416 protein-coding genes, 3 tRNA genes, 6 pseudogenes and 2 riboswitches (2 of these 427 only partly in view) are annotated in these 450,580 nt (G+C 72.1%); of the genes and pseudogenes, 249 read left to right on the top strand and 176 right to left on the bottom strand.

The features are described from left to right. Window positions 1-748, bottom strand: the 5' portion of a protein-coding gene (locus ACLQ26_RS11785; RefSeq protein WP_425744452.1) for an alpha/beta fold hydrolase. 50 nt of this gene lie to the left of the window's left edge; 748 of the gene's 798 nt are visible here — the first part of the coding sequence; it begins with the start codon at window positions 746-748; its stop codon lies beyond the left edge, outside the window. A 322-nt stretch (window positions 749-1,070) separates the two neighbouring features. On the opposite strand from ACLQ26_RS11785, the gene ACLQ26_RS11790 reads away from it, so the two are divergent. Beyond that, the gene (locus ACLQ26_RS11790) at window positions 1,071-2,777 is read left to right on the top strand and encodes a bifunctional metallophosphatase/5'-nucleotidase (RefSeq protein WP_425744453.1); all 1,707 of its coding nucleotides are present in this window, start codon (window positions 1,071-1,073) and stop codon (window positions 2,775-2,777) included. A gap of 98 nt (window positions 2,778-2,875) precedes the next feature. Here ACLQ26_RS11790 and ACLQ26_RS11795 read toward each other — a convergent pair whose 3' ends face one another. Next, window positions 2,876-4,153, bottom strand: a complete 1,278-nt coding sequence (locus ACLQ26_RS11795) for an MFS transporter (RefSeq protein WP_425744455.1) — start codon at window positions 4,151-4,153, stop codon at window positions 2,876-2,878. Window positions 4,154-4,289: 136 nt separating this feature from the next. On the opposite strand from ACLQ26_RS11795, the gene ACLQ26_RS11800 reads away from it, so the two are divergent. Next, window positions 4,290-4,763 (top strand): hypothetical protein, encoded by a 474-nt coding sequence (locus ACLQ26_RS11800; RefSeq protein WP_425744456.1) that lies wholly within the window; start codon window positions 4,290-4,292, stop codon window positions 4,761-4,763. Window positions 4,764-4,915: 152 nt separating this feature from the next. On the opposite strand, the gene ACLQ26_RS11805 is transcribed toward ACLQ26_RS11800, so the two are convergent. Then, window positions 4,916-4,992: transfer RNA gene (locus tag ACLQ26_RS11805), tRNA-Pro, on the bottom strand. A 160-nt stretch (window positions 4,993-5,152) separates the two neighbouring features. Next, on the bottom strand, window positions 5,153-6,046 hold the full coding sequence (locus ACLQ26_RS11810; protein WP_425744457.1) for a metallophosphoesterase: 894 nt from the start codon (window positions 6,044-6,046) through the stop codon (window positions 5,153-5,155). A 25-nt stretch (window positions 6,047-6,071) separates the two neighbouring features. Between ACLQ26_RS11810 and ACLQ26_RS11815 the strand changes: the two genes are divergently transcribed. Further along, window positions 6,072-6,527 (top strand): GatB/YqeY domain-containing protein, encoded by a 456-nt coding sequence (locus ACLQ26_RS11815; RefSeq protein ID WP_007466213.1) that lies wholly within the window; start codon window positions 6,072-6,074, stop codon window positions 6,525-6,527. A 120-nt stretch (window positions 6,528-6,647) separates the two neighbouring features. Here the strand turns inward: ACLQ26_RS11815 and ACLQ26_RS11820 are convergent, their stop codons facing one another. Further along, the gene (locus ACLQ26_RS11820) at window positions 6,648-9,059 is read right to left on the bottom strand and encodes a penicillin-binding protein (protein ID WP_425744458.1); all 2,412 of its coding nucleotides are present in this window, start codon (window positions 9,057-9,059) and stop codon (window positions 6,648-6,650) included. A 405-nt stretch (window positions 9,060-9,464) separates the two neighbouring features. Here ACLQ26_RS11820 and ACLQ26_RS11825 point away from each other — a divergent pair, with 405 nt between their 5' ends. After that, window positions 9,465-9,785 (top strand): WhiB family transcriptional regulator, encoded by a 321-nt coding sequence (locus tag ACLQ26_RS11825; RefSeq protein ID WP_007466209.1) that lies wholly within the window; start codon window positions 9,465-9,467, stop codon window positions 9,783-9,785. Window positions 9,786-9,791: 6 nt separating this feature from the next. Here ACLQ26_RS11825 and ACLQ26_RS11830 read toward each other — a convergent pair whose 3' ends face one another. The 3 genes from ACLQ26_RS11830 to ACLQ26_RS11840 are packed head-to-tail and all read right to left on the bottom strand — an operon-like array spanning window position 9,792 to window position 12,574. Next, window positions 9,792-10,943, bottom strand: coding sequence for an ArsA family ATPase (locus tag ACLQ26_RS11830; RefSeq protein WP_363686670.1), 1,152 nt, complete (start codon window positions 10,941-10,943; stop codon window positions 9,792-9,794). Between the two features lie 54 nt (window positions 10,944-10,997). Next, on the bottom strand, window positions 10,998-11,975 hold the full coding sequence (locus tag ACLQ26_RS11835; protein ID WP_363686668.1) for an ArsA-related P-loop ATPase: 978 nt from the start codon (window positions 11,973-11,975) through the stop codon (window positions 10,998-11,000). Between the two features lie 26 nt (window positions 11,976-12,001). Then, window positions 12,002-12,574 carry a hypothetical protein gene (locus tag ACLQ26_RS11840; protein ID WP_425744803.1) on the bottom strand — a complete coding sequence of 191 codons (573 nt, stop codon included), beginning with the start codon at window positions 12,572-12,574 and terminating at the stop codon, window positions 12,002-12,004. Window positions 12,575-13,289: 715 nt separating this feature from the next. Here ACLQ26_RS11840 and ACLQ26_RS11845 point away from each other — a divergent pair. The 7 genes from ACLQ26_RS11845 to ACLQ26_RS11875 all read left to right on the top strand — a co-directional run bounded on the left by ACLQ26_RS11845 (window position 13,290) and on the right by ACLQ26_RS11875 (window position 21,317). Further along, window positions 13,290-13,775, top strand: coding sequence for a hypothetical protein (locus ACLQ26_RS11845; RefSeq protein ID WP_425744459.1), 486 nt, complete (start codon window positions 13,290-13,292; stop codon window positions 13,773-13,775). A gap of 44 nt (window positions 13,776-13,819) precedes the next feature. After that, complete coding sequence (locus ACLQ26_RS11850; protein WP_007466198.1) at window positions 13,820-13,975, top strand: DUF4177 domain-containing protein; 156 nt, start codon at window positions 13,820-13,822, stop codon at window positions 13,973-13,975. A gap of 55 nt (window positions 13,976-14,030) precedes the next feature. Then, complete coding sequence (locus ACLQ26_RS11855; protein WP_425744460.1) at window positions 14,031-14,492, top strand: RidA family protein; 462 nt, start codon at window positions 14,031-14,033, stop codon at window positions 14,490-14,492. 124 nt (window positions 14,493-14,616) lie between these two features. Next, on the top strand, window positions 14,617-15,447 hold the full coding sequence (locus ACLQ26_RS11860; RefSeq protein ID WP_425744461.1) for an MBL fold metallo-hydrolase: 831 nt from the start codon (window positions 14,617-14,619) through the stop codon (window positions 15,445-15,447). Beyond that, window positions 15,444-19,043, top strand: coding sequence for an adenylate/guanylate cyclase domain-containing protein (locus tag ACLQ26_RS11865; protein ID WP_425744462.1), 3,600 nt, complete (start codon window positions 15,444-15,446; stop codon window positions 19,041-19,043). The genes ACLQ26_RS11860 and ACLQ26_RS11865 overlap by 4 nt, the downstream gene beginning before the upstream one ends. A gap of 201 nt (window positions 19,044-19,244) precedes the next feature. After that, window positions 19,245-19,757, top strand: a complete 513-nt coding sequence (locus ACLQ26_RS11870) for a hypothetical protein (protein ID WP_425744463.1) — start codon at window positions 19,245-19,247, stop codon at window positions 19,755-19,757. 30 nt (window positions 19,758-19,787) lie between these two features. Further along, a complete protein-coding gene (locus tag ACLQ26_RS11875) occupies window positions 19,788-21,317 on the top strand; it encodes a serine/threonine-protein kinase (RefSeq protein WP_425744465.1) in 1,530 nt (509 codons plus the stop codon). On the opposite strand, the gene ACLQ26_RS11880 is transcribed toward ACLQ26_RS11875, so the two are convergent. Then, entirely contained in the window at window positions 21,304-21,645 is a 342-nt protein-coding gene (locus ACLQ26_RS11880) for a hypothetical protein (protein WP_425744466.1), read from the bottom strand. The two genes, ACLQ26_RS11875 and ACLQ26_RS11880, sit on opposite strands and share 14 nt — an antisense overlap. Before the next feature lie 169 nt (window positions 21,646-21,814). Here ACLQ26_RS11880 and ACLQ26_RS11885 point away from each other — a divergent pair, with 169 nt between their 5' ends. Genes ACLQ26_RS11885 through ACLQ26_RS11900 form a run of 4 tightly spaced genes read left to right on the top strand, consistent with a single transcriptional unit; the run spans window position 21,815 to window position 25,321 of the window. After that, entirely contained in the window at window positions 21,815-22,756 is a 942-nt protein-coding gene (locus ACLQ26_RS11885; protein WP_425744467.1) for a transporter substrate-binding domain-containing protein, read from the top strand. Continuing rightward, the gene (locus ACLQ26_RS11890; RefSeq protein WP_344362037.1) at window positions 22,753-23,910 is read left to right on the top strand and encodes a hypothetical protein; all 1,158 of its coding nucleotides are present in this window, start codon (window positions 22,753-22,755) and stop codon (window positions 23,908-23,910) included. The genes ACLQ26_RS11885 and ACLQ26_RS11890 overlap by 4 nt, the downstream gene beginning before the upstream one ends. Window positions 23,911-23,963: 53 nt before the next feature. After that, window positions 23,964-24,311 carry a PadR family transcriptional regulator gene (locus ACLQ26_RS11895; protein WP_007466177.1) on the top strand — a complete coding sequence of 116 codons (348 nt, stop codon included), beginning with the start codon at window positions 23,964-23,966 and terminating at the stop codon, window positions 24,309-24,311. Continuing rightward, on the top strand, window positions 24,308-25,321 hold the full coding sequence (locus ACLQ26_RS11900) for a hypothetical protein (protein WP_425744468.1): 1,014 nt from the start codon (window positions 24,308-24,310) through the stop codon (window positions 25,319-25,321). The genes ACLQ26_RS11895 and ACLQ26_RS11900 overlap by 4 nt, the downstream gene beginning before the upstream one ends. A 138-nt stretch (window positions 25,322-25,459) precedes the next feature. Here ACLQ26_RS11900 and ACLQ26_RS11905 read toward each other — a convergent pair whose 3' ends face one another. The 9 genes from ACLQ26_RS11905 to ACLQ26_RS11945 form a co-directional block, all read right to left on the bottom strand. Continuing rightward, a complete protein-coding gene (locus tag ACLQ26_RS11905) occupies window positions 25,460-26,650 on the bottom strand; it encodes an acyl-CoA dehydrogenase family protein (protein ID WP_425744469.1) in 1,191 nt (396 codons plus the stop codon). Then, window positions 26,647-28,734: a biotin carboxylase N-terminal domain-containing protein gene (locus ACLQ26_RS11910; protein WP_425744470.1), complete on the bottom strand. Its 2,088-nt coding sequence runs from the start codon at window positions 28,732-28,734 to the stop codon at window positions 26,647-26,649. Before ACLQ26_RS11910 ends, ACLQ26_RS11905 begins: the two co-directional genes overlap by 4 nt. 14 nt (window positions 28,735-28,748) lie before the next feature. Beyond that, window positions 28,749-30,350: an acyl-CoA carboxylase subunit beta gene (locus ACLQ26_RS11915; RefSeq protein WP_425744471.1), complete on the bottom strand. Its 1,602-nt coding sequence runs from the start codon at window positions 30,348-30,350 to the stop codon at window positions 28,749-28,751. Next, window positions 30,347-31,543: an acyl-CoA dehydrogenase family protein gene (locus ACLQ26_RS11920; RefSeq protein ID WP_425744472.1), complete on the bottom strand. Its 1,197-nt coding sequence runs from the start codon at window positions 31,541-31,543 to the stop codon at window positions 30,347-30,349. Before ACLQ26_RS11920 ends, ACLQ26_RS11915 begins: the two co-directional genes overlap by 4 nt. Continuing rightward, window positions 31,540-33,204: an acyclic terpene utilization AtuA family protein gene (locus tag ACLQ26_RS11925; protein WP_425744473.1), complete on the bottom strand. Its 1,665-nt coding sequence runs from the start codon at window positions 33,202-33,204 to the stop codon at window positions 31,540-31,542. The genes ACLQ26_RS11920 and ACLQ26_RS11925 overlap by 4 nt, the downstream gene beginning before the upstream one ends. Then, the gene (locus ACLQ26_RS11930; RefSeq protein ID WP_425744474.1) at window positions 33,201-33,998 is read right to left on the bottom strand and encodes a TIGR03084 family metal-binding protein; all 798 of its coding nucleotides are present in this window, start codon (window positions 33,996-33,998) and stop codon (window positions 33,201-33,203) included. Before ACLQ26_RS11930 ends, ACLQ26_RS11925 begins: the two co-directional genes overlap by 4 nt. 38 nt (window positions 33,999-34,036) lie before the next feature. After that, a complete protein-coding gene (locus tag ACLQ26_RS11935) occupies window positions 34,037-34,642 on the bottom strand; it encodes a TetR/AcrR family transcriptional regulator (protein ID WP_425744475.1) in 606 nt (201 codons plus the stop codon). 353 nt (window positions 34,643-34,995) lie between these two features. Continuing rightward, on the bottom strand, window positions 34,996-35,739 hold the full coding sequence (locus tag ACLQ26_RS11940) for a metallophosphoesterase family protein (protein ID WP_425744476.1): 744 nt from the start codon (window positions 35,737-35,739) through the stop codon (window positions 34,996-34,998). A 158-nt stretch (window positions 35,740-35,897) separates the two neighbouring features. Next, window positions 35,898-36,575, bottom strand: a complete 678-nt coding sequence (locus ACLQ26_RS11945; protein ID WP_007466162.1) for a Crp/Fnr family transcriptional regulator — start codon at window positions 36,573-36,575, stop codon at window positions 35,898-35,900. Window positions 36,576-36,718: 143 nt separating this feature from the next. On the opposite strand from ACLQ26_RS11945, the gene ACLQ26_RS11950 reads away from it, so the two are divergent. The 6 genes from ACLQ26_RS11950 to ACLQ26_RS11975 all read left to right on the top strand — a co-directional run bounded on the left by ACLQ26_RS11950 (window position 36,719) and on the right by ACLQ26_RS11975 (window position 42,025). Continuing rightward, window positions 36,719-37,381 (top strand): adenosylcobinamide amidohydrolase, encoded by a 663-nt coding sequence (locus ACLQ26_RS11950; protein ID WP_425744477.1) that lies wholly within the window; start codon window positions 36,719-36,721, stop codon window positions 37,379-37,381. A 56-nt stretch (window positions 37,382-37,437) separates the two neighbouring features. Beyond that, window positions 37,438-38,616, top strand: coding sequence for a CapA family protein (locus tag ACLQ26_RS11955; protein WP_425744478.1), 1,179 nt, complete (start codon window positions 37,438-37,440; stop codon window positions 38,614-38,616). A 41-nt stretch (window positions 38,617-38,657) separates the two neighbouring features. Further along, window positions 38,658-39,446 (top strand): endonuclease III, encoded by a 789-nt coding sequence (nth, locus tag ACLQ26_RS11960; protein WP_425744479.1) that lies wholly within the window; start codon window positions 38,658-38,660, stop codon window positions 39,444-39,446. After that, on the top strand, window positions 39,443-40,093 hold the full coding sequence (locus tag ACLQ26_RS11965) for a TlpA family protein disulfide reductase (RefSeq protein ID WP_425744480.1): 651 nt from the start codon (window positions 39,443-39,445) through the stop codon (window positions 40,091-40,093). The genes nth and ACLQ26_RS11965 overlap by 4 nt, the downstream gene beginning before the upstream one ends. Next, entirely contained in the window at window positions 40,090-40,782 is a 693-nt protein-coding gene (locus tag ACLQ26_RS11970; protein WP_425744481.1) for an NUDIX hydrolase, read from the top strand. Before ACLQ26_RS11965 ends, ACLQ26_RS11970 begins: the two co-directional genes overlap by 4 nt. Before the next feature lie 64 nt (window positions 40,783-40,846). Beyond that, the gene (locus ACLQ26_RS11975) at window positions 40,847-42,025 is read left to right on the top strand and encodes a MarP family serine protease (protein ID WP_425744482.1); all 1,179 of its coding nucleotides are present in this window, start codon (window positions 40,847-40,849) and stop codon (window positions 42,023-42,025) included. Between the two features lie 13 nt (window positions 42,026-42,038). On the opposite strand, the gene ACLQ26_RS11980 is transcribed toward ACLQ26_RS11975, so the two are convergent. From ACLQ26_RS11980 to eccCa, 4 genes are all read right to left on the bottom strand, one after another. Next, window positions 42,039-42,734, bottom strand: coding sequence for a phosphatase PAP2 family protein (locus ACLQ26_RS11980; RefSeq protein ID WP_425744483.1), 696 nt, complete (start codon window positions 42,732-42,734; stop codon window positions 42,039-42,041). Between the two features lie 37 nt (window positions 42,735-42,771). After that, the gene (locus ACLQ26_RS11985; RefSeq protein ID WP_425744484.1) at window positions 42,772-43,563 is read right to left on the bottom strand and encodes a phosphatase PAP2 family protein; all 792 of its coding nucleotides are present in this window, start codon (window positions 43,561-43,563) and stop codon (window positions 42,772-42,774) included. A gap of 80 nt (window positions 43,564-43,643) precedes the next feature. Then, complete coding sequence (gene mycP, locus ACLQ26_RS11990) at window positions 43,644-44,975, bottom strand: type VII secretion-associated serine protease mycosin (RefSeq protein ID WP_425744485.1); 1,332 nt, start codon at window positions 44,973-44,975, stop codon at window positions 43,644-43,646. Window positions 44,976-45,049: 74 nt separating this feature from the next. Continuing rightward, window positions 45,050-49,027, bottom strand: a complete 3,978-nt coding sequence (eccCa, locus tag ACLQ26_RS11995; RefSeq protein WP_425744486.1) for a type VII secretion protein EccCa — start codon at window positions 49,025-49,027, stop codon at window positions 45,050-45,052. Between the two features lie 101 nt (window positions 49,028-49,128). On the opposite strand from eccCa, the gene eccD reads away from it, so the two are divergent. Beyond that, entirely contained in the window at window positions 49,129-50,532 is a 1,404-nt protein-coding gene (gene eccD, locus ACLQ26_RS12000; protein ID WP_425744487.1) for a type VII secretion integral membrane protein EccD, read from the top strand. 31 nt (window positions 50,533-50,563) lie between these two features. Here eccD and ACLQ26_RS12005 read toward each other — a convergent pair whose 3' ends face one another. Continuing rightward, a complete protein-coding gene (locus ACLQ26_RS12005) occupies window positions 50,564-51,070 on the bottom strand; it encodes an inorganic diphosphatase (protein WP_234583300.1) in 507 nt (168 codons plus the stop codon). A gap of 551 nt (window positions 51,071-51,621) precedes the next feature. Between ACLQ26_RS12005 and dacB the strand changes: the two genes are divergently transcribed. The 3 genes from dacB (at window position 51,622) to tilS (ending at window position 55,270) form a co-directional block, all read left to right on the top strand. Further along, window positions 51,622-53,094 (top strand): D-alanyl-D-alanine carboxypeptidase/D-alanyl-D-alanine endopeptidase, encoded by a 1,473-nt coding sequence (gene dacB, locus ACLQ26_RS12010; protein WP_425744804.1) that lies wholly within the window; start codon window positions 51,622-51,624, stop codon window positions 53,092-53,094. Between the two features lie 93 nt (window positions 53,095-53,187). Further along, on the top strand, window positions 53,188-54,261 hold the full coding sequence (locus ACLQ26_RS12015) for a zinc-dependent metalloprotease (RefSeq protein ID WP_425744488.1): 1,074 nt from the start codon (window positions 53,188-53,190) through the stop codon (window positions 54,259-54,261). Between the two features lie 10 nt (window positions 54,262-54,271). Then, on the top strand, window positions 54,272-55,270 hold the full coding sequence (gene tilS, locus ACLQ26_RS12020; RefSeq protein ID WP_425744489.1) for a tRNA lysidine(34) synthetase TilS: 999 nt from the start codon (window positions 54,272-54,274) through the stop codon (window positions 55,268-55,270). Window positions 55,271-55,296: 26 nt separating this feature from the next. On the opposite strand, the gene ACLQ26_RS12025 is transcribed toward tilS, so the two are convergent. Beyond that, entirely contained in the window at window positions 55,297-56,259 is a 963-nt protein-coding gene (locus ACLQ26_RS12025) for a GlxA family transcriptional regulator (RefSeq protein ID WP_425744490.1), read from the bottom strand. A gap of 138 nt (window positions 56,260-56,397) precedes the next feature. Here ACLQ26_RS12025 and ACLQ26_RS12030 point away from each other — a divergent pair, with 138 nt between their 5' ends. From ACLQ26_RS12030 to folE, 4 genes are all read left to right on the top strand, one after another. Next, the gene (locus tag ACLQ26_RS12030; protein WP_425744818.1) at window positions 56,398-56,547 is read left to right on the top strand and encodes a hypothetical protein; all 150 of its coding nucleotides are present in this window, start codon (window positions 56,398-56,400) and stop codon (window positions 56,545-56,547) included. A 100-nt stretch (window positions 56,548-56,647) separates the two neighbouring features. Continuing rightward, window positions 56,648-57,223, top strand: coding sequence for a hypoxanthine phosphoribosyltransferase (hpt, locus tag ACLQ26_RS12035; RefSeq protein WP_030328005.1), 576 nt, complete (start codon window positions 56,648-56,650; stop codon window positions 57,221-57,223). 514 nt (window positions 57,224-57,737) lie between these two features. Beyond that, the gene (gene ftsH / locus ACLQ26_RS12040) at window positions 57,738-59,756 is read left to right on the top strand and encodes an ATP-dependent zinc metalloprotease FtsH (protein WP_363686606.1); all 2,019 of its coding nucleotides are present in this window, start codon (window positions 57,738-57,740) and stop codon (window positions 59,754-59,756) included. Window positions 59,757-59,791: 35 nt separating this feature from the next. Next, window positions 59,792-60,457, top strand: coding sequence for a GTP cyclohydrolase I FolE (gene folE / locus ACLQ26_RS12045; RefSeq protein ID WP_363686784.1), 666 nt, complete (start codon window positions 59,792-59,794; stop codon window positions 60,455-60,457). A gap of 109 nt (window positions 60,458-60,566) precedes the next feature. On the opposite strand, the gene ACLQ26_RS12050 is transcribed toward folE, so the two are convergent. Continuing rightward, window positions 60,567-61,286, bottom strand: a complete 720-nt coding sequence (locus ACLQ26_RS12050) for a hypothetical protein (protein WP_425744491.1) — start codon at window positions 61,284-61,286, stop codon at window positions 60,567-60,569. A 27-nt stretch (window positions 61,287-61,313) separates the two neighbouring features. Continuing rightward, window positions 61,314-63,875 (bottom strand): FtsK/SpoIIIE domain-containing protein, encoded by a 2,562-nt coding sequence (locus ACLQ26_RS12055; protein WP_425744492.1) that lies wholly within the window; start codon window positions 63,873-63,875, stop codon window positions 61,314-61,316. Between the two features lie 194 nt (window positions 63,876-64,069). On the opposite strand from ACLQ26_RS12055, the gene ACLQ26_RS12060 reads away from it, so the two are divergent. After that, window positions 64,070-64,627: a hypothetical protein gene (locus ACLQ26_RS12060; RefSeq protein WP_425744805.1), complete on the top strand. Its 558-nt coding sequence runs from the start codon at window positions 64,070-64,072 to the stop codon at window positions 64,625-64,627. On the opposite strand, the gene ACLQ26_RS12065 is transcribed toward ACLQ26_RS12060, so the two are convergent. The 7 genes and pseudogenes from ACLQ26_RS12065 to ACLQ26_RS12095 all read right to left on the bottom strand — a co-directional run bounded on the left by ACLQ26_RS12065 (window position 64,628) and on the right by ACLQ26_RS12095 (window position 73,078). Further along, window positions 64,628-65,227 carry a hypothetical protein gene (locus ACLQ26_RS12065; RefSeq protein ID WP_425744493.1) on the bottom strand — a complete coding sequence of 200 codons (600 nt, stop codon included), beginning with the start codon at window positions 65,225-65,227 and terminating at the stop codon, window positions 64,628-64,630. It abuts the gene before it with no gap. A gap of 13 nt (window positions 65,228-65,240) precedes the next feature. Further along, on the bottom strand, window positions 65,241-66,416 hold the full coding sequence (locus tag ACLQ26_RS12070; protein WP_425744494.1) for a M23 family metallopeptidase: 1,176 nt from the start codon (window positions 66,414-66,416) through the stop codon (window positions 65,241-65,243). Further along, the gene (locus ACLQ26_RS12075; RefSeq protein ID WP_425744495.1) at window positions 66,413-66,970 is read right to left on the bottom strand and encodes a hypothetical protein; all 558 of its coding nucleotides are present in this window, start codon (window positions 66,968-66,970) and stop codon (window positions 66,413-66,415) included. The genes ACLQ26_RS12070 and ACLQ26_RS12075 overlap by 4 nt, the downstream gene beginning before the upstream one ends. Further along, a complete protein-coding gene (locus ACLQ26_RS12080) occupies window positions 66,967-68,925 on the bottom strand; it encodes an MFS transporter (protein WP_425744496.1) in 1,959 nt (652 codons plus the stop codon). The genes ACLQ26_RS12075 and ACLQ26_RS12080 overlap by 4 nt, the downstream gene beginning before the upstream one ends. A gap of 1 nt (window position 68,926) precedes the next feature. Further along, window positions 68,927-72,341 (bottom strand): annotated as a pseudogene (locus ACLQ26_RS12085) (ATP-binding protein). A 46-nt stretch (window positions 72,342-72,387) separates the two neighbouring features. After that, window positions 72,388-72,750, bottom strand: coding sequence for a hypothetical protein (locus tag ACLQ26_RS12090; RefSeq protein ID WP_007466101.1), 363 nt, complete (start codon window positions 72,748-72,750; stop codon window positions 72,388-72,390). Between the two features lie 13 nt (window positions 72,751-72,763). Further along, on the bottom strand, window positions 72,764-73,078 hold the full coding sequence (locus ACLQ26_RS12095; protein ID WP_007466099.1) for a hypothetical protein: 315 nt from the start codon (window positions 73,076-73,078) through the stop codon (window positions 72,764-72,766). Between the two features lie 345 nt (window positions 73,079-73,423). Between ACLQ26_RS12095 and folP the strand changes: the two genes are divergently transcribed. From folP to ACLQ26_RS12130, 7 genes are all read left to right on the top strand, one after another. Continuing rightward, a complete protein-coding gene (folP, locus tag ACLQ26_RS12100; protein ID WP_425744497.1) occupies window positions 73,424-74,293 on the top strand; it encodes a dihydropteroate synthase in 870 nt (289 codons plus the stop codon). A gap of 46 nt (window positions 74,294-74,339) precedes the next feature. Then, entirely contained in the window at window positions 74,340-74,705 is a 366-nt protein-coding gene (gene folB / locus ACLQ26_RS12105) for a dihydroneopterin aldolase (protein ID WP_425744498.1), read from the top strand. Further along, a complete protein-coding gene (gene folK, locus ACLQ26_RS12110; protein WP_425744499.1) occupies window positions 74,702-75,229 on the top strand; it encodes a 2-amino-4-hydroxy-6-hydroxymethyldihydropteridine diphosphokinase in 528 nt (175 codons plus the stop codon). Before folB ends, folK begins: the two co-directional genes overlap by 4 nt. 19 nt (window positions 75,230-75,248) lie before the next feature. Further along, the gene (locus tag ACLQ26_RS12115; RefSeq protein WP_425744500.1) at window positions 75,249-75,788 is read left to right on the top strand and encodes a DUF3180 domain-containing protein; all 540 of its coding nucleotides are present in this window, start codon (window positions 75,249-75,251) and stop codon (window positions 75,786-75,788) included. A 118-nt stretch (window positions 75,789-75,906) separates the two neighbouring features. After that, window positions 75,907-77,121: an ABC transporter permease gene (locus ACLQ26_RS12120; RefSeq protein WP_425744501.1), complete on the top strand. Its 1,215-nt coding sequence runs from the start codon at window positions 75,907-75,909 to the stop codon at window positions 77,119-77,121. A gap of 52 nt (window positions 77,122-77,173) precedes the next feature. Further along, entirely contained in the window at window positions 77,174-77,482 is a 309-nt protein-coding gene (locus ACLQ26_RS12125) for a hypothetical protein (protein WP_234587453.1), read from the top strand. A gap of 56 nt (window positions 77,483-77,538) precedes the next feature. Continuing rightward, on the top strand, window positions 77,539-78,039 hold the full coding sequence (locus ACLQ26_RS12130; protein ID WP_425744502.1) for a hypothetical protein: 501 nt from the start codon (window positions 77,539-77,541) through the stop codon (window positions 78,037-78,039). A gap of 59 nt (window positions 78,040-78,098) precedes the next feature. Here the strand turns inward: ACLQ26_RS12130 and ACLQ26_RS12135 are convergent, their stop codons facing one another. Next, the gene (locus ACLQ26_RS12135; protein WP_425744503.1) at window positions 78,099-79,103 is read right to left on the bottom strand and encodes an ABC transporter ATP-binding protein; all 1,005 of its coding nucleotides are present in this window, start codon (window positions 79,101-79,103) and stop codon (window positions 78,099-78,101) included. 2 nt (window positions 79,104-79,105) lie between these two features. Between ACLQ26_RS12135 and ACLQ26_RS12140 the strand changes: the two genes are divergently transcribed. The 4 genes from ACLQ26_RS12140 to ACLQ26_RS12155 all read left to right on the top strand — a co-directional run bounded on the left by ACLQ26_RS12140 (window position 79,106) and on the right by ACLQ26_RS12155 (window position 83,789). Further along, a complete protein-coding gene (locus tag ACLQ26_RS12140) occupies window positions 79,106-79,792 on the top strand; it encodes an ABC transporter permease (protein WP_393297813.1) in 687 nt (228 codons plus the stop codon). Next, on the top strand, window positions 79,789-80,526 hold the full coding sequence (locus ACLQ26_RS12145) for an ABC transporter permease (protein WP_425744504.1): 738 nt from the start codon (window positions 79,789-79,791) through the stop codon (window positions 80,524-80,526). Before ACLQ26_RS12140 ends, ACLQ26_RS12145 begins: the two co-directional genes overlap by 4 nt. A gap of 221 nt (window positions 80,527-80,747) precedes the next feature. Next, the gene (locus tag ACLQ26_RS12150) at window positions 80,748-81,752 is read left to right on the top strand and encodes a glycine betaine ABC transporter substrate-binding protein (RefSeq protein ID WP_425744505.1); all 1,005 of its coding nucleotides are present in this window, start codon (window positions 80,748-80,750) and stop codon (window positions 81,750-81,752) included. Window positions 81,753-81,860: 108 nt separating this feature from the next. Further along, entirely contained in the window at window positions 81,861-83,789 is a 1,929-nt protein-coding gene (locus tag ACLQ26_RS12155; RefSeq protein ID WP_425744506.1) for a hypothetical protein, read from the top strand. Between the two features lie 18 nt (window positions 83,790-83,807). Here the strand turns inward: ACLQ26_RS12155 and ACLQ26_RS12160 are convergent, their stop codons facing one another. The 3 genes from ACLQ26_RS12160 to ACLQ26_RS12170 all read right to left on the bottom strand — a co-directional run bounded on the left by ACLQ26_RS12160 (window position 83,808) and on the right by ACLQ26_RS12170 (window position 87,270). After that, window positions 83,808-84,995, bottom strand: a complete 1,188-nt coding sequence (locus ACLQ26_RS12160) for an NADH-quinone oxidoreductase subunit D (protein WP_007466075.1) — start codon at window positions 84,993-84,995, stop codon at window positions 83,808-83,810. Then, complete coding sequence (locus ACLQ26_RS12165) at window positions 84,992-86,296, bottom strand: SAM-dependent methyltransferase (protein ID WP_425744507.1); 1,305 nt, start codon at window positions 86,294-86,296, stop codon at window positions 84,992-84,994. Before ACLQ26_RS12165 ends, ACLQ26_RS12160 begins: the two co-directional genes overlap by 4 nt. 62 nt (window positions 86,297-86,358) lie before the next feature. Next, complete coding sequence (locus ACLQ26_RS12170) at window positions 86,359-87,270, bottom strand: SDR family oxidoreductase (protein ID WP_425744508.1); 912 nt, start codon at window positions 87,268-87,270, stop codon at window positions 86,359-86,361. Window positions 87,271-87,389: 119 nt separating this feature from the next. Here ACLQ26_RS12170 and ACLQ26_RS12175 point away from each other — a divergent pair, with 119 nt between their 5' ends. From ACLQ26_RS12175 to ACLQ26_RS12210, 8 genes are all read left to right on the top strand, one after another. Further along, window positions 87,390-87,956, top strand: coding sequence for a TetR family transcriptional regulator (locus ACLQ26_RS12175; RefSeq protein WP_425744509.1), 567 nt, complete (start codon window positions 87,390-87,392; stop codon window positions 87,954-87,956). Window positions 87,957-88,062: 106 nt separating this feature from the next. Then, window positions 88,063-89,034 carry a Rossmann-like and DUF2520 domain-containing protein gene (locus tag ACLQ26_RS12180; protein ID WP_425744510.1) on the top strand — a complete coding sequence of 324 codons (972 nt, stop codon included), beginning with the start codon at window positions 88,063-88,065 and terminating at the stop codon, window positions 89,032-89,034. Further along, complete coding sequence (gene panC / locus ACLQ26_RS12185) at window positions 89,031-89,879, top strand: pantoate--beta-alanine ligase (protein WP_425744511.1); 849 nt, start codon at window positions 89,031-89,033, stop codon at window positions 89,877-89,879. The genes ACLQ26_RS12180 and panC overlap by 4 nt, the downstream gene beginning before the upstream one ends. Window positions 89,880-89,920: 41 nt before the next feature. Next, the gene (gene panD, locus ACLQ26_RS12190; protein ID WP_363686562.1) at window positions 89,921-90,349 is read left to right on the top strand and encodes an aspartate 1-decarboxylase; all 429 of its coding nucleotides are present in this window, start codon (window positions 89,921-89,923) and stop codon (window positions 90,347-90,349) included. 96 nt (window positions 90,350-90,445) lie between these two features. Further along, window positions 90,446-91,342 carry a septum formation family protein gene (locus ACLQ26_RS12195; protein WP_425744512.1) on the top strand — a complete coding sequence of 299 codons (897 nt, stop codon included), beginning with the start codon at window positions 90,446-90,448 and terminating at the stop codon, window positions 91,340-91,342. A gap of 108 nt (window positions 91,343-91,450) precedes the next feature. Continuing rightward, window positions 91,451-93,145: an L-aspartate oxidase gene (locus tag ACLQ26_RS12200; RefSeq protein ID WP_425744513.1), complete on the top strand. Its 1,695-nt coding sequence runs from the start codon at window positions 91,451-91,453 to the stop codon at window positions 93,143-93,145. Beyond that, window positions 93,142-94,038: a carboxylating nicotinate-nucleotide diphosphorylase gene (nadC, locus tag ACLQ26_RS12205; RefSeq protein WP_425744514.1), complete on the top strand. Its 897-nt coding sequence runs from the start codon at window positions 93,142-93,144 to the stop codon at window positions 94,036-94,038. Before ACLQ26_RS12200 ends, nadC begins: the two co-directional genes overlap by 4 nt. A 17-nt stretch (window positions 94,039-94,055) precedes the next feature. Continuing rightward, window positions 94,056-94,814 carry a type III pantothenate kinase gene (locus ACLQ26_RS12210; RefSeq protein WP_363686554.1) on the top strand — a complete coding sequence of 253 codons (759 nt, stop codon included), beginning with the start codon at window positions 94,056-94,058 and terminating at the stop codon, window positions 94,812-94,814. 9 nt (window positions 94,815-94,823) lie between these two features. On the opposite strand, the gene ACLQ26_RS12215 is transcribed toward ACLQ26_RS12210, so the two are convergent. Next, window positions 94,824-95,561, bottom strand: a complete 738-nt coding sequence (locus ACLQ26_RS12215) for a class I SAM-dependent methyltransferase (RefSeq protein ID WP_425744515.1) — start codon at window positions 95,559-95,561, stop codon at window positions 94,824-94,826. Window positions 95,562-95,650: 89 nt separating this feature from the next. Here ACLQ26_RS12215 and lysS point away from each other — a divergent pair, with 89 nt between their 5' ends. The 3 genes from lysS to ACLQ26_RS12230 all read left to right on the top strand — a co-directional run bounded on the left by lysS (window position 95,651) and on the right by ACLQ26_RS12230 (window position 100,770). Beyond that, the gene (gene lysS, locus ACLQ26_RS12220) at window positions 95,651-97,159 is read left to right on the top strand and encodes a lysine--tRNA ligase (RefSeq protein ID WP_425744516.1); all 1,509 of its coding nucleotides are present in this window, start codon (window positions 95,651-95,653) and stop codon (window positions 97,157-97,159) included. A gap of 112 nt (window positions 97,160-97,271) precedes the next feature. Then, window positions 97,272-97,616 (top strand): histone-like nucleoid-structuring protein Lsr2, encoded by a 345-nt coding sequence (locus tag ACLQ26_RS12225; protein WP_007466057.1) that lies wholly within the window; start codon window positions 97,272-97,274, stop codon window positions 97,614-97,616. A 604-nt stretch (window positions 97,617-98,220) separates the two neighbouring features. After that, on the top strand, window positions 98,221-100,770 hold the full coding sequence (locus ACLQ26_RS12230; protein WP_363686548.1) for an ATP-dependent Clp protease ATP-binding subunit: 2,550 nt from the start codon (window positions 98,221-98,223) through the stop codon (window positions 100,768-100,770). Between the two features lie 276 nt (window positions 100,771-101,046). Here the strand turns inward: ACLQ26_RS12230 and ACLQ26_RS12235 are convergent, their stop codons facing one another. Then, the gene (locus tag ACLQ26_RS12235) at window positions 101,047-101,958 is read right to left on the bottom strand and encodes an A/G-specific adenine glycosylase (protein WP_425744517.1); all 912 of its coding nucleotides are present in this window, start codon (window positions 101,956-101,958) and stop codon (window positions 101,047-101,049) included. Between the two features lie 96 nt (window positions 101,959-102,054). On the opposite strand from ACLQ26_RS12235, the gene ACLQ26_RS12240 reads away from it, so the two are divergent. From ACLQ26_RS12240 to ACLQ26_RS12250, 3 genes are all read left to right on the top strand, one after another. Then, complete coding sequence (locus ACLQ26_RS12240; protein ID WP_393297761.1) at window positions 102,055-102,567, top strand: glycine cleavage system protein R; 513 nt, start codon at window positions 102,055-102,057, stop codon at window positions 102,565-102,567. Then, entirely contained in the window at window positions 102,564-103,160 is a 597-nt protein-coding gene (locus ACLQ26_RS12245) for a peptide deformylase (protein WP_425744518.1), read from the top strand. Before ACLQ26_RS12240 ends, ACLQ26_RS12245 begins: the two co-directional genes overlap by 4 nt. A gap of 118 nt (window positions 103,161-103,278) precedes the next feature. Beyond that, window positions 103,279-104,031, top strand: coding sequence for a hypothetical protein (locus ACLQ26_RS12250; RefSeq protein ID WP_425744519.1), 753 nt, complete (start codon window positions 103,279-103,281; stop codon window positions 104,029-104,031). A 6-nt stretch (window positions 104,032-104,037) separates the two neighbouring features. Here ACLQ26_RS12250 and disA read toward each other — a convergent pair whose 3' ends face one another. The 4 genes from disA to ACLQ26_RS12270 all read right to left on the bottom strand — a co-directional run bounded on the left by disA (window position 104,038) and on the right by ACLQ26_RS12270 (window position 108,661). Further along, window positions 104,038-105,219 (bottom strand): DNA integrity scanning diadenylate cyclase DisA, encoded by a 1,182-nt coding sequence (gene disA / locus ACLQ26_RS12255; protein ID WP_007466050.1) that lies wholly within the window; start codon window positions 105,217-105,219, stop codon window positions 104,038-104,040. A 131-nt stretch (window positions 105,220-105,350) separates the two neighbouring features. Beyond that, complete coding sequence (gene radA / locus ACLQ26_RS12260; RefSeq protein WP_425744520.1) at window positions 105,351-106,808, bottom strand: DNA repair protein RadA; 1,458 nt, start codon at window positions 106,806-106,808, stop codon at window positions 105,351-105,353. 85 nt (window positions 106,809-106,893) lie between these two features. Beyond that, window positions 106,894-107,682, bottom strand: coding sequence for a hypothetical protein (locus tag ACLQ26_RS12265; RefSeq protein ID WP_425744521.1), 789 nt, complete (start codon window positions 107,680-107,682; stop codon window positions 106,894-106,896). 139 nt (window positions 107,683-107,821) lie between these two features. Further along, a complete protein-coding gene (locus ACLQ26_RS12270) occupies window positions 107,822-108,661 on the bottom strand; it encodes a UbiA family prenyltransferase (RefSeq protein ID WP_425744806.1) in 840 nt (279 codons plus the stop codon). A 46-nt stretch (window positions 108,662-108,707) separates the two neighbouring features. On the opposite strand from ACLQ26_RS12270, the gene ACLQ26_RS12275 reads away from it, so the two are divergent. From ACLQ26_RS12275 to ACLQ26_RS12290, 4 genes are all read left to right on the top strand, one after another. Then, on the top strand, window positions 108,708-109,481 hold the full coding sequence (locus tag ACLQ26_RS12275; protein ID WP_425744522.1) for a class I SAM-dependent methyltransferase: 774 nt from the start codon (window positions 108,708-108,710) through the stop codon (window positions 109,479-109,481). 43 nt (window positions 109,482-109,524) lie between these two features. Beyond that, complete coding sequence (locus ACLQ26_RS12280) at window positions 109,525-110,691, top strand: acyl-CoA dehydrogenase family protein (protein WP_425744523.1); 1,167 nt, start codon at window positions 109,525-109,527, stop codon at window positions 110,689-110,691. Window positions 110,692-110,776: 85 nt separating this feature from the next. Further along, window positions 110,777-111,835, top strand: coding sequence for a type III polyketide synthase (locus ACLQ26_RS12285; protein ID WP_425744524.1), 1,059 nt, complete (start codon window positions 110,777-110,779; stop codon window positions 111,833-111,835). A gap of 24 nt (window positions 111,836-111,859) precedes the next feature. Next, window positions 111,860-112,474: a hypothetical protein gene (locus ACLQ26_RS12290; protein WP_425744525.1), complete on the top strand. Its 615-nt coding sequence runs from the start codon at window positions 111,860-111,862 to the stop codon at window positions 112,472-112,474. A gap of 13 nt (window positions 112,475-112,487) precedes the next feature. Here the strand turns inward: ACLQ26_RS12290 and ACLQ26_RS12295 are convergent, their stop codons facing one another. Further along, entirely contained in the window at window positions 112,488-113,177 is a 690-nt protein-coding gene (locus tag ACLQ26_RS12295) for a hypothetical protein (RefSeq protein WP_425744526.1), read from the bottom strand. Window positions 113,178-113,505: 328 nt separating this feature from the next. Between ACLQ26_RS12295 and ACLQ26_RS12300 the strand changes: the two genes are divergently transcribed. Genes ACLQ26_RS12300 through ACLQ26_RS12315 form a run of 4 tightly spaced genes read left to right on the top strand, consistent with a single transcriptional unit; the run spans window position 113,506 to window position 116,281 of the window. Next, entirely contained in the window at window positions 113,506-113,991 is a 486-nt protein-coding gene (locus tag ACLQ26_RS12300) for a CarD family transcriptional regulator (protein WP_007073334.1), read from the top strand. 56 nt (window positions 113,992-114,047) lie between these two features. After that, on the top strand, window positions 114,048-114,743 hold the full coding sequence (ispD, locus tag ACLQ26_RS12305; protein WP_425744527.1) for a 2-C-methyl-D-erythritol 4-phosphate cytidylyltransferase: 696 nt from the start codon (window positions 114,048-114,050) through the stop codon (window positions 114,741-114,743). A 16-nt stretch (window positions 114,744-114,759) separates the two neighbouring features. Then, window positions 114,760-115,242 carry a 2-C-methyl-D-erythritol 2,4-cyclodiphosphate synthase gene (ispF, locus tag ACLQ26_RS12310; RefSeq protein ID WP_425744528.1) on the top strand — a complete coding sequence of 161 codons (483 nt, stop codon included), beginning with the start codon at window positions 114,760-114,762 and terminating at the stop codon, window positions 115,240-115,242. Window positions 115,243-115,252: 10 nt separating this feature from the next. Beyond that, window positions 115,253-116,281 (top strand): tetratricopeptide repeat protein, encoded by a 1,029-nt coding sequence (locus tag ACLQ26_RS12315; RefSeq protein ID WP_425744529.1) that lies wholly within the window; start codon window positions 115,253-115,255, stop codon window positions 116,279-116,281. A gap of 155 nt (window positions 116,282-116,436) precedes the next feature. Here ACLQ26_RS12315 and ACLQ26_RS12320 read toward each other — a convergent pair whose 3' ends face one another. Then, window positions 116,437-117,603: a homogentisate 1,2-dioxygenase gene (locus ACLQ26_RS12320; RefSeq protein ID WP_425744530.1), complete on the bottom strand. Its 1,167-nt coding sequence runs from the start codon at window positions 117,601-117,603 to the stop codon at window positions 116,437-116,439. 94 nt (window positions 117,604-117,697) lie between these two features. Between ACLQ26_RS12320 and ACLQ26_RS12325 the strand changes: the two genes are divergently transcribed. The 6 genes from ACLQ26_RS12325 (at window position 117,698) to ACLQ26_RS12350 (ending at window position 122,584) form a co-directional block, all read left to right on the top strand. After that, window positions 117,698-118,567 (top strand): hypothetical protein, encoded by an 870-nt coding sequence (locus ACLQ26_RS12325; protein WP_425744531.1) that lies wholly within the window; start codon window positions 117,698-117,700, stop codon window positions 118,565-118,567. Next, entirely contained in the window at window positions 118,564-119,760 is a 1,197-nt protein-coding gene (gene fahA / locus ACLQ26_RS12330) for a fumarylacetoacetase (RefSeq protein ID WP_425744532.1), read from the top strand. The genes ACLQ26_RS12325 and fahA overlap by 4 nt, the downstream gene beginning before the upstream one ends. A gap of 198 nt (window positions 119,761-119,958) precedes the next feature. Continuing rightward, on the top strand, window positions 119,959-120,168 hold the full coding sequence (locus tag ACLQ26_RS12335; protein ID WP_425744533.1) for a DUF397 domain-containing protein: 210 nt from the start codon (window positions 119,959-119,961) through the stop codon (window positions 120,166-120,168). 140 nt (window positions 120,169-120,308) lie between these two features. Continuing rightward, on the top strand, window positions 120,309-120,791 hold the full coding sequence (locus tag ACLQ26_RS12340) for an SRPBCC family protein (RefSeq protein ID WP_425744534.1): 483 nt from the start codon (window positions 120,309-120,311) through the stop codon (window positions 120,789-120,791). An 85-nt stretch (window positions 120,792-120,876) separates the two neighbouring features. Continuing rightward, window positions 120,877-122,133: a PQQ-binding-like beta-propeller repeat protein gene (locus ACLQ26_RS12345; RefSeq protein WP_425744535.1), complete on the top strand. Its 1,257-nt coding sequence runs from the start codon at window positions 120,877-120,879 to the stop codon at window positions 122,131-122,133. Between the two features lie 91 nt (window positions 122,134-122,224). Continuing rightward, window positions 122,225-122,584, top strand: coding sequence for an LPXTG cell wall anchor domain-containing protein (locus tag ACLQ26_RS12350; protein WP_425744536.1), 360 nt, complete (start codon window positions 122,225-122,227; stop codon window positions 122,582-122,584). A gap of 188 nt (window positions 122,585-122,772) precedes the next feature. Here ACLQ26_RS12350 and ACLQ26_RS12355 read toward each other — a convergent pair whose 3' ends face one another. The 6 genes from ACLQ26_RS12355 to hppD form a co-directional block, all read right to left on the bottom strand. Continuing rightward, a complete protein-coding gene (locus tag ACLQ26_RS12355; RefSeq protein ID WP_425744537.1) occupies window positions 122,773-123,696 on the bottom strand; it encodes a hypothetical protein in 924 nt (307 codons plus the stop codon). Between the two features lie 127 nt (window positions 123,697-123,823). Then, window positions 123,824-124,390: a hypothetical protein gene (locus tag ACLQ26_RS12360; RefSeq protein ID WP_425744538.1), complete on the bottom strand. Its 567-nt coding sequence runs from the start codon at window positions 124,388-124,390 to the stop codon at window positions 123,824-123,826. A 134-nt stretch (window positions 124,391-124,524) separates the two neighbouring features. Further along, window positions 124,525-125,628 (bottom strand): histidinol-phosphate transaminase, encoded by a 1,104-nt coding sequence (gene hisC / locus ACLQ26_RS12365; protein WP_425744539.1) that lies wholly within the window; start codon window positions 125,626-125,628, stop codon window positions 124,525-124,527. Then, a complete protein-coding gene (locus tag ACLQ26_RS12370) occupies window positions 125,625-126,635 on the bottom strand; it encodes an RDD family protein (protein WP_425744540.1) in 1,011 nt (336 codons plus the stop codon). Before ACLQ26_RS12370 ends, hisC begins: the two co-directional genes overlap by 4 nt. 37 nt (window positions 126,636-126,672) lie before the next feature. Beyond that, complete coding sequence (locus tag ACLQ26_RS12375) at window positions 126,673-127,419, bottom strand: RDD family protein (protein ID WP_425744541.1); 747 nt, start codon at window positions 127,417-127,419, stop codon at window positions 126,673-126,675. Window positions 127,420-127,430: 11 nt separating this feature from the next. Continuing rightward, window positions 127,431-128,636, bottom strand: a complete 1,206-nt coding sequence (gene hppD, locus ACLQ26_RS12380) for a 4-hydroxyphenylpyruvate dioxygenase (protein ID WP_425744542.1) — start codon at window positions 128,634-128,636, stop codon at window positions 127,431-127,433. A 131-nt stretch (window positions 128,637-128,767) separates the two neighbouring features. On the opposite strand from hppD, the gene ACLQ26_RS12385 reads away from it, so the two are divergent. The 5 genes from ACLQ26_RS12385 (at window position 128,768) to ACLQ26_RS12405 (ending at window position 137,262) form a co-directional block, all read left to right on the top strand. Continuing rightward, entirely contained in the window at window positions 128,768-129,274 is a 507-nt protein-coding gene (locus ACLQ26_RS12385) for an Lrp/AsnC family transcriptional regulator (protein ID WP_425744543.1), read from the top strand. A gap of 49 nt (window positions 129,275-129,323) precedes the next feature. Continuing rightward, a complete protein-coding gene (locus ACLQ26_RS12390) occupies window positions 129,324-130,799 on the top strand; it encodes a PQQ-binding-like beta-propeller repeat protein (RefSeq protein WP_425744544.1) in 1,476 nt (491 codons plus the stop codon). Window positions 130,800-130,904: 105 nt separating this feature from the next. Further along, on the top strand, window positions 130,905-132,572 hold the full coding sequence (locus tag ACLQ26_RS12395) for a fumarate hydratase (RefSeq protein ID WP_425744545.1): 1,668 nt from the start codon (window positions 130,905-130,907) through the stop codon (window positions 132,570-132,572). A gap of 263 nt (window positions 132,573-132,835) precedes the next feature. Then, window positions 132,836-135,817, top strand: a complete 2,982-nt coding sequence (locus tag ACLQ26_RS12400) for a BTAD domain-containing putative transcriptional regulator (protein WP_425744546.1) — start codon at window positions 132,836-132,838, stop codon at window positions 135,815-135,817. 35 nt (window positions 135,818-135,852) lie between these two features. Continuing rightward, window positions 135,853-137,262, top strand: coding sequence for a class II fumarate hydratase (locus ACLQ26_RS12405; protein ID WP_425744547.1), 1,410 nt, complete (start codon window positions 135,853-135,855; stop codon window positions 137,260-137,262). Between the two features lie 17 nt (window positions 137,263-137,279). Here the strand turns inward: ACLQ26_RS12405 and eno are convergent, their stop codons facing one another. Next, complete coding sequence (gene eno, locus ACLQ26_RS12410; protein WP_425744548.1) at window positions 137,280-138,599, bottom strand: phosphopyruvate hydratase; 1,320 nt, start codon at window positions 138,597-138,599, stop codon at window positions 137,280-137,282. Window positions 138,600-138,776: 177 nt separating this feature from the next. Here eno and ACLQ26_RS12415 point away from each other — a divergent pair, with 177 nt between their 5' ends. Next, on the top strand, window positions 138,777-139,199 hold the full coding sequence (locus ACLQ26_RS12415; RefSeq protein WP_393297668.1) for a MarR family winged helix-turn-helix transcriptional regulator: 423 nt from the start codon (window positions 138,777-138,779) through the stop codon (window positions 139,197-139,199). Window positions 139,200-139,202: 3 nt separating this feature from the next. Here ACLQ26_RS12415 and ACLQ26_RS12420 read toward each other — a convergent pair whose 3' ends face one another. Further along, entirely contained in the window at window positions 139,203-139,490 is a 288-nt protein-coding gene (locus ACLQ26_RS12420) for a hypothetical protein (protein ID WP_425744549.1), read from the bottom strand. Between the two features lie 501 nt (window positions 139,491-139,991). Here ACLQ26_RS12420 and ACLQ26_RS12425 point away from each other — a divergent pair. The 3 genes from ACLQ26_RS12425 to ACLQ26_RS12435 all read left to right on the top strand — a co-directional run bounded on the left by ACLQ26_RS12425 (window position 139,992) and on the right by ACLQ26_RS12435 (window position 141,642). Continuing rightward, the gene (locus tag ACLQ26_RS12425) at window positions 139,992-140,804 is read left to right on the top strand and encodes a helix-turn-helix domain-containing protein (protein WP_425744550.1); all 813 of its coding nucleotides are present in this window, start codon (window positions 139,992-139,994) and stop codon (window positions 140,802-140,804) included. Next, complete coding sequence (locus tag ACLQ26_RS12430; protein ID WP_358150844.1) at window positions 140,795-140,977, top strand: DUF397 domain-containing protein; 183 nt, start codon at window positions 140,795-140,797, stop codon at window positions 140,975-140,977. The genes ACLQ26_RS12425 and ACLQ26_RS12430 overlap by 10 nt, the downstream gene beginning before the upstream one ends. 80 nt (window positions 140,978-141,057) lie before the next feature. Beyond that, entirely contained in the window at window positions 141,058-141,642 is a 585-nt protein-coding gene (locus tag ACLQ26_RS12435; protein WP_425744551.1) for a GNAT family N-acetyltransferase, read from the top strand. Here ACLQ26_RS12435 and ACLQ26_RS12440 read toward each other — a convergent pair. Further along, window positions 141,609-142,154, bottom strand: coding sequence for a CGNR zinc finger domain-containing protein (locus ACLQ26_RS12440; RefSeq protein ID WP_425744552.1), 546 nt, complete (start codon window positions 142,152-142,154; stop codon window positions 141,609-141,611). The two genes, ACLQ26_RS12435 and ACLQ26_RS12440, sit on opposite strands and share 34 nt — an antisense overlap. An 85-nt stretch (window positions 142,155-142,239) precedes the next feature. On the opposite strand from ACLQ26_RS12440, the gene ACLQ26_RS12445 reads away from it, so the two are divergent. The 3 genes from ACLQ26_RS12445 (at window position 142,240) to ACLQ26_RS12455 (ending at window position 145,699) form a co-directional block, all read left to right on the top strand. Continuing rightward, window positions 142,240-143,196 carry an EamA family transporter gene (locus ACLQ26_RS12445; RefSeq protein ID WP_425744553.1) on the top strand — a complete coding sequence of 319 codons (957 nt, stop codon included), beginning with the start codon at window positions 142,240-142,242 and terminating at the stop codon, window positions 143,194-143,196. A gap of 13 nt (window positions 143,197-143,209) precedes the next feature. Beyond that, entirely contained in the window at window positions 143,210-143,908 is a 699-nt protein-coding gene (locus tag ACLQ26_RS12450; protein ID WP_425744554.1) for an HAD family hydrolase, read from the top strand. A gap of 105 nt (window positions 143,909-144,013) precedes the next feature. Then, a complete protein-coding gene (locus ACLQ26_RS12455) occupies window positions 144,014-145,699 on the top strand; it encodes a S8 family serine peptidase (protein ID WP_425744555.1) in 1,686 nt (561 codons plus the stop codon). Window positions 145,700-145,959: 260 nt separating this feature from the next. On the opposite strand, the gene ACLQ26_RS12460 is transcribed toward ACLQ26_RS12455, so the two are convergent. Together ACLQ26_RS12460 and ACLQ26_RS12465 are read right to left on the bottom strand one after the other, a co-directional pair. After that, a complete protein-coding gene (locus tag ACLQ26_RS12460) occupies window positions 145,960-147,063 on the bottom strand; it encodes a hypothetical protein (protein ID WP_425744556.1) in 1,104 nt (367 codons plus the stop codon). Between the two features lie 305 nt (window positions 147,064-147,368). Beyond that, on the bottom strand, window positions 147,369-147,989 hold the full coding sequence (locus tag ACLQ26_RS12465; protein WP_425744557.1) for an IclR family transcriptional regulator: 621 nt from the start codon (window positions 147,987-147,989) through the stop codon (window positions 147,369-147,371). Between the two features lie 258 nt (window positions 147,990-148,247). Here ACLQ26_RS12465 and cysS point away from each other — a divergent pair, with 258 nt between their 5' ends. Both cysS and rlmB read left to right on the top strand, forming a co-directional pair. Then, complete coding sequence (gene cysS, locus ACLQ26_RS12470; protein WP_425744558.1) at window positions 148,248-149,663, top strand: cysteine--tRNA ligase; 1,416 nt, start codon at window positions 148,248-148,250, stop codon at window positions 149,661-149,663. Then, complete coding sequence (gene rlmB, locus ACLQ26_RS12475; RefSeq protein WP_425744559.1) at window positions 149,663-150,796, top strand: 23S rRNA (guanosine(2251)-2'-O)-methyltransferase RlmB; 1,134 nt, start codon at window positions 149,663-149,665, stop codon at window positions 150,794-150,796. The genes cysS and rlmB overlap by 1 nt, the downstream gene beginning before the upstream one ends. Before the next feature lie 49 nt (window positions 150,797-150,845). On the opposite strand, the gene ACLQ26_RS12480 is transcribed toward rlmB, so the two are convergent. Together ACLQ26_RS12480 and ACLQ26_RS12485 are read right to left on the bottom strand one after the other, a co-directional pair. Continuing rightward, entirely contained in the window at window positions 150,846-151,427 is a 582-nt protein-coding gene (locus tag ACLQ26_RS12480; RefSeq protein ID WP_425744560.1) for a hypothetical protein, read from the bottom strand. A 169-nt stretch (window positions 151,428-151,596) separates the two neighbouring features. Then, a complete protein-coding gene (locus ACLQ26_RS12485; RefSeq protein WP_425744561.1) occupies window positions 151,597-152,688 on the bottom strand; it encodes an ABC transporter ATP-binding protein in 1,092 nt (363 codons plus the stop codon). A 340-nt stretch (window positions 152,689-153,028) separates the two neighbouring features. Here ACLQ26_RS12485 and ACLQ26_RS12490 point away from each other — a divergent pair. The 6 genes from ACLQ26_RS12490 (at window position 153,029) to ACLQ26_RS12515 (ending at window position 156,489) form a co-directional block, all read left to right on the top strand. Next, a tRNA-Thr gene (locus ACLQ26_RS12490) sits at window positions 153,029-153,102 on the top strand. Between the two features lie 117 nt (window positions 153,103-153,219). Beyond that, window positions 153,220-154,278, top strand: coding sequence for a hypothetical protein (locus tag ACLQ26_RS12495; protein ID WP_393297628.1), 1,059 nt, complete (start codon window positions 153,220-153,222; stop codon window positions 154,276-154,278). Window positions 154,279-154,308: 30 nt separating this feature from the next. Further along, window positions 154,309-154,896 carry a dihydrofolate reductase family protein gene (locus ACLQ26_RS12500; RefSeq protein ID WP_425744562.1) on the top strand — a complete coding sequence of 196 codons (588 nt, stop codon included), beginning with the start codon at window positions 154,309-154,311 and terminating at the stop codon, window positions 154,894-154,896. A 19-nt stretch (window positions 154,897-154,915) separates the two neighbouring features. Next, window positions 154,916-155,317 carry a helix-turn-helix domain-containing protein gene (locus tag ACLQ26_RS12505; protein WP_425744563.1) on the top strand — a complete coding sequence of 134 codons (402 nt, stop codon included), beginning with the start codon at window positions 154,916-154,918 and terminating at the stop codon, window positions 155,315-155,317. A 35-nt stretch (window positions 155,318-155,352) separates the two neighbouring features. Beyond that, window positions 155,353-155,772, top strand: coding sequence for a VOC family protein (locus tag ACLQ26_RS12510; RefSeq protein WP_425744564.1), 420 nt, complete (start codon window positions 155,353-155,355; stop codon window positions 155,770-155,772). Between the two features lie 66 nt (window positions 155,773-155,838). Further along, the gene (locus ACLQ26_RS12515; protein WP_425744565.1) at window positions 155,839-156,489 is read left to right on the top strand and encodes a histidine phosphatase family protein; all 651 of its coding nucleotides are present in this window, start codon (window positions 155,839-155,841) and stop codon (window positions 156,487-156,489) included. A gap of 12 nt (window positions 156,490-156,501) precedes the next feature. Here the strand turns inward: ACLQ26_RS12515 and ACLQ26_RS12520 are convergent, their stop codons facing one another. Next, window positions 156,502-157,044, bottom strand: a complete 543-nt coding sequence (locus ACLQ26_RS12520) for a hypothetical protein (RefSeq protein WP_425744566.1) — start codon at window positions 157,042-157,044, stop codon at window positions 156,502-156,504. 168 nt (window positions 157,045-157,212) lie between these two features. Here ACLQ26_RS12520 and ACLQ26_RS12525 point away from each other — a divergent pair, with 168 nt between their 5' ends. The 4 genes from ACLQ26_RS12525 to ACLQ26_RS12540 all read left to right on the top strand — a co-directional run bounded on the left by ACLQ26_RS12525 (window position 157,213) and on the right by ACLQ26_RS12540 (window position 162,854). After that, window positions 157,213-159,600, top strand: coding sequence for a M4 family metallopeptidase (locus ACLQ26_RS12525; protein ID WP_425744567.1), 2,388 nt, complete (start codon window positions 157,213-157,215; stop codon window positions 159,598-159,600). Window positions 159,601-159,756: 156 nt separating this feature from the next. Further along, on the top strand, window positions 159,757-160,524 hold the full coding sequence (locus ACLQ26_RS12530) for an enoyl-CoA hydratase/isomerase family protein (RefSeq protein ID WP_425744568.1): 768 nt from the start codon (window positions 159,757-159,759) through the stop codon (window positions 160,522-160,524). A 174-nt stretch (window positions 160,525-160,698) separates the two neighbouring features. Further along, complete coding sequence (locus ACLQ26_RS12535; RefSeq protein WP_425744569.1) at window positions 160,699-161,283, top strand: hypothetical protein; 585 nt, start codon at window positions 160,699-160,701, stop codon at window positions 161,281-161,283. A gap of 80 nt (window positions 161,284-161,363) precedes the next feature. After that, entirely contained in the window at window positions 161,364-162,854 is a 1,491-nt protein-coding gene (locus tag ACLQ26_RS12540; RefSeq protein ID WP_425744570.1) for a serine/threonine-protein kinase, read from the top strand. A 67-nt stretch (window positions 162,855-162,921) separates the two neighbouring features. On the opposite strand, the gene ACLQ26_RS12545 is transcribed toward ACLQ26_RS12540, so the two are convergent. From ACLQ26_RS12545 to ACLQ26_RS12560, 4 genes are all read right to left on the bottom strand, one after another. Further along, window positions 162,922-163,365 (bottom strand): HNH endonuclease, encoded by a 444-nt coding sequence (locus ACLQ26_RS12545; protein WP_425744571.1) that lies wholly within the window; start codon window positions 163,363-163,365, stop codon window positions 162,922-162,924. Between the two features lie 215 nt (window positions 163,366-163,580). After that, window positions 163,581-164,789, bottom strand: a complete 1,209-nt coding sequence (locus tag ACLQ26_RS12550) for a hypothetical protein (protein WP_425744572.1) — start codon at window positions 164,787-164,789, stop codon at window positions 163,581-163,583. Between the two features lie 66 nt (window positions 164,790-164,855). Further along, complete coding sequence (locus ACLQ26_RS12555) at window positions 164,856-166,409, bottom strand: FAD-dependent oxidoreductase (protein WP_425744573.1); 1,554 nt, start codon at window positions 166,407-166,409, stop codon at window positions 164,856-164,858. Between the two features lie 24 nt (window positions 166,410-166,433). Then, the gene (locus ACLQ26_RS12560) at window positions 166,434-166,922 is read right to left on the bottom strand and encodes an MSMEG_6728 family protein (protein ID WP_425744574.1); all 489 of its coding nucleotides are present in this window, start codon (window positions 166,920-166,922) and stop codon (window positions 166,434-166,436) included. Between the two features lie 95 nt (window positions 166,923-167,017). Here ACLQ26_RS12560 and ACLQ26_RS12565 point away from each other — a divergent pair, with 95 nt between their 5' ends. The 4 genes from ACLQ26_RS12565 to ACLQ26_RS12580 all read left to right on the top strand — a co-directional run bounded on the left by ACLQ26_RS12565 (window position 167,018) and on the right by ACLQ26_RS12580 (window position 173,933). Continuing rightward, window positions 167,018-169,078, top strand: a complete 2,061-nt coding sequence (locus ACLQ26_RS12565) for an NAD-binding protein (RefSeq protein WP_425744575.1) — start codon at window positions 167,018-167,020, stop codon at window positions 169,076-169,078. Window positions 169,079-169,194: 116 nt separating this feature from the next. Then, window positions 169,195-172,131, top strand: coding sequence for a BTAD domain-containing putative transcriptional regulator (locus tag ACLQ26_RS12570; protein WP_425744576.1), 2,937 nt, complete (start codon window positions 169,195-169,197; stop codon window positions 172,129-172,131). A gap of 30 nt (window positions 172,132-172,161) precedes the next feature. Next, window positions 172,162-173,151 (top strand): ATP-binding cassette domain-containing protein, encoded by a 990-nt coding sequence (locus ACLQ26_RS12575; RefSeq protein ID WP_425744577.1) that lies wholly within the window; start codon window positions 172,162-172,164, stop codon window positions 173,149-173,151. After that, window positions 173,148-173,933, top strand: coding sequence for an ABC transporter permease (locus ACLQ26_RS12580; RefSeq protein WP_425744578.1), 786 nt, complete (start codon window positions 173,148-173,150; stop codon window positions 173,931-173,933). The genes ACLQ26_RS12575 and ACLQ26_RS12580 overlap by 4 nt, the downstream gene beginning before the upstream one ends. 27 nt (window positions 173,934-173,960) lie before the next feature. Here the strand turns inward: ACLQ26_RS12580 and ACLQ26_RS12585 are convergent, their stop codons facing one another. Together ACLQ26_RS12585 and ACLQ26_RS12590 are read right to left on the bottom strand one after the other, a co-directional pair. After that, window positions 173,961-175,199, bottom strand: coding sequence for an APC family permease (locus tag ACLQ26_RS12585; RefSeq protein WP_425744579.1), 1,239 nt, complete (start codon window positions 175,197-175,199; stop codon window positions 173,961-173,963). Between the two features lie 9 nt (window positions 175,200-175,208). Then, on the bottom strand, window positions 175,209-175,946 hold the full coding sequence (locus tag ACLQ26_RS12590; protein ID WP_425744807.1) for a phosphatase PAP2 family protein: 738 nt from the start codon (window positions 175,944-175,946) through the stop codon (window positions 175,209-175,211). A 120-nt stretch (window positions 175,947-176,066) separates the two neighbouring features. On the opposite strand from ACLQ26_RS12590, the gene ACLQ26_RS12595 reads away from it, so the two are divergent. Further along, window positions 176,067-177,290 carry a DUF4032 domain-containing protein gene (locus ACLQ26_RS12595; RefSeq protein WP_425744580.1) on the top strand — a complete coding sequence of 408 codons (1,224 nt, stop codon included), beginning with the start codon at window positions 176,067-176,069 and terminating at the stop codon, window positions 177,288-177,290. 312 nt (window positions 177,291-177,602) lie between these two features. Here the strand turns inward: ACLQ26_RS12595 and nagA are convergent, their stop codons facing one another. The 3 genes from nagA to ACLQ26_RS12610 are packed head-to-tail and all read right to left on the bottom strand — an operon-like array spanning window position 177,603 to window position 180,657. Beyond that, entirely contained in the window at window positions 177,603-178,712 is a 1,110-nt protein-coding gene (gene nagA / locus ACLQ26_RS12600; RefSeq protein WP_425744581.1) for an N-acetylglucosamine-6-phosphate deacetylase, read from the bottom strand. Continuing rightward, window positions 178,709-179,731 (bottom strand): ROK family protein, encoded by a 1,023-nt coding sequence (locus ACLQ26_RS12605; RefSeq protein WP_425744582.1) that lies wholly within the window; start codon window positions 179,729-179,731, stop codon window positions 178,709-178,711. The genes nagA and ACLQ26_RS12605 overlap by 4 nt, the downstream gene beginning before the upstream one ends. Next, the gene (locus tag ACLQ26_RS12610; protein ID WP_425744583.1) at window positions 179,728-180,657 is read right to left on the bottom strand and encodes an SIS domain-containing protein; all 930 of its coding nucleotides are present in this window, start codon (window positions 180,655-180,657) and stop codon (window positions 179,728-179,730) included. Before ACLQ26_RS12610 ends, ACLQ26_RS12605 begins: the two co-directional genes overlap by 4 nt. 202 nt (window positions 180,658-180,859) lie before the next feature. On the opposite strand from ACLQ26_RS12610, the gene ACLQ26_RS12615 reads away from it, so the two are divergent. The 4 genes from ACLQ26_RS12615 to ACLQ26_RS12630 all read left to right on the top strand — a co-directional run bounded on the left by ACLQ26_RS12615 (window position 180,860) and on the right by ACLQ26_RS12630 (window position 184,327). Then, the gene (locus ACLQ26_RS12615; protein ID WP_007465896.1) at window positions 180,860-181,645 is read left to right on the top strand and encodes a DeoR/GlpR family DNA-binding transcription regulator; all 786 of its coding nucleotides are present in this window, start codon (window positions 180,860-180,862) and stop codon (window positions 181,643-181,645) included. Window positions 181,646-181,766: 121 nt separating this feature from the next. Next, window positions 181,767-182,777, top strand: a complete 1,011-nt coding sequence (locus tag ACLQ26_RS12620; protein WP_425744584.1) for an ATP-binding cassette domain-containing protein — start codon at window positions 181,767-181,769, stop codon at window positions 182,775-182,777. Then, window positions 182,774-183,790: an ABC transporter permease subunit gene (locus ACLQ26_RS12625; RefSeq protein WP_425744585.1), complete on the top strand. Its 1,017-nt coding sequence runs from the start codon at window positions 182,774-182,776 to the stop codon at window positions 183,788-183,790. The genes ACLQ26_RS12620 and ACLQ26_RS12625 overlap by 4 nt, the downstream gene beginning before the upstream one ends. A gap of 108 nt (window positions 183,791-183,898) precedes the next feature. Then, window positions 183,899-184,327, top strand: a complete 429-nt coding sequence (locus tag ACLQ26_RS12630; RefSeq protein WP_425744586.1) for a DUF3263 domain-containing protein — start codon at window positions 183,899-183,901, stop codon at window positions 184,325-184,327. Between the two features lie 12 nt (window positions 184,328-184,339). Here the strand turns inward: ACLQ26_RS12630 and ACLQ26_RS12635 are convergent, their stop codons facing one another. Then, on the bottom strand, window positions 184,340-184,555 hold the full coding sequence (locus tag ACLQ26_RS12635; protein ID WP_363684685.1) for a hypothetical protein: 216 nt from the start codon (window positions 184,553-184,555) through the stop codon (window positions 184,340-184,342). Window positions 184,556-184,773: 218 nt separating this feature from the next. On the opposite strand from ACLQ26_RS12635, the gene ACLQ26_RS12640 reads away from it, so the two are divergent. The 4 genes from ACLQ26_RS12640 (at window position 184,774) to ACLQ26_RS12655 (ending at window position 188,134) form a co-directional block, all read left to right on the top strand. Next, window positions 184,774-185,643 carry a hypothetical protein gene (locus ACLQ26_RS12640; RefSeq protein ID WP_425744587.1) on the top strand — a complete coding sequence of 290 codons (870 nt, stop codon included), beginning with the start codon at window positions 184,774-184,776 and terminating at the stop codon, window positions 185,641-185,643. 117 nt (window positions 185,644-185,760) lie between these two features. Next, complete coding sequence (locus ACLQ26_RS12645; protein ID WP_425744588.1) at window positions 185,761-186,270, top strand: GNAT family N-acetyltransferase; 510 nt, start codon at window positions 185,761-185,763, stop codon at window positions 186,268-186,270. Window positions 186,271-186,548: 278 nt separating this feature from the next. After that, window positions 186,549-186,968, top strand: a complete 420-nt coding sequence (locus tag ACLQ26_RS12650) for a hypothetical protein (RefSeq protein ID WP_425744589.1) — start codon at window positions 186,549-186,551, stop codon at window positions 186,966-186,968. Window positions 186,969-186,970: 2 nt separating this feature from the next. Beyond that, entirely contained in the window at window positions 186,971-188,134 is a 1,164-nt protein-coding gene (locus ACLQ26_RS12655) for an SRPBCC family protein (protein ID WP_425744590.1), read from the top strand. Window positions 188,135-188,238: 104 nt separating this feature from the next. Here ACLQ26_RS12655 and ACLQ26_RS12660 read toward each other — a convergent pair whose 3' ends face one another. The 8 genes from ACLQ26_RS12660 to ACLQ26_RS12695 all read right to left on the bottom strand — a co-directional run bounded on the left by ACLQ26_RS12660 (window position 188,239) and on the right by ACLQ26_RS12695 (window position 197,635). Continuing rightward, complete coding sequence (locus ACLQ26_RS12660) at window positions 188,239-189,180, bottom strand: SMP-30/gluconolactonase/LRE family protein (protein ID WP_425744591.1); 942 nt, start codon at window positions 189,178-189,180, stop codon at window positions 188,239-188,241. A gap of 83 nt (window positions 189,181-189,263) precedes the next feature. Next, window positions 189,264-191,483, bottom strand: a complete 2,220-nt coding sequence (locus ACLQ26_RS12665) for an AAA family ATPase (protein WP_425744592.1) — start codon at window positions 191,481-191,483, stop codon at window positions 189,264-189,266. A 36-nt stretch (window positions 191,484-191,519) separates the two neighbouring features. Then, window positions 191,520-192,041 (bottom strand): hypothetical protein, encoded by a 522-nt coding sequence (locus ACLQ26_RS12670; RefSeq protein ID WP_425744593.1) that lies wholly within the window; start codon window positions 192,039-192,041, stop codon window positions 191,520-191,522. 38 nt (window positions 192,042-192,079) lie between these two features. Beyond that, window positions 192,080-192,832, bottom strand: coding sequence for a GTP-binding protein (locus ACLQ26_RS12675; RefSeq protein ID WP_425744594.1), 753 nt, complete (start codon window positions 192,830-192,832; stop codon window positions 192,080-192,082). Beyond that, entirely contained in the window at window positions 192,810-193,289 is a 480-nt protein-coding gene (locus ACLQ26_RS12680; protein ID WP_425744595.1) for a DUF742 domain-containing protein, read from the bottom strand. Before ACLQ26_RS12680 ends, ACLQ26_RS12675 begins: the two co-directional genes overlap by 23 nt. Then, on the bottom strand, window positions 193,286-193,762 hold the full coding sequence (locus ACLQ26_RS12685) for a roadblock/LC7 domain-containing protein (protein WP_266246716.1): 477 nt from the start codon (window positions 193,760-193,762) through the stop codon (window positions 193,286-193,288). The genes ACLQ26_RS12680 and ACLQ26_RS12685 overlap by 4 nt, the downstream gene beginning before the upstream one ends. Continuing rightward, the gene (locus tag ACLQ26_RS12690) at window positions 193,759-196,464 is read right to left on the bottom strand and encodes a sensor histidine kinase (protein WP_425744596.1); all 2,706 of its coding nucleotides are present in this window, start codon (window positions 196,462-196,464) and stop codon (window positions 193,759-193,761) included. Before ACLQ26_RS12690 ends, ACLQ26_RS12685 begins: the two co-directional genes overlap by 4 nt. Then, window positions 196,451-197,635, bottom strand: coding sequence for a hypothetical protein (locus tag ACLQ26_RS12695; RefSeq protein ID WP_425744597.1), 1,185 nt, complete (start codon window positions 197,633-197,635; stop codon window positions 196,451-196,453). Before ACLQ26_RS12695 ends, ACLQ26_RS12690 begins: the two co-directional genes overlap by 14 nt. A gap of 375 nt (window positions 197,636-198,010) precedes the next feature. Here ACLQ26_RS12695 and ACLQ26_RS12700 point away from each other — a divergent pair, with 375 nt between their 5' ends. Then, window positions 198,011-200,875: an alpha/beta fold hydrolase gene (locus ACLQ26_RS12700; protein ID WP_425744598.1), complete on the top strand. Its 2,865-nt coding sequence runs from the start codon at window positions 198,011-198,013 to the stop codon at window positions 200,873-200,875. Beyond that, window positions 200,875-201,741 carry an ABC transporter permease gene (locus tag ACLQ26_RS12705; RefSeq protein ID WP_425744599.1) on the top strand — a complete coding sequence of 289 codons (867 nt, stop codon included), beginning with the start codon at window positions 200,875-200,877 and terminating at the stop codon, window positions 201,739-201,741. Before ACLQ26_RS12700 ends, ACLQ26_RS12705 begins: the two co-directional genes overlap by 1 nt. On the opposite strand, the gene ACLQ26_RS12710 is transcribed toward ACLQ26_RS12705, so the two are convergent. After that, the gene (locus tag ACLQ26_RS12710) at window positions 201,731-202,342 is read right to left on the bottom strand and encodes a DUF4232 domain-containing protein (RefSeq protein WP_425744600.1); all 612 of its coding nucleotides are present in this window, start codon (window positions 202,340-202,342) and stop codon (window positions 201,731-201,733) included. The two genes, ACLQ26_RS12705 and ACLQ26_RS12710, sit on opposite strands and share 11 nt — an antisense overlap. Before the next feature lie 280 nt (window positions 202,343-202,622). Between ACLQ26_RS12710 and ACLQ26_RS12715 the strand changes: the two are divergent. After that, window positions 202,623-202,721: pseudogene (locus ACLQ26_RS12715) on the top strand (3'(2'),5'-bisphosphate nucleotidase CysQ); the annotation flags it as partial. Window positions 202,722-202,747: 26 nt separating this feature from the next. On the opposite strand, the pseudogene rhuM reads toward ACLQ26_RS12715, so the two are convergent. The 4 genes and pseudogenes from rhuM to ACLQ26_RS12735 form a co-directional block, all read right to left on the bottom strand. Next, window positions 202,748-202,852: pseudogene (gene rhuM, locus ACLQ26_RS12720) on the bottom strand (RhuM family protein); the annotation flags it as partial. A gap of 4 nt (window positions 202,853-202,856) precedes the next feature. After that, on the bottom strand, window positions 202,857-203,177 hold the full coding sequence (locus tag ACLQ26_RS12725; RefSeq protein ID WP_425744601.1) for a hypothetical protein: 321 nt from the start codon (window positions 203,175-203,177) through the stop codon (window positions 202,857-202,859). A 12-nt stretch (window positions 203,178-203,189) separates the two neighbouring features. Further along, complete coding sequence (locus ACLQ26_RS12730; RefSeq protein ID WP_425744602.1) at window positions 203,190-203,462, bottom strand: hypothetical protein; 273 nt, start codon at window positions 203,460-203,462, stop codon at window positions 203,190-203,192. Between the two features lie 176 nt (window positions 203,463-203,638). Further along, window positions 203,639-204,064 (bottom strand): hypothetical protein, encoded by a 426-nt coding sequence (locus tag ACLQ26_RS12735; protein WP_425744603.1) that lies wholly within the window; start codon window positions 204,062-204,064, stop codon window positions 203,639-203,641. A gap of 247 nt (window positions 204,065-204,311) precedes the next feature. Here ACLQ26_RS12735 and ACLQ26_RS12740 point away from each other — a divergent pair, with 247 nt between their 5' ends. Together ACLQ26_RS12740 and ACLQ26_RS12745 are read left to right on the top strand one after the other, a co-directional pair. Further along, entirely contained in the window at window positions 204,312-204,548 is a 237-nt protein-coding gene (locus tag ACLQ26_RS12740; RefSeq protein WP_425744604.1) for a winged helix-turn-helix domain-containing protein, read from the top strand. Window positions 204,549-205,030: 482 nt separating this feature from the next. Then, window positions 205,031-205,480, top strand: a complete 450-nt coding sequence (locus ACLQ26_RS12745) for a DoxX family protein (protein WP_425744605.1) — start codon at window positions 205,031-205,033, stop codon at window positions 205,478-205,480. A gap of 253 nt (window positions 205,481-205,733) precedes the next feature. On the opposite strand, the gene ACLQ26_RS12750 is transcribed toward ACLQ26_RS12745, so the two are convergent. Next, window positions 205,734-206,039, bottom strand: coding sequence for an ArsR/SmtB family transcription factor (locus tag ACLQ26_RS12750; protein ID WP_358103261.1), 306 nt, complete (start codon window positions 206,037-206,039; stop codon window positions 205,734-205,736). Window positions 206,040-206,130: 91 nt separating this feature from the next. Between ACLQ26_RS12750 and ACLQ26_RS12755 the strand changes: the two genes are divergently transcribed. The 3 genes from ACLQ26_RS12755 (at window position 206,131) to ACLQ26_RS12765 (ending at window position 209,871) form a co-directional block, all read left to right on the top strand. After that, window positions 206,131-207,099, top strand: coding sequence for a DMT family transporter (locus tag ACLQ26_RS12755; protein ID WP_425744606.1), 969 nt, complete (start codon window positions 206,131-206,133; stop codon window positions 207,097-207,099). Between the two features lie 67 nt (window positions 207,100-207,166). Then, a riboswitch (SAM riboswitch) is annotated at window positions 207,167-207,302 on the top strand. A gap of 10 nt (window positions 207,303-207,312) precedes the next feature. Beyond that, window positions 207,313-208,599 (top strand): threonine synthase, encoded by a 1,287-nt coding sequence (thrC, locus tag ACLQ26_RS12760; RefSeq protein ID WP_425744607.1) that lies wholly within the window; start codon window positions 207,313-207,315, stop codon window positions 208,597-208,599. A gap of 252 nt (window positions 208,600-208,851) precedes the next feature. Then, window positions 208,852-209,871, top strand: coding sequence for a GNAT family N-acetyltransferase (locus ACLQ26_RS12765; protein WP_425744608.1), 1,020 nt, complete (start codon window positions 208,852-208,854; stop codon window positions 209,869-209,871). Here ACLQ26_RS12765 and ACLQ26_RS12770 read toward each other — a convergent pair. Then, the gene (locus tag ACLQ26_RS12770) at window positions 209,861-212,077 is read right to left on the bottom strand and encodes a hypothetical protein (RefSeq protein ID WP_425744609.1); all 2,217 of its coding nucleotides are present in this window, start codon (window positions 212,075-212,077) and stop codon (window positions 209,861-209,863) included. The genes ACLQ26_RS12765 and ACLQ26_RS12770 overlap by 11 nt on opposite strands. 160 nt (window positions 212,078-212,237) lie before the next feature. Here ACLQ26_RS12770 and paaN point away from each other — a divergent pair, with 160 nt between their 5' ends. Further along, window positions 212,238-213,911 (top strand): phenylacetic acid degradation protein PaaN, encoded by a 1,674-nt coding sequence (gene paaN / locus ACLQ26_RS12775; protein ID WP_425744610.1) that lies wholly within the window; start codon window positions 212,238-212,240, stop codon window positions 213,909-213,911. 170 nt (window positions 213,912-214,081) lie between these two features. Here the strand turns inward: paaN and ACLQ26_RS12780 are convergent, their stop codons facing one another. Continuing rightward, on the bottom strand, window positions 214,082-214,612 hold the full coding sequence (locus ACLQ26_RS12780) for a GNAT family N-acetyltransferase (RefSeq protein WP_425744611.1): 531 nt from the start codon (window positions 214,610-214,612) through the stop codon (window positions 214,082-214,084). A gap of 258 nt (window positions 214,613-214,870) precedes the next feature. Between ACLQ26_RS12780 and ACLQ26_RS12785 the strand changes: the two genes are divergently transcribed. The 3 genes from ACLQ26_RS12785 (at window position 214,871) to groL (ending at window position 218,417) form a co-directional block, all read left to right on the top strand. Then, window positions 214,871-215,074 (top strand): cold-shock protein, encoded by a 204-nt coding sequence (locus ACLQ26_RS12785; RefSeq protein ID WP_039909088.1) that lies wholly within the window; start codon window positions 214,871-214,873, stop codon window positions 215,072-215,074. Between the two features lie 425 nt (window positions 215,075-215,499). Continuing rightward, window positions 215,500-216,522 carry a hypothetical protein gene (locus tag ACLQ26_RS12790; RefSeq protein ID WP_425744612.1) on the top strand — a complete coding sequence of 341 codons (1,023 nt, stop codon included), beginning with the start codon at window positions 215,500-215,502 and terminating at the stop codon, window positions 216,520-216,522. 272 nt (window positions 216,523-216,794) lie between these two features. Beyond that, complete coding sequence (gene groL / locus ACLQ26_RS12795) at window positions 216,795-218,417, top strand: chaperonin GroEL (RefSeq protein ID WP_363684641.1); 1,623 nt, start codon at window positions 216,795-216,797, stop codon at window positions 218,415-218,417. A gap of 58 nt (window positions 218,418-218,475) precedes the next feature. Here groL and ACLQ26_RS12800 read toward each other — a convergent pair whose 3' ends face one another. The 3 genes from ACLQ26_RS12800 to ACLQ26_RS12810 form a co-directional block, all read right to left on the bottom strand. Continuing rightward, the gene (locus tag ACLQ26_RS12800; protein ID WP_393299847.1) at window positions 218,476-218,721 is read right to left on the bottom strand and encodes a hypothetical protein; all 246 of its coding nucleotides are present in this window, start codon (window positions 218,719-218,721) and stop codon (window positions 218,476-218,478) included. A gap of 77 nt (window positions 218,722-218,798) precedes the next feature. Further along, a complete protein-coding gene (locus tag ACLQ26_RS12805; RefSeq protein WP_425744613.1) occupies window positions 218,799-219,734 on the bottom strand; it encodes a GNAT family N-acetyltransferase in 936 nt (311 codons plus the stop codon). Window positions 219,735-219,774: 40 nt separating this feature from the next. After that, a complete protein-coding gene (locus ACLQ26_RS12810) occupies window positions 219,775-222,300 on the bottom strand; it encodes a S8 family serine peptidase (RefSeq protein WP_425744614.1) in 2,526 nt (841 codons plus the stop codon). A 183-nt stretch (window positions 222,301-222,483) separates the two neighbouring features. On the opposite strand from ACLQ26_RS12810, the gene ACLQ26_RS12815 reads away from it, so the two are divergent. Continuing rightward, window positions 222,484-224,298 (top strand): glycerol-3-phosphate dehydrogenase/oxidase, encoded by a 1,815-nt coding sequence (locus ACLQ26_RS12815; protein ID WP_425744808.1) that lies wholly within the window; start codon window positions 222,484-222,486, stop codon window positions 224,296-224,298. A gap of 89 nt (window positions 224,299-224,387) precedes the next feature. Further along, on the top strand, window positions 224,388-224,924 hold the full coding sequence (locus tag ACLQ26_RS12820; RefSeq protein WP_425744615.1) for a hypothetical protein: 537 nt from the start codon (window positions 224,388-224,390) through the stop codon (window positions 224,922-224,924). Between the two features lie 6 nt (window positions 224,925-224,930). On the opposite strand, the gene ACLQ26_RS12825 is transcribed toward ACLQ26_RS12820, so the two are convergent. Continuing rightward, window positions 224,931-226,331 (bottom strand): FAD-binding oxidoreductase, encoded by a 1,401-nt coding sequence (locus tag ACLQ26_RS12825; protein WP_425744616.1) that lies wholly within the window; start codon window positions 226,329-226,331, stop codon window positions 224,931-224,933. A gap of 56 nt (window positions 226,332-226,387) precedes the next feature. On the opposite strand from ACLQ26_RS12825, the gene ACLQ26_RS12830 reads away from it, so the two are divergent. Further along, window positions 226,388-226,672, top strand: coding sequence for a DUF4031 domain-containing protein (locus ACLQ26_RS12830; RefSeq protein ID WP_363684629.1), 285 nt, complete (start codon window positions 226,388-226,390; stop codon window positions 226,670-226,672). On the opposite strand, the gene ACLQ26_RS12835 is transcribed toward ACLQ26_RS12830, so the two are convergent. Continuing rightward, window positions 226,644-227,318, bottom strand: a complete 675-nt coding sequence (locus tag ACLQ26_RS12835; protein ID WP_425744617.1) for an HD domain-containing protein — start codon at window positions 227,316-227,318, stop codon at window positions 226,644-226,646. The two genes, ACLQ26_RS12830 and ACLQ26_RS12835, sit on opposite strands and share 29 nt — an antisense overlap. Window positions 227,319-227,436: 118 nt before the next feature. On the opposite strand from ACLQ26_RS12835, the gene ACLQ26_RS12840 reads away from it, so the two are divergent. After that, window positions 227,437-228,639: an FUSC family protein gene (locus ACLQ26_RS12840; protein ID WP_425744809.1), complete on the top strand. Its 1,203-nt coding sequence runs from the start codon at window positions 227,437-227,439 to the stop codon at window positions 228,637-228,639. 28 nt (window positions 228,640-228,667) lie between these two features. Here ACLQ26_RS12840 and ACLQ26_RS12845 read toward each other — a convergent pair whose 3' ends face one another. Beyond that, window positions 228,668-229,936, bottom strand: coding sequence for an aminotransferase class V-fold PLP-dependent enzyme (locus tag ACLQ26_RS12845; RefSeq protein ID WP_425744618.1), 1,269 nt, complete (start codon window positions 229,934-229,936; stop codon window positions 228,668-228,670). Window positions 229,937-229,982: 46 nt separating this feature from the next. Further along, a riboswitch (SAM riboswitch) is annotated at window positions 229,983-230,103 on the bottom strand. A 23-nt stretch (window positions 230,104-230,126) separates the two neighbouring features. On the opposite strand from ACLQ26_RS12845, the gene ACLQ26_RS12850 reads away from it, so the two are divergent. Further along, window positions 230,127-231,608: a PrsW family intramembrane metalloprotease gene (locus tag ACLQ26_RS12850; protein WP_425744619.1), complete on the top strand. Its 1,482-nt coding sequence runs from the start codon at window positions 230,127-230,129 to the stop codon at window positions 231,606-231,608. Between the two features lie 16 nt (window positions 231,609-231,624). Here the strand turns inward: ACLQ26_RS12850 and ACLQ26_RS12855 are convergent, their stop codons facing one another. Together ACLQ26_RS12855 and ACLQ26_RS12860 are read right to left on the bottom strand one after the other, a co-directional pair. Beyond that, window positions 231,625-231,792, bottom strand: coding sequence for a hypothetical protein (locus ACLQ26_RS12855; protein ID WP_007465801.1), 168 nt, complete (start codon window positions 231,790-231,792; stop codon window positions 231,625-231,627). 102 nt (window positions 231,793-231,894) lie between these two features. Continuing rightward, window positions 231,895-232,233, bottom strand: a complete 339-nt coding sequence (locus ACLQ26_RS12860) for a GroES family chaperonin (RefSeq protein ID WP_425744620.1) — start codon at window positions 232,231-232,233, stop codon at window positions 231,895-231,897. Between the two features lie 158 nt (window positions 232,234-232,391). On the opposite strand from ACLQ26_RS12860, the gene ACLQ26_RS12865 reads away from it, so the two are divergent. After that, entirely contained in the window at window positions 232,392-233,690 is a 1,299-nt protein-coding gene (locus ACLQ26_RS12865; protein WP_425744621.1) for an AI-2E family transporter, read from the top strand. Window positions 233,691-233,699: 9 nt separating this feature from the next. On the opposite strand, the gene ACLQ26_RS12870 is transcribed toward ACLQ26_RS12865, so the two are convergent. Further along, window positions 233,700-235,904, bottom strand: coding sequence for an ATP-dependent DNA helicase (locus tag ACLQ26_RS12870; RefSeq protein WP_425744622.1), 2,205 nt, complete (start codon window positions 235,902-235,904; stop codon window positions 233,700-233,702). A 100-nt stretch (window positions 235,905-236,004) separates the two neighbouring features. On the opposite strand from ACLQ26_RS12870, the gene ACLQ26_RS12875 reads away from it, so the two are divergent. Continuing rightward, on the top strand, window positions 236,005-236,511 hold the full coding sequence (locus tag ACLQ26_RS12875) for a DUF402 domain-containing protein (RefSeq protein WP_425744623.1): 507 nt from the start codon (window positions 236,005-236,007) through the stop codon (window positions 236,509-236,511). A gap of 12 nt (window positions 236,512-236,523) precedes the next feature. Here ACLQ26_RS12875 and sigJ read toward each other — a convergent pair whose 3' ends face one another. Next, window positions 236,524-237,489 carry an RNA polymerase sigma factor SigJ gene (sigJ, locus tag ACLQ26_RS12880; protein ID WP_425744624.1) on the bottom strand — a complete coding sequence of 322 codons (966 nt, stop codon included), beginning with the start codon at window positions 237,487-237,489 and terminating at the stop codon, window positions 236,524-236,526. Window positions 237,490-237,649: 160 nt separating this feature from the next. On the opposite strand from sigJ, the gene ACLQ26_RS12885 reads away from it, so the two are divergent. The 3 genes from ACLQ26_RS12885 to ACLQ26_RS12895 all read left to right on the top strand — a co-directional run bounded on the left by ACLQ26_RS12885 (window position 237,650) and on the right by ACLQ26_RS12895 (window position 240,357). Beyond that, complete coding sequence (locus ACLQ26_RS12885) at window positions 237,650-238,591, top strand: PPK2 family polyphosphate kinase (protein ID WP_425744625.1); 942 nt, start codon at window positions 237,650-237,652, stop codon at window positions 238,589-238,591. A gap of 127 nt (window positions 238,592-238,718) precedes the next feature. Continuing rightward, window positions 238,719-239,345, top strand: coding sequence for a DUF47 domain-containing protein (locus tag ACLQ26_RS12890; RefSeq protein WP_007465788.1), 627 nt, complete (start codon window positions 238,719-238,721; stop codon window positions 239,343-239,345). Between the two features lie 4 nt (window positions 239,346-239,349). Then, window positions 239,350-240,357 carry an anion permease gene (locus ACLQ26_RS12895; protein ID WP_425744626.1) on the top strand — a complete coding sequence of 336 codons (1,008 nt, stop codon included), beginning with the start codon at window positions 239,350-239,352 and terminating at the stop codon, window positions 240,355-240,357. A gap of 48 nt (window positions 240,358-240,405) precedes the next feature. On the opposite strand, the gene ACLQ26_RS12900 is transcribed toward ACLQ26_RS12895, so the two are convergent. Next, window positions 240,406-241,374: a Gfo/Idh/MocA family protein gene (locus ACLQ26_RS12900; protein ID WP_425744627.1), complete on the bottom strand. Its 969-nt coding sequence runs from the start codon at window positions 241,372-241,374 to the stop codon at window positions 240,406-240,408. Between the two features lie 122 nt (window positions 241,375-241,496). Between ACLQ26_RS12900 and ACLQ26_RS12905 the strand changes: the two genes are divergently transcribed. Then, on the top strand, window positions 241,497-242,330 hold the full coding sequence (locus ACLQ26_RS12905) for an NUDIX hydrolase (RefSeq protein WP_425744628.1): 834 nt from the start codon (window positions 241,497-241,499) through the stop codon (window positions 242,328-242,330). Between the two features lie 31 nt (window positions 242,331-242,361). On the opposite strand, the gene ACLQ26_RS12910 is transcribed toward ACLQ26_RS12905, so the two are convergent. From ACLQ26_RS12910 to ACLQ26_RS12955, 10 genes are all read right to left on the bottom strand, one after another. Next, a complete protein-coding gene (locus ACLQ26_RS12910) occupies window positions 242,362-243,891 on the bottom strand; it encodes a tannase/feruloyl esterase family alpha/beta hydrolase (protein WP_425744629.1) in 1,530 nt (509 codons plus the stop codon). Window positions 243,892-243,965: 74 nt separating this feature from the next. Beyond that, the gene (locus ACLQ26_RS12915) at window positions 243,966-244,646 is read right to left on the bottom strand and encodes a response regulator (protein WP_425744630.1); all 681 of its coding nucleotides are present in this window, start codon (window positions 244,644-244,646) and stop codon (window positions 243,966-243,968) included. Next, window positions 244,643-245,746, bottom strand: a complete 1,104-nt coding sequence (locus ACLQ26_RS12920; RefSeq protein ID WP_425744631.1) for a sensor histidine kinase — start codon at window positions 245,744-245,746, stop codon at window positions 244,643-244,645. The genes ACLQ26_RS12915 and ACLQ26_RS12920 overlap by 4 nt, the downstream gene beginning before the upstream one ends. A 114-nt stretch (window positions 245,747-245,860) precedes the next feature. Further along, window positions 245,861-246,637, bottom strand: a complete 777-nt coding sequence (gene pstB, locus ACLQ26_RS12925; RefSeq protein WP_425744810.1) for a phosphate ABC transporter ATP-binding protein PstB — start codon at window positions 246,635-246,637, stop codon at window positions 245,861-245,863. Between the two features lie 17 nt (window positions 246,638-246,654). Continuing rightward, a complete protein-coding gene (gene pstA / locus ACLQ26_RS12930; protein ID WP_425744632.1) occupies window positions 246,655-247,743 on the bottom strand; it encodes a phosphate ABC transporter permease PstA in 1,089 nt (362 codons plus the stop codon). After that, complete coding sequence (gene pstC / locus ACLQ26_RS12935; protein WP_425744633.1) at window positions 247,740-248,831, bottom strand: phosphate ABC transporter permease subunit PstC; 1,092 nt, start codon at window positions 248,829-248,831, stop codon at window positions 247,740-247,742. The genes pstA and pstC overlap by 4 nt, the downstream gene beginning before the upstream one ends. 39 nt (window positions 248,832-248,870) lie before the next feature. After that, complete coding sequence (gene pstS, locus ACLQ26_RS12940) at window positions 248,871-249,980, bottom strand: phosphate ABC transporter substrate-binding protein PstS (protein ID WP_425744634.1); 1,110 nt, start codon at window positions 249,978-249,980, stop codon at window positions 248,871-248,873. Between the two features lie 290 nt (window positions 249,981-250,270). Next, window positions 250,271-251,197 (bottom strand): mycothiol synthase, encoded by a 927-nt coding sequence (gene mshD, locus ACLQ26_RS12945; protein WP_425744635.1) that lies wholly within the window; start codon window positions 251,195-251,197, stop codon window positions 250,271-250,273. Between the two features lie 62 nt (window positions 251,198-251,259). Continuing rightward, a complete protein-coding gene (locus ACLQ26_RS12950; RefSeq protein ID WP_425744636.1) occupies window positions 251,260-252,165 on the bottom strand; it encodes a polysaccharide deacetylase family protein in 906 nt (301 codons plus the stop codon). Between the two features lie 147 nt (window positions 252,166-252,312). Further along, on the bottom strand, window positions 252,313-253,032 hold the full coding sequence (locus ACLQ26_RS12955) for a winged helix-turn-helix transcriptional regulator (protein WP_192580148.1): 720 nt from the start codon (window positions 253,030-253,032) through the stop codon (window positions 252,313-252,315). Between the two features lie 241 nt (window positions 253,033-253,273). Between ACLQ26_RS12955 and ACLQ26_RS12960 the strand changes: the two genes are divergently transcribed. The 5 genes from ACLQ26_RS12960 to ACLQ26_RS12980 all read left to right on the top strand — a co-directional run bounded on the left by ACLQ26_RS12960 (window position 253,274) and on the right by ACLQ26_RS12980 (window position 256,801). Further along, a complete protein-coding gene (locus ACLQ26_RS12960) occupies window positions 253,274-254,329 on the top strand; it encodes a hypothetical protein (RefSeq protein WP_425744637.1) in 1,056 nt (351 codons plus the stop codon). Window positions 254,330-254,434: 105 nt separating this feature from the next. After that, a complete protein-coding gene (locus ACLQ26_RS12965) occupies window positions 254,435-255,223 on the top strand; it encodes an LmeA family phospholipid-binding protein (protein WP_393299926.1) in 789 nt (262 codons plus the stop codon). 115 nt (window positions 255,224-255,338) lie between these two features. Further along, window positions 255,339-255,416, top strand: coding sequence for an Ms5788A family Cys-rich leader peptide (locus tag ACLQ26_RS12970; protein ID WP_310503780.1), 78 nt, complete (start codon window positions 255,339-255,341; stop codon window positions 255,414-255,416). A 209-nt stretch (window positions 255,417-255,625) separates the two neighbouring features. Next, a complete protein-coding gene (locus tag ACLQ26_RS12975; protein WP_007465753.1) occupies window positions 255,626-256,474 on the top strand; it encodes a sulfurtransferase in 849 nt (282 codons plus the stop codon). A gap of 6 nt (window positions 256,475-256,480) precedes the next feature. After that, window positions 256,481-256,801: a DUF1416 domain-containing protein gene (locus ACLQ26_RS12980; RefSeq protein WP_425744638.1), complete on the top strand. Its 321-nt coding sequence runs from the start codon at window positions 256,481-256,483 to the stop codon at window positions 256,799-256,801. Window positions 256,802-256,912: 111 nt separating this feature from the next. Here ACLQ26_RS12980 and ACLQ26_RS12985 read toward each other — a convergent pair whose 3' ends face one another. Then, window positions 256,913-261,286 (bottom strand): S8 family serine peptidase, encoded by a 4,374-nt coding sequence (locus tag ACLQ26_RS12985; protein WP_425744639.1) that lies wholly within the window; start codon window positions 261,284-261,286, stop codon window positions 256,913-256,915. A gap of 289 nt (window positions 261,287-261,575) precedes the next feature. Here ACLQ26_RS12985 and ACLQ26_RS12990 point away from each other — a divergent pair, with 289 nt between their 5' ends. Both ACLQ26_RS12990 and ACLQ26_RS12995 read left to right on the top strand, forming a co-directional pair. Then, complete coding sequence (locus ACLQ26_RS12990) at window positions 261,576-262,034, top strand: winged helix-turn-helix domain-containing protein (protein ID WP_425744811.1); 459 nt, start codon at window positions 261,576-261,578, stop codon at window positions 262,032-262,034. A gap of 66 nt (window positions 262,035-262,100) precedes the next feature. Beyond that, complete coding sequence (locus ACLQ26_RS12995; RefSeq protein WP_425744640.1) at window positions 262,101-262,961, top strand: hypothetical protein; 861 nt, start codon at window positions 262,101-262,103, stop codon at window positions 262,959-262,961. 19 nt (window positions 262,962-262,980) lie between these two features. Here ACLQ26_RS12995 and ACLQ26_RS13000 read toward each other — a convergent pair whose 3' ends face one another. The 3 genes from ACLQ26_RS13000 to ACLQ26_RS13010 form a co-directional block, all read right to left on the bottom strand. Further along, on the bottom strand, window positions 262,981-265,035 hold the full coding sequence (locus ACLQ26_RS13000) for a glycogen debranching N-terminal domain-containing protein (RefSeq protein ID WP_425744641.1): 2,055 nt from the start codon (window positions 265,033-265,035) through the stop codon (window positions 262,981-262,983). Continuing rightward, window positions 265,032-265,412 (bottom strand): SCP2 sterol-binding domain-containing protein, encoded by a 381-nt coding sequence (locus ACLQ26_RS13005; protein ID WP_425744642.1) that lies wholly within the window; start codon window positions 265,410-265,412, stop codon window positions 265,032-265,034. The genes ACLQ26_RS13000 and ACLQ26_RS13005 overlap by 4 nt, the downstream gene beginning before the upstream one ends. A gap of 82 nt (window positions 265,413-265,494) precedes the next feature. After that, window positions 265,495-265,869 carry a DsrE family protein gene (locus ACLQ26_RS13010; RefSeq protein WP_425744643.1) on the bottom strand — a complete coding sequence of 125 codons (375 nt, stop codon included), beginning with the start codon at window positions 265,867-265,869 and terminating at the stop codon, window positions 265,495-265,497. A gap of 12 nt (window positions 265,870-265,881) precedes the next feature. On the opposite strand from ACLQ26_RS13010, the gene mtfM reads away from it, so the two are divergent. After that, the gene (gene mtfM, locus ACLQ26_RS13015) at window positions 265,882-265,986 is read left to right on the top strand and encodes a small membrane protein MtfM (protein WP_030327764.1); all 105 of its coding nucleotides are present in this window, start codon (window positions 265,882-265,884) and stop codon (window positions 265,984-265,986) included. A 64-nt stretch (window positions 265,987-266,050) separates the two neighbouring features. Next, complete coding sequence (locus ACLQ26_RS13020) at window positions 266,051-266,641, top strand: FABP family protein (protein WP_425744644.1); 591 nt, start codon at window positions 266,051-266,053, stop codon at window positions 266,639-266,641. A 3-nt stretch (window positions 266,642-266,644) separates the two neighbouring features. On the opposite strand, the gene ACLQ26_RS13025 is transcribed toward ACLQ26_RS13020, so the two are convergent. Beyond that, entirely contained in the window at window positions 266,645-267,523 is an 879-nt protein-coding gene (locus tag ACLQ26_RS13025; protein WP_425744645.1) for an aminotransferase class IV, read from the bottom strand. A 68-nt stretch (window positions 267,524-267,591) separates the two neighbouring features. Here ACLQ26_RS13025 and ACLQ26_RS13030 point away from each other — a divergent pair, with 68 nt between their 5' ends. The 4 genes from ACLQ26_RS13030 to ACLQ26_RS13045 all read left to right on the top strand — a co-directional run bounded on the left by ACLQ26_RS13030 (window position 267,592) and on the right by ACLQ26_RS13045 (window position 271,034). Next, window positions 267,592-268,020, top strand: a complete 429-nt coding sequence (locus ACLQ26_RS13030; protein WP_266246631.1) for a Fur family transcriptional regulator — start codon at window positions 267,592-267,594, stop codon at window positions 268,018-268,020. Further along, window positions 268,017-269,129, top strand: a complete 1,113-nt coding sequence (locus ACLQ26_RS13035; RefSeq protein WP_425744646.1) for a YgfZ/GcvT domain-containing protein — start codon at window positions 268,017-268,019, stop codon at window positions 269,127-269,129. Before ACLQ26_RS13030 ends, ACLQ26_RS13035 begins: the two co-directional genes overlap by 4 nt. A 23-nt stretch (window positions 269,130-269,152) precedes the next feature. Then, window positions 269,153-269,980, top strand: a complete 828-nt coding sequence (locus ACLQ26_RS13040; RefSeq protein WP_363684563.1) for a 3-keto-5-aminohexanoate cleavage protein — start codon at window positions 269,153-269,155, stop codon at window positions 269,978-269,980. A gap of 94 nt (window positions 269,981-270,074) precedes the next feature. Next, window positions 270,075-271,034: an asparaginase gene (locus ACLQ26_RS13045; RefSeq protein ID WP_425744647.1), complete on the top strand. Its 960-nt coding sequence runs from the start codon at window positions 270,075-270,077 to the stop codon at window positions 271,032-271,034. A 150-nt stretch (window positions 271,035-271,184) separates the two neighbouring features. On the opposite strand, the gene ACLQ26_RS13050 is transcribed toward ACLQ26_RS13045, so the two are convergent. After that, window positions 271,185-271,982 (bottom strand): alpha/beta fold hydrolase, encoded by a 798-nt coding sequence (locus ACLQ26_RS13050; protein ID WP_425744648.1) that lies wholly within the window; start codon window positions 271,980-271,982, stop codon window positions 271,185-271,187. A gap of 112 nt (window positions 271,983-272,094) precedes the next feature. On the opposite strand from ACLQ26_RS13050, the gene ACLQ26_RS13055 reads away from it, so the two are divergent. From ACLQ26_RS13055 to ACLQ26_RS13080, 6 genes are all read left to right on the top strand, one after another. Next, the gene (locus ACLQ26_RS13055; protein ID WP_425744649.1) at window positions 272,095-272,802 is read left to right on the top strand and encodes a helix-turn-helix domain-containing protein; all 708 of its coding nucleotides are present in this window, start codon (window positions 272,095-272,097) and stop codon (window positions 272,800-272,802) included. Beyond that, window positions 272,799-273,521 carry a hypothetical protein gene (locus ACLQ26_RS13060; RefSeq protein ID WP_425744650.1) on the top strand — a complete coding sequence of 241 codons (723 nt, stop codon included), beginning with the start codon at window positions 272,799-272,801 and terminating at the stop codon, window positions 273,519-273,521. Before ACLQ26_RS13055 ends, ACLQ26_RS13060 begins: the two co-directional genes overlap by 4 nt. Before the next feature lie 71 nt (window positions 273,522-273,592). After that, window positions 273,593-273,907 carry a DUF2516 family protein gene (locus tag ACLQ26_RS13065; RefSeq protein WP_425744651.1) on the top strand — a complete coding sequence of 105 codons (315 nt, stop codon included), beginning with the start codon at window positions 273,593-273,595 and terminating at the stop codon, window positions 273,905-273,907. Then, a complete protein-coding gene (locus ACLQ26_RS13070; protein ID WP_425744652.1) occupies window positions 273,904-274,791 on the top strand; it encodes an alpha/beta fold hydrolase in 888 nt (295 codons plus the stop codon). The genes ACLQ26_RS13065 and ACLQ26_RS13070 overlap by 4 nt, the downstream gene beginning before the upstream one ends. Before the next feature lie 11 nt (window positions 274,792-274,802). Beyond that, window positions 274,803-275,540, top strand: a complete 738-nt coding sequence (locus ACLQ26_RS13075) for an alanyl-tRNA editing protein (RefSeq protein WP_151488505.1) — start codon at window positions 274,803-274,805, stop codon at window positions 275,538-275,540. Between the two features lie 46 nt (window positions 275,541-275,586). Continuing rightward, a complete protein-coding gene (locus ACLQ26_RS13080) occupies window positions 275,587-276,501 on the top strand; it encodes an SDR family oxidoreductase (RefSeq protein ID WP_425744653.1) in 915 nt (304 codons plus the stop codon). Between the two features lie 18 nt (window positions 276,502-276,519). On the opposite strand, the gene ACLQ26_RS13085 is transcribed toward ACLQ26_RS13080, so the two are convergent. Then, on the bottom strand, window positions 276,520-277,503 hold the full coding sequence (locus ACLQ26_RS13085) for a helix-turn-helix transcriptional regulator (RefSeq protein WP_425744654.1): 984 nt from the start codon (window positions 277,501-277,503) through the stop codon (window positions 276,520-276,522). A gap of 68 nt (window positions 277,504-277,571) precedes the next feature. On the opposite strand from ACLQ26_RS13085, the gene ACLQ26_RS13090 reads away from it, so the two are divergent. Together ACLQ26_RS13090 and ACLQ26_RS13095 are read left to right on the top strand one after the other, a co-directional pair. Then, the gene (locus ACLQ26_RS13090; RefSeq protein ID WP_425744655.1) at window positions 277,572-278,363 is read left to right on the top strand and encodes an EI24 domain-containing protein; all 792 of its coding nucleotides are present in this window, start codon (window positions 277,572-277,574) and stop codon (window positions 278,361-278,363) included. 1 nt (window position 278,364) lies between these two features. After that, window positions 278,365-278,886 carry an O-acetyl-ADP-ribose deacetylase gene (locus tag ACLQ26_RS13095; protein WP_425744656.1) on the top strand — a complete coding sequence of 174 codons (522 nt, stop codon included), beginning with the start codon at window positions 278,365-278,367 and terminating at the stop codon, window positions 278,884-278,886. Between the two features lie 22 nt (window positions 278,887-278,908). Here the strand turns inward: ACLQ26_RS13095 and ACLQ26_RS13100 are convergent, their stop codons facing one another. The 6 genes from ACLQ26_RS13100 to ACLQ26_RS13125 form a co-directional block, all read right to left on the bottom strand. Further along, on the bottom strand, window positions 278,909-279,805 hold the full coding sequence (locus ACLQ26_RS13100) for a GNAT family N-acetyltransferase (RefSeq protein ID WP_425744657.1): 897 nt from the start codon (window positions 279,803-279,805) through the stop codon (window positions 278,909-278,911). 1 nt (window position 279,806) lies between these two features. After that, window positions 279,807-280,220: a RidA family protein gene (locus tag ACLQ26_RS13105; protein ID WP_425744658.1), complete on the bottom strand. Its 414-nt coding sequence runs from the start codon at window positions 280,218-280,220 to the stop codon at window positions 279,807-279,809. 94 nt (window positions 280,221-280,314) lie between these two features. Further along, complete coding sequence (locus ACLQ26_RS13110; RefSeq protein WP_425744659.1) at window positions 280,315-281,322, bottom strand: LacI family DNA-binding transcriptional regulator; 1,008 nt, start codon at window positions 281,320-281,322, stop codon at window positions 280,315-280,317. A gap of 18 nt (window positions 281,323-281,340) precedes the next feature. Next, window positions 281,341-282,726 (bottom strand): GH1 family beta-glucosidase, encoded by a 1,386-nt coding sequence (locus ACLQ26_RS13115; protein WP_425744660.1) that lies wholly within the window; start codon window positions 282,724-282,726, stop codon window positions 281,341-281,343. After that, window positions 282,723-282,884, bottom strand: coding sequence for a hypothetical protein (locus ACLQ26_RS13120; protein ID WP_425744661.1), 162 nt, complete (start codon window positions 282,882-282,884; stop codon window positions 282,723-282,725). The genes ACLQ26_RS13115 and ACLQ26_RS13120 overlap by 4 nt, the downstream gene beginning before the upstream one ends. Window positions 282,885-282,940: 56 nt before the next feature. Beyond that, window positions 282,941-283,699, bottom strand: a complete 759-nt coding sequence (locus ACLQ26_RS13125) for a maleylpyruvate isomerase family mycothiol-dependent enzyme (protein WP_425744662.1) — start codon at window positions 283,697-283,699, stop codon at window positions 282,941-282,943. Between the two features lie 69 nt (window positions 283,700-283,768). Here ACLQ26_RS13125 and ACLQ26_RS13130 point away from each other — a divergent pair, with 69 nt between their 5' ends. Next, window positions 283,769-284,851 (top strand): UDP-N-acetylmuramate dehydrogenase, encoded by a 1,083-nt coding sequence (locus tag ACLQ26_RS13130; protein WP_425744663.1) that lies wholly within the window; start codon window positions 283,769-283,771, stop codon window positions 284,849-284,851. 12 nt (window positions 284,852-284,863) lie between these two features. Here the strand turns inward: ACLQ26_RS13130 and ACLQ26_RS13135 are convergent, their stop codons facing one another. Continuing rightward, window positions 284,864-285,652 (bottom strand): class I SAM-dependent methyltransferase, encoded by a 789-nt coding sequence (locus ACLQ26_RS13135; RefSeq protein WP_425744664.1) that lies wholly within the window; start codon window positions 285,650-285,652, stop codon window positions 284,864-284,866. 16 nt (window positions 285,653-285,668) lie between these two features. Beyond that, a complete protein-coding gene (locus tag ACLQ26_RS13140) occupies window positions 285,669-286,433 on the bottom strand; it encodes an SDR family oxidoreductase (protein WP_363684524.1) in 765 nt (254 codons plus the stop codon). Between the two features lie 207 nt (window positions 286,434-286,640). Between ACLQ26_RS13140 and mshA the strand changes: the two genes are divergently transcribed. From mshA to ACLQ26_RS13155, 3 genes and pseudogenes are all read left to right on the top strand, one after another. After that, window positions 286,641-288,005, top strand: coding sequence for a D-inositol-3-phosphate glycosyltransferase (gene mshA / locus ACLQ26_RS13145; RefSeq protein WP_425744665.1), 1,365 nt, complete (start codon window positions 286,641-286,643; stop codon window positions 288,003-288,005). 109 nt (window positions 288,006-288,114) lie between these two features. Beyond that, window positions 288,115-288,636 (top strand): YbjN domain-containing protein, encoded by a 522-nt coding sequence (locus ACLQ26_RS13150; protein ID WP_425744666.1) that lies wholly within the window; start codon window positions 288,115-288,117, stop codon window positions 288,634-288,636. 966 nt (window positions 288,637-289,602) lie between these two features. Beyond that, window positions 289,603-289,995 (top strand): annotated as a pseudogene (locus tag ACLQ26_RS13155) (hypothetical protein); the annotation flags it as partial. A gap of 374 nt (window positions 289,996-290,369) precedes the next feature. Here the strand turns inward: ACLQ26_RS13155 and ACLQ26_RS13160 are convergent. Together ACLQ26_RS13160 and ACLQ26_RS13165 are read right to left on the bottom strand one after the other, a co-directional pair. After that, window positions 290,370-291,650 carry an MFS transporter gene (locus ACLQ26_RS13160; protein WP_425744667.1) on the bottom strand — a complete coding sequence of 427 codons (1,281 nt, stop codon included), beginning with the start codon at window positions 291,648-291,650 and terminating at the stop codon, window positions 290,370-290,372. A gap of 117 nt (window positions 291,651-291,767) precedes the next feature. Then, on the bottom strand, window positions 291,768-293,051 hold the full coding sequence (locus ACLQ26_RS13165) for an MDR family MFS transporter (RefSeq protein WP_425744668.1): 1,284 nt from the start codon (window positions 293,049-293,051) through the stop codon (window positions 291,768-291,770). A 153-nt stretch (window positions 293,052-293,204) separates the two neighbouring features. Between ACLQ26_RS13165 and ACLQ26_RS13170 the strand changes: the two genes are divergently transcribed. After that, window positions 293,205-293,972: a phosphoglyceromutase gene (locus tag ACLQ26_RS13170; RefSeq protein WP_007465667.1), complete on the top strand. Its 768-nt coding sequence runs from the start codon at window positions 293,205-293,207 to the stop codon at window positions 293,970-293,972. A gap of 53 nt (window positions 293,973-294,025) precedes the next feature. Here ACLQ26_RS13170 and phoU read toward each other — a convergent pair whose 3' ends face one another. Beyond that, the gene (gene phoU, locus ACLQ26_RS13175) at window positions 294,026-294,679 is read right to left on the bottom strand and encodes a phosphate signaling complex protein PhoU (RefSeq protein ID WP_363684512.1); all 654 of its coding nucleotides are present in this window, start codon (window positions 294,677-294,679) and stop codon (window positions 294,026-294,028) included. 224 nt (window positions 294,680-294,903) lie between these two features. Between phoU and ACLQ26_RS13180 the strand changes: the two genes are divergently transcribed. Next, window positions 294,904-296,163, top strand: a complete 1,260-nt coding sequence (locus ACLQ26_RS13180; RefSeq protein WP_425744812.1) for a sensor histidine kinase — start codon at window positions 294,904-294,906, stop codon at window positions 296,161-296,163. A 23-nt stretch (window positions 296,164-296,186) separates the two neighbouring features. Beyond that, window positions 296,187-296,870: a response regulator transcription factor gene (locus ACLQ26_RS13185; RefSeq protein ID WP_039906992.1), complete on the top strand. Its 684-nt coding sequence runs from the start codon at window positions 296,187-296,189 to the stop codon at window positions 296,868-296,870. A gap of 61 nt (window positions 296,871-296,931) precedes the next feature. Here the strand turns inward: ACLQ26_RS13185 and ACLQ26_RS13190 are convergent, their stop codons facing one another. Further along, window positions 296,932-297,585 (bottom strand): NADPH-dependent F420 reductase, encoded by a 654-nt coding sequence (locus ACLQ26_RS13190; protein ID WP_393300021.1) that lies wholly within the window; start codon window positions 297,583-297,585, stop codon window positions 296,932-296,934. Between the two features lie 1,097 nt (window positions 297,586-298,682). On the opposite strand from ACLQ26_RS13190, the gene ACLQ26_RS13195 reads away from it, so the two are divergent. Further along, on the top strand, window positions 298,683-299,261 hold the full coding sequence (locus tag ACLQ26_RS13195) for a TetR/AcrR family transcriptional regulator (RefSeq protein WP_425744669.1): 579 nt from the start codon (window positions 298,683-298,685) through the stop codon (window positions 299,259-299,261). An 11-nt stretch (window positions 299,262-299,272) separates the two neighbouring features. On the opposite strand, the gene ACLQ26_RS13200 is transcribed toward ACLQ26_RS13195, so the two are convergent. Then, complete coding sequence (locus ACLQ26_RS13200) at window positions 299,273-300,070, bottom strand: hypothetical protein (protein WP_425744813.1); 798 nt, start codon at window positions 300,068-300,070, stop codon at window positions 299,273-299,275. An 80-nt stretch (window positions 300,071-300,150) separates the two neighbouring features. Between ACLQ26_RS13200 and ACLQ26_RS13205 the strand changes: the two genes are divergently transcribed. Further along, the gene (locus ACLQ26_RS13205) at window positions 300,151-301,095 is read left to right on the top strand and encodes a Ppx/GppA phosphatase family protein (RefSeq protein ID WP_425744670.1); all 945 of its coding nucleotides are present in this window, start codon (window positions 300,151-300,153) and stop codon (window positions 301,093-301,095) included. A gap of 76 nt (window positions 301,096-301,171) precedes the next feature. Further along, window positions 301,172-301,978 carry a sugar phosphate isomerase/epimerase family protein gene (locus ACLQ26_RS13210; protein WP_425744671.1) on the top strand — a complete coding sequence of 269 codons (807 nt, stop codon included), beginning with the start codon at window positions 301,172-301,174 and terminating at the stop codon, window positions 301,976-301,978. Window positions 301,979-301,995: 17 nt separating this feature from the next. Here ACLQ26_RS13210 and ACLQ26_RS13215 read toward each other — a convergent pair whose 3' ends face one another. Genes ACLQ26_RS13215 through ACLQ26_RS13225 form a run of 3 tightly spaced genes read right to left on the bottom strand, consistent with a single transcriptional unit; the run spans window position 301,996 to window position 304,124 of the window. Next, window positions 301,996-302,583, bottom strand: coding sequence for a CGNR zinc finger domain-containing protein (locus ACLQ26_RS13215; protein ID WP_007465644.1), 588 nt, complete (start codon window positions 302,581-302,583; stop codon window positions 301,996-301,998). Window positions 302,584-302,602: 19 nt separating this feature from the next. Then, window positions 302,603-303,769 carry a glutathionylspermidine synthase family protein gene (locus tag ACLQ26_RS13220; RefSeq protein ID WP_425744672.1) on the bottom strand — a complete coding sequence of 389 codons (1,167 nt, stop codon included), beginning with the start codon at window positions 303,767-303,769 and terminating at the stop codon, window positions 302,603-302,605. 1 nt (window position 303,770) lies between these two features. After that, complete coding sequence (locus tag ACLQ26_RS13225) at window positions 303,771-304,124, bottom strand: hypothetical protein (protein WP_425744673.1); 354 nt, start codon at window positions 304,122-304,124, stop codon at window positions 303,771-303,773. On the opposite strand from ACLQ26_RS13225, the gene ACLQ26_RS13230 reads away from it, so the two are divergent. The 11 genes from ACLQ26_RS13230 to ACLQ26_RS13280 all read left to right on the top strand — a co-directional run bounded on the left by ACLQ26_RS13230 (window position 304,123) and on the right by ACLQ26_RS13280 (window position 314,614). Then, window positions 304,123-305,043 carry a proline dehydrogenase family protein gene (locus ACLQ26_RS13230; protein WP_425744674.1) on the top strand — a complete coding sequence of 307 codons (921 nt, stop codon included), beginning with the start codon at window positions 304,123-304,125 and terminating at the stop codon, window positions 305,041-305,043. The two genes, ACLQ26_RS13225 and ACLQ26_RS13230, sit on opposite strands and share 2 nt — an antisense overlap. Window positions 305,044-305,085: 42 nt before the next feature. Beyond that, the gene (locus tag ACLQ26_RS13235) at window positions 305,086-305,886 is read left to right on the top strand and encodes an alpha/beta fold hydrolase (RefSeq protein WP_425744675.1); all 801 of its coding nucleotides are present in this window, start codon (window positions 305,086-305,088) and stop codon (window positions 305,884-305,886) included. Continuing rightward, window positions 305,879-306,454: a TetR/AcrR family transcriptional regulator gene (locus ACLQ26_RS13240; RefSeq protein WP_425744676.1), complete on the top strand. Its 576-nt coding sequence runs from the start codon at window positions 305,879-305,881 to the stop codon at window positions 306,452-306,454. The genes ACLQ26_RS13235 and ACLQ26_RS13240 overlap by 8 nt, the downstream gene beginning before the upstream one ends. A gap of 62 nt (window positions 306,455-306,516) precedes the next feature. Then, entirely contained in the window at window positions 306,517-307,806 is a 1,290-nt protein-coding gene (locus tag ACLQ26_RS13245; protein WP_425744677.1) for a hypothetical protein, read from the top strand. A 43-nt stretch (window positions 307,807-307,849) separates the two neighbouring features. Next, entirely contained in the window at window positions 307,850-309,232 is a 1,383-nt protein-coding gene (locus tag ACLQ26_RS13250) for an efflux RND transporter periplasmic adaptor subunit (protein WP_425744678.1), read from the top strand. Further along, window positions 309,229-310,206, top strand: a complete 978-nt coding sequence (locus ACLQ26_RS13255; protein ID WP_425744679.1) for an ABC transporter ATP-binding protein — start codon at window positions 309,229-309,231, stop codon at window positions 310,204-310,206. The genes ACLQ26_RS13250 and ACLQ26_RS13255 overlap by 4 nt, the downstream gene beginning before the upstream one ends. Then, window positions 310,203-311,387 (top strand): ABC transporter permease, encoded by a 1,185-nt coding sequence (locus ACLQ26_RS13260; RefSeq protein WP_425744680.1) that lies wholly within the window; start codon window positions 310,203-310,205, stop codon window positions 311,385-311,387. Before ACLQ26_RS13255 ends, ACLQ26_RS13260 begins: the two co-directional genes overlap by 4 nt. A gap of 212 nt (window positions 311,388-311,599) precedes the next feature. Beyond that, complete coding sequence (locus tag ACLQ26_RS13265) at window positions 311,600-311,809, top strand: helix-turn-helix domain-containing protein (RefSeq protein WP_007465625.1); 210 nt, start codon at window positions 311,600-311,602, stop codon at window positions 311,807-311,809. A gap of 214 nt (window positions 311,810-312,023) precedes the next feature. Next, window positions 312,024-312,125, top strand: a complete 102-nt coding sequence (locus ACLQ26_RS13270) for a 30S ribosomal protein bS22 (RefSeq protein WP_007465623.1) — start codon at window positions 312,024-312,026, stop codon at window positions 312,123-312,125. Between the two features lie 121 nt (window positions 312,126-312,246). Further along, a complete protein-coding gene (locus ACLQ26_RS13275) occupies window positions 312,247-313,323 on the top strand; it encodes an NAD-dependent epimerase/dehydratase family protein (RefSeq protein ID WP_425744681.1) in 1,077 nt (358 codons plus the stop codon). 433 nt (window positions 313,324-313,756) lie between these two features. Then, entirely contained in the window at window positions 313,757-314,614 is an 858-nt protein-coding gene (locus ACLQ26_RS13280) for a lysophospholipid acyltransferase family protein (protein WP_007465609.1), read from the top strand. Between the two features lies 1 nt (window position 314,615). Here the strand turns inward: ACLQ26_RS13280 and ACLQ26_RS13285 are convergent, their stop codons facing one another. The 3 genes from ACLQ26_RS13285 to ACLQ26_RS13295 form a co-directional block, all read right to left on the bottom strand. Beyond that, window positions 314,616-315,485 carry an HAD family hydrolase gene (locus ACLQ26_RS13285; protein WP_425744682.1) on the bottom strand — a complete coding sequence of 290 codons (870 nt, stop codon included), beginning with the start codon at window positions 315,483-315,485 and terminating at the stop codon, window positions 314,616-314,618. A 133-nt stretch (window positions 315,486-315,618) separates the two neighbouring features. Beyond that, window positions 315,619-316,506: a DUF5667 domain-containing protein gene (locus ACLQ26_RS13290; RefSeq protein WP_425744683.1), complete on the bottom strand. Its 888-nt coding sequence runs from the start codon at window positions 316,504-316,506 to the stop codon at window positions 315,619-315,621. A 281-nt stretch (window positions 316,507-316,787) separates the two neighbouring features. Continuing rightward, the gene (locus tag ACLQ26_RS13295; RefSeq protein ID WP_425744684.1) at window positions 316,788-317,750 is read right to left on the bottom strand and encodes an ECF subfamily RNA polymerase sigma factor, BldN family; all 963 of its coding nucleotides are present in this window, start codon (window positions 317,748-317,750) and stop codon (window positions 316,788-316,790) included. Window positions 317,751-318,306: 556 nt separating this feature from the next. On the opposite strand from ACLQ26_RS13295, the gene ACLQ26_RS13300 reads away from it, so the two are divergent. From ACLQ26_RS13300 to ACLQ26_RS13310, 3 genes are read left to right on the top strand one after another with little or no spacing between them, the layout of a single operon-like run. Beyond that, window positions 318,307-319,932 (top strand): AMP-binding protein, encoded by a 1,626-nt coding sequence (locus ACLQ26_RS13300; protein ID WP_425744685.1) that lies wholly within the window; start codon window positions 318,307-318,309, stop codon window positions 319,930-319,932. After that, window positions 319,922-320,176 (top strand): glutaredoxin family protein, encoded by a 255-nt coding sequence (locus tag ACLQ26_RS13305; RefSeq protein WP_234582371.1) that lies wholly within the window; start codon window positions 319,922-319,924, stop codon window positions 320,174-320,176. Before ACLQ26_RS13300 ends, ACLQ26_RS13305 begins: the two co-directional genes overlap by 11 nt. 20 nt (window positions 320,177-320,196) lie before the next feature. Continuing rightward, window positions 320,197-320,862 carry an HAD family hydrolase gene (locus ACLQ26_RS13310; RefSeq protein WP_425744687.1) on the top strand — a complete coding sequence of 222 codons (666 nt, stop codon included), beginning with the start codon at window positions 320,197-320,199 and terminating at the stop codon, window positions 320,860-320,862. Here ACLQ26_RS13310 and ACLQ26_RS13315 read toward each other — a convergent pair. Beyond that, window positions 320,843-321,496, bottom strand: a complete 654-nt coding sequence (locus ACLQ26_RS13315; protein ID WP_425744688.1) for a response regulator transcription factor — start codon at window positions 321,494-321,496, stop codon at window positions 320,843-320,845. The genes ACLQ26_RS13310 and ACLQ26_RS13315 overlap by 20 nt on opposite strands. 58 nt (window positions 321,497-321,554) lie before the next feature. Next, window positions 321,555-322,850 carry a sensor histidine kinase gene (locus ACLQ26_RS13320; RefSeq protein ID WP_425744689.1) on the bottom strand — a complete coding sequence of 432 codons (1,296 nt, stop codon included), beginning with the start codon at window positions 322,848-322,850 and terminating at the stop codon, window positions 321,555-321,557. A 382-nt stretch (window positions 322,851-323,232) separates the two neighbouring features. Here ACLQ26_RS13320 and ACLQ26_RS13325 point away from each other — a divergent pair, with 382 nt between their 5' ends. From ACLQ26_RS13325 to hemB, 5 genes are read left to right on the top strand one after another with little or no spacing between them, the layout of a single operon-like run. Then, on the top strand, window positions 323,233-324,003 hold the full coding sequence (locus tag ACLQ26_RS13325) for a redox-sensing transcriptional repressor Rex (RefSeq protein WP_425744691.1): 771 nt from the start codon (window positions 323,233-323,235) through the stop codon (window positions 324,001-324,003). Next, window positions 324,000-325,397 carry a glutamyl-tRNA reductase gene (locus ACLQ26_RS13330; RefSeq protein WP_425744692.1) on the top strand — a complete coding sequence of 466 codons (1,398 nt, stop codon included), beginning with the start codon at window positions 324,000-324,002 and terminating at the stop codon, window positions 325,395-325,397. The genes ACLQ26_RS13325 and ACLQ26_RS13330 overlap by 4 nt, the downstream gene beginning before the upstream one ends. Then, entirely contained in the window at window positions 325,394-326,362 is a 969-nt protein-coding gene (hemC, locus tag ACLQ26_RS13335; RefSeq protein ID WP_425744693.1) for a hydroxymethylbilane synthase, read from the top strand. Before ACLQ26_RS13330 ends, hemC begins: the two co-directional genes overlap by 4 nt. Then, window positions 326,359-327,939, top strand: a complete 1,581-nt coding sequence (locus ACLQ26_RS13340) for a uroporphyrinogen-III synthase (RefSeq protein ID WP_425744694.1) — start codon at window positions 326,359-326,361, stop codon at window positions 327,937-327,939. The genes hemC and ACLQ26_RS13340 overlap by 4 nt, the downstream gene beginning before the upstream one ends. Window positions 327,940-327,961: 22 nt before the next feature. Further along, window positions 327,962-328,945 (top strand): porphobilinogen synthase, encoded by a 984-nt coding sequence (hemB, locus tag ACLQ26_RS13345; RefSeq protein ID WP_425744696.1) that lies wholly within the window; start codon window positions 327,962-327,964, stop codon window positions 328,943-328,945. Here the strand turns inward: hemB and ACLQ26_RS13350 are convergent. Both ACLQ26_RS13350 and ACLQ26_RS13355 read right to left on the bottom strand, forming a co-directional pair. After that, the gene (locus ACLQ26_RS13350) at window positions 328,896-330,422 is read right to left on the bottom strand and encodes a DHA2 family efflux MFS transporter permease subunit (RefSeq protein WP_425744697.1); all 1,527 of its coding nucleotides are present in this window, start codon (window positions 330,420-330,422) and stop codon (window positions 328,896-328,898) included. The genes hemB and ACLQ26_RS13350 overlap by 50 nt on opposite strands. An 8-nt stretch (window positions 330,423-330,430) precedes the next feature. Then, a complete protein-coding gene (locus ACLQ26_RS13355) occupies window positions 330,431-331,006 on the bottom strand; it encodes an NADPH-dependent FMN reductase (protein WP_425744698.1) in 576 nt (191 codons plus the stop codon). Window positions 331,007-331,063: 57 nt separating this feature from the next. Here ACLQ26_RS13355 and ACLQ26_RS13360 point away from each other — a divergent pair, with 57 nt between their 5' ends. Continuing rightward, the gene (locus ACLQ26_RS13360; protein WP_425744699.1) at window positions 331,064-331,411 is read left to right on the top strand and encodes a MerR family transcriptional regulator; all 348 of its coding nucleotides are present in this window, start codon (window positions 331,064-331,066) and stop codon (window positions 331,409-331,411) included. A gap of 120 nt (window positions 331,412-331,531) precedes the next feature. Here the strand turns inward: ACLQ26_RS13360 and ACLQ26_RS13365 are convergent, their stop codons facing one another. The 3 genes from ACLQ26_RS13365 to ACLQ26_RS13375 form a co-directional block, all read right to left on the bottom strand. Continuing rightward, window positions 331,532-334,810, bottom strand: a complete 3,279-nt coding sequence (locus ACLQ26_RS13365) for a lamin tail domain-containing protein (RefSeq protein WP_425744700.1) — start codon at window positions 334,808-334,810, stop codon at window positions 331,532-331,534. Between the two features lie 92 nt (window positions 334,811-334,902). After that, on the bottom strand, window positions 334,903-335,919 hold the full coding sequence (locus ACLQ26_RS13370; RefSeq protein WP_425744814.1) for a GNAT family N-acetyltransferase: 1,017 nt from the start codon (window positions 335,917-335,919) through the stop codon (window positions 334,903-334,905). 72 nt (window positions 335,920-335,991) lie between these two features. Beyond that, complete coding sequence (locus ACLQ26_RS13375) at window positions 335,992-337,614, bottom strand: lytic transglycosylase domain-containing protein (protein ID WP_425744701.1); 1,623 nt, start codon at window positions 337,612-337,614, stop codon at window positions 335,992-335,994. 38 nt (window positions 337,615-337,652) lie between these two features. On the opposite strand from ACLQ26_RS13375, the gene ACLQ26_RS13380 reads away from it, so the two are divergent. Together ACLQ26_RS13380 and ACLQ26_RS13385 are read left to right on the top strand one after the other, a co-directional pair. After that, on the top strand, window positions 337,653-337,862 hold the full coding sequence (locus ACLQ26_RS13380) for an FmdB family zinc ribbon protein (protein ID WP_393300101.1): 210 nt from the start codon (window positions 337,653-337,655) through the stop codon (window positions 337,860-337,862). A gap of 153 nt (window positions 337,863-338,015) precedes the next feature. Next, window positions 338,016-340,844 carry an ATP-binding protein gene (locus ACLQ26_RS13385; RefSeq protein ID WP_425744702.1) on the top strand — a complete coding sequence of 943 codons (2,829 nt, stop codon included), beginning with the start codon at window positions 338,016-338,018 and terminating at the stop codon, window positions 340,842-340,844. Between the two features lie 91 nt (window positions 340,845-340,935). On the opposite strand, the gene ACLQ26_RS13390 is transcribed toward ACLQ26_RS13385, so the two are convergent. Continuing rightward, a complete protein-coding gene (locus ACLQ26_RS13390; RefSeq protein ID WP_425744703.1) occupies window positions 340,936-341,472 on the bottom strand; it encodes a phospholipase in 537 nt (178 codons plus the stop codon). A gap of 178 nt (window positions 341,473-341,650) precedes the next feature. Then, window positions 341,651-343,309, bottom strand: coding sequence for a glycoside hydrolase family 10 protein (locus ACLQ26_RS13395; RefSeq protein WP_425744704.1), 1,659 nt, complete (start codon window positions 343,307-343,309; stop codon window positions 341,651-341,653). 295 nt (window positions 343,310-343,604) lie between these two features. On the opposite strand from ACLQ26_RS13395, the gene ACLQ26_RS13400 reads away from it, so the two are divergent. Next, complete coding sequence (locus ACLQ26_RS13400) at window positions 343,605-345,101, top strand: amino acid permease (RefSeq protein WP_425744705.1); 1,497 nt, start codon at window positions 343,605-343,607, stop codon at window positions 345,099-345,101. Between the two features lie 42 nt (window positions 345,102-345,143). On the opposite strand, the gene ACLQ26_RS13405 is transcribed toward ACLQ26_RS13400, so the two are convergent. The 5 genes from ACLQ26_RS13405 to ACLQ26_RS13425 are packed head-to-tail and all read right to left on the bottom strand — an operon-like array spanning window position 345,144 to window position 350,906. Next, on the bottom strand, window positions 345,144-346,163 hold the full coding sequence (locus ACLQ26_RS13405; protein ID WP_425744706.1) for a glycoside hydrolase family 43 protein: 1,020 nt from the start codon (window positions 346,161-346,163) through the stop codon (window positions 345,144-345,146). Beyond that, window positions 346,160-347,017, bottom strand: coding sequence for a carbohydrate ABC transporter permease (locus ACLQ26_RS13410; RefSeq protein ID WP_425744707.1), 858 nt, complete (start codon window positions 347,015-347,017; stop codon window positions 346,160-346,162). Before ACLQ26_RS13410 ends, ACLQ26_RS13405 begins: the two co-directional genes overlap by 4 nt. Window positions 347,018-347,027: 10 nt before the next feature. Then, the gene (locus ACLQ26_RS13415; protein ID WP_425744708.1) at window positions 347,028-347,996 is read right to left on the bottom strand and encodes a carbohydrate ABC transporter permease; all 969 of its coding nucleotides are present in this window, start codon (window positions 347,994-347,996) and stop codon (window positions 347,028-347,030) included. 6 nt (window positions 347,997-348,002) lie between these two features. After that, a complete protein-coding gene (locus ACLQ26_RS13420) occupies window positions 348,003-349,331 on the bottom strand; it encodes an ABC transporter substrate-binding protein (RefSeq protein WP_425744709.1) in 1,329 nt (442 codons plus the stop codon). Window positions 349,332-349,391: 60 nt separating this feature from the next. Further along, window positions 349,392-350,906 carry an alpha-N-arabinofuranosidase gene (locus ACLQ26_RS13425; protein ID WP_425744710.1) on the bottom strand — a complete coding sequence of 505 codons (1,515 nt, stop codon included), beginning with the start codon at window positions 350,904-350,906 and terminating at the stop codon, window positions 349,392-349,394. A gap of 146 nt (window positions 350,907-351,052) precedes the next feature. On the opposite strand from ACLQ26_RS13425, the gene ACLQ26_RS13430 reads away from it, so the two are divergent. After that, complete coding sequence (locus tag ACLQ26_RS13430) at window positions 351,053-352,060, top strand: LacI family DNA-binding transcriptional regulator (protein WP_425744711.1); 1,008 nt, start codon at window positions 351,053-351,055, stop codon at window positions 352,058-352,060. Here ACLQ26_RS13430 and ACLQ26_RS13435 read toward each other — a convergent pair. The 3 genes and pseudogenes from ACLQ26_RS13435 to ACLQ26_RS13445 all read right to left on the bottom strand — a co-directional run bounded on the left by ACLQ26_RS13435 (window position 352,057) and on the right by ACLQ26_RS13445 (window position 354,849). Next, entirely contained in the window at window positions 352,057-352,782 is a 726-nt protein-coding gene (locus tag ACLQ26_RS13435; protein WP_425744712.1) for a methyltransferase domain-containing protein, read from the bottom strand. The genes ACLQ26_RS13430 and ACLQ26_RS13435 overlap by 4 nt on opposite strands. A gap of 145 nt (window positions 352,783-352,927) precedes the next feature. Beyond that, window positions 352,928-353,173 (bottom strand): annotated as a pseudogene (locus ACLQ26_RS13440) (hypothetical protein); the annotation flags it as partial. A 38-nt stretch (window positions 353,174-353,211) separates the two neighbouring features. Then, window positions 353,212-354,849, bottom strand: coding sequence for an ABC-F family ATP-binding cassette domain-containing protein (locus ACLQ26_RS13445; RefSeq protein WP_425744713.1), 1,638 nt, complete (start codon window positions 354,847-354,849; stop codon window positions 353,212-353,214). 62 nt (window positions 354,850-354,911) lie between these two features. On the opposite strand from ACLQ26_RS13445, the gene ACLQ26_RS13450 reads away from it, so the two are divergent. From ACLQ26_RS13450 to ACLQ26_RS13470, 5 genes are all read left to right on the top strand, one after another. Further along, window positions 354,912-355,682, top strand: coding sequence for an ROK family protein (locus ACLQ26_RS13450; RefSeq protein WP_425744714.1), 771 nt, complete (start codon window positions 354,912-354,914; stop codon window positions 355,680-355,682). 88 nt (window positions 355,683-355,770) lie between these two features. Then, window positions 355,771-356,139: a tetratricopeptide repeat protein gene (locus tag ACLQ26_RS13455; RefSeq protein ID WP_425744715.1), complete on the top strand. Its 369-nt coding sequence runs from the start codon at window positions 355,771-355,773 to the stop codon at window positions 356,137-356,139. A gap of 122 nt (window positions 356,140-356,261) precedes the next feature. Further along, window positions 356,262-356,516: a Smr/MutS family protein gene (locus ACLQ26_RS13460; RefSeq protein WP_007465523.1), complete on the top strand. Its 255-nt coding sequence runs from the start codon at window positions 356,262-356,264 to the stop codon at window positions 356,514-356,516. A 918-nt stretch (window positions 356,517-357,434) separates the two neighbouring features. Then, entirely contained in the window at window positions 357,435-358,085 is a 651-nt protein-coding gene (locus tag ACLQ26_RS13465) for a hypothetical protein (RefSeq protein ID WP_425744716.1), read from the top strand. Window positions 358,086-358,371: 286 nt separating this feature from the next. Beyond that, window positions 358,372-359,694, top strand: coding sequence for an MFS transporter (locus tag ACLQ26_RS13470; protein ID WP_425744717.1), 1,323 nt, complete (start codon window positions 358,372-358,374; stop codon window positions 359,692-359,694). On the opposite strand, the gene ACLQ26_RS13475 is transcribed toward ACLQ26_RS13470, so the two are convergent. After that, window positions 359,676-360,254, bottom strand: coding sequence for an AAA family ATPase (locus ACLQ26_RS13475; protein WP_425744718.1), 579 nt, complete (start codon window positions 360,252-360,254; stop codon window positions 359,676-359,678). The genes ACLQ26_RS13470 and ACLQ26_RS13475 overlap by 19 nt on opposite strands. A gap of 69 nt (window positions 360,255-360,323) precedes the next feature. On the opposite strand from ACLQ26_RS13475, the gene ACLQ26_RS13480 reads away from it, so the two are divergent. Continuing rightward, window positions 360,324-360,818 (top strand): GNAT family N-acetyltransferase, encoded by a 495-nt coding sequence (locus ACLQ26_RS13480; protein WP_425744719.1) that lies wholly within the window; start codon window positions 360,324-360,326, stop codon window positions 360,816-360,818. A gap of 9 nt (window positions 360,819-360,827) precedes the next feature. On the opposite strand, the gene ACLQ26_RS13485 is transcribed toward ACLQ26_RS13480, so the two are convergent. Next, window positions 360,828-361,631, bottom strand: coding sequence for a hypothetical protein (locus tag ACLQ26_RS13485; RefSeq protein WP_425744720.1), 804 nt, complete (start codon window positions 361,629-361,631; stop codon window positions 360,828-360,830). A 564-nt stretch (window positions 361,632-362,195) separates the two neighbouring features. On the opposite strand from ACLQ26_RS13485, the gene ACLQ26_RS13490 reads away from it, so the two are divergent. Together ACLQ26_RS13490 and ACLQ26_RS13495 are read left to right on the top strand one after the other, a co-directional pair. After that, entirely contained in the window at window positions 362,196-362,996 is an 801-nt protein-coding gene (locus tag ACLQ26_RS13490; RefSeq protein ID WP_425744721.1) for a hypothetical protein, read from the top strand. 16 nt (window positions 362,997-363,012) lie between these two features. Then, complete coding sequence (locus ACLQ26_RS13495) at window positions 363,013-363,954, top strand: threonine/serine dehydratase (protein ID WP_425744722.1); 942 nt, start codon at window positions 363,013-363,015, stop codon at window positions 363,952-363,954. A gap of 4 nt (window positions 363,955-363,958) precedes the next feature. On the opposite strand, the gene ACLQ26_RS13500 is transcribed toward ACLQ26_RS13495, so the two are convergent. After that, complete coding sequence (locus tag ACLQ26_RS13500; protein WP_425744723.1) at window positions 363,959-366,097, bottom strand: tetratricopeptide repeat protein; 2,139 nt, start codon at window positions 366,095-366,097, stop codon at window positions 363,959-363,961. 283 nt (window positions 366,098-366,380) lie between these two features. Here ACLQ26_RS13500 and ACLQ26_RS13505 point away from each other — a divergent pair, with 283 nt between their 5' ends. Continuing rightward, entirely contained in the window at window positions 366,381-366,872 is a 492-nt protein-coding gene (locus ACLQ26_RS13505; protein WP_425744724.1) for a hypothetical protein, read from the top strand. Window positions 366,873-366,940: 68 nt separating this feature from the next. On the opposite strand, the gene ACLQ26_RS13510 is transcribed toward ACLQ26_RS13505, so the two are convergent. Next, on the bottom strand, window positions 366,941-369,361 hold the full coding sequence (locus ACLQ26_RS13510) for a M28 family peptidase (RefSeq protein WP_425744725.1): 2,421 nt from the start codon (window positions 369,359-369,361) through the stop codon (window positions 366,941-366,943). A 262-nt stretch (window positions 369,362-369,623) separates the two neighbouring features. Here ACLQ26_RS13510 and ACLQ26_RS13515 point away from each other — a divergent pair, with 262 nt between their 5' ends. From ACLQ26_RS13515 to ACLQ26_RS13545, 7 genes are all read left to right on the top strand, one after another. Then, complete coding sequence (locus ACLQ26_RS13515; RefSeq protein ID WP_425744726.1) at window positions 369,624-370,868, top strand: PP2C family protein-serine/threonine phosphatase; 1,245 nt, start codon at window positions 369,624-369,626, stop codon at window positions 370,866-370,868. Further along, window positions 370,865-372,607 carry a sensor histidine kinase gene (locus tag ACLQ26_RS13520; protein ID WP_425744727.1) on the top strand — a complete coding sequence of 581 codons (1,743 nt, stop codon included), beginning with the start codon at window positions 370,865-370,867 and terminating at the stop codon, window positions 372,605-372,607. Before ACLQ26_RS13515 ends, ACLQ26_RS13520 begins: the two co-directional genes overlap by 4 nt. Continuing rightward, a complete protein-coding gene (locus tag ACLQ26_RS13525) occupies window positions 372,604-373,056 on the top strand; it encodes a response regulator (RefSeq protein ID WP_358109695.1) in 453 nt (150 codons plus the stop codon). Before ACLQ26_RS13520 ends, ACLQ26_RS13525 begins: the two co-directional genes overlap by 4 nt. Next, complete coding sequence (locus tag ACLQ26_RS13530) at window positions 373,049-373,858, top strand: inositol monophosphatase family protein (RefSeq protein WP_425744728.1); 810 nt, start codon at window positions 373,049-373,051, stop codon at window positions 373,856-373,858. The genes ACLQ26_RS13525 and ACLQ26_RS13530 overlap by 8 nt, the downstream gene beginning before the upstream one ends. A gap of 275 nt (window positions 373,859-374,133) precedes the next feature. Further along, a complete protein-coding gene (locus ACLQ26_RS13535) occupies window positions 374,134-375,096 on the top strand; it encodes a coiled-coil domain-containing protein (protein ID WP_425744815.1) in 963 nt (320 codons plus the stop codon). A gap of 36 nt (window positions 375,097-375,132) precedes the next feature. Further along, window positions 375,133-376,695, top strand: a complete 1,563-nt coding sequence (locus ACLQ26_RS13540; protein ID WP_425744729.1) for a fused MFS/spermidine synthase — start codon at window positions 375,133-375,135, stop codon at window positions 376,693-376,695. A gap of 71 nt (window positions 376,696-376,766) precedes the next feature. Next, entirely contained in the window at window positions 376,767-378,389 is a 1,623-nt protein-coding gene (locus tag ACLQ26_RS13545) for a serine/threonine-protein kinase (protein WP_425744730.1), read from the top strand. A gap of 38 nt (window positions 378,390-378,427) precedes the next feature. Here ACLQ26_RS13545 and ACLQ26_RS13550 read toward each other — a convergent pair whose 3' ends face one another. Beyond that, window positions 378,428-379,096 (bottom strand): potassium channel family protein, encoded by a 669-nt coding sequence (locus ACLQ26_RS13550; RefSeq protein ID WP_425744731.1) that lies wholly within the window; start codon window positions 379,094-379,096, stop codon window positions 378,428-378,430. A gap of 17 nt (window positions 379,097-379,113) precedes the next feature. Next, entirely contained in the window at window positions 379,114-380,448 is a 1,335-nt protein-coding gene (locus tag ACLQ26_RS13555; protein ID WP_425744732.1) for a TrkH family potassium uptake protein, read from the bottom strand. A 141-nt stretch (window positions 380,449-380,589) separates the two neighbouring features. Here ACLQ26_RS13555 and ACLQ26_RS13560 point away from each other — a divergent pair, with 141 nt between their 5' ends. Further along, window positions 380,590-381,702 carry a glycerophosphodiester phosphodiesterase gene (locus ACLQ26_RS13560; RefSeq protein WP_425744733.1) on the top strand — a complete coding sequence of 371 codons (1,113 nt, stop codon included), beginning with the start codon at window positions 380,590-380,592 and terminating at the stop codon, window positions 381,700-381,702. 531 nt (window positions 381,703-382,233) lie between these two features. Here the strand turns inward: ACLQ26_RS13560 and ACLQ26_RS13565 are convergent. Continuing rightward, window positions 382,234-382,464 carry a GntR family transcriptional regulator gene (locus ACLQ26_RS13565; RefSeq protein ID WP_425744734.1) on the bottom strand — a complete coding sequence of 77 codons (231 nt, stop codon included), beginning with the start codon at window positions 382,462-382,464 and terminating at the stop codon, window positions 382,234-382,236. A gap of 290 nt (window positions 382,465-382,754) precedes the next feature. Between ACLQ26_RS13565 and ACLQ26_RS13570 the strand changes: the two genes are divergently transcribed. From ACLQ26_RS13570 to ACLQ26_RS13600, 7 genes are all read left to right on the top strand, one after another. Then, window positions 382,755-383,015, top strand: coding sequence for a hypothetical protein (locus ACLQ26_RS13570; protein WP_425744735.1), 261 nt, complete (start codon window positions 382,755-382,757; stop codon window positions 383,013-383,015). A 216-nt stretch (window positions 383,016-383,231) separates the two neighbouring features. Beyond that, window positions 383,232-384,431, top strand: coding sequence for a substrate-binding domain-containing protein (locus ACLQ26_RS13575; protein WP_007465458.1), 1,200 nt, complete (start codon window positions 383,232-383,234; stop codon window positions 384,429-384,431). Window positions 384,432-384,433: 2 nt separating this feature from the next. After that, a complete protein-coding gene (locus ACLQ26_RS13580; protein ID WP_425744736.1) occupies window positions 384,434-385,177 on the top strand; it encodes an ABC transporter ATP-binding protein in 744 nt (247 codons plus the stop codon). Continuing rightward, window positions 385,174-385,956, top strand: coding sequence for an ABC transporter ATP-binding protein (locus ACLQ26_RS13585; RefSeq protein WP_425744737.1), 783 nt, complete (start codon window positions 385,174-385,176; stop codon window positions 385,954-385,956). The genes ACLQ26_RS13580 and ACLQ26_RS13585 overlap by 4 nt, the downstream gene beginning before the upstream one ends. Beyond that, the gene (locus tag ACLQ26_RS13590; RefSeq protein WP_425744738.1) at window positions 385,956-386,846 is read left to right on the top strand and encodes a branched-chain amino acid ABC transporter permease; all 891 of its coding nucleotides are present in this window, start codon (window positions 385,956-385,958) and stop codon (window positions 386,844-386,846) included. The genes ACLQ26_RS13585 and ACLQ26_RS13590 overlap by 1 nt, the downstream gene beginning before the upstream one ends. Continuing rightward, complete coding sequence (locus ACLQ26_RS13595; RefSeq protein WP_425744739.1) at window positions 386,843-387,946, top strand: branched-chain amino acid ABC transporter permease; 1,104 nt, start codon at window positions 386,843-386,845, stop codon at window positions 387,944-387,946. Before ACLQ26_RS13590 ends, ACLQ26_RS13595 begins: the two co-directional genes overlap by 4 nt. 104 nt (window positions 387,947-388,050) lie before the next feature. Next, window positions 388,051-388,797 carry an SDR family NAD(P)-dependent oxidoreductase gene (locus tag ACLQ26_RS13600; protein ID WP_425744740.1) on the top strand — a complete coding sequence of 249 codons (747 nt, stop codon included), beginning with the start codon at window positions 388,051-388,053 and terminating at the stop codon, window positions 388,795-388,797. 74 nt (window positions 388,798-388,871) lie between these two features. On the opposite strand, the gene ACLQ26_RS13605 is transcribed toward ACLQ26_RS13600, so the two are convergent. After that, entirely contained in the window at window positions 388,872-389,681 is an 810-nt protein-coding gene (locus tag ACLQ26_RS13605) for a hypothetical protein (RefSeq protein WP_425744741.1), read from the bottom strand. A gap of 142 nt (window positions 389,682-389,823) precedes the next feature. On the opposite strand from ACLQ26_RS13605, the gene ACLQ26_RS13610 reads away from it, so the two are divergent. The 4 genes from ACLQ26_RS13610 (at window position 389,824) to ACLQ26_RS13625 (ending at window position 395,100) form a co-directional block, all read left to right on the top strand. Then, window positions 389,824-391,530, top strand: a complete 1,707-nt coding sequence (locus ACLQ26_RS13610; protein WP_425744742.1) for a BTAD domain-containing putative transcriptional regulator — start codon at window positions 389,824-389,826, stop codon at window positions 391,528-391,530. A gap of 9 nt (window positions 391,531-391,539) precedes the next feature. Then, entirely contained in the window at window positions 391,540-393,669 is a 2,130-nt protein-coding gene (locus tag ACLQ26_RS13615; RefSeq protein WP_425744743.1) for a DEAD/DEAH box helicase, read from the top strand. A gap of 269 nt (window positions 393,670-393,938) precedes the next feature. After that, a complete protein-coding gene (locus ACLQ26_RS13620) occupies window positions 393,939-394,169 on the top strand; it encodes a heavy-metal-associated domain-containing protein (RefSeq protein WP_425744744.1) in 231 nt (76 codons plus the stop codon). Then, window positions 394,162-395,100, top strand: coding sequence for a hypothetical protein (locus tag ACLQ26_RS13625; RefSeq protein WP_425744745.1), 939 nt, complete (start codon window positions 394,162-394,164; stop codon window positions 395,098-395,100). Before ACLQ26_RS13620 ends, ACLQ26_RS13625 begins: the two co-directional genes overlap by 8 nt. Window positions 395,101-395,238: 138 nt before the next feature. Here the strand turns inward: ACLQ26_RS13625 and ACLQ26_RS13630 are convergent, their stop codons facing one another. Further along, window positions 395,239-395,655, bottom strand: a complete 417-nt coding sequence (locus ACLQ26_RS13630; RefSeq protein ID WP_425744746.1) for a helix-turn-helix domain-containing protein — start codon at window positions 395,653-395,655, stop codon at window positions 395,239-395,241. Between the two features lie 240 nt (window positions 395,656-395,895). Here ACLQ26_RS13630 and ACLQ26_RS13635 point away from each other — a divergent pair, with 240 nt between their 5' ends. After that, window positions 395,896-396,339: a hypothetical protein gene (locus ACLQ26_RS13635; protein ID WP_425744747.1), complete on the top strand. Its 444-nt coding sequence runs from the start codon at window positions 395,896-395,898 to the stop codon at window positions 396,337-396,339. Window positions 396,340-396,384: 45 nt separating this feature from the next. On the opposite strand, the gene ACLQ26_RS13640 is transcribed toward ACLQ26_RS13635, so the two are convergent. Both ACLQ26_RS13640 and ACLQ26_RS13645 read right to left on the bottom strand, forming a co-directional pair. Beyond that, the gene (locus tag ACLQ26_RS13640; RefSeq protein WP_425744748.1) at window positions 396,385-397,539 is read right to left on the bottom strand and encodes a class I SAM-dependent methyltransferase; all 1,155 of its coding nucleotides are present in this window, start codon (window positions 397,537-397,539) and stop codon (window positions 396,385-396,387) included. Window positions 397,540-397,627: 88 nt separating this feature from the next. Continuing rightward, window positions 397,628-399,337 (bottom strand): DEAD/DEAH box helicase, encoded by a 1,710-nt coding sequence (locus ACLQ26_RS13645; RefSeq protein ID WP_425744749.1) that lies wholly within the window; start codon window positions 399,335-399,337, stop codon window positions 397,628-397,630. A gap of 316 nt (window positions 399,338-399,653) precedes the next feature. Between ACLQ26_RS13645 and ACLQ26_RS13650 the strand changes: the two genes are divergently transcribed. Further along, window positions 399,654-400,304 (top strand): ferritin-like fold-containing protein, encoded by a 651-nt coding sequence (locus ACLQ26_RS13650; protein WP_425744750.1) that lies wholly within the window; start codon window positions 399,654-399,656, stop codon window positions 400,302-400,304. Between the two features lie 76 nt (window positions 400,305-400,380). On the opposite strand, the gene ACLQ26_RS13655 is transcribed toward ACLQ26_RS13650, so the two are convergent. Next, on the bottom strand, window positions 400,381-400,608 hold the full coding sequence (locus tag ACLQ26_RS13655; RefSeq protein ID WP_110563159.1) for a DUF3107 domain-containing protein: 228 nt from the start codon (window positions 400,606-400,608) through the stop codon (window positions 400,381-400,383). Between the two features lie 62 nt (window positions 400,609-400,670). Continuing rightward, window positions 400,671-401,309 carry a TetR/AcrR family transcriptional regulator gene (locus tag ACLQ26_RS13660; RefSeq protein ID WP_425744751.1) on the bottom strand — a complete coding sequence of 213 codons (639 nt, stop codon included), beginning with the start codon at window positions 401,307-401,309 and terminating at the stop codon, window positions 400,671-400,673. Window positions 401,310-403,025: 1,716 nt separating this feature from the next. On the opposite strand from ACLQ26_RS13660, the gene ACLQ26_RS13665 reads away from it, so the two are divergent. The 6 genes from ACLQ26_RS13665 (at window position 403,026) to ACLQ26_RS13690 (ending at window position 410,137) form a co-directional block, all read left to right on the top strand. Then, window positions 403,026-405,047, top strand: coding sequence for a hypothetical protein (locus ACLQ26_RS13665; RefSeq protein WP_425744816.1), 2,022 nt, complete (start codon window positions 403,026-403,028; stop codon window positions 405,045-405,047). A gap of 23 nt (window positions 405,048-405,070) precedes the next feature. Next, entirely contained in the window at window positions 405,071-406,045 is a 975-nt protein-coding gene (locus ACLQ26_RS13670; RefSeq protein WP_425744752.1) for an alpha/beta fold hydrolase, read from the top strand. A 5-nt stretch (window positions 406,046-406,050) separates the two neighbouring features. Next, entirely contained in the window at window positions 406,051-406,899 is an 849-nt protein-coding gene (locus tag ACLQ26_RS13675) for a DUF3152 domain-containing protein (protein ID WP_425744753.1), read from the top strand. A gap of 92 nt (window positions 406,900-406,991) precedes the next feature. Beyond that, the gene (locus ACLQ26_RS13680) at window positions 406,992-407,822 is read left to right on the top strand and encodes a DUF3152 domain-containing protein (protein ID WP_425744754.1); all 831 of its coding nucleotides are present in this window, start codon (window positions 406,992-406,994) and stop codon (window positions 407,820-407,822) included. A gap of 121 nt (window positions 407,823-407,943) precedes the next feature. After that, a complete protein-coding gene (moeZ, locus tag ACLQ26_RS13685; RefSeq protein WP_425744755.1) occupies window positions 407,944-409,125 on the top strand; it encodes an adenylyltransferase/sulfurtransferase MoeZ in 1,182 nt (393 codons plus the stop codon). Window positions 409,126-409,189: 64 nt separating this feature from the next. Continuing rightward, the gene (locus tag ACLQ26_RS13690; RefSeq protein WP_425744817.1) at window positions 409,190-410,137 is read left to right on the top strand and encodes a prenyltransferase/squalene oxidase repeat-containing protein; all 948 of its coding nucleotides are present in this window, start codon (window positions 409,190-409,192) and stop codon (window positions 410,135-410,137) included. Here ACLQ26_RS13690 and ACLQ26_RS13695 read toward each other — a convergent pair. Continuing rightward, window positions 410,134-411,375 carry a glutamate-5-semialdehyde dehydrogenase gene (locus ACLQ26_RS13695; protein WP_425744756.1) on the bottom strand — a complete coding sequence of 414 codons (1,242 nt, stop codon included), beginning with the start codon at window positions 411,373-411,375 and terminating at the stop codon, window positions 410,134-410,136. The genes ACLQ26_RS13690 and ACLQ26_RS13695 overlap by 4 nt on opposite strands. A gap of 10 nt (window positions 411,376-411,385) precedes the next feature. Further along, window positions 411,386-412,543: a glutamate 5-kinase gene (gene proB / locus ACLQ26_RS13700; RefSeq protein ID WP_425744757.1), complete on the bottom strand. Its 1,158-nt coding sequence runs from the start codon at window positions 412,541-412,543 to the stop codon at window positions 411,386-411,388. A gap of 13 nt (window positions 412,544-412,556) precedes the next feature. Here proB and ACLQ26_RS13705 point away from each other — a divergent pair, with 13 nt between their 5' ends. The 3 genes from ACLQ26_RS13705 to ACLQ26_RS13715 are packed head-to-tail and all read left to right on the top strand — an operon-like array spanning window position 412,557 to window position 415,875. After that, on the top strand, window positions 412,557-412,871 hold the full coding sequence (locus tag ACLQ26_RS13705; RefSeq protein WP_425744758.1) for an MGMT family protein: 315 nt from the start codon (window positions 412,557-412,559) through the stop codon (window positions 412,869-412,871). A gap of 32 nt (window positions 412,872-412,903) precedes the next feature. Further along, complete coding sequence (locus ACLQ26_RS13710; RefSeq protein ID WP_425744759.1) at window positions 412,904-414,376, top strand: MFS transporter; 1,473 nt, start codon at window positions 412,904-412,906, stop codon at window positions 414,374-414,376. Beyond that, window positions 414,373-415,875 carry a pyridoxal phosphate-dependent decarboxylase family protein gene (locus ACLQ26_RS13715; RefSeq protein WP_425744760.1) on the top strand — a complete coding sequence of 501 codons (1,503 nt, stop codon included), beginning with the start codon at window positions 414,373-414,375 and terminating at the stop codon, window positions 415,873-415,875. Before ACLQ26_RS13710 ends, ACLQ26_RS13715 begins: the two co-directional genes overlap by 4 nt. Before the next feature lie 162 nt (window positions 415,876-416,037). Here the strand turns inward: ACLQ26_RS13715 and ACLQ26_RS13720 are convergent, their stop codons facing one another. The 3 genes from ACLQ26_RS13720 to ACLQ26_RS13730 form a co-directional block, all read right to left on the bottom strand. Continuing rightward, a complete protein-coding gene (locus ACLQ26_RS13720; protein ID WP_425744761.1) occupies window positions 416,038-416,982 on the bottom strand; it encodes a hypothetical protein in 945 nt (314 codons plus the stop codon). 126 nt (window positions 416,983-417,108) lie between these two features. Next, the gene (locus ACLQ26_RS13725; protein ID WP_425744762.1) at window positions 417,109-418,305 is read right to left on the bottom strand and encodes a hypothetical protein; all 1,197 of its coding nucleotides are present in this window, start codon (window positions 418,303-418,305) and stop codon (window positions 417,109-417,111) included. Next, window positions 418,298-418,867 (bottom strand): SigE family RNA polymerase sigma factor, encoded by a 570-nt coding sequence (locus ACLQ26_RS13730; protein ID WP_425744763.1) that lies wholly within the window; start codon window positions 418,865-418,867, stop codon window positions 418,298-418,300. Before ACLQ26_RS13730 ends, ACLQ26_RS13725 begins: the two co-directional genes overlap by 8 nt. A 135-nt stretch (window positions 418,868-419,002) precedes the next feature. Between ACLQ26_RS13730 and ACLQ26_RS13735 the strand changes: the two genes are divergently transcribed. After that, window positions 419,003-419,584 (top strand): NADH-quinone oxidoreductase subunit B, encoded by a 582-nt coding sequence (locus tag ACLQ26_RS13735; RefSeq protein ID WP_425744764.1) that lies wholly within the window; start codon window positions 419,003-419,005, stop codon window positions 419,582-419,584. A 36-nt stretch (window positions 419,585-419,620) separates the two neighbouring features. After that, window positions 419,621-420,937, top strand: coding sequence for a DUF2252 domain-containing protein (locus tag ACLQ26_RS13740; RefSeq protein WP_425744765.1), 1,317 nt, complete (start codon window positions 419,621-419,623; stop codon window positions 420,935-420,937). Window positions 420,938-420,954: 17 nt separating this feature from the next. Here the strand turns inward: ACLQ26_RS13740 and ACLQ26_RS13745 are convergent, their stop codons facing one another. Continuing rightward, a complete protein-coding gene (locus ACLQ26_RS13745; RefSeq protein ID WP_425744766.1) occupies window positions 420,955-422,001 on the bottom strand; it encodes a glucose 1-dehydrogenase in 1,047 nt (348 codons plus the stop codon). Window positions 422,002-422,117: 116 nt separating this feature from the next. Between ACLQ26_RS13745 and ACLQ26_RS13750 the strand changes: the two genes are divergently transcribed. Both ACLQ26_RS13750 and ACLQ26_RS13755 read left to right on the top strand, forming a co-directional pair. Further along, window positions 422,118-422,948, top strand: coding sequence for an NADH-quinone oxidoreductase subunit C (locus tag ACLQ26_RS13750; RefSeq protein ID WP_425744767.1), 831 nt, complete (start codon window positions 422,118-422,120; stop codon window positions 422,946-422,948). Then, complete coding sequence (locus tag ACLQ26_RS13755; protein ID WP_425744768.1) at window positions 422,948-423,910, top strand: complex I subunit 1/NuoH family protein; 963 nt, start codon at window positions 422,948-422,950, stop codon at window positions 423,908-423,910. The genes ACLQ26_RS13750 and ACLQ26_RS13755 overlap by 1 nt, the downstream gene beginning before the upstream one ends. Before the next feature lie 9 nt (window positions 423,911-423,919). Here ACLQ26_RS13755 and ACLQ26_RS13760 read toward each other — a convergent pair whose 3' ends face one another. Further along, window positions 423,920-424,939, bottom strand: coding sequence for a glutathione S-transferase family protein (locus ACLQ26_RS13760; RefSeq protein WP_425744769.1), 1,020 nt, complete (start codon window positions 424,937-424,939; stop codon window positions 423,920-423,922). 80 nt (window positions 424,940-425,019) lie between these two features. Between ACLQ26_RS13760 and ACLQ26_RS13765 the strand changes: the two genes are divergently transcribed. Beyond that, window positions 425,020-425,448: an ester cyclase gene (locus ACLQ26_RS13765; protein ID WP_425744770.1), complete on the top strand. Its 429-nt coding sequence runs from the start codon at window positions 425,020-425,022 to the stop codon at window positions 425,446-425,448. Here ACLQ26_RS13765 and ACLQ26_RS13770 read toward each other — a convergent pair. Then, on the bottom strand, window positions 425,429-426,004 hold the full coding sequence (locus tag ACLQ26_RS13770) for a Uma2 family endonuclease (RefSeq protein WP_425744771.1): 576 nt from the start codon (window positions 426,002-426,004) through the stop codon (window positions 425,429-425,431). The two genes, ACLQ26_RS13765 and ACLQ26_RS13770, sit on opposite strands and share 20 nt — an antisense overlap. A 90-nt stretch (window positions 426,005-426,094) precedes the next feature. Here ACLQ26_RS13770 and ACLQ26_RS13775 point away from each other — a divergent pair, with 90 nt between their 5' ends. From ACLQ26_RS13775 to ACLQ26_RS13810, 8 genes are all read left to right on the top strand, one after another. After that, a complete protein-coding gene (locus ACLQ26_RS13775) occupies window positions 426,095-426,706 on the top strand; it encodes a NuoI/complex I 23 kDa subunit family protein (protein WP_425744772.1) in 612 nt (203 codons plus the stop codon). Between the two features lie 100 nt (window positions 426,707-426,806). Then, window positions 426,807-427,373 carry an NADH-quinone oxidoreductase subunit J family protein gene (locus ACLQ26_RS13780; protein WP_425744773.1) on the top strand — a complete coding sequence of 189 codons (567 nt, stop codon included), beginning with the start codon at window positions 426,807-426,809 and terminating at the stop codon, window positions 427,371-427,373. Next, a complete protein-coding gene (gene nuoK, locus ACLQ26_RS13785; RefSeq protein ID WP_425744774.1) occupies window positions 427,370-427,723 on the top strand; it encodes an NADH-quinone oxidoreductase subunit NuoK in 354 nt (117 codons plus the stop codon). The genes ACLQ26_RS13780 and nuoK overlap by 4 nt, the downstream gene beginning before the upstream one ends. Further along, window positions 427,720-429,654, top strand: a complete 1,935-nt coding sequence (locus ACLQ26_RS13790; protein ID WP_425744775.1) for an NADH-quinone oxidoreductase subunit L — start codon at window positions 427,720-427,722, stop codon at window positions 429,652-429,654. The genes nuoK and ACLQ26_RS13790 overlap by 4 nt, the downstream gene beginning before the upstream one ends. A 55-nt stretch (window positions 429,655-429,709) precedes the next feature. Next, window positions 429,710-431,218 carry a complex I subunit 4 family protein gene (locus tag ACLQ26_RS13795; RefSeq protein ID WP_425744776.1) on the top strand — a complete coding sequence of 503 codons (1,509 nt, stop codon included), beginning with the start codon at window positions 429,710-429,712 and terminating at the stop codon, window positions 431,216-431,218. Between the two features lie 40 nt (window positions 431,219-431,258). Beyond that, on the top strand, window positions 431,259-432,737 hold the full coding sequence (locus ACLQ26_RS13800; protein ID WP_425744777.1) for an NADH-quinone oxidoreductase subunit N: 1,479 nt from the start codon (window positions 431,259-431,261) through the stop codon (window positions 432,735-432,737). Window positions 432,738-432,836: 99 nt separating this feature from the next. After that, window positions 432,837-433,712, top strand: coding sequence for a zinc metalloprotease HtpX (htpX, locus tag ACLQ26_RS13805; RefSeq protein WP_393302053.1), 876 nt, complete (start codon window positions 432,837-432,839; stop codon window positions 433,710-433,712). A 141-nt stretch (window positions 433,713-433,853) separates the two neighbouring features. Beyond that, on the top strand, window positions 433,854-435,113 hold the full coding sequence (locus tag ACLQ26_RS13810; protein WP_425744778.1) for an MFS transporter: 1,260 nt from the start codon (window positions 433,854-433,856) through the stop codon (window positions 435,111-435,113). Window positions 435,114-435,203: 90 nt separating this feature from the next. Here ACLQ26_RS13810 and ACLQ26_RS13815 read toward each other — a convergent pair whose 3' ends face one another. Further along, on the bottom strand, window positions 435,204-435,854 hold the full coding sequence (locus ACLQ26_RS13815; RefSeq protein ID WP_425744779.1) for a hypothetical protein: 651 nt from the start codon (window positions 435,852-435,854) through the stop codon (window positions 435,204-435,206). Between the two features lie 200 nt (window positions 435,855-436,054). Then, the gene (locus ACLQ26_RS13820) at window positions 436,055-436,549 is read right to left on the bottom strand and encodes a YajQ family cyclic di-GMP-binding protein (RefSeq protein ID WP_007465350.1); all 495 of its coding nucleotides are present in this window, start codon (window positions 436,547-436,549) and stop codon (window positions 436,055-436,057) included. Window positions 436,550-436,696: 147 nt separating this feature from the next. Between ACLQ26_RS13820 and ACLQ26_RS13825 the strand changes: the two genes are divergently transcribed. Next, window positions 436,697-436,780: transfer RNA gene (locus ACLQ26_RS13825), tRNA-Tyr, on the top strand. Between the two features lie 566 nt (window positions 436,781-437,346). Beyond that, on the top strand, window positions 437,347-438,894 hold the full coding sequence (locus tag ACLQ26_RS13830; RefSeq protein ID WP_425744780.1) for a pentapeptide repeat-containing protein: 1,548 nt from the start codon (window positions 437,347-437,349) through the stop codon (window positions 438,892-438,894). A 290-nt stretch (window positions 438,895-439,184) separates the two neighbouring features. Here ACLQ26_RS13830 and nrdR read toward each other — a convergent pair. Beyond that, window positions 439,185-439,637 (bottom strand): annotated as a pseudogene (gene nrdR / locus ACLQ26_RS13835) (transcriptional regulator NrdR); the annotation flags it as partial. 405 nt (window positions 439,638-440,042) lie between these two features. After that, window positions 440,043-440,483, bottom strand: a complete 441-nt coding sequence (locus ACLQ26_RS13840) for a GntR family transcriptional regulator (RefSeq protein ID WP_425744781.1) — start codon at window positions 440,481-440,483, stop codon at window positions 440,043-440,045. Window positions 440,484-441,034: 551 nt separating this feature from the next. Between ACLQ26_RS13840 and ACLQ26_RS13845 the strand changes: the two genes are divergently transcribed. The 4 genes from ACLQ26_RS13845 (at window position 441,035) to ACLQ26_RS13860 (ending at window position 443,442) form a co-directional block, all read left to right on the top strand. After that, window positions 441,035-441,370, top strand: a complete 336-nt coding sequence (locus tag ACLQ26_RS13845) for a hypothetical protein (RefSeq protein ID WP_425744782.1) — start codon at window positions 441,035-441,037, stop codon at window positions 441,368-441,370. Continuing rightward, window positions 441,363-441,707, top strand: a complete 345-nt coding sequence (locus ACLQ26_RS13850) for a precorrin-4 C11-methyltransferase (RefSeq protein WP_425744783.1) — start codon at window positions 441,363-441,365, stop codon at window positions 441,705-441,707. Before ACLQ26_RS13845 ends, ACLQ26_RS13850 begins: the two co-directional genes overlap by 8 nt. A gap of 149 nt (window positions 441,708-441,856) precedes the next feature. After that, on the top strand, window positions 441,857-442,678 hold the full coding sequence (locus tag ACLQ26_RS13855) for a GntR family transcriptional regulator (protein ID WP_425744784.1): 822 nt from the start codon (window positions 441,857-441,859) through the stop codon (window positions 442,676-442,678). Further along, window positions 442,666-443,442: a glycosyltransferase family 2 protein gene (locus tag ACLQ26_RS13860; RefSeq protein ID WP_425744785.1), complete on the top strand. Its 777-nt coding sequence runs from the start codon at window positions 442,666-442,668 to the stop codon at window positions 443,440-443,442. The genes ACLQ26_RS13855 and ACLQ26_RS13860 overlap by 13 nt, the downstream gene beginning before the upstream one ends. Here ACLQ26_RS13860 and ACLQ26_RS13865 read toward each other — a convergent pair. Both ACLQ26_RS13865 and ACLQ26_RS13870 read right to left on the bottom strand, forming a co-directional pair. After that, entirely contained in the window at window positions 443,432-443,875 is a 444-nt protein-coding gene (locus tag ACLQ26_RS13865; RefSeq protein ID WP_425744786.1) for a hypothetical protein, read from the bottom strand. The genes ACLQ26_RS13860 and ACLQ26_RS13865 overlap by 11 nt on opposite strands. A 725-nt stretch (window positions 443,876-444,600) precedes the next feature. Then, window positions 444,601-445,200 carry a TIGR02391 family protein gene (locus ACLQ26_RS13870; RefSeq protein ID WP_425744787.1) on the bottom strand — a complete coding sequence of 200 codons (600 nt, stop codon included), beginning with the start codon at window positions 445,198-445,200 and terminating at the stop codon, window positions 444,601-444,603. A gap of 372 nt (window positions 445,201-445,572) precedes the next feature. Here ACLQ26_RS13870 and ACLQ26_RS13875 point away from each other — a divergent pair, with 372 nt between their 5' ends. From ACLQ26_RS13875 to ACLQ26_RS13905, 7 genes are all read left to right on the top strand, one after another. Next, complete coding sequence (locus ACLQ26_RS13875; RefSeq protein WP_030329838.1) at window positions 445,573-445,968, top strand: hypothetical protein; 396 nt, start codon at window positions 445,573-445,575, stop codon at window positions 445,966-445,968. A gap of 175 nt (window positions 445,969-446,143) precedes the next feature. Beyond that, window positions 446,144-447,739 carry an FtsK/SpoIIIE domain-containing protein gene (locus tag ACLQ26_RS13880; protein WP_425744788.1) on the top strand — a complete coding sequence of 532 codons (1,596 nt, stop codon included), beginning with the start codon at window positions 446,144-446,146 and terminating at the stop codon, window positions 447,737-447,739. Beyond that, complete coding sequence (locus tag ACLQ26_RS13885; RefSeq protein ID WP_400447636.1) at window positions 447,736-448,002, top strand: hypothetical protein; 267 nt, start codon at window positions 447,736-447,738, stop codon at window positions 448,000-448,002. Before ACLQ26_RS13880 ends, ACLQ26_RS13885 begins: the two co-directional genes overlap by 4 nt. Window positions 448,003-448,005: 3 nt before the next feature. Next, window positions 448,006-448,194, top strand: a complete 189-nt coding sequence (locus ACLQ26_RS13890; RefSeq protein ID WP_425744789.1) for a hypothetical protein — start codon at window positions 448,006-448,008, stop codon at window positions 448,192-448,194. Next, window positions 448,191-448,733 carry a DUF2637 domain-containing protein gene (locus tag ACLQ26_RS13895; RefSeq protein ID WP_425744790.1) on the top strand — a complete coding sequence of 181 codons (543 nt, stop codon included), beginning with the start codon at window positions 448,191-448,193 and terminating at the stop codon, window positions 448,731-448,733. Before ACLQ26_RS13890 ends, ACLQ26_RS13895 begins: the two co-directional genes overlap by 4 nt. Beyond that, complete coding sequence (locus ACLQ26_RS13900) at window positions 448,730-450,484, top strand: replication initiator (protein WP_425744791.1); 1,755 nt, start codon at window positions 448,730-448,732, stop codon at window positions 450,482-450,484. The genes ACLQ26_RS13895 and ACLQ26_RS13900 overlap by 4 nt, the downstream gene beginning before the upstream one ends. After that, window positions 450,481-450,580, top strand: partial view of a helix-turn-helix transcriptional regulator gene (locus tag ACLQ26_RS13905; RefSeq protein ID WP_030329852.1) — the 5' portion only. The gene runs 86 nt beyond the window's last position; the window shows 100 of its 186 coding nt (coding positions 1-100); its start codon is at window positions 450,481-450,483; its stop codon lies off the right edge, out of view. Before ACLQ26_RS13900 ends, ACLQ26_RS13905 begins: the two co-directional genes overlap by 4 nt.

The following is a 450,580-nucleotide window of genomic DNA, read 5'->3' on the forward strand; positions in this document are numbered from 1 at the left end:
CCTCGTGGTAGCCGCCGTCGAGACTGATGGATCGGCCACCGGCAATCGCCTCGGCGGTGGCCCGGCTCGCATCGCGCAGCCACTGTGGACTGCCGGTGCTGTCCACCGTGAGCGTCGGCACGGTGATCGCAGCCAGCCGGTCGGTCGGCAGCCGGCCACCGGCGGTGATCAGCGTGTCGTACGGCAGCGTGTGCGCGATCGCGGTCAGCGAACCCCACACCGGCTGTGCCCGCATCCCGGCGACCGTCTCGGCCGACAGGCCCACCGAGGCGATCAGGAAGATCTCCACCGCGCTGTCGCGGTCACCAGCCACGAGCAGCTCATTGAGCCGCGCCGAGATGTCCTCGCGGATGCCAACGTGCGGGCCCACCTGAAACGGCGGCTCGAAAAGGATCAGCCCGGTCACCGGCAGCCCTTGCGCCGCGCCGAGAGCCGCCAGGATCGCGCCGGACGACAGCCCGTAGATCGCCGCGGAGCCACCGGTCGCCGCCACCACGGCCGCCAGGTCCTCGATCTCCCGGCCGACCTCGTACGGCGCGGTGTCGCCGCTCTCGCCCCGCCCCCGACGGTCGTAGCCGACGACTGTGAAGTCCGGCGCGAGTGCCTCACCCAATGCGCTTGTCGAGTGGCGATCGCTGAACCCCCCGCCCACCAGAACGATCACCGGCCCGGCCCCGGACCGCTCGTACGCGATGGGCGTGCCGTCCGCCGATCGCACCTGCTCCACCGTCGGAGCCGCTCCGCTCACGATGCCGCCTCCATCCGCGCCGCCTGCCGTCTCGTCCTCTCTAGACCATAGGCCCGACGATCTCCGGCACGTCGGCATCGACCAGCCGCACTGCCTGGCGTTTCCGGGCCGGCGGCATATCCGCAGCTCTGGCGGGCCGCCCGGCCCGTCCGCTCGGAATCGCCGCCCGGCTCGACCGGCCGGATTCCGGATGAGAGGCTGTCGAGGCGGGCGGCGATTCCCACCGCCGCCATTCGCGACCGACCCTTCCGACGGCGTCGGTCGGCGGCCCGGTCGACCCACAGGCCGGGCACCGCACGCGCCGATTCTCACGAGGAGTTCCATGTCCATACCCGGGATGCGTCGGGCCGCTGTCGGCCTGACCGCGCTCGCGGTGGCAGCGCTCGGCGCGGTCGCCACCACCCCCGAGCAGGCCGACGCACGACCGAAGCCGGTCGACGTCACCCTGCTGGCCCTCAACGACTTCCACGGCAACCTCGAACCGCCGACCGGGTCCAGCGGCACCATCGCCGGGCAGCCCGCGGGCGGCGTCGAATACCTTGCGACCCACCTGGCCGAGCTGCGCGCCGCCGCCAAGAAGAAGAACACGATCACGGTCGCCGCCGGTGACCTGATCGGCGCGTCCCCGCTGCTCTCCGCCGCGTTCCACGACGAGCCGACCATCGAGGCGCTGAGCATGGCCGGGCTGGACTACGCCAGCGTCGGCAACCACGAGTTCGACGAGGGCGCCGCCGAGCTGCTGCGGATCCAGAACGGTGGCTGCCACCCGGTGGACGGCTGCGCCGACGGCACCCCGTACCGGGGCGCCGGCTTCCAGTACCTGTCCGCGAACGCCTTCAAGACCGCGACCGGCAGGCCGCTCATGGCGCCGTACGCGATCCACAAGGTGCAGGGCGTCAAGGTCGGCTTCATCGGGATGACCCTGGAGGGCACCCCGCAGATCGTCAGCCAGCAGGGCGTCGCGGGCCTCACCTTCACCGACGAGGCGGAGACCGCCAACCGGTACGCCCGCGAGCTGCGCCGCAAGGGCGTGCAGACGATCGTCGTGCTGCTGCACGAGGGCGGCGCCCAGGCGGCGACCGGCGGCATCAACGACTGCGTCGGCATGACCGGGCCCATCGTGGACATCGCCAACCGGATGGACCCGTCGATCGACGTGGTGGTCAGCGGCCACACCCACCAGGCGTACAACTGCAACATCAACGGCAAGCTGGTCACCAGCGCCAGCTCGTTCGGCCGCCTCGTCACCGACATCGACCTGAAGATCGACCGCCGGACCGGTGACGTGATCTCCGCTGCCGCGAACAACGTCGTCGTCACCCGGGACGTGGCGAAGGACCCGAAGCAGACCGAGCTGATCAACCGGTACAAGACGGTGCTCGGTCCGGTCGCCGACCGCCAGGTCGGCGTGACCAGCCAGGCGCTCACCAAGACCCAGGAAACCCTCTTCGGTACGACGCTTGGTGAGTCTCCGCTGGGCAACGTGATCGCTGACGCGCAGCTCGCCGCCACCGACGACGAGCAGGACGCGGTCGCCGCCTTCATGAACCCGGGCGGGGTCCGTGCCGATCTGGACGCCGGTCCGGTCACCTACGAGGAGGCGTTCACAGTGCAGCCGTTCGCCAACAACCTGGTGACGTTGGACCTCACCGGCGCGCAGCTCTACTGCGTCTTGGAGCAGCAGTTCGTCACCGGCCGGACGCTGTACCCGTCGTCCACCGTGGGCTACGTCGTCGACCCGGCCGGCACCACCGGCACCGCGGCCGACCCGTGCGCCGGCACGCGCGTTGTGCGGGGCAGCCTCACCATCGGCGGCACGGTCGTCGACACCGCCGCCACCTACCGGGTGACTGTGAACAACTTCCTCTCCGGGGGCGGCGACGGCTTCAGCGCCCTCACCGCCGGAACCAACCAGGTCACCGGTCTGATCGACCTGGACGCGTTCGTGGCGTACCTGACCGCGCAGTCGCCGGTCTCCGCCCCGACGCTCGACCGCATCCGTACCACCGCCGAGGTCCCTGCCGCCTGACGGCGCGTACCCGGCAACGATCGATCGGGCCCCGGAGCACCCGCTCCGGGGCCCGACCCGTCCCAATTCCCGTCTCCGGGCCCTTGGGGTGGTGCGGATCAGACCGGGGTGGGTGCCGGCGTGGGCGCGGTGATCGTCGGGCGGCCGTCCTGGTCGACGGTGAGCAGCCGGCGCAGGGACAGCGCGATGAGCGAGGCCACCAGGCAGCCGCCGACCACCACCGCGACCCAGACCATGCCGTTGGCCGCGCCGAGGAGCGGGCCGGCGGTCACCGGGCCGATCACACCGCTGATTCCGAAGATCATCGAACTCATGGCGTTGTACCGGCCGCGTAGCTCATCGGTGGCCAGAGCGTTTGTCAGCGCCGGCATCACCGGCGACAGCAGCGTCTCACCGAGGCCGAAGATCGCCGAGCAGGCCACCACGCACAGGGCGGCCACCAGGGCGTTCTCGGTGCTGATCACGCCGGCGACGCCGAGGACGAGCCACGCGACGGCGAACACCGCCCCGACCACGGCGAGCGCGCCGGTGCGGCTGCGCCCCTCGATGCGGCGGATCACCAGCAGTTGCGCGAGCACGATCATCACCGTGTTGGCCGCGAGCGCCCAGGCCACCACTCGGGGGTTCACCTCGGCCACGCGCACGGCGTACGCGGCGAAGCCGACCTCGACCTGGGCGTACCCACAGGTGGTGAGGACCAGGCCGAAGATCACGAGCCGGCGGAACGGACGGTCCCGGAGCACGGTCAGGTAGCCCCCGCTCGACGGCCCGTCGCCGGCGGAGCGGTGGCCGAGCCGGTGGCCGACGCTCGACAGGGTCAAGAGGATCAGGGCCGGCATCAGGTAGCTGACCGCATCCAGCAGGTAGATCGTCTGGAAGGTGGCGGGTCGTGCGGTGTCGACGATCGCGCCGGAGGTCATGCCGCCGATACCGATGCCGAGATTGAGCAGCGCGAAGTTCAGCCCGAAGACCCGTTGCCGCTCACCGTCGTCGGTAAGCGAGGCGAGAATGGTGTTCTGCCCGGACCAGATCGCCGAGCTGCCGACGGCCACCACAGTCATCACGAGCAGCGCCGAGCTGGTCGAGTGGACCAGCGCCAGCGAGCCGGTGCCCACCGCCTCGATCAACAGGCACGGCAACACCACCCGGCGTGCGCCGAACCGGTCGATGAGCGTCCCACCCAGCGGCGACAGCGCCAGGGTGACGACGCCGTACCAGCCGATCACCAGGCCGGCGCGTGTGTCGGTGAGCCCCCGCACGTCGGTCAGGTAGATGAACAGGAACGGCAGGGTCAGGCCCCGCCCGATCGCCGACAGCAGGGTGCCGAGGAGGATCCAACGGGCTTCCCGACGACGGGGCAGGGCTCGACGCAGCATGTCCAGCATTCTGTTCGGTGGGTGTGACCAGACGCGAACCAGTTAGCGGCCCAGGTGAGCGAGGCCACGGCAGTCAGCACCTCTGCCGACGCCGGGGCGTGCGGCGGCTGTCGGTGTGCTCTGCCATGCTGGCCCGGTGAGCGTGACCTGGCGGCACCTGCCCGCATCGGCCCGTGAGATCGCCAACGCGGCCGGCGAGGCCGTCGCCGCCGCCCAGGGGCGCGACCCCACGGCGTACGAGGCGGCGGTCGACCGGCTCACCGGCGCCGACCGCTCCGGCCTGGTGCTCGGCGTCGTGGTCCGGTTGCTGCTTGAGGAAACCCATCCGGACGGGCTGGACGGTGACGACGTCCGCCAGGTGTTGGAACGCTGTGTGCGCTCGGCCGCCGCCTGGCGACCAGAGGTCGACCCGCACGTGATGCTGGTGCTCCTCGCCGGGGCGCTCGGCGTGTACGACCCGGGCGACGACGAAAACCCTCCCCGGCCGGCGGCTGTTGCGCGACATGCGCCGCTGCTCGTCGCCGACCTGGTGTCGTCCGCTGGCCGGCCGCTCGACGGCTACCTGACGGCCGCGTTCGTCGAGATCGAGCGCACCGAGCGACAGGACTGAACAGGGCCGCCCCGTCGAGGGCATGCGCCCTCCTGCCCTCTGGCCGGCGTGGCCGGATTCGACCCGACGACGACCTCTTCATCCCGCAGGAATGATCAGCGGGTGCACGCACAAGAGGGCACATCCATGAATCGGATGTGCCCTCTTACCTCTGGTCGGGGTGGCCGGATTCGAACCGACGACCTCTTCGTCCCGAACGAAGCGCGCTACCAAGCTGCGCCACACCCCGAGGCGTGCCGACAAATAGTAGCCCACCCGTCCCGATGGTCAAACTCGGTACCCCGCCGCTTGGCGCGGCCGCGCCGCGCCCGGACCCGCGCGCCCGGACCCGCGCGCCCGGACCCGCGCGCCCGGACCCGCGCGCCCGGCGCGGGCGCGACGAGCAGGGGTCAGCGGGGGATGAGGGTCAGGATGCTGGCCTCCGGGGGGCAGGCGAAGCGGATCGGTGCGGTCGGGTGGGTGCCGAGGCCGGCGGAGACGTGCAGCCAGGAGTCCGACCCCGGCCACCTGTGCAGCCCGCGCGCCATCGAGCGGGGCAGGCCGCAGTTGGTCACCAGCGCCCCGTACCCCGGGACGCAGACCTGCCCGCCGTGGGTGTGCCCGGCCAGCAGGAGGCCGAAGCCGTCGGCGGCCATCTGGTCGAGCACCCGGGGCTCGGGGGAGTGCGTCAGCGCGATGGACAGGTCGGCCGAGGACGAGGCCGCGCCGGCCACCGCCGGGTAGTCGTCCCGGCCGATGTGGGGGTCGTCCACGCCGACCAGGTCGAGTTGCCGGCCGCCGGCCTTGAGGGTGGTCCGGGCGTTGTTGAGGTCCGCCCAGCCGGCGCCGGTGAACACCTGGCGCAGCTCCTCGTAGGGCAGGTCGACGCCCTCGGTGTACTCCCGGTCCGGGAGGAAGTAGGTGAACGGGTTCTTCAGCACCGGCCCGGTGTAGTCGTTGGAGCCGAACACGAACGCGCCCGGGTAGTCCAGCAGCGGTTGCAGCGCCCGCAGCACGCCCGGCACCGCGCCCGGGTGCGCCATGTTGTCGCCGGTCACCACGACCAGGTCCGGGTCGAGGGCGGCCAGCGACGCCACCCATCGCTGCTTGCGCGCCTGGTCGGGCATCATGTGCAGGTCCGACAGGTGCAGCACGCGCAGCGGCTCCGCGTCGGCCGGCAGCATCGGCACGTCGTACCGCCGGAGGGTGAACATGTTGCGCTCGACGAGCGACGCGTACGCGAGCGTGGTCGCGCCGACCGCGGCGGTTCCGGCGGCGAGGCGGAATAGTGTGCGCTTTCGCATGGCGTTCAGGGTAGTTTGACCGTCCATGAGCACGCTGAAGGACCGCCTCACCGCCGACATGCGTTCCGCCCTCAAGGCGCGCGACGAGTTGACCACCTCCACGCTGCGGATGGCCCTGGCCGCCGTCGGCACCGCCGAGGTGGCCGGCAAGGCCAAGCGCGAGCTCACCGACGACGAGGTGCTCGCGGTGTTGACCAAGGAAGCCAAGAAGCGCCGGGAGGCGGCCACCGCCTTCGCCGACGCGGGCCGCGCCGAGCAGGCCGCGAAGGAGACCGCCGAGGGTGAGGTGCTGGACCGCTACCTGCCCAGGCAGCTCTCCGACGCCGAGTTGACCGAGCTGGTCGCGGGGGCGCTCGCCGCGGGCGGCTTCACCGGCAAGGCCCAGATGGGCCCGGCCATGAAGGCGGCCCAGGCCGCGGTGGCCGGCCAGGCCGAGGGTGGTCGGGTGGCCGCCGAGGTACGCCGACAGCTCGGCCTCTGACACGCCGGCCCTGCCGCAGCGGTTCACCTAGGAACAAGTCGGCAGCGCCGTTCCGGACCGACGAAACGGGCGGGCACCCGCAGTGGGTGCCCGCCCGTTTCGTGTGTCCTGCCTGTCGGCTCAGCCGTTGGGACGGCCGGGCGGTTTCGGCTTGTTGGTGCCCGCCGGAGCGCCGCCGCCGGTGCTGATCTGGATGGTGACGATGCCGTTCTTGATGGTTCGCCCGTCCGGGCTGGTGCCGGCGGCGGTGCCCGCCGGGCAGGTGGAGGCCACCTTCGTCTCGGAGACGATCGGTTCGAAGCCCGCGCCCTTGATCCGGGACTTCGCGGTGTCCACCGGCGCGCACTTCACGTCGGGGATGCTGCGCTGGTCACCCTCGGAGATCTTCTGGCCCGGCGGCTCGAAGTTGATCCGCGGCTTGCCCTTCATGGCGTCCCGCAGCGTCTCGTACACCGGCGGGTTGATGCCGTCCTTCTGCTCGTGCTTCATCTCGACGTTCGTCTGCGGCCAGTCCGGGTCGGCCATGATGCCGGCCACCGCGTACTGCTTGGTCATCGCGACCAGCGCGGCGGTCTTCTCCGAGTCGGTCGTGCCGGACTTGCCGGCCACCGGCGCGTCGACGATGCCCTTCACCACGGCGGCGGTGCGGCTGCTGCCGCACTTGCTGGTCTTGGAGTTGTCGCCGACCGGGCAGCGGGCGGCGTCCACGGCGGCGCGGGCCACGTCGGTGCTGAACCGCTTCTCGCAACGCGGGTTGGCGATGTCCAGCTTCTTGCCGTCCGGGTCGCGGATCTCCTGCACCGGGATCGGCTCGCAGTACTTGCCGTCCGCCGCGAGCGTCGCGTACGCGTTGGCCAGGTCCAGCGGCGTGGTGGCGGAGACGCCCAGGGTGAAGGCGCCCCACTGGTGGGCCGCGTCCTTGGTGGCGGCGAACTTGGCGTCGTTGCTGGCCCGGAACTGGATGCCTGCCCGCCTGGCCACGTCGACCACGTTCTCGGCGCCGACCTGCTGCTGCAGCGGAACGAAGTAGGTGTTGATCGACTGGGCGAAGGCAGTCCACATGTTCTGCACGCCGCCGGCCTTCTGACCGGAGTTGGTCGGGCAGTAGAAGTGGGTGCCGGGGCAGGCCGCCTTGCTGCTGCTGTCGATGATGTATTCCGACTTGAACTGCTGCGGCGCATTGAACGAGTAGCTGAGCGGGATGCCCTTCTCCAACGCGGCGACGATGGTGAAGATCTTGAAGGTCGAGCCGGCCTGGTAGCCGGCGATGCCGTCGCCGCCGCTGAGCAGCGGGTTCACAGTCGCCGGGTAGTTGCCCTTGATGCCCCGCCGGCTCTTCGCCGGGTCGCTGGAGATCTTGTTCGTGGGCTTATTCGGGTCGTCCAGCTTGAACTGCCTGTTGACCGCGAGCGCCCGCACCCGGCCGGTGCCCGGCTCCACCACGGCGACCATGGCGGCTTCCTTGCTGGTCTCCTTCTTGGCCTTGCGGACCGCCTTGTCCGCGCCGCGCTGCGCCTGGATGTCGATCGAGGTCACGACTGTGTAGCCGCCGCTCTTCAGCCGGCGCTCCCGGTCGTACCGGGTCGAGCCGAACGTCTCCTGATCCATCCACCAGCGGTAGAAGTAGTCGCAGAAGAAGCCCCAGCTGTTGACGTTTGTGGAGACGCAGCCGTTCGGGGTGCGCTTGTTGTTCACCTTCAGCTTGACGGCCTTGGCGCCGTCGGCCTCCTGCTGGGTGATGGCCTTGGTGTCGACCATGTTCTGGATGACGTAGTTACGCCGGTCCAGCGCGAGCGGGTAGCCGCTCTTGGTGGTCGGGTCGTTGGTCGTCGGGGCCTTCACCATGCCGGCCAGCAGCGCGGCTTCCTCGATCTTCAGCTTGCTCGGCGGCTTGCCAAAGTAGACCTGGCTGGCGGCGTAGATGCCGTACGCGCCGTTGCCGAACGAGGCGAGGTTGAGGTAGCGCGTGAGGATCTCGTCCTTGGAGAACTCCTTGTCGACCTGCAGGGCCAGCCGCATCTCGCGGAGCTTGCGGGCGCTGGTGTCCTCGGTCGCGGCTACCACGTCGGCCGGGTGCGTGGCCGAGTAGGCGATGGCCAGCCGGACGTACTGCATGGTCAGCGTCGAGGCGCCCTGCCGGCCGGAGCCCTCGCTCTGGTTGTTGACGAACGCACGGGCGACACCGTTGATGTCGACGCCGTTGTGCTTGTAGAAGTCGTGATCCTCGGCCGCGATGATGGCCTTGATCATGTACGGCGAGATGTCCGCGAGCTTCACGTCGCGGCGGTTCTCGTCGTACATCGTCGCCAGTGGCGTCTTGCCGTCCGACGCCAACAGGTAGCTGATCTGTGGCGCGCGGGCCACCGTCAGCTCCGTCGGCAGGTTGCCAAATGTCTCTGCGCCGGCCTTCGCGGCCAAGCCGGACATCGCCACCGCGGGGAAGGCCGCCGCAGCTACCACCACGCCAGCCAACAGGCCACATATGAGCAGCGATGCGGCGTTGGTCAGCACATTGTGGTCACGTTTCCGCATCCAGGTCACCTCGGCATGGTACGCGAGTAGGGAACGAGGGGCGCCTGGGAGTTCTTTCCCCATTTCCTGCGCGCGCTGCCCTCGTTGTGCTAAACGCATGACCCCCGGTACGAGGTTGCGTGTGACCCGGCGTGAGTCTTCACCGTTCGGCGGAGGCCCCGCAGCGTTTTCGCCGACCTCGGCGGGGTAACCGGCGGTCGAGAGCCCGGGAAGCCGGGAGTGTCCGGAATGATGGATTTCGCCGACAACGTTGCGTAATCAGTCGACTACAGAGCATGATGATGGCGGCGACAGCGCCACATGTCGTCCGCACCGCCTTGGGGAAGGCGGGCCGGGCGATCGGGGGGAAATTGCCGGCTGCCGTGCAACGAGGTCGGTAGGTACTGCAAGGGGGGACGAGTACACATGGGCATGATCACTGACTGGCCGTCGCTGGCGGCGTGTCAGAACGGGGACCCGGACGCGTTGTTCGTACAGGGCGCCGAACAGAACGTGGCGAAGCGGATCTGCCGGAGCTGCCCAGTTCGGTACGAGTGCCTGGCCGACGCGCTGGACAACCGGATCGAGTTCGGTGTGTGGGGCGGTATGACCGAACGCGAACGCCGGGCGTTGCTGCGTCGTCACCCCCAGGTGACGAGCTGGCGCAAGATGTTCGAGGCAGCGATGAAGAAGAACAGCAAGGACAAGGCTGGCAAGGACAAGATCCTCGTCAGCGCGGCAACCTGACGCCGGTCACGACCGGCTGATCGCCGCGCCGATCGTCCGCAGCCCGTCGACGTCGTGCACGTCGGCGGGCTGCGCCGTCACCGACACCGCCGGCACCGCCGGGAACGCCTCGGTGAACCGCGCGGCGACCTCCTGCTCGCGTACCGCCTGGCGGGCCAGAGCGGCGTGCGCCCGCAGCAGGTCGGCGGTGGCCTCGTGTCCACCCAGCTCGGCCAGCCGCTCCGCGGCGGCCCCACTCTGCTCGGCGTCCAACTGCGGGACCACCGGTCGGTGTACCCGGTTGAGCACCAGGCCGGCCAGCGGCATCTTCTCCTCCCGCAGCCGGCTCGCGAAGTAGGCGGCCTCCCGGACCGCGTCCGGCTCCGGCGCCGCGACCAGCACGAAGGCCGTCTCCCGTGCCTGCAGGATGCGGTACGTCTGCTCGGCCCGCTGCCGGAAACCCCCGAACATCGAGTCGAGTGCGGCCACGAAGCCGGACAGGTCGGTGAGCAACTGCGCGCCGAGCACCTTCTGCACGACCTTCGAGAACATCCCGAACGAGGCCGTGACCAGGTTGAACATGCTCCGCCCGCCGCTGCGTGCCGGCGCCAGCAGCAGGCGCAGCATCCGGCCGTCGAGGAACCGGGACAGTCGGGCCGGCGCGTCCAGGAAATCCAGCGCGGAGCGGGACGGCGGAGTGTCCACCACGATCAGGTCCCACTCGCCCCGGGCGTGCAGCTGACCCAGTTTCTCCATCGCCATGTATTCCTGCGTGCCGGCGAACGTCGAACTCATCGCCTGGTAGAACGGGTTCGCGAAGATCTCCGCGGCCTTCGTCGGGTCGGTGTGCTGGAGCACCACGTCGTCGAAGGTGCGCTTCATGTCCAGCATCATGGCGTGCAGCTCACCGCCGCTGGCCTCGACGTCGATCCCCTTGACCTGGCGGGGTGTGTTGTCCAGCTCGGTCAGGCCCAGTGACTGGGCCAGCCGGCGGGCCGGGTCGATGGTGAGCACCACGGTGCGCCGGCCGTGCTGCTCGGCGGCCCGCAGCGCCAGGGCCGCGGCAGTGGTCGTCTTACCCACCCCGCCGGCACCGCAGCACACGACGATCCGCACGCCCGGGTCGGCGAGGATCTGGTCGACGTCCAGCTGCGGCGCCGCGTCTTCGGAAGGCACCAATCGAGCGTATCGGGCCGCGTCGGTCCATGCGCCCGTGCTGAGCTCAGGTGTGAGTCAATCGGCGCTGACGAGGGCCCGGGCCAGTGTCGAGAGGCCCGTCCGGTCCACCCCGTCGGGCAGCAACGGCAGCTCGATCATCGGCAGCCCCAACTCCACCAGGTCGGCGCGGAGCGAATCCTCCAGTTCGCGCCGGATGAGCTGGTCCCGCGCCTCGTCGTGCAATCCGGCCACGATGTCCCGATCGGCCGGCAGCCCGGCGGCGACCAGGCCGCGTTCGAGTTCCGCGGCGGTGACCGCCGGACCGGCCGGCAGCGCGGGTCGGGCGCCGTTGACGATCACCTTCCCGATGCCGAAGCCGAGCGAGGTCAGGTCGGCGATCGCGTCCACCGTCTCCTGCACCGGCATCTCCTCCAGCAGCGTGACCACGTGGACGGCTGTCATCGGGGAGCGCAGCAGCGCGGAGACACCCTCGCTCTGGGTCTTGATCGGCCCGACCTTGGCGAGGCGCGCCGTCTCGGCAGTGACGTTGAGGAAGCGGCCGATCCGACCGGTGGGCGGCGCGTCCAGGACCACCGCGTCGTACGCGCGTCGCTGCCCCGAGGTGCGGGTGGTGGCCTCCTTCACCTTGCCGGTGAGCAGCACGTCACGCAGACCCGGGGCGATTGTCGTGGCGAAGTCGATGGCACCGAGCTTGCGCAGGGCACGGCCCGCCGCACCCAGCTTGTAGAACATGTCCAGGTACTCGAGCAACGCCTCCTCGGCGTCCACCGCGAGCGCGCGCACCGTACCGCCGTCCGGCGCGTCGGCGAGGTGCCTCTCCTCGTACGGCAGCGGGTCTATGCCGAAGAGTTGGGCGATGCCCTGCCGGCCCTCGACCTCCACCAGCAGGGTGCGCCGGCCACCGGCGGCCAGCGCCAGGGCCAGCGCCGCCGCCACGCTGGTCTTGCCGGTGCCGCCCTTGCCGGTCACGACGTGGAGACGGGCCGACCATCCGGTACCGGCCGGGTCGGACGGCCGCTCAGCTGCACGCACCCGTCGAGCCTATCCAGGCTCGCCGGTCACGCGACCTCGCAGACCCACCAACCCGTCTTCTGCACCACAGTGAAGCGCAGGTCCTGGTCGGCGACCTTCTCGTCGGCAGTGGTCATGGTGATGTGGGTGGAGACGGTGGCCCGGTCGCCGGTCTGGTTGTCGACCTTCGGGGTGGTCCACTTGAACCGGGGGTTCTGGTACTCGGATGCGTACTTCTTCACCTCGGCCACCTTCGCCGCGATCTTCTTGTCGTCCCGCGAGGCGGCGCAGACGTGCTTGCTGGCCTTGGTCGCGTCCTGATCCTTGTAGACCGCGGTGAGGAACTCGTCGACGGCGACCGCAGGCTCCTTCGCGCCGTCGCCGGCTTCGGCGTTGCGCAGGGTCAGAAACGCCACGACGCCGCCGCCCACGCAGAGCACCATGATCACGACCAGCGCGATGGCCGCGATCAGCAGCCCGCGCTTCTTCTTCGGCTCGACAGTGCCCTGGTACGGCGGGTAGCCGGGCGGCGGTGGCGGGATCGCGCCCGGAGCTGCCGGCGAGCCGGGCGGGCCTTCGGTAGGCGGAATCCCAGCGGGCGGGGCGGGCTGGGTCGGCACGCCCGGCTGCGCGGGGAGCGCCCCCGGCGCGGGCTGTCCGGGGAGGGCGAGCTCACCCGACTGGATCGGCTGGCCGGACGAAACGGGCGGGCCGGGAAGGGCGGGTGGGGCGGACGGGCCGGGCGGGCTGGCGCTCGCCGCCTGACCGGGTGTCGCCGACGCGGCGGGTTGCTCCGGGCCGGTCGCCGCATCGGACTCCCCCGAGGGGGCCGTCGGGTTGGGCTGGCCGGGGATCGACTGGCCGGAGGGTGTCGGGCCGGGCTGTCCGGGGATGGCCGGCGTCTCGGGCTGACCGGCGGACTCCGGGCGCGCCGACGGAAGGGCGCGCGGGCCGGCCTGGTCGCCGCTGGGCGGTTGGGTCATCTCGTCCCCCGGGGGTGCGGCGCCCGGCCGCCACCCCTGGCGCCGAGCGAGATCGAGCGGGCGGCCGGGCGCTGTGCGACCGTCCGACCGGAAGGGTAGCGGCCACCAGTCGCGCCGGTGTCGCCCCTACCGCGCGCCGCGCGGCATCGCGCGCATCATCCGGACGATGACATCTCTCGCAGTCGGGATTCCTACCGGCCATCTGTCAAATATGTGACTCTCGGTGACTGATCGTGCGCGTCCTGTTGGCGGGATCGCCGTTCTGGACCTACCTTCGTCCGGGCGGGGGGCCGGAACGGATGGATGGTCCGGGCCGGAAGCGTGATCCGAGAGGTACGACCGGAGGCAGTTCATGCGCGACGCGGACAACATCCCTCGCACCCAGTTTCCGACAAACGACCGGCAGCGCCGGCCCGGCTCCGTGGGAGAGGTGGCCGGCGGGCCGTTCGGCAGCCTGCCCATCAACGAGCGGTCGTACCGCCGGGTTCCGGAGCCCCCGGAAGTGATCCGGTTGTCGAGCCAGCCCGTCGAGCGGCCGCGGGACGACGACGAGCCCGGGTTCGTGATCCACCTGCCGATCCGGGTGCCCGACCTGGCCTCGGCGACCGTGCTGGCCGGTCGGGTCGCGGAGTCACTGGGCTTCCTGCCGGAGCTGGACGCCGGCGAGACCACCGTGTCCAACGCCGACGACCAGAACAACCGCCACCGGGTCTTCTGCGACCTGCTGCTGCCCGACCGGTCGCGCTGCCCCCAGGGGTACGAGCACGAGGGGCCCTGCGGAGAGCTGCCGGCCACGCCGGAGCAGCGTCCCGCGCCTCGTCCGGCCAGCGGACCGTAGGCTGTGCCCCGACGAAGTCCGCACCACGAGGGAGCCCTCCAGCAATGCAGAAGTGGGAATACTCCACGGTCCCTCTGCTGGTCCACGCGACCAAGCAGATCCTCGACAACTGGGGTGAGGACGGGTGGGAGCTCGTCGCCGTGGTCCCCGGCCCCAACCCGGACCAGCTGGTGGCGTACCTGAAGCGGCCCAAGGCGTGAGCGCGAGGAGTGCAGCGCAGCGGAGCCCCGCAGTCGCGAACGAAGGGGTGACGCGATGAGCAACGGTCCCCATGCGAAGCTCGCCGAGCTGGGCCTCGAACTGCCCGACGTGGTGCCGCCGGTGGCCAGCTACGTGCCGGCCGTGCAGTCCGGGCAGCACGTGTACGTCTCCGGCCAGCTGCCGATCGCCGAGGGCAAGCTGCTGGCGACCGGCAAGGTCGGTGCCGGCATCTCCGCCGAGCAGGCGAAGGACCTGGCCCAGCGGTGTGCGCTCAACGCGCTGGCGGCTGTCGACTCGCTCGTCGGCCTGGAGAACGTGATCAAGGTGGTCAAGTTGACCGGCTTCGTGGCGTCGGCCCCCGGCTTCATCGGCCAGCCCGCCGTGATCAACGGCGCTTCCGACCTGTTCGGGACCGTCTTCGGTGAGGCTGGCCGCCACGCCCGCAGCGCCGTCGGCGTGGCCGAGCTGCCGCTGGACGCCCCGGTGGAGATCGAACTGATCGTCGAGGTCGCCTGACCGCACCGCCACCGTCCCGCGATCGTGCGCTGCCGGCCCGGAGGAAAGCCCTGAACGGGGATGAATCAGGGGCCGGACGTGCATGATCGCGGGCCGTGGCGGGCGGGGTCGTACGATCGCAGCCATGAGCGGGCACGTGACGGGGGCGACTGCGGCGCTGGCCGACAGTCTGCCGGGCTGGGTGACACTGCTGCGCGCGCCGAACCCCGGCCCGATGACCCTCGACGGCACCAACACCTGGCTGCTGCGCGCGGCGGCGGGCGAACCGGCACTGGTCGTCGACCCCGGACCGGCCGACGAGGGGCACCTGGCGGCGCTCGCCGCACACGGCCCGATCGGGCTGATCCTGATCACGCACGGCCACGCCGACCACACCGAGGGCGCCGCCCGGCTCAGCGAGCTGCTCGGCGGGACGCACGTCCTCGCCGTCGACCCGGCGCACGCCATCGGCGGTACGCCCCTGGCCGATGCGCACCTGGGCGGCTTCGGCCTGGACATCCGACTGCTGGACACCCCGGGGCACACCGCCGACTCGGTCTGCTTCCTGGTGGAGCACGACGACGAGCGGGTGGTGCTCACCGGTGACACCATCCTCGGCCGTGGCACCACGGTGGTGGCCCACCCCGACGGGCACCTCGGCGACTACCTGAGCAGCCTGGAGCTGCTGTCCGCGTACACCGGAATTCCGGCGCTGCCCGGCCACGGCCCGGCGCTCGCCGACTGCGCCGCGGCCGCCACCTTCTATCTCGCGCACCGCCGGGCCCGGCTCGACCAGGTGCGGGCGGCGGTGGACGCCGGGGCGCGGAAACCCGCGGACGTGGTCGCGGCGGTCTACGCGGACGTGGACCGGTCGCTCTGGTGGGCGGCGGAATGGTCGGTCCGTGCCCAGTTGGAGTATCTGGGCGTCGACACCGGGGAATCTGCGCCGGGGGTCAGTGGGTTGGAGCACATGTGACCTGCCCGGTGTGCGGAACCGTCGCTGTCCCCGGCGCACGGTTCTGCCACAACTGCGGTGCCGCCCTGCCGGCAGCCGCCACGTTGCCGGCGGCCGAGCGCCGGGTCGTCACCGTGCTCTTCGGTGACCTCTCCGAATTCACCTCCTGGTCGGAGGACCTCGACCCGGAACGGGTCGGTGCCGTCACCGACCGGGTGCTCGCGGCCCTGGCCGGTGCCGTGAAGACCTTCGGCGGGCACGTCGACAAGCTGACCGGTGACGGCATCATGGCGGTCTTCGGGGCGCCGGTGGCGCACGAGGACGACGCCGAACGGGCCGTCCGGGCCGCCCTGTCCATGCAGCGGGCCGTCCGCCGGGTGCTCGACGACGAGCGGGGCGGTGGCGCGCCGCTCGGTCTGCGGGTCGGGCTGAACACCGGCGACGTCATCGCGGGCATCCAGGCCGCGATCGAATACACGGTCATCGGCGACACGGTGAACACCGCCGCCCGGCTGGCCGACGCCGCCGCGGTCGGCGCGGTCTACGCGGGCGGTCGGACCGCGGCGGCGACCCGGCACGTCGCCTCCTGGCGGGCACTGCGCCCGCTGCGGCTCAAGGGCAAGCGCGAGCCGGTCGAGGCGTACGAGCTGCTGGGCCTGCTGGACGCGCCGGGCACCCGGTCGGGTCTCGGCGACGAGGCGCCCTACGTGGGCCGGGAGACCGAGATCGGCCGGGTCGCCGGCCGACTCGCCGAGGTGATCGACCAGGGTGACCCGCGGGTGCTGCTGATGACCGCCGAGGCGGGCATCGGCAAGTCCCGGTTCGCCGCCGAGGTCGAGCGCCTCGCCGCCGGGTACGACGTGGGTGCCGGCCGGTACGCGGCGCACACCGGCGCGCGAGTGCTCTCGGTGCGCTGCGCCGCCTTCGGTGAGCGGCGCCGGCTCGCGCCGCTGGCCGACCTGGTCCGTGCCGCGGTCGGTCTGCCCAGTGACGCGGCCACCGCGCTGACCAGGCCGGCCGTCGAGGAACGGCTGCGCCGGCTCGGTCAGCGGCTCGCCCGCGCCGGCGGCGACACGCCCCCGATCGTCACCGACCAGCTGCTCGCCCTGCTCGGTTACGCCGAACTGCCGGTGCACGGCGGCACCGACAACGGCGAGTGGGGCTCGGCCGCCTCGCCCGCCGACGCCGAGGCGGTGCCGAACGCCGTCGCCGACCTGCTCAGCGGCCTCGCCTCGGAGGCGCCGCTGGTGATCGTGGTGGACGACCTGCACGACGCCACCCCCGAGACCATCAGCGCTCTCGGGCTGACCCTGTCCCGACTGACCGGCCCCGTGCTCGTCCTGCTGCTCGGCCGCCCCGAGCTCGTCCGCACCGCCGGCGCGCTGACCCGCGTCGCGGACGCCGAGGTGCACTCCCTGCCGCCGCTGCGGGGCGCCGACGCCGCCCGGCTGCTCACCAGCTACCTCGGCGGCGGGAAGCTGCCGCCGGCCGACGCGGACCGGCTGCTCGCCACCGCTCAGGGCAACCCGTTCTACCTCGCCGAGCTGGTCACCCTGCTGATCGAGCGCGGCGCGCTGACCGCTGAGCGGCAGGCGTCCGTCGACCGTGACCAGAGCACGTCGGCCGGCTGGCGCCTCGTGCCCGGTTCCCTGGGCAGCCGGCTGCTCTCCCGGGACCTCGCGGCAGTCCTCGCCGCCCGGATCGACGCGCTGCCACCGGACGCCCGTTCCGTCCTACGGGACGCGGCGGTGGTCGGTGACACCGTGCCGACAGGCGCGCTGGAGGCGCTGCGCGAGCAGCGGGCCGGCCGCGACGGGAGGCCCTCGGCGGTTGTCGCCGTGGAGTTCGACAGGGCCGTCGAGGAGCTGCTGCAACGCCGCATGCTGCACCGCAGCCGCGCCGGTTACGCGTTCGCCACCCCGCTGATGCGGGAGGCCGCGTACGCCGGGGTGAGCAAGGCGGAACTGGCCGAGCGGCACGCCGCGCTGGCCCGCTGGGCGGCGCCCGTCGACGGTGCCACGGCCGGCGGGGTGGGCGGGTTCACCGAGGAGACCCGCGACGACTTCGTCGCCATGCACGTCCAGCGGGCCGCCACGCTCGCCGACGCGGTGAAACTGCGACCTGACGCGCCGGCCCGCGCCGTGGTCCCGCTCGGGATCGCCGCGCTCGGCCGGGCCGCCCGCCGGTCGCTGTCCGCCGGGGAGCCCACGCTCGCCATCGAGTACGCCGAACGCGCCAGCGAACTGGCCCGCGACGGGATACCGGCGATCGACCGGGTGGTGCACGCACGTGCGCTGCTGCAGATCGGTCGGGTCACCGACGCGCTCGCCTTCGCCGAGAAGATCGCCGCGAACACCGGTGACGACACCACCCGGGCCAGCGCACTGCTGCTCGCCGGGCAGGCCCAGCAGACCCTCGGTGACCAGGGTCGGGCGGAGGCCGCCTGGCAGGAGGCGCTGCAGGTGGCCAAGGCCGGTGGGCTGCCCACGCTGCGCGCGTCCGCCATGCGTCGGCTCGGCATGGGCGACTTCGTGGCCGGTCGGCTCAGCCAGGCGAGCAGCCGGTTGGCCGCCGCGTACCAGGTCAGCCTCGCCGCCCAGGATCGGCGTGGGCAGGCCTGGTCGCTGCAGAACCTGGCCTGGGTGACCACCACCCGGGGCGACTTCGCCGGCACCGATGCGGTGCTCGGCCGGGCCGCCCGGCTCTTCGCCGAACTCAAGGATCCGTACGGGCGGGCCTGGCTGCGGGGCACCACCGCCTTCGCCCGGCTGCTCGCCGGCCGGCTGCGCGAGGCGTGCCGGATGGCACAGGTCTTCCTGCCCTTCGGCGAGCGGGTCGGCGAGGCGTGGGCGGTGGGCACGCTGCGCGCGGTCGCGGCGTTCGCCACCGCCGAGCTGGGCGAGTTGGCCGAGGCGGACCGGGAGGCCCGCCGGGCGTACCGCGAGTTCGCCGCCGCGTCCGACGACTGGGGGCGCGGGTTCGCGCTTGTCGTCCGGGCCGTCGTGGCGCGTGGGCTCGGCGAGCCGGAGCACGCGGCCGACCTGCTCACCGACGCCCTGGTGTACGCCGAGCAGACCTCGCACCCGCTGCTCACCGGAATGGCCGGCACGCTGCGCGGCTTCGTGGCGCTGGACATGGGCGACCACGAGACCGCCGAGCGGGCGGCCCGTGCGGTGCTGACGACAGTCGAACCGCACAACCCGCAGGCGCCGGCGCAGGTAGCGCCCCGGGTGCTGCTGGCCACCGCCCGGCTGGCCGCCGGTGATCCGGCGACCGCGGTCGGGCTGCTGGCCCCGGTGGCGACGGCTGCCGCCACCGCGCCCTCCCTGCTCTTCTCCCGCCGACAGACCATGGCCCGGTACGCGTCGGCGCTGCTCGCCCATGGTCAGCGGGAGCAGGCGCTGGACTGGGCCCGACGGGCGGTGACCGCGCCCGCCGAGGACGTGCGTAGTCAGGTGATCGCGGCGAGCGTGCTCGCCGAGGCGCTGGCCGCCTGCGGCCACGCGATCGAGGCCCGCTCCTGCGCCGACGAGGCGGTTCGCCTCGCGTACGCCACCGAACAACGCAGCGAACGAGCAGCAGCAGACTCCCTACAAGCCCGCCTAACCACCCCCTGACGCGCGCCCGTCCCCCCTTTAGGGCGTTGATCATGAAGTTATTGCCATCGATGCCGGCGTGTCGGGGCAACAACTTCATGATCAACGGGTGGTGACTGTTTTGGCGGTTCTGGGGATGTGGTGGTCGGGGTGAGGGGCTAGCGTGTCACCACCGCGCGGTGGTCCACAGTGGTTACCGTCGCCGTGCCTGGGGAGGCCATCATGAAGCTGCCGCGTTCCGTCGCGGGCTGGACCGTCGCGGTCTTCGGCGTACTGGCGCTGGTGATGGGCGCGGTCGGGTTGCTCTGGCCGGAGGCGCAGCTGCGCCTGCTCGGGTTCGAGGTGCCGGCCACGCGTGGCGCTGGTGACTACACCGGCACGTTCCTGCTGGCGTCCTCGATGGCGTCGTTCAACATGGGCGTCTACTACCTGCTCGCCACGGTTACCGAGTGGCGGGCGTTCTACCGGTTCACGGTGGTCTTCCGGCTGGTCACCTTCACCGTGTTCAGCGTCGCCGTGCTGGCCGACATCGCACCCGACAGGTTCTTCGGGGTGGCCGCCTGGGAGGGTTTGGGTGCACTGGCCACCGCGATCGGCCTGCGCGCGGACACCCGCCGGAGCGCGCCGGCCGCCGCCGCTGCTCCCGCCTCCGCGTCGGCAGATGCCGGCGGTGCGGGAGGCAGCGGAGAGGCGCCCGGCGCGGCCGGTGCCGCTCCGGCGGACGCGGTGCGCTGAGCCGCCGGCCGGGTTGGGTATTTTCGAGCGGTGACCGACACCCCGACCGGCGGCTTGCCGGTGCCGATCGTGCCCGGTCTGACCGATTTACGGGTATTTGCCCGTGGCGGTTACGCCACTGTCTACCAAGCGACCCAGATCTCGGTCGGCCGAGAGGTCGCCGTCAAGGTCGAGAACCGCACGCTGGACAGCGAGCGCGACCAGGCCCGGTTCCTGCGCGAGGCGCGGGCTGCCGGGCGGATGTCGTCGCACCCGCACGTGGTGGACCTCTTCGACGTCGGTGTCACAGTCGACCAACACCCCTACCTGATCATGGAGCTCTGTGACGGGTCGTACGCCGAGCGGATGCGCAGCTCGCCGCTCGGCCCGGTGGAGGCCCGCGACCTCGGCATCAAGATCGCGGACGCGTTGGCGCACTCGCACGGGGCCGGAGTGCTGCACCGGGACGTGAAACCCGCGAACATCCTCTACTCGCACTTCAACTCGGCGGTGCTTGCCGACTTCGGGCTGGCCGTGCTGGCCGAGGCGCGGGACGCCTCGGTCACCCTGGAGGTGCTCACCCCGGCGTACGCGCCACCGGAGATGTTCAGCCACAGCCCACCGTCGCCGGCCGTCGACGTGTACGCGCTCTGCGCCACCCTCTACGCGGTGATGCACGGCCGGCCGCCCCGGTGGCAGTCCGAGCGCAACCCCAGCCTGGTGACCGTGCTGGAGATGTTCAACCAGCCACTTCCCGGCCTGCCGGGCGTACCGGACGAGCTGATCGACGTGCTGCGCCTCGGCATGACGAACGACCCGGCCGAGCGGCCCTCCGCCCTCGAACTGCACGACCTGCTCGCCAACCTGCCGTTCGGCTCGCCGTCCGCCCCGGTGAGCGGCGTGCCGACGAGCGGTGTGCCGACGAGCGGCGCCCCGGTCAGCGGCGGCCCGAGCCGGTCCGGCCTGTACGGCACCGGCCAGCCCGGCCCTCGTCCCCCGGTCGAGGACGCCCGCCCCAGCGTTCCCGGCGGCCGGCGCTGGCGGCGGCGCTGGTTCCTCGGCGGTGCCGGAGTGCTGGCGCTCGCCGCATCGGCCACCACCGGCGCCTGGCTGGCGAGCAGTGGCCCACCACCAGACCCGGCGCCCTCGGTCAGCCAGGTCGCGGCACCGGCGACCGGGCCGCTACCCGGCTGTACGACAGACGCCGGCACGCCGACCGAGCTGCCCAGCGGTGCCCGTTGCCTGCCCGAGCTGGAGTGCTTCGGCCCGGTACGCATCCGCGGCGCCCGCGCCGAGGCGACCCGGGTTCCCTGCGACGGCCGGCACACCTGGGAGACGTACGCCGAGGGCATCCTGCCCGTGCCGCTCGTCGGCGCGGACTACGACGATGTGGTCGCCGCCGAGTCGGTGCGGCAGGTGTGCAGCACCATGACGTTCCGACTGACCACGGAGATCACCGAGCCGGTCGGCTGGCACCTGGAGGTGTTGCCGCCGGTGGACGGCAACATCGACCGGATCTACCGGTGCCTGGCGGGGCGGGGCGTCGACGCGCTCACCGCGCCCACTCTCACCGGTCGCTGAGCCCGCCGCGCGACCGGCCCCGGTCACGCACCCCCCGCAACGCGTCCCGGCTGTCCAGGGCGTCGAGCGTGTCCGCGTCGATCCCGTAGGGCATCAGGTCCGGCGGCGCGGTGGCATGCGGTTGGTCCGCCGGCTCCGGTTCGGCACGCTGGCGGGCGGCGGACACGGCGACCGCGGCGACCATGGCCAGCAGCACGCAGAGCAGGGCGAGAACCACACCGAGAAGGTCCTGCCGGCGCAGAACGACAAGCAGGGCCAGCAGGGCGACGGCTCCCGGCGCGGCGACCGCCGCCACCATCCGCGCATCGATCCTGGACAGTCGATTCACCCCTCCAGCATGTCGTGGCCGGGCCCGCTGTCAACCGGAGAGGCGATCCGCCGCGCCGCCCGGCATTGATCGAACGGGCCAGCCCACCTGACCGGCGGGCATGCACACACAGTGGACCGCACTCGCTACTCTCGGTGTTCCGCAGGCTGCTCCGTCAGCGAGGTCGCCCATGAACGTATTTAGTTCCCAGTCCCGGCTCCGCTCGGTGGCGACGACGCTTGCGGTCGCGCTCACCCTCACCCTGGCCGCCGCCGCCGGCTGTGACAGTCGCAAGGAGCCGGACCTGCCGACGGTGCAGGAGAAGATGCGCGAGTCGCACATCTACGGGCAGTCGAAGCTGCGCATCGGCGTCGCCACAAACGAGCCGTTGATGGGTGACCTCCGCAACGGCGAGCACGTCGGCTTCGACGTCGAGATCGGTCGGTACATCGCCGCTTCCCTCGGCTACGAGGGCGAGCAGCAGTTGGAGTTCGTGTCGGCGGCCACCGAGGACCGGATCCCGTACCTGCAGGGCGGCACCGTCGACCTGGTGGTGTCCAGTTTCTCGATGACCGAGGAGCGCAAGAAGCTGGTCAGCTTCGCCGGGCCGTACTTCGTCACCACCCAGGAGGTGCTGGTGCCGGTCCGGCTGAAGGACAAGATCCGCACCCTCGAGGACCTGCGCGACCCGGCCTACAAGGTCTGCACCACCGGCGGCTCCACCACCGAGGGCGAGCTGGAGAAGCGCCAGGTCAAGGCGCTGGTGGTGAAGGACGTGTGGGACTGCGTGGCCGGCATCCGGGCCGGCCGGTACGACGCGGTCAGCTCGGACGAGACGATCCTCGCGGGCTTCCTGGCCACGTACCCCAAGGAGTTCGAGATCGTCGACCTGCCCTTCGGCACGAGCGAGTTGCTGGGCATCGGCGTGCCGATCGGTGATCCGGCGCTGCGTGACCTGGTGGCCTACTTCCTGCAGAAGAGCTACCAGCAGGGCCGCGACGGGCAGGCCAGCCCGTGGCTGACGGCGTACAACCGGACGCTGGGCCCGTGGCTGCGCGCCGAGAAGAGCCAGCCCCAGCCACTGGAGGTGCCGAAGCTTGTCGACTTCGACGACAAGGCGCCCCGGCGGTGAGCACCGCGCCGACCGCCACCGGTGACGCGAGCGCCGATGGCCCGGTGCCCCCGCCCCGCGCGTCCGTGCCGACCGACCACGTCGAGGTGGACGCTGCCGGGTGGCCGACCGGGGTGCCGCGCGCCGAGCCGGCGGTACCGGTCGCCGACGTCGAGCAGGTGCCGGTGCGGTGGGACCCGGCGGAGCGGCGGGCGCGGGCCAGCCAGTCGTTCTGGACGGCCGTCGTGGGCGTGCCGGCGATCTTCTCGGTGCTGCGACTCGGCGTGGAGGCGGGCGGGGAGCTCCAGACCACGCTGCTGCTGGTCGCCAATGTCGGCCCGGTCAACCTGCTCGCCGGGTTCCTGACCACCGCGGCCCGGCTGCTCTCCACCGGGCTGGTCGCCGTCTTCGCGCTCGGCGCGGTGCTGGCCGTGAGCGTGGACCGGTTGCCGCCGGGCAGCCTTCGCCGCCCGCTGTTCGCCCGTTGGGCGGATCTCACCCCGGCCTGGGTCGTGGTGGCGAGTTTCCTGCTCGCCCTGCTCACCTGGCCGCTGCTCTACCTGCCGCTGCTGCTGCCGGCGTTCGCTGCCGCGTTCCAGCTCCGTCCGGACCGCCTGCACGAGTGGGTCCTACCCCGGTTGTCGGCGATCGCCGCGCTGCTCGCCGGGTACGGCTGGCTGATGCTGCCCACCCTGCGCGACGCGGTGGAGCAGGGCAGTGAGCGCCTGGTGCTGGTGCTCATCGTGGTGCCTCCGCTGCTGGCCCTGTTCATCGCGGGACCGCTGCCGGGGATGGTGATTCGGCCGCTGGCGTCGCTGACCGAGGTGGCGGTGCTGGCCATGCTGGTCTGGGCGGCGCTGCCGGTGATCAGCACCCCGGTGCTCCCGCTCACCGTCACCACGGTGGGCGCCGAGAACGGCCCGACCGAGGACGTCCGGGGGCACGTGGTGACCACCGACGACGTCAACATGGTGATCCTGCAGGAACGGGGTGGGGTCCGGTACGTACCGGTCGACCTCGTCCGCGCGCAGGTGCTCTGCCCGACCGAGGAGGAGCTGCCCCGGCACCGGCTGCGGATCCACGACTTCCACATCGAGGACTCGCTGCTGGAAGGGATGGGCCGCCGCGTCCGCCCGGTGCACCGCATCGACGCCGCCTGCCGAATCCCCCACTGATCCCGCGAGGGCGGCCGTTCCGCATATACATTCTGACTGTATATACTGCGGCGATGGCGAAGGCTTCCCTGCACGAATCGACCTATCTGATCCTCACCGCGCTCGTCGAGGCCCCACGGCACGGATACGCCGTCCTCGACGAGGTCCGCCGGATCTCCGACGGGCGCGTCGACCTGCGCGCCGGCACCCTCTACGCGGCGCTGGACCGGCTGCGTACCGAGGGCCTCATCGACGTTGAACGCGAGGAGCAGGTGCAGTCCAGGTTGCGGCGGTACTACCGACTGACCGCCGCCGGCGTGCAACGCCTGGCCGAGGAGTCGGCGCGCCTGCGGAGCAACGCCGACGCGGCGAGCGTGCGGCTGCGCCGTGCCGGCCTCATCGTCGAAGGCGGTGCCGCGTGACGTTGCACCAGGTCTACCGGTTGCTGCTGGGCTGCTATCCGCGCGCGTACCGCCGGCAGTACGAGGACGAGATGATCGGGGTGTTGCTTGACGACGCCGCGCCGGGCCAGCGCAGACCCCTGGCCCGAGACGTGTCCGCCCTGCTCGGTGGGGCGGTTCGGGCGCACGTACGCCAGGTCGGCGCCCGCTTCTCGGTCGAGGCGTGGCGGGACGCGGCGCAGGTGCTGGGCCTGATCGCCGCGCTGCTGTTGTTCGTGCGCGCCGCGCGCGTTCCGGTTCTGCACCTCAGCATGTACGCGCAGAGCTATCCGGACGGGATCGGTGAGCCGTTCGTCCTCTGGCCGGGTGGTCCCCTGGCGGCGCTCTGGCTCGTCGTCGCGGTGTTCGCCGCACTCGGGCGGGGGCGGGCGGCGGCTGCGATCGCCGTCGGCGGTGCGGCGTACGAGGTGGTTCGGGTCGCCGAGGCATACGGGCAGTATTCGACTGTCCGCAACCTCTGGCCCGCCGTGCTCGCCGCGATGGTCCCGCTGGCACTCGCCGTCCGCGCTTCCCGTTCCGCCACGGCTGTCCTCGCCCGCTGGCGGCTCGGCACACTCGCGGCGGCGACGGTGGTAAGCGTCGGTGCTCCGAGCGTCGCCATGCTGACCGGCGCCGACGACTCTACGTCGCCCATCTACGGCACGTGGATCTTCACGGTCGGTGTCGGCCGGGTCGAGGCGATCCTGCTGACCGCGGGATACCTGCTCTTCGCCCTCGTCATCCTGTCGACGCCGACGGTGCTCCGGCTGCGCCTGCTCGCGCTCGTCGTCCCGGTGGGCGTCACGCTGCTGCTCACCCGGGTGGGGCTCAAGACCACCGGGACGTTCCTGGAGCACTCCAGCCACGACGGTGTCCCCGACGCGCTCACCGGGGCGCAGTGGTCGACGTTGGTGTTGGCGCCCGTCGTGCTCTTCGCGGTGGCCGTGGCGATCCTGCACCACCGCGAGCATTCGGGCCCGCAGCGGGCGTAGCCAGGGAACAGACCGCAGGTGATCGACACCGGTTCCATGAAGTCGGGGCATCGATGGGCCTTGGACACCCCGGGTTCAAGGAAACCGGTGTCGATCACCGGGCCGGGCCGGGCAGGCCGGGCCGGACGGTCGGCGGCCTCAGTAGGACTTGTCCTGGCCGAGGACGTGCTGGGCGACGAAGTTGAGGATCATCTCCCGGCTGACCGGGGCGATCCGGCCGGCCCGGACCGCGCCGAGCAGAGTGGCCACCCCGTACTCGGTGGTCATGCCCGCCCCGCCGAGGGCCTGGACGGCGGTGTCCACGGCGAGCGCGGCGGCCTCGCCGGCCGCGTACTTGGCCATGTTGCCGGCCACCCCGGCCTCCAGGTCACGGCCGGCGTCGTACAGGGTGGCGGCCTTCTGGATCATCAGGCGGGCCAGCTCCACCTGCACCGCCGCGTGGGCGAGGGGATGCGACACGCCCTGGTGCGAGCCGATGCTGCGGCCACCCCAGACCTTGCGGGTGGCCGTGTACTCGCTGGCCCGTTCGATGGCGTACCGGCCGGTGCCCGCGCCCATCGCCGCCACCGTGATCCGCTCCGGGTTGAGCCCGGCGAAGAGCGCCGGCAGGCCGGCGTCCAGGGACTCACCGAGCAGCGCGTCGGCGGGCACCCGCACGTCGTCGAGGTAGAGCAGGAACTGGTTCTCCGGGGAGACGATCTCCATGTCCAGCTTGGACCGGGTCAGGCCGGCCGCGTCGGTAGGCACCAGGAACAGCGCCGGCTTCAGCTTCTGCGGAGACGCATCCGCTGAACCGGCTGGGCCGTCATCGACGGCGACACGCGCCACCACCAGCACGTGTCCGGCCTCGTCGACCCCGGAGATGTAGCACTTGCGGCCGTTGAGCAGCCAGTCGTCGCCGTCGCGGCGGGCGACCGTGCCGAGCCGGTGGAAGTTGGAACCGGCCTCCGGCTCGGTGATCGCGAAGACGATCTTCGCCGAGCCGTCCGCGAGACCGGGCAGGTGTCGTTTGCGCTGGTCCTCCGTGCCGTGTCGGGCGAGCACTGTCGCCGCGATGGCGGGGGATACCACAAGCAGCAGCAGCGGGCACCCCGCAGCCGCCAGCTCCTCGCAGACGATGGCCAGCTCGGTGATGCCGCCGCCCCCGCCGCCGTACTCGGTGGGGATGTTGACCCCCAGGTAGCCGAGCCGGCCGGCCTCCGCCCACAGTTCGGTGGTGTGCTCGCCGGCCTTGGCCTTCTCGACGAAGTAGGAGTGACCGTAGCGGCGGCCGAGCGCCCGCACGGCGTCGCGCAGCTGGTCCTGCTCGGGGGTGAGGTCGAAGGTCATCGGAGGTCCTCCTCGGGGTTCGACGGCGTCGGGTCGCCGGCAACGGGGGAGCCGTCGATGACGGCAAGCACTGCGCCCGTCCGCACCTGGCCGCCGGCCGGCACCGGCAGCTCGGTGACCACGCCGTCGGTCGGGGCCAGCACCTGGTGTTCCAGCTTCATCGCTTCCAGCGTGAGCAGTGGATCGCCGGCGGCGACCCGCTCGCCGACCTGGACGTGCACCCGGGTCACCGCGCCGGGCAGCGGCGCGAGCAGCGACCCGGCCGCCACCGCCGCGGTGGGCAGCGGGAGACGCGGCAGCTCGGCGAGGCTCGCCGCCCCGTCCGGGCCGTCCACAAAGGCAGCCGACCCCACCCGGCGTACGCGGAACGCCTGCCGCACCCCGTCGACGTCGAGCACCACCCGGGCCGGGGCGGCCTCGACCAGCGCGACAGCCGGCCGCTCGCTGCCAGGGCCGGCGGCGCCAGGGCCGGCGGCGCCAGGGCCGGCGGCGGCGCTCCGGCCGGTCGCCTCGGGGTCGGCGGCGCTGTGGTCGACGGACCACTCGGCGAGCCCGCCCGTTCGGTCCAGCCGGTAGCGGACCTCGATCTCGCCGTCCGGCCCGGTGAAGCGGCTGACCTGCGCGACGGCCGGCACATTGCGCCACCCCGACGGCAGCCCGGCCAGTACCCGGGCGTCGGCGCGACGGGCGGCGGCCGAGGCGAGCGCCGCCGCGAGGGCGGCCAGCGGGAGCCGGTCGGCGGGGAGCAGGGGCGCGAACACCTCCGGACGCCTGTCGAGGAAGCCGGTGTCGATTCGTGCGGCACCGAACTCCGGGCTGCGCAGCACCCGGACCAGCAGGTCCCGATTGGTGGTGACGCCGTGGATCTCGGCGCGGGCCAACGCGCCGGCGAGGGCCCGCGCTGCCTCGGCGCGGGTCGGTGCCCAGGCGACCACCTTGGCCAGCATCGAGTCGTAGTGAACACCTACCGTCGAGCCGTCCACCACGCCAGAGTCGAGTCGCAGCCCTTTCGTGGGCGCGAACCCGCCCGACACACCGGGGATAGCGAACCGGTGCAGGATGCCGGTGGCCGGGCGGAAACCCTGGGCCGGGTCCTCGGCGCAGAGGCGAACCTCGATCGCGTGGCCGTCGACCGGCGGGGTGGCCCCGAGCGGCAGCGGCTCGCCCTCGGCGACGAGCAGTTGCCAGCGGACCAGGTCCAGCCCGGTGACCGCCTCGGTGACCGGGTGCTCGACCTGGAGGCGGGTGTTCATCTCCAGGAAGAAGAACTCCCCGCTCGGCGCGAGCAGGAACTCCACAGTGCCCGCGCCGACGTAGCCGACGGCACGGCCGGCCGACACCGCCGCCTCGTGCAGACTGGCCCGCAGCTCCGGGTCGACGATCGCCGGGGTCTCCTCGACGATCTTCTGATGCCGCCGCTGGATCGAGCAGTCCCGCTCGCCGATCGCTGCAACCGTCCCGTGGGTGTCGCCGAAGATCTGTACCTCGACGTGCCGGCCGCGCTCGACGTACCGCTCGATGAAGACCGTCCCGTCGCCGAACGCGGCAGCCGCCTCGCGGCGCGCGGAGGCGACGGCCTCGGGAAGCCCGGCGGCGTCCCGGACGACCCGCATGCCCCTTCCGCCGCCACCGGCGGACGCCTTCACCAGCACCGGGAAGTCCGTGACCTCGCCGGTGTCGGTCCAGCTCGGCAGCATCGGCACGCCCGCCTCGGCGAGCATGGCCTTCGCCGCCAGCTTGTCGCCCATCGCGGCGATCACCTTGGCCGGCGGCCCGACCCAGATCAGCCCGGCGTCGGTCACCGCCGCCGCGAACTCGGCGTTCTCGGCGAGGAAGCCGTAACCCGGGTGGACGGCGTCCGCACCGCTGCGTCGGGCCGCGTCCAGGATCAGCTCGATTCGCAGGTACGTCTCGGCCGGAGTGTCACCCGGCAGCCGGACCGCCTGGTCGGCCTCGGCCACGAACGGCGCGTCGGCGTCCGCGTCGGAGTGCACGGCGACCGTCTCCACGCCCATCGCGCGGCAGGTGGCGAAGACCCGACGCGTGATCTCCCCGCGGTTGGCCACGAGCAGCCTGTTGATCATCAGTGGCCCTCTCTCTACATCCGGAAGACGCCGAAGCCGTCGGCGCCCCGCACCGGTCCGCTGTGGATCGCCGAGAGGCAGAGCCCGAGGACCGTACGCGTGTCCCGGGGGTCGATCACCCCGTCGTCGTAGAGCCGGCCGGAGAGGAAGAGCGCGCCGGACTGCGACTCGATCTGCTGCTCGACCATCATCCGCATCGCCGCGTCGGAGTCCTCGTCAAAGGAGCGCCCCCGGGCGGCAGCCGCCTGCCGGGCCACGATCGACAGCACCCCGGCCAGCTGCGCCGGGCCCATCACCGCCGACTTCGCGTTCGGCCAGGTGAACAGGAACCTCGGCTCGTACGCCCGGCCGCACATGCCGTAGTTGCCGGCCCCGTACGAGGCGCCCAGGTTGACCGTCAGGTGCGGCACCGTCGAGTTGGACACCGCGTTGATCATCAGGGCGCCGTGCTTGATGATGCCGCGCTGCTCGTACTCTGTGCCGACCATGTAGCCGGTGGTGTTCTGCAGGAAGACCAACGTGGTGTCGGACGCGTTCGCGAGCTGGATGAACTGGGCCGCCTTCTGCGCCTCCGCGCTGAACAGCACCCCCCGGGCGTTGGCCAGCACCCCCACCGGGTACCCGTGCAGCTCGCCCCAGCCGGTGACCAGCGCGTCCCCGTACGCCGGCTTGAACTCGTCGAAGTCGCTGCCGTCCAGGATCCGGGCCAGCACCTCCCGGGGGTCGAACGGCACCTTCAGATCGGAGCTGACGATGCCGAGCAGCTCCTCCGGGTCGTACTTCGGTGGCTGCGGCACGGCCGTACGCGGCGGCGGACCCTGCTTGCGCCAGTTCAGCCGGCGTACGCACTGCCGGGCCAGCCGGATGCCGTCCCGCTCGTCGACGGCCAGGTAGTCGGCGAGCCCCGACGTGCCGGCGTGCATCGCCGCGCCGCCCAGCGACTCGTCGTCGGTGACCTCGCCTGTCGCCATCTTCACCAGCGGCGGCCCGGCCAGGTAGACCTGCGACCGGTCCCGGATCATGATCACGTGGTCGGACATTCCCGGCACGTACGCGCCACCGGCCGTGGCGTTGCCGAAGACCACGCTGACCGTGGGGATGCCCGCCGCCGAGAGCCGGGTCAGGTCACGGAACACCCGACCGCCCGGAATGAAGATCTCCGCCTGGGTCGGCAGGTCCGCCCCGGCCGACTCGACCAGGTTGATCATCGGCAGCCGGTTGGCAAGGGCGATCTCGCCGGCCCGCCGGGTCTTCGCGAGGGACCACGGGTTGACCGCGCCGCCGCGTACCGTCGGGTCGTTGGCGACGATGAGGCACTCCACGCCCTCGACCACCCCGATGCCGGTGACCACGCTGGCCCCCACCGGGAAGTCCGTGCCGTACGCCGCTACCGGCGACAACTCCAGGAACGGGCTGTCGGCGTCCACCAGCAGCTCGATCCGCTCCCGGGGGAGCAGCTTGCCGCGCTTGTGGTGCCGGGCCACGTACTTCTCGCCGCCGCCCGCGCGCGCCTGGTCCAGTGCGGCGTCCAACTCGGCCAGCCGTTCGAGCAGCGCCGCCCGGTTCGCCACGAAGCCGGGCGCGGACGGATCGACAGTGGTGTCCAGAGCGCTCACAGGCCCATGCCCTTCGCGATGATCTCGTTCATGATCTCGGTGGTGCCGCCGCCGATGCCGAGGATCCGGGCATCGCGGTAGTGCCGCTCCACCTCGGCGTCACGCAGACAGCCGAAGCCGCCATGCAGTTGCAGCGCCTGGTCGACGACCTGGTCGCAGGCCGCAACCGCCACGTTCTTGGCCATCGCCACCTCGGTCACCACCGGCTCGCCCGCGGCCACCCGGGCGGCCACCGCGTGCACGTACGACCGGGCCGCCTCGGCGCGGGTGTGCATCTCGGCCAGCCGGTGCCGGACCACCTGCCGGCTGGCAAGCGGACGCCCGAAGGTCTCCCGGTCCCGGCACCAGCGCACCGCCAGCTCGACGCAGCGCTGCGCGGTCGCGTACGCCTGGGTCGCCAGCGACAGTCGCTCGGCGGCGAAATGCTGCATGATCGCCAGGAAGCCCGTGTTCTCCGCGCCGATCCGGTTGGCGACCGGCACCCGCACGTCCGCGAAGGACAGCTCGGCGGTGTCCGAGCAGTGCCAACCCAACTTCTCCAACCGCCGTCCCACTGTGAACCCGGGCGACCCCTTGTCGACGACCAGCAGGGTGAGTTCGCCACTGCCGGGGAAGTCGGTGCACACCGCAGTGGTCACGAAGTCGGCCCGGTGTCCGCTGGTGATGTACGTCTTCGACCCGTTCACCACGTAGTGGTCGCCGTCGCGGCGGGCTGTGGTGCGGATGCCTGCCACGTCGGAGCCGCCGTCCGGCTCGGTGATCGCCAGCGCGCCGATCATCGTGCCGGCGAGGGTGGGCCGGACGTACCGCTCGATGAGGCCGTCATCGGCGGGCGACGGGGTGCTGCCGAGCCGGCCGCCCAGCGACCCGCCGGTGCGGGCACCGGCCGCGGCGACCATGTGCGGCAGCGCGATGCCGTGCGTGAACAGGGCCGCGACCAGGCCGGACGAACCGCCGGAGCGGATCACCTCCTCGGTCACGATGATCGTGTCGAGCAGATCGCCGCCGCTGCCGCCGACCGACTCGGGAAAGCCGATGCCGAGCAGGCCGAGCTTCGCGGCGGTCGCGTGCAGGGCACGGGGGACCTCACCGGCGCGCTCCCAGTCGTCCAGGTGCGGCAGCACCTCCCGGGTCACGAAGGCCCGCGTCAGCTCGCGTAGCTGCCGGCGCTCCGGAGTGTCCACGATGCTCATGGCGCGATCACGGCCGGTAGGTCGACGATCCGGGCGCGCAGCAGCTCGCCGAGGGCCTTGGCCTGCGGATCGAATCGGGTGGACGCGGCCACCCCGGCCCCGAGCAGGCCCTCGATCACGAAGTTGACCGCGCGCAGGTTCGGCAGCTCGTAGCGCCGCACCGACAGCGACGCCGTCTCCGGCAGCAGCTCGGCCAGCCGCTCGACCGTCAACCAGGCGCGCAGCCACGCGTACCCGGCCTCCGACCGCGCCCAGACACCGAGGTTGGCGTCCCCGCCCTTGTCGCCCGAGCGCGCGCCGACCAGTTCGCCGAGCGGGCCGCGCCGGGTCGGACCCTCGGCCGGCGGGCCGCCGCCCGGGGCAGGCTCGTCCCGCGGGGTGGTGCCCGTCCGGATCGGCGGGGGAATCGGCACCCGCTCGCCGCCGGGCAGCACCGCGACGTGCGCCACCGCATTCTGCGGCACCGCGTCGGCGGTGAAGACGCCGTACGGTGTCGCGTCGCCCGGGAGGGTGGTCAGCGTGCAGCCCGGGTACGAGGCCAGTGCCAGCTCCACCGCGGCGGCCGAGAACGCCCGCCCGGCCCGCACCCGGTCGCTGTCGCGCAGGTGTACGTGCAGCAGAGCGCTGGCCGCCTCGGTGTCGGCGGCGTCCGGATGGTCGGTACGGGCGAGCGTGAACTCCAGTCCGTCCTTGCCCACCGCCTCCTCGATCTGCCCGCGCACCAGTGCCGCCTTCGCCTCGATGTCCAGCCCGCAGAGGACGAACGTCATCGAGTTCCGGAAGCCTCCGAGATTGTTGACGCCCACCTTCAGCGTCGACGGCGGCGGTGTCCCCCGGACGCCGGAGATCCGGACCCGGTCCGGTCCGTCGGGACGCAGCGTCACCGAGTCCAGCCGGGTCACCACGTCCGGCCCCAGATACGCCGGCCCGCCGATCTCGTAGAGCAGCTGGGCGGTGACGGTCTCCACGGTGACCGCGCCACCGGTACCCGGATGCTTGGTGAGCACGGATGAGCCGTCGGCGTGCACCTCGGCGACCGGGAATCCCGGGCGGTGCCCGCCGTCGGGCAGTTCGGTGAAGAAGCTGAAGTTGCCGCCGCTGACCTGCGCGCCGCACTCCAGGAGGTGCCCGGCGACGCTCGCACCGGCGAGCTCGTCGAGGTCGTCGCGCCCCCACCCGTACCGGGCGATGGCCGGGCCGACCACAAGCGACGCGTCGGTGACCCGGCCGGTGACCACCACGTCCGCACCGGCGTCGAGGCAGGCGGCGATCCCGAACGCGCCCAGGTAGGCGTTCGCGGTGAGCGCGTCGGGTGATTGGAGCGCGTCGCCTTCGACGTACCCCACCTGCGCCGACAGGCCCAGACGGCCGGCGAGCGCCTCGATGGCGGCGGCCAGGCCGGCCGGGTTCAACCCGCCGGCGTTTGTCACGATCCGCACCCCCCGGTCGAGGGCGGTGCCCAGACACGTCTCCAGTTGGCGCAGGAACGTCTTCGCGTAGCCGAGGTCGGGGTCGCGCAGCCGGTCCCGACCGAGGATCAGCATGGTCAGCTCGGCCAGGTAGTCACCGGTCAGCACGTCCAGCTCGCCGCCGTCGAGCATCTCCCGCCAGGCGGTGAACCGATCGCCGTAGAAGCCGGAGGCGTTGCCGATGCGGATCACGCCGGAACTCCGCCCCGACCGGCAGGTTCGCGCCCGCTGCCCGGCGGGCCGGCGAACGCCTGCGCCACGTCGAGCCACTCGTCGGCGACGGGGCCGGTGGCCAGCAGGGCGAGGTCCGCGCGATGCCGGCGGCGGGTGACGAGCAGACAGAAGTCCAGGAGGGGACCGGTCAGGCGATCGGCGGCGTCCGCCGGACCCCAGCTCCACGTCTCCCCGCCAGGTCCGGTCAGTTCGACCCGGACCGGCGCCGTCGGCGCCGGCCGGCCGTGGGCGGCGAAACCGTGCCCGAGAGTACGCACACCGAGGTGCGCCACGTGCCGGAGGCGATCGGTGGCAGGGCGGACGACGCCGAGCGCGTCGGCCACGTCCTCACCGTGCGCCCAGGTCTCCATGATCCGGGCGGTCGCCATCGAGGTGGCCGACATCCGCGTGCCGTACCAGGGCAGCTTCTCCCCGGGCGGGACCGCGACGAGCGCGTCGTTGAGCGCCGCCCGTCCGGCCCGCCAGCGAGCGAGCAGGTCGACGGGTGGGGCGAGGAATGCCTCGGCACCGGCGTCGACCATCCGGGTCGGGTCCGGTGCGGCCGTCACCGTCGCGTAGAACGCCTCGGCGTCGGTGGCGGCCAGCAGCGCCACGTGATCGGTCCAGGCGAGGTGGGCGATCTGGTGCCCGATGCTCCAGCCCGCCGCCGGTGTCTCGCGGGCCCAGTCGGCCGCCGGCAGCGGCGTCACCAATGCGTCCAGGCCGGCGGACTCGTCGGCCAGATCCGTGAGCAGGTCACTGAGGTCGACCATGGTGCCTCCGATCGGTGCTGGGCCGATGTGGCCGGGGGTCAGGGCGTGAGCAGGGTGGCGAGCTGGCGTTTCCAGGTGCCGAGCAGGGCCGCACGGCGGGCCGAGTCGTCGCTGAGCAGGTTGGCCACCCCGAGCCCGCGCAGCAGGTCGAGAGTGGCCTGCACGGCCTCGCGTACGCCGGGACGACGCTCGTCGACACCGAGCAGGGCAACGGTGAGTCGGTGCATCTCCCGGCCGACAGTCGCCTCCAGCGGCACCAGGGCGTCACGAAGCTCCCGGTCGGTGCGGGCGGCCACCCACAGTTCGAGCGCGGCAACGAACAGCGGCCCGGTGAAAGCCACCCCGAGCAGGTCGATCACCCGATCCAGCCGCTGCGGGCCGGCCGGCAACGCCTCGGCCTCGGTGCGCAGCTCGTTGGCCCGGCGCTCGGCCAGATGGGCCACCGCGGCCGTCACCAGCGCGGCCTTCGTGGGGTAGTGGTGCAGCTGCGCGCCTCGCGAGACACCGGCCCGTGCCGCGACGACAGTGGTCGTGGTGCCGGACCAGCCATGCTCGATGAGGCAGTCGACTGTCGCCTCCAGCAGTCGGGCCTGGGTGGCGCGACTGCGCTCCTGCTGGGGAACGCGGGTCGATGCGGCGGACACGGCAACAGCCTGCGGCCTCCGAAACAAACAGTCAAGACTGACTTTTTAGAGATGTCGTCGCCCGTCCGGGGCGGCGTGAGCCCGAGAGCCCGGCGAGCAGTGCGGCTCAAGGGTCGGGTGCGGTGTGTCCAGTCCCTTTGGAGCTGATGCCGTTGAGGACATCAGCCGTTCGCCCGGCCGTCTCCGAGGTCCTTGCCGACCGTGTTCGCCGATAACGCCAAGCGAATCAGCTCCAAAGGGCCCGGCAACCATGCTCCGCGCCGTCGCTTCAGCGATTGGCGTCAAGCGGGGAGGCGGTGGCTCGCAGCGATTCCGGCCGCCCTTCAGCGGCCGCCCTTCAGCGGCCGTCCGGTTCAGCGGCCGTCGCGGGGGCCGAAGACGGCAAGCGCGTCGGCGTCGCTGTGCCGGGAGCGCAGGTACTCGTCGGCCCAGGCGGCGGCGTCGGGGTAGGTCGACTCCGCCGCCACCCGGGCACAGGCCGCGTCCACGTCGAAGGCGGTGCGACGCAGTTGTACGCCCGGCCCGAGCAGCGCCCACCACGCGCCCGCACCCCCGTACGGCATGCCGATGCTGCCCGGGTTGACCACCAGGCGTCGGTCGACCAACCGGGTGAAGGGCATGTGGGTGTGGCCGCAGACCACGGTCGTGACCTCGGCCGGGAGGCCCGCGAACACCTCCGCCCAGCGTGCCATCCGGGAGTCGACGAGCACCAACTCCTCGTCGTCGCGGGGTGTCGCGTGGCAGAACAGCGTCGGGCCGAGGCCGTCGATCTCCAACGTCACGGTCGCCGGCAGCGCGGCGAGCCGGGCCACCTGATCGTCGCGGAGCTGCCCGGCCGCCCAGTTCGACACCTCGATCGACGCCGACTTGCCGGCCCGCGCCTCAACCAGCTCCCGTTCGCAGTTGCCGCCCACCCAGCAGACGCGCTCACCCAGCTCGGCGAGCAGATCCAGCACCTCGACCGGCTGCGGTCCCGTCGCGATGTCACCGGTCAGCACGATCAGATCGGCGGCGGCGACGTCCGGTTCCGCCAGGACGGCCTCCAGCGCGGGCAGTACGCCATGGATGTCGGAGAGGACGGCAACGCGGTTCGGCATTGCCCCACCCTCACCGCGGCGGGACGCGAACACCAGCGATTCTGCGCGCGGCAGACGAAACGCCGGGCAGACGGGAACGCCGGGCAGACGGGAACGCCGGGCAGACGAAACGTCCCCGCCTACCGTCGGTGACGGCAGGCGGGGACGGGACGTACCACTCAGACGCGGGCGCGGCGGGCGAGGCGCTCCGGGTCCAGGATGATGATGCTCTTGCCGTCCAGCCGCAGCCAACCGCGCGAGGCGAAGTCGGCAAGCGCCTTGTTGACCGTCTCCCGGGAGGCGCCGACGAGCTGGGCGATCTCCTCCTGCGTGAGGTCGTGGGTCACGCGCAGCACGCCGCCGTCGCGCGTGCCGAACCGGCCGGCCATCTGGAGCAGGTTCTTCGCGACCCGGCCCGGCACGTCCGTGAAGATCAGATCGGCGAGCGAATCGTTGGTCCGGCGCAGCCGGCGGGCGAGCACCCGGAGCAGCTGTTCGGCGATCTCCGGGCGGTTGTTGAGCCACGGCCGCAGCGCCTGCTTGCGCAGCCGCACCAGCCGGGTGTCGGTCACCGCGGTGGCGGTCGCCGTACGCGGACCCGGGTCGAAGAGCGACAGCTCACCGACCATGTCCGACGGCCCCATCACCGCGATCAGGTTCTGCCGGCCGTCCGCCGCCCGACGGCCGACCTTGATCTTCCCGGACAGCAGGATATAGAGGCTGTCACCGGGCTCGCCCTCATTGAAGACGATCTCGCCCTTTCGGACCTCGATCGTCTCCATCTCCTTGGCGAGCGCCTCGGCAGCTTCCGGGTCGACACCCTGGAAGATCCCGCTGCGGGCCAGTACCTCATCCATCGCGCACCTCCGGTTGCGCGTGCCGTCCGTCGGCCGGGGCCGCCGTCCGCTGATCCCCTCGCGCGCCGCCAAGTCTAGGCGCACGTGAGCACGAATCAGAGGTCGCCCCTGGAATCTTGATCGGTGGGCGTAACCTGCCCGACGTGCTGAGGGACCCGACTCTGACCAGCCGCGCCGAGGACGGGCGGCACATTCCGCTGCTCGTCTGGCGGGCCGACGGGCCCCTACGGGCGGTCAGCAGCGGCCCGCTTGGCGGTGGCGTCGGCGTCCGGCACTGGGTGCTGAACGCGACCGTGTCGATGTCGTACGACCGGGACGACCCCGCCGTCCACCTGACCGCGCTCGCCGCGGGCCTGGCCCTCGACGGGCCCGGGGTGGGCCTGCTGACCGGCGTCGACGTGACCGAGGTGGTCGCCCGGACCGACACCGGGGTGCGGGCCTGGGCGACGGTCGGGCTCGGCACGCCGGTGCCCGCCGCCGCACCGGAGACGGCGGCGCTCACCCAGCGGGTGGGCACGGTCAACATCGTGGTGTACGTGCCGGCCCGACTCTCCGACTCGGCGCTTGTCAACGCCGTCGCCACCGCCACCGAGGCGAAGACCCAGGCGATCGCCGAGCTGGGGTTGCCGGGCACCGGCACCCCCACCGACGCGGTCACCGTGCTCTGCCCGGTGGACGGGCCGGAGGCCGCGTACGGCGGGCCGCGCTCCACCTGGGGCGCCCCGCTGGCCCGAGCCGTCCACGCCGCCGTGCGCGCGGGCGGCGACCAGCCGGTCGTGCCCTGGTCAGACCGGCTGACCGGCTGAAGTTCCGACCGATCGGCCCTCGTCGGCGCGTTGAGGGGCCGGTAGGGTCGCGGACGATGTACGCTTCCGCCCCCCTCGCGTCCCGCCCGTTCCGCCGCGTCGCCCTCGGCCTCGCGGCGCTGCTGGCCGCCCTGCTCGTCGCCGGCTGTGCCGACAGCGGGGAGGACCCCGTGTGGCAGCCCGGCGCCGGTGGTGGTGGCACCGGAGCGCCGGTGACCACGTCCGGCCCGAAGGCCAGCGCGGGCGCCTCGGCCTCCGGCGGGGGCGGCGCCATCTCGCTCTCCGCCACCGGCGACATCATCATGGGCAACGCACCGAGCCGGCTGCCCGCCGCCGGCGGCAAGGGCTTCTTCGACTCGGTCACGCAGGCGCTCAAGGCCGACCTGGTCATGGGCAACCTGGAGGAGCCCCTGACGGTGGACACCGGCGCCGGCAAGTGCGGGGCCAACTCCACCCGATGCTTCCAGTTCCGGGCCCCGCCGGAGTACGCCGCGCACCTGCGCGACGCCGGCTTCAAGGTGCTCAACCAGGCCAACAACCACGGCTACGACTACGGGCCGAAGGGCTACACGAACACCCAGAAGGCGCTGGAGAAGTACGACCTGGAGCACACCGGCGCCCCGGACGAGATCACCGTGGTCGACGTCAAGGGCGTCAAGGTCGCCGTGGTGGGCTTCTCGTCGTACGTCTGGTCCAACAGCCTGGTCGACATCGCCGAGGCGAAGACCGTGGTCGCCAAGGCCGCCACGATGGCCGACCTGGTCGTGGTGCAGGTGCACATGGGTGGCGAGGGAGCGGACAAGACCCGGGTGAAGCCCGGCACCGAGATGTTCCTGGGCGAGAACCGGGGCGACCCGGTGAAGTTCTCGCACGCCATGATCGACGCCGGGGCCGACCTGATCGTCGGGCACGGCCCGCACGTGCTGCGGGGGATGGAGTTCTACCAGGGGCGCCTGATCGCGTACAGCCTGGGCAACTTCGCCGGCGGCGGCAACTCGCTGAGCAACACCGGGCGGCTGGGCTGGGGCGGTGTGCTGAAGGTGTCGCTCAAGCCCGACGGGAGCTGGGCCGGCGGCTCGTTCACCTCGACGTACATGAACTCCGCCGGCAAGCCGACGATGGACCCGGACGACCGCGGCCTGGGCCTGGTCACCGAGCTGAGCCGCGCCGACTTTTCGAAGAGTGGCGCCCGGCTCGACGGGCAGGGAAAGATCACCGCGCCGACGGCCGGTTGACCCGCGGAGGAACGTCCGCGCCGCGACGTAGGCTGACCGTCGTGACCAGTAGCCCTCCCGGTGCCAGCGAGACCGACCTCGGGCGCACACGCCGTGCCCGCAGGATCGGCCGGGTGCTGGCCGAGACGCACCCCGACGCGCACTGTGAGCTGGACCACTCCAATGCTCTGGAGCTGGCCGTCGCCACCATCCTCTCGGCGCAGTGCACCGACAAGAAGGTCAACGAGGTCACCCCGAAGCTCTTCGCCCGCTATCCGACCGCCGCCGCGTACGCCGGGGCCGACCGGGGCGAGATGGAGGAGCTGATCCGGCCCACAGGCTTCTACCGCAACAAGACCGACTCGCTGCTCAAGCTCGGACAGGCCCTCCTCGACCGGTACGACGGCAGGGTTCCCGGCCGGCTCGTCGACCTGGTGACGCTCCCCGGGATCGGCCGCAAGACCGCAAACGTGATCCTCGGCAACGCCTTCGACGTCCCCGGCATCACAGTCGACACGCACTTCCAACGGCTGGTCCACCGCTGGCAGCTGACCACCGAGACCGACGCGGTCAAGATCGAGCACGCGGTCGGCGCGCTGTACCCGAAGCGCGACTGGACCATGCTGTCGCACCGGATCATCTTCCACGGCCGACGGGTCTGCCACGCCCGCAAGCCCGCCTGCGGGGCGTGCACGCTCGCGAAGCTCTGCCCCTCGTACGGCACCGGCCCGACCGAGCCGGCCGTCGCCGCCAAGCTGCTCAAGGGCCCTCGGGCACGTGACCTGGCGGTGGCCGCAGGCGTCGACCCGGACCTGGTGCCCGCCCAGGCGATCGCCGCGGAGGTGCCATGAACCGGCGTCTGGCCCTCGTGATCCTGCCGCTGCTGCTGGCCCTCACCGGCTGCACCAGCGGCACGGCCGACGACGACCCGGCCCCCCGTCCGGCCGCCGCCGAACGACCATCGCCCTTCCGGGACTGCTCCACACTCAGCACAGCGCCCACTGCCACGTCGCCCGGCTCCGGCGCGGCGACCCCCACGCCTACCACCCCCGTCACACCCGGCCCCGCCGGCGGTCAGGCGCTGCCGGAGCTGACGCTGTCCTGCTTCACCGGCGGCGCCCCCGTCGCGCTGCGGGACGTGGCCGGGCCAGCGGTGATCAACGTGTGGGCCTCCTGGTGCGGGCCGTGCCGCAAGGAACTGCCCGCCTTCCAGCGGCTCAGCGAACGCGCCGCCGGGCGACTCCAGGTGGTCGGGGTCAACACCCGGGACAGCCGGGGTGGCGCCCAGTCCATCGGCGAGGACTTCGGCGTACGGTTCCCGATCCTCGTCGACCAGGGCGACGCGCTGCAACGGGAACTGAAGCGCAACGCCTTCCCGCTGACCCTCTTCGTCGCCGCCGACGGTCAGGTCCGGCACATCGACGCCACCGGGGCGCTCGACGACGCCCAGCTCGCCAAGCTGGTCCGCCAGCACCTCGGCCTGGCGGTGTCGGCGTGACCCGCCGGCCGCCCGAGTGGATCGGGCCGCTGCTGACCCGGCTGGGCACCGCACGCGCCGAGGACTTCACCCGCCTCACCACTCCCGCCGAGGGTGGCCGGGAGAGCGCCGTGCTGGTGCTGCTCGGTGAGCAGCCCGACGTGGGCCCGGACGTGCTGGTCCTGCAACGGGCCGCCACCCTGCGCAACCACGCCGGCCAGCCCGCCTTCCCCGGTGGCGCCGCCGACCCGGAGGACGCCGACGTCCGCGCGACCGCGCTCCGCGAGGCGAACGAGGAAGTCGGCCTCGACCCGGCAAGCGTGACAGTGCTGGCCGAGCTGCCGAAGTTGTGGATTCCGGTGAGCGACTTCGTGGTCACCCCGGTGCTGGCCTGGTGGCACGATCCGCACCCGGTGCACCCCCGCGAGCCCGCCGAGGTGGCGCACGTGGCGCGACTACCGGTCCGCGAGCTGGTCGACCCGGCCAACCGGCTGCGGGTCCGCCACCCCAGTGGGTGGGTGGGGCCGGCGTTCTCGGCGCGCGGCATGCTCGTCTGGGGCTTCACCGCCGGGGTGCTGGCGACCCTGCTGGAGATGGGTGGCTGGGCACGCCCGTGGTCGCCCGGCCGGCTGGTCGAGCTGCCGCCCACGGGGGCCACTCCCGCGCCGTCGGCAGGCACCGAAGAGGTCGACGAGACCGTCGTACGCTGACCACGCGGTCACCTTCCGCAAGCGATGGTCATCCGGTGGGCGCGCTGCCCGTACGCTGGACCCCGTGTCCGTCGTGGATCTCGTCCTGCTGCTGCTCATGCTCGTGTTCGCGATCAGCGGATACCGCCAGGGTTTCGTCATCGGCATCACGTCGCTGACCGGCTTCTTCCTGGGACTGCTGCTCGGCCTGCAACTCGGGCCGCTGTTCGCCAGGCAGTTCGTGGACGCCGGCACCCGGGTGCTGATCTCACTCGTGGCGATCTTCGGGTTGGCCGTGATCGGGCAGGCGCTGGCCGGTTGGCTCGGCTCGCACCTCCGCAAGACGATCACCAGCGACGTCGGTAGGCGGATCGACGACATCGGCGGGGCGTTCGTCTCGCTGTTCGCGGTGCTCCTGCTGGCCTGGCTGGTCGCCGTACCGCTCGGATCGTCGTCGGTGCCCTGGCTCGCCGCCGCCGTACGCAACAGTGCGCTGATCACCGTGGTGAACGGGGTGCTGCCCGAGGAGGCGCAACGGCTCTCCACCGCTCTGGAGGACACCGTCGACACCGACGGCTTCCCGGACGTCTTCGGTGGTCTCGCGCCCACCCGGGCCCGGCAGGTCGAGCCGCCCGACCCGGCTTTGGCCGGCTCGCAGGTGGTCGTCAACGGTAAGCGGTCGGTGGTCAAGGTGCTCGGGTCCGCACCCAGCTGCTCGCGCCGTATCGAGGGCTCCGGCTTCGTGTACGCCGACGACCGGGTCATGACCAACGCGCACGTGGTCGCGGGCACCCGCTCGGTGTCGGTGGAGCTGGACGGCGAGCGGTACGACGGTGAGGTGGTGGTCTACGACCCCAACCGCGACCTGGCGGTGCTGCTCGTCCCTGGGCTGCCCGGCCCGTCGCTGCGGTTCGCCGCCGGCAACGCGGGCAGCGGCTCGGACGCCATCGTGCTCGGCTTCCCACTGGACGGCCCGTACAACGCGCAGTCGGCGCGGGTCCGCGACGTGGATCGGATCAACGGCCCGGACATCTATTCCTCGTCGAAGGTGACCCGGGAGATCTACACCATTCGTGCCCTGGTGCGCAGCGGCAACTCGGGCGGGCCTTTGCTCTCCGCCAACGGCCTGGTGCTCGGCGTGATCTTCGCGGCGGCGGCGGACGATCCCAACACCGGGTTCGCGGTGACGGCCGCCGAGGCCCGCCCGGTGGCGCTGGCCGGCGCCGAACGCAACCGGGCCGTCGCCACCGGCGAGTGCACCTGAACGTCGCGCCGGATCAGGTCCGGGCCGGCGCGACGATTGGCAGCTTCGCCCGGCCCCAGCGCAGCCCCCGGTCCAGGACCGCCCGCGCCATGATCGCGACGCAGGTGCCACCGTTGAGGAAGGACGCCGCCACGTCGCTCGGGTGGTGCATCCCCCGGTACATGCGGGTCAGCGCCACACCCAACGGCACCATCAGCAGCAGCGTCCACCAGGTCACCTTCGCTCCGGTGCTGCGCGCCCGCAGAGCCATCAGCACGGCGATACCGACGTAGAGCGCCACCGCCGCCGAGGTATGCCCGGACGGGAAACTCGACGTGGGCGGTGACGTGTCCATGTGCTCCACCGCCGGCCGCTGCCTGTCGATCACCATCGTGGTCAGCAGGAAGACCAGCGCCTGGGCGGTCACCGCCGCGCACAGGAACAGGGGCTCCCGCCAGCGCTTCAGCCAGAGCCGCAACGCCAGCGCCACCAGCACGGTGACCACGACGATCATCTGGGTGCTGGCCAGCGTGCTGAACACCAGCGAGACGTTGTTCCAGCCGCCGGTGCGGTCACCGGCGAACTCCCGGTTCACCGCGTCCTCGACGGTGAACGGCCAGGTTCGGGCGAGCACCCGGGTGACAAGCACTCCGAGCAGCACCATGACGCCGAACAGGAGGGACACCGGCAGGAGCACCCGCCGGACGATCTGGACCACGGTGTCGGGCATGAGCCCGCCAGTACCCGTTCGGCGTCGTCGGCACGCCTCAGGTCGCGTCCGGGTGCCGCTCGACCTCCGGCGCGACACCGTCGCGGGCCGGCCGGACCGCCCGGAGACCGGTGTGCGCCCGCCAACTGGTGAACGCCGCGGTGGTCGCCGCGACCACCGCCACGCCGAGCAGCCAACCGCCGAGCACATCGCTCGTGAAGTGCACACCGAGCGCGACCCTGCTCAGCCCGGTCACCACGGTGACCAGCAGCGCGGCGACCCAGAGCGCGACCCGGGAGGCCCAGCGCCCGACGTACGGCAGGAACACCAGCAGCAGCACCCCGGCGGCCAGGGTGGCGTTCAGCGCGTGCCCGGAGGGGAACGAGTAGCCGGCGGCCCGCGCCACCGGGTCGAGCAGTTCCGGCCGGTCCCGGCCGACGAGCAACTTGAGCAGTGGACCCATCAACCCACCGACCACCATGGTGGTGGTCACCCAGAGGGCCAGCCGGCGAGCCTGGCGGCGCAGCAGCCAGATCACCACGAGCAGGGCCACGACCCGCAGCGGCATCGGCGCGAAAACCGCGGTCCAGACGTGCATCAGCGTGACCCAGGCCGGATGGTCCACCGCGTGGTCGTGCAGCGCGTCGGTGATCGCCGTGTCCAGCTGGTGCAGCGGCGCCCACGCCCCGAGCACCAGCAGCGCGAGCAGGGCGAACGGCACCAGCACCAGGAACGCCGCCGTCGCCGCCAGGGTCAGCCGCAGGCCCAACGAGTGGTCCGGGTCGAGGCGGCGACGCCGCCAGGACGGGTGCCGGGTGGTGTCGAGGGTACGTGCGGCGGGCGTGCTCATGCGGACGTTTCTACCCCACCCGCCGGGCAATCAGGCATGCCGTCGGCGCTGGCGCGGTGGCGCGGTCGTCCCGGCCGTGTTCAGGGAGTGCGCTGGCGGAACCGACGCACCAGCAACCCCGCGCCGGTCACCAGGGCGGCGAAGAGCGCAACCCCGGTCCACAGGTGCTCCGGCGCCGACTCGTCCGGTACGCCCGCCGCCCGGGCCGTCCACCCCGTCTGCTGTCGCGGAGCGGTGAAACCGAGCGGGTCCCCGCCAGCGCCGCTGACCGGGTCGTTGTCGCCCGAACCCGGGGCCGGACCGAAGCCGACCACGCCCGGCGAGGTCAGATCGTCAAGCGGATTGACGGTGACCGGGGGAACGTCCGCGGTCAGTGCCGCCACCGGGTCGACCACCCCGTACCCGAAACGGTCGTCCCGGCCGGTCGGACCGATGTCACGGGCGGTGGCCAGCAGCCGGTTGACCACCTCGCCGGCGGGCATGTCCGGGTAGCGGGACCGAACCAGCGCGGCGGTGGCGGCCACCAACGGTGCCGCGAAGCTGGTGCCCTGCACCCGCCAGTACCCGTCGGACGGGCGGGCGCCGACCAGGCCGGTCGCGGGGGCGGTGAGCACTGTCGCCCGGCCGGTGATCGACCCGGACCACAGGTTGTCGCTGCTGCGCTCCAGCCCGGCGACCGCGATCACGCCCGGCTCGCGGGCCGGGTACCAGACCTTGGAGTCGGGCGACGTGGCCAGGTTGCCGGTGCAGGCGATGACCACCACGTCCCGGGCGAACGCGTAGTCCAGAGCCGCGGCCAGGGCCGGGCTGTCACCGCTGCCGCCCAACGACAGGTTGATCACCCGGGCGCCGTTGTCGACAGCCCAGCGGACGCCCTTCGCGACGATCAGGGCGTCGTCGTACTTGTTGCGCTCGTCCAGCACGCGGACCGGAAGGATCCGGGAATCCGGCGCCAGGCCGACCACGCCCCGCTTGTCGTCGTTGCGCCCGGCGATCAGGCCGGCGACAGTGGTGCCGTGACCGACCGGATCCGGGCCGGCGCCGCCGGCGGGCCCGACCAGGTCGAGGCCGGGCAGCACCTGACCGGCCAGGTCGGGATGGTTGGCGTCCACACCGGAGTCGATCACCGCGACCGTCACGCCCCGGCCGGTCGAGCTGCGCCAGGCGGTGTCGGCCCGCAACTCGTCGAGCTGCCACTGCTCGTCACGGACCTGGTCGGTGCGGGCGACGCTGTCACCGGGGGCGAACGCCGTCGGTGCGCCGGCGAGTTGGCCGCCGCTGCTGGGCGCGGCGACGGGTGCGGCGGTAGGAACCGCGACGGCGAGCATCGCCGACACACCGAGCAGCGCCCGGCCGGCCCGTCGGGCCACTGCCGGTCCGCTGTGCCGAACCCCTGTCACATCCTCAGCCATTCATCCCGACGGAACCATGACGATCGGAGATTACCGGTTTCCCCACCCGTCACGGGAGGAACCACGGAGACAGGTCACGGTGGCGGCAGGTGTGCGAGCTGAACGAGGCGTACGCCCTCCCGTCGGGTGACCAGTCGACCACGGCCCGCCGGCAGCGGACCGGGTCGCACCGGACCGACGAGCGCGCCCTCCTCGGGGCTGCCCGCCATCACCAGCCCGGAGGTGGAGAGCTCCCGCAGCCGCTGCACGACCGGCTCGTACTGGGACCGCCCCGCGCCCCCGGAACGGCGGGCCAGCACCAGGTGCAGTCCGACGTCGCGGGCGTGCGGCAGATGCTCCTCCAGCGCCCGCAACGGGTTCGCCGGGCCCGCCGCCACCAGGTCGTAGTCGTCGACGAGCACGAACAGCTCCGGCCCCGACCACCAGGAGCGGTCCCGCAACTGCTGCGGCGTGACCTCCGGCCCGGGGGCCCGCCGCTCCAGGTAGCCGGCGGCCGACTCGACCAGGTCGGCCGTGTGCGCGGCGGCGGTGCCGTACCCGATGAGGTGCGGCGTCTCGATGGCACCGAGCAGGCTGCGCCGATAGTCCACCAGGATCACCCGGGCCTCCTCCGGCGTGAACCGGGTGGTGATCGAGGTGGCCAACGCCCGCAGGAACGTCGACTTGCCGCACTCCGCGTCCCCGAAGACCACGAAGTGCGGCTCGCTCGCGAAGTCGAGCAACACCGGCCGCAGGTCCGCCTCGGCGATCCCGATCGGCAGCCGCAGCCCGGTCGTCGCCGCGAGATCCAGATCGGCGTACGGCAGCACCGGCGGGAGGAGCCGGACGCGGGGCGCCACCGGCCCGGCCCAGCTGTCGGCGATCCGTTTGACGAGGTCGGCGGTGCCCGCGTTCGGGGTGGCGAGCTGCGGAAGCGCGGTGAGGAAGTGCAGGCTCTCCGCCGTCACCCCCCGGCCGGGGCGCTCCGGCACGTTCGCCGCCGCCCGCCGGGCCACCAGGGAGTCGGACGGGTCGCCGAGGCGCAACTCCAGTCGGGAGCCGAACAGGTCTCGGATCGCCGGGCGGAAATCCAGCCAGCGCAGCGCCGTGGCGACCACGTGCAGCCCGTACGACAGGCCCCGGGTGGCCAGGTCGGTGATCAGTGGTTCCAGGTCGTCGTACTCGCCGCGGACGGTGCTCCAGCCGTCGATCACCAGGAAGACGTCGCCGAACGGGTCGGCGCCCGGCTGGCTGGTCGTTCCCGCCGCCGCACGGCGCTGCCGGTACGCGGCCATCGACTCCACGCCCAGCTCGGCGAAGCGGCGCTCCCGCTCGGCCAGCAGTGTCGTCATCTCGCCGACCGTGCGCCGCACAGCTGTCGGATCGGCGCGGCCGGCCACCCCGCCCACGTGCGGCAGATCGCGCACCGCCGCGAGGCCACCGCCGCCGAAGTCGAGACAGTAGACCTGCGCCTCGGCCGGGGTGTGGGTGAGCGCCAGCGCGCAGATCAGCGTGCGCAGCGCCGTGGACTTGCCGCTCTGCGGCGCACCGACCACCGCGACGTGCCCGGCCGCGCCGTCCAGGGTCAGCCAGAGCAGGTCCCGGCGCTGCTCCAACGGCCGGTCCACCACGGCCACCGGCACACCCAGCGCGCCGTGCAGCTCGGGGTTGCCCACTGTGAGCCCGCGCGTTGGGTCCACCTCGACCGGGCCGAACAGCTCGTCCAGGGCAGGCGGCTCACCGAGCGGCGGAAGCCACACCTGGTGGGCGGGCGGGCCCTGCCCGACGAGCCGGTCGACCAGCAGGTCGAGCAGGGTCTCCCTGTTGCTCTCGTCCTCGGCGACCATTGGCAGCGCCGGGGTGGCCGGCTCGGGTAGCGGCACGGCATGGGTGGTGAACGTGAGCAGGCGAGCGCCGCCGCCGGTCGCGGCGCCCACCGTCGCGGCCCGGCGGCGCACCGCGCCGGAGACGTACGCGGCCTTGAACCGGGCCAGCGGATCGGTGCCGGCGCGCAGGTAGCCGTGGCCCGGCGAGCGGGGCAGCTCGTGCGCGTCGGGCACACCGAGCACCGTCCGCGACTCCAGCGCGGAGAAGGTGCGCAACCCGATCCGGTACGACAGGTGGGTGTCGAGCCCGCGCAGCCGGCCCTCCTCCAGGCGCTGGCTGGCGAGCAGCAGGTGCACGCCGAGCGACCGGCCCAGCCTGCCGATCTGCACGAACAGGTCGATGAAGTCGGGCTTCGCGGAGAGCAGTTCGGAGAATTCGTCGCAGATCAGCAGCAGCGACGGCAGCGGGGCGAGTGGGCTGCCAGCCGCGCGGGCCCGCTCGTAGTCGCGCACGCTGGCGAAGTTGCCGGCGCGGCGCAGCAGCTCCTGCCGGCGGACCAGCTCCCCGTTTATCGCGTCGACCATCCGGTCCACGAGGGGCAGGGCATCGGCCAGGTTGGTGATCACGGCCGCGGTGTGCGGCAGACGGTCGAACGGCGCGAAGGTGGCCCCGCCCTTGAAATCGACCAGGACGAAGTTGAGCTGCTCGGAGCTGTGCGTCGCCGCCAACCCCAGCACCAGCGTGCGCAGCAGCTCGGACTTGCCGGAGCCGGTGGCCCCGATGAGCAGGCCGTGCGGGCCCATCCCGTCCTGGGCGGACTCCTTGAGGTCCAGCTCGATGGCCCCACCGTCGACACCCACCCCGATGGGCACCCGCAGCCGGTCCCGGGCCGAGCGTGGCGCCCAGCCCTGCTCGGCGGTGAAGCTCTCCGGGTCGCCGAGGCCGAGCAGCTCCGGCAGGCCCAGCTCGACCTGGAGTGGGGCGTCCGGGCCACGGGCCGCGCCGGCCAGCCGCAGCGGCGCCAACCGCCGGGCGACCGCCTCGGCGTCGGCGAGGTCGAGGTGGTCGGCGGTGCCGACCTCCGCGTGCCCCTCAGCCGACCACGAGTGCAGCCGCCGGCCGCGCAGCTCCAACAGCAGCGCGTACCGGTCGAGCACGCGGGGCGGCGGGGTGTCCAGGTCCAGCACGGTGACCGCGTCGATACCGCCGTCACCTGTCAGGTCGGAGGCGCCGGTCAGGTCACCGCCGTCGAGGACCACCACCACGTGCGGGCCGTCGGTGGCCGGTCCGGCCGGGCTGAACCGGGACCGGCTGGCCAGCACGTCACCGAGCAGCCGTTCCAGCTCCGCGGCCGACGAGGTCACCAGCCGCACCGGCCCGAGCGCGTCCGTGCGGGAGGGGTGGTGCGCGTGGGGGAGCCACTTCACCCACTCCCACTCGGCACGGCGTTCCGGGCCGGCGCAGACCGCGATCAGCAGCTCGTCGGGGGCGTGGAACACGGCCAGCTGGGTCAGCACGGCCCGGGCCAGGGCCTGGGCGGCCTGGTCGCCGGTGGACGGCCCACCGGTGGTCGGGCCGCCGCCGGTGGCGGCCCGCACGTGCACGCGGGCGAAACTGCGCAGCGACAGGGCGACGGGCAGCTCCGGCACCACGGAGTACGCGTCGAGGAAGCGGCGCAGCGCGCCGGCGGTCATCGGCTCCAGCTCCTCCAACGGTCGGGTGACCGGGCCGACGAGCGGGGTGGCCAGGGTCTGCGGCCCGACGGCGACGCGTACCACAGCGAAGTCCGGGTCCTCGGGACGGCGTTCCCAGACCCGGCGACTGTCCACCGTCGACCACAGCCGACCCGGGTCGGGGTGTCGGTAGTAGAGCCCGGCCCGCTGCTGGCCGGCCGTCTGCCGGACCCGGCGGCGCAGCGTGGCCAGGTGGCGCAGGTACTCCCGGCGGGCCGCCATCATCTCCGACTTCTTCGGTGTGCCCGACGCACTGCCCCACGAGGTGACGAGCATGGCCAGCGACGAGAGCCCGAACATCCCGCCCACCACGTACGAGTACGCGCCGCCGCCCCGTCCGAACATCATCGCCATCGCCACCGTGCCGCCGAGCATGGGCAGCACCATCAGCACCTGCTGCCACCGGCCGCCGGCCACGGCGGGGATCTCCGGCGGCGCCTCGACGGGCAGCTCGCCGACGGGGATCTCCGGCGCTGGCCGGCGCGGCGGGCGCTTGATGACGACTGTGGACACTCGGCCTCCTGACAGCGCTGGGTAACCCGAGCCTGGCTCATCGTAGGTAAAGTCCTGTCGTCCGCGCAGCCTCCGATCCCCCTCGATATGGAGATCACTCGATGACAACCGGGCTGGCCCGCGTCACCATCAGCGCGCCGCAACGGCGGGTCGACGTCGCACTGCCGGAGCAGGTGCCCCTGGCCGAGTTGCTGCCCGACGTGCTGCGCCACGCAGGCGAGGGCCTGGCCGACGACGGCGAGCGGCACGGCGGGTGGGTGCTGCGTCGTACCGACGGGGCGCTGTTGGCGACGGCGCAGGCGCTGCTGCCGCAGGGGGTCCGCGACGGTGAGGTGCTGCATCTGGTGCCGGCCCACGCCCACTGGCCCGAGCTGGAGTACGACGACGTGGTGGAGGCGATCGCCGACGGCGCCCGCCGACGGGGTGGGGCCTGGTCCTCCGCCGCCACCCGGGCCGCCGGTCTGGCCGGTGCCGCCGTGCCGCTCGCCGTCGGGCTGCTCGCCCTGCTCGCCGGGGGTCCGACGCTACACAACGGCTGGTTCGCGGCGGCGGTGGTGGCGTTGCTGCTCACCGTGGCCGGTGCGGTCGCCTCCCGCGCCAACGGCGACGGCGCCGCCGGGGCGACGCTCGGCGGCTACGCCCTGCCGTACGCCTTCGTGGCCGGTGCCCTGGCGGTCGGCTCAGGCGATCCGGTCGGGCCGTTCGGGCCGGTGCGCTGGGTCGGCGCGCCCGAGCTGCTGACCGGCTCGGTGACGCTGCTGCTGGTGGCGCTGCTCGGGCTGCTCGGGGTGGCCAGCCGACTGCGGGTCTTCGTGGCCGGCGTCACGGTCGGCCTGCTCGGTGCCGGCGCGGCGCTCGGCGCGCTGCTGTTGACCCCGGCGGGCACGGCGGCGGTGCTGCTCAGCGCGCTTGTCTTCGCCCTCGGTGCGATCCCGCTACTGGCCATCCGGTTGGGCAAGCTGCCGCTGCCGCCGATCACCCTGCCGGCCACCGCGTCCGGCACCGAGCCGGAACGCCCCCGGGACCTGCCGGACCGGGGTCGGGTGCACGCGGCCGTCACCCGCACCGAGGAGGTGCTGACCGGGATGCTGCTCGGGCACGCCGTGCTGGCGGTGGGCGCGGCTGTCGTCCTCGGGGTGGCCGGTGGGACGGCCGGCGCTGTGCTGGTGGCGGTGGTGTCGGCCGTGCTGCTGCTGCGGTCGCGACTGTTCGTGGCTCTGCGACACCGGGTGCCGACGGTGCTCGCCGGGCTGGTCGGCTACGCGGTGCTGGGCGCGGTGCTCATCGACCGGGCCGACGACACCGGCCGGCTGGCGCTGGTCCTCGGTGGGGCGGCGCTGGGCCTGGTGACCGTGGCCGCCGGCACCGGGTACGCCAGGCGAGCGGTGTCGCCGTACCTCGGTAGGGTCGCGGACCTCACCGACACGGCCCTGGTGGTCGCCGTGGTGCCTGTCGCCTGCGCGGTGCTCGACCTGTACGACAGGGCCCGGGGGCTGCTCGGTTGAGCGGCTCCCGGGCCCGGCCGGTGAACGTTCGTCAGTGGGCGGACTCGCCGCGCGCCTCGGCGTCGCGCGCCCGCTGGTAGGAGGCCCGGATCTCGGCCTCCGCCTCGGTGCGGCCGACCCAGGTCGCGCCCTCGACCGACTTGCCGGGCTCCAGGTCCTTGTACACCTCGAAGAAGTGCTGGATCTCCAGGCGGTCGAACTCGCCCAGGTGGTGGATGTCGCGCAGGTGCTCCTGGCGGGGGTCCTCGTAGGGCACGCAGAGGACCTTGTCGTCGCCGCCCTTCTCGTCCGTCATCCGGAACATGCCGATGGTCCGGCAGCGGATGAGGCAACCCGGGAAGGTCGGCTCCGGGACCAGCACCAGCGCGTCCAACGGGTCGCCGTCCTCGCCCAGCGTCTCCTCGATGAACCCGTAGTCGGCCGGGTACTGGGTGGACGTGAACAGGGTGCGGTCCAGCCGGATCCGGCCGGTCTTGTGGTCCACCTCGTACTTGTTCCGGTGACCCTTGGGGATCTCAACCGTCACGTCGAAATCCATCTGCACGCTCCCTCGTCTGCCCACGCTGGCTAACGGAACCACTGGCGGCCCTCCGGACAGGTGAATGCCCACCCGCCGACTCCGGCCGCCGCATAGTCTTCGGACCGAAGTAGTGTCACCCAAGCCGATTTTCGCTGGGGGAGGAGGGGGTCGTGGGGAGGGAAGATTCACACTACCGCCCGGACGGGGGCACCGCGCGTGGTACCGGACGATCCGGCTCCGGCGGCGCCACCGGACGGGTCCCGGTGCCCGACGCCCACCTTCCCCGGCCACCCGAGGAGTCGGTTCCCGAGCGGCCCCCGCCGCTGCCGTGGCGCTCGTCGGAGGCGACTTCAGCCGGGTCGAACAGCGGTCGTTTCCCGGTCCTCGGCGCAGACCGTCCTGCCGGCGCCCCGCCCGGCACCGCACACCCGACCAGTCCCACCCCGACCGGCCAAGCCCCGGTCGGAGCCGCTCCGACCAGCCCGGCCCGGGGTGGCACGCCGTCCGGCGACGGCCCGACTGTCCGCTTTCCGACCGGCGTACCCCCGCTGGGCCCGCCGATCTCCGCGCTGCCGTCGCCGGCCGCCGAACCGCCCTCCGCGCCGCCGACCCCGCCCCGCCGCCGAGGGCGGCTGGTGGCAGTGCTGGCCGTGGTGGTGCTGCTGGTGCTGACCGGTGTCGGCGTCGTGGTGACCCGACCGGGCCCGGTCGCCGCCTGGTTCGGCGAGGACGCCGCGTCCACGCCGACCGCGGGCGCCCCCGCCGCGGAACCCGACCCGGCGGACGTGCTGGACGGGCCCGACCCGAACGCCCCGCTGCCCGCGCCCGACGGGGTGCGAGCCGCGCTGGACCCGCTTGTCGGTGTGCCCGCCCTGGGCGACCGGGTGAACGTCTCGGTGGCCGACGTGAGCACCGGTCAGACGCTGTTCGCCAAGGGGGCGGACGACGGGACGGTGCCCGCCTCGGTGACCAAGCTGGCGACCGCGGTGACCGTGCTGGCCGCCCGTGGCCCCGGGTACCGGATCCCCACCCGGGCGGTGGCCGGCACCAACCCCGGCGAGGTGGTGATCGTCGGTGGCGGCGACCCCACGCTCGCGGTGGACAAGAAGGGCTACTACCCCGGCGCGGCTCGCCTGGACGACCTGGCCGCGCAGGTGCGTACCGCGCTCGGCGGCACCGCCCCGACCACCGTCACCGTCGACGGGACGATCTACTCCGGCCCCGTGTACGGCCCCGGCTGGGACGACGACATCCCGACCGGCGGCTACGGCGGCGCGGTGACCGCGCTGATGATTGACGGCGCACGTAAGAACCCGAAGGCCGAGGCCGGCGGCGCCGAGCGGGTCGCCGAGCCGGACCTCGCCGCGGGCCGGTCGTTCGCCCGGCTGCTCGGCGTACCGGCCAGCGCCGTCAAGCGGGGCACGGCACCCGCGCTGGCGACCGCCGCCGGCGGCACGCCGCCTCCCGGTACTGAGCTGGGCGCGGTGCAGTCACCGCCGATGATCCGGCTGGTCGACATCATGATCAGCGAGAGTGACAACCTGTTGGCCGAGGCGCTGGCCCGCCAGGTGGCGCTGGCCCGGAGCCAGAAGGCCTCGTTCGACGGCGCCGCCGCCGCGATGGACGCCGAGGTGGCAGAGCTGGGCCTCCCCGCCGACGAGATCACCCTCTCCGACGGCAGCGGGCTGTCGCGTCTCAACCGGATCAGCCCGTCCCTGCTCACCGACCTGATCCGGCTGGCCGCGAGCCCGGACCACCCGGAGCTGGCCGGCGTCTTCGGCGGCCTGCCCGTGGGCGGCTGGTCGGGCACGCTTGGCGAGCGTTACCGAGGTGCCCCGGGCACCGCCGCGGGGGCGGGCGCGGTCCGGGCCAAGACCGGCACGCTGACCGGGGTGCACGCCATCGCGGGCCTGGTGACCACGGCCGACGGGCGGCTGCTCACGTTCGCGGTGCTCACCGACAAGGTGCCCGGTGGGACGGACACCGCCCAACCGGCGCTGGACCGCATCGCGGCCGCGCTGGCCGGCTGCGGGTGCCGCTGACGGCCGTCGAGGCGGAGGGCTCCGGCCCGCGACCGACGTCGATCGCCGACGCGAGCCCGGGCCGGGGTGTCGCGACGCGGGTACGGTGGGTCCATGGCGCAGTTCGTGGACTGGGATCTGGCCGCCGCCACCGCGGGGGCGTTGAGCAAGTCGGGCCCCCGGGTGTCGTACTCCGAGGCCACCGACGTGGTCGGCGACCTGCGTCGGCTCACCGACGAGGCGGCCGGGCACGTGGCCGACTACACGGGGCTGCGGGCGCAGGTGGCGCACCCGCCGGTGCGGGTCGTCGACCGCCGGGACTGGGCGGCCACCAACATCGCCGGCCTGCGTGAGGTGATCACCCCGCTGGTGAGTCGGCTGTCCGGCGACAAGCAGCCCGGCGCGCTCACCGAGGCGATCGGGTCCCGGCTGACCGGCGTGCAGGCCGGCACCGTGCTGGCCTACCTCTCCGGCCGGGTGCTCGGCCAGTACGAGGTCTTCTCCGCCGACCCGGGCCAACTGCTGCTGGTGGCGCCGAACATCGTCGAGGTGGAGCGCAAGCTCGGCGCCGATCCCCGGGACTTCCGGCTGTGGGTCTGCCTGCACGAGGTCACCCACCTGACCCAGTTCACCGCCGTGCCGTGGATGCGGGCCTATTTCCTCGGCGAGGTGCAGGCGTTCGTGGACGCCTCGTCCAGCGGGAGCGAGCATCTCGTCGAGCGGCTGCGGCGCGGGGTGGCAACGCTGTCCGAGGCGGTCCGTGACCCGGAGAGCCGCACCAGCGTGCTGGACATCGTGCAGACCCCGGCCCAGCGTGCGGTGCTCGACCGGCTCACCGCGCTGATGACCCTGCTGGAGGGGCACGCCGAGTTCGTGATGGACGGCGTCGGCCCGCAGGTGATCCCGAGCGTCGAGCGGATCCGGGCGTCGTTCAACAGGCGCCGTGAGGCGGGCAACCCGCTGGAGAAGGCGATCCGCCGGCTGCTCGGAGTGGACGTCAAGATGCGCCAGTACGCCGAGGGCCGCAAGTTCGTGCACGGTGTGGTCGAACGGGTCGGCATGGACGGCTTCAACTCGATCTTCAAGTCGCCGCTCACTCTGCCCCGGCTCAGCGAGTTGGGCGACCCGGACGCCTGGGTGGAGCGGGTGCACGGCCCGGCCGGCACCGTACCGCCGGCCGCCGGCTGATCACCCGCAGGTGGCCGCGCTCGCCCCGCCGGTGGCCGCGATCCGGGTGGCGGTCCGCCGCGCGCTGACCGGCCTGCCGTCCGGCGGCCCGGTGCTTGTCGCCTGCTCCGGTGGGGCCGACTCGCTGGCCCTGGCGGCGGCGACCGTGTTCGTGGCGCCCCGACTGGGTCGGCCCACCGGCCTGGTGACAGTCGACCACGGCCTGCAGTCCGGCTCGGAGCGGCGCGCGGAGGCGGTGGCCGCGTGGGCCCGCGAGGCCGGGTTCGCGCCGGTGCTGGCGGTGCGGGTGCGGGTGGCCGGGCGTCCGGGCGGCCCGGAGGCGGCGGCCCGGGAGGCCCGCTACGAGGCGTTGACCGAGGCGGCTCGGCAGCACCAGGCGGTCGCGGTGCTCACCGGGCACACCCGCGACGACCAGGCCGAGACCGTACTGCTCGCACTCGCCCGGGGCGCCGGCCCACGTGGGCTGGCCGGGATGCCCGACCGGCGGGACCTGGGCGGGGTGCCACTGCTGCGTCCGCTGCTGGAGATCGGCCGGGAGCAGACCCGCGCCGCCTGTGCCGCGCTCGGGCTCGACCCGTGGCAGGACCCGCACAACACCGACCGGTCGTACGCCCGCTCGCGGGTGCGGGCCGATCTGCTGCCGGCGCTGGTACGGGCGCTCGGGCCGGGCGTGGTGGACAACCTCGCGCGGACCGCCCGACTGGTGGCTGCGGACAACGCCGCGCTCGACGAGTTGGCGCATACGGCGCTGGCGGCGGCCCGGTGCCCCGACGGAGGGCTCTCCGTGCCCGTGCTGGCCGACCTTCCGCCCGCCGTGCGCGGTCGGGTGCTGCACTCCTGGGCGCGTGAGCTGGGGGCGCTGCCGAGCGCGCTGTCGCACCGGCACGTCGTCGCCCTGGACGCGCTGGTGACGGGCTGGCACGGTCAGGGCCCGACCGACCTGCCGGGCGGTCGCCGGGTGCTCCGCCGCGCCGACCGGCTGACACCTGTCGACTCCCCACCCGACTGAGGGGACCCCTCAACTGATGCCTCGGCTCAGGGGGTGTGCGCCCGGTCCCGGAAGGTGGTCCGGTAGCTGTGCGGGGTGGCGCCGACGCGGCGGCTGAAGTGGTGGCGCAGCGCGGCCGCGTCGCCGAAGCCGGCCTGGTCGGCGACGGCCTCCACGCTCAACGGGGTCTCCTCCAGCAGTCGCCGGGCGAGCAGCACCCGCTGGTTGGTGAGCCAGTCGTGCGGCGTGGTGCCGGTCTCGGCGCGGAACCGGCGGGCGAACGTGCGCGGGGCCATGCCGGCCCGGGCGGCCAGCTCCTCCACCGTGATCGTCCGGTCCAGGTGGCCCATCAGCCACTCCAGCACCGGCTCCAGTGTCGGCGCCTCGGGGGCCCGGGGGATGGGCGCCTCGACGTACTGCGACTGGCCGCCGTCGCGGTGCGGTGGGACCACCATCCGCCGCGCCAGGCGGGTCGCGGTGGCCGAGCCGTGCACCTGGCGGATCAGGTGCAGGCAGGCGTCGATGCCGGCCGCCGTGCCGGCGCTGGTGAGCAGTCGGCCGTCCTGGACGTACAGCGAGTTGCAGCGCACCCGGGCGCGGGGGTGCCTGTGTTGCAGCTCGTCGACGTAGCGCCAGTGGGTGGTGCACTCCCGGTCGTCCAGCAGGCCCGCCGCGCCGAGCAGGAAGGCGCCGGAGCAGACGCTGAACAGGTACGCACCTCGCGCGTCGGCGCGGCGCAGCGCGTCGAGCACCGGGTCGGGAACGACAGTGCCCTGACTGTGCGCGGGGACGGCCACCAGGTCCGCCTCCTCCAGCGGGCCGAGGTCGGCGTTCGGGGTGAGGTGGAAGCCGGAGGACGTGCGTACGGCGGCGCCGTCGGGGCTGCACACGTCGAAGCGGTAAGCGGGGAAGCCGTCGGCCGTCCGGTCGGTGCCGAACACCTCGGCCAGCACGCCGAGCTCGAAGGGAGCGACCTGGTCGAGGGCGAGGACGGCGACGGATCGGAGCATGTGACGAGGGTAACCCGAGAGGTGGCAGTAAATCGATGCCCAGTGGCATCCCTGCCACTGTCCGGGCGGGGCGAGCCGGCGCAGACTGGTCTCAGTCCGGTGCGCACCGGCGGCGAAACCGACAGCAACCATGCGAAAGTGAGCGCCGCCATGGAGTCTCTGCTCTTCCTCCTGTTCCTCGTCCTGCTCGTCGCCGCCTCGGCGGCCGGCCTCACCGCGGACAGCCACGACTCGGCCGACTGGAAGCCCAGCGAGGACGGCCGCCGCTGGCGATCTCGTACCAGCTGATGCCTTTGGCATCTTTTGCACCGAAAATCTCCGGCGGGACCGTGCCGAAAGGTGCGGCCCCGCCGACGAAGGCCATCCGACGTACGGCAGGCTAGGAGTCATGGCTGACGGCTCCTGGTACGACGCCGACATCGACCACGTGATCATTTCCGAGGCGCAGATCCGCGAGAAGACAGCGGAGCTGGCCAAGCAGGTCTCCGCCGACTACGCGCACGTGGGCGACGGACTGTTGCTGGTCTGCGTGCTCAAGGGCGCGGTGATGTTCATGGCGGACTTCGCCCGGGCGTTGGGCCGCAACGGCCCCCCGGCCGAACTCGACTTCATGGCCATCTCCTCCTACGGCCAGGGCACCACCTCCTCCGGGGTGGTCCGCATCCTCAAGGACCTCGACCGGGACATCGCCGGCAGGCACGTCGTGGTCGTCGAGGACATCGTCGACTCCGGGCTGACGCTCTCCTGGCTGCTGCGCTACCTGGAGTCGCGTTCGGCGGCGAGCGTCGAGGTGGTCGCGCTCTTCCGCAAGCCTGACGCGGTGAAGGTGCCGGTCCCGGTGAAGTACGTCGGCTTCGACATCCCCACCGAGTTCGTGGTCGGGTACGGCCTCGACTTCGGTGAGCGGTACCGGGAGCTGCCCTACGTCGGGGTGCTCAAGCCCGAGGTCTACGCCCGGTCCTGACGCCGGGCCCCCGCCCGTGGGTGCGGTGCGCCGACTCGAATCGGCGTTCATCAAGCCGACGTTCAGCGGGCTCTCAGTTCTTCCGGTTACCGTGGAGCCCGGTGGCGCGGAGGCAACTCCGCGCCCGGCCCCTCGACCGCGTGACCGGGCGTGCGGGTGGCCGGGCCGGATTCCCCGCCACGCCGGTTCTTGCCCGGACCCGCCGTACGTCTCGCGCGGGGCCGGCGGGGCCGTCCACGGAGCGCGTCGTCGATGGCGATGGAGAACCGGGGGCGGGGCTCGCAGGCTCGCTCGTCGCGTACACGGGCTTTTGATTGGTACACGACTGCGGGGCTCGCAAGCTCACTCCTCGCGTACACGGTGTACCGTCGAATGACCGCGGCGCGGCAGTTTTCGCGCTTCGGGGTCGAGGCCGGCCCGCACGGCGGCTCCGACGCCGCCCAGGGCGGCGACACCATCAGACGGTCAGGACGTCGATCAGGAGGATGCGGGCGCTCCGGCGCTCGACAACAGTATGGAACGTACGCGTTTCTTCCGCCGACCGGTGGTCTGGATCATCCTGGTCATCCTCGGCGCCGTTGTGCTCAGTCAGCTGTTCACCGCTGGTCCCAGCTACCACCGCGTGGACACTTCCGTTGCGCTCGACCAGCTCCACACCGCCCAGATCAACAAGGTCGTCTTCCAGGACAAGGAGCAGACGCTCCAGCTGGACCTGAAGAACAAGACCAAGTTCGGTGACACCAACACCAACCGGATCGAGGCCCAGTTCCCGTACCAGGCTGGGGACGAGATCTGGAACCAGGTGCTGGACGCCAAGGCTGCCAACCGGGTCACCGGCCCGGCCGACGCCAAGGTCTCGTCGGACAGCATCTGGGTGAGCCTGCTGGTCAACCTGCTGCCGATCGCGCTGCTCGTGCTCCTGCTGCTGTTCTTCATGTCGCAGATGCAGGGCGGCGGCTCCCGGGTGCTCAACTTCGGCAAGTCCAAGGCGAAGATGATCACCAAGGACACTCCGAAGACGACCTTCGCGGACGTCGCGGGTGCCGAGGAGGCCGTCGAAGAGCTGTACGAGATCAAGGACTTCCTGCAGAACCCCGCGAAGTACCAGGCACTGGGCGCCAAGATCCCGAAGGGCGTGCTGCTGTTCGGCCCGCCCGGCACCGGCAAGACGCTGCTGGCCCGCGCGGTCGCCGGCGAGGCCGGGGTGCCCTTCTACTCGATCTCCGGTTCCGACTTCGTGGAGATGTTCGTCGGTGTCGGCGCCAGCCGGGTCCGTGACCTGTTCGAGCAGGCCAAGACGAACGCCCCGGCGATCGTCTTCGTCGACGAGATCGACGCCGTCGGCCGGCACCGCGGCGCCGGCATGGGTGGCGGCCACGACGAGCGCGAGCAGACGCTCAACCAGCTGCTCGTCGAGATGGACGGCTTCGACACCAAGGGCGGGGTCATCCTGATCGCGGCCACCAACCGGCCGGACATCCTCGACCCGGCGCTGCTGCGCCCGGGCCGGTTCGACAGGCAGATCCCGGTGGACGCCCCCGACATGGAGGGCCGCAAGGCAATCCTGCGGGTGCACGCCAAGGGCAAACCGTTCACGCCAGACGTCGACCTCGACGCGGTCGCGCGACGCACTCCGGGCTTCAGTGGTGCCGACCTGGCCAACGTGATCAACGAGTCGGCCCTGCTCACCGCTCGTAAGGAGCAGCGCGCGATCAGCAACGACTCGCTCGAGGAGTCGATCGACCGGGTGGTCGCGGGTCCGCAGCGACGGACCCGGGTGATGAGCGACAACGAAAAGAAGATCACCGCGTACCACGAGGGTGGGCACGCGCTTGTCGCCTGGGCGTTGCCGCACGCCGCGCCGGTGCACAAGGTGACGATCCTGTCCCGTGGCCGCTCGCTGGGCCACACCCTGGTGCTGCCGACCGAAGACAAGTACACCCAGACCCGCGCCGAAATGATCGACACCCTGGCGTACGCGCTGGGCGGCCGGGCCGCCGAGGAACTGGTCTTCCACGAGCCCACCACCGGCGCCGGCAACGACATCGAGAAGGCCACCCAGCTGGCTCGCGCGATGATCACCCAGTACGGCATGAGCTCGAAGCTCGGCGCGATCAAGTACGGCACCAGCGGGGACGAGCCGTTCCTCGGCCGCAACATGGGCCACGAGCGGGACTACTCGGACTCGGTGGCCGCCGAGATCGACGGCGAGATGCGGGCACTTGTCGAGCTGGCGCACGACGAGGCCTGGGAGATCCTGGTGGAATACCGGGACGTCCTGGACAGCATCGTGCTCGAGCTGATGGAGAAGGAGACCCTCTCCACCGCCGACATGGCGCGGATCTGCGCGCGGGTGGTCAAGCGTCCGCCGCTGGCTCCGTACAACGGCTTCGGCAAGCGCCAGCCGTCCACCGAGCCGCCCGTGCTCACCCCCGCGGAGAAGGACAAGCTCAAGGCGCAGGCCCAGGCCGACGGCGCGCAGGCGTCGGTCGGCGGCGGGACGCCGTCCAACAACTCGGACGGCACGCACTGAGCAACGACCCGACGGCCAGCTCCCCGCACCGGGAGCTGGCCGTCTCCGCGACCGAACCCGACGGCGACGACGAGCTGGACTACGTGGCCGCACGGCTGATCAGCGGCAAGCTGACCGGCCGTCCGGTCGAGGACGCGGTAGACCTCGGCCGGATCGAGAAGGCCGTCCGGGAGATCCTGATCGCCGTCGGCGAGGATCCGGACCGCGACGGACTCCAGCAGACCCCGGCCCGGGTCGCCCGCGCGTACGCCGAACTCTTCGCCGGCCTGCGCGTCGACCCGGCCCAGGTGCTCAGCACCACCTTCGAGGCCAACCACGAAGAGCTGGTGATCGTCCGCGACATCGACGTGATGAGTCTCTGCGAGCACCACCTGCTGCCATTCCGCGGCAGCGCGCACATCGGCTACATCCCCGGCCCGGACGGGCGGATCACCGGCCTGTCCAAGCTGGCCCGCCTCGTGGAGGTCTTCGCCCGGCGACCCCAGGTGCAGGAGCGGCTCACCTCGCAGGTCGCCGACCTGCTGATGAGCAAGCTCGCCCCGCGCGGCGTCGTCGTCGTGCTCGAGTGCGAGCACATGTGCATGGCGATGCGCGGCATCCAGAAGTCCGGTGCCAAGACCATCACCTCGGCGGTGCGCGGCATCCTCCAGTCGGACTCCAAGTCGCGGTCCGAGGCGATGGCGCTGATCATCCCCCGCTGACCTTCCGGATACGACAACGGCCGGCCGACCCTTGCGGGGACGGCCGGCCGTCGCGTCTGCGGTGCTCTCTGGGCCGTGACGTCTTCGGCCCGGCCCGCTCGTCGGCCCGTCAGCCCGCCAGCAGGGCCAACAGCAGGCCGGCCGTGACCAGCACCGCCGGCACCAGGCAGACCAGCGCGCCGAAGCGCGTCGTGCGGTCCACCCGCTCGTCGGGGCTGACGCGGAACGCCCGCCCGACACCCACCCAGCCGACGCCGAAGGCGACCGCAGGCATCGGCAACCCGGCGATCAGGGCCGTCACGCTGGCCGGGCCCGCACCGGTCGCCGCGTACACCACCACCTGGATCAGCGGCACCAGCAGCGCCAGCGGCCCGTACACCAGGAGGTTGCGCGCCCGCGCGGGCCAGGACGCCGCCCGGAGGCCGCGACGCGCGGCCAACGCGGCGTCCGCCGCCTCGGCCCGACCCCGCGCGGCCCGCAGCGCCGCCAGCACGGCGGCCGGACCGCCGGCCATCGACCGGGCCGCCTCGGTCAGCTCCGGCGGCGACGGCACCAGCGAAATCGCCGGTACGCCCCGCTCCCGCAGCCGCTCCTGCTGACTCGCCAGCCCGGCCCGGACGACAGTCAGTTCCTCCCGAGCGGCCTCCGCCGAGCGGGCCTGCTCACCGGCGGCCGCAGCCGCCCCGCGACGGACCGCATCCAGCTGGCGCGCCGCCGCCAGGTAGTCGGACCAGCCGATGACGGGCTCCGCGGCGGGCACCGTGCTCTCGCCGTCCGAGCCGGCGGTTCGCTGTCGCCCCGGCCCCGTCACCGTCGCGTTCGACCCCATCTCGACACCTCCCGCCCGCACGCCCGCTCACCCCACCCCGTCGGCGAACGGCACCAGGACGGTGCCCCGCTCATCCGGACCGTCCCACAGCGCCGCCCGATCCGGGTGCGCCCGCCACTCCACCGCTCGGCCGAAGACCGCTGCGAGTTGCGCGGCCGGCACGTCCAGCACCACGACGGCGGCGAGCTTGTCGACCCCGCCGTCCGGCTCGAGCAGCGCGGCGAACGGCGGCACCGCCCGCCACCAGCCCAGGAGATGCCGGCCCGTCGGCGGCCCGTCCCGCAGCAGCGCTCGCAACCGGTCCGCCGGCAGCTCCCGTGGCCCCGGCCGATCCAACCCGAAGACCACCAGGTACGTCGGCAGCTCCCCATCGGTGTCCGCGAGAAGCGTCGGCACGTCCACCAGGCGGGCCGGATGTCGGGCCGCCAGCTCGGCCGTCAACGCCTCCGCCAGCGGACGTGCCCCCTGGTCCGGCGCAGCCACCAGGAACCGGGCGGTGCCCGGCGCATGGTGGGCCGCGGTGCTCCGGGCCGCCGTCGCCAACAGGCCACCCGCCGCCGGCCCCGAGCCCAGCACCGCGAGGTTGCGCCCGGCCGCCGGCCCCAGCGGAACGGCAACCGTCGTACGGGCCACGTCCACCGCCCGGCCGAGCAGAGCGGCCGGCCCGTGTGCCCGGCCCGCGAGAGCCGCCCGGTGACGCGGGTCGTTGTTCAACAGCGGGCGAGCGTACCCGGCGAACACCACAGGTGGCGTCGACCCGGCCGGGCGGGCCGCCCACAGCTCGTGCCGCAGTCGCTCGACGACCTCCGGATGGTCCAGCGGATCCGGGTGCCGGATCAACCGTTCGTGGCCACGGATCGCGCCCCGGGGACCACCGAGCCCTCCTGCGGTGTTCACCACCGCGCTGCCCACCGGTAGCCCCGCGGCCGAGTCGTTTGTCGGCTCCAGCACCGGGCTGCCGCCCGGCAACGCCACACGCACCGGGAACTGCCCGAGCACCGAATCCCGGTGCCCAGCATCCGCGCGGGCACTCAACCCCAGCTCACCCGCGCCGGCCAACACCAGGTGTACGCCGTACGCCCGGCCGGCGCGCGCCAGCCCATCCACCTGCGCGGTCAACTCGGCGGCCAGCCGATCCCGCTCGGCGAAGAGCAGCGGCGCATTGTCCACCACACAGACGATGCGGGGCAGCGAGCGGTGCTGGCGCAATTCCGTGAAGCGCTGCCCACCAGCCCGCCCGGCAGCCTCCGCACGGCGCTGCACCTCGGCCGTCAACTCGTCGAGCAGATCCCGGACGTACTCCCGGTCGGCGGCCATGGCCGCGGCCCGCACCTGCGGGATCCAGGAGCGGTCCCGCTCGGTCTGCAGGAACTCCACGAACGACTCACCGTCGCCCAGATCCGCCAGGTAGAGCGCCAGGTCGTCCGGGCCGTAGCGGGCGGCCAGCCCCAGCAGCGCGGTGGTCAGGAACGCCGCACGACCCGCCCCGGACCGGCCGCTGACCAGCCAGTGCGGGGTCAACTCGGTAAAGCCCAGCGGCACCGGACGGCCCCCGGCGTCACCCACCATCGTGGTGAGGCTGTCCGTGGAGTCCGCCTCCCAGAGCCGCTCACCCGTCGCCGGCAGCAGATCCGCCAATGCCAACCGTGAGCCCGCCTCCACCTGGGCGGCGAGCCGTCGACAGACCGCGTCGACGAGATCCGCAGGCGGGTCCGTCTCCACGAAGACAGGTGAGTTCAACCCGCCCGGTGGTTCTGCCCCGGGGTTTGCGAACGACGCCCCCGGCGGATCGCCGAGCAACGCGTACGCGTTGCGTAGCACCAACGACGTGGCCTGCGGCAACGGCGGCCGGGACGCGTACGGGCCCGGCGGCGGCCAGCCGGCCACCACCAGGTGCAACCCGGCAGGGGGCCCCTGCTCGGCCAGCGCCTCGATCCGCGCCAGATCGGTCGGGCCTGTCGACTCCGGCAGTGCGGCGACCACCAGCAGCAGGGTGCGATCGTGGCGACGACGCCCGCTCGCACCCGGGGTCACCCACTGCTCCGCCTCGGTCAACACCGACCGCAGGCCCGCGACGTCCACCGCCGGTGGCGGCAACAGCCCGGCATCGGCCAGCGCGCCGAACGGCGTGAGCACGGCACCCGTGGCATCCACCGCCCGCACCAGCAGCGCACCCGCAGGAGTCCCGCCCAGCAACCGCAGCAGCACCGCCCGCAGCAGCGCCGCCACCCGGGGCTCCCGCGCATCGGCGTCCACACTCAGGTGCCCGGCCCCGATGAGCGGCACGAGCGCGGGGAAGCGGGCGTCATCCAACGGCGCCGCAGTACCCACCCGCACGAAGGGCGGTGGGCCATCACCCGCCGGAGAATCCGCAGTGAGCGAGTCGAGGCTGGCACCCGACCAGCCGGGGGCCAACCGCGAGGCCACCACCCGCAGTCGGTCGGCCAACTCGTACTGGCGGCGCTGATCCGCAGGGGCCGGTCGCGTCTCGTCGAGGATGCCGGCGGCGGCTGTCACGACCGCTGCGGCCCGCCTGTGCAGCGCCGCAGCGCGGTTCGTGCGTGCCTTCGGACCGGCCACCGTGTCCACCCCCTCACCCGAGGTTGGCAACCCCTCCCCGCGCAGTGACGGTATCCCAGCCAGGGCCGCTCCTCCGGGAGGTACCGCGGCGGTGCGCCGGTGTTGTCGCGGATCTCACCGGTGGGGAGGGATCCGTCACGATCCGCTGGATCTGAGGCATTGGCTCCGGGCCCTCCAGCCGTTAACTTCAGGAGGTGGAATCAGTGCAGCCCCCAGCCGGTTCCCAGGTCTCCCGCGTACCGGCCCAACGGACCCCCTCCGAGCAGCTGCCGCCGGCCCCACCAGCGCCGGCGCCACAACCGCGCCGCCGCCGACTGCGAACCGTGCTCACAGTGGTTGGTGGGGTGCTCGCCCTGCTCTGCCTCGGTGCGGTGGCGACGGGCTACGTGCTGTACAACCGAGCGGCCGCCCCCGACCGCAGCGCGCCCGACGTGGTCGTTGACAACTACCTGCGGGCGTTCCTCGTCGACCGCAACGACGCGCGAGCCGACCTGTACACGTGCGAGGGCGGCGCACAACTGGAGTCACTTCGTGCGCTACGCGCCGACCTGCTTGCTCGTGAGGATCGCTTTAAAGTCACGATCTCGATCAGTTGGGGCAGTCTTGGCTTCCAGGAGCAAGGAAACACTGCTGACGTTCAGGTCACGTTAGTTATCTCGGCTCTGGTGGACGGCATAAGGCAAAGCGAACGCCAGTCCTGGCAATTCAACACCCGGCTAGGCGAAGGGTGGCGGGTATGCGGCGGACAACCTGGGGCCTGATCACTCGATCCATAGCAGATGGACTGGGACTTCCAGAGTGGTGGGTGACTGGCCGCGCCAGGCCCAGCGATACCACTCCACCTCGGGCGTGATCCGTACGCAGATGTCGCCCTCGGCACCGGAGTAGGTCTCGGTGACGGCCCGCATGTCCCGATGTTCCAGCCCACCCTCGACGTGCACCACCCGGCGTCCGGTGACCGCGTCCGCCTCGAAGACGGGTGTGGGGGACCGGTGGGACGGCCCGTCCAGCGAGACCAGCCGGATACCGGTATCCCGGTTGCCGTCCGATCCGGGCCGTTCACCGACCGTCTCCACCCAGACCCGCTCCACAGGCACCAGCGGCGCGAACACCTCGACCTGGTCGGCCTCGGCCCGGTACCACTCGTGTTCGGGGATGACCGGCACGTAGGTTCGGGCGCTCTGCACGACCCGGTCGTCCGCGCGTAGGTCACCTCGCCAGCCCAGCCCGGGCAGGCCGACAAGCACCCGCTGCCCACGTAACTCCACGCGACCGGTGGCGGGCACGATGGCGAGCGGGCGCGGTGGCCGGGGCGCCCAGTCAGGCTGGTCGGCGAACGGGTCCGGCAGCGGTCCGGTCATGCCGGTGAAAGCCTCACTCCGCGGCGCGCAGCGGGGCACCCCGCTCGCGCATGAACGGAATCGGGTCGATCGCGCCCCGGCTGGACCGGTCGTTGCGCAGGTGCACCTCGAAGTGCAGGTGCGGCCCGGACGAGTTACCGCTGCTGCCGACCTGCCCGATCACCTCGCCGGCCGGCACGATCTGATCGGGTTTGACCCGCGGATGGACCACCATGTGGCAGTACCGGGTGATGTAGCCGCCGGCGTGCAGCACGTCGACGAACCATCCGCAGCCGCCCTTGCCGGGGTACCCGTCCACGTCGCAGTTCCGCCGTCCGCGGTTGTCCGGGTCGCAGCGGGCGACAAGCACCCGACCGGCGGCTGCGACACGGATCTCGGTGCCCTTGGCGGCCCCGATGTCGACCCCGTTGTGGCTGGGGCGGTCGGCCGTCCGGAAGCCCGAGCCGACGTCGCCGGAGATGGGCGCCGTCCAACCCGAGGCGGCGATCTCGCCACGCTCCGCGGCGTCGCACACCGCCTTGCCGTTGATCTCGACGGTGCGGGCCGCGCCACCGGCCAGCGCGTCCACGATCCTGCTGGCCAACTCCTCGTGCTTGGCGTACGCGTCCGGATAGGCGCTGACCTGGACCTGCTGGGCCACGACGGTAAGCGGTCGGCGCTGCCAACTGCGGACCTTCACGAGCTTCTCGTAGAACTTCCGGGCCGTGTACGCGGGGGTCATCCGCTCGGCGACCGAGCCCCATCCCGGCCGCTGCTGGAACAGACCCAATGAGTCGTGGTCCGCGCCGACGCCCTCGTGCGGCAGGGCGAGAGAGGCGGGCACGCCGGTGTTCGCCAGGTTACGCAGCGCGGACTCCTGCATCGCGGTGGCGAGGGCGATCACCCAGCCACGCGAGGGCACCCCCATGTCCTGACCGACCTTGATGATGATCGCGGCGTTGCGGATCTGAGCGTCGCCGTACTCGCTGAATCGGGGCAGTTCGCCGACGACGTCCACCGGACGCACCGGGCCGCAGCCCCAGCCGGCCATGGTGTCCCCGTCCTCGGCGTCGCCGCCGAGACCGCTGAGAAAGAACGCCGCGGTGCCCCCGGTACAGCAGAGCAGGAGCAGCACCCCGGTGAGCACTGAGGCGATGACGCCGACGCGGATCGGCCGGCGAACAGCACGCCCTGCGCGCCCGGTTGTCACTGTCGCTCCCAGTCGACCACGTCGACCAGCCAACCCTCGTCCGCCACCACCAACTCCAACCGGAGCCGTCCGGTGTCGAGCGGCAGCAGCACCTCGACGAACGTGTCGGTCCGCGACCGCACCGACGGTGGGCCGGTCACCTCCTCGGCGGGTACTCCGCCGGGCTCGGCGCCGGCCAGCTTCTCGGTCAGGGCCGGGGTCGACAACGGACGCAGGCCGGCCTGCCACTGGTCCGCGGTCATGCCGGGTCGGCCGAGCCAGGCGGAGGCGAACCGGCCGGCGGTCTGCTCCGGTGTGCGGGCACCGGGCCGGGTCACCGGCGACGGCGGAGCCTCCGTCGAGGTCACCCCGTCGTCACCGGCCGTCGGGTCGACGGTGGTGATCGGCCGGTTCGGCCGACTGCTCAGCCCGTCCGCCGGGTCCGACGGCCCGGACGCCAGGCGTGCCGCACCAATCACCCCGAAGACGAGTACCGCGATCACCACCGCCACTCCCAGCCGGGACCGCAGCGCCCGGGTGAAGAGGAATTCCAGGGCCCGTCGCATCGCTGTCACCGAGCCTCGGAGCGCACCCGCGGTCCGGTGCGGTCCGGCGCACGTTCGGCGGACCCCGGTCGGTAGACCACGAACGACGGGTTCTCCGACGGCACATCCGGCTCGGTCCAGGTCGCCGGCTGCCGTCGACGGGGCTGCGGCGGCACCTGACGACCCCGGTTACCGCTCTCCGTCGTCGGCGCCTCGTCGGCGCGTTCCTGACCGTCCGGTCGGCCGTCGCCGGCGCGTCCGCTCGCCGCCGGGGCCGGCGTCGGCGCGGGGGCCGGGTCTTCCCGACGCGCCTCCGGGCGCAACCGGGTCTGCTCGGCCTCCGGCGACCGGCGGCGTCCGCCCACCGGCTCCAGCGTGCCGCCGGGCTCGGCCACGTCGAGCCGGGCCGCCGTTCGCATGTCCCGGAAGAACCGGCGGTGCCAGGACCCCGCCGAGCTGACCGCCTCGCTGCTGTCCTTGCCGCCGAGCTGGGTGATGCGCCGGTACGGCCGTAGTAACAGCCAGCCGACCACCCCGCACAACCACATCAGCACCACCTGGAGCCAGCCGGGCAGTGTGGGCGTACTCATGATCAGATCGACCGCGAACAGGTAGATGGCGGCCCCGGTGCCGAAGATGGCGATGTTGAAGATCGCGGCGACCACCGCGTTCGCGAGTCGCCGCAGGCCTGCACTCGCCGGCCGGAGCAATCCCACCGTGCCCAGGATGGGTGCCGCGATCACCGCCCACCGGAAGATCAGGAAGCCCAGCAGGACCAGTAGCGACGCCGTCAGGTCGAACATGGCGAACAGCACCGAGGCCAGCACCGCGATGAATCCGGCACCCACCCGATCCATGTCCCGGACGCCCTGGAGATACTCGTACGCCTCCGGATCCTCGGTCTGGATCTGCTCGGCCACCCGCGCCCACTGCTGCTGCTTGGCCTTGATCGTCGCCTCCCGGGTAGCCGGGTTGGCGCGCAGCTTCTCGACCTCGTCCCACGACAGCGCCTTGGCGTCGTACAGCGCTGGGCCGTATTTACGGGCCGTCTCACTGTCGGCCGAGCCGAGCACACCCCGCAGCCAGTTCCGGTAGAGCATCGCCTCGGTGGCGGTATCGCTGGCTCGCACTGCGGGTGGCCGTTTGTCGACACAAGCGTCCGGGTTGGGAAGAGCGCATCGGTCCGGCGGAGTATCCCGGGCTGCTGGGCCAACCGCGTCGTGCACCACTCCCAGTGAGGTGACCAAAGTGCCGTCCGCGATGTTCGCGGACTTCACCGGCCAGGCTGCGAGCGCGGTGACCGCCACCATCACCAAGAGAGCCCAGCCGGCGGTGGTCATGGCGTTGCTCATGTCCGACTGTCGGGATCGCCAGAGCAGGTAGAGCCCCACCACACACAGCGTGATGATCCCGAAGACGCTGAACACCTTCTCGTAGACGGACTTGGTCGCCTTCTCGACCAGCGGGTCGGCCCAGCCCCACATCGAGCCGGGGTCCCAGGCGCGTTCTCTGAGCGCGTTGGAGGCGCCCACGACGGCGGTGGCAACCATGAACTCGCCGTTCGCCACTGTCGTGGTGAACTTGTAGTCCGGATGCAGGACCGACGACGCGCAGCCACCGGGAATGTCGTACGTCGGATAGCTGTATCCGGCGTAGCCGTAGTCGCTGTAGAGCCCCTTCGGCCCGAGTTGCTTGGCGGAGTCCGGACGACCGGCGAACCAGCCGCCCAGGCCGGAGTCCGGCGTGCCTGGGGTTGGCGCGTTACGGCACTTGACCTCGTCCTCGCTGACCGCCTGAAGTTTCCCTACACAGGCCCGGAAGTCGGCCTGCCACTCCGCAGTCGTGCAGAGGTCGGCGCGGACCTGGGCGACGGGTGGGGAGGCCGAGGCCGCTTCCGCGCCCAGCAACGGCCAGCTGAGGGTGGCCCCGGCCAGCACGCCGAGCGCGAGCAGGAACGACGTGATCCGTGCCCGCGGCCCAGCCATGTCACGCCTCCAGATCCGGCAGGGAGATGCTCGGCAGGACTCCGGCCGCCGCGGCGATCGCGGCAGGCGTCGTGTCGAGGTGGTCCAGCAGACCTTCGACGTACGAGACGTCGACGCGGACCTTCTGCACTCGGCCGTCGACGTCGCGCATCACGAACTCGCGGAAGCCGAGGCGGTTGGCCGAGTTGGTGTCGGCGGCGGAGAGCGAGGCCAGGGTGGCCTCGTACCCGTCGTTGACCGGCACCCGCAGCAGCCGCAGCGCTTCGGAGGCGATCTCGGCGTCCTCGGCGATCCGGCCGACGAAGACGGTGGAGACCAGGTTCTGCACGTCGAGGCCAAGGATGTCGCGGGGGTTCTGCGAGGCGACAAGCGCGGCGAGGTTCCACTTTCGGGAGTCCCGGGCGAGCCGGACGAGGAAGGAGCGGCCCGACCGCCAGCCCTCCATGAAGTGCGCCTCGTCGAGGCCGACGAGCTTGCGCGACGACATGGCCCCGCCGTAGCAGCGGCGGACGGCGAGCCGGTGCGCGGTGTGCAGCATCGGCAGGGCGAGCGCTTCCTCGGCCGACCAGTACTCTCGTTCGATCTTGAGGTCGGGCAGCCGGAGCCCGGCCATCGTGATCACGGTCAGCGCGGCGTCGGCACCGAGCAGACCCTCCGGCGGCCGACCGAAGAAGAGCATGGCCAGCGGCATCTCGGCGGTGTCCAAGAGGAGGTTCGCCAGCTCCTTACCGGCGTCGTCGTCGAGTCGCCCGAGGCAGCTCACCACGTCGTCCAGGGTGGACGTCTCCTCGGCGGGAACCTGCCGGACGGCGTGCCGGAACAGGGTGGCGGTGGATGCCTCCCGGGCCACCTGCGGCGGCACGAGCATCATGCAGATGTCCTGGACCAGCATGCGCCGCTCGGCGCGGGCGTTGGAGACCGCGATCTCGAACTCGCGGTCACCGGCGGCGCCGGTGGCGAACTCGCTGCGCAGCGGCGTGGGGATGAGTGAATAGGGTGCCAGGGTGCCGTGCTCCGAACCGGTCAGGTTCAGCACCCGGGAGTACGGCCGCAACTCGGGCATGGCGCAGAGTCGGGCCAGCGGCCCGGAAGGGTCGAGCAGGGTCACCTGGACCCCTCGCCGGGCGGCGAGATAGCCCAGCGCGCCGAGCAGCGTCGACTTGCCACCACCCGGCTCGGCCACGAAGACCGCGAGCCCGGAGCGTTCGCGTACCTCCATGGGGAAGTGCAGGTCGAGGAAGACCGGGCGGCGGCAGGTGCCGGCGGTACGCCCGATCAGGTCGCCTCGCCGGTCACCGACGGTGGAGGCGGCCTGGGGAAGCGCGGCGGCGAGCAGCGGGACCGGCATCCGGCGGACGTAGCCGGTGTTGGCGATCGGCTCGCCGGGGATGAACTCGCGGGCCAGCCAGTCCTGGTTCTTCGGGTGTTGCAGGGAGGATGCGTAGCTCCCGGGAGTAGAGCTGGATGAGCCGACGGGCCCGCTCCAGGCACTCCTCCCTGGTCCGGCCGCCGACCGCGATGCGGTGCCAGCCGTGGGCGCGGGCCGAGTCGACGGGAAGCCCGGTGGTCATCTCGTCGCCGATCACCAGCGCCCGCTTGGCGAGCCGTTCCAGCTCCGGGGGCGCGTCGATGCCGTGCTCGGCGTAGTCGAGCTGCTGGGACCGGATCATCCGCAGCCGGTGTTCGAGGTTGCGGAACGAGTCGCCCGAACCGAGGATGTCGACCCGGGTGGAGATCTCCATCGGCCACGGCAGTCGTTCGTGGAAGTGCAGCCAGGGCTCGTGGCGTTCCGGGATCTCCAGCGGTTCCATCCGGCCGACGGCGAGCACGGCCACGTGCCGCTCCTCGCCGGTCATCCGGTTGACCAGCTTCACCGTCGAGCCGTACGGGGTGCGGTAGCGCTCGACCTGCTCGGTCAGGGCGAGCAGGTCACCGCGCTCCCAGCGCCCGTCGGTCACCGGGGAGAGCCGACCCGGGGGCGACATGCAGAGCGCCACCGAGCGGTAGAGCAGCCACTCCAACTCCTGGGCTGTGACTCGTCGGCCGCGCATGCCGAACGCCCCGAGAACCTCGTCGAACTGCTCCACGGTGCGGCCCAGCTTGCGGCGCTCGCCGTCGGCGGTGCCCCGGCCGAAGGTGCGGAGCAGTCGTTCGGTCATGGAGTCGCCGAGGGAGCGGCGGGCGAAGGTGACGCCCAGGTAGGTCTGCCCCTCGGCGTGGTTGACGGCCATGAGGTGCCGCTGGGCGGCGACCAGGTGGTCCGCCCAGCCGGTGGTGCCGGCGACGTCGGGCAGCGGCGCCGGGGTGTGCGTGTCGATGGTGCGCGCCCACTCGTCGGCGGGGAAGGGGCGGGTCGTCCGCCGCAGATGGAGCCGGAAACCGGCCAGGCCCGCGTACTGCTCGGAGATCGCCGACAGCAGCGCCTCGCGCTCGGCGTCCGGGCGGAAGGCCCAACGAACCTCGGGCAGCCAGTACCAGGCGGTGACCGTGTGCGGGGTGAAGGTCAGGTGGCCGGCAATCTCGGTGATGGCCAGCTCGACCGACGGATCCCGGTCCCCGAATTTGAACTTCGGGGCGCGGACCCGGGTCGGCTTGATCGGCCGGTCCTGGCGGCTCGCGGCCCGCTGGCGGGGTGGTGCGACTTCTTTCCCGGCCTCCTTGGGCCGCTCCGACCCGGGACGGCGGGGTGCCCGCTCCAGGGCCGGCCGGTCGCTCGGAGCGGCGCTGGTAGGCCGTTCCGCAGGCGCGGTCGACCGGTCTGCCGGGACCATCGCGGCGTTCGGTCGCTCCACCGGTGCCGTCGTCTGACCGACGGGTGCGGCGCTGGATGGGCCGGTGTCGGCGTCCGTGCCCCACGACCGGCCGTGGGTGGCCGTCGACGTGGACGAATCCGTGGCCGTCGGCTCGGGGTCGTCCGCGGGGTGCCGCATCGGTCGTCGCTCGCCCACCTGGTGCGGCACACGAGATTCACCGGCCGGGTGGGCGGCGCCCCGTCGATCGCTGGCGGGCCGGTCGTCGGGCGTCCACGGTGGCTCCAGCTCGGGAGTCGGTCGGGCCGGCGCCGGGACGACCGCGGGCGGCTGCTGCGGGGCCGTCGGCTGCTCCTGTGTCGCGGGGCCTGCTGTCACAGCACGCTGACCACCGGGTCGCGCGCCACCGAACAGGTCCAGGAACGGTGAGTCGATGTCGGCGTTCTCGCCGGCCGAGACCGCGCTGGGCTCGGCGGCCGGCGCTCGGCGGGTGACCGGGCGAGGCGCCTGGAACACGCCGACCGCGCCGTGGCCGGGTGAGGTCACCAGCGCGGGGTCGAGCGCCACCTCGTCCTCGGCATCGGGGTAATCGAATGACTGCGCACGGTGACCGGCCGGCGCCGCCGGGCGGCCGGCCGGGGGACCCGGCGTGGAAGAGCGACTCATGCCACCTCACCCGCGTCGTGCGACGGACCGCTCGGCGTACGCCCGGTCATGCCAGTTCCTCCCGGATCCTGATCCGGCTGCCGACCAGACGCGGGTCGCGCTGCTCGATCGCCGGCTCCCGGGTGCGTCGCCAGTCGGTAAGCGCGGTGCGGATGACCACCCGCGCCGGCCGGTCGGGGTCGACGTGCCGGAAGATGAATGACGTGGTCACGATGGCGAGCGCGATCTCCCAGGCGGGGAACAACTCGACAGTCAACGTGAACAGCCAGTGGATGAACATGTAGAGGGGCACGAGCAGCATGAAGAGCCCGTACTGGGCGTAGGGCAGGTGGACCGGAAGGGTGTAACCGGGCGGCCCGAGGTAGACCAGGCGGGCCCGGTAGATGTCGTCGTCGGTGCGCAGCCGCATCTGGTGAACGCGCCTATTCGAAGATCAGGTCGATCAGGTAATCGCCGACGAAGAAGAGTGTTGCCGCGCCGGCGATGAACGCCAGCCCGACGATGGCGATCGCGGAGCTGGTCAGGACCTTGGAAATCTCGCCGCGGCTGGCGCGACCGATGAAGATGACGCCCAGGACGGCGAGCAGGATCGGCGCGATCTTGCTGGCGAAGAAGGTGACGACGCCGCTGGTGTCGATCCCCTTCGGTGCCGGCTCGGCGAGCGGAGCTGACGCCAGGGTGGAGAGCGCGTGGGCGACGCCGGACGACGCCGTCTCCATGAGCTCGAAGGCGATCACTGGAACCTCCCCATATCGCGGCCGGCGGTGCCGCGGCGGTGCAGTAGGCAAGCCTGGCGGGAAATGTGCGCGCAGGGCGCAGCGTTCTCGACCCTGCGTTCGTTACTCACCACGGAGCGTGGCGAGCTTTGGGCGGTTTTTCCCCGCTTCGGCCCTCCCTCCAGGCTTCGCCATCTCGATGCTGGCCAATTCCAAAGCGTACGGGCCGCCCCGGATTGCGACAAGCCGCGAACGGGCTGCCCGTTACTGCCCAGACGACCGATCGTACACCTGTTCTAACATGCACCTCAGGGCCGGTCGACCCGGGCCGCCGGGTGCCGCCGCCGCGACCGGTACCGTCTAGAGGTGACCGATCTGGTACGGGCTCCGGGCCCGGTGGTGATGGGCGTCCTCAACGTCACGCCGGACTCCTTCTCCGACGGCGGACGGTACGCCGACCTCGACGCGGCCGTCGGACACGGCGTCCGTCTGCGCGAGGCCGGGGCGCACCTGGTCGACATCGGCGGCGAGTCGACCCGTCCGGGCGCCGAGCGGATCGACGCGGTGACCGAGGCCGAGCGGGTTCTGCCGGTCATCCGCGAGCTGACCGCCGCCGGCGTGCCGGTCAGCATCGACACCAGCCGGGCGCGCGTGGCCGAGGCCGCGGTGGGTGCCGGCGCGGCGGTCGTCAATGACGTCTCCGGCGGATTGGCGGACCCCGACATGGCCCGCGTCGTGCGCGACGCCGGCTGCCCCTGGGTTCTGATGCACTGGCGTGGCCATTCCCGGCAGATGCGCGACCTGGCCAGCTACACCGACGTGGTGACCGACGTGCGGGGCGAGCTGGCCCAGCGGATCGACGAGGCGCTGGCCGCCGGGGTCGCCCAGGACCGCATCGTCATCGACCCCGGCCTCGGCTTCGCCAAGACCGCCGCTCACAACTGGGAGCTCAGCGCCCGCCTGCCGGAGCTGCTGGACCTCGGGTATCCGCTGCTCTTCGGCGCCAGCCGCAAGTCCTACCTCGGTCGACTGCTCGCTACCGCCGACGGCACACCGCGACCCACCGCCCAGCGCGAGGCCGCCACCGTGGCCACCAGCGTGCTGGCCGTCGCGGCGGGCGCCTGGGGCGTACGCGTGCACGACGTGCGGGCCACCGTGGACGCGCTCGCCGTCTGGGCCGCCACCGGCAGCCCGCGCCTGGTCCCCACCCGCCCCGGCGACGGGCGACCCGGATGAGCAGCGCACGCGCCACCACCGCGCGCCGGCGACGAGAGGGAAAGCGATGACCGACCGGATCCAGCTGACAGGCCTGCGGGCCCGCGGCCGGCACGGGGTGTACGACTTCGAACGGGCCCAGGGACAGGACTTCGTGGTCGACGCCGTCCTGGAGTTGGACCTCGCTCCGGCGGCGGCCAGCGACGACGTCACCGCCACGGTCCACTACGGCGAGCTGGCCGAACGTCTGGTGGCGGTGGTGACCGGCGAGCCGGTCAACCTGATCGAGACCCTCGCCGACCGGCTGCTCGCCGTCTGCCTGGCCGACGTGCGGGTCGTCGCCGCCACGGTCACCGTGCACAAGCCGGAGGCGCCGGTGCCACACACGTTCACCGACGTGGCCGTCACCATGACCCGGACGCGGACCCGATGACCCGGGCCGTGCTCTCACTCGGCAGCAACCTCGGCGACCGCCTGGAGCACCTCCGGACGGCCGTCGCCACGTTCGGCGACTCCGTGCTGGTGATCTCCGGGGTGTACGAGACTCCACCGTGGGGTGACGCAGACCAGCCCGCGTACCTCAACGCGGTGCTGCTGGTCCAGGACGCCGCCGCCACGCCGCGCGACTGGCTGGAGCGGGCCTGGGCCGCGGAGCGCGTGGCCGGCCGGGTTCGCGACCCGCAGCGACGGTTCGGGCCGCGCACCCTCGACGTGGACGTGATCGCGGTCTGGGGCGACGACGACGAGCCGGTGCTCAGCGACGAGGAGGAGCTGACCCTGCCGCATCCCCGGGCGCACCTGCGCGCGTTCGTGCTGCGACCGTGGATCGACATCCAGCCGTACGGGCGGTTGCCCGGCCACGGCTGGCTGACCGACCTGCTCACCGCCGGCCCGGCCGCCGACGACGCGTTGGAACTGCGTCCCCGGCCGGAACTGGCGTTAGAGTCGACGGCATGACCGAGTGGAGCCGGCCGGTATGACGCAGGCGAAGTCCCCACCACCGGGCGGGCCGGGCCCGGACCGGTCGCGGATGGGCCCCACCCGGATCTCGACCCTGGTCGTGGTCGCCCTGGGTGCGGCGGCGGTGGCCTGGCTGCTGATCAGCACCTTCTACTACAGCGGCATTCCCCGTCTGCCGTGGCTGCCGGTGGTGACACTGGCCGCGCTCGCGGTGCTGGAGGCGTACGCCGCCGTCAACACCCGCGGTCGCATCGAGCGCAAGCCCGGCCGTGATCCGGTGAACCCGCTGATGGTCGCCCGGTTCGTGGTGCTGGCCAAGGCGTCGGCGTTGGCCGGGGCCATCTTCGCCGGTTTCTACGCGGGGCTCGGCGGGTGGCTATTCGTCGAGACCACCCGGGCCGCCATCGGGGACCGACCGGCCGCCGGGGCCGGGCTGCTGGCGTCGCTGGCGCTGGTCGGGGCCGCACTGTGGCTGGAGCGTTCCTGCCGGGTCCCGGAGCGCCCGGACGACGAGCACGAGCCCGACCAGCGCCAGAGCCGCCCCGGCCAGCGCTGAGCAGGGGGTTACGCCTGGCTCCGGGCGCGGGTACGGTGCCTCCGATCGGAGAGCAACGGCCGCCCCCGATCCGTCCGTGCGCCGGACCGGGACGGCCGGCCACTGGGGAGGCGGCGCCATGGGTTACGAAGACACGGGCCGGGACCGGTCGGTCGAACCCTCGTCCGGGGTTCCTGCCGCCGTCCTGGAGAACGTCTTCGACGATCCGACCCACGGCGAGCCGGGTCGGGACCGCGTCGGCGTGCACGTGTACTGGGAATTCCTGCTGTTGGTCGGTCTCGTCGCCCTGGGCTGGCTGCTCTGGCGGGCCGACCCGGACGCGCTGCGCGGCGCCGGCCTGCGCGCTTTGCTGGTCGGCGCGGTCAGCCTGGGACTGCTCGCTCTCGCCGCCGGGCTGAGCCTGCGCGCCGCCGTGCCCAACCTGGCCGTCGGGCCGGTCGCGGTCGCCGCCGCGCTGCACTACGCGGAACAGGGCGACAGGGGTCTGGCGGCGTCCGTGGGGTCGGCTGTCGTGGTCGCCGCTGTGGGTGGTCTCGTGTTGGCGCTGGCCGTGGTGGCGTTGCAGGTGCCCGCCTGGGCGGCGAGCCTGGCCGGAGCGGCCGGAGTCGTCGTGTACATCGAACGCCGGTCGACGTCGATCCTGGTGCAGGGGGACTACGACCCGAGGCGTACGGCCGGCTATCTCTTCGCCGGGTTCGCCGCCGTGGCGGTCCTCGGCGGTCTGTTCGGCACGATCAGGTCGATCCGCCGGCTGGTGGGTCGGTACCGGCCGGTGGCCGACCCGGCCCGTCGCCGGGGTGCGCTGGCCGCCGTGGTCGCCGCCGTCGCACTGGTCGGCTCGACGGTGCTGGCCGCGCTCGCCGGTGTCCTGCTCGCCGCCAACGGCCCCGGGGCGGTCACACCCACCTCCGGGCTGGACTGGACCGTACTGGCCGTCGGCGTGTCCCTGCTCGGCGGCACAAGCGCGTACGGCCGCCGCGGCGGGGTCTTCGGTACGGTGCTGGCGGTCGGCCTGGTCACCGTCTTCCAGGAGTACGCGCCGGAGCGCGACCTGACGGTGAGCCCCTGGACGGTCGGCGGCGTGGCGCTCGGCGTCGGGTTGTTGGTGACCCGGCTGGTCGAGAGGTTCGGGCGGCCCCGGCCGGACGGCGTGGAGAAGCCCGAACCGGTCGGCGACGGCACGATCAGCACGGGGTGGAACGTGCCCCGGGCGCAGCCGGCCGACAACTGGCCTCCGACGCTGCCGACACCGCCCGCCCCGGAACCGGCCGATCCGTGGCGTGACCCCCGCTGGGAGACCGGCCCGCGGCGGTGGGACGCCGACGACAGGTGAGCCGTGTCCCGTCCGCCGAGCCGGGGCTGATCTCGACCGTTAGGCTCGCCGCATGACCGACACACCTGCCGCCACCCCCGGCGGAACCTCGTTCGAGGAACTCGACGCGCTGTCCACGGAGGAGCTGCGGGAGCGGGCGTTCGCCCGGGCCCGGGAGCGTCGCGACGTGGGGTTCTACTGGTCGGTGCTGCGGCACCTGCCGAACGCGGACGAGGCCACGGTGCTGGACGGCGCGCCGAACTCGATCGGCCCTACCATCGACGAGGCGAACGCCCTGTGGCGGGAGTTGACCGGGCACGGCTACGAGGAGTCGGCGCCGTTGCTGCGGGCCGCCTTCATCGACTACCTGCTGAAGCACTGAGCCGTTCGGGGCAGCCCAGGTCGACCCGGCCGGCCGGCACGGGACCTGGGCGGATCATGGGGTTCTTCCGTGCCGGCCCGGTCAGCGGCTACGGGACGGCGGCCGGCACCGGCGCGCTCGCCGCGCTGCTACTGGTGGGCATCTGTGGCAGCCCGGCGTACACCGGCTGGGCCGCCGCGACGCTTACCGACCCGGACTCGGCCGGTGGCTTCTACCTGCGCCTGCTGGCCTGGCCGGCCTGGCGGCTGGACGCGGACGGGCAGGCCGGTGGCCTGTTCGCCGCCGACCTGCGGGCCGTCGCGCTTGTGGTCCTCGCGGTGGCGCTGCTCTATCTGCTGCCCGCCGCGCAGGTGGCCCGGGTGCCCGGCCCGGTCAGCCAGTTCTTCTCCGGTTGGGCGGCGTACGTGCTGGCCGGCGGGCTCGCCGCCGTGCTGGCGGCGCTGCTCGGCCCGGACCCGTCGCTGCTGACGGCGCTGCGGGACGCCAGCAGTGGCGCCGGCTACGGCTTCCTCACCGGCTGGATCATCGGCACCGCGAGCCTGGGCGGGCGCGCCTGACCGGACGGCGTCAGCGGGAACTGCCGCCGCCGGCCGGGTCAGGGGCTCAGCCGCACCGGTCAGCCCGTCGAGCGGCCCAGATCGAGCAGGCGCTGGCGGCTGAGCGCGCCCACCGGGCGGCCGTCGTCGGTCACGACGAGCCGGTCCCGTCCCGACGTGAGCAGCACCGCCAGCGCGTCGTACGCCGTGCCGTCAAGCGCCACGGTGGGCAGATCCGCGGGCGCGTCACCGGGCACCGGCTCCAGGGACTCCCGGTCGAGTGGGGTGACCACCAGCCGGCGGATGCCCCGGTCCGCCCCGACGAACTCGCTGACGAACGGGGTTGCCGGTGTGCCGAGCAGGGCGGCCGGCGTGTCGTACTGCTCAAGATGCCCGCCCTGGGAGAGCACCGCGATCCGGTCGCCGAGCCGGACGGCCTCGTCGAGGTCGTGGGTGACAAGCACGATCGTCTTGCGGACCTCGGCCTGGAGGCGGAGGAACTCCTCCTGCAGACGGGCCCGGACGATCGGGTCCACGGCCGAGAACGGCTCGTCCATCAGCAGCACCACCGGGTCGGCGGCGAGCGCGCGGGCCACGCCGACCCGCTGTCGCTGCCCACCCGACAGCTCGTGCGGGTAGCGGCGGCCGAACTGGGCCGGGTCCAGGCCGACCAGGTCGAGCAGCTCGTCGACGCGGGCCCGGGTGCGATCCCGGGACCAGCGAAGCAGGCTCGGGACGGTTGCCACGTTCGCCCGGACCGTCTGGTGTGGAAAGAGGCCGACGTTCTGGATCACGTAGCCGATCCGGCGGCGTAGTCGCACCGGGTCGACGTCTGTGACGTCCTCGTCGCCGAGCATGATCCGTCCGGCCGTCGGCTCGATCAGGCGGTTGATCATGCGGAGCACTGTCGACTTGCCGCAGCCGGACGGACCGATCAGCACCACCAACTCGCCGGCCTTGACGTCCAGGCTCAGCTCCCGTACGGCCTCGGTGCCGTTCGGGTAGCGCTTCTGGATGCCCTGCAGGGAGATCGACGCCGCGCGAGGGGATTCGGCCACGCCGGCAGCCTCCGGGGTAACGTCCACGTATGTCCTTCCGCCTGAGCTACCGGGCCGACCCGGGTAACCCCTGGTTCTCCTGGCAGTACGTGCGGGACAACTCTGACACGATCCTCGCCGCCGTGCGTGAACACGCCTCCCTCACGGGCCGCGCGGTGTTGATCGCGGTGTTGATCGCCCTGCCGTTGTCCGTGCTCGCGTACTGGGTCCGCCCGCTGGCCGGCCCGATCCTCGGCGTCACCGGTGTGATCTACACCATTCCGTCACTGGCGCTGTTCGCGTTCATCGCGCCGTACCTGGGCACCGGCGCCACCACAGTGCTGGTCGGGTTGGTCCTGTACGCGCTGCTGCTGATCGTCCGCAACGTGGTGGCCGGGCTCAACCAGGTGCCGCCGGAGGTCGGCGAGGCCGCCGAGGGCATGGGCTACGGCCGGTGGCGGCGGCTGTTCCGGATCGACCTGCCGCTTGCCATCCCCGGCATCCTGACCGGGCTGCGACTGGCCACCGTGTCGACTGTCGCGCTTGTCACGGTCGGGGTGCTGGTGGGCCACGGCGGCCTCGGCCAACTGATCTTCGCGGGCTTCCAGAACAACCTCTACAAGGCCGAGATCATGACCGGTACGGTGCTCTGCGTGGCGCTCGCGGTGCTGCTGGACCTGCTCCTGGTCCTCGTCGGCCGGCTGGTCACCCCCTGGTCCGCCCGGGGCGCCCGGTGAGCGGCGCGGCGAACCCCGTGCACCAGGCGGTGCTCTGGCTCAACGACCCACTGAACTGGAGCAACCCGGGCGGCATCCTGGATCGGCTCGGCGAGCATCTGACGATCTCCGCCCTGGCGGTGGCGCTGGGCTGCCTGGTGGCCTGGCCGGTCGGGCTGTGGCTCGGGCACGCCGGCCGGGGAGGTGGCCTGGTGGTGCTGGTGTCCAACGCCACCCTGGCCATCCCCACCCTGGCGCTGCTGACCATCCTGCCGCTGACGTTCCTCGGCTTCGGGCGTACGCCGGTGGTGGTGGCGCTCGCCGTCTTCGCCGTCCCGCCGCTGCTGGCGAACGCCTACACAGGCGTACGGCAGGCCGACCCGGAGGCGCGCGACGCGGCACGTGGGATGGGCCTGTCCGGTGGGCAGTTGCTGCGTCGGGTGGAGCTGCCGCTCGCGGTGCCGTACCTGGCGGCCGGCTTCCGGACCGCCGCCGTGCAGGTCATCGCCACGACCGCGCTTGCCTCGTTCGTCAACGGTGGTGGCCTCGGCGAGATCATCCGCACCGGCTTCGGTCTGAGCATCGCCGCCGGTGGCGGGCAGATCGTGGCCGGCGGTGTGCTGGTGGCCGGGCTGGCGCTGCTGGCCGAGCTGCTCCTCGGGATCGTGGAACGCCTGGTCACTCCCCGTCCACTGCGACGCGGGCGACAGCGCTCGGGCCGTGCCCGGCCCGCCGACGCCACCGGCCGCGCCTGACGCGCGTCGCCGGGTGGTCCGTCCGGGTGAGTGGACGCCGAAGCGGCGACCAGCGAGGGGCCGATCGGTGACGATGCGGTGACGAAGCCCATCTCAGGTTGTCGGTCGCTCGCGGACCATGTTGGGTGGAAGTTGCGGGCGGCCGACAGTCAGGATCGCCCGTCGGACACGCGGCCGGCCCGGGACGGGCCGCGCCGGGACACGGAAGGCGGGCGGCACACATGCGCGCACGTACACGTCTGGCGATGGGCGCCATCGGCGCCGTTGCCGGGGCAGCACTCCTCACCGGGTGCGGTGATGCCGGCTCGTCCGGCACCGACGCCCCCCAGACGAGCGCCTCCGGCGCCGGGTGCGCCCCGGTCGCCGGTCAGCAGCTCATCGCCCTGACGGACGACAAGAAGCTCCAGAACTCCGACAACGTCATCCCTGCGGTCAACAGCAAGGTTGCCAACCCGCAGTTGATCGCCGCACTGGACAAGGTCTCCGCGGCTCTCGACACCCCGAAGCTGGTCCAGCTCAACAAGGCCGTCGACGCCGACCGCAAGACCCCCAAGGTGGCCGCCGAGGAGTTCGCCAGCGCCAACAACGTCACAGCGGGCATCGCCAAGGGCCCGGGCGGCGAGATCGTGGTGGGCGCCGGCAACTTCAGTGAGAGCCAGACGCTTGGTGAGCTGTACCGCATCGCGCTCACCGCCGCCGGTTACCAGGTCAAGGTGCAGCAGATCGGCAACCGTGAGCTGTACGAGCCGGCGCTGGAGAAGGGCGAGATCCAGGTCGTCCCGGAGTACGCGTCGACAATGGCCGAGTTCCTCAACACCAAGGCCAACGGCCAAAACCCCCCGCCGGTGTCCTCGCCCGACATCAACGCGACGGTGACCAAGCTCAAGGCCGAGGGCGACAAGGTGGGCATCACCTTCGGCACCCCGGCCGCCGCGCAGGACCAGAACGCGTTCGCGGTCACCAAGGAGTTCGCCGACAAGTACGGCGTGCGGACCCTCTCCGAGTTCGCCGCGAAGTGCTCCGGCAGCGCGACGGTGCTGGGCGGCCCGCCGGAGTGCCAGCAGCGTCCGTTCTGCAAGCCGGGCCTGGAGAAGACGTACGGGCTCTCGGTGGGTTCGTTCTCCTCGCTGGACCAGGGTGGGCCGCTGACCAAGAACGGGCTGCGTGAGGGCAAGATCAGCGTGGGTCTGGTCTTCTCCTCGGACGGCGCCTTCGCCACCAGCTGAACCGCCTTCGGGTGTGTCACGGACGCCCCCTCCCCGTCGCGGGAGGGGGCGTCCGTGCGTCCGGGGACCCGTTCCCTCTCGTAGGGAACGTCGGTAGGCTGCACACCCATGCCAGCCCCGGTCACCCCCGACGCCCGGCGTCAACCGCTGCTACTGACAGTGCTCTTCTGGGGTGGCGTGGCCCTGGCCCCGGTGGCGGCGCTGATCCTGCTGGTAGCTGACGGTAACGGTCCGCTTCGCTTCGCGGCGGTGCTCGCGATCGTGGCGGTGGTCCTCATCGGCCTCTCCATCGCGTTGCGCCCCGACGGTGACGACGCTCGGGCCGATGAGTTGGCCGACGAGATCGAGGAGCTGCGCCAGGAGTTGCGCGCCGAGATCGTGGCCGCCGCGCAGCGCGGCAACCAGGCACTCGACCAGGCGCAGCGAGCCCAGGAGGGGATCACCGCGGTCCGCCGCCGCCTCGACGCCACCGGCGCGGCCCTCGCCGGGGCCGCCCCGCCGGTCGAGCCGGCGGGTGCCGGCCGTGCGCGGGTGCCGGCCGCCGAGCCGGTGGACGAGGCTCCGGCCTTCCGCAGCCGGGTCCCGGCCCCCGGCGACGCTCCGGCCGCCCGGGTTCGGATGCCGGGTGCGGACGAGGTCGCCGGGCGGGCTCGTGGCCTTGGTCCGGACGAGGTCGCCGGGCGGGCTCGTGGCCTTGGTCCGGACGAGGTCGCCGGGCGGGCTCGTGGCCTTGGTCCGGACGAGATCGCCGGACGGTGGGGCCGCGACGAGCGTGCCGACGACGAACCGGCGTACCGCCACCGCGCCGCCGCCGACGCGCCCCCCGAGCCAACCGCCGGCGGCGCGTACGGCTCCGACCGGCCTGCCACCGGCTACGGCGCCGCTCCCCGGCTCCGTCAGCACGATCGCCCGCGAGACAACGATCGCCCGGAGCCGGCGCACCGGCCGGTAGGCGTGGTCCGGCACACCGAGACCGTGCACGTCACCACCCGGCACACAGTCGTCGACGGGGGGCCGGCCGAGCCGGGCGGGCACTACGGCGGTGGGTACGCCGGCCAGTGGACCCCGCCTGCCCAGGAATGGACCCGGGGTGGCGGCACCGAGGGACGCGCCCGACCGGCGGACCGCTCGTGGGGCGACCCCGCAGACCCGCGGCCCCCGTACGTCGACCGGGGCAGCCCCGACGACGACCGGGCACGGCCCGCCGACGACCGGTCCTGGGGCGCGCAGCCGGCTGCCCGAGGTGAGGCCGCGCAGAGGGGTGCACGGGACGGTTCGGACCGGAACAGGCCCGCCGAGCAGCCGGGCTGGGCGCCTCGCCGCGACGAGCCGGAGTGGACCGGTCAGCGCGACGCGTACGCCCGGGCCGACGAGCCCGCCCGGGGCGGCCGATCGCAGCGCGACGACCGTGGCTGGTCGGAGCGGGCCGAGCCGGACCACGCCGGTGCGCCGCAACCCGGTCCGGCTTTGCGGGCGGATGACACCGGCGAGTACTGGTCGCAGCTACGGGCCGGCGACCGGTGGGCAGCCGTCCGGGACGACGAGAACGGCCGCGAGCTGCACGTCGGGGAACGCCGGGCCGAGGTGCACGCCGACGCGACGGGCACCGAGTACCGGATGGCGGACCGCTGGGCGTCCGTCCGCCACGAGGACCCACGCCGGCACGAGGACGCACGCCGGCACGAGGACGCACGCCGGCACGAGGACGCACGCCGGCACGAGGACGCACGCCGGCACGAGGACCCACGCCGGCACGAGGACGCACGCCGCCACGAGGACGCACGCCGGCACGAGGACGCACGCTGGCCGGACGACCGCGAGTCCTATCACCGGTCCGAGCCGGACGGACGGCAGGCGTTGCCGGTCGGCGGGGTGCCCGTGCCGGACGAGTGGCGCCCGCCGCGCCAGCGTGGCCACGAGCCGGAACCCGCCCCCGAGCGGGCCGGCCGCCGCCGGGTCGAAGAGCGGTACGGCTACCCGCCGCAGGACGACGTGCCGCGTGCCGGCGGCGCCCCGGTCACCGACCGCTGGCGTTGACCCGCTGAACTGCCCCGCTCACTTGTCGATGTCTCCGACCACGAAGAACATCGAGCCGAGGATGGCGATCAGGTCCGGCACGAGGCAGCCGGGGAGCAGGGTGGCCAGGGCCTGCACATTGGCGTACGAGGCGGTGCGCAGCTTCAACCGCCAGGGCGTCTTCTCGCCCCGCGACACCAGGTAGTAACCGTTGATGCCCAGCGGGTTCTCCGTCCAGGCGTACGTGTGCCCCTCGGGCGCCTTGAGCACCTTCGGCAGCCGGGTGTTGATCGGCCCGGTCAGCCGGTCCACCCGGTCCAGGCACTGCTCGGCGAGATCCAGCGAGACGTACACCTGGTCGAGCAGCACCTCGAAGCGGGCATGGCAGTCCCCGGCGGTCTTCGTCACCACCGGCACGTCCAGCTCGTCGTACGCCAGGTAGGGGTCGTCGCGGCGCAGGTCCAGGTCGAGCCCGGAGGCCCGGGCCACCGGCCCGGACGCGCCGAACGCTGCGGCGTCGGCCGCGGACAGCACGCCCACGCCCACCGTGCGGGCCAGGAAGATCTCGTTGCGCCGGATCAGGTGGTCCAGATCGGGCAGCCGTCGGCGTACCTCGCCGATCGCCGCCCGGGCCCGCCCGGTCCAGCCGTACGGCACCTCCTCCTTCAGGCCGCCCACCCGGTTGAACATGTAGTGGATCCGGCCGCCGGAGACCTCCTCCATCACCGCCTGGATGGTCTCCCGTTCCCGGAAGGCGTAGAAGACCGGCGTGATGGCCCCGATCTCCAGCGGGTAGGAGCCGAGGAACATCAGGTGGTTGAGCACCCGGTTCAGCTCGGCGAGGGCCATCCGCAGCCAGGTGGCCCGCTCCGGCACCTCCATGCCCATCAGGCGTTCCACGGCGAGCACCACACCCAGCTCGTTCGAGAACGCCGACAGCCAGTCGTGCCTGTTGGCCAGCACGATGATCTGCCGGTAGTCGCGTACCTCGAAGAGCTTCTCCGCACCCCGGTGCATGTAGCCGACGATCGGTTCGCAGGCGATCACCCGCTCCCCGTCGAGCACCAGCTTCAGGCGCAGCACGCCGTGCGTCGAGGGGTGCTGCGGGCCGATGTTCAGCACCATGTCGGTGCCAAGCTGCTGATCACCGGTGCCGGCGACCAGGCCGGCCCCGGTGCCGACGGTCAGTTCACGAAGGGCCCCGGCGTCGGTGGTCATGCCCGTCATCGTGCCACGGCCGGCGGGAACGGGATGCCGACCGGTTGGCGCAGCCACAGGTGTCCGCCGAGTCCGGCCGGGTCCGTCAGCTCGGCCACCGCCGACGCGGCGGCCAGCGCCCGCACGTAGCCGGCCGGGTCAACCCCGGCCAGGCTCAGCGGCGGTCGCCCTCCGTCGGCCCCGAGCGCCCGCAGCGCCTCGGCCTGCGAGACCAGGGAGTACGCACACCGGGCGACCGCCGCGCCGGCGGAGGCGACCGAGTCCATGGCCACGTGCGCTGTCACATCACTCGACCCGTCCGGAACCGGAGGCACCTGCCGCCCAGCCCGATACCCGGTCAACGTCCCGTCGACAGGCCGCCCCTCCCGCAGATGCCCGTAGTCCACAGCGACCGCCAACCCCCTCTCGATCTTCTGCACCGCGCTCGCCCAAGCCTCGTCCCTGGTCCGCCCGATCTCGGCTCGCCCTTCGTCGCTGTGGGGGGTTTCTGGGCAGTCGCCGTGGGGGGTTTCCGGGCAGCCCGGCCGGCTCCGGGCGGTCAGGCTTGATCCCTGCGCCGGCCGGGCTGCCCGGAAACCCGACTCGCTGCCGCTGGTCGGGCCCGTCTCGGTCAACCCAGCGCTCGAGTCACCGTTGGCGGTGGGAGGGCTCGTGGTGCTGGGCCACCAGGTGGTCAGCCAGTCGAGGTCAGCAGCGTCGACCAGCTCACCGACCGACTCGACACCGCACTCCGGGTCGACCAGCAGATATCGCCAGCCGTCCTCGGTGTGCACCGCCACGTCCAGCGGCACGTTGTCGAGCCACTCGGTAGCGATCAACATGCCGGTGATCCCGTCGGGGATCTCGGAGACCCACTCGATCTGTTCGGGAAGGTGTTCGGGGCGGTTCGCGTACTCCACTGCTATGAAGCGCACCCGCTCCGCAAGCGACGGTCGGACCCTGCCGGACGACGGCTCCTCGCCCAACGGACGGGCGGAGGCCGCGGGAGTCGGGGTTTCCGGGGAGCCCGCCCGCGCAGGGATCAAGCCTGACCGCCCGGAGCGGGTGGGCTCCCCGGAAACCCCCACCGCGAGCCCGACGAGAGCCCGCAACAGCTCCCCCCGCCCCGCCCCCACGTCGACAACATCGAGCCGGTCAGGGTGGCCGAGGGCCGCGTCGACCTGAGCGAGGAGGCGTAGCAGCGCCGTGGCGAAGGCCGGAGAGGCGTGCACGCTGGTGCGGAAGTGGTCGGCCGGCCCGGTGCCGGCCACGAAGAAGCCGCCCGGCCCGTAGAGCGCGTGGCTCATCGCGTCCCGCCACCGGCTCGGCATCAGTTCACTCCGCGTTTGTGCGTCACCGTGCCGACCCTACGGTCCGGGCTGCCGTCGGTTGGTCATGCCTGGAAGTAGTGCCCCGCGTCGAGGTCGGCGATCAGGTTGGGGTGGGCGGGGGTCCAGCCGAGCAGTTCGCGCGTGACGGCTGACGACGTCGGGTTGTCCAGCTGCGCGAACGTCCCGAGGAATCCGAAGTATCCGTTCGCCTCGTCGGGGCTGATGCTGCGTACCGGGATGGCGAGGTTGCGGCCGATGGTCTCGGCGATCTGCCGGAAGGGAACTCCTTCGTCGGCGGCGCCGTGCAGGCGCGTACCGGCCGGGGCCTTTTCGAGGGCCAGTCGGTAGAGCTCGGCCGCGTCGAGCGTGTGCACGGCCGGCCACCGGTTCGTCCCCTCGCCGACGTACGCGGCGTACCCGTGCTGCCGGGCGCTCGCGACGATTGTGGGAATGAAGCCGAGGCGGTCCAGTGAGCTGTGCACCGTGGGCGCGAGCCGGATGACGGAGGAGCGCACGCCGCGGGAGGCGAGCCCGGCCACGAAGTTCTCCGCGTCGATCCGGTAGCCGCCGCCGGGGAAGGTGTCGCCTTCGGTGCCGGGGCGGCCGACGATGCCGCCCAGCACGAGCATTGCCGTCCCGCCCGTGCCGACCAGGGGCTTCCCGGAGTCGGCCAGGGCGTCGGCGAGTGCCGTGAGAGCCGCCAGGTCGGTCTGGGCGGCGCCGGCCAGGTCGCCGTTGACCATGAGGTCGTGGCGGAACGCCAGGTGGATCACCCCGTCGGAGGCGGCCGCCTCCTCCCGAAGGACGTCGAGGTCGGACAGGTCGCCGCGGCGTACCTCGGCGCCGAGCTTCTCGATCGTGGCGGCGGACGTGTCGGAGCGGGCCAGGCCGACGACATCGTGTCCGGCGGAGAGCAGGTTCGGTACGACTGCGGAGCCGAGGTGGCCGGAGGCGCCGGTGACGAATACGCGCATGGTGGTCCTTTGTGAGATGGGCATGTCGCCTTGTGACATCACCGTACCTCGCGATGTCGCGATGCGACATGGCTCGGTCGGAAAGAATGTCGCAACGTGACATCGGATACCATCGCCGCATGGCCCGCTGGCAACCGGACGCGCGCGGCCGCCTGGCGGCGGCCGCCTTCGAGCTGTTCCGCGAGCGCGGCTTCGAACAGACCACTGTCACCGACATCGCGGCCCGTGCGGGCCTCGACAAGCGCACCTTCTACCGGCTCTTCGGCGACAAGCGCGAGGCGCTCTTCAGTGGCGGCGAGCAGCTGGAGGAGGTGCTGGTCAAGGCGGTGACCGAGACGGCCGCCGGGCCGTTCGAGGCGGTCGTCGCCGCCTTCCGCCGGGTGGCGGACGAGATCTTCGCCGACCGCCTCGAGCTGGTCCGGATGCGTCAGTCGATCATCGCCAGCAGCGCCGAGTTGCAGGAGCGTGAGCTGCGCAAGATGAGTTCGTTGACGGCCGCGGTCGCCGCAGCCCTGCGTGCCAAGGGCCTCAGCGAGACGACCGCCGCCCTGGCGACCGAGTCCGGCGTCACGGTCTTCCGGGTCGCGTACGCCCGCTGGATCGCACCCGACAGCGATGCCTCGCTCGCCGACCTGATCACGGAGGTGGCCGCCGAACTACGCGCGATCACCTCGGCCCCGATCTGAGCTTTTCTGCGGTGGTGAACGTTTTCACACCTCCTGTTTCGGCCCCGTGACGCGGGCGCATACTTGCGATCGACCGGTACCCCTTCTCGAGGACTGGATCGTCGTCATGAGCGCACCGCTGCGCCCGCGCCCGGCCGCCCTGCGTGGGCCTGCCGCACCGCGGGACCGCGCCGTCACCGGCGCCTCTCCTTCCCGTCTGCTCACCGTCGGCGTCGTCGGCGCTGGCCGGGTCGGTGCCGTCCTGGGTGCCGCGCTCGCCGCCGCCGGGCACCGGGTGGTGGCCGTGGCGGGCGACTCCGGGGCCAGCCGCGCCCGTCTCGCCCTGCTGCTGCCCGAGGTGCCGCGCAGCACGGCCGCCTCCGTCGCACGCGTCGCCACCGGCCTGCTGCTGATCGCGGTGCCGGACGACGCGCTGGCCGGAGTGGTCGCCGACCTCGCCGGGCAGGGAGCCCTGCACCCGGGCCAGGTGGTCGCGCACACCTCCGGCGCGCACGGTCTCGCCGTGCTGGCGCAGGCCGCCGCGGTCGGCGCCCGGCCGCTGGCCCTGCACCCCGCCATGACCTTCACCGGTACGCCTGACGACCTGCCCCGGCTGGCCGGCATCTCGTACGGGGTGACCGCCCCGGCGGACCTGCGCCCGCTGGCCGCCCGGCTGGTCACCGACCTCGGTGGCGTGCCGGAGTGGGTGGCCGAGGCGGACCGACCGCTCTACCACGCCGCGCTCGCGCACGGCGCGAACCACCTGGTGACCCTGGTGAACGAGGCAACCGACCGGCTGCGGGACGCCGGGGTGGCCCGTCCGGAGAAGGTGCTCGCCCCGCTGCTGCGGGCCGCCCTGGAGAACGCGTTGCGCCTCGGCGACGACGCGCTTACCGGTCCGGTGTCCCGGGGCGACGCGGGCACTGTCGAACGGCACCTGGCCCGGCTGGCCGCCACCGCGCCGGAGTCGGTCCCCGCGTACCTGGCGCTGGCCCGGCGTACCGCCGACCGGGCGATCGCAGCGGGCCGCCTGCGCCCGGTGGACGCCCAGTCGCTGCTCGGTGTGCTCGCCGAGACGAGCCGGGAGGTGGCGGCATGACGCAGGTGGTGCACACGCGCGCCGAGCTGGCCGAGGCCCGTGCCGCGCTGAAAGGCACCGTCGGTGTGGTGATGACCATGGGCGCGCTGCACTCCGGGCACGAGACGCTGCTGCGCGCGGCCCGGGAGCAGGCCGACCACGTGTTGGTGACGATCTTCGTGAACCCGCTGCAGTTCGGGCCGAACGAGGACTTCGACAGGTATCCGCGCACCCTCGACGCCGACCTGGAGGTGTGTCGGCGAGCCGGCGCCGACCTCGTCTTCGCGCCGTCGGTGGCGGACATGTACCCGGACGGCCAGCCCCGGGTACGCCTCGACCCGGGTCCCCTCGGCGGGGAGCTGGAGGGTGCGAGCCGCCCCGGCTTCTTCCACGGCGTGCTCACTGTCGTCCTGAAGTTGCTCCAACTCACCCGTCCCGACCTGGCGTTCTTCGGTGAGAAGGACTACCAGCAGCTCACCCTGGTGCGGCGGATGGCCCGCGACCTGGACGTCCCGGTCGAGGTGATCGGGGTGCCTACCGTCCGGGAGCCGGACGGGTTGGCGCTGTCCAGCCGCAACCGCTATCTCAGCGAGCCCGAGCGGGCGGCGGCGCTGAGCCTGTCCGCCGCGCTGCGGGCCGGGGCCCGGGCCGCCGACGACGGCCTGGACGCGGGGGAGGTGCTGTCCGCCGCGCATGCCGCGTTCGGCGCCGGTACGCCCGGCGCTCAGCTCGACTACCTGGTGCTCACCGACCCTGATCTGGAGCCGGGGCCGGTGTCCGGGCCGGCCCGGCTGGTGATCGCCGCCTGGGTCGGCGCCACCCGGTTGATCGACAACGCGGCGATCCACCTCGCGCCTCGTCCCTGACCCGGCTCCCACCACCATTCTTTTCGCGAAAGGCCAGCCTGATGTTGCGTACCATGCTCAAGTCGAAGATCCACCGAGCCACGGTGACCCAGGCCGACCTGCACTACGTCGGTTCGGTGACCGTGGACGAGGACCTGCTCGACGCCGCCGACCTGATCCCCGGCGAGCAGGTCGCGATCGTGGACATCACCAACGGCGCTCGGCTGGAGACGTACGTCATCCCTGGCGAGCGCGGCAGCGGCGTGATCGGCATCAACGGTGCCGCCGCGCACCTCGTACACCCCGGTGACCTGGTCATCCTCATCTCGTACGGGCAGATGGACGACGCCGAGGCCCGGTCGTACCGGCCGCGGGTGGTGCACGTGGACACCGACAACCGGGTCGTCGAGCTGGGGGCCAACCCGGCGGTGGCGGCCCCGGGCACGGCCGGCGACCCGATGCCCAACCCGTTCGCCGTGTCCGGAGTCTGATCCCGCGCGACGCGATTCCGGTCTGTCACCGGAAGGTCATGTCCGGTTACCCTGGGCACGCTGGCGGAAGCCGGTAGGTGGCTGGGGGAGGCCGCGATGCGCTGTGCCAGAACGACCCTGTTCGCCACTGCCGTCACGGCAGTGTTGCTTGTCGGCTGCGCCGGGTCCGGTGGTCTGGACGGCGACCTGACCGACGACTGGGCGGCGCTGCCACCGGCCACGGCGTTCACGCCGGCCGTCGGGGTGTGCCAGGCCGCCGACTTCGTCGAGGTGGTACCGCTTGCCGCGTACCAACCGATTGACTGTGCCGGCCCGCACCGGGTGGAGACCGTGCACGTGGGGGCGTTCCCGGCCGAGCGGGCCACCGCCCCGGCCAACGGCTCGGTGGAGCTGCGCGGCGCGTTCGGTGAGTGCGACACCCGGGCCTCCGCGTACGTGGGCGACGACTGGCGGGCCGGCCGACTGCGGCTGTCGGTGGCGCTGCCCTCGGGGCCGGGCTGGGCGGCCGGTTCCCGCTGGTACAGGTGCGACCTGACCGAGCTGAGCACTGTCGAGGCGGCAGCCACGGTGGTGGTCCGGTCGGGCAGCCTGCGGGACGCGTTGAAGGCGACTTCTGGGCTGCGGTTGGGTTGCCAGCAGACCCGCTCCGGGGCGGGGCGGGGCGTGCAGACGCTGGTCCCGGTGGAGTGCGGCGGTCGGCACGACGCCGAGTTCGTCGGCGTGTGGCGTGCGCCGGACCGGCCGTACCCGGCCAGGGACGCCGACTGGGCCCCCCTCTACACCGGCTGCCGTAGCGTCCTCGGCCGGTACGTGGGTGTGCCGGACGACGACGATCTGCGGTTCCGCAGCGGTGTGGTGGTGCGCCCGCCCGGTGCGGGGCGCTGGCGCGTCGGTGACCGGGGGGTCCGCTGCTACCTGTGGCTGAGCGACCGTACGGTGACCGCGTCGTTGAAGGGCGCGGGCCCGGCCGGCCTGCCGGTGCGGACGAAGTGAGCACGGACGTCCGGTCGGCGTAGCGCGGTCCGCGCCGGACGGCGTAGCCCAAACCACTCGTCCCGCCCCCGCCGCCCCGGGCGAGGATCGTTCGGGTTGACTGGTGGGATGGACCAACCGACCGTCGAACTGCCGGCCCTGCCCCGACTGCTGGCCGCGCCCGAGCCCGGTTGGGTGGAGACCACCGACGTGATCGTGGTGGGGTCCGGGGTGGCGGGGTTGACCGCGGCGCTGCACCTGCGTGAGGCGGGCCTGCACGTCACGGTCGTCACCAAGGTCAACATTGACGACGGCTCGACCCGGTGGGCGCAGGGCGGCATCGCCGCGGTGCTCGACCCGGCGGACACCCCGGCGGCGCACGCCCGGGACACCGAGATCGCCGGGGTGGGGCTCTGCGACCCTGCGGCGGTCCGGGTGCTCGTCGAGGAGGGGCCGACCCGGCTGCGGGAGCTGATGCGGATCGGCGCCGAGTTCGATCGCCACCCCGACGGTTCGTTGATGTTGACCCGGGAGGGTGGGCACCGCGCGGACCGGATCGTGCACGCGGGCGGGGACGCGACAGGTGCCGAGGTGCAGCGAGCCCTGCACGCCGCCGTGCAGCGCGACCCGTGGATCCGGCTGGTCGAGCACGCCCTGGTGCTGGACCTGCTGCGGGCGCCCGGTGACGGCCCGGACGGGTTCGGTCCGGCCTGTGGGATCACCCTGCACGTACTCGGTGAGGGCAGCGAGGACGGCGTCGGCGCGCTGCTGGCCCGGGCGGTGGTGCTGGCCACCGGCGGGATGGGTCAGATCTTCGCGGCCACCACCAACCCGGCGGTCTCCACCGGAGACGGGGTGGCGCTGGCGATGCGGGCCGGCGCGGCGGTGACCGACGTGGAGTTCGTCCAGTTCCACCCGACCGCCCTGATCACCCCGCCCGGCGCGGGGGTGCCCGGCGCCGGCCACGCGCAGCAGCCGCTGGTCTCCGAGGCGCTGCGCGGCGAGGGCGCGTACCTGGTGGACTCCGACGGCAAGCGGTTCATGGTGGGCCAGCACGAGCTGGCCGAGCTGGCCCCCCGGGACGTGGTGGCCAAGGGCATCCACCGGGTGCTGCTGGCCACCGGCGCGGACCACGTCTTCCTCGACGCGCGGCACCTCGGCGGGGACTTCCTGGCCGGACGGTTCCCCACCATCGTGGCGTCCTGCCTGGCGATCGGTGTGGACCCGGCGACCGACCTGATCCCGGTGGCACCGGCTGCGCACTACGCCTCCGGCGGCGTCCGCACCGACCTGCGCGGCCGCACGTCGATCCCCGGCCTGTACGCCTGCGGCGAGGTCGCCTGCACCGGTGTGCACGGCGCGAACCGGCTGGCCAGCAACTCGCTGCTGGAGGGGCTGGTGTTCTCCCGGCGGATCGCCGACGACATCGCGGCCGGCCTGCCCGAGCAGGTTCAGCCTGCGGACACCGGTGCCTGGCGTGGCGGCACGGGCTGGGTGCTGCCCGCCGAGGTGACGCCGACCCTGCAACGGGCGATGACCCGGGGGGCCGGCGTGCTCCGGTCCGCGGCGACGCTGGCGGAGACGGCCGGGACGCTTACCGAGCTGGGTGCCGCCCGGGGCCGACCGCGGACCGCCGACTGGGAGGCGACAAACCTGCTCACGGTGGCGTCGACGCTTGTCGCCGCCGCGTACGCACGTGGGGAGACCCGCGGCTGCCACTGGCGGGAGGACTTCCCGACGGCCGACGAACGGTGGCTCGGCCACCTGGTCGGGTCGATCGGGGCGCAGGGCCGGGTGACGGAGCAGTGGGAGGGGAATTCGTGATCGAGTCGACGGAGACGGCGTTGCGGGCGGCCGGTTTGGATCCGGCGCACGTACGGCAGGTGATCGAGGGCGCGCTGGTCGAGGATCTCGGGCCGGACTTCCTCGACGTCACAAGCGTGGCCACCATTCCGGCGGAGCAGACCGACACCGCCGACCTGGTGGCCCGCGCCGACGGCGTGTTGGCCGGGCTGGCGGTGGCCGCCGCCGTGTTCGAGCTGGTGAGCGAGGTGACCGGCTTCGGTCGTACCGTCGAGGTGTCGCAGCTGGCCCGCGACGGTGAGCGGGTGGCCCGCGGCGACGTGCTGGCGACGGTGACCGGCCCGACCCGGCTGCTGCTCACCGCCGAACGGACGGCGTTGAACCTGCTCTGCCGGATGTCCGGTGTGGCCACCCACACGCGTGCCTGGGCGGACGCCCTGGCCGGCACGAAGGCGATGGTGCTGGACACCCGCAAGACGACGCCGGGTCTGCGGGCGCTGGAGAAGTACGCGGTGCGGGCCGGTGGCGGCACCAACAAGCGGATGGGCCTCTACGACGTGGCCATGATCAAGGACAACCACAAGCTGGCTGCCGGAGGCATCACGGCTGCCTACCGGCGGGTCCGGGAGGCGTTCCCGGAGGTGCCGGTGCAGGTCGAGGTGACCACCGTCGCCGAGGCGGTGGAGGCGGTCGAGGCCGGGGCGGACTTCCTGCTCTGCGACAACATGACCCCTCAGGTGCTGGCCGAGGCGGTGGCCGCGGTGGGCGACCGGGCGGAGCTGGAGGCGACCGGCGGACTGACCCTGGAGGTGGCGGGCCGGTACGCGGCCACCGGCGTGGACTTCCTCTCGGTGGGCGCGTTGACCCACTCGTCGCCGATCCTGGACATCGCGCTGGACCTGCGTAGCGAGTAGTTGTCTAGGCTGCGTGCGTGCTGCTCTGCATCGACATCGGAAACACCAACACCGTGCTGGCGACCTTCGACGGCGACAAGCTGGTGCACAACTGGCGGATCAAGACCGATGCCCGTTCGACGGCGGACGAGCTGGGTCTGATGTTCCGGGGTCTGCTCGCGGGGGACAACGTCGAGATCACCGGCGTGGCCGCCTGCTCCACCGTGCCGGCCGCGTTGCGGTCGCTGCGGACGATGCTCGGTCGGTACTACGCCGACCTGCCGAGCGTGATCGTCGAGCCGGGTGTGCGGACCGGGGTGCAGTTGGCGATCGACAACCCGAAGGAGGTGGGCGCCGACCGGGTGGTGAACACGCTTGCCGCGTACACCCTCTACGGCGGGCCGTCGATCGTTGTCGACTTCGGCACCACCACCAACTTCGACGTGATCAGCGGCCGGGGTGAGTTCCTCGGTGGCGCGTTCGCCCCGGGCATCGAGATCTCGTTCGACGCGTTGGCCGCCCGCGCGGCCCAGCTGCGCAAGGTCGAGGCGACCAAGCCTCGTTCGGTGATCGGCAAGAACACCGTGGAGTGCCTCCAGGCCGGCCTGTACTTCGGTTTCGCCGGGCAGGTGGACCGCATCGTCGAGCGGATGACCGAGGAGCTGGGCGAGGTGAAGGCGGTGATCGCCACCGGTGGCCTCGCCTCCCTGGTGATCAACGAGTGCCGCAGCATCACCCACCACGAGCCGATGATCACGCTGATCGGCCTGCGGATGGTCTACGAACGCAACCTCTGACCCGGCGGTTCAGTGGCGGCGGGAGCGCAGCACCAACGTCCGGTACGGCAGCTCGACGGTCTCCTGGCCGGCCAGGGCGGGGTGGGTGGCCAGCAGTTCGGTCAGCTCCTCCTCGACCCGCCGCCGATCCGCGTCGGGGGCGGTGAGCCAGTAGGAGCGGGTGCGGATCATGCCGCGTAGCTCGTCCGGGGTGAGGGTCGTGCGGTGCGTGAACTCGCGCGCCTCGATCGTGCCGAACGCCGGACCGAAGTCCGCGTCCTTCACGACGGTTTTGCCCGACTTGTCGTCGAGGTGGGCGATCCGGCCCAGTTCCGCCACCCAGTCGACGCTGTCGTCCCGGATGTTCCAGATGGGGGCGAAGGTGCCGCCGGGGCGCAGCACCCGGGCGATCTCGGCGTGCGCCGGCTCCCGGTCGAACCAGTGGTACGCCGTGCCGACCAGCACCGCGTCCGCCGCCGCGTCGGGCAGCGGCACGGCCTCGGCGCTGCCCGCCAGCGCCGTCGTGCCCGGGGTACTGCGGGCGAGTTGCGCCCGCATCCCCGGATCGGGCTCGACGGGTACGACCTGGTGGCCCAGGGCCTGGACGTCACGGGTCAGGATGCCGGTACCCGCGCCGAGGTCGACGATCCGGGCGTCGTCCAGCCCGTCGAGTGCCCAACGGATGGCGGCCTCGGGATAGCGGGGGCGGAACCGGTCGTAATCGCCCGCCGCGGCACCGAAGGACAGGGCGTGAGTGTGATCGACCATGACGGGCAGGTTATCCGGTAACAGGCCCCGGGGCGCTTGAGTACGCTCGGGCCTGACCCCCTGTATCTCCCGTGACGAGGAAGCGTGCCGTGAGCGAGCAGAACGCCGTGCCAGTGGACCCCGCCGACGACCTTCCCGAGCAGATGAAGGTCCGCCGGGAGAAGCGGGACCGGATGCTCGCCGAGGGCGTCGAGCCCTACCCGGTGGGCTTCCCCCGCACCACCACCCTGGCCGAGATCCGGACCCGCTACGCGGATCTGCCCACCGACACCGCCACCGGCGACGAGGTCTCGGTAACCGGCCGGGTGATCTTCGTACGCAACACCGGCAAGCTCTGCTTCGCGACCCTGCGCGACGGTGACGGCACCGAGTTGCAGGCCATGCTCTCCCTGGACCGGGTCGGTCCGGAGCGCCTGGAGACCTGGAAGCGCCTGGTCGACCTGGGCGACCACGTCGGCGTGACCGGTGAGGTGATCACCAGCCGCCGGGGCGAGCTGTCCGTGCTCGCGCAGCGGTGGGAGATGACCGCCAAGGCCCTGCGGCCGCTGCCGGTCGCCCACAAGCCGCTCTCCGAGGAGGCTCGGGTCCGGCAGCGCTACGTCGACCTGATCGTGCGGCCGCAGGCCCGGCAGATGGTCCGCACCCGGGCGGCAGCCGTACGCAGCCTGCGCGACTCACTGCACGGCCAGGGCTTCATCGAGGTGGAAACTCCGATGCTGCAACTCCTGCACGGCGGCGCGACGGCCCGACCCTTCGTGACCCACAGCAATGCGTTGAGCACCGATCTGTATCTGCGAATCGCTCCGGAACTGTTTCTGAAGCGCGCGGTCGTCGGTGGTGTGGACCGCGTCTTCGAGATCAACCGCAACTTCCGTAATGAGGGTGTCGACTCCTCGCACTCGCCCGAGTTCGCGATGCTGGAGACGTACCAGGCGTACGGCGACTACGACACGATCGGCGAGCTGACCCGTAATCTCGTGCAACAGGCGGCGATCGCGGTCAGCGGTTCGACGGTGGTGACCCACGCCGACGGGCGGGAGTTCGACCTGGGCGGCGAGTGGCGATCGGTGACCCTGTTCGGGGTCCTTTCCGAGGCGCTCGGCGAGGAGGTCACGGTCCGCACCGAACGTTCCCGGCTGGTGGAGTACGCGGACAAGGTGGGATTGGCCGTGGATCCGAAGTGGGGCCCCGGCAAGCTCGCCGAGGAACTGTTCGAGGAACTGGTCGTGCCCGGCCTGCAGGCGCCCACCTTCGTGCGGGACTACCCGGAGGAGACCAGCCCGCTCACCCGTGGGCACCGCAGCGAGCCAGGGCTGGCTGAGAAGTGGGACCTCTACGTGCTCGGTTTCGAACTGGGCACCGGGTACTCCGAGCTGGTCGACCCCGTGGTGCAGCGGGAACGGCTGGTGGCCCAGGCGCAGCTCGCGGCCCGTGGCGACGACGAGGCGATGCGTCTCGACGAGGACTTTCTTCGGGCCATGGAGTACGGAATGCCTCCGGCCGGGGGTATGGGAATGGGAATCGACCGGCTCTTGATGGCCCTGACCGGCCTCGGAATTCGGGAAACGATCCTCTTCCCGTTGGTCCGCCCGGAGTAGTCGTCCGCCAACCTCCCGCGAGTCGTAACGGCATCCTATTGACGGGGTGAGCAGCACGGGGGTTATTGTGCTCTCGTTAGCAGGAGCGCCCTGCTCGAAAGGAATGTGGGACGTGGCCAAGCAGATCATTCACAAGCTGGTCGATGACCTGGACGGTGGGGACGCTGACGAGACAGTCAAGTTCGCGCTCGACGGCGTTCAGTACGAGATCGACCTGTCCGGTGCCAACGCCGCGAAATTGCGCGACGTATTCGCCCCGTACGTCGGCGCCGGCACCAAGGTGGGTCGCGGTGGCGTGGTGATCGGTGGGCGGGCTGCCCGCGGTCGCGGTGGCGCCACCGCCGACCGGGAGCAGAACAAGGCGATCCGGGAGTGGGCCAAGAAGGCCGGCAAGGACATCTCGGACCGGGGTCGTATCCCGCAGGAGATCGTCGACGAGTACCACGCCAAGCGCTGACCCCGTTCAGCTGACCGGTGGCAGCTGCCACCGCAGGGCGACACCGACGCCGGTCCGGACATCCTCCGGGCCGGCGTCGCCGTATCCGCGTCCGGAGGGGGCTGGGTTCGCGGGCCCGGTTCGGGCGGGGTTGACGGGCCCGGATCGGGCGGGGCTCGCGGCCCGGTTCGGGCGGGTTCGCGGGCCGGGATGTTTTCTGGCCCGACCGGCGTTGTCCACAGGCAGTGGAGTAACTATCCACAACCTGTGGACAACTTCCCGAAAGGGTCGAGGCGCGGCTTCCCGCACGGGTCGGGTGGCGCCGATCGGCCCTCCGGAGGCCGTCGGAGGCCCTTCCCGGGCCCCTCGGGGCCGGCAGAGGGCTTCCGTCGAGTCGGTCGGATTTCGCTCTGCGCGTAGCGCCAGGGGTACCGGAACACCTCCTGAGCGCGGACGGTTGTTCAAAACGACGTGGAACTGACCCAGACCGGAGAGACACGACCTCAGCTGAGTCGGTAAGCGACGATAGAGTAAGGAGGCACGGACGCCCGTCCTGGACGTTCGTGCACCGGCCCCGCCAAGATCTTGACCATCAAGGCGCACGGCACGTGAGGAGCACGAGGGCATGTTCGAGCGGTTCACCGACCGAGCGCGACGGGTTGTCGTCCTGGCCCAAGAAGAGGCCCGGATGCTCAACCACAACTACATCGGTACGGAACACATCCTGCTGGGCCTGATCCACGAAGGTGAAGGCGTCGCGGCAAAGGCCCTGGAGAGCCTCGGCATCTCCCTGGAGGGCGTCCGCCAGCAGGTCGAGGAGATCATCGGCCAGGGTCAGCAGGCGCCGAGCGGGCACATTCCGTTCACGCCGCGGGCCAAGAAGGTGCTGGAGCTGTCGCTGCGCGAGGCGCTGCAGCTCGGCCACAACTACATCGGCACGGAGCACATCCTGCTCGGGCTGATCCGTGAGGGTGAGGGCGTCGCCGCCCAGGTGCTCGTCAAGCTCGGCGCCGACCTCAACCGGGTCCGCCAGCAGGTGATCCAGCTGCTCTCCGGCTACCAGGGCAAGGAGCCCGCTGCTGCGGGCGCCGCGCCGGGTGAGGCCGCGCCGTCCACCAGCCTCGTGCTGGACCAGTTCGGCCGCAACCTGACCCAGGCCGCCCGCGAGGGCAAGCTCGACCCGGTCATCGGGCGCGAGAAGGAAATCGAGCGGGTCATGCAGGTGCTCTCCCGCCGTACCAAGAACAACCCGGTCCTGATCGGTGAGCCCGGCGTCGGTAAGACGGCCGTGGTGGAGGGGCTTTCCCAGAAGATCATCAAGGGCGAGGTGCCCGAGACTCTCAAGGACAAGCAGCTCTACACGCTCGACCTCGGTGCACTGGTTGCCGGTTCCCGCTACCGCGGTGACTTCGAGGAGCGCCTCAAGAAGGTGCTCAAGGAGATCCGCACCCGCGGCGACATCATCCTGTTCATCGACGAGATCCACACCCTGGTGGGTGCGGGTGCCGCCGAGGGCGCGATCGACGCGGCGAGCATCCTCAAGCCGATGCTGGCCCGTGGTGAGCTGCAGACCATCGGCGCCACCACGCTGGATGAATACCGCAAGCACCTGGAGAAGGACGCCGCTCTCGAGCGCCGGTTCCAGCCGATCCAGGTGGGTGAGCCGTCGCTGGCGCACACCATCGAGATCCTCAAGGGCCTGCGCGACCGGTACGAGGCGCACCACCGCGTCTCGATCACGGACGCCGCTCTCGTGGCTGCCGCGACGCTGGCCGACCGGTACATCTCCGACCGCTTCCTGCCGGACAAGGCGATCGACCTGATCGACGAGGCCGGTGCCCGGATGCGGATCCGTCGGATGACCGCGCCGCCAGACCTGCGTGACTTCGACGAGCGCATCGCCCAGGTGCGTCGCGACAAGGAGTCCGCGATCGACGCGCAGGACTTCGAGCGCGCCGCCCAGCTGCGCGACAAGGAGAAGCAGCTCCTCGGCCAGAAGGCTCAGCGGGAGAAGGAGTGGAAGGCCGGTGACCTGGACGTCGTCAGCGAGGTCGACGACGAGCAGATCGCCGAGGTGCTCGGCAACTGGACGGGCATCCCGGTCTACAAGCTGACCGAGGAGGAGACCTCGCGCCTGCTGCGCATGGAGGACGAGCTGCACAAGCGCGTCATCGGCCAGGAGGACGCGGTCAAGGCGGTCTCGAAGGCGATCCGGCGTACCCGGGCCGGCCTGAAGGACCCGAAGCGCCCGTCGGGCTCGTTCATCTTCGCCGGTCCGTCCGGTGTCGGTAAGACCGAGCTGTCCAAGGCGCTCGCCGAGTTCCTCTTCGGCAGCGAGGACGCCCTCATCCAGCTGGACATGTCCGAGTTCCACGACCGGTACACGGTGTCCCGCCTCGTGGGTGCCCCTCCCGGCTACGTCGGCTACGACGAGGGCGGGCAGCTGACCGAGAAGGTGCGGCGTCGGCCGTTCTCGGTGGTCCTCTTCGACGAGATCGAGAAGGCCCACCCGGACGTGTTCAACACGCTCCTGCAGATCCTGGAGGACGGTCGGCTCACCGACGGTCAGGGCCGGATCGTGGACTTCAAGAACACGGTCATCATCCTGACCACCAACCTGGGCACCCGTGACGTGGCCAAGGCCGTGTCGCTGGGCTTCCAGCAGTCGGAGGACTCCGAGTCCAACTACGACCGGATGAAGCAGAAGGTCAACGACGAGCTCAAGCAGCACTTCCGGCCTGAGTTCCTCAACCGGATCGACGACACCATCGTCTTCCACCAGCTGCGCCAGAACGAGATCCTCTCGATCGTGGACATCATGATCCGGCGGATCGAGACGCAGCTGCACAACAAGGACATGGGTCTCGAGCTGACCGACAACGCGAAGAAGTACCTGTCCAAGAAGGGCTTCGACCCGGTTCTCGGTGCCCGTCCGCTTCGTCGCACCATCCAGCGCGACATCGAGGACAACCTGTCCGAGCGGATCCTCTTCAACGAGCTGACCCCCGGTCAGATCGTCGTGGTGGACTGCGAGGGCGACCCGGAGGACATCGACAAGTCCAAGCTCGTCTTCCGGGGCGCGGACAAGCCTGTCGAGGTTCCGGACGCCGTGCCCGCCGACCTCGGTGGCACCGCCGCCGGCAGCGCGGCAGCGGCCACGGACGAGGTGGCATAACCAGCAGCAAGGGGGCGGGGCCCCGGTGGCGTGAGCCACCGGGGCCCCGCCTTTTGCGCTACCCCCACAGGTCACATACCTCCGCCGTGCCTGTTTGCGCCCGCCGTGCCGCGCAAGATCTGCGCAACATCAGGGAAAGTGCTGCCTCCGGACGCCGTGAGGCAGCACTTTCCCTGATGTTGTGGGCCGAACACGATCTTGCGGCGAGGCGCGGCAGGGCGCTGCCCGCGCGGCGGGCGGGGTAGAGCAGGGCAGGGCAGGTCGGGGCGCGGTGGGTCAGGTGGTCAGGTCGGCTGTCGGGTGGGGTGGGCCGTCGCCGACGAGGCGGAAGCTGTCGGCTCCGGCCGGTTCGACAAGCCCGTCCTGCACGAGGCCGGCCAGGGCTCGGGCACGCTGGACGTCATCGGTCCAGACCTGGTCCAACAGTTGGTGCGGAACTGGCCCGATGGTCTCCCGGAGCACCCCGAGCAGCAGTCCGCGTACCTGCCGGTCGGTGCCCGCGTACCGCTGGGGACGCCGGCTCGGGCCGGTCGGTGGTGCCTGCCCGGAGGCCCGCCACGCGCAGACCGACTCGACGGGGCAGGCCGTACAGCGTGGTGACCGGGCTGTGCAGACCACCGCGCCCAGTTCCATGAAGGCGGCGCTGGCGAGTGCCGCCGCGGCCGGTTCCACCGGGAGCAGCTCCTCGGTGGCGACCAGGTCGGCGGGTCGGGTGACAGGTCCGGCGTCCGGTTCACCTGCCACAGCTCGGCAGACCACCCGTCGTACGTTCGTGTCGACCACCGGGTGCCGCTGCCCGTACGCGAACGCGGCCACCGCACGTGCCGTGTAGGTGCCCACGCCGGGCAGGGCCAGCAGTTGCTCCAGCCGGTCCGGCACCTGACCGCCGTGCCGCTCCACGATCGCGACCGCGCACTCCCGCAGTCGTACCGCCCGGCGGGGATAGCCGAGGCGCCCCCACATGCGGATCGCCTCGGCCTGGGTGTCGGCCGCCAGCGCGGCCGGGTCGGGCCAGCGGGCCAGCCAGGCGTGCCAGGCCGGCACCACCCGGACGACAGGGGTCTGCTGGAGCATGACCTCGCTGACCAGGATGGCCCACGGGGTGACCCCGGGTTCCCGCCATGGCAGGTCACGGGCGTGCTGCTGGAACCACCGGCTGACCAGTGTGGCGAAGTCGGGTTGAGTCATGGCGCCGTCGATGATGTCACGTGGTCGGTTCCCGCTGGATGGGCGGCTCGGGCGGGGTGTCGCGGTGACGATGGGCGGATCGGACAGAATGCGCTGATGAACGAGCTCGCGATCACCGTCATCGGCCGGGACCGGCCGGGCATCGTGGCCGACGTCGCCGAGGTGCTGGCCCGACTTGGCGCGAACCTCACCGACAGCACGATGACCCGGCTGCGGGGGCATTTCGCGATGACCCTCATCTGCACCGGGCCGGACGCCGCCGAGGTGGAGGCGGCGCTGGTGCCGCTGGCCGCCGAGGGTCAGCTGCTGGCGACCGTACGCGCGGTCACGCCGGACGGTGTGGTGGCCCCGGCGGGTGAGCCGTACGTGCTGGCGGTGCACGGTTCGGACCGGATGGGCATCGTCGCGGCGATGACCCGGGTGCTTGTGGACGCCGGCGGCAACGTGACCGACCTGAGCACCCGGTTGGCGGGTTCGCTCTACGTGGTGTTGGCCGAGGTCGAGTTGCCGGCGGGGGTCGCCGAGACGGTGACCGGGCGCCTGCACCGGACGGCCGCCGAGTTGGGGGTCGAGGTCACCCTTCGGCCGGCAGACCCGGACCTGCTGTGAGTGACGGGTGGAGCGGTCCGGACGACGGCCGGGACGTCGAGGCGTACGCCGGTCTGGGGGACTGGACGCCGGAGTCGCTGGGCGTGGCGGGCGAGGTGCGGGCCGTCGTTTCGGCCCCGCATCAGGTGTTGAGCCGGGCCGGGGACGAGGTGGATCCGACGGCCGAGGAGACGGTCCGGCTGGCCGCCGACCTGGTCGCCACGATGCGGGTCTCGCCGGGCTGCGTGGGGTTGGCGGCGCCGCAGGTAGGTGTGGCTGCCCGGGTCTTCGCCGTCGACGTGACGGGGCATCCGAAGGCGGTCACCGTGCACGGCACCTTCGTGCTCTGCAACGCCCGGGTGGTCGAGGCGACCCGCTGGAAGCCGGGTCGGGAGGGGTGCATGTCGGTGCCGGACCTGACCGGCGACGTGAAGCGGGCCAGTCGGCTGGTGGTGGAGGGTGACCTGCCGGGCAGTGGCGCCGCGGTCCGCCTGGTGACGGACGGCTTCGAGGCGCGGGCGTTGCAGCACGAGATCGACCACTGCGCCGGGCTGCTCTTCCTGGATCGGGTGGCCGGCGCGCACGCCGTCTACCAGCGCAAGGTCTACCTCTGAACGGGCACTCGGAGGTCGGTGCGTCCGTCCCCAGTGGAGGTTCGCCGCGCTGCTCCGGTGGCGCTCCGGCGCGTCGTGACGGGCTGGTGGGCGCCGCGCGGCTACGGTGGGGGGCATCATGCGTCTGACGGTCGGCCCCCTGCCACCCGCCGTGTACTGGCGGCGTCGCGCCGTCGTACTCGGAGCGGGGCTTCTTTTCCTGATTGTCCTGCTCTACTCGTGCACCGGCTCGGGTCGCTCCGGCGGTCGACCGAATGCGGGGGCGAGCCCGACGTCGACTGCGACGTCCACGGCGAGTCCCGGCCCGGGTGGTCTCGTGTTGACACCGCAGACGGGGGCCCCACCGGCGTCCGGGTCAGCCGATCCGAACGCTCCCGACCGGTCGGCCGATCCGAATGCCACGGACCCGAGCCCCGAGACCACAAGCAACAACCCGCCGCCCGGCTCGGCCGCCGGGTCGGGCGACGACGACGGCACCTGCACCGACGCGGAGATCAGCGTGACCTCGGTGGCGCGGCCCACCTCGGTGCAGCGCGGCGCGGTGGTCGACCTGCAACTGAAGATCAAGAACACCTCGGAGCGTACGTGCAGCCGCAACGTCGGCGCCGACCTCCAGGAGATCTTCATCAAGGCCGGTGCCGAGAAGGTGTGGTCCTCGGACACCTGCGGCAAGGTCCAGGGTTCGGATGTGCAGTCCTTCACGCCCGGGTTCGAGCGCTCCTACGAGGTGGGCTGGAACGGGCGGGACACCACCCGGTGCGATGGCGCCGGGCTGGCCGCCGGCCCGTTCCCGCAGGCCGGGACCTACCAGGTGTTCGCGCGGGTGGGCACCAAGTACAGCGCACCCGTGAAGATCACCATCACCGGCTGAGCCGGGTCAGACGTACCGCTCCAGGATGGATGCCTCGGCGAGCCGGGACAGACCCTCGCGGACGCCCCGGGCGCGGGCGTCGCCCACGCCCTCGACTGCCTGCAGGTCCTCCACCGTGGCGCCCAGCAGCCGCTGGAGGCTGCCGAAGTGCAGCACCAGGCGGTCGACTACGGCCACCGGCAGACGCGGCACCTTGGCCAGCAGCCGGAAGCCACGCGGGCTGACGGCGGCGTCCAGCGCGTCCGAGGCGGCCGGATAGCCGATGGCCTTGGCGACCGACACCAGGTCGATCAACTCGGTGGCACCGAGGAGATCCAGCTCGACGAGCGCCTCGTCCAGCGTGCGGGACTTGCGGCCGACCGGGAGGTAGTCCCGGATGACAAGCGTGCGGTCGGCGTCGACGCCGGCCATCAGCTCGTCGAGCTGAAGGGCGAGCAGTCGACCGTCGGTGCCCAGCTCCACGACGTAACCGGCGATCTCGTCGGCGATCCGGCGAACCATCTCCAGCCGCTGCACCACAGCCACCGCGTCGCGGACGGTGACCAGATCCTCGATCTCGAGTGCGGAGAGCGTGCCCGAGACCTCGTCCAGCCGGAGCTTGTATCGCTCGAGGGTGGCCAGCGCCTGGTTGGCGCGGGAGAGGATCGCCGCCGAGTCGTCGAGGACGTGTCGCTGGCCGTTGACGTAGAGGCTGATGATCCGCATCGACTGGCTGACCGAGATCACCGGGTAACCGGTCTGCCGAGCGACCCGCTCGGCGGTGCGGTGCCGGGTGCCCGACTCCTCCGTCGGGATGGACGGGTCGGGCATGAGGTGCACGGCCGCCCGGACGATGCGGGTGCCGTCGCTGGAGAGCACCACGGCGCCGTCCATCTTGCACAGCTCCCGGACCCGGGTCGCGGAGAACTCCACGTCCAGCGGGAAGCCGCCGGTGCAGAGACCCTCGACGACCTTGTCGTAGCCGAGCACGATGAGTGCGCCCGTGCGCCCCCGCAGGATGCGCTCCAACCCGTCCCGCAGCGCGGTGCCGGGTGCCATCAGGGCGAGGTTCGCCCGCAACGGATCGCCGGCGCTCCCGGCAGCGGCGGTCACGCTCACGCTGATCGGGCGGGCTGGCGAGCCCACGGCGCCGGTGCGGGCCTGGGGCGGCGCGCCGGCAGGCTTGGTGGTATCGCGGTCGATCGGCACGGGCACAGTCTACGGACTGCCGTGCGGTGGGTGCTGTCGTGGTTACTGTGATGTGTCACGATGCGGCCCTTCGAACCGTTTCCACTTGCGCCGATGCTGTCCGGTATCGCCGTCCGCGTCGACACACTGGGTCACTCGGCGGACGCGCGGGCCGCATGATGCAGTGCCGAGCGCACGTCAGTGACCTCGGTCACCCGCATCTGCTCGGGCCCGGCGCCGGTGCTGGTCGGGCCGCAACCCGGGGGGACCAGCGCCACCTTGAACCCCAGACGGGCCGCCTCGGCCAGCCGGCGCGGCACCGCCCCGACCCGGCGCACCTCGCCGGTCAGCCCCACTTCGCCGATCGCCACGAGGTGCGGGGCGATCGCCAGGTTGAGCCCGCCGGAGGCGACCGCCAGCGCGACGGCCAGGTCGGCCGCCGGCTCCACCACCCGGATGCCGCCCACGGTGGCCGCGAAGACCTCGCGGTCGTGCAGGGTCAACCGCTCGGTGCGTCGTTGCAGGACCGCGAGCACCATCGCCAGGCGGGCGGAGTCGAGGCCGGAGACCGTACGACGGGGCGAGCCGGCCACCGTCGCGCCGATCAGGGCCTGCACCTCGGTGACCAGGGCTCGCCGCCCCTCCATGGCCACCGTCACACACGTGCCGGGCACGGGTTCCGAGTAGCGGGTGAGGAACAGCCCGGACGGGTCGGCCAGGCTGCTGATGCCACCCTCGTGCATCTCGAAGCAGCCGACCTCGTCGGCCGCGCCGAACCGGTTCTTGACGCCGCGTACCAGCCGCAGCGAGGAGTGCTTGTCGCCCTCGAAGTGCAGCACCACGTCGACCAGGTGCTCCAGCACCCGGGGACCGGCCACCTGGCCGTCCTTGGTGACGTGCCCGACCAGCACTGTCGCGATGCCCCGCTCCTTGGCGACCGAGACCAGCGCGGCGGTGACCGCGCGCACCTGCGTCACCCCGCCGGGCACGCCCTCGGTGCCGGTGGTCGAGATGGTCTGCACCGAGTCGAGCACCAGCAGGCCGGGCTTGACCGTGTCGAGGTGCCCGAGCACCGAGCCCAGGTCGCTCTCGGCCGCCAGGTAGAGCTTGTCGTGCAGGGTGCCCATCCGCTCGGCACGCAACCGGACCTGGCTGACCGACTCTTCCCCGCTGACCACGAGGGAGGGGCTGCCGGCGCCCACCGCCCAGTGCTGCGCCACGTCGAGCAGGAGGGTGGACTTGCCGACGCCGGGCTCGCCGGCGAGCAGCACCACGGCCCCGGGCACCAGCCCGCCGCCGAGCACCCGGTCGAGCTCACTCACACCTGTGGGCACGGCACGGGCCGGGGCCGCGCTGATGGTGGCGATCGGCCGGGCCGGCTCGGACGGCAGCCGGGAGCTGACCACTCGACCGGCCACCGTCGGGCCGGTGACAGTGCTCTCGACCACCGCGCCCCACTCGCCGCACTCCGGGCAGCGGCCCACCCACTTGGGCGGCTGGTGCCCGCAGGCGTCGCACTCGTATGCCGGACGCGGCTCGCGGGTGGCGGACCGGCCGCGGGCGGCACCGGCCGTGCCGGCACGCGGAGAGGTCGATCGGGAGGTGGTCACACCAGGACGCTAGCCCTCTCGTACGACGAAAACACCCCGGCGTGGTGGTTCCCACGCCGGGGCGTTCGTCGATGTCGGGGTCGGGTCAGTCGTGGGTGGTGCCACCCTCGTCGCCCTCGTGGCCGCCCTCACGCTCGATGATCGGCGAGACGGGCGCGGCCGGGGTGAGCGGCACCGCGATCGGCGCCTGACCGGTGACCGTGTTGCCGTTGCCGAAGTCGAAGGTCACGACGACGCTCTGGCCGGAGCGCAGCGCCTCGGTGAGGCCCACCAGCCGCAGCTGGGTGGTGGCCTCCGAGTTGAGCTGGAGGTAGCTCAGCGGGGCCAGCTCGATCCGGGCGGGCTGGCCGGGCGCGGCGGCGCTCGCCGAGCCCGACGCCCGCGCCGACTCCGGGGCGGACGGGGTCGCCGAGGACGAACCGGTCTCGGACGGGGTCGCCGACGGGCTGGCCGAGCCGGACTCGGGGGCCGACGGGGTGGCCGAGCCGGACGCGGAGGTCGACGGCGTGGCGGAGGCCGACTCCGAGGCGGACGGCGTCGGGCTCGCCGAGCCGCCCGAGATCACCACGTCGCGGGCGCCCTGGGTGGTGACGGTGACCGTCACGGTGTTCTTCGAGTCGTTGTAGATCACGGCGTTGAGCGGGGCGTCCTGGCCGGCCCGGTAGCCCTCGGTGCCCGGGTAGGTGACCAGCAGGCCACGCACCGAGTAGACGCCGTTGGGGCTCGTGAGGTTGACGCCCTGGACCGACGGCTCCTTCAAAGCCGTCTCGGCGATCTGGCCGGCGCCGCATCCGGACGCGAGCAGGCTGGTAGCAGCCGCCATCCCGGACAGCAGCAGGGCTGCCCGCCGGGATCCCCTGATCGAGCGCGTCACGTCGGTCCTCCTCGTTACGATCCCCACCCGGCCGCACGCCGGGCACGGTGGCCATACCCGCGCAGACCGCGCTCCAGGGTAGTTGGAGCTGATCGAGGCCCGCACGCGGACCCGGCAATGCCACCTCTCCGGGTGCCCCTCACACCACCCGACCGCTCGCGACCAGCAGGACGACGTCGATCAGGGCCACCAGCATGACCGCCCGGAAGGCGGACACCGGCCGCCGGCCCGCCCGGGCCGCCGAGCGTCCGGCGTACCAGCTCAGTGGCGGCACGACGGCGGCCGTGCCGACCGCCGCCAGCCCGAGGGCCGACGGTGGCCCGGGCGGCCCCAGGACCAGGACGGCGGTCGCGGCGAGGAGCAGCCCGGCCGCCGCCGCCCGGCTGCCCGCCGCGCCGAGGCGGTGCGGCAGGCCCCGCACCCCCGTGCGGGCGTCGTCGGCCAGGTCGGGCAGCACGTTCGCGAAGTGCGCGCCGGCGCCCAGGCAGGCCGCCGCCGCCGGCAGCCAGGCCGGCGGGGTCGGCTCGCCAGGGAGCGCCAGCACCACGAAGGCGGGCAGCGCGCCGAACGACACGGCGTAGGGCAGCACCGAGAAGGCGGTGGCCTTGAGCGGCCAGTCGTAGAGCAGCGCGGAGACCAGGGCGATCGTGAGCCAGAGCGCCGCCACGGGGTTCGTGGTCAGCGCCAGCAGCGGGCAGGCCAGCGCGGCCACCGCAGCGGCCCAGGCCGTGACGCGCCGGCCCACCGCGCCGGCGGCGACCGGTTTGTCGGTACGCCCCACAGTGGCGTCCCGCTCGGCGTCCAACGCGTCGTTGGTCCAGCCGACGGCGAGCTGGCTGGCGAGTACGGCGAGCACCACCGAGACAATTCCCGACGGTCGGTGCCCCACTCCCCAGGCCAGCAGACCGGACACCGTGGTCACTGCGGCGGCCGGTTCCGGATGGCTCGCTCTGACCAGCCCTAACACCCTCGACGACATAAGGGAAGTCTGGTCGTTACCGAGCAGTCGTGCCACGCTCGGTGCCATGCGAGACGTGGCTGCGGCCGCGGCGTCCACCGGTCCCCGGGTGCTGCCGCGCAACGATCCGCGCCAGTACGACGACCTGGCCGGTGAGTGGTGGCGGCCCGATGGCGCGTTCGCGATGCTGCACTGGCTGGCCGCGGCCCGCGCGGCGCTCGTGCCGCCGGCGACGCGCCCGGGTGCGGTCCTGGTCGACCTGGGCTGCGGCGCCGGGCTGCTCGCGCCGCATGTCGCCGGCAGGGGATACCGGCATGTCGGTGTCGACCTGACCCGCTCGGCGTTGGTCCAGGCCGCCGGGCACGGGGTGCGCGTGGTCCAGGGTGATGTCACGGCGGTGCCGCTGCCGGACGGTTGCGCCGACGTGGTCTCCGCCGGTGAGCTGCTGGAACATGTGCCCGACTGGCGGCGCGCGGTGGCCGAGGCGTGTCGGTTGCTGCGCCCGAATGGCCTCCTGGTGCTGGACACCCTGAATGACACGGCGCTGGCCCGGCTGGTCGCGGTGCGGATCGCCGAGCGGCTGCCGACGGTGCCACGGGGTATCCACGATCCACGGTTGTTCGTGGACGCTCGTGCCCTCGTTGCCGAGTGCGCCCGGCACGGTGTCGAGCTGCACCTGCGCGGCATCCGACCGCAGGTGGGCGGCCTGCTCGCCTGGCTGGTGCGGCGGGCACGCGCGGCGCGGGCGCCGGGCGCGACGTCCACAGGGCGTGCGCCGCGCATCGTGCCGACCCGGTCCACCGCCGTGCTCTACCAGGGCCAGGGGGTCCGCAGAGGATAGTCCGCTCGTGGCGGGGGTATGGGGACGCCGAGAAGGGAGCGATATGACGGTGCACGCGCTTGAGGCGGCCCGCCGGTTGGCGCCGCGATTCGCCGCGCGGGCGGCGGAGCACGACCGGGACGGCTCCTTTCCGGTCGACGACTTCCGTGATCTGCGGGAGGCGGGCCTGTTCGGGTTGATGGTGCCCCGCGCGCTGGGCGGCCTGGGCGCCAGCTTCGCCGAGTACGCGGCGGTGGCCACCGAACTTGCCCGGGGCAACGGCGCGACGGCGCTGGTGTTCAATATGCACGCCTCGGTGACCGGTGCGCTCGGCGCGGTGACCGAGGAGTTGGCCGAGGCGCTGGGCGTACCGGACGAGGCGCTGGCGGCCCGGGACCGGCTGCTCACCGCCGCCGCCCAGGGCTCCTGGTACGCCGTCGCGATGAGCGAGCGCGGCGCCGGTGCCCGACTCTCCCAGCTGAACACGGTCTACGAGCCGACCGACGGCGGGTGGCACCTCAAGGGCAGCAAGACCTTCTGCTCGGGGGCGGGGCACGCCGACGGTTACCTGGTGGCGGCGCGCAGCTCCGCCGACCAGTCGGTGGTGTCGCAGTTCCTGGTGCCGGCCGGTGACGGGCTGACCGTCGAGCCGACCTGGGACGCCCTCGGCATGCGTGCCACCTCGTCGCACGACCTGCACCTGGACGTCACAGTGCCGGCCGACCGGCTGCTCGGCGGCGTGGAGGGGCTGGCGCTTGTGGTCGCCCAGCTGATGCCGCACTGGTTGGTGGCCAGTTACGCGGCCGTCTACGTGGGGGTGGCCCGGGCGGCGATCGACGCGGCGGCCGAGCATCTCAACGCCCGCAACCTGGCCGGCCTGCCGGCGGTGCGGGCCCGGCTGGGTCGGGCGGACGCGGCGACGGCGGCGGCCCAACTGGTGGTGGCCGAGGCGGCCCGTCGGGTGGACGACGCCCCGGGCGACGCGGAGACCAACCGCTGGGTGTGGCGGGCGAAGCTGCTCGCGGGCACCACGGCAGCCGAGGTGGCGGCGTCGGTGCTGGAGGCGGCGGGCACGTCGGCGACCCGGCGCGGTCATCCGTTGGAGCGGCTCTACCGGGACGCCCGCTGCGGCTCACTGCACCCGGCCACCTCGGACGTCTGCGCCGACTGGCTGGGCATCGCCGCGCTGGGCGGGGACCCGGACCGCGACGGATCGGCACCGCGTTGGTGAGCCGGCGCCGCGGGACACGTACGGAGGAGAGGCCGGCCCGGGAGGCCGGTGGGACGACCAGGGGGAGGACAGCGTTTGACGAGAGGTGGGGATCGTGTCCGTACCAGTGATCGCGGGGCTCGGGACGGCGCAGCCGCCGTCCGCTTCGCAGGACGAGTTGTGGGAGGGGTTCTTCTCCCGGCACTTCTCCGGCACCACCCGGTCGTTGGCCCAACGCATCTTCGCGAATTCGGGGGTGACCCGACGTCAGGCCGCGGTCAACCCGTTGCTGGAGGACGTCTCGGACTGGCCGACCGAGCGCCGGATGCGGCGCTACCAGGTGGAGGCGTTGCCGCTGGGTAAGGAGGCGGTGGGGCGTGCGCTGACGGCGGCCGGGCTGGACGCCGGTGACGTGGGCCTGTTCATCGTCTGCTCCTGCACCGGGTACGCCACCCCGGGGCTGGACATCCTGCTCGCCCGTGACCTGGGCATGGCACCGGACACCCAGCGGATGTTCGTCGGCCACATGGGCTGCTACGCGGCGCTTCCGGGGTTGGGCGCGGCGAGTGACTTCGTCACCGCCCGGGGTCGTCCGGCGCTGCTGCTCTGCGCGGAGCTGACCAGCCTGCACATCCAGCCGTCCACCGCACGGGTGGACACCCAGCAGATCGTGTCGCACGCGCTCTTCTCGGACGCCGCGGTCGCCGCCGTGGTGGTGCCGGGCGGCCGGGGGTACGCGTTGCGCGAGGTCACGTCGGTCACCGACACCTCGACCGCCGACCACATGACCTGGGACGTCACCGACGCCGGGTTCCGGATGGGGTTGTCGCCGAAGGTGCCGCAGGTGCTCTCCCGGCACGTTCGTGCCCTGGTGGACGGCCTGCTGGCCCGGCACGGCGGCGTCAGCTCCGACGTGGACGGCTGGGCCGTGCATCCCGGTGGGCCACGCATCCTCAACGTGGTCGAGCGGGAGTTGGCGCTGCCGCCGGAGGCGTTGGCCGCGTCCCGGGCGACGCTCGACGAGCACGGCAACTGCTCCTCACCGACCGTCCTGTTGATCCTGGACCGTTTGATGCGTTCGACGCCGTCGCCCCGACGGGTCCTGATGCTGGCGTTCGGTCCGGGCCTCACCCTGTACGCGGCTCTGCTCGATCGACAGGACTGAGCGTCCGGCCGGTACGCTCACCACATGGATGCGGCGGACGACCGGTTGCGGTCGGCGGTGCTGGCCGGGGTGGCGGTGGCCGCCCTGGCGGTGGGCGGTTGGTGGTGGCGGGCCGCCGCTCCGGACACGACTGCCGGTTCGGTTCGTCCGGAGGCGACGCCGAGCACGGGGCCGTCGGTCAGCACCGCCCTGGAGCGGCTCGTGGCCTCGGGGGTGCCCGAGGGGCGGGTGACGTTTCGGGTGGATCCTCAGACCGGCGAGGCCGTCGAGGTCGAGCGCCGCCCGGCGATCGACCCGCAGTCGTCGCGCACCCTCGGCTCCGAGGACGCCCCGGGCGATCTGCCCGTGTTCCTGTCGACGGTCTGGCGGGAGCAGCGGGAACTCGCCCCGGGCGAGGATGTGACCAGGCAGGCCGACAACGACGGCACCCACTATGTGCTGCAGTACCGGTGCACCCGGCCCGGCACGCTGGCCGTGGCCGGTGCCGGGGCCGAGATCGCCGGTCCGGCGCGCATCGACTGCGACGGCGCGGTGGCCACCGCCGACGTGCTGCCCGGCAGCGGGCCGTTCCGGGTCTCGCTGTCGGCCGTGGGCGACCAACCCATCGACGTCGAGGCGCAACTCGTCGCGATTCCCTGAGCGGGAGGGCCGGTCAGGCGGCGAGGGTGGCCAGGTCCTGCCGGTACGCCTCGACCGGCCCCACCTCGGGCAGCACCCGGGTCACGACGCCCGAGCGGTCGACAAGCAGTGCGGTAAGTGTGCCGGGGCGGGCCGGTTGACCCAGGAACGAGCGCAGCCCGCCGGCGGGGTCGGCAAGTGTCCGTACGCCGTTCGCTGGCGGCGGGGTCTCGACCGTCCGTCCGCCGGCCACGGTGATCACGGCGACGCCGGCCGGTGCCGCCGCGGCCGCCTCGACGACCCGCTCCGGGCAGGGGCAGCCGTCCACCAGGATGATCATGGCGGGCAGCAGGCCGCGCAGCGGGACCGGTGCCTGGGAGGCGTCGACCAGGTCCAACGCGGGCAGCGGCCGGCCGGTGAGCGCGACTGGTGGCGTGGCGGGTGCCGGGGTGGGTCGGTCGGTGCCCCGGCCGGCGCGGGGCCAGGTCACGGCGAGCAGGCCGGCCAGGGTGGTGAGCAGCGCCACCAACAGGACCACCAGCGGGAGGGTGAGGGCCTGGTGCCCGCTGTGGCGGCCGGCCGACCGGCGCAGCTCGCGGCGTACCTGCGCGGCCTCGCTGGCCAGGGCCGAGGCGTCATCGGGAACGACGACGCGACCCCACTCGGGTGGCAGGTCGGGCAGGCCGTCGGGCGGCCCGTGGCCCTCTGCGTCCGGCTTGCCCATCGGACCCCCAGGAAGCGTCTCGTGAGCGGCGTGTGACTCGGCCTCAAGCGTCCCGCACCGGGGGCACCTCCCGCTACACCTGGGCGCACTTCCGCCGGGCGGGATACCATGGGAGGAGCGCATAGCCCTTGATCTCGACGTTCTGTTCACCCGTATCGGGAAGTCATCCGTGCGTTACAGAGCGTGTTCGAACCATCGGTTTGACCGCCTGTCAAGCTGAAGAAAGACCTCTCACAGGGCCCCTGAGCTGCGCCAATGGTCAGGACATCGGTGAGACATCGTTGCCTGACCGTGTTACCCTAGACACAGCGAAAGGGGTTTCGAACCTATGGTTTTCAGTGTCGGCGAGACCGTTGTTTACCCCCACCACGGGGCCGCACTCATCGAGGCAATCGAGACTCGGGTCATCAAGGGCGAGCCTAAGCAATATCTCGTCCTGAGGGTCGCGCAGGGTGACCTGACGGTCCGGGTGCCGGCCGAGAATGCCGAGATCGTGGGCGTCCGTGAGGTGGTCGGCGAAGAGGGCCTCGGTAAGGTCTTCGACGTTCTCCGGGCTCCGCACACCGAGGAGCCGACCAACTGGTCGCGGCGTTACAAGGCAAACCTGGAAAAGCTGGCCTCCGGCAATCCGCTGAAGGTCGCCGAGGTCGTGCGTGACCTGTGGCGCCGGGAGCGGGAGCGGGGCCTCTCCGCAGGCGAGAAGCGGATGCTGGCCAAGGCCCGCGACATTCTCGTCGGCGAGGTCGCGCTGGCTGAGAAGAGCACCAAGGACGAGGCGGAGACGCTGCTCGACAAGGTCCTCACCGAGGCCTAGTCCGCACAGCATCGTCGTACCCACTTCGTAGCGAAGAAACCACCGAGGACCGTGACGTGACCGCGCAGCTCAATCCGCGCGGTGACGTCGCGGTCCTCGTGCCTGCGGCGGGTGCCGGCGTACGGCTCGGTCCCGGCCGACCGAAGGCGCTGCGCCTGCTCGCGGGCGAGCCGCTGCTGGTGCACGCCGTGCGCCGGCTCGCCGCCGCCGCATCGGTGCACACGATCGTGGTGGCCGCGCCCGTGGCCGAGGTGGCGGGCGTCCGTGAGCTGTTGGCCCCGGTGGCGCCGGTGATCGTGGTGCCCGGTGGCGCCGAGCGGCAGGCATCGGTCGCCGCCGCGCTGGCAGCGGTACCGGCCGGTCCGTCGATCATCCTGGTGCACGACGCCGCCCGCGCCTTGACCCCACCCGAGCTCGTCGAATCGGTAGCCGCCGCGGTCCGTGCTGGTCGGGCCGCCGTGATACCGGTCCTGCCGGTCGTCGACACGATCAAGGAGGTCGACGTCGACGAGGTGGTGCTGGGCACCGTCGACCGGGCCGCCCTGCGGGCGGTGCAGACCCCGCAGGGCTTCCGCCGGTCCGTCCTGACCGCCGCGCACGCCGCGGCCGGCGATCCGCTCACCGACGACGCGGGCCTGGTCGAGAAGCAGGGCGTCGCGGTGAGCTGCGTGCCCGGATCGGAGTACGCCCTGAAGATCACCCGTCCGTTCGACCTGGCGTTGGCCGAGCACCTGCTCGCGGCTGGCGGCTGACGCGTAACCTCTGCTCATGATCGTTCCTCGGGTGGCCATCGGCACCGACGTGCACGCGTTCGAGCCGGGCCGGCCCTGCTGGGTGGCCGGGCTGCTCTGGCCCGACCAGGACGGTCTCGCCGGGCACTCGGACGCCGACGTCGCCGCCCATGCCGCCTGCAACGCGCTGCTCTCCGCCGCCGGTCTCGGTGACCTCGGCGCAGCCTTCGGGGTGGGCCAGCCGGAGTGGGCCGGGGCGTCCGGAGTGGCGCTGCTGGCCGAGACGGCCCGCCGGGTGCGGGCCGCCGGCCTGGAGATCGGCAACGTGTCAGTGCAGATCGTCGGCAACCGCCCCAAGATCGGCCGCCGTCGGGACGAGGCCCAGCAGGTGCTCTCCGACGCTGTAGGCGCCCCGGTCACCGTCTCCGCCGCGACCACCGACGGGCTCGGTTTCACAGGCCGTGAGGAAGGCCTGGCGGGCATCGCGGTCGCCCTGGTGTACGACGCGCCGGCCGCCTAGGCTCGCCGCGATGTCCACCGAACCCGCCCCCGACCGGTTCGCCGGCGACGGCTATCTCGAACGCGCCCAGCTCCTCGCCGAGCTGGGACGCCACGACGAGGCGGCCGGCGAGCTGACCGAGGGGCTCGTGCTGAAGCCCGCGGATTCGCAAGCCCTCACCATGCTGGCCCGGGTGCATCTCGCCGCCGACCGGCCGGTCGACGCGCTCGCCGCCGCCGACGCGGCAGTGGCCGCCGCACCGGAGGCGCTGCCGGCGCTGGTCGTCCGGGCCCTGGCGCTTGTCGACCTGGGGCGCTACGCCGACGCGGCGACCACTGCCGATCGACTCCTGGCGCTCGGGCCGACCGACGCGTACGCCCAGCGCAGCGCGGCGGCGATCCTGGCCGATTCGCGCAACGGGCAGCCGGCGCTGAACGCGGCCTGGCGTGGGGTGGAGCTGGCCCCGCAGGAGCCGCAGGCGCACCTGGTGCTCAGCCTGGTCGCGGCCCGGCTGGGGCTGTTCGACCTGGCCGAGCGGGCCTACCGGGAGGCCCTGCGGCTCGATCCGCGCCTCACCGACGCCGGGCACGACGTCGGCGTTCTGCGCCTGGAGCAGCGCCGCTGGGCGGAGGCGTTGGAGCAGGTCGCGGAGACGGTGACGCTCGGCCCGAGCCGGATCGACTCCCCGCGTACCCTCGCGTACGGCCTGTACCGCCTGGTGCTCTACGGCGCGGGCTGGTCGTTGGTCGCCGCGGTGGTGGTGGCGTTCGCGGCCTCGACGAGTGACGGGTTCTCTCGTGTCCTGGCGGTGCTCGCGGCCCTGGCCGGCGGCGTCGTGGTCTGGCAGCTCGCGGCCCGCCTGCCGGGGCTCACCCGGACCGTCCTCCCCGCCATGCTGCGCGCGGACCGCACGATGGCCCTGGCGATCTACGCGGTGGCCGCCGCGCCGCTGCTACTGCTCGTGTACGCGGTGGTCGGCTCCCCGTGGCCGCTGGTGCTGGCGATCGTCGCCACCGCGATAGCCGAGTTCGCCATCTTCACCAGAACAACCTTCCGCTAACCAAAGCAAACCCACCAAAGGCAACACCCCAACAGCTCAACAAGCGTCTGTCAGCTCGCCCACGTCAGGGTTTTCGCCGGAGCCCGACCCGCGCAGGGATCAAGCCTGACCGCCCGGAGCGGGTCGGGCTCCGGCGAAAACCCCCCACAGAGCGACTAGACAGAACGCGCCCAAGTCCAGGCGTACCCCTCGTCCTCGCAGGCGCGCGCCGCGTCGCACAGGTCGAGGGGACGGAAGGTGTCCACCATGACTGCCAGCTCGTCGAAGTAGTCCACGCCGATGGAACGTTCGGCGGCACCCGGCTGCGGCCCATGGGTGAAACCGGACGGGTGCAGCGAGATCGAGCCCTGCTCGATGCCGGAGCCGCGCCGGGCCTCGTAGTTGCCGCCGGTGTAGAAGAGCATCTCGTCGGAGTCCACGTTGTGGTGGTTGTACGGAACCGGGATCGACTGCGGGTGGTAGTCGACCTTGCGGGGCACGAACGAGCAGATGACGAAGTTGGGGCCCTGGAAGGTCTGGTGCACGGGCGGGGGCTGGTGGATGCGGCCGGTGATCGGCTCGAAGTCGTGGATGGAGAACGCCCACGGGTAGAGGTGCCCGTCCCAGCCGACCACGTCGAACGGGTGGTTCGCGTACACGTAGCGGGTCCAACCACGACGGTGGCGGACCAGCACCTCGACCTCCTCGCCGTCGACGAGCAGCGGCGCGTCCGGGCCGCGGACGTCGCGCTCGCAGTACGGCGAGTGCTCCAGGAACTGGCCCCGGACGGAGAGGTAGCGCTTGGGTGGGCCGATGTGCCCGGCGGCCTCGACGGTGAGCAGCCGGACGGGCTGGTCGCCGGTGGGCACCAGCCGGTGGATGGTCGAGGTGGGGATGACGACGTAGTCGCCCGCGACCGCGTCCAGCGCCCCGAACGGCGACTCGACCCGCAGGGTGCCCGCCTCGACGTAGAGGCAGTGGTCGCCGGTGGCGTCGCGGAACAGCGGCGAGGGCCGGTCGGCGAGCACGTACCCGATGCGGACGTCGTCGTTGGCGAGCAGGTACTGCCGGCCGAGGATCGGGTCGGCACCGCCCGCGTCGAGTTTGTGGGTGCGCAGGTGACGCGGCTTGAGTGGCAGGTTCGGCGTACGGGTGAACGTGGACGGGGTGAACTCGTCGGCGGCCAGGATCGCGGTGGGCGCGTGCCGGTGGTAGAGCAGGGACGAGTCGGAGGAGAAGCCCTCCTGACCCATCAGCTCCTCGGCGTAGAGGCTGCCGTCGGGCTGGCGGAACTGGGTGTGGCGCTTGCGCGGCACCTCGCCGACGCTGCGGTAGTACGGCATCTCGCCTCCCGATATATCCCGTTCACCGGCCGAGAGCGTCCGATAATCGGACGCTGTTGTCCGTTCCTCGTAGCGTCCCGTACATTCTTGTTCCGTGTCAACGCAGGTGCCCGCGCTCCTCGACGGCCTGGTGGACGACGCCGCCGTCTTCCCACCGGGCAGCGCCGCGCTGCCCGACGCCCTGGCCGCTCACCGCCGGCACCGCACCTCCTGGTACGCCGACCTGGTGGGCCCGCTGCTCCTGCCCGCCTCGACCGTGGCGGCCGGCGCGCTGAACGGTCTCGTCGACCCGGCCGAGCGCATGGTGGTCGGGCTCATCGGGGACACCGGGATCGGTCGGCTGCCCCTCGCGCTCTCGAACCTGGCGGCCAACGGCGTGACCGCGCGTCAGGTCGAGGTGGCCGTCGCCAAGCGCGGCGAGGACCCGCTGCCCGGCATCGCCGAGCTGCTGCGGCTGACCGACGACATGCCGGGTGTCGACGCCGTCTACGCCGAGCTGCCCCTGACCTTCGGGCTGCTGGGTGCCCTGGACGCGCTCGCCGCCGCCCGCGCCGACGGCGTGCCGATCGCCGCCAAGTTCCGCACCGGCGGGCTGGCCGCCGAGCTGTTCCCCACCCCCGCCGAACTCGCCGCCGTCCTTTGCGCCTGCCGGGACCGCGACCTGCCGTTCAAGCTCACCGCCGGGCTGCACCAGGCCGTACGCCACCTCGACCCGGAGACCGGGTTCACCCACCACGGCTACGCCAACGTGCTGGCCGCGACGCTCGCCGCCGCCGACGGGGACAGCGTGCGGGTGGTCGCCGAGCTGCTGACCGCGCTCGACCCGCGCCCGCTGCTCGAACGCGCCAACGAACGGCTGGACGCGCCGCGCCCACTCTGGGTCGGCTTCGGCTCGTGCAGCATCCTGGAACCACTTACCGATCTGATCCGGCTGGGGCTGGTGAACGGGGGGCACGACGCATGACCTGGGTGAGCGGCGTTGACGGTTCGCCGTACGGGGTGACGAACCTGCCGTACGGGGTGTTCTCCTCGGGCGGGGGCCAGCCACGGATCGGCGTACGGATCGGGTCGTGGGTGTTCGACCTGGCCGGTGCGGAGACCGCCGAGCTGGTGCTCGCCGCCGGCGCGCTGTGCCGACCCACCCTCAACGACTTCATGGCGCTGGGCCGCCCACAGTGGACGGCGGTGCGCCAGCGGATCGTCGAGCTGTTGACCGACGCGACGCACCGCCCGGCGGTGGAGCCGCTGCTGGTGCCCCTGGCCGACGTGGAGTTGCTGCTCCCGTTCGAGGTGGCCGACTACGTCGACTTCTACTCCTCCGAGCACCACGCGTCGAACGTCGGGCAGATCTTCCGCCCCGGTCAGCCGCCGCTGCTGCCCAACTGGAAGCACCTGCCGATCGGCTACCACGGCCGGGCCGGCACCGTCGTCGTCTCCGGTACGCCGGTGACCCGGCCCACCGGCCAGCGGGCGTCCGCCGAGGGCCCGGTCACCGGCCCGTCGGTACGCCTCGACATCGAGGCCGAGGTCGGGTTCGTGGTCGGTGTGCCCAGCGAACTGGGCGCCCGGGTGTCCGTCGACGACTTCGCCGACCACGTCTTCGGAGTGGTGCTTGTCAACGACTGGTCGGCCCGCGACATCCAGGCGTGGGAGTACCAGCCGCTCGGCCCGTTCCTCGGCAAGTCCTTCGCCACCTCGGTCTCGGCCTGGGTGACGCCGCTGGACGCGCTGGCCGACGCCTTCGTGCCGGCCCCGGACCAGTACCCGCCGGTCGTCGACTACCTGCGCGACGTGCCGCACCTGGGGCTCGACCTGCGGCTGGCGGTCGAATGGAACGGCGAGCGGGTGAGCGAACCGCCGTTCGCCGGCATGTACTGGACCCCGGCCCAGCAGTTGGCGCACCTCACAGTCAACGGCGCGTCCCTGCGCACCGGCGACCTGTACGCCTCGGGCACCGTCTCCGGCCCGGACCGTTCCCAGGTCGGCTCGTTCCTGGAGCTGACGTGGGGCGGGGCCGAGCCCGCGAAGGTCGGCACCGAGAGCCGTACCTTCCTCGCCGACGGCGACACCGTCACCATCACCGCCACCGCGCCCGGCCCGGACGGCACCACAATCGCCCTCGGCGAGGTCACCGGAACGATCCGCCCGGCCCGCTGAGCCGGCCGGCCGGGAACGCGCACGCCTGAGTTTCTGCCCATCTCATCGATGAGGCTCGTTTCTCGCACCGTCTGTGCGATCACCAAGCCTGGTTACCCCGTTGGTCATCCGGACCACGTCGCCCCGCCATCGGTACGGCCGGATCTCGCCCGGCTGCGGGTGGTGGGGGGCATCCCGACGCACACGGAGGTAACGACGATGCACGATCTCACCGGAGCGCTCTGGCGCACCAGCAGTCGCTCGAACGACCAGGGACTCTGCGTGGAGGTGGCGGACAATCTGGTCGATGTCCTCGGTCTGGTCGCCCTCCGCGACTCCAAGGACCAGGCAGGCCCCACGCTGGCCGTCAGCCCGCCGGGATGGACGGCTTTCCTCGGCGCGATCAGGGGCGGCCGCTTCGAACGCTGACCGGCGCGCTGGGTACCGGCCCACGGCCGGCGCCGGGCGATCGTCGGAACGGACAACGGGGCCTCCGGGTGGTGGAAATTCCGCCCGGGGGCCTCGTCCGGCGCTCACCGCGCGTACCGTCGACGACACGGGAGGGTGGCATGTCGACGGTGGCGGTTACCGGTTTCATCGAGGCGAGCGCTGTCGATGTCTGGTGTCTGCTGACCGACCTGCCCGGCCGGGCCACCCGGCTGACCGCGGCCGGCCCGGTCGAGGTGTTGACCCCGGGCCCGTTCGGGCCGGGCACCGCCTGGCGTGAGGAGCGCGTCCAACCGGGCGGCGGCACCCTCACCGAGGAGTTCCTGGTGGTGGAGGCGCTCGCGCCGCAGCGGCTGGTGCTCTGTTCCTCCGGTGCGGGTGCGGACTACCGGATCACCTGGAACCTGCGGCCGGTGCGGCGTCGAGGCCGGGCTCGCACGGCGGTCACAGTCGCCCAGGAGGCCGTGCCGACCGATCCGTACGGCCGGGTGGTGGCCCTGCTGCTCGGTGGCCTCGCCGCGCGGGCGGTGGAGGTGGCGCTCCGGCGTGATCTCGCCGACCTGGCCGTCGCGGCAGGCATCCTCGGCTCGGTCGAGGCGGCCTGACCCTCCCACCGGCGCATCCCAGCCCGTACGACCTGACCGGGATCCGGCCGGTTGCGCTGGGTAGGGTGCCGGGCGGAGGTGCGGCATGGGGTTCCCGAGGGGCCGGCGACGGCTCGTGCTGGCGGTGGCGGTGCTGCTCGCCGTGGCGGCCGTCGCGGTCATCGTCCACCGGGTGCTCGCGCCGGCCGAGGTGAGCACACCGGCGCACGGCGCATATCCGGCCGCGCCCCGACCCGCCGCCGGTGTGGTCGGTCGGCTGCCGGTCGCCCCGTTGATCGTGGACGGAAGGCTGCGGGTGTACGCCGCCCACCGCCAGGTCTACGCCGACCGACCGGTCGACGGGCGGCACCGGACGACGCCCTACTGGTCGTACCGGCGCTGGCCGGCGGAGCTGACCGGTGTGGTGGCGAGCGGCGGCACCGTGATCAGCCGCTGGTCCGACGGCCGCCTCGTCGCGCTCGACGCGTCCACCGGGCGGGTGCGGTGGCGGGCCGACGGCCCGGTGCCCGCCGGGAGCACGGCGGTGAGCCGGCGGACCGGGGCCGCCACGGTCTGGGACGCGCGCGGGCTCCTCCTCACCGACCTCCCGGACGGCCGGACGGTGCTGACGGTCACCGGGGACACGCAGGCCCGCGGGGTCGAGGTGGCCGGCGGCCGGGAACTGTGGCGAGCCGATCTGCCCGGCGGCTGCCGCAGCGACCTCGGCACCACGGCGACCGGGCAGGTCATCGGCCTCGACGCCTGCGCCGGGCCGGCCACGATCGAGTTCCGGGATGCCGCGACCGGTGTGGTGCGTGAGCGTTGGCGACCGCCGGGCGGCAAGGATCAGCTGGTGGTCACACCGCTCGGTTGTCGTACCGGCCGGTCGGGCTGCCTGGGCCTGCGGACGGCCGGCCCGGGGGACGCCGGTGGCCGCGGCTGGCTGCTGGGCGATGGCGGACCGGTGGCCGCGCCCGCGCTGGATCCGGCGGGGGCAACCCTGGCCGGTGACCAGGCCGTCGCCGTCGTCGACGGTGTGGCGGTGGGCCGGTCGGCGCGAACGGGCGCCGAACTGTGGCGTTTCGCCGGCCTGGGACCGGCGCGGGTGCTCGCGGTGCAGCCCGGCCGGGCGCATCTGCTGACCGAGGCCAACGAACTGGTGACACTCGACCCGGTGACCGGTGCGTTGCTCTCCCGCTACACGCTCAACGTGGGCTCGGACGGCACGGGCTGGGCGCCCGGGGCGGTCTCCGCCGAGTACGGCTACGTCGCGGTGGAACGGCTGCGCGAGCCGGTCGACCCGAACGGCGATGATCAGCGCTACTACCTGACCGCCGAAACGGTGATCCTGGCCGCCACCTGATCGGGGCACCGGACCATGAAACTTTCACCCATATCTGACCAGAAAAGGTACTTTTCTCACGGTTCAGGTTTCCGGTGAGAGGGGTCGGCGCATGGGCAACAGGGCAGCCAGATGGTGGGTCGGCGGCGTGCTCGCCGCCACCGCGAGCCTCGTGATCACGGTGCCGTCGGCGCTCGTGTCGGACGAGACGGCGGCGAGCGCGTTCGCCGCCGTGCGGGTCGCACCGTCGGACGACACGGGTGTCACCTTCGAGGTGGTGCCGGCCTCGCCGACCGTCACCCCGCCCACGCCCACGCCGACGCCGACCCGGCACCCGCACACCCCGACGCCCAGCCACGGTGGAGAGTTGCCGGTCACCGGCTCGGGCGGGTCGGTGCTGCTCCTCGTCGCGCTGGGCCTGACGCTGCTGGCCGTCGGTTGGCTGGCCGCACGCCGACGCCGCCCCAGCTGACGCGCGCCGCCGTGCCGACCGGTGCTGACGCGTCGCTGTGCCGGCCGGTGCTGGCGTGCCGCCGTGCCGACCGATGCTGGCGCGCCGCTGTGCCGGCCGGTGCTGGCCGGTGCTGGTCCGTCAACCCGTGCGGGCACACGCTGCCGCGCCGGTCGCCGATGGCTTCGGCGGGCCGGCGTCGGCGGGTGTCAGCGTCCGGCCGGGACCCGCTCGCGGGGCGCAGCGGCAGGGGAGCGGCGGGACCGGCGGGACCGACGCAGGAGCACCGCGAGACCGGTGGCCAGCAGCAGTGCCGCGACTGTCGCCCCCAGTGTCCAGGGAGACACCATGCGGGAGACGACGCTGCCCTTGCGACCGGCCTGGCCCGGGTCGGGGAACCGGATCTGTGCGGTCAGGCTCCGCTTCACCAGCCCGCTCTCCAGGCTCACCTCGGCTTTCCAGGGCCCGTTCGGCAACTCCGCGGGAAGTCGGGCGACGACCTGCCCGGCGCCACCCGGCGGCAGGGTGACGCCCTCCCCGACCGGGAACGGGCCGGCCCGGCTGCCGGCCGGCCCGTCGCTCAGGGTTATCGCGCCGGTCAGGTCGATGGCACGGCCGCCGGTGTTGCTGACCTGGACGGTCAGCGACGGCACGCCCTCGGGGCTGCGAGCCGGCCGCAGGTCGCCGATCGCGAAGTCGGAGGCCGGTTCGCCGCCGGGACCGATGTCGAGATACATCCGGACGCCGACCCGGTGGATCTGCTTGACCTCGCCGTTCGCCCGGGGTTTCGAGGAGGTGGACGCCCAGAGCACCCCGTACCGCTCGCCCCGGGAGGCGGCCGGCGGCACGGTGATGGTGGCCCGGACACGGGCTTCGCCCCACGGGTCCAGCTCGACGGCACTGCGATCGAGCGTGATCCAGGACGTCAGCTCGTTGGCTGCGCGGCCCTCACCGAACGTGAAAGCCGAACTCTCCAGGGTCGCCGCCGCTGGGTACACGTCGACGTGGCGGGGCTCGCCCGTCCGGTTGACGATCAGCAGTTGCCGCTTGATGGTGGTGCCCGGCGGTAGGTGATCGACGACGTAGCGCAGCGCCCGCGGGTCGTCGCGACGGTCGGTCGGGGCCTCCAGCAACCGGATCCCGATGCTGCCCTCGTCCGACTCCGCGTCCGGCTCGGCCGCGCCGGCCCGGGTCGACAGACCCGGACCGGCGAGGCAGAACAGGGCGAGCGCGACAGCGATGGTCGACCGCCCCCGGCGGTCACGCCACCGAATGTGTCACCGTGCCGGTGTAGACGCCCGCGATGCTGTCCAGCGGGACGTGGACCACCAGGGTGGGGTTCCAGTTGGCGGTGTTGCCGCCGGTGCCGCCGCTGTGGGTGAACGCCGTGAGCGGGGTGACGCTCGACAGGGGTGCCGCGTCGCCGGCGGTGGCCTGCCCCGGCGTGAAGGTGCCGTCACCTGTCGTCGGGGGTACGGCGCCCGCCGCCGGGCCGGACCAGTAGTCGATCTCTTCCGGCAGGACCGTCTCGGGCGGGGAGCCGCCGCCGGTCTGGAAGACCGTCGCCGTCACCGAGGCGACCCAGGAGGCGTCGGCGGCGCCGCGGGAGTCGGTGACGGTCACCACGCCGAGCTGGCCGGTGATGGTGCCACCGGGTGCGCCGGTGCCCAGGTCCGCAGTGGTCGGCGCGACGATGTCGAGCGTGCCGACGAGCACCTCGAAGGTGGTGGTAGTGGTGTCGAAGGGCGCTGCGGCGGCCGGCGCGGCGAGGAAGCCGACCATCGCGGCGGCGGCCGCTCCGGCGAGACAGATCTTGGCAGTACGCACTGTTCGTTACCCCGTTTTCTCGAAGTGAGCCGGTGTGGGTCCTCGCCACACCGACTACATCGGAAGATAGGGTAAATACCGCTTGAAACCAGACAAACCGGTCTTATGTCACCGGTTGGTCACACTGCATCCGCTCAGGTCAGCGCCGCCTCCGCGGCGGCCAGGAACGCGTCGTTCTCGGCCGGGGTGCCGATGGTGACCCGCACGCCGTCTCCGGCGAACGGCCGGACGATCACCCCGCGCGCCTCGCACGCCTTCCCGAACGCCACGGCCCGGTCGCCCAGCGGCAGCCAGACGAAGTTGGCCTGGCTGGTCGGCACGTCGGGCACGAACTTGCGCAGCGCCTCGGTGACCCGGTCCCGCTCGGCGACGACAAGCGCGCAGCGGCGCTCCATCTCGCCGGCCTGGGCCAGCGCCGCGAGCGCGCCCGCCTGGGCGGCCGTACTCGTGGAGAACGGCGTCACCACCTTGCGGATGGCAGCCGCCACCACCGGCTGCGCCACCAGCCAGCCGATCCGCAGCCCGGCGAGACCCCACGCCTTGGACAGGGTGCGCAGCACCGCCACGTTCGGCCGGTTCAGGTAGTCGAGACCGTCGGGCACCTCGGTGTCGGTGACGAACTCCCGGTACGCCTCGTCGATGACCACCAGCACGTCGTCCGGTACCGCGTCGAGGAACCGGTCCAGCTCGGCCCGGCGTACGGCCGTGCCGGTGGGGTTGTTCGGGTTGCAGACCAGGATCATCCGGGTCCGGTCGGTCACCGCCGCCGCCATGGCCGCCAGGTCGTGCTCGTGCCCGGCGCCGTTGGGCACCCGCACGCTCGTCGCGCCGCTGGTCGCCGCGATGATGGGGTACGCCTCGAACGACCGCCACGAGTAGAGCACCTCGTCACCGGGCAGGCAGGTGGCCCGGACGAGGTGCTCGGCGAGCGCCACCGACCCGCAGCCGGTGGCGATCCGGTCGGCGTCCACGCCGTAGCGCTGCGCCAACGCGTCGCGCAGCGCGACCACGCCCATGTCCGGGTAACGGTGCGAGGCCATGACCGCCTCGGTGACCGCCTCCACCACGCCCGGCAGCGGCCCGTACGGCACCTCGTTGCTGGCCAGCTTGATGGCCTCCGGCAGGCCCAGCTCGCGCGCCAGGTCGGCGGGGCTGCGCCCCGGCACGTAGCTGGGCAGCGCGTCCAGGTCGGCGCGGGTCAGTCGCAGCGCGGGCTCGTGACGTCCGGAGTCGGTCATGGGGTGTCTCCCGAGGGCTGGGGGTGATCGTCTGGGGCGGGGGAAGCGGCGGTATCGGGGACCTCGACGACCACCGTCTGCGCGCGCTTGTCGTGCAGCGCCCGGCGCAGCGGGTGGTCGAAGAGCGGGGACAGGGAGTCGACAAGTTGCAGCAGCAGGCCGAGCCCGGCGCAGTACCAGAGCAGGGTGGGCAGGCCCAGTGTCGTCCACCGGGTCAGCGCCCGACCGAAGCCCAACGGCTGGTCGGCGACGATCGGAACCGCGCGGATCCGCATCACCCGCTTGCCGATGGTCTGCCCGTTGGCCGCCATGGCGGGCACCTCGTACGCCAGCCACAGCGCGGTGGCGATCACCACGATCACCACCTGGAGGAGCCCGGTCTGCTCGCTGATGGGCGGCATTCCCTCGGTGGAGGTGTTGCCCTCCAGGCCGCGCCGGAACGCCTCCCGCCAGTACGGCATCAGCTCGTCCAGCCACCGCCAGACGAACCAGCCGTTGACCAGCACATTCAGCGCGAACACGAGACCGAAGTCGATCAGCCGGGCGACGAGTCGGCGGCCGTAACCGGCCAACCTGAGCCCGTGCGGCCGAGGCTCGGGCGGTCGGCCGAGCCAGCCGGGGGGACCGCCGGGCGGGGCCCAGCCGGGCGGCACGCCCTGCGGCGTCCAACCGGGGGGACCGGCCTGCGGCGTCCAGCCGGGCGGCACGCCTTGCGGCGTCCAGCCGGGCGGACCGGCCTGCGGGCCCCAACCCGGAGTGGCCTGCGGGCCGTGCCCCGGTTGCGGGGCCGGCCCGGAGTGCGGGGGCCAGCCCGGCGGGGTGCTCACCGGGTGGGCAGCGGCGGGTGCGGCCGGGGTGACCGGTACGGGCGGCGGCTCGGCCGGCGGCGGCCCGTCCGGCGGGGTGGCGTCGACGGGGATGGGCGCGCCGAGCCAACCCTCGCCGTCCCAGTACCGCCGGGTCTCGGGGTCGGCGGGGTCGACGTACCAGCCGGGCTGCACACTCACGCCGACGCTCCGCTTCCGTGCCTGCTGGTTCGCTCGCTCACGAGGCCACCTTAACGACGATCGTTTCGGCCGCCTTGTCGTGGAGGCACTGCTGCCAGGGCTTGTCCCAGAGCTGCCACAGCCCGTCGGCGTAACTCAGGCCCGGAACGAGCGAGGATGCCAGGTACTGCACCAGCCACCGCCGGCCGGCCATCCGTCTGTCGAGCGTGCGGGTCGGGTCGAGGGGCACCACGCGGAGCTTCATGATCTTCTTGCCGAGCGTCTGGCCGTCACGCTTGAGGTACTCCACGTGGTAGAGCCAGTAGAGCCCGAGCAGCACGACCAGCAGCGCCGCCTCGGCCAGCAGCATCGGCAGGAAGAAGGTGGTGAAGAAGGTGGCCGGGTCGGGTTCCACGAGGGTCCCGTCCGGGTTGGTCCGGGACATCACGCTGAACATCCGCCACCACAGGACCAGGAAGACGGGCGTGAACAGCACCAGCGAGACGGCGGTCGCCAGCGCCGTGTCGATGAGCCAGGCCAACAGCCGGTCGGTGAAGCTGGCGAGCGGCTGCCCACCCGGGCTCATCGTCGGCGGCGGGGCCATCGGCCGGGGCGGGCCCGGATGCCACGGTGGCCCGGCGTACCCGGGTGGGGCGTACTGCGGCGGGACGGGGTACCCGGGCGGAGCGTGGTGCGGCGGCACGGCGTACCCCTGGGGGTGTGGGCCGGGGGGCGGCGCGAGGCCGCCGGCGGCGGGCGGAGGCCCACCGACCGGCGGCGTCGGGTACGGCGGAGGCTGCGTCACGCTCGACAGTGTTACAGGTTGCCGCGGGCTTCCTGCTCCCGCTCGATGGCCTGGAAGAGGGCCTTGAAGTTGCCCTTGCCGAAGCCCAGCGAGCCGTGCCGCTCGATCAGCTCGAAGAAGACGGTCGGGCGGTCCTGCACCGGCTTGGTGAAGATCTGCAGCAGGTAGCCGTCCTCGTCCCGGTCGACGAGGATCTTGCGGGCCTTGAGCTGCTCGATCGGCACCCGCACGTTGCCGATGCGGGCGCGCAGCTCCGGGTCCTCGTAGTACGAGTCCGGGGTGTCCAGGAACTCCACGCCTGCGGCGCGCATCGCGTCGACGCTTGCCACGATGTCGTTGGTGGCGACGGCGATGTGCTGGGCGCCCGGGCCCTGGTAGAACTCCAGGTACTCGTCGATCTGCGACTTCTTGCGGGCGACGGCCGGCTCGTTGAGCGGGAACTTCACCTTCCGGGTGCCGTTCGCGACGACCTTGCTCATCAGCGCCGAGTAGTCGGTGGCGATGTCGTCGCCGACGAACTCCGCCATGTTGGAGAAGCCCATCACCCGCTTGTAGAACTCGACCCACTCGTCCATCCGACCGAGCTCCACGTTGCCGACCACGTGGTCGACGGCCTGGAAGAAGCGTTTCGGCTGGATGCCGGCGTCGATCATCGGCTGCCGGTCCACGATCGGGCCGCGGGCCACGAAGCCGGGCAGGAACGGGCCGCGGTAGCGGGACCTGTCGACCAGGGTGTGCCGGGTGTCGCCGTACGCGGCGATGGCGGCCATCCGGACGGTGCCGTTCTCGTCGCTCACCTCGTGGGGCTCGACGACGCCTGTGGCGCCCTGGGCGACGGCGTGGGCGTACGCGGCGTCGACGTCCGGCACCTCGAGCGCGATGTCGCTGATCCCGTCGCTGTGCTTCGCCACGTGCTCGGCGCCGTCGGCGTCCGGGCGGACCGCGCCAGTCAGCACGAACCGGGCCAAGCCGCTGGTCAGCACGTACTGGGCGTGGTCCCGGTAGCCCTGCTCCGGGCCCCGGTACGCCACGCAGGTCATGCCGAAGGCGGTGGAGTAGTAGTGGGCGGCCTGCTTGGCGTTGCCGACCAGGAAGTGCACGTGGTCGAGCCCACGGACGGGGAACGGGTCGTGGCTGATGTCGTGGTCGACAGCGCCGACGAGCCGGTCGACGTCGACGTCCTCGGTCGACTGGGGTCGGTCGATCGCCTGGGTCATGGTGGTCTCCCTCGCGTACCGGCCGGCCTCGTGGGCCGGGTTCCTGACCGAAGGATCGCGGGGCAGGCGTCGAGTGGGCAACTGTCGACGTAAATGCTGGTCAGGTTGTGCATTCGGTATGGTGTGAACCCGTGAATGGTGAGCAGGCTGTACAGCTCGACGCGCTCGACGTGCGCTTGATCGATCTGCTCGCCGAGGAGCCCCGGATCGGGGTGCTGGAATGCTCCCGGCGGCTCGGGGTAGCCCGGGGCACCGTGCAGGCCCGGCTGGACAAGCTCGTCGACAGGGGCGTCATCGGTGGCTTCGGTCCGGAGATCTCGCCGGCCGCGATCGGGTTCGGCGTGACCAGCTTCGTCACCCTGGAGATCAGTCAGCGGCACGGCCACGACCCGGTCACCGCCCACCTCGCGGCGATCCCCGAGGTGCTGGAGGCGCACACCATCACCGGCTCCAGCGACCTGCTCTGCCGGATCGTGGCCCGCTCCAACACCGACCTGCAACGGGTCATCGACCAGATCGTCTCGTCAGCAGGCATCACCCGCGCGTCGACGATCATCGCGCTGGCGGAGCAGATTCCCTACCGCACGCTCCCGCTCGTCCGCAGCGCCGTCCGGGCAGAGGGACGAACACCCACGTAACACCTCCGAGCCCAGAAAGCGCGGCGACACGGCGGCGCGGGGCGTACGGATGATCCGTGAACGTGGCTACGGTGTGCGGGTGGCGAAGGGGAGCGTGCGCGGTGGGCTGCTGCTCGGCCTCGCCGTGGTCGTCGCGCTCGCCGCCACAGGCGTGTGGAATCCGTTCCCCGGCCTGTGGGAGTGGGTGGACCGCAGCGAACCCATCTCCGAGCCGGACGTGGTCTGGCAGCAGCGGGTCGGCGGCACCCCGCGCAGCGTGACAATCGCCGGCGACGCCGTGGTGGTCGAGCAGCGCACCCGGGTGGAGGCCCGCAGCCTGGCCACCGGCACCCAGCTCTGGGAACGCAAGGCGGACTGGTCGGCGGTCGCGGGCGGCGACCGCGACGCGGTCGTCGCCGTGGGCAAGCTCCTCGTCAAGGGGTACGAGCTGCTCGACCCGACCACCGGTGCGACCCGTCGGCGCGACGACGACGCCGTGGCCGTGTGGACGTACCGCAATCTGCTGCTGGACGCCCGCTGCACGGACGCCACCGACTGCACCCTGAGCGCGTGGGACCCGCGCGGCACCACGCCACTGTGGACGGCCTTCCTACCCGGCGTGCACAGCGGCCTGCTCGCCGACAACCCGGGCCTGCGCGGCACCCGCCGACTCACCTCCACCCGCATCGACGACGGGTTGGCCGGCCCCGAGCCGGTGCCCCCGCTGCTCGGCTTCCCGGTCGACGGTCGGGTGCACGTCGTCGACACCGCCACCGGCCGGGTGCTGCAGAACGTCGAGCCGGGTCGGGACGAGCGGCTCTCCGTGGTGGGCGGTCGGATGCTGCGGATCGCCGCCCGCTCCCAGGACGGCACCTGCTACTTCGCCATCTCGGCGCGGGACCCGGCGACCGGGCAGGAGGCGTGGCAGCGGGCCGGGGTCAACCTGCGTACCGCCGACACCGCCGGCTGCGTCCAGCGCGAGGACCCGCAGGGAGCGCGCAACGTGCTGATCGGGGTCGGCCCGGACGGCCGCGAGGCGGTCATCGACGGGTACGACGGGCGGCTGCTCTGGGTCGGCGAGGCCAGCACCAAGCTCGTCGCTGTCGACGACCGCTACGCGGTGTTCCGCTCCGCGGACAAGCGCTCGGTGGTGTCGCGTGAACTCGGCGCGGACCGGGTGCGGTGGACCCGCCCCGCCAGTGCCAAGGCCGGTGCCGCGCTCACCCCGTACGCGGCGGTGCTCGCCGACGAGAAGCCGTCCCGGTTGGTGGCCGTGGAACCGCGTACCGGCCGGGAGCTGGCCGTGCTGCGGACCTCCGCGAACGCCCTCGCGGTCGGGTCGCAAGGCATGATCATCGGCGAGGGCCGGGAGATCGGGTACGTCCGCTGGGGCGCCACCGGAGGCACCCCCGTCCCGCCGCCCGGCGACGGTGGCAACCCCGGCCCCGGCGGCACCGGCCCCGGATCGGGCAACGACGACGGCGACGACGGCTGCGGGCCGAAGAACGAACTCTGCCCCGATCCCGACGGCGGCAAGGACGGCTGAGCGGGCGGCCACCGGAGCGCTGCGGGGCGGGCGGATGAGAGCGGCGTCCCAGACCCAGCCCGGCGGGTGGGAATGATCGACCGGTCTGCCCTAGGCTTGCCGCTCATGAGCAGTGCCGCCGCATTCTCGTACGCTCCCCTGCTGCCGACCGGTCCCGACCAGACGGACTATCGCCTGGTCACCGACGAGGGCGTGGACGTCGTACACGGCCCGGGGGGCCGCCGTTTCCTCACCGTGGAGCCGGCCGCGCTCACCGCGCTGACCGCCGAGGCGATGCACGACATCGCGCACTTCCTGCGCCCGGCGCACCTGGCCCAGCTCCGGGCGATCATCGACGATCCGGCCGCGTCGCCGAACGACCGGTTCGTCGCGCTGGACCTGCTGCGCAACGCCAACATCGCCGCCGGCGGGGTGCTGCCGATGTGCCAGGACACCGGCACCGCGATCGTGATGGGCAAGCGCGGCCGGCACGTGCTTACCGACGGCGGCGACGCCGAGGCCATCTCCCGGGGCGTCTACCAGGCGTACACCAAGCTCAACCTGCGCTACTCCCAGCTCGCCCCGCTGACCATGTGGGACGAGCGGAACACCGGCAGCAACCTGCCGGCCCAGGTGGAGCTGTACGCCGAGGACCCGGACGGGCACCCGGACGCGTACAAGTTCCTGTTCATGGCCAAGGGGGGCGGCTCGGCCAACAAGTCGTACCTCTACCAGGAGACGAAGGCACTGCTCAACCCGACGCGGATGATGCAGTTCCTGGAGGAGAAGCTGCGGCTGATCGGCACGGCCGCCTGCCCGCCGTACCACCTGGCCATCGTCATCGGCGGCACCTCCGCCGAGTACGCGCTGAAGACCGCGAAGTACGCCAGCGCCAAGTACCTCGACGCGCTGCCCACCTCCGGGTCGATGAGCGCGCACGGCTTCCGGGACCTGGAGCTGGAGGCGGAGGTGCTGGAGCTGACCCGCAACTTCGGCATCGGCGCGCAGTTCGGCGGCAGGTACTTCTGCCACGACGTGCGGGTGGTCCGGCTGCCCCGGCACGGCGCCTCGTGCCCGGTGGCGATCGCCGTCTCCTGCTCGGCCGACCGGCAGGCCGTCGCCAAGATCACCCCGTCGGGCGTCTGGCTGGAGCGACTGGAGACCGACCCCGCGCGGTTCCTGCCCGACGTCACCGACGACGCGCTCGACGCCGAGATGGTCGTCCGGGTCGATCTGAACCGGCCGATGGACGAGATCCGCGCCGAGCTGTCCAAGTACCCGGTGAAGACCCGACTGTCGCTGTCCGGCCCGCTGGTGGTGGCCCGCGACATCGCCCACGCCAAGATCGCCGAGCGGTTGGACGCGGGCGAGCCGATGCCGCAGTACCTGCGCGACCACGCCGTCTACTACGCCGGCCCGGCGAAGACCCCCGAGGGGTACGCGTCCGGCTCGTTCGGCCCTACCACCGCCGGCCGGATGGACGCGTACGTGGAGAAGTTCCAGGCCGCCGGTGGTTCGCAGGTGATGCTGGCCAAGGGCAACCGGTCGGGTCAGGTGACCCGCTCCTGCCAGCAGCACGGCGGCTTCTACCTCGGCTCGATCGGCGGCCCCGCCGCCCGCCTCGCCCAGGACTGCATCAAGCACGTCGAGGTGCTCGAATATCCGGAGCTGGGCATGGAGGCGGTCTGGAAGATCGAGGTGGAGGATTTCCCCGCCTTCATCGTCGTCGACGACAAGGGCAACGACTTCTTCGCCGAGGTCACCAAGCCGGTGCTCACCGTCGGCCGCCGCTGACCGGCCGTTACGCACGCCAAGGGGCGCCAGGCTTTCGCCTGGCGCCCCTTGCGTCGGTAATACCTCCACCGACATCGGTACGCCCGCCCCCGCTGGGGATGGGACGGTCGCACCGCCCCCGTCGGATGTCGTCACCGGCAACCTGGAACAAGTCTGCGATGGGCCACACTCGATCCACTCTCAGATCACTATCACCGCAATGCCGCAATCCGTGACGGCCGGGCTACGCTGCTGGACGTTGTGGCATCAACACGGGGGAGCAGATGCGGTTCGGGATCCTGGGGCCTCTGCGCGTCGGCGGTGGCGAGTCCACCGTCACCGCCGGTCGCGACCGGATCGTGCTCGCCATGCTGCTGCTGCGCTCCGGCCGGCTGGTGCCAGTCGACGAGCTGGTGGACGCGGTGTGGGAGGAACAGCCGCCCGCCACCGCCCGGGCACAGTTGCAGACCTGTGTGTCACGGTTGCGCCGCCGATTCTCCGAGCTGGGGCTCGCCCCTGACATCATCGTCACCGACCCGGCCGGGTACGGCGTCCGCATCCCCCCGAACGACCTGGACGCCGAGGTCTTCGCCCGTACGGTGGAGACGGCCCGCGCCGCCTTCACGGCCGGCCGACTGGCCGAGGCGGGTGAGCGATTCCGCGCTGCCCTGGCACTGTGGCGGGGACCCGCGCTCGGTGGTATCCCGAGCCACAGCGTCCGCCGGCGGGCACAGACGCTCGACGAGCAGCGCCTCAGCGCTCTGGAGGAGTGCGTCGACGTCGAGCTGCGCCTCGGTCGGGCCGCGGAGCTGATCGAGGAGCTGACCGAGAGCGTCGACCAGCATCCGCTGCGGGAGCGTCTGCGCGGCCAACTGATGCTGGCGTTGTCCTCGGTCGGTCGGCAGGCCGACGCGCTCGCCGTCTACCGCGAGGGCCGGCGGATACATGCCGACGAACTGGGCATCGAACCAGGCGCCGAGTTGCAGGCGCTGCACCAGCGCGTACTCGCCGGCGACCTGGCCCTGGCCGGCCGGGAGCCGCGGCCGATCGCGCCGGTCCGCTCCCTGCCCCGGGCGATCGGCGACTTCACCGGTCGGCAGAACACGGTGGCCCGACTGGTCAAGGAGATCGAGGAGGACGGCACCCGGATCCAGGTCATCGACGGCATGGCCGGCAGCGGCAAGACGACGCTCGCGGTGCACGTCGCCACCGCTCTTGCCGACCGCTACCCGGATGCCCAGCTCTTCATCGACCTGCACGGGCACAGTGAGCGCCGGCCCCTGGCGCCGACCACGGCCGTGGCGACCCTGCTGCGCCAGCTGGGCGTACCGGCCGAGCGGATACCGGAGGACACGGACGACCGGCTGGCGCTCTGGCGCACCGAGCTGGCCGGCCGGCGTGCCCTGCTGGTGCTGGACAACGCGGCCACCGCCGATCAGGTGACACCGCTGCTACCCAACGGCTCGCACTGTCTGGTGTTGATCACCAGTCGTCGCCGACTGGTCGGGCTCGACGAGGGCCGCCCTTCGTCGCTGCCCGTGCTGGACGCCGACGAGGCAATCGAGCTGCTTGGACGGGTGGCTGGCGCGGAGCGGATCGCCGCCGAACCGGAGGCGGCAGCCGAGGTGGCGCGGCGCTGTGGTCACCTGCCGCTCGCGATCCGGTTGGCTGGCGCCCGTCTGGCGCACCGGCCCCGCTGGCGGGTCGCCGACCTCGCCGAGCGGCTGCTCGCCGGGGCGGGCGCGTTGGCCGAGCTGACCGCCGGTCAGCGCTCGGTGGGGCAGGCGTTCGCGCTGTCGTACGCGCAGGTCTCCCCGCAGGCGCAGCGGCTGTTTCCGCTCCTCGGCCTGCACCCCGGCGGACGGCTGGACAGTCGGGTGGCCGCCGCCTTCGCGGAACTGCCCCTGGCCGACACCCAGGACGTGCTGGACGAGCTGGTCGACGCGCATCTGGTGGAGGAGGCGCAGCCCGGCCGGTACCGGTTGCACGATCTGCTGCGCGAGTACGCTCAGCTGCTGCTCGCCGCCCCGAAGCGTCAGGCTGAGCGTCAAGCCGCGCTCGAGCGGCTGCTCGATTACCACCTCTCCGTCACGTTGGCGATCGCCCGGACGACCGAGGCGGCGGGCAGCCGCCGCAACCTCCCCGCGCATACACCCGGCCGGCCCGACCTACTGGCCGTCCCGGTCGCTGAGGGGCGGGCGTGGTTCGAGGACAACCACGCCGGGCTCACCGCTCTGGTCCGGGTCGCCGAGGAGGAGGGCTTCCCGACTCAGTGCTGGCAGCTGGCCCGGGCCTGTTGGCGGCTCAACTTCGACGGTGGGCACCTCGACGAGCTGGTCGAGACCCACACGATCGGTCACCGAGCGGCCGAACGGCTGGGCGACGAGGCGGCGGTGGCCGCAATGCTCAACTACCTCGCCTCGGCGTACTTCCGGCTGGCCCGCTTCCCGGAGGCGATCAGGGCGATGGAGGTGGCACTCGACCTGCGCCGCCGGCACGGGCTGCGTGGCGACGTGCTCAGCACGCTGTGGAATCTGGGTCTCTCGTACTCCGCGAACGGCGACTATCGCCAGGGCAAGGCGAAGTTCGACGAGGCACTCGACATGATCAATGGTCAGGGTGACGGTGACGAACTGACAAACCTGCTGAACAACCTGTGTTGTGGGCTGATCGGGTGGGGCCGGTACACCGAGGCGCTGCCCATCGCCCGGCAGCACCTCATACTTGCTCGACAGGCCGGGGACATGGCGCAGATCGCACACGCGTTCGGGCACCTCGGCATGATTCGTCACCGGCTCGGCGATCTGGGCCCGGCTCGTCGAATTCTGCGGCTTGCGCTGTACCTGAGGCGCAAGGCGCGCCATCGATTCGGCGAGGGTGAGGTGCTCAACGAGATCGGCGTGATGGAGCGCAACGCCGGCAAGCCGGAACGTGCCGCCGCCCTGCACCGGGACGCCCTGATGGCGATGATGGACGCCGGCGACCGGATCGGTCAGTGCGCTTCCCGTAACCTGCTGGCCCTGGCCGTGGCGGAGCAGGGAGACGCCGCCAGCGCGCTCGACCTGTATCGCCGGGTGCTCGTCGACGCCGGCCGGCTGGGTGGGCGCTACGAGCAGGCGGTGGCGCTTCAGGGCATCGCCCGCTGTGTACGAAAGACCGACCCCGCCTCCGCCCGGCTGCACCTGACCCGGGCGTTGTCTCTACTCCGGCAGCTCGACGTTCCGGACCGGCACGAGGTGGAGCGGCTGCTCGCCGAGTTGGGCTGACGGATCATCTGCGAGTCGGCCACGGGCGCGGCAGGATGGTACGCGTGACGACTCCAGAGGCGACCGGTTACCGGATCGAACGCGACTCGATGGGCGAGGTGGAGGTGCCCGCCGAGGCGCTGTGGCGGGCGCAGACCCAGCGCGCGGTGCAGAACTTCCCGATCTCCGGCCGAGGCATCGAACCGGCCCAGATCAAGGCGCTCGCGCAGATCAAGGGCGCGGCGGCAGAGGTCAACGGCGAGTTGGGTGTGATCGACGCCAACGTGGCCACGGCGATCGCCGCCGCCGCCGCGCACGTGGCCGACGGCGGCTACGACGACCAGTTCCCGGTCGACGTGTTCCAGACCGGTTCCGGCACGTCGTCCAACATGAACGCCAACGAGGTGATCGCGACCCTGGCGAGCCGGGAACTGGGTTCGCCGGTGCACCCGAACGACCACGTCAACGCCTCCCAGTCCAGCAACGACGTGTTCCCGTCCTCGATCCACCTGGCAGCCACGCAGTTCATCGCGGAGGATCTGCTGCCGTCGCTGACCCACCTCGCCGAGGCGCTGGAGGGCAAGGCCGCCGAGTTCGAGACGGTGGTGAAGGCGGGGCGTACCCACCTGATGGACGCCACGCCTGTCACCCTCGGCCAGGAGTTCGGCGGGTACGCCGCCCAGATCCGCTACGGCATCGAGCGGTTGGAGGGGTCGCTGCCCCGGCTGGCCGAGCTGCCGCTGGGCGGCACGGCCGTGGGCACCGGGATCAACACGCCGCTCGGCTTCGCCGCCGCCGTGATCGGCAGGCTGCGCGAGTCGACCGGGCTGCCGCTGTCCGAGGCCCGCAACCACTTCGAGGCGCAGGGCGCCCGCGACGCGCTCGTGGAGACCTCGGGGCAGCTACGGACCATCGCCGTGGGTCTCTACAAGGTCGCCAACGACATCCGCTGGATGGGCTCCGGCCCCCGTGCCGGCCTGCGGGAGCTGCGCATCCCCGACCTCCAGCCCGGCTCGTCGATCATGCCGGGCAAGGTCAACCCGGTGGCGGCCGAGGCGATGCGGCAGGTCTGCGCGCAGGTGATCGGCAACGACGCGACGGTCGGGTTCGCCGGCTCGCAGGGCGACTTCGAGCTGAACGTCATGCTGCCGGTGATGGGTCGCAACCTGCTTGAGTCGATCCGGCTGCTGGCCGCGGCGAGTCGGCTGTTCGCCGACCGCCTGGTGGCCGGCCTGGTCGCGGACGCCGAGGTCTGCCTGGCGTACGCCGAGGGCTCGCCGTCGATCGTCACCCCGCTGAACCGCTACCTCGGGTACGACGAGGCCGCCTCGATCGCCAAGGAGGCGCTGGCCAAGCAGGCTTCCATCCGGGAGGTCGTGATCTCCCGAGGTCACGTCGACTCGGGCAAGCTCACCGAGACCCAGCTCGACGAGGTGCTCGACCTGCTCCGGATGACCCACCCCTGACCCGCGCCGGGCGGTGTTCACGCCCTGCGCAGCGCGGAGCGGCCCGCGAAGCGCGCCGAGTCGCCCAGTTCCTCCTCGATCCGGATCAGCTGGTTGTACTTCGCCGTCCGGTCCGAGCGCGACAGCGAGCCGGTCTTGAGCTGACCGCAGCCGGTGGCCACCGCCAGATCCGCGATTGTGGTGTCCTCCGTCTCGCCGGAGCGGTGCGACATGACGACCGTCCAGCCCGCCCGGTGGGCCGTCGCCACCGTGGCCAGCGCCTCGGTCAGCGTGCCGATCTGGTTGACCTTGACCAGGACCGAGTTGCCGACGCCGGTGCGGATGCCGTCGCGAAGCAGCGTCTCGTTGGTGCAGAACACGTCGTCACCGGTGAGCTGGCAGCGGTCACCGACGCGGGCGGTCAGCTCGCGCCAGCCGTCCAGGTCGTCCTCCGCCATCGGGTCCTCGATGGAGACGATCGGGTAGGCGTCGATGAGCGTGGCCAGGTAGTCGGCGTGCTCGGCGGGGGTGCGGCGCACTCCCTCGCCCGCGTAGTCGTACACGCCGTCACGGAAGAACTCCGATGACGCCGGGTCCATGACCAGGCCGATGTCCGTGCCGGGGCGGTAGCCGGCGCCCTCGATTGCCCTCAGCACGAAGTCGAGGGCCTCCTCGGCGGTACGCAGCTCGGGCGCGAACCCACCCTCGTCGCCCACGCCTGTGGAGTGCCCGGCGGCCAGCAGATCGCGGCGCAGGGTGTGGAAGACCTCGCTGCCCATCCGGACGGCTTCGGCGAACGTGTCCGCGCCCACCGGCACGATCATGAACTCCTGGAAGTCGAGCGGGTTGTCGGCGTGGGCGCCGCCGTTGACGATGTTCATCATCGGCAGCGGCAGCAGGTGGGCGTCCGCGCCGCCGAGGTAGCGGTAGAGGGGCTGGCCGTGGGCCGCCGCGGCGGCCTTGGCGACGGCGAGGGAGACGCCGAGGATCGCGTTGGCGCCGAGCCGGGACTTCGTGGCGGTGCCGTCGAGGGCGATCAGCGCGGCGTCCAGACCCGCCTGGTCGGCCGCGTCCCGGCCGCCCACGGCCGTCGCGATCTCCCCGTTGACGTTTGCCACCGCGCGGTCGACGCCCTTGCCGTGCCAGCGCGTGGGGTCACCGTCGCGCAGTTCGACGGCCTCCCGGGCCCCGGTGGAGGCGCCCGAGGGGACTGCGGCCCGGCCCAGTGACCCGTCCGCCAATCTGACGTCGACCTCGACAGTGGGGTTGCCCCGGCTGTCGAGGATGCGGCGGGCGATGACGGTCTCGATCGCGGCGGTGACGGTGCCGGTTGCGTGTGCGGCTGCGTGTGCGGACATGGGAGGTCCTTTTCCGTTGTCGTGTGCCGTGGCCCCAGCTGCGACAACGCTGGCGCTGAGCCCGACAGCGGCAAACCCTACAGCAATGCTGCTCAGTCATGCTGAACAGCCCCGCTGAACAGCATTGCTGTGCAGGTCAGGTGCCCAGCGGCGCTGACGAACGGGGTAAAGTGCCGTGTGCCCACCTCGGAAGCCGCAGCCATCGCCGCCGAACTGCGGACCGCGATGGGCAAGCTCACCCGGCGGGTCAAGCACGAGGACCGCATCCCGCTCGGTCAGATCGCCGTGCTCGGCGCACTCGACCGCGACGGCGCCATGACCACCAGTGACCTCGCCGCCGACCAGCGCGTACGCCCTCAGTCGATGGCCCGGGCGGTGGGCCTGCTCCTGGAACAGGACCTGGTCACGCGCCGGGCGCACCCCACGGACGGCCGCAAGTCGCTTGTCGAGCTGTCGGACGCGGGTCGGGCCGCGCTGGAAGCGGAGCGCAACCGTCGGGCCGGTTGGCTCGCCCAGGCCATCGAGGCCGAACTCACCGACGAGGAGCGGGCGTTGCTGGCCCGCAGCGCCGCCCTGCTGGAACGGCTAGCCATGCGCTGAGCGTCAGGGTTCGGGCAGTGCCGCCCAGCCGAGGAAGCGCACGTAGAGCGCTGCGGGGTCCGGGCCGTCGTGCGGGTTGAGCCGGTACAGGTCCGCCGCCGCATCGTGCAGGACCGTGCACAGGTAGATGCTCAACGCGATCCGGTCATGGGCGTACTCCTGCCGAAGGGTGAGCCGCGCGACTGCGCACGGCCAAGGCCCGGCGCAGACCCGGCAGAGCCAGAGTGGACGCAGCGGCAGGTGCGGTCGACGAGGCAACGTCGCGCGGTCGTCCGGGGCGGTCCGGGACATGGTGTGGGGTTCCTTTCGAGCTGAGTCCTCTGGCGTCATCACCCCGCGGACCGCCTCGCGTCGGCTGCGACGTCACTGAGATCGTGGCCGATCGCGCCAGGACCGGCCGCAATCCGCCTCGACCTTCGAGATCTTGGACAGTTTCCGTTAGCCGCTAACGGAAACTGTCCAAGATCTCGAAGAGCTCGCCGAGCCCGCGCGCAGATGGCGCGCTGCGGCCAAGATCGCGCGGGATCGAGGTGCGGATCGGTGTGGTCGGGCGGTGTGGTCGGACGGCGTGATGTAGGTGGGTGGGACCGCCCGGCACGGGGGATCGGGCGGTCCCGTGCGACATCGCCGGACCCGGGGGGCGGGGAGCGGCGCCGCGCTTCACAGTCTGGTGATCGGACGACTACGGTCGGAAGGGTTTGGTCTCGTCGTCGTTGCCACCCTGTTCGCGGGCGTTGACGTCGGTGGCGGCCGGCTGGAGTTGATCGTCGGCGGGGTGGAGGGCGGCAGGGCATGGCCGATGGACAGATGACGGCGGCGGCGTTCCTGGTCGCGGAGCTGCGCCGGGCGCGCGCTCGCCGGGGCTGGAGCCAGGACGAGCTTGCCAAGGCGGTGAACTACTCGCCGTCGATGGTCAGCGCGGTCGAGTTGGGTCAACAGGCGCCCACCGCCAAGTACCTGGAACTCGTCGACCGCGCCCTGGACACCGGCGGCCTCTTCGGCCGCATGTCCACCGAACTGGTCAGCCTGGACCGAGCGCAGCCCTGGCTGCGCGGCTGGCAGGCGATCTTTGCGCAGGCGCGCACCCTCCGGTGGTACGAGCCTCGCTACGTGCCCGGGCTCTTCCAGACGGAGGCCTACGCGCGAGCGGTCTTCGAGGCGGGCGGCCTACTCGCTCCCGACGAGGTCGACAGGCGACTGGCCGACCGGATGAATCGCCAGGACGTGCTGCACAGCGAGAGTGCGCCGCAGATCGTTGCAGTGCTGGACGAGGCGGTGTTGCGACGACGGGTGGGCGGACGGAAGGTGATGCACGACCAGGCGCTGCACCTGGCGAGCATCGCCACCGGGCACCCCCGGGTCCGGCTGCACGTGGTGCCCCGATCCGCCGAGGAGTACCCGGGGCTCGGCGGGCAGTTCGCGCTCGCGGCCCTACCCGACGGCACCGAGGTGGCCTATCTGGACTGTCAGGTTCGCGGCCAGGAGCTGGATCAGCCGCGGGATCTGTTGCGGTTGCAGCGGGTCTGGGAGGTTACCTTGGGCGAAGCCCTGCCTCCGCAGGCGTCCATCGAATTCATGAGAGAGGTGGCCGAGTCGTGGCGTTGATCGGCGCTCGCTGGCGCAAAAGCAGCCGCAGCAATCAGGACGCCAACTGCGTCGAGGTGGCTACGAATCTTGGGGACGTGGTCGGGGTGCGAGACAGCAAGGACTCGGACGGGCCCGTGCTGGTGGTCGACGCGTACTCCTGGCGGCTCTTCGTGGTCGCGCCCCCGCGCTGACGCGACCGCCCGGCGCGCGACGGCGGTCGCGGGTGGTAAACCGCTCGACGGGGTCAGCGGGGTGGCGGGATGATCCGGTCATGGGTGGCGATGACCTGGTTCCTCCCGGGACCGAGCGGTTGCGGTTGCGGCGGCTGACGGCGGCCGATGTGGACGCGTTGGTCGAGTTGGACAGCGATCCCGAGGTGATGCGGTTCCTCACCGGCGGCGTCGCCACCCCGCGCGCCACCGTGCGGGACGAGCAGGTGCCGAGGCTGCTGGCGCAGTACGAGCGGCATCCCGGGCTCGGTCGCTGGGCGGCGCTCGACCGGGCGGGCGGCGACTTCCTGGGATGGTTCGCGCTCGACCCGTCGGAGGACGGCACCGAGGCCGAGCTGGGCTACCGGCTGCGCCGCTCGGCGTGGGGGCGTGGCCTGGCCACCGAGGGGTCGAGGGCGCTGGTCCGGTACGCCTTCGACGTCGTGGGCGTGCGTCGGGTGTGGGCCGAGACGATGGCCGTCAACGAGCGGTCCCGCCGGGTGCTGGCGAAGGCGGGGCTGCGGCACGTGCGCACCTTCCACCTTCAGTTCGACGACCCGATTCCGGGTACCGAGCACGGCGAGGTGGAGTACGAGTTGCGGGCCGACGTCGCTCAGGAACGGCCGGCGGCCCTGCGGGCGCGGTAGGCGGTCACCGCCGCCCGGTTGCCGCAGCCGGCCTCGCAGAACCGTCGCGACCGGTTGCGGGACAGGTCGACGACCACGTTGTCGCAGTCCGGGTACTCGCAGATCCGCAGTCGGCTCAACTCGCCCATCCGGACCAGGTCGGCGATGGCCATCGCCGCCTCCACCGCCATGCGGGTGGCCAGCGGCGCGTCGCGGGGCACGGCATGCAGGTGGTACGGCTCGTCGTCGTGCTCGATGAGCTGCGGTATCGCCCGGTGCTCCAACAGCAGGGCGTTGACGATGGCGACGATCTCGGCCGGTTCGGCGTGCCAGATTCGGCGCAGCCGGGGCCGCAGCTCCCGCACGGCGCGCAGCTCGGCGTCGGTGTGCTCGTGCCGCCCGCTGTAGGCGTGCCTGTCGAAGAACGCGTCCAGCGCGGCGACGTCGGGCAGCAGCTCGCCGTCGCGGCCCGCGGTGTTGACAAGCGCGGTGGCGGCGGTCAACGAACATTCAGTGTCATGAGCGAACAGCAACTTGACTCCTGTCACGGTGGCCGCCTAGCGTCATGAGCACAAGGATAGTTTGCTCATGACACCGTGTCGTCCCGAGGAGCCCGAGATGCAGTCACGACCCGCCGTCGGCGCCGCGCTGGCACTGCTCTCCGCTGTCACGTTCGCCACCTCGGGCACCTTCGCGCGGTCGCTCATCGAGGCCGGCTGGTCGGCCGAGGCCGCGGTGATCGCCCGGGTCGGCGTGGCAGCCCTGGTGCTGGCGATCCCCGCCCTGCTGTCGCTGCGCGGCAGGTGGCACGTGCTGCGCAGCAACGGCGCGGCGGTCGTGCTGTTCGGGCTGCTCGGGGTGGCGCTGGCGCAGGTGTGCTTCTTCAACGCGGTGCGCTACCTGCCGGTCGGCATCGCGCTCCTGCTGGAGTACCTGGGCATCATCCTCGTCGTGGTCTGGATGTGGCTGCGGCACGGCCAGCGTCCCCGGCGGCTCACCGTGGCCGGTTCGGCAGCCGCCCTGTGCGGGCTGGCGTTCGTCCTGGACCTCACCGGCACCGCCGGCTTCAACCCCGTCGGTCTGCTGTGGGGGCTGGGCGCCGCGTTCGGCCTGGCCGGCTACTTCGTGCTCGCCGGTCGGGTCGACCCCCGGCTCCCCTCGGTCGCCATGGCCAGCGGCGGCATGGCCGTCGGCGCCGCGGTGCTGCTCCTCGTCGGGCTGACCGGTGTGCTGCCCCTGCGCGCGACGTTCGGCGAGGTCACCTTCGCCGGGCACCGCACCACCTGGCTGCTGCCCATCGTCGGGCTCACCCTTGTCGCCGCCGTGATCGCCTACCTGGCCGGCATCGCCGGCACCCGGATCCTCGGCCCCCGGCTGTCGTCGTTCGTCGGGCTGACCGAGGTGCTGTTCGCGGTGCTGATCGCCTGGCTGTTCCTCGACGAACTGCCGACCGCCTGGCAGCTCTTCGGCGGCGTGCTGATCGTCGCCGGGGTCGCCCTGGTACGCCTCGACGAGCTGCGCGGCACACCCGCCGCCGCCACCCCGGAGCCCGCGTTGACGGCCAGCAGCCGGTGAGAGAGTGGACGCCATGCTGACCACCGTGGTGTTCGACGCCGACGAGACCCTGCTGGACCTGCGGCCGGCGGTGACCGGCGGACTGGTGGCCGTCCTCGACGAGATGCGCCGCCGTACGCCCGCCGCGGCCGGCGTGACGCTCGCCGAGCTGGAATCCGACTGGGACGCGGTGTTCGGCAGGCTGAGCGCGGCCCCGGTGTTGGAGATCCGCCGCGCCGCGCTGGCCCGATCGCTGGCCCGCGCCGGCCTCGACGACCACCTGGACGAGATCGCCGCCCTCTTCTTCGCCCGCCGCTTCGCCCTCACCCGGCCCTTCCCGGACGTCCCGCCGGCGCTTGCCGCGCTGCGCACCCGGTACGCGCTGGGCTTCGCCACCAACGGCAACAGCCGCGCCGAACGCTGCGGGCTCGCCGGCGAATTCGCCTTCGAGTTGTACGCGCACGAGAACGGCCTGCCCAAGAAGCCCGACCCGGAGTTCTACGTGGCGGTGGTCGAGGCCGCCGGGGCCCCGGCCGGGCAGATCGTGTACGTCGGTGACTCGTGGGAGCACGACGTGGTGGCACCCCGGCGGGCGGGCCTGCGATCGGTGTGGCTGAACCGGTACGGGCTGCCCCGCCCGGACGGGCTCACCCCCGACGCGGAAGTGTCCACCCTGGCCGACCTGCCATCGGTCCTGGCGGACCTCTCGACCGGGTCGCCCGCATGGAACTGACCGGATGAACGAGAGATTCACCGCCATAACGGACGTTCACCTGGCGTAAAGCTGGCGGGTGTTGTGTGATGGCAGCCACGTCCCTCAACGAGAGGATCCGATGTGGTGAGCAAGCGCTTCACCGCCGGCGCCGTCGCGACCGCGGCAGCACTGGCACTGACGGCAGCGGGTCTGGGAGTACCGGCCAGCGCCGCGCCGAGCACCTCCCGCACCTTCACGGTCGTCGCCGAGGACGGCGTCGCCGCCGACACGGCCGTCGCCGCCATCCGGGCAGCCGGTGGCACAGTGGTGTCCCGGTCCGACGAGGTAGGCATGTTCCAGGTCACCAGCGACCGGGCCGACTTCGCGGCTCGGGCGACCGCGGCCCCCACCCTGATCGGCGCCGCCGAGCAGAAGGCCATCGGCCGCAAGCCGAAGCTGGACCGGGTCGAGCAGGAGCACCTGACTGCCGCTTCTCGCGCCGCCGGTGCCGCTGCCAAGAAGGGTGCCAAGCTGGACCCGCTCGATGAGAAGCTCTGGGGTCTGGAGATGATCCGGGCCGACAAGGCCCGCAAGATCGAGCCCGGTGACCGTCGGGTGACCGTCGGCGTCCTGGACACCGGCGTCGACGCCAGCAACCCGGACATCGCACCGAACTTCAACTGGTCGCTGTCGCGCAACTTCGCGCCCGACCTGATCGACCTGGACGGCGCCTGCGAGGTAGCGAGCTGCCTCGACCCGGTCGGCACCGACGACGGCGGGCACGGCACCCATGTCGCCGGCACCATCGGCGCGGCAGCCAACGGCTTCGGCCTCTCCGGTGTCGCCCCGAACGTCTCGCTTGTCGAGCTGAAGGGTGGCCAGGACTCCGGCTACTTCTTCCTCGACCCGGTGGTCAACGCCCTCGTCTACGCCGGCCGGTCCGGAATCGACGTGGTCAACATGTCGTTCTACGTCGACCCGTGGCTCTACAACTGCACCGCCAACCCGGCCGACTCGCCCGAGGACCAGGCCGAGCAGCGGGCCATCATCAAGGCGATGAAGCGGTCGCTGGTCTTCGCCCACAACAAGGGCGTCACCCTCGTCGGCGCGCTCGGCAACAACAACGAGGACCTGGGCGCGCCCCGTACCGACACCACCAGCCCGGACTACGGCGCCGACCCGTACCCCCGGCCGATCGACAACAACAGCTGCTGGGACATGCCCACCGAAGGCCCACACGTGATCGGTGTGTCGTCGGTCGGCCCCTCCGGCAAGAAGTCGGACTTCTCCAACTACGGCACCGAGCAGATCTCGGTCGCCGCGCCGGGTGGTTGGTTCCGTGACGGCTTCGGCACCGACTCGTACCGCACCGACGCCAACATGATCCTCTCGTCGTACCCGAAGCACGTGCTCCAGGAGGAGGGCTCGGTCGACGCCGACGGCAACATCGTCGCCGGCTTCGAAGAGTCCGTCTTCAAACAGTGCAAGGCCAACGGTGAGTGCGGCTACTACACCTACCTGCAGGGCACCTCGATGGCGTCCCCGCACGCCGCCGGTGTCGCCGCGCTGATCGTCAGCCGGTACGGCAAGCCGCAGGGCCGGGGTGGCTTCGGCATGTCCCCGGATCTGGTCGAGCAGCACCTCTACCGCACGGCGGCCGAGCACGCCTGCCCGGAACCGCGCCTGCAGCAGTACCGCAACGAGGGCCGTGACGAGACCTACGACGCGTACTGCGCCGGTGGGGTCAACTTCAACGGCTTCTACGGGTACGGAATCGTCGACGCCTACGCGGCGGTGCAGACCCCGCTCAAGCCGAACGCCCGCCCGTAAGACACCACCTCGGGGCCCGGTCGACAACTGTCGACCGGGCCTCGCTCGTGTCGGGCCTCGCTCGTGTCGGGCCGCGCTCGTGTCGGGCCGCGCTCGTGTCGGGCCGCGCTCGTGTCGGGCCTGGCTCGTGTCGGGCCTGGCTCGTGGCGGGCGCGGCTTGATCGACTCGGGTTCCTTGAAGGTGGGGTGTCCATGCCCGACGGACCGGGCGGTTTCCAGGAAGGCGAGATGACCAAGCCTCGTGGGACGCCTCTGAGCGATCATCGGCGCCAGCCGCGGGCGACAAGCGCGGCGCGTACCTCGCCGAGCACCGCCGGGAACTCGGCGTGCAGGCGGCGGCTGGTCACGTGCAGCACCAGCCAACCCGCACCGACGAGCAGGTTCAGCCGCCGACGGTCGCGGTGCAGTTGATCGGCGTCCGCGTGCCACTGCCCGTCGTACTCGACCGCCACCCGGAACTCCGGCCACGCCAGATCCGGATGCAGGACAACGCCGTTCGGCAGGCGTACCGGATGTTGAACGCTGGGGCGCGGCAGCCCGCCGAGGACCAGTCGCACCCGCAACTGCGATTCAGGCGGAGACTGGGCACCGGCGTCAGCCAGATCGAAGAGCCACTGTGCGCGTCGCCCACCGGGCATGTTCGCGTTGCGGGCGGCGATGACGGCCAGTTCGTCCCGGTCGGTCAATCCTCGTCCGAGCAGTGAGTCAATGATCGCGACCGCACGGATCGGATCGAGCCAGACGGCCGTCTCCCAGGCAGCTCGACCGGGATCGGAGCGGGGAATCGAACCATCCGGACCGGCGAGGGGCATCGGCGCTGGGGCCGTCATCAGATCATGGCCCGGTCCGGACGCCGCAGCATCCTCTCGGGGCGGCGGCCCTGCCGATCGTGGGGCGGCGCCGACGTTCGGTGGCTGCCCCGGTCTCGCCGGATGCGTCGTGCCGGTTGGGCCTGCCGTGCCCGGATGCGTCGTGGCCCTTGGGCCTGCCGTGTTCGGTGTACGTGTCGTGAGCGGGTTGAAGGCGTTGACGTGTACGCGGAGGCCGCGCTGTGCGCCGACCCGCAGTCGCCGGGGAACGAGAACGTGCACGTCGTCGGTGAAGGAGGCGGCGTGTTCGATGCCGTGCAGGTACGCGGCCGACGGGCCGCCGATCACCACGCCGGGCGGGAGTCGCAGAAGGGTGGCGCGACAGGCCAGGGCGTGGTCCCGGTCCAGTCGCGCATCGGCGTAGACGTCGTGGCGCAACCGCACCCAGGCGGAGTTGCGCAACTGGTGTTCGCTGAGAAGGCCGGCCCGGACAGCGTCGGAGCCACGGAAGACCTGCCAGGTGAGGGCATCGGGTCGGTACGGGCGAGGTGGCATGTCGAACAGCGTGCGGACCCCGCATCGCCCGCCGAAAGCCCTGTGGACAACCCGCCCCGATCCTCGGTCGGCCCCTGTGGACAACCGCGAGCCCACTCGCCGACCGTGGTATGGCACCCAGCGGTGAACCACTCGTGTTCATGGAATCCGGGCTGTCGCTGGTGCTGGGATGCCGCGCCTTCCATGAACCCGAGTCGATCAAGCGCCAGGCAGCCAGGCAGCCAGGCAGCCAGGCAGCCAGGCAGCCAGGCAGCCAGGCAGCCAGGCGGCCACGCGGCCACGCGGCCAGGCGGCCGGGCGGCCGGTTAGCGGAGGGCGGCGGTGACCGCTGTGGCGGCCGCGAGTACCTGGGGTCCGACCAGGTCGACGTCCAGTGGGGCGAGCGCGACCACGCCGACGCTGGCCTCCAGGCCCGGTACGCCGAGCACCGGCGCGGCCACCCCGTACGCCCCGGACTGCAGTTCCCCGCTGCTGCTCACCGGCTCGGCGGCACCGCCCCGGCCGGCCAGGATGGCCCGTCCCGCCGCTCCTCGGTCCAGGGGATGCCGGGCTCCGGTCCGGTACGCGACGTGGAACGACGTCCAACTCGGCTCGACCACGGCCAGGGCGACACCCTCGCCGCCCTCCACCACCGTCAGGTGTGCGGTCGCGCCGGCCTGTTCGGCGAGCCGGCGTAGTGCGGGCATCGCCCCCTCGGCGAGCAGCGGCTGGGCGCGTCGGGCCAGGTGCAGTACCCCGACGCCGAGGCGGAGTCGGCCGTCGCCGTCGCGGCGCAGCATGCCGTGCCCGGTCAGCGGGCCGACCAGCCGGTAGACGGCCGCCCGCCCGATGCCGAGCCGCGTCGCCACCTCGGTGACTGTCAACCCGGCCGGCGCGTCGGCGACCAGGTGCAGCAGCCGCAGCCCTCGATCCAGCGTCTGCGCCATCTCCCCGGCCCGCCCGCCGCCGACATCGGCCCGCCCGCCGCCGACATCGGCCCGCCCGCCGACATCGGCCCGCCCGCCGACATCTGGCCCGGGAACATCTCGTTCGGAGGCGGCTCGGACGGGTCGGCGCCGCGGAGGGGGGCCTTCACCGCCGGGGACAGCGGGTGGCTCGGCGGGATGTGCGGTCGCGTCCACGCCTGGCAGCGTACGACCCGGCACCGGCCGACCCGGAACAGCGCGGACGGCTACCCTTGTGCGGTGACGCTACGCCTGTATGACACCGCCACCCGATCGGTGCGGGACTTCGTCCCGCGGGAAGCCGGCAAGGTGGGGGTCTACCTGTGTGGTCTCACCCTCCAGGCACCGCCGCACATCGGCCATCTTCGCTCGGGCGTCAACTATGACGTGCTGCGTCGCTGGCTGGTGACCGCCGGCTACGAGGTCACGTTCATCCGCAACGTTACCGACATCGACGACAAGATCCTGGTCAAGGCGGGGGAGCAGGGTCGGCCGTTCTGGTCGATCGCGTACGCCAACGAGCTGATCCTCGCGGAGTCGTACCGGGCGTTGAACGTGCTGGCGCCCACCTACGAGCCGCGCGCCACCGGGCACATTCCGGAGATGCACGAGCTGATCACGAAGTTGATCGCGGACGGGCACGCCTACCCGGCCACCGACGGCTCCGGTGACGTCTACTTCGACGTGGCGTCCTGGCCGGCGTACGGGTCGCTGTCGGGTCAGTCGCCGGACGCGATGCAGTCGGCGGGCGACGCCCCCGACCGGGGTAAGCGGGACCCGCGCGACTTCGCCCTCTGGAAGGGTGCCAAGCCGGACGAGCCGGCGGACGCGTACTGGCCGTCGCCGTGGGGGCTGGGTCGTCCCGGTTGGCACATCGAGTGCTCGGCGATGTGCTGGCGCTACCTCGGCCCGGAGTTCGACATCCACGGCGGTGGTCTGGACCTGACGTTCCCGCACCACGAGAACGAGATCGCCCAGTCCAACGCGGCCGGGCTGCCGTTCGCGCGCTACTGGGTGCACCACGGGCTGCTCAACATCGGCGGAGCCAAGATGGGCAAGTCCGCCGGCAATGCGCTCGACCTGGCGTACGTGGACTCGCTCGGGGTGCGACCGGTGGAGCTGCGCTACTACTACGCCGCCGCGCACTACCGCTCGGTGATCGACTACTCGGAGGACTCGCTGCGCGACGCGGCCACCGCGTACCGGCGGATCGAGGGTTTCGTGCAGCGGGCCGTCGAGCGGGTGGGCGCGGGGCAGTTCGGTGAGCTGCCGGCCGGCTTCGTCGCGGCGATGGATGACGACCTCAACACGTCAGCGGCGCTGGCCGTGTTGCAGCAGCACCTCCGTGACGGCAACACCGCGCTGAGCACCGGCGACGATGTGACCGTCCGCACCACCCTGGCCGCGGTACGGGCGATGCTGGATATCCTCGGTGTCGACCCCCTGGACCCGGCCTGGACCGGTGGCGGCCGCTCGGACGATCTGCGTGCCGTGGTGGACTCCCTGATCGCGCTGGCCCTGGAGCAGCGCGCGCAGGCCCGGGGCCGCAAGGACTGGTCCGCCGCCGACGCGGTACGCGACCAGCTCAAGCTGGCCGGCGTGGTGGTCGAGGACACCCCCCAGGGCCCCCGTTGGACTATTGGAGAGCAGGACTGATGGCCGGCAACTCGCAGCGCCGTGGCCGGCGACTGACGCCGAAGGCGGGTGCCCCCAAGGGCTCCGGCGGCAAGAACAAGGACTCCCTCACCGGGCGCGGGCGCACCCTGCCCGCCGACGAGCGACCCTGGCACAAGGGTTACTCGGGCACCGAGAAGCTGCCGCAGCGCACCGCCTGGAAGCAGGACAAGGAGCGCCGGGCGGCGGCCGAGGAGGGGCGTGCCCCCAAGATCGGCCAGCCGGGCAGCAAGGACACCACCTGGGGCAGGGGCGGTGGCCGTGGCGTACCGGCGAATCGTGGTGGCTCGGCGGGGCGGGGTGGCCGGCCGGCCGCCGGCCGGACCGGTCCCCGGGTCGCGCCGGGCCGCAAGTCCAACCCCTCCAAGGACACCCCGGAGCTGCTTGTCGGGCGCAACCCGGTGCTGGAGGCGCTGCGCGCCCAGGTGCCGGCGACGGCGCTCTACGTCGCCCAGGGCATCGACATGGACGACCGGATCAACGAGATCATCCGGACGGCCGCCGATCGGGGCATCGCCAACCTGGAGATCAGCCGCGCCGAGCTGGACCGGATGACCGGCGGGGTGCTGCACCAGGGCGTCGGGTTGCAGGTGCCGCCCTTCGCGTACCAGCCCTTCGAGGACATGGTCGCCGCGGCCCTGGAGCAGCAGGCGCCGCTCCTGGTCGCACTGGACGGGGTCACCGACCCGCGCAACCTCGGCGCGGTGATCCGTTCGGCCGCCGCGTTCGGCGCGCAGGGTGTCTTCGTACCCGAGCGGCGGGCTGCCGGGATCACGGCGACCGCCTGGCGGACCAGCGCCGGCGCGGCCGCGCGGGTGCCGGTGGCCCAGGTCACCAACCTGACCCGGTCGCTGAAGGCGTGCCGCGACGCCGGCTTCATGGTGGTCGGCCTGGACGCCGACGGTGACACCGACCTGTACGACCTGGAGGCCGCTGTCGGCCCGCTTGTGGTGGTCGTCGGCTCCGAGGGGCGCGGGTTGTCCCGGCTGGTCGGGGAGACGTGCGACCTGACGGTGAGCATCCCGATGATCTCCGAGGTGGAGTCGCTCAACGCCAGCGTGGCCGCCGCGGTCACCCTCGCCGAGGTCGCCCGCCGCCGCTCGGTCGAGCTGTAACGACGTCGACGAGGCCCCTTCCCGCCGGGTGCGGGAGGGGGCCTCGTCGTCAGATCTGGTGGAGCCAGGCGACGAAGAACAGCGCCCCGGCCACCGCGATCAGCAGCGTGGTCGGAAGCAGCCAGGCCGGAGTGCGCTCCCCGTCGAGACGGCGGGTCAGTCGCTGGTGCACGGCGGCAATGCCGATCAACGCGGCCAGGCCGGCGGCGGCCATCGGCAGGCCGACGAGGAAGTGCGCCAGCCACGCGCCGGCCCGGCTCGGACCACCCCAGGAGTGGTCGTACGGGCCGCGGTCGACCAGGCCGTACAGCATGCCGCGCAGCACCAGCAGCAGCTGAACGCCGAGCGGCAGCAGTGCCACGAAGCCGAGTAGCAGACTGAGCAGCCCGTGGCCGAGTACCGCGACCGGGCCGGGTCGCCGGTCGGGTGTGGGCGTCGGGGGTGCTCCGAGTAGTCCGGTACGCAATCTCCGCCACCGCGCGGCGGCCGCATCGGCACCACCCACCGGGGCGGTCACCAGCGCGAGCAGGGCGACCGGCACCAGCGTCGCGCAGTAGGCGAGGCTACGGCCGGTCAGGCGGGCCGTCCGGCCAAGCCGGGAACGGGTGATCGGGTGAGCGGTGGCGGACACGGCGTCTCCTCGGGTTGGGCGTGCCGCGACGCTACGGCCGCGGCCCACCCGGCCGAGTCACCCTTCGGAGCCACATCCACGCTGGCACCGGGGGGTGAGAAGCCTTCCCGGGTACGACGAAAGGGGCGGCCCGCCGAAGCGGACCGCCCCTTGTCGGTACGGCGTTACGTCAGATCCGGCTGCCGGTGGTGGCGTGGAAGACGTGGCTGCGGCCGGTACGCGGCTTGACGAACACGGTGTCACCCATGTTCGGCATGCTGCGCCGGTCGGTGCGGACGACGAAGCGCTCCGAGTTGCCACCAAGCGCGGCGTGCCCGTAGACGTTGGCGTCCGAGCCGAGGTCCTCGACCAGCTCGACGACGACGGGCATGCCGCCCTCGGTCGGGCTGACCAGGTCGCAGTCCTCCGGGCGGAAGCCCACGGTCACCTTGCCGTCGCCACCCTCGGCGCGGGCCGCAGCGACCTGCTCGCGGGTCAGCGGGATGTGCAGCTCGGCGAACTCGGCGCCCTGCTCGTTCAGCGGAACGGTCTTGATGTTCATGGCGGGGGAGCCCATGAAGCCGGCGACGAACACGTTGGCCGGGGTGTCGTAGAGCGCCCGCGGGGTGTCCACCTGCTGGAGGACACCGTCGAGCAGCACCGCGACCCGGTGGCCCATGGTCATGGCCTCGACCTGGTCGTGCGTGACGTAGACGGTGGTGACGCCCAGCTTGGCCTGCAGCGAGGCGATCTGGGTACGGGTCTGCACGCGCAGCTTGGCGTCGAGGTTCGACAGCGGCTCGTCCATGAGGAAGACCTGCGGCTCGCGGACGATCGCCCGGCCCATCGCGACACGCTGACGCTGACCGCCGGAGAGCGCCTTCGGCTTGCGGCTGAGGTACTCCTCCAGCTGGAGCAGCCCGGCTGCCTCCTTGACCCGCCTGTCGATCTCCGACTTGGAGGTCTTGCGCAGCTTGAGGGCGAACGCCATGTTCTCGTACACCGTCATGTGCGGGTAGAGGGCGTAGTTCTGGAAGACCATCGCGATGTCGCGGGCCTTCGGGGGCAGGTGGGTCACGTCGCGCTGGTCGATGTAGATCGAGCCGGCGTCGACGTCCTCCAGGCCGGCGAGCATGCGCAGGCTGGTGGACTTGCCACAACCGGAGGGGCCGACGAGAACGAGGAACTCGCCGTCGCCGATCTCGAGGTTCAGCTCGTTGACGGCGGGACGCTCGGTGCCCGGGTAGATCCGGGATGCCTTGGAATAGGTGACCGTAGCCATGGTGGTGCGCTTCCTCTCACCGGCAGGAACGTGCCGGACGATCCGAGTGAAGGAGCGACAGGCACGTACCCGTGCCGGTCAGCGGACGGCGGTCGGCCGCGGGGGCGGCCGTGGTGTCGTCCGTGTCACTGCACCGTAAACGGCTTTCCCCGCGCTGCCAAGGCGAGGGACCCTCGGAAGTGATCCAGTGCCCACACATTCCGGGCACTCGGGCACGGGCAGGCATCAATCGACGCCGTGTCAAGGCGGCGGGCGTCGGGTTGTTGACGTTTCCCGTGCTCGGGGGCACTCGCGAGCGTGATATCCGGACGTCAGTCGCTATGCTGGCCTCGACGCACGCGCCCCTGTAGCTCAGCTGGCCAGAGCACTCGCCTTGTAAGCGAGATGTCGCCGGTTCGATCCCGGCCGGGGGCTCAGAATATCCGCCGGTCCGGCCGTCCCCCCGACGGCTCGTCGGCAGCGCCGTCGGAGCGCGCATCGATGGTCGGTGACTCCTATAGTTCGGGTTACCACCGACCGTCGAGGAGTCGCATGAGCCCGCTCGTCGCGATCACCGGTAGCGCCCAGGCGGACCGCGTCTACTCGCCCGCCGTCCGCGACCCGGAGGGCGCGGCTGCGGCGGCGGCCGAGCTGGGTGCGGCACTCGCCACCCGGGGGTGCCGCATCGTCGTGTACTCCGGCGATCCCGAGTACCTGGAACGGGACGTCGTGCGCGGCTACGTACGCTCCGGCCGGGCGCAGCCCGGGTCGATCCTGGTCCGTGGCCGCTACCAGCGGGACGCGGGCTTCGAGGAGGCCCAGCGGCACCCTGATCTGTTCACAGTCGTGCCCGAGTCGACAGACGACTGGGAGGTCACCTTCTACCGGTCGCTGCTGACTGTCGACGCGTTGCTGCTGGTGGGTGGCGGACGCTCCACGTTCGTCGCCGGGCTCATCGGTCTGTCCCGGCGCATCCCGGTCGCGGCGGTCGCGGCGTTCGGCGGTGGCGCGGAGAAGACCTGGCAGCGCCTCAGCGGTGAGCGCGGCGTCGCCACCGAGGAGGAGGTGGCTCTGCTGGCCCGCCCGTGGCAGCCGGGCGCCGCCGAGCCGATCGTCGCCGCGCTGGACGCCCAGGTGCAGCGCCGCGCCGAGCAGGAACGCGCCGCTGGCGAGGCCGAGCGGGCCGCCGGGCGGCGTACGGTTGCCGGTCTGGTCACCGCGCTGGTCCTCCTGCTGCTCGCCCTCGCCACGATCCCGCTGGCGTATGCCGCTCCGGCCGGTGGGTGGCAGAACGTCGCGGTTCTCGTGGCCGCTCCGCTGTTCGCCTCGGTGTGGGGCGCGATCGTGCGCAACGCGTACGACGGCAGTGGCAACTGGCTGCGGGCGGCGGCGTTGGGTTCGGCGGCCGGTGTCATCGCCTTCCTGTTGTTCGTCGCGGCGCAGCTCTCCACCAACCCGGGCCTGCTCGACGGTGACGCGGCGCGGAAGTTGGTCTTCTTCGTCCTGGCCATCGGGTTCATCGGCGGGTTCACCTCCGAGGTGGTCTACGCCAAGCTGCGCGACCAGGACGTGACGCAGACGCCGGTCCTTCCCCCGGGCGGCCCGCGCTGAGTTGGGCACACCACTAGAGGAGAATTCGCGATGGGTCGTTTCGTGTACTGGATGAACGTGTCCCTCGACCTGCGCATCGAGCAGGTTCCCGGGGACAACGGCGCCGGCGATTGGCTGCGCATCGGCGAGGAACTGCACCGGGAGTTCAACGCGCGGGCCCGGGCGCTCGCGGGCATGGTCCAGGGCCGGGTGATCTACGAGACGATGGAGGAGTTCTGGCCCCGGGCTCGCGAGGACGCGTCGCTGCCGGACTTCATGCGCGAGTACGGCGAGATCTGGACCTCCGCGCCCAAGGTGCTCGTGTCCCGTACCCGCTCCCGTGCCGACCACGGCACCCGCGTGATCGGCGGGGACGACGCGATCGAGCAGCTGGCTCTGCTCAAGGCCGAGACGGACGGCACCCTCGGTGTGGGCGGCGCGACGATCGCCACGCAGTTGCTGCGGGCAGGGCTTCTCGACGAGCTTCTCCTGTTCACCCACCCGGCGATCCTCGGCTCTGGCCGGCCGCTGTTCGACGACGTGGACAGGCAGATCGACCTCGACCTGATCGAGCAGCGATCGTTCCCGCTCGGTGTCACCATGCACCACTACGCCATCCGGCCGACGAGCCCGTGGTGACGCAGACGTCGGTCCCGCGGTGAGCCGGGCCGTGGAGGAGTCCAACCGGGCGATGCTGCGCGCCCGCGACGCGATGGACCGGGCGTACGCCGAGCCGCTGGACATTCCGGCGCTGGCCCGGATCGCGCACGTCTCCGAGGCGCACTTCATCCGGACGTTCCGGGCCACCTTCGGCGAGACGCCACACCGTTATCTGCAACGCCGTCGGGTGGAGCGGGCGATGGCGCTGCTGGTGGAGACCGACCGGGACGTGACGGACATCTGTTACGCGGTCGGCTTCGGCAGCCTGGGCACGTTCAGCCGGACGTTCCGACAGATCGTGGGGGAGTCGCCCTCGGATTTTCGGCGTCGCCGCGCCGCGCCGGCCAACGTGCCGTCCTGCTTCACCAAAGCCTGGACGCGTCCCAGCAGTTTTGGATAAGCAGCAGGTCAGGGCCACCCTCTACGGTCTAGGGCATGACGATGAACGCGATCAGCCGCTCCCAGATCTACGTCCTCGACCAGGACGAGGCGCTGGACTTTTACGTGAACAAACTCGGCATGGAGGTCAACACCGATCAGGATCTCGGCTTCATGCGCTGGTTGACTGTCAACCTGCCAGGCGACCCGGAGCGCGAGATCCTGCTGGAGAAGCCGGGCCCGCCGGCGATGGACCCGGCGACGGCCGAGCAGGTGCGGGAGCTGCTCACCAAGGGTGCCCTGGGTGGGTACCTCTTCATGACCACCGACGACGCCCGCAAGACCCACGAGGACCTGGTGGCGAAGGGTGTCGAGATCACCGACGAGCCGACCGAGCGCCCGTACGGGATCGACTTCGGCATCCGGGACCCGTTCGGCAACAAGATCCGCGTCGGCCAGATGTTCCCCCGGGCGTAGCGTCAAGATCAAAAACCGGAAGGCGCGGGGCTGACCCGCGCCTTCCGGTGTGTTTGGGTGTACGGCATGCGGACTCGGTTGCTGTACCTGGCCCGGCACGGCGAGCAGGACCTGACCGGGCACGCCGACACGGCCTCGACCGAGCCGGATTCCGGCCTGTCCGAGCGTGGCCGGCGGCAGGCCACGCTGCTCGGTGAGCGCCTGCGGGGCCGCCCGTTCGCCGCCGTGCACCACGGGCCGCTGCGCAGGGCCGCGCAGACCGCCGAGGTGGTCGCGGCGGCACTGCCCGGCGTCCCGGTGTACGCCACGGAGTTGGCCGGTGACCACCTCCCCCACGACACAGACCCGAGCGGCCTGCCGCAGGCGTACGCCCAGTTTCTGGCCGGATTCTCGGCTGCCGAGCGGGCCGACGGGCCGCGCGTGACGGCGGAGGCCGTGCGGCGCTTCAGCGGTCCGGTGGCGGCCGACGAGGGAGCGGCCGAGGGCGAGCCGGTTCGTGAGCTGGTGGTGACGCACTCCTTCCTGATCGCCTGGCTCGTCCGGCATGCCCTCGATGCTCCAGAGTGGCGGTGGCTGGGTTCGAACCACCACAACGCGGGGTTGACTGTCATCCGGTACGGCCCGGCCGGCCCGCCGAACCTGATCGCCGTCAACGACGTGGCGCACCTGCCTGCGGAGTTGCGCGGCACCGGTCTGCCCCCGGACTACCTGGTCTGAGCGGGCGGTCGGTCAGCCGGTTACCCGCAGCAGCAGTTCGACGAGCGCACGGGTGGCCGGCGGCGGCGCGGGATCGGCGGGGCAGTCGACGTACCCGGTCTCGACGGCGCCGACGGTCAGGCGGTAGCTGAACGCGTCCGAGCAGCTCGTCGTGGTGCCCGTGCGGCGGGCCTCGGTGGCCAGCCGCCTGTCGGCCGCCAGGCCGCGGAGCCGGCCGAGGTCGGCGGCGTCGAGTTTTCCGGTACGTCGGCCACCGGCCCGGTCCACCGCCGTCCACTGGCCGTCCGGTTCGACAGTGACGTTGTCGCCGCGGCCGGCGAAGCCGCCGGAGCGGAACAGGGTCACCCGCCCGGCCGCCGCGTCCGGTGCGCCGGGCACGACGGGAGCGGTGCCGCTCGACGTCGGGGCGATCGGAGGGGTCGCGGTCACCGGCGGCGGGGTGCCGGTGGCCGATTGTTGGTTCGCGGGGGTGCCGGCCGGGTCCGTGCCGGTGCAGCCGGCCAGGAGGGCGGCCAGCAGCGCGATCGTGACACCTGTCGTCGAGGCGGGTCTCATGTCCGTCGGACGTGCCGGTGCCAGCGTTGGTTCCCTTGTCAAGGCCCTCATCCGTTCGGCCAGTCTCAATGTCTGGGAGCGGTCCAAGCCTTCTCTTTTCCTCAACACATCGCTATATCTACATGCGTGACTACCCCCGTCACAACCTTTCTCCTTTCAGGAGGGCACGTGAAACGACCCCTCGCGGCCGTCAGCGCAGCGCTGCTCACCAGCGGCCTGCTGACCTGCGTCGCCACCACGGCGCACGCCGCACCACCCACCGCTCCCGCGCCGGACGCCTCCGCCGCGGCCCGAGCGGCGACCGTCCTGCGGACGAACCCCGGCGCCGTCCAGGGTTCGAGCGCCGAGTCCTACCAGGTGCGCAGCACCAAGGTGGACGCCTCCGGCGCGGCGCACACCCGCTACACCCGCACCTACCAGGGGCTCCGGGTGTACGGCGGTGACTTCGTCATCCACACCGCGTCGAACGGCACGTACGCCGGCAGTTCGGTCGGGCTCGCCGCACCGCTGACCCTCACCACCACGGCCCGGGTCACCGCGGGCGCGGCGAAGAAGGCCGCCAGCGCCCGGTTCACCGGCAAAACCGAGGCCGTGGGTGCCCCGGAACTGTTCGTCGACGCCAGCTCCGGCACGGGCCGGCTGGCCTGGGAGACGGTGGTCAGCGGCTGGCAGCCCGACGGGCAGACGCCGTCGCGGCTGCACGTGATCACCGACGCCACCTCCGGCGCGACAGTCGGGTCGTACGACGAGATCGAGTCGGTGGTCGGCAGCGGCCAGGGCATCTACACCGGCACGGTAAGCATCGACACGACGCTCTCCGGCAGCACCTACCAGATGATCGACCCGGCGCACGGCAACGGCCGTACCTGCGACATGAACAACGGCACGTCCAGCTGCACGACCTTCACCGACGCCGACAACGCGTGGGGCACCGGCGCCAACTCCAACCGGCAGTCGGCCGCCGTGGACGCGCACTTCGGCGCCGCGAAGACGTTCGACTACTTCAAGAACGTGCACGGCCGCAACGGCATCTTCGGCAACGGCAACGGCGTGCCGAGCCGGGTGCACTACGGCAACAACTACGTCAACGCCTTCTGGGACGGCGCCCAGATGACCTACGGTGACGGCTCCGGCAACTCCCGCCCCCTCGTCTCGCTGGACGTGGCCGGGCACGAGATGAGCCACGGTGTCACCGAGGCGCTGGCCGGCCTTGTCTACTCCGGCGAATCCGGCGGCCTCAACGAGGGCACCAGCGACATCTTCGGCAACATGATGGAGTTCTACGCCGCCGCACCGAGCGACCCGGGCGACTACCAGGTCGGCGAGAAGATCAACATTAACGGCAACGGTACGCCGCTGCGCTACATGTACAACCCGTCGCTGGACGGCTCGTCCGACAGCTGCTGGTCCACCAGCACCAAGAACAAGGACGTGCACTACTCCTCCGGCGTCGCCAACCACTTCTACTTCAACCTCGCCGAGGGCACCGGCGCCACCTCGTACGGCACCTCGCCGGTCTGTGGTTCCGCCCCGGCGGTGACAGGCATCGGCCGCGCCAAGGCCGAGAAGATCTGGTACCGGGCGCTCGACGTCTACTTCACCTCCAACACGTCGTACGTCAACACCAGCAACCCGGCGAACACCGCCCGCGCCTACAGCCTGCGGGCGGCCACCGACCTGTACGGCAGCTGCTCCACCGAGTACAAGGCCGTGCAGGCCGCCTGGACGGCCGTGAACGTGGCCGGCAACGACGCGCCCTGCTCCACCGGCAACGACTTCTCCGTGTCGCTGTCGCCGACCGCCGGCTCGGTGAACCCGGGCAGCGCGGCATCCACCACCGTGTCGACCGCCACCACCAGCGGTACGGCGCAGACCGTGACGTTCTCCGCGTCCGGCCTGCCCAGCGGGGCGAGCGCCGCGTTCAGCCCCGCCTCGGTGACCTCGGGCGGCTCGTCCACCCTCACCATCAGCACCTCGGCGAGCACCCCGCCCGGCACCTACTCGGTCACCGTGAACGGCGCGGGGTCGGTCACCCGCAGCGCCACCTACACGTTGACCGTGAACGGCACCGGGGGCGGCTGCACCGCGCCGGGCCAGAAGCTGGCCAACCCGGGCTTCGAGTCCGGCGCGACCGGCTGGACGGCCAGCTCCGGCGTGATCACCAACTCCAGCGGCCAGGCGGCCCGCACCGGGTCGTACAAGGCGTGGCTGAACGGGTACGGCAGCAGCCACACCGACACGCTCGCCCAGTCGGTGGCCCTTCCGGCGGGCTGCTCGTCGTACACGGTCAGTTTCTGGCTGCACATCGACTCGGCCGAGACCACCACGAGCGTCCAGTACGACAAGCTGAACGTGCAGGTGCTGAACTCGGGCGGGACGGTGCTGGCCACGCTGGCGACCTACTCGAACCTGAACAAGGCCACCGGCTACAGCCAGAAGTCCTTCTCCCTGGCCGGGTACGCCGGCCAGACCGTCAGCCTGAAGTTCACAGGCACCGAGGACTCCTCGCTGCAGACGTCCTTCGTGGTCGACGACACCGCGGTCACCGTCTCCTGACCTGACCAGGAGCGGGCCCGGCGGCCCCCATCCGGGTGGCCGCCGGGCCCGTGCCGTTACGTGTCTGCGAATCTTGGACAGATTCCGTCATCTGCGGACGGAATCTGTCCAAGATTCACTTCGGTCGGACACGTGCGGCGAGGATGGGGTGGGTCTGTGGCGGGTGCGGAGTTGACGGTCACGGTTTCCGGGCCGGTGGCGACCGTGGTGATCCACAACCCGGCCCGTCGCAACGCGATGACGGCGGCCATGTGGCGCCAACTTCCCGAGCTGCTCGACCGGCTGGAGCCCGACCCCCACGTACGGGCCCTGGTGCTCACCGGCGCGGACGACGCCTTCTGTGCCGGCGCCGACCTCGGCGACCTGGCCGAGCTGCTGGACGCCGGCGACACAAGCATCGCAGTGGCCGCCGAGGAGCGGCTGGCCGGCTTCGCCAAGCCGACGGTCGCGGCGATCCGGGGCGCCTGCGTCGGAGGTGGCGCGCAGCTCGCGGTCGCCTGTGACCTGCGGATCGCCTCGGAGGACGCCCGCTTCGGCGTACCCCCGGCCCGGCTCGGGCTGGTCTATCCGGCACCGACCACGCGCCGGCTGGCCCGGCTGGTCGGCCCGTCGGCGGCGAAGCACCTGCTGTTCACCGCCGAGATGATCGACGCCGACCGCGCCCTGCGGATCGGCCTCGTCGACGAGGTGCTGCCGGGCGACCGGCTCGCCGCGCGGGTGGACGATCTCACCGCCACTATCGCCCAGCGCTCGCCGCTGAGCGTCACCGCCGCCAAGGAGATCATCGACGACCGGGCCGGACCGGCGCGGATCGCCTGGTGGCACCGCAAGGTGAGGGACAGCGGCGAGGCCCGCGAGGGCGTGGCGGCCATGGCGGAGCGCCGGGCACCCCGCTTCGCCTGGCGAGCGCCCTCCGACGGCTGACGGCTGCGCCGCCGCGCGCGACCGGGGCCGGCCGCCTGCTCCGCCGGCGACCCACCCACCCGCCCGGCCGCAGTGGATACCTGCGGGCCGCGCGAAGGCCCAACAGTCGGGCCGAGCCCGTTTGGCACGCAGCCATCGACGGGTATCCCGGACCAACGGGGAACGGGGGTCAGAATGGATACGCCGATCACGAATTCAGAGGGCTCCGGGCGGAGGCCACGCCTTCTCGTCCTGCTGATTGCCCTGCTGGTGGGCGGCGTGGTTGCCGCGCTGGGCGTCGGTGTGGCGGTCGGTGGCGACGACACCGCTGCCTTCGACGGTGATCCACCCCCCTGGGCTTTCGTTCTCGGCGCCACCCTGTCGTTGATCGGGCTGGCCGTGGAGATCGGCGCGCTCGTCTGGACCGTGCGCTCCGGTCGGTACCGGGCCGCGCGCCGGTCGCGGCTGTTGACGCTGAGCTGGTCGCACCGCTTGCGGCTCGGGCGGCAGGTCAGACATGGGACACCCGAGGCCGGCGATGATGCGGTGCTCCTCGAGGAGATGGCCCGACAGATGGCCGGCAACCGCTGGTCGGCAGGCCTGATGGCAGGCCTGATGACGGTGAGCGTCGGTCAGGCGCTGATGCGATTCGCGCCGTTCTGGGCGGTGTTCAGCGGAGTGGTCGCGGTGGCTGGCGCGGTGGCCATCGTTCTGGTCATCCGGGACGCCCGTCGGGCCGAGGCGTTCCTGCGCGCCCACCCGGACCTGACCGGACAGTAACCGCCGCCGCGGGTTTCACCCATTGCGAAACCTCGATCCCGGGTGGCACCGGATCGGAGCGGTACGGCAGGCTGTCCGTCGTGCAGCGTGATCGGTTGCTTGCGGGCCGCTATCGGCTCCTGGAGCGCCTCGGCAGCGGGGGCATGTCCGCGGTCCACCGGGCGTACGACGAGGTGCTCGAACGGGACGTCGCGGTGAAGGTGCTCGTCGCCTCGGACGGCAACGCCCGGCAGCGGATCCGAGCCGAGGCAAAGGCGGCGGCCCGGTTGTCGCATCCGCACGTCACAAGCGTCTACGACTTCGGCGAGTCGGTCGTCGACGGTGTCCAGGTCCCGTTCGTGGTGCTGGAACTGCTCAACGGCGTCACCCTCGAACAACGGCTGGTCGCCGGGCCGCTGCCACCCCGCGCCGGGCTGCGGGTCTGCGCCGAGGTGGCGGCGGCACTCGAAGCCGCGCACGCCCAGGGGTTGGTGCACCGCGACGTCAAGCCGGGCAACGTGATGCTCACCCCCACCGGCGCGAAGGTGCTCGACTTCGGCATCGCGGCGGCCATCGGCGACCCGGAGATCGACTTCGATGGACGGCTGCTCGGCACGCCCGCCTACCTCGCTCCCGAACGGCTGGCGGCCGGAGAGGTGCTGCCGGCCTGCGACGTGTACGCCCTCGGCCTGCTCCTGTACCGGACGCTCACCGGCCGGCTGCCCTGGGCCACCGAGGCGCAGGCCGGGATGCTCCGCGCCCACGTCCACGTCGAGCCGGATCCGCTCCCCGAGATCCTTGGAGTGCCGCCCGAGATCCACAGGCTCTATCGCTGGTGCCTGGCCCTCGATCCCGCCGACCGGCCCCCGGCCGCCGAGGCGGCCCGCATCCTGCTCGCCGCGGGCCAACAACTCACGCAGACGCCACAGGGTTCCTCCCCGGCCGAGGTGACCGAGGTGGCCGACGACGCCTCGGCCGAGCCGGGCACCGGCGTGGGACCCCGCCCGACCGGCACCTCCCGGCGACCGACCCGCCGCCGGCACCGGGCGGTGCTGACTGTCGGCGGCGCGGTGATCGCCGCGGTGGCGCTTGCCGGGTCGCTGGGCGACTACAGCAGGCGGCAGCACGACGGAACCAACCCGCGAACAGGCATCGGCACGGGTGGCACCACCACTGTGGGGCTGCCACAGACCGTCGAACAGCCCGAACCATCCGTGGCCCCTCCGCCGACCGGCCCGTCGGCCCGGAAAATCCCCGCCATCCCCGGGACCAGCCCACCGACGGGTCCCGGTGAAAGGTCCACCCCTGCATCGACGGCGCCCAGGCCCAGGCCCAGACCGACGCCCACGCCCACCGATCCCGTGGTGGTCACCGTGCAGACGCAGGGCGGGACGGTCAGCGTTCGCTGCCTCGGGGGATCGGCCGAACTGCTCACGGTGACGCCCGCGCCGGGCTATCAGGTGGCGCCGTACGACCCGGGCCCGGCGAAGCAGCTCCAGGTCGAGCTGACCTCGGCAGCGCACAGCAGCGAGATCCGTACGCACTGCGCGAACGGCCGCCCGAAGCCGAAGGTCACGGAACGCGACCTCTGACCGGGGCCGGCGGGTGCCGCGCCGGGGCGTACCCCGACGCGGCCCCCCGTTCCCGCCGGCCGGTCGGTCACCGCCCGGCCAGCGACGCCCAGCCCGGGTTCACCGGTTCCCGGCGCAGCGGCATGCCCGCCTCCGCCGGGGTGCGGTCGCCCTTGCGCTGGTTGCAGCCGTAGCAGGCGGCGGTCGTGTTTCGCCACGTGTTCCGGCCGCCCCGCGAGCGCGGCAGGATGTGGTCGATCGTCGATGCGGCCCCACCGCAGTACGCGCAGCAGCGCTCGTCGCGGCGCAGCACCCCTGCCCGGGACCAGGCCGGCCCGGAGTTGAACCGCCACCGGGTGACCACGTAGCGGACCAGCCGCACCACCCGGGGCAGCGGGAAGACACCGATCAGCTGGTCGGGCTCCGCCTCGTGGATCTCGGCCACCCGGCGGCAGAGCATCCGGACGGCGTGCTGAACGGTGACCCGGTGCAACGGGCCGAGGTCGGCGTTGACGACGAGGACGGCGTCCACCGGGACTCCTTTCCAGATGGTGCCGGACAGCGAAGAGCCGCCCGGTCCAGGCTTTCGGACGGGCGGCTCGGCGCGTACGGGTACGCGTCAGTCGGGCCGGCCCGCCCGGGGGTCTTCCGCTCGCCAACCGTTGCCGGGCAACGCCGACGACGGCACGGTGCTGGCGTGCGACATCGTCATGATCTGCTCCCGTGGCGGTGGTTGACCTTGCGTGATCACGGTAGGTCGACGCGGGAGGTACCGGCAACGTATTTCGATCGGCCGGCCTCCTCGGGACGCCGCTGGCGACGGGTGCGGGGAGCCGCTTTCACCGCGGCCTGGGCGATGGTCAGCGGCCGGTTCAGCCGTAGGGCCATCCGTGCGGTCAGTTCGCTGTCCAGCAGGGGCCGGTTGACCTCACTGGCGACCGCCAGGGCGGGCCCGGAGACCGACCGCCAGATCGCGGCCAGTCCGGCGCCGAGACCCACCAGGGCGACTGTGGCCCGGGTGGTCGGTGAGCCGGCGGCCGCGGCAGCGCTCACTCCGACGACCGCGAAGAGCACCAACAGCAGGGGTACGAGCACCGGCCAGAAGATGCCCCGCGCAGCCTGCGCCACCAGCCGCCGGTCCCGGATGATCAGATTTTTGGCGATCACCGCGTAGTCCTCCTCGTCGAGCAGGTCGCGCGGGTGCAGGCCGCCGGTGAGCACGTCGCGCCAGAGGTCGCCCTGGCCGCGCAGGGCCCGGCTCAGCTCGGCGGGCGCCGGCACGGCCGGGTCGCCGTGGCCGGCCCGGTCGACAGTGTTCGACCAGGCGGCAAGCGACCGGCGCACCACCGCGGCCGAGTACGGCGGCAGGACGGTGGCCAGTTCGTCCAACCACCTGCTGATCTGGACCTGCCGGCCCCCGAACTGTCGCAGCAGTTGTGCGACGTCGCCGGCCCGGACGGTGTCGGCCACTGATCGGCCCAGCCGGTAGGCCAGCCCGACCCGATGGTTGGCGGCCATCGCCCACCGCAGCACCTCCACGTTGAGGTCGTCGAGGGCGAGCAGCAGCGGCACCGGGTCGGCGGGGTCGGGCTGCCCCGGGTCGGGCAGCAGGGCTCGGGCGGCCGACGTGTCGGGTACCGGCCTGGTGTGCCGGGTGAGGTCGGCGATCTGGGCCAGTGCGACGTCCACCCCGTCGAGGTACATCCGCATCCGCCGGTGGGTGGACATCTCGGTGAGGTTGGAGAGTTTGGCCGGCGGTACGGCCGGGCGGGCGTCGACGAAGGCGCGCGGCTCCGCCTGCTGCCCGTGGTGGTAGGCGTCCGCCATCCACCAGCCCAGCCGGAGCGCGGTGACGATGCAGGCGCGCTCGTCGCGGATCAGCGGGTACGCGTCGCCGCGGCCGATCTCGTCGATCGACGAGCCGTTTCCCGTGCCGGCGCGGTGCAGTGGTGACATCTCCGCTGCCCTCCCGCCCGGCCGATCGACGGTTGATCATTCGAGCGTACGGCAGCGTACGGTGGCTTATGTTGTGTTTTGTTGTTTTTGCCCGGCGCGACCGGCCAGCAGCCCGCGCGGTCGGATCGAGCGCACCGGCTCGGCCGCGGCGCCCTCCGCGCGCAGGATGTGGTTCGCCGCGATGATCCCGGTGGCCGCGGAGCGTTCCATCAGGGCGCTCGGGAAGTCCGTGGCGATCCCGTCGCCGGCCAGGTAGACACCGGGCGCCTCGGTGCGGACCCCCGGACGCCAGGCGTGGCTGCCCGGCGTGAACGCCGGCGCCTGCGCCTCCACCCGGGCCCGCAGCTCACGGACCCGCAGGTCGCCGGCCTCCGGCCAGAGCTCGACCAGCTCGCGGCGCATCCGCTCGGCCAACTCCTCAGCAGGCACGTCGGGCTCGCAGGCGTACGCGTGCAGCTCGATGACCGACCCGCCGGTCCGCTGCGCCCAGCGCCGCGGCTCGTTCTCCAGCCGGTGGTAGAGCGTCACCGAGTCCAGAGTGGGTTGGCGGGACACCCCGTTGAACACCGCCCGCTCGGCGGCCACGTCCCCGTCACACCAGTACCGCGCCACCGCGTACGGGGGGCCGGGGGTGCCGAAGGCCGACATCCGCGCGGCCAGTTCGGGTGCCTGCCCGGCCAGGTCCGGCGAGGCCGCGACAAGCGCGGCGAGCGCGGGCGGGTCGACGGCGAGCACGACGTGACCCGCCGGATGGCTGCCCCCGTCGGTGGTCGTCACCCGCCATCCGTCGCCGTCGCGGCGCACCCCGGTGGCGGCGCTGCTGGTGAGAACGCGGCCGCCGTGCTTCTCCACGTGCCGGGTCAGGGGCTCCCAGATCGCCGTCGCGTAGTCCTCGTCGGGGCAGTCGAAGGCCAACCCCTCCGGGTTGCCGAGCAGGTAGAAGTGGAACTGGGCGACCATCTCGGCCGCCGACATCTCCGCCTCGTGGTTGAAGAACGAGTGCGAGAAGACCTCGAACAGCATCGCTCGCGCCCGGTCCGGCAGCCGCAGCGACGCCAACAGCTCGTCGGCTGTGGTGTCGTCCAACTCCGCGTAGGTGCGGACCGGGTCGTAGGTGAGCAGCGGCAACGCCGCGTCCCGGTCCATCGACCGCAGATCGCTCAGACGTAGGCTCGGGCTGCGCAGCAGCAGCGCCAGCAGGTTCGCCGGCGGCGCGGGCGGCAGCTTGCCGAACTCCTCGGTCGGCCACCGGGCGCTGAGGATCGGATAGCCCGGGATCGGTTTGAGGAAGCCCAGGTCACTGTCGATCCGGCGGAGGATGGACCGCCAGTTGTAGTACTGCCGGAAGAACGCGTGGAAGCCGTGCTCGTTTCGCTGGCTGCCGTCGGCGAGGGCCTCCGGCCAGGCGCCCAGCCGACCGCCGAGCGTCGGTGCCGCCTCCAGCACCGTGACCGCCACACCCCGCTCGGCCAGCACCACCGCCGCCGACATGCCGGCGATGCCGCCCCCCACCACCAGCGCCGTGGTGGGTCGCGGAACGCGGTCGGCGCCACCGCCGCCCGGGTCCACCTGATGCTGCCGTACGCCGATCAGCCGACCTACCACTTGCGACAGCGCCATGGGGCCAGTCTGCCCCACAGCGGTTCAGTCGGCCGGCAGGCAACGGCGGGGGCGGTCGGAGGCCGGCCAGACGTACTCCAGATCCTCCGGCACGTCGTCGCCGAACAGCGGGCGGTAGTGCGTCGGGTCCTTGCGCAGCAGTGACGAGCGGTGACTCAGGTGCAGGTCGTCGCGGCCCAGCCAGGATGGCAGGTCACCGGCGCGGGCCAGCTCGTCCTGGGTCCGGATCACCCCGGCCCCGCAGGCGTCGGCGAGGTCGACGGTAAGCGTGGTGGCGCAGGTGTCGGCGCGCCCCGGCTCGGTCCAGACCGCGCACATGTCCAGCCCGTAGCGGACGAGCGCCTCCTCGTACCCGGCCCACATCTTCACCGCCGGATGGTTGCGCCAGACGTACCCGGGTCGGGTCAGGCCGCGCAGCACCTGGATGGCCTCCACCCGCTGCTTGCCCAGCCGCTTCTGGTCCAGCGCACGGGCGCTGGCCAGAAAGTCCGGGTACGGGAGGAACGTCTGCATGGCGCTGCTCTACCCGGCCCCGGGGCGGGCATGCCTGGTCACGGGATGATCCGGGCGGGGTCGCCCAGTGTGGTCGTGCTGGTTACGATCCGGGCATGGCGGAGCCGTGGCGGGACCGGGCGCGACGGGCGGTCGAGTGGAACTGGCGGCTGCGGTCCGTCGGTGATCCACGCCCGCACTACGTGATCTGCGGGAAGGACGCGCTCGCCTACTACGTGGCCCGGGCGATGCTCGAATCCGAGCTGCCGGCGGGTGGGGCCCGGGTGACAGTCGTCGTGCCGGAGCGTTACCGCAGCAACGGGCCGGACGTGGCCGGGCTGCGCGGGGTCCGGGTGGTCCGTTCGGACCGGCTGGACGTGGCGACCTTCGAGGCCGCCGGGCTGGCCGGGGCGACCGGGCTGGCGCTGCTGCACCAGGACGACGTGGGCAACCTGCACGCCGCGCTCTGCGCCCAGGCCGTCGACCAGCGGGTCCGACAGGTGCTGCGAATGTTCAACGGCACCCTCGCCGACGGTGTACGCAAGCTGCTCAAGGCGCCCGTCGAGGTGCTCTCCGACGCCGAGATGGCCGCGCCTGCCTTCGTGGCCGCCGCGCTCAACGAGGTCGACCCCAGCTCCTTCCAACATCGGGACAAGACCCTGCGGGTGGCGCGGCGGGCCGACGTCCGACCGCAGGACGTGGTCTGTGCGTTGGCGCACCTCACCGAGGCGCAGGGGGTGGAGCTGCTGCCCGCCGAGCAGGCCGGCGCCGACCTGGTGCTCGCCGAGGCGACCGGTCAACCACCCGGCACCGAGGTCGCCGCCCGCCGGCTGGTCCGCGCGCGTCGGCGGCGTCGCCCGGTCACTGTGGTGCTGGGAGCGGTACGCGGTTTCGCCACCCGCAAGATCGGTGTCGCGGTGATGGTGGTGCTCGCGCTGATCGCGGTGCTGGGGGCACTGATCTCCCGCGCCGAGGACGTCTCTCCGCTGGAGGCGCTCTACCTGACGCTCGTCACCACGCTCAGCGGCGCCGACCCGGACACCGACAAGGCGGCGGACGCGCAGATCATGCAGGTGGTGCTCAACCTGGCCGGGTTGGCGCTGATCCCGCTGATCACCGCCGTGGTGGTGGACGGCATCGTCAACGCCCGGCTGGCCCTGCACACCGGCCGCCTGCAACCCGCCCGCGCCGGGCACGTGGTGGTGATCGGCCTGGGCAACGTCGGCACCCGCGTGATGGCGCAACTGCGCGAGTACGACGTCGAGGTGGTGGCGATCGACAAGGCCCCGGAGCCGCGCGGCGCCGCCCTGGCCCGTCAACTGGAGGTGCCGCTGATCGTCGGCGACGCCGCGCTGCCCGAGACCCTGGTCTCCGCGTCGGTGGCCGACTGTCAGGCGCTCGTGGTGGCGTCCACCGACGACGTCGCCAACCTGGAGGCGGCGCTGGCCGCCCGCGATCTCCGGGACGACCTGCGGGTGGTGCTGCGGCTCTTCGACGGTGACTTCGCCGAACGGGTGGAGGAGACCTTCGCTCTGGGGGTGTCCCGGTCGGTCTCCTACCTGGCCGCGCCGGCCTTCATCGGGGCGCTCACCGAACGCGCGGTGATCACCACGATCCCTGTCGACAGGCACGCGCTGCCGGTGGCCGAGGTGCCGGTCGCCGCCGGCTCCGAGCTGGACGGTCGACCCCTGGACCTGGTCAACCGGGACGGGCAGGTCCGGCTGATCGCCCGGACCCCGGCCGGCGAAACGAAGACGATCTGGTGGAAGGACCTCGATCCCCGGCAGGTGATCTTCGCCGGTGACCGGCTCACAGTGGTCGCCCGCCGGCGTGGCCTGGACTGGCTGACCAGCCGTTGCGCCCCGCCCGCTACGGGGAGGGTGCCTGTGCCATCGGGTTCCGTCGGTTCGATGCCCCGCGGCGTGCCCACCCCGTCCGGTGCCGTCCCGGCTGGTCTCGCCGTCGGCGAGGAGTCGTCCGCGCCAGCGGTGGTCCCCGGGACGCCGCGGACGCCGACCGATCAGGAGGTCGCCGCATCGGCCCCCGGCGCGGCCCACCCGGTGCCGACCCCGCCGTCGCCGGGCGACGACCGCCCGGTGCCTCCGGCCCGAGGCGCGGGGGCCGAGCCGACAGCGACAGACGACGACTCGACTGGTGTCCCCCATGTACGTGGTTGAGCGGTATACCTGTGAGTCATAACTATGACTCACAGGTATACCGCTCTACAGCACGATCGCGGGCCAGCCGATCAGCGGCTTCGTGTGGTTGTTGTTACTGAGTGACAATCGGTGCCATGCGCTTCCGCGTCCTGGGGCCGACCCAGGTGCTGCTGGCCGACGGGCGTGAGGTCGCCGTGGGCGGTCCACGGCTGCGCGCGCTGCTGGCGCTCCTGCTGCTCGATACGGGCCGGGTGGTGTCCGCCGAGCGGCTGATCGACGGTCTGTACGGCGAACACCCGCCGCGGGGTGCCGCCAATGCGCTCCAATCCCTGGTGTCGCGCCTGCGTCAGGCCCTGCCCGCCGAGCACATCCCGGTCGAGTTCCACCCGGCCGGCTACCGCCTCGCCGTGGACCCCGCGGATGTCGACGCGTACCGGTTCGAGCGGCTCGCCGAGGCTGGGCGTCGCGCGCTCGGCAACGGCGACTGGCACCGCGCGGCGGCCGTGTTGCACGAGGCGCTGGAGCTGTGGCGTGGTCCCGCCCTGGCCGACGTCATCGACGTGGCAGGCGTACCCGCGCGGGCGGCCCGGCTGGATGAGCTGCGGCTGGCCGCCACCGAGGATCGGATCGAGGCGGAGCTGGCGCTGGGCGGACACGCGAAACTGGTTCCCGAGCTGCGGCAACTGGTCGTGGCGTATCCGCTCCGGGAGCGCCCGCGAGGCCACCTCATGAGCGCCCTGGCCACGCAGGGCAGGACGGCCGAGGCGCTGGCCGAGTTCGAGGACGCTCGGCGCACCCTGGCCGAGCAGCTCGGGGTCGACCCGTCGGCGGCGCTGGCCGCGGTTCACCTCGCGGTGCTGCGTGGCGACGAGAGTGCCGCCGTGCCGCGTGGCGATGGCAGCAGGGCCGTGCTGCGCGGCGGGGGCAGCTCCGCCGTGCGCCCGACGACCGAGCAGGCGCTGCCGAGCCAGCTCACCACGTTCGTCGGGCGGGAGGAGGAGCTCACGCGTGTTGGAGCGTTGCTCGGCGAGCGCAGGCTGGTCACCCTCACCGGCCCCGGGGGAGCGGGCAAAACCCGGTTGGCCATCGAGGCGGCGGGCCGTTCGGACGGCGAGGTCTGTCTGGTCGAGCTGGCCGGGCTGGCCGACGGGTCGGACGTACCGCAGGCGGTGCTGAGCGCGCTCGGCCTGCGGGACGCGGGCCTGCGGGCCCCGGCCGAGCCGGGCCGACAGGCCATCGACCGACTGGTCGAGGCACTTGCCGAGCGGCGGTTGCTGCTGGTGCTCGACAACTGTGAGCACGTCGTCGCCGACGCGGCCCGGCTGGCCGCACGACTGCTGGGCGCCTGTCCGGCGCTGCGGGTGCTCGCCACGAGTCGCGAGCCGCTCGGGCTGGCTGGCGAGGCGTTGTGCCAGCTGTCCGGGCTCACCCTGCCGCCACCGGACACGTTGACCGAGGATGCCGACGAGTACGCGGCGGTCCGCCTCTTCGTCCAACGGGCCGCGGACGTCGCACCCGACTTCACCGTCACATCGGCCAACGTCGACGTGGTGCTGCGAATCTGCCGTACCCTCGATGGCCTGCCGCTGGCGATCGAGTTGGCCGCCGCGCGGCTCCGGGCCCTACCCGTCGCGGAGGTGGCCGCCCGACTCGACGACCGGTTCCGGTTGTTGTCCATGGGCAGCCGGGCCGTGTCGCCCCGACACCGCAGCCTCCGGGCCGTGGTCGAGTGGAGCTGGGACCTGCTCGACGATGCCGAACGCACACTGGCCCGCCGGCTGACCGTCTTCGCGGGCGGCGCGACGCTTGAGGGCGCCGGACGCGTCTCCGGCCTCCCCAGCGCCGAGTTCGTCGACGCGCTCAGCGGTCTGGTCGACAAGTCCTTCGTGGAGTTGAGCGGTGGGCGTTACCGGATGCTGGAGACGGTGCGCGCCTTCTGCGCCGAACGTCTCGCCGAAGCCGGCGAGGCCGACCAGCTACGTCGTGCGCACACCTCGTACTTCCTGGAGTTCGCCTGGACCGCCAGCGACCACCTCCGGCAGGCCGAACAGCTGCACTGGCTGCGACGGCTCGACGCCGAGCGGGACAACCTGCACGCGGCGTTGCGTCGTGCCACCGCGGCGGGTGACGCGTCCGAGGCCGCCGGGTTGGTCGCCGCGCTGTCGTTCTACTGGTGGTTGCGCGGCATGCGTGGGGAAGGGGCCCGGCTGGCCGCCGACGTCCTCGACGTTCTCGGTGCCGAGGCGCCGCCCGGGTTGGGCGAGGAGTTCACGCTCTGCGTCTACAACGCCTCGCTCGCCGGTGCCGGTCGCCTGCCGCCGCTCGGTACGCAGGGGTCTGTGATCCGCAGCCTCGACCGCCCCCCTCGGCAACCGTTCCTGCTGTATCTGTCGGGGATCTCGACCGGGCCGCCGTCCGGCGGGCCGGACGACGTCGAAGAGCTGATGCGCGAGCTGCGGCAGCTTGTCGGCCCGGACACCTGGATCAACGCGCTGGGCGCGATGGGACACGGCTCGGCGCAGATGTGGGATGGTCAGTCAGACCGTGCCGAGGCCGCGCTGGCCACCGCACTCGACGGCTTCCGGAGCACCGGCGACCGGTGGGGTTCCATGATCACACTCGGCGCGCTCGGCGAACTGGCCGCCTGGCGTGGTGATCCGGAGGCGGCGGGCGAGCACATGGACCAGGCCATGGGCCTGGCCGAGGAACTCGGCTCGGCCGTCGACCAGGCCGACATGCTGCGTACGCGGGGTGAGATAAGGCTGCGTGCCGGTGACCTCACGGCGGCCCGGGACGACTTCGCCGGTGCGCTGCTCCTGGCGCAGGGCAGTGGCGCGCCGGAGTTCGTGGCCGCCGCCCGACTCGGCCTCGCCCAGGTGGCCCGGCTGCACGGTGATCTCGCCGAGACGAGGCAGCACTGCGAATCGGCGTTGGCCGGTGGGCTCACCGGCTGGTACGTCGGCGAGGCGACGCGCGCGGAGATCATCGTCCTTCTTCAGCAGATCACCGAGGAGGAGAAGGCCGGGGCGGCGAGCGGGCCTGGTGCGCCGCCGTCAGCGGACGGTGCGTGAACCGTCAGCGCCCGACCGCACCCTGGCGGCATGACGACATTCGACGTGACAGCCGAAGGGCTGGGCAAGCGGTACGGCCCGACCCGGGCACTTGACACCTTCGACCTGACCGTGCCGACCGGCACGGTGTACGGGCTGCTGGGGCCGAACGGCGCCGGGAAGACGACTGCCGTACGGATCCTCACCACGCTGCTGCGCTTCGACGCCGGCCGGGCCACCGTGGCCGGATTCGACGTGCGGCGTCAGCCGGACGAGGTGCGGGCCCGGATCGCGTTGACCGGCCAGTACGCGGCGGTCGACGAGACCCTCAGTGGGCGGCAGAACCTGGAGTTGTTCGGCCGGCTGTTCCGGCTGGGTCGACGGGCGGCCCGCAAACGTGCCGACGAACTGCTGGAACGGTTCGGGCTCGACGAGGCAGCGGGTCGGTCGGCAGGTGAGTATTCGGGTGGGATGCGCCGCCGGCTGGACCTCGCGGCCAGCCTTATCCGTACACCGCGGGTGCTCTTCCTCGACGAGCCGACGACCGGCCTGGACCCGCGTAGCCGCAACCAGGTGTGGGACCTGGTCCGTGGCCTGGTCACGGACGGGACCACAGTCCTCCTCACCACGCAGTACCTGGAGGAGGCCGATCAGCTCGCCGGCCGGATCTCGGTGATCGACGCCGGTCGGGTGGTGGCCGAGGGCTCGCCGGACGAACTGAAGTCGATGACCGGCGGCGACCGGATCGAGGTGGTGGTGCGTGATGCGGCCGATCTGACCCAGGCTGCCCGCATCGTCGCGTCTATCTGTGCCGCCCAGCCGGAGCGCGATCCTGAGGTGCGGCGGCTCAGCGTGCCGGTGGCCGACCGGATCGCCGGGCTTGTCGACGTGGTGCGGGCGCTGGACGCCGCCGGGATCGTGGTGGAGGACATCGGCCTGCGGCGCGCGACGTTGGACGAGGCGTTCCTGCATCTGACCGGGCACCGACCGGACGAGGCCCGCGAGCCCGTCGGCGTTGGACGAGAGGCGGGAGTGGCATGACGGCGGCGGTGGTCGACGGCTGGACGATGACCAGGCGGAACATGATCCACGTGATTCGCGCACCGGAGGAGCTGATCCTCTACTTCTCGCTGCCGATCATGTTCGTGCTGGTCTTCGGGTACGTGTTCGGCAGCGGCATGCAGGTGTCGGGTGGTGGCAACTACCGCGAGTTCCTGCTGCCCGGGGTCTTCGTGATGACGATGCTGTACGGCCTCGGCGCCACCGCGACGGGCGTGGCGCTGGACCTCAGCCGGGGCGTGGTCGACCGGTTCCGCTCGATGCCGATGGCGCGGTCCGCCCTGATGACCGGCCGCAGCGCCGCCGACCTGCTCCGTGCCCTGCTGGAGATGTCCACCCTGCTGGTCTGCGGCCTGCTCGTCGGTTGGCAGTGGCGACTCGGGGTGGGCAAGGCGTTACTCGCCGTCGGGCTGCTCCTGCTGCTGCGTGTCGCGATCACCTGGATGGGGATCTACCTGGCGCTTCTGGTCCGTAATCCGGACACCGTCGGCGTGATCGTCTTCCCGGCGGCGTTTCCGCTCACCGCGATTTCAAATGTTTTCGTGTCGCCCGAGCTGATGCCGTCGGTCATCGGGACGATCTCTGAGTGGAATCCGTTGTCGGCTACCGTGGCGGCGATCCGCGAGCTGTTCGGCAACCCGGGCCTGGGTGGTGATTCCTGGCCGGCGGAGCACGCGTTGCTGTTGGCGGTGCTGTGGCCGGTGCTGCTGATCGCGACGTTCGCTCCGCTGGCCGTACGCCGCTACCAGCGGCTCAGTCGCTGAACCCCACGCGCCGGTGGCCTCTCCGGGTCACCGGCGCGCGAGGCGGAGCCCATACCAGGTGGCACCGGCCGCGAGCACGCCGAACCCGGCGAGGACGCTGCCCAGCGGCAGGTTGACCGCGAGCAGCAGGCAGCCGACCAGCCCCAGTCCGGCGAGCACCTGCACCGGTAGCTTTCGTTCCCGTTCCCGGCCCAGCGTGAGCGCCGCCGCGTTGGTGATCGCGTAGTAGACGAGCACCGTGCAGCTCGAGAAGCCGATCGCGTCGCGGACGTCACCGAGCAGCACCACAACGATCACCACGGCGGCGACGGCCAGCTCGGCGCGGTGTGGCACCTGGTGCACCTGGTGCACGGCGGCCAGCGCGCCGGGCAGGTCGCGGCGACGGGCCATCGCGAGGGTGGTCCGGCCGACCCCGGCGACCAGGGACAGCAGCACCCCGACGACGGCGATGGTGGCACCGGCGCGGACCACCCAGGCCAGGCCGGGCAGCCCGGCGGCGGTCACCACGTCGACAAGGGGCGCTGCCGAACCGGCCAGCCGGTCGGCGCCGAGCACGCCGAGCGTGACCACTGCCAGGACCAGGTAGATCGCGAGCACCACCCCGAGCGCCAGCGGCACCGCGCGGGGGATGGTCCGCTGCGGGTCGCGGACCTCCTCGCCGAGCGTCGCGATCCGCGCGTACCCGGCGAAGGCGAAGAACAGCAGCCCGGCAGCGGTGAGCACACCCCGGGCGGAGCCACCGGGTTCGCCGAGCCGATCCAGGTGCACCGGCCCGCCCACCACGCCGACGACCGCGACCAGGGCCAGCACGGCGAGCACCAGGCCGACCAGGGCCCTCGTTGCGGTGGCCGTCTTGCCGATGCCGCGTAGGTTCACAGCCGTCACCGCGAGCACCGCGCCGACCGCGACCAGCCGGGCCTGCCCCGGCCACAGGTACGCCCCGATGGTCAGCGCCATCGCCGCGCAGCTCGCCGTCTTGCCGACCACGAAACCCCAGCCGGCCACGAAACCGGCGAACGGGCCGAGGCGTTCCCGGCCGTAGACGTAGGTGCCGCCGGACTCCGGGTAGCGGGCCGCAAGCCGCGCCGAGCTGGTCGCGTTGCAGAAGGCGATGAGGCCGGCGAGTACCAGCGCGGGCAGCAGCCCGGCGCCGCCGGCCGCCGCGGCGGCCGGGCCGAAGACCACGAAGACGCCCGCGCCGAGCATCGAACCCAACCCGATGACAACCGCATCGGGTACGCCGAGCCGCCGCGCCAACTGATCCACGGACCGACCCTAGGGGTACGAGGTGAACGGCCGATCCCATTCCCGTAGCCGGCCGGGGAGCGGCAGATCGTCCCAGGGCACCCGGTGCAGCAGCCGGTCCAGGAGCAGGCCCAGCAGCAGCCCGGCCACCGAGTCGGTGAGCCAGTGCCAACCCAGGTACGTGGTGGTGGTGAGCACGACAAGCGGCGGCACGACGCGGACCACGGTGACCAGGCGGGCCGGCAGGTGGCGGCCGAAGCTGCGGGCCAGCGGGGCCAGCAGCAGCGCGATCACGCCGTACCAGACGATGGCGTTGGCGACGTGCCCCGACGGGTAGGACTGGGCGAACCGGACCGGCAGGTCGTCGTGGAACAGGGGCAGGGTCTGCTCGGGCGACAGGTTCGGCTCCTTGACGCTGGCGCTCGGTGCCGCCCGCGCGGTCCAGACCTTGAGCGGACCGATCGTCAGGTAGGTCAGCACGAACCCGACCACCGGCGGCAGGATCGGCCGCACCGACCGCAGCCGGACGGCCAGCAGCACGCCCAGACCGGCGGCGATCAGGGTCAGCGGGGAGCCCTGGCCGAGGTGGTTGAACACCCAGGCCACCCAGTAGGCGACTGTCGGCCGGTGCGCGTCGGCCCAGTCGGCGACCGCCCGGTCCAGCCCGAAGAGCTGGTCGGCGGCGAGTGCCACGGTCAATCCGACCAGACCGACAAGCAGGAGGGCGTCGAACCACCAGCCGGCCGGGCGGACGGGCCGTAGCCGCAGGTCACGTCGTACCGCCGAGGGTTTGAGCACGCGACCACGCTACCGGGCCGACGCGAGGTCGGGGTGTGCGGCGCTGTGGGCCAAGCCACGATGTGCGGCGGATACGGGGGGCGACCCGTCATGCTTGTGCCCGTGCGGATCACGTCTGCCCTCGTGGACCCGGCGCTGCTCGACCTACCCTGGTCGACACCGCTGGAGGAGTGGCCTGCCCAGCACCTGGTGGCCCTGCCGCAGGGCATCTCCCGGCACATCGTCCGCTTTGTCCGCTTGGGCGACTACGTGTACGCGTTCAAGGAGACCCGCGAACGGATCGCCGAGCGGGAGTACGACCTGCTCCGAGCCCTGGAGCGCATCGACTTCCCGTCGGTCGAGGCGGTGGCGGTCGTCGCCGACCGGCAGACCGAGGACGGCGAGCCTCTCGAATCGGTGCTGATCACCCGGCACCTGCAGTTCTCGCTGCCGTACCGGGCGCTCTTCTCGCACACCCTCCGCCCGGAGACGATGAGCCGGCTGCTCGACGCGCTCGCCGCCTTGATCGTCCGGATGCACCTGACCGGCTTCTTCTGGGGCGACTGCTCGCTGTCCAACACGCTGTTCCGCCGGGACGCGGGTGCCTTCGCCGCCTATCTGGTGGACGCCGAGACGGGCGCTCTGCACAACTCGCTCTCCAACGGGCAGCGCGGGGAGGACCTGGAGATCGCCCGCGTGAACATCTTCGGTGAGGCGCTGGACCTGCAGGCCGCCGGCCTGCTGCACGAGTCCATCGACCCGGAGGTGGTCTGCGAGGAGGTCGTGCAGCGCTACGAGCGGCTCTGGCACGAGATCACCTACGAGCAGAGAGTCGAGCGGGAGGCCCGGCACGACATCGAGGGTCGCATCCGCCGACTCAACGAGTTGGGCTTCGACGTGGCCGAGGTGGCCATGTCGACAATCGACGACGGGCGCTACCTGGTGCGGCCGAAGGTGGTCGACGCCGGCTACCACACCCGGCGGCTGCTGCGGCTCACCGGTCTGGACGCCGAGGAGAACCAGGCCCGCAAGCTGCTCAACGACCTGGACGCGTACCGGGCGGAGAGCGACCTGACCGACGAGCAGCAGGCGGCGCACCGCTGGCTCACCGAGGTCTTCGAGCCGGTGGTCCGGGCCGTGCCGGCGAACCTGCGCCGCAAGCTGGAGCCGCAGGAGCTGTTCGCGCAGATCATCGAGCACAAGTGGCTGCTCTCCGAGCAGGCCGGCCGGGACGTGGGAATGGCGCCCGCCGTGCAGTCGTACCTGGCCGACGTGCTGGTGCATCGCCCCGACGAACAGGCCGTGCTCGGCGTCGACGTCCCCGCCCTGGGCTGACCGGGGGTTCTCGGCGTCCGCTGGCGTTCGGCGGCCGGCGGCCGGCGGCCGGCGGCCGGTGGCCGGTGGCTCTCGGCGTCTGCTGGTGGCCGGCGAAGGGCGGAGGAGGTGGTCGCGTCCTTTGGAGCTGATGTCGCGAACGAATCGGCCCCCTTCTCCTTCGAGATCCTCAGGGACGCGCCGATGTCGTTGAGCTGATCAGCTCCAAAGGACGCGAAGTCCAGGTCGGACCGGCGCGGCGACGGGTCACGGCCAGCGCGCGCCCGGCCACCGCGCGCCCGGCTACCGCGCGCCCGGCCACCGCGCGCCCGGTCACTCCACCCAGGAGCCTCCGCGCAGCACCCGTACCACGTTGAGGTCGTCGTCGAGCACGACCAGGTCGGCGCGGAGGCCGACCTGGAGGGCACCGACGCGGTCGCCCAGACCGATGGCGCGGGCCGGGGTGGTGGCCACCATCCGTGCGGCGTCGGCCATCGGAATCCCTGCGTGCACGGCGTGCCGCAGCGCCGCGTCCATGGTCAGCGTGCTGCCGGCGATCGCGCCGTCGCGGGCGAGTCGGGCCACGCCGTCGGTCACCGTGACGGCCTGACCGCCCAACTCGTACTCACCGTCGGCCATTCCGGCGGCGGCCATCGCGTCGGTGATCAGCGCGGCCCGGTCGGGGCCGGCGGTGGCGGTGGTGAAGGTCAGCATGCCGTCGTGCAGGTGCACCCCGTCGGCGACCAGTTCGCAGATCACGGTGGGCGCGTCCAACAGGGCCACCACCGGACCGGGCTCGCGGTGGTGCACGGGCCGCATGCCGTTGAACAGGTGCGTACCCACGCTCGCGCCGGCCGCGATCGCGGCGCGGGTCTGCTCGTAGGTGGCGTCGGTGTGGCCCACGGCCGCTACCACGCGGTGCGTGGTGAGCAGCTTGATCGCCTCCAGCGCGCCGTCGCGTTCCGGGGCGAGGGTGACCATGCGGATCGCGCCCCGACCCAACTCGATCAGCTCGGTCAGCTCGTCAGTGGACGGGTCGCGCAGGTACTCCGGGTTCTGTGCGCCGCAACGGGCGGCGGAGAGGTAGGGGCCCTCGAAGTGGACGCCCGCCAGCACGCCCTCGTCGACAAGCGGCGCGAACGCCTCGGTGGCCGCGCGCATCACCGGAAAGGGCGCACTGACCAGGCTGGCCAGCAGCGTGGTGGTGCCGTGCGCCAGGTGGAAGCCGGCCGCCGCGCGGGCCTGGTCGGCGTCGCCTGTGGTGAAGGTGTGCCCGCCGCCGCCGTGGGTGTGCATGTCGACGAAGCCCGGCAGGATCCAGTGCCCGTCGCGGACCGACGGATATTCGGCCACAGCCGTGATCCGGTCGCCGTCCCACTCGACGCAGCCCTGCCGGACGACACCGGTCGGGGTCACCACTCGGCCGTTCACCCGTACGGTCATCGCTCCTCCTGATGGTCGGGGACGCGGGCGGCGTCCGTGTCCCGGACGCCCGCGGCGTCCAGCGCGAGCAGGGCGGCGCCGAGGCAGCCGGCCTCGTCGCCGAGGGCCGCCGCGACCAGCCGCGGCTCCCGGTGGAAGGTCATCCGCTCGTGCAGCGCCGTCCGCAGCGGGCCGAGCAGCCCGTCCCCTGCCTGGGCCAGGCCACCGCCGAGCACGATCGTCGACACGTCGAACAGGGCCTGCCCGGTGGCGAGACCGTCGGCGAGGGCGTCGACGGCCTCCTGCCAGACGCGGGCGGCGAGGGGTTCACCGGCGGCGGCCCGCTCGGCCACCACGGCGGCCGTCACGGCAGCACCGGATGTCTGTTCCGCGGCCGGGGTCGAGGACGCCGCGCCCGCCCGCCCATGATCGGCGAGCTCCGCGTAGCGGCGGCCGATCGCGGCGGCCGAGGCGACCGCCTCCAGGCAACCGGGCCGTCCACAGCCGCAGCGCGGACCGTCGGGACGCACCATGATGTGGCCGATCTCCCCGGCGGCGCCGTGCGCGCCGACTCCGGCCACGCCGTCGACGACGTGCGCGGCGGCGATGCCGGTGCCGATCGCCACGAAGAGCACGTGGTCGGCGCCGCGTCCGGCGCCGAGCCGGGCCTCGGCGAGACCACCGACGCGCACGTCGTGGCCGAGCGCGGTGGGCAGCCCGAGCCGCGCCACCGCCAGGTCCCGCAGGGGTACGTCCCGAAAGCCCACGTTCGCCGACCAGACCGCGACCCCGCGCGCCTCGTCCACCACCCCGGGGACGGCGATGCCTATCGCGACCGGGGTGTGGCCGTCGGCGCGGGCAGTGGCGGCCAACCCCTCCGCGACGTCCAGAATGGTGTCGACAACGGCCGCCGGGCCGCGCGCGGCGTCGGTGGGGTGTCGCTCGGTGTGTACGACGACGCCGTCCGGCCGGACCAGGGCGCACTTCATGCCGGTGCCGCCGACGTCCAGCGCGACGACCACCCGGCCGCTCGCGCTCACGCCAGCACCACGGACCGGCTGACGTGCCGGGGCGCGTCCGGGTCGAGACCCCGGCTGGTCGCCAGCGCGACCGCGAACCGCTGCGCCAGGATCAGGTCGGCCATCGGGTCGACCGGGGTACGACCGGCCGACCAGCTGCCGAGCACCGTGCGCCAGCCGTGCGTACGGCTGTGCACGAAGGCCGCGCCGGTGGCGGCCACGTCCTCGGGCAGCCCGTCGGGCAGCTCGCCGAACGCCCAGACCAGCCGGCCCGGTGCGGCGATCGAGATGGGGCCGTGCCGGTAGTCCATCGCCGGGTACGCCTCGGCCCAGAAGGTGGCCGCCTCGCGACACTTCAGCGCGGCCTCCTGGGCGAGGCCGACAGTCCAGCCCCGACCGAGGAAGGTGGCCTGCCCGATGGTGGCCGGGTCGATCGGCAGCGGGGAGCGCACCGCCACCTCGGCGTCGGCGGCGAGCGCGGCCACCGGGTCACCGAGGTGTGCCCGGAGCAGGGCCAGCGCGGTCGTCGCGAAGCGGGTCTGCACCACCGACCGCTCGTCGGCGAAGGGCATGGCCACGGTGGCGGTGGCCAGCTCGACCGCCGGGGAAGCGGGGTCGCCGACGATGACTGTGGTGGGCGTACGGCCGCGCAGCGCGGCGAGCAGCTCCAGCACCTCCGTGGTGGTGCCGGAACGGGTGATCGCGATGAGCCGGTCGTAGCGGCGGCCGGCGGGGAACTCGGACGCCTGGAACGCGTCGGTCTCGCCCTGGCCGGCCTGTTCGCGGCGGGCGGCGTACGCCATGGCCATGAACCACGACGTGCCGCAACCGACGACGGCGACCCGCTCGCCGGGGCGCGGGAGGTCGTCGCGGACGACACCGGACAGCTCGGCGGCCTCCCGCCAGCAGTCGGGCTGGCTCGCGATCTCCGCGTCCACGTACGCCATGGGAAACTCCTCGCCGAGCCGACCTGTCTGCGCAATACGGCGCGTTACACCCGCATTTCGCGCGTTATTCTGCGCGAAGCGGGGTGGCCGTGGCAACCGACCGGCCGATCGCGCAGAACGGCCTTTTGCGCCAGGCTAGTTTCGCGCACTAGTGTGCACGCAATCAATCACCGATCGTGCAGTCACTGAGAGGGCCCCCTAGGTGGACCGGTACGCCAGATGGAACGCCCTGCTGGAGATGCTCACCGACAACGGTCGGGTCAGCGTCGAGGCGGCTGCCGAGCGGCTGGACGTCTCCCAGGCCACCATCCGGCGCGACTTCGACCAGCTCGCCCAGCAGCAGATGATCACCAGGACCCGGGGTGGCGCGGTCGCCAACGGCGTCTCGTACGACCTGCCGCTGCGCTACAAGACGGCCAAGCACTCGGCGGAGAAGCAGCGGATCGGCGCCGCCGCCGCGGCGCTCGTCACGCCCGGCACCGTGGTCGGCCTCAACGGTGGCACCACAAGCACGGAGGTGGCCCGGGCCCTGGCCGTCCGTCCGGACCTGAACACCAGCGCCGAGGGCGCCCAGCTCACGGTCGTGACCAACGCGCTCAACATCGCCAACGAGCTGCTGGTGCGGTCCCGGATGAAGGTGGTGGTGGCCGGCGGGGTGGTGCGCCCGAAGTCGTTCGAGCTGGTCGGCCCGCTGGGCGGTGCGCTGCTGCGTGAGGTCACCCTGGACGTCGCGCTGCTCGGCGTGGACGCGATCGACCCGCAGCTCGGCGCGGCCGCCCACCACGAGGGCGAGGCGGCCATGAACAACCTGATGGTGGCCCGCGCCAAGCGGGTCGTGATCATCGCGGACTCGTCCAAGTTGGGCGGTCACGCCTTCGCCCGGATCTGCCCGGTGGAGCGCGTCGAGACGCTGGTTACCGACTCCGGGGCGGACCCGGAGGTGGTGGACGCCTTCCGGGCGGCCGGCGTGCAGGTCGTCTGCGCCTGAGCGGTCACGCTCCGTCGATGAAACGCATCGATCGGCGTGTCGATGCATACCCGGTATTGCGCGGCTCTGCATACCGCGTATGGTGTCGGCTGTCACGCCCACCCATCGGGGGAGGTGCAGCTTGCCTGCTGTCCTGGAGATCGAAGGTCTACGTAAGACGTACAAGAGTCGTCGACGCGGCACCCGCAACGCGCTCGACGGCTTCGACATGCGGGTCGACGCGGGGCAGGTGCACGGCTTCCTGGGTCCTAACGGCTCCGGCAAGACCACCACGCTGCGTACGCTGCTCGGCCTGATCCGGCCCGACGGCGGCCGGATGACGCTGCTCGGGCACGAGGTTCCCGCCGCGCTGCCCACCGTCGCCGGTCAGGTCGGCGCGATCGTGGAGAGCCCGCAGTTCTTCCCGCACTTCTCGGCACGGGACACGCTGTCCCTGCTGGCCGGTGCCGGCGAGGTGCCGGCCACGCGGGTCGACGAGGTGCTGGAGCTGGTCGGGCTGCGCGACCGGGCCGGTGAGCGCGTCAAGACGTACTCGCTGGGCATGAAGCAGCGGCTCGCCGTCGCGTCCGCCCTGTTGAAGAACCCGAAGTTTCTCATCCTCGACGAGCCGGCCAACGGCCTCGACCCGGGCGGCATCCGGGAGATGCGGACGCTGATGCGGACGCTCGCCGAATCCGGGATGACTGTGCTGCTGTCCAGCCACATCCTCGGTGAGATCCAGCTGATCTGCGACTCGGTCACGATCATCTCGCTCGGTCGCCGGGTCGCCTTCGGCCCGGTCGACGAGGTGCTCGCCCAGCACTCGTCCGGCGCCGTCCGGGTCCGCCTGGAGGCGGTCAGTGACCTGCCGGCGGCAACCGAGGCTCTCACCCGGGCCGGGGTCCGGGTCGCCGGGCATCCGGACCACCTGATGCTTACCGGCGTCGACAAGCCGGCCACCGTGACCCGGCTGCTCGCCGAGCAGAACCTGTACGTCAGCGAGCTGGCCCCGATCGCGGTCGACCTGGAGAGCGTCTTCCTCGAACTGACCGCCACCGCGCCGGTCCCCGGCCAGGCCCGCCAGGTCGACGAGTCCATGAAGGTCGGTGGGACGGGTCAGCCCGGCGCCACCGGAGGAGGGTGGGGCGCGTGAGCCTCTTTCGGACTGAGTTTCGCCGACTGACCAAGCGGCGCTTCAGCCGCTACATGACGCTGCTCGGCCTGCTGGTGCTGGCCGCGGTGGTGGTCGGTGTGTTCTTCACCAACCAGAAGATCGACGCCGGTCAGCTCGCCAAGGCCGAGCGTCAGGCCGACCAGCAGTACCAGGATCAGGTGCGCTGGGCCGAGCAGGAACGGGTCAACTGCGAGCAGGCCAAGACGGCCGGTACGCCGAACGACGGCCGCTACCCCGACGACTGCTCGGTGATCTCGCCCCCGTCCCGGGACCAGATCGACGCGAAGTGGTTCCTGCCCTCGACGTTCAACTTCCGGGAGACGTTCGACGCGACGCTCATCCCGTTCGCGGCGATCCTCGCCCTGGTCGGGTTCATCGTCGGCGCGTCCTTCGTCGGTGCCGAGTGGAGCACCGGCGGCATGATGAACCTGCTGCTCTGGCGGCCGAAGCGGCTCACCGTGCTGTTCACCAAGCTGGCCGCGCTGCTCACCGGCATCCTGGCGGTGACGCTGCCCGCCGCGGTGCTCTGGTTCGCCGGATTCTGGGCGGTCGCCACGTTCCGAGGTAGCACCGAGAAGATGACCTCGGGGGCATGGCAGTCGTTCGCCCTGACCGGGCTACGTGGTGTGGCGCTGGTCCTCGTGCTCACCACCATCGGGTTCGCGCTGGCCTCCCTGGGCCGGCACACCGCGATGGCCCTCGGCGGCGTGGTCGCGGTGATGGTGGTCTTCCAGTTCGGCCTGGGCATCCTGCTGGAGATGGCAAGCGTGCAGTGGGCCGAGGCGTGGCTGCTCCCCACCTACCTGCTGGCCTGGATGACCAAGAAGGTGACCCTGCAGGACTACGACTCCTGCAACTTCAACTACAGCGGGGAGTGCAACCCACCGACCCTGGACATCACCTGGCAGCAGTCCTCGGGGCTGCTCGTGGTCGGGACGGTCGTGATCCTCGGTGCCGCGGTCTGGAGCATGCGGCGGCGAGACATCACCTGACGTACGACGACAGCGGCGCGGCCGGCCCGGCCGTCGGGTGTTCCCGACGTGCGGGGCCGGCCGTGCCGGCTACTGCGACAGTGGTCGTCCCTGGTTAGGCTGACCGTCATGCCCGCCGACGCCACCCCGACCGCTCCCGAGCCGTCCACCGGCGCTCGTCCGGGCGACCTGGCCGGTGCTGGCACGCCGAGCGTCCCGGCCCCCCGACCGGCGCCGCCCGTCGAGAGCACCGACGACGTCCGGCCGGCCGAGGACACGGCACCGGCCGACGACGAGGCGCAGCCCGCCGAGCCCGCCGCGCAGGCGGTCGGCCTGACCACCCGAGAACGGGCCATCCTCGCCTTCGAGCAGCAGTGGTGGCGGCACGCCGGCGCCAAGGAGCAGGCCGTCCGGGACACCTTCGGCATCTCCTCGACCCGGTACTACCAACTGCTCAACGGACTGCTGGACAATCCGGCGGCGCTTGCCGCCGATCCCGTGCTCATCGGCCGGCTCCGCCGGCTGCGCTCCTCGCGGGCCCGCAACCGCCGCCGCTGACCGCCGCCGGCGCTACCTCTTCTCGTACCCCTGCAGGCCGTTGCCGATGGCGAAGAACGTCGGCGCCCACTCGCCGATGAAGATGCCCCACCTGTCGGCGCGCGCGACACCGGCCTTCTCCAGGTGCCTGGAGAGGAACCAACTGGCGAACGAGAGACCGATGCTGGCGAAGCCCGCCATGTACATGTGATCCGCCTTGAGCCCTGATTCGTGCAACCGCTTCAACACGCGATCCCCCTGTCGCCGACGGCGGCCCCGACCCGCCCTCCCACCTGCGGAGGGACACCACGGAGGCCAGACATCTGTCACGCTACCGCCGGCGCCGCCGCACGAACGCCGGTTGCCGCGATACCAGGCCGGCGCAGGAATGCGGCAAGGTCCCAGGGGTACGCGACGTCCCGTCCCGGCCGCCGTCGTGCGGCGCGGGCCGACGGAGGGAGCGGGCGATGAGGGGCAGCAACCCGACGGGGGCCGCGGCGATGATGCGGGTGTGCTCCGCGTCCACGCCGGCGCCGGGCCGGCCGGTAAACGAGGACCTGGTCTTCCAGTTCGGCCCGCTTGTCGGTGTCCTGGACGGCGCGACAGTGCCCGACGGCTTCGACACCGGCTGCGTCCACGGGCCGGAGTGGTACGTCCGTCACCTGGCCGCCCGGATCGGCGTGGCCGAGGCGGTCCGTCCGGCGGCCCGTCTGACCAGCAACCTGGCCGCGGCCATCCTCGCCGTCCGTGCCGATCACGGCGGGCAGTGCGACCTCGACCACCCGGGCACCCCGTCCAGCACCGTCTGCCTGCTGCGCGACTGCGGCGACCAGGTGGACTACCTCGTGCTCTGCGACAGCCCTCTGGTGCTGGACGTCGGCGGGCAGGTGAGCGTGGTGACCGACGACCGGCTCGACACGGCGATGGCCGAACTGCGGCAGACGGTCGCCACCGTGCCGGCAGGTACGGCCGACCCGGTCGCGCGCTTCCGGCACGCGGTGGGCGTCCAACGGGAGCGGATGAACCGCACCCACGGCTACTGGGTGGCGGCGGCCGACCCGGACGCGGCCTTCCACGCGGTGACCGGGACGCTGCCCCGCCGAGGTCCTGCGGCCCTGCGCCGGGCGGCGCTGCTCAGCGACGGCGCGTCGAGCGCGGTCGAGCAGTTCGGGCTGACCGACTGGACGGGACTGCTGGACCTGCTGAGCGCCGACGGGCCGGCCGCGCTGCTCGACCGGGTCCGGGACGCCGAACGCGATCACCCCGACCGACTGCGCAGGCACAAACCCACCGACGACGCCTCGGTCGTGTTCTGCGATTTCGGACCGGCCGGATGACAACGGAGCGTGATGAGGAACACCCGGGCCGCCCGACCGGCCGCTACCGCTGGCCGGACCGCCAGTGGATGTCCAATGGGGTGGACTTCGGCCGATGGGGGCGGCAGACTGCGGCACGTGGCGGGTGCGGTCCGGCTGGAGCCGGTGGACGAGCGGAATCTGGAGCCATTGCTCTCCGTAGCGGCTGCCGAGGCCGAGCCGGGTGAGGTGATGCCCCCGGTCGAGGCTCCCGCCGGCTGGTCGCTCGCCCGCCGGGAGGCGTTCCGCGAGTTCCACCGGGCGAGCTTCGCCGGCCTGGACGGCCCGACCGGCTCGCAGATGTACGCGATCCTCGTCGGCGGCGAGGTGGTCGGCATGATCCGGATGACGCGCTGTGACGAGCCCGGCACGGTGGAGACGGGTATGTGGCTCGGCCTCTCGGCGCGCGGGCAGGGAATCGGGGCGGCCGCCCTGCGGGAATTGCTCAACGTCGCAGCCCGGGCCGGGATGCGGGCCGTGGTAGCCGAGACGACGCCGGACAATATCGGCGCGGTCACAGTCCTCGAAAAATGCGGCGCGAAACTGCGTGAGGACGGCGTAAAGGTGCACGCCGAAATCTGCCTGGATTCGACGCCTCCCGCCCTCTGAATACTGCGCCAGCCTCTCGTCCTTGCTGGCGTGTTAGCTGCTCAGGACCGCTGGAAAGTCCCGTCTGAGTCGGTCTGCGCCACCTTTCCGAATGTCTCTGGCCGCCGCCGCCGGAAATTGCCTGAGCGGTTTCGCGGCTATTCCGCCGGGTACTGCCCGCCGGGTCCGCAGATACGGGACGTCTGATCCGGGTGAGCCACGCGCTGTTCCCCGGTAGCCCTTCTCCGGCCCCTGTGCGGGCAGACGTCCCGGACCCACCGGGGAGCGAGGGGGACCTGATGAAGACCGGAACACGAATCGGCCTGGCGGTGGGCTTCGGCTACCTGCTGGGCCGACGTCGCAAGTTGCGTACCGCGTTGACCCTGGCCGCGGCGGTCGCCGCCGGCCGGGCGAGCCGCGACCCGGGTGGTCTGCTGAAACGGGGCGGCGACCTGCTGCAGTCGTCCCCGCAACTGAGCAACCTGAGCCGGCTCGGCGGGCCGCTTGTCAACGCCGGCCGGTCCGCCGCGACCGCAGCGGCCGGCAGTGGCGTCGACGCGCTCACCGGTCGACTTCGCGGCTCCGCCGACGCGCTACGCCGCCGCTCGGCGAACCAGGGCGGCAACGGCAGCGGCGACGGCGACCAGGGCCGCGGCGACCAGGGCGGCGGCGCGGCGAACGACCGGAACGACCCGGCCGGGCAGCGACGGGGGCGGTGACCATGGCGGGAGACACCAACTCTGGGGGCCTCGGCGACAAGCTGCGCGGCCAGTTGGCCGACGAGGTGCGCAACCTCGCCGGTGCGATCGGCGAGCGCGCGGTGAGCGTGGTTACGGAGCGGATCACCGGCGCGACCGGCCGCCTGAGCGAGTACGCGCGCCAGGGCGGCGGGCCGGGCCTGGTCGCCGCCGCCACCGGCGCGCAGAAGCTGGCCGAGGGTGGCTCACCGGTGAAGGCGATGCTGCATGCCGGGGTGGCCGGCGGTAAGGAGAAGGTGATGTCGGCTCTCGGCCGCGTGGGCGGCAAGGGCGGTAAGGGTGGCAAGAAGCAGAAGGTCACCAACATCGTCGAGACGATCGAGGTCGGCGTGCCGGTGCGTGCCGCGTACAACCAGTGGACGCAGTTCGGCGATTTCCCGAGCTTCATGAAGAAGGTCGAGCAGGCCGAGAACGACGAGGCCGAGAAGATGACCTGGAAGGCGCAGGTCTTCTGGTCGCACCGCACGTGGGAGTCGACGATCATCCGGCAGGTGCCGGACCGGCTCATCCACTGGCGGTCGAAGGGCGAGAAGGGCTCGGTCGACGGCACCGTCAGCTTCCACGAGATCACCCCGGACCTGACGCGCATCCTGGTGGTGCTGGAGTACCACCCGCAGGGCCTCTTCGAGCACACCGGCAACCTGTGGCGGGCCCAGGGCCGGCGCGTACGGCTGGAGTTGAAGCACTTCGTCAGGCACGTCATGACCGGCGTGGCACTCGACCCGGACAAGGTCGAGGGCTGGCGCGGCGAGATCCGCGACTCCCAGGTGGTCAAGGACCACGAAACCGGCCTGCGCGAGGAACGGGAGCAGTCCGAGCGCGAGGACGAGGGGTACGCCGAGGAGGAGCCGCGCCCCCGGCCCGGCGGCCGCCTGCGCCAGCGGCCACCCCGGCGACCGGCCGAGCCGGAGTACGACGAGGAGTACGAGGCGTACGAGGAAGGCTACGACGAGGGGTACGCGGACGAGCCCGACGAGGAGCCGCCACCGCCACCGCGTCGTCGCGCTCCCGAGCGGGCCCGCCGCCTCCAGCCACGCGAGGAGCCGCAGCGCCCCCGGCCGCCGGTCCGCCGGGGAGCGGAGCCACCACGCCGACCCGTGGTGCGCCGCCGCCGGGAGGAGGAGTGACGCCGGCCTCCGGTGGTGTCCGGTGTCCTCGACCTGCTCCTTACCCGGACTGACGCACGCCGACGGTCGGCGGTGACCCGGTAGGGCCACCGCCGACCGTGCGATCAGGCCGGGAGCCGGACGATGTCGTAGTCGACGTCCGGGCCGGGCTCGACGTCGAACCGGCCGTTCACCACGTACAGCGCCGAGCCGAGCAGATCGCCGGTGGCCGGCGACCGTAGGGCCGGGCCGGTGATCTCCCGCCGCACCACCCCGGCGGTGTAGCGGGCGTTCAGCCCGACGACCGCGACGACGTTTGTCAGGTTGCGGATCACGTAGAGGGTGTGGCCCCGCAGCACCAGCCCGTCGGCCCGGTCCACCGAGTAGCCGCCGAGGTCGAAGACACTGCTCGCGCCGGTGCGCGGGTCGACGCGTACCAGCCGGCCGGTCAGCATCTGCGCGACCAGCAGGTCACCGTCGGGCAGCGCCACGATCCCGTTGTTGAACGCGTCGGGCGTCGCGGCCGGACCGCTCAGCGGCAGCACCCGCGCGGCGCCGGCGGCGGGCAGCCGCCCACCCGGAAGCAGCGGTACGACGTACAGCACCGGACGGGCCGAGTCGGTGAAGTAGACGGCGCGTCCGGTGATCACGAGGTCGTTGACGATGCTGCCCGGCTCGTCCGTGAACTGGTAGTGGGCCAGTTGGGTGCCGGTCTCGCCGTCGTGGACGCTTGCCGCGCCGGCCGAGAAGTCGGCGCTCCACAGCCGGCCCCGCTCGTCGAGCTTGAGGCCTGCCTTCTCCCGGCCCGGCGCGCCCGGGATGAGCACCGAGCCGCGCCCGGTACGCACATCGCCCCGCCAGACGGCGCCGTTCCCGACGGACCCGACGTAGACGGTCGTGCCCCGGCCGATCGTCAGCCCCTCGGGGGAGAACCCGTCGGGCAGGGCGATCCGGGACGGGAACGGCGTCGTCGGGTGCGCGGTCGCCGCCGAACCGACGGTGCTGAGGGTGGCCGCCGCCACCAGGGGGACGACGAGAAGAGTGAGCAGCCTGCGCAAGAGGAACACCGCCTGTCGTCGAGTGGATCTCTCCACTGAGGATCGTGTCGCTCTGCTAACGCTCCGGGTACGGCAAAAGGTTGGGTCGATGTTCAGTCCCGGCCGGCGGCGTACGCGGCGAGCCACGCGACCTGGGCCGGGTCCAGCGACGGGCGGACCCGCTCCCGCGCGACCGCCATGTGCGCGGCGGTGACGGTGGCGGCGGCCAGGGACTCCCGCATCGCCGCGAGCGCCGCCTCCCGGACCACCGCCGCGCAGTCCGCCGCCGAGAAGCCGGTCAGCTCCGCGCCGAGGGCCGCCAGGTCGATGTCCGGTGCCAGCGGCACGTGCCGGGACGCGGCCCGCAGGATCTCCGTGCGGGCCGGTCCGTCCGGCGGCGGCACGTAGACCAGCCGTCCCAACCGGCCGGGTCGCAGCAGCGCCGGATCGACCAGGTCCGGCCGGTTCGTGGCGCCGACGACCACCACGTTGCGCAGCGTCTCCACCCCGTCCAGTTCGGTGAGCAGCGCGGCGACCACCCGATCCGTGGTGCCCCCGTCGGTGGCCTGCCCGCGTACCGGCGCCAACGCGTCCATCTCGTCCAGGAAGATCAGCGTCGGGGCGGCCTCCCGGGCCCGGCGGAACAGCTCGCGTACGGCGCGTTCGCTCTCGCCCACCCACTTGGAGAGCAGCTCCGCGCCCTTCACCGAGAGCACGTTCGCCCGCCCCGACCCGGCGAGCGCGGTGACCAGGTACGTCTTGCCGCAGCCGGGTGGCCCGTAGAGCAGCACGCCACGCGGGGGCTGCACGCCGAGGCGGGCGAACGTGTCCGGGTAGGTGAGCGGCCACAGCACGGACTCGGTGAGCGTCTGTTTGACCTCGGCCAGGCCGCCGACGTCGTCCAGGGTCACCGACGCCATCTCCAAAGTGGACGCGGCCATCGTCGTCGGCCGGACCACCTCCAGGGCGGCCGCGAAGTCGGCCATCGCCACCGTCGGCGTCCGCGCTGACTTCTGCCGCAACGCCGCGCGTACCCCGGCCTCCCGGACCAGCGCGGCCAGGTCCGCGGCCACGAACCCGGGGGTACGCGCGGCCACCTCGTCCAGCCGGACGTCGTCCGCGAGCGGCACCTGCCGGGTCAGCACTGTGAGCTGTTCGCGGCGCAGGGCCGGGTCGGGCAGCGGCACGCTGATCCGCAGCGACAGCAGGTCCGGTGCGCGCAGCGCCGGGTCGACAGCCTCGGGCCGACCGGTGGTGCAGACCACTGCGACGCCGACCCGGACGGTCTCGGCGAGCACCTGCCGGAACACCGTGGCCAGCGGGCCGGGCTCGTCCGCCGGGGCCAGCGCCTCCACATCGGTGACCAGCAGCACCGCCGGGCCGCCCTCCCGGACCGCCGTCGCCGCGGCGCGCAGCCGGTCGGCGGCAGCCTGGTTGGTGAGCGCGGCCACCTCGGGCGCCCACAGCGGGTGGACGCGGGCGCCCACCCGGGCCGCGACCGCTCGCACCAGCGCCGACTTCCCGGAACCGGCAGGCCCGGACAGCAGCACCCCCAGCGAGATGGTGGTGCCCAGCCGGCCCAGTACCTCCCGGTGGTGGAAGCCGAGATCGAACAGCTCGGTCAGCTCCTCGGCCTGGGCCCGCAGGCCGGGCAGCTCGTCCACGTCGGGAGCGTCCGTCGCGTCGGGCGTCGAGTCGGCCGTCGGGGCCGCACCGACCGCCACGGTCGGCCGGGCGGGGCCGGGCTCACCGTGGGTCGCCGGGCCGTGCTCCCAGGCGACCGCCGTGTCCATCGTGACAAGCGAACCGGCGGACGGGTCGACGGTGACCACTGTGAGCAGGGTGCTGGTCCAGGCGAAGCCGACGGTGGTGGCGAGGCTTCGCCGGGCCGCCTCGACGAGGCTGCGCGTGGAGGCGTCCGGCAGCACGTCCTGCGGCAGCAGTGACACGTCGTCGCCCGCAGTGACCACCTTGCCGAGCAGGGCGAGCCGGAGCATCTCCGGGCTGACCGCCGCCACCACCTCCACCGGCCCGGTAAGCGTGACCCGACCCGCCGGGGTCAGCGGCAGCGGCGACACCCGCACCGAGGCGCCGTCGGGCAGGCCCAGGTTGCCAAGCGTCAGGTCATCGGCGTAGAGCAGGGCGCTGCTCGCGCCGCCCCCGGCCGCCGCGACGATCCCTGCGGTCTCCCGGCGACCCGTCAGCCGTACCGGGTCGCCGGGGCGCAGCCCCAGGGCGGTAAGCGCCTCCGGGTGCAGCCGCACGACGCCCCGTCGGGCGTCCAGCGCCGCGGGTCGCAGGCTCGCCGTCATGGTCAGGTCGGGTTGGGCCACCGCCCGACCGTAGCCGCCGTCGGCCGGTCGAGGCGATCAGCGCCGCGGATCCAACTCGTCCAGCAGCGACGGGTCCCGCCGGATCAGCTCCGCCAGGCGGGCCGCCGGGTCCGGTGTCAACCCGTCCGGGCCGGGCGCCCACGCGGGCACCGTCCGACCGGACAGCGGCCAGGACGGTGGGGGTTGCACCGGGGCCGCCGGTGGTTCCGGGCCGACCGTGACGTCCGGGCCGTTCCAGGACACCCGCATCGGGTACGTCCGACCGTCGTGCTCGACGCGTACGGTCACCGCCAGGCCCGGGTGGACGCCGACGACCTGGCGCACCGCCTCGGCGACCTCCTCGACCGGGCCCCATCCGACGACGTCGCCGGGGTCTTCCCGTTCCGCGTGCCGACCGTCGTGCCGGGCGGGCCCGGTGTTGCGCCCACCCGTGGCGGGGCTTTGCCCAGCGGTCGGGCCGGGCGGTGGCGCGGTGTCGTCACGATCGGTGACCCGCCGGCGCAGCGCCTCCTCGCGCCGGGCCAGCCGGGCCAGCGTCTCGTCCAGGTCGCCCCTCACCAGATCACCCCTTCCCGCCACGGCCGGAGCCGGTCGGCTCAGGCCTTCCTGTCCCGGGTGGCCCGCTCCAAGGCGCGATCCAGGACGACAAGCAGGGCGTCCCGCACCGAGAGTCGGTCCCGAGCGTCGAACTGCACCAGTGGTACGTGATCACCGATGGCGAGCGCCCACCGGATCTCGCCGAGTTCCAGGGCCAGTCGTCCGTCGAACGCGTTCACCCCGACCACGAACGGCAACCCGGCCCGCTCGAAGAAGTCGATCGCCGGGAAACAGTCGTCCAGCCGGGCGCTGTCGACTACCACCAGCGCGCCGAGCGCACCCCGGGCCAGGTCGTCCCACATGAACCCGAACCGTGCCTGCCCAGGAGTGCCGAACAGGTAGAGCTTCAGGCTGCGGTCGATGGTCACGCAACCGAAGTCCATCGCCACCGTCGTGGTGGTCTTGGTCGACCGTACGCCCGGGTCGTCCACGCCGATCCCGGCGCTTGTCATCTCGGCCTCGGTGGTCAGCGGCGCGATCTCGGAGATCGCCCCGACCGTGGTGGTCTTGCCCACCCCGAACCCTCCGGCGACGAGAATCTTGACCGGCACGGGCGGCGCCGCCGGTGGCCGGTTGGTCGGCCCGGCGCCGGCCGGCGGCCGGTACGGCGGTGGCGGCCCGGCCGGCGGCGGCGTGGCACGCCCGACCGCTCCCGGAGTGCCCGGGGCCGTGCTGTAGCGGGCGGTGGCGCTGTTGCCGGCGAGTCCTCCGATCGGGACGCCAGGCCATTCAGGAGATCGCACGAAGTCCATCAATCACTCGCAGGATGAGGTCGGGGTCGAAGGCATCGTTGGCGTCGGTGACGTGCACGTCCAGGTGCCCGGCGGCCCGCAGGTCGCCGACCAGGACCCGGGTCACGCCGAACTGCAGTCGGGTCCGGGCGGAGAGTTCGGCCACCGAGATCGGCTCGGCGCAGAGCGCGATGATCGCCTGGAGTTCCGGCGCCAGCAGGCCGACAGGCGGTTCGGTCCAGCGGCCGCCGTCCGGGCGCAGGGTCACCTGCGTCTCCAGTCCGATCGCCGGATCCGCGCCGGCCACCCGTCCGGAGGTGAGCACGAACGGTCGCGGACCTGTCGGGCCGCCACCGCCCTGCTCCGGCTCCGGCGCCGCCGGCGCGCCGCCCCCACCCGGGTGCGGCGTGCGCAGGTAGGGGCGGATCCGGGTCCCGGGCTCCGGGTCCGGATCATCGTCGGCGACGTCCGGCGTCACTGTTGGACGGCGTTCTTCAGCTCGACGATCAGTCGCGGGGTCAGCGCGCCACCGGCGCGACCGGCGAAGAGCGTCATCTCGTACGCGACAGTGCCCAGGTTCGCCGACCGGTCGGCGACGACGCCGAGCACCGAACCGCTGCTGATCGCGCTGATCAGCAGGTAGCCGTCGGCCATGTCCACGATCACCCGGTTCAGGCCGCCGAGCGCGTACCAGCTGGCCGCGCCGCCGGCAAGGCTTGTCATGCCGGAGACCACGGCGGCCAGCCGCTCCGCGTTGGACCGGTCCTTGATCGACGACATGGCCATCAGCAGCCCGTCCGAGGAGACCGCGATCGCCTCCAGCACCCCCGCCGTGCTGGAGGTGAAGGAGTCCAGCAGCCAGTTGAACGTGCGCGCCTCGGGGCTGAGATCGCCGACGGCGCCGGGCTGGCTCTGGTGGTCGACGTTGTCGTGCAGGAAGGGGCTGGTCACCGTGATGATCCTTCTTCGTTCCGACGGTCTGGGCTGACTTCGAGGAGAGCACGGGCGACGCCCGCCTCGAACTCGGTGATGAGGTCGCGTACCTCGGCCGGGTCCCCCAGGTGGGTGCTGGGCGGCTGGCAGGGCGGGGAGACCGTGAGGTTGGCACCGGGCACCCGGCGGCTCAACCGGGGACGACCCCGGGTAACTCCGGCGGTGTCCGCCACCGTGGGGCCGAGGCCGCCCGGGGTGGCGGGCAGGTCGACTGTCGCGCCCGGGTCCGCCACCGTGGGGCCGGCGCTGGTGGCCGGATCGGTGGTCGTGCGCATCGACCACGATCCGACGGGCCGGCCGGCGGCCGGCGGGACGCTCAGCTCCGCCCGGCGTACACCGGACTGGAACGCCTCGACAAGTGCGCGGGCGGCGTCCGGGTCGGCGCCGGTGGCGTCGACCGGCCTGGCCGGCGCGGCGGAGGCGGGAAGGCTGGCACCGGGCACCCGCTGCCGGACCCGGGGGCCGGAAGCCGCACCCGCCCCCGTCGTCGGGGTCGCGGTCGTCGGGGTCGTCGGGGTCGCGGTCGTCGCGGTCGCGGCAGCGGTCGCGGGGCTGTCCACGACGTCGGCCGGACCCGGTGCCGCGGCGACGGAAACCCCTGTGTCCACCGGTTCCCGAGCGCCGAACGCGTCCCAGGACTGGCCCGACTCCAGGCTGCGGGTGGCCCGGCTGAGCAGGTCCGTGTCGAATCCGGCAGGCGCCGCGACGGCGGTACGGGAGCGGGCCTCGCGGGCGGAGTCGAGAGCCGGCCGTCGCCCCCGGTCCGGTACGGCGGCCCGGGCAACAGTCACCCCGGCCCGGTCGGCGCGGCGCACCACAAGCGACGTCTGCGGGATCTCCACCTGCGCGGTCACCCCGCCGCCCACCGTCGCGGCCAGGCTCACCTCCCAGCCGTGGCGACGGGCCAGCCGGCCCACCACGAAGAGACCGAGCACCTCGGTCGGCGCCAGGTCGAGACGTTCGCGCCGGGTGAGCCGGGCGTTCTCCTCGGCCATCCGCTGTTCGCTCATACCGATGCCGTTGTCGATGACAGTGATCCGGGCGCCCCGCCCGGAGGTCTCGCCGGCCACCAGCACCCGGGTGTGCGGCGGGGAGAAGGCCGTCGCGTTCTCCATCAGCTCGGCCAGCGCCAGGACGAGGTCACCGATGACCGCAGGAGCGGCGGCGATGCCCGCCGGCACCTGCACCTCGACGCGGGTGTAGTCCTCGATCTCGCCGAGCGCCAGCCGGACCACGTCCGCCAGCGGCACCGGCGCGGTGTGCGCGTCGGCGCCGGCCGAGCCGGAGAGCACCACAAGGCTGCCTGCGTTGCGCCGCAGTCGACTGGAGATGTGGTCGAGCCGGTACAGGTGCTCCAGGCGACCCGCGTCGGCCTCCTGCTGCTCCAGCCGGTCGATGAGTGCGAGCTGCCGGCTCACCAGGTTCTGCGTACGCCGGCCGACGTGGCCGAACATCTGCGCCACGTTGCGCCGACCGGCGACCTGCCGTTCGACGAGCTGGGCCGCCGTGTTCTGCACCCGGTCGAACGCCTGGGCCAGCTCACCGATCTCGTCGTTGGACCGGATGACCACCGGCTCCAACCGGACCGACTGGACGTGCTCCGTCTCGTCGTCGGTGACCCGGACCAGCTCCGCCTCGGCGACCCGGGCGACCCGGTCCGCGGAGCGGGTGAGCTGGGTCAGCGGTCGGGCCACCGTCCGCGCGACAGCCGCGCTGAGCAGCACCACGAGCGCCAGGATCAGCGCCGCCGCGGCACCCACCAGGTACGCGGCGGTCAGGGCGCGCCGCTGATCGGCCTTCACCTCGGCGAGAACGTCGGCGATGAGCTTCTTCTCGACGAACTGGCCGAGCCGGATCATCGTGCGGACGGCCGGGAAGAGCGCGTCCATCGGCACGTCGCGGACCGCGCCCGCTGGGTCCCGAGCGCTGGTGATCAGAAAGTCGGGGCTGGTACGCGCGGCCACCGCCGCGTCGTTGAGCTGGGCCACCTTGAGCTGCTCGGGTGTGATCAGGGTACGGAAGCGCAGGTTGTCGACCTGGAGGGCGGCGATGCACGCCACGTACCCGGCGGTGGTGTCCGGGCTGCCGATCGCCTTGACCAGGATGCTCAGGGTGGCGCACGCGCCCAGCCCCTCGTCGGCGCGCAGCAGCCCGTCCAACGCGAGCACCTGGCGGCCGGGCAACGTCTCGGTGTCCACGCTGTAGACCAGCCGCAGCGACTCGATCAACCCCCTGTTGACCGGGCCGAACGCGTCCATCACCTGACCGGGGTTCGCGGCTCCGGCCAGCACGGCCGTCCGCAGGTCGACGAGACTGGACACCCCGTTGAGCGCGTGGTCGACCCGCTCGGTCAGCGCGTCGCTGCCGTCGGCCCGCAGGTCGGCCACCCGGTCGTCCACGTCGGCGGCCTTGCGGATCAGTTCGGAGCGTTCGACCCGGCCGAGGAGGAAACCGACCGACAGGATGCGTTCCTGTTGCAGGTCCTGCACGAGGCTGCCGACCCGGCTGGCGAGCCGTACCTGCTCGGTGATGTCGGCGGCGCGTTGCGCGGCGGCCACCCGCTCCAGCACCACGGGCACCGCGAGGCCGACCATGCTGAGCAGCGGGATCACCACGAGCAACGCGAGCTTGCCGCGGATCCGAAGCCTACCGAGAAGCATCGAACGGCCCCCACTGCGCGAGGATCGGCTCGCTGGCCGCGCCGACCGGTTGCAGCTGTCGAGATTCGGCCGGCGGGACGGTCGGAACGGGAGGTTGCCACGGGTCGCCGGAGGGCGGGGCGGCGGAGCTGTCGGCGTCCGGCGTGGCGGCCCGCCGACGCGCGCGTCGACCGACGGCGATCAGCATCCCGGCGAGCCAGGCCAGCAGCAGCGCGGCTGCGACGCCCGCCCCGACGGCAAGCCAGCGGTCCCGGGCCAGCCCGTCGACCCGCTCGGTGAGCAGGGTGTCCAGTTCGCCGAGGATGACCGGCTGGAGCTGCCGCGCGGCGTTTCGCGAGTTGAGTGCGGCGGCGGTCAGTTGCCCCTGGTCGATGGTGCCGGCGGCGCTCGGGGTCGAGTACAGGGCCAGCGCCTCCACGGACCGCTGATAGGAGTCCAGCGGGGTCAGCACGTTGGCGCCCAGGTCGGTGCTCTCCGAGCTGTCCACGGCGGAGCGCAGGTTGTCGACCACGTCTCCCGCGGGCGCCAGGGCGGTCACCCGCAGACCGGTCAGCTCCATGAGCCCGCGGGTCCGTTCGGCGGCCGGCCGTCGGGTGACGAGCGCGCCCAGGTCGGCGAGTCGGCCGGCGGCCACCACCGCCTCGGGCAGCTTCTGACCGGCGCTGTCCTGGAGGAAGAACGAGTCGGCGCCCGGGTCCCGGCCCAGCCCCGAGCTCTCCCGGACCTTGCCGTGCAGGGCGAGCAGCAGGTCGGTGACCTCGCCGTACGCGGTGTAGGCGGCTTCCGGGTCGGCGGGGCTGCGGCCGCGCAGCGCCTCCACCTTGGCCCGGAGCCCGGCCCATCGCTCCTGGCTGCGCAGTTGCCCGCCGATGCGGGCGTCCACCGCGGCGGCCTGCTCGACCGCGCGGGTCAGCGGCTCACCGGGGACGGGGCGTCCGGCGACGGCCGCAGACTGGGCCTCCACCAGCGCCTCGGTGACCGGAGCCAGGGCGCGCAGGTACTGCACGCCGAGCCGTTCGGAGTCGGCGAGGCTGCGGTCGTCGCCGGTCTGCCGCCAGGTGGACGCGAAGAGCAGCCCCACCGGCGCCAGCAGCGCGACGATGAGCAGCAGCGGCAGCGACCGGCCCAGCACGGACGTCCGTCGACGGGCCCGCGGCGCGGGGACTGTCATGGTGTGTCTCCTCCGGCGTCGGGCGGGGGATCGGCGCGGTGTCGGGCTCGCCGACAGGTCCCGTCCACCGGACCGGAAAACTAACCGAACCCCGCGTGGGCCGGTTGGTTGCCGGTGAGTCAGGTTTGCGTCAGTTCGAGCGATGTCACCGTTCGTCAGGGTTGCGCGCACGCTCTGTCCCGTCCGTGGGTGTGACATGAAGGGATCGAGGGTGATATCCGCGTTAGATCGGAATTCACGGGATCCGAACTCAACTCACTGGGCCGCCACGGACGATGCGCGATTGCACCGGCCCGGAGCACCGATCGGGGCAACCGGACGGACGTACGGCGGATCTCAGCCAACGCTCAGGCTGCGAGCCGTACCGTGTGCCGCATGAGAGCGCCGTCGCCGGCCGCGTGGTTCCGGCGTGCCCTGCCCACCCGCCGCCGCGCGATCGCCGCGGCGGTGGTCGTCGTGCTGCTGGCGGTCGCCGTGACCTGGGCGGTGTGGCCGCAGGGATCGGGCGTACGCACCCAGAGCGCGATGCTCACCGTCCGCTCCGGACCGTCCGGTGACGAGCCCGTCGACCTGGACACCACCCTCTACCTGCCGGACGACGCGTCGTCCGGTCGGAAGGTTCCGGCGGTGCTGTTGGCGCACGGGTTCGGCGGGACCAAGGAGTCGGTGCGTTCCGACGCGGAGGAGTTCGCGGGGCGCGGCTACGCCGTGCTCACCTGGACCGCCCGGGGTTTCGGCCGCAGCGGCGGCGAGATCCACCTGGACAACCCGGACTACGAGGTGCGCGACGCCCAGCGGCTGCTGGACTGGCTGGCCGCCCGGCCCGAGGTGCGCACCGACGCCCCCGGCGACCCGAAGGTAGGCGTGGTCGGCGGCTCGTACGGCGGCGGGTTGGCGCTGCTGCTGGCCGCCCAGGACCGTCGGGTGGACGCGATCGTGCCCATGATCACCTGGAACGACCTGTCCCGGGCGTTCCTGCCGGAGAGCACCGGCGGAGCGCCCACCGAGGGCGTGTTCAAGAAGGGCTGGGCGGGTCTGTTCTTCGGTGGGGGCGGCAACGTGGGCTCCGGCCCGGCCGGGCTCTCCGGTGCGACAGCCGCCCAGCCGCAGGGGGCGCCGGCGTCGGCCGGCCCGCCCAGCCCGGGGTCGGGCCAGGGTCCGGGCACCGGTTCCGGGGGCGCCCCGGCAGGCGCCGCCGATCCGTCCTGCGGACGGTTCGCCGCCGACGTGTGCGCCGCGTACCTGCGGATCGCCACCGCCGGTCGCGCCGACCAGGCGGCCGTGGACCTGCTGCGCCGCTCCAGCCCGGCGGGTGTGCTGGACCGGATCAAGGCCCCCACCCTGCTGGTGCAGGGCGAGGCGGACACCCTCTTTCCCCTCGATGAGGCGGACGCGAACGCGAAGGGCATCGCCGCCACCGGCACCCCGGTACGCGTCGCCTGGTTCACCGGCGGACACGACGGCGGCAGCGGACCCCGCTCCGACGAAGATCGGGTGAAGTTCCTGACCGTCCAGTGGCTCGACCACTACGTCAAGGGCGAGGGGAACGCTCCGGGCGACGACTTCACCTGGTCGCGGATCGCCGGCTTCGACGCTCTCGACCGGGGTCTGGTAGCCACCGGTTTCCGCCGCGCCGACTATCCGGGCCTGGCCGGCAACGCCCGCCGCGACGTCACGGTCGCCGGCCCGGCGCAGCCGATCGCCAATCCGCCGAACGGCAACCCGGCCGCCATCTCCTCGATCCCGTTCGCCGGTGGCCTCGCCTCGCTGCTCGACGGCGTGGCCGGCGACGTGCCCGGCCAGCACGCGCGCTTCGAGTCGGCGCCGCTCACCGAGGCGGTCGACGTGGCGGGAGCGCCCACGGTGACCGTCCGGGCCGCCTCGCCGACCGGGGAGGCGGTCCTCTTCGTCAAGCTCTACGACGTCGACCCCGACGGCACGGCGACGCTCCCGAACGGGCTGGTCGCCCCCGTTCGGCTCACCGGCCTGCCGAAACAGGTCCAGGACGCCCGCCCGGTCACCGTCACGCTGCCCGGGATCGTCCGCCGCGTCGAGGCCGGGCACCGGCTGCGACTGGTGGTCGCCAGCTCCGACCAGGCGTACACGACCCCGGCCGCGCCCACCGTCTACACGGTGGCCGCGGACGGCGCGGTCAGCCTGCCCACAGTTGCCGGCGAGCCGATCCCCACCGCGGCGACGATCTGGCGCTGGGTGCTGGCCGGCCTGCTGGCAGCCATCGTGATCGGGCTCGTCGTGGTCGTCGCCGTGGTCCGCCGCCGACACCGACGCCAGGACCGCAGCGTGCATCAGGAGTACGCGGACACCCCGCTGGCCGTGCGCGCGCTGCGCAAGGAGTACGCGGACGGCTTCGTCGCCGTGTCGAACGTGGACTTCGAGGTGCACCCGGGTCAGGTGGTGGGTCTGCTCGGGCCGAACGGCGCCGGCAAGACCACCACCCTGCGGGTGCTGATGGGGCTGACCCAGCCGACCGCCGGGGAGATCTACGTGTTCGGCCGTCGGCTGGTGCCCGGCTCGCCGGTGCTGTCCCGGATCGGGGCGCTGGTGGAGGGGCCGGGGTTCCTTCCGCACCTGTCGGGTCTGGACAACCTGAAGGCGTACTGGCGGGCCACCGGACGGCCGTGGGAGGACGCGCACTTCGACGCGGCCCTGGAGATCGCCGGGCTGGGCGACTCGGTGCACCGAAAGATCAAGAACTACAGCCACGGCATGCGTCAGCGGCTCGCCATCGCCCAGGCCATGCTCGGCCTCCCCGAGCTGCTGGTGCTCGACGAGCCGACCGACGGGCTCGACCCGCCGCAGATCGCCGAGATGCGCCGCGTCCTCCAGCGCTACGCCACCGACGGTCGGGCGGTTCTGGTCTCCAGCCACCTGCTGGCCGAGGTGGAGCAGACCTGCACGCACGCCGTGGTGGTGAACAAGGGCCGGATCGTGGCGTCCGGGCCGGTGCAGGAGATCGTGGGCGAGTCGCCGAGCGTCCTGTTCGACGTCACCGACCCGGTGGCGGCGCGGGCGGTGCTGGACCGGCTGGACGGCGTACGCGTGCTGCCGGAGAGCGACGGGCAGCTCGTGGTCGACACCAACGGCACGGCCCGCAGCGAAGTGGTGGCCGAGCTGGTGCGCGCCGGCATCGGGGTGGACCGGGTCGTGCCCCGGCGACGCCTGGAGGACGCGTTCCTCGCCCTGGTGGGCGACAACTCTCGGGGAAGCGGTGACCGGTGATGGTTGTTACCGACGCGGGTGAGGCCCGGGGCTACCGGCCCTCGGCCACCATGCCCTTCGCGGCGGAGTTCCGCCGGCAGGCGTCCCGGCGGCGGACCCAGTTGGCGCTCGGGTTCATGGTGCTGCTGCCGCTGATCATCCTGGTCGCCTTCCAGTTCAACTCCGGCGGGGACGACGACAACGGCAACAACGAGTTCGCCAGCCTGGTCGACCTGGCCACCTCCGGAGGGCTCAACTTCACCCTCTTCTCCATCTTCGTGTCGGCGTCGTTCCTGCTGGTGGTGGTCGTCGCGCTGTTCTGCGGCGACACGGTGGCCAGCGAGGCGAGCTGGGGCAGCCTGCGCTACCTGCTGGCGATTCCGGTGCCCCGGGCCCGGTTGCTGACGGTGAAGCTGGTGGTCGCGCTCGCGTACTCGGGTCTGGCCCTGCTGCTGTTGGCCGGCACCGCCCTGCTGGCCGGCACCCTGCGCTACGGCTGGTCGCCGCTGCGCAGCACTGTCGCCGCCGAGCTGGAGCCGGGCGAGGGGCTGCTCCGGCTGCTGGCCGTGCTCGGCTACCTGGCGGTCGTACTCCTGGTGGTGGCCGGTCTGGCGTTCCTGCTGTCGGTGACGACGGACGCCGCACTGGGCGCGGTCGGCGGAGCGGTCCTGCTCTGGATCCTGTCCAGCATCCTGGACCAGATCACCGCCCTGGGCGCGCTGCGCGACTTCCTGCCGACCCACTTCAGCACCGCCTGGCTGGGACTGCTGTCCACGCCGGTGCAGACCGACGACGTGGTCCGCGGCTGCATCTCGGCGATCAGCTACGCCACGCTGTTCTGGGGACTGGCGTTCTGGCGGTTCACCCGCAAGGACATCACGTCGTAGCCGCCCTCCAGGCGCTGACGCCGATCCGGCCGGTGTTGCCCACGTCGACAGGCCCATCCGGGTCGATCTCCTGGGCCGGCTGCCCGGCGGCGGGCGCGACAGTCAGGTACGCCCCGGCGGTGGCCACCACGTCGGAATCGGTGACCAGGTTGCGCCAGAGGACGGTGGCGACGGCCCGCTCGCCCCTCTGCAGCGTGACCGGCTGTGGCGGCTGGTCGAAGCCCGACGTGATCTCCTTTGCGCCGTTGACCACGCTCAGGATGATCGGCTTGCGCTGCTCGTTCAGGACCCACAGCACCGGGTAGCCGTTGAGCAGGTAGGGGCGCTGACCGCAGTTGATCAGTTCCACGCCGAGGGCGCGCAGGCCCATCGCCGCGTCTCCTCCGGTGGACCGGATCCGCACGCCGGAGGCCGGACAGTTGGCAAGCGGGTCGATGCTCGCCGACGGGGTCGCGGTCACGCGCGGGGGCGGCGGCGGACCCGTGGGGTCCCCGCCCTGGTAGCGATGCTCGTCGATGGTGCAGGCGGTGAGCAGAAGAACCGCCGCGACCGCCGCGACCGCCGCGCCGGCCCGTCGCCGTGCTGCCGTCTGTCTGATCATCCGCCGATCCTCGCCGATGCAGGCATCCCGCCGCAGCCCAGGGCCGCCGGTCCGCCGGTCCCGCTGCCGGCCGGCCGTCTGCAGGTCGGGGCGGCCGATGGGGCTGCCCCACATCCGGTAGGCGTCACTGCCGCCGCCGCGGATTCCGGCGCCCCCGGCTGGTCGGGGCCCACTCTTGGCACGCCTATGGAGCTGATGCGCTTTACGACATCGCTCGGTGGGTCACGCAACGCCGTCTGGTGATCCTCCGCCGAGTCGGTTCCGGCGCTCGATCTTAAAGAGCTCGGCGAGCGGTTCTGCGCTTCGATACAACGAGGCGGATCCGTGCCTGCCGGACCTGCTGGTCTGTCGCGCCGCGAGCCGTTCGTCCTGCATGGCGAAGCCCTTGACCAGGTACTCCGTCAAGACCGTTGTCGCCCACTGCCGGAACTGCACCGCGCGGGGCGTGGTTACCCGGTAGCCAACGGCCAGGATTATGTCCAGGTTGTAGACCTTGACCTCACGCCGCACCTGCCTACCATCCTCGGCGCGAACTACTTAACTCAGAGTTAATAGTTGCCTCGGTCACCTCCTCGTCGGCCAGCACGCGGCGCATGATCTGCACGATGTTGAGGACCGATGTCCCGTACAGCTCCGCCATCTGAGCCTGAGTCAGCCAGATCGTCCCCTTGGATGCCCGCAACTGGACGACGGACCCGCCGTCGTCGGAGCGGTAGAGGATCAGCTCGCCGGCAGGATCGCAGTAATTCACCCCGGCGGGACTGGCCTGACGCACGATCTGCTGGCCGGACCGGCTGGCCCTGGCGCGCCGACGACGGCGGCTTTGAGGGCTCATCCGAGCATGTTTTCACGGGCGCCCGGGGCCGGCCTGACACGACCCGCCGGGGTGGTCGGTCGGCAGGGCGCAGCGTGCGCCGCCGGGGAGGTGACTGTCGCACCAGACGCGGGTGCGCACGAACTGGCGATCTTCCTCGCTCAGCGTCGTCTCGCCGAACTCGATTGCGGTGACGTGGCCCAGCGAGTCGCGCAGCGCCTCGGCCAGCGCCCGTGCGCCGTCGACGCTTGTCAGGGTCGTGGGCAGGTGCACGATCCAGCGGGGTGGTACCTCGTACTCCGTCATGGGTTTCCTTATCTGTGCGGCGCCGAGGCGGGCGGGGTCGGCCGGCGGATGCCCGGACATTCGCCGGCCGGAGCCCGGCACCCGCCCCGGGCCTGCTTCAGGTGGTCGCTCCGGACAACCCTTCGGTGTACGACGTCAGCGCCTCGACGGCGGCGGTGAGGCTCTCCGACATCAGGTCAAGCTGCTCGGCGGCCCGGGTCCACTGCCCGCTCGCCACCTCGGTGGCCAGTTCGGTCTGGCCGGCGTCGATGAGCCGTCGGCCAGCGGCGCTGATCCGCGCCGGGGAGGTGCGTGACCCGCTCCGCTGCGGCGCCCAACTGGTCACGAGCGGTGCCCAACACCTCGACCAGGTCACCGATGCTGGGCTGGCCCGTGTCGGTGTGCAGTCGGCGTACCCCATCGGTGAGCTGGCGCTCGGCCTCGCCGGCCAGGTCGAGCGCGTCGTCCCCGCAGCGTCGGGCCTGCCGGATCGCCGGGTGGGCGCAGCCCGCGCTGGTCCGCTCCAACAGGACGGTCGCGGCGGCCACGGCGAGGTACGTCTCACGCAGCTCACCAGCCACCTTTTCGACCTCCCAGGCGGCGCTCGCCTCGGGCACCGTCATGTCGCCTCCTCGTGGGTTGGTGGGTGCCGGGGCAGCGCGACGCCTGGCCAGATGGGGGACATCTGAACCGCCTTGCGCGCTGCCCCAGCGTTGCTTCCGGGACTGCCCCGGAGGGTGAGCCAGCCCTGGTGCCAACCCGGGAGGCTCATAGAAACGCTATTGCACCTAGTGACATAGGTTAACCATGTTCTTGGGGGTGGGTCGCGCGGCGTGATCAGATGGGGTTGCCAACCCGGGAGGACCACTCATGCCCGCGATCCCACTGAGCTACGTCGACATCGCTGCGGACATCGCCGCTCGTATCAAGGCCGGCGAGTACGAGCCGGGTGCCAAGTTGCCGTCCTACACGCAACTCGGTGACCTCTACTCGGTGTCGTTTTCGACTGCTGCACGCGCTGTGGCGCTCCTGCGTGACCGCGGGGTCGTGGTCGGTGCACCGGGGCGCGGGGTGTACGTCAAGGAGCGGGACGCCGGCAAGCCGTAACGGCTCGATCGTGTAAGCCCGGAGACGCTGCTTGCTCTGTTCAGCCCCGGAGATCGCCTCCGCGAATTGCTTCCGCCCCAAAGAAGCCACACCCCTGTTGGCCTAAGTGATTTGCGGCGGACAGGTCCAAAACGCAGGGCCGGGGGCGGGGTCGGGGTCGGGGTCGGGGTCGGGGTCGGGGGAAGCTGCCCCACTGGCGGGACAGTTCGACAGGCTTTGCTGGCCGCGTGGCAGGGGTGATGCGTTCAGGTCGGGCGGTCCCTCGGCGAGGTTGGCTGGCACCCCGTTCGGGGCATGCCGGGGACCGAGGCGCAGCTCAAGGGTGCTCCACGTGGTGCCTGCACGCTGGCGTGCGTCGCACCGCCGAGCGCAGGTGCCGAAATATTTCGGTCGGGGATTTTCCCACTAGCAAGGAATTTATTATCCTGGATACATTCGTGCCCCACCATTGAAGGCATCTATCCCCTTCGATGGAGGTCTCCATGAACGTCTCTCGGCTCGGCGGGCCGACCCTGTCCCTGTTCCGCATCGTGACCGGCCTGCTGTTCATGCTCCATGGCCTGTCCTCGGTCTTCGGGTTGTTCGGCGGCAACCCGATGACCGGCGCGGCCATACCGTTCGGCTCCTGGCCGGGCTGGTGGGCCGCGCTGATCCAACTCGTCTGCGGTGCGCTGGTGCTGGCCGGGCTCTTCACCCGGCCCGCCGCGCTCCTCGCGTCCGGCTCGATGGCGTACGCCTATTTCGTGGTCCACCAGCCCGAAGACCTGCTTCCGCTGCACAACGGCGGTGAGCTGTCGGCCCTCTTCTGCTGGTCGTTCCTGCTGGTCGCGGCACTTGGCTCGGGCCCCTGGGCGCTCGATGCGCTGTTCGCCCGGCGTCGCGCCGACGCTCCACAGGCGTCGGTGGCCGACCCCGCCCCGGTCTCCGCCTGACCCGCACCCCGCACCGCGCGCCGCCGGAGCCTCAATGAGGCGGCTCCGGCGGCGCGCCCGGGTCGGACCGCCCCTCGTGATGTCGTAGACCGAATCAGCTCGAAAGGATGCGCCCAGCAGGGCCGCACCCGCCCGGGCGCCGCTCAGCGTCCGCGCGGTCCGGGGCGCCGCTCAGCGTCCGCGCGGTCCGGGGCGCCGCTCAGCGTCCGTCACGGCCTCAGCGACGGACGGGGGCGGTGGCAGGGTGAGGGCGTCAGGCTGGAGGGCGTGGGGTGAGGACGGCGTCCAGGAGGCCCGGGTACCGCTTGTCCACCTCGTCGCGGCGGAGTCGGACCAGTCGGCTGGTGCCGGCGGCCCGGGTGCGGGTCAGGCCCGCCTCGCGCAGCACCTTGAGGTGGTGACTGCGGGTCGCCTTGGAGACGCCGAAGTCGAAGCTGCCGCAGGCGGCCTCGCCGCCCTCGGCGAGCGCCCGCACGATCTGCAGCCGCACGTCGTCAGCGAGTGCGGCAAGCACGGCGGTGACCGGTACGGCGGTCAGGTCGGGTTCGTGCGGCTCCATGTGAGCAGTCTAACCCTTGTTCGACAACTATCGAACAACACCCTATGGTCGGTGTCGTTGGTTCGAAGATACTCGAACAAGGGAGCTGACGATGCGATCCCGCGCCGCCGCCTATCCGCTGCTCGCCGTGCTCGCCTGGGGCGCGATGTTCCCGATCCTGGCCAGCGCGCTGAGCCGGGTCGACCCGCTCAACCTGACCACCGCCCGCTATCTTCTCGCCGCCGTCATCCTGGTCGCCATCCTGCTGCTCCGCGAGGGCTCGGCCGCGCTGCGGCTCGGCGGACGAGGAGTCGAGATCGTGGTGCTCGGCGTCGTCGGCTTCGCCGGCTTTAACCTGCTCACCAACCTTGCGCTCGAACACGCCGCCCCGCAGCAGATCTCCCTCTTCGTGGCCACCACGCCGGTCATCACCCAGCTCGTCCGGTGGGCCCGCGACGGCGTACGACCGAAGCCTCTCCTGCTGGCCCTCTCCCTGGTGGCGCTCCTCGGAGTCGGCCTGGTGATCACCCGCGGGAGCCTGGCCGGGCTCGGCCAGTTCGGCCTCGGCGGGCTCATGATGATCGGCGCGGTGCTCGGCTGGGGTATCTACACGCACGGCGCCAGCCGGTTCGGCGCCTGGTCGCCGCTGCGGTTCACCACGCTCACCGCGCTCGCCGGCACGGCAGCCATGCTGGGCGCGAGCATCGGCGCCGACGCCGTCGGGTGGCAGCACGCGCCGGCCGCCGCCGACCTCGTGGCGATCACCCCGCAGTTGGCGTACGCCGTGATCGTCGCCGCCGTCGTCGCGGTGCTGGCGTGGAACACAGGTGTGCAGCGCCTCGGCGCCGCCAACGCCGCCCTGTTCATGAACCTGGTCCCGGTCACCACGTTCGTCGTGCAGATCGCCCGCGGCTACCGGCCGGAGGCGATCGAGCTGGTCGGCGCCGCGATCACCATCGCCGCCCTGGTCGCCGCGAACCTCGCCACCAGGGCGCGGACCCCGTCGGCGGCCCTGCCGCAGTCCAGCGCGGTCACCGACCCGGCCGCGGTGGTCGACCCGGTGGCGGTGGCCGCCCGCTGACCCACTCCCTGGGATACCAGGTGGAGGCCGCCGGCAACGTTGCCTAGACTTGACGGCACAACTGAATACCTCATCCAGAGGGGCTGAGGGATACGGCCCGACGACGCCCCGGCAACCACCCCGCGCGCTCACCGCTGAGCGACAGGCGGGGCAGGTGCCAATTCCGTCCCCGCCGCACCGTGCGATGCGGGGAAAGATGAGAGGACTCTCGACATGACGTCGACGCTCGCCGCCTCCGGTATCGACACCTCCGCCAGCCCCGCCCGCGCCCTGGTCTGTCGCGCCTGTTCGGCCCGCTACCCACTCGCCGCGCAGCACGCCTGTTACGAGTGTTTCGGCCCTCTGGAGGTGGACTACGACACCACTGCCCTGGGCGCGGTCACCCGGGCGCAGATCGAGGCCGGCCCGAACAACATCTGGCGGTACGCCGCGCTGCTGCCCGCCGGTCAGGACCCGGCCACCCGGGTCACCCTCGACCCCGGGCTGACCCCGCTGGTGGCGGCCCCGCTCCTCGCCGCCGAGCTGGGCATCACCGCGCCGCTGTGGGTCAAGGACGACAGCGCCAACCCGACCCACTCGTTCAAGGACCGGGTCGTCTCGGTGGCGCTGACCGCCGCGAAGGCGCTCGGTTTCACCCGGTTCGCCTGCGCGTCCACCGGCAACCTGGCCAACTCGGTGGCCGCGCACGCCGCCCGCGCCGGGGTGCCCTCGGTCGTTTTCATCCCCAGCGACCTGGAACAGGGCAAGGTCATCACCACCGCCGTCTACGGCGGTGAGCTGGTCGCCATCGACGGCTCGTACGACGACGTCAACCGGCTCTGCGGTGAGCTGGTGGAGACCGACGAATTCGAGGACACGGCGTTCGTCAACGTGAACGTCCGGCCGTACTACGCGGAGGGCTCCAAGACCCTCGGCTACGAGGTGGCCGAGCAGCTCGGCTGGCGGATCCCGGCCCAGGTGGTCATCCCGATGGCCAGCGGCGAGCTGCTCACCAAGATTGACAAGGCGTTCTCCGAGCTGGTCGAGATCGGCCTGGTCGAGGCGCCGGCCGGCGGCTGGAAGGTCTTCGGCGCCCAGTCGGCCGGCTGCAACCCGATCGCCACCGCGCTGCACGCCGACACCGACACGATCATCCCGGTCAAGCCCACAGGCATCGCCAAGTCGCTCAACATCGGCGACCCGGCCGCCGGCCTCTACGCGCTGGAGGCGGTCCGCCGCACCGGCGGTTGGATGGAGTACGCCGACGACGACGAGATCCGCGCCGGCATCCGTCAGCTGGCCCGCACCACGGGCGTCTTCGCCGAGACCGCGGGCGGGGTGACCGCGGCGGTGCTGCGCAAGCTGGTCGAGTCGGGTCGGCTCGACCCCACGGCGGAGACTGTCGTGTTCAACACCGGCGAGGGTCTGAAGACCATCGACGCGGTGGCCGGTCAGGTCGGCCCGACCCACCACATCAAGCCCAGCCTGCGCGCCGCCCGCGACGCCGGTCTCCTCGGCTGACCCTCGGGCCGTGCCGGATCACCCGGTAACTGGGTTTTCGCTGTGAGTGTGGAAAACCCGCCGGTCTGGACTTGACGGCAGGAACCGGACGGCGCAAGATGCTCCGTGCGGGAGGGCATTTCGCCGGAGACTTTTGAAGTTCTTGCGACCCAACGCCGGAGGCGTTGTGCGAGTGTCCCTCCCGACCACGTTCGATCGGGCCAGCGATTATTCGCTGGCCCGATCGCTTTCCCGGGTGTCAGGCTCCCCGCCATGAGCATCACGATCGCGTCGTTCGACGGCGCCGACCGGGTCGCGGTCGACGAGGCGTACGGGGTCGGGGTGGCGGCCACCGAGGTCGACCTTCCGGACTTCCCACCCTTCTGCCGGCGGCGCTTCGACGCGCAGTTCCACACGCCGCCCCCCGGCACCCGATCGCTCTGGGCGCTGGCCCGGCTGGACGGGGTGCCGGCCGGCTACCTCCAGCTCGACCTGCCGCAGCTCGACAACCCCGACAACGCCACCGCCGAGCTGACGGTGCATCCCGAGCTGCGGCGGCGGGGTGTCGGCCGGGCACTGCACGAGTACGGGGTGCGCCTGCTCCGTGAGCACGGCCGCAAGCGGGTGATCGGGATGGCCGTCTCCGCGCTCCCCGGTGGGCCGGCCCGATCGGCGGCCGGTGGAGCGTTCGCCGCCTCGATCGGCGCCCGGTCCGCGCTGGCCGAGGTGCGTCGCCGGCTGCACATCGCCGACATCGACCGGCTGGCGCTGCGGGCGGCCCTGGCCGAGGCCCAACCGCGGGCCGAGGGCTACCGGTCGGTCTGCTGGCAGGGGAACACCCCGCAGGAGTACGTGGCGGACGTCGCCTACCTGGACGGCCGCCTGATGATGGACGCGCCCATGGGTGACGTGCAGTGGGAGCCGGAGCAGGTGGACGCCGAGCGCATCCGGGGCAACGAGCGTGCGTTGGACGCGAAGGGCCGGCGGCGCTACCACCTCGGGATGCTCCACGAGGAGTCCGGCCGGCTGGTCGCCTGGACGCTGCTCGACGTGGGCGCCTCCGCCGACTGGCACGCGTACCAACAGATCACCCTCGTCGACCCGGCCCACCGTGGGCACCGGCTCGGCCTGATCGCCAAGGCCGAGAACCTGCACCACCTGCTCACCCACGAGCCGGCGGTACGCGTCATCGACACCTGGAACGCGGCCAGCAACAGCTACATGGTGGCGATCAACGAGCAGCTCGGGTTCCGCCCGGTGGACGCCTGGACCGACTGGCAGCTCACGCTCTGACGGTGTGCGGCCCGGCCTCCGGCTCCTCCAGCCGCCGAGCCAGCTCGCGAACCGCGTCGTGGAAGTCCTCGTCCGGGATGAACCGGTGTCCCCGTACCGGGGGCGGCACGGTGTCGGTCGGCGGCACCAGCAGGGTCTTCGGGTCGCGTACCCAGCGGTCGACCCGGCTCGCGGGGTCGTCGGGCGCCTCCGTCTCGTCGGGGCGGAAGATCCGTCCGCCGATCGGATCGGTGTACCGCCACAGGTTGACCCACCGCCAGGACAGCCGGTCACCCAACTCCCGCAGCACACGCTCGTTGACGTACGCGGGGAAGTACCTGGTGTACCTGTTGCCCAGCGGCGCGGCGTAGGTGAGCAGCGCGACCCGCCGGCGGGAGTCGTCGGGAAGTTGGAGCACCGTCGCCGCGACCAGCACGCTGCCGTGGCTCTGGCCGGAGAGCACCACCCCGGCACTGTCGGCGGTGAGTTGCCCGATCCGGCGGGTCAGCTCGGGAACCGCCCGCTCGGCGTAACAGGGCGGGGCGAGGGGATGGGCGGCGCGCGGCCAGAAGGTGGCGAGGTCCCAGAGCACCCCGACCAGCCGGATCGGGCCGGACCGGTAGGCGATGAGTCCCGCCCCGGCCAGGAACAGGGCGAACAGGCCGATCAGCAGGGCGCCCAGATCGGTCACGAAGACCACCGGGCGGGCCAGAGACAGGCCGCCCAGCCGCAGCGCGAGCGCACCGGGTCCCTGACCGCTGACCGTCAGCCCCGCCGCCGCCAGGGTGAGCACGGCCAGCACCGCGTACGCCGTCGGAAGCAGCGGCCAGAGCCGGTCTGTCCGGTCGGCGCGGACGACGGCGTCCAGGACGGCCCGCACCCGCTCCGGCGGTACGCGGGGCGCCTCGGGGAAGTCCCGTCGGATGATCTCGTCGGCCTCACGGAGCTGCCGTGCCCGCCCGATCTGGGCGCCCACCACCGCCACCAGGACCACCACCAGCACCGCCAGGGAGAAGCCGAGGGTGGCCCAGCGGTACGCGATCGGCGGCGAGAGCGGTGGCGCGCCGGGCGGCAGTGGCCGGACCGGTGTGGGGCTGGAGCCCCGGTCCAGATACTCGGCGAGGGTGTAGGTCAGCCCGGACGAGTAGGACACGGCCAGCCCGATCGCGATGGAACCCATCAGCGGGGCGCCCAGCCCGCTGATCAGGGGACGCGGGCGCGGCAGGTGGTGGCGCTGGGCCAGGACCACCAGTCCCAGCACCGCGAGCAGGACGACCTGCGCGGCGAAGAGCAGGGAGACCAGTCGACCGTACCCGGGCAGTGTGCCGGTGGCCGACCACGGCGGCCGGGGCCACAACGCGTAGCCCAGGGTCAGCGCCGTGAGCGCGACCGCTGTCCACCGCAACCCCCGGGCGTTGAGAAGGCGCTGCTCGCCGTGCCCGTCCATGGCCGACCGGCAGAGCGCGACAAGGGCGGCGACGAGCAGCACCCCGTCGGCGACCAGCAGCAGGTAGCCGGGCGGGGCGGCGTCGTGCGGCGCCAGGACCACGAGCAGCGTGGCGTCGAGCGTGCCCAGCGCCACGGCCACGTGCACCGAGCGCAGCCGGCGCAGCAGCGCCCGGTTGTCCCAGAAGGCGGGGGTGTCGAGCCGGTCCGCGCCCACGCCGGGCGTGTGCACGCCGTCCTCGGGTAGCTGCGAGGTGCGGGCGCCGGCCCGCCAGATGAGAGCGACCGCGATGATCGGCAGCACGGCCAGCAGGGCGAGGCGCTGACCCGGCGGCACGTCGCCCAGCCAGGAGATCTCCCGACGTCCCTCCAGACACCGCGGGTACGCCGCGCACTGCCAGGCGATCAGGTCCAGGGTGGCACCGACCGCGGAGAGCACGTACATCGCGGTCATCGACGCGGCCAGCAGACGGCAGAGCGCCCGAGCCACGCCGCCGGGTCGACCGGCCACCGGCAGCATCCAGATCGCGATGTTGCTGAGCATGAACGGCAGGAGCAGGACCAGCGAGAAGGTCCGGGTCGCGGTGCCGCCGGTCAAGCTGCTCCAGCGGTACGCCTCAAGCGTCGGGCCGCCCGGACCCTCCGGATCGCCGAAGCCCGGCCGGGGTCGGTAGAAGCCGGCCTCGTCGTCCCCCGCGACCCGCACCATCACCGGCCGGTCGAGGATCGTCTCCGGGCCCTTGTCGGCGACCCCGTGCACACGGATCTCCGTGATCCTCACCCGTTGTCCTCTCCTGGCCCGAGGACGGCGGGTACCCGTCGGCGTCACGCCCAATCCCGGGCCGGGCCGCACGCTGCCGCTCGGGCCCGCCTGCCGCACGCGTCGCTGTCGGGCATCCGCCCCTACTGCTCGTGGACCTGGCTGTTGCATGATGGCGGGCATGACGGAGACCCCGCATCCCCTGTACGACAGGCACGCCGACACCCTCAACCGTGCGCTGACCGCGATCACGGAGCGGGGCTACTGGTCCGCGTACCCCGAATCCCCCAGCCCCCGCGTGTACGGCGAGACCGCCGCCGCCGACGGCAAGGCCGCCTTCGAGGCGTACCTGGGTGGCGATTTCCCCCTCGACCAGCCGGGCACCGGCGAGCGGATCGCCACCGAGACGAGCCCGTTCGGGGTGGAGTTGGCGGTGCGTTACCCGCACGCCGGCACCGACGAGCTGGTCGCCGCCGCCTCCGCCGCGCTTCCGGCCTGGCGCGACGCCGGCCCGCAGGCCCGGGTGGGCGTCTGCCTGGAGATCCTCGACCGGCTGCACAAGCACATCTTCGAGCTGGCCAACGCGGTGCAGTTCACCAGCGGGCAGGCGTTCGTGATGGCCTTCCAGGCCGGCGGCGCGCACGCGTTGGACCGGGCGCTGGAGGCGCTGGCGTACGCGTACGCCGAGATGACCCGGCACCCGGGCACGGCTGGCTGGGAGAAGGCCGCAGGCAAGGGCGACCCGCTGCGGATGACCAAGACCTTCCACGTGGTCCCGCGTGGGGTGGCGCTGGTGATCGGCTGCAACACCTTCCCGACCTGGAACTCGTACCCGGGGCTGTTCGCCTCGCTTGTCACCGGCAACCCGGTGATCGTGAAGCCGCACCCGCGCGCGGTGCTGCCGCTGGCGATCACCGTGAAGTACGCCCGGGAGGTGCTCGCCGAGGCCGGGTTCGACCCGAACCTGATCATGCTGGCGGCCGAGGCGCCCGGTGAGAAGCTCGCCAGCGACCTGGCCCTGCACCGCTCTGTCAAGATCGTCGACTTCACCGGCTCCACCGAGTACGGCGACTGGCTGGAGACGCACGCCCGGCAGGCGTCGGTCTACACCGAGAAGGCCGGGCTGAACACTGTCGTCATCGACTCCACCGACGACTTCGCCGGGCTGTGCCGCAACCTCGGCTTCACGCTGACGCTCTACAGCGGGCAGATGTGCACCACCTCGCAGAACATCCTCATCCCGGCCGGTGGCATCGAGACCGACCAGGGCCACAAGAGCTTCGACGAGGTGGCCGGCGGGATCGCCGCAGCCGTCGGCAAGCTCACCGCCGACCCGGCCCGGGGCGTCGAGCTGACCGGCGCCATCGTCAACGACGGGGTGCTGGAGCGGCTGGCCGAGGTCACCAAGGTGGGTGAGCCGGTGCTGGAGTCCCGGTCCGTGGCCCACCCGTCATATGCCGACGCGGTGGTGCGTACCCCGACGATCGTGAAGCTGACGGCGGACGACGCGGAGACGTACGGCCGGGAGTGGTTCGGGCCGATCTCGTTCGCCATCGCCACCGACTCCACCGCGCACAGCCTGGAGCTGCTGCGCCGGACGGTGGGGGAGAAGGGCGCGCTCACGGCGGCGGTCTACTCCACCGACGAGGCCGTGCTGGACGCCACCGAGGCGGTGGCGGTCGAGGTCGGGGTGCACCTGTCCTGCAACCTCACCGGCGGGGTCTTCGTCAACCAGTCGGCGGCGTTCTCCGACTTCCACGGCAGCGGGGCGAACGCGGCGGCGAACTCGGCGTTGACGGACGGGGCTTACGTGGCTAACCGGTTCCGGATCGTGCAGTCTCGGCGTCACGTGTAGTGGTTGCGGTTTGGGGTTTCCGGGGCAGCCCGACCCGCTCCGGGCGGTCAGGCTTGATCCCTGCGCGGGTCGGGCTGCCCCGGAAACCCTGCGGTGAGCAGCGTTGTCGCTGACGCATCCAGCTTTTTGGGGCAGCAGAGTGGTTCTGCCTTGGGATGGGTCCTTTGTTTCTAGGCGGGTCGGCGCATTTGTAGTTCGTTCAGCTTGGGGATCGTGGGGTGGGGGACTCGTACGCCCGTGTCGGTGAAGCCCAGCCGCTGGTAGGCCCGGTAGGCGCGGTCGTTGCCGACCACCACCTCCAGCAGCAGCTCCGGCCGGCCGCAGGCTCGGGACCAGGCGGCCACCCCGTCGATCAGCTCGCCGAGCAGCCCGCTGCCCCGCCAGGCCGGCGTGACGTACACGGCGTAGATGACAGTCACCCCCGGCTCGTTCGGAGCGACAGTGCCGCCGGCGTGACCGACCAGCCGACCGCCCGGATCCGCGACGAACTGCGCGTTGTTCGGGCCGGCCGAGGTGTAGGCGACCCGGGCGGCGTACTCGCGGTGCGGCCGGGCCGCCGCGTCCGCCAGGGTCTCCAGGAAGGCCAACGGCGCGTCGGCGAGCATCTCCAGGCGTAGCGCCCGCATCCGGGCGGCGTCCTCGGGTCGAACCCGGTGGATCTCGGCCTGCCGAGCCGCGGCTGAGCCGATATCGGTGGTCATGTCTGCATGCCTACCACAGGGCGGGAGCGCCTTCGGGAGTGCCAGGGGCCGCCGTCGCTCGGCCGGATGGGCAGGTGGGTCGGACGCCAGGAATATGCCCGATTTGGGGTCGTGCGCGGCCGTCACTCCTCGTGTAGCGTGCGATTTCGGTCACCTCTTTCAGCGGCCGTCGTCGATCGCTGGGGCGGTGGTCGAGGGTGTCCGGCCGTGCCGAGCGCCCGGGCAGGCAACGCCGCGCAAGAGTGAGGGAAGTGCACCGTGGCACAGGGCACCGTTAAGTGGTTCAACGCCGAGAAGGGCTACGGCTTCATCGCCGTCGACGGCGGTCAGGACGTGTTCGTCCACTTCTCCGCGATCGAGATGGACGGCTACAAGGCGCTGGACGACGGCCAGCGGGTGGAGTTCGAGATCGCCCAGGGCCAGAAGGGCCCGCAGGCGGAACACGTACGCGTCATCGCCTGAGCGATCTCCTCGATCTCCTGGCTCGCGGATCGCCCCGATCGGCCGGCGGGTCGGGGCTGCGGTGTGGACACCCACCCGGGAAGATCGTGAACCGTTCCAGCCGATGCTGAGGAGGGTTCATGACCGACCAGTCGCCCCCACCCGCCACGCCCTCCGGGTCGGGTGAACCGAGCCCGTCCGACCCCACCTCACCCGCCTCCGGCGCGGACCCGGGCACGCCGCCGGTCTCCGGCGCGGACCCGGGGCCGCCGCCGGGATATGGCCCCGGCCCCGGAACGGCGCCCGGATATGGGCCGCCCCCGCCCGGCCCGACGCAGGGCTGGGGGCAGGCTGGCCCGGCGGGTCCGCCGGATCCCACTTGGCAGGGCGGCTGGCAGCCGCCGGCCGGTCCGCCTCCCGGTTGGGACCCCGTGCGGGGTGCCTGGGTGCCACCCGCTGGTCCGCCTCCCGGCTGGGATCCCGCCCAGGGTGGCGGAGGCCCGCCGCCGCAGGGTTGGGCCTATCCGCCCGCCGGCGGTTATCCGCCCGGGGTGGGCCCCTACGGTGGGCAGCAGTGGTATCCGGGGGCGCCGGTCGGCTGGTACCCGCCGGGTCACGGGTTCGACCCGCACGACGCCCTGGTCACTCCGCCCGGCGCCGGCATCGGGGCATGGTTCGAGCGGTGTGGGGGCGCGCTGCGCCGGGGCTGGCGGCAGTTGGTGCCGATCATGCTGCTCACGCAGGTGTTGCCGGCGGCGGTGCTCTCGGTCATCACGCTGGGTCTGGACCCGTCGCCCGGCTGGGAGGCGCAGGCCGAGATGGATGGGGCTGCCGGACTGCCGGACAACTTCGTCGCCACCGTGGCAACCCTCGTCGCCGTGCTGGCCGGCGGCAGCCTGCTGATCGGTCTGGTGCAGGCGCTGGGGTGGGCCGCCGGCAGTTGGGTGATCACCCAGCAGGCGACCGGCCGGCCCGGCGACCTCGGCTCGGCACTGCGGTACGGCCTGCGCCGGGCGCTCGGCCTGTGGGGTTGGACGCTGCTGGTCAGCCTGCTCGTCGGCATCGGTATCTGCTTCTGCGTCCTGCCGGGCATCTATCTGGCGTTCGCGTTGAGCATGGCCGGCCCGATCTACCTCTTCGAACGGCAGAACCCGATCGGCCGGTCGTTCGAAATGTTCCACGCCCGACTCGGGCTGATGCTCGGTCGGGTGGCAGTGGTGGGCGCGGCCGTGATCGTCGGCACCGCGGTTCCCGGCTTCCTGGAGTCGACGGGCACCACCGTGATCGGCACGGACCCGTTCGCCTCCCCGGGCTCGGCAGCCGGGGTGGTGGCGGTGATCGGTGTCACGGCGGTGTTGGCACTGCCGGCCCACCTCGCCCAGTTGATCGGCCTGCTTGTCACGTACGCCGAGCAACGCGCCCATGAGGCGCCGGTGAACGGGGCCGCACTGGCCGCGGAACTCGGCTGAGCGGGCCCATCGTGCTTGCACTCGGCAGGTGAGAGTGCTAAACAAGTCATTGGCACTCGCATACCGTGAGTGCCAATGGTCGGGACGGTGGGGCCAGGTTGCCCAGGCGTGGAGACGCCGGGGTGGCACATGGCCGGTCGTCGCGGGCTATCCGGCCCGGCCGAAGGACGTCGTCGTCGCCAGGTGGCGACGTCCCAAGGTGCGTACACCAGGCGGCCCATCCGGGGCACACATCTCGGGTGGCCCGTGAGTGTCCAGGAGGACAACGCCGTATGGCCAAGATGATCGCGTTCGACGAAGAGGCGCGCCGCGGCCTCGAGCGGGGCATGAACCAGCTCGCCGACGCCGTAAAGGTGACCCTCGGCCCCAAGGGCCGCAACGTCGTGCTCGAGAAGAAGTGGGGTGCCCCCACCATCACCAACGATGGTGTGAGCATCGCCAAGGAGATCGAGCTCGAGGACCCGTACGAGAAGATCGGCGCCGAGCTGGTCAAGGAGGTCGCCAAGAAGACCGACGACGTTGCCGGTGACGGCACGACGACGGCGACCGTCCTGGCCCAGGCCCTGGTTCGCGAGGGCCTGCGCAACGTAGCCGCCGGCGCCAACCCGATGGCCCTGAAGCGGGGCATCGAGGCCGCTGTCGCGAGCGTCTCGGAGGAGCTGTCCAAGCTCGCCAAGGACGTCGAGACCAAGGAGCAGATCGCCTCCACCGCCTCCATCTCCGCTGGCGACAGCACCGTCGGCGAGATCATCGCCGAGGCGATGGACAAGGTCGGCAAGGAAGGCGTCATCACCGTCGAGGAGAGCAACACCTTCGGGCTGGAGCTGGAGCTCACCGAGGGTATGCGCTTCGACAAGGGCTACATCTCGGCCTACTTCATGACCGACCCGGAGCGTATGGAGGCCGTCTTCGACGACCCGTACATCCTGATCGTCAACAGCAAGATCTCGTCGGTCAAGGACCTGCTCCCGATCCTCGAGAAGGTCATGCAGGGCGGCAAGCCGCTGCTGATCATCGCCGAGGACATCGAGGGCGAGGCCCTGGCCACCCTGGTCGTCAACAAGGTCCGGGGCACCTTCAAGTCGGTCGCCGTCAAGGCGCCGGGCTTCGGTGACCGTCGCAAGGCCATGCTGGGCGACATCGCCATCCTCACCGGTGGTCAGGTCATCAGCGAGGAGGTCGGCCTCAAGCTGGACGCCGTCAGCGTCGACATGCTGGGCCGTGCCCGCAAGGTCGTGGTGACCAAGGACGAGACCACCATCGTCGACGGTGCCGGTGACGCCGAGCAGATCCAGGGCCGGGTCAACCAGATCCGGGCCGAGATCGACAAGAGCGACTCCGACTACGACCGCGAGAAGCTGCAGGAGCGGCTGGCCAAGCTGGCCGGCGGCGTTGCGGTCATCAAGGTCGGCGCGGCCACCGAGGTCGAGCTCAAGGAGCGCAAGCACCGCATCGAGGACGCCGTTCGCAACGCGAAGGCGGCCGTCGAGGAGGGCATCGTCCCGGGTGGTGGCGTCGCGCTGGTGCAGGCCGGCAAGACCGCGTTCGACAAGCTGGACCTGGTCGGCGACGAGGCGACCGGTGCCAACATCGTCAAGGTCGCGCTGGACGCCCCGCTGCGGCAGATCGCCGTCAACGCCGGCCTCGAGGGCGGCGTCGTGGTGGAGAAGGTCCGTAACCTCGAAGCGGGTCACGGCCTCAACGCCGCCAACGGCGAGTACGTCGACCTGCTGGCCGCGGGCATCATCGACCCGGCCAAGGTGACGCGTTCGGCGCTGCAGAACGCCGCTTCCATCGCGGCGCTCTTCCTCACCACCGAGGCCGTTGTCGCGGACAAGCCGGAGAAGACCCCGGCTGCCCCGGCTGGCCCGGGTGGCGGGGACATGGACTTCTGAGTCCAGTTCCGACACACCGAACGGGGCGGGCCGCTGACGCGGTCCGCCCCGTTCGTCGTCAGGTGGGCAGTGGGCGTTGGTTGCGGCGTTTCTGCGCCCGGTCGTACGGCGGCAGCAGTTGGATCGGCGCGTCCACCATCTCCTGCGGATCCTCGGCCAGCGGCTCGCCGTCGGTGGTCATCTCGGCCAGTTGCTCGGCGTCGCCGTAGTCGAGCCTGTCGAACGGCAGTTGGCCGGGCAGGTCGCCGACCGGTTTCCAGGTGATCGGCGGGCCGTCCTCGGTCTGGTCGTCATCCGTGGTCATGGCTGCCTCCTCTACCGAAACGGTAGGGGGCGTCGATGGGTCGTGCGGGCAAATGGATTCATGTCCCATTTGCCCTCTCACGTCACCGGTAGGGTCCGCCGGTACAGGAAGAAGACCCGCTCGATGCGGGCACCAGCGCTGCCGGAGTAGAACGGCACCGGCCCCACCCAGCCGATCTGCGCCCGGTCCACCCCCGCCGCCCGCTGGTCGCGCAGGCAGCGTCGCAGCAGCACCCCGCCGATGCCCGAACCCTCGGCGGAGGGCGCGGTGCCCATCGGCCCGAACCAGCTCGGCCGGGACGACCCGTAGGCCGCGAAGCCCAGCACCTCGCCGGCCCGCTCCGCCAGGTGGCAGCCGGCCCCCGTGCGGCCCACCGACCCGGCCAGCTCACCGTCCCAGGTGCCGCCGAAGGTGGAACGGGCGAACGCCTCCAGCGCCGGCAGGTCCGCGGGCTCCGCCCGGCGTACCGTGACGCCCTGCCCGGCCAGTCGCCGCTCCGCGGCCTCCGTGGACCGCAGCGCCGGCGACTCGTCGTACGACAGGTCCGCGGTCATGTTCCACGCGGTCCGGTCCTGGTGGTAGCCGAGGGCCAGGGCGGCGCACACCGCTGGCGTGTAGCGCACGTCGATGCCCGGCCAGGCGTAGTACGGCGGGTTTCCGGCCAGCAGCACCTCGGTGACGCCACGCTGGCCGAGTGCCTGCTCGGCCCGCGCCAACAGCGTGCGGCCCACCCCCCGACGGCGCTGCCCGGGGAGCACCGCGACCAGGTCCACGTGCCCGATGCCCACCTCGGTCGGCGACACCGAGCAGAGCAGCACCCCGACCAGGTCGTTTCCCCGGTACGCGCCCAGCCCGACCACCTGCCGGTCGGCGGCTGCCCGGGTCCACAGCACGTCCACGATGGCGGCCGCCTCGGCGGCGTCCTCGGGCAGGTCGAGCGCCTGCGCGCAGAACCGTGCCACGGCGGGCGCGAGGTCGGGGCTGAGCTCGGCGACGGTGATCTCGGCGTCCATGGTCGCCGACCCTAGATCACCCGCTGCTGGAGCCCGGCGTTCACCCCTGGGCGGCGCGGACGGCGGCGTACGCGTCGACCTGACCGGCGCCTGTGACGTTCGCCGGGCCGCCGCAGGCGTCGGTGGGTTTGTCGGAGCGGTACGTCGGCTGGGCAGGCGTGGCGGTGTCGCGCAGGATCTGCCGGGTCCGGGCCAGGTCGCCGACAAGCGCCGGGTTCGCCGACCACATGAGCGCGACCACGCCCGCCACCTGCGGGGTCGCCATCGACGTGCCGTCCAGCGCCGCGTACCCGCCGCCGGGCATGGCCGACACCACGCCCACCCCGGGCGCGAGGACATCCGGTTTGCCCGTGCCGCCCGGCACCGGACCGCGTGAGGAGAAGTCGGCCACCCGCCGCTGCGCGTCCACCGCGCCCACGGTCAGCACGTTCGGGTACGGAGCGGGCGGGTCGTCGATCGACGCGCACCACGGGCCGGTGTTGCCGGCCGCGGCGACCACGAAGATCCCGGCGGCGTCCAGCGCCGTCGTGGCCGGGAGCAGCGCCCCCGGGTCGCAGCCCTCGATCGCCGGGCACCCCCACGAGTTGGTAAGCACCTGCGGGGCGCGCTCCGGCCGGCCGTCGGTGAACGGGTCACCGCCGGCCGGGAAGGGTGCCAGCATGAACTGGAGGCAGTCCAGGTAGTGCCCCGGGCTGCCCAGGTTGCGGTCCAGGTTGACGCAGCCCACCCACTGCGCGTCCGGTGCCACCCCGATGCCGTTCCGCCCGACGGCGCTGCCCACCGTGTGGGTGCCGTGCCCGCCCTGGTCATTCGGTGCCCGGGTGCCGTCCCACGGGTCGTACCAGGAGTCGTCCCCGCCACGGAACCCTGCCCGTAGCGCCGGATGGCCGCCGTCCACGCCGGAGTCGGAGCTGCCGACCACGATGCCCCTGCCGGTCACCCCCAGCTGGGACCAGACGCGGTCCGCCCCGAGCTGACGGATGTTCCACTCCGGGCCACTGGGCGCGGGCGCGGTGCCCCGGCTCTGCCCCGCCGGTGCCGGCAGAGGCCGCAGACGCTGGCTGACAAGCACCCGGGCCACCTCGGGTCGCCGCGCCAGCCAGGCCCGTACCGCCGGGCCGCCATCCACCTCGACCGCGTTGACCAGGTAGTACGACACCGGGTTCAGCCGTAGCCTCCCCGCCGTGCGGCGCAGGTCGGTCTGGCTGCGCTCGGCGGTGGTCACCAGTCGTCGGTAGACCTCCGCCGCCCGGGCGTCCCGGCCGGCCTGCCCGGGGGCGCCGGCCGGGATGCCGGTCAGGTCGGCCTGCTCGCGCAGCACCACGAGCAGCCGCTCCCCGTACAGGCCGGGTTGCCCGGGCCCGACGTCGACAACACCCACAGTCACCAGCAGGACCGCCGCCGCCAGCGCCGCTGTCCGCCGACTCGGCGTACGCGCCGCCGGCCGGGCCAGCAGCACCGCGTACCCGATGGCGACCACTACCGCGACGGCGAGGCCGGCGCCGGCGGCGGCCGCCACCCAGAACGGGACGTCCCGGGTGCCGATCAGCAGGAGCGTGATCTCCTCCGGGTCGGTGAAGGCCAGCGGTCCCAGCGCGGCCAGGCCCACCAGCCAGCCGGTCGCCGTCCGGCCGGCCCGTGCGGCATCGGCCGGGTCGGCCGTGGGCCGCCAGGCTGCGGCCCACAGCGCGGCGAGCGCGAAGCCCGTCGGTGGCAGGGTCAGCAGGGCGGGCAACTGCGCGCCCGACTGGCCGGTGCCGGCCGCGAGGAGCAGCAGTGCCACCCCGGCGACCAGGCCCCCGACCAGGACCAGCCGGGCCGGTCGGGGCGGTCGGCCGACCGCGAACCTGGCCCAGAAGGTGACGTCCAACAGCGTCGCGGCCAGCACCCCGAGCGCGGCCGCCGCCAGCAGCGCGAGAGTTGTCTCCAGGAGCCCGCCGAGCGCGCCCAGCCAGACCCACGGCAGCAGCAGCGCCAGACCGGCGGCGATCGCGAGCAGCGGTACCGGCCCGGGCCGGAGCGATCCACGCCGGCCCCCGACCGGCCCGGGGAACTCGACGGCCTGGGCTCGGGCGACGTCGCGGTTCAGGGCCGCGCCGCCGGCCCGCGAGGCGGTCGCGTCGGGCGCGGTGAAGACGTCCGGCCCGGACGATCGTCGCGCCGACCAGGCCACGGTGAGCGCGCTGAGCAACGCGGCGGCGGCCAGCCCGGCGAGGTACGCCTCGTGGTGCACCGGCGGCAGAGCGCGCAGCACTGTGAGCACCCCGAGGACGAGTGCCCCGCTCAGCCAGACCCGCCCGACGGCCCGGACCGTTGTCGACCGGGGCAGTACGGCAAGTAGCAGCGCGGGCGTGCCCACCAACACGATGACTGTCAGGCCGAGCACCGGCCAGAGCCAGCCGACCCGGTCCCGTCCGAAGCCCAGCAGCACCTGGTCGGTGACCCAGCCGCCGGTCTGGGTGGCCGCGGTGACCGGGACCGTCCAGCAGCCCACCAGCACGGCGGCGACCACCGACCATGGGGAGTTGCGGTCGCCGAGGCCGGGTCGCGCAGGTTGACCGTGCATCCGAGAACCTTACGACCACCTCGAGCAGTCTCGAATCGAAGAACGGCGCGGATCTTGGACCGTTTCCGTTCGGCGCGAACGGAAACTGTCAAAGATCTGAGAGCGCAGCCGTGGGGCGGGGCGCGGCGGCGAATGTCGACACGCTCGCCCGGCGGTTACGGTGGATGGGTGCGTGACCCCAACATCTCCCGATCCGTCGCCGGGCAGCTCTCGCCGGTCCGCCGTACGGCCGACCTGCGCCGACTCCGCGCCGAGCGCTTCGACGTGCTGGTCATCGGGGGTGGGGTGACAGGTGCGGGCGCCGCCCTGGACGCGGCGTCCCGGGGCCTGAAGGTGGCCCTGGTCGAGGCGCGCGATCTCGCCTCGGGCACGTCGAGCCGATCCAGCAAGCTCATCCATGGCGGGTTGCGCTACCTGGAGCAGTTGGAGTTCCACCTGGTCCACGAGGCGTTGACCGAGCGGGGCCTGCTGGCGACCCGGCTCGCGCCGCACCTGGTCCGCCCGGTGCCGTTCCTGGTGCCGCTGCCGGCCGGCCGGGGCCTGCGGGACCTGCCCGCCCGGATCTTCCGCCGCTCGTACTACGGGGCGGGCGTGGCGGCGTACGACGCCTTCGCCGGTCTCTTCGGCGGTGGCCGGGGCATGCCGCTGCACCGGCACCTGACCCGGGAGGGGGCGCGGCGGATCTTCCCGAGCCTGCGGGCCGACGCCCTGGCCGGGGCGATCCGCTACTACGACGGGCAGGTCGACGACGCCCGGCTGGTCGTCACCCTCGCCCGCACCGCGGCCAGCCTCGGCGCCACGGTGGTGAGCAGTGCCCGCGCCGTCGGGCTGATCCGGCAGGCGCGGGAGGTGACAGGCGTCCGGGTGCGCGACCTGGAGGCACCGGCTGGCTCCCCGGACGCCGAGTTCGAGGTGCACGCCCGCACCGTCATCGCGGCCACCGGCGTGTGGAGCGACGACATGTCCCGGATGCTCAACGACGTGGGTCTGCGGCCCGGCGTCCGGGTGCGCGCCTCGAAGGGGGTGCACCTGGTGGTGCCCCGCTCGGCGATCACCGGCGAGACGGGGCTCATCCTGCGGACGGCCAGCTCGGTGCTCTTCGTCATCCCGTGGGGCGGGCACTGGATCATCGGCACGACGGACACCGACTGGCGACTGGACCGGTCCCACCCGGCGGCCTCGGCCCGCGATATCGACTACCTGTTGCAGCAGGTGAACACCGTGCTGGACCGGCCGCTGACCACCGCCGACATCGAGGGTGTCTACGCCGGGTTGCGCCCGCTGCTGGCCGGCGAGGCCGACTCCACCTCGAAGCTCTCCCGTGAGCACGCGGTGTTCGAGCCGATGCTCGGGCTGCTGCTGGTCGCCGGCGGCAAGTACACGACGTACCGGGTGATGGCGTCCGACGTGGTCGACAGGGCCGTACGCCGGTTGGGTGGCGGCCGCGCGTCGCGTACCGCCGATCTGCCGCTGCTCGGCGCCGACGGCTACCCGGCGATGTGGCGGGACCGGGCCGACCTGGCCCGCCGACACGGCGTGCCGGTGGGCGTGGTGGAGCACCTGCTGGAGCGGTACGGCACCCTCGCGCTCGACCTGCTGGCGCTCATCGACGCCGATCCGCTGCTGGCGTCGCCGCTGGCCGGCGCTCCGGAGTACCTGGCGGCGGAGGTCACCTACGCGGCGCGGGCCGAGGGCGCGCTGCACCTGGAGGACGTGCTGACCCGACGGACCCGGATCTCGTTCGAGACCAGCCACCGTGGCCTGGAGTCGGCCGAGCACACCGCCGAGCTGATGGGTGGGGTGCTCGGGTGGGACGCGGCGAGGAGCGCCCGCGAGGTCGAGCACTACCGCGCACGGGTGGAGGCGGAGCGGCAGTCCCAGCTGATGCCGGACGACGCGGGGGCGGACGCGGCCCGGCTCGGCGCGCCGGACGTACGGGGTTACGCGGCGGACCGCGGTGACGACGACCAGGCTGAGCTGCGCCCGACGGCGAGATGACCGAAAAGCGACGTTACCGAGTGGTAACTATAGATACCGGCCCGGATGGTGGTTTCTAACGCTACCTACGGTGGGGTAGGTTTCCGCGCGTGCTGTACCGCGCGCGCCCCCGTCTGGTCACACCCCTTCTCGCCGTGGTGCTCGCCGCCGCCCTGGCCGGGTGCTCCCTGTTCGGCCGCGATGACGCCGACACGCCCGTCGCCCCACCGCCGGCCGGCTCGGCAGCCGGGGGATCGACACCCGAGATCCCGACGACGGTCGCCAAGGGCCAGGTCAGCCTCATCCAACGGCTCGGTGCCGACGCCCCGCTGCGGACGTTGAGCGTCGAGCGGGACGGCTCCTGGCAGTGCCTCGACTGTGCCGGCGACGGGGTCACCTCCCGGGGCCGGCTGGCTCCGGAGCAGACCGAACGCCTCCAGGTGCTGCTCGCCGACCCCCGGCTCACCGAGGAGACCGACCAGGTCCGGCGGTACCGGACGACCTGCATCGACGCGCTGACGTCCAGCCTGCTCACCTCGTCCGGGCTGGTCACCTCGCAGGACTGCCCGGGTGAGGAACGCCCGACGGTGGCGGGGGAGATCCTGCTGCTGCTCACCCAGGCCACCCCGGCCGAGGTCAAGGGCTGACCCCGATCAGAGCACCTTGCCGGGGTTGAGCAGGCCGGCCGGGTCCAGCGCCGCCTTGATGGCCTGGTGCACGCGTACGCCGACCGGGCCGATCTCCCGCGCCAGCCAGTCCCGTTTGAGCAGCCCCACGCCGTGCTCGCCGGTGCAGGTGCCGCCCAGGTCCAGGCCGAGACGCATGATCTCGTCGAACGCCCGCCGGCCCCGCTCCACGCTGGCCGGGTCGGCCCTGTCGACGACGATGTTCGGGTGCATGTTGCCGTCCCCGGCGTGGCCCACCACGCCGATCGGCACGTCGCAGTCCGCCGCGATCCGGGCCACCCCGTCCAGCAGTGCGGCGAGCGCGCCCCGAGGCACCGCCACGTCGTCGATCACCAGGCCGCCGCTGCCGTCCGGGTGGGTGTCGGCGGCGAACTTCTCCATCGCCGGATGGGCGAGCCGGCGAGCCTGCAACAACGCCGCCGCCTCCACCGCGTCGGTGGCCGCGTAGACCTCCTCGGCGCCGGCCGCCTCGCACACCTCGGCCAGGGCGGCCAGGTCCTCGCCGGCCCGGCTGCCGGTGTCGGCGGCGGCCAGCAACAGGGCCTGTGCGTCGGTCCGCAGCCCCATCGGCTGGTACGCCTCGATCGCCCGCAGGTGGGTCTGGTCCAGCAGTTCCAGCAGGCTGGGCGTGAGGCCCCGCGCGGCGATCTGGGCCACCGCAGCGCCGGCCGCCGCAGTGGAGCCGAAGACCGCCACCAGGGTCAGCGAGTCGGCCGGGGCGGGCCGCAGCGCCACCGTCACCTCGGTGATCACGCCGAGGGTGCCCTCCGAGCCGACGAAGAGTCGCGTCAGGTCGTAGCCGGCCACCCCCTTGGCGGTCCGCCGCCCGGTGCGCAGCACCTCGCCGGAGGCGAGCACCACCTCCAGGCCGAGCACGTACTCGGTGGTCACGCCGTACTTCACGCAGCACATGCCGCCGGCGTTGGTGGCCACGTTGCCGCCGATCGTGGACGAATCCCAGGAGCCGGGATCCGGCGGGTACCAGAGGCCCTTTCTGGCGACCGCCGCGGCGAGCGCGGCGTTGACCACGCCGGGCTGGACCACCGCGATCCGGCTCACCGGGTCGATCTCCCGGATCTCGTCCATCGCGACGGTGCTGAGCACCACCGCGCCGTCCACCGCGTTCGCCGCGCCGGCCAGCCCGGTCCGCGCGCCCTGCGGCACCAGCGGTACGCCGTGCCGCGCCGCCGCCCGCACCACCGCCACCACCTGCTCGGTGGTACGCGGGCGGGTCACCACGAGGGGTACGCCGGCGGCGCAGAGGTCGGCCTCGTCGCGCTGGTGCACGCGCAGCAGGTCCGGGTCGGTGAGCACGGCGTTCTCGCCCAGGGCGGCGCGCAGGTCGTCGAGGAGTCCGGTGGGGGCCATGCCGCCGAGGCTAGGTCGCCGACCACCGATCATCAACGCGGGCTAGCTTGGGCACCATGCTCTACCTGGACCGGCCAGCCTGGCCGTGGCGCGGTCGACTCTGGTCGCACCTGATCAGCGACGTCTCCTACGCCGAGTTGCACGCCTTCGCCGAGGCGCTTGGCGCACCCCGGCGCGGCTTCGACCGGGACCACTACGACATCCCGGCCGACCGGTTCGCGGCGGCGGTGTGGCTCGGAGCCCGGGTGGTGCCGAGCCGGGAACTGGTCCGGTTGCTCCGGGACGCCGGACTGCGTCGACCGAAGCACCTGGTCAACCCGGGATCGTCGGCGGCCCGGTGAGTGCGGCCAGCTCACGGCGCAGGTTGTCCCGGGCCGGCTGCTCCCACCTGGCGGCCAGCGGCGGCAGCCGGAACAGCGCGGGCAACGCCAGCAGCCCGGTGAGCACGGCAGCCCGTCCGGTCCGGAAGGCCGGCTCGGGCACGTGCGCGTACTCCCGCCTGATCGCCGCCGCGTAGCGGTCGTAGGCGGGCGGCGGCCCGGCCAGCACGGCGAGGTCCGCGTCGCAGAGCAGGGCGCCGTCGGCGTCGCCGGGCGCCACCGCGTGCCCGGCGGTGAGCAGGACGAGCCGGCGCACCTCGGCCACCGCCGTCGCCGGCACCCCGAGCCCGGTGAGCAGGCGTCCGGCCAGCGCGGCGCTGTCCCGTTCGTTGGTGTCGCCCGGGGCGTGGGGATCGTAGATCGCGTCGTGACACCAGGCGGCCAACCGGACCAGGTCCGGCCTGTCGGCCAGTGCGGCATGCCGGTCCACCACGTCGAGGACGACGCTCAGGTGCGCCACCGTGTGGTACTGCCGGTGTGGCTCCCGCCACCGGGCGAGCAGTTCCTCCCCGGCTCGGGTGCAGCGCTCGTCGGGTTTCGCCCCGGCACCGCGGGCCGTCGCCCGCCACCGGTCCAGCAGATCGGCCACCGCCCGAGTCTGCCGCATGCGGGCACCACGCGGGCGGGAGGATTCAGCGCGCCCGCCACGGGTAGTCGCGCCCATGGCGGTGGCCCGGGACAGAAAACCTCCGGTGGTGCGTCGTGCCCCGTTGCGCGAAGGTCTGGTGGACGTCGACGGGGCGCGCATCGCGGAGGCCACCGAGCAGCTGCGGCACCGTGGCCGTGCCACCCTGCACGACCGGCTGCACCGGGTACGGATGGCGGGTGGGCTGGCAGTTCAGGCCGGGTTGGCGGCCGGGTTGGCGTACCTCATCTCGCACAAGGTGCTGGGTAACCCGCAGCCGGTCTTCGCGCCGATCTCCGCGGTGGGCACGTTGGCCGCGTCGGTCGGGCAGCGGTTCCGCCGCACCATGGAGCTGATCATCGGCGTGGGCGTCGGGGTGGCCGTCGGCGACTTCCTCATCTACCTGCTCGGCACCGGCGCGTGGCAGCTCGGGCTGGTGGTCACTGTGGCGATCCTGCTCACCATCTTCGCCGGTGCGAGCGTCGCCATCGTCATCCAGGCGGCGGCCACGGCGGTGCTGATCGTGACGTTGAGCCCGTCCACCCAGAACCTGGAGATCCCCCGCTTCGTCGACGCCTTCCTCGGCGGTGGCGTCGCGTTGCTCGTGACGGCGGTGCTGCTGCCACTGAATCCGCTCCGGGTGATCAACCGGGCCGCGCGACCGGCGCTGGATCTGCTCGCCGCCCAGCTCGACGCCACCGCCGACGGGCTGCGCGGCCGGGACCGGGCCGCCATCCAACGGGCGCTGGAGCGGTTGCGCAACAACAAGGACGAGCTGGCCACCCTGTCCGAGGCGATCGAGGGCGCGAAGGAGACGGCGACCCTGTCGCCGGCCCGCTGGCACCGCCGGGGCGAGCTGATCCACTACGCGGAGGCAGCCGACCCGATCGACCGCGCGATGCGCAACAGCGGCACGCTGATCCGCCGGTCCGTCACCCTGATCGAGGACGACGAGCCGGTACCGGACACGATGCCGGACTCGATCGGTCACCTCGCCGAGTCGGTCCGCCTGCTCAAACACGAGTTCGCGGCCGGCGAGGAGCCGCAGAAGGCGCGGGAGCGGTCGCTGCGGGCCGTCAGTGAGGCCGGCCGGGCGTACGGGGCCGGGGTCGGCTTCTCCGGCAGTGTCGTGATCGCCCAGATCCGGACCACGGCGAGTGACCTGCTGGTGGCCTCCGGCGTCGAGCAGGAGGAGGCGAACCGGTGGATCCGGACGTCCTTCGGGGAGCAGGAGCGGCCGGTCGGCGAACCGGCCGAGCCGGGCGAGGCGCCGAAACCACCCACCGCCCCGCCCGTCGGCTGAGCGCGGACGGTCAGGCCCAGCCCACAGCTCAGCCCAGTTCGGCGAGCGCGGCGAGCAGCCGGTCGACCTGGGCGGCGGTGCTGCCCAGACCGATGCTGGCGCGCAACGCGGTCGGCGGAAGATCCCGCCGGCCGGTACGCCCGCCAGCCTCGCCGAGCAGCCGCCGGGCCAGCGGGTGGGCGCAGAACAGCCCATCCCGTACGCCGATCCGGTGCTCCGTGGCCAGCCGGGCGGCCACCGCGGCGGAGTCCCAGCCGGCCACCACGAACGAGACGATGCCGACCCGGGGCGCGTCGGGGCCGAAGGTGCGCAGCTCCACCACGTGCGGCAGGGCGGCGAGGCCGGCGCGCAGCCGGGCCAGCAACGCCTGCTCGCGGGCGGCCAGCGCGACCCGGTCGGCGTCGGCCAGCGCCGCGCACACCGCCGCCAGCGCCACCGCGCCCAGCAGGTTCGGGGTGCCACCCTCGTGTCGGGCCGGGCCGCTCGCCCAGGTCACGTCGTGGGTGGCCGGCCCGACGTGGCTGGTGGCGCCGCCACCGGCCAGGTACGGCGTGGCGGCGTCCAGCCAGTCCGCGCGGCCGATGAGCACACCAGCGCCGAACGGGGCGTACAGCTTGTGGCCGGAGACGGCCAGGTAGTCCACGTCGAGCGTGTGCATGTCGACGGGCGCGTGCGGGGCGAGTTGCGCGGCGTCGAGTGCGATCCGCGCGCCGTGCCGGTGGGCCACCCGGGCCAGCTCGGCGATCGGCCACAGCTCGCCTGTCACGTTGCTGGCCCCGGTCACCGCGACGAGCACCGGCAGCGCGGGATTGCTGTCGCGGCGCAGTTCGGTGAGGGCGGCGGCGAGAGCGCGTACCGCCCCGGCGGGGTCGGCGGGCACCGGCAGGCGCACCGAGCCGCGTGGCCAGGGCAGCAGGTTGGCGTGGTGCTCGCCCGCGAAGGTGACGACTGCCGTGCCGGCGGGCAGCGACCGGGCCAGCAGGTTGAGGGCGTCGGTGGTGTTCCGCGTGAAGATCACGTGGTCGTCGGCGCGGGCACCGAAGAAGTCGCCGACCGTCTGCCGGGCCCGCTCGTAGGCAAGCGTGCAGCGCCGCGACAGCGCTCCCGCGCCACGGTGCACGCTGGCGTACCAGGGGAGCAGTTCGGTCACCGCGTCGGCCGCGGCCCGCGCGCACGGCGCGGTGGCCGCGTAGTCGAGGTTGATCTCGCCGGGTACGCCGAGCACGTCGAGCGCGCCCGACGGTGCGGACGCGACGGTGGGCAGGGCGGGCAGCGAGGGTACGAGGGTGACGGACACGCCGGAACCTCCGGGGTCAGGGACCCCGGGTGTGGTGTCGGGACGGGGTCCGCGCTTGCCCAGCATGCCGATCGGGCTGGGCCCGGTCATCACCCGGGGCACCCCACCGCGAACTCGACGAGGGTTGCCGGCCAGCAAGCCGGGGCTGAACGCTGGCACTCGTGACCTGCCCGCAGCATAGCGGCTGTGGATGCGACCGGACCAGCCGGCGGGGGATGGCTACGCTGACCGCATGGCCGACACCCCGCCCGGTGCACCCCTGCCGTCGTCGCCGCCCGCGCCCGCCGATCCGGCTGTCGTCGCGGCGCCCCGGATGCCGCCGCGCCGACTGAACTGGCTGCGGTTCCTGGTGCTGGCCGGGGTGGTGCTGCTCATCGCCTCGTGCGCGGTCTTCATGGTCTTCACGCTCGGCCACTCGCTCGGTGTGCAGGCCCTGCTGGTCGGGGTGGTCGCTGCGATCCTGCCAGTGCCGGTGCTGATCGCCTGCTTCCTGTGGCTCGACCGCTACGAGCCGGAACCGCTGAAGTACCTGATCTTCTGCTTCGCCTGGGGCGCGTTCGTCGCCACCGCCGCCTCCCTCAACGTGAACGAGTTCGCCGCCGGGCGGTTCGCCGACTGGGGGCTGCCGTCCGCGCTCACCGGGGTGCTGGTGGCGCCGTTCATCGAGGAGCTGACCAAGGCCCTCGGCCCGATCCTGCTGCTGGTGTTCAGGCGTCGGGAGTGGTCCGGGATCACCGACGGTCTGGTCTACTGCGGGCTCTCCGCGGTCGGTTTCGCCATGGTGGAGAACATCCTCTACCTGGGCGGGTACGGCTACGCGACAGGCGCCGACAGGTACGGCCCGGCGACCGGCGCCCAGCAGGTGATCGCCATCTTCATCGTGCGGATCCTCCTGTTCGGGTTCGCCCATCCGCTCTTCACCTCGATGACGGGTGTGGGGCTCGGTGTCGCCTCACGGTCGGCCGACCGGCGGGTCCGCGTGCTCGCCCCCATCGCCGGCCTGCTGCTGGCGATGATGCTGCACGGCACGTGGAACCTGCTGCCGACGTTGACCCAGGCCACCGGCGAAGCGGTGATCATGCTGTACGGCTTCCTCGGCCTGATGGTGCCCGTGTTCTTCGGCACGGTCGGGCTGGCGCTGTGGCTGCGCGCCTGGGAGGGGCGGCTCACCGAGCGGACACTGCCCGACTACGTGCGTGCCGGCTGGTTGAGCCCGCCCGAGGTGGCCGCGCTGAGCAGCCTCGGCCGCCGGCACGCGGCCCGCAGCTGGGCACGCCGGGTCGCCGGCGACGCGGGGGTACGGGCGATGCGCGGATATCAGCTCGCCGCGACGCGGCTGGCCCTGCTGCGCGACGGGACGCTGCGTGGTCTGGACCGTAAGCCGGCCGACCGGGAGCGGGCGGTCGCCGAGGAACGGCAACTGCTGGAGGCGATCACCGCGCACCGGTCGTTCTTCGTGGGGCGTGACCCGCAGGCGCCGGTAGGCGTCTGGGACGGTAGTCAATACCACCTGCGCTTCCCGGACGGTACGTCTCGGCCGGTCGCCGCGCCCGACGAGCCGGTGGTGCCGATTCCGGTGGTGCTGGCCCCGCCGCCGCCCCCCGTGGGTTACGCGCCGCCCGGCTGGCCCGGCCTGCGCCCCGCGGCGCCCTGGCCGCCCGGCCACTCCTGACGGCGGTCGGCGGTGCTCAGGTCATCAGGGTGGTGAGGAAGTCGCCGAGGCCCTGGAACATCGCCATCAGCGCCGCCCCGATCGCCTTGAACATCTGCGCGGCGCCGTCCGGCCGGAACGCCACGAAGTAGATCAGGAACGCGACGCTTCCCCAGGTGAGCAGCTTCTTCACGAATACCGGCATCGTCCCTCCCCAGGGCCACGGTCGCCGGCTGGCTTCCCGCGCCACGGGCTGGCAAACGGCGCGACGGCGCCCGCCGAGTGTGTCGGAGCCGGGGGAGGTGGGTCAGAGATAGAGGCCTGTGGAGTCGTTGTCGACCCGTTCGGCGGCCACGGCGTGCACGTCGCGCTCCCGCAGCAGCACGTACCCGCGGCCGTGCAGTTCGACCTCGGAACGGTCGTCCGGGTCGAAGAGCACCCGGTCGCCGGAGACGATGGCACGGACGTTCGGCCCCACGCCGACGGCGGTGGCCCACGCGAGGCGCTTGCCGACCTGGGCCGTCGCCGGGATGACGATGCCCGCGGAGGAGCGGCGCTCGCCCTCGCTGCCGTCCATCCGTACCAGCACGCGGTCGTGCAGCAGGCGGATCGGCAGGCCGGAGTCGAAATCCTGGTCGGCGGTCACGGGGCAGACGCTACCGTGTCGCCGACGGCCGTCCGCCGGTGGTTACGCCCGGGGTGGTCTGGGCATTGTGTGGCGGAACTGCCCTACGGTGTCGGGAACGGACGTATGCTGTCCGACCTGTCGCCGTGGGCCGACGACTCTTCTGCCAGGAGGTGCGCTTGAGCCGCTTCGAGCGGGTACGCGGGCGGCTGCGCCGCGCCTACCGGTCAGGACAGGAGTCGGTTCGCGCAGCCGAGGAGACACCGAGCGACGCGCCGGAGCCCCTGGGCCTGGCCTCGCCCGCCGTTCCGGGGCCGATCGCCCCGCCGAGCGCCACTGTCGTCGGTGCCGAATCCCAGGCGGACCTGCACACCTCGACTTCCAGCCGGGACGACGCGGACGTGCCGCACGGGCTGCGGATCGCCGCCGCGTGGTGCTGGCGGCTGATCGTGATCGGCGTGGTGGCCTGGGCGCTGCTCCGGATCGTCGGCACGATCAGCATCGTGATCATCCCGCTGGCCATCGCGCTGCTGCTCTCGGCGCTGCTCGCGCCGGCGGTGGGCTGGCTGCTGCGGGCCCGACTGCCCCGGTCGTTGGCGACGGCAGTGGTGCTGGTCGGCGGCCTGGTGGGTGTCATCGGCACGCTGACCCTCGTCGTCAACGAGTTCATCCAGGGCGTGCCGGAGCTGAGCGAGAAGTCGTCGCAGGGTGTCCGGCAGATCCAGGACTGGCTCAAGACCGGCCCGCTGCACCTCTCCGACACCCAGCTCGACCGCTACATCGACGAGGCGCAGGCCTGGATCAACGACAACACCTCGCGGTTCACCAGCGGCGCGCTGAGCACGGCCGCGACGCTGGCGGAGGTGCTGACCGGCACTCTGCTGGTGCTCTTCGCGACGTTCTTCTTCCTGCGCGACGGCGCCCGGATCTGGCGCTTCCTGGTCCGACTGCTGCCGGTGGCCGCCCGGTGGAAGGTCGACGACGCCGGCCGCGCCTCCTGGCACACGCTGGGCGCCTACGTCCGGGCGACGGTGCTTGTCGCCTTCATCGACGCCGTCGGCATCGGCATCGCCCTGGTCGTCTTCAAGATCCCGTTCGCGTTCCCGCTGGCCGCGCTGGTGTTCCTCGGTGCGTTCATCCCGATCGTCGGCGCGGCGCTCTCCGGCGGCGTGGCGGTGCTTGTGGCACTCGTCGACAGCGGCCCGGTCACCGCGTTGATCATCCTGGGCGCGGTGATCGTCGTGCAGCAGGTCGAGGGGCACATCCTCCAGCCCCTCATCATGGGCCGGGCGGTGGCCATCCACCCGCTCGGGGTGATCATCGGGATCGCGGCCGGCGTGGTGCTCGCGGGCATCACGGGCGCGCTGGTCTCGGTGCCGCTGATCGCGGTGTTGAACACCGCCATACGCCGACTGGCCGCCCGTGCGGTCCCGGACACTCCACCCGACGCCGTGGTCGTCGCCTCGCAGGCCCCCTGACCCGCGCGGTCAGGTGGTGGCGAGGCGTTGCAGGGCGCCCCGGGCGACCTCGGGGCGTGTCGTGTACCAGAAGGGCGGCAGCGAGCGGCGTAGGAACGGCCCGTAGCCGCGGGCCGTCTCCAGCCGTGAGTCGAGCACCGCGACGACTCCCTTGTCGCCGGTGGCCCGGATCAGCCGCCCCACGCCCTGCGCCAGCCGGACCGCCGCGATCGGCACGCTGACCGCGGCGAAGCCGGAGCCGCCGCCCGCGTCCACGGCCGCGGCGCGCGCCGCCGCGAGGGGTTCGTCCGGCCGGGGGAAGGGCAGCCTGTCGATGACCACGAGCTGACAGGCGTCGCCCGGCACGTCCACCCCCTGCCAGAGCGACATCACCCCGAACAGGCAGCTCGACCGCTCCTCGCGGAAACGGCGGACCAGCAGTGGCAGCGCCTCCTCGCCCTGGAGCAACACCGGCAGGTCGGTCCGCGCGCGCAGCAGCTCCGCCGCCTGCTGCGCGGCCCGCCGGGAGGAGAAGAGCCCGAGAGTACGACCACCGAGCGCCTCGACGAGCCCGAGCAGCTCCTCGCCGGCCGGGTCGGGCAGCCCGGAGACGCTGGGCCGGGGGAGGTGCGCGGCGACGTACAGGATGCCCTGCCGGGCGTAGTCGAACGGGGAGCCCACGTCCAGCGAGCGCCAGCCCGGCCCCTCGGTCGCCGGCACGACGGACCCCGGGTTGGTGTCGCCGGCGAGCCGGCGGCCGGGCGCCTCGGCGACCGGGCGGCCCGGGGCGGTGCGGGCGGCCTGCGCGGCGGCGGCCGGGGACGGCGGCGCGGGTGGCGGCGCGTCCAGGCCGAGGGCGCGGGCCACCGTGTCGAACCGGCCGCCGAGCGCCAGGGTGGCCGAGGTGGCGACCACCGTGCGTTCGTCGTACAGGTGGGTGGCGAGGGTGCCGGCCACCGACAGGGGCGCGACCACGAGGGCACGCCGGCTGCCGCTGTCGTTCTTCTCCACCCAGGCCACGTCGTGGTCGGCCTCTTCGAGGAGCCGCTGGGCGGTCGTGGAGAGGTCGTCCAGCGCGGCCTTGGCCTGCTGCTTACGGACGGGGTCGGGATCGTCGGACTTGACCTCGCCGATCGCGTCCAGGGCGGTGCGGGTGGCCGCGTCGAGCAGCGTGCACGCCTCCCGCAGCGGCGACGGCAGGCCGGCGGTGAGTCGACCGGCAGGGGCCTCGGCCAGCCCGACGGCGAGGGCGTCACCGGCGGCGGTGAGCGCGTCGGCGGTCTCCGGCCGCAGCAGCGTACGGGCCCGCCGGGTGGTCCGGTCGATCAGCTCGGGCACCAGCTCGGCCTGGGCGGCCGAGGAGACCCGGTCGGCCAGCTCGTGCGCCTCGTCGACGATGAGCAGCTTGTGCGGCGGGACGATGTGCCTGTCGGCAAGCATGTCGACAGCGAGGAGGCTGTGGTTGGTCACCACGATGTCGGCCTCGCGGGCGCGGGCCCGGGACGCCTCGGCGAAGCACTCCGCGCCGAACGGGCAGCGCGTCGCGCCGACGCACTCCCGCGACGGCATGGAGACCAGCCGCCAGGCCTGGTCGTCGACGCCCGGGTCCAGTTCGTCGCGGTCGCCGGTGTCGGTCTTCTCGGCCCAGTCGCGCAGCCGCTCGATCTGCTTGCCCAGCCGGCCCGCCTCGCCGAGCCACTTCGTCCCGCCGCCGGGGCGGGCGGCCGGGGCGTCGAAGAGGGTGTCCTCCGGCTCGTCAGCTGTGGAGTTGTCCAGCCGGGCCAGGCAGAGGTAGTGGTGCCGGCCCTTCAGCACCGCGAACGTGGGCCGGCGGCCGAGCAGCGGCTCGACGGCGTCGGCCAGCCGGGGCAGGTCGTGGTCGACGAGCTGGGACTGCAACGCAAGCGTGGCCGTGGAGACGACCACCGGGCCGTCCACGGTCAGGGCCGGCGCGAGGTAGGCCAGTGACTTGCCGGTGCCGGTGCCGGCCTGCACGAGCAGGTGCTCGCCGCTTGTCACGCACTCCTCGATGGCTGTCGTCATCTGCTGCTGACCGGGCCGCGCCGTGCCGCCGGGGACCGCGCCGACCGCCGCCGCGAGCAGCTCCGTGCCGCTGGGCCGGGCACCCCGCCGCCGACCCTTGGCACGGGCCGACGGGGTGGCGGAACCGGTGGCGGTGCGGGGCGGAGTCACCGTGCGACGGTACCCGCCGCCGCCGACAGCGACCGCGCCCATCCGCCCGCGTGGCGCGGACCACCCATCGACCCCGCTGGTGCACCCTGTCCGGTTACGGCTGTGCTACGACGCGTGGGCAGTATCGGTTAGGGTGCGAATCATGCCGAGCGACGTGGTCCGAGTGATCTACCGCAAGTACGACGGCAGCGCGCACCGTGACTACCCGGCCCGTCGCCTCGCGGAGGACGACCTCGGCGTCTGGCTCGGCGTCCCGTTCGGCACCGAGTCGGTCTACCACGGCCGACCGTCCGTGGAGAAGATCCCCTTTGTCCTGCTGGTGCCGCATCACGCCTGGTGGACGGGGATGTTCAACCCGCCGCCGCGCACCAGCGAGGTCTACTGCGACATCGCCACCCCGGCCCGCTGGGAGTCCGACGACACCGTCCACCTGATCGACCTCGACCTGGACGTGGTCCGGCGACGGGCGACCGGCCTGGTGGAACTGCTCGACGAGGACGAGTTCGCCGAGCACCGGGTCCGTTTCGGTTACCCGCAGGACGTGGTGGCCGAGGCCGAGGCGGCGGCCCAGTGGCTGTACGGCGCGCTCGGCGACGGCACCGAGCCGTTCGCCACGTCGTACCGCAAGTGGTTGGCCCTGGTGGTCTGAGCCCGCGCGGGCTCACCAGCGCGGCGGCCACCAGTCGTCGTCGCCCAGCGGCGGCAGGTCGGCCAGCTTCTCCGGGTTGAGCTGGTTGAAGATGCCGGTGATCAGGCCGCCGTCGACAGCGAACGCGGTGACCAGCCGGATCGGCCGTCCGTCGCTGTGTGTCATCTCCAGGTGCAGGCCGAGGACGCCGTCGACAAGCACCGGGCGGGCCCGCATCCGTTGCGCGTACCGCCCGGTCCGGCCGAAGAGGCCGAGCGTGAAGCGGCCCACCGTGTCCGCGCCGACCACCGGCCGGCGTGCCGTCGGGAAGTGCCCGCCCGAGTCGCCGACGAGGACCACGTCCGGGGCGAGCACCCGCAGCAGCGGATCCAGCTCGCCGGACTCGGTGGCGGCCACGAACGCCGCGAGGACGCGCCGCTGCTCGGCTGGGTCGGCTGTGTGCCGGGGCGCGTCCGGTGCGGTGACGGCCCGCCGGGCCCGGGAGGCGAGCTGCCGTGCGGCCACCTCGCTGGTGCCCAGGACGCTCGCCACCCGGGCGAACGGCACCGCGAAGACGTCGTGCAGCACGAGCGCGAGCCGCTGCTCGGGCGCGAGCCGTTCCAGCATCACCCGCAGCGCCGTGCCGACCTGGTCGGTGCGGACCGCGCGTTCGGCGGGGTCGGGGGCGTACCCGCCGGTGGGCGGCCCGCCGTCCAGCGGGCCCACTACCGGCTCCGGGAGCCACTGCCCGGGGTACGCCTCGCGGCGGACCCGCGCCGAGCGCAGGACGTCCAGGCAGAGTCGGGCGCAGGTGGTGGTCAACCACGCGGAGAGATCGCGGATCTCGGCGCGGGCTTCCGGGTCGGTGAGCGCCCCGGCGTAGCGCAGCCAGGTCTCCTGCACCGCGTCCTCGGCCTCGCTGCGGCTGCCCAGCATCCGGTGGGCCACCGCGAGCAGACGGCCCCGCTCGGCCTCGAACTCCGTCGCCAGGTCCTGCACGACCCACCACCCTCCCCCGTACCGCCATGTGCCCTGGCGTACATCCTCCAACCAACCGGACGCGCCGGCGGCCCCGGACGTGACGGCGGAGCGGGCGGGCTGGGCGGGCCCTGGTGGGCCTCGGCGGGCGGATGGCCGGCGGGTGGGCGATGATCCGAGGATGAGCACACCCCAGCAAGGGCGGATCGTGGCACCGGATGGCGGGTCGGTGCGAGAGCTGTTGCGGGTCACCGCGCCGGTGGATCTCGCCGCGATCGATCCACGGTCCACGCCCGGCCTGCCCGCGAAGGAGATGGGCGGGGAGCGCCGCAAGGCGTGGGCCCGTGCGCAGGTGGAGCTGGTCGGCGAGGAGCTGGGCCGGCAGCAGGAGATGCTCTTCGCGATGGCCAAGGCCGGCTCGGCGCGGCCGCCGCACCGGGTGCTGCTGGTGCTCCAGGCGATGGACTGCGGCGGCAAGGACGGCACGATCAAGCGGGTGGCCGGCGCGATGAACCCGCTGGGTCTGCACATCCGCTCGTTCGGTCCGCCGACCCCGCAGGAGCTGCGGCACGACTTCCTGTGGCGGATCCGTCGGGCGCTGCCGCCGCCGGGGTACGTGGGGATGTTCAACCGCTCGCACTACGAGGACGTGTTGATCGCCCGGGTCGGGTCGTTGGTGCCGAAGGCGACCTGGCGGGCCCGCTACGACCAGATCAACTCCTTCGAGCGGGAGCTGGTCGACGACGGCGTGACAGTGCTCAAGGTGATGCTGCACATCTCCTACGCGGAGCAGGGCGAGCGGCTGCTGGACCGGCTCACCGACCCGCGGAAGCACTGGAAGTACAACCCGTCGGACATCGACTCCCGCTCGCACTGGGACGACTACCAGGCCGCGTACGCCGAGGCGTTGAGCCGGTGCACGACGGACGCCGCGCCGTGGTTCGTGGTGCCGGCGGACCGCAAATGGTATCGGGACTGGGCGGTGTCCCACCTGCTGCGAGAGACGTTCGACACGCTTGATCTGGGGTATCCGCCTGCCGATTTCGACGTGGCGCGCGAGCGCGAGCGGTTGGCCGCTGGGGGAGCGGGGACGGTTGGGACGCCCGAGATGAACAGCAGGTGAACGAGCGGTGAATGTCGCCTGGCCAGGGGTGGGCCGGCGAATTCACGGTTCTGGCGTTTCCTAGCATTCACCGAGCGGACGCCTGCGGACGCCGCCACCCTTCCACCGACGCGACGAGGTCTGTGCTGTGAAGTTTTCCTTCCGCCCCACCGAGGGCGCCTTCTACGAGCTCTTCACCAGGGCCGCGCAGAACCTGGTCCGGGGCACCGCGCTGTTGAACGAGCTGGCCCTGCCCGGTGTCGACGTGCAGTCGGTAAGTGAGCGGCTGACCGAGGTCGAGCACGACAGCGACCAGATCACGCATGATCTCTACAAGAAGATCAACTCGACCTTCATCACGCCGTTCGACCGGGAGGACATCTACCGGCTCGGCTCGCTGCTCGACGACGTGATGGACCACCTGGAGGCGGTCGGCGACCTGCTCTACCTGTACGGGCTGACCGAGCTGCCGGCGCTTCCCCGGGAGCTGCACGAGATGGTCAACGTGCTGGACCAGCAGGCCAAGCTGACGGCCGAGGCGATGCCACGGCTGCAGTCGATGAAGGATCTCGAGGACTACTGGATCGAGTGCAACCGGCTGGAGAACGAGGGCGACCGGATCAACCGGCAGCTGCTCGTCCGCCTCTTCTCGGGTGAGTACGACGCGTTGACCGTGCTGAAGATGAAGGAGGTCGCCGACGAGCTGGAAGCCGCCTGCGACGCCTTCGAGCACGTGGCCAACACGGTCGAGACCATCGCGGTCAAGGAGTCCTGAGCCGGTGACACCCGAACTCATCGCCGTGCTGGCGGTGATCGTCGCCGCCATGGCGTTCGACTACACGAACGGCTTCCATGACGCGGCGAACGCGATCGCCACAAGCGTCTCCACCCGGGCGTTGACACCCCGGCTCGCCCTGCTGCTGGCCGCGGTCGGCAACTTCATCGGCGCGCACTTCGGCGCCGGGGTGGCCAAGACCGTCGGTGACGGCCTGGTCACGCTCCCGACCGGCGTGGGCAGCCTCGGCGTGGTCTTCGCCGGTGTGCTGGGCGCCATCGCCTGGAACCTGATCACCTGGTACTTCGGCTTGCCGTCGTCCTCCTCGCACGCCCTCTTCGGTGGCCTGGTCGGCGCGACCCTGCTGTCCGCGGGCGGCGTGGTGCAGTGGGCCACCATCGGCGAGAAGGTCATCCTGCCGATGGTGCTCTCCCCGATCGTCGGTCTCACCCTCGGCTACCTGCTGATGCTGGCCATCCTCTGGCTGTTCCGGAAGGGGCAGCCGGGCAAGCTCAACAGGGGTTTCCGCTGGGCGCAGACCGTGTCGGCGGCTGCCATGTCCGTCGGCCACGGCATGCAGGACGCCGCGAAGACCATGGGCATCATCGTGTTGGCGCTCTACACCGGCCACTTCCAGGACGACAAGACGCACATCCCGGGCTGGGTGTTCTGGACCTCCGCGACGATGCTGGCGCTCGGCACCTACTCGGGCGGCTGGCGGATCATCCGTACCCTCGGCCGCAAGATCATCGACCTCGGTCCTCCGGAGGGCTTCGCCGCCGAGACGGTGGCCAGCGCGGTGCTCTACTTCAACGCCCTGGTGCTGAAGGCGCCGATCTCCACGACCCACACGATCACCTCGGCGATCATGGGTGTCGGCGCGACCAAGCGCCTCTCCGCGGTTCGCTGGAACGTCGCCGGCAACATCGTGATCGCCTGGATCATCACCTTCCCGGCGGCCGCGCTTATCGCCTGCGTCGCCTACCTGCTGGTCCGGCCGCTCTTCGGCTGACAGGTCCCCGCACGCAGGAAGGCCCCCGGACCGGGGGCCTTCCTGCGTTCACTCGTACCGCACGCCGATCTGCTCGCGGATCGTGTCCAGCAGGGTCATCACCTCAAGCGTCGTGGTGTGCGGCACCAGCGGGCTCTCGGTCAGCCCGGCGTCCAGGCAGCGCTGCACCTCGATCGCCTCGTACTGGTAGCCGTTGCCGGCCTCCTCGGCGGAGATCGTCTCGGGCGCGAAGCCGTCCCGGTGCAGGGTCACCGAACCCGGCCGGAAGAACGGCTCCGGCAGGTCGATGCGGCCCGCGCTGCCGGTGATCGAGGCGGACAGCTCGCTCGCCCCGACCATGCCGCAGCTCAGCGTGGCCACCGCCCCGCTGTCGTACCCGAACAGGATGCCTGTGTTCTCGTCGGTCCCCTCCGGGCCCAGGTGCGCCCAGGAGCGGACGTGCTGCGGCACGCCCAGCAGCAGGTGGGCCAGGCTGATCGGGTAGATCCCGAGGTCGAGCAGCGCGCCCCCGCCCAGCGCCGGGTTGCGCATCCGGTGCTCCGGCGGGAACGGCCCGGCCACCCCGAAATCGGCCCGGACGGTACGCAGCGTGCCGATGGCCCCCTGTTCGACCAGCTCGACCACCCGCCTGATGATCGGGTTCAGTCGCATCCACATGGCCTCCATCAGGAAGACCCCGGCGTCGCGGGCAGTGTCCACCAGTTCGGTGCTGCTGGCCAGGTCGAGGGTGAACGGCTTCTCCAGCAGCACCGCCCGGCCGGCGGTCAGGCAGGTCATCGCCGCCTCGTGGTGTGCGGCGTGCGGCGTGGCCACGTAGATCACGTCGATCTCCGGGTCGGCGGCCAGCTCCACCCACGAGCCGTACGCGCGCTTCGCGCCGTACGTCTCGGCGAAGCGCTGCGCGCTGTCGGCGGCGCGGGAGCCGACCGCGACCAGTTCGGCGTCCGGCACCAGCCGGAGGTCTTCGGCGAAACGGCTGGCGATGTGGCCAGTGGCCAGGATGCCCCAACGAGTCATGCCGGCACGCTAGCCGAGCCGGGTGAGCCACCGGCCCGCCGACCACCGTTCAGCTCATCCGCCGGGACCTCGCAGGCCCACCAGCAGGTCAGCGTCGGCGGTCCGGGAACTAGGCTCGCGGCATGACGATCGACAGCGCCGGCTTCCCCGCTCCGGCCGCCCTGGTCGAGCACGCCCGCCGCTTCCGGGCCGAGGGCGGCACCCCGGCCACACCGCGGGTCGCCGCCACCGTGTTGCTGCTGCGTCCAACCGACACCGACTTCGAGGTGTACGTCATCCGCCGCGTCGCCGCGATGACCTTCGGCGGGATGTACGCCTTCCCCGGCGGCGGGGTGGACCGCTCCGACTCGGCGGCGCACCTCGACTGGGCCGGTCCCGCGCCGACCGAGTGGGCGGGCCGGCTCGGGGTGGCCCCGGACGCCGCCCAGGCGGTGGTCTGCGCCGCCGCCCGGGAGGTCTTCGAGGAGGCCGGTGTCCTGCTCGCCGGGCCGGACCGGGCGACAGTGGTGGGTGACGTCAGCGGCGACGACTGGGAGGCCGCCCGGCAGGACCTGGAGGGACGCCGGCTGGGCTTCGCGGCGCTGCTCGCCGACCGGCACCTCACGCTGCGATCGGACCTGCTGCTGCCGTGGAGCCGGTGGGTCACCCCGGAGTTCGAGCCGCGCCGCTTCGACACGTACTTCTTCGTTGCCCTGCTGCCGGCGGGACAGCGGACCCGGGACGTCTCCGGGGAGGCCGACCACACCCTGTGGATCCGCCCGGTGGACGCGCTGGCCCGCGCCGAGGCGGGCGAGTTGACCATGCTGCCGCCGACCCTGGTCACCCTGGCCCAGGTGGCGGCCGCAGGGGACCTGGCCGGGGTGGCGAGGGCGGCGGCCGATCGGGACGCCGCCACCCCCATCACCCCACGCCTGGACATCCCGGCCGACGGCGAACCGCGCTTCGTGCTTCGCTGACGGCCGCCGCACCCCTGAAGGTAGCGGCCCGTCAGTAGTGCCCGACGTACCGGTAGTTGGCGTTGAGGCTGCCCGGTGCGGCGTGCGCCGGCGCCAGCGCGTCGAACGGCGCCACCGTGAGGAAGCGGACGAACTGCTGGTCCGGCTCCTCGTTGGGCGCGTAGGTGAGGACGTCGATGTCGCCCGGAGCGACGTCGCGTTCGACCCAGTCCATGAGCGGCTGGAGGAACTCCGGGATGCCGACCTCCGACGGGTGCTCGGTCGGCTCGGGCCCGAACAGGCAGTGGTAGCCGGCCGGCACCATGTACAGCCGGGTGAACGCCTCGCTGCCGCCGCGACGCTGCACTGCCGCGTAGTAGTCGACAGTCGAGAACGGGGGGACGGACGGGTCCGCCCAGCCGTGGTAGAGGATCAGCTTGCCGCCCCGTGCGCGGAACTCGGACAGGTCCGAGTCGGTGGCGTTGTAGATGGCGTCGCCCACCACGTTGAGCCGGTCGAACGTGGCCCGGGTGAACCGCACGTCGGTCAGTTGGAAGTCGGCGGGCGGGTTCTGCGGGTACGCGAGGTACCGCAGGTAGTTGAGCGCGATCCTCCCGGTGTTGCCGTCCGCCGGGGAGCCGGAGCGCACCACGAACTCGTCGATCCAGCCCAGTTCCGACCCGTACGGCATGCCTCCGGGGTAGAGGCCGTTCGGGCCCCGGTAGAACGCCACCACGGCCGCCACCTGGGCGGGTGTGAGGCAGTCCGGCCGGTCCGTGCCCCGCGGGCAGCGCAGCGACGACGGCTGGAACCCGCACCGCCGTGGGTCGTCGATGACCTCGCCGCACTTCTCGACGACCGCCTCGTGCAGCGCGGGGATCTTCTCCGGGCCGAGGATCTGCCGGCCCGACGCGTCGGTGTTGCGGAGCACCACCCAGGCGTTGAGCAGCGCCAACGGCGCCAGGTTGTGCACCGGCGCGCCGGCCAGGATGCCGTCGAAGTCGGCAGGGAACCGCTGCGCCAGCATCAACCCCTGCCGCCCGCCCGTCGAGCAGCCGTCGAAGTACCGGTACGTCGGGCCGTGTCCGTAGTACGCGACCATCACCGCGTCCGCCACCCACCGCAGTCGGTGCTCGGACAGCAGCCCGAACTCCAGTCGTGCCCGTGGGTCGGCGCCCCAGGTCGCCGGCTCGCTTGTCATCGGATCGCCGGTGTGCCCGGTGTCGTCGGAGGCCAGCACCAGCCTGCCGTCCCGCGCGGCCGCGCACTGGAACCCGAAGAGCGGCAGGGTCAGGTCGGGCACCTCGCCACACAGCCCGCTACAGCCCTGCTGTACGTACTGCCCCGTCCATCCGGAGACGGGGAGCTTGACGGTGAACCGTGTCTGCGGCCGGATCACCCCCTGCACCACGCAGAATTCCTGGCCCTCGTCGTTCGTTTCGCGCTCCGCCGAGGCCACCGACACCTGCGGGATGCGCGCCCCGGCCAACCCCGCGCACCGGTCGGTGGGCGGGTCGGTGGCGGCTCCGGGCGTGACGATCAGGGGTACGGCGGTCAGCAGCGCCAGCAATGAACGAATCATGCTTCCCTCCTCTTTGGAGGGAGGTTAGGCGGATCGGCGGGCCTGCCGGATCGGTCCCGGGACGGGACCTGTGGTCATCCCCGAGGCGGAGCGGTGCCCGGCCGGACCAGCCCGCACTCGTAGGCGAGCACGGCCGCCTGCACCCGGTCGCGCAGGCCGAGCTTGAGCAGGATCGCCGACAGGTGGGTCTTCACGGTGGCCCTGCTGAGGACCAGGCGCTCCGCGATCTCGTCGTTGGAGAGCGCCCGGGCGACGAGCGTGAGCACCTCGATCTCCCGGGCACTGAGTGCGTCGAGCGCCGGCGGTGACGTGCCGCCGGGCAGTTCGCTGGCGAACCGGTCGAGCAGCCGCCGGGTGACTGTCGGCGCGAGCAGTGCCTCACCGCGCGCCACCACCCGTACCGCCGCGGCCAGTTCGTCGGGGCGGATGTCCTTGAGCAGGAAGCCGCTGGCGCCGGCCCGCAGCGCCGCGAACACCGGTTCGTCCAGGTCGAACGTGGTCAGCATGATGATCCGCGCCGGCTGGCCGGAGGCGACCAGTCGGCGGGTCGCCTCGATGCCGTCCAGCCGGGGCATCCGCACGTCCATCAGGATCACGTCCGGTCGCAGGCGCTCCGCGAGCGCGACGGCCTCCAGACCGTCGCCCGCCTCGCCGACCACCTCGAGATCCGCGCGGCTCTCGATGATCATCGCGAAGCCGGCTCGGACGAGGGCCTGGTCGTCGGCGATCAACACCCGGATGGCAGTCGTCGTCATGCCGAGGTGAGCGGCAGGTCCGCCCGTACCCGAAAGCCGCCGCCCGGCACCGGCCCGGCGTCAAGCGTTCCGCCCAGCGACCGGGCCCGTTCCCGCATCCCCACGATCCCCCGGTGGGAGGAACGGTCGACCCGGCCGCTCGGACGAGCCGGCCCGTCGTCGCGGATCTCCAGCCGCACCGAAAGCGGCGAGCACCGCACCGTCACCCGGGCCAGGGTGGCCTGACTGTGCCGCAGCGTGTTGGTGAGCGACTCCTGCACGATCCGGTACGACGACAGGTCGACCGCCGCCGGCAACGGCGACACGGCCGGTTCCCGATCCAGCTCGACGGTCAGCCCGGTGGCCCGCAGTGACGCCGCGAGGGTGTCCAGCTGCGCCAGACCGGGCTGCGGGGTGGCCGGGTCGGGCCCTGCGTCGGCGCTCATCGTCTGCAACAGCACCCGCAGTTCGGACAGGGTGGACCGGGCGGCCAGATCGATCGAGGTGAGCGCCGCGCGGGCAAGGTCAGGTCGCCGGTCGAAGACGTCCTGCGCCGCACCGGCCTGCACGATGATCACCGACACCGTGTGGGCCAGCACGTCGTGCAGCTCGCGGGCGATCCGTTCGCGTTCCTGCGTGACGATGCGGCGCTCCGAGTCCTGCCGCCGCAGCGCGCGGGTCCGGCCCAGCTCACCGAGGGTCCAACCGAGCGCCGGGCCGGCGATCGCGAGCAGCACGTTGCGCCAGTCGCCATGGGCCAGCTTCCATGGCGTACCGGCCAGCAGCAGGGCGAGCACCCACAGCGACCGCGACGGTGACCGCAGCCGCGCGTACCCGGCAAGCACCGCGGCGACCTGGCCGAGCCAGCCGATGGTCGGGCTGAGAAACTCGATGCCGATCCCGGCGAGGACGGCCGCCGCCATCGCGCCCTCCGGATGGTGACGCAGCGCCGCGATGGTGCTTGCCTGCACCGCCGCCAGGGCGAGCGCGGCCGCGTACCCGATGGGCTGGTGTGGGCCGTTAGGCGTGACCACGATCAGGGTCGCGAGCACGACGAACAGGCCGACGGCGACCCGCAGGTCGGGTCGGCATCCGCGCAGGAGTCCGCCGGGCGTACGCACCAGGTGATCGTAGGCAGCGCACGGGGCGACGGTCATCGGCCACGGGAACGACGAAGCGGTCCGTCCGGAGACGGACCGCCTGCGTCGCGAAGGAGAGCGGAGAAGGCCAGCGGCTCAGCCGAAGCGGCCGGTGATGTAGTCCTCGGTCTTCTTCACGCTCGGGTTGCTGAAGATCTTCTGGGTGTTGTCGTACTCGATCAGCCGGCCCGGGTCGCCGGTCTTCTCGATCGAGAAGAAGGCGGTCCGGTCCGACACGCGTGCGGCCTGCTGCATGTTGTGCGTCACGATGATGATCGTGAACTTGTCCTTGAGCTGGAACATCAGGTCCTCGATCGCCAGCGTGGAGATCGGGTCCAGCGCCGAGCACGGCTCGTCCATCAGGACTACCTGCGGCTCGACCGCGATGGTCCGGGCGATGCAGAGCCGCTGCTGCTGACCGCCGGAGAGGCCCGCGCCGGGCTTGCTCAGCCGGTCCTTCACCTCGTCCCACAGGTTCGCCGAGCGCAGCGCCTTCTCGGCCGCCTCGTCGAGGATCGACTTCTTCCGTACGCCGTTGAGCTTCAGCCCGGCCACCACGTTCTCGAAGATGCTCATGGTGGGGAACGGGTTCGGCCGCTGGAAGACCATGCCGATGGTGCGCCGGACCGCAGTGACGTCCACGTCCCGGTGGTAGATGTCCTGGTCGTCGATGGTCAGGCTGCCCTCGACCCGGGCACCCGGCAGCACCTCGTGCATCCGGTTGATCGACCGCAGGAAGGTGGACTTGCCGCAGCCGGACGGCCCGATGAGAGCGGTGACAGTCTTCGGCTCGACAGTCAGGTTGATGTTCTCGATCGCCTTGAACGCGCCGTAGTAGGCGGTGACGTTCGAGGCGGAGACGCGCTTGGCCATTGTGGTACCTCCGGGGTTCATCGGCTGAGCCTGTTGCGACGGGCCAGCAACTTCGCCGCGATCGTCAGGATGAGCACGAGGGCGACCAGGGTGAGTGCCGCGGTCCACGCCCGTGCCGGCGAGTACTTCGAGGCCTCGCCGGCCTGCTGGTAGACGTAGAGGGCCAACGACGACTGGTTGTTCTCGAACGGGTTGAAGTTGATCGCGGCGCCGCCGCCGGCGACCAGGAGCACCGGGGCCGTCTCGCCTGCCGCGCGGGCGATGGAGAGCATGACGCCTGTGACGATGCCGGGCAGCGCCGTCGGCACCACCACTCGCAGGATGGTCTTCCACTTCGGCACGCCGAGCGCGTACGCCCCCTCGCGTAGCGGCGGCGGTACGAGGCGGAGCATCTCCTCGGTCGAGCGGACGATTGTCGGCAGCATGAGCACACTGAGCGCGAGCGCGGCGGCGAAGCCGGAGAAGCCCGGCCGGCCGTCGTTGAACCACGGCGACACGATCAGCACCCAGAACGCCAGCACGAACAGGCCTGTGACGATCGACGGAATGCCTGTCATCACGTCGACGAAGAACCGGATCGCGAAGGCGAACCGGCCCCGGCCGTACTCGACGATGTAGATGGCGCAGAGGATGCCCAGCGGCACGGTGATCAGGGTGGCGATGCCTACCTGCTCCAGCGTGCCGACGATCGCGTGGTACGCGCCGCCGTTCGGGTCGCGGGCGCCGATGTTGTTCATCGAGGTGTTGAAGAAGTTGGCGTCGAGCCGTTCGGTGCCCTTGCTGACAAGCGTCCAGACCACCGAGGCGAGCGGCACCACGGCCAGCACGAACGCGGAGTGGATCAGGGCGCTCCAGGTGCGGTTACGGGCCGACCGCCGCCCCTCGACGGCGTTTGACGCCGCGAAGAGCCCGACCAGGTAGAGCACCGCGCCGAGGACGATGACGAGGACCGGCCCGCCGATGCTCGCGCCGTAGACGATCGCGGCGGCGAGCGCCAGCGCCGCCACGGCGATGACGGGTGCGGCGTACGCGGGTAGCCGCCGAGCCCGCAGCGACTCCGGCTGGGCCGGCGGCCGGGGGCGGTGTGAGGTGACCGTGGCGCTCATGCGGCGGACTCCGTGAACTCCCGGCGGCGGTAGATGATCGCCCGCGCGATGATGTTGACGACGAGGGTGATCGCGAAGAGCACCAGACCGGACGCGATCAGTGCGCCCCGGCCGGTGTCGTTCGCCTCGGCGAAGCGGTTGGCGATGTTGGCGGCGATGGTGTTGCCGCCGCTCTCCAGCACGTTGAACGAGATGGCGTACGTGGATCCGAGGGTCAGCGCGAGCGCGATGGTCTCACCCAGCGCCCGGCCCAGGCCCAACATCACCGCGGCGATGATGCCGGGGCGGCCGTACGGCAGCACCGCGGTGCGCAGCATCTCCCACCGGGTGGCGCCCAGGGCGATGGCCGCCTCCTCGTTGGCGGTCGGCGTCTGCAGGAACACCTCGCGGGTGAGCGAGGTGACGATCGGCAGCACCATGATCGCCAGGACCAGCGATCCGAGCAGAATCGAGTTGCCGTACGGGCCGTCGCCCCCGAAGATCGGGATCCAGCTGAAGTACTTGTTCAGCCAGCCCGAGAGGTCGGTGACCGGGCCGATGAGGTAGTCGCGACCCCACAGACCGAACACCACGCTGGGCACGGCGGCCAGCAGGTCGATCAGGAAGCCGAGCGCGTTGCCGAGCCGCCGGGGCGCGTAGTGGGACAGGTACAGCGCGATGCCCATGGCTACCGGCACGGCCATCAGCAGAGCCAGGGCGGCGCTGAGAACGGTGCCGAAGGCGAGCGCGCCGATGCCGAATGTGGGCGGGTTGTCGTTCGGGAACCAGCCCTCGAAGGTCCAGAAGTTCGCCGTGTTGGCACGTAGGGCCGGGATCGCCTTCGCGATAAGGAAGGCCGCGATGGCCACGATGATGACCAGCACCATCGTGCCGGCTGCCATGGTGAGGCCGTGGAAGGCCCGCTCGGCGCCGAACTTCCGGTTTCTCGGCAGCGCGCCGCCGCCTCCCAGCCCGTTGCCGTCGGGGGAAGGCGCGCTGACTGGTGCCTCGGCCACACGCGCCGAGGCACCGGCGGGCCACGCGTGACTCTGGGTCACGCGCGTCCCGCCGGTGCCGGCGTCGGCCGAGCGGTGAGGGGTTTCACCCATCTGCTCGCTCGATTCCGTTGCTGAGGTGGTGGGGTCGGATCAGGAGAGGTTCTTGACCGCGGTCTCGACCTTGGTGCGGACCGTCTCCGGCAGCGGGGCGTAGCCCAGGTCGGTAAGCGAGTTCTGGCCCTCGGCGCTGGCGGCGTAGCCCAGCAGACCCTTGACCAGCTTGAGCTTGTCGGCCGCGAGGCCCTTGCTGCAGACGATCTCGTACGTCGCCAGGACGATCGGGTAGGCCCCGGCCTGCGTGGTGTTGTAGTCGATCGACAGCTTGAGGTCGTCGCCCTGGCCCTCGATCTTCGCCCCGGCGATGGTCTTGCCGGCCGACTCGGCGGTCAGCGCGGCCCACTCGCCGGCACCGTTCTGCACCTTGGCCATGTTCAGGCCGGAGTTCTCGGCGTACGACCACTCGACGTAGCTGATCGTGCCGACCGTGCTCTTGACCTTGCTGGCCACGCCGTCGGACTTGGCGGCGCCGACGCCACCCGGGGCCTTCCACGCCTTGGCGTTGCCGAGGGTCCAGTCCGACTCGGCGGTCTTCGACAGGTACTTGGTGAAGTTGTCGGTCGTGCCCGACTCGTCGGAGCGGTGCACGGCCTGGATCGGGGCCGACGGGAGCTTGGCGTCCGGGTTGTCCGCCTTGATCGCCGCGTCGTCCCACTTGGTGACCTTGCCGGCGAAGATCTTCGCCAGGGTGGCCGGCTTGAACTGGAGGTTGTCCACGCCGCTGCCGGCGTTGTAGACGACCGCGACGGGGCCGATCACCATCGGGAGGTTGAGGGCCTTGCCACCGGCACACTTGGCGTCGGCCTGCGGCTGCTCCTCCGGCTTGAGCGCGGAGTCGGAGCCGGCGAAGTCGGCGGTGCCGGCGATGAACGCCTGGATGCCGGCGCCCGATCCGGTGCCCTCGTAGTTGATCGTGGTGCCAGCGCACTTCTGCTGGTACGCCTTGATCCATTCGGCCATGGCGTTCTTCTGGGCCGAGGAGCCCTGGGCGTTGACCGTGCCGGTACCGCAGTCGACCGCGGCGGCGGAGCCCGAGGCGCTGGCGCCGGAAGTGGGCTCGTTGTTGTCCGAGCCGCATGCACTGAGGCCGAGCGTCGCGGCAAGAGCGAGGCAGGCAATAGTGCCGTACCGCTGGAGCTTCACCTGAGGGGTTTCCCTTCGCGTCTGACTTGGCGCCCCGATACCGGGGCCCGAGGACCGGCACTGACCGGCTGACACGAAAGTTAGGAGGGCCAGGTAGCCGGTTCGCCGGTCGCAAGTGAACGCAAGGTGAACACGTACGGCCCCCTGGGTGACCGCTCGCTGAGGGTGAGTTGTCCGTTAAGTGAACCGGGGTACACCTGTCGGAAGTATGGGTATATTTCCGGTTCGCCGTTATGCCGCCGAGGCTCGGCCGTTACCAGCCGGTTACCCGGCTGCCGCGGGCCCGCGCGTCAGCCCAGGTGGTAGTTGATGTGTGCGGACCAGCGGGCGAAGCCCAACCGCTCGTAGAGCGCGACCGCCCCGCTGTTCGAGTCGTCCACGTAGAGCATCACCCGGTCGAGGCCGCGCTTGTCCCGCAGGTACGCGAGCCCCGCGGTGGTCAGCGCCCGACCGAGCCCGCCACCGTGCGCGGTCGGCTCCACGCCGAGTACGTACACCTCGCCGATGCGGGCCGACCCGGGCTGCTCGTGGACCTTCGTCCAGTGGAAGCCGAGCAGCCGGCCGGTCGAGGTCTCCTCGGCGAGCAGGAAGCCGGCCGGGTCGAACCACGGCTCGGCGAGGCGGACCCGCAGGTCGTCCGACGTCCACCGCCCCTGCTCGGGATGCTCGGCGAAGGCACGCGCGTTCAGGGTCAGCCAGGCCGCGTCGTCGACCCCGGGCCGGAACGCGCGCAGCGCCACACCGTCGGGCAGGCGTGGCTCGCCAAGCGGGGCGGCCAACGGCCGGCGGAGCTGCCAGAGCACGCGTGCCCGGGTGAACCCGAGATCCACGGCGAGCGCCGCCGCCGACGGGTGGTCGCCGTGCGCCCACGCCCGCAGCGGCCCGGTGGCCGAGGCGAGCACGCCCCGGGCCAGCGCCCGGCCGGTGCCCCTCCGCCGGTACGCGGGGTGCACCACCAACTCCACCCCGATGCCGTCCACCGGGTCGCTGGTGTCCAGGTGGGCGTACCCGGTGAGGGTGTCGTCGTCGGCGCGGGCCAGCAGGTGCACGGCGGGCGCCTCCGGATCGCGCAGGCGGAGCAGGACGTGCTCGTCGAGCGGGTCCGCGCCGTCGGTGTCGCCCGCCGTGCGGGCCAGGGCCAGCACACCGGCGATCTCCGCCGGGGCCAGTCGGTCGGTCCGGGTCACCTGGTCGCTGGTCGGCTCCGCGCTGCTCATCCCGTCACCGTAGCGGCTGCGCCTCGTACGCCCCGGAGGGTCGCCGAGTAACGGGCCGTGGGTCACGTCGGGTTGGTCGGCAGCGCCTCCAACTCGAACCGCGTGCTGAGTTCGGGCAGGATCCGGCTCAGCGCGTCGACAGTGCCCTGCCGGTTCCCGCCGGCGTCGTGCATGAGGACCACCCCACCGGGTCGCGCCTGCGCGAGAACCGTCGTGGCGATCTTGGTGGCGCCGGGCGCCTGCCAGTCCGACGGGTCCACCGACCAGTGCAGCGGCGTCATGCCGAGCCCCGTGCACACCGACACCACCGGGGCGGTCCAGGCCCCACCGGGTTGGCGGTACCAGACGATCGGCGCGTCCGGCACTGCCGCCCGGATCGCCTCGTTGGTGCGTACCAGGTCGGCGCGGATCTGATCGGTGGACCGGTTGCCGAGAGTGACGTCGTGGTGCCAGGAGTGGTTGCAGAGGGTGTGGCCGTCGGCCACGATCGCCTGGATCAGGTCGGGATGGTCCTGGGCGTTCTCGCCCACCACGCAGAACGTCGCCTTGACGTCGTACTCGCGCAGCGCCGCGAGGACCTGCGGTGTGTAGCGCGGGTCCGGCCCGTCGTCGAAGGTCAGCGCGAGCCGGCCGCTGCCGGTGCTGGTGTGGGCGCCGAACAGCCCGCCGCCGTTGGTGTCCTGCCCCGAGCCGTCCTGGCCGGCCTCGCTGGGACCGGCGCTCTGGCTCGTGGTCGGAATGCCGGTCGCGGTGCCGGTCGGGGTGCCGGTCGAGGTGCCGGTCGAGGGCTTTTCGGCGGGCTGATCGGCGTAGTGCGGCCCGTCGCCGTCGGTGGTGACACCTGTGGCGTGCTGCCGGGTCTGGTCGGGGACGAGGCTGCGGCCCAGCACGTACGCCGAGCCGAGCAGCGCGGCCACCACCACTGTCACGATCCCCGCCGCCCGCGCGGTCGAGTTGACCCGCGTCACGGCTTCCGCCCGGCTGACCGGTCGTGCCGGCCCCTCGCCCCCGTGCTACCTGCGTGCACCGCCGCCCCCTTCTACGACAAACCCGGCAGTCAGAATAGGACTGGCGAGCTGCGCAAAAGGGGCATATGGGAAATCGTCCGGCTGAAGCTAGACGGGCAGCGGCGCGTGCTCCGCCTCGGGCAGGGACCGCGACGGCGGCACGACGAACTTGTAACCCACCTGGCGGACCGTGCCGATCATCGACTCGTACTCCGAGCCGAGCTTGGCGCGCAGCCGCCGCACGTGCACGTCCACCGTCCGGGTGCCGCCGAAGTAGTCGTAGCCCCAGACCTCGCGCAGCAGTTGATCGCGGGTGAACACCCGGCCCGGGTGCTGGGCCAGGAACTTCAGCAGCTCGAACTCCTTGTAGGTGAGGTCGAGCGGGCGACCCTTCAGCTTGGCGGCGTACGTGTCGGGGTCGATGTTCAGCTCGCCGGCCCGGATCGAGCCGCCGGCGCCGGCGGTCGCGTTGCTCAGGCGGCCGACCGCGAGTCGCAGTCGGGCCTCGACCTCGGCGGGGCCGGCCGACGCGAGGATGACGTCGTCGACGCCCCAGTCCGCGTTGAGCGCGATCAGGCCGGCCTCGGTCACCACCGCGACCAGCGGCACCCCGAGCCCGGTGGCGTGCAGCATCCGGCAGGTCGCTCGGGCCTCACTCAGCTCCGAGCGGGCGTCGACGAGCACCGCGTCGGGACTGGGCCCCGCAACCAGGGTGCGAACGTCGCGCGGCGCGGTGCGAACCGAGTGTGGCAACAGGTCGAGCGCCGGCAGCACAGCCGACGGTTCCCCTGCGCGTGCGGTCACCAGCAGCAGGATCTCCACGATCACCTCCGTCCCGGCGGCGCGAGGCCGCACGCGACCAGACACACTCGTGGCAGAGTGCGCTGAGAAATTGCGTGGTCCCGGCGTCGCTGACGGGCGGGTAACGCGTTGAGCGTAACCGATCGCCTCGGCCGCGCCGTCAGGCCATTTCCCGTTTGTCTAGCTTGCCCCTGATCGTGGCGCAGGTTTTAACGTTGCGGAAACCCGTGACCGCCGCGTCGGGCAGCCGATCTGGCACGATCGGGGCGTGTTTCCCTCCACCTCGCCCGACGCCGGCCGCGAATCGTGGTCCGACGGTCCCCGCCCGGGTCCGGCCGCTCCGACCCGTGGCCATCCGCCCGCGCCGCGCACCGGGCCGGCCGTCGCCGACGGCGAACGCCGGGAACGGGGCAAGCCGCGCCGGGCCCGCCGGGCCGGTGAACCGGCCCGGCGTGCCGAGGACGAGGTCGACGAGCCGGAGGAAGAGGCAGTCGTCCCGGTGGAGGTGCACCGCCCCCTGGCGTTGACGATCGCCGGCTTCGCCGCGCTGCTCGGTGTGGGCCTGGTCCTCGGCGCGCAGACGTCCGGGCCGGGTCACCGCCTGCCGTTCGCCTTCATCGTCTTCGGCGTCCAACTGCTGTTCGTGCTCGCCTGGACGATGGCCATGCGCCCACCCGCGCTGCTGCTGGTCGGCGGGATCAGCGCCGCGGTCGCCGCCGCCGCCGACATCGCCGCCGTCCAGAGCGACGTCGCCGGTCTGGCGCCGCTGGGCTACCTTGCCGTCGGCGGCTTCCTCGCCGCCGTACTCGGCCAGCTGGTCCGCCGGGTCGACCGGGTCCGGGTGACCGACTCACTCGGCGCCACGCTGCTCATCGTGGTCGGGGTCGTGGCCTTCGGCACCCTGATCGTGCTCAGCCGCATCCCGGCCGGCACCCAGGCGATCACCGTCTGCCTGACCGCGAGTGGGGTCGCGCTTACCGTCGCCCGGCTCACCGACTCGGTGCTGCCGTGGCCCCGGCTGGCCCCGCAGGTGCCCCGGGGCGCGGCCGGCGTCGTCGCCGGCGCGATGGTGGGCACGCTGGGCAGCGCGATCCTCGGCAGCTATCTGGTGGCCCCCTTCACGCCGACCCGGGCCGCGGTGCTCGGCCTGGTCGCGGCCGTCACCGCCGTCCTCTCCGATCTCGCCGTGGGGTACGCGGAGGCAGGTCGTCTGATGGCCGGCGAACCGCCCACCATGTGGGTCGCCCGGCACATGCAGGGCCCGCTCGGCGGCTTCGCCCTGGCCGCGCCGGCCGCGTACGCCTTGTGCATGCTGTTCCTCTGAGCCCACGGTTGAGGCCGGTGTCGGTCGGGTACCTACGGGTGCGCCGCGCTGCGGCACCGGTTCGGACGTCCCGCCGCATCGCGGCGGGCGAAGACAGGAGGCGGCGTGGCCCAGGAGTATCCGGCTGGCGAGACCCGGCCCCGACGGCGCGGCCGCAAGCTGCTGATCGGCCTGGTCGTCCTGCTCCTCGTGGTGGCGGGTCTGCTGGTGGTCGCCGACCGGGTGGCGGTCGGCGTGGCCGAGCGGCTCATCGCCGAACGGGTCAGCCAGGAGATCAGCAAGCAGGGTGCGCAGTCCTCCAAGCCCGAGGTCGAGGTCGGTGGGATGCCGTTCCTCACCCAGGTGCTGGACGGGCGGTACGAGCGGATCTCCATCACGCTGCGCGACGTGCAGGCCTCGGTCGAGGGTGACGCCGTACGGCTGCCGGTGCTCGATGTGGACGCCCGCAACGTGCGTGCCTCTCTGGACACGCTGCGGTCCGGGCAGGGCGACGTCGTCGCCGACACGGTGAACGGCACCGGCACGATCAGCTACGAGAGCCTCGCCGCGTTGCTGAAGCGACCCGGGCTCACCCTTGGCGAGCAGGGCGGCAAGCTCGCCGTCACCGCCCCGGTCGACATCCTCGGCACGAAGTTCACGGTGGCCGGCACCGCCGACGTCACAGTCGCCAAGAACGGCAAAGTCGCCCTGCGATTCAACGACCTGGACGCCGCGGGCCTGCCGAACCTGCCGTTGGCCCGCACCCTCCTGAGCAACTACGCCAAGAGCATCTCCATCGACGTGCCGCTGCCCGACCTGCCGTTCCAGCTCGCGGTCCGGGAGGTCCGCCCGTTGCCCGAGGGGTTGGCGGTCACCGCCGACGCGAAGAACGTACCGATCAACTCCGCCGGCTGAGCAGCGCGTCAATCGTCCGGGCTGCCGGGACACCGCAACGGCCCGCAGCCCGGGCGATCCCGGATGGTGGTCGGTCCAGTGGCAGCCCGGTCACTGGCTGGTAGGCTCCGTGCTCATGGGGACCCACCTCACCAAACGGCGCGCGGTCGACCTGTGCCGCGTGGCCACCTGCCTGTGTCGCCCTGTCATCTGACGGCGGGGCTGTTTTCGGCCGCCTGACGGCGGCCACCGGCACGCAGGGTCCTCGACCCTTTCCGGTGATCCCACCGAACGCCCGGCAGCGGCGCCGTCGCACGAACCCGTGATCCCGTCCTTCCGCTGGGTCCCGCGCGCGGTGCGACAGTTCAACCCATCGATACTCGCGCGTTGGCTCACCATCCATCCTCACCAGGGAGTGATTCGATGAGTCGCGACACCGCACTCGTCTCGGTCGAGTGGGCCGAGAAGAACCTCGACGCCCCGGGCGTCGTCTTCGTCGAGGTCGACGAGGACACCTCGGCCTACGAGACCGGCCACATCGCCGGCGCCATCAAGATCGACTGGAAGACCGACCTCCAGGACCAGGTCCGCCGGGACTTCGTCAACAAGACCCAGTTCGAGGCGCTGCTCTCCGAGCGGGGCATCAGCAACGACGACACAGTCATCCTGTACGGCGGCAACAACAACTGGTTCGCCGCGTACGCCTACTGGTACTTCAAGCTCTACGGCCACCGCGACGTCAAGCTGCTCGACGGCGGTCGCAAGAAGTGGGAGCTGGACGCCCGTCCGCTGGTCACCGAGACGGCGACCCGCCCGGCCACCCAGTACGTCGCGCAGGAGCCGGACACCTCCATCCGAGCCTTCCGCGACGAGGTGGTCGCCGCGATCGGCACCAAGAACCTGGTCGACGTGCGCAGCCCCGACGAGTTCGCCGGTCGGCTGCTCGCCCCGGCGCACCTGCCGCAGGAGCAGGCGCAGCGGGCCGGTCACATCCCGACCGCGATCAGCGTCCCGTGGTCCAAGGCGGCCAACGAGGACGGCACCTTCCGGTCCGACGACGAGCTGCGCAAGATCTACGGCGACGCCGGGCTGGACGACGGCAAGGAGACCATCGCCTACTGCCGGATCGGCGAGCGTTCCTCGCACACCTGGTTCGTGCTGCAGGAGCTGCTCGGCCACCGCAACGTGAAGAACTACGACGGTTCCTGGACCGAGTACGGCTCGCTCGTCGGCGTGCCGGTCGCGCTCGGCGACGAGCCAGGGGAGGCCTGATCCGCCATGACTGCTCCCACCGCCGCGGGTTGCGCCGCACCCGACCAGGCCGCGCCGCTGCCGGCCAGCCTGGACCTGGAGAAGGAAACCGTCATCACCGGCATCGTCCGCTCCGAGGCGGAAGAGGTCGTGCCCGGCGCGTACGTCCGGCTGCTCGACTCGACAGGTGAGTTCACCGCCGAGGTGGTCACCTCGGCGGCCGGTCAGTTCCGGTTCTTCGCCGCGCCGGGTTCCTGGACGCTGCGGGCGCTGTCCCGGCACGGCAACGGCGACGCCGCCGTCACCGCCGGCCGGGGCATCAACGAGGTCACCGTCACCGTCGCCTGACCCATCGCTCTGATCGACCGGGGCCGGTCACCCTCCTGGGTGGCCGGCCCCGGTCGTTGCCACCGGGGGTGGCCGACGGTCAACACGTCGCCGGCCACCCCCGGGGTTCGGTCAGATGCCTGTGGCTCTCGTGCAGGACGAGGCCGGGTCGACTGTGAAGTCGAGCGTGTCGACGATGCCCGCCTCGATCCGCGTGCGCTGCGTCTGCGGCACCCAGCCGTCCTTGGCGACGATCACCTCGTAGCGGCCCTTCGGCAGCCACCAGACGTACCGGCCCTGCGCGTCAGCGGTCAGGGTGTAGCCGGTCGTCGTACCCAGCAGATTCACCCGGACCGTCGCCGCGACCCCGACGGTGACCCCTGCGCAGGTGACACCGGTGACGGTGCCCTGGATCCTGCCCCAACTGGCCGGGGGTGACACGTTCATCCGTACCGGCACCGCCGCCACCGGGTACGGCGTGTCGGAGGCGACGGCCACCTCCCCGGAGTAGATCCCCGGCTGGGCCACGCCTGTCGTCGCCGTGGCGGTCAGCTTGACGGTGACCGTCCGGGACGCGCCCGGGGCCAGGGTGAAGGTGCCGGGCGTGGTGGCGAGCCAGGGCAGGTCCGCCTCCCCGCCGCACAGGCCCAGGCCGCTCAGCCGCTCACTCTCGGCGGAGCCCACGAAGGACGACGGCGAACCACCGATCTTGTACGCGCCGCAGGCGGCGGCGCCCCGGTACCTGCCGAACTGGACGTTGGGCAGGTCGCGCCAGCTCCCCGCCACCGGGTCGTACGCGATGGTCCGGTTGGTGACAGTGGTCGACGCCGCCGTGACCCCGCCGGCCAGGACCAGGAGGTCACCGGCTGCCGTGTACTGGGAACCCCAGAGGTCCACCGGCAGGTTCGGCAGCGGGTGCCACGCTTCGGCCGCCGGGTCGTAGCGGTAGGCGTCGGTGTACTCGGTGCCGCCGGTGCCGCCGGCGCAGTAGAGCGCGCCGCCGATCCCGCCGCAGGAGAGCCAGGAGACCGGATGCGGGTAGGCGGCGCCGGTGCGGAATGCGCCGGTCGCCGGGTCGAAGACGACGAGCCGGTCCGAGTCGGTGCAGTCGTCGTCGAGGCAGCCTCCGACCAGGAAGACCTTTCCACCTGTCACCGCGCCGCCGGCCGCCGCCGCCGGGAACGGGTTGGTCGCCCCGGCCACCGTGCTCCAGCCTCCCGTGGCCGGGTCGAACACGTCCACCGAGGCGACCGTCTCGTCGTCGGCGCCCCAGCCGCCGAAGACGTACAGCTTGCCGCCGACGGCCGCCGCGACCGGCTTGGCCCGGGCGGTCGGCAGGTCGGGCAGCGCGGTCCAGGTGTCCGTGTCGGGGTCGTAGCGCCAGGCTTTGCGCTCCTGGCCGCTGCCGCCGCCACCGCCGACGGAGTAGACCTTGCCGTCAAGGGTGGCCGCCGCGTTGTCGTAGACCGCCGCCGGCAGGTCGGCGATCCCGGTCCAGGCGTCCTGCGTCCGGGGTGCGGCCGTGGTCACCGCCCCGCCGTACGCGCTGCCCGCCCGGGCCTTGCTGATCCCCTTCATCTTCTGCTCCCGCAGCGGCGCACCGGCCCTGGACAGCACGTCGAAACGGCCGCCGCGCTCCACCAGGTTGACGGCGGCCGGCGCGGTGCCGGTGTTGCGAACCGTCACCTTCGTGGTCCGGCTGCTGCCGTACGGCTGGTACGTCTGGACGCTCGACGGGGTGACGGTGAGTCGACCGGCGGCCAGGGCGACGTCCAGCCGTCGGGCGTCGTCGGCAACCACCGTCGCCGTCTTCGTGCTCGCCTGGTACGGAGTGCGGCCGGCGGCGAACGGCTGCGCCCCGGTCAGCCCGGAGAAGAGCCAGTAGAAGCCGTCCGGCAGGGTCGGGTCGTCAGGTGTCGACGCCGACGTGCCACGGTCCGCCGGCCGATCGGCGCTTACCACGGCGACCCCGTTGAGGGGGTTGCCGGTGTTGCGGTCGGTGGTCGCACCGAGCAGCAGGCCACCGGCGGCCGGCACGCAGTCGCGGTTGACCACCTGCACGTCGTCCACCTGCCACCACCAGGCGAAGGTGCCGTGGAAGCGGAACCGGACCCGCACGGCGGATGCCCCGGCCGCCGGGTCCAGGGGCACCTCCTCGAGCAGCGGTCCACGCCGACTGCTGGTCTGGTGCCAGACCGTGGCCCAGGTGGCGCCGCCGTCGGTGGAGACGTCCACGTCGGCGGCGTCGGTCACGCCTACCGCCCGCCAGTCGCTGCGGAACCGCAGCACCGGCGCCGGTGTGTCGCTCAGGTCGACGGTAGGGGTCACCAGGTCGGTGTCCTGGGTTCTGTCCGAGCCGAGGCGGTCGCTGTCGGCGATGGCGAAGGCGCCGCTGCCTCCGGTGAGGTTGCCCCGCTCACCGGCGTCGGTGAAGGCCCAGCCGCCGTCGTCGGTGCGGTCTTGCACCGACCAGCCGTCCGGCGCGGTGCCGCCGTCGAAGCTCTCGTCCAGCACCGGCGTGCCGAAGCTGCCCGCGTAACCGGCAGCCGTGCAGACGGCCTCGACAGGTACTGCGACGTCGGCCGTCTCCGGACCGTCCCCGGTGACCACGTCCCGGGTGACCGTGCGGTAGCCGGGGTAGCGGGCGGTGACGGTCAGCCGGTACGTGGTGTCGCCCGGAACGGTGAACGAGTACCGCCCGGTGACCGGGTCGGTGAACACCGGTCCACCGGGTCGGCCGGCGACCTCGATCCGGGCGTACAGCGGCCAGCCGTGACCCGAGCCGTCGGTGACCCGGCCGCGCACGGTGACCGACGGGTTCGCGGCCAGTGCGAAGTCCTCGGTGATGGTGCCGTCCTCGGTGACGGTGACGGTGGCCATCCGCCCGGCGTACCCGTAGGCGCCGACGGTGACAGTGGCCTCGCCGGCCGGCAGGGTGAGCGCGTACCGGCCGTCCGCGTCTGTGGTGACGCTGCGGGTGCCGTCGCCGACTGTCGCGCCGGCGATCGGGTCGCCGTTCCCGGCGGCGGTGACCGTGCCGATGATGCGCCCGAGCGCGCCGCGCGGGGCGGCCCGCACCGCCGCGTACGCGTCCAGCCGGCCCGCACCGAAGACGTTGTTGTCGGCGGCGGTGCCTCCGCAGGCGGTGGCGTCGACATCGCGGGCGGTCCGATCCAGCAACTCCTCGGTGGCCGTGACGTCGCCCCTGAGGCCCGGTGCCCCCGACCAGATCAGCGCGACCGTGCCGGAGACGTGCGGCGCGGCCATCGAGGTGCCGTCGAAGGCGGCGTAGGAGTTGCCGGGGACGCTGGAGCGCACGTTGCTGCCCGGCGCGGCGATGTTCGGCTTGTACGACAGCGCGTCGGTGCCGTCGCCCCGGCCGGAGAAGTCGGAGATCGCGTCGTGCACGTCGTACGAGCCGACCGCGTACGCGTTGGCGTTGTCGCCGGGCGAGCCGGCGCTGCCGCAGTCCGGGCCGTCGTTGCCCGCCGAGAAGACCCCGAAGATGCCGGCCGCCCGCCAGGCCGCGATGGTCTGCTGGAACCACGGGTCGCCGCCGGCGCCGCCCCAGGAGTTGTTGACGACGTCGGGGCGCAGGTCGGGTCGCGGGTTCTGCCCGTTCAGGTCGGTCGGTGCCAGCACCCACTGGCCGGCCGCGAGCAGCGAGGCGTCGGAGCACGAGTCGGTCTCGCAGCCCTTCGCGGCGATCCACTTCGCGCCGGGGGCGACGCCGATCTGGTTGCCGGCGCGGTCGTCGCCGACCATCGTGCCCATGGTGTGCGTGCCGTGGGCGGAGTTGTCGCAGGGCGCGGCGCTCGGGCACACGCCGGCCGGGTCGTACCAGTTGTGGTTGTGGTCGAACGCGCCGCCGCCGAGGTTGCCCCGGTACGCGCCGACCAGCGCCGGGTGGTCGTACTGGACGCCGCTGTCGATGGTGGCGACCACCACGCCCTCGCCGCGGTCGCCGAGTTCGTTCCACACCTGCGGCGCGTTGATGTTGGTGAGGCCCCACTCGGCGCCGGTGGCGTCGACGCGGCTGCCGGTGGCCGGTGTCGGGCGCACCAGGCGGTAGCTGCGGGTGGGCTCGATCCGGGCCACCTCGGGCCGCTTGGCGATCTCGTCGAGCAGCGCGCGGTTGCCTGTCACGCGCACGGCGTTGGCGATCCAGTAGGCGGTGTGCGGGGCCCTGCGGCTCGTGAGCAGCGAGCGCAGGCCCCTCTGGGTGCGCGTGGCGGTCGTCGTGAGCAGCCGGTGCACCTCGCGGGCCCGGTCGTCCGGGTCGGGCAACTTCGCGGTCCGCGCCACCGGTGCGGTGTCCCGCAGGTAGACCAGGAAACTCGCGCTGCCCGTCGTGCCGAGCTGGCGGAGCAGTCGCTGATCAACGCGGGCCGGCGCGGGCGCGGGGCGGGCGGCGACCGCGGGCTGGGCAGTGAGTGCCAGCAGGGCCGCGCCGCACGCGACGGCCGTCCGCCAGAGAGCGGACCTCAGGGTTGATGGTCGGAGCACTGTTCCTCCCCACATTGGGTCCCGACGGGTACGGGACGGGCGCGCACCGCCGGGACGGCCGCGCAGCGGGTGGGTGGGGTGGGGTGGAGCCCCACGTCCGCTGACAGTCCTGCTCTGGCGTGCTCGGACGGTGCTCAGTGAATAACGCCGATCAGTGCCTGTTCAGTGACGTGGCGTCATTCCGACGGTGGACGGGACCACGAGATACATCGGCATGCGTCACTATCATCGGGTGGTGATCGCGGGTGGTGCGCAGGAGGTCCCGATCGTCTTCTGCGTCAGCGCGGACGTGTCGGTGCGCGAGCGGGTGCTACGTCAGCTCGACGGGGTCGGGCCGGTGGTGACCTGCGCCGACCTGACCCAACTACGGGCGATGCTGTTCCCACCGTCGGGAGGCCCGACGCCGGCCCACGGGCCGACTACCCCGCCGCCACAGGGGCGCGTCAGCTGGGGCGAGCTGGTCGTCGACCCGGCCGGGCACGTGGTCACCTGGCGTGGCGATCCACTCCCGTTCACCCGTACCGAACGGGAGCTGCTCGCCCGGCTCGTCGGTCCACCGCTTGTGGTGTGGAGTTACGAGCAGCTCTTCGCCGCCGTCTGGGCCGGCGCGTACCTCGGCGACACGGCGATCCTGCACTCCGCGATCAAGCGGCTCCGGCGCAAGCTGCGCGGCCTGCCGGGAGGGCCGCGGGTGCACACCGTGCGCGGCGTCGGCTACCGGCTCGATCCGCCGCCCCGGCCGGCCTGATCGGCAGCACCTCGGCTGCCGACCGCTGCCTCCGGTGCGGCGGACCGCCCGTGACACCATGGCCGGGTGAGCGGTGCTGTCCAGACGGGTCGGGCCACGTCGAGCGATCCCACCGCGCCGGCGCCTGCCCGGCGTGGGCGGCGCTGGTTGCTTGTCGCGACCACGCTGTGGGCAGTACTGCTGGCCGGGCTCACCTGGATGTCGGTCCACGACGACCCGCCGACAGTGCGCGAGCAGCGCTCCCTCGACGAGGCCGCCCCGGTGGTCGACCGGGCGGTCGGTGAGCTGGCCCGGGCCGCCGGCACGGCCGGGCTGCTGGAGCTGGGCCCGGTGCGGGTCGACGCCGGCTGTCGCGTCACGCCGTTCGCCGACGGCGCGGCGCTGCGCCGCGAGGTGGGCGTGCTCGCGCCCGCCGGCACCGAACGCGCCGTGCTGAGAGGCATCGCCGATCGACTGCCGGCGACCTGGCGGGCCGGGGTCGGCCCCGGCTTGGACGGCCCGGAACTGCGCGCCGACGCCGGGGACTTCGTCGCCGTCGAAGGCCGACCGACCGGGGACGGTCGGCTCCGGTTGACAGTCGACACCGGCTGCCGTCCGCTGGGCGCCGGCTACGACCCGAAGCCGGCCACCGGCGCCGGCCCGGAGGCCGCCGCCCTGACGGCTGCCCTCACCGCGCTCGACCGCCCAACCAATGCCGCGCCGGAGCTTGTCACCGCGCCGTGTCCGGACGGCGCCCTGGCCCGTACCGCACGGTCCGCCGCCGGGTCCGGCCCGGCCGCGGCCGACGCGCTCGCCCCGCTGGCCGGCGGCGCCCCACTGCTGGACAACCCCCCGGTGTACGCGTACCGCGCGGGCGACGTCACGGTGCTTGCCGAAATCGGCCCGGACTCCGCTCGGGTGGCCGCCACCGTCGGCTGCCCCGGTTGAACCGGCCGTCGCGTCGGGGTCAGCCGTCCGCCTCCTGATCCTGCGGACCGCGGCTGCGACCCAACGCGTCCACGTGGCCCCAGCGACCGGGAATGTCCAGCAGCTCCACCCGGCCCATGCCCGGTGGCACGGCCGGATCGATGATCAGGTGCTCGCCCTGCGGCTCCAACCCGAGCATCACCCGCAACAACAGCAGCGGAGTGCCGCTCGACCAGGCCTGCGGGCTGCACGCGGTCGGATACTCCACCGGGTAGCCGGTGCGGCTGCGGGCGTAGCCGGCGAACGCCTCCGGTAGCCGCCCGCCGAAGTAGCGGGACGCCGCGAGCATCGCGTCGCAGATCCGCCCGGCCTCGTCCCGGTAGCCGTACCGGCCCAGGCCCCAGGCGATGATCGAGTTGTCGAACGGCCAGACGGTGCCCACGTGGTAGCCGATCGGGTTGTACCGACCCTCGCCCTCGGCGAGGGTCCGCACCCCCCAGCCGGAGAAGAGCCGTGGCCCGAGCAGGTGGTCGACCACCGCGCCGGCCCGGGACTCGTCCACGATCCCGCTCCACAGCAGGTGCCCGATGTTCGACGTCAGCGCGTCCACCTGTCGGCCGTCGGCGTCCAGGGCGAGCGCGTAGTACTCCCGGTCGGCGATCCAGAAGTCGTGGTTGAACCGCTGTTTGAGCGCCGCCGCCTCCCGCTCCAGCCGGTCGGCGTACGCCGGGTCGTTCCAGACCGTCCGGGCCAGCCGGGCGGCCCGGACCTTCGCGTCGTACGCGTAGCCCTGCAACTCGCAGGTGGCCCGGGGGAAGCCCGGCATCCGGCCGTCGGCGTACGAGATGGCGTCCCAGGAGTCCTTCCAGCACTGGTTCTGCAACCCGCTCTCCGGGTTGCGCGTCCGATACCAGAGGTAGCCGGTGCCGAGCAGGTCGCCGTACGTGTCGATCCACTCCAGCGCCGCCCGGACGTGCGGCTCCAGCCGCTTGACCAGCGCGGTGTCGCCGGTCCACCGCTCGTACTCGTCGATCAGGATCACGAACAGAGGGGTCGAGTCGGCAGATCCGTAGTACGGCGAGTGCGGCTGCTCCTCGAAGCCCGCGGTCTCGCCGTACCGCAGCTCGTGCAGGATCTTGCCCGGCTCCTCGTCCCGGAAGTCGTCCACCCGGTGCCCCTGGAGACCGGCCAGCATGAGGAGCGTCGGCGGGATCAGCTCCGGCAGGAACGGCAGCACCTGCAACGAGGTGATGATGCTGTCCCGACCGAACAGGGTCATGAACCACGGCAGCCCGGCGGCGATCAGCCGTACGCCCAGGGTGATCGACTCGTAGCGGAGCGCGGCCAGGTCGCCGAGGCTACGCCGGTACGCCCCGGCCAGCGGCTCGCAGTCACAGCCGAGCTTCGGCGCCCGGTTGATCAGCTGCTGCTGTTCGGCGCGGATGGCGTCCGCGCCGTGGCTGCCCGCGTACGGCAGGGTGGCCCGGATGTCCTCGCCCCGCGCCCCGTAGACGACTGTGGAGATGTGCAGCCGGGTGGTCCATTCGCTGTTGCTGCCGATCCGGACGCGGAAGGTCATCCCCGCGGTGTCGACCTGCGCCGGCACCGTGGAGCGGACCAGCGTCTCCCGGTGGAACGCCTCCCGTCGGTACGTCAACCGCAGCTCGTTGTCGGTCACCGTGACTGTCGTCCGGCCCACCTTCTCCCGGGCGTGCTTGATCTCGAACAGGTCGGCGAAGTCGCTACCCATCTCGAGCCGGACGGTGAAGTCGACCTCCTCACCGGCGTGGTTGAGCACGGTCAGCTCCTCGTCGAAGCTGCCCCCGATCGCTCGGCTGCGGATCACCGACACCTTGGCGTCCAGGTAGTGGGTGGGTTCGCCGGGGGCGAGGAAGAACGTCGTCCGGTACGACTCGCTGTCGTCGACGGAGAGGGCGTGCAGGCGTTCGCCGTCGAGGGTGAGCACCCAACTGGACAGGAAACGCGTGTCGAAGGAGAACAGGCCGGTCGGGAAGGCGAAGGACGGCTCGATGTCTCCGCGACGGTCGCTGACCAGGAAGGTGTTGCCGTCCAGGATGCTGACGAGGTCCTTCACGTCGGCCGTCCGACTGCCTCCCGGGCCACCTCGCGGGGGTCGCGGGTGCCGGGCGGGCTCGGGAAGAACCGGCGGAAGGCAAGGAAGAGCGCCACGTCACCGCTGAACGTGCTCTCGTTGCGCAGCACCGCGGCGATTCCCTGGGTTTCGCCGCTGATCAGCCTGTCGAACAGGGCCGCGCTGCTGTACCAGATGGCGTCGGCCGGGCCCCGCTCACGGCTTGCCTGCACCGCCCCCGGCCGCATCCGGACCAGCCAGTGCTCGGTCCGGTGGTCGGTGCCGAGATCGATCTGGAGGGTCCCGGTGGCCAGGCCGCCCAGGACGGCGGGGGCACGCGTCGGCAGTGATTCGAAGAATCTCTCCGTCGCCTCGGTCACATCCGAATCGTAGGCAGCTGTCCGAGATGTCGGGTCGGTATCCGTACTCCGCGCCCGCCGCCGTTCGGAGGTGTCCCGGAGGTCAGTAGACCAGCGCCTGTGCGCCCTCGGCCAACGCCTCCTCGACGAAGGCCGCGGCTCCCGCGATCCGCAGACCGGGCAGTACGTCGTCCGGGCCGATCTCCCGCCGGGCCGCGCACTGGGTGCAGGCGGTGACCCGACCGCTGGTCAGGATGACGTGCAGCAGCTCGGCCAGGGGCGCGGAGTGCGGTAGCTCGAACTCCTGGGCGCGGCCGGGCAACGCGAACCAGGTCGACTCCCCGGTCAGCCAGAGCGAGACGTCCACGCCGGCCGCGACCGCCGTGGCGGCGACAGTGAACGCCTGCGCGCACCGCTCCGGGGCGTCCGCACCGGCGGTGACCTTGACGACGAGTGAGCGGGCCATGAGGCCCAGCATAGGATGGTCACGATGGTTACCGAGATCGGGTTCGTCAGCCTGCTGGTCGCCGGCCTGGGCGGACTCGCCGGTGGCCTGGTCTACCTGGCCGTACGCATTTCGAGGGGACGTTGGTGAGCGCGAGGAGTGAGCCGGGCCTGCGAGCCCCGCAGTCGCGAACGAAAGAAGCGGAGCGACGCTGGTGAGCGACGAGAACCCGCTGCAGCCACCGTGGCTGAACGCGCCGCCGGTCGAGGAGTACCCGTTCGAGGAGAGTCACGACCTGCGGGTCGGCCCGAAGCTGCACCCGGCGCTGGACGGCCTGCTGCCGTACATCGGTCTGTGGCGCGGCCGGGGCAAGGGTGGCTTCCCCACCATCGACGACTTCGACTACGCGCAGGAGATCCGGATCAGCCACGACGGCCGACCGTTCCTGCACTACGAGTCGCGCGCCTGGATCCTCGACGAGCAGAGCAGGCCCGTCCGCCCGGCCGGGCGTGAGGTCGGCTGGTGGCGACCGGTGCTGGTGGACGGTCGGGCGACCGACGAGCTGGAGGCCCTGCTCACGACGCCCACCGGCGTGATGGAGCTGCACCTCGGCAAGCGCACCGGCACCCAGGTCGAGTTCACCACCGACGCGGTGATCCGGACGGCGACCGCCAAGGAGGTCACCGGAGGGCACCGCCTCTTCGGCATCGTCGAGGGTGCGCTGCTCTACGCCCAGGAGATGGCGGCGATGGGTCAACCACTCAGCCCGCACCTCTCGGCCCGGCTCGTCAGGGTCGGCGGCTGAGGCTCAGACGACGGGGAAACCCAGCAGCGCTTGCAGGTCCGGGGTGCGCGGGCAACCGTCCCGGCGCACCCCGTCCAGCGTGTGGACCTCGGTGAGCCCGCGCACCGACGAGGCGAACCACACCCCGTCGGCGGCGTGCAGCTCGGCAGGGGTGACCATCCGTTCGGCGGCGCTCAGGCCCAGCTCGTCGGCGTGGGCGAGCAGCCAGGCGACTGTCGTCCCGGGCAGAATGCCCGTGGTGGCGGCCGGCACCGTGCCGAGTGTGTCGCCGGTGAGCCACACCACGTTGGCAGTGGGCCCCTCCAGGGCGTACCCGTCGGAGGAGACCCAGAGCACGTCGTCCACCCCGTTGCCGCGCGCCCAGCGGCGGGCGGCGCTGTTGACGGCGTACGAGGTGGACTTGATCCCGGTGGGCAGCCAGGTCAACCCGGCGCGGGCGGTGGCGGGCACCCCCAGTGGCAGGGTCGCCACGCTGATCCCGTCCCGTCGCGCCGCCCGCGCCGCCGCCGGCACCTCGCTCAGCGTGGCGTAGACCGTCGGCTCGCTGGCCTCCGGGCCCCGGGTGCAGACCAGCCGCAGCGCTCCCTCGACCCGTGCCGGCCAGTCGGTGCAGACCGCGTCGAGCAGCTCGGTCAGCGCGGCGGTGGGGGGCAGGGGCAGGTCGATGGCGGCGGCCGACGCGGCCAGCCGGGCCAGGTGCTCGTCACGCAGCCACGGTCGGCCCTGGCGCAGGTGCATGCTCTCGAAGAGTCCGTCGCCGTGCAGGACGCCACGGTCGTCGCCGCGTACCACCGGCTCGGTGGCCGGGACCGGGCCGTGCCCGAGCACGGCGATCCGCGCGGATGGGCCGACCGGGGCCGGCCCGGTGGAGGACGTCGCCATGAGGGTCGAGGGTAGCGACGGCCGTCGCACGGCGCAGGCAGCCACGGCCGCCGAACTATGATCGGACGGTGTCCGAATCCTCCCTCGCGGAAATGCTCCGGGCCCGTGGGCTGCGGCTGACGGCCCAGCGGCAGCTCGTCCTCCAGGCCGTGCTCGATCTGGGTCACGCCACCCCGGAGCAGGTGCACACCGCCGTCCGGGAGGTCGCCGCCGGCGTCAACATCACCACCATCTACCGCACGCTGGAGCTGCTGGAACGGCTCGGCCTGGTGACCCACACCCACCTCTCGCACGGTTCGCCGACCTACCACGCGGCGGGTGAGCACCAACACGTCCACCTGGTCTGCCGGGAGTGCGGCGCGATCGACGAGATCGATCCGGAGCTGCTCCGGCCGCTCGCCGAGCAGTTGGCCGCGCAGCGGGGCTTCCGGGTGGACATCGGGCACGTGTCACTCTTCGGCGTCTGCGACCGCTGCGAGAACGGGGATCACAAATGATCGACATCGCGGGCGCGGTGGCAGTCGAGAGTATCGACGAGGCCAGCCGCGACCAGCCGGACCCGGCGCACGTCGCGGCCGGGGTGCGGGGGGTGGCCGCGCACTACGGCGACCCGCTGCGGGAGCAGCGCGTCCTGGACACCGAGGTCGGCCTGGTCGACAGGTCGCACCGGGGGATCATCGCGGTGCCCGGCGAGGAACGCGCCGGCTGGCTGCACACGATCACCTCGCAGCACCTGAGCGCGCTGGCCGCCGGCGAGGGCACCGAGCTGCTGGTTCTCTCCCCGCACGGGCACGTCGAGCAGCACGCCCTGGTCGCCGAGGACGGCGAGACCACCTGGCTGGACACCGAGCCGGGGGCGACCGAAGGGCTGCTCGCGTACCTGGAGAAGATGCGGTTCTTCACCAAGGTCGACCCGCGCGACGCGACCGCCGAGCGGGCGCTGTTGTCGCTGGTCGGCCCGGCGGCGACGGAGGCGCTGGGCACGCTCGGCGTGACCGGGCTGGCCGCACCGGACCTGATCGCGGTGCCGGGTCCGAAGTTCGCCGCCGGGGCCGTGCCGCCCCGAGCGAGCATCCGGTACGACGTCAAACCGCTGCCGATCGGCGGCTGGGCGCGACGTGGCGTCCTCGGGGTGGACCTGCTGGTCCCCCGCTCGGCGATGGAGCAGGTGGTGGCTGAGCTGCGCGGCGCGGGCGTGCCGGTCGCCGGTCTCTGGGCGTACGAGGCGATCCGGGTCGCCGCCCGACAGCCCCGGGTCGGGGTGGACACCGACCACCGGACCATCCCGGCCGAGGTGGACCTCGTCGGCCCGGCGGTGCACCTGGACAAGGGCTGTTACCGAGGTCAGGAGACGGTGGCCCGCGTGCACAACATGGGCCGGCCCCCGCGTCGCCTCGTACTGCTGCACCTGGACGGGATCACCACCGACCAGCCGCCGGCCGCCGGTACGCCGGTGACCCTCGACGGCCGGGCGGTGGGCTTCGTCGGCACCGCAGTGCTGCACCACGAGCTGGGCCAGGTGGCCCTCGCCGTCCTGAAGCGGAACGTCCCGGACGACGCCGCGCTGCTGATCGGCGAGACCGCGGCGGCGATCGACCCGTCCTGAGCGCGGCGTCTAGGATCGCCGGCATGACGACAGGGACGTTGATCACGGTGGCCCCGACCGGCGCGGAGTCGGCCAAGGCGGAGGTGCCGGCGCTGCCGGTGACCCTGGATGAGCTGCTGCTCACCGCCAAGGAGTGCGAGGCGCTCGGCGCCGCCGTGATCCACGTCCACATCCGCGACGACGAGGCGCGGCCGACCCTCGACCCGGCCCGGCTGGCCGAGACGGTGGCGGCACTGCGGGAGAGCACCGACCTGATCGTGCAGCTCTCCTCCGGCGGCGCGGTGACCGACCCGGAGGCGTCCCGGCTCGCCGTGCTCGACGCCGGCCCGGACATGGCCTCCTGCACGATGGGCACTGTCAACTTCGGCGACGACGTCTTCCTCAACCGTTGGGAGTTCATCGTCGACCTGCACACCCGGATGCAGGAGCGCGGCATCGTGCCGGAGTACGAGATCTTCGACCTCGGCCACCTGTCCGCGTTGCAGCGGCTGCTCGGCAAGTACGGGCTGCCGGCCGGCGGGCACGTGCACGTCGACTTCGTGATGGGTGTCCCGGGCGGCATGCCGGGCACCACCGAGACGCTCGTCGCCGCCCACCGGATGCTTGCGGACCTGCCGGCGGGCACCACCTTCTCGGCCACCGGCATCGGCCGCAGCACGATCCCGGTGCTGCTGGCCTCGCTGTCGGCCGGCGGGCACCTGCGGGTCGGCATGGAGGACACGGTGACGTACGCCAAGGGCCGTCCGGTGGAGTCCAACATGCAGTTGGTCGCCCGCGCGGTCGGTTTCGCCCAACTCGCCCAGCGCCCGCCGCTTACCACCACCGAGGCCCGCGCGCTGCTCGGGCTGTAAGGCCGGGTCGGTTCGGCGCTCCTGTCACCCGGGCGGTGGACCCCCTGGTCACCCCGCCGTCGGGCACCCCCGGGTCGTCGGTACCGTCCAGCGCGTGACGAAGACGTACGAGGGCGGCGTGCCGCTCGCCGAGGTGGTCCGGTCCGGGTTCGTGGAGGGCGGGCACCGCGGCTCGGTGGTGGTGCTGGACGCCATCGGGGAGCCGCTGGCTGCCGCCGGCGACGTGACCGCGCCGATCTTTCCGCGCTCGGCCAGCAAGCCGATGCAGGCGATCGGGATGCTCCGCGCCGGCCTGACGCTCACCGACCCGGCGGACCTGGCGTTGGTCTCGGCCAGCCACGCGGGGGAGGACTTCCACCTGTCCCGGGTCGGCGCGCTCCTCGACCGGGCCGGACTGGACGCCTCGGCGCTGCACTGCCCGCCCGACCTGCCGGTGGGCGCGGCGGCCCGGGAGGCGGTGCTGAGGGCCGGGGGCGGGCCGAGTCGGGTGCAGATGAACTGCTCCGGCAAGCACAGCGGAATGCTGCTGACCTGTGAGGCCGCCGGGTGGCCACGGGACGGCTACTGGCGGCCGGAGCATCCGTTGCAGCAGGGGTTGCGGGCCGCCATCGAGGAGTTCACAGGCGAGCAGGCCGCGGCGGTGGGCGTGGACGGCTGCGGCGCCCCGGTGCTCGCGGTGTCGCTGACCGGCCTGGCCGGGGCGTACCTCCGACTTGTCGACGCCGAGCCCGGCTCGGCGCCGCGCGCCGTGGCCGACGCCATGCGGGCCCACCCGGAGATCGTCGGTGGTACCCAGGCCGACGACACCCGGCTCATGCGCGGTGTGCCGGGCCTGCTGGCCAAGGTCGGTGCCGAGGGCGTGATCGCGGTGGCGCTGCCGGGAGTCGGCGCGGTGGCCCTGAAGATCGACGATGGGGCCGACCGTGCCCGGATGCCGGTGCTGGTCTCCGCGCTGCGCCGGCTCGGCGTGGACGCGCCGGTGCTGGCCGAGTACGCCGAGGTGCCGCTCTTCGGCGGTGGCGTTCCGGTCGGGGCTGTCCGCCCACTCTGGTGACCCGGCCGCCCACCCCGCCGCGCCGCTCGGCTCGCCCGCGCAACTGCGACGGGTCGGCCGGCGGTGGCGTGAGCTCCATGGGTGGCAGTGGGATTAGCGACGGGCCGGGGCGCGAGGGCGGCCCCGCGTCCAGCTCGGACGGCCCTGCGTTCAGCTCAGGAAGTCGAGCAGGGCAGTGGCGACCGCCTCCGGACGCTCCAGTGGCAGCAGGTGCGCGGCATCCGGCACGTCGGGCAGCCGTGTCGCGTGGGGGGCCTCGGCGGCGATCCGGTCGGCGAGCCGGCGGATGTCCGGTACGTCGGCGGCACCCGCGGTGACCAGGACGGGCATCTTCAGCTCGCCGAGGCGGCCGATCGCCGGTGGCGTCAGCTCTCCCACCTCGACCGCGCCCAGCGCCAGTTCGGCGGCCAGGGCGCGCTGGTCCATCTCCTGCGCGAACGCCAGCAGTTCGGGGTCGACGTCGGCCGGCTGGCGACCTGGGCCGACCACCCAGAACCGCACCTCGCCGGCCGCCCCGGCGACGAAGTCGTCCGGGTCGACCTCGCCGACCAGGTCGTCCCAGAGGTCGTTGGCCTCTTCGGACCACTCGTTGCCGGAGACCGCCGTGTCGAAGAGGGCGAGCGCGGTCACCCGGTCCGGGTGCGCGAGCGCGGTGTCGACGGCGACCGACCCGCCGAAGGAGCAGCCGACCAGCGCGGCCCGGGGCACGTCGAGGGCGTCCAGCAGGCCGATCACGTCGTCGTGGTGCGTGAATGGTGCCGGGGGCAGCTCGGAGTCTCCGTACCCGCGCAGGTCCGGGACGATCACCCGGTGTCGGGCGGCCAGCGCCGGCACGACGCCCCGCCACATCCGCCGGTCCGCGATGCCGGCGTGCAGCAGCACGACTGGCGAACCGGTGCCGGCCTCGTCGTACGCGAGAAGAGCTTCGTTGACTGTGATCTTGTGCACCAACGGACCGTACGGATCCGGCGAGCGGCACGCAAACGGGATGCTGAGACCTTGCTAACTCTGGCAAGCATTTCGCTTGCAGGAGCTAGCAGGGCGCACTAGCGTCGGCGACATGGCCACACCCAAGGACCTTCCCGACGTCGGCGGGTTCATCCGCGATCTGCGGCGCAACGCCAAGATCTCGCTGCGGCAGCTCGCCGAGCAGGCGGGGGTCAGCAACCCGTACCTCAGCCAGATCGAGCGCGGGCTGCGCAAGCCCAGCGCCGAGGTGCTCCAGCAACTGGCCAGCGCGCTGCGGGTCTCGACCCCGGCGATGTACCTGCGAGCCGGGCTGCTCGACGACAAGGAGGGCCACGGCGTGCTCGCCGCCATCGCGGTGGACGCCGACCTCACGATGGCTCAGAAGCAGTCACTCAGCCAGATCTACGAGACGTTCCGCCGGGAGAACGCCCGGCTCTCCGAAGCCCAGGCCGCCGCCGAGAGCGCCGCCGCTGGAAGCCCGGCCACCGACAGCCCGGCCGCCGGGAACGCAGGGGTCGCCGGCACCGCCGGAGCGGCCGGGGTGACCACCCCTACCGACGTCGCCGACGAGCCGGCCGACGTGGCGAATCTGGCCGCGACCGGTCCCACCACCGCTGGCGGCACTCCCACCGAGGCGGTGCTCGAGTCGGTCGCCGTCACCGAGGCGGGTGGCGCCCGCGCACCGAGCGGCACCAGCACCAGCACCCCCGAGAAGAGCAGCACCAGCACCCCCGAGAAGAAGGCCGCCGGACCGGCGGTCCGGAAGGCCGCCGAGGCGGCCGAGGAGGAGACGTCATGACCGAGCCGAAGACCAACCGCATCCCCGCCCCGATCTACGCCGCCGCCGGTGCCGCCGAGTTGGCCATCGAGCAGTTGCGCAAGCTGCCCGCGGTCGTCGGTGTGCACGGCACCCGGGTCGTCGCCGACCTGGGCGGTCGGGCTGTGCTGACCGGCTTCGAGCTGCGCCAGAAGGCCACCGAGACGCTGCGTACCGCCAACGAGACCGCCGGCACGCTGCGCGGCCGCGCGCAGGCCGAGCTGGACCTGGCCAAGCTGCGCGAGTCGGCCGACCTGGCGAAGCTCCGCGAGGTCGCCGACCTGGCCAAGCTCCGCGAGGTCGCCGACATCGACAAGCTGCGGGCCGCCGCGACCCGCAACGCCGCCGTGGTGGTCGCCGGTGCCCAGGCCGCGCAGGAGCGGGCATTCGCCGCGTACGGCGCACTGGTGGCCCGTGGCGAGCGGGTCGTCGGTGCCGGCGTGCTGGAGGCCGCCGAGACGGTGAACGCCGACATCGAGGCCACCCAGGCCGTGCCCGCCGCGGCGACGGCCCCGGCTGCGACGGCCCCGGCTGCGACGGCCCCTGCGGAGGTGCCGAGCCCGGCCGAGGTTGCCGAGATCGCCGAGGCCAAGCCGGCCGCCGTCAAGAAGGCCGCACGGGCGAAGGCCGCCAAGCCCGCCGAGACCCCGTCGGCGAAGCTGCCCCGGGCCACCAAGCGGACCCGCCCGGCGGCCGAGTAGTTCGGCGTGTCGACGATCCCGACGGCGTCCTTGTCGGACGTAGTCGGGGTCGTCGACATAAACTTGCCGGCATGGCCAACGCCGCGCCGATCTTCGCGTTCGAAGTCCGTTACGTGATCGAGCTGATCCTGCTCGTCTTCGCGCTGATCATCCAGGGTGTCGCGCTGGTGCACGCCATCACGCAGCGCTCCGACGCATTCGCCGCCATCGGCACGCTGCCCAAGGGTGGCTGGATCGCCATCCTGGCGGTCTGCCTCGTGCTGATCCTGCTCAGCCGTGGCCCGATCAGTTTCTTCGGACTGATCGGCATCGCCGCCGCGCTCATCTATCTGCTCGACGTGCGGGTCGGTCTTCGCGACCTCAGTGACGGCAAAGGTTTCTGGTGAGAGGTTTCCGCTGGCCGCCTCCACCCGACAGTGGTCCCCGCACCTGGGGGCCGGGCCCGGGCGGGCCGCGTACCGGCCGGCCCGCGTTGCCCGAGCCGGAGACCGAGTTGGTCGCCACCCCGCACGGTGTGGAGTTGGAGCGCCTGGTCACCGGCACCGGTGATCCGGTCACCGTGTTCGCACACGGGCTGGGCAACGGGATCGCCACGACACGGCCGTTCGGCAGTGGGGTGACCGGTCGCCGGGTGTTCTTCCAGTTCCGAGGCCACGGCCGCTCGGAGGCCCCGGCCGGCCCGTGGACCTACCTCGACCTCGCGCGGGACCTGCGTGCCATCGCGGACCTCGGCGGCGCCAGCCGAGCGTTCGGGGCGAGCCTCGGCGCCGGCGCACTGTGCAGCCTGCTGGCCGAGAGCCCGGAGCGCTTCGAGAAACTGGTGTTCTTCCTACCGGCGGTCCTCGACCAGCCACGCGGCCCGGTCGCCCACGGCCGCATCACCGCCCTGCTGGAAGCCGTCGAGAGCGGCGAGGCCTCGGCGGTCGCCGACGTCGTCTCGTTGGAGCTGCCAGCGGCGGTCCGCAACACGCCGGCCGGTTGGGCGTACCTGCGGCAGCGGCTCGACCAGTTGCTCCGCGACGGTCTGGCCGACGGGCTGGCCACGCTCGCGGAACAGGCGCCGCTGCGCGACGCGTCCGCCCTCGCGGCGGTCACCGCGCCGGCCCTGGTGATCGGCTGCGCGGGCGACGACCTGCACCCTGTCGAGGTCGCCGAGCAGCTCGCCGCGGCGCTGCCCCGGGCCACCCTGCACGTGTACGACCGGCCGGGGGTGCTCTGGTCGGAACGCGCCGACCTGCGGGAGCGCATCTCCGGCTTCCTCAACGAGTAACGTCCCCTGTCATGGGCGTCACACAGCATGGCCGGACGCACCGGCTGGACCTCGCCGACCCGACCCTGCGCGAATGGACCTGCACGGTCCTGCACGCCGACCCGGAGCAGGGCATCGTGTTGGACCGCTCGGCGTTCTACCCGGGTGGCGGCGGCCAACCGCCGGATCACGGCGTGCTGCTCTGGCAGGGCGTGCAGACCCGGATCGTCGGCACCCGCAAGGGCGACGACCCGTACCTGATCCCCGCCGAGGGTGACCCGCTGCCGCCGGTCGGCACCGAGGTCGTCGGCGCGGTGGAGGACGAGCGCCGCACCCGTCTGATGCGTACGCACTCGGGGCTGCACGTGCTCTGCGGTGTGGTGTTCCGCGACTTCGGCGCGCTTGTCACCGGCAACTCGATGGAACCGGGTGAGGCTCGGATGGACTTCAACCTCCCCGAGGTTCCCCCGGACTTCAAGAGCCGGATCGAGGAGCTGGTCAACGCCGAGGTGGCCGCCGACCGCTCGGTCGCCACGCGGGTGCTGCCACGCACCGAGGCGCTGGCCCTCCCGGACATCATCCGCACCCAGTCCAACCTCATCCCGCCGGACGAGCAGGAGGTCCGGATCGTCGACATCGTCGGGTTGGACGTCCAGGCCGACGGCGGCACCCATGTCGCGTCCACCGCTCAGATCGGCAAGGTGCAGGTGGTCAAGGTGGAGAGCAAGGGCCGAGCCAACCGTCGGGTCCGCGTCCGATTGGTGGACTGACAAATTCGGACGATGGTTGTCAGGCATCGCTGACAGCCTTCGAGGCATGACACAACCGCTCGCAGGAAAGATCGCGCTCGTCGCCGGTGCCACGCGGGGTGCCGGTCGACAGATCGCGGTCCAGTTGGGTGCCGCCGGCGCCACCGTGTACGCCACCGGTCGCAGCAGCCGGGCCGGCCGTTCGGAGATGGGCCGCCCGGAGACCATCGAGGAGACCGCCGAGCTGGTCACCGCGGCCGGCGGCACCGGTATCGCCGTCCGGGTCGACCACCTGGTTCCCGACCAGGTTCGCGACCTGGTCGCCCGGATAGACGCCGAGCAGGGCCGACTCGACGTGCTGGTCAACGACATCTGGGGCGGCGACCCGCTGGTTACCTGGGACAAGCCGGTCTGGGAGCAGCCGCTGGAGTCGGGCTTCCGCACCCTGCGGCTGGCCGTCGACACGCACATCATCACCAGCCACTTCGCCCTGCCGCTGCTGATCCGTCGACCCGGTGGCCTGGTCGTGGAGATCGGTGACGGCACCAAGGCGTACAACGACGAGAACTACCGCCTCTCGGTCTTCTACGACCTGGCCAAGGTCTCGGTCAACCGACTCGCCTTCACCCAGGCGCACGAGCTGAAGCCGCACGGCGGCACGGCCGTGGCGCTCACGCCCGGCTGGATCCGTTCCGAGGCGATGCTTGAGCACTTCGGCGTGACCGAGGAGACGTGGCGCGACGGCGCCGCCACCGACCCGAACTTCCTCATCTCCGAGACTCCGGCCTTCGTCGGCCGCGCGGTGGCCGCGCTCGCCGCCGACGAGGACAGGGCCCGCTGGAACGGCCGGTCCGTCGACGCCGGCACGCTGTCCAAGGTGTACGGCTTCACCGACGTCGACGGCAGCCAGCCGGAGGCGTTCCGCTACATCGTCGAGGTGGTCGACGCCGGCAAGCCCGCCGACGTCACCGGCTACCGCTGACCCGCCGGCGGGCCGGTGTCACGGCACGGCCGGGCCGTCGTAGCGTGCGGCGGCCCGGCGAGCCGCGTCCGCCATCCGTGCGCGCAGCTCCGGCGGGTCGAGCGCCTCCACCTCCGGGCCCAGCGCCAGCAACTGGGCGTACGCGACGTCGACCGACTCGACGGGCAGCGGAGCCACCACCCAGCCCTGTTCGTCCGGTTCGCTCGCGGCGGCGACCACCTCGTCGTACACATGGGGGGCATCGACCAGGTGTCGGAGCCGGCGCAGGCCGGCGGTGCTGAGCCGGACGGTCACCTGGGCCCGCAACATCGTCCGCAGGAACTCCCCGGCCTGCTCCCGCCAGTGCCCGGCCAGGTCGAAGCCCTCGTTCCGCTCGAAGTGCTCCTCGCCCACCTCGACACCTGTCACCCGGTCCACCCGGTAGGTCCGCGTGTCGTCGTCGATCCGGCCGACCAGATACCAGACCCCGTTCTTGAGCACCAGCCCGTACGGCTGCACCCGGCGGGTCACCTCCCGGTCGCCGCGTCGGTAGCGCAACTCCACCACCCGGTCTGCCCAGACCGCACGGGCCAGCTCGGCCAGCCACGGCGGCGGCCCGGTCTCCCGGAACCAGCCCGGTACGTCCAGGTGGAACCGTTGCCCCGCGCGGACCGGCGCGTCGCGCAGCGCTGGCGGCAGCGCGGCGAGCACCTTCAACTCGGCGGCTGCCACCGCGTCGGCCAGGCCCATGTCGCCGGCCGGGCCGGGCAGCCCGGCGAGGAAGAGCGCCTCGGCCTCGTCGCGGGTCAGCCCGGTCAACCGGGTCCGGTAGCCGCCGAGCAACCGGTAGCCGCCGGCGCGGCCCCGCTCGGCGTACACCGGCACCCCGGCGGCGGAGAGCGCCAGCACGTCCCGGTAGACGGTCCGCTCGGAGACCTCCAGCTCCCGTGCCAGCTCGCCCGCCGTCATCGACCCGCGCGACTGCAACAGCAGCAGCAGAGAGATCAGCCGGGACGCGCGCATCCGCCCATCCTGCCCGGTGCCGCGCGCTGCCCGGCGGATTCGATCACGGCTGGATAGGCTGCTCGATCGTGGACGCCAGCAGAATCGCCAGCCCGGTGACCGGGGCCGTCGGACGCTTCTTCCTCGGGGTCAGGCTGCTCCTGCGCGGGCTGGGCCTCTACGTCCGCAGTCCCGGGCTGATGCTGCTCGGCCTGATACCGGCGCTGATCTCCGGTGCGCTCTTCGTGGCCGTGCTCGCCACCCTTGTGTACTTCGTGGACGACCTCGCCGCGCTTGTCACCCCGTTCGCCGACGACTGGTCGAGCAGCGCCCGCAGCCTGGTCCGCGTCATCGCCGGCCTGGCGTTCCTGGGGCTCGGTGGCCTGCTCGGTGTCCTCGGGTTCACCGCGGTCACCCTGGTCATCGGCGATCCGTTCTACGAGAAGATCTCCGAGCGGGTCGAGGAGCGGCTCGGTGGCACCCCGGACGCCGTGGACGTGCCGTTCTGGTCGTCCCTGCGCCGCAGCCTCGCCGACTCGGTACGCCTGTTGGCCCTCACGGCGCTGGTAGGCATCCCACTCTTCCTCGCCGGCTTCATCCCGGTGGTCGGCCAGACCGTCGTCCCGGTGATCGGGGCGGCGGTGGGTGGCTGGTTCCTCGCCGTGGAGCTGGTCGGGGCGCCGTTCTACAGGCGTGGGATGCGCCTGCCGCAGCGCCGGACGATCCTCAGGGCGGACCGGCCCATGGCGCTCGGCTTCGGGGTGGCGGTCTTCCTGTGCTTCCTCATCCCGCTCGGCGCGGTGCTGATCATGCCGGCTGCGGTCGCCGGTGCGACCCTGCTGGCCCGCCGTTCGCTCGGCCAGTCGATCGAGGAGAGCTGACATGGAGATCACCCTGGTCGAGGGGGACATCACCGCCCAGCACGTCGACGCCATCGTGAACGCCGCGAACTCGTCCCTGCTGGGCGGCGGTGGTGTCGACGGCGCCATCCACAGGCGTGGCGGGCCGGCGATCCTGGCCGAGTGTCGGGCGTTGCGGGCGTCCCACTACGGCAGGGGCCTGCCCACCGGCCAGGCGGTGGCGACCACTGCCGGAGACCTTCCGGCCCGCTGGGTGATCCACACCGTCGGGCCGGTCTGGTCTGCCGGCGAGGACCGGTCGGCGTTGCTGCGGGACTGCTACGCCAACAGCCTCCGAGTGGCCGACGAGCTGGGCGCGACGACAGTGGCCTTCCCGTTGATCTCCGCCGGCATCTACGGGTGGCCTGTCGACGACGCGGTACGCCAGGCGCTGACGGTGCTGCGGACTGCTGCGCCGGCCAGCGTCACCGAGGCCCGTCTGGTCCTCTTCGGCGCCGACATCCACGCTCTCGCCCGCCAGGTGTACGACAACACCGCCACCTAGGACCCCCCGGTGGGCGGTGCCGTCAGGTCAGCTCGGCCAGGCAGGACCAGTGGGACGCCACCGGCCGGTAGCCGAGTCGGGCGTTGATCGCCAGCATCGGGGCGTTGGCCTCGTCGTTCGAGGTGTACGCGATTCGTACGCCGTCGGCGGCGGCCCGGTGCAGCGCGGCGGTCTTGGTGAGCCGGGCGAGTCCCCGCCCCCGGTACGCCGGAACGGTGCCTGTGTAGTCCGACCACATCCGGTCCCCGTCCCGCTTCACGAGGCTGAAGGCGGCCACCTCACCATCGACCTCTGCGGCGATGCTTGCCGACTTGTCGAGGCCCAGGTTGTCCCAGACGTCGTACTGCCAGCTCTCGTAGCTGATCGAGTCGACCGGCACGTCACCCGGCTCGTCCGCGGCCGAGGCCACGTCGGCCGCGTACAGCAGCTGCGGGTCCAGGTCGGCGATCGGGAGCAGCCGTACGCCCGGGGGTGGCTCGGGTAGCGCGGGCGCCGGGTCCAGGTCGAGCGCCGAGAAGCGCAGCTCGCGGCTGGGCTCGTAGCCGTGCCGACGGGCGAAGGGCAGCGCTTCCGGCAGCGCGAAGCCCCGGAGCCGGTGGATCCCCATGGGGGCGAGGTGATCCGTAGCGGTCGTCAGCAGCGCGGTGCCGATGCCGCGCCGCCGGTGCTCCGGGTGGACGTGCAGGAGGCTTATGTCACCGAAGTTCGCCGTCGAGGTCGAGGCGTTGCGCTGGGCCGTCACCCAACCGACGACCTGGGCGTCGACCTCGGCCACGAAGGCGGCCCATCCCCTTCCCGGTATCGGCTCCGCGATCATCTTCCGGGTCGATGCGACACCGCGGACCAGGTACGGAAAGACCAGGGCTCGCAGGGCCACCACACCCGCGGCGTCGTCCGGCTGTGCCAGGCGGATCTGCATGTCAGGCCCCGGTCCGTACGGCGGCGACGGCCTCGACCTCGACGAGCTGGTCGGAGTAGCCGAGCACTGCCACTCCGAGCAGTGTGCTGGGCGGGTCGTGGTCGCCGAAGAAGTCCCGTACCACCTCCCAGACCGTCACCAGATCCTTCTGCTGCGAGGACGCCACGTAGACGGTGGTCTTGACGACGTCGGTCAGCCGGGCGCCGGCCGCGCCGAGCGCGGTCTCCAGGTTCGCCAGCACCTGCCTGGCCTGCGCGGCGTGGTCGCCCGGCGCGACCGTACGGCCCTCGGCGTCCAGCGGGCACGCGCCGGCGGTGAACACCAGCCGCGCGGGTGTCTCGACGGTGGCGGCGTACGCGTACTCGGCGACGTCGGACAGGGCGGGGACGTGCAGTAACGCGACAGGATCCGGCATGCCGGCGAGGCTAACGACGATCGCCCGCCGCAGCGACACATTAAGCGGCCTCGGGCGGTGAGCGGGCCACGACTTCGTCGGCCGAGTGAGCCCGTCAGGCGGAGCCGCGGTGAATCAGCTCGGTGGGGAGCATGACGGCCGGTTCGATCGTTTCGCCTGCTGCCAATCGGAGCAGCTGCTGGGTCATGCGACGGCCGAGTTCCACGATCGGTTGCCGGACGGTGGTCAGCGGCGGCTCGGTGTAGGCGGCGGTCTCGATGTCGTCGAAGCCGATCACCGCGACGTCCTCCGGCACCCGCCGGCCGGCCGCACGCAGGGTGCGCAGGGCGGCGTGTGCCATCAGGTCGGAGGCGGCGAACACCCCGTCCAGGTCGGGATGGTCGGTGAGCAGGCGGTCCATCGCCGCCGCACCGGACTCCCGGGTGAAGTCGCCGACGGCGATCAGCTCGGGCAGCCCGGCGGCGGCCATCGTCTCCCGGTAGCCGATCAGCCGTTCGATCCCGGCGACCATGTCCTGCGGGCCGGCGATGGTGGCGATCCGCCGGCGACCGCCGTCGATCAGGTGTCGGACGGCGGCGGTGACCCCGCCGACGTGGTCCACGTCGACGTACGGCACGGGTACGTCGCCGAGCGGCCGGCCGCTGACCACCACGGGGATGCCGAGCCTGGCCAGCGTGCCGGGCAGCGGGTCGGCGCCGTGCAGCGAGGCGAAGAGCACCCCGTCGACGTGGCGACCTGTGGTGTACCGCTCGACCCGCTGGTGCCCGGCCGGTGAGCCGGCCAGCATCAGCACCAGTTGCTTGTCGGCGGCCTCCAACTCCTGGCTGACGCCGCGGATGATGCCGGGAAAGACCTGGTCGTCGGAGAAGACCCGGGTGGCGGCCTCCGGCATGACCAGGGCGATCGAGTCGGTGCGCTGGGTGACGAGGCTGCGGGCGGCCAGGTTGGGCACGTACCCCAGTTCGGCGACCGCCCGGTTGACTGCCTCGCGGATGGGCTCGGCGACTGTGGTGGAGCCGTTGACCACCCGGGAGACGGTGGCTCGGGACACCCCGGCCCGGGCCGCCACCGCCTCGAGCGTCGGTCGCTGCGCCGTCGTCATCGCGACTTCCCCCGCTCGTCACAGCCCGTTCCGGGAGATCACCTCCTGGTACCACCGGGCGCTGGCCTTCGGAGTGCGCCGCTGGGTCAGGTAGTCGACGTGCACGATCCCGAACCGCTTGCGGTAACCCTCCGCCCACTCGAAGTTGTCCAGTAATGACCATACGAGATACCCGCGCAGATCCACGCCCCGGGAGATCGCCTCGTGCGCGGCGCGCAGGTGCCCGTCGAGGTAGGCGATCCGGTCGTTGTCGATCACCTGTCCCGACCCGTCGGGCGAGTCGACGCCCGCCTTGTCGGGGAACGCCGCGCCGTTCTCGGTGATCAGCAGCGGCACGCCGGGGTAGTCCGCGGCGATCCGCTCCAACAGCCGGGTCAACCCGGCTGGCTCGATCATCCAACCCATGTCGGTGAGCGGCCCGGCCGGCGGCAGGAAGTGCACCGCGCCCTCGGTGCCCGGATAGGCGCCGTCGCCGTCGCCGTCGCCGTCGGGCCGGCCGGCGACGTAGGTGGGCGCGTAGTAGTTGATCCCCAGCAGGTCGATCGGGGCGGCGATCAGTTTCTCGTCGCCGTCGCGGATGAACGTCGGCTCGACGATGCGGGCCACGTGCTCGCGGACGTCGTCGGGGTAGCCGCCGGCCAGCAGCGGGTCGAGGAAGATCCGGTTGTGCAGGCCGTCGACCAGGCGGACGGCGGCGGCGTCGGCCGCGCTCTGCGGGTCCGCCGGTCGGACGTCGGCCGGGTTGACTGTGATGCCGACGCTGCGCGCGCCGGCCGCGCGCAGCGCCCGCGCCGCCAGGCCGTGCCCGAGCAGCAGATGGTGTACGGCGGTGAAGGCCGCCGCCGCGTCCCGCTCGCCCGGCGCGTGCACCCCGTTGGCGTAGCCGAGGTAGGCCGAGCACCAGGGTTCGTTCAGTGTGGTCCAGACGTCGATCCGGTCGCCGAGGCGGGCGTACACGGCTGTGGCGTACGTGGCGAAGTGCTCGGCGGTCTCCCGGTTGGTCCACCCACCCCGGTCGGCCAGGCTCTGCGGCAGGTCCCAGTGGTAGAGGGTGACGATCGGGTCGATGCCCCGGGCGAGCAGAGTGTCGGTGAGCCGGTCGTAGAAGTCCAGACCGCGTGGGTTGACCGGGCCGCTGCCGTCGGGCTGGATCCGGGGCCAGGCGACCGAGAACCGGTACGCCCGCAGGCCCAGCTCGGCCATCAGCGCCACGTCGTCGGCGTACCGGTGGTAGTGGTCGCAGGCGACGTCGCCGGTGTGGCCCTGGTACACCTTTCCCGGCGTACGGCAGAAGGTGTCCCAGATGGACGGCCCGCGACCGTCGTCGCGGGCCGCGCCCTCGATCTGGTACGCGGCGGTGGCCGCTCCCCAGAGGAAGTGCTCAGGAAACCGGATCTCATTCACGCCTTGATCGCACCTTCCATGATCTCGCCGATGATCTGGCGGCCGAACAGCACGAGGACCAGCGCTCTCACGTCAGGGTGGAAGATTTCCCGGACACTGTCAAGAGAGCGCTCTCTCGAATTCGCGCGCCACCACCGGACCCACAGCGAGGCCGTCACCCCTGCCCGGGGGTGACGACCTCGTCAGGTCGGCCGGGGCACACCCGGTGCCCAGATCAGCCGGTACGCAGGCCGTCGAGCAGCGCGCGGTCGCCCGTGACGTCGAGGGTCTCGAAGCTGACCCGGCCCCAGAGCGCCAGCAGCAGATCGCTCGCGGTGCCGCTGACCTGCGCACGGGCGTGGTGATCGTCGTGGTCGAAGATGGTCGCCGTGTCGAGCAGCGCCACTCCCTCGCCGCGCAGCCGCAGATACCACTCCTGATCCGCGTCCGTCGCGGCGAGCTGCACCACCCCGTGCCAGTCGCCCTTCACCTGCCGCCGGCCGGCCGGCAACCAGGTGTCCAGCACCTCGCTCACCCCGTCGGCGGCGAGCTTGGCCTCGACCGGCTCACCGGCGGCGATGGCGAGCTGGGCGTCCCAGCGGTGCACAGCCGTCTCGTGCGCCATCCGGCGCGGCCAGAAACCGGCCCTCTTCGGCTGCGGCGCCCAGTTCCAGGCCGGTGCCTCCGGGTCCAGGCCGTCGAAGAGGCCCATCAGCTGGTCGTACCCCTGCTGCCAGAGCTGGAGCGCGGCCAGGCCCGACTGTGCTTCGGACGCACCCCGGCGGGGCGGTGCCTCCGTCCGCCCGGATCCGGCGAACGAATAAACCCAGTGGTAGATGCCCGCGAGGTGCAGGGTGAGATCATTGACTGTCCAGCCCGGACAGGACAGCACGGGTGTCTCGGGCGGCGCCTCGGCGACCGCCGCGGCGAACGCCGGGCCCTCGGCCCGGAGTGCCCCAATCCAGAAGTCCTTGCTGCCCTGCAGTCTGCTCATCGCCATCCTCCCGGGGGTGCCGGGCCACCAGTAGGTGCCACGGCTGCCCATCAGCCTAAGGTGAAAGACGTGTCAGACGCCTACGCCCAGCCGACAACCGAAGCCGATCGTGCCATCCCCGGTCCACTGGCCGGCTACACCACGCTACGGATGGGCGGGCCGGCCGGGCGAATCGTGGCCGCGACAAGCGTGGACGAGATCATCCGGGCGGTCCAGACCACCGACGGGCCGATCCTGGTCCTGGCCGGCGGCAGCAACGTGGTGATCGGCGACGCAGGCTTCCCCGGCACGGTCGTGCTGGTGCGCTCCCGTGGGCTGCGGATCATCTCCGAGGACTCCGGGTCGGTCACCGTACGCGTCGAGGCCGGCGAGCCGTGGGACGACCTGGTCGCCGCGACGATCGGCAACGGCTGGGCCGGCCTGGAGTGCCTCTCCGGCATCCCCGGCTCGACGGGCGCCACCCCGATCCAGAACGTCGGCGCGTACGGCCAGGAGGTCGCCGAGACGATCACCGGCGTCGAGGTGTACGACCGCCTGGACGGCACCCGTCGGACCATTCCCGCGGCAGAGTGTGGTTTCGCCTACCGGGGCAGCATCTTCAAGTACCAGGACCGCTGGGTGGTGCTCTCGGTCGACTTCCGGCTCACCCGCTCGCCGCTGTCCGGCCCCGTGCGCTACGCCGAGCTGGCCCGGGCGCTCGGCGTCGAGGTGGGCGAGCGGGTGCCGCTGGCCGACGCGCGGGCGACGGTGCTGCGGCTACGCGCCGGCAAGGGCATGGTGCTCGACGCCGCCGACCCGGACACCCGCTCGGTCGGCTCCTTCTTCACCAACCCGGTGCTCGACCGGGCGACGTACGAGCTGCTGCGGGAGCGCGCCGCCGACCTGGGCGAGCCCCCGGCCTGGCCCGGGGCGGACGGCCTGGTCAAGGTGAGCGCGGCCTGGCTCATCGACCGGGCAGGGTTCGCCAAGGGGCACCCCGGCCCGGACGGTGTGGCCATCTCCAGCAAGCACACCCTCGCCCTCACCAACCGCAGCGGTACGGCCAGCACCAGCGACCTGCTCACCCTCGCCAGCACCATCCGTGACACCGTGCACGCCCGCCTCGGCGTGACCCTGCACCCCGAGCCGGTTCTGATCAACTGCGCCCTCTGATCCCCGCCCGGGTCAGGGCAGCGGCCAGCGGAGCGTCAGTTCGCCGTGCCGCCAACGCTGCGGGCCGTCGAGCACGGGCCAGCCGTCGGCTCTGAGCCTGCCCACGGCCCGCAGCCACCGTTGACGCGGGCCGAAGGTGGCGTAGGGGGCCGCGGCCTGCCACGCGTCGTCCAGGGCCCGAATCAGGTCGTGCACCGCCTCGCCGGGGACGTTGCGGTGGATCAGCGCCTTGGGCAAGCGCTCGGCCAACTCGGCGGGACTGCCCAGCGTGGTGAGCTTCGCGGCCAGGGTCAGCGTCCGCGGGCCGTCCGCGTCGACAAGCAGCCAGCTCGCCAGCCGGCCCAGTTCGTCGCAGGTGCCCTCGACGAGCGCCCCACCCGGGGCGAGCGCGGCGGTCATCGTCCGCCAGGCTTCGGGCACGTCGCTCTCGTCGTACTGCCGCAGGACGTTGAACGCGCGGACCAGCACCGGCCGGAGCCCGGCCAGCTCGAAGCCACCCCGGGCGAAGGTCAGGCCGGGCGGGTCGGCGGCCGGCGTCGCAGCGGCCACCCGCGCCGGGTCGATCTCCAGCCCGACCAGGCGTACGTCCCGACGGACCCCGGCGGCCAGCCGGGCCCGCAACTCCACGGCTGTCACCGGCGTCGCCCCGTACCCGAGGTCCACCACAAGCGGATCGGCCGCCGCCCGCAGCCGGTCGGCGCAGGTCGCGACGATCCAGTTGTCCACCCGGCGCAGCCGGTTCGGGTTGGTGGTGCCCCGGGTGACCACGCCGAGCGGCCGGCGTCGTGGAGCCCCGCTCATGGGTCCTGTCCCCGACTCAGGAGACCCGGTGCACCTTGTGCTGCGCCGCCTGCGCCCGTGGCCGGACCACCAGCCGGTCGATGTTGACGTGCTCGGGGCGGGTGGCGCACCAGGCGATGCAGTCCGCCACGTCCTCGGCGACGAGCGGCCCCGGCACGCCGGCGTAGACGGCGGCCGCCCGCTCGGCGTCACCCTCGAAGCGGACCAGCCCGAACTCGTCGGTCTTCACCATCCCCGGGTCGATCTCGATGACCCGCAGCGGCCGGCCACACAGCTCCAGGCGGAGCGTGCCGGCGATGGCGGTCTGCGCGTGCTTCGCGGCGGTGTAGCCGCCCCCGCCCTCGTAGACGGTGAGGCCGGCGGTGGAGGAGACCACCACGACGGTGCCGGAACCGGAGGCTTCCAGCGCCGGCAGCAGCGCCTGGGTGACCCGCAGCGTACCGAGCACGTTCACGTCGTACATCCACTGCCAGTCGGCGACCGAACCGGACTCCACCGGGTCCAGGCCCCGCGCGCCGCCGGCGTTGTTGACCAGCAGGGTGACCGGCCCGGGCGCCCGCGCGGCAGCCTCGGCGAGCCCCGCGACCGACTCGTCCGAGGTGATGTCGCAGGTCACGGCGGTGGCCTGCCCGCCGGCGGCGGTGATCTCGGCGACCAGCTCGGCGAGACGGTCGGCGCGGCGGGCGGCGGCGAGCACGTGGAAACCCTCGGCGGCCAGCCGGCGGGCGGTGGCCGCCCCGATCCCGCTGGACGCTCCGGTGACGATGGCGACAGCTGTCATTGCGCCATTGTCGCCCCGGTCGTCCGGGCCCTTCCGATCGGGCGTGGGCTTCGCCGCTTCGGGCCGACTGTTGATGAGGTCCGTCACCCCGGCCGGCCGCGCCGAGGCATTTCCGTTGCCCGATGGGGAAGATGACACCCGGCGTACAGGTTGAGCGAGAAGCGCCGGTCGTGCGAGACGGCATTAACCGTGACTGAAGGAGCGGACGTGGCGGAACTGCACACCGGTGTCGGTCGTCAGCGAGGTGCCCGACCGTGGCCCCGGCCCCGCCGGATCGCCACCCTCTCGGTGCACACCTCCCCACTGCACCAGCCCGGCACCGGCGACGCAGGTGGGATGAACGTCTACATCCTGGAGGTCGCCCGGCGGCTCGCCGAGGCCGACGTCGAGGTGGAGATCTTCACCCGGGCCACCTCGGGTGACCTCCCCCCGGTGGTCGAGATGGCCCCCGGGGTGCAGGTCCGGCACATCACCTCCGGCCCCCTCGAAGGGCTGACCAAGGAGGAGCTGCCCGGTCAGCTCTGCGCCTTCACGGCCGGGGTGCTGCGCGCCGAGGCGTCCCGCCCACCCGGGCACTACGACCTGATCCACTCCCACTACTGGCTGTCCGGCCAGGTCGGCTGGCTGGCCAAGGAGCGCTGGGGAGTGCCGCTGGTGCACACCGCGCACACCCTGGCGAAGGTCAAGAACGCCCAACTCGCCTCCGACGACAGGCCGGAACCCAAGGCCCGGGTGATCGGCGAGGAGCAGGTCGTCGCCGAGGCCGACCGGCTGGTCGCCAACACCCGGGTGGAGGCCCGCGACCTCGTGGAGCGGTACGACGCCGACCCCGACCAGGTCTCCGTCGTACAGCCGGGCGTCGACCTGGCCCGGTTCCGGCCCCCGCCGGGCGACCGGTTCGTGGCCGCCCGTGCCGCCCGCCGTCGGCTGGGACTGCCTGTCGACGGGTACGTGGTGGCCTTCGTCGGTCGGATCCAACCACTCAAGGCGCCGGACGTGCTCATCCGCGCGATCGCCGCCCTGCGCGAGCGTGATCCGGCCCTCGCCGACGAGGTGACTGTGGTGATCTGCGGCGGGCCCAGCGGCAGTGGACTGGACCGGCCGACCGCCCTTATCGAGCTGGCCGCGACGCTCGGGGTCGCCGACCGGGTCCGTTTCCTGCCGCCGCGTACCGGCGACGACCTGCCGGCCCTGTACCGGGCCGCCGATCTGGTCGCGGTGCCGTCGCACAACGAATCCTTCGGGCTCGTCGCCCTGGAGGCCCAGGCCTGCGGTACGCCGGTGCTGGCCGCCGCCGTCGGCGGCCTGGTCACGGCCGTCCGTGACCACACCAGTGGGGTGCTCATCGACGGGCACGACCCGGTGGACTGGGCCCGGGCCCTGGGCCGCCTGTTGCCGGATCGTGCCCTGCGGGCCAAGTTGTCCCGGGGTGCCGCGCAGCACGCCCGACACTTCTCCTGGGAGCGCACCGTCTCGGGCCTGCTCGACGTCTACGGCGAGGCGATCGCCGCGCGCCGGGCCCGCCTCGCCGCCGACCTGGCCGGAGACCCCGCCCTCTCCTGCTCCTGGTGACCGCCCGCGCCGGTCGGGCCGGTGGTGACCGTGCGTCGGTCGGGCCGGTGGTGTCCGTGCGCCGGCCGTCATCCGGTGCGTGGGCCGGAGCGGTCGTAGAGTGGGTCCGGTGAGCCCGAAGAGCGATCTTGCGACCCTGATCGAGTCGGTCTGTGCCGAACGTGACCTGGCCTGGGAGTCGACCGGGCCCGGCTCGTACGCGATCACCCTGCCGGGCACCCACAAGCTCAAGACGATCTGCAACCTGATCGTCGGTGAGCACGCGCTGCGGATCGAGGCGTTCGTCATGCGCCAGCCCGACGAGCGGCGGGAGGAGCTGTGGGCCTGGCTGCTCCAACGCAACGCCCGCATGTACGGGGTCTCCTTCTCCACCGACGCCGTCGGCGACGTGTACCTGACCGGGCGGGTCAACCCGGCCGGTGTGGACGCCGACGAGCTGGACCGGCTGCTCGGCTCGGTGCTCACCTACTCCGACGAGTCCTTCGACACGATGCTGGAGATCGGCTTCGGCAGCTCGATCCGGCGCGAGTACGAGTGGCGGGTCAAGCGCGGCGAATCCACCGCGAACCTGGCCGCCTTCGCCCACCTCTTCGAGCCGTCCGGCGCGGGCCCCGCCCCCGATCCCGCCTGACGCCCGCCAGCCCGCTCACCTGCACCCCGCGCCCCCGGCCGGCTTGAGGACTGGTCCGGCTTCCGTTCGAGCTGGTTGGTTGCTGGAGGTTCGGACTGCTCCTGACGGGTATGCCGCACCGCGCGGTGCGGCAGAGGGACCCCCGCGCGCCGAGGACGGAGTGTCGAGGAGCGTGAGCGTCCCATGGCTCAGCGGAACAGCTCAGGTCGCGGCGGGACTGCGACCAGGACCAAACGACAGGCCGGCAATCAGAGTCCGGCTACTCCAGGGGTTTCCGAGTCGGAGATCTCCCGGATGCGGGTGGACGACATCCGCGGGCAGTTGCGCAAGCGCGGGGTCTCCGGGATCTCCGCGCTGCGCAAGCCCGACCTGGTGAAGCAGCTGGTGCGTTCGATGCGGTCTGGCGCGGGTCGGCGCAGTACCGGACCGGCTGGTCGGGCGACCGGCACCAGGGCGTCGGCCGGTCGGGCCGCCGCGACGAAGAAGTCGCCGTCAAGGGCGGTACCGGGTCGCGCGAAGGCCGCGCCCGCGAACAAGAGCGCTCCCGCGAAGCGGGCCGCAGCGAAGAAGACGACAGCAGCGAAGCGGACGACAGCAGCGAAGCGGACGACAGCAGCGAAGCGGACGACAGCAGCGAAGCGGACGACTGCCGCGAACAAGTCGACCGCCGCGAAGCGGACGGCTACCGCACGGACGTCGACCGGGGCCCGGAAGGCTGCCGCGACGAAGAAGACGACAGCCGCGGCGAAGTCGACCACCGCGCGCAGGACGTCGGCGACCGCGCGTACCGCGCCTGCACGGAAGGCGCCCGCGAAGAAGGCGCCGTCCCGACCGGCGGCCAAGCGGTCGGCGCCGGCCAAGCGGGCCACGGCCAAGGCGGCGCCGGCGAAGAGGTCGGCGCCCGCCAAGCGCGCCACGGCCAAGCGGTCGGCGCCCGCCAAGCGGGCCACGGCGAGCCAGCCGGCGTCCGGTGGGATGGCGGCCGGTGGGATCCGGACCGGACGGGGCACCGGACGGTCGGTTCGCAGCTTGCAGGTGATCTCGTCGATCGCGGACCGGCCGGAGCGGCCGGGACGGAGCCTGATCACCGCGAATCACGAGGTGATCCAGCGTTGGGCGGGGGAGCGCGGCGCGAAGCCCGCGACCATCGCGGGTACCGAGCGGGACGGCCGGGCCGGAGTGTTGACCTTCAACATCCCCGGTTACCGGGAAAGCAGCCGGATTCGTGAGATCACCTGGGATGAGTGGTTCTACACGTTTGATCTGCGCCGCCTCAACCTGATCTTTCAGGAGCAGATGCGCGACGGCCGGCAGAGCAACTTCTTCCGGACGGAGTCACCCGATCGTGAGGACGGCTGAGGTGTTTGCGGGAATGCCCGACGGGTACCCGGCTGTTGCCACAGACCGAGGCCCGAGCTGGGGATACTCGCCAGTTGTGACCGGCGAGACAGCCCATCTGGGTTGAATCCAGAATCCGGCCGAACTAGCTTTATTGCACCGCGTCACGCTTGGAAACGTTCGGGGGAGCGGCGGATCGATCAGATCCGCGCACCAGGCGAGGCGCGATGGGACGGGTGGACCAACCGTTGGGGGACGGTGCCCACCTGTTTGGACCGGCGGCGCGAGCGGGCGATGCTTACGGGGGTGAGTGTTGCCCGCCGCCGCCGGCCCCACCGGCGAGCGCCCACCATGACCTTCGGGACACGGTGGGCGCTTTGCCGTCGTACTGTCGATCAGCCCGTCTGGACGCGGTCCGCGCGTGGTGCCGGCTCCCGGCCGGCGGCCCGGCGCAGCGCGGCGACGTGCCGGTCGCGGGGCGGCCCGGCCAGCAGGTGCCCGAGCGCGGCCAGCAGGCCCAGCCCGCCCACGATCAGCCAGTGCCGGTCGCCGAGGTGTTGCAGGCTCACCCCGCCCAGCGTGGGTGCGACGAACGCCGCAGCCGGGAACGTCAGGTAGAAGACCGACTGGTATCGCGCGCGCAGTTGCGGCGGTGCCAGATCCGCGTTGATCTGCGCGTTGGGCGGGGCGGCGAGCATCGAGCCGACCGTCCAGATCACCGCCGCACCGAGGTAGACGCCCAGGTCGTCCGCGACGGCGAGCACGCCGAACCCGATCGCCAGCAGGGCCGTGGAGGCGGCAAGCACGACGTCCTTGCGGTGCCTGTCGATCAGCCGGGGCACGAACAGTTGCCCCAGCACGATCAGCGCGCCCCCGAGTGCCACCACCACCCCGTACGCCGACGGTCCCAGACCGTCGGCGCGCATCGCCAACGGCATGATCGTCGAGGTCTGCAGGGTGAGTACGGCCAGCACGAAGGTGAGCCCGACGAAGACCAGGAAGGTCCGGTCGGTGAGCGCTGTGTGCAGTCCTTCCCGTCGGGAGCGGCCGACCTGCGGGGAGTCGGCCGGCGCGGGAGTGGTGGCCCGTCGCAGGGTCTCCGGCACCTTCCAGCCGATGACGGCGGCGGCGGTCAGAGTGGCGGCGGCGTCGACCAGGAACAGCGCGGTGAAGCTGGCCTCGGCCAGTACCCCGGCGAGCAGCGACGCGACCGCCATGCCCAGGTTGAACGCCCAGAACTGGAGGTTGAACGCGCGTGACCGGCGCTCGGCGGGCACCACGTCGACGATCGCCGCCACGAAGGCGGGGCTGGGCATCGAGTGCACCACGCCGACAAGCGCGGACAGCGCCGCGATCAGCAGCAGGGGCCGGCTGAAGGCAAGCGCCACCATCAGAGCGGCGGTGGCCAGGTGGGCGGCCAGCAGGGTGGCCCGGCGACCCCACCGGTCGGCCAGCACCCCGCCGAGCAGGACGCCGGCCGCCCCACCGGCCCCGTACGCCCCGACCACCGTGCCGGCCACCGACTCGCTGGCTCCCCGGGCGTCGGTGAGGTAGAGCGACAGGAAGAGCATGGCGAACCCGCCGGCGCGGTTGATCAGCAGTCCCGCCCAGAGGTACCAGAAGGTGGCGGGTAGCCCGCCCGCGGTGTCGTGCCACAAGCGCCGCAGGGCGTGCATCAGACCTCCCGACAGTTCAGTTTCTTAACCGTTTCTCCAGGACGGTAGGAAGTCGGGCCGATCTGCGCCAGTCGTGTCCCCGATCATGAGCCGTACGTCTCAGCGGCAACACCGCACTCAGGCTGCCGCCTCGGCGGGCTGCGGCGTCGCGGGGCGGGTGCCGGTCGGCACGGACGCATCGGCGTCGTGACGCAGCGCGACGGCACGCCGCTCCCGAGCGGGACCGGACGCGAGGTGGGCCACGGCCGTCAGTACGCCGATCACGGCGCAGCCGAACCAGAGCGCGGCGTTGCCGACGTGCTCCCGCACCAGGCCGCCGAGAATCGGCGCGCTCGCCCCGGCGATCTGCCAGGAGAGCCCGAACACGCCCTGGTAGCGACCGCGCAGCTCAGTCGGGGAGAGCTCGGCGATCAGCGTGGAGTTGGACGGCGAGTTCAGCATCTCGCCGAGCGTCCAGATCAGCACCGTCAGCCCGTAGAACCAGGCGCTTCCCGCGAACGCGGTAAGACCGAACCCGACGCCCATCACCACGGCGGCGAGCGCGAGCACGTGCGAGCGGTTCCGGCCCCGGATCAGCCGGGGCACGAAGAGCTGACCGACGACGATAAGGAGGCCGTTGAGCGCGATCACCGAGCCGTACGTGGCCGGGCTCAGGCCCGAGTCACCCATGGCGATCGGCAGCATCGAGATGTGCTGGAGGAAGACCATCGCGGCGAACAGGTTCAGCGCCACGAAGCCGAGGAAGACCCGGTCGGTGAGGATCGTGCGCAGGGCGCCGCGCGGGGCCGTGGTCGCCGCGACCGTGTACCCGCCACGGCGGGTCTCCGGCACCCGGACGAAGATGATCAAAGCGGTGATCAGCATCGTTCCCGCGTCGACCACGAACAGCAGCAGATAGTCGGCCTGCGCGGCCAGGCCGGCGAGGACGGCGGCGCAGGCGAAGCCCAGGTTGATCGCCCAGTAGTTGAGCGAGAAGGCGCGCAGCCGGTCCCTGGCCGGCACCACGTCGATCATCATGGCCCCGAAGGCCGGCCGGGCCGCCTCGGCGAACATGCCGAGCAGCAGCGCACCAAGCGCCACTGCCCAGAGGTCCCGGGCCAGCCCGAGGGCGAGCATCATGGTCGCCGCGCCGACATGCGCGGTGAGAAGCGTCGGCCGGCGGCCCCACCGGTCGGCCAGGGTGCCGCCAGCGGTGGTGCCGACCGCCCCGCCGACGCCCCACAGGCCGATCACCAGACCGGCCTGCGAGGCCGAGAAGCCGCGTTCCTGGGTCAGATAGATGGCGAGGAAGACCAGGACGAACGAGCCGAGCCGGTTGATCAGGGTGCCCGACCACAGGTACCAGAAGGTGGCCGGCAGGCCGCCGGTCGTGTCCCGGAACCAGCTCCGCATTGTCCGCACGTGGTGCCCCCGCTTGCAAGTAATGACCGATGTGACTACAGCGCCTTACAACCCTAGTAGCGGCCGGATCCGCAGGTCACTCGCTTTTTCACGTGGTGGTCGTCACGACGGGTGCCCGCGTGTCCGGTACGGGGTTGAGGCAGGATGATCCGCATGACTGCGAGCGAGGGGCCCACCGTCGGGACGCTGGTCCTGCTGCGGCACGGCGAGAGTGACTGGAACGCCAAGAATCTCTTCACCGGCTGGGTGGACGTCGACCTGACCGAGAAGGGCGAGGGCGAGGCACGGCGCGGCGGCGAGCTGCTGCGCGAGCACAGCCTGCTGCCGGACGTCGTCCACACCAGCGTGATGCGCCGGGCGATCCGCACCGCCGAGTTGGCGCTGAACGCCGCCGACCGGCACTGGATCGCGGTGCGTCGGTCGTGGCGGCTCAACGAGCGCCACTACGGCGCCCTACAGGGCAAGAACAAGAAGCAGACCCTGGACGAGTACGGCGAGGAGCAGTTCATGCTCTGGCGCCGGTCGTACGACACCCCGCCGCCGCCGATCGCGGACGACGACGAGTGGTCGCAGGTGGGCGACCCGCGGTACGCGCTGCTGCCGACCGAGCTGATGCCGCGCACCGAGTGCCTCAAGGACGTCGTCGAGCGGATGCTGCCCTACTGGTACGACTCGATCGTGCCGGACATCCTGGCCGGCCGGACGGTGCTGGTGGCCGCGCACGGCAACTCGCTGCGCGCCCTCGTGAAGCACCTCGACCAGATCTCCGATGAGGCGATCGCCAAGCTGAACATCCCGACCGGAATCCCGCTGCGCTACGACCTCGACCCGCAGCTGCGCCCGCTCACCCTGGGCGGCACCTACCTCGACCCGACGGCGGCGAAGGAAGCCGCCGCCGCGGTCGCCAACCAGGGCCGCTGAGACAGTAAAAAAGGGGGCCCCTGCGACGCAGGGGCCCCCTTTTCCGCCGTGTGTCAGTTGCCGGTGGGCGTGCTCTCCCCGGTGATCAGGTAGATCACGTGCTCGCCGGCGTTTACCGCGTGGTCGGCGAAGCGCTCGTAGAAGCGGCCCAGCAGGGTGGCGTCGATAGCGGTCTCCACCCCGTACGGCCAGTCGTCACCGAGCAGCACCGAGAACAGGCTCTTGTGCAACTCGTCCATGGCGTCGTCGTCCCGGTCCAGCTCACCGGCCAGGTCGGCGTCGGGCTTGGCCAGCACCGAACCGATCTTCACCGCCATCCGGTCGGCGATGTCCGACATCTCGGTGAAGATCGTGCGCAGCTCGGCCGGTACGGCGGGCGAGGGGTGGCGGCGCAACGCCGTCTTGGCCACGTGGTCGGCCAGGTCGCCCATCCGCTCCAGGTCGGCCGCCACGTGCAGCGCGGTGATCATGGCACGCAGGTCGGAGGCGACAGGCGCCTGCCGGGCGAGCAGGTCACACACCCGCTCCTCGACGTGCCGGTAGAGGTCGTCGATCTCGGCATCCCGCTCGATGACCGTCTCGGCGGCCTGCCGGTCGGCGGTGAGCAGGGCCCGGGTGGCCTGGCGCATGGCAGCGCGGACGCCCTCCGCCATGTCCACCAGCAGTTGGCTGACGATCTGGAGGTCGGCCCGGAACTCGTCGCGCATCATCACGTCCTGTGGTCGGTCGCCGCCGACGGGTGCCGGCGCAGGGGTTGAGCAGGTGCGACGCCAACGGTAGGGCGCGTGGACGGATCCCGGATGAACCACGGTGAACGACGTCAGACGTGGGGGTGAACACTTCCGAAAGTGCGGGTGGTTCGTCCCGTTCTGTGTGGTAGCCAGGTTAACAATGACCCTACGATCGCCGGGTGGAGTGGGCGGTGGCGGTCGTGGTGGCCGTGGCGTTGGCGACCGGACTGGTCGTCGGCCTCCTGCTGCCCCGGTTCCTGCCGGCGCGCGGCCGCTCCACGTCGACGGGCAGCGCGAGCTCCCGCTGGAGCAGGGGGAGGCCCGCGATAGCTGACGAGCAGCAGGCCGGGCTCGGCCGCCGGACGATCGATTCGCTCCGGGCCGGTGTCGTCGTACTGGACGACGACGACGTGCCCGTACTGATCAACCCGGCCGCCCGCGCGATGGGTCTGCTGCGTACCGGCAGCACCCCGGGCACGATCGCCGCGCACCCGTTGATCCGTACCCTCGCGGGCCAGGTGCGCCGCACCGGCGTGCGGCGCGAGATCGAGCTGGACCTGCCGCGGGGTCGCGACAGCGCGGGGGAGAACCCGCTCGGCGTGCACCTGCGGGCCATGGGTCTCGGGAACGGCTTCATCGCCGTGGAAGCGGTCGACGTGACCGAGTCGCACCGGCTCACCCGGGTTCGACGTGACTTCGTGGCGAACGTGAGCCACGAGCTCAAGACACCGATCGGCGCGCTCCAACTGCTCGCCGAGGCGCTGCTGGACGCCACCGAGCCGGCCGACGCCGCGGTTCCTGACCTCTCCGAGGACCTGGTCGCCGCCCGCCGGTTCGCCGAACGGATCCAGCACGAGTCGACCCGGCTGGGCCGGCTGGTGCAGGAGCTGCTGGAGCTGACCCGGCTCCAGGGCGCCGAGCCGCAGCCGCCGCCGGAGCCCGTCGCGCTCGACTGGGTGATCGCCGAGGTGGTCGATCGCACCCGCACCACGGCTGCCGCCCGTGGGGTCGAGGTGACTGTCGACGGCCAGCGCGGTCTCACCGTGTACGGCAGCGACAGCCAACTCGCCACGGCGGTGGCGAACCTGGTGGAGAACGCCATCAACTACTCGGGCGAGGACACCGCGGTGCGGGTCACCCTCCGCGGGGACGATGAACATGTCGAGGTCGCGGTCGCCGACCAGGGCATCGGCATCGCCCCGACGGACGTGGACCGGATCTTCGAGCGGTTCTACCGGGCCGACCAGGCCCGCTCGCGCGCCACCGGTGGCACCGGGCTCGGCCTCGCCATCGTCAAACACATCGCGAGCAACCATGGCGGTCGGGTGGAGGTGTCGAGCACTCTTGGGGGTGGATCGACGTTCACCCTACGGTTGCCCGCCAGCCCCCCTGACGACCTGCTGGCGACACTGCCGCCGGTTGGGATCGAGGCCGGTCCGGCCGAGCTTCGGCAGGTCTGACAGCAATGGAAAGGAAATCCCCCTTGAGCCGCGTTCTGGTGGTCGAGGACGAGGAGTCGTTCTCCGACGCCCTGTCGTACATGCTCCGTAAGGAGGGCTTCGAGGTCTCGGTCGCCGCGACCGGCACCGATGCCCTCACCGAGTTCGACCGAACCGGCGCCGACATCGTGCTGCTCGACCTGATGTTGCCCGAGATGTCGGGGACCGAGGTGTGCCGGCAGCTCCGGCAGCGCTCGGCCGTACCGATCATCATGGTCACCGCGCGGGACAGCGAGATCGACAAGGTGGTCGGCCTGGAGATCGGCGCCGACGACTACGTCACCAAGCCGTACTCTCCCCGGGAGCTGGTCGCGCGGATCCGCGCGGTGCTGCGCCGGCAGAGCCCGGAGGTGGCCGAGGCGGGCGCCCCGACGTTGGCAGCCGGCCCGGTCCGGATGGACATCGAGCGGCACGTGGTGACCGTCGAGGGTGGGGCGGTGCAACTGCCGCTCAAGGAGTTCGAGTTGCTGGAGCTGCTGCTGCGCAACGCGGGCCGGGTGCTGACCCGCGGCCAGCTCATCGACCGGGTCTGGGGCGCCGACTACGTCGGCGACACCAAGACGCTTGACGTGCACGTCAAGCGGCTGCGTTCCAAGATCGAGCCGGAGCCGTCGGCGCCGCGCTTCATCGTCACCGTTCGCGGTCTGGGGTACAAGTTCGAGCCGTGATCGGCCCAACCCGAAGGGGTCCACGCTCCGCGTGGGCCCCTTCGGGCTTGTCGGGGTCCGCTCAGCGGACGACCTTGAGATTGAAGTCGGCGGTGCCGAGCCGGCCGTAGAGCCGCAGCCACAGTGGCATCAGCATCTCGGTGCCCCGCGCGGTGGAGAGGTCACCGAGGTCGATCACGTCGGTGTGGCCGAAGCTGACGAGCAGCTCGGTGACGATCCGCTTCGCCTCCGCGTCGTCGCCGGAGACGAACACGCTGTGCGCGCCGTCGGCGAGCTGGCGCGGGCGCACCATCAGCTCGGCGGTCAGCGTGTTGAGTGACTTGACCACCTTGGCCTGCGGAAACTCCCGCTGGATCTGCTCGGCGAGGGAGTCGGTGTCCGGCACGGTCAGGGTGGGCGGGAAGCCTGCGCTGAAGTCGAGCGGGTTGGCGATGTCGAGCAGAACCTTGCCGGCCAGGTTCGCCGCGCCGGCCGCGGTGAGCGCCGGCAGGGAGCCGCTGCCACTTGTGGCGTTGACCACCAGCTCGGCGTCTGCGGCCGCGTCGGCCTGGGTTGCCAGGCCCACCTCGGGGTGCTCCGCGGCCCAGGCGGCGTAATCGCCGGCCAGGGTGGTCGCGACATCCCGCGTGCCGATGGTGACCTGATGGCCCAGCTCCGCAGCGCGGGCGCTGATGGTCCGGCCGACCGAGCCGGTGCCGAGAACTGCGATGCGCATGTCGATCAATCCTCCACTCGGGCGCGGAGTGGCGTCGCGCCGGTTGCGAGCAGGCTAACAGACAGGTCTGTCTGCCCGCTGCCCCTGGCGACTCCGAAGGTGGCGCGCTGCCCGGCCCGGCCCGGCCCGGCCCGGCCCGGCCCGTGCACGTTCCCGTTCCCGGCTTGGTCGATGCCCGGCCCGGCCCGCCCTGGCCCGTTCCCGGCCCATGCCCGGCCTGCCCTGGTCGATGCCCAGTCCGGCCCGTGCCCGTGCCCGGCCGTGCCCGTTCCCGTGCCCGTGCCCGTGCCGGGCCGTGCCCGTTCCCGTGCCCGTGCCGGGCCGTGCCCGTGCCGGGCCGTGCCCGTTCCCGTGCCGGGCCGTGCCCGTGCCGGGCCGTGCCCGTGCCCGTGCCCGTTCCCGTGCCCGTGCCCGTGCCCGTGCCCGTGCCCGTGCCCGTGCCGGGCCGTGCCCGTGCCCGTGCCCGTGCCGGGCCGTGCCCGTGCCCGTGCCCGGCCGTGCCCGTGCCCGTTCCCGTGCCCGGCCGATCCCGGCCGATCCCGGCCGGTGCGGCCGGTGCCGGCCGGGCATGCTGCGGTGCCTTTGGAGCTGATGCCGTAAACGAATCAGCTGTTGATCACAAGCAAGTCATCCGCCGTTGCTCGTGGAGCGGCCATCTGTCGTGGATCGTGGACCGGTCGTTCGGCGTGGGTCTTGGATCGGGCGCTCATTGTGGATCTTGGGTCGGTCGTTCGTCGTAGGTCTCGGATCAGGCCCTCATTGTGGATCTTGGATGTGCGATCCGATGGATGTCTCGGACGAATGATCTGCCGATGACGTCGGCGCTCTCAGCTCCAAAGGCGTTGCGACCCATGCTCCTGGCTGCTGGCGGCGGGGTGTTGCCGGCCTTGGAGGCAGCGAAGGCGCGCCCCTGGGGACGTGGGCCGGGTGCCGGGATCGCCGCGCCGGGCGAAGGGCTCGTCGGGGTCGGGCGGCCGCGCCGGGGCGAGGGGCTCGTCGGGGTCGGGCGGCCGCGCCGGGGCGAGGGGCTCGGACAGGGGCAGTAGACGGAGCTGTCTGTAGAATCGGCCCGCCACCAGCACGTCGAGGGAGTACCGATGCCTGCCCAGCGCACACCGGCCGGCTCGGCCCGGGACCGGATCCTGGAGACCGCGTTCCGGCTCTTCTACGCCCACGGGCCGCGCGGCGTGGGGGTGGACACGGTCATCGCCGAGTCGGGCGTGGCCAAGGCGACGCTCTACAAGCACTTCCCGCGCAAGGACGACCTGGTGCTGGCGTACCTCGACCGGGTCGACCAGGCGTGGTTCGGCGCACTGCGCGCCGCGGCCCGGGATGCCGGCGACGAGCCGCGCGACCAGTTGGTCGGGATGTTCGACGCGCTCGCCGGCGCCTGCCGGCGGGACGGCTACCACGGCTGCGCGTTCATCAACACGGCCGCCGAGTCGCCGACCGGCGGCGCGGTGCACGCCCGCACGGTCGAGCACAAGACAGTGGTCCGAGCCTGGGTGACGGAGCTGGCGCGGCAGGCCGGCGCGGCCGACCCGGAGCTGCTCGCCCGGCAGCTCACCCTGCTGCTCGACGGCGGGCTCTCCGGCGGTGTGCTGGACGGCGACCCGGTGATCGCCGACGCGGCACGGCGCAGCGCCCGCACCCTCGTCGACGCGGCGTTGCGCTGACGGGCGCTCAGCTAGAGATTGTCGGCGGGGTGCGGGGCGACCATGCCCTGCTTCACCCGGGCCGCGCACAGCTCGGCCAGGCGCTCGTACGCGGCGGCGCCGATCAGCGCGGTCAGCTCCGGCCCGTAGGACAGGTACATCGGCTCGGTGCCCACGTGGGCGTCCGTCGAGGAGGTGCACCACCAGTCCAGATCGTGCCCGCCGGCGCCCCAGCCGCGCCTGTCGAACTCGGACAGCGTGGAGACCAGCACCTTGGAGTTGTCGGGGCGCTTCACCCAGTCCTGGTCCCGCCGGATCGGCAGCTGCCAGCAGACGTCCGGCTTGTATTCCAGCGGGTGCACCCCGTCGCGCAGCGCCTGGGCGTGCAGCGCGCAACCTCCACCGCCCGCGAAGTCGGCGTCGTTGAGGAAGACGCACGGCCCGTCGGCGCCCTGGGTGGCGGTGCGGCGCGCCGGGTTCTTGCCGTCGATCGTGTCCTCGTCGGTCCAGTTCTTGAAACCGCGCCGGAAGTGCTGCCAGGTCGCCGGGGTGAGCCGTTTGACGGCGGTGCGGACGCGCTTCTCGTCGTCCGAGTCGGTGAAGAACGCCCCGTGTGAGCAGCAGCCGTCGGCCGACCGGCCGGCGATGATGCCGTGGCAACCCTGCCCGAAGATGCAGGTCCAACGGGACAGCAGCCAGGTCAGGTCGGCCCGGATCAGGTGGGTCTCGTCCGCTGGGTCGGCGAACTCGATCCACTCCCGGGGAAAGTCCAGCGCCACCTCGCGGCTGCGCGGGTCACCCGGGTCGTCCACCAGCACGCGGAGCTCCATCGTCACCCGGACCAGCGTACGCGCGGTGACGTCGGCAGGCCGGTGAGCCGCACGAACGTGTTGCACCTAGGGTCTTCACCATGCGACTGGGTGTCCTCGACGTCGGTTCCAACACGGTGCACCTGCTGGTGGTCGACGCGCACCACGGCGCGCACCCCTGGCCGGCGCACTCGGAGAAGGTCGTCCTTCGTCTCGCCGAGCAGATCGGCCCGGACGGCGCGTTGACCGAGGCCGGCTCGGACGGCCTGGTCAAGGCGGTCGGCATGGCCAAGGCGGCGGCCACGGGGCTGGAAGCCGACGACCTGATCGCGTTCGCCACCTCGGCGGTACGCGACGCCACAAACGCGGCCGACGTGCTCACCCGCGTCCGCGACGAGACCGGCGTACGCCTGGAGGTGCTCTCCGGCGCGGACGAGGCGCGGATGACGTTCCTGGCGGTGCGGCGCTGGTTCGGCTGGTCGGCGGGGCGCCTGCTGGTGCTCGACATCGGCGGCGGCTCCCTGGAGATCGCCGCCGGGATCGACGAGGACCCGGACGCGGCGATCTCGCTGCCGCTCGGCGCGGGCCGCCTGACCCGGGAGCGGCTGCGGGTCGACCCGGACAGCGCGACGCCGCCGTCCGCCGAGGCAGTCGACAAGCTGCGGGAGTACGTGGACGGCCGGCTGGACAAGGTGGTCGACCAGATGACCGAGGTGGGCTGGGGTCGGGCGGTGGCCACCTCGAAGACGTTCCGCACCCTGGCGCGACTGGCCGGCGCGGCGCCGTCCGGGGCCGGGCTCTGGGCGCGGCGCAGCCTGACCCGTGCCGGTCTGCGGCAGGTCATCGGCTTCATCCGGCACATTCCGCCCACCCAGTTGATGGAGCTGGAGGGGGTCAGCTCGGGTCGGGCCCACCAACTGCTGGCGGGCGCGGTGGTCGCCGAGGCGGTGATGCGCAGGCTCGACCTGGACTCGCTGGACATCTGCCCGTGGGCGCTGCGGGAGGGGGTCATCCTCCGCCGACTCGATCAACTCGAACCGATCTGACCGGGCTGCCGGGTTACGGCCGGTTTGCCGGCGCTCGTCCTGATGGCCCTACGGCAGCCGGGCTACGCTGGCTGACGTGACTTCCCGCGTTCCGGTGCTCCTGTCCAGCTCGTCGGTCTTCCCCGAGCCGACCGCGGCGGCGTTCCAGCTGGCCGCGGCGCTCGGCTACGACGGTGTCGAGGTGATGGTCTGGACCGACGTGGTCAGCCAGGACGCGGGCGCGCTGCGCGGCCTGTCGGCGCACTACGACGTGCCGGTGCTCTCCGTGCACGCGCCCTGCCTGCTGGTCACCCAGCGGGTGTGGAGCCCGGACCCGTGGCAGCGGCTGCGCAGGGCCGCCGAGCTGGCCGAGACGCTGGGAGCGCCGACGGTCGTGGTGCACCCGCCGTTCTCCTGGCAGCGCGACTACGCGCGTAACTTCGCCGAGGGGTTGGCCACGATCGCGGACCGCTTCAACGGCGTGCGCTTCGCTGTGGAGAACATGTACCCGGTGCGGATGGCGGGCCGGCAGTTCGTCCCGTACGTCCCCGGGTGGGATCCCACCGACGCGGGCTACCCGTCGTACACCCTGGATCTGTCGCACTGCGCGGCCTCGCACAGCGACCCGCTGGAGATGGCCGACCGGATGGGCGCCGGCCTGGCGCACGTGCACCTTGGCGACGGCACCGGTGAGGGCCGCGACGAGCACCTGGTGCCCGGTCGTGGCACACAGCCGTGCGGGGAGCTGCTCTCCTCGCTGGCGGGGCGTGGCTTCACCGGGTCGGTGGCGGTGGAGGTCGCCACCCGGGGCGCGAAGAGCCGCGCGGTGCGCGAGGCGGACCTGCGCGCCGCGTTGGAGTTCGCCCGGCAGCACCTGCCCGCGCAGTCACCTGTCGACGTCTGACCCCACCCGGCGAGCGGTCAGCTCACCGGGGTGAGCGACTCGGTGGTCGCGGTGGGCTGCGGGGCGACCGGCAGCTGCTCGCCGATGGCGGCCCGCTTGCGGGCACGGTGCGCCGCAACGTGGGAGCGGGTGGCGCAGCGCTCGGAGCAGAACCGCCGGCAGCAGTTGGACGACGTGTCCAGGTAGACGTTGCCGCACCGCTCGTCGGCGCAGACTCCGAAGCGTGCGCTGCCGTACTCGCAGAGCCACACCGACAGCCCCCAGACCGCGCCGGCCAGGTATTCGGCGCTCACCGACGCGCCCCGGCTGGTCACGTGCATGTGCCAGTCGCTGGAGTCGTGTCCGGAGATGCGCGGCTGGACCGGGAACGCCTCGAGCAGCGCGTTCAGCTCGGTCACCGCCTGGGCGTCGCGCCCCGAGGTGCCGTACTCGAAGACGTCGCGGAGCCGCTTCTGCGCCCGCCGGAAGATCGCGACGTCGCGGTCGGCGACCTCGTCGCGCATCCAGGCGTTGTCGTCGGGAAAGAGGGCCCGCAGGTCGTCGAGGTCGTCCAGGCGGGCGTTGACCAGGTCAACACCGGTCCGGGCGTACGCGTCGAAGTTCACGCCCCCAACGGTAGACGACTCACGGGGTGCGCGGCGCGTCGATGTAGTGCGGCAGGAACCGCGCGTAGCCGTCGGTGATCAGACTCGCGCTCTCCCGCACGCCCACCCCGGCCGACTCGCCGTCGACGATCCAGCTGCCCAGCACCGTCCGGTTGCCGGCGAACTGCGGCAACGCCCGGAACTCCTGGTAGCACCAGCCCTCGTCGCCGTAGATCCCCGGGTTGGTGATCTCCTGCTCGGCGGTGACGATGCGTACCGAGCCACCCTCCCGGCCGAGCAGCGGCTTGGCCACGTACTCGCGCATGCCGCGCGGCGAGTCGAGGTACGCCGGGAGCAGGTACTCGTGGTCGGGGTACAGCTCCCAGAGGATCGCGAGCAGCGCCTTGTTGGACAGCAGGAGCTTCCAGGCCGGCTCGATCCAGGTGGTCGGGGTGCCCGGGGCCAGGGCGGGCGGCCCGTACGGCTCGGCCAGCATCCACTCCCACGGGTAGAGCTTGAAGCAGGTGGTCACCGGCTGGTCGTCGGCGTCGACGAAGCGCCGGCCGTCCCAGCCGATCTCCTGGATGGGTTGCAGCTCGACGCTCAGGCCGGCCTGCCGGGCGGTCTCGGCGAGGTAGCCGGCCGTCATGTGGTCCTCGCCGGACTCCTCCTCGTTCGACCACAGCACGTGGACCAGGGGGTCGTGCAGCCCGGCGCCGATCTTTGCCCAGGCACCGACCAGCCGCTCGTGCAGGCTGTTCCACTGGTCCAGCTCGGGGCGGGTCTGCTCCAGCCAGTACCACTGGATGATGCTCGCCTCGACAAGCGCCGTGGGCGTGTCCGCGTTGTACTCAAGCATCTTCGGCGGCCAGGTGCCGTCGTACGCCAGGTCGAACCGCCCGTAGAGGGTGGGTGGCGCCTCCCGCAGCGACCGGGCGACCGCCTCGGCCGCCCAGGCGGGGATGCCGAACTCGGCGTACCGGCCCTGGGTCACCACGTGCTCGGCGGCGGCCACGGACATCCGGTGCAGCTCCTCGGTGGCCTCCTCCAGCCGCAGCACCTCGTCGAGGTCGAAGGCGTACGCGGCGGTCTCGTCCCAGTACGACATGATCCCGCCGTCGGGCAGTTCGGTGTCGACGTACACCAGACCCTGCGCGCGGATGGTGGCGTCCCAGTCGGGCCGGGGCGGCACGGACTCGCGGCGCATGTCAGCCGCCGCAGGAGGCGAGGTGGGTGCCGAACCCGCCGCGCTCGGGCAGGGCGGCGGTCGTCGGTTCGCCGGCTGCGCGCCCCGCGACGGGGGCGGACACCCGCATCGCCAGCGCGACCGTGTCACCGCCACCGACCGGCCCGAGGGCGCAGTCGTCATCGTCGTCGTCCGAGGTCATGTTGCAGCCGGAGAGGGCGAGCGCGAGAGCGGTGAGCGCGCCGAGCTGCACGGAGGCCGACCGGAGGCGGCGGGGGCGTTGGTCCACGGGATCGTTGTAGCCGATCGACGCCAACACCGCAGCCCCGGCCGCCCCCCGGCGGGGGTCCTGGCAGGGGCGATACGCTCGGCTCATGCTCCGTTCCGTCATCCTCGCCGCCTCCCGGTCATCCCAGGTCGAGCGGCTCGTCGCGACCGCCCCGTACACCCGGGACGTCGTTCGCCGGTTCGTCGCCGGCGCCTCCACCGACGACGCGTTGCGCGCGACCCGCGGGCTCGTCGACGACGGTCTGGCCGTCACCCTCGACCACCTGGGCGAGGACACCGTCCGTCCCGAGCAGGCCACGGCCACCCGGGACGAATACCTGAAGCTGCTGAAGATGCTCTCCGGCGCGGGGCTCACCCCGGCGGCCGAGGTGAGCGTGAAGCTCTCCGCGCTCGGCCAGATGTTCGACGAGCAGTTGGCGTACGACAACGTGCGGGCGATCTGCGCGGCCGCCGACGCGGCGGGCACCACCGTCACCCTGGACATGGAGGACCACACCATCACCGACTCGACGCTGGAGGTGCTGGCCAAGCTGCGCAAGGACTTCCCGTCGACGGGCGCGGTGCTCCAGGCGTACCTGCGGCGCACCGAGTCGGACTGCCGTGAGCTGTCCTCCGCCGGCTCGCGCGTGCGTCTGTGCAAGGGCGCGTACCGGGAGCCGGAGTCGGTGGCGTACCAGTCGGCCCGCGAGGTGGACAAGTCCTACGTCCGCTGCCTGAACATCCTGATGTCCGGCGACGGGTACCCAATGCTGGCGACCCACGATCCGCGGATGATCGCGATCGGCGAGGACCGGGCCCGCTGGTTCGACAGGGGGCCGGAGCGTTTCGAGTTCCAGATGCTCTACGGCATTCGCCCCGAGGAGCAGGCCCGGCTGGCCGGCGAGGGCTACACGGTGCGCACCTACGTCCCGTACGGCGACCAGTGGTACGGCTACCTGATGCGTCGGCTCGCCGAGCGCCCGGCGAACCTGGTCTTCTTCGGGCGTGCGCTGGTCTCCAAGAAATAACAGGGCTTGACGGGGTTGGCTAGTTGGCTTAGCTTTATGGCTATGACAGCTAGCCAGGTGCGGCGGGACGGCGGACACATCGCCTACGAGGTGCACGGCGACGGCCCACTTGTCGTCCTCGCGCACGGCATGGGCGAGAACAGGGCGAGCTTCCGGCACCTCGTGCCCCTGCTGGTGGCCACCGGTCACCGAGTCGCCTCGGTCGACGTACGCGGGCACGGGGAGTCCAGCGTCGGCTGGCCCTCGTACGCCCCGGCGGAGGTCGGCGCCGACCTGCTGGCCGTCGTCCGTCACCTCGACGCCGGGCCGGCCGTGCTGGTCGGCAGCTCGTCCGCCGCCGCGGCGGTGGTCTTCGCCGCGACCGACGCGCCCGAGCTGGTCTCCGGCATCGTGCAGATCGCGCCGTTCGTCGGCCAGCCGAAGCTCAACCCGCTGCTGCGGGCGGCGATGGGAGCCGTGCTGCGCAGTCCACGACTGTTCGGGATGTTCCACAAGACCCTGTTCCCGGTGCACCGACCGGCCGACGACGCGGCGTACCGCCTGTCGATGGTGGCCAACCTGCGCGAACCCGGCCGGATGGCCGCGACGCGCGGCGTGATCGCGCCGGTCGAGCCGCACTGGACCGCCCGCGCGCCGCAGGTACGCCAACCGGTGCTGGTGCTGATGGGCACCAAGGACCCGGACTTCCCCGACCCGGGCGCCGAGGCGCGGGCGGCCCGCCGGCTCTTCCGCGTCGCCGAGGCTCGGATGATCGCTGAGGCCGGGCACTACCCGCACGCCGACCGGCCGCAGGCCACCGCCGACGAGCTGGCGGGTTTCCTGGCGGTGTGTGCGGGTGCCTAGGGCAGGGCTCAACCAGCAGACCGTGGTGCGGGAGGCCGCCCGGCTGGCCGACGAGGTCGGCTACCAGCAGCTCACCCTCGCCGCGCTGGCCAGCCGGCTCGGCGTCGCGCTGCCCAGCCTCTACAAGCACATCCGCGGGGCGGACGCGCTCACCCAGAAGCTCGCCGCGCTGGCCAGCGCCGAGCTGGCCACCGAGCTGACCACGGCGGCCGCCGGCCGCTCGGGTGGGGACGCGCTGCGAGCGATGGCGGACGCGTACCGCGCCTACGCCCATCGGCACCCCGGGCGCTACCCCGCCACCCAGCGGGTGCCCGACCCGTCCGACCCGGAACACGTCGAGGCGGGCGAACGCGCGGTCGGCGCCATCTTCGCGGTGCTGCGCGGCTACGGACTCACCGGCGACGACGCGGTGGACGCGACCCGAGCGCTGCGCAGCGCACTGCACGGTTTCGTCACCCTGGAGGCCGCCGGTGGCTTCGGCCTGCCGCGCGAGGTCGACCGCTCGTACCACCAGTTGGTCGCCGGCCTGGACGTGGCATTCCGCTCCTGGCCGGCTCGCGGAGCCTGACCCGGTCCGATCGGCCCGGGTCGGCCTCGCCCGATCCGGCAATTGGTCGTACCCTTCGGCGGGTGACTGACGGGGTGCAGCAGCCGGCACCGCGGCGGCTCTGGCCGCTGTGGACCGTGCTCGTCGTGGTGGTCCTGCTGCTGGGCTGCGGCCTTCCGGCGGCGCTGGTCGTCGGTGCGGTCCGCGAGGCCGGCGGCCGGGCCACGCTCAGCCGGGCCGGCGCCACCGCGACCGACGACCCGGCCACCGCCGTCGCCCGGGGGCTGTCCGACCGGATGACCGCGCAGCTCCGGCGGCAGTCCACGGCGCTGCTCGGCGGCGACCGGGCCGGCTTCCTCGCCGTCGCCGACCCCACCACACACCCCGACCTGCGCCGCCGCTACGCCGCACTGCGCGCCCTCCGGGTCACGGTGTGGCGGGCCGAGCCGAGTGGCCTGCCCGTACCTGTCGTCGGCAGGCCGGGCGAGTGGCGGCTGCTGGTGCGCTTCCAGTACTGCTTCGTCTCCCCAGGCTGCCGACCGAGCCCGGTGCTGATCGGCACCCGCTGGCGAGAGAACGGCGAGCAGCCCCGACTGGTCGCCCTGGAGGAGTCCAAGTCCGCCGAGACCGGCACCCGACCGTGGGAGATCAGCGAACTGGCCGTGGCGGTCGGGGCGCGGACCATCGTCGCCACCACGCCGGCGCTACGCGGCAAGCTGCCCACCCTGCTGGCTCAGGCGGAGGCGGCGGCAACTGTTGCCGACACCTACGCCGTGACCGGCTCGCCCCCGGACCGCTACCGGATCTTCTACGCCGGCCGGGCGGAGTGGCAACGCTGGTACGGCGGCGGACGCCCACAGTGGACCGGCGGCTACGCGGTGACCGTGGGCGGCGGCCACCACGAGGTGGTGCTCAACGCCGACGGGCTGCCCAGCAGCGGCACCGACGACCTGCTCCGGCACGAGCTGACCCACGCCGCCTCACTGCCCGAGCGCGGTTACCCCGGCAAGACGACCTGGTGGCTGGTCGAAGGGCTGGCCGAGTTCGCCGGCTCGGGCGGTCAGCCGGTCGACAGGTACGAGGGGCTCGCGGAGGTGCGCAAGCTGGTCCGGGGCGGTTGGGACGGCCGACTGGAGGGCGTCACGCCCGCCGACGACGCCTCCGCCGAGCGGGTCGGTGGCAGCTACGGCGTCGGCTACCTCGCCGTCCGCCACCTCGTCGACCGGTTCGGCCCGGAGCGGCTGCTGACCTTCTTCAAGGCAGTGGTGCACGAGCGCAAGGCAGTCGACGCCGCCGCCGAGCAGGCGTTCGGGGAGCAGTGGTCCACGTTGCACGACGAGTGCGTGGCGTACGTCCGCGCCACCGCCGCCTGACCAGCGCGACGGGACGCGTGCCGGTGCGCCGTACGATCGATGGGTGCGCCGCCCCGACCTGCCGCGGCCCGCAAGCACCACGCGGCCCCGCCTGCTCATCGCCCTGACCGCCGTCGCCGTCCTCACCGCCACCACCGCCGCGTCCTGCGGCGACGACCAGCCGCCGGTAGCGCTCGCCTCGGCGGCCCGTAACCCGGTCAGCGAGGTGATCGACGCGCCCGCCACGGTGACCGCCCGAGCCGCCGCCACCCTGACCGCGCCCGCCGACGGCACCCTCGCGAGCCTGCGCGTCCAGCCTGGACAGCGGGTGAAGCGCGGTCAGGTGCTCGCCGTGGTCGCGTCCCCGTCGGCCCAGGCCCGGCTGCGCCAGGCGAAGGAGGCGCTGGACGCGGCCAAGCGCGCCGGTCGGGGTGTCTCCACAGGCAACCTGAGCAGCAGCCGGCGGGGCACCGACAAGGCGGCCGAGGAGGCGTTCGACGCCGCCCGCGAGGCCGCCGGCAAGATCGCCGACCCGCAGTTGCGCGACGCGCTGCTGAAGCAGGTGACGTCCGCGCAGCGGCAGTACGCCGCCGCCGCGCGCAGCGCCGACGCTGCCGTCCGCGCGGTGCAGCGGGGGATCAGCGGGCTCAACTCCGCGGTCGGCTCGCTCTCCGCGGCGCAACGGCTCCAGGCCCAGCAGGCGTACGACCTGGCGAAGGCGACCGTCGCCGCGCTGACCCTGCGCGCACCGGTCGCCGGGGTGGTGCAGCCCGGCGGCACCCGGGCTGGCAGCGGTGCCAACGGCGGCCTGGCCGGCTTGTTGGAGCAGGCTGGCGGGGCCGGGATCGACCCGTCCGCGCTGGCCCCCGCCCAGGGCGGCCCTCCCGCCGGGGTCGACGACGCGGTCGCGGTCGGCGGTCAGGTCACCGCCGGCACGCCGGTGCTGACAGTGGTGGACACCGGGCAGTTGGGGTTGCTCGCCGACGTGGACGAGACGGACGTGTTGCTGGTCAAGGCCGGTGTGAGCGCCACCGTCGAGTTGGACGCGGTGACCGGTGCCAGCTACGACGCCACGGTCCGGTCCGTCGACGTGCTCCCCACCAGCTCCGCGCAGGGCGGCGTCACCTATCGGGTACGCCTCACGCTGGGCGCCGGGAAGCTGGCCGAGGACACGCCCGCCCCGACGCCCCGCCCCGGTATGAACGCGATCGTGCACCTGCGCGTACGCGAGGCCGACGACGCGGTGACCGTTCCCGCCTCGGCGGTGTTCTCCGCCGACGGCCGGGACGCGGTGTGGGTGGTCCGCGACGGCAAGGCGGACCGGGCACCGGTGACAGTGGGCGTCCAGGGGTCCGACCTGGTGCAGATCCTCAACGGGGTCCAGGCCGGCGACCGGGTCGTGGTGCGCGGCACCGACCAGGTGCGCGACGGCCAGGAGGTCCGGTGACCGGACCTGCCGGCGACCGCTCGGAAGCCGTGTCGGCGGGGGCGCGTGTCGCGGCGATCGAGGCGGTGGACGTGTCCCGGACGTACCAGCTCGACGGGGTGTCGGTCCAGGCCCTGCGCGGGGTCTCGTTGACGGTGCGGCCCGGTGACTACGTGGCTTTGGTGGGGCCGTCCGGCTCGGGCAAGTCCACGCTCATGCACCTGCTGGGAGGGCTGGACCGACCGACGGGTGGCCGGCTGGTGATCGGCGGGCGGGACGTCAACACCCTCTCCCCGCCGGAGATGGCAGCCCTGCGCAACGAGACCATCGGGTTCGTCTTCCAGGCGTTCCACCTGCTGCCGCGTACCTCGGCAGTGGAGAACGTGGCGTTGCCCCTGGTCTACCGGGGTGTGTCGGCGCGGCAGCGCCGGGATCGGGCGGCGGCGATGCTGGGTCGGGTCGGTCTCGGGCACCGCCTGGACCACCGGCCCAACCAGATGTCCGGTGGCGAGCAGCAGCGCGTCGCCATCGCCCGCGCCCTGGTCACCGAACCCACTGTGCTGCTGGCCGACGAGCCGACCGGCAACCTGGACAGTGTGACAGGCGCGGCGGTCCTGGAGCTGCTGGAGCGGTTGAACGCGGAATCCGGGGTGGCGTTGGTGATGGTCACCCACGACCAGGAGGTGGCGGCTCGGGCCGCCCGCCGGATCACCATGCGCGACGGTGTGGTGGTGGCGGACAGCTCCGCCGACCCTCATGATCGACCGCTGTCCGTCGATCACGGTCGACCTGAGACACTGGTCCCCGCTCCCAGCGCGGAGCCCCGGTCCGTTTCCGGAAGCGGCCCGGGGCACCCGTCCGGTGGCTCCGGTGGCGCCGCCGGAGCCACCGGGCGCCTTCCGCGCGATGCCGACCCGCGCGATGCCGACCCGCGCGATGCGCGCCGCGCGGCTGCGGGTGAGCGCGCAGCTGAGCGACCCGGGGGCGCGGCGTGAGGGTCGCCGAGGCGTGGCGGGTCGCGCTGGACGCGCTACGGGCGAATCGGCTGCGCAGCTCGCTCACCATGCTCGGCGTGATCATCGGGGTGGCCTCGGTGGTGCTGCTGGTCGCCATCGGCACCGGCACCAAGCAGAAGGTGGAGCAGCAGGTCGAGGGGCTCGGCTCCAACCTGCTGCTTGTCGTCCCCGGCAAGATCGAGGTGGGCACCGCGCCTGTCGTCTCGCCGCTGACGCTCAAGGACGTGGACGCGGTCTCCCGGGTCGTCGGCGATCCCCAGCGGGTAGCGGTCACCGTCGCCTCCGGGGCGACCGCACGGGCCGGCGCCCGCTCCGACTTCACCACCGTGCAGGGCGTGCTGGAGACCACCCCGACGGTGTTCACCCGGTCGCTGGCCCGGGGCCGCTACCTCACCGGCACGGACGTGGACACCAGCCGGCGGGTCGCGGTCCTCGGTGACTCGGTGGCCCGCGCGTTGTTTCCCGACCGCGATCCGCTGGGTCAGCAGGTGACCCTCGCCGGGGTGCGGTTCCGGGTCATCGGCGTGTTCGCGCCCCTCGGGCAGAGCCTCGGCGTCGACCGGGACGACGAGGTGCACGTGCCGGTCACCGCCGCGCAGCGGCTGTGGGGCACCCAGCGGGTGGACGGCATCGCCGTGAAGGCGCCGGACCGGGAGCGGATCGACGAGCTGGGCGAGCGCATCGTCGCCGAGCTGAACCGCCGCCACCCGGACACCGAGTTCAGCGCGGTCACGCAGCAGCAGATCCTCGGTGTGCTCGGCGACATCCTCGGCGTGCTCACCGGCGTGCTGGCCGCGATCGCCGGGATCTCGCTGCTCGTCGGCGGGGTCGGCGTCTCCAACATCATGCTGGTGAGCGTCCGGGAGCGGACCCGGGAGATCGGTCTGCGCAAGGCGGTCGGCGCCCGACCCCGCGACATCGGCGTGCAGTTCCTGCTGGAGGCGGTGCTGCTCACCACGATCGGCGGGTTGACCGGGATGGCGCTGGGCGTGGGCACCGCCCTGCTGGTGGACGCGTTGTCCCCGATCCCGGCGGCGATCACCTGGTGGTCGTTGGCGCTTGCCTTCGGGGTGTCGGCGGCGGTGGGCATCGTCTTCGGGGTGGTTCCCGCGCAGCGCGCCGGCCGGCTCGACCCGGTGGTGGCGCTCCGCGCCGAGTGAGACCCGCCCGAGCCAACCGGACGACCGACGCAGGCGGGGAGATAGCGGGAGCACGGATCGGGTGAACCGACGATCCAGGCATGATCAGTTGTACGAAGGGATCGCGCCGGTCACAGCCGCCCCGCTACCGTACTGGTAACACGCGCGTCGCCGCCCGGCCCGGAGCATCCGTCGGGTTGGCACGCGCCGGGCATGGGATGGGTCGGTGAGCCATGGCCGGGTCGCAGTCCGATGGACGGCTGTCGGAGGTCAAGTTCCTGACCGTCGCGGAGGTGGCGACGGTCATGCGGGTGTCGAAGATGACCGTCTATCGCCTCGTGCACAGCGGTGAGCTCACCGCTGTCCGGGTGGGGCGGTCGTTCCGGGTGCCCGAGCACGCGGTGCACGAATACCTGCGGGGCGCGTTTCAGGAAACCGCCTGAGCCACCGGTCCGCCGATCGAGTGCCACGTAGGCGGCATGGACGGGGGCGCGTTGGTCCTGCTGACGCTCTCCGGCTACCCTGGAGCCCGACCGAGACCCCACCGGTGCGCCCCGCCACCCAGACCGGTCCGGTCCGTTGTCCGCATGCGGTCGCCGTCGCCACCTGCGTGGTGTCATCCGGCCCGCCCCGCACGTTGTATCGAAAGGCTGTCGTATGGGCTCGGTGGTCAAGAAGCGCCGTAAGCGCATGGCTAAGAAGAAGCACCGCAAGCTGCTGCGCAAGACCCGCGTCCAGCGTCGCCGTCTCGGCAAGTGATCGTCGCCGGGCGCAGCCCGGCACTTCGACGTCACTTGCCAAACAGTCGACCTTCGGAGGCTCAGGTGATCAGGCCGTGGTTCTCCCGGCTCGATCCCCCCTGTCGGCGTAGGTACGTCAGATGACCCCCGGTAGCACCTCAGGTGCTCCGGGGGTCGTCGTCGTCACCGGGGTCGGCCGGTACCTGGGCGCGCACGTGGCGGCCCGGCTGGCCGCCGACCCCCGCATCGAGCGGGTCATCGGCGTGGACGCGCCGGAGCCGGGCGCCGAGTTCACCGATCTGCTGGACCGGGTCGAGCGGATTCGCGTCGACCCGGGGTCGCTCGGCGGGCTCCTCGCCGACCTGGAGGTCGACGCGGTTGTTCACCTCGCGTTGGTGAGCGCCCCCGACCAGCAGCACGGCGGCCGGTCGGCCATGAAGGACCAGAACGTCATCGGCACCATGCAACTGCTCGCCGCCTGCCAGCGGGCGCCCCGCCTGCGCAAGCTGGTGGTCCGGTCGTCGACAGCCGCGTACGGGGTGTCGTTCCGCGATCCGGCGGTGTTCACCGAGGAGACCGAGCCGCGCGAGGTGCCGCGCGGCGGTTTCGGCCGCGACATCCTCGACGTCGAGGGGTACGTTCGCGGTTTTCGCCGCCGTCGGGCCGACGTGACCGCGACGGTGCTGCGCTTCGCCCCGTTCATCGGTTCGACAGCCGACACGACGTTGACGCGCTACTTCGCGCAGCCGTTCGTGCCGACCGTCTTCGGCCGCGATCCCCGGTTGCAGTTCCTGCACTTCGACGACGCGTTGGAGGTGCTGCACCTGTCGATCGTGGAGGATCACCCGGGCACCTACAACGTCGCCGGTCCGGGGGTGCTCTCGTTGTCCCAGGCGATCCGGCGGGCCGGTCGGGTGGCCGTGCCGGTGCTGGAGCCGGGTCTCTCCGGCGCCGCGGCGCTGGCCCGCACCATGGGCTTCGGCCGCTACGGCCTGGACCAGGTCGATCTCTTCGTGCACGGGCGGGTCGTCGACACCACCCGCCTGGAGCAGGAGTACGGCTTCACACCCCGCTCCACCGCCGCCGCGTTCGACGACTTCATCCGCGCCCACCACGGTGGGGTGGTGCTCAGCCGGGGTCAGTTGGCCGCCGCCGAACAGTTGGTTCTGGACGGCATCCGGCAGGTCCGAGCAGCCGTGCGGGAGCGGACGCTGTGAGCGCGAGGAGTGAGCCGGTCTTGCGAGCCCCGCAGTCGCGAACCGAGGTTGACGCTGTGAGCGCGAGGAGTGAGCCGGTCTTGCGAGCCCCGCAGTCGCGAACCGAGGTTGACGCTGTGAGGGCGAGGCGTACGCCTGTCGTGCCCGTCGCCGAGGTGCCGTCGTGACCGGGCCGGTGCAGGGGCGTGAACCGGCGGGTCTGGGGCCGTTCGACGTACCGCCGGGGCCGCCCGTGCCGGACGCGGAGCCGGCGCGGCGCAACGGCCACCGACCGGCGAGCCGGCTCGCGCCCGCCGCGACGCCGGGCGACGAGGTCGACACCGCGACCGACGACCCGCCGACCGCGAGCGACGACCCGACCGCCGACGAGGTCCGCGCGGCGACCGGCGAGCCGGCGAGCGCGGGCGTCCCGCACAGCGGCGGCGGTCCGGCGGTGCCGGATCGGCCCGGGGACCAGTGGGACCGCCGGGTCGCGAACGGGCTGGCGTTCCTGCGTCGGCGGTTGGCCGGTGACTACGAGGTCGACGAGTTCGGGTTCGACCCGGAGCTGACCGACGCTGTCTTCCACCCGCTGCTGCGGCTGCTCTACCGGGACTGGTTCCGCACCGAGGTCAGCGGGGTCGAGCACGTTCCGGTCGACGGGCCCGCGCTTGTGGTCGGTAACCACTCGGGCACCGTGGCACTGGACGCGTTGATCCTCTCGGCGGCCCTGCACGACAAGCACCCCGCCCACCGCTACCTGCGCCTGCTCGGCGCAGACCTGGTCTTCCGGATGCCGGTAGTGTCGGAGATCGCCCGCAAGACCGGCGGCACGGTGGCCTGCAACCCGGACGCCGAGCGGCTGCTCGGCGGTGGCGACCTGGTCGGCGTGTTCCCCGAGGGGTTCAAGGGCATCGGCAAGCTCTACGCCGACAGGTACAAGCTGCAACGGTTCGGTCGCGGCGGCTTCGTCTCGGCGGCGCTGCGCACCGGCACGCCTATCGTCCCGGTCGCCATCGTCGGCGGCGAGGAGATCTATCCGATGCTCGCCGACATCAAGCCCCTGGCGCGGCTGCTCAAGCTCCCATACTTCCCGGTCACGCCGACGTTCCCCTGGCTCGGGCCGCTGGGCATGGTGCCGTTGCCCAGCAAGTGGCTTATCGAGTTCTGCCCGCCGATTCCCACCGCGCATCTGACCGACTCGGCGGACGATCCGCTTGTCGTCTTCAACCTGGCCGACCAGGTGCGGGAGACCATCCAGCAGACCTTGCACTCGCTGTTGGAACGGCGGCCGGACCCGTTCGGCCCCTGAGTCAGCCGGCGCGACGGCGGCGTTGCAGGGCCAGGCCGGCGGTGACCGCGCCGGCAACCAGGCCGGCCGCCGCCGTCGACGGTACGGCGATCTTGACGGCCCGACGGCCGGTGCGGAAGTCCCGTACCTCCCAGCCGTGCTGGCGGGCCTGGCGCAGCAGGGCGCCGTCCGGGTTGACCGCCACCGCCCGGCCCACGGCGGAGAGCAGCGGCAGGTCGTTGGCCGAGTCGCTGTAGGCCGCGCAGCGGCTCAGGTCCAGCCCTTCCACGGCGGCGAGCTGCGTGACCGCCTCGGCCTTCGCCGGCCCGTGCATGAGGTCGCCCACCAGCCGCCCGGTGTACGCCCCGGCCCGCACCTCGGCCACCGTGCCGATCGCACCGGTCAGGCCGAGTCGGGTGGCGATCACCCGGCCGATCTCCACCGGGGCGGCGCTGACCAGCCACACGCGCTGACCGGCGTCGAGGTGACCCTGGGCGAGCTGCCTGGTGCCGGCCCAGATCCGGGGCGCCATCAGCTCGTCGAAGATCTCCTCCGAGAGGCGTTCCACGTCGTCCACCCGCCAGCCCTCGACGAAGGCCAGCGCGGTCTCCTTCGCCTGGGACATGTCGCCGGCGTGCTCGCGGGCGAGCAGCCGGAACCGGAGCTGCTGCCAGGCGAAGCGGGCCAGGTCGGCGGTCGTGAGGTAGTTCCGGGCGGCGAGCCCGCGGGCGAACCAGTAGATCGACGCGCCCTGCATCATCGTGTTGTCGACGTCGAAGAACGCCGCGGCGGCCCGATCCGGCGCGGGTGGGGTCACCGGCGCAAGCTCGGTCTCCGCCCACCCGGCGGTGTGACCCAGGGCGTCGGTGCTGACCGTCACCTTGCGGCTCACGCGACTCCCTCCTCACCAGGTACGACGGATGCCTCCAGCGAGGGTAGCCGGAGCGCACGGTCGAACGGCCGGGCCACAGGGAACTGTGGTCCGGCCGGTCAGGCGTGCGGTATGGGAGTACCGGGCGGGTGGGTCAGCGCTCGCCGGGACAGGTGGTCGGTGTGGGCCCGAGCGCGTCACTGCCGGTCGGAGCGGGCAGGTCGCAGGCGATCGCCGCGCGCACCGAGTCCGAGCGCTCCCGGATGGTGTCCAGCAGGGCCAGGGACCGCCGGGTCCGTTCCCGGTCGGCCCGGCCGGCACCGTCGAGCAGGTTGGTCACCGCCCGACGTTGGCTGGTGACGAACGTGTTGACCGTGTCCAGGCTGGCCGGGTCGGCCCGCTGGACGGCGGCGGCGGTGAGCAGGCGAATGCCCTGCCGGGTGTCGGCGTCCATGTCGTCGAGGACGGCGCTGTAGCCGATGCGGTCACCGCGCAGTTCGGCGGCTTCGCCGAGCCTGGTCCGGGCGAAGTCCAGGAACAGTTGGCCGCGGCTGATGTCCGAGCTGGCCAGGGCGAGCTGGGCTCGCTCGGTGGAGCGCTTCATGCCGTACAGCGCGTCGCCGGGGACGGCGTTCTCGCTGGCGGCGGAGATCCCGGAGACGGCGATGGCACCGGCGGCGATGCCGACCAGGATCGCGCCTCGGGCGCGGGCCCGTCGGGCGGTGACCGCGGGTAGCAGGGAGCCGCGGCTCCCTGCTGCGGCCCGCGGGGCAGCCGGCTCGGTGGTCGCCGGGGTGGTGCCCATCCCCTCGCGCTCGGCGGTGGCGAGCAGCATCGCTCGCAGGCCGGTGCGGAAGTCGGGGTTCACCTCGGCCGTGGGGGGATCGACGCTGAGTCGCTGGCCCACTGCGACGAGCGGTGCCAGCTGGCTGTCCACTCGGGACCGCACGTGGTGCCGCCGGCCGCCGTTGGCCTCGTCGAGAAGCTGCGCGAAGCGCTCGGCGCGCCGGCGGGAGAAGAGGATGTCGTCCACCGCAGGCACCTCCTCTCGCTGGTCACGGCCGGTCGGCCGCCATCGTTGCCAGCGACCGGGCGGCTCTGTGACACCACTGAGGTGAGGCCCCGCCCGGCGTGCCGGTCGGACCTCGGTGCCCCGGGCCTGCCGGGACAACCACCGGTCGCACCCGGAGAAACGCGGCGGACCGTGCACGGGTTACGGGCCGGGCGGGGCGGAAATCACACAAAGTGATCGACGTCACCGGGCATGACCCACCCTGAGCTGCCCGGACATTGATCGACGTCCGTCGGTTCCCGCAGCGAGAATCACGGTTGGAAGCCGTCGGGCAGGAGTCGGGCGAGCGCGCGGACGGCACGGTACTGCAGGGCCTTGATGGCACCCTCGTTCTTACCCATGGTCCGGGCGGTCTCGGCGACCGAGAAGCCCTGGAGGAACCGGAGCACGATGCACTCCTGCTGCTCCGGGTTGAGCTGCTTGACGGCGGTGAGCAGGGCGACGTTCGTGATGTGTTCGACAACTGCGGCTTCCGGGCTGCCCTCCGGGCCCCGGTCCTCGCGGTCGGCGTCGAGCACGTCGCCGGTGGTGACCTCCAGCCGGTACCGGCCGGACTTGAAGTGGTCCGCCACCAGGTTGCGGGCGATGGTCACCAGCCAGGCGCCGAGATCGCGGCCCTGCCAGGTGAAGCTGCCGATCCGCTTGAGGGCGCGCAGGAACGTGTCCGAGGTGAGGTCCTCGGCGAGCTGGCGGTTACCGACCCGGAAGTAGACGAACCGGAAGACGGTGTCGACGTACCTGTCGTAGATGAGGCCGAACGCCTCGGATTCGCCCGCCTGCGCCCGCTCGACGAGCGTCCAGACCTCGGTGGCCGGGTCGGACGGGTCCGGGCGGCTGGGGAAGCCGGTCGAGGTGATCGGGGGGGTCGGGGTGTCGGCCGGGACCGCCGGGATCACCGCCGTCTCGCCTGCCGCCGGATCGGTGACGGGCGTCGGCGCGTCGCCGACCCGACGGCCCTGGGAGGGCATGGTCGGCCGGGCCGGCGCGGCGACACGGCCACCGGTCGGCATCGCGTTGCCACCGGGGGCCGCCGGTCTTGGTGGGGGCTCGTTGGTGTGCGGGCGGTTGCGGGTCCGCTGGGCCGCGTTGTCACCGCGCGTCGCGGCGTGCGGGTCGCCCAGCGGCGCGCGGGCCGCCGGTCGTTCGTTGACGGGGGAGCGGGGCGTCTGGCCGGTCAGGCCGACCGGGCGGTCCGCGTATCCAAAGGTGGTCACCGCGCGGCCCCCGTCCCGTTGGTCACCGGACGGGCCGGTTTACGAGTCGTCGGTGCGGACCGACCGGGCAACCGGTCGGGCAGGACGGTTCCGGGGTGTGCCGACGGGCGGCAGTTCCCCTTGAGGTGCTGGTCCAATGCGCTGACAGGCACGGGGGCCTCCTCGGGCTGAGGGGTGTCGACTCACGGCAAATGGGGTGAGCCGACCCGAGTGATAATAGGGCCAACGTCACCCGCGCGTGGCAAGTCCGTTACACAGGGCGGAAGTATTTCCCGCTGTGTCGCACCGGTGGCGGACCAGTTGTCCGTCGTGTGCGTTTGACATTCGCCTGGGCCGGTGTTCCAGGATGGATCCCCAGGTCGGGGCCAGTTTGGCCGATCGGGTGCGCCGCCCCGGCCGGCTGCCGGGCGAGCCGGTCCGAAGCGTCCGTCGGGCACGCCACCCGTCCCCTCGGCGGACTCGATCGGAGCATCGACGGCAGGGCGAGTGTCACGTGGACGGGACACTCGGCGGTCCTCGCCGCCCGACCGTCGGACGTGGCCTGTCGGCAGCCGCTGTGCCAGACTCGACCACCGTGCAGGACTTCTCGGCAGACCCCGCGCCGAACCTCGCCGACCGGGTCCGTCGGGCGGCTCTCGACCACGGTGACCGGCCCGCGCTGTACTGGCGGGAGGGGCGCGTCAGCTGGTCCGAACTGGACGCCGCCGTGACCGCCGCCGCACACGGCCTGGCCGCCGCCGTACCACCCACCGACCCGGGTGGCACGCCGCCCCGGATCGCGATCGCGCTGCCCAACACCCCCGACTTCGTGACCGTTTGGCTCGGCGCGCTGCGAGCCGGACTGGTCGCGGTACCGGTCAACCCCGGCTTCACCGCCCCGGAGCTGCAGCACGTACTTGCCGACTCCGGCGCGTCGGTGCTCATCGGCACCGAACGGGTCCGCGGCCTGGTCGCCGAGGTGGCCGCCGACCTGCCCGCGCTCACCGTCGTGCGCGACACACCGCCGAGCGCCGACGCGTCCGATGCGCGCCCCCTTCCGCGCCGGGGCGGCGACGACCTGGCCGTACTGCTCTACACGTCCGGCACCGAGGGGCGTCCGAAGGGCGCGATGCTCTCCCACCGTGCGCTGCTGGCCAACCACGAACAGGTCGACGCGATCGAACCGCCGGTCGTCGGGCCGACGGACACTGTTCTCCTCGCGTTGCCGCTGTTCCACGCGTACGGGCTCAACTCGGTGCTCGGCGCCGTCGTCCGGCACGGTGCCACAGGCGTGCTGCTCGACGATCCCGGGCCGACGGCGGGGCTGGCCGAGATCGCCCGGCACCGGGTCAGCGTGCTGGTCGGCGTACCGTCGATGTTCCTGGCCTGGGCCGGTGCCGACGCGGTCCGCGCGGCGACCGCGTCGGTGCGCGTGGCGGTGTGCGGCGCGGCGCCGCTGGAGCCCGCCGTCGCCGCGCGTTTCACCGAGGTCACCGGCCATGAGGTGCATGTGGGGTACGGCCTCACCGAGACCGCGCCGGTGCTCACGTCCACGCTTGTCGGTCCGGTGCTCAAGGCCGGCTCGATCGGCCGGCCGCTGCCCGGCGTGGACCTGCGCCTGGTCGGTCCGGCGGGAGAGGACCTGTGGCGCGACGGTCAGGCCGTCCCCGAGGACGACCCGGACGAGCTGGACATCTCCGACATCGGCCCGGGCACCGACCCGGGCCAGATCGTCGTCCGCGGGCCCAACCTCTTCGGCGGCTACTGGCCCGACGGCCGCGACGGCCCGGACGCCGACGGCTGGTGGGGCACCGGCGACATCGCGTACGCCGACTCCGACGGGGACCTCTTCCTTGTCGACAGGCTCGGGGAGTTGATCCTGGTCAACGGGTTCAACGTCTATCCGCACGAGGTCGAGTCGGTGCTCGCCGGGCACCCCGGGGTGGTCGAGTCGGCGGTACTGGGTGTGCCGCATCCGCGAACCGGCGAGACTGTGCGGGCGTACGTGGTGCCGGCGCGGGGCCGACCGGTGACAAGCGAGGAGCTGCTCGCCCACTGCGCCCGCAACCTGGCCCGGTTCAAGTGCCCGACCACAGTCGAGTTCGTCGACGCGCTGCCGCACTCGGCGATCGGCAAGGTACGCAAGACCCAGCTCCGGTCGGCGACGCCGACCGACCGCACGGAGGTAACCGATGGCCAGTGACGCCCGACTCGCCCTGATCACCCGACCCGGCTGCCACCTGTGCGACGACGCCAAGGCGGCGCTCGACCGGGTGGTCGCGGTCACCGGCGACAAGTGGGTCGAGTGGGACGTCACAGGCGACGAGGGGCTGGAACGGGAGTACGGCGACCGCCTCCCGGTGGTGCTGCTCGACGGCAAGGAGCACGGCTACTGGCGGGTCGAGGAGGACCGGCTGCTGCGGGACCTGACCACCCCGCAGCTCTGAGCGGTGCCTATGGTGCTCCGATGACCCCTGCGCACCCCCACCTCGTCTGGGACTGGAACGGCACCCTGCTCAACGACCTCAGCCTGGTGGTGGCCGCCACCAACGCCGCGTTCGCCAGCGTGGGCGGGCCGGTGGTCACGCTCGACGAGCACCGGACGCGGTTCCGTCGGCCGATCGCCGACTACTACGCCGAGGTGCTCGGCCAGGCCGTGGACGACGACGCGTTCGGCCGCCTGGACCGGATCTTCCACGACGCGTACCGCGACGGGTTGACCACCTGCGAGCTGGCCGCCGACGCGCAGACCGCGATGGCCGCCTGGGAGGGCAGCCAGAGTCTGCTCTCCATGTGGTTCCACGAGGAGCTGGTGCCCACCGTGCACACCTACGGGCTGACCGGTCACTTCACCCGCGTCGACGGGCTGCGGGCCACCGTCGGCGGTGACCGTAAGGCCGAGTCGCTCCGGCGGCACCTGGCCGAGCTGGGCGTGGACGGCAGCACTGTGGTGCTGATCGGCGACTCCATCGACGACGCGGACGCGGCCCTCGCCGTGGGCGGCCGGGCGGTCCTCTACACCGGCGGCTTCACCGACCCGGCCCGGCTGCGCGCCTCCGGCCACCCGGTCGCCGACACCCTCACCGACGCGGTGGCCCTGGCCGCCCGGGAGGTCAGTTCCGCAGGTAGGTGAGGACGGCAAGCACCCGGCGGTGCTGCTCGGTGTCCGGCGGGAGAGTGAGCTTGGTGAAGATGTTGCGCACGTGCTTCTCCACCGCGCCGTCGCTGACCACCAGGGCACGGGCGATGGCCGTGTTGGACCGGCCCTCGGCCATCAGGGCGAGCACCTCCCGCTCGCGCGGGGTCAGCTCGCGCAGCGGGTCGTCGCGGCGGCGGCGGGCGAAGAGCTGGCCGACCACCTCCGGGTCGAGCACCGTGCCGCCGCCGGCCACCCGGCGCAGCGCGTCCAGGAACTCGTCGATCGCGGCCACCCGGTCCTTGAGCAGGTAGCCGATACCGCCGCCGGCGCCGCCGGTGGTCGCCAGCAGGTCATCGGCGTACGACACCTCGACGTACTGGGAGAGCACCAGGATCGGCGTGCGCGGCACCAGGCGGCGCGCCTCCACCGCCGCCCGCAGTCCCTCGTCGGTGTGCGTCGGCGGCATCCGGACGTCGACGATCGACACGTCCGGCCGGTGCTCCACCACCGCCTCGACCAGCGCGTCACCGTCCCCGACGGCGGCCACCACCTGGTGGCCGCTCTCGGTCAGCAGCCGTACCAGCCCCTCCCGGAGCAGGACTGCGTCATCCGCGATCACGATCCGCATGGCTGTGGTGTCTACCACGTCCGGGCCGCCGTCCGGGCTCGCCGCGGCGTCCGACGGCTCACAGCGGAAGCTCCGCACGGATCTCGGTGGGCCCACCGGTCGGGCTCTCCACGGCCAGCTCCCCGCCGGCCGCCCGCACCCGGTCGGCGATGCCGGCCAGCCCGTGGCCCTTGGCGAGGTGGGCGCCACCCTGGCCGTCGTCGCCCACCCGCACCTGGAGCTGGGTCTCCTGGCGGGCCACGGCGACCACGGCCTCGGTGGCCCGACTGTGCTTGGCGATGTTTGTCAGTGCCTCGGCCACCACGAAGTACGCGGTGTTCTCCACCGCCGGATCGAGCCGTCCGCCCGGCGTGCCGAGCTGGCGGTCCACCTGGAGCTCGATGGGGATGAGCCCACGGCCGGCGAGCGCGGCCAGGGCGCTGGGCAGGCCCCTGTCGACAAGGATCGGTGGGGCGATGCCCCGGGACAGCGCCCGCAACTCGGCAAGCGTCTCCCGGGTCTGGGTGACCGCCTCGTCGATGGTCCGGCCGGCGGCCTCGGGGTCGGAGGCGAGCTGCATCCGGGCCCGGCTGAGGTCCATCGCGAGCCGGACCAGGCGCTGCTGGGGGCCGTCGTGGATGTCGCGTTCCAGCCGGCGCAGCGCGGACGCCTCAGCGGACACCGCAGCCCGCTTCTGCTCCTCCAGCACGGTGATCCGGTCCCGCATCTCGGCCACCCCGGTCAGCAGGGCCTTGGCGAAGCTGCCCTGCAGGAGCGCGCAGCCCCGGGCCACGATCGGCAGCGTGATCAGGAAGAACACCCCGATGGCGGTGGTCACCCCGATCCGGGCCGTGGTCGAGTCGCCCAGGCCGAGCAGTTGGGCCAGGTCGCTGTCGTCCCTGCCGTGCGGCAGCGCCCAGTCGTACACCCAGTAGAGGGAGCCGGCGGCAGCGGCGATCCACCAGGCCAGCGTCAGCACGAAGGTGACCAGCGCCACGATCACCCGCAGGATGCCGTGCGCCAGATCGAGCCAGGACTGGGCGTCGCGCATCGGCAGGAAGATCCGCCGCCAGGCGTTCGCGCCCGCCTCCGGGAGCCGGTAGTGCGGTCGGATCCGGGGTTGTCGCAGCACGGAGGGCAGCCGCAGTCGCTCGATGTCGGCCAGCCCCCGGGCGGCGTACAGGGTGCCGCTGAGGATCGGCAGGCCGATCACGGTGACCACCAGACCGACACCGGCCACGAGGCCCACGGCGAGGACGACGAAGCTGGCCACTGCCAGGGGGAGGCCGAGCAGCACGTAGCCGGAGTCGACGAAGAGCTGGCGGGGGATGCTCGGTGCCAGCGTCGGATGGTCGCTGGCGGCAACGGCGGTCATAGCCACAGGCTAGGCAGCCGGACCCGGTGTACCCATCCCGAAGCCCCGCCTCTCGCCCGTAGTGCTGTCCCTACCGCCGTCGTGACCAGGGCCGCACCGCTCTCGGGACCGGCCGACGCGGGATTGGTCAGAGAAGTCGGGATTGAGCAATAATCGCCCGGGCGGCGGGCGCACAGGGCCGCTCAATCGATCTTGTGGAATGGAGGGGCTGGTGGGGTCGCGTCCCGGAGCGACAAGATCGCGATTTGTGCACGTCTTCACAAGCGCCTACTCTGTAGTTCCGACGCGCCCTGCTAGCACAGCCGGCAACCTCGGTCGCCAGCGGGAGTCCATAAGCGGCCCACCAGCGGAGTTGGCCGAGGATCGCACCGCACGGAGTCTCATGAGTCAGCACCGTCAGCCAGGTGCGCCCGGCCGCGCCGGTGCCGTACCGGCGCTCCCGGATCTTCCCGAGGCGACAGTCGCTCGGCTCCCGGAATACCTGCGCGCGCTGCACAACCTCGCCGACGCCGGGCACGAGACGGTCTCCAGCGAGGGCCTCTCGGCCGCCGCCGGGGTCAACTCCGCCAAGCTCCGCAAGGACCTCTCCCACCTCGGTTCGTACGGCACCAGGGGCGTCGGCTACGACGTCGCGCTGCTGATCGAGCAGATCGAGTACGTGCTCGGGCTCACTCAGCGTCGCGCTGTCGCCCTGGTGGGCGTGGGTAATCTCGGTCACGCTCTGGCCGGCTACGACGGCTTCGCCAGCCGGGGCTTCCGGATCGCCGCACTGCTCGACGCCGATGCCTCCCGGGTCGGTGAAGAGATCAACGGCCTGGTTGTCAGGCATGTCGACGAGCTGCCGGCGGTCGCCACGGAGGAATCCATCGCGATCGGCGTGATCGCCACCCCGGCCGCCGCGGCCCAGCGGGTCGCCGATCAGCTGGTCGCGGTCGGCGTGACGAGCATCCTCAACTTCGCGCCGTGCGTACTCTCTGTTCCGGAGGGGGTCGACGTGCGCAAGGTCGACCTCGCCATCGAGCTGCAGATCCTGTCCTTCCACGAGCACCGCAAGGCGTCGCTGACCGCGCTGCCCGCCACCGGCGGGTCCGCTCTCACCGCCCTGCCCGGCGGGCTCTCGGCCACCGACACCCAGGAGGCGATCGGCACGTGAAACTGCTCGTCGTCGGCGCGTCCTACCGGACCGCCCCGGTCACCACGCTGGAGCAGCTGGCCGTGCCCCCCGCCGACCTCACCCGCACCCTGGACCGCCTGGTCGCCCAGCCGTACGTCAGCGAGGCGGTGCTCGTCTCCACCTGCAACCGGGTGGAGGTGTACGCCGCCGTGTCCGGTTTCCACGGCGGGCTCGGCGACATCTGCGCCGTCCTGGCCGAGCAGGCCGGCAGCTCGCCGGCGTCGCTCGCCAGTCACCTCTACGTGCACTACGACACCGCCGCCGTGGACCACGTCTTCCGGGTCGCCACCGGGCTGGACTCGATGGTCGTGGGCGAGGCGCAGATCCTCGGCCAACTGCGCGACGCGTACCACTGGGCCACCGGCGCCGACTCGGCCGGCCGCCTGCTGCACGAGCTGATGCAGCAGGCGCTGCGCGTCGGCAAGCGGGCCCACGCCGAGACCGGCATCGACCGGGCCGGCCAGAGCGTCGTCACCGCCGCGCTGGAGCTGGCCGCCGGGCACCTCGACGGCGACCTCGCCGGCCACCCGGCCCTGGTGATCGGAGCCGGCGCGATGGGGTCGCTCGGAGTGGCCACGCTCTCCCGGCAGGGCGCCGGGCCGCTCACGGTCACCAACCGGGGCGCCGACCGTGCCGTCCGGCTCGCCGAGTCGTACGGGGCGGCCGCCGCGCCGATGACCGAGCTGGCCGCAACGCTCTCCACAGTGGACATCGTAGTGGCCGCCACCGCGTCCACCGAACCGGTCCTCACCCGGGCGGTGGTCAGCGCCGCGATCGCCGAGCGGGGTCCCTCGCGAGGGCCTCTGGTCCTGCTCGACCTGGCCGTTCCCCGCGACGTCGAGGAGGGCGTCGCCGACCTGCCCGGCGTCGAGGTGATCGACATCGACCGGATGGCGGCGCTGCTCGCCGACGGTCCGGCCGCGGCCGACGCCGCCGCCGTCGAGCGGATCGTGCTCGGCGAGGTGGAGGGTTTCCTCACCTGGCTGCGCGGCGCCGACGTGGCACCCACAGTGGCGGCGCTGCGCGGTCGCGCCGACGACGTCGTCTCCGCCGAGCTGCGTCGCCTGGCCCAGCGCCGCCCCGACCTCGGCGACGACCTGCGAGCCGAGGTGGCCCGTACGGTGCACCGCGTGGTGCAGCGGCTGCTGCACCAGCCCACCGTCAAGGTCCGTCAGCTCGCGGCCGAGCCCGGCGGCGACCAGTACGCGGCCCTGCTGCGCGAGCTGTTCGACCTCCAGGTGCCGCAGACCTCGCCGGTCGACACCGTCCCCGACGTGTTGAGCCCCGACCTCGGCACGGCACTGCCCGGCGCCGAGCCGGTGTCCGACGCCGACACCGTCGAGCCGACCCCACCCGCCGGAGGTGCGCGATGACCGCCCCCCTGCGCCTCGGCACCCGGGGCAGCGCCCTGGCGATGGCCCAGTCCGGCCAGATCGCCGAGGCGTTGACCGCTGCCACCGGCCGCCCGGTCGAGCTGGTCGAGGTGGTCACCGCCGGTGACCGCTCCAACGCTCCGGTGCACCGGCTCGGCGTCGGGGTCTTCGTCTCCGCGCTGCGCGACGCGCTGACCGCCCGGACCATCGACTTCGCGGTGCACTCCTACAAGGATCTGCCCACGGCCGCGGCCGCCGGGCTGCACATCGCGGCCGTGCCGGCCCGACAGGACCCGCGCGACGCGCTGATCGCCAGGGGTGGGCGCACGCTCGCCGAGCTGCCGCCCGGAGCCACCATCGGCACCGGCGCGCTGCGCCGCATCGCCCAACTGCACGCGCTCGGCCTGCAGCTGGAGGTGACCCCGATCCGCGGCAACGTGGACACCCGCCTGGGGCGGGTACTCGGCCCCGAGGCCGACCTGGACGCCGTCGTACTGGCCCGGGCCGGCCTGGCCCGGCTCGGCCGGGCCGACGTGATCACCGAGACGCTGGACCCGATGCTCATGCTGCCCGCGCCCGCTCAGGGCGCGCTGGCCGTGGAGTGCCGGATCGACGACCAGGATCTGGTCGAGCTGCTCGCGGTGCTGGACCACGCACCGTCGCACACCGCGGTCACCGCGGAGCGCGCGTTGCTGGCAACCCTGGAGGCCGGGTGCAGCGCACCCGTCGCCGCCTATGCCGAACTCGCGGAAGGCGAGGACGGCGATGAGATCTACCTGCGCGGGGCGGTGATCAGCCCGGACGGCACTCGTGACCTCCGGCTGTCCCGCACCGGAACGCCCGCCGACGCGGCGGAGATCGGTAAGGCACTCGCCGCCGAACTCCTCGAACTCGGCGCCGACTCGATCCTCGGCCACGAAGGACACACCGGCCCGGGGACCCAGCAATTTGGGAGCACAGAATGACCCGCACCCGTAAGCCCGTCGGCCGTATCGCGTTCGTCGGGGCGGGCCCCGGCGACCCGGGCCTGCTGACCCGCCGGGCGCACGACGCCCTGGTCGACGCCGACCAGGTGATCTACGACCGGGGAGTCCCGGAGTCGTTGCTCTCCGTCGTCCGCGCCGAGGCCAGAGACGACGCCGAGTTCACCCCGGCCGAAGGCGCGCCGGGGGACGTGGCGAAGGTGCTGATCTCCGCCGCCCGGTCCGGGCTGAACGCGGTGCACCTGGTTGCCGGCGACCCGTTCGGCCACGACTCCGTGGTCAAGGAGGTGCAGGCGGTGGCCCGCACCGCCGCCCACTTCGAGGTGGTGCCCGGCGTCGGCCAGGCCGAGGGCGTCGCCACCTACGCGGGGGTTCCGCTGCCGGGCGTGCGTACCGCCGCCGACGTCGAGGACGTCAGCACGCTTGACTTCGACGCGCTGGCCGCGGCCGTCGGCAGGGGTTCGCTCGCGCTCGCGGTGGACGCCGGTGACCTCGCCGCTGTCCGGGACGGCCTGCTGGCCGCCGGGGTGGACGGCACCACGGGTGTCGGGGTGACCGGCGACGGCACCGGCGAGACCCAGTACACGACCACGTCGACCGTGGACAGCTTCGTGGCCGCCGCGCTCGGCTTCACCGGCCGGGTGGTGCTCACCGTCGGCGCGGGCGTGGGCCAGCGCGACAAGATGAGCTGGTGGGAGAACCGCCCGCTGTACGGCTGGAAGGTGCTGGTCCCCCGCACCAAGGAGCAGGCCGGCGCGATGAGCGCGCGGCTGCGGGCGTACGGGGCGATCCCGTGCGAGGTGCCGACCATCGCGGTCGAGCCGCCGCGCACCCCGGCGCAGATGGAGCGGGCCGTCAAGGGCCTGGTCGACGGCCGGTACGCCTGGGTGATCTTCACGTCGGTGAACGCGGTCCGCGCCGTCTGGGAGAAGTTCGCCGAGCACGGCCTGGACGCCCGGCACTTCGGCGGCGTCAAGATCGCCTGCATCGGTGAGGCGACCGCGGACGCGGTGCGCGCGTTCGGCATCCAGCCGGAGCTGATCCCCGCCGGGGAGCAGTCCTCCGAGGGCCTGCTGGCCGAGTTCTCGCCGCACGACGAGATCCTCGACCCGGTCGGCCGGGTGCTGCTGCCGCGCGCCGACATCGCCACCGAGACGCTCGCCGCCGGGCTCACCGAGCGCGGCTGGGAGGTCGACGACGTGACCGCGTACCGGACGGTGCGGGCCGCGCCGCCGCCCGCCGAGATCCGGGACGCGATCAAGTCGGGCGGGTTCGACGCGGTCCTCTTCACGTCTTCCTCCACGGTGCGGAACCTGGTCGGCATCGCCGGGAAGCCCCACGCGCGGACGGTTGTTGCCGTGATTGGGCCCAAGACGGCGGAGACCGCGACGGAGTTCGGCCTTCGGGTCGACGTCCAGCCGCCGCACGCCTCGGTGCCCGACCTGGTGGAGGCGCTCGCCGCCTACGCCGTCGAGCTGCGCGAGAAGCTGGCCGCCATGCCGGCCAAGCAGCGCCGCGGCTCGAAGGTGCAGGGGCCGACCGCCCTCCGCTTCCGGTAGTCGTCTTCAGGAGGGCCCTTCCATGTCGTACCCCGAGATCCGGCCCCGCCGCCTGCGCCGCACCCCGGCGATCCGCCGGTTGGTGTCCGAGACCCGGGTCGACCCGGCCGAGCTGGTCGTGCCGATGTTCGTCAAGGAGGGGCTGACCGAGCCCCGGGCCATCGGGTCGCTCCCGGGGGTGCTCCAGCACTCCCGGGACTCCCTGCGTAAGGCGGCCACCGAGGCGGTCCAGGCGGGCGTCGGCGGGATCATGCTCTTCGGGGTGCCCGAGCGGCGTGACGCGACCGGGTCCGGCGGCATCGACCCGAACGGCATCCTGAACGTCGCCATCCGTGACGTGGTGGCCGAGGTTGGCGACAGCACTGTCGTGATGAGCGACCTGTGCCTGGACGAGTTCACCTCGCACGGGCACTGCGGTGTGCTCACCCCCGGCGGTGAGGTGGACAACGACGCCACGCTGGCCGCGTACGCCGAGATGGCGGTGGCCCAGGCCGCCGCCGGGGTGCACATGGTCGGGCCGTCCGGAATGATGGACGGCCAGGTCGGCGTGGTCCGCCGGGCGCTCGACGCCGCCGGTCACCAGGACGTGTCGGTGCTGGCGTACGCGGTGAAGTACGCCTCGGCGTTCTTCGGCCCGTTCCGCGATGCGGTGGAGTCGGCGCTGGAGGGCGACCGGCGCGCCTACCAGCAGGACCCGGCCAACCTGCGGGAGTCGCTGCGCGAGGTGGAGCTCGACGTCGCCGAGGGCGCTGACCTGGTGATGGTCAAGCCGGCGCTGCCCTACCTCGACGTGGTGTCGGCGGTGCGGGCCGCGGTGGACGTCCCGGTCGCCGCCTACCAGGTCTCCGGGGAGTACGCCATGGTCGAGGCGGCCGCCGCGAACGGTTGGATCGACCGGGAACGGGTCATGCTGGAGACGCTCACCTCGATCAAGCGGGCCGGCGCGCAGATCATCCTCACCTACTGGGCGGTCGAGGCCGCGGGTCTGCTCCGCCAGCGCTACTGACCGACTCCACGGATCCCGGCGGGTCGACCGCCTCGTCGGCATCCGCGACGGCGGCCGGAAGTCGCCGGCTGGTCAGCCAGGCGAGCGCCAACAGCACTGCCGACACCGCCAGCGCGAGTCGGGTGGCCTGCGCCAGCTCCGGGGCGAGGTCGAGCCGGCTGACCGGGTCGAGCCGGTTGGCGGCCGTGATGCCCCCGCCGCCGAGGCTCGGGGCGAGCCGGTCCGTCAGCCAGGACAGGGTTGCGGCGATCAGGGCGGTGCCGGCCGCCACCGAGGTGTGCGACACGGTGGTGAGCAGCGTGGAGCCGGACGGCAGGTCGTCGGGCGGAAGCGACCGGCTGGCCGCTGTCATCGTCGGCATCAGCGTCGCACCCATGCCCAGGCCGATGACCGCACCGAGCGTGGCCAGCAGCGGGTACGACGTGTCGGCGTCGAGCACCAGCACCCGGGCCACCGTGCCGGCCACCGCGGTGGCGATGCCGAGCCCGACGACCCGTCGCGCCGACACGCGGTCGACGAGCCGGGTCGCGACCTGGAGCATCAGTCCGGTGGTGAGCGCCTGCGGGATGCCGATCACCCCGGCGAGGGTGGCCGAGTCACCGCGTACCACCTGCACGTACGCCGGGATGATCAGGAACGAGCCGAAGTATCCGGCCGCGAAGAGGGCCACCGTAGCGGCGCCCGCGGCCATCCCCGGGAAGCGCAGCACGGCCAGGCGCAGCAGTGGCTGCCGGATCCGGCCGGCCCGCCAGGCGAAGGTGACCACCAGCACGGCGCCGAGGGCGAGCGGCAGCAGTACGGACCCGGTGACGACCCCGCCCCGCTCGCCTGTGACGCTGAGCCCGTAGACCGCCAGCGCCAGGCCGGGGCAGAGCAGCAGCAGCCCGACGACGTCCAGCCGGACCGGTAGGCGTCGCGGGTCGGCGACCGGCAGCACGGACCTGCCGAGCCACACCGCCAACAGCCCCACCGGCAGGTTGATCCAGAAGATCCACCGCCAGGACGCGTGATCGAGCAGCAGCCCACCCAGCACCGGCCCGATCAGGGGCCCGATCAACACCGGAAGGCCGAGCAGGCTCATCATCCGTCCGCGCCGCCCGGGCGGCACCGCAGCGAGCGCGACGGCCATCCCGACCGGGTTGAGCAGTCCGCCACCCAGCCCCTGGAGCACCCGGAACGCGATAAGCGACTCGACGTTCCAGGCGGCCCCGGCCAGCACGGAGCCCGCGGTGAACAGCAGCAGCGCGGTCAGGTAGGTGCGGCGGGCGCCGAAGCGGCCGATCGCCCAGGCGGCGGTGGGCATCACCGTGACCAGGGCGAGCGCGTAGCCGCTGGTGACCCAGCCGATCGTGGTGAGGTCGGTGTCGAGGTCGTCGACCAGGTTCGGCAGCGCCACCACCGTGACAGTGGTGTCGATCACCGCGAGCAGGCCACCCAGGGTCAGGTACCAGCCGAGCCGTCGTGCGGACGCGTCCATGTCGCGACTCAGGGCCGGACCCGGCGGGCGGCGCGCAGCGCCTCGGCCCACCAGGCCAGCTCGGTCAGGGTGGCGTCGGCGGCCTGCCGCAGCGGCTCGTCGTCGACCAGCCGACCGGTGGCGTCGAGCCGTTCCCAGGGCGCCCGGAGCACCACCCCGGAGCGGGTCGTGGCGGCCTGCACCTCGGCGAAGACCAGGCGGAGCTGCTCGACCGCGCGGATGCCGCCGGAACCGGCGCCGTACGACACGAAGGCCACCGGCTTGCGGGCCCACTCCCGGTAGTGCCAGTCGATGGCGTTCTTCAGGGCGGCCGGGAAGCTGTGGTTGTACTCGGGTGTCACCACCACGAACGCGTCGGCGGCGGCCAACCGGGCACTGATCGGGCTTGCCGAGTTGCCGCCCGGAGGGGTGTCGGCGAAGGGCAGCGGCACCTCGGCGAGGTCGACGAGGTCCAGGTCGAGGTCGGCGCGGCGACCGGCGTGGGCGACGAACCAGTCGGCGATCGATCGGCCCACCCGAGGTTGACGGACGCTCCCGACGAGCACGGCGACGGTCGGCGGTGCGGTGTCCTCTTGCGTAGTCATGTCTTGGACGCTAGGACTTGAAGTAATGGTGAAGTCAATGGCGGCGGGGGAGTGGCGATGGGCACGTTGACGGTCGGCGAGGTGGCCCGGGAGAGCGGGGTCAGCGGCTCCGCCGTGCGGTTCTACGAGCGGCAGGGCCTGATCTCGGCTGCCCGCACCGGCGGCAACCAGCGGCGCTTCGACGCGGACGCGGCCTGCCGGATCAGGGTGGCGCGAGTGGCCCAGCGCGTCGGCCTGACCGTCAATGAGATCCGTGACCTGCTCGGGGCCCTACCACCCGACCCCGAGCTGGCCGACTGGGAGGGTCTGCACGATCGGCTGACCGCCGAGGCCGAGCGGCGTATACGCGACCTGCACGCGGCACTTGACGACATCCGCTCCGGTCGCCGCCTCTGCGACCTCTGACCCTCTGGTGCCCCGGGGCCCACGGCAAGATCGTGCCCAAACATGGATGTAGTGGCCTCCTGGTCGCCGGAAGCCACTACATCCTGGATCGAGCACGATCATCCGAGCACGAGCGGGACCTCAGTCGTCGTTGCCGATCGTGCCGACCGCCAGCGGATCGGTCAGCCGCAGGCCGGGCACACCGGCCACCAGCAGCGTCAGCTTCTCGTCCGCTTCCCGCTTCCGGTCGCCACGCACGGTCACCGGGAACGCCACCGACGTCTGACCGGCGGCCAACACCCGACAACCGGCGTACGCGTCGAAGTCCGAGCCCGCCTGCGCCGTGAGCCCGACGGTTGCGGCGCAGAGCAGCACCGGCTGGGACAGCGGACGGGACACGGTCGCCGTGAAGGTGAGCTGCCGGCTTCCCTGGTCGCCCTCGACGACTGTGACATCGGTGACTGTCAACGAAGCGCGGGACCGGAAGCGGGCCACCTGCGGGTCGTGGTCGCTGGACCCCCGCGACCCGTCACCTGTGAACTCGGCCGGCCAGTCGGCGTTGACGTGCGCCGCCCGCACCTGCACCAGGTCACCGTAGAGCGCGTCGTTGACGAACAGGTGGTCGAGCGTCTGCGCCTGCCCCTCGAAGCTGTACGAGTAGGCCGACGCCGGCACCTGGGCGACGAGGGTGTCCCACAGGTTGTGCAGGCCCGCCTCGTAGAGCGGGGCGAGTTGGTCCGACGGCGTCGGCTGGCTGCCGGTGGCGATGGGATCGTCCGGGCGGGGGAAGACGTTCAGGTCCCCGCCGTAGACCACCCGGGCGCTCTGGTCGGTCGCCTCGATCGCGGTCACGATCGCCGCGCCGTACGCCGCCTGCTCCCGCCGCTGCCCGATCCGACCGTCGGGGCCGGAGGAGTAGTGGTTGCTCAGCGCGTACAGCGTGAACCGCTCGTTCGAGCCGGGCGCAGCGGCCACCGAGAACTTGCCCAACTGGGGTGCGCGGGTGAAGACGTTGTTCCCGTCCTTGCCTGTCGACGTGTCCACGTCGGCCGGCAGCACCGCGTTGAGGGCCTTCGGGTTCTGCACGTCGGCGTTGCCCGGCAGCCCCGCAGCCCGGTACTGGACCGTCGGCGCCGAGCCCAGCAGCGGGTCGCCCGCCGTCGCGGCCGCCAACGACAGCCGGTCGGTGCGGTACAGGAACGCGGCGGTGATACCGCGGGCGTCCGCGCCGGTCCGGTCATAGGCAGCGGCGTACGCCGGCCCGCCGGCCGTCGCCACCGCGAGCGCCAACTCCTGGATGCTGTCCGGAGCGCCGTCGGCGTTGTTGGTGTCGCCGCAGGCAAGCGCCGCCCCGGACACCGTGCAGATGTCCTGGTCCTCGGCCTCCTGCACCAGGATCAGATCCGGCGCGTGCAGATCGGAGACGATCTGGTCGGCGAGCGACGTCAGGTGTTCCCGGTAGTCCGCCTCGCTGCTCGGCACGTAGTCGAACGGCGGGTCGACACCCGGGCAGCCGGCGTTACCGGCGAAGTCGCAGCCGTCGAACGGGTCGTCACGGTAGTCGTACAGGTTCTCCACGTTGTACGTGGCGACCGCGACCTCCTGGGAGCGGTCGGCCGGCTTCGGCGGGTTGTTCTTCGACGGGTCGGCCCCGGCGTCGAACTCGGCCCGCTCGACCTGCACGCCGTACTTCTCGAACGAGTAGTAGACGCCGCCCACCGCGTCCGCGCGCAGCGTGTCGAAGGTGTGCGCCGGCGGGAGCAGCGCGGTGCTGTCCCCGGTGGTGCCCTTCACGCCCATGCTGCCGAGCAGTACGCGCTGACCGTTGCCGTCGTCGAAGCGCCGGGTCGGGTCGTTGTCCAGCGGGTGCGAGTCCCGGAAGACCCGCCGGGCGTACGGGTCGGCGCGGTCCAGCAGCGGATCGTCCCGGTCGACGACCCACAGCTCCGCGTCCGCTGTGGACGAGAAGACGTCCCGGCCACTCACCGCGCCGCTGCCCGCGCGTACGCGCAGCCGGGCGCCCTCGTGCCGCTCCCAGAAGCGCTGCGCGTCGGCCAGCTCGACCGGCGGCACCGCGTCGGTCAGCGTGACAGTCGTGTCCACATCCAGGCCGGTGGCGATCCGGCGGACCAGCGACGCCCCGGAGAGCTGGGTGAAGGTGTAGTACTCCGACACCCGGGCCCGCAGCACGACCTCGTCGCCGACAGTTGGGACGTAGCCGCCGATCAGCGAGGTGAACGCGCCCATGAACACGAAGATGCCGTCGGAGCTGGTCGGGTCACCGTCGGTGTCACCGCTGCGGCTCTGCAGGAAGAACCCGTGCTGCTCCGCGCCGGCCGACGTACGGGCAAGCGTCAGCTGGGTGATCACGCCACGGACGTCGTACATCGTGCTGCTGGTGCCGTTGCCGCTCGCCGGTGCGAGCGGCGACCGGTCGGCGGGGCCGGACTCGGTGTCGGTGGTCGGACCCTGCACCTCGCCGACGGTCAGCTCCCGGGTCACCTGCACCGCAAGCGCGCAGGTGGCGGTGCCACCGCCCGCGTCGGTAGCGGTCACGGTGACGGTGTACGCCCCGGCGGCGAGGTCGGCGCTCACGCCGATCGTGGCGCGGGCGGTGCCGCCCACCTGCTCGGCGGGAGTGAGGGCGGTACGGGTGATCGAGCCGGAGGTGGGGCTCGGGCTGACCGCGGTCACCGCCAGGTCGACGATCGTGTCGTCGGGGTCGGTGGCGGTCACCTCGCGGCTCGCCGCCGTTCCCGAGGCGGTGACCAGGGGCCCGCCGCAGGTCAGCGTGGCCGGCACGTCGGCCGGGCCGCCGCCGTCCACGGTGTGCGAACCGAGCCCGTCGAAGGTGTCGACCGGGAAACCGGCCCACTGCGCGGCGGGGTCGAACGCGTCCGACGGGTCGGTGTCGCCCGCCGTCACCGAGGGCAGCCGGCGCAGCGTGTTGTCGGCCGTGCTGGTCGCGCCGGCGCCCCACTCGGCACCCGGGTCGACGCCCACCTGGCCGATCGAGTCGAGCACTGTGGTGCCCCGGCGCAGCACGATCGCGTCGTCGCCGTTGAACAGGCTCGCCCCGGTGGTCTGGTCGGCCTGGGCGAGGATGGCCGCCCCCGCCGAGGCGCTGGCGAACACGAACGCGTCCCCGGCGGCCACGTTCCCGGTCAGCGCGATGGTGGTCGCCGTGGTGGCGCCGTTGAAGTAGAGCTGGAGCTGGTAGCCGCCCGCGGTGAGGTCGACGGCGGCGCCGGTGCCGTTGAACAGCTCGATCGCCTTGTTGTTCGACGAGCCTTCGACGTACTCCGAGATGAACAGGTCGGTGGGCGCGGCGCTGGCCGCGGTGGGTGTGACGCCGAGGGCCGTGACGGTCACTGCGGCGGTGGCGATCGCGAGCGCTGCTGTCGTGCGGCGCGGGCGCATAGGGCCTCCACGATGGGTGGATGGGAGTCAACGCACGTTAAGGTGCGTAACCGTCCATCGTCCATCCCCCACCGGACAGTTTCGTGAATTCCTCAGCGGGACTGGTCGAGGCGGTGCACCAGCTCGGCGACGTCGACGCTGTATTCGCACCAGTCCCGGTCGGGCCGGTAGCCCAGCTCCGCGTTGACCTTGAGCATCGCCTCGTTGGCCTGAGCGTTCCAGGTCTGCACCTCGGCCAGCTCCGGCTCGGCGGAGCGCAGCTCCAGCAGCATCCGCGCCTTGATGGCCCGGTCGATGCCGTAACCCCTGTGGTCCTGCGCGACGATCGTGTCGTACTGGTCGGCGCGGGTCGGGTGCTGCGCCGGCACCACGACCTCGGTCAGGCCGGCCACCTCGCCGCTCTGCTCGTGCCGGGCCAGGACGATGTACGGCTTCATGCCCCGCCGATGCAGGGTGTCCAGGCTGTCCCGCAGCCGCTCCGGGTCGTAGGAGCTGGGGCGCAACTCGCCGTCGTCGACGTCACGCACCTCGGCCTTGGCCCGCGCGTACGACTCGATCAGGTCGTCCGGTGGCCCACCCGGGTAGAACTCCAGGTGGTAGCCCGCGCCGATCCCGCTGGCCATGTCGGTCAGCTCGGCCCAGTCCACCGAGGTCAGGTCGAGCACGCTGCGCGTCTCCACGTACTCCCGGCTGAAGCCGAGCGACTCGTAGAAGCCCACCGCCGGCGTGTCGCCGACCACCTCGACCCCGATCGACTGGAAACCCTCCTGGTAGACGCGGCGGGCGGCGCGCAGCACCAGCTCACGACCGAGACCGCTGCGTCGGACGGAGGGATGCACCAGCACCTCGAGCACCCCGATGTCGCCGAGGAGCAGCACGTGGACCTGCCCGAGAACGGTGCCCGGCCCACCGGGATCGCTCGGCTCGGCCTGGGCGAGCCAGGAGATCCGCCGCTCACCGGGCATCACCTCGGCGAGATACTCCCGCAGGGAGGTCTCCCGCCACGGTGGGTCCTGGGGCAGATCTGCCGCCAGCACCGCGTTCAACGCGGTCAGCAGCGACGCGATCTCGGCGGACGAGGCGGTCCTGGGGTCCCACTCGCGCACCATCACCCGTCTAGCTTGCCGTTAACGGCTGCTTGGGGGAAGTGTCCAGTTCTCCAAAGTACGCGGACGATCACATCAGGTGCGGCTCGCCCGTCCGTACCGGTCAGCGGTGTCGTAGACGGCCTGGGCGTACCGGCGCACATCGTTGTACGACAGGATCGCGTTCCACCAGTCGCCGGGGATGCTCAGGTTGCGGCCGCCCTTGCACAGGTAGTTGCCGGCCGCCAGAGCGGCGTCGTCCAGGTCGTGCGGGTCCTTGCGGCCGTCGTTGTCGGCGTCCGCGCCGATCTCCTGCCAGGTCGTCGGGATGAACTGCATCGGCCCGATCGCGCGGTCGAAGACGCGGTCCTTGTCGAGGACCCCGCGATCGGTGTCGATGATCCGCATCCGGCCGCCGTTCCCGTCCAGCGGCAGCCCGATGATCTCGGGCAGCGCCTTGCCGTCCGATCCCAATCGTGCGCCGTTGGCGGAGCCGTGCTCGGACTCGACCTGGCCGATCGCGGCCAACGTCGTCCAGCTCAACGCGCAACTGCGGTTGGTCTGGGCGAGCACCAGCTCGGCGTACCCGTACGCCTGCACGGCCGTCGCGGGAATGTTGAGCCTGGCCCCGACCTGCTGCGCCCAGGCGGCCAGGGAGTCCGAGGGACGACCGCCGATGGTCGGCCCGACTGCCGGCCCGGTCGGCATGCCGCCGCTCGGGAACGCTCCGGTGGGAAGCGGCCCGGTCGGCAGAGGCCCGGTCTGACGCGGGTCGAGCGGCAACGCCGGCGGTACGGCCACGGTCGGCGCGGTCGTGACGTCGGCCGCCACCGGTCGGGACCCGCGGATGGTCGCCGGGACCAGCAACGCCCCCGCCGCGGCGGTCGCGGCCACCAGGGCCAGCAGGAAGACCCCCGGAACCGTGAGCCGACCGCTGGGCCGGCGGGACCAGGCGCGGGTCGCCCGAGCGGCGGTCACCGCGGCCTGACGTGGCGGTGGCAGACGTACGGCGTGCGCGAACGGCACCCGGCGTCGCCTGCGACGCTCGGCTGTCGGCACCACGGCGACACCGTCCACCCTGGTCACCGTCAGGTCGGCGGCGGCAGCGCCCGCAGCACTCGTGGCTGTCGCCGTGTCGGCCTTGGCGGTGTCGGTCTTGGTGGTGTCGGCCTTGGTGGTGTCGGTTTTGGCGGTGGCGCCCGCCGTGCTCGTGGCTGTCGCGTCGTCGGCCGTCGGCTCGGTGGACTTCGCGTCGTCGGTCTTCGCGGTGTCGCCCTCGGCGTCGGCGCGTTTTGGGCTCCCGGCCGTCGAGTCGGCCGCCGCGTCTGCGCTGCCAGCTTCGGCGTCGTCGGCGTCCACGGTTGAGGCGTCCGCGGCGGCGGTTGGAGCATCGGGGTCTGCGGCGGCGGCTGTGGTGTCCGAAGAGGTCCTGGCTGCGGCGAGGTCGCCGGTGGCGGTGTCTCCCGGCCGGTCACCCGTCGCGGCATCGAGGCTCGGCGGAACGGCAGCCGTGGTGGTCACGGGCGCTGCGGGAATCTCGGTCTTCGCGTCGGTGGTGCGGCCGCCGAGCCACGGCCGGCGGGGGCGGGGCACGGCCGTGGGCACCGGATCCGGCGCGGCGCCCGACTCGGCCAGCGGCCCGTCCAGCGGCGCGGCCGGTCGAAGCGGTCGCACACGCGTCTTGTCCTCGCCGTCCACCACCCGTCGAGTATCACTCATCTCCCCGGCGGACGTCAGGCCCACGTACCCTGGTTGCCATGCCCCGGTACGAGTTCCGCTGCCGCGCCTGCGGCGACACGTTTGAGGTCAACCGTCCGATGGCGGAGGCCGGCGCGCCGGCCACCTGCCCGCAGGGCCACGTCGACACGGTCAAGCTCCTCTCGGCGGTGTCGGTAAGCGGCCGGAGCGCAGGCGGCGCGCAAGCTCCCGCGGGCGGCGGCTGCTGCGGTGGCGCCTGCGGCTGCTGAGCCTGTCGTGCCGGTGGCCAGCTGGTGGGCTGGCCTTGCCGGGAGCGGGTTCGAGTGGCACCTTGAGGCGGCACGTGCCCGGCCGTTCTCACGATGCGTGACCGCCCGGAGTCAGGCAGCATGAACCCGACGTCACGGGCGGAGGTTCCACGCATGTCGCCACGGATCCAGCTCCCGAGCGGTTGGGTGACCTTCGTGTTCACCGACATCGAGGGCTCGACCCGGCTGGCCCAACTGCTCGGCGCGGACTACCGCCCGGTGCTCGCCGAGCACCGCCGGTTGCTGCGCCGCACCCTGGCCGCCACCGGTGGGGCGGAGCTGCTGACCGAGGGCGACTCGTTCTTCCTGGCCTTCGACGACGCGGCGGCCGCGCTGACCGCCTGCCTGACGGCCCAGCGGGCGTTGGCGAGCCACGACTGGCCCACCGCGGAGGCCGCGCCCCGGGTACGGATGGGCCTGCACACCGGCTACGCCGAGCCCCGCGACGGGGAGTACGCGAGCCCCGAGGTGCACCGGGCAGCCCGGGTGGCCGCGGCCGCGCACGGCGGGCAGGTGCTCTGTTCGGCGTCCACTGCCCGCCGGGCCGATCCGCTGCCACCCGGTGCCACGCTGCTGGACCTGGGCCTGCACCGGCTGCGGGGCTTCGACGACCGGGAACGGCTGTTCCAACTGGTCGCCCCCGGCCTGGAGCGACAGTTCCCCCGCCCCCGCACCGCCGACGCGGTGGCGCACAACCTGCCGACCCAGGTGACGTCGTTCGTCGGGAGGCAGGTGGAGCGCGCCGAGCTGGGCCGGCTGCTGGAGCAGCACCGGTTGGTCACCGTGCTGGGCGCGGGCGGCGCCGGCAAGACCCGGCTCGCCGTGGAGTTGGCCGGTGGCGTTGTCGAGGCGTACCCGGACGGGGTGTGGTTCGTCGACATCGCCGCGGTGACCGACCCGGGGTTGGTGGCGTTCGCCATCGCCGCGGTGCTCGGGCTGCGACCCGAGCCGGGCCGCCCGATGCTTGACACCCTTGTCGAGTACGCGGCGGCCCGCCGGATGCTTGTCGTGCTGGACACCTGCGACACGCAACCGGCCGCCTGCGGGGAGGTCATCTCGCGGCTTCTCTCCGGCGGGGGCGGCGTGCGGGTGCTGGCGACCACTCGTGAGTCCTTCAGCCTGCCCGGCGAGGTGGTGTGGCGGATCCCGCCGCTCTCGGTCGACCCCTGCCCGGACGGCGCGGAGAGCGACGCGGTCGCGCTGCTGCTGGACCGTACGGCTGCTGCCCGTGGCGGTCGGCGGCCGGACCCGTCCGAGTCGGCCGACCTGCGCCGGGTGGTGCAGCGGCTGGACGGACTGCCTCTCGCCATCGAGTTGGCGGCCGCCAGGCTGCGGGTGCTCTCCGTGGGTCAGCTCGCCGAGCGGTTGGACGACGTCCTCGGCACGCTGGACGCGGGCCGGGAGGACCCGGACCCGCCGCCGGTGGAGCGGGGTTGGTCCGGCAACCAGCAGGACACCGTGGACCTGGTGGCCGCGGCGATCGGGACACCGCCGCCCACCCCGGCGAGCAGGGCCGTGCAGCGCTCGGCCACCGAACGGCACCTGACCATGCAGGCCACCGTCACCTGGTCGTACCGGACGTTGGGGCCGCGGGCCGCGCGGCTGTTGCGCTGGCTGGCGGTCTTCGCGGGGCCGGTGGATCTGCCGACCGTGGAGTGGTTGCTTGGCGACGATCCGCTGGATCCACTGTCGGTGCTGGTGGACAAGTCGATGGTGTTGGCCGAGCCGCGTGCCGCTGGCAGCTCGTACCGGATGCTCGACCCGATCCGGGCGTACGCGGCGCGGCGGCTGGCCGAGGCGGGTGAGGAGCAGGCTGCCCGGGACCGGCACGTGGCCTGGTCGGCGCACGCGCTGGAGCGGGCCCACCTGGGCCCGGACGGCCGGCCTGTGACGTTGTCGCTCTACACCCTCGACCCGCTGGCCGACGAGCTGCGCGCGGCGCTGCGGTGGTGCGCCACGGGCGGCAGCGCCCGTGCCGGTCTCCGTCTGACCGGTGGGCTGGACCAGTGGTGGCGCGAGCGCGGGCTGGCCCGGGAGGGTCGGCTCTGGCTGTTCCGGCTGTACGGGCGGATCGCCGAGACCGGCGAGCGGATCCCGGACGCCGAGCTGGCGGCGGCGTACCACATGCACTCGCTGCACGCCGGCGCCGACGGCGAGTTCGCCGAGGAGTTGCGCTACTCGCAGCGGGCCGAGGCGGCGGCACGGCAGGCGGGCGACTCCGGGCTGCTGGCTCGGGTCCTCGCCGGCCGGGCTGCGCCGCTTGTGGACATGGGCCAGTTCTTCGAGGCCGAGCGGGTCTGTCGGGAGGTCATCGACTGGGCGCACGGGCAGGACGTGGTCGGTGAGGCGCTGTTCGCGGTGTTCAGCCTGGCCGAGCTGCTGTGGCGGCGTGGCGCGTTGGAGGAGGCGGCGGAGCTGCTGGGGGCGGCGCGTCCGGTGGAGGCCGCCCGGCCGGTCGAGCGGGGCCGGCGTTCGGTGGACATGCTGCTCGGGATGGTCGCGCTGGCCCGGGGCGACGTGATCGCCGCGCACGAGCACCTGCTGGTGGCGCTGCGCTCGCGGATGGGTCACGGCTACCACGGCCGGGCGTGCGACACGCTCAACGCGATCGCTGTGCGGTGCGCTCTCGGTGGGGACCGGTTGACCGCCGCGCGACTGTTCGGGGCGGCGCAGGCCACCCGGGCGAGCATGCGAGCGACGCCGGGCATCTACGGCGGCTACTGGGCCGACCAGCAGGCGGAGCTGCGGTCGATGGCGGGTGACGCGGCGTTCGACGACGCGTACGGCGAGGGCGCCGAGATGGGCCTGGACGAGGCCGTGGCGCTGGCGCTCGACGTGGAACACCCGGATCTGGCAGCTGATTCGACCCGCTTCAGCACCGACCTGTCCCAGCCCGCACCCGCCCACCCCGCCCACCCCGCGACCCGAACGGAACGCGCCTGACCCCTCCCCGTTGACCATGAAGTTATTGCCCCGACACGCCGGGTGGACGGGCAACAACTTCATGATCACCGCGTGGGGGGTGGGGGTGGGGTTAGTGGGCGCGGGCGCGGGCTTCGGCTTTGGCCTTTAGGCGGGCGGCTCGGTCTATGTCGGCTTGTTGGACCGCTGCTACCGAGCCGAAGATGTGGACGGCCTGGTAGTACGTCCAGGCCAGGCTGTAGCAGGCCGGGCGGACGACCGCGTTGTACGTGACGCAGACCCGCTTCAGGTCGGCGTAGAAGGCGTTGTCCAGGCGGGCCTTGTTGGCGGAGAACTGGCCGACCGCCTTGTAGTTGCGGTAGCCGAAGTCGTGCCGGTAGCAGCCCAGGTTGAAGGTGAACCCGAGCGGATTGTCCGGGCTGGACGAGCAGTAGTCGGTGGACCAGTTGAAGGCGTACTCGGCCCAGGGCGCCCGGTTGACGCGGGCGCTGTTCCACGAGTTGTAGCTGGACGCGCTGGTCTGGGTCCAGCTCGACAGCACGGACAGTTTCTCTGCGGGGGTGACGGCGGCGGCGGGGGAGGCGACGGTGAGGGTGGCGAGCAGCGCGAGCGCGCCCGAGGCGAACAGGGTGGCGATACGTCGGTGCACGGGTGACCTCCGCGGGGTGAGCGGTGGGACGGAAGTTACCGGCGGGTTACCGGATGTCGACAAGTTTCGATCAAGGGGTCGACCAGCGGGAATGCGCCTTGCGAACTATTGGTGACATGTGTCGAAACAGGCGAATGCCCCGGGCGCGCGAGGCGCCCGGGGCATTCCATGGAGTGGGTCAGCGCATGACGAACGCCGGCGGGCTGGCCGGGCTCTCGTTTGCGGTACGGTCCAGCGCCGTCACCCGATAGGTGTAGCGCCGGCCGGGCTCGGCCGACGTGTCCACCCAGGACTGGCCGCCGCCGGGGGTGGCCCGGACGGTGTCGACCAGGTGCGTGGCGTCCGCGCTGGCGCACTGCCCGGGCAGTGTGGTGCCGTCGAACCGGTAGATCGCGTACGACGTGGCGGTGCCCAGCGGGCCCACGCCGTCGGCGGGCTGACGCCAGGTCAGCCGTACTCCGTCGGCCTGTCGGACCGCCCTGGTGACCACCGGGAAGAGCAGCGGCTTGGCCGGCAGGTGCGGCATTGTCGGCACGAGGGCCGGGCGGGAGTAGTGCTCGGCCGCGTAGATGTCGGTGGCGCCGAGCCGGTTGGCCCGCACCTGGACGGCCGAGAAGTGCACGTTGCCCTGCACCTCGGGGTACGACCGGTTGAGCGTCAGGTGGTCGGACAGCTCACGCGGGTTCTGCCAGTACGGCCCGTACGCCGGATCGCCGCTCTTGTAGTCGGCCTGGCCGATGTAGAGCTGGACGCGGGTGCCGCGCACCGTCTCGGCCCACCACGGGACCAGCCGCGCGTAGTCGGCCGCCGGGTACTGGCCGATGTACCAGTAGAGCTGCGGCACCACGTAGTCGATCCACTCCTGCTTGATCCACTTACGCGTGTCGGCGGAGATGATGTCGTAGGACTGGCTGCCTGTGGTGTCCGAGCCGAGCGGGTCGGCGGTCTTGTTGCGCCAGATGCCGAACGGGCTGACGCCGAACTTCACCCACGGCTTCGCCGCCTTGATCTTGCCGTTCATCTCCTGGATCAGCAGGTTGATGTTGTCCCGCCGCCAGTCCGCCCGGTCCGTGAAGCCCCGGTTGTACGCCGCGAAGGTGGCGTCGTCGGGCACCTGGTAGGTGCCGCTGGGGTAGGGGTAGAAGTAGTCGTCGAAGTGCACGCCGTCGATGTCGTACCGCTTGACGGCGTCCATCATCGCGGTCTGGACGAACTCGCGGACCTCCGGAATGCCGGGGTTGTAGTAGAGCCGACTGCCGGCCACGCCGGCCGGCGGGTAGGCGAAGGTCCAGTCCGGGTGCTGCCGGGCCGGGTGACCGGGAGCGAGTTGGGCGAGGTCCGCGCCGGCGCCGCCGGGGGCCGGCATGGAGACGCGGTACGGGTTGAACCAGGCGTGGAACTCCAGGTTGCGCTTGTGCGACTCGTCGACGAGGAAGGCCAGTGGATCCCAGCCGGGGTCCTGGCCGCGTACGCCGGTCAGGTACTCCGACCACGGCTCGTACGGCGAGGGCCAGAGCGCGTCGGCGGTCGGTCGGACCTGCACCACGACGGCGTTGTGGTGCAGCCGTTCGGCGAGGTCGAGCAGTTCCCGGTACTCGGCCTGCTGGGCGGCGACCCGGTCCGGGCTGGTCTGGGACGCCTTGCTGGGCCAGTCGATGTTGACCACCGACGAGATCCACATCGCCCGGAACTGTCGTTTCGGCGTGGCCGGGTCGGTGACGCAGGTGGTGGTGGCGGCATCGGTCGCGGCGCTCGCCGGGTTGGCGGGGGCGGCGGCGACTAGCGTGCCGAGCAGGGCTGCGACCAGCCCGGCCGCTCCGAGTCGAGGTGCCTTCATGCGGTGTGTCCCTTCGGTGGGGCTCCCGGTGCGCAGGGGCGACAGAAATCGGCAAGATTCGCCGCTGCCTATCTGCGTCTAGAAGGAAATTTTCATACTCCGGGTCCTCGCCGCAAGGGTCTGGCACCAGATCGGCGCGACGGTCGGCCATCGGGCCGAACGTCTGATTGCTCCCCGTGACCGGCCTCGCACGCGTCGTTATTACGCCAGCGTGATTGGCGGAACCCGCCGCTGGGTAGCAACCCCGATCGCCGGCCGCTGCGGTGGTGGCCGCACGGTGGGGAGGGGTGAGCGCATGTCCGTGCTGCGAACCAAACCGATCAAGGACGTCATAGCCCAGGGCGACGCCGACGGCACCGACGGCCAGCTCGGGCTCAAGCGGCGACTCGGTGCCATCGACCTCACCGGCTTCGGCATCGGCATCGTGATCGGCACCGGCATCTTCACGCTCACCGGCATCGAGGCCCGCGACAGCGCCGGCCCGGGCGTGGTGATCTCCTTCGCCATCGCCGGCGTGGTCGCCCTGCTCGCCGCCCTCTGCTACGCGGAGCTGGCCTCCAGCGTGCCGACCGCCGGCAGCGCCTACACCTACGCGTACGCCACGATGGGCGAGATCGTCGCCTGGATCATCGGGTGGGACCTGCTGCTGGAGTTCGCGCTCGGCGCGGCGGTGGTGGCCCGCGGCTGGTCCGGCTACCTCGCCGAGCTGCTCGACCTGCCGACCCGCTGGTTCGGTGAGGAGGGCAGCACCGTCAACATCGGCGCGATCGCCATCGTGCTGATCCTGGGCATCGTGGGGATCATCGGCATCCGGGAGTCCGCCCGGGTCACCAACCTGCTGGTGCTGGTCAAGGTGGCGATCTGCGTGTTCGTGGTGGTCGCCGGCCTGTTCTTCGTCAAGGCGGCAAACCTCAGCCCGTTCATCCCGGCGGCCGAGCCCGCCGGCAGCGGCGACGACGGCATCAAGCAACCGGTCACGCAGGCGCTCTTCGGGTTGGAGCCGTCGGTCTTCGGCTTCGTCGGGGTGCTCAGCGCCGCTGCCGTGGTCTTCTTCGCGTACACCGGCTTCGAGGCCGTGGCCAACCTGGGCGAGGAGACGCGCAAGCCCAAGCGGGATCTCACGCTGGGGCTGCTCGGCACGCTGCTGATCTCCACGGTGCTCTACATCGGCGTCTCCCTGGTGGTCGTCGGCATGGTGCCGTACACCGAGATCGACCGTGGCGCTCCCATCGCGTCGGCGTTCGAGTCGGTGGGCGCCGGCTGGGCGGCGACGCTCGTGTCCATCGCCGCCGTCGCGGGCCTGACAAGCGTCATCCTCGTCGACCTGGTGGCGATGGGCCGGATCGGCTTCGCCATCGCCCGGGACGGGCTGATCCCACCCGCGATCGCGGCAGTGCACCCGCGCTGGGGCACCCCGTACCGGATCTCGGCGATCATGACGGTGGCGGTCGCGTTGCTGGCCGGCTTCCTGCCGCTCTCCGCGCTCGCCGACCTGGTCAGCATCGGCGCGCTCTGCGCGTTCGTGCTGGTGTCGATCGCGGTGCCGATCCTGCGCCGCAAGCGTCCGGACCTGGAGCGCCCGTTCCGGGTGCCGTTCTCCCCGGTGCTGCCGATCGTCTCGGCGCTCGCCTGCTTCTACCTGATGCTCAACCTGTCGGTGGAGACCTGGCTGCGGTTCCTGGCCTGGATGCTGCTCGGCGGGATCATCTACTTCGGCTACGGCTACCGCCGCAACCGCCTGGCCCGCCACGAACCGGCGGTCGCCCCGGCACCGCGCGAGCCGAGCGCCTGACCGATGTGCGGAGGGGCCCTGGGCCCCTCCGCACAGTTCGGCTCAGGGGCGGGACTGCGGCGTGCCGGTCGGACCCTTGACGACAGGCTTGCCGTCGACCCAGGTCACCTCGTCCAGCCACACCTGACGGCCCGGGTCGGTGCTGCCCTCCTGGCCCGGAGGCCAGGCGTGGTAGAGCAGCCAGGTGCGCCCATCCTTGACCACCATCGACGCGTGGCCCGGGCCGGAGGCGGCCTCGTTGCTCTTCAGGATCGGGTTCTCGGCGGCCTTCACGCACGGCCCGGTCGGGCTCTCGCAGACCGCGTAGCCCTCCGCGTACTCGGCGCGGTCGTAGGCGTTGGCGGCGAAGAAGAGCAGCAGCCGACCGTCCTGGCGGTGGAAGAACGGCCCCTCGATGAGGGTGCCCTCCCACGGCTCGGTCTGCCTGAGCAGCTTCGTCGGCTCGCCGACGAGGGTCAGGCCGTCGTCGGCGAGGCGCTGCGACCAGAGCCAGGTGTCCACCCCGATCGCGTTGCCGTCGTTCTTCCACAGCAGCCAGAGGCTGCCGTCGGTGTCCCGGAACGGGCTGGCGTCGATCGCCCCGCCCAGGTCGGCCTGGCAGATCAGCGGCCCGTCGGCGTCGTCGGAGTACGGCCCCTGCGGCGCGCTGGCCATCGCCCGCCCGACGCACTGCCGACCGGACTCCCGGCCCGCGACCGTGTAGTAGAGCAGGAACCTGTCCGGTGCGAGCTCGATCGCCTCCGGCGCCCAGGTCTTGCCGGCGTCCGCCCAGTCCGGCAGCGTCGGCAGGGCGTCCTCCGCCTCGGACCAGTCGACCAGGTTCGACGAGGTGCGCACCGGGACGTTGCGTCCGTCGGCGTTGGTGTGGAACAGGTACCAGGTGTCGCCCACCTGGATCGCCTGCGGGTCGGGGGCGTCGGTCTGCACGACCGGGTTGGTGAACATGCGGCTCCCGCTGCTCGTGGGGGTGGGTTCGCTGTCGCCGGTGCAGCCCGCAACGAGTAGCGCGGCGGCGAGAGTGACCGCCGCCGCGCCGACCCGCCGGGTGAACGTCCGCGTCATCCCTTCAGACCGCTGCGGGAGACGCCCTGGATGATGTGCCGCTGCGCCAGCACGAACAGGATCAGCACCGGCAGACTCGCCAGCACCGCGCCCGCCATGATCACCGGGTAGTCGGTGACGTACGAGCCCTGGAGCAGGCCCAGGCCCGGCGGCAGCGTCAACTTCTCCGGGCTGAACAGCACGAAGATCGGCCACAGGAAGTCGTTCCAGTTGGTCAGGAACGACAGCACGGCCAGGGTGGCCAGCGCCGGCTTGGACAGCGGCAGCACCACCTTGTAGAAGATCTGCCACTGGTTGGCGCCGTCGAGGGTGGCGGCCTCCTCCAGCTCGTTGGGCAGCGAGAGGAAGAACTGCCGCAGGAAGAACACCCCGAACGCGCTGGCCGCGCCGGGCACCACCACCACGGCCAGGGTGTCGATCCAGTTGAGCTGGTCGACGATCAGGAAGTTCGGGATGATCAGCGAGGTCGGCGGGATGAACAGCGTCCCGACGATCAACGCGAAGGTCACCCCGCGTCCGCGGAACCGCAGCCGGGCCAGGGAGTACGCGGCCATCGAGGCCGTCACCAGCACCAGCAGCGAGTGCAACGTCGCGGCCACCATGCTGTTGAGGAACCAGCGCAGCACCGGGTTCGCCGAGTTGTTGATGATCTGCTCGTAGCCGTACCCGGCAAGCGGGTTCGGCAGCCAGCTCGGCGGAATCTGCTGGGCGGCCGTGTAGGTCTTCAGCGAGGTGATGACCATCCACACCAGCGGAACCAGGAAGACCAGGGTCAGCGCGACCAGGATGGCGTAGAGCCCGACCCGGCGCAGCCCCGATCCGGAGCCGTTGGTGGTCGGCGTGGGCGTCGTCATGGCGGTCCCCTCAGTCTTCCTTGTAGCGGAAGAGGCGGAAGTTGGCGATGCTCACGACCGCCAGCAGCAGGGCGAACACGATGCTCATCGCTGCGGCGCGACCGGCGTTGTTGTTCCGCAGGCCCTCCTCGACGATGAACCACACCACCGTGCGGGTCTCCGTGCCGGGCGTCCCCTGGGTGATCAGGAACGACTGGCCGAACATGTTCGCCGAGGCGAGCACCGTCGTCGTGATCACGAAGAGCAGCACCGGACGCAGCCCGGGCAGTGTGACGTTGCGGAACCGCTGCCACGCGCTGGCGCCGTCCATTCGGGCCGCCTCGTACAGCTCCGGTGAGATGTCCTGGAGGCCGGCCAGGTAGATCACCGCGTTGAAGCCGGAGGTCCACCAGACGGTCACCCCGACCAGGGAGATCCACGCCCACGGCATGTTCGTCACCCAGGGGGTGTCCGAGGGCAGCCCGACAACGCCGAGGAGCCGGTTGACCAGGCCCAGGTTGGCGTCGAGCAGGAACCGCCAGAGCAGGCCGATCACCGCCACGCCCAGCACGTACGGGGCGAAGTAGACAGCCCGGAAGAACGTCCGGCCCGGAAATGAGCGGTTCAACAACAGCGCCAGCCCGAGCGGTACGACCACCAGCAGCGGCACCGACAGCACCGTGAAGATCGCGGTGGCCCGGACGCTCTGCCACCAGTCGCCGTAGACGGCCGAGTCGCTGGAGAACAGTTGCTTGTAGTTGTCCAGCCCGACGAAGGGTCGGTTGGGCAGTTGGAAGTCCCACTGGTGCACGCTCAGCCAGAGGCCGAGGATGATCGGCAGGAGGCCGAAGACCCCGAACAACACCAGGTACGGGGCGAGGAACAGGTATGGCGTCGCCCGGCCGGTCCGGCGCGCCGAGGCGCCCCGGCGGCGGGCTGCGTTGGCCGCCGGGGGCGGCGCGTCACCGCGCGCCGCCCCGACCTCGATCACGTCCGCCACGGGTTATCAGCTCCCGTACTTCTTGCGGTTGTCCTCAAGCTGCCTGTTGGCCTTGGACACGCCGTCGTCGAGCGCCTGCTTGGGCGTCTTCTTGCCCAGCGCGGCCTCGTTGAACGAGTTGTAGAAGGTCGTCATCGCCTCGCCGAGGCCCGGCGCCGCCGGCGGGAAGGCCGCGTACTCCAGCTCGGGGGCGAGCGACGAGATCTCCGGCAGCGCCTTGAACTCGGCGCCCTCACGGACCTCCTTGCGGGCCGGGATCTGCCCGCCCTTGGCCCAGTCCAACGAGTGCTGGCTCAGCCAGTTGATGAAGACCTTCGCCCCGGAGACCTTGTTGGCGTCGTTGGCCCGCTGCTTCACGATCGTGAAGTTGTGCGAGTTGGCCCACGCCGCCGGCTTGCTGCCGATCTGGGGGAGCGGGGCGACGCCCCACTGCACCTCGGGGCTCTTCTTGAGGTCGTTGATCTGCCAGATGCCGTTCCAGGTGAAGGCGTTCTTGCCGCTCTTGAACGCCAGGTAGTCGGCGTCCTGGCCCACGTTGGCCGGCGAGTAGCCCTGCTTGATCATGTCGACCAGCCAGGTGCACGCCTCGATCGCCGGGTCGGAGTTGAACGTCGCCTTGGCCACCTCGGCGTCGAAGAGGGTGGCGCCCCACTGGTTGAGCAGGGAGTAGAACGTCATGCCGCCGGTGAACTGGAACGGGCTGACCCAGAAGCCCTGCACGCCGGCCTTCTTGAGCTCGACCAGGGCCGACGTGTACTCGTCCTTCGTCGTCGGCGGCTTGTTCGGGTCGAGGCCGGCCTTCTGCATGACGGTCTTGTTGTAGTAGAAGCCCAGCGGGTGCATGTCCAGCGGAATGCCGTACCGCTTGTTGTTGTAGATCCCGCCCTTCCAGACGGTCGGGGCGAAGTCCCCCTCGGAGAGCTCCAGGTTCTTGGCCACGTCGTCCAGCTCGGTGATCACGCCGCGGGCGGCGAAGGTGGCGAGCTGGTCCATGTGCATGACCGCGATGTCCGGGCCGTTGCCGCTGGAGGCCGCACCGGGGAGCTTGTTGTAGTAGTCCTCCCACTGGTACGTGGCCACCGACACCGCGATGTTCTTGTGCTCGGTGTTGAACTGGTTGACAAGCGCCTTGAAGATGTCGCCGTCGCCGCCGGTGAACCCGTTCCACAGCTTCAGGTCGACCTTCGGGCCGGTGTACTCCTTGCCGCCGTTACCGGCGGCCGGCCCGGAGGTGCTGTCGCCACCGCCGCAGCCGGCGAGGGTCAGCGAGGCCGCGGCGCCGATTCCGAGACCGAGGCCGAGCAGGCGCCGCCGGCTCATATCGTTCTGGATCATGCTTTATCTCTCCTTGGAGGGGGACGGGATGAATTGTGCCTGCTCAGAACCGGTACGACATCAGACGCCGGTCGGGCCGAAGCGCAGCACGCTCCACGACACGGCGGGCAGGCGCACGGTGCACCGGCCGCCGTCGGGGGTGGGGGTGGGCAGTTCCCGTGGCGTCACCCGGTCGGGCTCGGCCTCGGTGTTCGTCGCCGACGGGTCGGACCCGGCAGCGATGCTCTGGAACGACAGACCGGACATACCCGGCAAGCCGCGCAGGTCCAGGTCGAGGGGGAGGTCCTCGGAGCCCCGGTTGACCGCGAAGACGGTCAGCTCGCCGGTCTCCTCGTCGTGCACGGCGACCGTGTCGAGCACCGGCACGTCCCCGTACTTCTTCGTGTCGTAGCGCGGCGACACCGGCTCGGTGCGCAGCACTGTGCCCCGGGCATACCGGGCGGTGAGCGCGAACGGGTGGAAGATGCTCTGCCGCCAGGCGGGGCCACCGTTGCGGGTGCGGATCGGCGCGATGACGTTTGCCAGCTGGGCCTGCGCGGCGACACCGACCCGGTCGGCGTGCCGGAGCAGGGTGATCAGCAGGTCGCCGACCACGACCGCGTCCACAGCAGTGAAGTCGTCCTCGATCAGCGCGGGCGCCTCGACCCAGCCACGCCGGTCCAGGTCAGCCTGGAGGCGGGACTCGTACCAGACGTTCCACTCGTCGAAGGAGATCTTCAGCTTGCGCTTCTGCCGCTGCTTGGCTGCCACGTGGTCGGCGGTCGCCACGACCTCGGTGATGAAATTGTCCATGTCGACGGCCGAGGCCAGGATGCTTGCCTGGTCGCCGTCGGACGGGTCGTAGTAGGTGTGCGCCGAGATGTAGTCGACGTGCTCGTAGGTGTGCTCCAGCACTGTCGCCTCCCACGCGGCGAACGTGGGCATCCGCCGGTTGGAGCTGCCGCAGGCGACCAGGCTGATCGACGGGTCGATCATCTTCATCGCACGAGCCGCCTCGGCGGCCATCCGCCCGTACTCGTCGGCGGTCTTGTGGCCCACCTGCCACGGGCCGTCCATCTCGTTGCCCAGGCACCACAGCTGGACGCCGTACGGGTCCTCCGCGCCGTGCTTGCGCCGCAGGTCGGACAGCGCGGTCCCGCCCGGGTGGTTGGAGTACTCCAGCAGGTCGAGTGCCTCCTGGACGCCTCGGGTGCCCAGGTTGACGGCCATCATCGGCTCGACACCGGCCTCGGCGGCCCAGGTCATGAACTCGTCCAGCCCGAACGCGTTGGTCTCGATCGTCTTCCACGCCAGGTCGAGCCGGCGCGGCCGGTCACCGACCGGGCCGACGCCGTCCTCCCAGCGGTAGCCGGAGACGAAGTTGCCGCCCGGGTAGCGGACCACTGAGACGCCCAGCTCGCGGGTCAGGTCCAGCACGTCGCGGCGCAGGCCGCGGGAGTCGGCGTTGGGGTGGCCGGGCTCGTAGATTCCGCCGTAGACGCACCGCCCCATGTGCTCGACGAACGAGCCGAAGAGGCGTCGGTCGGCCGGCCCGATCGAGAAGGCCGGGTCGATCGTCAGCTGAGCGGTCCGCAAGGGATGTCACCTTTCCTCGGTGCTGGAACCGGGTGACCGCAGTCACCGCCCACCCGGCGTCCCTCGTTTCTACAACGTTGTAGGCAACGTTGTAAAGAGCTGGTGACGAGGTATGGTGCGCTGGGTTACATCGGGGAGGTTGCGGCGTGCGACACAGGCTCAAGGACGTGGCCGAACGGGCGGGCGTCTCGGTGAAGACCGTCTCGAACGTGGTGAACGGGTACGTGCACGTACGTCCGGACACCCGGGCCCGGGTCGAGGAGGCCATCGCCGAGCTGAACTACCGGCCCAACCTCTCCGCCCGCCACCTGCGCAAGGGGCGTACCGGGGTGATCGCCCTGGCCGTGCCGGAACTGGACATCCCGTACTTCGCCGAACTCGCCCGCTACGTGGTCACCGCCGCCGCCGACTACGGCTGGACGGTGCTCATCGACCAGACCGGCGGCCGGCGTGAGCAGGAACGGGTTGTCGCTTCCGGCATCACCGACCACCTCATCGACGGGCTCATCTTCAGCCCGCTGGCACTCACGGCGGAGGACCTGGCCGGCCTGGACGGCACCCCGATGGTGCTGCTCGGCGAGCGTGTCGACCACGGTCCGGCCGACCGCGTGGTGATCGACAACGTGAGTGCCGCCCGCCAGATCACCGAGCACCTGATCCAGCTCGGCCACCGCCGGATCGCGGCCATCGGCTCGCAGCGCACCGACGAGGGCGCCAGCGCACGCCTACGCCTGGCCGGCTACGCGGAGGCACTGCGCGCCGCCGGTCTGACCTACGACGAAACCCTCGTGGCGCCCGCGCCGGCCTGGCACCGCGCCGACGGCGCGGCCGCGATGCGCGGCCTGCTCACCACGGGGGTACGCCCCGACGCCGTCTTCTGCTTCAACGACACGCTCGCCCTCGGTGCCCTGCGCGCGCTGCACGAGGCCGGCCTGCGGGTGCCCGAGGACGTGGCGGTGGTCGGCTTCGACGACATCGAGGACGGCCGGTTCTCGATCCCGACCCTCAGCACTGTCGCCCCGGACAAGGAGCAGATCGCACGGCTGGCGGTGGAACTCCTCGCCAACCGCCTGGACGGCGACCGCACCGCCCCCGCCAGGGAACTCAAGGCCCCCCACCACCTGGAACTACGCGAGTCGACCCGGAACCCCTAGTCGAAGAAGCGGGCCAGGTGGGTGGGGGGTGCCGGTTCCGCTTCCGGAGGGAGGGGGGTCAGGTCGGCGAAGATGGAGGCGCCGTCGCAGCCGGCGTGCAGCGGGTACCAGCGCGGGGTGCCCGGCGGGCGGAGCTGGCAGATCCCCTTGAACGTCTGCACGTCCATCAGCCGGACGTGGGTCGGGTCGGCCACCGCGTTGACATGCCCCCACCACGGGCTCATGACGTGGAGGACCCCGCCCGGGCGCAGCACCCGGTGACACTCGTCCACCAGGGGCAGAAAGTCGATCAGGTGCTCCAGGATGTGCACCGCGAACAGGACGTCCACCGAGTTGTCGGCGAGCGGCAGCGAGCCGGAGAGGTCCGCCACCGCGTCCACTCCCGGCGCGGGGAAGATGTCCAGCCCCAGATTGCCGGACCACTGCTTGGTCGGCCCGCAGCCGAGGTCCACCACCACCGGCTCCCGCCCCCCGACGCCGACCCGGCACCAGACGCTGTAGACGCCGGCCAGCCGTCCCACCAGGTCTCGCACCAGCCGGAGTTCCCCGGGCTCGGCCACCTCGCCGCTGAGATGGGCGACCCCCCGGTCGAAGCGCACCTCGACCGCCAGAGCGCGCAGCCGGTCGTCGTTCCGGACCTGGTCCGCCCACGCCTGCGCGAGGGATTCGTCGATCAACCGCAGCCGGTCGGCCGAGGGCGGAGTCTGTGCCAAAGCGACCATTCGGGCCACCTCCCGCCGCGCGTTACCCGCAATCCCGCCCGGTATGCCGCGTTCAGGGAGCGAGTCGGGATCAACCCGAGAGGGTACGGCGGCCCGGCCGGCCTCCGCCGCGCATCCGCTGCCGGGGCGGGGGAGCAGCTGCCTTCGGCCGCTTGAGGTGGTAGCGGTGCAGTTCGTGGTTGCCGGGCAGCGAAGGGTCCTCGCTCATCGCGACCAACTCCCAGCCCTGGTCACCGGCCCGGTTGAGGTGGGCCAGCGAGGTGTCGCCGTACGGCGTCACGTCGACCATCGAGCCGTCCGGGCCGTACCAGACGAAGACGACCTCCCAGCCGAGGTCGTTGGTCGCCGCCTGGCGGCGGCGGACCAGCAGCGCGTACTCCCACTTGAGCATGGCGTCATTCTCACCCCGCGCCGGCCCGCGGGCACGGATCAGTCCTCGGCGATCCGCCCGGCGTCGACCCGCAGCCGACGGTTCGTCTCGATGGCCGCCAGCATCCGCCGGTCGTGGGTGACCAGCAGCAGCGTGCCGGGGTAGCTGGCCAGCGCCGATTCGAGCTGCTCGATGGCGGGCAGGTCCAGGTGGTTGGTGGGCTCGTCGAGCACCAGCAGGTTGACCCCGCGACCCTGGAGCAGCGCCAGCGCCGCGCGGGTCCGCTCGCCGGGGGACAGGGTGGCCGCCGGTCGCGGGACGTGCGCCGCGCGCAGCCCGAACTTGGCCAGCAGGGTCCGCGCGTCCGCCGGCGACATATGAGGTACGGCCGCGTGGAACGCGTCGATCAGCGGCGCGTCACCGAGGAACAGTCCCCGCGCCTGGTCCACCTCGCCGACCACCACTCCCGGCCCGAGCGAGGCGGTGCCCTCGTCCAGCGGCAACCGCCCGAGCAGCGCGGCCAGCAGGGTGGACTTGCCCGAACCGTTCGCCCCGGTCACCGCGACTCGGTCCGCCCAGTCGATCTGGAGGTCGACCGGCCCGAGGGTGAACCCTCCCCGGCGTACCACCGCGGAGCGCAGCGTGGCCACGACGGCGCCGGCGCGGGGCGCGGCGGCGATCTCCATCCGCAGCTCCCACTCCTTGCGGGGCTCCTCGACCACGTCGAGCCGTTCGATCAGCCGTTCCGTCTGCTTGGCCTTGGCGGCCTGCTTCTCGCTCGACTCGCTGCGGAACTTGCGGCCGATCTTGTCGTTGTCGGTGGCCTTGCGGCGGGCGTTCTTCACGCCCTTCTCCATCCAGCCACGCTGGGTGCGGGCCCGCGCCTCCAGGCCGGCCTTCGTGTCGGCGTACTCCTCGAAGTCCGCGCGGGCGTGCCGCCGCGCGACCTCGCGCTCCTCCAGGTAGGCCGCGTAGCCGCCGCCGAAGTGATTGACCTGCTGCTGCGCCAGGTCCAGCTCCAGCACCCGGGTCACCGTGCGGGTGAGGAACTCCCGGTCGTGGCTTACCAGCACCGTGCCGGCGCGCAGTCCGGTGACGAACTCCTCCAGCCGCTCCAGACCGGCCAGGTCCAGGTCGTTTGTCGGCTCGTCGAGCAGGAACACGTCGTACCGGCTGAGCAGCAGCGACGCGAGCCCGGCGCGGGCGGCCTGGCCGCCGGAGAGCCCGGTCGTCGGGTGGTCCAGGTCGACCGCGAGCCCCAGGTCCGCGCTCACCTGCTCGGCGCGCTCGTCCAGGTCCGCGCCGCCGAGGGCGAGCCAGCGCTCCAGAGCGTCGGCGTACGCGTCGTCGGCGCCCGCCGTTCCGGCGGTCAGCGCCTCGGTGGCCGCGTCCAGCGCCGCCTGCGCGGCGGTCACCCCGGTCCGGCGGGCCAGGAAGTCGCGTACCGTCTCGCCCGGTCGCCGTTCCGGCTCCTGCGGCAGGTGTCCGACGCTCGCGGTGGGCGGGCTGAGTCGCACGCTGCCGGCCTCGACCGGCAACAAACCAGCGAGGGTACGCAGCAGCGTCGACTTGCCGGCCCCGTTCGGCCCGACCAGGCCGATCACGTCGCCCGGGGCGACGACCAGGTCCAGCCCGGAGAAGAGTGGGCGGTCCCCGTGCCCGGCGGCCAGGTCCTTGACGATCATCGTGGCGCTCATCAGGACGGCAGCCTATCCGGCTGCTCGCATAAGAGCCGACGGCAGCGGGCAGACTCAACGGCGTGGTGACCACTCTGGCGATCGACTGCGGTGGCGGCGGCATCAAGGCGTCGGTCCTCGACGAGGCAGGCACGATGCGGGCGCGGCCGCTGCGGGTGCCGACCCCGTACCCGCTGCCTCCCGCCCTGTTCGTCCAGACCCTGCGGGAGCTGGGTGGGCGGCTGCCCACCGCGGACCGGTTGACGGTCGGCGTGCCCGGCATGATCCGGCACGGGGTGGTGGTGGCCACCCCGCACTACGTCACCCGCAGCGGGCCCCGCTCGCGCGTCGACCCGGACCTGCAGGCCGAGTGGTCCGGCTGGGACGCGCGGGGCGCGCTGGCGGACGCGTTCGGGGTGCCCGCGCTGGTGCTCAACGACGCCGAGGTGCACGGTGCGGGTGTGGTCGCCGGAACCGGCTGTGAACTGGTGTTGACGCTGGGGACGGGGCTGGGCAGCGCCCTCTTCGACGGAGGGGTGCTCGCACCGCACCTGGAGTTGTCGCACGCGCCGGTGCGCTGGGGCACCACCTACGACACGTACGTGGGCGAGCCGGAGCGTCGGCGGCTCGGCGACGCCTTCTGGTCCCGGCGGATCCGACAGGTGGTGGACGGGCTGCGCCCGGTGTTCCGGTGGGACCGGCTCTACCTGGGCGGGGGCAACTCCCGGCTGATCCGGCCGGAGCAGCTGGCCCGGATGGGCGACGACGTGGTGGTGGTGCCGAACACGGCCGGGATCGTCGGCGGCGTCCGCGCCTGGGAGCTGGCCGCCGGCCGTCGGGACGCCCGCACCTGACCCTATTTCCACCCGGGAACAGTCGCCAAACGCCGAGCGTTGTGCCAGCGTCGGAACAGGTGACGGCGCGACCCGAGGAGGTGGGCAGATGGATCTTCTGGCGGACTACCGGCGGGCGACCATGTTCTTCGAGACCGGTGACCCGAGCGGAGCGGCCCGACTGCTGGAGCCGATCGTGGACGCCGAACCCGGCAACGCGGCCGTCCGGCAGTTGCTGGCCCGGGCGTACTTCCAGTCGGCCCAGCTCAACCGCGCCGAGGAGCATCTGCGGGAGCTTGTCGACCGGGACCCGAGCGACCACTACGCGCACCACGTGCTGGGCCGGACGCTGGAGCGGCTGAACCGGCACACCGACGCGCTGCGGCACCTGCGGATCGCCGCGGCGATGTACCCGGCCAACGACGACTACCGGATCGCGCTGCAGCGGGTGGAAACCCGAGTGGGCGGCAGGCGCTGAGCGTGAACCTGGTGACGAGCGAAGGGGCGGTCCTGTGGGCCGCCCCTTCGTCGTCCTGCGGGCGGGCCGACGGCGTTGCCTAGGATGGCGGACATGGGACCTGACCGGCCGGGGGCTGCGGCATGAAGCTCAAGCTGGACCTGCACGAGATCTTCAACAAGGGGCAGGACATCGACCGCGCGCTGCGCGGGATCATGGACGAGGCGGTGGCGAAGAAGGCCACCCTTGTGGAGATCATCCCGGGCAAGGGGTCGGGTCAGCTCAAGAAGCGCGTGCTGCGGTTCCTCGACCAGAAGGACGTCAAGCAGCTCTACCACCGCGTGGAGAAGGACTCGAAGAACTTCGGCCGCCTCTTCGTCCACTTCCGTTGGAAATAGCGACGGGACGGCTAAGAGCCGCAGCGGGTTAGCGAGGCTCGGTACTGTGCGAGGAGTGGCTACCCGCATAGCTGCTGGTCGCCCGAATCTGAGGCGCCGGAGGGCGTGATGGATGGGATCAATTCGTGGGTTTGCAGCATCATGGCTGTGTTAGCCACCACGTGGGGTGTGGTCGTGCTTGTCACCGGTCAGGCCCCACAACGAGAACTACGTCGTCAGTCCGTCTCTCAGTACGGATGGTCTTGCATCGGCATTGGTGTGGGATTCGGGTTTCTCGCGCTGAGCAGTCTCGACGGTTGGTTCGGACCGCTTGGCATCGTTGGCCTCGGCCTGCTCGCTTTCGTAATCCTTAACAATGGCCGTTCCCATCGAGGGATCACTCAGCAGCGAGGCACGGCAACCAACCAGCGTTGAGGGGGATCCGCCGAGAGGCGTTGACGACGGTTGCGCAGGTCAACCCCGACGATCCGTCCGATGGCAGATGATCTTTCGAGGCCGGAGTTGTAAGGGGTTCAAATCGCAAGATCATGCCGTACCCAGGCCGTCTAACGAGAGCCAACGACGACCATCGTTGACCATCCATGCCAGGCGTAGCAGCAGCTCAGAGCCGCAGTCGTCCGGTTTGATCGACTACGCCCCCTAACTAGATCAATACCGCTGGAAGTAGCAACGCGAAGGGCGCTGGCCATCCGCTGTGGCTGCCCGCCGGTGTCGATGTGCTGTGGAGCGGTATACCTCAGAGGTATGAATATGACTCCGAGGTATACCGCTGACGACCGCATCCGCCCGCACGGAGGTGACTGACGGTCGCCACCGTCGGCCCCAGCCAGGGTTAGGACCTACTCGTCTAGGTGAGCATCGGGCGGAGGCAGGCGGTGGCGGGGCATCATCGGCGGGCGCTGGGGGTACGAACCGTCGATGCGCCTGCATCCCGGTGAAACCGAAGCCGTTGGCTGGCGGGTGGTGACCGTGTTCGACGCCGTCCGGCAGCTCCGCGACGCAGCACCGGACGTCACCGGACGCCCGCGCGTGGTCGCGATCGATGGCCGGGGTGGTGCGGGTAAGACGACCCTGGCGGAGAGGCTGCGGACGGCCGAGCCCAATTCCGCCATCGTGCACACCGACGACGTCGCCTGGAACCATGCCTACTTCGACTGGGGCGCCGTACTCGCCGAGAACATCCTGCGACCCCTGCACCGAGGGGAGCCGGTGAACTTCCGTCCCGATGCCTGGATCAGCCACGACCGAGCCGGGTCAATCACCATTCCTGCCGGCACCGACTTCGTCTGGATCGAGGGCACCGGCATCATCCGGGAAGAACTTGGCCCGTGGCTGGACGCCTCGTTGTACCTACAGGGCGATCTTGATGAGCAGGAGCGCTTGCTTGTCGCTCGCGACGGCGACTCTCCTGAGCAGCAGGAGCATGTGACGAACTGGCTGCGGGAGGAACTGCCCTTCATGCTGCGAGAACGACCGTGGTCCCGCGCCACCCTGATCGTCGCCGGCCCTTCGCGGATTGATCACGACCCGGATACCGAACTGGTCGTAGCCCCACCGATCAGCCGGTAGCGCGCTTACCCGAGAGCGCATGACCGCGCCCAGTCGGTGACCCAGCGGACACCGGTCGGGAGCGCTGGTCCGGGGCGCCATCACGACTACCGGGACGGGGTCGGCACGCTTCCATCCGGGCTGGACCTTGCCCCTGGGGGAAGGCCCAGCATCGTCGGTGCCGCGCACAGCCGGCAGGAGCCGACCGGGGGTCAGGGGTATGGGAGCGCCGACGAGGCCAGCTGAAATCAGCAGCACCGGCGGTGCTGGAGAGAGCGCCGGGAAACGCAAGCTCGGTACGTACCTGATGGACCGGCGTCCACTGGCGATCCCCGCATACCGGCGGCTGTGGATCGCTTCGCTGATCGCCTCGGTGGGTGGTTCGTTCGGCGTGCTCGCCGTCCCCGCGCAACTGTTCACGATGACCGGCTCGTCCGCGACTGTCGGTGTCTCGGCGGCGGTGTCGCTGGTCGCGCTGGTGGTCTCGGCGTTGTGGGGCGGTGCCCTCGCCGATGCTGTCGACCGGCGTCGGCTGCTCCTTGTCGCACATGGTTGCCTCGCGCTGACGTACGCGGGGCTGTGGGCGCAGGCGGCAATGGACCTGCGGTCGGTACCGACCCTCCTGGCGCTGGTCGCCTGCCAGGGCCTCAGCTACGGAGCGGTGATGGCCGTGATGGGGGCGGCGGTGCCCCGCGTGGTGCCGGCCGACCTGCTGGCGGCCGCGAACGGATTGAGCGCGCTGACCCGGTACACCGGGTCGATCGTGGGCCCGCTGCTGGCCGGGGTGTTGATCCCGGTAGTGGGGCTCGGTGCGTTGTACCTGTTGGACACCCTCGCGCTACTGCTCGTCATCTGGTCGGTGTTCCGGCTGCCCCGGCTCCCACCGCAACCATCCGTGCCGGTACCGGCGCTGGTGTCACGCCCTGGGACGCCTGCCTCGATTGGCACGAGCGCGGCTGCGCGTCGGTCTATGGTCGGCCAGCTGCTGGACGGTTTCCGCTACCTCCTGTCCCGGCCACTGCTGGTCGCCCTGATCGGGGTGGATCTGGCGGCGATGGTGTTCGGGGGACCGTGGGCGCTCTACCCGGAGCTTGCCCAGCGAGAGTTCGCCGGCACGGCCGGAGGTGGCTTCGAGCTTGGAGTGCTCTACGCCAGCTACCCGGCGGGCGTGTTCGTGGTCGGGCTGGTGTCGGGTGTGTTCACCCATGCCCGGCGCCACGGCGCGCTGATGGTGACCGCCGCCGTCGCCTGGGGCGGCACGGTCGTGTTGCTGGGGCTGGCACCCCACCTCTGGCTAGCCGCCGCGGCGCTTCTGGTCGGCGGCGGCGTGAACTTCGTACTCAGCATGTTTCGGCGGGCCATCAGCCAGGCGAGTACCGACGACAGGCTACGCGGCAGGATCGAGGGCTCGATGGTCGTCGTCACGGTAGGTGGCCCACAGATCGGCAACTTCCTGCACGGCGTGACGGGCGCGGCATGGGGCCCGCGCTGGGCGATCTCAGTGGGTGGAGGACTGACCATCCTCGCCGTGGCAGGCGTCGTCCGGGCGGTACCGCAGCTGTGGCAGTACGACGCGGCTACCGACATCACTACCGCTGGACGTGGCGACGGTCACGACTCGGCGGGCTGAGCCTGCTTCAGCGGGCCGTGCAGCCAGCGCTCGGCGGCGACGTGACTGCGGAGGTGGACCACGGGAAGGTCCGGACGCCGGGCCGCCAGGGCCTCGATACGTGTGGCCGTCTGGCGATGCGTGTTCCACGCCCAGCGGACGATGTGCTCGGGGTCGGTGAGCACGGTCCAGAGCGGCGGTTCGACGTTGCCGTTCCAGAGCCGCTGGCGTCGAAGACGGCGTACGACGGTCCGCCGGACGACCTGCCGCATGACGGTGATCTTCGGGAGATCGAGCCACACCATCAGGTCGGCGAGGTCCGCGAGGTGGGTGCGGACCGCCTTGTACTGCCACTCGGTCACCCAGGAGGGGTCCGCGCTGAAGAGGCGTACTTCGTCTTCGAAGGAGGGACGCCTGGTCCACGACGGCCCGTGGAAGAGGCCGTCGATCTCTATGTGCGGGGCCTGCAACGAGGTGGCGATGCGGGAGGCGAGGGTCGTCTTTCCGGCGCCCGAGGTCCCGGCGACGAGTACGCGGCGGGGACGGCGCGGCAGGGGATCGGCGGCGTCCAGGTGCGGCATGACGATGAGGGTAGTGCGACCGGCTCGACGGCCCGTATCGCTTTACGCCTCGGTCCTAGGATCGGGATGATGCAGGAGGCACCGCTGGAGGTTCGGCCGGCGCGCTTGTCGGACGTCGCTTCGTTGGTGGAGCTGCGCCTCGCCAACGCCCAGGCGCACCTTGCCCTCGACGCCTCCATTTACCGCGTCCCGCAACGTGACGCGGTAGCGCGCCACTTCGTGGCGATGCTTACCGACGAAGCCGGACGAGACTGCGTCCTCGTCGCTGAGGCTCGGAACGGCCAGGTGCTCGGGATGGTCGAGGTGTTGCGGCATTCCGATCCGCCCGAGCATCAGATCCTGCGCCCTGAGCCTTCGGCCCAGGTGCACACGGTTGTGCTGCCCGAGGCCAGAGGGCTTGGCGTGGGATCAGCGTTGCTGGCAGCGGCCGAGCACTGGGCAGGAAACCGGGGAATCACGTATCTGTCGGCTGGCATCTACCACCGCAACATCGATGCTGTGCGCTTCTACAGCCGGCACGGCTACACCGACGCGGGTCTCTCCCTCGGTAAGAGCGTGGATTAGATCGGCGCTCTATCCGCCGGGCCGGCCGGACGGCAGCGGTGGTGCCACGGTGACGAGTCGGGCCGTCGGTTTCAGGTGGGTGCAGAGTTTCCGGGGGAAGGTAGGGGCCGCCTTGCGAATCACGTCGCACCCACCCGACGTGGTCCGGGCGACAGTCGACCATCCGGCCGGCTCGCTACGCAGGAAGTAGCGCCGCACGGCGGTGTTCACCTCGCACCCGGGGCGTGGCTCGACGCCGCACGGTGTCGGGTCGTCGGCCACCGTCATGACCAGCCACTCCCCGTCGCAGGCTTCGACGTGACCCTGCGAGTGGCGGGAGACGTCCATCCCCCGTACGGCCGCACGCGTCCAGATCGGGTCGCAGCGGTCCTTTGGCGGGTTGCAGCCCAGGTTCTCGTCACACCGGGTGTAGACACCGTTCTTCAGTGCCCACGTCTTCTGGTTGAGCGACAGCGGGCGGTTGCCGATCGGCTCCGCCGACGTGAGGGTCACCTCGGCGGGCGTGAAGGTCGGACAGGCGCCGAACGTGGCCGACTCGGCCGATTCCTGCACGATGTTGGCGAAGATGACGCCGTTCTCCTCCTGGTGGTAGCCGACCTGGACGTTGCGCGAGCAGCCGTCGCGACCGGCGAGCGCCTTCACGTGCACAGTGACCGTCCGGTCATCCGGACCGGGGGTCACGCCGCTCACCTCGGCCTCGTAGGTGCCCCACACGGCGGCCTGGTCTGCGGGCCTCTTCTGGGGATCCCCGCAGGAAGCCAGTGTCGGCAGCACGGCAGTCAGCAGGCAGAGAACTGTGGCGAGCCGGCGCATGGGTGGCATTCTGCCCGGCCGTGTCACATTTCGTGGTCCTCGATGAGGGTGCACACGGCCAGCGGCACCACCCCGGGGATCGGCCCCACGAGCTAGGCGTCGGTGCGGGCGCCGTGGCCGGCCGGGCGACGGGACCAGCACTGCGGGCGCTGGCGTACGGCCAACTCCAGCGAGAGGTGGTCGGACTCGATCATTTCCCTGGCTATTCGACGTGCCATCTCCAGGCGATCGACGTACGCGTCAAGATCGGTCGGGCCGGCGCCAGCCATAATCGAACTCCTCGTCCGCATTCGAACTACTCGCATCATCCACCCGGCCGGGAGTCGTCACCATTCCCCGATCGGTGGAATCGACCCGCCGTACGGCTCCGCTTGGCGTACCTCTGGTGGGGCCGATGGTAACGGCGCATCCGCCACCACGCCGCTGAACTGCGGAAAGTGTTCACAACATACGTTGCGATCAATGGCGACGTGCGGGTTTGCCGGCGGCCGCTACATTGCACGGTGCGTGGATCGGGGGGCGCGACTTTGTCCGCTGAGGGATCTTCGATACGGGAGGACCGCCGTGCGACAACCGAGCAGAACCGATCCGTTGTTCGTGGCCGTCGAGTCCGCGGTGATCACCCGATCGGACGTCGCCGGGCTCGTGGCGGGGCGGATCGCCGCCGTTCGGGTGCCGGGGCTGCTGCCCGCCGCCCGCTGCCACGCGATCACCGCAGCCCTCGCCGACGCGGAGATGGACCGGTACGACGAGAGCCGCGTGTTCCCCGTGGTCGCCAAGTTCGGCCCGGCCATCAACGATCACCGGGACGGCGGTGACCTGCGTGAGGACTACTGGGAGGCCGCGCGTGCCGCCGAGAAGGGCTGGTCCACCCTGGGTCTGTCGGACGCGCCTCGCGAGCTGTGCCTGGCCGCGTTCCGGGCCGCCTGGCCGGATGTGGCGCCCGGGCGGCGGCAGAGGCGGGAGATGCACGTCGGCATCGTCCGCGAGATCAACGCCGGCCTCCAGGTGCACTTCGACGACGCGGTCCGGGAGTACGCGGGCCGGCTGCTCGACGCCGAGGTGGTGGCCCAGTTGGCGTTCAACATCTATGTCCGGGTGCCGCCCGTCGGCGGCGAGACGGTGCTGTGGCGTCGTCGGTGGCAGCCGAACGACGAGGACCTACGGATTCCCGGCGGGTACGGCTACCACGAGTCGGTGGCCGACGGCACGCAGTCGTTGACGTTGCGGCCCGCTCTCGGAGAGGGATTTCTGTTTGACCCGCGCCACTATCACACGGTGCGTCCGGCGACGGATGGCCGGCGCATCTCCATAGGATGTTTCGTCGGGCTCACCGACGACGGTCGACTGGCTCTCTGGTCGTAGTGAAGGGCGTTTCCCCATGGTGGACAGAAACGACGTCGAGGCCGCTGCGGCGCTGGTCGAGGGGCGGGTCCGTCAGACGCCTGTCATCACCGTCGACGGCGCCGACTTCGGAGTGCCCGGGCTGCTCAGCCTCAAGCTGGAGCTGCACCAGCACACCGGTTCGTTCAAGCCGCGCGGCGCGTTCAACCGGATGCTCCAGGGTGCGCTGCCGTCGGCGGGGGTGATCGCCGCGTCGGGGGGCAACCACGGCCTCGCGGTCGCGTACGCGGCCCGGTCGCTGGGCGTGCCTGCGGAGGTTTTCGTGCCGGTCACCGCCTCGCCGGTGAAGGTACAGCGCCTGGCCGGGCTGGGCGCGCAGGTGCGGCAGGTGGGCCAGCACTACGCCGAGGCGTTGGCCGCCAGCACCCAGCGGGCAGGTGAGACCGGGGCGCTTGTGGTGCACGCGTACGACCAGCCGGAGGTGGTGGCCGGTCAGGGCACCGTGGGTCGGGAGTTGGAGGGCCAGCTCGACGGGATCGACACAGTGCTGGTGGCGGTCGGCGGTGGTGGGTTGGTGTCGGGCATCGCGACCTGGTTCGACGGGTCGGTGCGCGTCGTCGGCGTCGAGCCGGAGCAGATCCCCACCCTGCACGGCGCCCTCAAGGCGGGTCGGCCTGTCGACATCGAGGTGGGCGGCATCGCCACGGACTCGCTGGGTGCCCGCCGCATCGGCGACATCGCCTTCGAGACTGCCCGTCGTACCGGCGTGGTCTCCGTGCTGGTGCGCGACGAGGATCTGGCGCGGGCGCGGCGGCTGCTCTGGTCGGAGCTGCGGGTCGCCGCCGAGTTGGGCGGCGCCGCCGCGTTGGCCGCCCTGGTCGGCGGCGCGTACGTGCCGCAGGCGGGCGAGCGGGTGGCGCTGATCGTCTGCGGTGGCAACACCGACCCGAGCGACCTGGGCCCGGCGGCGCCGCACTGACAGGTCAGTCGCCGTCGCGCAGGCGACGCAGCGCGTTCGCCACCTGGAGGGTGTCCAGGTGGGTGGCCCCGAGCAGACGCCGCCGGTCGGCGAGCAGGCGCTCGTACACCTCGATCGCCGCGTCGACCTGCCCGTCGAGCAGCAGCACGACGGCGAGGGTGGCCCGGATGGTGAGCACCTCGCTGCGGTCGGCGTGCCGGGGCTCCACGGTGGCGAGGGTGGCGTGCAGCTCAGCTTCCGCCTCGGCGAGCCGGTTCTGCTCCTGCATGCACCGGGCCAGCGTGTGCCGGGCCTGCCAGGTTTCGGGCTGGTTGAGCGGCCACAGTCGGTAGCGGACCTCCAGGATGGCGTGCAGCATCTCCTCGGCCTCGGGGGCCCGGTGCTGGGCGAGGACGGCCAGCGCGAGGCTGTGCCGCACGATCATCGTGTCCCAGTGCTCGGGCCCGCGGACCTGGTCCTCGGCGGCGACGATCTGCCGCAGCTCCACCTCGGCCTCCGGCCACTGACGCTGGGCCATGATCGCCTTGGTGAGCTTGTGGCGGCTCGCGAGGGTGTCGGGGTCGTCGCTGCCCAGCACGCGTGTGCGGTCGGCGATGACGTCGCGGAGCACCCGGTCGGCCATCTCCGGCTGGTTGCGCTCCAGAAAGGTGCGGCCCAGCTCGTGGCGCAGCGCCAGCACCTGGGGCCGGTCCAGGTCGTGGTCGTACGCGGCGCAGCCCCGCACGATCGGGTCGAGGATGTCGAAGGCCGAGCCCGGCAGGCCGATCGCGATGAGGTAGCGGGCGGTGAGCCGGGTCAGCTCCAGCGCCCGGCGTACGGTCTCGGGGTCGTGTTTCTGCCTCTGCGGCACGAGGTATTCGCGTACCGCCTCGACGAGGTGTGGCACCAGCACGTCCCAGTTGGACCAGGCCGCCGAGTCGTCCGGGCTCTGCCCCTCGGTGGCGGCGAGAAGCAGCTTCATGACGACACCGTGGTATTCGGCGATCTGCTCGCGCACCTCGTCACGGTCGCGGAACATCGCGTGTACCAGCGGGTGCAGCGAGAGCACGTGCGCGAAGGCCGGATCGGTGACGTCCTCCCGGACGTCGAAGTCGACAAGGGCGAGGTCGCCGATGCCCTCCAGCACCTTCACCCGCTGCCGCGCCGTCAGCCCCTCGAACAGCGGTGACCCGGCCAGGATCGCCGGCTTGAGCACCACCTCGTACGGCACCGGGGAGACGCTCAGGCAGGCCAGCACGTTGAGCAGCGGTCGGCTCTGCTGAAGCTGGCGGCGGGCCAGCAGGTCCAGGGAGAGGTCGTCGACCTCGCGGACGATCTCCAGGCCGAGCGACTCGTCGAGGTCGACGTCGGCGGCGTCCCGTGGCGAACGGAACCGCCGCTCCACGGCCGTGCGGTAGTCGGCGAAGGTGGTGATGGTGGAGGTGCCGCGCCAGACCGGGCTGGCGTTTACCGACCGCAGGTAGTTGCCGGCCGCGCGCAGGGCCAGGGGCAACCCGCCCAGCTCCCGTGCCAGCTCGCGGGCGTCGTCGAGGTCGCCGGCCTGTGCGCCGGCCCGGTCGATGAGCACCTGCGCCCCGGCGTCGCCGTCGAGCGGGCGTACCTGGTGCAGGGTCGACCAGGTGCCCCAGGTCGACCGGTTGCCGTCCCGGGTGGTCACCAGGACCATGCCGTCCTCGGCCTCCGGCCTGCGCAGCCAGCCGGTGCCGTCGGCGAGCACCCCGTCGGTGGGGCCGAGCGTGCCGGGCTCGTCCGCGCTGTCAAAGATCAACAGCCAGGGCTGCTGAGCCTGGTTGAGGTAGCGCCAGACCAGGTCGGTCGCGCTGATCATGCCGGCCCATGCCTGGTCGACCTGGCTCTCCGAGGCACCGAGTTGACTGACCACCTCGCGCATCCCGGAGTTGAGCCGCCCCGCCTGCACCCACCAGACGGTCCGGCCGTCGGCTCGGGCCTGGCGGGCGATCTCGAGGGCCACGTGGCTCTTACCGGAGCCGCCCATACCGCACAGGATGTGCACCCCACCGGCGTCCGCCGGCTGCATGATCTCGTCGATCAGGTCGTCCCGGCCGTGCAGCGGGCTGTCCAGACGCCCGAGTGGCGGATCGACGGAGACGCGACTCGGTCGGTCGTAGGCGGGTCGGCGCACGGCCGCATCCTCGGGTGGAGCGTCCGCAGTCAATGCGGTCCCCCTTCGGTGGCGAAATTGCGGCGCGGCGGGCGGCAGAAAGATCATGTCCACTGAGTGGGCATTCGGAGGGATCGTCACCCGCGCCACGTTCCCGCAAGCGTATCCACCAGCGTACTGACTTGCACACTCTCCGTTTAGGCCGGCCGACTGACCGGAATCGCCACCGCCAATTCCATTTCGCCGTTCATTCGGGGCCGATCCGCCGTGTTCGTTCCTCGCGCGGCGCCTCCACGATGGACGCATGAGCTGGTTGCCGTACGACGATGTGGCCGACTGGGGTTCGGTGCCGGACTGGTTCGGCGCGCTCGGTTCCATCGCGAGCGTGCTCTTCGTCTATCTCGGGCTGCGCCGGGAGATCCGCGCCCGCCGCTCCGATGATCTGCGGGTCCGGGCCACCCAGGCCCGGTTGGTCTCGGCGGTCGCCCAGATCCGGGGCAACTCGGTGCTGCGGGTGGCCGTGGCCAACGAGAGTGACGCCCCGGTGCTGGACGTGACAGTGCTGCCGCGACTGGTTCCGTCCGATGATCCCGAGGGCCCGCCCGTGGACCTGGCCGCCGCGAAACAGGTCCGCCGGATCAACGGCCGGGAGAGTTCGGAATTGTTCGTCACCGTCACGGCGGAGCATCGGCTGCAAGCGACGACCGACACCGTTCTGGTGGAACTCACCTTCACCGATCACGACGGAAACCGCTGGCGGCGTATCGGCTCCGGTCAACCCGAGCCGGTGAGCTGATTGAGACGCAATTCCGACAGAGGTGGTCCGGCGGCACACAGCAGCCGCCGGACCACCTCTTCGTCTTCTCAGAGGGGATAGGTGCGCGCGACCGCCAGCATCTCGGAACTGTGCGATCCGACGACGCCGACGGCCGGCGGCCGGGGCCGGAAGCCGGGCAGCGCGTCCAACCCGTCACTGGCGTCCATCGCCCGCAGCGACACCTGCGTGGCGATCGGCCGCAGCGTCAACGTGACCTCGACACCCTCCGACGGCGGGGCGTGGAAGACCAGTCCGAACCCCCACCTGCCCGCGCGGGGCTTCACCGGCACCTGACGGCCGGACACCTCGGCGCGCAGCACCGTGGCGGTCGCCGTGTCGACGTGCAGGGTGGCGAGTCGGACCGCCCGCTGCGGGGTGAGCCGAAGCCGCAGCGTGCGCTCACCGCCGGCGCTGGTGTCGGCCAGCACGTCGAGCTTCGGCGCCGGCAGGTTCGCCGCCTGCGCCGGCCCGGATCGCAGCTCACCGTCGCCGAGCCCGGGGAAGTCGTCGCCGACGTCGGCCACCCCGCCGACGTAGCCGTCCGTCCACGGCTGCGGGTCGGTCTCGTGGCTCAGCCAGCGGGCCTGCCCGGTGCCGGCGTCCAGGGCGTACATCAGGTGGGTGGGCGCGGGGTGGGCGGCGTCGAACCGGTCCACGGCAAGCCCGACCCCGGCGAGCACCACAGCCGCCAGGGCGGCGGCCCCGGCCGGCAGCACCGCGAGTCGCCGGGCCCGCAGCGCCACCAGTCCGCGCTGCCCGCCGGCCTGCGGGTGCAGCAGGTCGACCACCGGCAGCGCCGTCAGGCCGAGCAGCACCGCGACCAGGGCGGCCACCCCACCCATCGCCATGCCCAGCGCGGGGAAGAGCAGCACCACCGTCGGCAGCAGGATCACCACGCCGACCGCGGCGGCGGCCGTCACCGCCACCACCGGCCACGGCCCGGTCCTCCGGGTCCGCAGCGCGACCAGTCCGCCGAGGGCGCCGGCCAGGGCCGGCACTGTGGTGAGGTACGCCCCGCCGGGCACCGCCACGGCGAGCAGCACCCCGAGCAGGGCCAGCCAGGTCAACCCGCCGACGGCGAGCGCGGCCGGGCCGATCCGGCGCCGGACCAGCGCGTACCAGGTGAACAGGATGGCGGCGGCGAGCGCCAGCACGGCCAACCGGTACCAGATCGGCCGGTACGGGTCGAGCAGTTCCGCGTACCCGGGACGGATCGCGGTGATCGCCAGCCAGAGCAGTTGCGCGGCGACCGGCGCGACCACTATCGGCACGAGGGCGAGGGCGAATCCGGCGGCCAGCCGCCCGGTGCTCGCCCGGCCGCTGCGGCGGGTCAGCCAGCCCAGTGCCGCGACGGCCAGCACCGCGAGCAGGGCCAGCGGCAGGACGAGCCATCCCGGGTAGCGGACCAGCCCACCCGGGACGGGGAAGTAGGTCGCGTCGTAGCCGGAGCGCAGGTCGGTGAGGTCGGTGCGGCCGAACTCCCGAGCCATACCCAGCGCGTTGTCCCCGTGCTGCTGGAGGCTGCCCCGATCCATCGCCGCCGGGGTGTCCAGCGGCGTGTGGTAGATCGCGCCGCCGTCGATGTACGCCGAGTTCAGCCCGACGAACTTCTGATCGAGAAAGGCGGTGAAGTCGGTGTCGTTGGGCAGTGCCCGGTAGATCTCCACCGCGAACGAGGTGCCGACGGGGTGCGGGGCGGCCCGGCCGAAGACGTCCACCAGCTTCGCGTTGTTCTTCGACGTCTCGAACATGATCACCGGGCCGGTGGAGCCGCGCGCCTCCAGGTTGAGCACCACACCACCGTCGGCGGCGAGGGGGTGGCTCGCGGCGAACGCCGCGGCGCCACAGAGGCACGCCTCCTCGGCGTCGGTGAGCACGAAGACGATGTCGTTGCGGGGCCGCGGGCCGGTGGTAAGCGCGCGGGCCACCTCCAGGATGGCCGACGTGCCGGCCGCGTCGTCGTTGCCGCCCGGTCCGGTCTGCACCGAGTCGTAGTGCGCGACAAGGAACACCCGCCCCGTCGGGTCGGTGCCGGGCAGTCGGGCCACCACGTTGCGCACCCGGGCCACTGTCGCCCCGCCGGCCGCCCCACTGAGCTGGCCGGCCTCCGGCGCGACGGTGTCCTGCACCTCCGTCTCCAGGCCCAGGCCGCGCAACTTCTGCTCGATGTGCGCGCGAACCTGGTCGTTGGCCGGGCTCCCGGCGACGTGCGACCGGGCCGCGATCACCTGCACGTCCTCGTACGCCCGGGTGGCGCTGAAGTCGCCAGCCGGCGCGTCCGCGGGTCGCGGCGTCGGGGTGCGCAGGTCGAGCAGGCTGCCGGCGCCGACGGCCGCCAGCGCGACAAGCGCCGCGGCGGCGGCCAGGAGCCGCCGGCGCGGTCGGGTCAGCGCACGGTCGGCCGGGGGTACGCCCGGACCCGGCCGGAGCGGTACGCCCGCCGTGACGGGGGTGGGGGGTGCGCCCATCCGAACTCCTCGGGGGTGGTGGGGCCTGGGGTGGCACCATCCTGCCCTCCGGCGATTCGGGATGGGATGGCCGGGCGTCCACCGATTCCCGCCCGTCGGCGGAGGGCTCGGCCGCCCGGTTTGTCCCCCGGCGAGCAGTGACCCGGCCCATGCCCGCCCGTGCCGCGCCCATCGTGTTGTGTGCGACCGTTGTCTAATACAGGATCAGCAGGGCACTCGGAAGGAGCCCGACATCACCAGCGAACTCCCGCGTCTCGCGGCGGTGACCCGGCCGTACCGGGGAAGCGGCCTGGCCGGTTCCCCCGTCGTGCCGTACCCGCACGGCGGCCTGGCGCGGCACGGCAACCTGCCGCCCGGCGAGCGGTTGCGGGTGCTGCTGGTGGAGGACGACGAGGGCGATGCCTTCCTCGTCGGTGAGCTGCTCGCCGAGACGAACTCGATGATCGACCTGGTGGTCGCCACCAGCCTCCGGGAGGCGCGGCAACGGATCACAGGCGTCGACTGCGTCCTGCTCGACCTGGGCCTGCCCGACGCGCAGGGGCTGGACGGGCTGCGCCTGGTGCTGGAGATGTCGAGCGGGGCGGCGGTGTGCGTGCTGACCGGGCGCTCGGACGAGCACCTGGGTGTGGTGGCGGTCGCCGAGGGCGCACAGGACTACCTGGTCAAGGGCCAGGTAGACGGCGTGCTGCTGACCCGGGCGCTGCGCTACGCGGTCGAGCGCAAGCGCGCCGACGAGAACGCCCGCCGGCTGCGTGAGGTCGAGTTGCGCCAGGCCGAGTCGGCCCGCCTCGAACGCGGCCTGCTGCCGCAACCGCTGATGACGACCGACCAGGTGGCCGTGCACACCTTCTACCGACCGGGTCGGCACGCCGCCCTGATCGGCGGGGACTTCTTCGACGTGGTGCAGACCCGTCCGGACCGTCTCGACCTGATCGTGGGGGACGTCTGCGGGCACGGGGTGGACGAGGCCGCGCTCGGTGTGGAACTGCGGGTGGCCTGGCGGGCGCTCGTGCTCGCCGGAGTGCCGGACGACGAGGTGCTGCCCGCGCTGGAGCAGGTACTGATGAGTGAGCGCCGCCTCCAGGAGATCTTCGCGACGGTGGCCACCACCCGACTCGACCTGGACGCCAACCGGGCCACCGTCCGACTCGCCGGGCATCCGCCGCCGCTGCTGCTCTCCGGCGGCCGGGTCGTCCCGGTGCCCGCGCCCGGCGGCCTGCTGCTGGGCGTACGACCTCGCCGGCCGATCGCCTACGACCTGGAGTTCGACACCGATGACTGGTCCCTGCTGATGTACACCGACGGCCTGATCGAGGGGCGGGTGGGCGCCGGCAACGAACGGCTCGACGTGCCGGGCCTGAGCGGGCTGCTCGACGAGCCGGCCAACCGGGAGGTCTCGCTGCCCGAGTTGCCGGCCTGGCTGGTCGGTCGGGCCGAGCAGATCAACGGTGGCCCGCTCGCCGACGACGTGGCCATGCTGCTTGTCAGTCGGGGCGGTGGCCGGTGAAGCCGGTGGTCGGCGGCTGGAGTCTGCGCCGCCGGGTCATCACGCTGCTCACAGTCGTGGGCGTGCTGCTGATCGGCCTGGCCACCGCGGAGGCCGCGATGGCCGCGCGTAACCGCACCCAGATCGACGCCATCCTCAACGAGACCGGCCCGCTGCGGGTGCAGTCGCAGGAACTCCTCAACGCGGTGCTCGACCAGGAGACGGCGGTTCGCGGGTACGCGGTGAGTGGTGACCCGGCCGATCTGGGCCCGTACGAGGCAGGGCTCGACCAGGAGAAGGACACCGTCACCGCGATGCGGGTGCTGCTCAACGACTACCCGCAGATCGGGCAGGAGCTGCGGATCGTCGAGGAGCGCGCCGAGCAGTGGCGGGTGTCGGTCGCCGAGCCGGTGATCACCACGACGGAGCAGGACGGCACCCGCGCCGGCCAGGCGTTGGTCACCGAGCAGGCCCGGCAGCGGTTCGACGAGGTGCGGTCGGCAGTCAACGACCTCCAGCAGGAGATCCTGGCAGCCCGGGAACAGTCCGCCACGGACGTTCGCAACAGCAGCAACCTGCTGGTCCTGCTGCTGATCATCGCGGCGCTGGTGGTGGTCGTGGCCGGCGCGGTGCTGCTGCTCTCGCTGGACCGGATGGTGATCCGGCCGCTGACCGGGCTGGCCACCCAGGTCCGCGAGGTCGCCGAGGGCGACTACCAGCACCGCATCGCCACCGTCGGTCCACCGGAGTTCATCCGGCTCGGCGACGACGTGGACGCGATGCGCCAGAAGATCGCCTCCGACCTGGCCGAGGTGCGGGAGGCTCGCGAGCGCATCGAGTGGGTCAACAGCCAGCTCCAGAAGCAGGCCGAGGAGCTGACCCGGTCCAACCGCGACCTGGAGCAGTTCGCGTACGTGGCCTCCCACGACCTGCAGGAGCCGCTGCGCAAGGTGGCCAGCTTCTGCCAGCTGCTCCAGCGCCGCTACGCCGGGCAGCTCGACGAGCGGGCCGACCAGTACATCGCCTTCGCGGTGGACGGCGCGCAGCGGATGCAGCGCCTGATCAACGACCTGCTCGCGTTCTCCCGGATCGGCCGCCTCACCACCGGCTTCGTCGACGTCGACCTCAACAAGGTGATGGGCGACGTGGCGGGTCAGACCGAGGCCGCCCGGCAGTACGCCGACGCCGAGCTGACCTGGACCGGCCTGCCGGTGATCCGTGGTGAGGAGCCGCTGCTCACCAACCTGCTGGCCAACCTGGTCAGCAACTCGATCAAGTTCCGTCGTCCCGACGCGCCGCCGAAGGTGCACATCTCGGCCCGGCTGGTCGACGCCGAGTGGGAGATCACCTGCCAGGACAACGGCATCGGGATCGAGCCGGAGTTCGCCGACAAGATCTTCGTGATCTTCCAGCGTCTGCACTCGAAGGACGCGTACCCGGGCACCGGCATCGGATTGGCGATCGTCAAGAAGATCGTGGAATATCACGGCGGCCGGGTCTGGGTGGACACCGACGTGCCGGAGGGCACGGCGATCAGGTTCACCCTTCCGGCTCGTCCGGAGGACGTGGAGGCGGCGGCCGCCACCACCACCGCCGACACCGCCGAGCAGCCGCAGCCGGCCGATGCGGGGGAGCCGACGCCCGCGGACGAGGTGTCGTCCGCGCTGCCGGAGCACTCCGCCGGGGCGGACCAGCCGGACCGGGCCGACGGGGCGTCGGAAAGCGGTAGAACGGGTGACATGAGGGAGACGGTGGGATGACCGCGCCGGCGGACGGCAAGAGCCCGATCGAGGTCCTGCTCGTGGAGGACGATCCGGGTGACGTGTTGATGACCCAGGAGGCGTTCGAGGAACACAAGCTGCGCAACCGGCTGACGGTCGTCTCCGACGGTGCCGAGGCGCTGGCCTACCTGCGGCGGGAGGGCCAGTATGCCGACGCGGTGGCCCCCGACCTGATCCTGCTCGACCTCAACCTGCCCCGCCGGGACGGCCGGGAGGTGCTGGAAGAGATCAAGAACGACCCGGAGCTGCGTCGGATCCCGGTGGTCGTGCTCACCACCTCCCAGGCCGACGAGGACATCCTGCGCAGCTACCAGCTGCACGCCAACGCCTACGTGACCAAGCCGGTGGACTTCGAGCGCTTCATCGCCGTGGTCCGACAGATCGACGAGTTCTTCGTCAGCGTGGTCAAGTTGCCGCCGCGTGGCTGACACCCTGCTCGACGACGTCGGTGACCTGCTCCTGGAGGCCGCCGACCAGGTCGTGGTGCCGCTGTTCCGCAAGCTCGACGACGCCGACGTGTCGGAGAAGGCGCCCGGTGAGGTGGTCACCGTCGCCGACCGCCGGGCCGAGGAGCTGATCTCCGCCGGGCTGCGCAGGCTGCGGCCTGGCTCGGTGGTGGTGGGCGAGGAGGGCGTCGCCGACGACCCGGGGCTGCTGCGGCACCTGCGCGACAGCGGCGACGTGTGGCTTGTCGACCCGGTCGACGGCACCGCCAACTTCGTCGCCGGCCGCCGGCCGTTCGCCCTGATGGTGGCACTGCTTACCGATGGGCGTCCGACCGCCGGATGGATCCTCGACCCGCTGGCCGAGACGTTGGCCGCCGGTTGGGCCGACGAGGGCAGCCTGCTCAACGGCCAGCCGGTCGATTCCGCGAACGCGGTGCCGTCGCTGGGTGACCTGCGCGGCGTGGCGATGACCCGGTTCCTGCCGCCGGAGTCCCGCGACCGGGTCCGCGCCGGCGGTCGGCGGCTCGGCGAGTTGCTGCCCGGCCAGCACTGTGCCGGCCGGGAGTACCTGGACATCCTCACCGGCGAGCAGCAGTTCGCCCTCTTCTGGCACACCCTGCCGTGGGACCATGCGCCGGGCACCCTGCTGGTGCGCGCCGCGGGCGGTGTCGCCCGCCGGTTCGACGGCGTCGACTACCACCCCGCCGACGAGGGTCGCGGGTTGCTCGTCGCGGTCAACGAACAGGTCTGGACCGAGGTGCACGACGCTCTGCTCGGCGCCTGATCCGGGCACCGCGACGACGACGGCGCGCCATTTCCACCCACCGTGCGACGGCGGCGCCACGCTGCGTCGACACTGGGGCCGGCGGGCCGTCACGGGGCTGGTCGCCGGCGCGCGTTCCGGTATCGTGACCGGCGGTCTCCGCCAGCAGGCCGCCGACCGGCGCCGGCGGGGACGCCGCCGCGCAGGGTTCACCGGGGGCCGGCGGTCGACGGAAGGACGCTGTCGTGCCCAGGACCAGGCTCAGCCAGCAGCGCGTTCGCCGCGTACTGCTCCCTCTGCTCACCGCCGTCGCGTTGGTGCTCGCCGGTGGGGTGCCCGCGTACGCGGAGCCAGGTGAGGGTGGCACCAAGAAGTTGCAGGACGCGCTGGAGCTGACCGCCAAGGGCCACATCGAGGCCAAGGCCAAGCTGGACAACTCCAAGCGCCGGCAGACGGCGTTGACAGGGGAGCTGAAGGCCGTCGAGGGTCGGCTGGTCGTGCTCAGCGCCCAGGTCGGCGAGGTGGCCGCGCAGTCGTACCGGGCCGGTCGGCTCACCCCGACGGCGATGCTGCTCAACACGGCCACGCCGCAGGCGTTCCTGCAACGCGCCGCCGACCTCGACCTGATGGCCCAGCGGGACAGCAAGCGGCTGCGCAATCTCACCGAGGCCCGGCGGGAGGTCCAGCAGGCCAAGATCGCCATCGACACCGAGGTTCGTGAGCAGCAGAAGCAGCTCGCCGTGATGGCGAAGAAGAAGAAGGAGGCCGAGGCGGCGCTCGCCGAGGTCAGCTCGGGCAGCAGCAACGGCTTCAGCGGCGGCAGCTCCGCGTCGGCGAAGCCGGCCCCGCGCAACTCCGACGGGTCCTGGCCCTCGGAGTCCTGCTCCGTGAAGGACCCGACGACGTCCGGCTGCATCACCCCGCGCACTCTCAACGCGCTCAAGCAGACCCAGGCCGCCGGCTACAAGCGGTACGTCTCCTGCAAGCGCAGCGGCGGCGGCGGCGAGCATCCCAAGGGCCGGGCCTGCGACTTCGCGGCCGCCACGGGTGGCTTCGAGGACAAGAACGCGACAGGCGGCGACAAGGCGTACGGGGACAGCCTGGCCGCCTGGCACGTGCGCAACGCCGACCGGCTGGGTGTGCTCTACGTGATCTGGTACCGGCAGATCTGGCATCCGGGCACCGGGTGGCGGTCGTACAGCGGCAGCGGCAGCCCGGCCGCCAGCCACACGAACCATGTTCATCTATCGATGTACTGACCCGGGACGCCAGCTTCGCTGCGTACCATCGCGACGATGAGCACCTCACCGTCCGACGTCGCGACCACGCCTGTCGCCTCGGGCCCGTCCACGCCTGTCACCGGCCGGGCGTTGCCCAACGGCCTGGCCGCCTTCCTGGTCTTCTTCGCAAGTGGCGCCGTGCTGGTGCTGGAGACTGTCGCGCTGCGCCTGGTCGGCCCGTACGTCGGAGTGACCCTCCAGGTGACCAGCTCGGTCATTGGCATCGCGTTGGCCGCGATCGCGTACGGGGCGTGGTCCGGCGGCTGGCTCGCCGACCGACGCGACCCGCGCGGTCTGCTGGCACCCGCGCTGGTGCTGGCCGGGATCGCCACCGCGGTGACCCTGCCCGTGGTGCGCTACGCCGGGGAGGTCCTGCGGGGTGGGGCGGCAAGCGCCATCCTGCTGCTGGTGGCGCTCGCCGTGTTCGTGCCGGCGGCGCTGCTGGCCGCGGTCACCCCGCTTGTGGTGAAACTCCAACTCGCCGACCTGCGCCGCACCGGTCAGGTGGTCGGCCGGCTGTCCGGCATCGGCACCCTGGGCGGCATCACGGCCACCCTGCTCACCGGCTTCGTGCTTGTCGCCGCCCTACCGAGCACTGTCATCGTGCTGGCCCTGGCGGTGGCACTCGGGCTGGTCGGCCTCGGCCTCGGCTGGTATCTGCGCCGCCAGGCGTCCACCGAGCTGCCCGGTCCGGCCCGTAGCCGGGCGGCACTGGCAGTGCTCGGCCTGGTCGGGGCGGGGCTGACCACAGTCGCGCCGAACCCGTGCGACATCGAGACCGCGTACCACTGCGCCCGGGTCACCACCGATCCGGCCCGGCCCGGCGGCCGCACGCTGCTGCTCAACTCGGCCCAGCACTCGTACGTCGACCTGGCCGACCCGAAACACCTGGAGTACGCGTACACCAAGTGGATCGGCGCGGTCGCCGACGTGGCCGCGCCGGCCGGGCAGCGGTTGGACGCGCTGCACCTGGGCGGTGGCGGGTTCACCGTGCCGACGTACCTGACCGCCACCCGGTCGGGCACCGACAACCTGGTATTCGAGATCGACGGCGGGCTCGTCGAGCTGGACGAGCGGGAGCTGGGCGTACGCCCGGGGCCTGGTTTGCGGGTGATGGTGGGCGACGCCCGGATGCTTGTCGCCGGTGAGCCGGCGGACAGCCGTGACCTGGTCGTCGGTGACGCGTTCGGTCACCTGGTGGTGCCCTGGCACCTGGCGACCCGGGAGATGGCCGCCGACATCCGGCGGGTGACCCGCCCCGGCGGTGTCTACGTGCAGAACGTCATCGACTACCCGCCGCTGCGGTTCATCCGCGCCGAGCTGGCCACGGTGGCCGCCGAATTCACAAACGTCGCGCTGATCGCCCCGCCGGAGGCGCTCGCCGAGGAGCGGGGCAGCAACTTCCTCATCGTCGGCTCGGACGCGCCGCTGCCGCTGGCCGCGATCCGCGCCCGCCTCGACGAGGTCGACCCGAGCGTCAGCCTGCTCTCCGGCGCGGACCTCACGGACTTCGTCGGGGATGCGATGGTGCTGACCGACGACTACGCGCCGGTGGACCAACTGCTGGCGACCGCCTGATCGGGTGAAATTCCTGACCGATTCCGATCCTCCAGGTGTAGCCCGGTCACCTGCGGGCAACAACGGCCACCATGGGCGGTGGGGACCGGAACGGCGCGCAACTGCTCGATGAGCGGTACAGGCTCATCGAGCAGCTCGGCGCGGGCGGCATGTCGGTGGTCTGGCGCGGTTACGACGAGGTGCTGGGCCGCCAGGTCGCGGTGAAGGTGCTGGCCTCGCGGCTGGCCAGCGACCGGGCCTTCCGGCACCGGATCCGCGTCGAGGCGCAGGCCGCCGCGCGGCTCTGCCACCCCAACATCACAAACGTGTACGACTACGGCGAGTCCCACCAGGTCGGCCTGACCGTGCCGTACGTGGTGATGGAGCTTGTCGACGGTGGTTCGCTCGCCAGTCGACTCGGCCGGGAGGTGCGGCTGCCGTGGCGCGAGGCGGTGACCATCGGCGCGGAGGTCAGCTCCGCGCTGGCCACCGCGCACGGTCGCGGTGTCGTGCACCGCGACGTCACCCCGGGCAACGTCATGCTCACCTCGACCGGGGTGAAGGTGGTCGACTTCGGCATCTCCGCGCTTGTCGGGGAGAGCGAGAAGGGGCCGGACGGCGCGCTGCTGGGCACGCCCGCGTACCTCGCGCCGGAACGGCTGGACAACGGGCAGGTCTCACCGGCCACCGACGTGTACGCCGTGGGGCTGCTGCTCTACCGGATGCTCACCGGTCGGCTGCCGTGGGAGGCGAACACGACCACGCAGATGCTGCGGGCGCACATGTACAGCGAGCCGGACCCGATGCCGGCGGTACCCGGACTGCCCGACGAGGTGACCGACCTGGTGCGACGCTGCCTGGCCAAGCGTCCCGCCGACCGTCCGGCCACCGCCGAGCTGGCCCGGACACTCGCCGAGGCGGCCGGAATGCTGGCGGCGGTGCCGGTCTCGCCGGCGGGCGGCCCGCTGGACGCCGCCGCGCTCGCCAACGCCGGCACCACGATCCTGCCCTGGTCGGCCGAGACGGATGCGCTTCCGCTGTCGCGTACCCGGCGCAGCCGCGCCGGACGGGTGAACCGGCGGCGACGGGTGGAGGCCGGAGTGGCAGCAGTCGGGCTGATCGCGGTCACCGGGGCGATGTGGGGGTTCACCTCCCGCAGCCCGGCCAGCGGGGAGGACCGGCCAACGACCGAGGCGCGGATGGGCCTGCCCGAGACCGCGCCCTGCGAGGTGGCGTACGCGCTGCGTACCGACTCCGGCAAGGACTTCACCGCCGAGCTGACCCTGACCAACACCAGCGCCCGCGAGCTGCGCGACTGGACGATGCACTTCACGTTCCCCGGCCAGCAGAAGGTGACGAAGGCGCAGCCCGCCCCGGTGCAGCAGCAGGGCGGCACGGTGCAGATCCGGCCCGCGGCACAGCGGACGACCCTGGCGCCGGGCGCGGCCGAGAAGCTCACCCTGGCCGGGACGTACAGCGGGGCGAACCCGCTGCCTGTGGAATTCCGGCTCGGCGACGCCACCTGCGGAGTACGCGTCTCGGGGGTGGCCGGAACGGCCCCGATCACGGCTCCGCCGAGCAAGGCGGCCCCGCCGAAGAAGACGACGAAGGCAGCGCCCAAGGCGCCGACCGCACCGAAGGCACCGGCGAAGGCCGCACCCAAGCCGGAGAAGCCCGGGAAGGGGAAGGGGCAGGGTGGTCCGGGAAAAGGGTGAAGGCCCCCGCGGGGCACGGCGCGCACCGGAAGTGATTGTCAGCGCCGCCCCGCGAACCGCTGCACCTGCTCGATCCCGCCCTCCACGACGAGCACCCCGCCCTGCGGCAGTTCGGTGTCGTCCGAGGCGTACCGGAAGCGTTCGCCCGGCACCTTCGCGCCTATCACCCGGACCCCGTAGCGCTCGTCCGGGCGCAGGTCGAGCAGCGTACGACCGACAAGCGACTGCGGCACCCGGACGGTGGCGATAGCGAAGTCGTCGTCGAACTCGATGAAGTCGAGCAGCCGGCTGACGATCAGGTGCGCCACCCGGTCCCCGGTCTCCGCCTCCGGAAAGATCACGTGGTGCGCGCCGACCGACGAAAGGATCTTGGCGTGCTTCTGCGAGGTGGCACGGGCCCAGATCTGCGGCAGACCCAGCTCGACGAGCGCCAGCACGGTGAGCACGCTCGCCTCCACCGACGCTCCGATGGCCACCACCGCCCGGCCGAAGCCGCTGACGCCGAGCTGCCGCAGGGCGTTCTCCTCGGTCGCGTCCGCCTGGACCACCCGGTCGAGCTGGGTCGAGAAGCGCTGCACCTGATCCGGGTCGCGGTCGATGGCCAGCACCTCACGGTCCATCCGGGTGAGCGCGCCGGCCAGGTGGCAGCCGAACCGACCAAGCCCGATCACCACGATGCCGCTGCCGTCCGATCGTCTCGCCGACACCTCGACCCTCCTCTTCGTCAGCCGACAATGGGTTGTTCCTGGGGATAGCGGTAGAGCTTCCGCCTGGTGTTCAGGGCGATCGCCGACCCGAGGGTGAGCGGCCCGACCCGGCCGATGAACATCAGTACGGTCAACACCACCTGACCGCTGGCCGGCAGCTCGGCGGCCAGACCGATGGTCAGCCCGGTGGTGCTGAAGGCGGAGGTGACCTCGAACAGGGCCGCGACGAACCGCACGCCCTCGGTGAGCAGCAGCAGGACCATCGTCCCGGCCGTGACCAGTGCGACGCTGAGCAGGGCCACGGTGACGGCCTGTCGCTGGCTGGCGGTGGCCAACCGCCGGTGCCCGACCGTCACGTCGGGTTCGCCGCGCAACTCCGCCCAGATGGTGAACGCCAGCAGGAAGAACGTGGACACCTTGATGCCACCGGCCGTGCTGGCGCTGCCGCCGCCGATGAACATCAGCACGATCAGCAGCGGGTAGCTCTCCTCCTGCAGGTCCGCGATGTTCAGCACGTTGAAGCCGCCGGTGCGGCTCAACGCGATCTGGGTGAACGACGCGAGCACCTTGCCCTCGACGTCGTACGAGCCGATGGTGCTGACGTTTGTCCACTCGGCGGCGAGCAGACCGGCGACACCGATCAGTACCAGCGCCGCGCTGCCCCAGATGGTCAGTTTGGTGGCCACCGTCCAGCGCACCGGCCTGCGCCACTCGCGTACGGCCTCGAACAGGGCGGGAAACCCGAGCCCGCCGACGACGGCGCCGAACGCCAGCGGCAGCGACACCCACGGATCGCGGCCGAAGGCCAGCAGGCCGTCCGTGTAGAGGGAGAAGCCGCCGTTGTTGAACGCCTGGACGGCGTGGAACACGCCCGACCAGAGGGCCCGACCGGGCGTGTAGTCGTACGCCGACCAGAGCCGGCCGGCGACCACCGCTGTCATCGCCGCCTCGCAGGCGAAGACGGTGATCGCGATCCGGCGCAGCAGCCGGGCCACGTCGCCGATGCCGAACTCCGCCGTCTCGGCCTGCACCAACAGCCGGTTACGCAGACCGAGCTGGCGCGACACGACGAGGATGACAAGCGCCGCGACGGTGAGGATGCCGAGACCGCCGAGCTGGGTGAGCAGGGTGATCACCAACAGGCCCCAGCCGGACCAGTAGTTGGGGGTGTCGGTGACGGCCATGCCGGTGACGGACAGCGCCGAGGTGGCGGTGAACAGGGCCGTGATCAGGGGTGGACGTTGGTGCTGGACCGTCGACCAGCGCGCCAGCAGCAGCCCGGTGCCGAGCAGGATCGGCACCAGGAACCCCAGCGGCACCAGCCGCACGGGGTTGCGGAAAAACCAGCGCACCAGACAATCTTCCTTTTCCGGGTGCCCGCCCGAGTGGGAACGCCCATTCCGGAGATTCACCTGCCGTCCAGCCATCGACCAACTCCCGGTCAATCGTGGACGGTCTGCTGTCTGCGACATCCCCAAGGACAGGAGACGGCGTTGCGACGTACCCTCTCGACCATCGGCGTGGCCGGCGCGCTGCTCGCCGCCGCCGTGGCCGTGCCCACGATGGCGGCCGCCGACCCCTCGACCGGGTTGGACCGCGCCCGAGGCATCGACCGGCCGATCGTCATCGGTCACCGGGGTGCCAGCGGTTACCGGCCGGAGCACACCCTGGAGGCGTACCGGCTGGCGATCCGGATGGGCGCCGACTACATCGAGCCGGACCTGGTGTCCACCTCCGACGGTGTCCTGGTCGCTCGGCACGAGAACGAGATCTCCGGCACCACCGACGTGTCGACGCACCCGGAGTTCGCCGCCCGCAAGACGACGAAGACCATCGACGGCGCCGCCGTGACCGGCTGGTTCACCGAGGACTTCACCCTGGCCGAGCTGAAGACGCTGCGGGCCAAGGAGCGGCTGCCGCAGGTACGCGTCGCGAACACAGCCTTCGACGGACGTTTCGAGGTGCCCACCCTCCAGGAGGTCATCGACCTGGCCCGTACCGAGGGGCGGACACGGGGCCGCACCATCGGCATCTACCCGGAGACCAAGCACCCGACCTACTTCACGTCGATCGGCCTGCCGTTGGAGGAGCCGCTGCTGAAGGTGCTGCGGCAGAACAAGCTGGACCGCAAGAACTCGCCGGTCTTCATCCAGTCGTTCGAGACGGCCAACCTGCGTCGCCTCAGCCGGCTGACCGACGTGAAGCTCGTCCAGCTGCTCGACGCCACCGGCCGCCCGTACGACTTCACAGTCGCCGGCGACACCCGTAGCTACCAGGACCTCGCCACGGCGGCCGGCCTGAAGTGGATCGCCGGGTACGCCGACGGCATCGGGGCGAACAAGAACCTGATCGTGCCCCGGGACGCGGCCGGCGCCCTGCTCGCCCCGACCAACGTGGTACGCGACGCGCACCGCGACGGGCTGCTCGTGCACTCCTGGACGTTCCGCGCGGAGAACCAGTTCCTCCCCGTGGACTTCCGCATCGGCACCGACCCGAACGCGCGCGGCGACATCACGGCCGAGTACGAACTCTTCCTCGGTCTGGGTCTGGACGGCGTCTTCAGCGATCACCCGGACACCGCAGTCGCCGCCCGCGCCGGCCTCTGACCCTGTCCGAGCCTCGGCGGGTGTCTCAGCCGAGCTGATCTCGGCCCGGAGCTGATCCGCTCCGAGTCGACCGCCGGGCCGATCACGCCCGGCCTACCCGCTGGCCCGTCGTCCGCCACCCGGACGGCGGGCCAGCGACACATCTGGGCTGACGCTCGGGCGCCCTCGCGGGCACGGGCATCACGCTGCGGACGCTATGGAGCTGATGCCGTAAACGAATCGCACTGCCGACGTCCGCCCACGTCTGTTAAACGCCGATGTCCACGCCGACGCTCGCCCACGCCGTCGCCGGTACACGTGTGCCTGTCCAAGGTCACGCTCGATCCTGGGTTCGGGCCGCAACTTCGCCGATGTTGCTGTATCGGGGCCGGTCGAGGCAGCAACATCGGCGAAGTTGCTGTCTCCTCACCGGTCGAGGCAGCAACATCAGTGATGTTGTGGCGATCTTCGCCCGCTGGGCGTCCGCGGGGGCGCACTCCCGCGGGCACGCTCGGGTGGGCGCGCTCGGGTGGGCGCGCTCGGGTGGGAGTGTCAGCGGCCGGGGTGCTCAGCTACGTAGGTGCCGCGGCCGGACTGGCCGATGATGAGGTTCCGGTCGTGCAGCAGCGAGAGTGCCCGATAGACCGTGCCTGTGCTGACGTCGTACATGTCGGCGAGCTGGCTGGTCGAGGGCAGCTTGTCGCCAGGCTTGAGGTCGCCGGTCCTGATTCGTTCGGCGATCTCGTCGACGATGCGACGGAACGACGGCTGTGCAGTGGCCATGGTGAGGACTCCGGTTGGTTCGGCACCTCTGATCATGCACGACCTGCTCTAGCTACTGCAATAAGTTGCCCGGCGATTGCGCTGCGGGGTCGACCTACTACACCTGCTGTAGTAGGTTGCTGATGTCCGGCTCCGGTTGGTTCGGCAAACCCTCGGGGTGCGGGCGTGAGATGGGCTCCGCGTTCGTACCGCCGTCTGGGCTGCGGGTGTGGGGCCGGGCGGTCCGGTGGGCGTCCCCTACCCGCACACCGGGCCGCCCACCAAGCCGACGAGGAGCCGACGAGGCGAGAGTGGACGAGGTGAAGATGGGCGCGGGGCGGGAACGGTTCGTGGTGCATCTGCCGGTGGTCGCGGAGGACCTGTCGGGGGCGGTGCGCTTCGCTCGGGCGATCACAAGAGCGCTGGGTTTTCTCGCCGACGTTGACCGGGCCGAGACGACGGTGTCGGAAGAGGATGCTCAGGGCGTACGGCATCGGGTTTTCTGTGATCGTTTGCTCGGCGGGCGTCGGCGGTGTCCGCGCCCGGCCGACCACGACGGGCCCTGCGATTGAGCGGGCGGGCCGGATGGCGCGAGGCGACACACGGCTCGGGCGGTCCGTGGGGATTCGGGCCATCGGGGGCGCGGGTCGCCGGGTGGTGGTGCGGCCCGCTGTAACCCCCGACCATCCCCTTCCCGTTACTTGTGTGTTTCCGCCACATAGCCCGTGGGTGACGTCACTTCTAGCGTGAGCCGACAACACAGCATCCTGTCCTCACCTGGAGTCGCGATGACGGTCCGGCACACGCGGCGGGCGTTCCTCTCCGCCGCCACGATGATGGCCGCGGCGTTGGCCGCCACGGCCTGTGGTAGCCCGCAGGACACCGCCACCGGCGGCGGCGACAGCGCCGCCCCGGTCAAGGTCGGCCTGGTGTACTCCCAGTCGGGAGCCCTGGCCAGCTACGGAAAGCAGTACATCGAGGGGTTCAAGGCGGGGCTGGACTTCGCTACCAAGGGCACCGGCAAGGTGGGTGACCGCAAGATCGAGCTGACCGAGGTCGACGACGCGGGCGACCCGGCCAAGGCCGTCTCCGCCGCCAAGGATCTGATCGGCAAGGGTACGAAGATCATTGCCGGCTCGACCGCGTCCGGTGTGGCGCTCCAGGTCGCGCCGATCGCGGCGCAGAACAAGGTCCTGTTCATCTCCGGCCCGGCCGCTACCGACGCGGTGACCGGGGCGAACAAGTACACGTTCCGATCCGGCCGGCAGTCCTACCAGGACGTGGTGACCGCCAAGTCGTTCATCGGCGACCCGGCCGGCAAGAAGGTAGTGGTCTTCGCCCAGGACGGCGCGTTCGGCGACGCCAACGAGGCGGCCGTCAAGGCCGTCATCGGCAGCGCGGGCGCCACCGTCAGCAGCGTCCGGGCGCCGGCCAGCGCCACCGAGTTCACGCCGTTCGCCAGCCAGATCAAGGCCGCCAAGCCGGACCTGCTCTTCGTCGCCTGGGCCGGCACCACCGCCCCGGCCATGTGGCAGACGCTCGACCAGCAGGGCGTGCTCTCCTCCACCACTGTCGTCACCGGCCTGGACATCCGGGCCTCCTGGCCGACGTTCGGGGCGGCCGGCGCGAAGATCTCCTTCCTGTCGCACTACTTCGACGGCGCGTCCGACACCGAGGCCAGCAAGGCGCTGAAGGCCAAGGTGAACACCATCGATCTGTTCCACCCGGACGGCTTCGCCGCCGCCCAGATGGTGGTCCGCGCGGTGCAGGAGGGCGGCGACGACGTCGACAAGATGGTCACCGCGCTGGAGGGCTGGAGCTTCGACGGGGTCAAGGGCAAGATGACCATCCGCGCGGCCGACCACGCGCTGCTCCAGCCGATGTTCCAGGCCAAGCTGACCGGCAGCGGCACCGCCTTCACGGCTACCGCGCAGAAGAGCCTCACCGGTGACGAGACCGCGCCGCCGGCCGTGGCCATGAAGGGCTGACCATGCTCGCCACCCGCGGTCTGACCTGGCGGATCGGTGAGGTCGCCATCGTCGACAGCGTCTACCTCGACCTGGCGCCCGGGGAGTTCCTGGGCGTGATCGGGCCGAACGGCGCCGGCAAGACCTCACTGTTCAACCTGATCACCGGCCTGCGCCGGGCCACGGAGGGCCGGATCACCCTGGACGGGCAGGACATCGGGGCGCTCCCGCCGCACCGGCGGGCCCGCCTCGGTCTGGGCCGTACCTTCCAGGCGTCGTCGGTCTTCGGCTCGCTCAGCGTGCGGGAGAACGTCCGGCTCGCCGTGCAGGCGCACCGCGGGGGCTCGATGGCGCTGTGGCGGCGGGCGGCGGCCGACCGGGAGGTCGCCGCCGCCGCCGACGCGGCGCTCGACCGGGTCGGCCTCGCCCACCGGGGTACGGCACTGGCCGGCACCCTGGCCCACGGCGAGAAACGCAAACTGGAGATCGCTCTGCTGCTCGCCGGTGAGCCGCGCGTGATGCTTCTCGACGAGCCCATGGCCGGCGTCAGCGCCGAGGACGTGCCCGAGCTGGTCGCCGTCATCAAGTCGTTGACAGGCGACAGCGGCCGGGCGGTGCTGATGGTCGAGCACCACATGGACGTGATCCTGGAGCTCGCCGACCGGATCGCCGTCATGCACCACGGCGCGCTGCTGGCCTGCGACACCCCGGAGACGGTGATGGCGAACCCCACCGTGCAAGAGGCCTACCTGGGGGAGGCGCTGTGAGCGAACCCGTTCTCACCGTGGAGGACCTTTCGGTCCGGATCTCCGGGCTGCACATCCTCCAGGGGGTGTCGTTCACCGTCGCGCCGACCGGCGTGACAGTCCTGCTCGGCCGCAACGGGGTCGGCAAGACCACCACGCTGCGGGCGATCGTCGGGCTCACCCCGCCCGCCGGGGAGGTTCGCGGCACCATCCGCATGGGCGCGCAGAGCCTGCTGGCCCGGCCCACGCACCGGCTGGTCCGTGGGGGACTCGGCTACGTTCCCGAAGACCGGTGTGTGTTCGCCGGCCTCACCGTCGCGGAGAACCTGCGGCTCGCCGAGCGGCGCGGCACCACCCCGGCGTACGACAAGGTCTTCGCGCTCTTTCCGGAGCTGGACCGGCGCGGACGCCAACGGGCCGGTTCGCTCTCCGGCGGGCAGCAGCAGATGCTCGCGATCGGGCGGGTGCTGCTCAACGACAACCGGCTGCTGCTGATCGACGAGCCGACCAAGGGGTTGGCGCCGAAGGTGGTGACCGAGGTGGCCGAGGTGTTGGAACGGGTCGCGGAGTCGGTGCCGGTGCTGCTCGTCGAGCAGAACCTTGCCGTCGTACGCCGACTGGCCCGCGACGCGGTGGTGCTGGCCGCAGGCAGGGTGGCCTGGACCGGCGACGCCCGCGAGCTGCTGCTGGAGACCGCGTTGACGAAGTCGCTGCTGGGTGTCGGCTCTGCGGAGGTGAGCTCGCCGAGCGCGAGGAGTGAGCTTGCGAGCCCCGCAGTCGCGAGGAAGGACCGGCTCTGATGGGCACCGTGATCCTGTTGGCGTTGACCGGGCTCGGCCTGGCGGCGCTGTACTTCCTCGTCGCCTCGGGCCTGTCCCTGGTCTTCGGCCTGGCCGACGTACTCAACTTCGCGCACGGTCTGTTCCTCGGCGTCGGCGCGTACGGCACCTGGTGGGCGGCGGGCAACCTGCCGGGCGCCGGCCCGGACGGGTTCGGCTTCGTGCTCGCCGTCGCCTTCGGGGTTGCCGCCGGCACGCTCGTGGCGATCCTTGTCGAGCTGGTGCTGATCCGCCCGCTCTACTCCCGCACGATCGAGCAGGTGCTGGTGACCGTCGGCCTGTCGCTGGCCGGGGTGGCGCTGCTCCAGGCCACCTGGGGTGCGGACGCGCGCACCTTCCCCCGCCCGGACTGGACCCGACAGGTCACCGGGATCCTCGGCGCGCAGGTGCCCAACGGCGGCCTGCTGCTTATCGTCGCGGCGGTGCTGGTGCTCGGCGCGATCCTGGCGTTCCTGCGCTGGACCCGGTACGGCCTGGTGATCCGGGCCGGTGTGGAGAACCGGGAGATGGTGACCGCGCTCGGCATCGACGTGCGCAAGGCGTTCACGCTTGTCTTCGCGATCGGTGGGGCGGCAGCCGCGCTCGCCGGTGCGCTCGGCGGGGTCTACTTCGGCACCGTCTCGCCCGGCCAGGGCGGCTCGCTGCTGATCTTCGCGTTCATCGTGGTGGTGATCGGCGGGATGGGCTCGGTGGTCGGCTCCGCGTACGCGGCGGTCGTCGTCGGGCTGGTGCAGCAGTTCGTCAACTACTACGGCACGTCCGGGCTGGGCGACATCTGCGTGGTCGGGCTGCTGGCCGTGGTGCTGCTGCTGCGCCCGCAGGGCATCGCCGGAAAGGTGGCAACGGCATGACGGTGATCGACGCGCCTCCCGCGCAGGTGCCTGACGAACTGAGCCCGCAGCGGGGGCGGTGGCACCGGGTCCGCCCGTTCCTGCCGCTTGTCGCGCTGGCGGTGCTGGCGATCCTGCCGTACTCGACGATGTCCCTGCCGGGGATCTTCGAGGGGCCGGTCAACTCGCCCGGCACCCTGCAACTGCTCGCCATCTGCCTGATCTTCGGTGGCCTGGCGGCCGGGTACGACCTCCTCTTCGGCCGGACCGGCATGCTGTCCTTCGGGCACGCGCTGTACTTCGCGGCCGGGGTGTACGGCACCGACATCCTCGTCACCCGGGCCGGGCTGCCGCTGTGGCAGGCGGCGCTGCTGACCATCACCGGCGGCACCATCCTCGCGGCGCTGCTCGGCGCGGTGGCCCTGCGGACCGTGGGTATCGCGTTCGCCATGGTGACCCTCGCGTTCGCGCAGGTCGGGGCGATCCTGGTGGCCCGGGACTTCGGCGGGCTCACCGGCGGCGAGGAGGGCCTGCCGCTGGACGTGTCCGGGCTGCCCGCCGGCCTGGTGGGGGTGACGAACACCGTCAACCTGTACTGGCTGGCGCTCGCGTACCTGACGCTCGTGGTCTTCGTGGTGCACCGGGTGAGCGGGTCGCCTACCGGTCGGGTGCTCGCCGGGCTGCGCGACGACGAGCGGCGGATCGGCGTGCTCGGGCTGGACCCGTACCGCTACAAGCTTGTGGCGTTCACCCTGGCCGGTGGCTTGGCGTCGGCGGGTGGGGTGGTCTACGTCCTGATCGTCGGCGGCGCGTCACCGCACATCACGTCCTCCGAGCTGACCCTGTCGCTGCTGGTCATGGTGGTGCTCGGCGGGCCGGGCACCCGGTGGGGGCCGGTGCTCGGCGGCGTCCTCTACATGTACCTGGACCACCGGCTCACCGCCTTCGGCACGAGCGACGCGGTCGACAACCTGCCCGCCTTTCTCAGCCGTCCGCTGAGCCAGCCCCTGTTCGTCCTGGGCACGGTCTTCATCCTGGCCGTCTACTTCTTCCCCGGAGGCATAACCAGCCTGGCCCCCCGCCTGTCCCACCTAACCCGATCCCTCCGCCCCCCACGCTGACCCCCGCCCCCCTGGTTGATCATGAAGTTATTGCCACGACACGCCGTCGCGGATGGCGATAACTTCATGATCGACGGGTTTCAGTGGGCAGGGGAGGTCGGGACGTGGGACCGCGGGTTGCTGTTGTCAGTGGGGGTGGGACCGGGATCGGGGCGGCCGTTGCGGGGGCGCTCGCGCGGGACGGGTACGACGTTCTGATCGTCGGGCGGCGGGCGGACGTGTTGACTGCCGCTGCGGGGCGGATCTCCGTGGACTGCGGGCGGGCTGACGCCGTCACCGCCGTCACGGCGGACCTGACCGACCCGGAGCAGCTCGACAGGGTCCTCGCGGCGGTCGGTGACCGGCCTGTCGACGTGGTCGTCAACAACGCCGGCGGGTACCTGGGCGGGGACACCGACACGCTCGCCGGCACCGCCGCGCACTGGCGGGCCAACCTGGACGCCAACGTGCTCACCGCCGTTCTGCTCACCGAGGCGCTACGGCCGGCCCTGCGTCGACCCGGTGGGCGGGTGATCCTGGTCAGCTCGATCGCCGCCCAGCGCGGCGGCGGCGGGCCGTACTCGGCGGCGAAGGCGGCCCTGCACGGCTGGGCGTACGACCTGGCCGCGCAGCTCGGCCCGGAGCAGATCACGGTAAACGTGGTGAGCCCCGGCTACGTCGCCGAGACCGAGTTCTTCGGTGACCGGATGACCGCCGAGGGGCACGCGAAGAGGGTCGCGGCGACCCTGGTCGGACGGGCCGGCGTGCCCGACGACGTCGCAGAGGCGGTGCTCTACCTCGCCAGCCCCGCTGCCGGGTACGTGACGGGCCAGGTCCTCGGGGTCAACGGCGGCTCGGTTCTCGGCCGCTGAGCGAGTACGGAACTGTCCGCGACGCCGAAAGGGCGGCGGCCCCCCGTGCGGCCGCCGCCCTCCTGTGTCGTGGGTCAGCCGTTCAGCATCTCGTAAGCCATCGCCGGCGCCTTCGTGGCGGCGGCGCCGGTCGGCACGCTGATCTTCGGGGCGCTGCCGTAGTCGGCGTAGTTGACGACGTAGTCGTACGCCTTCGCCTTGCCGGCGGCGGGCATCTTCAGCGTCAGCGAGGCCAGGTGCTTGTCCGCGCCGACGACTGCGGTGAACGGCACCTTCTTGGCGGCCTCGCCGAGGGCGGCCGCCTCGCCGTCCTCAAGCGCCTTCGCCGCCTCCGTCTCGCTCACGTCGATGAACCCGACGTACTGGCCGGGACTCTTCTCCTCGACCGAGGTGGCCGCCTGAATGAGTGGCCCGGTGTTGCCCTGGTCCACGCCGTCGTAGGCGGGGATGTCAACGGCGTCGGTCAGCTTCTTGGGGTCCAGCTGCATCCACTTGTCCGGGAACTTCGGGAGGCCGGGGCGGCCGCTGAACTTCGCCTTCACCCAGTTCTGATCCTCGATCACCAGGAACGACATCTTCACGACGATGCCGTCGGAGTCCGCAGGCATGGCCATGTTGAGCTCGAACCCCTTGGCCGCCGGGTCGATCCGGCCGCTGATCGTGCTCGTCGCGTCCTTGCCGCTGAACCGGAACGCCCCTTCGGTGCCATCCGGGACGGCCTCCAGGAGCGCCTCCTTCGGGCTGGCGGACGGGCTGCTCTGCGGTGCCGCAGCCGGTTCGCTCTTCGGCCCGCAACCCGTGAGCAGGGTGGTCGCGGCCAGCACGGCGGCGGCCGTACCGACCGTCCGTCGGATGGTGCCGGCGGTGCCCGTTGCCTGTGTCATCGCACTTCTCTTTCTCGCTGCCTGGCTTCTGCCGATGACGATGCTGCCGGCCGGCACGGCCGATCGGCTGCCGATATGCTGCCGTCCGGCTGCCGGGCACTGCCGTCCGGCGCTCCCGGGGGTGTCAGGAGCGGAAACTCGCATGTCAGGACAGCTGCGTTTCGAGATCCTCGGGCCTCAGCGGGCCTGGTACGCAGACCGGGAGATCGACCTCGGTCCGGGTAAGCAGCGCGCGGTGCTCGCCGTACTGCTGCTCTCCGCCGGCCGTCCGGTGTCCACCGGGCAGATCGTCGACGCGGTCTGGCCGGAGGATCCACCCGCGAACGGCCCGAACGTCGTGCAGAAGTACGTGGCCGGACTGCGCCGGGTGCTGGAACCGGACCGTTCGCCGCGTACACCGGGACAGGTGCTCAGCCTGACCGACGCCGGCTATCTGCTGCGGGTGGACCCCGAGGCCGTGGACGCCGTCCGCTTCGAACGGGGCGTGCAGGCTGCCCGCCAGCGGCACGCGACCGGGCGTACGGAGCAGGCGCTGAGTGAGCTGGCCACCGCCCTGGACCTCTGGCAGGGGGAGCCGTTCACCGGCTTCACCGGGCCGATCTTCGAGGCGGCCCGGCAGCGACTGGTGGAGTTGCGGGCCGTGGCGCTGGAGACCCGGGCCGAGCTGACGTTGGACCTCGGGCGGCACCGCGAGGCGGTCGGTGAGCTGGTGGAACTGGTGGCCGAGTTCCCCGTTCGGGAGCGGCTGCGGCAGCAGCTCATGCTGGCGCTCTACCGCAGCGGGCGGCAGGCCGAGGCGCTCGCCGCCTACCGGGAGTTCGGCGACCTGCTCCGCGAGGAGTACGGCATCGAGCCGGGCGAGGCGCTGCGCGTGCTGCACGGGCGGATACTGCGCGCCGACCCGACACTGGTGGTGGCAAAGCCGGCGAGCGAGCCGGAGGCACCCATGCCAGCGACCGTGGGATCCGTCGCGGTGGTGCCGGCCCAGGAGCGGGCAGCCGACCCGGTCGACCCAGCCGACCCGGTCTCCGCCGTTCCGCCGCCTGCTCCGCCGTCCACCGCGTTCCCACCGATGCCGCGGGGCCAGTACCCGGTGCGTGGCACCCCACCACGGCGGGCGCGGCGGTGGGCCAGTATCAGCACGGCGATAGTCGCCGCGCTGATCGGGGTGCTCTCCTTCGGCCTGCTCACGTGGCTGGTGGTGCTGGTCTACGCGCTGTGGCGACGGAGCTGGCGAGACGGGCTCGCCGCCCTCGGCTACCTGTCGGCGATGGCCGTGTTCATCGGCGTGGTCGGCTCCGGTGACCCGGACGAGGTGACCACCGTCGACTTCGTCGCGATCATCGCCTGGCTGTTCACCTGGCTGCTGGGTGTCCTGCACACACTGCTGCTGAACGGCGCGATCTGGTCGGCGATCACAGGACGGGGCACGGCGGCGACCGGGCCGGTCGCCCACGAGCGCCGGGTCCGCCGTGAGCAGGCCCGCTACCTGCTGTACCACTACCCGGCGGCGCGCCAGGAGTTGCACATCGGCCGGCCCGACCTGCCCCGTACCTTCGACGACGGGGGCCTGGTGGACGTCAACGCGGTCCCCGAGGCGACGATCGCCGAGATGCCCGGGATCACCGCCGAGCAGGCCCGGCAGGTGGTGGTGGATCGCTGGCTGCGTGGCCCGTTCGGTTCGATGGAGGACCTGGCCGCCCGCTGTCTCCTCCCGCTGGTGCTCACCGACTCTCTCCGCGACCACCTCGTCTTCCTTCCCCCGATACCGCGTCCGTCCACCGCGATACCGCAGCAGACCGCTGCCCAGCAGCAGCAGACCGGAGGGGACGTCCGCCCTACCTGGTAGAAATGCCGGATGGGCGACGAGCGGGCAGGCGTACGGGAGCGGGCCGAGGCGGTGCTGCGCCGGCTGGCAGGTGACCACGCCCGGCTGCGCGAGGACCAGTGGCGTGCCATCGAGGCACTTGTCGTCGACAGGCGACGGGTGCTCTGCGTGCAGCGGACCGGTTGGGGCAAGTCGGCTGTCTACTTCGTGGCCACCGCCCTGCTCCGGGATCGTGAGCAGGGCCACCAGGCCGGGCCGACGGTCATCGTGTCGCCGCTGCTGGCGTTGATGCGCAACCAGGTCGAGGCGGCCGCCCGGGCCGGCATCCGGGCCCGCACGATCAACTCGGCGAATCTCGATGAGTGGGACGAGATCACCGCCGAGATCCAGACCGGCGCGGTGGACGTGCTCCTGATCAGCCCGGAACGCCTCAACAACCCGGACTTCCGCGACGGCGTCCTGCCGAAGTTGGCCGCGACCACCGGCCTGCTGGTGGTCGACGAGGCGCACTGCGTCTCCGACTGGGGGCACGACTTCCGCCCCGACTACCGGCGGCTGCGGACGTTCCTCGCCGAGCTGCCCGAGCGCACCCCCGTGCTGGCCACCACCGCGACCGCCAACGCCCGGGTCACCCAGGACGTGGCCGAGCAGTTGGGCGACGCCCTCGTCTTGCGCGGCACGCTGGACCGCGAGTCGCTGCGCCTCGGCGTCCTCGACCTGCCCAGCCCGGCGCACCGGCTGGCCTGGCTCGCCGACCACCTGGATCGGCTGCCCGGCTCGGGCATCGTCTACACGCTGACAGTCGCGGCAGCGGGGGAGACGGCCGAGTTCCTGCGCTCCCGGGGCTACCCGGTCGCCTCGTACAGCGGGCAGTCCGACGACGCCGACCGGCGGGCCGCCGAGCAGGACCTGCTGGACAACAAGATCAAGGCGCTGGTCGCCACCAGTGCGCTCGGCATGGGCTTCGACAAGCCCGACCTGGGTTTCGTCGTCCACCTCGGCGCGCCGCCGTCGCCGATCGCGTACTACCAGCAGGTCGGCCGCGCCGGCCGTGCCGTCGAGCACGCCGAGGTGCTGCTGCTGCCAGGCGTCGAGGACGCCGCCATCTGGCGCTACTTCGCCTCGCTTGCGTTCCCACCGGAGCAGCAGGTCCGTGCCGTGCTGGCCGCACTGCACACCGACCGCCCGCTCTCCACCCAGGCCCTCGAACCCCTCGTCGACCTGCGCCGGGCCCGCCTCGAGCTGATGCTCAAGGTGCTCGACGTGGACGGCGCGGTCCGCCGGGTGCGCGGTGGGTGGCTCGCCACCGGCGAGCCCTGGGTCTATGACGAAGCCCGGTTGCGCCGCGTCGCCGAGGCGCGCACCGTCGAGCAACAGGCCATGCGGGAGTACGCGACCACGTCCGACTGCCGAATGCGGTATCTACGGGAACGCCTGGACGACACCGAGGCGACCGACTGCGGCCGGTGCGACAGGTGCGCCGACCCGCTCTTCGCCGCCGACGTGTCGACGGCAGCGCTCGCGGCAGCACAGACCTTCCTGGGCCGGCCCGGCGTGGAGATCGCCCCGAAGAAGCTCTGGCCGACCGGGCTGGACGCGGTGGGCGTACCGCTGAAGGGCCGGATCGCCCCGGCGGACCAGGCGCTGCCCGGTCGCGCGGTCGGGCGCCTCTCCGACCTGGGCTGGGGTGGCCGGCTGCGCGACCTGGTCGGCCCGGAGGCACCGGACGTGCCGGTGCCCGACGACGTCGTCGGCGCGGTGGTCGAGGTGCTGAAGGCGTGGGCGCACGGCGACGACCCGTGGCCCCGCCGTCCGGTCGGGGTGGTCGCGGTGGGCTCCCGCCAGCGGCCCCGGCTGGTCGGCTCGCTGGCCGAGCGGATCGCCACCGTGGGTCGGCTGCCGCTGCTCGGCGCGGTCACCCCGACCGGTCCCGGTGGTCCCGGCGGGCCGCGTGGCAACAGCGCCCAGCGGGTCCGCGCGCTGCACGACGCCTTTTCGGTACCGGCCGACCTGGCCGACGCGCTGGCCGCCCTGGAGGGGCCGGTGCTGCTCGTCGACGACCTGGTCGACTCGGGTTGGACGATGACGATGGTGGCCCGCGCGTTGCGGCGGGCCGGCGCCCCCGATGTGCTGCCGCTGGCTCTCGCCGTGGCCGGCTGATCCGCTGTTCGCGTTCGTGGCGCTCGTGGGCTGGCGGTGCTTGCGGCCCGGCGGTGTTGGCGGCCCGGCGGTGTTGGCGGCCCGGCCTCCGGGGCCAGAGAGTGCTTGCGGGCCGGGCCTCGTGGGCCGGCGCGGGGTGGGCGGCGGGAGCCAGCGGTCCACCGGCTCGGCTGCCCGGCGGAAAGTTCCCGGGCCCTGCGGATTGCGACGGTCGCCACGCCGTCCCGGCGTCGGGCGGGGCTGGCCGGGCGCGGCGGTACGGTGGCGGCATGACCGATCAGCAGCCCGTGACCCGCGCGTACGCCGTCACTGGCATGACCTGCGCGCACTGCGTGCTTGCGGTCACCGATGAGCTGTCGGCGCTGCCCGGTGTGCGCCAGGTCCAGGTCGACCTGGCCTCCGGCACCGCGACGGTGACCAGCGACAATCCGCTGCCCGACGAGTCGGTGCGGGCGGCCGTCGACGAGGCCGGCTACGTGCTGGACGCTGGCGGTGCCTGAGCAGACCGCCGTCACGCCGGACCGGAGCACCGTCCGGCTGGCGCTGGTGGTCGGCGGGCTGGTGCTCGCCGTGCTGCTCGGCTTCGGCCTCGGCCGCATGAACGGCACCGCCACCACCGGCGCAAGCAGCGGCGGCGCAGCGGCGCTGACCGCCGACCACACCCACCCGCCGGGCACCGGGGCCCATGACCACGGGTCCGTCGCGGGCGCTGACCAGGGCGCTGCCGCCGAGCCGGGCGGCCTGGCGGTCAGCTCGGGCGGATACACGCTCGTCCCGCTGGCCACCGAGCTCGCGGCTGGCCGCCCCGGGCAGCTCCGCTTTCAGGTCCGCGACGTGCAGCGACGCCCGGTCACCCGGTTCGCCGTCGTGCACGACAAGCCGATGCACCTCATCGTGGTCCGTCGGGACCTGACCGGCTACCAGCACCTGCACCCCACCATGTCACCGGACGGCACCTGGGCGGTGCCGGTGACCCTCCCGCAGCCGGGCGTCTGGCGGGCGTACGCCGACTTCACAGTGGTCGCCGACAACGGCGCCCAGAGCGCGCTCACCCTCGGCGTGGACCTGGTCGCGCCGGGCCGGTACGAGCCTCGTCCCCTGCCGGCGGCAACCACCTCGACGACTGTGGACGGGTTCACAGTCGGTTACCAGGGCAGTCCGCAGGCAGGCGTCACGGTGCCGCTCACCTTCCGGATCGACGGCGCGGCCGGTGGAGCGGTGCTGCAGCGCTACCTCGGGGCGTACGGGCACCTGGTCGCGCTGCGCGAGGGCGACCTCGGCTACCTGCACGTGCATCCGGAACCGGAGCTGGCCGGCGGCCAGGTGAAGTTCTGGCTGACCACCCCGGGGCCGGGCCGTTACCGCCTCTACCTCGACTTCCAGGTAGCCAATAAGGTGCACACCGCCGAATTCACCCTCACAGTCCCCTAACCGGCTGATCAACCCCCGCCCTTGCGGCGTTGATCATGAAGTTATTGCCACTGTCCGCGGCGTGTCGGGGCAATAACTTCATGATCAACGCGCGGGGGTGGGGGGGTGGGGGGTGGGTCTTGGGGGTGGGGGTGGGGGTTAGCTGGCGCGGCGGGTGGGGCGGCGGGCCAGGTAGCGCAGCAGGTCGCGGATGTGGAGCTTCTCCTCGGCCGAAACGGCGGGGTCGGCCAGCCGGTCCAGGATGGCCCGCACGTCGGCCTCGACCGGGCCGTCGTCGCCGCGGCGCCTGACCGCCGGGCCGGCGTCGGGAAGCCCGAGCGCCCGGAACGCGGCAGCCACCGGCAGATCCAGTGCGGCGCAGAAGCCGCGTACCTTGGCCAACTCGGGGTAATCCTGCCAGTCACCGGCGAGCCAGCGGAACACGGTGGAACGGCCCACGCCCGTGTGCGAGGCGAGATCGGTCACGGTCCATCCGCGCTCGTCGCGAGCGTCATCGATGGCACGCCGGACGAAGCGGGCGAAGGCCATCTGCGGTGATACGTCTGCCGAACTCATCCCGGTCTGTCTTTCCCTCCCGGCTGGGCACGGGGAAGTCGCGCTACCCGAGAGTAGTACGCCAGGGGCCGGAAACCACTGACTGACCGCACAAACTGTCCCATGGGCGAGACTCCAACTCGGGCAGTATTCGGACCGGCACCGAGCGATCGTCATCGTTCTTCCACTAGGCTCGGTGCCCGTCCCGGCACGGCGCACGCGCGCCTGCCGCGTCCGTCCGGACCACCGCCGAGGAGCACCATGGCCGAATCGAGCCGTCCGCAGCCGCACCAGCCCGGTGCGGTGAGCCTCTTCTTCGTCGCCAAGGCCGGCGTTTTCGCCGCCGGGTTCTGGGTCTGGCTGCTGATCCTGGTGCTCCGCACCGACGCGGCGACCGGCACCCACGTGCTGGCCGCCACCGGCGCGATCACCACCACGCTGGTCGGCGTGGTGCTGGGTGCCCGGATGGCGCTGCAACACAACGCCGCCATCCGGCACGCCGAGACGAAGAAGCTGCTCGTCGACATCTCCTGGAACGCGTTCACGGCCGCCGGTAACGCCGAGAGCTCGGGAAAGGTGGTGCCCTTCCCGAGCAGCGCGAGCGAGGACGACCGCTCGACCCTGCGCCAGAGCGGGGACCGGGTGTCGGTCTTCGACCGCTCCGGCGGCCGGGACCGGGGCAACAACGGCGACCGTCGACGCTGAAACCGAGTCGATCGTCGAGGCAGGCCGGCCAGGGGCTTCCAGGCCCTAGGTGGTGAGCGGCTCGTCGGCGGCGAGCAGGGTCTCCAGCCGGGGTGTGACCCCCCACTGGTCGACGAGTTCGCGGTACTCGGCGCTTCGTGGGTCGCCGGTGCCGCTGCGGCGGGCCCGGATCAGCAGGTTGCGGGGCGTGTGCTGGGAGTCGACGAACTCCACCACCTCGGCCCGGTACCCGTGCACCCGCAGGAGACCCGCCCGGAGCGCGTCGGTGAGCACGTCGGCGAAGCGCTCACGCAGGATGCCCTGCCGGGTCAACAGTTCGTACGGCGCCGGGGTGGGCTGGGCGCGTAGCTGCTTGGCCAGGTCGTGGTGGCAGCACGGTGCGGCGAGCACCCAGCGTGCCTCCCAGCGCACCGCGCGGGCCAGCGCCTCGTCGGTGGCGGTGTCGCAGGCGTGCAGCGCCAGCACCAGATCAGGGGCGGGGTCGACGACGGCCTCGGCGATCGTGCCGGCGACGAAGCTGACCTTGTCAGCCCAGCCCAGTCGCTGCGCCAGCTCGGTGTTGCGCCGCCGCTGGTCCTCGCGGACGTCCACGCCTACCAACTCGACGTCCAGTCCTCGGCTGGTCAGGTAGCGGTACGCGGCGAAGGTCAGGTAGGCGTTGCCGCAGCCCAGGTCGACCACCCGCAGCGGGCCGGTCAGGTCGTCGGGCAGGGTCGCGGCCAGGGCCCGCAGGAAGGCGTCGACCTGGCGGCGCTTGGCCGCCGAGCCGCCGATCTCCGCAAAGATCGGGTCGCCGGGGTCGAGCAGGTATTCCTTGGCCCGGTCGTTTCCGCCAGGCGTCGCCGCCGGTCGGGTCGTCGCGGCCCGGTGCACCTGGGCCTCACCGGACTTGGTCACCCGTAGTTGGAGAGTCGCGGCGGTCGTCTCCACGTGCCAGTTGCCGAACGGCTCGGCGAGCAGTTCGTCGACCACCGCAGCGGCCTCGGGACCGGAGGCGATGTTGCGGGTGTACGGGCGAGCGCCATCGGACGTGGTGATCTGCATTCGGGGCCCCGCCTTGAGTGTCACCGGCCGCAGTTCGGCCCGCTCAACTGTGGGACGACGGCCACGGCGACGTCCGGCGGCGACCGCCCGGGTCAGCGCGGGGTCGAGCAGCAACGCCCGGATCTCGATCAGGGCGGCGTCCAGTGGTTCCGGCATCGTTCCATCTTCGGCAGGTGGGGTGGGAGAAGGGAACATCCCCCGCGCCGCGTGCGGCGGTGCGGGGGATGTCAGTTGTGGCTGGTGGTCAGTCTGCGGTCGCCTCGGCAGGCGTACCCGCGTCGGAACCGCCACCACGGCGGCGCCGACGGCGGCGCGGCTTCGACGGCTCACCGTCGGACGCGGTGGCGGCCGGCTCGGTGGGACCGGCGTCGGCGACGATCACCGCGGTCGGCTCGCCCGCTACCGCCTCGCCGGCCCGGCGGCGACGCCGGCGGCGCGGGGTACGGGTGCCTTCCTCGGCTGCGTCAGCCGTGGGTGCCTCGGCGACGGCGGGCGTCGACGTGCCGGCGTCGGCGCGGTCGCGGCGACCGTCGCCCCGGCCACGGCGCTCGCCCCGACTCTCACCACGGCCGTCGCCGCGGCTCTCACCGCGTCGGGAGCCCCGGCCACCGCTCTCACCCCGGCGGGAGCGGGTCGTCCCACCCAGGTCCTCCTCGATCTCGGCGGACAGCCCGGCCCGGGTGCGCTCGGCAGTGGGCAGAGTGCCGCTGACCTCGGTGGAGATGTGCAGGTCGGTGTAGAGGTGCGGCGACGTGTGGTACGTCTCCGGCGGCTCCGGCATCTCCAGACCGAGGGTCTTGTCGATGATCCGCCAGCGCGGCATGTCGTCCCAGTCGACGAAGGTCACCGCGACACCCGTGGCCCCGGCCCGGCCGGTACGACCGATCCGGTGGGTGTAGGTGTCCTGGTCTTCCGGGCAGTCGTAGTTGATCACGTGGGTGACGCCCGTGACGTCCAGCCCGCGGGCCGCCACGTCGGTGGCGACCAGGATGTCGATCTTGCCGGCCCGGAACGCCCGTAGCGCCCGCTCGCGGGCACCCTGGCCGAGGTCACCGTGCACCGCGGCGACCGCGAACCCGCGGAAGTCGAGATCCTCGGCGACCCGGTCGGCGGCGCGCTTGGTGCGGGTGAAGATCATGGTCAGGCCACGTCCCTCCGCCTGGAGGATGCGTGCCACCACCTCGACCTTGTTCATCGAGTGGGTGCGGTAGACCAACTGCTCGGTCTGCGGCGACGGCCCGGTCTCGGCGGTGTGCCCGGCGTGGATGGTCATCGGCTGGCGCAGGAAGCGCCGGGACAGGGTGACGATCGGGTCCGGCATGGTCGCCGAGAACAGCATCGTCTGCCGGTCCTCCGGAAGCATCGCCAGGATCTTCTCGACGTCGTCGAGGAAGCCCAGGTCGAGCATCCGGTCGGCCTCGTCGAGGACGAGCGCGTGCACCCGGTCCAGTCGGAGGTGCTTCTGCTTCTGCAGGTCCATCAGTCGCCCGGGGGTGCCGACAAGGATCTCGACACCCTTGCGCAGCGCGTCGATCTGCGGCTCGTACGCCACGCCACCGTAGATCGGCAGCACCCGGACGCCGCGCGTCCGGCCGGCGGCGGCGAGGTCCTTGGCGACCTGGATGCCCAGCTCGCGGGTGGGGACGACGACAAGCGCCTGCGGCACGCCGTCGCTGCCCTCACCGGGCGCGAAGACCCGGTCGAGCAGCGGTACGCCGAAGCCGAGGGTTTTGCCGGTGCCGGTGGGCGCCTGACCGATGAGGTCGACGCCGCGCAGCGCGATCGGGATCGCGTACTCCTGGATGGCGAACGCGCGGGTGATGCCGGCTGCGGCCAGCGCCTCGACGGTCTCCTCGCGGGCGCCGAGGGCGGCGAAGGTGGGAGCCTCGGGTCGGACCGGGGCGGTGGGGGCCAGTTCCTGGCCGTCCAGTAGATCTTGAGTCAGCTCGCTCATGTGGATGTGGGGGTGCCCTCTCGTGGGTGCGCCCGTCCTGTCCTCAGGGCGCGTTCGGTATGACGCGGGCCACACGGTCGGCGGCAGATTGCCGAGCCGGACCGGGCCGCACGCGCGCCGCGGGCTGAGCTTCGATCAGATCGGCGCCCACGGCAACTGCTCTATGCTACCTGAACAGGCAAGCTCACGTCCCGATTCCCGGTCGGCCAGCCGCCACGCGGGGGCATCAGATGTGACCTGTGCCACATTTCCTCGGGTGCTCGTCCGTGCCCCGTACGGGCCACCCGGCCGAGGCCCCGCGCGGTAGCCTGCGCTCGTGTCCGCGCCGACCACCCCAGGTCCCGCCGTCGCCGACCTGCTGGGCCTGGTCGCCTTCGGTGAGCTGCTCGCCTTCGAACGGATGGCAGGCGACGCGCGACTCGCCCCCGACCTGCACCGGCGCGCCGCGCTGAGCCAGATGGCCGCGGCCGAGATCGGCAACTACCGCCGGCTCGCCGACCGGCTCACCGCGCTGGGTGTGCCGCCGGAGGAGGCGATGGCGCCCTACGTGCAGCCGTTGCAGGCGTACCACGACTCCACCGAGCCGCGGGACTGGGCGGAGGTGGTCACCAAGGCGTACGTGGGCGACGCGATCACCGACGACTTCATCAGGGAGATCGCCGACGCGCTGGACGAGCCCGACCGGGCGCTGGTGCTGGACGTGCTGCACGACTCCCGGTACGCCCAGTTCGCCGTCGCCGAGATCCGGGTGGTCGTCGCCGACGATCCCCGGGTGGCCGGTCGGCTCTCCATGTGGGCCCGGCGGCTGGTCGGCGAGGCGTTGTCCCAGGCGGGGCGCGTCGCCGCCGAACGGGCCGCGCTCACCGCGCTCATCGCGCGGGGCGACCGGGTCGACGTGCCGGGGCTGTTCGGGAGGCTCACCGCCGCGCACACCGCGCGGATGGCGGTCGCCGGACTGAACAACTGACCGCCACCCGTCGGGTGCGGAACCGGCCCGCGGCAGGTGGCCTGGAAGCGCCGACCTGCCGCGACGGCCGGACCGGTCAGCGAACGGTGAAACCGACCGATCGCGGGGACGCCTCGGCGATCTCGACGTAGGCGACCTTCTCGACCGGAACGATGACCCGCCGGCCCTTCTCGTCGGTCAGGGAGAGCGTGCCGCCGTTGCCGGCGAAGGCGTCGGTCACGATCTGCTCGATCTCGGCCGGCGACTGCGCGCTGTCCAGAACCAGCTCGCGCGGCGCGTACTGCACGCCGATCTTGACCTCCACTGTGCCTCCTCAACTGGGGCGATAACCGCCCTGCGAAGGCTATCCGATCACGGGGTCGGCGGTCAGGCTGACTCACCTTGCAGCGGGAAGCTCGCGATGCCCCGCCAGGACAACGCCGCCACCAGAGCTTCGGCCTCCGCCTTCGGCACCTGCCGGCCACCGGCCAGCCAGAACTGCGCTGCGGTCTCCGCCGCGCCGACCAGCCCGGAGGCGAGCAACTCGGCGTGCGACCGGCTCACGCCGGTGTCGGAGATGATGGTGTCGGTGATGGCCGCGATGCAGCCCTGCTCGACCCGCTCCACCCGCTGCCGCACCGCCGGGTCGTTGCGCAGGTCCGACTCGAAGACGAGGCGGAACGCCTCGCTCTCGTGATCGACGAAGTCGAAGTACGCGCGCACCGAGGCGCCAACCCGCTCCTTGTTGTCGCTGGTGCCGCGCATCGCCTCGTGCACCTGAGCGACGATGGCGTCACAGTGCGTGTCCAACAGGGCCAGGTAGAGGTCCATCTTTCCCGGGAAGTGTTGGTAGAGCACCGGCTTAGAAACCCCGGCCCGCTCGGCGATGTCGTCCATCGCCGCGGCGTGGTAGCCCTGCGCGACGAATACCTCCTGCGCCGCCGCGAGCAGCTGCTTACGGCGCGCGGAGCGGGGCAGGCGGGTGGGCCTGCCAGCGGTCTGTGCGCCGTTTCCCACAGCGGTCATGGGCTCCTCCGAGTTCTCCGTACGGGCCGGCATTTTCCCCCCAGATCGGGACGGCCCTCGACCGCGTCGTGGAAATGGCCCGCCGCTGTAACTTATCGCCACTCTCCCCACACGGTAGCCTCAGCGAGGGCGACCAAGGAGCGCGCGGTGAGTGAAACAGAGCAACCCGGAGCCGCCACCCCGGGAGAGCACGGTGACGGAACGGGTCAGCACGACGACCCGGACCGCTCCGGCAGCGGGTGGGCGCCCTCGACGGGCGGGTGGTCCCCGTCCGAGCGTGCGGCGGCCGGTGAGCAGGCAACGCCGTGGCGGTCCGCCCCCGCGTCGGGTTGGCACACCTCCTCCACCAGGCACGGCGATCTGCCCGCGCCCCTGCGCGGGCTGGTCGGTGACTCCGAGCGGCAGGCCCGGGTCAACGGCCACCACACCAACGGCGTCCACCATGACGAGGCCGAGATCGACAGCGACAGCGACGGCGAGCCCAACGGCGTCCGCCACGGCGATGCGGAGATCGACGGCGTCACGCACCTCGGCGGCGGTGCGTCGATAGCCCGCCAGACGCCGGTGAGCGCGCCACCCGGGCGGACCGTCGAGGATCGCCCCGACGTCGGCGCCGGCCGGCTGGTGGTGCCCGCCCAGCGCCCCGCGCCGGTCGTCGAGCAGGGGCCGGGCGATGCCGAGACCGGTCCGACCCGGCACTCCACCACCGATCCTGCCGCGCCGCGCAGCGTCCGCTGGGCCGACCCCGGAGTGCCCGGCACGGCACCGGCAGCCATCCAGGTGCCACCCGTCGGCACGGCCGCCTCGGGTTTCGAGGTGCCGCCCGGCCTCCGCGCGCCCACCGGCGAACGGTCGGGCGTCGACGATCACCCGGCCGTGTCGCGCGACTGGCGGGCCCCGCTCGCAGCGGAGGCATCGGCCGAGTCCGGGCGCGGCGACGACTTCGAGTCGGAGCGCCCCACCGGAGACACGCACCGAGCGGGTGAGTCTCCCTCCATCGAGCCGGACTGGTCCGGGCCCAGCTGGAACCGCCCGAGCTGGGGCAGTGGGTGGGCGCCGCCCTGGTCCCGCCAGGACGGCGAGCCGGTCGGTCGAACGGCGCGGGACGAGTCCGCGCCGGGCTGGGCCGCCGAGCCCCACCTGCCCTACGAGCCGGTGCGCGCCGAGCCGACCCGTCCGTACGAGCCGGTGTCCGTCGAACCACCCCGGGCGTACGACGTCACCCGGGACGCCCCCCAGGCCGAGGCGGACGCCGACCGCGGCACGCCCACGCGCCCATCCTGGGCCGGGGAACGACCGGCCACGGCCCCGACCAGCGGGCCTCCGGAGGCCTCCCGGCCCGAGCCGGCCGAGCGCCCCCCCTGGGCCGGTGGACCGACGCCCGAGCCGACCAGCACCCTCCCCGCGGGCCGCCCGTCCTGGGCCGCGCCGGTCCCGGTCAGCCCGTCGGCCGACCCGTCACCCCGCGCGGGCGGCACGGACCCCACCCCGACCAGCGGCCCGCCCGTACCCCCACGCACCCCTTCGCCCGCCGCGGAGCGCCCCTCCTGGGCCGGCGGCCCCGCCCCCACCAGCGGCCCACCGGCCGTTGAGCGCCCGTCGTGGGCCGGTGGGTCGGCGTCGGACAGCGCCCGTGCCGAGCCGACCAGTGGCCCGCCGGCCGTCGACCGTCCGTCGTGGGCCGGTGGCCCCGCCCCCACCAGTGGCCCGCCGGCCATCGAGCGCCCGTCGTGGGCTGGTGCTGCGTCGGGCGGCGTCGCCCGTGCCGAGCCGACCAGTGGCCCGCCGGCCGTCGAACGTCCCTCCTGGGCCGGTGGGCCGGATCCGACGCCGGCCAGCGCCCCGCCGTCGCGCCCGTCCTGGGCCGGCCCGGCATCGGCGCTCCCACCGCCGCCCCGCCCCTCCTGGGCCGGTGGCTCCGAGCCGGTGCCGACCAGCGTCCCGCCGTCACGTCCGTCCTGGGCGGGCGATCCGACACCCGCCGGCACACCTGCGGGCACGCGACCGTCCTGGGCGGGCCCGGCAGCCGTCGACCCGCCCGCGCCTGTCGATCCGCCGCCACCGGCGCCCGCCGGCCCACCGCCGACGTTGACTGACGCGCCGCCGTCGGCGCCACCGGTCCCCCCGGTGGCCGAGCGGCCCTCCTGGTCGGGCGGATCGCCGACGCCCGTGGCGGCGGAGCGACCCGACTGGTCCGAGGGACGCATTCCGGCAGCTCCGGCCGAACGTCCGTCCTGGCCGGTCACCCGGCCGGCGACCTCTCCCCGGGCGAGCGGCGCGGGCGAGTCGACGGGGCCGGTCCGGCCGACCGCACCGTTCCGGCTCCGGCCAGCGACCCCCGAGCCGCCCGAGGCTTCGCCCGCCGAGCCGACACCTGCCACCCCGACGGCGAGCGGTCCTGCCCTCGCCGGCCCTCCGCCTCCCTCGATCGGCGCCGGTCCGGCCCCCGCCACGAGCGGGTCGGGGCGTCACGACCAGCCGTCACCCGCGTCCGCCCCTCCCTACGCGGCTCGCCGATCCGCCCCCGACCCGGCGTCGCCGACCGAGCCCGCCGACGGCGGTCGACGTCCCGACACGTTGGCGGTGCTGCCCCAGCGCGTCCCCGCGGAACCGGACGTGCCCGTTGTGCCGGAGCCGCCAGCCGTGGAGCCACCCGCCGAAACTCCCGAACTCGCTCGCATCGCCACCCACCTGCGCCGCGACGACGAGCCCGCCCCGTTGCGGGAGCGTCCCGAGGGGTTCGACGTCAACGCCATCCTGGACGCCGTACGGGAGGTCGCGGGCGTCCGGGACGCGGCCCTGCGGCGTACCCCGGCCGGGGCGCACAGTCTCCGGCTGGACCTGGCCGACGGTGCCGATCCGGCCGAGGTGAGTCGACAGGTGGCCCGGCTGCTCCAGGAGCGGATGGGGCTCGCCGCCGCTCCGCAGAACGTGCCCGGCCTGCCCACCACGCCGACCCCGCCGGTCCGCCGTCGCGCCGCCGAGCCGCGCCCTGCGGCGTCACGACCCGTCGAGTCGCGCGCAGTCGAGCAGCGCGCGGTCGTCGAGCCGCGCGCGGTCGTCGAGCAACGCGTCGCCGAGCCGGGCGACACCGGCGCGGAACCGCGTACCGCCGAGGGCGCGGAGCAGTGGGCCGGGCCGGACGCCGCACGTCGACGGCGGGCTGGCGCTCCGCACCGGGGCCGCGCCACGGTCGAGGAACCCGGCTCGGTCTCGGCCGCGCCCACCGGCGGGGCCACCGGCAGCCCGGCAACGATCGGTACGTCGTACTCCGGTGGTCAGGTGACCACGACGGAGTCGGCGCCGTCCCGGCCGCTGGACACCGGCGGCGTGCTGGGGCCGCGCGTGGTCATCGACCACGTGCAGGTCAGCACCTTCGGTCTGGACGCCAACGTCGAGGTGCGGCTGCTGGCCGGCGAGGACAACGCCGCCGGGTACGCGACCGGGCCGGCGGTGGACGGGTACGTGTTGCGGCTCTGCGCGGTGGCCGCGGCCGCGGCGGTGGACGAGTTGCTGCGCGGCGCCGAGAACGCCGAGCGGGGCCGCTGCTTCGTCGAGCACGCGGCGGTGGTGCCGTTCGGCAACTGCGAGGTGGCAACTGTGGTGGTGCTGCTGGTCTGCGAGGGTTGGGTCGAGCAGCTCGCCGGCTCGGCTCTCGTGGCTGGCGACCCGCGGCAGGCGGTGGTCCGGGCGACGCTGGCGGCGGTCAACCGTCGGCTGGAGGCGCTGCTGTCCTGAGTGGTCCGAGGCAGACTGGGAGGATGAAACGCGCCTCCCTCTGGCCGGACCATCTTCTCCCCGAGGTCGGTGTCCCACCGCCGTGGCCGGGCCGGGAGGTTCGCCTCGACGGCGTCGCCACCTACGTGCGGGACACTCCGGCGACGACCGCCGGCGCGGAGCCGGCGCTGTACGTGCACGGGCTCGGCGGCTCGTCGCAGAACTGGACCGACCTGGCCGGGCTGCTCGCCGACCGGCTGGACGGCCAGGCCATCGACCTGCCCGGGTTCGGCCGCAGCGAGCCGGGTCCGCGCTACACGATTCCGGCCTTCGCCGACCTGGTCATCAGGTGGATCGAGCACTCCGGTCGGGGGCCGGTCCACCTGTTCGGCAACTCGCTGGGCGGCGCGGTCTCGGTCCAGGTGGCGGGGCTGCGGCCCGACCTGGTCCGTACCCTCACCCTGATCTCTCCGGCGCTGCCGTTCCTGGACTTCCGGCGGTCGTTGCAGGGACGGATGCTGCCGGTGCTGGTCATCCCCCGGGGTGAGCGGCTGGTCGCCCGGCACCTCACCCAACTCGCGCCCGAGGTGATGGCCGAGCAGGTGTTGGAGGCGTGCGTCGCCGACCTCAGCCGTATCTGCGCCCAACGTCGTGCCGAGGCGTTGGAGGAGATCCGGGTCCGGTACGAGGCGGAGCACTACGCGGCCGCGTACGTCCGGACGTTCCGCGGGCTGGTCTCCAGTTTCCTGCGGGCGTACCTGCCGGGGGCGGGCTCGCTGTGGCGGCTCGCCGGGGCGGTCCGCGCGCCGACGCTTGTGGTGGGCGGCCGGCAGGACCGGCTCGTCGACGTCCGCGTGGCGCCGCAGACCGCCCGGGTCATCCCGGACAGTCGACTGCTGATGCTCGACGGTGTCGGTCACGTGGCGCAGCTGGAGGTTCCCCGGCTCGTCGCCCGGGCGGTGGTCGGCCTGCTCGCCGAAACGGAGGAGGCCGTTCGGCCGTCCGATCTGGCAGGCTGACCAGGATGTCCAGGTCCGCTCGCCGCCGTCGACGCTTCGCGCTGATCGCCCAGTTGGTGGCGGTGGTGCTGGCGATCGGTGCCGCGGTGAGTGTGATCGCCGAGAGGTCGGGTGAGCCACCCGATCGGCTGACCGCCGAGGAGGTCGCGCCGCCGCCGCTGGTGGGCGGGCAGTTGCCGCCGTCGGCGGATCCGTTGCCGACCGCCATCGCCGCGTCGCCGAGTCCGTCGCCGCCCCCGCCGCCGGTGCTGCGGATGCCGGGCGCGGTGCCGACCGCGGGGACCGGCCGATTCGGCCACGCCGACCACGCCGGCCCGGTGCTGGGTCGGGCGGGTCAGCTGCGCCGCTACCGGGTGGCGGTCGAGTCGGGCAGCAACGAGGACGTCGCCGCGTTCGCGCAGGCTGTCCAGGTGGCGCTCACCGGGCCAGGGAGCTGGGTCGACAGCGGCCGGCTGCGGTTGCAGCAGGTCCCGGGGGACGCTCCCCGGGACTTCACCGTCTATCTGGCGACCGCCCGTACGGCGGGCCGGATGTGCGCCGACGGTGGCGTGGACATCCGGATCGGTGGGCGGCCGTACACGTCCTGCAGGGCGCCCGGCCAGGTGATCATCAACCTGGATCGTTGGCGGTTGTCGGTGCCGCACTTCGTGTCGGCGGGCGTGCCGCTGGCGGTCTACCGGACGTACGTGGTCAACCACGAGGTGGGTCACCAGCTCGGGCACCGGCACGAGCGCTGCCCTGGCGCGGGGCGTCCGGCGCCGGTGATGATGCAGCAGACCCTCTTCCTCCACGGGTGCCGGGTCAACCCGTGGCCGTACGTCGACGGTCGGCGCTACACCGGGCCGGCTCTCTGACCGTTCCGGTCCCGAGCGCCGGTGTCCTGGCATATTGCATCAATGGCGGCAAAAGCGGAGAATCACCCGAAATATCTGGCAGGCTGGGCGTCATGACGCCGTCGTCCCCTTACGGCCCGCCCGTGCCGCCCGACCCGCCCGAGGGCTCGGTGTACGAGGGTGCGCGTCCCACGCTCGTACGGATGCGCCGTCGACGACGCCGTAGCCTGCTGCTCGGCCTGCTCGTGCTCGCCGCCGCGACAGTCGGCGTCACAGTGACGCGGGGTGGCGAGCCGCCGGTCGACGTACCGCCCACCCCGACGCAGGGCGGGATGGGCCTGGGTGGCGGGGAGGCCCACCCGGTGCCCAGCGGCTATCCGTCGGTCGGTTCGGGACACTTCACAGTCGCGCACGGCGGGACGACAGTGCACGGTGCGGACGGGCCGCTGCGTCGCTACCGGGTAGTGGTCGAGCGCGGCAGCGGTCAGAACGCCGACGCGTTCGCCACACGGGTGGACGAGGTGCTGGCCGACAGGCGCAGCTGGATCGCCTCCGGCGAACTGCGCGTGCAGCGGGTGGCCGACGCCCAGATCGCCGACTTCACCGTCTACCTCGCCACCCCTGTCACGTCGGAGCGGATGTGTGCCGAGGGCGGGTTGACCACCGAGCGCTACACCTCCTGTCGGCTGCCCGGGCAGGTCATCATCAACCTGGCCCGCTGGCAGGAGGCCGTGCCCGACTACGGTGCCCCGCTGGAGACGTACCGCACCTACGTCATCAACCACGAGGTCGGCCACGAGTTCGGCGAGGAGCACGAGGCGTGCCCCGGTCCGGGGGAGCCCGCGCCGGTGATGCAGCAGCAGACGTACGGGCTGCGGGGCTGCGTGGCCAACGCCTGGCCCTACCTCGACGGCCGTCGCTACGCCGGCGACATCGTCCCCTGACCGACCCGCCGTCAGATATTCCCCTCCCGCATCGCGGGCCACGTGTCCTCCCTCATGGCCGAGTGCGGCCCGGGCGAGCAACAATGGCGCGGTTCACACCGCCGATCCCGGGGAGTCCACCGTGTCGTTGCCCCCGCTCGTCGAGCCCGCCGCCGAGCTGACAGTTGACGAGATCCGCCGCTACTCACGCCACCTGATCATCCCGGACGTCGGGGTGACCGGCCAGAAGCGGCTGAAGAACGCCCGGGTGCTCTGTGTCGGCGCCGGTGGCCTCGGCTCGCCCGCCCTGCTCTACCTCGCCGCGGCGGGGGTCGGCACCCTCGGCATCATCGACTTCGACACCGTCGACGAGTCGAACCTCCAGCGTCAGATCATCCACGGCGTGTCCGACATCGGCCGTTCCAAGGCCGAGTCGGCCGCCGCGTCGATCCGCGAGATCAACCCGCTGGTCAACGTGGAGATCCACAACACCGCGTTGGACCGCGAGAACGTCCGCGAGATCTTCGCCCAGTACGACCTGATCGTCGACGGCACCGACAACTTCGCCACCCGGTACATGGTCAACGACGCGGCGGTGCTGCTCGGCAAGCCGTACGTCTGGGGCTCGATCTACCGCTTCGACGGCCAGGCGTCGGTGTTCTGGGCCGAGCACGGCCCCTGCTACCGGTGCCTCTACCCGGAGCCGCCGCCGCCCGGCATGGTCCCGTCCTGCGCCGAGGGTGGCGTGCTCGGCGTGCTCTGCGCGTCGATCGGCTCGATCCAGGTGAACGAGGCCATCAAGCTGCTCACCGGCATCGGCGAGCCGCTTGTCGGCCGCCTGATGGTCTACGACGCCCTGGAGATGGAGTACCGCAAGATCAAGGTCCGGAAGGACCCGAACTGCGTGCTCTGCGGCGAGAATCCGACCGTCACCGACCTGCTGGAAGACTACGAGGACTTCTGCGGCGCTGTCTCCGAGGAGGCCCAGGAGGCGACGCTCGACTCGACCATCACCGCCCTGGAGCTCAAGGAGTGGCAGGACGCCGGCAAGGACATCTTCCTCGTCGACGTGCGGGAGCCGGCCGAGTACGAGATCGTGCGGATCCCCGGTGCCACCCTCATCCCCAAGGGCGACATCATCTCCGGCGAGGCCCTTGCCAAGCTCCCGCAGGACAGGCAGATCGTGCTGCACTGCAAGTCCGGCGTCCGCTCGGCGGAGGCGCTCGCCGCGCTGAAGGCGGCCGGGTTCCGCGACGCCGTACACGTGCAGGGCGGCGTGCTCTCCTGGATCAAGCAGATCGACCCGTCGCTGCCCGCGTACTGACCGGCCCGCCGGGGCGACGCCACACCGCGCCGCCCCGGCGCCGACGGTAAATCGACGCAGCTGGCTGCGTGCGGCGCTCGGGCCGGAGCGACGCAGCCAGTTCCGGCTGGCCGATTCACCGAGGCGCGATCGCGTCTGCGCAGGTAGCGTCTCCGCCGTGGTCGACTTGGAAGCCGCGATCGGGTTCGTCGTGGCGCATGGGGACGCGGTGGAACGCGCCCGCCTCTCCTGGCTGCGCAACAACACGCCGGTGCCGCCGGAGCTGTTGGAGACGGCCGAGGTCGGCCAGTCGCCGGACGGGGCCTGGCCGGCGACCTGGGGTGGCGAGGTCGCCTCGGTCGACGCCACCTGCTTCCGGCTCTCCGAGTTGGACGACCTGGGCGCGCTGGGCCGTCCCGCCGCCCGCCGGGCCCTGGACTGGCTGGCGTCCCGGCAGCAGCCCGACGGCGGCTGGGACGAGGACCTCTCACTGACCGGCTCGGCCCCGGAGTGGGCACGCCCGGGCGATCCGGAGGCCAAACTCTTCCTCACCGCCAACGCCGGCTTCTGGCTGACCGTCGCCGGCCTGGACGCCCGCGCCTCGGGTCCGCTGGATCACCGGGTCGGCGGGGCGTACGCAGGTGTGGTGCAGGCGGCGGCGCAGTCCATCGTCGCGCGGCTGCGCCCGGACGGCAGTTGGCCGTCGTTCCTCGCCGCCGGCTGGCTGGGCGCGGCCGTGCTGCACCGTCAGGACATGTTCCAGGAGTCGGCGCGGATCCAGGTGGTGCTCGCCGAACGGATGCCCACGATGTCACCGGGCGACGTGGCCTGGCTGGCGGCCACGCTGCGCCGCGTCGGCATCGACCACCACGACTGGATCATGGTGCGGGCGCTGCGGCGGCTCGCCGAGACCCAGCGCAGCGACGGTGGTTGGGAGAGCGACGACGGTCACCAGTTCGACGTGCACTCCACGCTGTCCGCGATCCGGGCCTGCCGACCGCCGGCGAGCGGAGCAGCCCCGCAGCCGGGCTAGCGCAGGTGCCCGTCCCCGGTGACGACGTACTTGGTGCTGGTCAGCTCGGGCAGACCCATCGGGCCGCGGGCGTGCAGCTTCTGCGTCGAGATGCCGATCTCCGCGCCGAAGCCGAACTCGCCCCCGTCGGTGAACCGGGTCGACGCGTTCACCATCACCGCCGCCGCGTCCACCCGGGCCACGAAGTCGCGGGCCGCGCTCGCCGAGTCGGTGAGGATCGCCTCGGTGTGCCCGGTGCCGAAGCGGCGGATGTGCGCGACCGCCGCGTCCAACGACTCGACCACCGCCACCGAGATGTCGGCGGACAGGTACTCGGTGGCGAAGTCCTCCTCGGTGGCGGGGACCACCGCCGCCGAGTACGCGGCCACCTCGGGGGAGCCGTGCACTGTGACGCCGGCCTCGGCGAACGCGGCAAGCACCGGCGGCAGGAACGCGTCGGCGACGTCGGCGTGCACGAGCAGCGACTCGGCCGTGTTGCAGGTGGACAGGCGCTGCGTCTTGGCGTTCAACGTCACCGCCACGGCCTTCGCCAGGTCGGCGGCGGCGTCGACGTACACGTGGCAGTTGCCCACCCCGGTCTCGATCACCGGCACTGTCGACTCCTCGACCACCGTGCGGATCAGCGACGCGCCGCCGCGCGGGATGAGCACGTCGACGAGCCCTCGGGCGCGCATCAGCTCCTTGACCGAGTCGCGGGAGCTGGCGTCGAGCAGCTGCACCGTGTCGGCCGGCAGGCCGGCCTCGGCGATCGCGTCGCGCAGCACCGCGACAAGCGCCGCGTTGGAGTGCGCGGCCGAGGACGACCCGCGCAGCAGCGCCGCGTTGCCGGACTTCAGGCAGATCCCGGCGGCGTCCACAGTCACGTTGGGGCGTGCCTCGTAGATGATGCCGACGACACCGAACGGCACCCGGATCTGGCGCAGCTCCAGCCCGTTGGGGAGGGTCGAGCCGCGGACCACCTCGCCGACCGGGTCGGGCAGCGCGGCCATCTCGCGCAGCGCGTCGGCGATGCCCGCCACCCGGCCCGCGTCGAGCGCGAGCCGGTCCAGGACGGCCGCGCTCAGCCCGGCCTCCCGACCGGCCGCCAGGTCCGTCTCGTTCGCGGCCAGGATCTCCGGGGTACGCGCCACAAGCGCGTCGGCCATCGCGACCAGCGCGGCGTCCTTGGCCGTACGCGTGGCCACGGCCAGGTCGGCGGCGGCGTCCCGCGCCCGTCGCGCCTGCTCGACGACGCTCATCATTGACTCCTTAGAGCAGCACGAGGTCGTCGCGGTGGACGACCTCCCGTTCGTACGCCGGGCCGAGCGCCGCGGCGAGTTCGGAGGTGGAGCGGCCGAGCAGCCCGGGCAGCTCCACCGCGTCGTAGTTGACCAGGCCCCTGGCGACCGGGGCGCCTGCGGTGTCGACCAGGTCCACCGGGTCGCCGGCGGTGAACGTGCCGTCCACGGCGGTGATGCCTGCGGGCAGCAGCGACTTGCGTCGGCCGACGACTGCGGCCACCGCGCCCGGGTCGAGGTGCAGACGCCCCCGGGGCGAGGTGGCGTGGGCCAGCCAGAACAGTCGGGCCGTCGGGCGCTGCCGCTGCGGGTGGAACAGCGTGCCCACGGGCTCGCCGGCCAGCGCCGACGCGGCCAGGTCGGCGGCGGTGAGCACCACGGGAATGCCGAAGCCGGTGGCGATGCGGGCCGCCTCGACCTTTGTCACCATGCCGCCGGTGCCGACCCCGGACCGGCCGGCGCCGCCGATGGTGATCCCGGCGAGGTCCTCGTCGCTGCGGACCTCAGCGATCCGCGTCGAGTGCGGGCGGGCCGGGTCGCCGGTCCAGAGGGCGTCCACGTCGGAGAGGAGCACCAGCAGGTCGGCGTGCACAAGCGCGGCCACCAGCGCCGCCAGCCGGTCGTTGTCGCCGAACCGGATCTCCTCGGTGGCCACCGTGTCGTTCTCGTTGACGATGGGCACCGCGTGCAGGTCGAGCAGTTTGCGCAGTGTGCGGTACGCGTTGCGGTAGTGCGCGCGTCGGGTCACGTCGTCGACGGTGAGCAGCACCTGCCCGACGGTGCGGCCGTGCCGGGCGAAGCTGGCCGCGTACCTGCCGATCAACAGGCCCTGCCCGACGCTGGCGGCGGCCTGCTGGGTGGCCAGGTCGCGCGGACGCCTGGTCAACCCGAGCGGGGCCAGGCCGGCGGCGATGGCGCCGGACGAGACCAGCACCACCTCGCGTCCTTCGGCGGTGAGCCGCCCGAGGGTGTCGACAAGCGCATCGACGCGCTCGTCGGCCAGTCCGCCCGTGGCGGTGGTCAACGAGGAGGATCCGATCTTGACGACGACCCGCCGGGCGGCCGTGACTGCGTCGCGCACCCGCCCATTCTGCGTGGTCACGCCGGCGTCGCCCGGTTGCGTTCCCATATGGTGGCCGATTGTGACTCCTGACGAGTACGTCGAGGCGGTGCTCGACCTGGTGGAGCGGATCCCGGAGGGTCGGGTGATGTCGTACGGCGCGGTCGCCGACGCCCTGGCCGAGCGCTCGGGGCGCTCCTCCGCGCGACTGGTCGGCAACATCATGGCCCGACACGGTGGCTCGGTGCCGTGGCACCGCGTGGTGACCTCGGCGGGGCGGCTGCCCCCGGGGCACGAGCGGGAGGCCCGGGCGCGGCTCCGGGCCGAGGGGACACCGTTGCGCGGCGAGGGTGTCGACATCGGTCGGGCGGGTTGGTCACCGGAGGAGGGGATGTGACCTCCGGCATAACGTGAGTAACATTCGGCCCCATGAACCAGCCGCCGGGTGCCGCCGGCCTGCCCGCCGCCGGCGCGAATGCGGCCAGCCTGCCCGCCGCCGGCGCGGACGCGTCCGGCCCGCCGGCCGACGGTCGGCTGCCCCGCCCGGTGCACGCCGGGTACGCGCTCGGCTCGCTCGCCACCGGCGCGTTCGGCACCGTGCCCGGCCTGCTGCTGCTGCCGTACCTCACCGACACGTTGGGCGTGGCCGCCGGGCTGGCAGCCCTGCTGGTGCTGCTGCCCAAGGCATGGGACGTGCTGGTCAACCCGGTCGCCGGGCGGATCTCCGACCGCACCCGGTCGCGCTGGGGCGCCCGCCGCCCGTACCTGCTCGTCGCCGGTCTCGCGCTCGCCGTGCTCTTCGCGGCCATCTTCGCCGCGCCGTTCGGCAACGGGCCGGCCGCCGCGGCGTACGTGGCGCTCGCCTTCCTCGCCACGGCCACCGCGTTCGCCTTCTTCCAGGTGCCGTACGTGGCGATGCCCGCCGAGATGACCGACGACTACGCCGAGCGCACCCGGCTGATGACCTGGCGGATCGCCGTGCTGGCGCTGACCATCCTGGTCTCCGGCGCGGTCGCCCCGCTGGTCGTGACGGCCGGCGGCGACGGTGTCCCCGGTCACCGCTGGATGGGCCTGTTCGTGGCGGCCCTCATCGCCATCGGTGCCGTCGGCGCGTTCCTCGGCACCCGGTCCGCTCCCGGTGGCACGGTCGGCGCCAGCGAGCCGACACTGCGCGCCCAACTCGCCGTGGCCGCCGCCAACCGCCCGTTCCGGGCGCTGCTGGTCTGCTTCGTGGTGCAGTCCGCAGGGGTGGCGACCATCCTCGCCGGGGTCAACTACTTCGCCGGGCAGATCCTGCGCGACGAGAAGAGCGGGCCGACACTGCTCTTCGCCTGCTTCGTCGGGCCGGCGCTGCTGGTGATGCCGCTCTGGTCCCGCGTCGGCGCCCGGGTGGGCAAACGGTCCGCCCTGGTCGCCGCCGGGCTGATCCTCGCCGTCGGGGCGCTCGCCCTGGCCGCCGCCCCGGTGCTGCCCCCGATCATCGTCTACCTGGTGGTCGCGGTCCTCGGCGTCGGGTACGCCGGGCAGCAGGTGTTCGCGCTGGCCATGCTCCCGGACTGCATCGCGTACGACACGGCACGTACCGGCCGGCGGCAGGCGGGCGTCTTCACCGGCCTGTGGACCGCCGGGGAGACCCTCGGCCTGGCCCTCGGCCCGGGCGTGTACGGGCTGGTGCTCCAGCTCTCCGGCTACGTCTCCTCCGACACCGGAACCGCCGCCGCGCAGTCCGACACGGCGCGACTGGGCGTACTCCTCGGCTTCACGATCATCCCGGCCCTGCTGCTGGGCCCCCCGATCCTGCTCCTGCGCCGCTACACCCTGACCCCCGCCGTCCTGGCCTCCGCGCAGGGCCAGCACCTCACGGCGGTGGGCCGCATCGAGAAGGGCACCAGAACTCCATGATCGACGAGAACACGGTCGGGGCGGGGGCGCTGTCCCGCGACGGGGTGGCCGCGGATGTCGCGTTGGAGGAGGTCCGGCGACTGCGCGCGGGCGACCGGCCCACCCACGGGGGACGGCTGTTCGCCTACGTGTACGACCCGGCGGTGCCGGGACTCGACGAGTTGACCGCCGCCGCCCACCGGGAGAGCGCCCACGTCAACGGACTCGACCCAACCGCGTTCCCCTCCCTGCTGGCCATGGAGAACGCGCTCGTCGGCGCCGCCGGCCGGGTGCTCGGCGGTGGGCCGGGGACGACCGCGCCCGACGTGGTCGGCAGCGTCACCAGCGGCGGCACCGAGTCGCTGATCCTCGCCGTCAAGGCGGCCCGGGACGCCCACCCGGAGATCGCCGTACCCCGGATCGTGGTGCCGTCGAGCGCGCACGCCGCGTTCGCCAAGGCGGCGCACTACCTGCGGGTGGCGCTGGACGTGGTGCCGGTCTCGGTGGACACGCTGCGCCCCGACCCCGTCGCGATGGCCGCCGCGATCCGCCCGGAGACGGTGCTTGTCGCCTGCTCCGCGCCCTCGTACGCGCACGGGGTGGTGGACCCGGTCGCCGAGATCGCCGCAGCGGCCGCCGACGCCGGGGTGCGCTGTCACGTCGACGCCTGCTTCGGCGGCTGGACCCTGCCGTACCTGCGTCGCCTCGGCGAGCCGGTGCCGGCGTTCGACTTCTCGGTCCCCGGGGTCACCTCCATCTCGGTCGACCTGCACAAGTACGCGTACGCGCCGAAGGGCGTGTCGGTGCTGCTGCACCGCGACGCCGCGCTCCGCGCCCCGCAGTACTTCGCGTACGCGGACTGGCCCGGCTACACGATGATCAATCCGGTGATCGCGTCCACCCGTTCGGGCGGGCCGATCGCCGCCGCGTACGCCACCCTGCGGCACCTCGGCGACGCTGGCTACCTGCGGTTGGCCGCCGTCACCAGGGACGCGGTCGCCGGCCTGGCCGACGCGGTCCGCGCCGTCGACGGGCTGCGGCTGCTGGCCGAACCGGAGTCCACAGTGGTCTGCTTCACCGCCACCGAGGGTGGCCCCGACCTGTTCGTCCTGGTCGACGAGCTGACCGCGCGCGGCTGGCACACCCAACCCCAACTGTCGTACGCCGGTCTGCCGGCAAGCGTGCACCTCACGGTGACCGCCTCGGTCGCGCCCCGGGTGGCCGAGTTCGGCCCGGACCTGACCGACGCGGCGGCGGCGGCCCACGCGGCCGGCCCGGTGCGGCTGCCCGCCGAGTTGGCGGCCCTGGTCGGCGCCCTCAGCCCCGAGGCGCTGACCCCGGAGTTGGTGGTCGGTCTGGCCGCCGGCCTGGGCCTGGGCGGCGAGCCGGACGGTGCGCCGCTGCCGGAGCGGATGGCGGTGGTGAACACCCTGCTCGACGCCGCCCCGCCCGCGCTCCGCGAGCGACTGCTTGTCGAGTTCGTGGGCCTGCTCCAACGCCCCACCTGGACGCAGCGCTGACCGTTTACCGACGGTGACCTGCCGCTCGGGGCGGCCGGCGGTGTTGTCGCCGAACGAACGGTCGGCCCTGAAGGTTCCGCTGCGACAGCGGTCGACCCCCGAGGACGCCGAGGGCCCGGGACCGCAAGCGGTCCCGGGCCCTCGGCGGGCGACGCGTTGAAATCAGCTGGCCGTCACGGTGAACGAGGCGGTGTTGTTGCCCGGGTTGGCGTCGGCCACCACGTCGCCGTCCCACCGGGTGTCGAGCTGGAAGGTGGCGGCACCGAGATCACCCGGGACGGTGCCGGGCTCCGCCCGGAGCAGCACGTCGAAGCTCCGCTCCTCGCCGGCCATGAAGCGCTCGCCCGGGACGACGAATTCGGTGAAGAAGCTCGGCAGGTCCTGCGGGTCGGTGCCCCAGATCTGCACGCCGGCCGGCAACGTGGTCGCTTCGACGAAGAGGAGGTCGTGCGCGGCGTCACCGGCCCACCGGACGGTCACCGGCAGTCGGCCCAGGTAACTGCCGTCCTCCTGCAGCACCAGGGTGGCCCCGGCGGCCGTGCTGATCGACGCCCGCGCCTGGCTGTCCTGCACGTACGGCACCGGGTTGCGCAGCGAACCCGAGGTGGAGCGGAAGCGCGCGGCGAAGCTCTCCGTGTCACCAATCGCCGGGTTGCCGTCGCCGACGTTCACCGACACCTCGCCCCCGGTCGCGATCATCGCCACCTTCCGTGGCGTGGTGAGCACCTGGAAGGCGACGGTGAACGACCGCCGCTCGCCCGGCTTGAGGTCGCCACCGGGCACCTCGCAGCCGACGACCCGGCGGTTGTCCTGCAGGCCCTGGAACACGCATGCGCTCTCCGGCGACACGTTGCCGATGGAACCGGCGACCGGCTCGACGATCGTGACGCCGAAGTAGGTGTCGGCTGTACCGCGGTTCGTCACCGTGATGGGCAGGTTGCCCTGGTAACCGCGCTCGGTCGGGTTGAGCACCAGCCGGCCCACCGAGACGTCGGCGTCGAGGCCGCGGCCGGCAGGTGCCGCCGCCGCGGGCGCGGTGAACGCCAGCAGCGCCGCTGCCGGGCCGAGCACAAGGGCGGTCAGCCGCCGTGCGGTACGAGTAGTCATGTCGAAGTCCTCCCGTGGATCCCCGTTGCTGGGCGGCGGCATCTCCGTCGCCCGATGATGTTCACACGTCCAATGTGGATGGATGGTTGCGGCCGGGTCTGTCGCCAATCTCACACCGCCGCGCGGCTAGCCGGCCGTCTTCAGCTCGACCTCGTTGTCACTCCACTTCAGATCGCTCCACCACCGCTCCTGGGAGTCGTAGTGGATGACCTGCAGGCTCGGCGGATTGTCGCTGCTCAGCGGCTCGTAGCGGAACGTGAAGGTGTACGTCTTCCGTCCCCCCGCCGGCAGGCCGTCCAGGACGCAGGCGTCCGGCCCGTCGGACCGCACCTTCCGGCACCGGGCCAGGTCCCCGCCGGCGGCCTCCCCGATGGTGTAGAAGTTGCTGAACCCGAGCAGGGGCACGTCCACGCTCCCCTTGTTCACCACCGTGACGGTCACCGTGGCGGCCCGCTTGCCCTTCGCGTCCGGTGCCCCGACGATCAGGTCACCGGCCGTCAGGGTGAGGTTGGTCAGCCGGGGGTCGACCCCGAACTTCGTCGGCCCGGCGGTCTGGTCGAACCGCTCGCCGGTCCAGGCGTACGTCCGCCACTGCCGCTGCGGCGCCCACTGCGGGGTGCTGCAGCAGGGCTGGATGTCCGCCACGTGCACCCGGATCTCTCCGCCGGCCTGCACGGCGAAGTCGGTGACGTCGTCCATCCCCTCCCGGGTGCCGACCACTCGGCCCATCGTCACCACGCGACCGGCCCCGTCCCGGTCGAAGGCGATCACCTGCTTGGCCGAGGCCTCGCCTTGGCGGCAGGCGACCAGGGCGACCGTCTCAGTGGCACCGTCGCCGTCGAGGTCGGCGTAGCGCTGTTCGCCCAGCAGCGTCGCCACCGAGTCCTGCTGCGGCCCGGAGCGGAGCCGGACTTTGTCGGTGAGGCAGGTCGTCGGGGCGCCCTGCGGCCAGCGCGGCAGGGCGAGCCGGGCGGCGAGCAGCTGCGACCGGGTGATCCGGCCGTCCGGCGCGGCCGAGGTGGGGCTGGCCGTGCTCGGTGCGGGCGAGGTGGACGGGGTGGGCGAGGCGCTCGTCTCTGACGGGCTCGGACTTACGGTCTGAGCCGGTCCGGGCTCGGGCGGCCGGTGCAGGGCCGCGTTCGCGCCCACCGGGATCGCCACGGCGAGCACCACGGCCGCCGCGGTGACCACCAGGGTGCGCCGGCGCCGACGGCGGACTGTCTCCCGCACCGCGGCCGTCCCGGCCGGGTGCACCGCCGGGGCGTACGCCTCGCGGAACGCGGCGAACTCGCCGCCGAGCAGGATGTCGTCGAGCTCAGTCATTGTCGCTCACCTCGTCTGTGGTGGCCAGGATGACCGCCAGGGCTGCCCGTCCTCGGTGCAGCCAGGACTTGACAGTTCCTTCCGGCACTCCCTCCTGCGCCGCGATCTGCACGACGCTGAGATCGGCCAGGTAGTGCAGCACGACGGCGCGGCGCTGGGTGGTCGGCAACTGGGCCAGGGCGGCGGTGAGCGCGACCCGGTCCGGCCCCGGCCCGGGCATGTGCTCCTCGCGCTGCCGGTGCAGCCACGACTGGGCTGTCCGCAGCCGTCGCCAGCGGCTGGTGGCCAGGTTCCAGGCGACCCGACGTACCCAGGCCACCGGATCGTCGTAGCGGGACACCCGCGACCAGCGGGCGAACGCCCGGCAGAACGCCTCCTGCACCAGGTCCTGTGCCTGCGACAGGTCACCGCAGTAGGCGGCGAGCTGGAGCGTCAGCGACCGGAAGTGCGCATGGTAGAGCCCGTCGAAGTCGATCACCTCGCGCTCCTGCGAGCGCGCCGACCGCTCCGCGGTCCCCTCGGGTGGCGGCTCGTCGAGCCGTGGCTCCCTCATCACCGTCATCTGGTCCTCCCCGTACGCGTGCCGCCGACGCGGTCACGTCGGTCACACGCCCTGACGCGGGTATCGGTTGCGCCGGTTGCCGCAGTGGTGCCTGTGGTTGACTGTCGACTCGGAGACAGCTGAGGGAGGCCCGAGGTGCAGCTACCGGCAGTGCTCGGTGAGCCGATCCGGTTCGTGCTGAACTGGGGACGCCGCTACTCGCTCTGGGTCTTCAACTTCGGGCTGGCCTGCTGCGCGATCGAGTTCATCGCCACCAGCATGGGTCGCCACGACTTCATCCGGCTGGGCGTGATTCCGTTCGCGCACGGTCCCCGACAGGCCGACCTCATGGTCGTCTCCGGCACCGTGACCGACAAGATGGCCCCGGCCATCAAGCGGCTCTACGACCAGATGCCCGAGCCGAAGTACGTCATCTCGTTCGGCGCGTGCTCCAACTGCGGCGGCCCGTACTGGGACTCCTACTCGGTGACCAAGGGCGTCGACCAGCTCATCCCCGTCGACGTGTACGTGCCCGGCTGCCCGCCGCGCCCGGAGGCGCTGCTGCACGGCATCCTGCGCCTACAGGAGAAGATCGCCGCCGAGCAGTCCGGCATCGGGGGTGTGCCCCAGCGGGACGTGCTGGCCGCGCCGCTGGACGCCCCGCCCCGCGAGGCCGCCGCGCCACGCTCGGTCGACTCGCTCACCGCCCCGCCGGTACGCCCACCCACCGTGAGCTGATCCCGGTGCTGGCCGGGCCCGGCTAGCCTGCGCACTATGAGCAATTCCGTGGACCAGCGGTCCGCCCACATCATCGACGTGCTCACCGAGGAGTTCGGCGCGTCGATGGCGATCGACCCGGCCGCCTTCCGCCGTAAGTTCCGCAAGATGGCCGCGTCGCCGTTCGCCTTCTACCGGGGCAGCGCCGCGTTGTTCTACGCCGACCAGCGTGGTGACTTCGCCGACGACAGCTTTCTCGACGAGCGGACGGGCCGGGTGTGGATCCACGGCGACCTGCACGCGGAGAACTTCGGCACCTACATGAACGCCTCCGGACAGTTGGTGTTCAACGTCAACGACTTCGACGAGGCGTACGTCGGGCCGTTCACCTGGGACCTGCGCCGGTTCGCGGCAAGCGTCGCGCTGCTGGGCTACAGCAAGGCGCTCTCCGACACGGCGATCGGTGAGCTGGTGGCCGGCTTCGCCCGCTCCTACCTGACCGAGCTGCGGGCGATCGCCGCAGGCGGGGACGACGCGATCGGCTCGATCACCCTGGAGAACGCCGACGGCGTGCTGCGTCGGGTGCTCCAGCAGGCCCGCCTCAACACGCGGGTCGACCTGCTCGCCGAGCAGACCACCGTCGACAACTACGAACGGCGGTTCTCCGTCGGCGACGGGGTCTTCGAGGTCGACGGGGAGACCCGGGACCGGGTTGTCGCGGCCTTCGAGGAGTACCTGGGCACCCTGCCCGCCGCCTCGGCTCGGCTGCGCCCGGTGGCGACGCGGATCAAGGACGTGGTGCTGCGCAAGGGGGTGGGTATCGGTTCGGCGGGCCTGCCGTCGTACAACCTGCTCCTGGAGGGGCACACGCAGGCGCTGGAGAACGACGTCGTGATCTACATGAAGCAGGCGCAGGTCCCGGCGGTTGCCCGCTACTCGACCGACGACTCGGTACGCGGCTACTTCCAGCACCAGGGTCACCGGACCGCCGAGTCGCAGCGGGCGTTGCAGGCGCACGCCGACCCGTGGCTGGGCTTCACCGAGCTGGACGGTGCCGGTCAGCTCGTCGCCGAGGTCTCCCCGTACGCGGCCGACCTGGACTGGTCCGACGTCAACGAGCCGGACGAGCTGACCGGGGTGCTGACCGACCTGGGTCGGGCGGTGGCCCGGATGCACTCGGTCGCCGACGACGAGTCCAGCCACGACCTGGTGGACTACTCCACCGAGGAGGCGATCGTCGCCGCCGTGGACACCGACGCCTCGGGCTTCGTCACCCACCTGGTGGACTTCGCGCACGCGTACGGGGTTCGCGCCCGCCAGGACCACCAGCTCTTCGTGGACCTGTTCCGCAACGGCAAGCTACCCGGCATCTGACGTCGGCGGACCGCCGGTCAGGAGGCGAACTCCAGCACCACCTTGATGTCGTCCGGGCCGGCGGTGTACGCGTCGGCGTACCTGTTCACCGGGACCCGACGGGTGATCAGTGACTCCAACCAGACCTGGTCGGCGCGGGTGAGTGCCTGCGCGGCCATGGTCCAGTGCCGCCGGTTGGCGTTCACCGAGCCGAAGACCACGTTGTTCTCCAGCACCAGCGCCCGGTTGAGCGCCCCGGCGTCGAAGTCGATGCTCCGGCCGCCGCTGGAAACCCCGGCCAGGCAGACGATGCCGTTCGGTGCCGCCTTGCACATGACGTCGAGGACGACAGTGGGCGCGCCGGTGCACTCGATCACCACGTCCGGCTCGAAGGGCAGGTCGTTGACCGGCACCGTGTGGTAGGTGGCGCCGAGCCCGGCGACCAGCTCCGGCTTGGGCCCGTCGGTGGCCCGGTCCAGCACGTGGACTGCGAGCCCGCGCTGGGTGCCGAGCAGAGCGGCCAGCAGCCCGATCGGCCCGGCGCCGGTCACCAGGACGGTGTGCGGCTGCCACTCGGCCCGGTGGCCGATCCGCTCGATGTGGTCCCACGCCTTGGCCACCACGCTCGTCGGCTCCAACAGCACGCCGACCTGGGCCAGCGCCGGGTCGAGCTTGACCGCGAACTGGGGCTCGATCCGCCAGCGGTCCCGCGCGAACCCGGGCAGCGCCTTGATCCCGTGCTCGGTGTACAGACCGTTGCGGCACATGTCCCACTCGCCGACCGCGCAGTTGGGGCAGGGCACCGGGTCCGGATGCCTGACGATGCCGGCCACCAGGTCGCCGGGTTGCACGGTGCCGGTCGGGTCCTCCAGCACCCGGCCCAGCGACTCGTGGCCGATGACCAGGCGGTCCGCACCGGGTGGCGCCTCGCCGTACACACCGGAGATGATCTCGTGATCGGTGCCGCAGATCCCCACGGCCAGTGCCTCGACCAGGACCGCGCCCTCCTGGGGCGCCGGCTCCGGCTGATCCTCGGCGAGGCTCAGCGAGTTGGCGACCCCTGGTTTCACTGTGACAGCGCGCACGCCCTCATCCTTCCCCGTCGGCGGGCCGGCCGCTCGGTAAAGCGGGCAGATCACCGGGGGTCGGTCGTGGACCGCGGGCCGGGTCGGCGGGGGGCGGACGCCCTAGGATCAGCGGCATGACTGGAGAAGAGGTCGGCGCTCGGCTGGTCGCGCTGCTCGCGCCGGTCGAGGCGACCCCGTCGGTCTCCGGCGGGCAGCGGTTCGCCCGGGCCACCGTCGACGTACCCCCGACGAGCTGGTCGGCCGCCATCCGCGTCGCCCGCGACGACAGCGAGCTGGCCTGCGACTTCTTCGACTGGCTCTCGGCTGTCGACGAGTTGGCCGAGGGCTTCGACGTGGTGGCGCACCTCTGGTCGACGCGGCACCGGCACGGCGTGCTGCTGCGCACCCGGGTGCCCCGCGACGCGCCCTCGGTGGCCTCGGTGGTCGACGTCTATCCCGGTGCCGCGTGGCACGAGCGGGAGACACACGAGATGTTCGGCATCGACTTCGACGGCCACGGAGAGCTGCGACCGCTGCTGCTGCCCCCGGAGTTCGAGGGCCATCCGCTGCGCAAGGAGTTCGTGCTCGCGTCGAGGGTGGCGAAGCCCTGGCCGGGCGCGAAGGAGCCGGGCGAGTCGGAGGCCGGCGGTGGCCGTCGACCGATCCGCCCGCCGGGCGTGCCCGCTCCGGGCGAGTGGGGAACGACGCCGACCCCTGCCGGCGCGGGCGGCGTGGGGGAGGGGCCACGCGGCGGCACCCCGGCCCGACCGGCCGTCGAGCGACAGGCGCGGCCGGCCCCGGGGGCCCGTCCGGCGCGTACTCCCCGGGCCGCCGGCACGGCCGACGGCCCGTCGCCGGCCGACAAGCAGGCGCCCGGCGCAGACCCGACCGCATCCCGTGGCGAGCCCGTCGCGGACCCGCCGGCAGGCGATGACCGGCCCGACCACGACGGGGGTACGGCCTGATGCCGCTCTGGGTGGAGCTGGTGCTCCGGGTGGGCGGCGTGGTCGTCGCGTTCCTCACCCTGCCGCTGCTCGTCGGCCAGACCGAGCACAAGGTGATGGCGCACATGCAGGGTCGCCTCGGCCCGATGTACGCGGGTGGCTTCCACGGTTGGGCGCAGCTCGTGGCGGACGGCGTCAAGTTCGTGCAGAAGGAGGACATCACCCCACGCGAGGCGGACCGGGCGGTGTTCCGGCTGGCGCCCGCGGTGGCGCTGGTGCCCTATCTGCTGGTGCTGCTGGTCATCCCGCTCGGCCCGAACGACCTGGTCGGGCAACCGTTGGACATCGGCCTGTTCTTCGTGCTGGCCGTGGTCGGCATCGGAGTGGTGGCGGTGCTCATGTCGGCGTGGGCGTCGGCCAACAAGTACAGCCTGCTCGGCGGGCTGCGCGGGGCCGCCCAGCTACTCGGCTACGAGCTGCCGCTGGTGCTGGCCGCCGCCTCGGTGGCGATGGCGGCGGGCACGCTCAGCCTGTCCGGCATCGTGCAGGCGTGGCAGCCGTGGTGGCTGCTCTGGCAGGCCCCCGCGATGATCATCTTCTTCGTCGCCGGGCTGGCCGAGATCCGCCGGCCGCCGTTCGACATGCCGGTGGCCGACTCGGAGCTGGTCTTCGGCTACATGACCGAGTACACGGGGCTGCGGTTCGCGTTCTTCCTGCTCGCCGAGTACGTCGGCATCGTGGTGATCGCCGCGCTGACCACCGTGCTGTTCCTCGGCGGCTGGCAGGGCCCGTTCGCCGACGACCAGCTCGGCTGGCTCTGGACGCTGCTCAAGATCTTCGCGGTGGCCTTCGTGATCATCTGGCTGCGGGTGTCCTACCCCCGGCTGCGCGAGGACCAGCTCCAACGCCTCTGCTGGCTGGTCCTGGTGCCCGCGTCCCTGGCACAACTGGTCCTCACGGCAGCCGTCCGAGTAGCCCTCTAGGCACCCCGGTCAGCGCAGCGGGGTGTGGGCCGGGTCGACCGGCTCGGCAGGCGGTGGGGGTGGGCTGCCGTCGCCGAAGGGGCGACCACCCAGGGCTTCCCGACCGTGCGGGGTGACCCAGTTGGACAGGTCGGGGCCGAGCGGCACGATCCCGGTCGGGTTGATGTCGCGGTGCACCTCGTAGTAGTGCCGCTTGATGTGGTCGAAGTCGATGGTGTCGCCGAACCCGGGGGTCTGGAACAGGTCCCGGGCGTACGCCCACAGCACCGGCATCTCGCTCAGCTTCTGCCTGTTGCACTTGAAGTGGCCGTGGTAGACCGGGTCGAAGCGGACCAGCGTGGTGAACAGCCGCACGTCGGCCTCGGTGATGGTGTCGCCGACCAGGTACCGCTGGTCGGTCAGCCGCTCGGTCAACCAGTCCAGCCTGTCGAACAGGCGGTGGTACGCCTTGTCGTACGCCTCCTGGCTGCCCGCGAACCCGCACCTGTAGACGCCGTTGTTGACGTCGCGGAACACCACGTCGTTGACCTCGTCGATCTGCTGCCGCAAGTGCTCCGGGTAGAGCTGCGGGGCGCCCTCGCGGTGGTACGCGGTCCACTGGGTGGACAGGTCGAGGCTCATCTGCGCGTAGTCGTTCGTCACCACCTGACCGGTGGGCACGTCCACAATCGCCGGCACGGTGATGCCGCGCTCGTAGCCGGGGAAGCGCTTGAAGTACGCCTCCTGGATGCGCTCGATGCCGAGCACCGGGTCCCGGCCACCCGGGTCGAGGTCGAAGGTCCAGCTCCGCGCGTCGTGGGTCGGGCCGGCCACCGCCATCGAGATGGCGTCCTCCAGGCCGAGCAGCCGCCGCACGATGATCAGACGGTTGGCCCACGGGCAGGCCCGGCTGACCGCCAGCCGGTACCGGCCCGGCTCCACCGGATAGCCGTCCCGGCCGTCAGCCGTGATCCGTGTGGCGATGTACCGCTGGTCCCGGGTGAACTCGCCACCCGGCTCGACGTACTTGCCGCCTGTTTCCTCGCCCACGTCACCCTCCCGGTCCGGTTCATTGTCTCTACCCCATCCTTACGGATCTACCGCTCAGCGACGCCGGATACCCTGCCGGCATGACGGATGTGGAGGCGGCGGCCCGGCGCTTCATCGCCGACGTGTGGAACGCCCGCCGGGAGGAGTCGGCCCACGAGTTGATCGCCGCGGAGTGCCCCGGGCTGGGCGGGACCGGTCCGGAGGCGACGTTGGCCTGGCACCGCGAGCGACGGGCGGCCTTCCCGGACCTGCGCTACAAGATCGTCGACGTGGTGGCCGCCGGTGAGCGGGTGGCCGTGCACTGGCGGGCGGCCGGCACCCACGCCGGACAGTTCGGGCCGGTGCCCCCGACCGGGCAGGTGGTCAGCTACTCCGGGGCGACGTTCCTGCGCTTCGACACGGCCGGCCAGATCGTCGAGGTGTGGAGCTGCAACGAGCTGTTCCAGCTCCTGCAACAGCTCGGCGTCGAGATGCTCCCACCGACAGTCGTCAGCGGACCCGGGGCGTGATCCGACTGAGTGGCAGGTTGATCGGGAACGGCTCGCCGGTGTCGACGAATTTCGTCCACCGCCCCGTCTCGGTGTAGACCTCGTTCACCGCGTCGATCCGGTAGGTGACGACCTCCAACGCGCCACCCTCGGTCTCGATCCGCCAGTAGAACGGGATGCCGGCCTGGGCGTACAGCGCCGGCTTCAACACCCGGTCGAGTGTTTCGGTGCCCTCGCCGACGACCTCGACGGCGAGCACGACCTCGCGCGGGGCGTACCAGTGCCGGTGCCCTTCGTCGTTCGCGGCGTGGAGGACCACCCCGTCAGGCACGAACGTCCGTCTGTCGTTCAGCCGCACCTCCACGCCGTGGACGGCGGCGTACCCGTCCGGTGACATGTCGTCCAACACGGCCATGAGACGCGCCGTGAGCTTCTGGTGCGTGGTTCGAGGAGGCGGCGGCATGAGCAGAATGCCGTCGTGCAATTCGCGGCGGCGATTGTCGTCGGGGAGTCTGTCGAGATCTCCGGTGGTCCAGCCGCCCTCCGGAGTGCAGAACGTTTCCAGTTCGGTCGTCATCGATCCTCCGGCCGGTTTGCGCATCCCACGGACACCCTAGGGTCGTGGACCTGTGGGTGGTGGTCGCGCGCGCCGGGGCCACAGGGCAGGATGGTCCACATGACCGACCCCAGCGAGCACGGCGGCCCGGCCGGCGGCGCCAGCGAGCGCGGCCTGCCCGGCGCGGGCCTGGTGAAGGGGCTGGCGGTCACCCTCAAGACGATGACCAGCCGCTCGACCACCCAGCAGTACCCGGACGTCGCCCCCGAGCTGCCGCCCCGCTCGCGCGGGGTGATCGCGCTGTCCGAGGAGAACTGCACGGTCTGCATGCTCTGCGCCCGTGAGTGCCCGGACTGGTGCATCTACATCGACTCGCACAAGGAGGAGGTGGCGGTGCCCGGCGCCGCCCGCCCCCGCCAGCGCAACGTGCTGGACAAGTTCGACATCGACTTCTCGCTCTGCATGTACTGCGGCATCTGCATCGAGGTCTGCCCGTTCGACGCGCTCTACTGGTCCCCGGAATTCGAGTACGCCGAGTACGACATCAAGGACCTGCTGCACGACAAGGAGCACCTCGGCCAGTGGATGGCCACGGTTCCGCCGCCGCCGGCGCACGACCCGAACGGCGAGCCGGCCAAGGAGGAGACCGCTGCGGCCAAGAAGGCCGCACGTTCCGTCCCACCGGCGGTACGCCCCGACGTCGACCCGGGCCCCGCGTCGTGACTGCCGTCGTCGTGACGGCCCGCGTCGCGATCGCCCGAGTCGTGGCGGGACACGTCGTGACGGGCCGAGGCGCGGCCCGCCCCGGCGGAAGGGCGGCGCGGTGACCGGCGCGGATCTGCTGCTGCTCGCCCTGGGCGCGGTCGCGGTGGGCGCCGGAGTGCTGGTGGTGACCACGAAGCACCTGGTGCGGGCCGGGCTCTACCTGGTGGTCTGCCTGGGCGCGCTGGCCGGCGACTATCTGGTGCTCGGCGCCGAGCTGGTCGCCTGGGTGCAGGTGCTGATCTACGTCGGCGCGGTGGTGGTGCTGCTGCTGTTCGCGGTGATGTTGACGCGGGCTCCGATCGGGGCGTCCGACGACCTGGACCGGCCGGGCTGGCCCGCCGCGCTGATCGGTGGCGGCGCGGGCCTGGGACTGAGCGTCCTGCTCGTCGACGCCTACCGCTGGAGCACCGTCACGCTGCCCGGCGCGGGCACGGCCGAGCGGCTGGGCGAGCAGATCTTCCGGTCCTGGGTGCTGCCGTTCGAGGTGCTCTCCGTCCTGCTGCTGTCCGCCCTGGTGGGGGCGGTGGTGCTGTCCCGGCCGGACATCGGCCGGCCCGCCCCGCAGAGCGACGGCACGGCGGCAGCGCCGCGGGCGGCAGGCGCGGATTCCGGGGTACGCCGGTGAGGCCCGTCATCCCGTACGTCACCGCGGCGCTGCTGTTCGGCCTCGGCGTGTACGGCGTGCTGCGTCGACGCAACGCCGTGCTGGTGCTGATGGCTGTCGAGCTGATGCTCAACGCGGTCAATCTCATCCTGGTCACCGCGGACACCACTGCCCGCGCGGTGCTGCCGCACTCCGGTCAGGTGTTCGCGCTGTTCGTCATCGTGCTGGCCGCCGCGGAGATCGGGGTGGGGCTGGCGATCGTCCTGCAGCTCTACCGCCTGCGGTCCACCGTGGCGGTGGACGACGTGGCATTGACCGAGCCAGCGGTGTCGGCGCAGCCCGTCGGCCAGAACGTGGAGGCGGACCGGTGACCGGGCTGCTCGGGGCGGCGCTGCCGGCCGTACCGCTGCTCGCGGGTCTGCTCGGTCTGCTCCTGCCGCCGGCCCCGCGTCGCCCGGGCGGCGCGGCCGCCGGTGACCGGGCGCGGACGGCCGCCGTGACGATCGGCGTGGCCGGCGCTGCCGGCGCGCTGGCGTTGGCCGTCGCCCTGCTGGTGACTGTCGACGGTCCGACCGAGACGTCGACGACCTGGGTCGACATCGGTGGGCTGACTGTGACCCTCGGCGTCCGCCTGGACGGCGCCGCCGCGCTGGTCGCCGTGGCGGTCGCCGCTGTCGCCCTGGCCGTGCAGGTCTACTCGATCGGCTACCTGCGGCGCGGCCCCCACGACGACGTCGACGTCGACCACCGCTACCCGCCGTACGCCGCCCAGATCAGCCTCTTCACCGGTGCGATGCTGCTGGTGGTGGTCTCCGGCGACCTGATCATGCTGCTGGTGGGCTGGGAGGTGATGGGCCTCTGCTCGTACCTGCTCATCGCCCACGACCGCCGGCTCGCGGGGGCGCCGGCCGCCGCGATGAAGGCGTTCCTGGTGACCCGGGTGGGTGACGTCGGCTTCCTGCTCGGCATCGCGCTGCTCGGCGTGTCGACGGGCAGCTTCCGGATCGCCGACGTGCTCGCGCACGAGCACAGCGGCGCGACCCTGACCGCCGCCGGTCTGCTGCTGCTGGCCGGGGTGGCCGGAAAGAGCGCGCAGTTCCCGCTGCACACCTGGCTGCCGGACGCGATGGCCGGCCCGACGCCGATCTCCGCGCTGATCCACGCCGCGACGATGGTGGCCGCCGGGGTGTACGCGGTGACCCGCCTCTACCCGCTGTTCACTGCCGCTCCGGTGACGTTGACAGTGCTCGGGGTGCTCGGCGCGATCACCCTCCTGCTCGGGGCGCTCGCCGCCACCGCCCAGGACGACATCAAGCGGGTGTTGGCCTGGTCGACCGTGTCCCAGCTCGGCTACATGACCGGCGCGCTGGCCGTCGGCTCACCGTCGGCGGCGCTGTTCCACCTGCTCACCCACGCCGCGTTCAAGGCGCTGCTGTTCCTCGCCGCCGGCGCGGTGATCCACGCCGTGGGCACCACGCTGATGTCGGAGATGGGTGGTCTGCGCCGCAGCATGCCTGTGACGTTCTGGTGCACGGTGATCGGCCTCGGCGCTCTCGCCGGTGTGCCGCCGCTGGCCGGTTTCTGGAGCAAGGACGGCGTGTTGACGGTCGCCGAGTCGGCCGCGCTGGAGGGCACCGGGCCGGCGCCGTCGTGGGTGGGGTGGCTGGTCTGGCTGGCCGGGTTGCTCGGTGTGGCGATCACCGCCTGGTACGCGGGCCGGCTCCTGCTGCGGGCCTTCTTCGGCGAGCCGCGGCTGCCGCTCGTCACGCCGCACGACCCTCCGGCGGTGTTGCGGTGGCCGGTGCTGCTGTTGGCCGTGCCGGCCGCGCTGCTCGGCCTGGGCGGGTTCGTGGGCGCGTTCGCCGACCGGCTGCGGTTCGCCACCGTGCCGGTCGCCGGTGCGGAGGACGGCCTGGTCCACGTCGGGCCGGCGCTGCTGCTGCCGCTGGCGCTGCTGGCGATCGGAGCGGGCCTGGTCTGGGCGGGCTGGCAGCGGGACAGGGCCGCCGACCCGGCGACCGCGCTGGGTCCGCTGCGGCCGGTCTTCGCCCGCGCGTTCCGGCTCGACGACGTGCAGCACACCCTTGTCGTACGCCCCGTCCGGACGCTGGCCCGCCTCGCCCGCAGCGGCGACGAGGTGGTGGTCGACGGGGCGGTCGAGGGCAGCGGCCGGGCCGCCTCCGGTCTGGGCGCCGGGCTGGCCGCGCTGCACCGCGCGGCGCTGCCCCGGGCCGCCGCCGGTGTGCTGGCCGGCGCCCTGCTGATCGGCCTGGCCGCCGCCCTGCTGGGAGTAATCCAGTGAGCGCGAGGAGTGAGCCGGGTTTGCGAGCCCCGCAGTCGCGAACAGAGGCGATCCGATGACGCTTGGGCAGGTTCTGCTTGTCGCCGTGCTGGTGGTGCCCGCGCTGGGGGCGGTCGCGGTGGCGGCGACTCCTCGGGATCGGGCGGCGCGGATCGTCGGTACCGTCGCGGCGGCGCTGACCCTGCTCGCCGCCGTGCCGCTGGTGTTCGGTGGGCGAGGGTGGTTCGCCTGGTCGGCCGGTACGCCTGCGGTGCGCCCCTGGCACCAGGTGGACCTGCCCTGGGTGCCCGGTCTGGCCCTGCGCTTCCACCTCGGCGTCGACGGCATCTCCTGGCCGCTTGTGGTGCTGACCGCGCTGCTCACACTGCTCTGCTGCGCGTACACGGTGTGGCGGGTGCCGGGCGGCGGCAGCGGCCGGGCGCTGGTGGCCCTGCTGCTGGTGGTCGAGGTGGGCATCCTCGGTACGTTCCTCGCCCTGGACCTGGTGCTGTTCTTCCTCTTCTTCGAGGTCGTCCTGCTCCCGATGTACGCGATCATCGCCGGTTGGGGTGGCGCGGACCGGCGGCGGGCGGCCCGCAAGTTCGCGCTCTACACCCTGTTCGGGTCGGTGCTGCTGCTGGTCGGTGTGTACGTCGTGGTCGCCGCCGCGGGCACCGCCGACGTGGTCGCGCTTACCGGTGGGGGCGGGCTGTCCCGGGGCACCCAGTTGGCGGCGTTCACGCTGCTCGCGCTCGCGTTCGCGGTGAAGAGCCCGCTCTGGCCGCTGCACTCCTGGCTGCCCGACGCGCACACGCAGGCCCCGACCGTGGGCAGCGTCGTGCTGGCGGGCGTGCTGCTCAAGATGGGTACGTACGGCCTGATCCGGGTGGCGGTCGGGGTGGCACCGGAGGGCGCCCGCTGGGCCGCGCCGGTGCTCGGCGTGCTGGCGGTCGCCGCGATCCTGGTCGGCTCGCTTGTCTGCCTGGCCCAGGCCGAGGTGAAGCGGCTCATCGCGTACTCAAGCGTGGGCCACATGGGCTTCGTGCTGCTGGGCGTCGCCACGCTTACCGCCACAGGCGTCCAGGCGGCCCTGATCGGCAACGTCGCGCACGGCGTGATCACCGCTCTGCTGTTCTTCCTCGCCGGTGCCGTGAAGGACCGCACCGGCACGGGCGCGCTCACCGAGCTGTCCGGGCTGCGGGAGACCGCGCCCCGGCTGGCCGGTCTGCTGGCGTTCGCGGCGATCGCGTCGCTCGGCCTGCCGGGGCTGGCCGGCTTCTGGGGGGAGGCGTTCGCGGTGGTCGCGGCGATCCAGGTGGGCGGCCCGCTGTGGACCACTCTCGCGGTGCTGGCGGCGATCGGTGGCGCGCTCACGGCCGCGTACTTCCTGCGGTTGTTGCGTCAGGTCACCCACGGGCGGCCGAGCCCCACGGTGGGCCGGGTCGGTTCCGGCCTGGCCGGCGCGGAGCTGACCGCGTGGGCCCCGCTGGTGCTGCTCGCGCTTGCCATCGGGCTGGTCCCGGCGCTGGTCCTCGGCGTCGCCGAGGCTCCCGTCGACGCCCTCATCGAGGTGGTTTCCCGGTGAGCGCGACGCAGTGGGTGGACGCGAACGAGGGCGGGTCCGCATGAGCACCGTGCAGAGCGTGGACAGCGTGGCGTTGCTGCCGGCGTACCTGGCGGCCGGCACCGCAGTACTCGTGCTGATCGTCGATCTTGTGTTGGCGCGGCCTCGGGCCACTGTCGCGGTGGCCGCCCTCGGCGCGCTCGGCACCGCCGTCGGCGCCGCCGTGGTCGGTGCGGGTGACGAGCGGCGCACGTTCTGTGTCGGCGCCGACTGCTCCTGGGTCTTCGGCGGGCGGGCGGCACTGGTCGCCGTGGTGGTGGCGCTGCTCACCCTGGGCGTTCTCGGGCTGTCGGTGCCGGCGCTGCGGGCCGGGCGGTCGCCGGTGGGGGAGTACGCCTTCCTGCTCGCCTGCTCGATGACCGGCGGTGTGGTGCTCGGCGCGGCCGGCGACCTGATCACCCTGATCGTGGCGTTGGAGACGCTGACCCTGCCGCTGTACGTGCTCGTCGGCCTGCGCCGGGGCAGCCTGGCCAGCGCCGAGGCGGCGGTGACGTTCTTCGTGGTGAGCGTGGTGGCCACCACGATCACCCTGCTCGGCGCGGCACTGCTGTACGCGGTGACCGGTTCGCTGCACCTGGACCGGCTCGGCGCGCTGCTGGCCGAGCGCCCGGAGCTGCGCGACCTGCCGCTGACCACCGCCGCCGTGGCGTTGCTGCTGCTCGGGCTGGCCTTCAAGGTGGCGGCGGTGCCGTTCCACGCGTGGGCGCCGGCCACCTACGACGGCGCTCCGCTGCCGGTGGCCGCGTACCTGTCGACGGCGTCGAAGCTGGGCGGCCTCGTCGCGTTGCTCGCAGTGGTGCAGCGGGCGCTGCCGGCGGACCAGACCGGCCCGGTGCTCGCCCTGCTGGCGGTGCTCACGATGACAGTCGGCAACCTGGTGGCGCTGCGCCAGCGGCGTACCGTCCGGCTGCTCGCCTGGTCCTCGGTGGCGCAGGCCGGCTACATCCTGGCCCCGCTGGGCGCATTGGCGCTGGCCGCCGGTCGCACGGGCGAGGCACGGTCCGCCGCGTACGCCGCCGCTGTGGCGTACGCCGTCTTCTTCGTGGTGTTGGAGCTGGCCGCGTTCGCCGGGGTGACCGCGCTGCGCCCGGCGGGCGCGGACGGCGGCACGCTTGACGACCTGCGCGGGGCGGCCCGCCGGCACCCGTGGCGGGGCGCGGCGCTCGGTCTCGCGCTCGTGGGTCTGGCCGGGCTGCCGCCGGGCCTGGCCGGCCTGTTCGCGAAGGTGACAGTGGTCCGGTCCCTGCTGGACGGCGGAGCTGCCTGGCTGGCGCTTGTGGTGGCGCTGAACGCGGTGATCGGGTTGGCCTACTACCTGCGGGTGACCGCCGGCCTGTGGTCGCCGACCGCGACACCGGGCGCCGTGGTTCCGGTCGTGCCGGCGGGGGGCGTGGTGGCGGTGGTGCTGGCGGTGGCCACGGTGGCCGCCGTGGTGCTCGGCGTCGCCCCGCAGGTGGTGCTCGACCTCGCCGGCCGCTGAGTCTCAGTCAACTCTCAGCGTTGGGACGGATGGTTGACGGGTACCGGGTTGTTGAACCGGTCAGCGGATCCCGGAGATCCGTGCACCGAAGGAGAGATCGTGCACCACAACCGTCTGAAGACCGCCGCGCTGCTCGGTCTGCTCACCGCCCTGATCCTTGCGGTGGGCTACGGGTTCGGCGGCAGTGGCGGCCTGGTCATCGCCGTCCTCATCTCACTCGTCATGAACGGCATTTCCTACTTCTACTCCGACAAGCTCGCACTGCGCTCGATGCGGGCGCAACCGGTCAGCGAGGCGCAGTTCCCCGAGCTGTACCGGATGGTGCGCGAGCTGGCGACCGAGGCCCGGCAGCCCATGCCGCGCCTGTACGTCAGCCCGACCGCCCAGCCCAACGCGTTCGCCACCGGGCGTAACCCGCAGCACGCGGCGGTCTGCGTGACCCAGGGCATCACCGAGATCCTGGATTACCGGGAGCTGCGGGGTGTGATCGGGCACGAGCTGTCCCACGTCTACAACCGGGACATCCTGATCTCCAGCGTGGCGGCCGGTCTGGCCGGCATCATCACCTTCCTGGCGAACATCGCCTGGTTCATCCCGCTGGGCGGAGGGGACGACGAGGATTCGCCGAACCCGGCCGTCCTGCTGCTGACCCTGATCCTCGGCCCGATCGCGGCCACGGTGATCCAGTTGGCGATCAGCCGCAGCCGCGAGTTCCAGGCGGACCAGTCGGGCGCCGAGCTGAGCCGCGACCCGCTGGCGCTGGCGAGCGCCCTGCGCAAGATCGACGCCGTGGCCCGGCGACGCCCGCTACCCGCCCAGGGCACGCTCACCAGCACCGCACACCTGATGATCGCCAACCCGTTCTCCGGTGGCGCGGTGGCCGCGCTCTTCTCCACCCACCCGAAGATGGAGGACCGGGTCGCCCGCCTGGAGCGGATGGCCGCCAACTCCGGACCGGTGCAGTTCCAGCGCTGACCTTTGCGCTCTCCGCCCGTACCCGCGATGCAGCGGGTGCGGGCGGAGTGCTGTGTCGGGGCTGATATCCGGTACAGCCCGAAGACTCTGCGGCGTTAGGGTCATAACCGCTCACACCCATTACATCCCGGGAGGTTCACGGTGGCCGCGCTGCGTCAGTACCTGGGTGTCTGGCGGATCCCCGGTGCGCCGATCCTGCTGGTCACCGGCATCATCGGTCGACTCGGAATCGGCATGACACCGCTGGCGCTGCTGCTGGTGGTCGAGCAGGTGACCGGCCGGTACGCCCTGGCCGCCGTCGCCGGCGGCATCTACGCCGTCGCCGGCGCCGCGCTCAGCCCGGTGGCCGGGCGGATCGCCGACCGGGTCGGCCCGAGCCCGGTGCTGCTGGTCACCGCCGTGGCCCACCCGCTTGCGCTCACCGGACTGCTGCTGGCCAGCCGCTCGGGTGACGACGCACTCGCCGCCATCTACCTGACGGCCGGTGTCGCCGGTGCGACGTACCCGCCGCTCACCGCCGCCATCCGCGGCGCCTGGAACGAGCTGACCAGCCCCGCCTCCGGCCGGTACGCCCTGCGCAACACCGCTCTGGCCGCGGAGACCTCGCTCTTCGAGATCGTGTTCGTGCTCGGCCCGCTGCTCGTGGCCGGTTTCGTGCTGGTCGCCGACGCGGCCGCGGCGCTGATCGGGGCAGCGGTGGTCACCCTGGTGGGCACCACCGCCGTGGCCCTCGGTCGGGTGATGCGCGGATGGCGCCCGCACCCGCGCGAACACCACGCCCGTGGGCTCGGTCCGCTGCGGGTCGGCGGCTTTCCGGCCCTGCTGGTCTGCGTGGCCGGGCTGGGCATCGCGTTCGGGGCCGCCGGTGTGATCGTTCCGGCGTACGCCGGCAACGCCACCACCGACGATCCGGAGAGCCTGGCCGGACTGCTCCTGGCGGTCTGGGGGATCGGCAGCGCGATCGGCGGGTTCTGGTTCGGTGTCCGCCGTCCGGCGCCGAACATGACAAGGCAGTTCGCCCTGCTGCTCGGGGCACTGGCCGGCACGTTCGTGGTGTTCGCCGTCATGCCCACGCCACTGGCGCTGGGCGTCGCGCTTGTCGTCGGCGGGGCCACCATCGCGCCGGCGCTGACCCTGGAGAACACCCTGGTCGGCCGGATCGCCCCGGCGGGCATGCTGAACGAGGCGTACACCTGGGTCGTCACGGTCGCCGTGGCGGCGAGCGCCGCCGGCGGCGCGGTGGCCGGCCTGATCGTGGACCGCGCCGGCGGCGTGCCGTGGGCATTCGTCTTCGCGGGGGCGGCGGTGGCCGTCGGGGCCGCGGTCGCCGCGCTGCCCGCCGGGCCCATCGCCCGGGCAGAAGCCTCGGCGGTACGCGCCGAAGAGCCCATCCCCGTCTGACCCCACCGCGTCGCATCATTCGTCGGCCCGGCCGTCTGCGCAGACGCAGCCGCGGCCTGACGATCACGTGCCCGCTGGAGGAGCCGCCGGTTATTCAGGGGGCCGGCAATGTCTGGTTGTGTCATCAACCGGTGAGCACAGAGCGATGCCGTAGCGGAACGAGAACTCATAGGGGTGGCCGCCTGACGTGTAGCGCACGATCAGTTGCTCGGCGACTGCTGTTTCCTCTCCGATCTTGCGCACCTGCACGCGCAGATCGGTCATGGCTGCACCGCGGCTCCTGGCGTGCGGATCATCAGGCATGCAGTCAACAGCCCTGTCGAAAATGATGGGCTTCCGGGACAACGGGATCCGGCTGCCGCCGTCGGTAGCGTTCCGCGGCACGAGCGCGAACGCCTCCACTCGCATGCTGCCCATGGACATGTCGGGCTGAATATCGTCGATGGTCACTCGGCCGGGCCGGTCGAGGCAGAACCCCGCCTGGCCTGACGTGCTCTGGACAACAACAGCGCCCGCGTCGACGTCGGGGATCCGCACTCCCGCGCCGATGAAGTGGTCTGGGACGATGATGCGCGCATCATTCGGGCTTTGCTCAGATGTAGTCGCCGGCGCGGGTTCGGCCGCCGCGCTTCGCGGAGGTTCGGCTTCGGCGTCTCGCTGACCTGTCGTGCAGGCAGCGCAGAGCATCGCGATGAGCACGGCGGCGCTGCGTCGAGCAGCCTCGCGCGGGTGGGTGATCACATCACGAGCATGTCATCACCTGGATCCAGGCACCGCCCTTGCTCTGCCTCGTGCGGGATTGATGGGGTTCGAACAGCGACCGCGCCGACGAGAGACCCGGCGGCCGTCAGGCCGTCGGTCAGCGAGCTACGCCGCCTGCCGACCGATGGTGCCGGAGGCAGCGCCGTCGCATCGCTGTCGACCAGTGGCGGCAGGCGCCCTCACCTGTAGTTCGTGAACTGGAGGGCCACGCCGAAGTCCTCGCCCTTGAGCAGCGAGATGACCGCCTGGAGGTCGTCCCGCTTCTTGCCGGTGACGCGCAGCTGGTCACCCTGGATCTGCGCCTGGACGCCCTTGGGGCCCTCGTCGCGGATCTTCTTGCTGATCGCCTTGGCCTTGTCCGTCTCGATGCCCTGGATCACCTTGCAGTCGATCTTGAACACCTTGCCGGACGGGCGCGCCTCGCCAGCGTCCAGCGACTTCAGCGAAATGTTCCGCTTGACCAGCTTCTCCTTGAACACGTCCAGCGCGGCGCGGACCCGCTCCTCGGTCTCCGCCTGGAGGCCGATCGCCTCTTCGCCCGACCAGGAGATCTCCGCGCCCGTGCCGCGGAAGTCGAACCGCGTCGAGAGCTCCTTCTCGGCCTGCCGAAGGGCGTTGTCGACCTCCTGGCGGTCGACCTTGCTCACGATGTCGAATGACGGGTTCGCTGGCATGCTTCTGCTCCTGCTGTCGGGCGGTCCGGGCGTGCCGTCGGCCGCCGACCAGCGGCACGACCCCCTGACCGTACCCGGTTGCGCCGGTCCCGGGGTGAGCCGCTATCCTTGCTTCCGCCGCCGCGTTACGACGCGGTGGGGTGCCCTGGCGGGTTGCCCGAGCGGCCAATGGGAGCGGACTGTAAATCCGTCGCGAAAGCTTCAGAGGTTCGAATCCTCTACCCGCCACCAGGTGCAGACACGGCCCCTGACCAGCAGTAATGCTGATCGGGGGCCGTTGTCGTTCGTCTAGCCGAGTCCGGCTGGGTCCAGGCGATGATGACTGGTTGTGGGCAGATGGTGGGCAGGTCGATCTTGCCTCTCAGGGCTCTCCTGGGGCTGCCACGCTCGTGCTTTAGTGAGTTGCCGGCCTGACGTGGGCCGCGCGCCTGGAGCGACCGGCTGAGGGCTGCTTGTCGGGCTCTGCTGGCTACGGAAGATGGGCCGGGGGCAAGCCAGTCCTGGGGTTGGACTGGCGCGGCAGTCGGAAGCCCTGACCCTCGATCAGGTCGACCTGCTGGCTTCCGTGCCGCCTGACCGTGGTCATCCTGTGTCTGCATCAGTGGAGTTCGGGGCGGCGGCCCGGCGGCAGTCGGTGGCTCTCCGCCCCGGCGCCGGAGGCGGCCGGGGCGGCTTGCCACCGGCCGGCTCACCGCCCGCGCCGCGCGGAGCGCGGCGCCTTGATCTCAAAGAGGTGAATTCGGCAAGGTAGTCCGATGAAGCGCGGCCGTATGTGGGCAAGACAGAGGCTCCGTGCCATGGCAGTACGTGCCGCCACGACTTCGTTGGGACCGCGGGCGCTCTGGAAACGATCGCTCAAGACCAACAGGGCGGGAAAACGCATCAGGGATTGGCGGAGCTACGAACCCCTGCGTCCAATCACTCTTGTTGTCGGCACGGTTGTTCTTCTTCTGCTTGTCCTGATGGCTGCTGCATGGATGTGGAGAACCGCCCTTGAGGGGGACGGCCTAACTTCAGGCTCGCTTTCTGTCGTCGAGCAGGCAGACATAACATTGCGGCGCACTCAGATTAAACTGGACGCTATCCGAAATGCCTTAGGGGTCGCTGCGGCAATGGGGGCTGTGGTTGCGCTGCTCTTGGCGCTCCGGCGACAATATGTGAGGGAGCGCCTCGATCGTGATGATCTTTATCTGAAGCAGCGCACCGCCGACTATGTTGAAGTTGACGCTACAGAGAAGCGAATTACAGAGCTGTACGTCAAGGCGGCAGAACAGCTCGGTTCAGAGAAGGCGCCGATCCGTATGGCTGGAGTGTACGCGCTTGAGAGGCTTGCTGACGACACGCCAAGCCAAAGGCAAACAATTGTCGACCTGTTGTGCGCGTACCTACGCATGCCGTTTAACCCGAGTGACCTGGAGTTTGATCCAGCTGTGGGTGAAATTGAATCGGAAGGGCATCGAGTGAGACTCGACGCCGCCCTGCGAGAGCGAGAGGTACGCTTAACCGTCCAGTCCGTGTTGCGGAGGCACCTGCACCGAGCTGAACTTTCTGATTCGTCTCCCGCATCAGTTGCTGGCATTCCTTCAAGAGGTCCAACTCTGAACGGAAGTTTTCGGAAGTGGGATCATGTGGCGCTGAACCTGGCGGGTGCGTCCCTGCTGGACTTGGACTTTTCCGGGGTCGAATTTGATCGAGCTGTCTTCGATGGGGCTATCTTCTACGGAAGATCGATCTTCTCATCTAGTCGCTGGGAGCAGGCAACTTTCGTTGGAGCCACCTTCGCAGGTTTAGCTGACTTTCGCGACGTTCAGGCTTCGCTTCTTGCGATGAGCGAAAGTGCGTTCGTGGAGGAAGTTCGGTTCGAACGTGCTCATTTTGGAGTAATTGATGCGACTGGAGTTGTGTTCCAAGCTGGTGCGGCTTTTAACTACGTGAACTTCGAGAAGAGTAGTAGCTTTGCGTCTTCATTGTTTTTGGGAGGCGCGGATTTCGATGCGGCCAGCTTCGGGGCTTTGGTCTTCGAAGGTTCCCGTTTCATTCAGAGGGCGGGTTTCACTCGCTGCTATTTCAATGATGCAGTGAATTTTCGGCGGGCGATTTTTGGGGCGAGTGTGGAGTTTGAAGGATCGGTTGTGACGCGCGCTTTTCTCAATCGACACGTTCTGCCGGTTGGCTGGAGTATGGGTCATTATGTGGGGGCTGAGTCGAGGGCGGTGGTTGAGTTCGTAGGCTTGGAAAGCGAGCCAGCTGATGATTATCCCCCTGTCATCAAAGTCCCCTCGTCGGAAGTTGATTGTTGCGTTCGTGGCGGCGGGATTTATAGGAGGGGTGCCAAGGCTGGTTAAATGCTGAATGTTTGGAAGACTAGATTGTCACTGCCGCGATATTGAGAGATGAGTCAATTCGAGTAGGCGTGCCCGTGTCTAATGGTGGCCGCCGGTGTCAATCTCTGATCTCAAGCCGAACTCGTCGCAGCACGGGCTCGCTCGCGGTGCGGCCACCGCTTCCCGCATCGACAGCACACACGCCTTCCTTCGACAACTTCGCTCGGAATTTCCTCCTGGGCAATCGGACATATATCGCCCCGGACGTGACCTTCCGTCATGCTTCCTCCTTCTCGTAGTGTTTTCTCGATCCCTACCGGCATCTGAGCCTGGGAACGCCCGGCCCTTGCCTCGCGCTCGAAGTCGGCAAGTGAGTCGAAGGAGCGGTAGACACTGGCGAACCGCAGGTAGGCGATCTCGTCCAGGTCGCGCAGCGGGCCCAGGATCGCCAGGCCCACCTCGTGACTGGGGATCTCGGCGGCCCCCTTGGCCCGGACGGTCTCCTCCACCCGCTGCGCGAGCAGCGCGAGTGAGTCGTCGTCCACCGGCCGGCCCTGGCACGCCTTACGCACCCCGCCGATGATCTTCGTGCGGCTGAACGGCTCGGTCACCCCGCTGCGCTTGACGACCGCGAGGACCGCCTCCTCGACGGTGGTGAACCGCTTGCCGCACTCCGGGCAGGACCGCCGCCGTCGGATGAGCTGGCCGTCGTCGGCCTCCCGCGAGTCGACCACCCGGGAGTCAGCCTGCCGGCAGTACCGCACGACGCAATCAGACGCCGGCTGCAGGTCGACTCGTCCGTCGCCCGTCACGCCAGGCGCTCTATTGGGGCCTGGACAGGTGTTTCTTCTGGCCTTGCCGGTCGCTGGCGACCAACCATGGCTGACCTCTGACGGCCGATTCATGGACCAGGCTGCGTTATGGAGACGGCCTAACGCTGGATTCCGTCAGTGAGGCAAGCGTGGGCATCGATATCGTCGGCCGTCGTCGCAGGGTCGTCCAGGCCGGGGCAGAGCGAGCGTGGGTGCCCTCGACCATGAGGTCCCATCCCATCCCATCCGACCGTCGCCAGTTCGGTGCCACAGTCGACGTGTCTCCCCTGCGTCGGGCGGGCTTGTGGCCGAGGCGCGCCCAGGCTGCGGCGCGTGCGGCGCCATCTTGAGGATGAATTAAAGGTGCGAACTGCTTTGTCGCTCTGTCGGTAGCAGCCGGTAGGTCCTAGTTACTGTTCGGACGGCTCCGCTTGTTCGAGCGAGGCTCTGTTGTTCCATCAGGGTCGTGCCCACCTCGACGGCGAAAAGGGCCGCAAGCTCCGCGTCGGCGGCGACTCGGCGCTGTTGCGTTTCCGTCTCGGAACCCTCGTCTATGTCGGGCTGATGTTGCTGAGGGGTTGCGTAGGTGCCGCGGCCGTGTTCAGTGGCTACCAAGCCTGCCTCGCGTAACGCGGCTATCGCCTGACGGACCGTGCCGCGCGCTGCCCGGAATTCGGCGGTGAGGGTGCTCTCGGTCGGCAGGAGGGCTCCGGGCGCGATAACGCCGCTCTCGATTTGCTCTCTCAACTCTTCGGCGATGGCGCGGTAGCGGGGCTGTCCGTAGTGCGGGGTGGGCACCTGCTCACCGTACCTGGCACTTGTCTTACCAAGTGCCAACCAAGTGACCCGTTTCGACGTCTAGACAACTCGTCTACTTGTAGATACGTTTCTCGGTGTGCGGCTGGGGTGACGGCTCGTGTCAGGGGTGGCCTCGCGCCGGCCCTGGCCGCACCTGAAGCGCGGCGTCCTGTCGGACCGGTTGCGGTAGCCGCGCGTACAAGTTGGCTCGGCGATACCCGACCCGTCCGGCGTCGGACGGTGCGCCGTGCCTTCATCCGGGCCGGTGGCCGGCCGCATTCCCCCGTGGCTGGCCACCGGCCCCCGTCTACCTGTGGAGGTGCGATGTCCGGCTCTCATCGTCGGTACCGTTGGTTCTCGTCCTGGTGGTCCCGGAGGCGCCCATCTGCCCGGGGTGTTACCAGCAACGTTCCGTCGGGTCCTCGCGCGCTTTCTGCAACCTCCTCACCGCGGTGGTCGACGGGCGCCATCCGTGAACTGCCTGCGCACCGCTCCGCGCCGCTCATGACGCGGGCTCAGCTTTACCGAGGCAGCGGCGGGCGGTGGCCGCGATGAGTCGTACGAACAAGCCGGCTGCAGTCACGAGCCACCCGGACTGGTGTGCCCCGGATCGCTGTGGCTACCTGGTGCCGCCGCTGATGGCGCACATGGCCCGCCGTCATCGTGGCCCCATGCAGCGGGTCGGTGAGAGTCGGGCGGGCGGGCTGGTCGTCACGTACCTCATCAGTGCGGAGGCTCTGGGTGGCGCCATGGTCGGTGTTCACGCGACGTGCCGGGGCGGGAACGCCTGGGCTGAGTTGTCGTTGCTGCAAGCGATCGAACTGGCGGAGCAACTTGGCGACCTGGTGAAGCAGGTACTCGGACGGCCAGGGGCCGACGATGAGTGAGGGTGTCCCGCTTGCGGAAGGCCGGCCGGTGCCGCCGATCGCGTCGGTCGTGTGCCCCGTCTGGTGTCGAGGCTGCGGGCCTAACGACCCGATGCACCGCGGGTTTCTCTCCACGGTCGGGAGGGAGCGAACCGGCTGGGTCACCGTCCAACTGGTCGTTGACCGGTTCGCCCGCCGGGACCTGGCCGTGAAGCTCGATGCGACCCGATACGGCGCGACGCAGACCGTACTGTTGTCGTCCGCGCAGGTGGACCGGCTCATTGACGAGCTGGCATACGCCCAGCTGGAGATGTTGGCACCGGCCGATGGTGGCGAGCAGGCGGGAGAGACGCGGTGAACGCCAACACCCGTCGGGGCTCAGCCGTTCCTCGTGCTCCTGGCCTGCGCCCTGCGCGGCCACCGCGAGCAGCGGTAGCAATGCCGCCGGTTCCGGAGCGACCCGCGGGCGGGACCACCTGGCAGACGTTGGAACGTCTAGGGGGTACGGTGGCCGGTGTGCAAGGCCGGGACTGGCGCCCTCGCTACCTGCAACTCGCGGAGGAGTTGCGGGCGAAGATCGTGAGCGGTGAACTTGCCCCCGGCACTCTCATGCCCAGCGAGACCGAGCTGGCCGACACCTCGGGCCTGTCACGCACAAGCGTCCGCAACGCCATCCGGCAGCTCCGCGAATGGGGCCTGGTCCGTGCGGAGCAGGGACGCGGCACCTACGTGCGGGCACCCCGCCAGCGGGTACGCCGTCGTAACACCGAGCGGTACCAGTGGGAAAAGGATCGCGTCCTGCTCGACGAGGACGAGCGGCTGAAGACTGGCGCCACGGAGCACGACACCGGCCTGACCGTCGACGATTTGAAGTTCCACGCCGAGTACTCCCAGGTGCAGGCAGATGCAGAGATGGCGGCGGCCTTGCAGGTCGAGCCGGGTACGCAGCTGCTGCGCCGGGTCTACTGGACGTCGTCGCGGCACGAGAACGCGCCGCTGACCGTGTCGTACTCCTACCTGCCTTATGACTTGGTGGCCGCGAATCCGGACCTGCTCGACGCGGGCAAGGAGCCGTGGCCGGGCGGAACACAGCATCAGCTCCACACGCTGGGCATCGAGTTGGACCGGATCGACGATGAGATCCGCGCTCGCCCTCCGTCGCCCGACGAGGCTGAGTTGCTGGACATCGACCCCGGCGTCTCCGTGCTCACCGTCCGGAAGACCTCGATCGACACCACGGGTCGCGTCGTCGAGGTCGCCGACGTGGTGATGCCGGGCGACCGCACCGAGCTTGTCTACTCCCACAAACTCCAGCGGTGGAAAACTTGACGCAGCTCGTCTCGGTCATCACCCCGGTCCACGCGCCCAGCATCGAGCACCTGGCTGGCGCCTACGAGTCGTTGGCCAAGCAGGAGATGCCTGCCGGCTGGGATTGGGAATGGCTGGTCCAGGAGGACGGGCAGACCGGCGCCCTGGCCGACGCGCTGCCTGACGATCCTCGAATAAGTCTGGGCACCGGCCGTCCCGGGGGGCCTGGTGTCGCCCGTACCCTCGCCCTTTCCCGTGTCGCCGGGCAGCTCATCAAGGTCCTGGACGCTGACGACCAGTTGACCCCCGGCGCGCTCGCCCGGGACATCGCCGCGTTCGACGCGCATCCGCAGATCGGCTGGACCACCTCGCGGGTACTCGACCTGCTGCCCGACGGTTCGACCGCCGGATGGGACAAGGACCCGGCTGGCGGGATCATCGACCGCAGTTCGGTCCTGTCGTTCTGGCAGGCCAACGGCTACCGCGCATCGGTGCACCCGGCGACCCTGTGCCTGCGGCGAGATCTCGTCTTCGCCCTGGGCGGTTGGATGGCCCTGCCCGCCTCCGAGGACACCGGCCTCCTGCTCGCCGCCAACGCGGTCACCGCGGGCTACTTCACCCGCGAATACGGCCTCCTCTACCGCAAGTGGCCCGGCCAAGTCACCAGCCAGGCCGCACACCGGGAACCGGCCGAGTATCAGGCACGTATGAGGATCATCGAGGCCAGAGCCAACGCGCTGGCCTCGATGATCCCGAACGGCTTTGCTGGCAGCGCTACGGCGTAGCTTCGTGTCCCGGCATCCCGTGAGTACGCCGCCGCTCTTTCATCTCCGCCTCGAAGATGTGCCGCCGACCGCCGGCCAGCTTCTCCCGCGCTTCCCGCTCGATCTCCTGGAACGCGGCGTAGTAGCCGTCGTCGAACTCCTCCACGATCTGGAACGTCCACCGGCCGGGTAGCAGGTTGCGCCCCAACAGCTCGTGCTCAACCCGGTCGGCCATCTCGTCGTGGGCGGCCTCGCGGAGCAGCTTCACCACCCGGTCAAGGGTGAGGTCCGCCCCACCGACGAGTTGGTGCGCCGAGTACAGGTGACCTCGCACCCGATGGATCGTTTCCAACGCCTTACTCAACTCGCCCAGCGCCTCAACGGTCTTATTATCTAGCTCGGCGGGCCGCTGGTGCGCCTCATCGACTGACTGCCGTGGCTGTTCCTCTGACATCGTACGTCAGTACCCCAACTACGACAGTTACACCCTCTTCAAGGCCGGCGGGTCGGGTGGAAGGGTCCACGCACTGACCCCTCCACCCGAGGTGAATGGTGCTCGTCACATAGCCAGACTGGCACCGCCAACAACCACCACGATCACGATGATGATCTGGATTGCGACCTCGCGCGGGATCCGCATCGAGAACTGAATCTCAGTCATCTACACCTCCTTCAGTCAAGCAACGTCTGCCGGCACTTGTCTCGGCGAGGTATCCCGAATTTCAATGAACCTCGGGGAAGATCTCGCCGCGATGTCGAAGTTAGCCGGTCAATGCTCGACGAGGGGTAGGGGAGCACCTGGACGATCCGAGCGATTTTGCGGCTGCCCTCGCACATGCTACATTGACGGTCATCTAAACCTTGTCCATGTAAACATGGACAAGGTTGTGATAGACGATGGTCACGCTATGGGTTGAGGCGTCCGCCTCGTTCTCCTGGAAATTCAAGGGATTGGCGATCACGCGCAGCCGTGGGGAGGGTGAACTCTCCGCACGAGGTTGAGTGAGTAGCGGTTGCGCGAAGCGGATTCATTTCGGGCGCAGTTCGAAATCGTCGAAGACTTTGACCGCTTATGCCCTGATTGCATATGGCGCGAACTTCCGAAACTGCCGAGGGATCTGCGGGTCGCTCAAGGCCCCTCCAGCGGGAAGCGGGCTGGGGTTAGGGTTGCTTCCTAGATCAAGATTCCGGGCTAGGGCTGGCCTGTGGAGCCTCGGCCAGTTCGCAGTGGTCGACCCACCTGGCAAGCAAGCTGAGTGTAGCGAGCCTCTCCAGCGCCGCCTGTTCGTCGAGCGTGCCAATTCCGTGGGCCGCCGAATTTCGAATGGTCATCTGAACGCCAGGGGCGAACTGTCGCAGTCCATCATTCATGGTCTTGACGTCTCGATCACCCATGGGTCCTGGCCATCTCAAGCGGGGCTTCCCGGGGGCTGGTGCCCGATCCGAGAATACCTCTTGCCAAAGAGCTGTTTCGGCGACGTCGTTCCTTCCCGTCCGCGCCTTCAAGGTGGCCATTGCAGCCTCCGCTGCCGCTGCCACAGCTTGGCGGAAGTGTCCGTCACGCCAAAGTCTCCCGGCGGCGCCCCAGACCACAGGATGCATGGCTTCTACGCCGACTAGTGGGACCGCTTCAGCTTCGGCCCTGGCAATCATGGCTTCTATGCGCCCCAGCATCTGGTCGCAAGCATCCAATACGTTGCTGGGTTCAACGACCGGCTTCGGGTCGGTGATTGAGGCCCAATTGGCAATCGGGTCAATTTTCCCGACGCCCTGAACCATTATGTAGCTGTTGGTAAGGGAGGTAGCTTCCAATGCTCGACCCGCTGCTCGGGAAACCCGAGAACGGACCTCGCGGATCTTCGCAGGATCGGCGTCATCGAGAGGAAGCGCGGCTGGTGCGGCCCCCCCGCGCTATTTCTTCGTTGGCGACGTGCAATTCCATGAAGTGCATGAATTCGCTGCGAAAGGTGCTGACGGCCTCCGCTACGAACTTCAGGTACCTGGGGCTTCGCTGGGCGTCCACGCCTTGATCCTCCCTCATCGACCCCACGGTCCGCCGCACCCTGAGGCGCAGAACGTTGACTTGTCTGCCAAGTGTCGTCTACCTTGGAGTGCAACTTGGCAGACAAGTTAACAAGTGGAGGTTGAGCGATGGCTCTGCGCGGCGGTACGAGGTTCGCGGTGCGGTGTGAGGACGTGTTCCCGGCGGGGTGCGCGTTGGTGCCCGAGTCTCTGGGCGAGGTCGAGGACTACGACGAGAAGACCGGCCGGCGTAGCCCGGCGAAGGACAAGCTGACCGGCCAGCGGGTGTGGCAGGTGCGGGTGATGGACCTGGATCCGGAGCTGGGGAAGCGGTCGCGGGAGACGACGGTGAAGATCTCGGCGGACTACCAGCCGGTGCCGCCGACGGGTGGCCTGTTCGAGGCGGTGGAGTTCGACGGCATGACCGTCACGCCTTACGTGGGCAACAACGGTCGGATGGCGTATTCGCTGCGGGCGACCGGGATGCGTGCCCCGGCGGGCGTGGCTTCGAAGGCGGCGCAGTAGCCGCATGTGGTGAGGGCGGGGCTGTCAGGTCTTGGCGGACGGCAGCCCCGCCCTCTGTCTCTTTCCCCTGCTCTGTCGAGAGAGGTAGTGACATGTCCAAGCGTATGCCCGCCGTCCTGCGGCGGCCCACAGTGGCGGGCGCCCGATGATGCGCCGCCCGCGCGGCGAGGTCGTGATGACCACCGCCGGGGACCTGATGGTGATCCGACCGCGTCGGCTGGAGCTGCCGGTCTGGCTGATCGCGGTCGGCCTGGTCCTGCGCTGGCTGTGGCGGGGCCTGTGGTGGTGCCTTCGCCACCCGGTCGCCGTCGGCCTGGTCGTGGCCGGGGTGACCCTCTGCCGCGAGTTCGGCCGGGCCGGCGTGATCGTGCCCGTCGTCCTGGCCGCTGCCGTCTCGGCCATCTGGCGGTGGCGGCACGAGTCGTCCTGGTGGGCCTGGTGCGCCGGCCCGATCCTCGGCCGCTTCCGTCAACTCTTCGTCTACCGGCGGGCCTGGCGTGAGGCAATGACGCTATGCGGCCTGGCCAAGGTGTACGACCATCGCACGGTCCTGCCGGAGCTGCTGCGGGTCCGCTCGGATCAGGCGCTCGATGTGCTGACCATCCGCATGGTCCGCGGCCAGACACCGGAGGAGTTCCAGAAGGCGACGGCTAACCTGGCGTACGCCTTCGGTCGGCGGCACGCCCGGGTCTACTCCGAGCGTCCCGATGACCCGCCGATCCGGTCGGGCTACTGGGCGCTGGTCCTGGGCGCGGTGGACCGGCTGCGGTTCCGGGACCGGCCGTCGGTGGTCTACCTGGTGGTGGTCCGCACGGATGCGCTGCGCACCCTGGTCGACCCCTTCGACATCCCGTCGGTGCCCGACTTCACCGCGCTACCCCTGGCTCGGCGGGAAGACCTGCGGCACTGGTGCCTGCACCTGCTCGCCACCCACGTCCTCATCGGCGGCGCCACCCGCTCCGGGAAGGGCTCGGTGCTGTGGTCGCTGGTCCGCGTCCTGGCCGGCGGGATCTCCTCCGGACTGGTCCGGCTCTGGGTGATCGATCCCAAGGGCGGCATGGAGTTCGCCATGGGTCGGCCGCTGTTCGCCCGGTTCGCCTGCAAGTCCTTCGAGGCCATGGCCGACCTGCTCGACGAGGCCGTGACCGTCATGCGGGAACGGCAGACCCGCCTTGCCGGCGCGGTGCGGGTCCACACTCCGACCCTGGATGACCCCCTGGTCGTGGTCGTCATCGACGAGATGGCGGCACTAACCGCGTACCTCCAGGACGTTGACCTGCGCAAGCGCATCGCCGGGTCGCTCGGGTTGCTGCTGTCGCAGGGGGCCGGCGTTGGCGTCCTGGTGGTGGCCGCGTTGCAGGATCCCCGCAAGGAGGTGCTGCCGTTCCGGGATCTGTTTCCGACACGGATCGCGCTCGGCCTGACCGAGGCCGCTCAGGTCGACCTCGTGTTGGGCGACGGTGCCCGCAACCGGGGTGCCCTCGCCGACCAGATGCCGCGATGGGCTAAGGGCGTCGGCTACGTGATCCTCGACGGCACTCCCGAGCCAGCCCGGGTCCGCTTCTCCTACATCTCCGACGACCACATCCGGGAGCTGGCCGCGGAGTACCCGGCGCCGGCCGACGCGGCGGACATCCTCGCCCAGGTCGGCCGGGAAACCGCCACCGAACCGGCCCGGCCGCCTCTGCCCCGGCAGCGTCGTGGACCGCTGCTGCCCGACTCGCTGCTGAACATCCTCGACCGGGACGCCGACGGGGGTGAGCCGCGGTGACCGCACCGACCGACGGCCGAACCTTCTACCGGCTCCGCGCCCCCGGCACCGACGGCGCCACCAGCACGGCCGTGTCCGTCCGCGTCGACCCCGCCCGGCCCGACGCGTACCCGGTCTATCTCGCCGTCGGTGGCGGCCGGCGTCGCATGTCCCTGACCCCCGACGAGGCGTGGGCGCTGTGGCGCTGCCTCTCCGAAGCGGTGGCCTCCCTCGGCGAGCCACCCGAGCACATCCGTACCCGCGTCGCTCCGGCCCGGAGGTAACCGATGTCCCTCAAGAGCTTCTTCCTCGGCACCCACCGCCTCAAGCCGCTGCACATCCAACTCAACGGCTCCCCGGACCGACTCGCCGGTGCCCTGCACGGCCTCGCGCACATGGTCAACCGCCGCCGCGACCTCAACGGCCAACAGATCAGCATCACCCTGACCATCCGCGACAACGGCAGCGGCCGATGATCCGCGAACGCGCCGAGTCCGGCGTCCGGGTGCTGATCCTGCTCGTCGTCGGCACCATGGCCGGCGCTGCCGCCTTCACCCACGTCCACGACCTGACCGTTGCCCACGGCCAACCCGACTGGATCGGCTGGGCCAACGCCGTAGCCGTCGAGCTGATGGCCATCTACCTCGGCCTGGAGATCCGCGCCCGCCGCCGCAACGGTCAACCCGTCGGCCTGGTCGGCGTGCTCCTCATCGCGTTCGCATTGCTCTCCCTCGCCGCCCAGGTCGCCGAAGCCGAACCATCCGTCTGGGGCTGGATCGTCGCGGCAGTGCCCTCGCTGGCCTTCCTCGCCCTGGTCAAGGTCGTCCTGTCCACCGCACCCGCCACCCCGCCGGCGCCCGAGCCCGATCAGCCGCAGGGCGATTGGTACGACGAGCCGCAGCCTGTCGAACCCGCGCCGCCGGCTCCGGTGATGCCGCCGGCATCAGCTGCGGTGCTGCCCCCGATCAAGGCCATCCAGCCCAACCGGCCCCAGGTCGTCGGGATCATCCGATGACGGCTCCCACCCTGCCCGGTCTCGAACCCGCCCCGACCCCGGTTGCTCCTCGGCCGGGGTCGCGGGCGGCCCGCATGGCCCTGCCCCGCGCGATCGACGTCCTCAAAGACATCGCCATCGAGTACGGCGTCTGCGTCCGCCCGCTCGCCATGCGCCGCACCGACCTCGACAACGGCCTGACCGAAGTCATCGACCTGCCCTGCGGCGCGACCCGCGAGGACAAATGTCCACCGTGCGCCAAGAAGAACCGCCGGCTACGGCAAGCCCAGATCCGCGAGGGCTGGCACCGCGACGACGAGCCGCTACCCGGCCCCGAACCCGCGACCGAGGCGCAGAAGTCGCTGATCCTGTTCCGCGCACACCTGGAGTTCTCCCGCGACGAGGCCGTCCGCGCCGCCCAGTGGGACCAGGTGACCGACCTCGACGAGGCAATCCGCGAGGTAGAGGAAGCCATTGCCGCTGAGGGCCTACGCGGACGCGTCGGACCACCCCACACCAGCGACGACGAGGACCAGGACGACGAGCCCGGCCCACGGCGCAAGCGCTCCACAAAGCGGCGCCAAGATGCCCCCGAACTGCCCCGGCGCAAAGTCGAGCGCCGCACCGTCGGCAAGACCTACACCGCCCCGGACGGCTCCACCTACCAACCGTCGATGTGGCTGACCCTCACCCTCGACTCGTACGGCCCGGTCCGCCCCGACGGCACCCCCGTCAACCCGGCCAGGTACGACTACCGCCGCGCAGCCTGGGACGCCGTGCACTTCCCCCGACTCCTCGACCGGTTCTGGCAGAACCTGCGTCGCTGCGAGGGCTGGAACGTCCAGTACGCCGGCTGCGTCGAGCCGCAACGCCGACTCGCCCCACACGCCCACTTCGCCATCCGAGGCACCATCCCTCGCGACGTCCTCCGCACCGTGGCGGCGGCGACCTATCACCAGGTGTGGTGGCCCTCGGTCGACGTCCAGCGCTACACCCTCGACCGCCTCCCGATCTGGGACGAACAGGCAGCGACATGGGTCGACCCGGACACCCGCGAGCCGCTGACCACCTGGACGGAAGCCCTCGACACCATCGACGACGACCCGGACGCGGAACCGGTGCACGTCGTGCGCTTCGGCACCCAGGTCGACGCCCGCGGCGTCATGCCCGGCACTGAGGACGCCGAACGGACCATCCGGTACGTCACGAAATACATCACCAAGCACACCGGCGACTGCCACAAGGCCACCACCGACCGGCAACGCAAGCACCTCGACCGGCTCTGGCAGCAACTCCAGATCACGCCCTGCACCGACCGGTGCGCCAACTGGCTGCTCTACGGCGTCCAGCCCAAGAAGGCACACGCCAAGCTCAAGCCCGGCCGCTGTAAGGGCAAGGTCCACCAGCGCGACACCCTCGGCATCGGCGGCCGGCGCATCCTCATCTCCCGCGACTGGTCCGGCAAGACCCTCGCCGACCACAAGCACGACGCGCGGGCCTGGGTGCGGGCACTGCTCGGCGTCACCACCGACGGCACGCAACTCGTCGACGACCAGGGTGCCACCACCGAACGGGTCCGGCACGCCTGGGAGTTGGCCCGACCCGACGACCCCGACGTCGGCCCCATGACCCACCGGCTCATGCGGTCGATCAGCGAACGCGCCCGCTGGCGATCCGAACTGCTCGCCGCCAAGGACCGGGCAGCGCAGGGGTCCCCAGATCTTTCGGCAACTCAGCACAGCGCACAGCACGACGGGGAGGAAACGCAGTGAATGAGGAGTTGTTGACCGTGCCGGAAGTGCTCGCCGAGCTGCGCGTACCGCGCTCCACCTGGTTCTACTGGCGGCAGACCGGCAAGGGACCACGGG

The organism is Micromonospora sp. DT43, from assembly GCF_049841645.1.
In the GTDB taxonomy this organism is placed as follows: Bacteria; Actinomycetota; Actinomycetes; order Mycobacteriales; family Micromonosporaceae; genus Micromonospora.

Coding starts and splice junctions, on each gene's coding strand:
- ACLQ26_RS11790 (WP_425744453.1), top strand. CDS start 1,071: ATGTCCATACCCGGGATGCGTCGGGCCGCTGTCGGCCTGACCGCGCTC.
- ACLQ26_RS11795 (WP_425744455.1), bottom strand. CDS start 4,153: ATGCTGCGTCGAGCCCTGCCCCGTCGTCGGGAAGCCCGTTGGATCCTC.
- ACLQ26_RS11810 (WP_425744457.1), bottom strand. CDS start 6,046: ATGCGAAAGCGCACACTATTCCGCCTCGCCGCCGGAACCGCCGCGGTC.
- ACLQ26_RS11815 (WP_007466213.1), top strand. CDS start 6,072: ATGAGCACGCTGAAGGACCGCCTCACCGCCGACATGCGTTCCGCCCTC.
- ACLQ26_RS11820 (WP_425744458.1), bottom strand. CDS start 9,059: ATGCGGAAACGTGACCACAATGTGCTGACCAACGCCGCATCGCTGCTC.
- ACLQ26_RS11825 (WP_007466209.1), top strand. CDS start 9,465: ATGGGCATGATCACTGACTGGCCGTCGCTGGCGGCGTGTCAGAACGGG.
- ACLQ26_RS11845 (WP_425744459.1), top strand. CDS start 13,290: ATGCGCGACGCGGACAACATCCCTCGCACCCAGTTTCCGACAAACGAC.
- ACLQ26_RS11850 (WP_007466198.1), top strand. CDS start 13,820: ATGCAGAAGTGGGAATACTCCACGGTCCCTCTGCTGGTCCACGCGACC.
- ACLQ26_RS11855 (WP_425744460.1), top strand. CDS start 14,031: ATGAGCAACGGTCCCCATGCGAAGCTCGCCGAGCTGGGCCTCGAACTG.
- ACLQ26_RS11860 (WP_425744461.1), top strand. CDS start 14,617: ATGAGCGGGCACGTGACGGGGGCGACTGCGGCGCTGGCCGACAGTCTG.
- ACLQ26_RS11870 (WP_425744463.1), top strand. CDS start 19,245: ATGAAGCTGCCGCGTTCCGTCGCGGGCTGGACCGTCGCGGTCTTCGGC.
- ACLQ26_RS11885 (WP_425744467.1), top strand. CDS start 21,815: ATGAACGTATTTAGTTCCCAGTCCCGGCTCCGCTCGGTGGCGACGACG.
- ACLQ26_RS11895 (WP_007466177.1), top strand. CDS start 23,964: ATGGCGAAGGCTTCCCTGCACGAATCGACCTATCTGATCCTCACCGCG.
- ACLQ26_RS11905 (WP_425744469.1), bottom strand. CDS start 26,650: ATGACCTTCGACCTCACCCCCGAGCAGGACCAGCTGCGCGACGCCGTG.
- ACLQ26_RS11910 (WP_425744470.1), bottom strand. CDS start 28,734: ATGATCAACAGGCTGCTCGTGGCCAACCGCGGGGAGATCACGCGTCGG.
- ACLQ26_RS11920 (WP_425744472.1), bottom strand. CDS start 31,543: ATGAGCATCGTGGACACTCCGGAGCGCCGGCAGCTACGCGAGCTGACG.
- ACLQ26_RS11930 (WP_425744474.1), bottom strand. CDS start 33,998: ATGGTCGACCTCAGTGACCTGCTCACGGATCTGGCCGACGAGTCCGCC.
- ACLQ26_RS11940 (WP_425744476.1), bottom strand. CDS start 35,739: ATGCCGAACCGCGTTGCCGTCCTCTCCGACATCCATGGCGTACTGCCC.
- ACLQ26_RS11945 (WP_007466162.1), bottom strand. CDS start 36,575: ATGGATGAGGTACTGGCCCGCAGCGGGATCTTCCAGGGTGTCGACCCG.
- ACLQ26_RS11955 (WP_425744478.1), top strand. CDS start 37,438: ATGTACGCTTCCGCCCCCCTCGCGTCCCGCCCGTTCCGCCGCGTCGCC.
- ACLQ26_RS11965 (WP_425744480.1), top strand. CDS start 39,443: ATGAACCGGCGTCTGGCCCTCGTGATCCTGCCGCTGCTGCTGGCCCTC.
- ACLQ26_RS11980 (WP_425744483.1), bottom strand. CDS start 42,734: ATGCCCGACACCGTGGTCCAGATCGTCCGGCGGGTGCTCCTGCCGGTG.
- ACLQ26_RS11985 (WP_425744484.1), bottom strand. CDS start 43,563: ATGAGCACGCCCGCCGCACGTACCCTCGACACCACCCGGCACCCGTCC.
- mycP (WP_425744485.1), bottom strand. CDS start 44,975: ATGGCTGAGGATGTGACAGGGGTTCGGCACAGCGGACCGGCAGTGGCC.
- eccD (WP_425744487.1), top strand. CDS start 49,129: ATGACAACCGGGCTGGCCCGCGTCACCATCAGCGCGCCGCAACGGCGG.
- ACLQ26_RS12005 (WP_234583300.1), bottom strand. CDS start 51,070: ATGGATTTCGACGTGACGGTTGAGATCCCCAAGGGTCACCGGAACAAG.
- ACLQ26_RS12015 (WP_425744488.1), top strand. CDS start 53,188: ATGGCGCAGTTCGTGGACTGGGATCTGGCCGCCGCCACCGCGGGGGCG.
- ACLQ26_RS12025 (WP_425744490.1), bottom strand. CDS start 56,259: ATGCTCCGATCCGTCGCCGTCCTCGCCCTCGACCAGGTCGCTCCCTTC.
- hpt (WP_030328005.1), top strand. CDS start 56,648: ATGGCTGACGGCTCCTGGTACGACGCCGACATCGACCACGTGATCATT.
- ftsH (WP_363686606.1), top strand. CDS start 57,738: ATGGAACGTACGCGTTTCTTCCGCCGACCGGTGGTCTGGATCATCCTG.
- ACLQ26_RS12050 (WP_425744491.1), bottom strand. CDS start 61,286: ATGGGGTCGAACGCGACGGTGACGGGGCCGGGGCGACAGCGAACCGCC.
- ACLQ26_RS12065 (WP_425744493.1), bottom strand. CDS start 65,227: ATGACCGGACCGCTGCCGGACCCGTTCGCCGACCAGCCTGACTGGGCG.
- ACLQ26_RS12080 (WP_425744496.1), bottom strand. CDS start 68,925: ATGGCTGGGCCGCGGGCACGGATCACGTCGTTCCTGCTCGCGCTCGGC.
- ACLQ26_RS12090 (WP_007466101.1), bottom strand. CDS start 72,750: ATGCGGCTGCGCACCGACGACGACATCTACCGGGCCCGCCTGGTCTAC.
- folB (WP_425744498.1), top strand. CDS start 74,340: ATGACCGACCGGATCCAGCTGACAGGCCTGCGGGCCCGCGGCCGGCAC.
- folK (WP_425744499.1), top strand. CDS start 74,702: ATGACCCGGGCCGTGCTCTCACTCGGCAGCAACCTCGGCGACCGCCTG.
- ACLQ26_RS12115 (WP_425744500.1), top strand. CDS start 75,249: ATGACGCAGGCGAAGTCCCCACCACCGGGCGGGCCGGGCCCGGACCGG.
- ACLQ26_RS12120 (WP_425744501.1), top strand. CDS start 75,907: ATGGGTTACGAAGACACGGGCCGGGACCGGTCGGTCGAACCCTCGTCC.
- ACLQ26_RS12125 (WP_234587453.1), top strand. CDS start 77,174: ATGACCGACACACCTGCCGCCACCCCCGGCGGAACCTCGTTCGAGGAA.
- ACLQ26_RS12130 (WP_425744502.1), top strand. CDS start 77,539: ATGGGGTTCTTCCGTGCCGGCCCGGTCAGCGGCTACGGGACGGCGGCC.
- ACLQ26_RS12140 (WP_393297813.1), top strand. CDS start 79,106: ATGTCCTTCCGCCTGAGCTACCGGGCCGACCCGGGTAACCCCTGGTTC.
- ACLQ26_RS12150 (WP_425744505.1), top strand. CDS start 80,748: ATGCGCGCACGTACACGTCTGGCGATGGGCGCCATCGGCGCCGTTGCC.
- ACLQ26_RS12155 (WP_425744506.1), top strand. CDS start 81,861: ATGCCAGCCCCGGTCACCCCCGACGCCCGGCGTCAACCGCTGCTACTG.
- ACLQ26_RS12160 (WP_007466075.1), bottom strand. CDS start 84,995: ATGACGGGCATGACCACCGACGCCGGGGCCCTTCGTGAACTGACCGTC.
- ACLQ26_RS12165 (WP_425744507.1), bottom strand. CDS start 86,296: ATGCCGAGCCGGTGGCGGGACGCGATGAGCCACGCGCTCTACGGGCCG.
- ACLQ26_RS12170 (WP_425744508.1), bottom strand. CDS start 87,270: ATGCGCGTATTCGTCACCGGCGCCTCCGGCCACCTCGGCTCCGCAGTC.
- ACLQ26_RS12175 (WP_425744509.1), top strand. CDS start 87,390: ATGGCCCGCTGGCAACCGGACGCGCGCGGCCGCCTGGCGGCGGCCGCC.
- ACLQ26_RS12180 (WP_425744510.1), top strand. CDS start 88,063: ATGAGCGCACCGCTGCGCCCGCGCCCGGCCGCCCTGCGTGGGCCTGCC.
- panC (WP_425744511.1), top strand. CDS start 89,031: ATGACGCAGGTGGTGCACACGCGCGCCGAGCTGGCCGAGGCCCGTGCC.
- panD (WP_363686562.1), top strand. CDS start 89,921: ATGTTGCGTACCATGCTCAAGTCGAAGATCCACCGAGCCACGGTGACC.
- ACLQ26_RS12195 (WP_425744512.1), top strand. CDS start 90,446: ATGCGCTGTGCCAGAACGACCCTGTTCGCCACTGCCGTCACGGCAGTG.
- ACLQ26_RS12200 (WP_425744513.1), top strand. CDS start 91,451: ATGGACCAACCGACCGTCGAACTGCCGGCCCTGCCCCGACTGCTGGCC.
- ACLQ26_RS12215 (WP_425744515.1), bottom strand. CDS start 95,561: ATGGTCGATCACACTCACGCCCTGTCCTTCGGTGCCGCGGCGGGCGAT.
- ACLQ26_RS12230 (WP_363686548.1), top strand. CDS start 98,221: ATGTTCGAGCGGTTCACCGACCGAGCGCGACGGGTTGTCGTCCTGGCC.
- ACLQ26_RS12235 (WP_425744517.1), bottom strand. CDS start 101,958: ATGACTCAACCCGACTTCGCCACACTGGTCAGCCGGTGGTTCCAGCAG.
- ACLQ26_RS12240 (WP_393297761.1), top strand. CDS start 102,055: ATGAACGAGCTCGCGATCACCGTCATCGGCCGGGACCGGCCGGGCATC.
- ACLQ26_RS12250 (WP_425744519.1), top strand. CDS start 103,279: ATGCGTCTGACGGTCGGCCCCCTGCCACCCGCCGTGTACTGGCGGCGT.
- ACLQ26_RS12270 (WP_425744806.1), bottom strand. CDS start 108,661: ATGTCGTCGAGGGTGTTAGGGCTGGTCAGAGCGAGCCATCCGGAACCG.
- ACLQ26_RS12275 (WP_425744522.1), top strand. CDS start 108,708: ATGCGAGACGTGGCTGCGGCCGCGGCGTCCACCGGTCCCCGGGTGCTG.
- ACLQ26_RS12280 (WP_425744523.1), top strand. CDS start 109,525: ATGACGGTGCACGCGCTTGAGGCGGCCCGCCGGTTGGCGCCGCGATTC.
- ACLQ26_RS12290 (WP_425744525.1), top strand. CDS start 111,860: ATGGATGCGGCGGACGACCGGTTGCGGTCGGCGGTGCTGGCCGGGGTG.
- ACLQ26_RS12295 (WP_425744526.1), bottom strand. CDS start 113,177: ATGGGCAAGCCGGACGCAGAGGGCCACGGGCCGCCCGACGGCCTGCCC.
- ACLQ26_RS12300 (WP_007073334.1), top strand. CDS start 113,506: ATGGTTTTCAGTGTCGGCGAGACCGTTGTTTACCCCCACCACGGGGCC.
- ispF (WP_425744528.1), top strand. CDS start 114,760: ATGATCGTTCCTCGGGTGGCCATCGGCACCGACGTGCACGCGTTCGAG.
- ACLQ26_RS12315 (WP_425744529.1), top strand. CDS start 115,253: ATGTCCACCGAACCCGCCCCCGACCGGTTCGCCGGCGACGGCTATCTC.
- ACLQ26_RS12320 (WP_425744530.1), bottom strand. CDS start 117,603: ATGCCGTACTACCGCAGCGTCGGCGAGGTGCCGCGCAAGCGCCACACC.
- fahA (WP_425744532.1), top strand. CDS start 118,564: ATGACCTGGGTGAGCGGCGTTGACGGTTCGCCGTACGGGGTGACGAAC.
- ACLQ26_RS12335 (WP_425744533.1), top strand. CDS start 119,959: ATGCACGATCTCACCGGAGCGCTCTGGCGCACCAGCAGTCGCTCGAAC.
- ACLQ26_RS12340 (WP_425744534.1), top strand. CDS start 120,309: ATGTCGACGGTGGCGGTTACCGGTTTCATCGAGGCGAGCGCTGTCGAT.
- ACLQ26_RS12345 (WP_425744535.1), top strand. CDS start 120,877: ATGGGGTTCCCGAGGGGCCGGCGACGGCTCGTGCTGGCGGTGGCGGTG.
- ACLQ26_RS12350 (WP_425744536.1), top strand. CDS start 122,225: ATGGGCAACAGGGCAGCCAGATGGTGGGTCGGCGGCGTGCTCGCCGCC.
- hisC (WP_425744539.1), bottom strand. CDS start 125,628: ATGACCGACTCCGGACGTCACGAGCCCGCGCTGCGACTGACCCGCGCC.
- hppD (WP_425744542.1), bottom strand. CDS start 128,636: ATGACCCAGGCGATCGACCGACCCCAGTCGACCGAGGACGTCGACGTC.
- ACLQ26_RS12390 (WP_425744544.1), top strand. CDS start 129,324: ATGATCCGTGAACGTGGCTACGGTGTGCGGGTGGCGAAGGGGAGCGTG.
- ACLQ26_RS12395 (WP_425744545.1), top strand. CDS start 130,905: ATGAGCAGTGCCGCCGCATTCTCGTACGCTCCCCTGCTGCCGACCGGT.
- ACLQ26_RS12400 (WP_425744546.1), top strand. CDS start 132,836: ATGCGGTTCGGGATCCTGGGGCCTCTGCGCGTCGGCGGTGGCGAGTCC.
- ACLQ26_RS12405 (WP_425744547.1), top strand. CDS start 135,853: ATGGTACGCGTGACGACTCCAGAGGCGACCGGTTACCGGATCGAACGC.
- eno (WP_425744548.1), bottom strand. CDS start 138,599: ATGTCCGCACACGCAGCCGCACACGCAACCGGCACCGTCACCGCCGCG.
- ACLQ26_RS12420 (WP_425744549.1), bottom strand. CDS start 139,490: ATGTCCCGGACCGCCCCGGACGACCGCGCGACGTTGCCTCGTCGACCG.
- ACLQ26_RS12425 (WP_425744550.1), top strand. CDS start 139,992: ATGGCCGATGGACAGATGACGGCGGCGGCGTTCCTGGTCGCGGAGCTG.
- ACLQ26_RS12435 (WP_425744551.1), top strand. CDS start 141,058: ATGGGTGGCGATGACCTGGTTCCTCCCGGGACCGAGCGGTTGCGGTTG.
- ACLQ26_RS12445 (WP_425744553.1), top strand. CDS start 142,240: ATGCAGTCACGACCCGCCGTCGGCGCCGCGCTGGCACTGCTCTCCGCT.
- ACLQ26_RS12450 (WP_425744554.1), top strand. CDS start 143,210: ATGCTGACCACCGTGGTGTTCGACGCCGACGAGACCCTGCTGGACCTG.
- ACLQ26_RS12460 (WP_425744556.1), bottom strand. CDS start 147,063: ATGCCACCTCGCCCGTACCGACCCGATGCCCTCACCTGGCAGGTCTTC.
- ACLQ26_RS12465 (WP_425744557.1), bottom strand. CDS start 147,989: ATGGCGCAGACGCTGGATCGAGGGCTGCGGCTGCTGCACCTGGTCGCC.
- rlmB (WP_425744559.1), top strand. CDS start 149,663: ATGGCCGGCAACTCGCAGCGCCGTGGCCGGCGACTGACGCCGAAGGCG.
- ACLQ26_RS12485 (WP_425744561.1), bottom strand. CDS start 152,688: ATGGCTACGGTCACCTATTCCAAGGCATCCCGGATCTACCCGGGCACC.
- ACLQ26_RS12495 (WP_393297628.1), top strand. CDS start 153,220: ATGAGCCCGCTCGTCGCGATCACCGGTAGCGCCCAGGCGGACCGCGTC.
- ACLQ26_RS12500 (WP_425744562.1), top strand. CDS start 154,309: ATGGGTCGTTTCGTGTACTGGATGAACGTGTCCCTCGACCTGCGCATC.
- ACLQ26_RS12510 (WP_425744564.1), top strand. CDS start 155,353: ATGACGATGAACGCGATCAGCCGCTCCCAGATCTACGTCCTCGACCAG.
- ACLQ26_RS12515 (WP_425744565.1), top strand. CDS start 155,839: ATGCGGACTCGGTTGCTGTACCTGGCCCGGCACGGCGAGCAGGACCTG.
- ACLQ26_RS12520 (WP_425744566.1), bottom strand. CDS start 157,044: ATGAGACCCGCCTCGACGACAGGTGTCACGATCGCGCTGCTGGCCGCC.
- ACLQ26_RS12535 (WP_425744569.1), top strand. CDS start 160,699: ATGGATACGCCGATCACGAATTCAGAGGGCTCCGGGCGGAGGCCACGC.
- ACLQ26_RS12550 (WP_425744572.1), bottom strand. CDS start 164,789: ATGTCACCACTGCACCGCGCCGGCACGGGAAACGGCTCGTCGATCGAC.
- ACLQ26_RS12555 (WP_425744573.1), bottom strand. CDS start 166,409: ATGGCGCTGTCGCAAGTGGTAGGTCGGCTGATCGGCGTACGGCAGCAT.
- ACLQ26_RS12560 (WP_425744574.1), bottom strand. CDS start 166,922: ATGCAGACGTTCCTCCCGTACCCGGACTTTCTGGCCAGCGCCCGTGCG.
- ACLQ26_RS12565 (WP_425744575.1), top strand. CDS start 167,018: ATGGCGGAGCCGTGGCGGGACCGGGCGCGACGGGCGGTCGAGTGGAAC.
- ACLQ26_RS12570 (WP_425744576.1), top strand. CDS start 169,195: ATGCGCTTCCGCGTCCTGGGGCCGACCCAGGTGCTGCTGGCCGACGGG.
- ACLQ26_RS12575 (WP_425744577.1), top strand. CDS start 172,162: ATGACGACATTCGACGTGACAGCCGAAGGGCTGGGCAAGCGGTACGGC.
- ACLQ26_RS12580 (WP_425744578.1), top strand. CDS start 173,148: ATGACGGCGGCGGTGGTCGACGGCTGGACGATGACCAGGCGGAACATG.
- ACLQ26_RS12595 (WP_425744580.1), top strand. CDS start 176,067: ATGCTTGTGCCCGTGCGGATCACGTCTGCCCTCGTGGACCCGGCGCTG.
- nagA (WP_425744581.1), bottom strand. CDS start 178,712: ATGACCGTACGGGTGAACGGCCGAGTGGTGACCCCGACCGGTGTCGTC.
- ACLQ26_RS12610 (WP_425744583.1), bottom strand. CDS start 180,657: ATGGCGTACGTGGACGCGGAGATCGCGAGCCAGCCCGACTGCTGGCGG.
- ACLQ26_RS12630 (WP_425744586.1), top strand. CDS start 183,899: ATGCCCGCCGACGCCACCCCGACCGCTCCCGAGCCGTCCACCGGCGCT.
- ACLQ26_RS12640 (WP_425744587.1), top strand. CDS start 184,774: ATGAGGGGCAGCAACCCGACGGGGGCCGCGGCGATGATGCGGGTGTGC.
- ACLQ26_RS12650 (WP_425744589.1), top strand. CDS start 186,549: ATGAAGACCGGAACACGAATCGGCCTGGCGGTGGGCTTCGGCTACCTG.
- ACLQ26_RS12655 (WP_425744590.1), top strand. CDS start 186,971: ATGGCGGGAGACACCAACTCTGGGGGCCTCGGCGACAAGCTGCGCGGC.
- ACLQ26_RS12675 (WP_425744594.1), bottom strand. CDS start 192,832: ATGGACTTCGTGCGATCTCCTGAATGGCCTGGCGTCCCGATCGGAGGA.
- ACLQ26_RS12690 (WP_425744596.1), bottom strand. CDS start 196,464: ATGCTTCTCGGTAGGCTTCGGATCCGCGGCAAGCTCGCGTTGCTCGTG.
- ACLQ26_RS12695 (WP_425744597.1), bottom strand. CDS start 197,635: ATGACAGTCCCCGCGCCGCGGGCCCGTCGACGGACGTCCGTGCTGGGC.
- ACLQ26_RS12700 (WP_425744598.1), top strand. CDS start 198,011: ATGAGAGCGCCGTCGCCGGCCGCGTGGTTCCGGCGTGCCCTGCCCACC.
- ACLQ26_RS12705 (WP_425744599.1), top strand. CDS start 200,875: ATGGTTGTTACCGACGCGGGTGAGGCCCGGGGCTACCGGCCCTCGGCC.
- ACLQ26_RS12710 (WP_425744600.1), bottom strand. CDS start 202,342: ATGATCAGACAGACGGCAGCACGGCGACGGGCCGGCGCGGCGGTCGCG.
- ACLQ26_RS12725 (WP_425744601.1), bottom strand. CDS start 203,177: ATGAGCCCTCAAAGCCGCCGTCGTCGGCGCGCCAGGGCCAGCCGGTCC.
- ACLQ26_RS12730 (WP_425744602.1), bottom strand. CDS start 203,462: ATGACGGAGTACGAGGTACCACCCCGCTGGATCGTGCACCTGCCCACG.
- ACLQ26_RS12735 (WP_425744603.1), bottom strand. CDS start 204,064: ATGACGGTGCCCGAGGCGAGCGCCGCCTGGGAGGTCGAAAAGGTGGCT.
- ACLQ26_RS12740 (WP_425744604.1), top strand. CDS start 204,312: ATGCCCGCGATCCCACTGAGCTACGTCGACATCGCTGCGGACATCGCC.
- ACLQ26_RS12745 (WP_425744605.1), top strand. CDS start 205,031: ATGAACGTCTCTCGGCTCGGCGGGCCGACCCTGTCCCTGTTCCGCATC.
- ACLQ26_RS12750 (WP_358103261.1), bottom strand. CDS start 206,039: ATGGAGCCGCACGAACCCGACCTGACCGCCGTACCGGTCACCGCCGTG.
- ACLQ26_RS12755 (WP_425744606.1), top strand. CDS start 206,131: ATGCGATCCCGCGCCGCCGCCTATCCGCTGCTCGCCGTGCTCGCCTGG.
- thrC (WP_425744607.1), top strand. CDS start 207,313: ATGACGTCGACGCTCGCCGCCTCCGGTATCGACACCTCCGCCAGCCCC.
- ACLQ26_RS12765 (WP_425744608.1), top strand. CDS start 208,852: ATGAGCATCACGATCGCGTCGTTCGACGGCGCCGACCGGGTCGCGGTC.
- paaN (WP_425744610.1), top strand. CDS start 212,238: ATGACGGAGACCCCGCATCCCCTGTACGACAGGCACGCCGACACCCTC.
- ACLQ26_RS12780 (WP_425744611.1), bottom strand. CDS start 214,612: ATGACCACCGATATCGGCTCAGCCGCGGCTCGGCAGGCCGAGATCCAC.
- groL (WP_363684641.1), top strand. CDS start 216,795: ATGGCCAAGATGATCGCGTTCGACGAAGAGGCGCGCCGCGGCCTCGAG.
- ACLQ26_RS12800 (WP_393299847.1), bottom strand. CDS start 218,721: ATGACCACGGATGACGACCAGACCGAGGACGGCCCGCCGATCACCTGG.
- ACLQ26_RS12805 (WP_425744613.1), bottom strand. CDS start 219,734: ATGGACGCCGAGATCACCGTCGCCGAGCTCAGCCCCGACCTCGCGCCC.
- ACLQ26_RS12810 (WP_425744614.1), bottom strand. CDS start 222,300: ATGCACGGTCAACCTGCGCGACCCGGCCTCGGCGACCGCAACTCCCCA.
- ACLQ26_RS12825 (WP_425744616.1), bottom strand. CDS start 226,331: ATGGCCCCCACCGGACTCCTCGACGACCTGCGCGCCGCCCTGGGCGAG.
- ACLQ26_RS12830 (WP_363684629.1), top strand. CDS start 226,388: ATGCTCTACCTGGACCGGCCAGCCTGGCCGTGGCGCGGTCGACTCTGG.
- ACLQ26_RS12835 (WP_425744617.1), bottom strand. CDS start 227,318: ATGCGGCAGACTCGGGCGGTGGCCGATCTGCTGGACCGGTGGCGGGCG.
- ACLQ26_RS12850 (WP_425744619.1), top strand. CDS start 230,127: ATGCGACCGGACCAGCCGGCGGGGGATGGCTACGCTGACCGCATGGCC.
- ACLQ26_RS12855 (WP_007465801.1), bottom strand. CDS start 231,792: ATGCCGGTATTCGTGAAGAAGCTGCTCACCTGGGGAAGCGTCGCGTTC.
- ACLQ26_RS12870 (WP_425744622.1), bottom strand. CDS start 235,904: ATGGGCGCGGTCGCTGTCGGCGGCGGCGGGTACCGTCGCACGGTGACT.
- ACLQ26_RS12875 (WP_425744623.1), top strand. CDS start 236,005: ATGCCGAGCGACGTGGTCCGAGTGATCTACCGCAAGTACGACGGCAGC.
- ACLQ26_RS12885 (WP_425744625.1), top strand. CDS start 237,650: ATGAGCACACCCCAGCAAGGGCGGATCGTGGCACCGGATGGCGGGTCG.
- ACLQ26_RS12900 (WP_425744627.1), bottom strand. CDS start 241,374: ATGACTCGTTGGGGCATCCTGGCCACTGGCCACATCGCCAGCCGTTTC.
- ACLQ26_RS12905 (WP_425744628.1), top strand. CDS start 241,497: ATGACGATCGACAGCGCCGGCTTCCCCGCTCCGGCCGCCCTGGTCGAG.
- ACLQ26_RS12910 (WP_425744629.1), bottom strand. CDS start 243,891: ATGATTCGTTCATTGCTGGCGCTGCTGACCGCCGTACCCCTGATCGTC.
- ACLQ26_RS12915 (WP_425744630.1), bottom strand. CDS start 244,646: ATGACGACGACTGCCATCCGGGTGTTGATCGCCGACGACCAGGCCCTC.
- pstB (WP_425744810.1), bottom strand. CDS start 246,637: ATGGCCAAGCGCGTCTCCGCCTCGAACGTCACCGCCTACTACGGCGCG.
- pstA (WP_425744632.1), bottom strand. CDS start 247,743: ATGAGCGCCACGGTCACCTCACACCGCCCCCGGCCGCCGGCCCAGCCG.
- pstC (WP_425744633.1), bottom strand. CDS start 248,831: ATGGGTGAAACCCCTCACCGCTCGGCCGACGCCGGCACCGGCGGGACG.
- mshD (WP_425744635.1), bottom strand. CDS start 251,197: ATGAGCAGCGCGGAGCCGACCAGCGACCAGGTGACCCGGACCGACCGA.
- ACLQ26_RS12970 (WP_310503780.1), top strand. CDS start 255,339: ATGGGGACCCACCTCACCAAACGGCGCGCGGTCGACCTGTGCCGCGTG.
- ACLQ26_RS12975 (WP_007465753.1), top strand. CDS start 255,626: ATGAGTCGCGACACCGCACTCGTCTCGGTCGAGTGGGCCGAGAAGAAC.
- ACLQ26_RS12980 (WP_425744638.1), top strand. CDS start 256,481: ATGACTGCTCCCACCGCCGCGGGTTGCGCCGCACCCGACCAGGCCGCG.
- ACLQ26_RS13010 (WP_425744643.1), bottom strand. CDS start 265,869: ATGCTGGGCCTCATGGCCCGCTCACTCGTCGTCAAGGTCACCGCCGGT.
- mtfM (WP_030327764.1), top strand. CDS start 265,882: ATGGTTACCGAGATCGGGTTCGTCAGCCTGCTGGTCGCCGGCCTGGGC.
- ACLQ26_RS13025 (WP_425744645.1), bottom strand. CDS start 267,523: ATGGCGACGTCCTCCACCGGGCCGGCCCCGGTCGGCCCATCCGCGCGG.
- ACLQ26_RS13035 (WP_425744646.1), top strand. CDS start 268,017: ATGATCGACATCGCGGGCGCGGTGGCAGTCGAGAGTATCGACGAGGCC.
- ACLQ26_RS13040 (WP_363684563.1), top strand. CDS start 269,153: ATGACGACAGGGACGTTGATCACGGTGGCCCCGACCGGCGCGGAGTCG.
- ACLQ26_RS13055 (WP_425744649.1), top strand. CDS start 272,095: ATGGCCACACCCAAGGACCTTCCCGACGTCGGCGGGTTCATCCGCGAT.
- ACLQ26_RS13060 (WP_425744650.1), top strand. CDS start 272,799: ATGACCGAGCCGAAGACCAACCGCATCCCCGCCCCGATCTACGCCGCC.
- ACLQ26_RS13065 (WP_425744651.1), top strand. CDS start 273,593: ATGGCCAACGCCGCGCCGATCTTCGCGTTCGAAGTCCGTTACGTGATC.
- ACLQ26_RS13075 (WP_151488505.1), top strand. CDS start 274,803: ATGGGCGTCACACAGCATGGCCGGACGCACCGGCTGGACCTCGCCGAC.
- ACLQ26_RS13080 (WP_425744653.1), top strand. CDS start 275,587: ATGACACAACCGCTCGCAGGAAAGATCGCGCTCGTCGCCGGTGCCACG.
- ACLQ26_RS13085 (WP_425744654.1), bottom strand. CDS start 277,503: ATGCGCGCGTCCCGGCTGATCTCTCTGCTGCTGCTGTTGCAGTCGCGC.
- ACLQ26_RS13095 (WP_425744656.1), top strand. CDS start 278,365: ATGGAGATCACCCTGGTCGAGGGGGACATCACCGCCCAGCACGTCGAC.
- ACLQ26_RS13100 (WP_425744657.1), bottom strand. CDS start 279,805: ATGCAGATCCGCCTGGCACAGCCGGACGACGCCGCGGGTGTGGTGGCC.
- ACLQ26_RS13105 (WP_425744658.1), bottom strand. CDS start 280,220: ATGCCGGATCCTGTCGCGTTACTGCACGTCCCCGCCCTGTCCGACGTC.
- ACLQ26_RS13110 (WP_425744659.1), bottom strand. CDS start 281,322: ATGACGACGGCGCAGCGACCGACGCTCGAGGCGGTGGCGGCCCGGGCC.
- ACLQ26_RS13125 (WP_425744662.1), bottom strand. CDS start 283,699: ATGAGCAGACTGCAGGGCAGCAAGGACTTCTGGATTGGGGCACTCCGG.
- ACLQ26_RS13135 (WP_425744664.1), bottom strand. CDS start 285,652: ATGAGCGGGGCTCCACGACGCCGGCCGCTCGGCGTGGTCACCCGGGGC.
- ACLQ26_RS13140 (WP_363684524.1), bottom strand. CDS start 286,433: ATGACAGCTGTCGCCATCGTCACCGGAGCGTCCAGCGGGATCGGGGCG.
- ACLQ26_RS13160 (WP_425744667.1), bottom strand. CDS start 291,650: ATGCACGCCCTGCGGCGCTTGTGGCACGACACCGCGGGCGGGCTACCC.
- ACLQ26_RS13170 (WP_007465667.1), top strand. CDS start 293,205: ATGACTGCGAGCGAGGGGCCCACCGTCGGGACGCTGGTCCTGCTGCGG.
- phoU (WP_363684512.1), bottom strand. CDS start 294,679: ATGCGCGACGAGTTCCGGGCCGACCTCCAGATCGTCAGCCAACTGCTG.
- ACLQ26_RS13190 (WP_393300021.1), bottom strand. CDS start 297,585: ATGCGCATCGCAGTTCTCGGCACCGGCTCGGTCGGCCGGACCATCAGC.
- ACLQ26_RS13195 (WP_425744669.1), top strand. CDS start 298,683: ATGCCTGCCCAGCGCACACCGGCCGGCTCGGCCCGGGACCGGATCCTG.
- ACLQ26_RS13200 (WP_425744813.1), bottom strand. CDS start 300,070: ATGGAGCTCCGCGTGCTGGTGGACGACCCGGGTGACCCGCGCAGCCGC.
- ACLQ26_RS13205 (WP_425744670.1), top strand. CDS start 300,151: ATGCGACTGGGTGTCCTCGACGTCGGTTCCAACACGGTGCACCTGCTG.
- ACLQ26_RS13220 (WP_425744672.1), bottom strand. CDS start 303,769: ATGCGCCGCGAGTCCGTGCCGCCCCGGCCCGACTGGGACGCCACCATC.
- ACLQ26_RS13230 (WP_425744674.1), top strand. CDS start 304,123: ATGCTCCGTTCCGTCATCCTCGCCGCCTCCCGGTCATCCCAGGTCGAG.
- ACLQ26_RS13225 (WP_425744673.1), bottom strand. CDS start 304,124: ATGAGCCGAGCGTATCGCCCCTGCCAGGACCCCCGCCGGGGGGCGGCC.
- ACLQ26_RS13235 (WP_425744675.1), top strand. CDS start 305,086: ATGACAGCTAGCCAGGTGCGGCGGGACGGCGGACACATCGCCTACGAG.
- ACLQ26_RS13265 (WP_007465625.1), top strand. CDS start 311,600: ATGGCCGGGTCGCAGTCCGATGGACGGCTGTCGGAGGTCAAGTTCCTG.
- ACLQ26_RS13270 (WP_007465623.1), top strand. CDS start 312,024: ATGGGCTCGGTGGTCAAGAAGCGCCGTAAGCGCATGGCTAAGAAGAAG.
- ACLQ26_RS13275 (WP_425744681.1), top strand. CDS start 312,247: ATGACCCCCGGTAGCACCTCAGGTGCTCCGGGGGTCGTCGTCGTCACC.
- ACLQ26_RS13305 (WP_234582371.1), top strand. CDS start 319,922: ATGGCCAGTGACGCCCGACTCGCCCTGATCACCCGACCCGGCTGCCAC.
- ACLQ26_RS13310 (WP_425744687.1), top strand. CDS start 320,197: ATGACCCCTGCGCACCCCCACCTCGTCTGGGACTGGAACGGCACCCTG.
- ACLQ26_RS13315 (WP_425744688.1), bottom strand. CDS start 321,496: ATGCGGATCGTGATCGCGGATGACGCAGTCCTGCTCCGGGAGGGGCTG.
- ACLQ26_RS13320 (WP_425744689.1), bottom strand. CDS start 322,850: ATGACCGCCGTTGCCGCCAGCGACCATCCGACGCTGGCACCGAGCATC.
- ACLQ26_RS13325 (WP_425744691.1), top strand. CDS start 323,233: ATGAGTCAGCACCGTCAGCCAGGTGCGCCCGGCCGCGCCGGTGCCGTA.
- hemC (WP_425744693.1), top strand. CDS start 325,394: ATGACCGCCCCCCTGCGCCTCGGCACCCGGGGCAGCGCCCTGGCGATG.
- ACLQ26_RS13340 (WP_425744694.1), top strand. CDS start 326,359: ATGACCCGCACCCGTAAGCCCGTCGGCCGTATCGCGTTCGTCGGGGCG.
- hemB (WP_425744696.1), top strand. CDS start 327,962: ATGTCGTACCCCGAGATCCGGCCCCGCCGCCTGCGCCGCACCCCGGCG.
- ACLQ26_RS13350 (WP_425744697.1), bottom strand. CDS start 330,422: ATGGACGCGTCCGCACGACGGCTCGGCTGGTACCTGACCCTGGGTGGC.
- ACLQ26_RS13355 (WP_425744698.1), bottom strand. CDS start 331,006: ATGACTACGCAAGAGGACACCGCACCGCCGACCGTCGCCGTGCTCGTC.
- ACLQ26_RS13360 (WP_425744699.1), top strand. CDS start 331,064: ATGGGCACGTTGACGGTCGGCGAGGTGGCCCGGGAGAGCGGGGTCAGC.
- ACLQ26_RS13365 (WP_425744700.1), bottom strand. CDS start 334,810: ATGCGCCCGCGCCGCACGACAGCAGCGCTCGCGATCGCCACCGCCGCA.
- ACLQ26_RS13370 (WP_425744814.1), bottom strand. CDS start 335,919: ATGGTGCGCGAGTGGGACCCCAGGACCGCCTCGTCCGCCGAGATCGCG.
- ACLQ26_RS13375 (WP_425744701.1), bottom strand. CDS start 337,614: ATGAGTGATACTCGACGGGTGGTGGACGGCGAGGACAAGACGCGTGTG.
- ACLQ26_RS13380 (WP_393300101.1), top strand. CDS start 337,653: ATGCCCCGGTACGAGTTCCGCTGCCGCGCCTGCGGCGACACGTTTGAG.
- ACLQ26_RS13385 (WP_425744702.1), top strand. CDS start 338,016: ATGTCGCCACGGATCCAGCTCCCGAGCGGTTGGGTGACCTTCGTGTTC.
- ACLQ26_RS13395 (WP_425744704.1), bottom strand. CDS start 343,309: ATGAAGGCACCTCGACTCGGAGCGGCCGGGCTGGTCGCAGCCCTGCTC.
- ACLQ26_RS13400 (WP_425744705.1), top strand. CDS start 343,605: ATGTCCGTGCTGCGAACCAAACCGATCAAGGACGTCATAGCCCAGGGC.
- ACLQ26_RS13405 (WP_425744706.1), bottom strand. CDS start 346,163: ATGACGCGGACGTTCACCCGGCGGGTCGGCGCGGCGGCGGTCACTCTC.
- ACLQ26_RS13410 (WP_425744707.1), bottom strand. CDS start 347,017: ATGACGACGCCCACGCCGACCACCAACGGCTCCGGATCGGGGCTGCGC.
- ACLQ26_RS13420 (WP_425744709.1), bottom strand. CDS start 349,331: ATGATCCAGAACGATATGAGCCGGCGGCGCCTGCTCGGCCTCGGTCTC.
- ACLQ26_RS13435 (WP_425744712.1), bottom strand. CDS start 352,782: ATGGTCGCTTTGGCACAGACTCCGCCCTCGGCCGACCGGCTGCGGTTG.
- ACLQ26_RS13445 (WP_425744713.1), bottom strand. CDS start 354,849: ATGAGCGCCACGATGATCGTCAAGGACCTGGCCGCCGGGCACGGGGAC.
- ACLQ26_RS13455 (WP_425744715.1), top strand. CDS start 355,771: ATGGATCTTCTGGCGGACTACCGGCGGGCGACCATGTTCTTCGAGACC.
- ACLQ26_RS13460 (WP_007465523.1), top strand. CDS start 356,262: ATGAAGCTCAAGCTGGACCTGCACGAGATCTTCAACAAGGGGCAGGAC.
- ACLQ26_RS13465 (WP_425744716.1), top strand. CDS start 357,435: ATGCGCCTGCATCCCGGTGAAACCGAAGCCGTTGGCTGGCGGGTGGTG.
- ACLQ26_RS13470 (WP_425744717.1), top strand. CDS start 358,372: ATGGACCGGCGTCCACTGGCGATCCCCGCATACCGGCGGCTGTGGATC.
- ACLQ26_RS13475 (WP_425744718.1), bottom strand. CDS start 360,254: ATGCCGCACCTGGACGCCGCCGATCCCCTGCCGCGCCGTCCCCGCCGC.
- ACLQ26_RS13480 (WP_425744719.1), top strand. CDS start 360,324: ATGCAGGAGGCACCGCTGGAGGTTCGGCCGGCGCGCTTGTCGGACGTC.
- ACLQ26_RS13485 (WP_425744720.1), bottom strand. CDS start 361,631: ATGCGCCGGCTCGCCACAGTTCTCTGCCTGCTGACTGCCGTGCTGCCG.
- ACLQ26_RS13495 (WP_425744722.1), top strand. CDS start 363,013: ATGGTGGACAGAAACGACGTCGAGGCCGCTGCGGCGCTGGTCGAGGGG.
- ACLQ26_RS13505 (WP_425744724.1), top strand. CDS start 366,381: ATGAGCTGGTTGCCGTACGACGATGTGGCCGACTGGGGTTCGGTGCCG.
- ACLQ26_RS13510 (WP_425744725.1), bottom strand. CDS start 369,361: ATGGGCGCACCCCCCACCCCCGTCACGGCGGGCGTACCGCTCCGGCCG.
- ACLQ26_RS13525 (WP_358109695.1), top strand. CDS start 372,604: ATGACCGCGCCGGCGGACGGCAAGAGCCCGATCGAGGTCCTGCTCGTG.
- ACLQ26_RS13540 (WP_425744729.1), top strand. CDS start 375,133: ATGAGCACCTCACCGTCCGACGTCGCGACCACGCCTGTCGCCTCGGGC.
- ACLQ26_RS13545 (WP_425744730.1), top strand. CDS start 376,767: ATGGGCGGTGGGGACCGGAACGGCGCGCAACTGCTCGATGAGCGGTAC.
- ACLQ26_RS13565 (WP_425744734.1), bottom strand. CDS start 382,464: ATGGCCACTGCACAGCCGTCGTTCCGTCGCATCGTCGACGAGATCGCC.
- ACLQ26_RS13575 (WP_007465458.1), top strand. CDS start 383,232: ATGACGGTCCGGCACACGCGGCGGGCGTTCCTCTCCGCCGCCACGATG.
- ACLQ26_RS13580 (WP_425744736.1), top strand. CDS start 384,434: ATGCTCGCCACCCGCGGTCTGACCTGGCGGATCGGTGAGGTCGCCATC.
- ACLQ26_RS13590 (WP_425744738.1), top strand. CDS start 385,956: ATGGGCACCGTGATCCTGTTGGCGTTGACCGGGCTCGGCCTGGCGGCG.
- ACLQ26_RS13595 (WP_425744739.1), top strand. CDS start 386,843: ATGACGGTGATCGACGCGCCTCCCGCGCAGGTGCCTGACGAACTGAGC.
- ACLQ26_RS13605 (WP_425744741.1), bottom strand. CDS start 389,681: ATGACACAGGCAACGGGCACCGCCGGCACCATCCGACGGACGGTCGGT.
- ACLQ26_RS13610 (WP_425744742.1), top strand. CDS start 389,824: ATGTCAGGACAGCTGCGTTTCGAGATCCTCGGGCCTCAGCGGGCCTGG.
- ACLQ26_RS13615 (WP_425744743.1), top strand. CDS start 391,540: ATGGGCGACGAGCGGGCAGGCGTACGGGAGCGGGCCGAGGCGGTGCTG.
- ACLQ26_RS13620 (WP_425744744.1), top strand. CDS start 393,939: ATGACCGATCAGCAGCCCGTGACCCGCGCGTACGCCGTCACTGGCATG.
- ACLQ26_RS13630 (WP_425744746.1), bottom strand. CDS start 395,655: ATGAGTTCGGCAGACGTATCACCGCAGATGGCCTTCGCCCGCTTCGTC.
- ACLQ26_RS13635 (WP_425744747.1), top strand. CDS start 395,896: ATGGCCGAATCGAGCCGTCCGCAGCCGCACCAGCCCGGTGCGGTGAGC.
- ACLQ26_RS13640 (WP_425744748.1), bottom strand. CDS start 397,539: ATGCCGGAACCACTGGACGCCGCCCTGATCGAGATCCGGGCGTTGCTG.
- ACLQ26_RS13645 (WP_425744749.1), bottom strand. CDS start 399,337: ATGAGCGAGCTGACTCAAGATCTACTGGACGGCCAGGAACTGGCCCCC.
- ACLQ26_RS13660 (WP_425744751.1), bottom strand. CDS start 401,309: ATGACCGCTGTGGGAAACGGCGCACAGACCGCTGGCAGGCCCACCCGC.
- ACLQ26_RS13670 (WP_425744752.1), top strand. CDS start 405,071: ATGAAACGCGCCTCCCTCTGGCCGGACCATCTTCTCCCCGAGGTCGGT.
- ACLQ26_RS13675 (WP_425744753.1), top strand. CDS start 406,051: ATGTCCAGGTCCGCTCGCCGCCGTCGACGCTTCGCGCTGATCGCCCAG.
- ACLQ26_RS13680 (WP_425744754.1), top strand. CDS start 406,992: ATGACGCCGTCGTCCCCTTACGGCCCGCCCGTGCCGCCCGACCCGCCC.
- ACLQ26_RS13695 (WP_425744756.1), bottom strand. CDS start 411,375: ATGAGCGTCGTCGAGCAGGCGCGACGGGCGCGGGACGCCGCCGCCGAC.
- proB (WP_425744757.1), bottom strand. CDS start 412,543: ATGGGAACGCAACCGGGCGACGCCGGCGTGACCACGCAGAATGGGCGG.
- ACLQ26_RS13710 (WP_425744759.1), top strand. CDS start 412,904: ATGAACCAGCCGCCGGGTGCCGCCGGCCTGCCCGCCGCCGGCGCGAAT.
- ACLQ26_RS13715 (WP_425744760.1), top strand. CDS start 414,373: ATGATCGACGAGAACACGGTCGGGGCGGGGGCGCTGTCCCGCGACGGG.
- ACLQ26_RS13720 (WP_425744761.1), bottom strand. CDS start 416,982: ATGACTACTCGTACCGCACGGCGGCTGACCGCCCTTGTGCTCGGCCCG.
- ACLQ26_RS13725 (WP_425744762.1), bottom strand. CDS start 418,305: ATGACTGAGCTCGACGACATCCTGCTCGGCGGCGAGTTCGCCGCGTTC.
- ACLQ26_RS13730 (WP_425744763.1), bottom strand. CDS start 418,867: ATGACGGTGATGAGGGAGCCACGGCTCGACGAGCCGCCACCCGAGGGG.
- ACLQ26_RS13740 (WP_425744765.1), top strand. CDS start 419,621: ATGAGCAATTCCGTGGACCAGCGGTCCGCCCACATCATCGACGTGCTC.
- ACLQ26_RS13750 (WP_425744767.1), top strand. CDS start 422,118: ATGACTGGAGAAGAGGTCGGCGCTCGGCTGGTCGCGCTGCTCGCGCCG.
- ACLQ26_RS13755 (WP_425744768.1), top strand. CDS start 422,948: ATGCCGCTCTGGGTGGAGCTGGTGCTCCGGGTGGGCGGCGTGGTCGTC.
- ACLQ26_RS13765 (WP_425744770.1), top strand. CDS start 425,020: ATGACGGATGTGGAGGCGGCGGCCCGGCGCTTCATCGCCGACGTGTGG.
- ACLQ26_RS13770 (WP_425744771.1), bottom strand. CDS start 426,004: ATGACGACCGAACTGGAAACGTTCTGCACTCCGGAGGGCGGCTGGACC.
- ACLQ26_RS13775 (WP_425744772.1), top strand. CDS start 426,095: ATGGTCCACATGACCGACCCCAGCGAGCACGGCGGCCCGGCCGGCGGC.
- ACLQ26_RS13795 (WP_425744776.1), top strand. CDS start 429,710: ATGACGCTTGGGCAGGTTCTGCTTGTCGCCGTGCTGGTGGTGCCCGCG.
- ACLQ26_RS13800 (WP_425744777.1), top strand. CDS start 431,259: ATGAGCACCGTGCAGAGCGTGGACAGCGTGGCGTTGCTGCCGGCGTAC.
- ACLQ26_RS13820 (WP_007465350.1), bottom strand. CDS start 436,549: ATGCCAGCGAACCCGTCATTCGACATCGTGAGCAAGGTCGACCGCCAG.
- ACLQ26_RS13830 (WP_425744780.1), top strand. CDS start 437,347: ATGGCAGTACGTGCCGCCACGACTTCGTTGGGACCGCGGGCGCTCTGG.
- ACLQ26_RS13845 (WP_425744782.1), top strand. CDS start 441,035: ATGAGTCGTACGAACAAGCCGGCTGCAGTCACGAGCCACCCGGACTGG.
- ACLQ26_RS13850 (WP_425744783.1), top strand. CDS start 441,363: ATGAGTGAGGGTGTCCCGCTTGCGGAAGGCCGGCCGGTGCCGCCGATC.
- ACLQ26_RS13865 (WP_425744786.1), bottom strand. CDS start 443,875: ATGTCAGAGGAACAGCCACGGCAGTCAGTCGATGAGGCGCACCAGCGG.
- ACLQ26_RS13870 (WP_425744787.1), bottom strand. CDS start 445,200: ATGGTTCAGGGCGTCGGGAAAATTGACCCGATTGCCAATTGGGCCTCA.
- ACLQ26_RS13875 (WP_030329838.1), top strand. CDS start 445,573: ATGGCTCTGCGCGGCGGTACGAGGTTCGCGGTGCGGTGTGAGGACGTG.
- ACLQ26_RS13880 (WP_425744788.1), top strand. CDS start 446,144: ATGACCACCGCCGGGGACCTGATGGTGATCCGACCGCGTCGGCTGGAG.
- ACLQ26_RS13890 (WP_425744789.1), top strand. CDS start 448,006: ATGTCCCTCAAGAGCTTCTTCCTCGGCACCCACCGCCTCAAGCCGCTG.
- ACLQ26_RS13895 (WP_425744790.1), top strand. CDS start 448,191: ATGATCCGCGAACGCGCCGAGTCCGGCGTCCGGGTGCTGATCCTGCTC.
- ACLQ26_RS13900 (WP_425744791.1), top strand. CDS start 448,730: ATGACGGCTCCCACCCTGCCCGGTCTCGAACCCGCCCCGACCCCGGTT.